Raw genomic sequence first — 329,544 nt, forward strand, 5'->3', positions numbered from 1 at the left:
ATGACAACGACGGTGTATCGGATGTAGACGAAGCGACCAACGGCACAGATCCGCTGAATGCTGATTCAGACGGTGACGGCAAAGGCGATGCTGCGGAAGGTACTACCGACACCGACGGTGACGGCATTATTGATGCGCTGGAGTCTGCGAACAACGACGCGGATAACGACGGCGTATCTGATGAGCAGGATGCGGCGAATAATGATCCGACCAATGACTCGGATAACGACGGCATCAACAACGAGACCGAAGTTGCGGCAGGCACTGATCCGCTCGATCCGAACAGTGTTGGAACGGATACCGATGGTGATGGTACGCCAGATAACATCGATAACGACGATGATAACGACGGTGTGTCGGATGCTGATGAAGCGACCAACGGTACTGATCCATTGAATGGTGATACCGATGGCGACGGCAAGGGTGATGCTGCCGAAGGCACTACCGATACTGACGGTGACGGCATCATTGATGCGCTGGAATCTGCCAATAACGACGCGGATAACGACGGTGTATCTGATGAGTTGGATGCGGCAAATAACGATCCGACCAACGATTCTGATAACGATGGAATCAATAACGAGACCGAAGTTGCAGCCGGAACAGATCCGCTTGACCCGAACGATGTTGGTAATGACAACGACGGAGATGGGGTGCCTGACAACATCGACAACGATGATGACAACGACGGCGTGAACGATGATGAAGATGCTTTCCCGAACGATCCGAATGAAGATACGGATACGGATGGCGACAACATCGGTAACAACGCCGACACCGACGACGATAACGATGGTTACAGCGACCAGGATGAAATCGATAGCGGTAGTGACCCTCTGGATGAGAACGATACTCCAGCGGATAACGACGGCGACGGTATCTCTGATGTTAACGACGACGATGATGACAACGACGGTGTCAACGATGAAGACGATGCCTTCCCGAACGATCCGAATGAAGATACGGATACCGATGGTGATGGCATAGGTAACAACGCTGATACTGATGATGATGGCGATGGCTACTCTGACGACGATGAGACTCAGAATGGTACTGATCCACTGGATCCGAACGATGTTCCTGCGGACAACGACGGTGATGGCATCTCTGATGTTAACGATGATGACGATGATAACGACGGCATTTCTGACGAAGATGAAGAGAACCTCGGTACTGATCCGAAGAACCCTGATTCAGATGGTGATGGCGTTGATGATGGCACTGAAATTGGTGATACCAACAACCCTTCTGATGAAGATGGTGACGGTACTCCGGATGCCCTTGATAGCACCAATGACAGTGACAGCGATGGTCTTTCAAACTATCTCGAAACTCTGATTGGTTCAGATCCAGAGTCTCGTGACAGTGATGGCGATAGCTATCGCGATCATGAAGAGATTGCTGTTGTTCTGACTGGCGAGGATGTTGATGAAGACGGTATTGATGATGCGCTGGATGCAAGCGTCATCGGAGCACCCGACGAAAACGGAGACGGTGTAGCTGACTTTGCCATTGTTGATGTGGATGGTGATGGAATCCCTAACCTGCTCGACACAGACAGCGACAATGATGGTATTGATGACATCAATGAAACGCTGGCCGACGCGGATGGTGATGGTATTCCTGACCTGGTAGACCCTGTGACTGCTGTGGGCGGTGGTGATAGTGACGGCGACTTCATCCCGGACGCGATCGAGTGCTGCTACGACACAGATCGTGATGGTCAGCCTGACTATATGCAGACAGACACCGACAGTGACTTTATTGACGACGTAATCGAAGCTGGCATCAGCGGTAATGATACTGATCTCGATGGCTACGATGACACCTATGATGCCGACATAGACGGTGACGGTAACGTCGATAATGGTCCTGACGGAAACCTGGACGGCATCAACGACTTCTGGCAGCCGATTGACTCAGATGGCGATGGCCTGGCGGATTATCGCGATACGGATAGCGACAACGATGGTATCCCTGACGAGGAAGAGTCTGGTTATGGCGCCTTCCCGGATCGTGATACCGACGGTGATGGCATCCCTGATCGTGTCGATGGCGACAACGGTGACACTGGCACTTCTGGGGGTGACAGTGACGGTGATGGCATTAGTGATGAAGAAGAGTGCTCTGCGGGTTACCCGAACTGTGAAGACAGTGATGGTGACGGAACGCCGGATTATCTTGATGATACTGATGACAGCATCGATCAGGCACCGGGTAACACTGATACCGATAACGATGGGCTGACGGATGAAGAGGAAGCTGAGCGTGGTACTGACCCTAATGATGCAGATTCGGATAATGATGGTGTGTCTGATGGTGATGAAGTGGCAGCTGGCTCGGATCCACTGAACCCTGATTCTGATGGAGATGGCATTGAAGATGGTGACGAAAATACTGACAGTAATGACAACGGAGTGGTCGACAGCAACGAAGGCTACTTACGTACGTCAACAGGCTCAGGTTCTATGAGCCTGCTCTGGGTAGCCGTTGCTCTTCTGCTTATTCGTCGCAGACATCTTGCGCTGCTGCTCGCAGCGGCGTCTTTGCCAGCTGCAGCAGTAGAGGCCGATAAAGAGCGCATGTATGTACTCGGCTCTTTGGAGTATTCCCGTTTCGCCCCTATTACCGAAGGCGGTGGTATTAAGATTACTGATCGTCATGACTGGGGTGCTGGACTTGGCGTGGGCTATGACCTGCTGGATGAACTTGCGCTGGAATTTTCTTACGCCACGAAGGGGGAGTTACAAGCTGCGACAGCGGGCAGTGATGTGGGCATTGAGTACAATGCTGCTGTTCTGTCAGCTAAATGGTTTCCGGCGATCTGGAGAGAGAACGAGCGTTACTCTGGCGATTGGCCAGAGAAATTTAACTGGTACCTGACTGGTGGGGTATCACACCTGAATACGTCAGGAGATGCTCTTTCTGAGAGTGAAAACTCGTTAAATATTATGTACGGCGCTGGTGCAACTTATGGCCTGACTTCTAAGTTGCAGCTAAGAGGCTCACTGGATCGTGTTTCTGGCGATGTGCTGACCTATGGCCTGAGTCTGATCTGGTATCCGTTTGCGTCTGAAAAACGTTCCTGGAAACGTGACCCTCAAGTTATTGAGGAGGCGGCATTACCTGCCTACTCGCCGGTAGATGTTGCTGTGCCATCCGCTGAGCCTGTCGTTGTTATCGAGCCGACCGCAGCTGGCCCTGAAGAGGTTTGCCAGGTTGAGCGTTCCAGAGCAGATGTGTTGTTTGCCTATGACTCGTCGAGACTCCGTTCTGAATATGAAGAGAGTCTTGATATGGCGGCAGACGATTTCTTCTCGTGCCCCGACCTGGAGATCACTTTGATTGGTTACACAGACAGTCGTGGTTCGAAGCGTTATAACGAAGCGCTGGCTCTGAAGCGTGCTGAGACCGTGGCGCAATATCTTATGGAGCGGGGCGTCCCATCCAATCGTATCGTGAAAATCTCGCGGGGTATTGATGCTTCAAGAGGTTTGAGCGAAGACGAAAAACGTCGTGTAGAGCTCTATTTTGGTGACCACTCTGAATAACCGATAGGAGGTGCGATCTCGCCCTCGCGGCGCGTGAACACCCGTAAATCATATGTAAGCCCTCAGGTTACACATTGTAATCTGGGGGCTGTCTTTTTAAGATACATCCTTACCGCCACTGTTGTCGGCAATTAACAATAATAACTGTCAGCTGACAGCCCCCACACGTGGACGGTACGGAGATAATTGTATGAAGGCGTTTCAATGGTCGGCTGCTTCTTTGCTGTCGATACTCTGTACTTTTTCTGTTTCAGTTCAGGCTGCGCCGGGTGGCGTATCCTTCAATGACGCGGGTCTCTGGCTGAAAACAGATGATGCCGGCGATATCGCCGTTGCCTGGAAAGATAACTCCGGCGCCTCGAATAATGTCGAAGTGCGTGTAACCGGGTCTGCTGCACCCTGGGCACTTAGCGAGGCAGATGCCGCGCACAACTTCCACCCCTATACCACGGGTTACCAGAATAACCGCCTGTTTCACGATACCGATGCCTCATTTGTGGAAGAGGGTGACAATGTAACGCCGCTCACTATGATTGCTGTCACCCGTTTGGTTAGCCTCCCGGATACAGACAGTGTCGCTCGTATTATGGGGCTCGCCAACAGCAGTTTGCCGGAAGCAGCTGAGCCCGGTTTATCGGTAGCTGGTGATGATTCAGACTATGCTGGCCGTTTACAGTTGAGTTTCGAGTCAGAGTTTTCAGCCTGGCCAGATTATTTATACAGTTCTCCAGTTCCACTAGCAGAGAGCGTGATCAACTTTGCGGTTGTTGGCGGGTCGAATAACACAGATGTCACCCTTGGTTATAACAATACTCAGGCATTCAGCGTCGCTGATGAGCCCGTTGTAACCCGGGGCGATACCGTCTCCATTGGATATGGCACCCGGTTCGCAGAGAGCGCGCAACCGTTTAACGGCGATATCATGGAAGTGATCTGGTATGCCGACGAGTTAAGTGAAAATGAATTGCAGCGGGTGCACAGCTATCTTGCAGTGAAGCATGGGATTGGACTGACAGGTGACTACCTGGCGTCGGACAATACGGTTGTCTGGCAATCGACCATCAACTCAGCCTATAACACCGATGTGTTTGGTCTTGGGCGGGATGATACGAGTGGCCTGAACCAGCTTATTTCCCGGTCGGTTACTTCTCCCGAACTGACCGTTTCTACGACGACTGATTTTGCTTCCGGTAATAATACTGCTCGTCCGGTCCTTGGCGCTGACCGCTCTTTCGCCTTGATGGGGCATAACGGTGGTGCAGTGTCTTTTTCAAGCACGAATGTTTCAGGATCATATTCTTATCGGTCAGAGCGTGTGTGGCTGTATCAGGCAAGCAGTCTTATCGCTCCGCTTGCCATGAAATTCGACCTGCCTGCTCTGGCACCGGGGTCAAAGGTGTATCTGGTGCGTCGTAATGCTGATGATGATTTTTCTGCTGGTGCAGTGACTCTTGGTGAAGTGAACGCTTCGACCGGTGAAATAGCAGGCATTGAATTAACCGACGGCGATTATTTCACCTTGGCTATCACCCTCGACTCCGATGAAGACGGCGTGATCGATCCTGAAGACGCATTCCCGAATGATCCTATCGAAACAGAAGATACCGACGGCGATGGCATTGGTGATAATGCAGACTCCGATGATGATGGTGATGGTTATACCGACGATGACGAAGTACTCGCAGGTTCTGATCCCAAGGACGATAGCAGTGTGCCGGCGGACAACGATAACGATGGTATCTCTGACGTTACAGACACCGATGATGATAACGACGGGCTGAGCGACACGGATGAGGCGCTCGTAGGGACTGACCCGGAAAACCCCGACTCAGATAATGATGGGGTGCTTGATGGCGCTGAAGTCGGTAGCGATGCGAGCAACCCGCGGGATGAGAACGGTGATGGTGTCGCTGATGTCTTTACACCGACTAATGATTCGGATCACGACGGCTTATCGAACTATGTAGAAACCTTAATAGGCTCTGATCCGACACGCCGTGACTCTGATGGTGATGACTTCCGCGATGACGAGGAGCTGGCGGTCACTCTGGCCGGTAGCGACGCTGACAACGACGGTATTGATGATGCTATGGATGCGGACTCCACCGGTGCAGCGGACCGCGATGGTGATGGCATCACAGATTTTGCACTTCGCGATACCGATGGCAATGGGACCCCAGACTTGCTGGATACCGACAGTGACGCTGATGGCATCGATGACTTGACCGAAACCTTGAATGATACTGATGATGATGGAATCGCCGATGTTCGTGACTCCGATAATTCATTGGGTAGTGGTGACAGCGATTCTGATGCCTTACCTGATGTTTTCGAATGCTGTGGTGATGCCGATCAGGACGGTGTTCCCAACTATATGCAGTCAGACAGTGATTCTGATTCGATTCCTGATGGTTATGAGGCAGGCATAATCAGCCCGGCAGATGATGATGGCGACGGGTATGACAACCGCTACGACGCCGACATAAATGGAGATGGCGTTGTGGACAACGGTCCGGATGCCGACAATAACGGCCTGCGCGATGACTGGTTACCGCTGGATACGGATGGCGATGGTCAACCCGATTATGCGGACACCGACAGTGACAATGACGGTGTCAGTGATGAGGACGAAAGCCTGTTCGGAAGCGCGCTTACTGATGACGCAGACGGAGATGGGATTCCATCGCAAGTTGATGCGTCGCAAGGGGAGAATGGCGGAGACAGCGATAAGGACGGTCTGAGTGATTCAGAGGAGTGCCCTGAAGGTTATCCTTACTGTCGCGACACAGACAGCAACGGCACTCCGGATTATATGTCGGTAGACAGTGACGGCGATGGTATTCCCGATGCTGAAGACCCGGACACGTCTCCTGGTGGTGGCGACTTCGACGGCGATGGTATTGGCGACGCAGAAGAATGTCCGGTGGCGGGTGAGTGCCCGGACTCCGACGGCGACGGCATTCCGGATTATCTGGACGACGACACCCAGTATCAGGCTCCAGACGGGGATGAAAATGAAGGCGAAGAAGGTGTTGGTCAGGCCCCTGAAGCTCCACAAGCTCTGTCAGATCATATGACTTCTTCGACTGGTGTAGGCGCGTTCTCTGTGCTTTGGGGGATGTTTGCTCTTCTGTTAATTCGTCGCCGTTCAATCGCGCTGGCCCTTGCATTAGGCACCATGCTGGCTGTGCCTGCGACAGCGGTCGAGTGGTCGAAAGAGCGCCTGTATATGACGGGCAGTGCAGAATATTCGCGCTTTAGCCCGGAGACAGAGGACAGCGTATACACAGTCTCAGACAGACATGATTGGGGGGTGAGTCTCGGTGCAGGCTATGACTTGTTCGATCAGTGGACGATGGAGTTTGACTTCAGTCAGAAGGGCGAGCTTCAGGCCTCAAGAAACAATACGGTAGAGAATGCTGAATACAGTTTCGCGGCAGCCACTGTCGCCTGGTATCCATCCATCTGGTATTCGAACCGGCGTTATGATGATACCTGGCCTCACAAACTGAATTGGTTTATCTCCAGCGGCGTCAGCCGCATGTTTGTTTCAGGAAGCGCAAACAACGAGCTGGAGAACCCGATCAATGTGTCGCTTGGTGGCGGTGTGACCTACGGCCTTTCTTCCGGTGTTGAACTGAAAGCAACCGCAGAGAGACTGTCGGGTGATGTATTCAGTTGGGGGCTGGGGCTCAGTTGGTATCCATATGCACCGGCAAGTCGGGGGCAGGCCGGGCGCAGCTATGACCCGGATGAGGACCGCACACCGTTGTATCAGCCATATCAGGTGGCCACTCAGCGGGTTGCGAGAACTCATGTTGCGGATTGTGGGCTGCAGCTTAAGAATGCTCAGGTAGAGTTCTCAGAGAGTTCGTACCTGTTGCAGCGAGAATACTTTCCCCGCCTTGATGAAATCAGCGACGATTTTTTTAAGTGCCCCGGTGTAACCTTAGTGGTGGTTGGAACGGGAGAACAGGCCGGCCTGGATCAGGACTCACGCCGTGATGATCTGGCTTATCAGCGTGCCCGTGCTGTGTATCAATATCTGGTAAGACGAGGAGTGCCGTCTAACCGGGTTGTAATTTCAACGCGTCCGGTTGACGACGACGCGGCATCTGAGCACCGCGCCGAGGTATTTTTCGCCCGCTGATGCGGGCGAAAAGTCAGCTCTGATATCAGCTCACTTTATTCAGCAGATAGGTAGTAAGCAGAGGAACAGGGCGACCTGTTGCGCCTTTGCTGGTACCGTCACCGCCCCATGCTGGCCCGGCAATATCAACGTGAGCCCAGCGGGTACCTTCGGTGAAGCGGGACAGGAAGCAAGCCGCTGTTGTCGCTCCCGCCAGTGGGCCTCCGATATTAGCGATGTCAGCAAAGTTGCTGTCGAGCAGTGACTGGTAATCGTCTTCCAGTGGTAAACGCCAGACGCGATCGCCGGAATAAGCACCTGCAGTATTCAGCTCAGTAGCCAGCTCTTCATCTGTGGTAAACAAGCCAGAATTCACTTTCCCGAGAGCCGCCATGCAGGCGCCGGTCAGGGTGGCAACATCCACACAGGTGGCCGGTTTATAATCACGGATGCCCAGAGTCAGAGCATCGCACAGCACCAGTCGGCCTTCGGCGTCAGTGTTCAGAATCTCCACGGTCTGACCGGATAGGGTTGTCACTACGTCGCCCGGCTTGCTGGCGTCGCCCGCAGGCATATTTTCAGCGCTGGTAATGATAGCCACTACGTTAATGGCCGGTTTAAGTTCGGCGAGAGTTTTCATTGTACCCAGTACAGAAGCAGCACCGCACATGTCGTACTTCATCTCGTCCATTTTAGCGCCAGGTTTCAGGCTGATACCGCCAGTATCAAAGGTGATGCCCTTGCCCACGATCATGTGAGGAGCGTCATCACCTGCGCCTTTGTATTCCATGATAATCAGCTTGCCAGGCTCTGAAGAGCCTTTGGCGACCGAATAAAATGCGCCAGCGCCCATCTCCTCCATTTCTTTTTCATCGTACACCTTACAGGTAAAGCCTGCGCCATCAGACAGCTTCTGTGCTTCGTCTGCCAGATAGGTCGGCGTACAGATGTTCGGTGGCATATTGCCGAGTTCTTTGGCGTACGATGTGCCGAGGCCTTTGGCGTCGGCAACGGTCAGGGCATCTTTGACGTCATCGCCGATCCAGATCAGGGTATCTAGCGCAGGTGTTGGCTCTTTACCGGGAAGGGTAGCAATGAACTTGTACTGTGCCGCGTGAACCGCGAGTACGATCTGTTCTGCCCACCAGGCTTGTGGCCGGCTGTCCGTCGCCAATGCAGAGACGTCTACCGCGGCGGTACCTTCTTTACCAGAGATCGCTTTACCTATGGCACTGGCGATTTTGTTGGCGTCAACGGCATTGAGGTTGTCTTTGCCACCGCCAATAATCACAGTGCGGCTGGCTTCTGTTCCGGCCAGTGAATACAGGGTCAGGGAGCTACCTGCGGCACCAGTAATATCTTTTGCCTTGATTCGGGCCTGAACCGCGCCAGCCGATGCGGTGTCTATCTTTTCGGCAGAGGCAGAAAGCTCACCGTTATCGTTAATCGTGACAACAAGAGTATCTGCAGTCAGTTCTGCAGGGTTACCGGTGAAAATCTGAAAATCCATCGTAGCTCCTTAGAGGGCAGGTTCGGTCGTATTCGGTGTAGCGAATTAAAGTGTTCCAGCTAAGTGTGCGGCCAGACCGTGAAAATACAAGTGGCTGGGGTAACGGAAGCTAAAAAAAACAGTACAATGCTGCCTTGTGGTTACTCTCTGATTTACACGACAACTGCCAGATGCCAATCAGACCCGACAGGCAGATGACGACCAGACAAAACAGGTGCGGCACCGTTTGATCTTATTCCGATATTTATCACGTGAATTGCTCGGCACAATGGGCGCCGTTACGATCGTGCTTCTCATGATCATGATGAGCGGCCGGCTTATCAATCAGCTGGCGTCCGCGGCTGCCGGTGAAATTCCTCTGGAAGTCGTTTTCTTCACGCTGCTTCTGAGAATGCCGTCGTTCCTCGAAATGATCCTTCCAATGGCGCTGTTTATCTCTGTACTGCTGGCGTACGGTCGTATGTATTCAGAGAACGAAATGAGTGTGCTCTCAGCAACTGGGTTTTCTGACCGTCGCTTGTTACTGTTTACGATGATTCCTGGCGCGGTCGTGATGGTGATCGTGGGGTCTTTTTCGTTATATCTCAGCCCTCTTGGTGCAGAGAAAATGGAAGATCTGTACGAAAAACAAGCAGAAATGACCGAGTTTGAGTTACTTGCCCCGGGCCGCTTTCAGAGTATGAAGAAAGGAACCCGTGTCACCTATACCGAATCATTGTCTGACAATAAGACGGTGATGAACCAGGTGTTCATCGCAGATGGTGATACTTTGATGCTTGCCGAGAAAGGCAGCCAGTATTTCAGTCAGGAAACCGGCTCGCGTTTTCTGGAACTGCATAACGGTAAGCGTTTTGACCTGGCTGCTGATAGTGCGGAATTGCAGGTGCTCGAGTTCGAGCGTTACGGTGTGAAGATCGCGGATGAATCCGAGGATCGTCGTAAAGTACGTAAGGATGCGGTAGCCACACTGGATCTTTTGTCTTCGCAAGACCCTAAGTTTCAGGCGCAGTTGCACTGGCGTTTGTCGTTGATTGTGATGGTGCCTGTGCTTGTGTTGATCGCTTTCCCTCTGTCTAAGGTTAATCCAAGGCAGGGACGCTTTGCCCGTATGTTCCCAGCCATCATTCTGTTTATGGTCTACATCTCTCTGCTCATCGCTATGCGCGGTATGCTCGAGAAAGAGCGCGTTCCGGCTATGGCTATCTGGGCACTTCATCTAATTTACCTGCTAATAGGGCTGGCGCTTCTGGTTGGCCCTGAAATTCTCCGACGTCGTCGGGCTGGGAGAGTCCTATGACCCGTCTTGACCGCTACGTTGGTAAAAGCGTCCTGATGGCCACACTGGTCGTTATTCTGGTGATTGTGGGTCTCGATGCAATTTTTACCTTAGTAGATGAGCTGGATCAGCTCAAAGGCGCCTATGGTTTCGTCGAGGCGCTTGAGTTCATGGCTCTGAGGCTACCTCGCCGGGCCTACGAGTACATGCCGATGGCGTGTCTGATTGGTTGTCTGGCTGGTCTCGGCGGACTCGCAGCCAGTAGTGAACTGACGGTGATGAGAGCCGCTGGACTCTCGGTTACCCGTATCATCTGGTCAGTGATTAAGCCGGTTGCGGTATTGATGGTTCTTAGTGTTGCTTTGGCGGAGTATGCGATTCCTACATTGGAGAGAATGGCTCAGTCTCAGAAGGCGGTGCAACAAGGCAAAGGAGAGCTGCTGTCGAATAAAGGCAAGGGCTATTGGCACCGTGAGGGTGACCAGTTCATGCGCTTCCGTGCCGTTGAGCCTAATGGTGTTCTGCACGGTATTGCTGTCTTTTACTTCTCGCCAGAAAAAGAACTGACTCGCGTTGTGCGTGCGGAGAGGGCGATCTTTCAGCGTAGCCACTGGCAGATGCAGAATGTCCGTGAGCAGTTGATTAGCGACGATCAAAGCAGCGTGACTTCATACGGCTCTAAACGTTGGGATTCCGGACTGACTCCCGAGAGCCTGAGCGTCGTCATGATCGAACCACGCGATATGTCGATCTCCAATCTGTACGCTTATGCGCAGTATCTGGACGATCAGGATCTCAATGCAGATAACTATCTGTTGTCGTTCTGGAAAAAGGTGACACAACCTCTGAGTACCTTTGCACTGGTACTGCTCGGTGCCGCCTTTATCTTTGGGCCATTGCGTCAGGTGACTGCTGGCTCGCGGATCTTTTCAGGGATTCTCGTGGGGCTGGTGTATAAGTATCTGGAAGAGATGCTGGCACCGGCCAGCATTGTGCTTGGCTTCGCGCCAATTATGGCCAGTATTATTCCCATTGTTCTGAGTGCACTGATCGGAGTGTACTTGCTTCGTAAGAGCGGCTGACGAAAGTCAGCTGCCTTTCGGGCGATAAACAATACGTGTCAGCGACGCAATGTCGTGCCAGGTGCGTTCTTTTTTATCGATCAGCATCCAGAAATAACCCAGCCCAACAATGGCTAATGAGAAAAAGCCAGTCGCACTGCGCAGTATGCAGTGACTGAGTTTGACGGGTGAGTTGTCATTGGTAATCAGATAGATGTTCCAGGCTTTCATGCCAATGGTCTGACCACCACGGCGCCATGAGTGCATGTAGTACAGAAAGCAGATCGTATAAAAGACAGAGCCGACCATTGCCGGGCTCAGGCGAACCATCTCTTCCTGACCTGTCATTGCCGATATCGCCGTGACCAGCAGCCCCCCCAGAATAATATAGAGAGCAAGAAGCACCAGCGCATCGTATGCCATGGCTGCAAGGCGACGAACAAGAGATGCGGTAGGGTAGTTTTGTAGCGACATGGGGTAAATAACCTCTGCAATCTGGTAACTGACGCCGGTCAGGACGCGTCCGGATGGGAATGTTAACATAAGCCCAAGACCAAAATTACAGGAGTCATCTTATGGTTGATCTGTTTGATATCCGTCGTGAATATACGGCCGGGCGATTGGATGAAAATACGGCGGCAGAAAACCCTATGACTCAGTTTCATGCGTGGTTTGAAGAGCAAAAAGCTGCAAGCCCAGACGAGCCTACCATGATGACGGTCGCCTCCTGCGACAGCGAAGGTCAGCCGTGGCAACGTATTCTCTTATTGAAGAGTTACGATGAAGACGGCTTCGTGTTTTTCACGAATTACACCAGTAATAAAGCCCGTCACTTCGGGGATAATCCGAAAGCCGCTCTGCATTTTGCCTGGCTGGCTCAGGAGCGGCAGGCCATGGTTCAGGGAGTGGTGACGAAAATCTCCCGGGAAGAGACCGAAGCCTATTTTCACTCGCGACCTCGCGAGAGTCAGTTGGGGGCCTGGGCATCAGACCAGAGTGCACCGCTCGGTAACCGCGCTGAACTGGAGGCCCGCTTTGAAAAGCTTAAAAGTGAATACGAAGGGTGTGAAATTCCAGTACCTGATCATTGGGGAGGGTATCGTCTGAGCCCTCAGCGTTTCGAATTCTGGCAAGGAGGGGAGGCGCGCCTGCACGACCGTCTGGAATATCTGCATGATGCTAAAGGCTGGACTAAACAGCGCCTCAATCCTTAATGAGGCTCTTTAGTCAGTCTCCTTAATCCGCCTTTAAGCGGTACTTACTGAACTTTCTGACCTCAGAGCCGGCGCATCAGATCGCGGCTCTGAGTGACGTAATGCCCACCAAAGAGTACGGCATGGTTCAGCAGGTGGAACAGCTGATAGATACCTCTTCTCTCTTCGTATCCCTCCTCGATCTTACGCACACTCTGGTAGCCCTTATAAAAGGCGTCAGGGAAGCGTCCAAAGAGTTCTGTCATCGCAAGATCAGCTTCGGCGTCGCCGTAGTAGCATGCCGGATCGTAGATAACCGGGAGAGACCCGCGACTGTCAGGAATAAAACCGATATTTCCGGACCAGAGGTCACCATGAAGGAGAGATGAATCCGGCTGGTGATCTTTTAAGGCATTCGAACAGGCATGCAGTACCCGACCTGCACTGGCAAACACATCCCCCTGACTAGCAAGCTCCCGTACCAGAGGTTCAAGGCGCTGCTCGACGAAAAAGTCTGACCAGCTATGACGCCAGCTGTTATTCAGCGGTGTAGGACCACAGAATGTGGTCTTGCCGTAGCCGTAGCCCTGATCGCTATGGTTACCGTGTAGCTTGGCGAGTTCTACTCCCGCTTGTTGCCAGTCTCCGTGCACTGCGAGCGGCAGGTGAGACAACAGGATGTATGAATGACCGTCGACCTCACCGGTCGCATAGGGAACGGCAGTCCGGATGGCCTGTGTTCTGGCAATTTCAAGGAGGCCTGATACCTCAGCGGCAAATTGTTCACTCGCCAGCCCGGATGCTGGCTGCATTTTCAGAAAAAAATCGCCTGCTTCGGTGTGAATGACAAACTGCTGCTGCTTACTGTTATTAAGATGCTGGCAATAGTTAAGAATATCGCACGCGCCGACGGGTAGCTTGCGTTGGTCAATCGCATCGGCAAGCAGGCGAGTGAGCGTGTACTCGGGATTACTGTGCGATGCAGTCTGTGGGAGTGGCATAAGCAGACACCATTATTTGAACATTTGATCAGTATATATCGCCTTGAAGACGATAATGATGATCAGTTCTCAGAATAGCGTAACCCAGGTAAGGTCGTGTGTGGGTTTTGTGTACGAAAGTAAACAGGCAAAAAAAAGCCCCGAAGCGGTTACTAACCGTCGGGGCCTTAAGAATTCGTGGTAGCTATGACTGGACTTGAACCAGTGACCCCAGCATTATGAATGCTGTGCTCTAACCAGCTGAGCTACATAGCCACTTCAAACTTCCTTGGTCGCGTGTGCGTCTCAAGTGGCGCGTATTATGCCACCATTTTTAACTCTGTCAACAGTTTTTCGTTATGAATTTCAACGGCTTACCGGATATCCGGATTACACGCATAAAAAAGCCCAGAGACTGATAGCAGAGGCTTTCTCTACCACCGGAATCCGGGCTTTTGGGGTATCAGCATTGACCTGGGATCAGATGATACCTTGCTCCTGCAGGTCGGCGATCAGGTTGTCCAGAGATTCCTGATCTGCTGCCAGGCTGATATCAGCGCCGTCAGCACCGCCGGCAACCAAAGCAACCAGACCATTCGCTTTCAGAACCTGAGCGGTTTCCGCAGTAGCAATGCCGGAAACACGGCCCATCTCGTACAGTCGACGATCCAGAGCATCAACGATGTCTTCTGCATTAGCGGCGTTCACTGCAACGATGGCAGGCTTCTGGTTGAAGCGACGTGCTTTTTCGTCAGCAGACACAGGCGAGGTGTTGCTGCCGTCAGCCGCTGCAGCACCAACGATCATACCAGCACCGATGGTGACGTTGCTCAGGCGATCAATAATGATGAAGGCGCCTGTACCCGGGATTTTTCCGTAGGTATCAAATGGAATCGCTTTATCCAGAGACACTTCAACCAGGGCAATCTCATTGAGCGCAACTTGTTCAGCAACACTGTGCTCAAGCGTATTCACGTCGATCAGGTGATGGATCTGAGTGAAGGTACCCGTTGTCGCGCTGGAGGCAAACTTAAGGTCGTAGGGCTTGCCTGGCACCATTGCGCCTTCGGTCATCCAGACGATGTTTGCGTTCAGCTTGCTACCTACTTCTGGAAGGTCATTCGCTTTAACGATGACGTCACCGCGACTGATATCAATTTCGTCTTCTAGGGTCAGTGTAATCGCTTGACCAACGAATGCTTCTTCCAGATTACCCTCATAGGTGACAATGCTTTCGACCTTACTGGTCTTCTGCGATGGCAGTGCCATGATGGTTTCACCGGGCTTGATTGTGCCTGCGGCAATCGTGCCGCAGAAGCCGCGGAAGTCGAGGTTAGGGCGGTTTACGTATTGCACTGGCAGACGGAAGTTCTCAAGGTTCTTATCTTCGTCGATTTCGACGGTCTCAAGAATCTCCATCAGAGTCTGGCCTTTGAACCATGTTGAGCGCTCGGAGCGTTCTACAACATTATCGCCGTCCAGGGCAGACATAGGTACAAAGCGGATGTCTTCCAGATTCAGTTTGCCGGCAAACTCAAGGTAGTCTTCGCGGATTTCATTGAAGCGGTCTTCACTGAAGTCCATCAGGTCCATCTTGTTAACCGCAACTACCACGTGTTTGATGCCCAGCAGAGAAGCGATAAAGCTGTGACGCTTAGTCTGAGTCTGCACGCCGTAACGGGCATCAATCAGAATAATCGCCAGGTCACAGGTCGACGCGCCGGTCGCCATGTTGCGGGTGTACTGCTCATGTCCCGGGGTGTCGGCAATGATGAACTTACGCTTGGCGGTAGAGAAGTAGCGGTAAGCTACGTCAATGGTAATGCCTTGCTCACGCTCAGCGGCGAGACCATCAACCAGCAGGGCCAGGTCGATTTTCTCACCGGTAGTGCCGGATTTAGCGCTGTCTTTTTCGATCGCTGCCAGCTGATCTTCATAGATCATTTTCGAGTCGTGCAGCAGACGGCCGATCAGAGTGGATTTGCCGTCGTCCACGTTTCCGCAGGTCAGGAAACGCAGCATTTGTTTGTTTTCGTGCTGCTTCAGGTACTCAAGGATATCGGAAGCAATCAGATCGGATTGGTGTGACATTAGAAGTACCCCTCCTGTTTTTTCTTCTCCATCGAACCTGATGAGTCGTGGTCAATGGCGCGGCCCTGGCGTTCTGATGTGGTGGTCAGCAGCATTTCCTGAATGATCTCAGGGAGTGTTGCGGCTTCAGATTCAACCGCGCCAGTCAGCGGGTAACAACCCAGGGTACGGAAACGTACAGATTTCATCTCTGGGACTTCGCCTTCTTCAAGAGGCATGCGGTCGTCGTCGACCATAATCAGCATGCCATCGCGCTCGACGACAGGACGCTTGTCAGCAAAGTACAGGGGTACCAGTGGGATATCTTCGAGATAGATGTACTGCCAGATATCGAGTTCGGTCCAGTTTGACAGAGGGAAAACACGGATGCTTTCGCCTTTGTTTACTTTACCGTTATAGATGTTCCACAGCTCTGGACGCTGGTTCTTAGGATCCCAGCGGTGTTTACTGTCTCGGAAAGAGTAGACACGCTCTTTTGCACGGGACTTTTCTTCGTCACGGCGGGCGCCACCGAAGGCAGCATCGAACTTGTACTTATCCAGGGCCTGCTTCAGCGCCTGGGTCTTCATAACGTCAGTATGCTTTGATGAGCCATGAGTGAACGGGCCAATACCCTGTTCAACGCCTTCCTGGTTGGTATGAACGATCAGCTCCATACCAATTTCTTTCGCCATCTTGTCGCGGAACTCAATCATCTCCCGGAACTTCCAGGTGGTATCCACGTGCATCAGTGGGAATGGCGGCTTGCCTGGGTAGAAAGCCTTACGCGCAAGATGCAGCATCACCGCAGAGTCTTTACCGATGGAGTAAAGCATTACGGGGTTATCGAATTCGGCAGCCACTTCGCGGATGATATGCATACTCTCCGCTTCTAGCTGTTTCAGGTGGGTCAGATTGTAGTCGGTCATGGTTGGCCTGTTAGCTCTCTGAAAGGTATAAAACCGGCAAAATAAATTTGAAGCAAATATACCAAGGCGTGAGGTATATAAAAAGGCGCTATTGATAACAAATAGCTATAACAATATGGTGTTCGAATCCATAAATTTCAGAGAGGTTGCGTTATGGGAACAGAGAGGACCGTTGCGATTCCGGGCCCGGAGGGACAGCTTGATGCCCGAGTGATGGAAATCGATGGTGCCAGGACCGGACTGGTGATGTGTCACCCTCATCCATTATTTTCGGGCACTATGGACAATAAAGTGGTCACAACGGCAGCTCGGGCAGCGAAAGGCCTGGGGCTGAACACACTCCGGTTTAACTTCCGGGGCGTTGGCAGCAGCGACGGCGAGCATGATCATGGCGTTGGAGAGCAGCAGGATGTCGCCTCAGCCGTCCGTTATGCGAAAGAAGAGCTTGGTTGGGAGCGGATTATTCTCGCTGGGTTCTCGTTTGGTGCCGGCATGGCCTGTCTGTATGGATGTGATCATGCCGAAACGATTGATGGACTGGTTCTGATCGCGCCTGCGGTTCATCACTTCGATGCTCCGACTACTTTGCCGCAGGGAATTGAAACCTGGGTCCTGATGGGCGATGCCGATGAAGTCGTGCCATTTGATGAAGTCGAGGGGTGGGTGCAGCTGGTGGTTCCTCAACCTCATTGGTTGGTTTTTGAGGGAGCTGGTCACTTTTTCCATGGTCGTATTACCGATCTGAAGTCCACCCTGACGGAAGAGTTGTCGGTGTTCGCCGAAGGTTAATAGAAGGAATGTTAAGTAAGGCAGGTGGCTGAGAGCCGCTTCATTTGCACTTTTGCAGCCCGGGCGGTAAATTTCGCCCCCCGAAAATCCTTATTGGAGAGTGTCCGTGTCTACCCCGTGGGAACTGTATCAGGCAGATCTGCTGCGCGACGATTTTTCATATGACCCAGCTCAGGAGATGGCGGTAAAGCATCTTCAGCGTCTTTACGATGACCTTGTGGCCGCTGAGCAGCGCCGTTCAAAACAGGGCGTTCTGGGTAAACTGTCGAAAAAGCTGAGCCGGACAAAGCCTGAACCAGAGAAGGGGATTTACTTCTGGGGCGGCGTGGGCCGCGGCAAGACTTACCTTGTTGATACTTTCTACGACGCGCTGCCCTTTAAGCGCAAGATGCGCACACACTTCCATCGTTTTATGCAGCGTGTTCACGGTGACCTGACGAAGCTTGCCGGAGCCAAGAATCCACTCACTGTGGTCGCTGACCAGATCGCTGAAGAAGCACGGGTCATCTGCTTTGACGAATTCTTCGTGTCTGATATCGGTGACGCTATGATTCTTGGTGGCCTGATGCAGGAGCTGTTCGACCGAGGTGTTACTCTGGTCGCGACCTCTAATATCGTGCCTGACGGTCTGTATAAGGACGGCCTGCAGCGCGACCGGTTTATTCCAGCTATCAAACTTCTCAATCAATTTACCGAAGTAGTTAACGTCGATAGTGGCGTGGACTACCGTTTGCGAACACTGGAGCAGGCCGAGCTATACCACTACCCGCTCGATGGCGATGCGAATTCCAGTCTGGAGAAAAGCTTTCAGGGACTGATAGCCGACCCGCGCCATGTCGAAGCTAACGCCAGCGTTGAGATTCTTGGGCGCAAAATACCGGCGAAAGCCGTGTGTGATGATATTGCCTGGTTCGATTTCTATGCCCTCTGTGATGGACCACGTTCACAGAATGACTACATCGAACTCGGCAAACTATTTCATGCCGTTATTGTCTCAGACGTGCCCGCTATGGGCTCGAAGAACGACGACCTTGCGCGCCGCTTTATCAATCTGATTGATGAGTTTTACGATCGCGGTGTGAAAGTGATTATGTCAGCCGATGCGTCAATCCCTGAGATATACAGCACTGGTAAACTGGAGTTTGAATTTCAGCGCACGACATCGCGGATGCTGGAGATGCAGTCTCACGATTATCTTGCCCGCGAGCACCGTCCGGACTGATCAGCCTTTCAACTGGTCAAGCCCAAATTTACGGCTGAGTATACGATCCAGCATACGTAGAGGCAGCCAACGCTTCAACAGCGGTAATGCTGTGCTGCCATTTCCAATTCTGATTTCAGGGGCAGGGTGCCCCTGGATGCGCAGTAGCATTTCTTTGGCGAAGGCTTCCGCTGTGGTGGGGTTCTGCTGAGACGCGACCGCCCGTTCCCGGATTTTATCTTCGACTGCCTTAAATAAAGAATCGGGCATGAGTAGGCCGCTGACCCCTGCCAGGGAGTTATCGCCGAAACTGGACTGAATCGCCCCTGGCTGGACTGTAATTACTTCAATACCAAAAGGCGCAAGCTCCATACGCATGGCGTCGCTCAGCGAGTGTAAAGCAGCTTTGGTTGCGCAATAGGCGCCCGAGAAAGGAGTCGTCAGGATGCCAGAAACAGAGCCAATGTTAACCACCTGAGCGTTATCTGAAGCTCTCAGCATCGGTAGCGCTTGTCGCGTGACACTTACAGGGGCAAGTACGTTGGTTTCAAACTGACGGAGAAGCTTCTCGCGGGATAGCTCGGTCACGGGCCCCATCGCGGCATAACCGGCATTGTTGATCAGAAGGTCGATATGACCAAGTCGTGCGCTTACTTCTTCAAAAACACGTTCGATGGCAGAGTCGTCGTTTACATCAAGTGCCATCCGTATGGCATTGTCATGATCAAGGTACTGCAGGTCATCCACATTACGGGCCGTCGCCACAACAGTATCTCCACGAGAAATACAGGCGCGCGCCAGTGCTCTGCCAATACCTGTTGAACAGCCAGTAATAAACACATTTCTCGTGGTCATGTCCGTTTCTCCGTCGTTGAATCTGTTACTACGCAGTCTTTGTTATCTGGCACTTTCTGCGGCTTCAAGCAAAGACAGAACTTCTTCTCGGATGCTGCCCATATCTTTTGGGTTAAAGCCAACGTGCTGGCTGTGGAGCTTGCCGTTGTGGTCAATAAGGAAGGCGGTTGGCATACCTCGCAACTGATAGGTTGCTGCCGTTCCTTCGTTATCGAACAGAGTCGGGTAATCAACCGGGTATTCTTTCAGGAAGCGAAGACCCTCTTCACGGGTTTCATCGACATTAAGAGCCAGAACTTCAAACCCACGATCTTTGAGTTCATTTCTTAGTTCGTTGAGCATGGGCAATGATTTACGGCATGGACTACACCAGGATGCCCAGAAATCCAGGTAAATCACCTTTCCTCGATAATCCTTTAAAGATATTTGGCGCTTTTCGTCTAGTGTGCTCAGCGTAAATTCCGGTGCATTGATCTGGCTTTCTGCATGTACCCAGCCCCCCCCGGTCAGCAGCAGTATTGCGAGCAGGCGAGTGAATAACTTCATGATCGAAAGAAAACGCGTAGCAACTGGCATAACAGTTTCCCTGAAAAATTGAGACTGTATTCTGAGCGGTATCCTTGTATTTGACAATCCGGGCTTTTCAGCCAGATCACCTCTTCGGGTGGTTTTCGTTTATGCCCCTGCAGGACTGACAGTGTCGTCTACACTTTAATGAGTATTTGCAGAGGGAATAGGAATGAAATTACAGAAGCCGCTGATTGCGATGCTGCTGGGTTTACTATTGCATTTGGTTGGAATTAGCGACGCGTCAGCACGAGTGGCTTCGATACCGGGTTATTCTCCAGATAACAATGTGCTTGATGTCGCCGAAGCAGAGTCAGGTCAGAACCTGGCGTTTATTACCCGCTACGTTGAGGATACCTCCGGCGACCTGGTGATTGGTGATGAAGAGAGCCTGGGCTGGAAAGCAGCTCGAGAGGACTTATCCTTCGGTTATACCAACTCAATTTATTGGTTCCGATTCAATCTGACCAACTCCGGTCACAGGCACCTCAGCCGCTTGATCAGTATCTCGTATCCTGTTCTTGATTATATTGATCTGTACCGGAAGACCAACGACGGTAAGTGGCAGCTTATTAGTCTGGGAGACAAGCAGGAATTCAGTGATCGCCTGTTGCCCCATCGTCATTTTCTGATTCCGTTCGAGATCGATCCGGGCGATGTCCAGGAATGGGTCTTCCGGGTAGAAACCTCCAGCTCAATGCAGGTACCTATGACGCTTTGGGATGAGCGTGACTTCTTTGTGCATGATCAGAATCAGCTTCTCGGGCTGGGTCTGTATTACGGCATTATGCTCATCATGGTGTTTTATAACCTCTTTGTGTTTTTCTCAGTTAAAGAGGGGAATTACCTTTTTTACGTTCTTTATGTCGGCTGTATGGCGGGTTTTCTCGGTAGTTTGCAGGGCATCAATTTCCAGTACTTATGGCCCTCAGCGATTCACTGGAACGATCAAAGTATTATTGTGCTGTTATCCGGCGTCATTATTTTTGCCGGCATATTCACGAGAAAATTTCTCTATCTTCATACCGATCAGTCGTTCTTTAATAAGCTGATCGGGCTGCTGATTCTGATTTGTATCGGCATCGTATTTTTGAGTAACCTGGTGGTTTATCACACCCTGATTCGGGTACTGATTGTTGTCGCTATGCTTGCGATGATCGGCGCTATCGTACTTGGCGTAAGGCGTTGGGCTGAAGGGTTTGTCGCAGCGCGTTATTACACCATTGCCTGGACCAGTTTCCTGCTTGGCGGCATCGTTCTCGCCCTTAATAAATTCAACATTATTCCCAGAAACTTCTTTACAGAAAATTCGCTTCAGATCGGCTCTGCAATGGAAGTTATTCTGCTGTCGTTTGCATTGGCCGATCGTCTTAATCAGGAAAAGCGTGAGCGTTACGAAGCCCAGATCAGTGCGTTGGAACATGAAAAATTAGCTCGTAAGGCACAGACCGAGGCCCTGGATCAGGAACGTAACGCGCGTAAAGCGCAGGAGAAGGCGCTTGAACACGAACGGGCTGCGAGAGAGGCACAGGCTAAGGCCCTCGATATCCAAAAAAGGGCAACAGAGACACTGGAGCGACGCGTTCGGGAGAGAACACTGGAGCTTGAGAATGTAAACGAACAGCTTGAGCGTATGAGTACGACGGACGCGCTTACAAATGTAAGAAACCGGCGTTTCTTTGACGACTTTCTTGATCGGGAATTCGCACTGGCTCGCCATGATATGGCCAACTTCTCGATTCTGCTGCTGGATATTGATCACTTCAAACAGGTTAACGATACCTATGGCCATCAGGCGGGTGATGAAATTCTACGCTGCATTTCTGGGGCGATCAGTGAAACGATTGAAAATAAAGATTCGGTTGCAAGGTACGGTGGCGAAGAGTTTGCAGTGGTACTGCCGGGGTTGAGCCAGGAACAGGTTGCGTCTATTGCTGAAGCGATTCGCCTGTCTGTGGCGTCTATTAATCTTGATCGTATCGCAGATGGCTTCCGTGTAACCATCAGCGTGGGCTGTCACTCGGCGATTCCTGATGATGCTGATAGTCCTGAAACCTGGCTGTCAAAAGCAGATGAAGCGCTATATCGCGCGAAAGAGAATGGACGTAACCGTGTGGAGTGTTGGTCTTAGGATAAGTTCAGGCGAGGGAGTTACCCTCGCCTGTTTTATTTTATCTTATTGGATGGACATCTGGCTGGCATATCCCACTCTGAAGCCACCCCAATGCTTGCCATTAACCCAGATTGGCACTGAAAGGTCATGCATTACCTCGCCAGTGTCACGCTTATAAGTCTGGAGCAAAAACAGATTCTGATTGCTGCCGCAGCGTGACCCTGTGCGATCGTCGAAGATACGCTTGGTACGATTGTTCACCAGGTCTTTGTGGTAGTCACCACTCAGAGGCTGAGCGAATTTTTTGTTATGAGTCGGGAAGTAGCCATTATCATCGACAGCACCAGCATATGCGATGAAGGCGTTACGCTGTAATATCGGCTCTTGGATGTCAGGTAATAGCTCATCAGTAAAGGCATCGAAATCTGTGGAAAATTTCTTGGGATTTGTCCCGGGAATATCACGATATTCGCGGCTGAAGAGGGCGTCGTGTGAGATTTTTCCGCTGGCAATTGCTTGTTCAAATAGTTGACCAATCGCCTCAGCGGCACTGAACGCTTCAGCTTTAACCGTGTCGTGCGGTTCACCTAAATTACCACTACCGAAAGATTCGAAAATGCTCTCTGCGGATTCTGATAGACCGGATGACTTATCAGCAATGGAAGCAACTTCGTTCTCAGTTTCCTGATAGTGGGCTGAAGTTTGTCCGATGATTCCGGAAATATGCTGAATATGCCCGGTATTATCGTTCATGTTTTCGACCAGCGCATTGACGGCATGTTGTATGTTGTCGGCGCGTTTGTTGATTTCAATGAGATGATCATTCAGCTCACGCGTCATACTTACACCCTCATCAATGACTTTGATCAGGTTGCTACTGTTGTCTGCTGCGAGTTTCACTTCCTGATTGATTTGGGCGACGGTGGTGCCGATCTGCTCGGTCGCATCTGATGTCTTCCCAGCCAGAGCACGCACTTCGTCAGCGACCACGGCAAATCCTCGACCCTGTTCACCAGCTCGTGCAGCCTCGATGGCAGCATTTAATGCCAGCAGATTGGTTTGCTCTGCAATATCATTAATGATGCTTGTTACCTTGCTGATGTTTTCAGATTTGGCTTCAAGATTGGAAATAAGTTCTGCATTGCTCTGCACCTGATCGCGGGTCTCTTCCATTTTCGGAATCGTACGGTTGATGGCCTCGCTGCCTGCGCGGTTAATCTCCATGGCTTCATTGGTTGCACGCGCGGCTTCTCGTGTCTGCTCCAGCATTTCTTCCATAGTGTTAGATATCCGACCCGTGCTGTGGACTATCTGCTCACTGTCTTTTGCCTCGTCGTGAATTCGTTTTTGCAGCTTGTCTGCCGCATATGACATTTCAGCTGCGGATATGGCGATATGGCCACCGTTTTCTGCGAGGTCCTGTTGTACTTTTCTTGCTGAAGCCAGATAGCTGTTGATGTCTTGAGTCGCATCGTTCAGCCAATTCGCGGTTGGTTTGATATCGTGTCTGTCGCCTTTTATCGAAGCGTTCAGGTTCGATATGAGATCTGTTGTTGGTTTAAGTACCAGCCTGAATTGGAGGAGGGCAGTCACAGAAGTCGCAACAATTGCGCTCAGTATGAAGGCCAGCGTTGGCTCTGAGCCTGCTCCATGAGTTACAAAACCCATAACGATGCCCGCCAAGATGCCGGCCAGTATTGATCCAGCTATCAAACGTGAACTAGAAACCATAGAGAACTCTCCGCTTTGTCCTCTTTGAAGAATAGCCCATGTGGCCTGAAAGGATATTTATGAGGAGGCGGTATATAAGAAAGTCAGGTTAACCTGAGGATCTGGTTGATCTGCTGCTTAGAAGACGTTGGGGAAGATAACCATTGAATGGTGCCGAAGGGGAGACTCGAACTCCCACGGGCGTTAGCCCACTGCGACCTGAACACAGCGTGTCTACCAATTCCACCACTTCGGCAAAAGGGTGTGACGACATCGTCGTCTACAGCGCCATCAACACGGTAGGTTGTTGATGGTGCCCAGGGGGAGACTCGAACTCCCACGAGCGTAAGCTCACTGCGACCTGAACACAGCGTGTCTACCAATTCCACCACCTGGGCAAAACAAGATTCTTCTTGCGAAGATTCTTCACTGACCGAAAGATCCGTTGGTACTGAAATATTGGTACCAGAGGCCGGACTCGAACCGGCACACCCGAAGGCGGGGGATTTTGAATCCCCTGCGTCTACCAATTTCGCCACTCTGGCAAATCAGTATCGGTCAGTGGCCGCGTATATTACTCAGTATTTTCCGAACGTCAACAATTTTTTCTAAGTATTTCCTTAACTTAGGAAATTATCTCGGGTAACCTTGCGTCCGGTTTTACGCGCATACTCCGCCCGCTATCCTCAGGCCTAATGAATGAAAACGAGTGACTTCAGCTTCGAGCTTCCTGATCACCTGATTGCCCGACATCCTGCTGCTGAACGCAGTGCTTCGCGGTTGCTGGTATTTGATCCGCAGCAACAACAGATAGACGACCGCATCTTTCGCGATATCGAGTCCCTTATCGAGCCGGGTGACCTGTTGGTGTTCAATAACACCCGGGTGATTCCAGCGCGTCTGTTTGGTGAAAAGGCGTCGGGCGGTAAGCTGGAAGCTCTGATTGAACGCGTTGTTTCTGAACATGACGTTCTGGCGCATCTTCGTAGTTCGCGCTCTCCGAAACCGGGACAGCTGATTTCTCTCGGCGGCGAAGATGCAGAGGTGGTTGGCCGCGAGGGAGCCTTGTTTCATCTGCGCTTCACTTCTGAGCGCCCAGTACTGGATATCCTTGAAGACGTCGGACACATGCCTTTGCCTCCTTATATGGAGCGGGAAGATGCTGAAGAAGATCGCGAGCGTTATCAGACGGTGTATGCAGAGAAGCCAGGCGCCGTAGCTGCGCCGACGGCCGGTCTGCACTTTGATGACGGCCTGCTTGAGCGCCTGACAGCGAAGGGAGTGAACTTTGCGTTTGTGACCCTGCACGTCGGTGCCGGTACCTTTCAGCCCGTGAAAGTCGATAACATTCACGAGCATCATATGCATTCAGAGTACATTGAAGTTCCTGAAGATGTTGTCGAGGCTGTCAGGGCGACAAGGGCGGCGGGTAAGCGTGTTATTGCAGTCGGTACGACCTCGGTGCGAAGTCTTGAGTCGGCCAGTCGCAGCGGGGCAATCGAAACGTTTCAGGGAGACTCGGATATTTTTATCTACCCCGGATACGAATTCCGCAGTGTTGATGCCATGATCACGAATTTCCATTTGCCTGAATCGACTCTGATTATGTTGGTGTCTGCGTTTGCCGGTCGTGAAGGAACGCTTGCTGCCTATGACCATGCGGTAGCCAATGAATATCGTTTTTACAGTTATGGTGACGCTATGTTTATGCCGTGTCGCCTGCACCAATCAAGCGGGAGCTGATTATGACTCGTGAATGCTTTATGCAGTTTGAACTGCATGGCACGGATACGCCGAAAGACGAGGGTGGCAGCTTTGCGCGTCGCGGCACCATCACGTTTCCCCGAGGAAAGGTAGAGACGCCTGCTTTCATGCCTGTTGGAACCTATGGTTCAGTCAAAGGCCTGAACCCTGAGCAGGTCGAGGCGCTGGGTGCTCACATTATTCTGGGTAACACCTTTCACCTGATGTTACGTCCCGGCACCGAGATAATTAAGGCGCATGGCGATCTGCATGATTTCATCGGCTGGGATAAGCCTATTCTCACTGACTCCGGCGGTTTTCAGGTGTTCAGCCTTGGCGATATGCGTAAAATCACAGAAGAGGGCGTTACCTTTGCTTCGCCGGTAAACGGTGACAAGGTTCTGATGACGCCGGAAAGCTCAATGGAAGTTCAACGCGACCTCGGTTCAGATGTCGTCATGATTTTTGATGAGTGTACGCCTTACCCGGCAACGACTCAGGAGGCCGCAGACTCCATGCGTATGTCTCTGCGTTGGGCTCAGCGCTCAAAAGACGCGCATGGCGATAACCCATCCGCGTTGTTCGGCATTATTCAGGGCGGTATGTATGAGGACCTGCGGGACGAATCTTTGCAGGGGCTGATGGATATCGGCTTCGATGGCTATGCGATCGGTGGCCTTAGCGTCGGTGAACCTAAAGACGACATGATGCGTATCCTGCGCCATACCGCACCTCAGATGCCAGAAGACAAACCACGCTACCTGATGGGCGTTGGCAAACCGGAAGATCTCGTGGAAGGTGTGCGCAGGGGCGTTGATATGTTCGACTGCGTTATGCCAACCAGGAATGCGCGCAACGGGCACCTTTTTACACACAATGGGGTTGTAAAACTCAGGAATGCCGCCAATAAGACTGATACTGGTCCTATCGATGCTGAATGCGATTGCTACACCTGTAAAAACTACAGTCGCGCGTATCTGCATCACCTCGACAAGTGCGGTGAAATTCTTGGTGCAACGCTCAATACCATACATAACCTGCATTACTATCAGACTCTGATGGCCGGTTTGCGCAGTGCTCTTGAAGAAGGTACATTTGCCGCATTCGTTTCAGACTTCTACGCTCGCCGCGGCCGGGAAGTGCCGCCGCTGGATACACCGGAAGGCTGAGACCACAACGATTTTAATTACAGGCGATGCCTGAACATTGGGAGTAAATTTGAATGAAAGCTTTAATGGCGCTGTTTGCTGTTGTTCCTGCAACTGCTTTTGCTGAGGCCGCACCTCAGCCTGCAATGGGCGATGCCTTTTCCTGGGTATTCCTGCTCGGCTTTGCAGCGATCTTCTACTTTATGCTGTGGCGTCCACAGGCAAAACGTCAGAAAGAACACAAAAACCTGATCGAAGGTCTGGCGAAAAACGACGAAGTCGTTACCGCCGGCGGCATGCTCGGTAAAGTGACCAAAGTGACTGAAGAGTTCGCTGTCATTGAAGTGGCTGACGGTGTCCAGTTCCCTGTCCAGAAAGTTGCTGTCACTGCAGTACTTCCTAAAGGCACTATCAAAGAAGTAAAAGCCTGACCAATCCCTGTAACGGCCTCTTCAGAGGCCGTTTTTTATGCTGAAGGAATAGGGCAGTTGTATGCTCAATAAATATCCACTGTGGAAAAACCTCCTCATTCTTGTGGTGGTTGCACTGGCGTTCATCTACGCCGCCCCTAATCTCTACCCACCTGACGCAGCAATTCAGGTAACGCCAGCGCGCGCTGGTGCTGAAATGTCGTCTGCCACCCTGAATAACGTTCGCGAAGCATTGGATGACGCGGGGATCAGTTATTTTGGCGAAGAAGTAAATGGCAGCACCGCGCTGCTGAGACTCGAATCCTCTGACGCACAGCTCCCTGCAAAATCAGCCATCCAGCGTAAGCTGGGGGATGAGTTTGTAGTTGCTCTGAACCTCGCACCGACAACGCCGGACTGGCTGGTCAATCTTGGTGCTGGCCCTATGACGCTGGGCCTTGACCTGAGTGGCGGTGTTCACTTCCTGATGGAAGTCGATATGGATGAGTATGTCTCCGGGCGTATCACGAACTACCGTGAAGACCTGAGAACCAGCCTGCGTCAGGAAGATATTAAATATCGTCGGGTTGTTGTTGAAGGCACTAAGGTTCGACTGAGCTTCCGCCAGGAAGCTTTGCGCAGCGAGGCCCGAACTTTTATTAATCGCAATTACCCTGGTGAATTCCTTCCTCAGGAAGAAGAGGTCGATGGCAACTTCGACCTGATCCTGATGCTCACTGAGCAGAAAGTCCGTGATTTCGAAGACTATGCTCTTAAACAGAACCTCATGACGCTGCGCAACCGTGTTAACGAACTTGGTGTTGCTGAGCCACTGGTTCAGCGTCAGGGCCGCAACCGAATTGTGGTTGAGCTGCCGGGCGTGCAGGACACAGCTGAGGCCAAGAAAATTCTGGGTAAGGCTGCGAATCTTGAATTCCGCCTTGAAGCAGAACCGGGTGCCAGCCGCTTTGCGACGGAAGAATATAGTTTCCGTGACAACCAGAACCGCACTGCGCGTCTTGAGAAAAAAGTCATTACAACAGGTGACAGCGTCACCAATGCCAGCTCTGGCTTTGATGAGAACAGCTTCCCTCAGGTAAATATCAGTCTCGACAGCAAAGGCGCTGCGCGTATGACGCAGGTGACCAAGAAAGCGGTTCAGCGTCGTATGGCTGTGCTGTTTGTCGAGCGTAAACCGAAGACAACCTACGAGATGGTCGATGGCGTAGAGCAGCCTAAGACGATTCAGGTTGTCGAGAAATCGATCATCTCTCTTGCCACGATTCAAAGCGTCCTGGGCAGTAGCTTCCGTATCACCGGGCTGCAGTCCGCTGAAGCGAATGAGTTGGCATTGCTGCTTCGTTCCGGTGCGCTTGCTGCACCGATGGATTTTGTTGAAGAGCGGACGGTAGGTCCAAGCCTGGGTGCTGAAAACATCGAAATGGGCGCACGCTCTGTGATGGCAGGCCTTGCTCTGGTTCTGATTGCCATGCTCGTGTTCTACCGCGCGTTTGGTTTTATCGCGAATATTGCTCTTGCGGTGAACCTTGTTCTGCTGGTTGCCCTGATGTCGATTATCGGTGCGACCCTCACCTTGCCGGGTATTGCCGGTATCGTTCTGACTGTGGGTATGGCGGTGGATGCGAACGTGCTTATCTTCTCGCGAATACGGGAAGAGCTGAAAAATGGCCGGTCGCCTCAGCAGGCAATTCATGAAGGTTATGACCGTGCCTTCCTGACCATTTTCGACGCCAACCTGACCACGCTGATTGTTGCTGTGATTCTGTTTGCAGTGGGGACTGGTCCGGTTAAAGGGTTCGCCGTCACACTGTCTTTCGGAATCCTGACGTCTATGTTCACTGCGGTCATGGTGACCCGTGCAATGACTAACCTGCTGTACGGTGGTCGCCGTGTAGAGCGCCTGTCGATTGGAGGTAAGGCATGAATACTGTGAACTTTATGCGTTTCCGTCATATTTCGACGGCGATTTCACTAACGTTGCTACTGATTTCGGTCGTTGCTATTGGTATGCGCGGTCTGAACTTCGGTCTCGATTTCACTGGCGGTACGCTGCTTGAAGTGGAATACGAAACCCCAGTTCCTCTCTCTGAGGTGAAATCGGTCCTTGATACCGCAGGCTACCGTGATGTTGTCGTGCAGAACTTCGGTTCTGAGACCGATGTTCTGGTTCGTATGTCTGAGTCCTTCCGTGATGACCTGGGTAACGAAGTTCTCGGGTTGTTGCAGACGAATGTCGAAGATAATTCACTGACATTGCTGCGTAGCGAATTTGTCGGCGCAAGTGTTGGTGAGGAGTTGCGTGATCAGGGCGGTATCGCCATGCTGGTGGCGCTTTTCGTCGTAATGGCCTACGTCGCATTCCGCTTTCAGTGGAAGTTTTCACTCGGTGCGGTCATGGCCTTGTTCCATGATGTTCTTATCATTGTTGGTATGTTTGCGCTCTTCCAGTGGGAGTTTGATCTTAATGTACTGGCAGCCTTGCTCGCCGTTATCGGTTACTCGCTGAACGACACCATTGTTGTCTCTGACCGGATACGTGAGAACTTCCGTATGATGCGTATCGGGTCTCCGGCTGAGATCATCAATGAATCACTGACCCAGACACTGGGGCGGACATTGATGACCTCCTTGACGACCATTCTTGTGCTGCTTGCGCTCTTGTTCCTGGGTGGGGATATCATCCATAACTTTGCATTAGCGCTCACGATCGGTGTTGGCGTAGGTACCTACTCATCCATCTATATCGCAGCGAACCTGCTGCTGGCATTCAATGTCAGTCGCGAAGACCTGCTACCGCCAGAGCTAGAAGAAGAGGGTGACGAGGCTCCTTAGTTTCGGTTTACTATCTTCGGAATGAATAAGAGCGGCCCAGCCGCTCTTGTTGTTCTATCGGTCAGATACTCATACGTCTGTTTTAGACGTACTGTTGTAACGGCGTACGCCATTCATGACTGGCGCGTTGCATTTTACGCCATTTGAATGGTATCAATATGTAACTGGATGGCATGGGGGTGTCCCGGGTAGGGTCGGAACATAAGCTTCGGGATGGAGCAAAACAGGACGTTTGCGGCAAAACTTGTGTCATTAAGGGACAGTTAGTCGGATTTGTCTTTATAACAATAATGAAAGCGGTATGCTGCCGCATTGCTGATTCTCTACTGACCTTTTGGGGGCAAAAGCCAGTGAGCCATCATAATCAGCTATCAGAAGAATAATGAAGGAAGCAGAATGAACGTCAGAACCTTGTTTGCCACTCTGTTTGGTCTTTTGTTTCTGTCGTCCGCAACACTCACTTATGCGGCTGACGATCTCGAATCCCGACGAAACGCAAAGCTCGAAGCAACAGTAATGAACCCCAATCTGCCGCTTGAGAAGCGCATACGTGCGCTCAAGAAATTGCAGAAGGATGAAATGGTTAACGGCCGTATCCTGAGGACGTTCTGTGTCTGGGACCCGCTGGGTAAAACTGGTCCGATTTCCTCGACTGTTGAAGATCAGAAGTTGCGTTCTCTTCATTATGGAATGGACCTCACTGTTATAACTTATCAGGATGAATCTGAGCTTGTCGAGGCGCTTCGCAGCGGCGAAGAATGTGATGCCGCCCTGATTCGTGGTGTTGCTGCAATGGAATTCAACCGTTTTGCTGGCACCATTGAGTCGGTTGGTGGTTTGCAGAGTCGCCAGCAGGTTCAACTGCTGATGCAGGTGATTGCGAATCCGCGCATGGCACAGCGCCTCGGCGATGATAATTACGTTGTACTCGGCCTGGCTACTCTGGGTTCCTCTTTCCGTTACAGTGCCGATCGTAGTAACCGTTCACTCGCCAGCTTTAAAGGCAAAAAGATAGCAACCGAGTCGTTTGACCCCGGGATGGCTCGGCTGACCGAAGCCTTCGGTGCTGATGCTGTGGTCGGCGATATGATGAGCAACGTTCAGAAATACGCCGACAATGAAGTTGCGGGCATGATGTCGCCGATTGTTGCTTATCTGGTGATGGGTAGTGGTCAGATTTCTGGTGACGTCGCCATCCTCGATACGCCTGTCGCTCAATCAACCATTCAGTTGGTTGGCCGTACGGAAAAGTTTCCTCCGGGGCTTGCTCAGATTCTGCGTGAAGACTTCCTCTTCAAGTTCGATAACTATGCACGTCGCGTTGATAACGAAATGGCGCTTGTTCCAGAGTCTTTCTGGGCAAAAGACAGTGCTCAGGATATCGCTGCACTGGAAAAGCATTCTCTGGATGTTCGTCTCAAACTCCGTGAGGAAGGGTATTACGATCCGGCAATGCTCAGGCTGCAACGCAAGATTCGTTGTAAGTTTGACCCTTCCCGTAGCGAGTGCAGTAATCCGAAGGAGTAATCCTGATGTTGTGTGTACAAGCGAACAAAAGGCAGCTCAGGCTGCCTTTTTTAATAATTAACCGTTCTCAGAGCAAAAATGTTCTCGACTGTGCTCTGTTAATTCAAGCACGGCAGAGTGACTGTGACGCCGTTCAGCAACGATGGCGTAGAAGGCTTGCTGTAGTTCTGGGACAGTACCTGCAACGTTGACGTCGTAGCGACGACAGATCTCTTCTGTGATGACTTCCGGCGCAAAAAAGAACCCATGTCCTTCACTGCCAAACGCTTTAAGCAGTGCCGAGTCATCGAATTCTCCGGCAATTCGCATCGAAATTCCCTGGCGTTTGAGCCAGCTCAGCAGGTTTGTTCGCATCGTCGATGAAGAGCCGGTCGGTATCAGAAGCGGTGCATCCACGAGACACTCCGGAAATGACTTGCCCTCCAGCAAGCGACCATTAGCAAAGCACGCAAGCCGGCTGGCACCAAGCTCATGGCTGAAGCAGCGTATGTTCATGCCCGGTGGCACGGGGCTATCGGCCAGCACGACATCAAGTCTGTGCACCGCCAGTTCGCCCAGAAGTGTGATCATCTGCTCTTCTCGGCATATCAGCTTCATCTGTGGATTCTTGGCGATGATAGGGGCAAGCAGCTGGTGAGTAATTGACTTGGGCAGGGCGTCTACGATGCCCACCCTGAGCTCTTCCGGGCGTGTAGTCAACCCCTGCTGCATGACTTCCTGCATCTCTTCGCCTAAGCGGAATATGTCTTTGCAGTATTCGTATGCCAGGTGGCCCGCGTCGGTCAGTTCGACGTTACGACCATTGCGGCGCAGTAACGCTTCGCCCAGATCGTCTTCGAGTAATTTGAGCTGCCCACTTATGGTTTGCGGTGTGATAGCAAGGCGGTCTGCAGCCGCCTGAATGCTACCGCTTTCTGCGACCGCGAAAAAATAGTGCAGGTGCTTATAGTTGAGTCTGTGCATACTTCGTAAAAACCGATATATCATATATAGTTAATACGAATATTATTGTTGTAAAACGCGTCATACAATACGTAAATCAAAAAAGGAGTGAGACTATGAAACGTCCCGATTATCTGAATTCAGAAAACAACGAGCCGGTTGCACGTAGCATACCGGTTGATCAGTATCAGGCTGGTACCGGTGGCAACACCTTTGCACCTGATGCACAAAAAGTACTGCGTAACACCTACGCGCTTCTGGCCATGACGCTGGTATTCAGTGCCGCTATGGCGGGTGTCTCTATGGCAGTGAACGCGCCTTCTTTGGGTTTGCTGACTCTGGTTGTAGCTATCGGTCTTATGTTTGCTATTCATAAAACAGCTAACAGCGTTGCTGGTATTGCGCTGACCTTCGTTTTTACTGGCTTCATGGGCTTTACCCTTGGGCCAATGTTGAACATGGTTGCTGGCATGCAAAGCGGTGGCGCGACCATTGGCCTTTCGTTGGGCGGCACGGGCGTAACCTTCCTGCTGATGTCCGCATTTGGTATGTCTACTAAGCGAGACCTGTCTGGTTGGGGCAAGACTCTGTTTGCAGGCTTTATCGTAGCCATCATTGGTGGCGTGGTCGGATACTTGTTTAACATCCCGGCTCTCTCGCTGGCTATCTCTGCGATTGTCATTCCGCTGAGTGCTGCACTGATCAGCTATGAAACAAACAGCATCGTGCGTGGTGGCCAGACTAACTACGTTCTTGCGACAGTCAGTCTGTATGTCGCGATCTACAACCTGTTTGCGAACCTCCTTGTTCTGTTGGGCGTATTCGGCTCAGACGATTGATAACACTCTGACTCTCTGTGCTCATGAGGGTGTGCCGCAGGCCTGAGGTCTGCGGCTTTTTTGTTTCTGGGCTAAGCTGAATGTATGAAGATACTCCTGTTTTTAGTCTTGGCTTCCGTATACAGCGCCGCGGTCTTGGCTCTGCCCGTGTGCTCAGACCGTGACGCAAAGGCCGCGTCAGACGAAAAAGCCCTCAGCTACTTTCGTAAGCAAGGCGAAATCTTCCATCCCGCCCGTGTTCTCAAGAAACACAACACGAGTCGCCATAAAGAAGTTGCGAGCTATGTGAAGTTTGGCGAAAAGCGCTACAGCATTTTCACTTTGGTAGACACAGACTGCTACGCCAGATTCATCAAACGCACCCGACAAGGTGACTAACGCGCTTCCTCATCTACGAGCAGCTTCTCATTCGCTGGGGTTACTGATAACTTATACTTAAGTTATACAAAGGCTAGGGTGAGACTATGATTCAATTCCAGAAACTGAATAAACGAGATCCCATAGAAAAGGTCATTATTGTGTCGCTTGATCTTGCTCTTTATCAGGTGAATGTCCTGGTTGATGGACAAGAACTGCTGGTCTCTGACAAGAAAGGAAAACCATTGCGCGCCCGAAATACCCTCGAAATTGAAGCTCTATTCGAAGGCTACAACGTCAAGGATATGGTGTTGCGGCATGAAAGCGCCTACGACGAGATGGTGAATCAGCCCACGCGACAGGGAAGCAACCGGATGGAGGTGCCGCTGGGGCGCAATGGCCTGGGTTTTGCTGCGAACGATAGCGAGTAGATCTTTCCTTTCAGGCCGCGTGAGCTAGGCCTTTAATTGCGGGTATCTCGTATGCGTGCGTTATTTTCACTGATAGACGGCTCTGATTTATCGGTCCGGAAAAGGGAGCTGGTTGCTATAGTGTGAATCTATTTCGACGTTAACATGCCCGCGACACTGATCACGTTCATGGCCACTTCAACGATACGCTTATTGCTGTCCATCGCTGCCTGACGAAGGTGGCGATAGGCTTCCTCTTCCGTGATCCCTTTCGACTGGATCAGCAAGCCTTTCGCCTTATCAATCAGCTTACGTTCATCGAGTGCTTGGCGAGCTTCAGCAAGTTCGCTGCTGATGCGTTGTAAGCGCTCCGCCTGTCCCTGAACAAGGTCGGATATAGAACGCGCCAGTTTCACGTTAACACCGGGTGTCAGGTTGCTATCCGAATTTAACGTCGATTCAGGCAGCAAGCCTAATGGAGACTCGGGTGGCTCACTGACTTCTGCCAGATCCTTCAGGTGTTCCCGGTGGAGCCTCAGGTCTTCTTCGGCAGAATTAATTTTGGTTTCACAGAGTTTCATCAGGTCGCCGGTCATATCGAGTTCGATGCTCTGCATTTCATCAATACGGCGTGTCGCTACCTCATACCAGACTTCACTGATGGAGGTCGGCAAGGCATCATCAGCACGATAGCGCTCAATCATCTTACGCAGACGTTCCAGTTCAGCCGTTGCCTCACAGCTCTCAAGTTGATGCCAGCGCGCTTTAGGAACACTGGCAGAGAATTCGGTGAAAATACCGAAGCAGCGTTCCTGCGCATCGAGTAGCTCGTGCACTTTATCTTGAAGGGCATTGCTGAAGCTCCCACTGGTGAAGCCGATTAATCCCATCGCACGTTCCTGGCCCGCATATTCTTTACCTTGAACAAAGTTAAAGAGCGCAACCAGCGCGCGCGTGATCTCCGGGTCATCGGCGATATCAGCCGCTTCAAATATCACCGTCAGCAGCCCAGTAATCAAGCGGCTGTAAAGTGCGGTGTTCTCAGTGGCCGACACTTTGCGCGCGGTTACCTGTGCTCGCAGTGCGTCTATTCCTTCAAGGCATTGAATAACAAACGCCAGACTACTCAATAGTCGGGTTGAGTGGGAGAGAGAGTCGCTTTCACTGAGTTCCGTAAGCGTCTGCCGGAACTGCTTCTGGGCAATGCCGGTGACTTCGAGTTCATCGGCTCGCTGCTGCGCGTAGCGCTGTCCGTCGGACACAAGATAAATGTTGGACAGACCACGTTCACGCTGAAGTTCGTGAATGAGTTCCGTTACCCGACCCACCAGGCGGCAATTCACCTGCAGTTGTTGAAGCGCTGCAATTTCAGCGTGTTTGGCGGCGAGCAGAAAGTCTTCGGAGGTGGTCAGTTGAGGCATGAATCTGAATGAATCCTGATAGTTTGTGGGGATGATACGCTTCAGAGGGGGGAAGTTGAATTATCCTGTGGCCGAAAAGATGACAAGTTGACCAGTCTTGGCCTGATGAGAGTGTTGTCAGTTATGCTACATCGCCCGCCATTGCGGTTATCCTTACTTACACTTTACTCCATAAAGTAATGCTAAAGAAAAGTTGTTGAATCAAGCAGTTAGGGAATATCTACTGACGTGCGCTCGTCACAAAAGGAGTGGGTGGCATGTATTGATACATTTGTCAGATGGTTATTGGAAAGACGATCTAATACCATCTACCCAATACGGGTCTTACTCCGTGTGGCCGTTTTAGACCCCGCGGACAAGTAAGAAAATAATAAGAAAAACAGTGGCTTTTGTTTGCCGGGCTCGTACTCCAAACCCCGATCAGCTCCAGTCACTTGTTCTCGCACGTCAATGCTCGCGCATGGACCCAGAGGAGTGAACCTTGAATAACTTCCGCACAGCACTATTGGTGCCCCTGGTTGCAGGCCTTGCTGCTTGTTCATCAGGTGGCTCAGATGGCGATGATCCACGAGTCCCGGATCCGGTTGATGGTGGTGGTCAGGCGCCCGTTGCGCTTGATTTCTCGTCGACGCCCGAGGGGAACCCGGTAGAGGAAGAGCGCTGGGAATACCAGATTGAAACCAGTCTGGCTGACAGCGACTTCCTGACCTACAGCCTTGTCAGTGGCCCTGATTCTATGACCATCTCAGAAGATGGCCTGGTGCAGTGGACGCCTGATGATGAGGACGGCACCGAGGTTCAGGTGACTGTGCGAGTTGTATACAACGATGGCACGAATACGGCCGATGCTCAGCAGACGTTCGAGCTCAGCGTTACGCCCGTTAACGATAAGCCTGAAATTACTTCGGTAGCTCCCGCGACGGCTGTCGCAGGGTCTCAATTTCAGTATCAGCTGGTGGTTAACGACCCGGATGATGCGAATGATGGAGAGAACCTCAGTTATTCGGTCGATCTGCCTTTCATCTCTAGTCAGACTCCAGAAGAGTATGGGATTTCGATTTCATCGACTGGCCTTCTGACCTGGACCGTCCCGGTGGATGCCTCTTATGCGCTTCGTACCGTCGGTCTGAATATTCGGGTAACCGTCACAGATGGCGAGGAAGACTGGGGAGATGTGCTCCTTGCTACACCGCCTCGTCAGAGCTGGTATCTGAAAGTTGTCGATGCAAATACGCCTCCTGAAATTGTGTCTTCGCCTGTGCTTTCAGCGACTGAAGACCTTGCCTACGAATATCAGCTCGTTGCGGAAGACGTCGCTGGTCTGGATGCGCAGGGTAACGACATTCCTGATGATCTCGAGTACACGCTGATCGACGGTCCCGACGACATGACCGTTTCTTCGACAGGTCTTGTCCAGTGGACTCCGACCGAAAATGGTTCATCACCTTACGATGTGAATGTTGTTGTTCAGGTTGAAGATGGTGGAGAGAACGATGCTGAACCCGTACAGCAGTCTTACTCAATCACTGTTACTCCTGTGAACGACGCCCCGGTTATTAACGGTACGCCCGCCGCTGTTGCTGTGCTGGGCGGTACTTATGAATATCAGGTCAGTGTGACCGACCCGGATGATAACAACGACGGCTCTGGCTTAACCTTCAGTCTCGAAGGCCCTGAAGGCATGACCATTTCGCCGACAGGCTTTATCGAGTGGACTCCAGACGTCGAAGGTAGTTTCTCTGTCACTGTTACCGTTGTTGATGGACAGGAAGACGGCCCGGCCGAAGATACTGTTTCATGGACGGTTGAAGTCCGCGATAACAACACTGCGCCGACGATTAATCAGTCTGAACCTGCGATTACGACCACCGAAGATGCAGAGGGTTTTGCAACTCTGACTGCTGCAGATGCAGAAGGTGACGCTCTTGCCTGGAGCATTTCAGAGCAGCCATCAAACGGTGCTGCGATCGTTATCAATGGTGCCGTGACCTACACACCACTTCCGAACTTCAATGGCACTGACTCGTTCACAGTAGTCGTTTCTGATGGAAGTCTCCCTGACTCTGTGGTTGTCGATGTTACGGTTGCGTCTGTGAACGATGCTCCGGTCATTGATCAGAGTGTGGCTGTGATTGAAACCTCAGAAGATGTGGCAGGCTCGGCAACGCTGACCGCCAGTGATGTTGAAGGCGATAGTCTGAACTGGACCGTTTCGACGGGGGCCGAAAACGGCGCAGCTGCCGTTGTAAATGGCGAAATTACCTACACTCCGGATACTGACTTCAGCGGCACTGATTCTTTTGTCGTAGAAGCGTCTGATGGCACTGACAGCGATACCATTACCGTAACGGTAACCGTTGCCGATGTTGCGGATGCACCTGTCATTGATCAGGAAACCGCTTCCATCACCACCGACGAAGATACCGATGGCTCGACTCTGCTGACAGCAACAGATTCAGATGGTGACCCTCTTATCTGGAGCGTGAGTGCTCAGGCCACGAACGGTACCGCTGTCGCATCTGATGGCAACATTACCTATACGCCGGCTGCGAATTTCAACGGCAGCGACTCTTTCACCGTCGAAGTATCTGATGGTGGGTTGACGGATAACGTCGTAGTCGATGTCACTGTGAACTCAGTGAACGACTTGCCTGTGTTTGATGAGATGAATGCTCAAATCAGCACAGATGAAGATGTGCAGGGTGCAGTCAACCTGAGTGCATCGGATGTTGAAAACGATGTTCTGGTCTGGAGTGTGACCGAGCAGGCGGGTAACGGTGTTGCTGCAGTTGCAGATGGCAACGTGACCTACCAGCCAGCGGGTGATTTCTTTGGTTCGGATTCTTTTGTTGTTGCTGTTAACGATGGTGGCGAAAACGTCACTATGGCGGTCAGTGTGACCGTTGCCGCAGTCAATGATGCTCCGGTTATCCTCAGTACAGCACCGACTTCAGCTACGGAGGGTGTTGAGTATCGCTACGCGGTTGACGCCGATGATGTCGATGGTCCGACGCTGGCTTACAGCCTCGCGACTGCACCTGCGGGTATGCAGATTTCCGAGTCTGGCTTGATTACCTGGACGCCAGCAGACGGCATCAGCACCGCCAACGTGATTGTGGCTGTGTCTGATGGCAGTGGCAGTGGCAGTGTCACTCAGTCGTTCACGATTGCAGTGACCGATGTAAACGATGCCCCAGTGATTACCTCGGTGGCTCCAACGTCTGTCATATTGGGTGAGGAATACACCTATACGCCAAGCGCCACCGATGCCGAAAACGACTCCCTGACCTGGAGTCTGACTCAGAAGCCAGCCGGCATGACGATCAATGCAACAACCGGTGCGATCAGCTGGACACCAGCCGAAGCAGGTAGCAGCGGCACTGTGCGTCTGGTCGCCAACGATGGCAACAGTGATTCTGTGGCCCAGGCCTTCGTGATTACTGTGTCTGAGCCAGACAACGAAGCGCCGGTTATCGGTCAGGGCGAAACAGACACGCTGACCACTGATGAAGATACTCAGGGCAGTACTACTCTTACCGCCACCGACGCTAACGGTGACAGCCTGAGCTGGTCAGTATCCAGCCCGGCGAGTAACGGCAGTGCTGCGGTCGTGGGTGGCAATGTCACTTATACGCCAAACGCAAACTTCAATGGCAACGACAGCTTTACCGTTCAGGTGTCTGACGGTTCTCTGACCGATACCATTTTGGTAAACGTGACTGTGAGCGCGGTGAATGATCTGCCAGTTATCGCACAAGGTACGGGAACGGCGCTGACCACCTCAGAAAATACCGCAACGGGCGTGACTCTGAGCGCGTCTGATGTCGATGGCGATAGCCTGAGCTGGTCGATCAGTACTGCTGCTTCTGATGGCTCGGCAAGTGTAACGGCTGGCAATGTCAGCTACACCCCGAATGCCGGTTTCAATGGCAATGACAGCTTCACTGTTCAGGTCTTTGATGGCACGGCACCAGTCAGCTTCGTTGTAAATGTCGAAGTGACTGCGGTGAACGATGCGCCTGTGATTGATCAGGAAACGGCCTCTGTTTCGACGTCAGAAGACACTCAGGGCACGACTGCTCTGACGGCTACCGATATTGATAGCGCCAGCCTGAGCTGGACCGTTTCACTTGCCGCAAGCCATGGTTCGGCGGCTGTGTCCGATGGCAACGTCACCTACACCCCGAATGAAAACTTTAATGGCAGCGACAGCTTCACCGTTCAGGTGTCTGATGGTGAGTTGAGCGACAGCATTGAGGTCAGCGTGACCGTAACCGCGGTGAATGACGCGCCAGTATTTGCTAATGCCGCGTCTACGTCGGCGGTGGAAGGCAGTGAATACAGCTACCAGGCCGTTATCACTGACCCGGATGATGCCAATAACGGTACGGATCTGACCTTCACTCTGGATCAGGGGTCGATTGATGCGGGCCTGACTGTATCTGGCACCGGTCTGGTGACCTGGACGCCAGATAACGGCGTGACCTCAACCTCGGTGTCACTGAGCGTAGCGGATGGTGGTGAAGACGGAGCGTCTGCGGCGGTTCAGAACTGGACCATCACCGTCGGCAGCGTGAACGACGCCCCTGTGATTACCTCCGAAGCGCCAACGACAGCGACTGAAGGGGTGGAATACCAGTACTCGATTCAGGTGAATGATCCGGACGACGCCAATAACGGCACCGATCTGATCTTTACCCCTGTATTGGTTCCTGAAGGTATGTCGGTATCGAACATGGGCCTGGTGACCTGGACGCCAGCAAACGGTGTTGAATCTGCGAATGTCGAAGTGCAGGTACGCGACGGCGGTGAAAGTGGTGCGCTTCCAGACAGCCAGAGCTGGACCATCACCGTATCTCCGGTGAACGATGCACCTGTTATTGATCAGGGTGAGTCTGCATCTCTGACTACTGATGAAGATATGGTTCAGCAGCTAACTCTGACAGCGACTGACATCGACTCTGAAACACTGACCTGGAGCATCAGCAGTGTGGCAACCAATGGTACCGCTACCGTTGCTGCGGGCTCTGTCAGCTACACGCCAGATGCGGACTTTAACGGCAGCGACAGCTTCACTGTCGAAGTATCAGACGGTGTTGAAGCTGATTCGATTCAGGTGAACGTGACGGTTAACGCAGTGAACGATGCCGCTGTATTCACCTCGACGCCGGTTACCAGCGCGACAGAGGGGCAGTTGTATAGCTATCAAGCTGCTGCTACTGACGTGGATGGCGATACCCTGAACTTCAGTCTGCCCGTGAAACCGGTGGGTATGTCGATCAACAGTACAACGGGTGAAATGACCTGGACGCCAGCCAACGGTGTTGAATCTGCGAACGTGACCGTGCGTGTTAACGATGGTATTACGGATACGAACCAGAGCTTCACGATCACTGTGACTGCGGTGAACAATGCCCCGGATATTACGTCAGTGGCCGTGACCACAGCGACAGAAGGTGAACTGTACAGCTACACCGTGACCGCAAGCGATATCGACAGCTCTGATCTGACTTTCAGCCTGACTTCTGCGCCAGAAGGCATGAGCATTGATGATGAAACAGGAGCGATCAGCTGGACGCCTGCGAACGGTGTGGAGTCTGCGTCAGTGACTGTTGAAGTCTCTGATGGTGAGCTGAGCGATAGTCAGACATTTACTGTCTCTGTATCTGCCGTCAACGACGCACCTGCGATAGATCAGGGGGATTCCACGGCGCTGACAACCGATGAAGACGCGAGCCAGACACTGGCACTGACGGCCACAGACATTGACGGCGACAGCTTGAGCTGGAGCGTTACTTCTGGTGCAGCTAATGGCGAAGCGTCAGTCGATAGCGCTGGCCTGGTAACTTATGTACCAGCGGCCGATTTCAACGGGTCAGATACTTTCACTGTGCAGGTAAGCGACAGCGAGCTGACCGATTCTATTCTGATCAACGTATCGGTAAGTCCGGTGAATGATGCGCCTGTCGTTGCTGAAGGTGATGCAGTCTCAATCACAACGGCTGAAGATACCCAGAAGAGCCTGACGCTGAACGCGACTGATGTTGATGGTGATAGCCTGAGCTGGTCGATAGCTGCGCCTGCTGCAAGTGGTTCAGCGGCTGTATCTGCGGGTGTTGTCAGTTACACGCCAGCTGCCGGATACAACGGTTCTGACAGCTTTACCGTGGCCGTGACCGATGGCACCGATACTGTGACTGTTCAGGTGAATGTCACGGTGACTGCAGAAAACGACGCGCCTGTGATCGATCAGGCTTCTGCGTCGATTTCCACGTCCGAAGACACTCAAGGCAGTGTGACTCTTAGCGCATCCGACCCAGAAGGTACGTCTCTGAACTGGAGCATCACAGGTGTTGCGGCGAATGGTACCGCCTCTGTGAACAGCGCTGGTCTGGTGACCTATGATCCTGCCGCCAACTTCAATGGCAGCGACAGTTTCACTGTCACCGTATCTGACGGCGATCTGAACGACACCCGTGTTGTTAACGTTGTCGTATCAGCAGTCAACGATGCGCCTGAAATCACCGAAGGTGAGACGGCTTCTCTGAGCACCGACGAAGACAACATGGGCAGCGTTACTCTGAATGCTACTGATGTTGAGGGTGACACCATCAACTGGAGTATTGGGTCTCAAGCCAGCGATGGCACTGCGGTTGTGTCAGGTACTGGTACCAGCCAGACCGTGAATTACACACCAGCAGCTGACTTCAATGGCACCGATAGCTTTGTTGTTGCGATCGACGATGGCACAGATACCGATAGCATCATCGTCAATGTGACGGTAGTGGCCGCCAACGACGCGCCAGTTATCACTTCAACCGAAGTAACAACAGCGACAGAAGGCGAGGCCTATCAGTACACAGTAGCTGCTAACGACGTCGATGGCGATGCGCTGACCTTCAGCCTGACAGAAGCACCAGAAGGCATGGTGATCTCTGGAAGCACCATCAACTGGACACCAGAAAACGGTGTTGAGACATCGAACGTGACCGTGACTGTGGCTGACGCTACGGCAGAAGCGACACAAAGCTTCACTATTGTCGTAACTCCGGTTAACGATGCTCCTGCGATTACGTCTTCAGCAGTTACCTCTGCAACCGAAGGCAGTGAGTACACTTACCAGGTAGTCGCAGAAGATATCGACAGCACAGAGCTGACTTATAGTCTGACTGAAGCGCCAGAGGGAATGACAATATCCGGCAATACCATGAGCTGGACACCAGCCAATGGTGCTGAGTCTGCGAATGTGACTGTCGAAGTTTCTGACGGCAGTCTGAGCGATAGCCAGAGCTTTACCATTACGGTTAGCGCAACCAACGATGCGCCTGAAATTGATCAGGGTGCCGTTACTGTGCTGACAACAGATGAAGACACCTCGACAACACTGAATCTGACCGCGACTGACGTAGACAGCGAAAGCCTGACCTGGCGCATCAGTGCTGCGTCAGAAAATGGCAGCGCGAGCGTTGATGCTTCGGGCGTCGTCAGCTACGAACCAGCCGCTGACTTTAACGGCAGCGATAGCTTCGAAGTAGAGGTCAGCGATAGCGAACTGACGGATAGCATCGTCGTTAGCGTAACGGTTAATCCGGTTGCCGATGCGCCAGTGATTGCCGAAGGCGCGAGTGCTTCACGTACCACCAACGAAGATCAGCCACTGACCTTTGCGTTGAACGCCAGCGATGTCGACAGCGCGACGATCAACTGGAGCATCAGTGGTGCAGCCAGCAACGGTTCTGCGACGGTTTCAGGTACGGGTACGACTCAATCTGTGAACTATGTGCCGAATCAGAACTTCAATGGTACTGACAGCTTTGTTGTGCAGGTATCGGACGGTTCGCTGAACAGCACGATCGCAGTGACAGTGACGGTGAATGCAGTCAACGACCTGCCAGAGATCACGTCTATAGCACCTGTGGTTGCAACGGAAGGTGAGCTCTATACGTATCTGCCAACGGCGACCGATGTAGAAGGTGACGCTCTGACCTGGAACGTAGGTACCGCGCCTGCGTCTATGACAGTGAACTCAGCGACCGGTGAACTGAACTGGACGCCGGCTGAAGGTGTAACTTCTGCGGATGTGACTCTGCTGGTCAACGACGGTGGAGCTAACGTGACTCAGGCCTTCACCATTACTGTGACGGCAGTGAATAACGCACCAGTGATCACTCAGGGTGAAAGCACCAGCGTGACCATGTCAGAAGACGGCGCACCAACACCGTTTACCCTGGTGCTGAATGCGACCGACAGCGACCACGCTGGCTCTGAACTGAGTTGGTCAGTGAGTTCGGCTGCTACCAACGGTACTGCGACTGTGTCGGGCACTGGCCTGAGTAAGACGGTGAACTACACCCCGGATACTGGCTTCTCAGGAGCTGACAGCTTCACTGTTCAGGTCACTGATGGTGAACTGACGGACAGTATTGTGGTGAACGTCACTGTGCAGGCAGTGAACGCTGCACCTGTGATTGATCAGGGCGATACCACCACCATGACACTGGATGAAGACGGTAGTCAGACTCTGTCTCTGAGTGCAACTGACAGTGACGGTGATTCACTGACCTGGAGCGTCACTTCCTCTGCCAGCAATGGTGGTGTGAATGTCGATAGCAATGGTCTGGTGACGTATGTCCCTGTTGCTGACTTCTACGGCAATGACACCTTCACGGTTCAGGTCTCTGACAGCGAACTGACTGACAGCATTACCGTCAGTGTGACTGTGAATTCAGTCAACGACGCACCGATCATTGCCGAAGGTGCATCAGTGACGCTTGAAGTGAATGAAGACAGCTCTGATTCTGTGACCTTTACAGCATCGGATGCGGATGGCGACCCTCTTACCTGGTCTATCTCTTCCGGAGCGGTAGAAGGCATCGTGACTCAGACCGGTTCTGAATTCAGCTATGCGCCTGCAGCAGACTTCAACGGCAGTGACAGCTTCGTAGTGCAGGTCAGTGACGGTACGGCAACGGGCATCAGCACAGTCAATGTGACAGTGATCGCAGTGAATGATGCGCCGGTTGTCACCTCTTCGCCTGTGACTACGGCTAATGAGTATCAGGTCTATGCCTACGATGTAGCGGCCTCTGACGCTGAGGACGATGCGGTAAGCTACTCGCTGACAAATCCTCCGACTGGCATGGTGATCAGTAGCGCAGGTGAAATCCGCTGGATTCCGGAATCCGCAGGTACTTACAGCGTGGTTGTGAATGCGACTGACGGCTCTGATGCTGGGACACAAAGCTTTGATATCACCGTCAATGCCGAGCCTGCTGTTGCTGGCCGCGCAGTGAAAGGTGTGCTGGCTAATGCGCCAGTGGAAGCTGCCGTGTACGCAGGTCTGGATGCCGAAGGCGAGCACAGCTGGAATGTGATTGGCACCACCACGACGGACGCCAATGGTTACTTCGGATTTAACCTGGGTACCCAGTCCGCGCCGGTACGTGTACGTGTCACAACCGATGCAGAGACCACCATGGTGTGTGATACGCCGAGTGGCTGTCTGGTATCACCGCCTGCTAACTTTGGTGAAAGCGGTACACCGGCTGCGGGTATGATTCTGGATACCATTGTGTCGGGTGCTGATTTTGCTGGCCCAGTAGCGGTTACTCCGATGACACACATGGCTGCGACCTGGCTGCAAGCCTTCCCGCAGGCTCTGGATGACAACAATGTTCTGCTGGCTCACAAGCGTCTTGCCGTCCTGTTTGGCTTTACTGATGACACCTATGTCAGCCAGCGTGTGCCAGACCTGACGGATGCCTTCGAGCGTAACTTTGCACTCAGCAGCGATGAACAGGCTCTGCGCCACGCAATCTTCTCTGCAAGCCTGCAGGAGACGGCCATCGTTGCCAGTCTGCCGATTGATAGCCTGGCGGAGAACATTGGTCTCATCTTTGGTCTGTTGGGTGGCCAGGTGCCGCTGAAATCCGGCGAGCTGGATGTCAGTACGCTGGGTCTGACTGATTCTGATACGGCTGAACCGATCACTACAATCAGCTATACCGGCTTCGACACGTTTGTTGCCAGTGCAGAGACTGTAGGGCAGTTCATCAATGACGGTAGCCTCGACAGCATGGTCGCTGGTTTCGGAAACCTGGTGACCGATTGGTCGCCAGAGCTGGCGGACCCATCGATCTGTCTGGTTACTGACAATCCGGAACTGGATCGTACAGAGTGTCGTAACGTCACTACTATTGGTGAGGCTACTGGCTACGATGCAGCGAACTTCGCACGTGCACTAGCACCAATCGATGTAGCTGGCGGGTATCTGGACGATGCGCAGGCCGCTGAGCTGGCGAACGGTAATACCGTGAACCGTGATCTGGGTTGGTTGTATGTTGATGCGACGGCTCAGGAAAATACTGCGAACATGCTGTCGGCCTTCAGTGAGGTTCTATCGGCTGGATTGCAAGGTGCAGCCTGCGTGCCTTTGAAGAATAACTTTCAAAGTTGTAACCTGACCCCATCAGAGAAATTTTCTGGGATAACTGTTGATTACAACAAGACTGGCTTTTTTGGCAGTGATGACTGTAGCGGTAGTAGTGATACTTGTAAGATCGACATTACGGGACAAGCACTAGGCCAGTCATTTAGCTTCCAAAATATAGTAGTTCCAGATATTCGTAATCTATTGGGGGGCTCGACTGGTGGAGACTTTGATCCTGATACAGGTTTGACTATTTGTTTCACCGGTACCATCACGAACTCTACTGCACAGATGTCTCTGAATAACTTCTGTCTTGAGCTGAACATTTCAGAGAGCCCAGATTCTGTGGTCGCACCTTTCCAAACCTTTAGCGCTCTGGAATATGCGCAACTTCAAAATGAGGGGTCGGCGACGAATACCGCACTGCAGAACCTTCTGGAAGTTATTGTATTGAAGGTAAGAGGCTACGGCTCAGGCCTGAGTATTTCTAGCCAGTCCGATTTGGGAACGTACAGTATGACGGGGCTAGATATGTTCTTCGTCTTTGATCGTGAGAGTCTGGTTGACCTGAATAAAGGCACACCAGTGTTTGAGTTTGAGGTCTCTTCGTTTAATCGTTCAAACCTATGGGGGGAAACAGTATCTTCCCCTAGCGGACCGATGTTTAACCTGAAGATCGATGATACGAGTACGCTGACTGGAACCAAATTGATTAACAACTTGGGTGTTCCACCTGTGCTCAGTAATACGGATGCGGTTGTCAGTGGTTTAGGGCCAGTAGTTGATATCGCGAAGGAGTATGCTTTAAGCCTCATCGATTCAACAGTAGTTGTAACTGAGCGTACACCAGAAGAGTGGGATGCGATCATCGCTGAGGTTGAAGCGAATCTGGCCTATAACGGCACGATTAACACGACGATTCAGGACCCATCGGTTGGCGACCGCACCTACATCGCAACACTGACGCCAGAAGGCAATGTGTTCATCAGTCAGGAGAACAGCACAGCGAATGCTATGCAGCTCTACCTGTCGGGTGCGACGGGCTACATCTATGCTGACGAAACGCTGGTGGCGACTGCTCACCTGGGTAACAGTCAGGATGGTATGTTGCTGAGCTTTGTTGACGGTACTCAGCGTAGCTACACGAACGCTAACCCGAATCTATCGGGACAGTTGGATAGCTTCCTCGAGTTCCTGCAGGTTCTGGTTCCACCGGCTGAAGAAACAGCGCCTTAACCGGCGCTGGTTTAAGCAACAACGAAAAGGCCACGCTATGCGTGGCCTTTTTTATGCGGCGATCGTTATGGGCACTCGGGGTCTCCTGGGCATATCATGCCTGGTCCGGGGTCAAGTGGATCAAGGCCCGTTCCGGGGCCTATCGGATCGAGTGGATCTCCCCCTGGGTTCGTTGGCAATCCGGAGCCCGTGCCTGGTTCCTGTGGTTCTGTTATAGGTGGTTCTGTTATTGGTGGTTCTGTCACCGGCGGTTCAGGGTCAGTGACAGGTTCTTCCGGTTGAGGCTCTGGCTGAGTTGGCGCCGCAGCAGGTTGTTCCGGAGTGAAGGCCGGGTCAAACTCATCTGGCAGACCAAAACGCGTTTCCATACGCTCAATAATACGTTGAACCTGAAGGTCGTCGATGTACTGCTGAGACTCCCGGCGACTTTGCTGGCGGCTCTCGTCCGATGCCTTGCGGTTGCTGTTCTTCTCAGCCCTGTTATCAGCTGGGTCATCTGCTGTGACGTTACTCAGCGTACTTTCACTCTGTTCCGAGTCATCTTCCGCACTGGTTTGTGGCCGTTCAAACGTTAATGGCGGTGCAAAGAAGAAAACCGGCGGCATGCCTTCCGCAGCGATGACGCTTCCTTCTGGTTGATCTACAGTAATGCTCTGTCCTTCAGCGGTGACAACAAAGGTGCCCGTCGGAATTGAAGAGTAGGGGCCGGGGCCCATCAGAGATGAGTAGCTCAGCGGCCCAGAATCGGGCGGCAGCTGAATATCAGGAAAATGCATGGAGACCTGGTCGGGCGAGAGTATGGCTGTTACGCCCATCGTTCCCAGCACCGCAACTTCTGTTGACGGTTGCAGGATTCTGAAGGCGCTCAGGCTGCCATCTGCAATACGGCCAGTGGCGAATTTCAGTTGTCCTGATTCCTGAGTAATCTGCAAATTACCGCTATTTTTATGCGCATCATACTCGAACTTATCCAGAGAAATTACCGAGCCTTCACCGAAGGTAAATGTGCTTTCGTCTCTCAGCAACAACTGAAACAGCTGGCCACTGCCGGATTCAATGCGATCCCCTGGAAAGATAGGCTCACCACTATTTGCTGTCAGGCTTTGATCGTTACGGTAGACGGTCACCGAACCTTTCAGACCGGCCAGCACACCAGCCTCCTGTGCGTGGGCATGAATTGCTGCAGCCAACGCAGTCAGCGTCAGTAAGGCGCTACCGAGGCGCTTACGTGATTGAACATGTCTGTTCATTGCGATACTCGTCGTCATTACAGGGCCCTCAAAGACTGAACAGTTTTGTGACCGACGCCGACCAGCGGGTATTACGGTACTCGTAGTTTGAAATATCAGCGCGATTCAATTGGCGCTCACCGCTGATGGTCAGATCCATATTATCGATCAACTCGATGGGCAGTGTCACAGCGAGCGATGCGAACAAAGGTTTGCTGCGCCTCACGAGTGATGGATCGCCGGTGACAAACTCCGATGAACCTGAGTAACGCGTTCGACTCTGGCTGACAAATGCGGCGATCGATTGTCCGGCGCTGGCTGTCCAGCGGTAGCTCATGCTGGTGGACCAGTTGGTATAGCTGGAAGCCTCGATGCGAGCTTCTTTTGTGCTATAGCCCAATGCCATGTAGAGGTTGTGAACCTTATCGAAGGTCAGCGATCCTGCGACTTTTGAGTAATATCGTTTCCCAGAGCTGCCACTGGCGCCCGGGGCGATGTAGTTATCTGACGACACGCCTGTGCTCAGACGGGTATTTATATAGAGATTCAGATCCTTGAGATCCCAGGCGTAAGAAGAGCTGATGCTCCCCCCATGACTGCGTAACAGACCCTCTCCATACAGAGACTGGTGTTGCGCGTTACCCGAGATGGTCAGGTTGAGGCCATCAAAGTCAAAGCGATTTCCGAGCGTGCCGTACCAACTTGAGAAATCGAGAGAATCCTGTGTGGCGAAGTTATCACGAGTGTATTGAAGTGATGCAATCGCGGCGTGCTGGCGGTAATCACCCCACGCATAGTCCAGATCATAACTGAGGTTGAACTCGGTACCGTATTCCTCAACCTTCTTTTGTGGAAAGTCGAACTCGTAGCCGTAAAACAGAATGGTATCGTCGTCAGGTGCGTTGTTGATGTTGTTATCGTGATGCCCCGTGACTGACACTGAGAGAGTCTGGGTCGCGCGCTGATCGAGCTCATCTATTCTGCGCAGGTAATCAAGAACCAACCACTCATCGCTCTGAGGAAGAGGGCGGGAACGTACCTCTTCGAACTCTTCCCGGGCCTCTACCATCATGTCAGAGTGATAGAGCAGACTTGCATAAATGATTCTCGCGCGGTTCTGATGGGGCTCAAGCAGAAGAATTCGCTCGACGACCGGAATAGCAGACTTAATGTCGCCCTCGTCGATTTTCTGTTGAAGATAACAGTAGTTGAGCGCCAGATCATCGGGCTTACTGTAGATATCGCTGAAGCTGATACCTGTCTGACAATCGCCTTGCCGGGCGGGCGTCGAAGAAGAGGAGTCGGCGACAGCCGCAGAGCTGGCCAGCAAAGTAGAAAGTAAAATGACGTACCGCACGTTCCTGCACTCGTAGAAATCCTGAGCACGGATTGTACGCCATATGCGCCACCATGTATGCCCATTGGCGCATGTAGAAGTGCCTGTTGGCAGTATATCAGGCTGTCAGTATTGACCTTTCTTCGTCAACCGGCTTGCTTCAGTCGGGCTTTCAGGTCTGAGCAGGCTTGTTGAAATCTCTCAAGTTTGTGTTGCTCTTTCTCTATCATGGCAGCGGGTACACGGGACAGAAAACCATCGTTCTGAAGCTTGTTGCTGATTTTGTGAATCTCTTCTTCAAGTTTCGATACTTCTTCCCGGATCTTGTCGACATTGTCTGTGTTAAGCGCCTGTTCGCTCATTTCAAAATTACCTCCGTGTGAGCCGGACCCCATAGTCCTGCTTGCGTGGTTCATCTGTAAGTATAGACAATAATTTCATGTTTGCCTGAAAGGCCATTTTTTAACGGGCAGGAACTCTTAGATATTTTTCCGTTCGTATTTATACGGAGGCCGTAAAACGCAGAGGTGTGATGCTGTTTTTTCGGATTTGGGTACTAACACAACGATATATTACGAGGTGATAACCATGGACATTTCAGCACTACTTGTTTTTCTGTTAATCGGCGCACTTGCTGGCTGGCTTGGTGGTGTCATTACTAAAGGCGGTGGTTACGGTCTGCTAGGTGACATTGTGATAGGCATTTTGGGTGCGGTTGTCGGCGGCTACGTCTTCTCAGTTGCCGGTGTATCTGCAGGCGGCTTCATAGGCTCTGTTATCACGGCTACGGTTGGCGCTGTGATTCTGATTTTTCTGGTGCGATTGCTCAAACGAGCGTGAGTGTTTGAACACCAGTGAGAGTGAAGAAGCCCCGCATTGCGGGGCTTTTTCATGCGACCGGCTTTTAAGCAACCTCTGCTATTTCAGCTTTTGCTTTCTCCGCTTTTGTTTCATCCAGCATCAGGCCACTGCTGTCGATGAAAGTGACGTCGGTCATTCCCATGAAGGCCAGGATGTATTTCAGCCAACCACTAACGAAATCGTTTTCAGCCCCTAAGACTGTTCCGCCTGACGTCATGACTACATAGACTTTTTTGCCAGTAACAAGCCCTTCAGGGCCTGACTCGGTGTAGCGGAACGTTTCCCGGGCACGAGCAACCATATCGATCCAGGCCTTCAGAGCAGCCGGTACATGGAAGTTATAGACGGGTGCAGTAATAACGACGGTATCAGCTTCACGCAGCTCATTAACCAGCTCGTCTGACGTTGCCAGAGATGTCTTCTGCTCATCACTGCGGTCAGCTGGATCTGTGAAGTTCGAACCAATCCAGTTTTCATTGATAAGCTCAATGCCGTTCGCCAGATCACGTTCGGTAACCTGTGTACTGCCGTCAGACAGTCGTTCAACCAGTTTGTCCGCGAGATTACGACTAATTGAACCTTCCGTTCTCATACTGCTGTCTACGCGAAGAATATGTGTCATACCGATCTCCTGTGTTTTGTAAGGATGCTTTTAACTATTCAACGGTAGATACGATAAACATTTCTTAACTATGGAAAAATACTCTATGATTGAAAATATTATTCTGAAAAGTAGAAAAATTGATAGGTCTGCAATATCCAGGGCGATGAATCGTAGGGGCTTGTCAGAGAAGAGAGCGACAGATGAGTGAACTGGAAGAAGTACGGGTCTTCGTCACACTGGTAGAGTGCCACAGTGCATCAAAAGCGGCAGAACGCCTTGGTGTTGCAAACTCGGCGATCAGTCGACGTATGAAGGCTCTGGAAGAAAGGCTGGGGGTGCAACTACTGCAACGTACCACCCGGACTATGCATCTGACCGATGACGGTCAGCTGTATTATGACCGCTGCCGTAAGCTACTGGACGACTGGAATGATGCAGAACAGGAGGTGATGCAATCGGCCACGTTACTGAGCGGCAATATCACGGTATCCATGCCTCTCAGCCTTGGCATTTCCCAACTTTCACCGATCATCGCTGACTTCATGAGTGAACACCCCGGGGTGACGGTCAATTTCGATCTGTCTGACCGTCGGGTTGACGTTATTGAAGATGGCTTTGATCTTGTCTTTCGCATTGGCCACCTTGAAGATTCGACCCTGATCGCCCGCAAGGTTACACGGGTGAGGCATATGGTGTACTGCTCACCGGATTTCGTGGAAAAGTACGGGCCGTTTAATACCCCGGATGATCTTCACGACGTACCGGTTTTTGGATACAGCAACCTGCGGTATCCCGGACGCTGGCCATACACATCACCAGATGGAAAAACAGGGGAGATTCGTCTTTCACCGGGTACGTTATCGAATAATGGCGAAGCATTAATTGCTGCCGCTGAACGAGGACTGGGAGCCGGTTGCCAGCCAACATTCACTTTGCAGGAAGCCTTCTCAAGCGGACGTCTAATTCCGGTGCTGACCGACTATAAATGGTTTGGGATGAACCTTTACGCTGTGTATCCCCGGGCTCGTCATTTATCGCGGCGGGTACGTGCTTTGATCGACTATGTCATTGAGCGCCTCGGCAAAGAACCTTACTGGGATAAATGTATTGATGAGTTGTGATACTTATACGGATAGTTGGTGTCATAGTTAAAAACACGGGTAGTTTTATGTCCAAGCGCAGGCGACAAAGGAAATATAATGTTCAGTAAATGGCAGTGGTTACTTATCAGGTTCACTCATAAATTGTGGGTGAGAGCGGCGCTGTTTGCGATCATGGCGATAGTCACTGCATTGATCGCCGCACCAGTAGAGCGATTGCTGCCCGACGCTCTGTCGTTTCAGATTTCGGTCGCCACGATTGATCAGATACTCAGTATTCTGGCAACCAGTATGCTGACGGTGACGACGTTTTCATTGGGGGTGATGGTTTCTGCATTTAGTGCTGCCAGTACAGGAACCACGCCCAGAGCAACGCAACTGGTGCGCGAAGACACGATTACACAAAATGTACTCGCTACTTTTCTCGGAGCATTTCTTTTCAGTCTGGTAGGCATCATTGCGCTCAATACCGGTGTGTATGGTGAAGGCGGACGTCTGGTTTTGTTTGCTGCCACCTTACTTGTGATTGGCATCATCCTGATAGCGATACTTCACTGGATTGAGCACTTGTCTGTACTTGGGCGAGTGACAGAAACCACTGAACAGGTTGAAGTCGCGGCAGCTAATGCTTTGAAAGCTCGTGTAGAGAATCCACATCTTGGAGCGCGCTGTCTGCCAGAAGGCTGGGAGCCTCCCAACGACGGATTTATAGTTAAATCCGAATCTACCGGGTATATCTGCCACGTGGATATCGCAAATTTGCAAGAAACTGCAGAAGAGCTTGAATTAACGATCAATGTTCTGGCGCCGCCCGGTAGTTTTGTTTTTCCCGGGAAGCCTATGGCTTGTATTGAATTTCAAAAGAAAGGAAGTTTAAACAGCGAGCAGGAAACGAAGCTGATAAACAGTGTTACAGCAGCGTATACCACCGGAAAAACCCGCTCGTTTGAGCAGGACCCCAGGTTTGGTTTAATCGTTCTCTCAGAAATTGCGAGTAGAGCATTGTCTCCGGCAGTGAATGATCCAGGTACTGCAATTGATGTGTTGGGAAGGGCGGTCAGACTTTTCTGTATCTGGCGTGAGCATCGCATATTAAAAGACGATGACGAGTCAATCTGTTTCCCTTTGGTGCGTGTCCCCGCATTGAAAACATCCGATCTGATCGAAGATTTATTTATGCCAGTTGCCCGTGACGGTGCGGGGTTAATTGAAATTCAGATACGCGTTCAGAAATCTATGGCGGCTCTCGGAGATATGGCTCCCGAGGCCTATAGTGATGTCATGGCCCACTATGCGGCGCTTGCAGTAAAACGAGCCAGTCAAAGCCTGGCTCTCGAAGAGGAAGTCGAACAGCTTAAAGCAGTTCAGTGCGAACGGAAACGCCGTTAGTGGCTTTGCGTGTACCACGGCCAACCGTGTCTGCTTTCTCCTGCGTTTCGGCATTGACGTCGGTGCTTTGATTTGTGCTTGCGTTATTTCCAAGGGCTTCTTCAGGGGGAATGGACGCTGTCTCAATGACTTCGCTGTGATCAACAACTAGTTTGTCGGCAATAATATCAACAACGCGTTCGTTATTAGTTTCCACTTTTTTATCGTCGCTCATGCTTCTTCCTTAACGGGAGTTGGGGTTCAGGGTAATCCTTATTCTGCATATAAGGTTGGTGATTAGCAAAGCCATAAAATGGATGCCGTTATCGGTGACTGCTCTCGCGAGTTAGCGGTAAATCCGCTGAGCCCACTCAGTCAGCCCCGACACTACACTGCCAAAGTGATCACCATCCAATAGTGGTACTTCACCAAAGACGTTTTTGACCGCATTTGTGATCACGGGAGACTTTGCACTTCCGCCGGTGACGAAAATAAGATCAGGTGAGACTCCAGCCTGGTCTTTAGCCTCTTTCATTAGCGCAATAATTTTTTCAAGTGGACGCTCGATTGCCTCGGCAAGTTCGGTTCGGTTGATATCCGTGCTGAGCGATTTTTCGACGAACTCGAGATTCACTGATGTCATTTCAGCATTGGACAAGGAAATCTTTGCCTCTTCCGCATGGCGAACCAATTGCTGATTCTGCTTGTTTTTACGCAGTCGCAGTAAGCGACCGATCAGCTCGGGTTCGGCACAATCGTGCTGAAGTTGCTCGAGATATAGCCCGGTTTCCAGGCTACTGAAGCGAGTCAGAGCTGAAACATCGTTAGTCGACACCGCATCAATAAAGGTTTTTGTCGGCATTGGCTTGCCACTTTTGAGCGCGGCATTCATGCCAAATAGTGGCATCAGAGACTCCGTTGCCAGGCGGATATCGAGGTCGTTTCCGCCGACCCGCTCGCCCGTATGTCCAAGAAAATCCGCAGCACGATCTGCTTTCTGAATATGATCCGGTCCCATTCGCACCATTGCACAGTCACTGGTACCACCGCCAATATCAACAACCAGAACGGTTCTATTCTCACTGAGCTGGCGTTCAAAGCTTAAGCCAGCCGCAATCGGCTCATACTGAAATTCGATATCTTTAAAGCCGCTACGTCGTGCTGCAGTTTCGAGAATAGATAATGCTTGTCGGTTACTTTGCTCTGAATTCAGGCCCTGAAAATTCACCGGGCGTCCAATAACGGTTTGAGTCAGAGTGTCGCCAGCAGAGACTTCTGCGCGGTGTTTGATCGTCTGCATCATGGCCGTGACGATATCTTCGAAGAAGCCCACAAACTCAGGGCGAAGCCCGCTGGCACCTAAAAAGGATTTTGGGGATTTAACGAAGTAGCCTTCTTCCGGATCGGCGAAATACTCTTTGAACGCCGCATGACCGACGAACATTACATCATCATCCGCGTGAAGGTCGAGTTCATTACGAGCTCTGAGGGCCATCTGCAACTGGGGTTTGCGTGATGCGATAAAAGCTTCACGATCAGACGTCAGTCCATGACTTACCTGCTCAGTTATAAGCTCACGGGCCATCGCATATAGGGCTGAGGGCATAAAAGTACGCTCGCCATCGACCGGCAATAAACGTATCTCGCCATCCTGTTGCACGCCAATAGCGCAGTTGGAAGTGCCGTAGTCGAAACCGCAGATCATGGAGCAACTCTCTTCAAAAGCGGGAAGGTACCATAGATTGGCTATTGTTTTCAGCTGGCTGTCAGATTGGTCATGATGTTAACGATAAAAGACGAGCATGAGGGTATGATGTAAACCGATTGTGTGAGTAATGTAGGGACATATTGTCGTGCTGAAATCATTGTTAATTCTATCTTCTCTTTTTCTTGCCGTTGGTCTTACCGTCTTTGCTTGGTTTGCTTTTACATTTTTCAAAGCATGGAATGGTGATGGTTACACCGCAGTCGATAAGGCGGTAAGTGATCAGTACTATACGAAAGAAAATCAGCTGTACTTTGTCTCTATGGGTAACTTCTTCTCGTTGGGGGCTAAGAAAATCGAAGGGGCTGATATATCCTCTTTTCAGATTCTCACTACAGAATATGCTCGGGACCTTCAACATATTTACTTCAACGGAAAAGTAGTCGACTCCGTTGATCTGGAAAGTTTTCAGATACTGTCCCAGGTTTACGCCAAAGATAAGAATTCAGTATACATACTGGGAAAAAGTGAACCTCGTGCTGATCTCCAGACATTTGAGGTTTTTGGCGATAGCTACTATGCCAAAGATAAAAATACGGGTTGGTATTTCTATGGCATGGTAGAGGAGGCTGACCCTCATTCATTTAAAGCACTAGCCGACCCTGTAGAGGGTGTAGATCATAGTAATAGTTTCCTTAGAGGTCACCTGGCCGATGATTCCTAAATATGATGCTGTCACTGTCGAATAGGTAGAATAATGAAACAATCAGTATTCGCTAGAGAAGAATTACATCTTTCCTGGAATCGTTGCTGGTCAGGTATTGGAGCTAGTGGGGATGGGGAAGCGTTAAGACACGACTTAATAGCTGCCTGGAATGAGCCTCAGCGCAAATACCACACCGAACAACACCTGTGCGAATGCCTGGCATTGTTTGAAGAGTTTCAGCATCTGGCTGCCAACCCACACGAAGTTGAACTGGCAATCTGGTTTCATGATGCTGTGTACGACGTTAAAGCCAAAGACAATGAGTTGAAAAGCGCAGAGTGGGCACGAACTGCATTAGAGGAGGCAGGCGTCAGCAAAGAAAAAAGCCAGCGGATTTATGACCTCATTATGGCAACTGAACACAGTGCGATGGATGAGCTAGATACGCCAGATAAGCAGCTTCTTGTCGATATCGATCTTGCGATTTTAGGTAGTGAACCTGCAAGGTTTTCTGAATACGAGAAGCAGGTGAGAGAAGAGTACAGCTATGTCCCTAACTTTCTTTTTCGCATCAAGCGAAGGCAGATATTACGGTCTTTTTTGGATCGGCAGCCCATCTACAGTACTCCCGAGTTACAAGCGCGCTTCGAATCACAAGCCAGGATAAATCTATCGGGCTGAGTAGTCTTCGTTAGCGTAAGATTGCAAAAGAAAAAGCAAAAACAAAAGAACGAATAGCAGGGATATCCGATGTACACCGATTCAGATTTAGAAAATGCCGTCACTAAAGGCATATTCACGCGCGACTCCGTAGAGCGCTTCCGCAAGGACTATGAGCAACAACACGCCAGCCCCATTGTAGATGAGGAGAACTTCCGCTTAGTCAGTGGCTTTAACGATATTTTCGTGGTCGTGATCTCTGTGGTCGTACTGCTTTCATCGTTTTCTTTTTTCAATTCGATGTTTGGCGATCTGATTGGTTTTGCTGTTACGGCCTGTGCCGCTTGGGGGCTGGCGGAGTATTACATTCGTATTCGTAGAATGGCATTGCCTTCTATCGTACTTCTGCTTGCTTTTATTCCCAGCGCGACGGCAGTCATGGCGTTCCTATATTTAAGCGCGGCAGACATCAGAGATTTGCCGATAAATGACCTTGTTAAGGAAAGTGGATTTGTAATTCCGCTGTTTTCTCTTATTGCTGCGCTTGCACATTGGTTACGTTTTCGGGTTCCGGTTACCATTGCACTCATTACTGCTGCCGTGGCTGCTACGGTACTCGCCATACTGTTTACGTCGTTCCCACAACTTAGTACCTTCCTGTACCCGATGATGATGGTGGCTGGTGGTGTGGTATTTATCTTCGCCATGGGATGGGATATTTCCGATACTCGCCGGGTAACGCGTCGTTCGGATGTGGCGTTCTGGCTGCACCTTCTGGCTGCTCCATTACTAATGCATCCTTTGTTCAAGATCATTGGGGTCATGGACGGGGATGTTAGTGCCTCGGTTGCAGGAGTAATTCTCGGTGTATTCGGGGTAATTACACTGATCTCTCTGCTGATTGATCGCCGAGCTCTTATGGTCTCCTCTCTTGCCTATGTTCTTTATGCAATGAATGCTCTGTTCGATAGTTTTGGAACATTGGGGCAGCAACTCGGCCTGACAGGGTTGATTGTAGGCTGCAGTATGGTCCTGCTTACCGCCTATTGGGACAGAGCTCGAACTTCGCTGCTGAAGCCATTACCTGATAGCGTCTCCAACTATCTTCCTATGAAGTAGAGGAGCAACCAGCCTTAAACAGGCTGTTTGTCCAGCAATGTCGTAAAGAGCCTGAAAGTTACGAACTAGTCCATGGCTGGTTTGTACAAATATTGTTCTGATTTGGTTACCATTGTCCACCTAACAAATAGGCATATCGCGACACCCACCGACGTGATAGGCAATAGGAACGCCAGACGGGAACTGATTATCATGGCATTTAAGCGATTTATCTTATCGGCATCGACACTTGCGTTAATGTCATGTGGAGGCGAGGACGGCAGCAGTATTCAAGGCCCTGAAAGCCACCGCATCAGTACCTCCGTAACCGGACAAGGCACCGTCTCCCCTGAATCGGCCGACATTTCAGACGGCAGCAGCGCGCAGATGATTCTGCAGCCAGAAGAGGGCTATACGGTAGCCACCGCCAGCGGCTGTAACGGCTCGATGCAGAGCAATCTGTATTACATCAGCAGTGTGACTCAGGACTGCACCGTGAATGTTCTGTTTACTGAGGTGCAGCAAGCCCCTGCAGCGCAGGAAGAGCCTGATGAAGAAGCTCCGCGTGTTTCGGGTGCCGTCTCTGCCGGTAATGGTCTTGTGACCGTGCAGTTCAGCGAGCCGATGTCTGCTGACCTGGTCGACTCGGTCGTCAACTTCAACATTACCCGCACCGACACCCAACAGATTCTCCCGGTACTGGCTGCAAGCTTTGTCGATGATCGCCAGCAAGCCGTGCTGTTAGAAACCGGCGCTCAAATTAATACCGAATATAGACTCATCGTTGTTAACGCCTACGACGTCGCTGGCAATGCCATTGCCCCACCGGCTGAAGAAGTTGAAGTTAACCCCAATAGCGCCACTTTTGTTGGCACACGCCCGGGTGGTGATGATCTGGTCGACAGCGACGAAGACGGCCTCGCTGATTACATCGAACTCGAAGGCTGGCCGGTGATCGTTACCCGCACCGACGGCAGCACAGAAACCTTCCACGTCAGCTCTGATCCGCTCGACCCCGACACCGACAACGACGGCGTACCGGACAACGACGAACGCCACGGCGGCTTAAACCCGCTCAGCATCGACACCGACGGTGACACCCTCGATGATGATGCCGAATGGAACCGCATCTATTCAGACGGCACCAAGCAAGACACCGACGGTGACGGCATTCAGGATGGCTTTGAATACGTCTTCTTCAAAACCTCGCCGATTCTGGCCGACACCGACGGCGACCAGATGGATGACCCCAGTGAAGTCGCGTCGGGCAACCGAAACCCGTTGATCGCAGACATGCCGATCCCGGATATCGACGTGGGCTTAGTGAATCTGCAGCTGGATACCCGTTTAACCTACACAGATGAAAGCGGGCAGGTCGTTACTGAATCCAACACCAGCGAAGCCACACTGACGCAGGGTAATAACCAGACGTACTCCTCGGCTAACGAGAACTCAACCAAAGAAACGGTAGAAAATTCCGTCTCACTGACACTCAGCGCAGAGAAAGAAATCAATTATGGCGCGACCGAAGGGGGCGGCAGTGGTAGCACAAAATTCAGCGCGAGCCGGACAACGTCGTCATCAAATACCAATGAATGGGGCAGCACCGTCTCATTTGGTGAAGAGAGTAACCAGAGCGCCGAAGAGGCTTATCACGACTCGCTGACCACAGAAAATGCCCGTGATACCCGCGAGAGTATTACCCGTGAAGTCTTGGGTGCGTCGATGCGTGTCGACGTTACGGTCGCCAATGCCGGCAATATTCCATTCTCAATAAGTAACCTTGAGCTGACCGCACAAGCACAAGACCCGAATAACCGCCGCCGTATTATTCCTATCGGCTCGCTTGTGCCCGAAAACGACAACCTTGATTCAGTAAACATCGGTGCCATTGGCGAGACCGCTCGTGGGCCATTTATCTTCCGTACCGAGAACGTCTTCCCGCAAGAAATCGAAGACCTGATGAAAAACCCGCGCGGTCTGGTCGTGCAGTTAGCTAACTACGACATCACCGACGAAAACGGCAACAACTACGCCTTTACCTCACAGCAGATCCAGGATCGTACCGCTGAGATTACGTTTGATATGGGTAACGGTGAGGTTGAAAGCTACCGCATTGCTACCGCCAGTGATCATCATCCTTCGACTGGTGCACCGAATGGCATCAGCATGAAACGTGCGTTAGAGATTGCCGGTATCCGTGGCACACAGATTATCCGCGACGGCGGCAACGGTGTGGTCGAAACCGTCGCGGCACCAACCTCCGACGACCAACAACTCGAAACCGCTGGCAGCAGCGTTGAGCCGCGCAGCATTATTATTGCCGCTGGTGACGACAACAGCATCGCTACCGTACCGGGTGGCGACGATATTCTGGTAGAGCCTGATTACGCCACCGAACTGTTCGCGACCTCTGCAGTGATTATTGACGGCGGTAACGGCATCGCTGAGACCGATGTCTCCGGCGACGATGACTTAGTCAGCATCCTGAACGCCGATATCGAACCCGGCCAGGTGGTGATTCGCGCAGGCGACGACGGCGTGATTGATTCCATCCCGACTGGCGATGATATCCTCGTTGATGCAGGGCAGGAGCATTACGTACTGACACGCTTCCGCGATGTAGAAGCCATCGCCGGTGAAGCCCGCTTCTGGGTACTGTTTACCAACAACCAGAACATCGAGAACGTCGATTTCGATAATCTGCGCCTGCGCTCTGGCCAGCAATACAACTTCACCTACGTGCAGGACAAAGACCTCGACCGCGTCTGGGCGCGTGAAGAATACCTGCACGGCAGCTCAGATGAGAGCATCAATACCGACGGCTGTGACCAGGAAAATGCTCTTAAGGTGTGCGATACGCTTACCGACTACACCGAAATCAAAGAAGGCTGGATAGTACAACTGCGAGGGTCTAATCAGAGCTACCGTGTATTCTCTAATCCGGGCCAGGCCGACTCAGACCGTGATGGTTTGACCGACGACCTTGAGCGCGCCTGTGGCCTCGATCCGCGCCAGCGCGACACCGACCTCGACGGCCTGACCGATTATGAAGAAATCACCGGCCAACGCGTTGAAGGCAACATCGTCACGCCTATGGTCAGCATCGACGTCGATGACACCAGCGTGCCGTCCATGACGATTACACCGTACTTAGGCGCAGAGCCTGATCCGATTCCGGCAGACCGGGCCACCAGCGCAATCTGGGCAGAGCACCAGGTCACGGCAGAATGCCAGCAGATGCTCGAAGACAAACTCACCGGCGGCTACGCCACTGATCCGCTGAATCCAGACACCGACGGCGACTTCGTTAATGACCTCGCCGAACTGTCACTGGGCCTGCACCCGAACGACCGGGTCGACGGGGCAGACTTCCTCGATGACGACGGCGACGGCCTGGTGAACTCCGCCGAAACCAACGGCTGGATAGTGACCGAAGCTTTCTGGGGCGCAAGCCGCACCGTGACATCAGACCCAACCAAAACTGACACCGACGAAGACGGCCTGCCGGACCTGCTCGAGTTCTACCTCAAGACCGACCCACGCAGCACCGACACTGATGGTGATGGCATTAACGACGGCGATGAATACCGCAACGGCGGTGATGTTTGTGTTGCCCGTGGCAATCCATGCATTACCTTTAATCAGGCACCAGAGAACGACTACGCCGCCTTCGTGCGCGCCTGTAACCTCGCACCGGCCTGTAACGTCGCCCAGATCGAATCGACACTCGCGGCCGAGAGCCAGTACGGCACCAACCCAAGCTCCGTCGATAGTGATACCGATACACTCTACGACCGAGAAGAACTCGGTCTGCCACAAGGCGCAACGCCGCCACGCCGGATCACTATTAACGGCAGTGATATTGGCATCTTCGCATCAAACCCGCGCATCAGCGACACCGATAACGACGGCCTCAACGATCAAACGGAATACCTCGACTACACCAACCCGAACGCGGGCGATTCAGACAGCGACGGCAATTCCGATTTCTTTGAGAAATACACCTCAGGCACCAACCCACGCCAGGGCGATATCAAATTTAAAATCTGGCTCGACGGTTTTGACCTGCGCGTCAACGCTGCGACCTGGTTGGATGTCAACGCAGGGCGGACACTCACCGAATGCGACTTCCGCATATCGGTCGGTACCTTCTCGTACGATGCAACACTGCCAGCAGGCACACCGATCCCGTGCTACTACGGCGAATACATTGTTGATACCAACAACGTACTGCAGCCGGGCTTAGGCTTCCCAGCTCTGGAAGCCGACATTCAGACTAACGGCGGTAACGTTAACTACTGCTACCTCAGCATCCCGTTGGATTACGGCAAGGTTGAAGGTTCGCATTACACCACGACCTGTTCGCACAACAACGGCACCTATAACGACATCGACTTTACCGCGCGGTTCTACTTTGATCGGGTGGAGGAGTGAGTAAGGTGGAGTGAGTAAGGTGGAGTGAGTTGGTATGGGGCAGGGATGCCGGAGAGACTGAAACAGCCGCCGTTGGGCGGCTGTTTTGGTTGCGTGTCTTAAAAGTCGCCAGTTGGTTTGTTTTTGACAGCTATGGGCCCCTGCATAGAGAACGCAATATAGAAATGAACTGTCGTATCATCTCTTTCGGTAAATTCACCACTCGCTAAAATATCCCTCGACAATGCAGGACAAAATATATATTTTTTTTTCGTTCCGGTTAATTGTCCTTCTAGTTTAGCTATGTGTCCTACTTTGTCTAAATAAAAGCATCTTTTTGCACGTCTAATATAGCTAGGTATTTCGGATGCCCGTAGTTGATTGAATTCGACATCGGAGCTGGCGTAGTCGCGCAAGTGGAACAGTGATACTGCTTTATAGAATCGAAAATTTGGATTTCTTGAATGAGTATTTATTATTAGTTCGGATACATCTGAGTTAATAGCTATCCAGTCTGGTGAAGATGACGATGACCTCATTGCGTGCCACTCAAACTCCAATTCTGCACGGCACTCTACAAGTTTAATATCTAACTGATCATGATTGTCGTTTATGATTGAGCTATATTTTTCAAACTTTTCTTGGACTTTGTTAAAAGATTTACCTTTTCCTGATGAGATTGCTTGTGATAGTAGGGCTTTTATTATTACATAGAATCCAGTTTGCGTTCTTTCTGAACTATATTCAGAAATAGCTAGGTCTTCCATTTCATCTAAGTTATCTATGTTTTTGTAGATTTGTTCCTCTAGAGATCTTAGCATTTCGTAACTATCATTTTTAGAATTTACTGTGGTCCTTTCTATTAGTTTAAAAGAATCAGAAATGATTCTTACAGCATTAGCTAGAGACTCGAGAAAAGAATCTCGATCGTCATCCTTCACTTTTGCTGCTGCTTTTAAATACATGTTAGCACTTACGTGTTTATTGTGGAGGTCGAAAGGATTGCGATTTTCCGCCTCTTTTAGATGTGACTTGATTGTTTCAATGTGGGTTTTAGAGCGTTCTAGATCCTGCTCCTCGCTTAGCTGATTGACTACGCATGACGCGAGAGAAGTGTGTATATTTCCTACGTTTTCTTCTTTTTCGAGTAGGGGGTTTGTGTCGGCATCAACACTTTTTAATATCTCTTTATAAGCATCCGCTTGGCTATTTCCCATATCCCTAATCCATAGTCCTCTATGGTGTATAAGGGTTCTGTCTTCGTATGTGAGAGACTCAATAGCTATATCAAACAATTCTAGCCCTTGCTCAAAATTAAATTTCTTCTTTAAATCTTTCTTTTTTGAAATCAGGATCTCATGAGCTGTATTCACATATATTCGAGTTTCACCATCACATGAGGATAGAATATCTTTCAAGCGTTGATGCTCTCCGGTATGACTTGCGAAACCTCCATTTAGTATTTGGATAAGTACCTGAGTAACTACCTCATTCCTTGTTCTATAAGATATGGATTCTCCGTCATTATAATTCTCACCATATATCAGACCCCAAAGAGGTTTCCCTTCGCTACAAGATTCAAGCCAGGACTGGTAACTTATCCCTAGTGAGCGTACCAGAACTTCAACTGGTAGAGGCAAGCCTAGCCCCGACATTGTTGTAACTAATTCATATGCTGTTCTTGCCCACTCTTTATGTGATGAGGACTCCTTAGCAATTTCTTTCACTATGCCGTCGATACCACCGAGAGAGTAATATTCATCGGCCAAGGACTCGGAGATTGACGAACGAGTGTTGGGTAGGAGAAACCACAGAGCACATAAGGCATCCTTAGAATTCTTACTTGTTGCTGAATCTATTAGTGCTTTAGAGCTTTTTTTGTCATTAGTTGCATTTACACTAACTAGGTATTCTTCGAGTCCATTTATCTCGTTGTCGCTTAAGTCATCTGGGAAGTCGATAACGAATTCATATATGCTGTCTGGAATGGTAATTCGGTTTTCATCATTGAGAACTTCTGATGACGGCCTCTTACTATTAACAACACACCAGTTCAAAGATTCATTCGATAATACTTGGATTAACTCGTCTGATTTTTCAAATCTCTCTAAGTTTCGATCAATAAAGAATAAAATTTTAGTATCTGGCGCCCCTTTTATCGATTGTCGTATTTTCTGAATTACGGTTGCCCAGGAAGCAGGTTGGTTATATCCAATATTTCTCTTCAACCAAATGCAAAGATAGCCGTCATTTGAAAAATCGTATGCGACTCTTCTCATAACTGTTGATTTTCCTACACCAGCCTCGCCGGACAGAGTTATGAGAGATGGTGATCTTTGTTTAGAAAACTCAAGGATTTTTTCCTTAATAACTTCTGTTATATCCCTAGGGAAATCAATACATGCATTGTATGGCTCCCAGTTTAACTCAGAAGGTCTACATAAATGGTCGAGTAACTTATTTGAAGAGGAAATCGGGACGTTCTTAAAATCTTCATCCCTGGGTACGATTGCAATCCTATCGTCAATATTACTGAGTACTTTATAATTGATTCCTTCTAAGGTTCCTAACGGTAGAGATAGCTGTCTTACATCTTTCGTAGAGGTGAGCCATGTATATAAAGTTGAGTCTATAACTTCTACTTTAGTGTCGTAAGGTAGAAGAGCCCTGATTGAACTATCTTCGCTGCAAGGATCTCCTTTAAAAAATACAAGTTTAGATGGTAACCCTGGACTGAAATATAATAACTCGTTTAAAAGATCTTTTACGAAATCCCTGTCACCATTGGTGCCCATGAAAACCATCGGTGATGCTTTATTGTAGTCGGGGAACGTTGCTAGTAGCTTCCTCCACTCACGTCTCTTTTTTAAGTACTCAGCTTCGGTTAGACACAATTCATTTCCTGGCCTTGTGTCTCTCAAATCTCCATAGAGTGCGTAGTATGGGGTTGAGTTGGCAGGTGCTTTTGATGTCACTCCACTTATTGTTGTAATCGTTCTAGTTGATGAGCTTCGATTTATTTCTTCGTTTATTGCATCTAAAACTCTTACGTCTAGAGTCAATGATATTACTGATTTCCAAGGTTTTTGAGATATTTTCGTTACTAATTCTGACTTCGGCGAGTTGTGTATTATTCGGTCAATTTCTGACTTTATGGTTGATTTTTGAACTCCAAGGTCTATTAATAAAGAAACTGTCTTGAAGAGATTTTCCTGAGGCTTCGAATCGGGAGAGAATTTTTCTTGTAATGATTTGTTTATCGCATCTAACCGGATATCGGCCGCGCAAGCACCGCTTCCAAGTACTAAACTGTATCCAGTGTCAAAATTCATATGGTATTTCCCTGTATATTTTTAGTAAAAGTATTTGAAGGCGTGAGTTCTAATAGATAATTTCCGATTCCAGTATCATTCTTACCTTCTATTGCCTCGTGCATTTCCACTAAGAGTACGGCTGAGCTAAGTTCCGGGTTTATCATTCCTTTTACTTTCCCAGTAGTTTTGTTTAATAATATTGATGTTGATGGTGCTATGTGAATGGAGTTAGGAAGATTTTCTAAATCTATATCCCTTGCTATATCAATTACATCATCAACTATTGATTTTATGTCGTTCGTCTTTGATGTGGATTCGTGAAAGAAAAATATCGATGACCATACTTCGAAATTTCTATGATCTTGTTCACCGTTATAGGATATAGCCTGATATGATTTGCAAATTGACTTCATGGCATCTGATAGAATTCTTTTTGAGTACGTAGATTTGACCTCGATAATTCCTTTTGCCATTTCTGGCGGTATTATCAACAACTCTTTTTCAATGAGTAGTGGAATACCTGAGTTAGGTTTGCTTATCAATACGTCTATTTCTCCCGACGGGGAATGATTTGTTAGAGGAACTACAAAACCTGTCGAAAAAATAAGTGACCCCAAACTATGCTTTTCTAGGAAGTTTGTTAATATCTGCTCTTTATATTTTCCATCGCTCAACCAGTGTGCGTCTCCTATGAGGCTTCGCACTCTTTCTTTAGTACTTTCAAACTCTGTAGACCAGCTCGCTAATAGACTGTATGTGTTTCTTTCCATGATTAATAGCCCCAAATTACATTGTGAGAATACAACTTCCTATATCCCTGTCAATAATTGGACGTACTAATTTCACTTCTTTAAATCAGAGTTTCTACAGTTATAGTATCGTGACCCAAGTGATATAGTATCATCTTAGGATAAGAGTATCGGCTTTAGACGAATAGTATTTGGAGGTACAATGATAAACCAAAGACCAGAACTCCCAAACCACCTGTCCATCAACCCGCGCAGCCCACACTTCGTTGAAGAATGCTTCGAGCACGACATCGGCATTCGCTTCAAGGGCAAAGAGCGCACGGACATTGAGGAATACAACATCAGCGAAGGTTGGGTGAAGATTTCTTCTCCAACGACTAAGGATCGCTTTGGTCGTCCGCTGCTGATCAAGCTGAAGGGTGAGGTTGAGGCTTTCTATAAGTAAGCCTCTGAGCATAGCGCTGGGTTCCCGCCTTCGCGGGAATGACAGGCTACTACGCTGGATTTCTGCCTTCCTGGGAATGACCGTTCAATGCGTTGAATTTCCACCTTCGTAGAAATGACAGAAGGCTTCTCCCCTCTAGAGAATGGTAATAAAGAAACCGCCTGTTGGCGGTTTCTTTGGTTTTATAGGTCGTATTACCGGTGTCAGCAATATAGAGCATTACGCCCGGGAACCCGTAGGCGGGTTGTTCCAACCCGTATCGCCAAAGCTTCGCGTTTAGCTCCTACAGGATTAGCTCTGCTGGTCTGAAGCGTTTTTTGCAGAATCGCCATCAATATCGTGAATCTTTTTGAGCATGTCGTCTGCTAACCACTTGGCTTCGGCAACGACTTCTGGCTTTTCGTTTTTGATGATGTCTTCGAGAGTTCTGTTCATGGTTCACGCATCTCTGACGTGGTGTTTATATTTTGAACAGTTTAACCGAGAGAGCGGTGTTTGCAAAATAGGGCTTTAGATGATGAGGCCCGAGGTGGACAGTGCCCACTTTGCGGAGGTGAGCACGGCGCTGGGCTCCCGCCTTCGCGGGAGTGACAGACTTCTAGCTACCTAGTGCAACTAATTCTTCTTGCGCGAAGGCAACGAGCGAGCTGTATTCGTTCTCGCGAATCAATTGCTCGATTATCTCTGGGTTGATGTTGAGGTAGTCGTGGACGAGAGCGTTTCGCATACCGATGATTCGCTTCCAGTTGATGCTTTTCATAGAAGCTACGTCATGCTCAGAAAGCCGCTCGAAAGCTACATACGCGTTGTCAGGAGCAGGATAGCCGAGTTGTTTGCATCGGTGCTTGGCGATGCCGATGCAGGCCTCAACCAAAGTTTGGATTAAGCGTTCGCTGGCTTTTGCTTCGTATCGGCTCATTGGGCGTTCGTTGAGAATTGTTGTAAGACCTTTGAGGTCAGCTTCAATTTCCGCAATGTGCGCTTTCATTGAAAGCAGGTAGGTATTTTCCATTGCTAATTCCCGGTTTAACCAAACTGTTGATAATGGTGAAGGTGATCGATCTCCCACTTCGACATTATTTTTCCACTGACTTCAAATTCATGAGCAGGGTTTTTATTTACGAGCAGTTTCCCGGTTTTCAAAACTGACATGGCAAGTGGTACGGGCCCATTTTCCAGGTCTAATAAGGAAAGGCTGCCTTCTGGTAACTCCAGTTTATTAGCCCAGTCGATAGCCAATATCTCAGGTCTCAGACGTCGGGCTACGACGTCAGTATCGGTATTTTTGAATATCACTGCCAGATCAATGTCGCTGTTTTCCTGTGCAGATCCTTTGGCGTGAGATCCGTATAAATAGAGCGTATCTACCTCGTCTGTTGCATTGGCATGTTTAATTATGTCTGGCAGAAGCTGATCAAACTTACCCATGTTCACACCCTTGCTGATGAGAGCACATCAACACGGTCCTCTGTGATGTATGGCTTCAGCTCTTCGCGGACTGCTTTCTCTGTGACCAGGTCTACAGGGCTACCCAGGGCTTCTTCGAGGTAGAACTGTACACCGAAGAATTGTTTGGACGTGGCTTTGCCATCGAAACCGACGAGGATGTCGATATTGCTATCCTCGCGGGCATCGTTACGTGCCGTTGAGCCAAAAAGCGCGAGCGTAGTCAGGCCGTACCGTTCCTGAAGGACGGGTTTGCAGCGGGACAATATGTCGAGTGCCTGTTCGCGGTTCATATACTTAGCCGATGTACGTGTTTTGATCAGTTTAACCGACAGGGCGGTGTTCGCAAAATAGGGCTTTAGATAGGGTAGGCCGTAGGCGGATTGTTCTAACCCGGTTCGCCAAAGCTTCGCGTTTGGCTCCTACAAGGGATGGCAGTAGCCTGAAATAAGCGAGGTATAAAAAACGCCAGGTCTTTGCAGAGCTGGCGTTTTTGTTTTCAGAGCAGCTTCGCTGATTACAACGCTTTGATCTTTTCGATCTGGTCGTTGAGTTTGGCGATATCACGCTCAAAGCCGGCGGCTTTTTCTTTCTCTTTTTCGATCACGACTTCTGGTGCTTTATCAACGAACCCTGGGTTACCCAGTTTGTTCTGTACGCGCTCCAGGTCTTTGCCGAGTTTGTCGATAGACTTGGTCAGGCGTGCCACTTCTGCGTCTTTGTCGATGAAGCCAGCCATGGGTACGAGTACTTCCATGTCGCCAACCAGTTGGGTGACAGACATTGGTTCTTCGTCGCCTTCGTTCAGCCAGGTCAGTTTGTTGAGCTTGGCGAGTTTCATCAGGAAGGCCTGGTTTTCTTCGGCGCGGCGGAAGTCTTCGTCGCCGCCGTTTTTGAACTGCAGTTCGAGTTCAAAGCCTGGGGCGATGTTCTTCTCGGCGCGGACGTTACGCACGGCGGTAATCACGTTCTGCAGCCATTCGATGTCGGCTTCGGCCTCGGCGTCGATCAGGGCGTCCTGAGCTTCTGGGTAAGCGGCGAGCATGATGGTGTCGCCTGATTTACCCGCCAGGTCTTTCACCTGATGCCAGATAGACTCAGTGATGAACGGGATGATCGGGTGTGCCAGTCGCAGAATGGCTTCGAGTACGCGTACCAGAGTACCGCGGGTGCCGCGCTTTTCTTCTTCAGTAGCGTTCTCATCCCACAGAACTGGCTTAGACAGCTCGAGGTACCAGTCGCAGTATTCGTTCCAGATGAATTCGTACAGCGTCTGTGCGGCCATGTCGAAGCGGTACTGGTCCATGTGGCGGCGTACTTCGCTTTCGGCGCGCTGCAGGCGGGAGATGATCCAGCGGTCTGCCAGTGACAGGGCAGCGTCTTCTCCGTTCACGCCGCACGCGGCTTTCATGGCGTCGGTGATTTCAATGAGACCACCGTTTGCATTTTCTACGGCTTCTTCGCCCGCCACAGACAGCATCACGTAGCGTGAGGCGTTCCACAGCTTGTTGCAGAAGTTACGGTAGCCTTCGAGGCGCTTCATGTCCCAGTTGATGTCACGGCCGGTCGAGGCCATGGCAGCCAGGGTGAAGCGCAGGGCGTCGGTGCCGTGTGGCGCGATGCCTTCCGGGAATTCTTTCTGAGTGCGCTTGCCGATTTTCTCAGCCAGTTGTGGCTGCATCATGTTGCCGGTGCGCTTCTCGAGCAGGTCGTCCAGTAAGATACCGTCGATCATATCCAGCGGATCGAGGACGTTACCTTTCGATTTGGACATTTTCTGGCCGACTTCGTCACGGATCAGACCAGTCACGTACACGGTTTTGAACGGTACTTGCGGTTTGCCATCGTCGTCTTTAATGAAGTGCATGGTCATCATGATCATGCGCGCCACCCAGAAGAAGATGATGTCGAAGCCGGTGACCAGCACGTCAGTCGGGTGGAAGTCGAGCATACGCTTGGCAACTTCCGGGTCGTCCAGGTTTGGCCAGCCGAGTGTACCGAAGGTCCACAGAGCGGAGGAGAACCAGGTATCCAGGACGTCTTCGTCCTGAACCAGTTCTACGTCGTCAGCGAGCTTGTTGGCAGCGCGTACTTCGGCTTCGTCGTGGCCAACGTAGACGTTACCTTCTTCGTCGTACCAGGCTGGGATACGGTGACCCCACCACAGCTGACGGGAGATACACCAGTCCTGGATGTCGCGCATCCAGCTGAAGTACATGTTTTCGTAGTTCTTAGGTACGAACTGAATATCGCCGTTCTCTACCGCTTCAATCGCTGGCTTGGCCAGTGTCTTAGCGTCGACGTACCATTGGTCGGTGAGCATTGGCTCGATCACTACGCCACCACGGTCGCCATACGGCACGGTGAGGTCGTGGTCTTTGATTTCGTCGAGCAAGCCCGCTTCTTCGAAGTCAGCAACGATGGCTTTACGCGCAGCGAAGCGCTCCATGCCACGGTATTTTTCTGGAATGCTGGCTTTTACGTCGTCGTTGACGCTGCCGTCGGTGTTGAATACCTGCGGCACGTCACGCACGTCGGCGTTGAAGGTGAATATGTTGATCATTGGCAGGCTGCAGCGTTTACCAACTTCATAGTCATTGAAGTCGTGCGCTGGGGTGACCTTAACGGCACCGGTGCCTTTGTCCATGTCGGCGTGTTCGTCGCCCACAATCGGAATACGACGGCCAACCAATGGCAGGATGATGTCTTTACCGATCAGATCTTTGTAGCGCGGATCTTCCGGGTTAACGGCCACACCGGTGTCGCCCAGCATGGTTTCCGGACGAGTCGTCGCAACCACGATGTAGTCTTTGCCTTCAGAGGTTTTCAGACCATCGGCCAGCGGGTAGCGCAGGTGCCACATATGACCTTTCTTGTCTTTGTTTTCGACTTCGAGGTCAGAAATGGCGGTGTGCAGTTTCGGGTCCCAGTTGACCAGGCGCTTACCACGATAAATCAGGCCGTCTTTGTAGAGGCGGATGAAGACTTCCTGAACGGCTTTATAGAAGCCATCGTCCATGGTGAAGCGTTCGGTGTCCCAGTCAACGGAGTTACCGAGTCGACGCATCTGTTGGGTGATGGTGCCACCGGAGTGTTCTTTCCATTCCCAGACTTTCTCGAGGAACTTTTCACGGCCGAGCTCGTGGCGGTCTGGCTGGTTTTCAGCGGCGAGTTTGCGCTCAACGACCATCTGGGTCGCAATACCTGCGTGGTCGGTACCGACCTGCCACAGTGCTTTCTGACCCTGCATACGCTTGTAGCGGGTGAGGGCGTCCTGGATGGTGTGCTGGAAGGCATGACCCATGTGCAGGGAACCGGTGACGTTCGGTGGTGGGATCATGATGGAGTAACCTTCGCCGGTCAGTCCGTCCTGATAAGGCTTGAAGTAGCCTTTCTCTTCCCACTCTTTGTACCAGGTTTGTTCGATTGCGCTGGGTTGGTATGTCTTATCCATTACTCGCTGCTACTCATTTTGGATATTAGAAAAATGGGCCGCAGTATACCGGATTAGTGCACCGGTGGGCAGGGAGGAAAGAAGACTGATTTACTCAGTCTTCTTCAGACGATGAAGGGGCGATTCAGGTGTCTTCTTTGCCGTTGAGCATGTCGCGCACGCGGGCACGAAGGCGGCTTTTAACCATGGGTATCAGCTCTTCAACGAGTTCATCAACCATGCGCTCACGTTGAAGCAGGGAGGTTAGCGATGCCGTAGTCTCGGCCATGTTAGCATCGAGTTCAGCGCGTTTTGAGGACAAGGCTGTTTCGCTGGCGCCCGGAAGTGGTGCCATTGCGGGTGACTCGGTTTCCTGGCCGCGATTTATCTTCTCGAGAATCTGGTTCAGCGGGCTCAGGCCGCTGGGAGGAGTTTGTTTAGGTGCTGATTGCTCTACTTTGGGCGCTTCGGGTGAAGGTGCCTGAGGTTTTGGAACTGCACGCAGAGACGACGGCTGAGAGGCAACGTCATTCACCGTTGGGATATCTGTTACCGTTGGGATGTTGCTGAGATCGAGGCTCGGGGGTTCGCTCACAGTCGGGATGTTGCCGTCAAAGAGGTCATCCAGAACCGGAATGTCATCCGCAGAGGAGCCAGATGAAGTCGGGTTATCAAGCACCCGTTGCAACATCTCGAGTTCGGCCAGAAGGTCTTTAGGCTCTTCCTTGTTTTTCATCAGCTCATTCTCATATCGTTGTGCGTCACCGGATATCCCCGATCTTTCAGAAACCGGAAGTGTTGGCGCGTGTAGGCCAGAATATCGTCTTTCTGAACGACAATTTCTACCAGTCTTTCAAAACGGCTGAAAAAAGCCGGTAATTCAGCGCTCAGGTTAATAATGACATCGTGGTGATGTCCGGGTTCCTGAGCCCAACCAATGCTTACCGGGCAGTCGACAGGTGCGTCTTTGGCTGTCAGCAGCGCGTGCGGTATAAAGGCGTCTGCACGGAATTGCCAGAGCATATCATCGAGTTCTCTGGCTTTCTGCTCATTGTCCACCTGAAGCAGGATTTTATGACCCTTCTGCTGAATCTGTTCTACCAGCCGACAAGCGAAGAACCACTGATCATGGTCTGCCTGGCCACCTAGTATGTAGAAGTCTGCTCGGGTCATTACGAATCTTTCTGCCTGCGGAACCGGTGTAATACTACGTCGATTTCGAGTGTCAGTGAATCAATTGTCTGGAGTTTTTCTGCGCGTTCCGGACTGACCTTCCAGCGATGCGGTGTCATATTGAACAATGCGACCAGAGGATCACCACCGGGCACCGTTACTTCGTAGGTCAGCTTTTGCTCATCCACGGCGATGAACCTGGCATCTGCCATCTTTGCAACCGGCGAAAAACTCTCAGCCTTAACCTCATCGTAGATGACTTCCCGCAGTTGCATCAAATGCTGCGGCCCGGTGTTCACGGTAATGATTTCACCGTCATCCGCGAGGGCATGATCCAGGCCCTGAGGCATGAGTGGGGTAAACAAGCTGATGATGGTCTTTATACTGCGGGCGGAAACCGGAGGCCGAGCGCCACTGGCGACCAGCCAGCGGATATCTTTTGTACGTCGGCAGGCGCCTTTGATGGCTTCGCGGGAGATATCCAGACCGGTAATTTCAAGTTGCGGCTTCTGTTGCTTGAGGCGTTGGGTGTAATAGCCCTCACCGCAACCAATATCGAGTACTGGGCCGGTGTTCACCAGCGCATTCAGAGCGTCTGAAATCGGCTCGTAAATCGCAGAATCGAGAAACGCCGTGCGTGCACGGACCATGTCGACGTCGTCGCCCGGATTTTTCGATTTCTTATGGTTCACCAGCAGCAGGTTGATATACCCCTGTTTGGCCGTGTCGTAACTATGGCGATCAGGGCATTGCCACTGCTTGCCGTTGGCAGTCAGTGGCTGTTCGCATTTCGGGCAGATGAGCCCGGAGGCAGATTTGTTCATCAGGCGAGTAATTCAACCAACATGGCTTCGTAGATATCGGTCAGGGCATTCAGGTCATCGGCGCTGACATGCTCATTAACCTGATGAATCGTCGCATTGATTGGGCCTAGCTCAACGACCTGAGCCCCCGTAGGCGCGATAAAACGGCCATCAGACGTACCGCCTGAGGTTGATAACTCGGTGTCGCGACCGGTGACGTTCTTAATCGCGGCAACCGCGGCTTCCACTAACGCACCTTTATCAGTCAGGAAGGGTTGGCCGCTGAGTTTCCAGTCGATGTCGTAGTCGAGGCCGTGCTTGTTGAGGATGGCTTCGGTACGTTCCTGCAGAATTTCTGCGGTGAGTTCCGTTGAAAAGCGGAAGTTGAATACAACTTCGCAGGTTCCCGGGATGACGTTTGTTGCGCCAGTTCCTGAGTTGATGTTTGAAATCTGGAAGCTCGTCGCCGGGAAGAAGTCATTTCCGTCGTCCCATTTTTCTGCCGCCAGCTCGGCTAACGCAGGCGCTGCCATATGCACCGGGTTCTTCGCCAGGTGGGGGTAGGCAACGTGGCCCTGCTTGCCTTTTACTGTGAGGACACAGCCCAGTGAGCCACGACGGCCGTTCTTGATGACATCGCCTACGAGCGTAGTGGAAGATGGCTCACCAACAACGCACATATCGATCTTCTCGTTACGGGCTTCGAGGGTTTCGATGACTTTGACGGTGCCGTTGTGCGCAGGGCCTTCCTCGTCTGAGGTAATCAGGTAGGCGATCGAACCTTTGTGATTCGGGTATTTCTCAACGAAGCGCTCTGTTGCGACCAGAAACGCAGCAAGCGAGCCTTTCATGTCGGCGGCGCCTCGGCCATGCAACATCCCGTCGATGATTTTTGGCTCGAATGGCGGGTTATCCCAGTTGGCTTCCGGGCCTGTAGGAACAACATCGGTATGACCCGCAAAGCACACCACTGGTTGACTGTCGCCTTTACGCGACCAGAAGTTGTCGGTGTCTCCGAAGCGTAACGGCTCGTTGTTGAATCCGATGGCGGCGAGGCGCTCCATCATCAATGCCTGACATCCCTCATCTTCAGGAGTTACGGATGGGCGGGCGATCAGATCAACGGCAAGTTGCAGCGTCGGTGTCATGGTGGTTCCTGCGTTTTTGATGTTAGTTACTGTGATTCAGAGGCGTGAATCATATCACACAGGGCATAACTAAGGCGTTTGTTCGCTTGCCGCAAGGCCATCTGGCCCATACCATAACAGTCTCTTTACAAATGTATGTGGACTTAGAACTTATGACCGAGAGCCTCTCGCGCGAGCAACTCAACACCGTGATGGATGACGCTGATCTTCTGAAGAGCAAAGACGAGGTCGAAGCCGCCCTTGATGCACTGGCGGCAGACATCACAGCGCGGCTGGCAGATAAAATGCCTGTGGTATACAGCATTATGAATGGCGGGCTCGTGGTTGCGGGGCAGCTCCTGACTCGCCTTAATTTTCCACTGGAGCAGGGATATATGCACGCCACGCGGTATCGGGGTGAGACCAGTGCTCAGGCTGATCTGCAATGGCAGGCGCCACCCTCTGTACCTATGGATGGTCGCACGGTACTGATCATCGATGACATTTTTGATGAGGGCTACACCCTTGAAGCCGTTGTTGAAGCCTGCAAAGCGCAGGGCGCCGCTGAGGTCCTGACGGCGGTCCTGGTTGATAAGCAGCATGACCGCAAAGCACCGGGTATGACGGTAGATTTTGTTGGTCTGGAAGTCGAAGACCGTTATGTCTTTGGTTACGGTATGGACTACCGCGGATACTGGCGTAATGCACCGGGCATTTACGCTGTTAAGGGCCTCTGAGGGCTTCATGTTTTGAGTGCCGGTATCCCGCATACTGGCACCTCTGTAATAAGTAAATCTTTCCGGCAAGGCCAGCCATCTCGACTACACTGAGATGGCGGAGGTGGCCGATTTTATGAATGTTCAGTTCATCAATCCCTTCATCGAGACGATTAGCAACATACTCGCAACCATGGCATCCATGACGTGTGAGCATGGCAAGCCATATCTTAAAGAAGGCGAAGATCCCCTGGGAGTAGTCACCGGGTTGATCCCTATGGAGGGAGATGCGGTGAATGGTTCTCTTGCCATCAGTTTTAACGAAGACACCATTCTCAAGATAAGCAGCAGTATGCTCGGTGAGGAAGTCGCGGAGTTTGATGATACCTGCAAGGATCTGACTGGCGAACTTACCAATATGCTCTCTGGTGGGGCCCGAAAGCTACTCTGGGAGGGGGGCTACAGTTTCGAGATGGCTACGCCACGCATGTTAACGGGAGATGCCCCCGTTATTCATCATGTTGAAGGGCCGGTGGTCGTTATTCCTTTTGATACAAAAGCGGGTGAGTTCTTCATCGAAGTTGTCATCGGCAGTCGCCTGAAACGAGCCGAAGTCGCAGGGGCATAATCGCAACAAACTGTTGGGTCTGTCGTCATAACTGACTCGCTTTAAGCATTTGATTCCTTCTCTTTAATGTGTAATATGACGATTCGTCAAAAATGACGGATCGTCAAAAATGGTTATATTGCATACAGTACTACACAGTCTTAAATATCTGCTCTCCGGTTTGCAGTCGCACTGCCCATTTCAGCAGAACAGGCTCGCTGGCTGTTCGGATGCCAGCGTGATGCTGGTGGAGGACATGTCTCCGACAGACTCTGCTCAAGCTTCTGATCTGGCAAAGACCGAACGCTCTCCGCGTCAGGAAGAAAAGTGGCAAAAGCGTGAGAACACACTGCTCGATAATGTTCAGTTCATCATCGATGACGTTGGTTATGCGCATTTCAATATGGACCGCCTGGTCCGCGCCAGTGACGTGTCTAAGGGCACCGTCTACAACCACTTCACCAGCAAGGAGGATTGCCTTGCAGCGCTCTGTTGTCGTGGGATGGAAGAGCTGAAGGATATGTTCTTACGTGCGCAGGCATTCGATGGAAAGCCACGCGAGAAAGCGTTAGCGATTCATTATGCCTATCGCCTGCACATGAAGCTTCATCCGGTCATGTCGAGTGCTCTGGTGACAGCTCGTACAGCCGCTTTTGTCGAGAAAACCTCCCCGCAGCGTTCCGCAACAATCCGTCGTAATGATGAAGCCCTTTTTGCTATCGCTTTTGAGGTCATTGATGCCGCCGTTCAGGCGGGTGATCTCGATATCACAGAAGATCTGGACGCAACCGTAATTACTTTTCTGACATGGTCGACCTCCTACGGGATCAACATGTTAGAGGACACAGGATTCGAGCACACGATCAGTGACCTGCTTGAAGAAAAGAACATCGCTTTAATCGGAGCGAATGTACTGATGGATGGCATTGGTATGAAGCCTTTGTCTAAGGAATGGGACTATCGGGCAACCTGGCAGCGTATTGCTGAAGAGGTATTCCCCGAGGAAAGTCAGAGAGCTTTGCTTTAATTCAGGAGAGCGCACTATGCGTCAATGGGTAGAAAAACAGGCAACGGAACGTGCATGGATAGTGATCGTCGCCATGATTATTGCTGCGCTGGTCGCTGCTGCAGGTGCCGGAAATTTGTATTTCCGCGGGGACTATAAAGTCTTCTTTGAAGAAGGGTATGGCCCATTAAATGACTTCGAAGAAATGCAGAAGGTCTTCAATAAGAGCGACAGTATCGCCGTATTGGTTGTTCCTGAATCGGGTAACGTCATTGACGAGACTGTTTTGACGCTTATTCAGGAATATACCGAAGAAGCCTGGCAGACACCGTTTTCCAGCCGTGTAGATTCGCTGACCAACTACCAGAATACCTGGGCCGAATACGACGATATGATCGTCGAGGATATGGTGCTTTATCCTGAAGAATTAACGGAAGACGACCTCAGCCGAATTCGCGAAACGGCGCTGGCGGAGCCATCTCTGAATGGTCGCATTATTTCTCCTGATACCGACGTCAGTCTGATCAATATTACGCTGCAATTGCCGGACGTAACTGACAACACTGCGAACGTCGCCAGTGTGATGGATTTTGTACGCGATCTGAGTGCGCAATTTGCCGAGCGCTACCCGGATATTGCTTTCTATCACACCGGAATTATTCCGATGAATTACAGCTTCGCGACGGAAGGCCAGAAAGATATGTCGACTCTGGTTCCTGCGATGTTGCTATTGATCATAGTCTTGCTGGCGGTTCTTTTGCGCAGCGTGCTGGCGATGCTCGCCACTGTCGTTGTTCTGGTACTGACCATTATGGCCACCATGGGGCTGGCTGGATGGATGGGTTTTTTCCTGTCGACGGGGACCATTAACGTACCGATTGTGGTTCTGACCATTGCGGTGGCGGATTGCGTTCATGTGGTAGCGACCATGCAATATGGCATGAAGCAAGGTAAGAGCAGAAAAGAAGCCGTGCGCTACAGCCTCGAGTTGAACTGGATGCCAATTTTTATTACCAGTGCGACGACCGCGGTTGGCTTCCTGACACTCATGATGTCGGAGTCTCCTGTATTCGCTGACTTCGGATTTCTTTGCGCTATGGGTGTGATGTTAGCGTACGTGATGTCTGTCACTCTGTTCCCTGCTTTGTTGTCGGTGCTGCCGGTCGGAGCGGGTGGCCGCGTCGACGATAAAGCGCCTGCTATGGCTCACTTTGGTGATTTCGTGATTCGTCACCAGACGCCTTTATTATGGGGCGGTGTTGCTGTTGTTGCTGTATTAAGTGCATTGGCCATGCGTAATGAAATTAACGATGTTGCAACAGAATACTTTGCTGAATCGACGGCGTATCGTCAGTCGGTTGATAAACAGGCGGATACGCTCTCAGGTTCACAGTCGATCGATTGGGCTATGTATACCGACGAAGCGGGTGGCATCAGTAATCCTGAGTTTATTGCAGTGATGCGCGATTTTACCGAGTGGTTGGAACAGCAGCCGGAGATTGATCACGTCAGTGGCCTGTCGGATACCTTTATGCGTCTGAATAAAAACATGCACGCAGACGATCCTGACTGGTACAGAATTCCAGACGATCGCGAGCTGGCAGCTCAGTATCTGTTGCTGTACGAAATGTCCTTGCCGTACGGACTTGATCTGAATAACCAGGTTAACGTGGATAAGTCTGCAGTACGAATGACGTCGATTCTGAAAAATCTGGGAAGCGTTGAGATTATCTCGCTTGAGAACCGCGCCAAAGACTGGATGGATGCAAATGCTCCCGGTATCCGGCTGACTGCTGCCAGCCCTTCAGTGATGTTCTCTCACATTGGTGAGACGAATATGAAGAGCATGATTCTCAGCATGATGATGGCACTGGTGATTATCTCAGGCATCCTGATTTTTGCTTTACGGTCGCTCAGGCTGGGTGTGATCAGCCTGTTCCCGAATATTACTCCAGCACTGGTTGGTTTCGGTTTCTGGACCTTTATTTCTGGTGAAATAAACCTGGGCCTTTCTATCGTCAGCTCAATGACTCTTGGCATTATTGTCGATGATACAGTGCACTTTCTGAGTAAATATAAGCGTGCACGTATGGAGGGAATGATGACCGAAGCGGCAGTACGTTATTCGTTTATCAACGTTGGCCGTGCTCTGCTGATCACCACTCTGGTTCTGGTCCTTGGCTTCTCTATGCTGGCGTTCTCGGCTTTCCGCCTGAACTCAGACATGGGGATTGCAACGTCCCTGATTATTCTGATCGCACTGATCATTGATTTTCTCATCCTGCCACCCATGCTGTTGTGGCTGGATAAAGATAAGCCTGAAGCAAACGCTGAAGAGCAGACATCCCTAAAAGGAGAACACGCATGAAACTGATAACTACACTCGTGACGGGACTGGCATTGGTTGCACCTTTCGCTATCGCTGATGACGGTGGCCGAGGCCTCGAGATCGCTAAGGAGCGTAAAGCGCGGGACACCGGCTGGGGCGATTCTCAGGCTGAGATGACTATGATTCTGCGTAACTCACAGGGGGAAACCTCTGAACGGAAAATGCGCCTGAAGAATTTTGAAATCCAGGACGACGGTGATAAAGGCCTGACGATTTTTGATGAGCCTAAAGATGTCAGCGGTACGGCGTTTCTGAGCTTTTCTCACAATACGAAACCTGATGATCAGTGGCTGTATTTACCCGCACTGAAGCGTGTTAAGCGTATTTCTTCCCGCAACAAGTCAGGCCCTTTTATGGGCAGTGAATTTGCTTATGAAGATATGGGGTCGTTCGAGCCTGAAAAGTACGAATTTACTTATCTGCGCGATGAGCCATGCGCTGAGGATATGACGTGTCATGTGGTAGAAAGTGATCCGGTGGATAAATTTTCTGGCTATACCCGCCAGATCAGCTGGATCGATACCGAGCACATGCGCGCGGTAAAAACGGAATACTACGATCGTAAAAATACATTGCTGAAAACACTTGAGCTGTCTGAGTGGAAACTCTACAAAGATAAGTTCTGGCGTGCGCACAAGCTGGATATGCAAAACCACCAGAATGGCAAGAGCACGACCATCATCACGCACGGCATTGAGTTTGATACCGGGCTGAGCGAATCGGATTTCAGTCAGGCATCGCTTAAGCGTGCTCGATAAGGCAGTAATATGAAAAAGCTACTTCTGACAGTGTCTGCGTTGCTGGCAGGCGCGGGGGCTTCCCCTCTGGTGAGTGCGCTCGACTTGTCGCTTGAGGCGGGTATTGAAGGACGTCGCTTCCTGGAGTCCGGTGCTTACAGCGGGCAGGTCGATGATCAATGGTCACTGACGTTGCAGCCTGAAGTCGTCTGGGATGCAGAATCTGGCAACGGTCGTTTCACTTTCGTACCTTTTTATCGCAAAGATTTTGCAGATGATGAGCGAACGCACGGTGATATCCGTGAAGCCATGTTCATGACGTGGAATGGCCCATGGGAGCTGCGCGCTGGTATAGGTAAAGTATTCTGGGGCGTTACTGAGTCTCTGCATCTTGTTGATGTCATTAACCAGACAGACTATGTAGAAGCCATTGATGGCGATCAGAAACTGGGTCAGCCAATGATCCAGGGGATCTGGTTGTCTGACGTTGGTACCTGGGAGGCCTTCGTACTGCCCGGCTTCCGGGAACGTACATTTCCGGGCGAAGCAGGGCGCTATCGCACCGAGCTTCTGGTCAGCGGTGATGCTGAATACCAGGCCGACGAAGAGCAGCAGCATGTTGATCTGGCGGCACGTTGGTCTTACGTTTCTGAGCTGAACGGGTATCCACTGGATCTGACGGCGTCTGTATTCCGCGGTACATCGCGCGATCCTTTGTTGGCTCCTCAGGTGGAAGTCGTCAACAGTGTGCTCACGCTGACTGAGCTGGTGCCGTACTACGCTATGCAGAATCAGATCGGTTCTACCATACAGTTTGCGCCTGAAGGTTGGTTGCTTAAGGCAGAACTGTTGTATCGCGATTATCAGCTTGATGCCTTACCGGGTGGGATAGAGGTCAAAGATCAGACCGCAGCCGTTGGTGGTTTTGAATACACTCTGGTTGGCCCGTTTGGAAATGCGGCTGATCTTGGCTTACTTGCCGAGTATCAGTACGACAGCCGTGGTGCAGAGTATTCTGACGCCCAGAATGATCTGTTCTTAGGCACGCGTTATGTTTTCAATGACATGGCGTCGAGTGAAATTCTTGCGGGTATTACACAAGATCTCGATTATACGGGCACTCGTTTATTTCTGCTGGAAGCCAATACCCGGTTAAATCCGTCGATGACGATTGATGCGACTATTACTTTGGTAACAGCAGAGGAGGAGTCACTTGCGAGCATTTTCCGCCGAGATGATACCTTCGAAGTGGCGCTAAACTTTTTCTTCTGATGCCATTCTGCACTGGCGGCCTGTCGAGGGCCGTCAGAGGCGGTAAAGAAGGGTAAAATGCAATATCAGTCGCTCTGCTGAGGCTCTATCATTGGGCTCAGATTATTATGGAGCTTCTTCCGTGAGCGGCCCCCCTTCCTACCTCTCTGGCCGGTCGACAAGACTGGCATCCCGGCTACTTCTGCTTTCTTCTGCCGTCATGGCAGTGCAGGGGTGCAGCAGCGTTGCTGTATCAGAACCTGACCCCATCGTTCTTCCCGATACCTTCACTGATCAACAACAGGTCTTACCTGCGGTCGATTGGTGGACGACGTTTAACGACAGTGAACTGAATGAGTACGTCAATGATGCTCTGCAAGGCAATTACAGCCTACAGGCTGCAGAGGCGCGTTTGCGTCAGAGCCTGGCACAGTTACGGGGCTCGCGCAGTGATTACTATCCGGAAGTTAATGCAGAGCTTGGAAAAAGCCGGCAATGGACCAGTGAAGACTCAACCACGGATACCTGGTCAGCCGGCTTAACCGCCAGTTATGAAATTGACCTATGGGGTGGCATTCGTGCGGGAGCAGCTCAGTCCCGCTTCAGTGCCGATGCCAGTGAAGCGGCGTATCGTACGTTGGCTAATACAGTAGCGGGTGAAGTCTCGACCTATTGGTTGGGGTTGCGTGTTCAGGCCGGAAAGCTGCGTCTTCTCGAAGACCAGAAGCAACGTCTCGCAACTGCGCTTAAGGTAGTCGAAGGTCGTAAGCGTCGCGGTCAGGCAGCACTGACAGATGTCTGGCAACAACAGCAGCTGGTTGAGTCACTGAGTGTTGATATCATCGAAGCTGAAGCACAGCGTGATATCTATCTGCAACAGCTTGCTCTCTGGCTGGGTCGTGGGCAGGCGCCTATAACGGCTGATATGGTGTCTGACCTGACGCCAGTTCCTCAGCCTGATATGGCACTGAATAACGTTCCTCTGGAAGCCCTGAAAGCACGCCCGGATGTTCAGGAAGCGTACGCCAGGCTTCAGGCGGCCAGTGCCGGTGTGGCGGTTGCCGCCGCGAACCGTTATCCCCGTTTTTCCCTCTCAGCAAGTTATCGCGATAGTGACGCAGACTTCAGCCAACTGTTTGATAACTGGGTCGCCAATCTTGCCGGCTCTCTGGTGTTGCCGATCATCGATGGCGCCGGTCGTCGAGCAGAAGTCGACCGGCAGAAAGCAGCGGAGCAGGAGGCTCTGGCAGATTACAGTCAGACCGTACTTGAAGCCGCTCAGGAAGTTCAGCAGGCGCTGGTAGAAGAGCAGCGGTACCTGAAGACGCTACAAAGCCTGACGGACCAACTTGAACTTGCACGAAAAACTCTCGAGCTACAGGATTACTACTACGCGCGTGGTCAGATTGATTTTCTCGATCTGCTCAACGCCCAGCAAGAACTCCTGAGCCTCGAATCCCAGCAATTGACTGCCCGCTGGAACCTTACTCAATCAAGAATTCAATTATACAAAGCCGTTAGTCACGGCAGATTCGGAGAAACCGACGCATGACCGATCGTAAGAAAAACCTGGCATTAGCCGGTGTCAGTATTCTTATTATTCTTGCGAGTTTCGGCGCGTGGAAACTCATTCAGGATACGGCGCCTAAGCCGGGTAAAAAAGAGCGGGAAAAAATAGCGCGGCTTGTAGATGCAGAGCCGCTTGAGAAAGTGGCTTCCCGTGCGTCGTGGCAAACTGGCGGTGCGGTAACAGCGTCCGACAGTGTGACTCTGGTTGCTCAGGTAAGCGGAAGAGTGGAACAGGTCTCAGCTCAGGCGGTGCCCGGTGCGCTGTTAAAAAAAGGCGCGTTACTGGCGCAGCTTGAGAAGGGTGATTATGAATTAGCACTGGAACAGGCTCAGGCAACACTGGCTCAGGCGAAAGCGGCACTGGCAATTGAAGAAGGGCAGGTCAGCCTTGCTCAGGAAGAGTACGCACTTTCAGGCACCGAACTGTCGACGTCCGACCGTGCGCTGGTTCTGCGTGAGCCTCAGCTTCAGGTTGCTGAGGCCGATATGGCCAGTGCTGAAGCTGCTGTAAAACAGGCAAAAATTAATCTGGCTCGTACCGAAATCCGTATGCCATTTGACGGTCGCTTAAGTTCGCGCGCGGTCAGCCCGGGCAGCTATGCCAGTGCCGGTAGCGAACTCTTTTCGGCCGTTGCAACTTCTGAGTTCTGGGTCGAAGCGAAACTCCCGCGATCTTTCTTGCCGCTTCTGGATCGTGATCACGAGGTGATCGTATCTCACTCCGCCTGGGGTAAGAAAACCCGGACGGCTTCTATTCTGAACGTGCTACCGGGTGTCGATAGTGGTGACCGTCAGGCGCGCGTTATTTTATCACTCAAGAGCCCTCTGGACCCAGAGTATGGCCCGATCGTTCTGGTGAATGATTTTGTCACACTGACGCTGGCGGGTCGGGAGTTTGACGATGCCTATCAGGTACGTCGTGATCGCGTTAATGACGACGGCAGTGTTTGGGTGATTAATGATCTGAAGCTACGCAAACGACAGCCCGAACTTCTTTATTCCGGGCGTGACTTTGTTTGGTTCTCTGGAGGCTTTGGGCCGGGCGATCAGCTGCTGGCCAGTCAGGTTGATGCCGCGGTTGAGGGTATGCCTGTGCGGGTTTCAGGGCAGAATACTGATCTGAATCTAGGCCAGAAATCTGACGGATTTGCAGGAGATCAGCCATGATCAATAAGGCTGGGCCAGTTTCCTGGATGGCGCGACATGGGGTTGCGCCCAATCTGCTGATGGCATTTCTGATCATTGGCGGAATTCTGATGTCGTTGGCAATTCGTAAGGAATTTATCCCGAGTACTGAAGCCGATTATGTTTCGGTGAATGTTGCCTATCCGGGAGCGACGCCTTCAGAGATGGAGCAGGGCGTTGTCTTACCGATTGAAAATGAACTGACGGGCCTCGATGGCCTGAAAGAAATTACGTCGACGGCTGCTCAAGGCGCTGCCCGTGTTTCTGTCGAGATTGAGAACAGCGGCGATCGTCAGAAAGCGTATCAGGATATTCAGCAGGCAGTCAGTAACATCAGTAGCTTTCCGGCGGGTATCGAGCGTCCTGTAGTTAGTTTGTCCGGCCATTCTATTGATGTTATGGACATCAAACTCTTTGGCCCTCTGAGTAAATTTGAACTGAAGAAGCTCGCCGAGCAGATACGTAATGATTTACTGGCGGCGCCAGAAATTACCAACGTTGAAGTTAAAGGTACGCCTGATGAAGAACTGCACGTTGAGATCTCTCAGGCAACACTTGAATCTTATGGCCTGACCCTTCAGCAGGTGGCGAATACTATTGCTGCCAACGCCATCGAGCAGAGCGCCGGTACGGTTCGTACCAGTGGCGGCGATATTCTGCTGACGCTGGATAATCGTATTTATTGGGCGGATGAATTCAGTAAGTTGCCTGTGATCAGTGATGACTCTGGTGTGCTTTTACAGCTTGGTGATATCGCTACTATTTCTGATGGCTTTGGCGATTCCAACCGTGAAGTGACGTATAACGGTAACCCTTCCATCGGACTGGATATTTACCGCAGCGAAAACCAGACGCCTTTCACCGTCACCGAAGCCGCGTATCGGCAAATGGAAGAAATCAAAACCCGATTACCTCCGGGTGTTGAACTGATCGTTACTGATGACGATGGTGAAACGTATAACCAGCGTGTTGGTCTGTTGATGAAAAATGCCGCCATTGGTCTGGTGCTGGTTCTTGTATTGCTGAGTCTGTTTCTGGAATATCGTCTCGCCTTCTGGGTGACGATGGGTATCCCAACGGCGTTCTTAGGCGCCTTGCTGTTAATTCCAGCGGCCGATGTATCCATCAATATGATCTCGATGTTCGCCTTTATTATTGCGCTCGGGATTGTCGTTGATGACGCCATTATTGCCGGTGAAAATATCTTTGAGCATATGCAGCAGGGCATGGCATTTCCTGATGCCGCAGTGCAGGGGGCGAGAGAAGTCGCCGTGCCTCTGGCGTTCGCCATTCTGACCAACGTCGCAGCATTTTTACCGATTCTTGCGTTGCCGGGGATGATGGGGAAACTGTTCCTTGCGATCCCCGTGGTTGTTATCAGCTGCTTCCTGATATCTTGGATTGAAGCTCTGTTCATTCTGCCTACACACCTTGCGAATTTGAAAAAGAAGCCGAAAGATGCGCCACTGAACTTTCTGGAAAAAATTCAACGGAATGTCGACAGTAAGCTTGGTTACTTCATCAACGAAATTTACCAGCCGATATTACGCCGTGCAGTTCGTGCGCCCGGCCTGACCTTCGCAGTAGCATTTTTCTTTCTGATGATCGCGATGGCATGGGCTGCAAGCGGCCGCATGGGCTTCAGCATGTTCCCGCGTCTTGAGGGTGAGTTTGTTGTTGCTACGGTCGAACTACCGTCAAATGCACCTCTGCAACAGGCGACGGATGTGCGCAAAAAACTTGAGCGGGATCTTCGCACCGTTGTTGCGCCATTCGAAGCTGACGGGACTGAGTTCTTATTAAGTATTGAGGGCGACGTCAATGGCACCAGTGTAGAGGTCGAAGGGCAACTGGTTGACTCAGATGCGCGACCAATTCCTGCAGCAGAACTGGTGAATTTATGGCGTGAAGAAATCGGTGAAATTGCGGGTGTTCGTAGCCTGACATTTGACTCTGAGCGCGGCGGCGGCCCTTCTGGGGGCGCGGGCCTGACGGTCGAGCTTCGTGGTAGCCATACCGATGTTCTGGAGCGAGCCAGTGAAGATATGGCGAATGCTCTGGCGGGTATTACTGGGGTTAAAGACATTGCGAATGGATTTAACAGCGGGAAGCCTGAGTGGGATGTGGAGTTGACCGATCAGGGGCGCAGTCTGGGGCTTGAGGCCGACGATGTGGCGGCACAGATTCGGGCGGCGATATACGGCTCGCGTGCATTACGTCAGCAGCGCGGCAACAGTGAAGTCACGGTACTGGTGCGTTTGCCGGAAGAAGAGCGTAGCCGAGCCGCGGATATTGAGCGCTTACGTATTCTGACGCCGTCTGGAAGCTACGTACCTCTGGCAGAAGTCGCGATACTTGAGAAGGGCGTATCGCCGTCATCCATATCACGACGCAACGGTCGCCAGATTGTGAACGTAACGGCGAACGTCGAGCCGAGAGAACAGGTGCCTGCGGTAATGAGTTTGTTGCAGGAGAGTATTTTTCCGGACATGCGTTCGCGCTATCCCGGCGTTGATTTCGGCTTCCAGGGGCGTCAGGCTGAAACTCAGGAAAGCATGTCGTCACTCAAGCTTTATGGCTTTTTCTCTATGCTGCTGATTTATGTCTTGCTGGCGATCCCGTTCAGAAGTTACTCGCAGCCTTTGCTGGTGATGGCGGTTATTCCCTTTGGTGCTGCAGGCGCCTTATACGGCCACCTGATGATGGGGTATGGCCTCAGCGTGATGAGTATTATGGGGATCGTTGCGCTGGCGGGTGTCGTGGTCAACGACAGCCTGATTCTGGTCGATTTTGCTAACCGGCAGCGCCGAGACAAGAAAATGAACGCGCATGACGCGATTATTTCGGCGGGCATCCGTCGTTTCCGACCGATTCTGCTTACAACACTGACGACCTTTGGTGGACTTGCGCCTATGGTGTTCGAGACTTCGCGTCAGGCGCAGTTTATTGCACCCATGGCGGTATCTCTTGGGTTCGGCATTTTGTTCACGACCTTCGTCTGTCTTCTGGTTCTGCCAGCGCTCTACATCATGTTAAGTAACGTGCTGGATAAGCTGGGATTGAGTGATGTCGAAGGTAATGATTCGGCGGAGAATAGTGAGTTCGCTGATATTGAGCCTCAGGACGCGACAGTAAAAGCCTGATCGCGCAAGAAATCAGTAAATAGCCTGGCGGCCTTTATCGCGCCGCTTGGCTTTACTGATTGGCATGACCATGCGGAAGTGCACACCGGTGTCTGACGGCTCTATATTGATATCGCCCTTCATGCGCTGTTTGATAATGTTGTAAACCAGATGCATACCCAGTCCAGTACCACCGTCGCTGCGGCAGGTCGTGAACATTGGCTCAAATATTCTTTTCGCAGCTTCACGGCTAAGGCCGATACCGTCGTCCTGATAATCCATGATCAGGTTGTCTGAATCTTCTTTTATCGTAATGACAACAAGGCCCTCAGCCCGACCTGAAAAACCATGTTTCAGCGAGTTTGTGATGAGGTTAGTCAGTATCTGAGTGATCGCTGTTGGGGATGCCTGTATGCAGATATCCACAGGGCAATTAACCCGGATTTCGTACGGGTGATTACGCAACATAGGCGACAGGCTGCGGAGCAGATCTGCAATGGTTTTGTGAATATAAATCCAGTCGTTATCGTCATTTATATGACCTGCTGATACGGATTTAAAACTCTTCATCAGGCTGGTGGCACGGCGCAGATTTTCTCTCAGTAGTTCCAGGCTCTCGGAAACCCGCGACCATTCTTCCGTTTTGGCCAGCTCGGGATATTCAGCGATGACCGCCTGTACGTCATTACGAAGACACGACTCCATCGTCAGGCATAGCCCCAGCGGGGTCTCTATCTCGTGACCAATACCAGCGATCATACCGCCGAGCGCGGATTGTTTTTCCGCTTCGATAAGTTGGGACTGAGTGGTGTTCAGTTCGTCGACGGTCTGATTGAGCTGTGCAATGGTTTCTGACAGGTGCTCGGTACGTTCCTCGACCCTGTCTTCAAGCTCGGTGTTCGCTTTACTTAACTGATGTTGAGCCAGCTTGTTGCGCTCAAGCTCCTTAATCAGCTGCTCGTTGAGTTCACGAAAGGCCACCATCAGTTGATCGACGTCGTCCATGGACCGGCTTGGGCTGATATCGACTGGTGTCAGTATGCCGTGTTCAATCCGATTGTTTACAGCCCGTGCCAGTTTGGTGATGCGTCGCGTGACAATCTGATGCAGTACGAGCACGAGGGCGCCTGCGAGTACCAATAGCAGGAGAAAAATACTGCCGATATAGGGTAAGGCATTCTCAAGCGCTTTCTGCCAGGGGCTGCCATTGAAATACGCAACACTGAGATCGCCGACCAGCAGTTCGTCGTAGTAAACCGGGATACGGGTAACGTGAGAATGGTATGGCCTTGTGCCGGCCTCAGCGCTGAAGTTCTCTGTGTCGACAGCGCGCACATAAGAGACCCCCGGGTCGCCCTGTAAACCGGCGACAAGAAGGCGTAGCTGCTGTTTGTCGTACTGCCAGAGAGCATGGGCAATAGCGGGTTTGAAGGTGTTCGTGATGCGCATCATTTCCTGATGCTCACGCTCAATTTCGCGTTCAAACTGAATACTGTAGAGCAGGGTGCCGGCAATACTGCCAACGAGGATTAGCGTCAGGCAGATATACAGAAACATCCGGCAGACGATGGACCGTCTGGCGGATGTTGATATCTTCTGGGGTTCCTGGCTCACGCTGGCTCTTCCTTGTAATGCTGAGGCTTGCTTCCTGTTATTTCCAGCGGCAACGGTTACCTGTTATCGCTGGGCTGGCTGGTGAGCTTTCCACGCATGGTGCTGAAGTAGAGCAGCGGAATCACAACCAGAGTCAGAACAGTCGATACCAGAATACCAAAAATCAGCGAAATCGCGAGACCGTTGAAGATTGGGTCATCAAGAATAAAGAAAGCGCCAATCATAGCTGCAACGCCTGTCAGTGCAATGGGCTTTGAACGCACGGCCGCAGAGTGCACGACGGCGTCTTCGAATCGCATGCCTTCGCCTGTTTTCTGGTTAATGAAATCAACCAGCAAAATGGAGTTCCGCACAATGATACCGGCCAGCGCGATCATTCCGATCATTGATGTGGCGGTAAACTGGGCACCAAACAGGGCATGCCCGGGCATGACACCAATGACAGTTAATGGAATAGGCGCCATGATAATGAGCGGTACCAGATACGATCTGAACTGCGCGACTACAAGCAGGTAAATCAGAATCATGCCGATACCGTAGGCAATGCCCATGTCGCGGAATGTTTCATAGGTTATCTGCCATTCGCCATCCCACTTCATTTCGATCGTGTCGGCCATAGGCGGTTGTTGAATAAACCATTGCTCCCAGTTCAGGTTGTGCTCTGGCATATCCATGGCGATTGAGAACAAGCCATAGAGTGGGCTGTCCAACTCACCAGCCATATCTGCAGTCACGAAGACCACGGGCTTCAGGTTCTTACGGTAAATGGTTTTCTCGACCGTCGATTCTTCAATCGTCACCAGATCCGCGAGCGCAAAATAACGACCGTCTGCACTTTTTACTCTGAGAGTCAGGAGATTATTCAGGCCGGTTTTATCACCTTCGGGTAACTCCAGACGAATCGGCAAAGGGTACTTCTGCTGGCCTGTATGAAGGTAACTGACATCTTCACCACCCAACGCGGTATTGATTGCCTGCACAATGCTGGCTTGCGCTACGCCCACATGAGCAGCGCGTTGACGGTCGATACGTATCAGCCATTTCGCCTGATCATCTTCAATCATATCGTCGGTATCAACGATATCGGGTGTCGCTTCAAATACTGCGCGTAACTGTTTTGCCGCAGCAACCTGGCGTTCGTAGTCGGGGCCATAAATCTCAGCGACAATGGGCGCCATGACCGGTGGTCCTGGCGGTACCTCAACGACTTTTACATTGGCATTCATTTTCTCGCCAATGGCTTGCAGAGGTGCGCGGACTGACAGAGCAATGTCGTGGGACTGGCGATCTCGCTGATGTTTATCGACAAGGTTGACCTGAATATCCCCCTGATGAGGCAGCCCTCTCAGATAATATTGCCGTACCAGACCGTTAAAGTTGATAGGCGCCGCTGTCCCCGCGTACATCTGAACGTCACGAATTTCAGGAACTGTCATGAGTTCTTCAGACAAGGCTTCCAGCACCGCGAGTGTTTCCTCTACGGGGGAGCCCTCAGGCATATCTACGACGATCTGAAATTCTGATTTATTGTCGAAGGGCAGCATTTTCATCACTACCGCGGTAAATACCGGCAGTGACACTGCAACCATGATCAGAAGAGTAATAGCGGCAAACAGTAACCCGCGTTTTTTTCCTGCCCCTTTGCCTTCAATAAACGGTCGCATCGACTTATTGAATACGGCATAGAGTTTTCCTGATGCATCGTCGTCATCGTGCGTTGCTGGTGTGTTCTCGTGTTTCTCTGACACTTTTCTAAGCAGCTTGTATGACAGCCATGGCGTGACGACAAAGGCCACAACCAGAGAAATAAGCATACCTGTCGAGGCGTTAATCGGGATTGGACTCATATACGGGCCCATTAATCCAGAAACGAACGCCATCGGCATGAGTGCAGCAATTACCGTAAACGTAGCCAGAATCGTAGGGCCGCCGACTTCTTCGACGGCGGTAGGAATAACTTCAAGAAGCTTTTTGCCGCCTTTATGCATATGGCGGTGAATATTTTCTACGACGACGATGGCGTCATCGACAAGAATACCAATGGAGAAAATAAGCGCGAACAAGGAGACACGGTTGAGGGTAAAGCCCCAGACCCAGCTTGCAAATAAAGTGATGGCGAGGGTAATAAATATGGCGCCGCCAACAATAATGGCTTCGCGCCAGCTCATGGTCGCCAGTACCAGTACAACGACAGCGGCAGTCGCGAACAGGAGTTTTGCGATCAACTTGTCTGACTTATCTTTCGCTGTAATACCGTAGTCACGAGTGATCTCAGCAATGACAGTGTCTGGAATCAAGCGGTTTTTCAGTGTAGTCAGCCGCGCTTCAATGCCTTGTGTAATATCGACTGCGTTTGTACCCGGCTGTTTGGCAATAGCAAGGGTGACGGCTGGCAGGCTGCTTTCCATACCAAGAGCCCGGTAGCTGACGTATTGCTCTGGGGTGTCATTGGCGAGCGTTATGTCTGCAACGTCAGCCAGATATACCAGCCCGCTTTGACTGCGACCGACAATGAGTTGGCCCACTTCAGAACGGTCGCGGAGAAAATTTCCCGCCTGAATCTGAATGACCTCGTTATTCTGGACGAGTGATTGACGGTAGCCTCCGACATTCGCGCTCAGAAGCGCATTCCGGACATCGCTGAACGCCAGCCCGTGGCCATTCATACGTGCAGGGTCGAGTTTTACCTGCAGAACATCTGACTGAGTACCAATGCTGTAGATATCCCGCGTACCAGGTATCTGCTTCAGATCAGTTTCGAGTGTATGTGCAATGGCGGTCAGTTCGTTGGCGCTGACAGAAGCGTCTTTGCCGCGCAGGGTAATACTCATGATGGGCACATCATCAATGCCCATCGGTTTAATGACCGGCTCCATGACACCGAGGTTGGGTGGAAACCAATCTTTGTTGCTGTGCACCTGGTTGTAGAGATTCAGGATCGCTTCTTCGCGAGGAATGCCGACTTCAAAAGCGACCGTCAGTATGGCTTGCCCAGGCTGACTGATCGAAAAGATATCGTCGACTCCCTTTATTTCAGACATTACCTGTTCTGCAGGGATCGAAACCAACTGCTCAACATCCTGTGCACTGGCTCCCGGATATCCGATGAACACATTTGCAAAGGTCACGTCGATCTGTGGTTCTTCTTCTTTCGGCGTCACCAGGATGGCGAAGAAGCCAAGTAATAAACCGACGATGGCGAGGAGAGGAGTAATCGCGGAGTTCTGAAACGCGCGAGCGGTTTTTCCTGATATACCCAGAGGCTGTGTCATGGTGTCCCTCACTTACTTAACATCAGGCTGAGCATCGGTGCTGGTGCTACTGTTGGCACTTCTGTCTCCCAGTTCATCAAGCGCATTGGCCTTGATGGTTTCGCCAGCATTCAGACCCGCCAGAATTTCGTACCAGGTTTCTCCCTGGCGTTGTTGAGGGAGTTGTTGCGGGAGTTGTCGCTGAGCACCGACGCGCACTTGTCTCAGAGTAGAGCGCTCGTTCATTGTGACAAAGACAGCGGTCATTTCGCCACGGCGCAGAATCGCGGCTTCGGGAACGAGAATGGCAGGGCGTGAACCTACCTGGAGCTGAACTTTAACCCACTGGCCCGGAACGACCGTCTGGCTCGTATCTTCAGCAAGTGTTGCCCGCAGGCGGACACTGTGGCGGCTGCTGTCTGCGAATGGGTAGAGGGTAACGTCAGTTGCTGGTGTGTGTGAGTCTTTTACCTGAATACTGACCTGACTGGTATTTGTGTACTTTGCAGCGATACGCTGTGGAACGTCTGTCACTGCGCGCATTGCGCCAGTACCATAGCCACTCATTAAGGGTGTTCCCGGGCTGACAAACTCTCCGACTTCGACAAAACGCTCCATGATGATACCGGCGTAGGGTGCTGTGACTTCGGTATAAGAAAGCTGTGTGCGGGCCTGACGCAGAGCTGCTTTAGCTGCCTCGACGTTGGCCGCTGAACTTTTCGCCTGTGCTTCCGAACGGTCGTATTCACCTTGAGAAAGTGTGCCTTGTTTAACCAGTCGGGCATTGCGCTTCAGCAGTGTCTGGGCGTCGTCATTGAGTGCCTGGGCTTGAGCAAGGGCCGCTTCTGATTGAGCTACCGCGGCCTTTTGTTGGGTGTTGTCGATACGGATAAGTATCTCGCCATTTTCTACACTGTCGCCGACATCACCATTGATTGAGAGGATATTGCCACTCGTCTGTGCTGAAATCGTACCTGAGTTGACTGCTTCGATAGTGCCGTCGAGGTTGAAGGTATCTGGCAGCATAGTTTCTGTGATAGTGAGTGTCTCTGCCATCGAGTGAAGAGGCATCAGGATAACGCTGGTAAGCAATGCGCTGTTCAGAAACTTCTGGAGACTCATGATTGTTCCTCTCTGGTTCTCTTCGCCGGAAATGTTCTAAATATTACTACTTGGTAATATGCTAATAAAAGAACATGGGTTGCGCAACTCTTCTGTGCTGAATGATTCAATATCCTTCCATGTCCACTCCAGACAGAATAGTAGACAGAGTAGATGGCTTTCAGCAGAACGGGTTTCGTCGTTGAGGAGGGTCAGAAATTCGTAAAAGGGTCGCGCCAATCGTCAGGGATATCGGGCCAGTGGCTGCCGGACGGGTATGAAAACAGGCGCTGCTGTACCTGGCCATCGTTAAACTCCAAAGCCCAGGCATGCAGATAGGTGCGGTCGGCTTGCTCACCACCATATCGGGTATCGCCGAGAATAGGGGCGCCTAGGCTTTTCATGGCAACACGCAACTGGTGAGTTTTTCCGGTATGAGGCTTCAGCAAAAAAAGGCGCTCACCCCCAGAGGTGTCAAACCTGCTCCAGAAACGGGTGGTTGCGGGGTTATCGAGGGTGCGTAGAAGGCGGTAACTGCCGTTCCGGGCTTTACCCATATCACCTTTGATGAGGCCCTGTTTCTTCTTAGGCCGCTGACGTGACAGGGCAAGGTAGTACTTACTGGTTGTCCGCTCTGCAAATTGCTGCGACAGGAAAGCGGCGCTCTCTGTTGAGGTGGCGACCAGAACCAATCCCGAGGTGACTTTATCCAGCCGGTGCACTGGCCAGAGCTTCTGGCCAAGCGCGGCTTCGGCTGCGGCGAAGAATCCGGGCACACCATCTTCACTGTGAAAGCTTTGGCCTGCGGGTTTATCCAGTACGAGCCAACCTTGCCCCTGAGCAATGACTGAGGGCACAGAGTCAGAGGGTTTAGTCGCAGAGGACTCACTCAACGGTGTGCGTCCTGCTCCATGATTTCGAGAAGACGTCTTACCAGGGCTTCGAAGAGCTCCGCTTGCTGATTACCTGACTCGGCAGTTGTGGTGTACATCAGGCTTTCTATTTCTGCTCTGGACATGTACTTAACAGCAACAGGGTTCGTCATAGAGGTTCCTTACGGGCAAGCTGTTCTGATCAGAAGCGATAGCTGATCAGAAGGTTTGAAAGGATAGGGGCTGGAGGTGTGTCGTTTCCGGTGGCTGCCTTATTTTCCTGGCGGTAGTCACGGGTATCGCGGTAGGTCGCCGCGATTTCAAGAGTAAGGGCCCGGTATTGGTAACCAGTGCCAAGCTGCCATCCCCAACCATTAAATACCTGTGGGTCAGCCTCGCCATTACGGCGCACATCAATCACTTCGCGATGCCATGCAGGCCCTGTGTGAATGCGGAACCCAGGCTGGGCCAGGCCGTAACCTATCATCATCTGGGTCTCATAGCCCCAAAGTGAAGTATCGCCCTCATCGAGTGCGTAAATAATGAAGCGGGAGCCGTGATAGTTGTCCTGTGGAAATTCGGCAAAGATCGTAGTGCCTGACTGGCGGAAGTCCGGCATGTAGTCAGGAGCCGGGTGAACGTCGTACTTCAGGAGGCCAGCCCCGACTCTGAAGTTAGTAGGCTCAGCATGTACAGTATCGACCGTTGCGAAGATTGTTGCGAACACACCAATGAGCGGCAATAGCAAGCGCATGATTTGGGCTCCAGATTAAGTCCCGCAAGGCTATCCCAGTGAACTGTCGCTGGCAAGCGCTACCAAGCTGGCGTCAGGCCGGGTAAGCTAACACTCTGTTCGCTCCGTCGAACAGATACATTCTCTACCGGTTTTAGCGTGTTATATGAAGTGTGAGCCTGGCTGCGGCGCCTGCTGCATTGCTCCGTCGATTTCCAGTTCGATTCCCGGAATGCCTGAGGGTAAGCCTGCGGGTGTCCGCTGTGTTCAACTCGACGAGGACAACCTTTGTCGCTTGTTTGGCGATCCATCACGTCCGGATGTCTGTCATCAGTTCAAAGCTGACCCTGATATTTGTGGCGGGGGGAGTAAACAGGCCATGGCCAATCTGATTGAGTTGGAACGCATCACCTGACCGAGCTCGTTGACTGGAGGCAAACGTGTATAAATTCGTATTTTTTGTGCCAGAGGACCATCTGGAGCCAGTGAAAGAAGCCGTATTTGCTTCTGGGGCCGGCCGGATCGGTGACTATGAGCATTGCTGTTTTCAGAGCATAGGAGAGGGCCAGTTCCGCCCTCTTGAAGGGGCACAGCCTCATATCGGCAAAGTTGGTGACATCGAGAAAGTCGTTGAATATCGCGTAGAACTGGTCTGTACCGACGATCTGATCAAAGCGGCGGTCGCTGCAATGAAGTTGGCGCACCCGTACGAAGAGCCTGCCTACGACGTGTGGCAGCTCGCCGATATCTGATTGTCAGTCATTGCCTGCGTGTAAAGCCTGATCGGGGCGGATATCAAACACGTGAGGCCCGGTAGCGCCGTCGATAAAGCGCTTCAGTGTTTCTGATACCGTCGGGAAGGCGATCTCATCCCATGGGATTTCAGCGGGCGTGAAAAGCGCAACCTCCAGACTTTCAGGGCCGGCAGAAAGTTCGGGTACCTGCATGTCAGCGAGAAAGAAAATATGGACCTGGTTTATGTGCGGTACGGTAATCATGCTGTAGAGGTTACCCAGTACAGGACGGGCTTCCGCTTCTTCCCAGGTTTCTCTTAGAGCCGCCTGTTCGGTACTTTCACCGTTCTCCATAAACCCGGCAGGGAGTGTCCAGTAGCCTTTGCGCGGAGAAATCGCGCGTTTACACAGCAATATCCGGCCGTCAAAGACCGGAAGTGTCCCGGCAACGATTCTGGGGTTTTCGTAGAAAATGGTGTCGCAGCTATGGCAGATGTGACGGTGACGGTTGTCGCCCTCAGGAATGTCAAAGGTGACTTCAGCGCGGCAATGGCTGCAGTATTTCATGGTGGTGGCCCCCAGTAGAACTGAGGGCAGTATATGCAATCAGCTATTAGCCTGCATAGGGAAGGCGAGCACCTGCGCCTGTAACGGTGTTTCAAGTGGCATAATAACGTCGTCGGTGGTCTGACCCACAGCGGCGTTCAGAGTCTGGCGCATTGTGTAGAGTGAGTCGTGCATCATTTTGGAGATTTTGACGCAGGCACTCATTGGGTTGCTGGCTCGGCGGCGCTCCATGTCAATCTGGAATTGCAGGCCACGTAAGCGGCGGTGACAATTTGCTGGTGCTTCGGCGATGGTTTCTTCAATCAGTTTCAGGCGGATACGTTCCAGTGTTTCAGGATCGTTCTTCGCTAAGCGAACCATTTCGTCAAAAGATGGCATGTCCACGGCTCAATACCTCGTATCTGTTTCTAGATTCTGCAAGTCGCGCATTTGCATATTTCGGAAACTAGTCTACCCCAAGGTGAAAGCGTCAAACATACATCACTGTCATTGTTTAACCTGTCTAACTATCTGATTATCTTGAAAAAAATCTTTACTGTAACTTTGTGTTACTTGGAAAATTGTTATAAATCAGTGGGTTAACCGCTTGTTCAGCGAAAGTGGATTGCGGTTTTTCTAGTAGGTTAGGTTATTTAATTTATTGCTCTGATTATAAAATGATCTATAAATCGGTCAAAATACGACAATTAATGCAGTTTGGTGTTTTTAGTATTCAGTGACTGCGATTTTTTTGACAGGGCGCACGGATAGCCACGGATTACCTCTGAGCTTACAATGGCCATATGACGAATATGCCCCTACATGATCTGTTGTCGATGAAGCATCAACAGTTGACCCCCAGACAGATTCCTCAGCCTGACCTTGCTGAGGCCGGTGTCTTGCTTGCTCTTACCGATGAGCCTTCTCCAAATGTTCTTCTCACTCGCCGGGCCGCACATCTGTCTTCTCACAAGGGGGAAGTGGCCTTTCCTGGAGGTAAACGAGACCCGGAGGACGACAGCATTGTAGCCACGGCACTTCGCGAGGCGCATGAGGAGGTGGCCCTGCACCCCGCGGATGTTACCGTCATCGGGGAGCTTGATCAGGTGGTCAGTCGTTTTGGGTATCTGGTGACTCCGGTTCTGGCGATTATTCCGCCTGGGCTTCAGCATGTGGCCAGCCCTGACGAGTTGGATGCAGTATTTGAGGTGCCGCTGTCGTTGTTCACTCAGCCGCCCAGTCGCTATTTCGAACGCGGGGCTATTCGCTTACCGAGCTACGATTTCGAGGACTTTCATATATGGGGGTTAACCGCCATGATGATTGCCGAATTTATGAATAACTTCTGGGATGCTGATATCAGTCTCAAGTACTGATCCTGTGGCCCCGGAAATCTGAATTACCTGTCGAGGCTCATCACTCGTCAGAGCAAGAGGTACGTTATGTTTTACCGAATCGATGACCGAACTCCAGAAAAGAAAGAAGGCGTATTTGTCGCCGGGAATGCAACGGTAATCGGCAGCTGTGTTCTGTGTGAAGAATCGAGCATCTGGTTCAACGCTGTGCTGCGCGGTGACAACGACGTTATTACAGTGGGGCCACAGTCAAATGTTCAGGATGGTGCAGTTCTGCATACAGACTCAGGCATTCCTCTGACCTTAGGGAAGGGGGTGACTGTTGGTCATAATGCCATGCTGCACGGGTGTGATATTGGTGATTATTCGCTGATTGGAATTGGTGCAGTGATTCTGAACAAAGCACGTATCGGTAAGCACTGCATTATCGGTGCGAATGCTCTGGTTCCTGAGGGTATGGATATTCCTGATGGTTCTCTCGTGGTGGGGTCTCCAGCGGTCATTAAGCGAGAGTTAAATGATATGCAGAAGAAATTATTAGAAGCCAGCGCCGCGCACTACGTGCAGAACGCTGAGCGTTATACGAATACTCTGGAAGAAGTTGATTTATGACGGACACAAACGAAGCGCCGCTCAGATCACCTTGTGTCAGTATCTGTGCTCTCGATGAAAATAATGTCTGTCTGGGCTGCTACCGCACCGGTCAGGAAATCACAGACTGGGGCAGCATGACGAACGACCAGCGTCGCGAGGTGATGCAGTTGGTCGGCGAGCGGGAACGCGCCGCAATGAATTTTTTTAGTGTGGACGCCTCTGCCGAATAAGCAGTACGTACCATGCACGTTTAACAGATTTGGATTGATATTATGACCACAATTGGTACTCCGTTCTCACCTATGGCAACCCGTGTTCTTCTCTGTGGCTCGGGAGAGCTGGGAAAAGAAGTTGCAATTGAACTGCAGCGTCTCGGCTGTGAGGTCATTGCCGTCGACCGCTACGCCAATGCGCCTGCTATGCAGGTGGCTGATCGCAGCCATGTTATTTCAATGCTTGACGGTAAGGCTCTTCGTGAGGTGATTGAGAGTGAAAAGCCTGCTCTGATTGTTCCTGAAATTGAAGCCATTGCGACAGAAACTCTGGCTGAACTGGAGTCAGAAGGATTTAACGTGGTTCCAACTGCGCGTGCGACTCAGCTGACCATGAACCGTGAAGGTATTCGCCGGCTCGCGGCCGAAACCTTAGAAGTACCAACATCTTCGTATCAGTTCGCCGCTTCCGATGAAGAGTACGAGGCTGCGGTAAAGTCCATCGGACTGCCATGTCTAGTGAAGCCGATCATGAGCTCCTCAGGCAAAGGCCAGAGTTTTGTTAAATCAGAAGATCAGATTAAAGCCGCCTGGGATTACGCTCAGGAAGGTGGACGTGCTGGTAAAGGTAAAGTCATCGTTGAGGGTTTTGTCGACTTCGATTTTGAAATCACTCTGTTGACGATCCGACATGATGATGGCGCTGGCAATATCGTTACGAGCTTCTGTGATCCTATCGGGCATCGCCAGGAAGATGGCGATTATCAGGAGTCCTGGCAGCCGCAGGCAATGACGGATGCCGCTTTAGCCAAAGCAAAGCAGATTGCAGAAAAGGTCACGTCAGAACTCGGTGGTCGGGGTCTGTTTGGTGTCGAACTGTTTGTGAAAGGTGACGACGTTATCTTCAGTGAAGTGTCTCCTCGTCCGCACGATACTGGGCTGGTGACTCTGATCTCTCAGGATCTCTCTGAGTTCGCTCTGCATGCGAGAGCGATTCTTGGTTTGCCGATTCCGAATATCGTGCAGACTGGGCCTTCAGCGTCTTCAGTTTTGCTGGTGGCCGGTGAATCGACCAATATGCAGTTTGGTAACCTGACTGCGGCATTGAGCCGACCAGATACTCAGGTACGTTTATTTGGTAAGCCTGAGGTTGCTGGTAAACGCCGATTAGGTGTTGCTCTGGCACGTAGCCAATCTATCGAGGAAGCACGCGATACAGCGAATGCTGTGATTGCCGATATTTCTGTCACTTTATAAGGACGAAACCATGAAAACAGCACTCATTACCGGAGGCAGCGCTGGCCTTGGCAAGATCACTTCTGAGACTTTGGCAGGTCTTGGCTACCGGGTAGTGATTGCTGCGCGAGATGAAGTAAAAGGCCAGAGAGTGGTGCGGGAAATATTGGAAAAACATCCCTCCGCAGACGTCGAATTCGCCCAGGTTGACATGGCTGACTATGCGAGTGTGGCTGAGTTTGCAGAAACGATTGCCTCCCGCTTTGATCAGGTTGATCGTTTGATACTCAACGCTGGCTTATTTACCTCGTCGATTCGTAAGAATGACGCGGGCCATGAATATATGTTTGCGGCCACGCACATGGGGCATTTCCTGCTGACTCACAAGTTAATGCCTCTGCTTAAGCGTTCTGATGATCCCCGCTTGATCGTAACCAGTTCTGTCGCTCATTGGGTTGGTAATATTCTCGATTTTAACGCGACCATCACGAGTCCACCGCGAGGCGACCGCTTCCTGTTTAAGCAATTCCTGCTGTATGGACGCTCTAAACTAGCCAATATCCTGTTCGTTAACGGTCTTGAAAAGCACTTGAAGGACAGTAATGTAAAAGTATTTTCTTTTCATCCAGGTGGGGTGAAAACCGAGTTTTACAGGCAGTTTCCTGATTTGTTTGTGAAGCTGTTTTTCCCATTTCTTATTTCTGAACGAAAGGGTGCTGACACGCAGATATTTCTGGCGACGGATGATTCAAAGAGCCGGAACGGTGGATATTGGTGTCGCAGAAAACCAGGTATCAGAAGCCGGTCATCGCGTAGTGAAAAGCTTACGGATGACCTCTGGGACTTCAGTAAAGAGGTTTTTGGTATTTCTACTTTCGGTGAGTCATAACAGGACGTTGGTCGATTCAGGGCTGCAGATCTGATCTCTTCCTTGTGATTTGGCCTGATACAGAAGTTCATCGGCTGCCTTAAGCAGAGTATCTGTTTCGTCCGAGCTGCCTGGTTGGCGTGCAATTACTCCAATGCTCGCGGTCACTCTGATGCTGTGACCAGAGACGGAGACAGGTACTTCTCTTATCAGGGACAGAAGAGTCTGCGCTGCTGCGCTAGCGGTGGAGAGATCTTCATCGGCCATCAGAATAATAAATTCTTCACCGCCATATCGGGCACAGACTGCATCAAAATTTTTAGCAACTGACTGAATACGGTTAGCGATATCGATCAGGCAGGCGTCACCTGCGGGATGGCCGTAGTGATCGTTAATGGCTTTGAAGTGGTCTATATCTAACAATATCAGGCTTAACGAAGATCCGTCATAGGTAGCGTTCTGATGAAGTCGCTGAAATTCCTGATCGAAGTGGCGCCGGTTAAACAGGCCCGTCAGCGGATCGGTGATACTCGCCTGATGCAGTTGTTCGTTGGTTTTCTCCAGCTCAACTGTTCTTTCGCGCACTAACACATCCAGTTTTTTATTCAGCTTTTGCTGTGTTTGCAGCAACTCCGCATTGCTCAGGCGCACGGCCAGCTCGGCCTTGTGCCTCTTGTACTGTTCCCAGCGCATACGTTGAGAAAGTAATAGTGCGTAGAAAATGGCCATGATGGTAAAGCCTACGTCGCCTGCGGAGCGGGTGACGGGTGTCGACACAATCAGACCTGTTTTTTCTAATATTGTGATGCCCATTCCTATTAACAGAAATGTACTGGCGCTGAAGCCGTAATAAGCGGGCTCGTACTGATCAAGGACTCTTATAGCCTGTGAACTGATGACGACCAGGGTAGCAAAAATGGCGTAGCCGGTAAGAAGCTTGATGGACAAGGAGTAGGGAATGTACATGGCGGCTATGGCCAGTATGACCCCGGAAGCAACAACCGCATTGAGGGCTTTAGAATACCCTGGACGGCTACGAGGCAAGTCGAGTGTCCTTTGTATGTAAAATATGCAGGACAGCGCAACGAGTGCATACGACCACGACAGAAAGTGGTTACTGTGTCGCCGGAGGCTTTCGAATGCGTATGCGTTTATGTAGCCCTGAAAGTAAGCGAAGATGCTGACCAAAGTAATAAGGAAGGCCGAATACCAGAAATATGAGGGTTCTCTGAGCTGGGCAAACAGAAGCAGATGGTAGAGGGCAATCCCCACTAATATGCCGTACATCATCATGTCGAATACGGTTGTCCGGACCGAAGATGATACGAACGCACTTTGCGCCCAAAGTGCCAGCGGTACATTGAGAGTCGCCTCGGTTTTCACACGGACAATTATCTGGTGCTCACTCATCGCAGGGAGTCGGAAATCGGCAAGCAGATGTGGATGCTGTATCTTCTGAGCACTTGCAGGGCGTGTGTCACCCAACTGATGAAGGGTCTCATTGCCTGATTCATCTTTAATATACACATCCACTTCATCGAGCAGAGGGTAGGGGAAATCGAGAATCAGGTTTTGTGTCTCGGATGAGGTATTGCGCACGGCAAAGCGGATCCAGAGGTTATCTGGGTTGAATCCGAAAGTAAGTGTATCGCGGGCGACTTCCCAGTCGGTATTCATTTGCGGACGATCTGGAGATGCCTGCAACCTGTATTCCAGCCCTCCTTCGAGGTTGTAGTGTTCGAACGAGTTTCCCGTAATGACTGTGAGTGCCTGCGTTGGCATGCAGAACAGTAATACGAGAAACAGTGTTAGTCGCATATCGGGATAGTCCAGTGACGGAAGATTGAGGTAGTCAGTCATGTGTGTCAGCGAGTATGTCGTTTCCAAGCCGTTCTACTCATAAAAAACCCGCTGTAACAAAGGTAGTTCAGAAATGTAGAATGCGCAGCATAGGCTGGATAGTTAAGAGATATTTTGAGTGCTTGACCTGAGAGTTACTCGCAGGTTTATCGTACACTGAGTTCGAAGCTAAACAGGTGAGTGAGTGTATGAAAGCGAGTGAGCTTGCGAAAAGGTTTGCCGTGAACGTGAATACCGTTCGGCATTATGTGCGGTCGGGGCTGCTGACACCCGGTAAAGATGCTTCGGGGTATCATAGTTTTGGCCACGAAGAAGTCAGGCGACTCTCGTTTATTTTGAGGGCTCGGGCGCTGGGCTTCACGCTGGATGATATCCAGCAACTGCTTTCGGATGCTACCCAGGGGCAGTCTCTTTGCCCTCATGCCCGTGAATTGATTGAGCTCAGGTTGAGAGAGGCTCAGGAAAAACTGATTAATATGCAGGCTTTGGTAAAGCGTATGGAGTCTGCGGTGGAAGAGTGGAAGAAATTACCGGACTGTTCCCCTTGTGGCGACCATATTTGCCATCTGATTGAAGGAGGTCACTATGAGTGACGATAAGAAAAGCTGCTGCAGTGCGTCATCTCCGGCAGACACGTGCTCAGATACTTCCAGTAAGCCTGCGGCAGAAAGTACTGGTTGTTGCGCTGGCAAGCCAAAAGAGCCTGTCAGTAGCTGCTGTGGGTCCGATACGCCTGTTTCGAGCGACGATGCTTCCTGCTGTGCCCCCGCAGACAAGCAACGCCGGGACTGGATAATGTGGACTTGCTTGCCTGCGGTTGTTCTGGGCTATTTGGGTTTTCTGGTTATCGGTCACACGGATCAGTACCCTGACTGGTTAGGAAGCATGCTCCATACGAGTTATGAAATGGTGAATGCCATGTGGTGGGGGATACTGTCTGCTGCCTTCTTCGTCGGCATCCTCGGGCGGATTCCGCGAGAAGCGATCATGTCGGTACTCGGCAGGGGAGGCAGTAAGCGCGGTATATTCCGGGCGACGCTCGCCGGGCTGCTGCTTGACTTGTGCAACCATGGCATCCTGATGGTCGCGATGAAACTGTATGAGCGTGGAGCGAGTATCGGACAGGTGATGGCGTTCCTTATCGCCAGTCCATGGAATTCCCTGACACTGACACTTATTCTCGTCGGTTTGATCGGCCTGCAATGGACGTTACTGTTTATCCTTGCATCATTGGTGATCGCCTGGATCAGCGGTTGGATTTTTGATCGCTTGTGTGACCGGGGTGTCCTGCCCGGAAACCCTAACACTGTGGAGTTTGACGACATTGCGTTCTGGCCGTCTGTGAAAGCATCCTGGAAGGAACACGACTGGCGTCCTAAGGCCTTGCTCCAGATGTTCTGGGGCGGATTGAAGGAATCCAGAATGGTGCTGAGATGGGTGGTTTTTGGCGTTGTACTGGTCGCATTAATCCGGGCTTTTGTACCGCCCGAGAGTTTTGGTGTGTGGTTTGGGGCAAGTATGTCTGGGCTGCTATTGACCCTGCTGGCCACAACGCTCATTGAGGTCTGCTCTGAGGGATCGAGCCCCATCGCTGCCGACCTGTTCAATCGAGCCGGGGCTCCTGGGAACGCGTTCACCTTTCTGATGGCTGGTGCAGCGACAGACTATACAGAGATTATGGCGTTGAAAGATACGACACGTAGCTGGAAGATTGCACTGTTTTTGCCTCTGGTTACGGTGCCGCAGGTTTTGGCTATCGGTTGGATTATGAACGTGGCAGGTGCGTGACACTTGCAGGAACTCCCGGGTAAATGGATACTCTGTATAAGTATTGAATAACTTTGGAGTTCCATATGCGCATGTCTCGTCGAGTTTTTCGTTCTGGATTGGTTGGGGTGACGGCAGCGCTTGCTGTCGCAGGATGCTCAAGTACTCAGGTGGATCATGCGGCCGGGCGCTCACCAAAACTAATCCCTCAGACCTTTTTTGAAGGGAAAATCTGTGCCGATGGCGTGGTTCGTGATCGCAGTGGTGAAGAAATACGTTCGTTTAACGCACGTATCGATGCCAGCTGGGATGAGAATGGTGTTGGTACATTGGATGAGGTATTTTACTTCTACGATGAACCGGGTGCAGAAGCCAAGCGTGAAACCCGGGTCTGGACCCTTACGCCAGCGCGGGAAGGTGGGCGAGAGGTACTCAGTGCCAAAGCCTCGGATGTTCCTGAGGCAACCACCATGGAGTGGGCGGGTAACGCGATTCACATGGCATACACTCTACGTTATGGTGAGCCAGGTGATACGATTGATCTGAATATGGACGACTGGATGTTTCATGTCGCTGATGGTGTGGTTGTTAATGAAACGCGCATGACCAAATTCGGCATCCATGTTGGGCAGATATTGCTGGTGATGCGGAAGGTCAGCCCAGATACGAAGTGCCTGTAGGTGCTTAGGCACACTATGCCGAAGGAGTAACCGTGATTGACCACCTGAGTACATATGCCCGTGACTTTCTGAAAACCAGAGATTTTTATGCGGCTGCCTTTGAACCGTTAGGGTACTCGGTGCAGATGGAGTTTATTGCCACCTGGAACCGGTATTTTCCAACTCAGAGAATGTGTGCCTTTGGCCCTGAGGGGAAGCCAGTGTTCTGGGTTATTGAGGTGAAAGAGACATATACACCACGCCACGTTGCTTTTTCTGCCAAAGACCGTACTGGGGTCGATGACTTCTATTCTGCTGCGATGAGTCAGGGAGCTGAATGCAACGGAGAGCCGGGATTACGCCCACAATACCATGAGCATTATTACGGCGCCTTTGTGATTGACCCGGATGGCAATAACATTGAGGCTGTCTGTCACACTCCAGGGTGACTGGTCATTCTCAGTATGAGCGAGCTTGCAACATCATTCAGCCGGGTGATTTCAGTCACCCTGTTGTCTGTCTTTTCCGTCATGAAGGTCTGCAATATCAGCTCGTTAATCCCTGCCACCAGTGCCAGAGCTTCCTGTCTTGATAAGGCGTGATTCAGCTCAGCGGATGAGCGCCTCAAATTTGTCTGGTTGCTGAGAAACTCCGAAAAGGTCTGACTGATCTCTCGTCTTACTTCCAGACCGCTCTGGCCGAGAGCCGCCACCTCTACGTATAAGGCGTACATAAGAGTGGGGTGTTCGGCGATGAACTGCAGATACCCAGATGTCACTTTTTTCACAGTTTGCGGCCAGTCATCAGCCGCATCGTACGAGCTGATGATACTTTTCATTATGCGCTGGCTTGTCGTTCGAGCCAGCGCCAACAGACATTCGTCTTTGTTCGTAAAGTGCTCGTAGAAGGTGCGTCGCGATACTTTGGCACTGCTGGTGATATCAGCCAGGGTAACGTCGCGATAGCGCTTCGTCGCCATTGCATTTTCCAGTGCGTAAAGGAGCCTGTCTTTATGATCCCTGGCAGGTGCAGTCATGCGCTTTTTTCATACCGCTTATCGTAATTTCACTCAAGTATAGCGGCTGGTACTTGACAGTACCAGTGCTCGTGGATAGGTTGGTACGCAAGAGTACCAGTTTGATCTTCCAGATCTGGTGAAACTTCAGGGAAACTGTCTATGAATACTCCAGAGCGTCACGGAATCCATATCCATACTGCCAGAAAAATAGCATCTCCCATTTTGCTGACGATAAAAGATAAAGCAGCTGCCGAGCCTAATTCAGTCGAGTGGCGGGAATTGGGCAAGCAGCTTCTTTGCGGCGACCCATTAGCTGATGACGTGGCGGCGTGGTTGGCGACGAGCGAAGGTAGATGGTCAGTCATAGAGCACGCTTTGAAAGGCGGCGCGGAAGATGTCTCGTCATTACCACCTGAGTTGCAAGCCTTTATTCACTATGCGAACCAGCTTCCGGATTGGCTTGATGAGGAGGCATTGAGCCGAGGTTGTGCTGTCGTTGCCAGGTCAGGTAAGACGGGTATGCGTATCCTTCGGGATTTCGGTTTGATGGCTGGCTACCAGGCCAGCGCAATTAATCAGACTCTGTTGAAAACGGGTGCTCTTGAAAAGGGTGCACAGCGCAGAGTCGCTGAAACAACGAAATGGTGGATGGATTGTACTGAGCCGGGTTCTGTCCTGCCCGGTGGCCAGGGCTTCTCTACGACTCTGCGCGTCCGACTTATTCATGCCATGGTCCGGCGGCAACTCTCGGTACGCAAAGACTGGGACCATGATTATCTGGGCCTGCCAGTAAACCAACTGGATATGCAGGTCACTTACCTTGCGTTCTCAGTTATGTTTCTTCTTGGTCAGCGTGTGCTCGGCGTACCTGTTTCGAAGGAGGAGGGTGCGTACGTTATGCACCTTTGGCGCTACATAGGTTGGCTGATGGGGCTGGACGAATCTCTGCTGGTCGACAATGAGCAAGAGGGGCGCATTGCTTTATATCGTAACCTGCTGAGTCAGGCTCAGGCAGATGAGGGCTCCAAGCAGCTCGCACAGGCGCTGATGGATGAACCTCTGGAGCGTTACTATCCAAACGCGCAATGGCTACGAAGTCACTGGGATAAAGAGGTCCATCTCAGTATCCTAAGGCTGTTTGTTGGATCTCAAGGCATGCGCACATTGGGTTTACCTCCGTGTCGCTGGCCCTGGTATCCGTTTCTTTTTGCGCCGCTAAACGCACTCGCGCATACGTTTTTTCGACTTCTGCCCGGTGGGCGTGCATGGCTGACCCGCCGCGGTCGGCGGGCGCAGGAACGCATGCTTAAGATACTGTTTGGTGCCTACAAACCTCAGATCAGGCAGGTTAGCTGAACATGTATTTTTATCTGGTGTGTTGAAATTATCGATGAACTCAGAGAATCCGAGCCTTCATTCTACAATAGAGCAATTACGTTGAAGTCAGCCCTGTTACTGGTAGGCAGCCTCGCAGTGGCCGTTGGTTGTGCTGCGATTATGCATAACGGACCGGCCGATGTTGCACAGAACCGCCCGGCGCATCATATGCCTGATGGCACCTTTGTGAATACTGATGGCAAGGCAATCAGTAAATCCTTCAAAGATCTTTTGCGTTGGCGTTGGAGCAGGAAGGAGCCGGCCCCTCAACACTTCGATGTTATTCAGCCAGACCCTGATGTCATCGCGAAGCCAGCCATAACTCAGATCACCTGGTTGGGGCACAGTGCTTTTCTGTTACAGGTAAAAGGTAAAAACATCCTTACCGATCCGCATTTTTCGAAGCGCGCATCACCTCTTAGTTTTTTAGGCCCTGAACGCATCGTTGAACCTCCGATGACGATTGAAGAGCTCCCCCACATTGATGCCGTGGTTATTTCTCATAACCATTACGACCACCTTGATGAAGCGTCTCTCACTGAGCTCTACTCGCGTCAGCAAGATAACCCGCCCTTATTTCTTGTGCCTCTCGGATTGAAAGAGGAATTATCTGGTTACGGTATTGATCAGGTTGTTGAGCTTGATTGGTGGGAGTTTCACGAATATGAGGGCATGACTCTGACAGCGCTCCCTGTGAAACACTGGTCTCAGCGAACCTTCTTCGACAGAAATAAATCACTTTGGGCTGGATGGTTAATTGATATTGAAGACTTTCGCATTTTTCATACGGGTGATAGTGGCTACTCAGATGACTTCAGAAAAATCGGCGAAGATTACCCGGACATTGATCTGGCTACGATTCCTATTGGAGCCTATGACCCACGCTGGTTTATGAAAGACGCGCATATGAGCCCCGAAGAAGCGGTGCAGACATTTATTGATCTGAAGGCTGAAAAAGCCATCGGAATGCATTGGGGGACTTTTATTTTAACGGACGAAGAAATGGATGAGCCGCCGGTCAGGTTGGCTGAAGCATTGCGGGAAAAGGGGATTGAGGCGAGTAACTTCCCGGTCATGGGACATGGCGAGATTTATCAAGTTACTCATCTGGACTAACAAATAAAAACTCCGTGAGGAATAGGGCTACCAAATAATGCAACGGTAGCCCAGCCCGTTTTATCGAGGAATTTCGAGAATTACTGCGACAAATAAGCGCGAAGTCAGTCTTTGCCTGAACGCTTACGCTGGGCTTCTTTGTAAGCCAGCTTTTCTTTTCGGCGCTGGTCGCGGATGTCGTTCAGATCGGCGCCCAGATGGTCTAGACCTCGCTCGCGAGCAAGCTGCATCTGCTGCTCACGCTGACGGAAACGTTCCTGTTGTTCCGCTGTGTATTCGTTAATGCAGTGATGGCAACTGACACCGGCTTCATAGTCGGCGTGTTCTTTGTCTTCATCGGTGATAGGGCGTCGGCACGCATGGCACAGATCGTAATGACCTTTGTTAAGCTGGTGATCGACACTGACACGATTGTCAAAGACATAGCACTCACCTTCCCACATGCTGTCTTCAGCGGGTACTTCTTCGAGGTATTTCAGAATGCCTCCTTCGAGGTGATAGACCTCTTCAAAACCCTGCTCCTTGAGGTACGCGGTGGATTTTTCACAGCGGATACCACCGGTACAGAACATCGCCACTTTTTTGTGCTGCTCAGGGTTAAGTTTCTCCTTCACATATTGTGGGAACTCACGGAAGGTCTCTGTCTCTGGATTGACGGCCCCTTTGAAGGTACCAATACCTATTTCGTAGTCATTTCGCGTGTCGATCAGGGTAACGGCGGGATCTGAGATTAAATCGTTCCAGTCCGCAGGCTTTACGTAGGTGCCGACAGTATGGCGAGGGTCGATGCCCTCTACACCCATGGTCACGATTTCTTTCTTAAGTTTGACTTTAGTCCTATAGAAGGGCATTTCGTTTTCATAGGACTCTTTGTAACTGATGTCTGCGAGGCGATCGTCCTGAGCTAACCATTGGAGCAATTGGTCGATACCTTCACGTGAACCGGCAACCGTACCGTTAATGCCCTCTTTAGCGAGGAGTAGGGTTCCTTTGATGCCGAAAGCGACCATAGCGTCGTGAAGTGGCTCACGTTTTGCTTCGTAATCATCAAGTGTCACGAACTTGTACATCGCACAGATGACGAAAGTATTGGGCTGACTCATAAAGAAACCTACTGGGTCTGAGGGATCGGCGGAACCGGTTTAGTGGTCGCCTGATACTGGTAAACACGGGCCTGAGAGGCTAAACGCGGCGGAGTATACCTGAAAGTAGTTTTTGCGGCATGCCCTGTAGCTTTTCAGGCCGGGTCTGTGTGAATTAACCCACAGTCCATTGCGATGGACTAGAGTTAAATGTGAGCAGTTCACAAAAACTGAGCGGAAGGGTTCTGATTATGTGGCTAACCATAGGCTTTGCTTGCCTTGTACTTTATGCAGTAGCGATGTTAATGCACCGTTTTACGGCAGAATGGAAGGGCGTGCCGGGTGAGTATGCAGGAATCAAGTACGAGTACCGGACCCACGAGGGAAAGACAGGGCGTCAGATTAAAGTCGGTATGGAGGTCTCCCTGCGCTATGACTTTGTAATGCGCCGCCATGGTGCGCTTGATCGGCTCCTCGCCCGCATCGGCGTCGACAGTGATAAACGAATCTGTAACCCCGCCTTTGACGCCTCTCTTCTTATTTTGTCTGACGACTTCACTGCTTCACAGGCTCTTGCCGCTGCGCCAGGCCTGAGCGATAAACTCCTGAGAATGTTTAACCTTGGGTCGCCGGAGACAGTGCAGATCAACAAGCTGGTTTGTCGCCGCGGGCGGCTCTGGGCGCTGGTCGATGATAATTCGCAGGACAGAGCGGAGATGAATGCCTTTGCGGATGTGGCTCTGCCAGCCATGGCTGAGTTTGCTGAAATACTCCAGCGACTCGAAGGTCCTGAGCGTCAACAGCGCCCGGATCGCTATGCCGTACCCGCAGTGGCTTTTTTACTGTTGGCGACCGGTTTTCTGACTAAAGGAACACTGGCATGGGTTGAAACCGGAGCGCAATTGCCCGATACCAATCTGATGCTGCAGTCGCTTATGTTCGGGGGGCTTGTTGCCCTGGCGCTGGGTGTGATCACGATTCGTCTGATGCATTACAATTTCGGCAATCACAAGGTGTTTGCGGAGTTGTTTTTCGTTGGCATGTTGGGAGCATCCGCCACCCTATACGCGGACAAAGCAATAGAGAACCGAGCTAATGCAGGCTTTGCGCAGGTGAATTCAGCGCAAATGGCAGAGTTACAACACGCGAAAGGACGCAGCTGAGCAGTGCGCTCAGCTGATTTTCCCGGTAACACGGACACGCTTTGAGCCCGCTTCGACTGGCGCTGCTTTAGCGGCAGCCGCCTTATCAATGCGATCGTCAATCAGGTTCTTGAGGGCGATCAGCAGACCCATGCCGACAAATGCGCCCGGCGGCAGAATAGCAAAGAGAAAGTCCGGATAACTCTCAACCAGAACAATCTTCCAGTCAGCGGCTGACGGGCCGAATAAGAGTTCCATATTGCCGAAAATCTGACCCTGGCCCAGGACTTCACGCAGCGCGCCGAGCAGTACAAGAACAACCGTAAAACCAATAGCCATCATCACACCATCAACCACCGATGGCAGTATCGGATTCTTAGAGGCAAAAGCGTCAGCCCGCCCGAGGATCGCGCAGTTAGTCACGATCAATGGAATAAAAATGCCCAGTACCTCATAGAGCTCGTAGGTGAACGCCTGCATGGTCAATTCAGCGACGGTGACGAATGAGGCGATAATCATGACGAACGCAGGGAGTCGAACCGCGTCAGACACGTGGTTTCGGATAAGAGAAACGGACAGGTTAGAACCGACTAATACCATCATGGTTGCCAGCCCCAGCCCTAAAGCATTAACAACAGAGCCTGTTACGGCAAGAAGAGGGCATAAACCTAGCAGCTGAACCAGTGCCGGATTATTCTTCCACAGGCCGTCGAGGGATATATCTTTGAGTGACTTAGTTGCCATCGCTGTTTTCTCCCGAAAGTGCGTTACCGTAGAGCAGCTCGTCACGGTGCATCTCAAAAAATTTCAGTGCGCGTTTAACAGCGCGAACAACCGCTCGCGGTGTGATGGTTGCGCCAGTGAACTGATCAAAGTCGCCTCCATCTTTCTTTACTGCCCACTGTTCAGGCACAGGCTGAGCGAGTGACTTACCCTCGAAGTTGGTAATCCAGTCAGACTTCCGGATCTCAACTTTATCACCCAGCCCCGGAGTTTCGCGGTGTGCGACGACACGAACTCCAGCAAGCGTTCCGTCGGACTTAACACCGACAATCAGATCTATTTCGGCCGTGTATCCGTCTGGGGCAACTGCAGGCAGAATCACCGCGCTGACTTCGCCGTTATTGCGGGCGCGATAAATAACGGCACTGTCTGGCAGAGGGCCCAATAGCTGTTGGTTAAAGCGCTTATCCACATTCATTGTGTCATTCAGCAGGTCGTTGTCGTAACTGCTTGCCGGAAGTATCTCATTCAGCGCGCGGGCTTCGGCCGCTTTGATATTGTATGCGATACGGTCCGCTGTCAGTGTCTGGGCGAGGGCGATCGCACCGGCCGTCACAACCGCGAAAATTGCAAGACCAACAGCGTTTTTGCGTATAGCTGAGAGCAACTCAATCATGATTTCTCCCCCGGCTTGAGGCCACGCTTAGGCTTGCTATGGCCATAACTGCGTGGCTGGGTGTAGGCATCAATGAAGGGAGCCGCGAAGTTCATCAGCAGTACGGCAAAGGCTACGGCATCCGGGTATGCGCCCCAGGTACGGATGACATAAAGTAGAATACCTATGCCGGCACCGTAGATAAGCTTACCTGTCGGTGTGGTCGACGCTGAAACGGGGTCCGTGGCAATAAAGAATGCACCCAGCATGGTCGCACCACTGAGCAGATGCAGTGACAACGGCGTATACAGATCTTCATCCCAGCCCAGAATCAGTGAACAGATGCCTAGTGCGGCGAGCATGGACACCGGAATGTGCCAGGTAATGATGCGTCGGGCCATAAGAAACAGGCCGCCAGCGAGGAAGGCCAGATTAACCCATTCCCAGCCACCGTTGAGCCAGCCATTAAAAGTGTTTCTCTGGAGCAGCTCGTCAGAAGTCTCTTTGCTGATCAGGTGCTTGTATTGATCAAGCGGCGTAGCCCCTGTGAATGCGTCAGCAGTTGAAGATGCGCCCGCAAAGATAATGCTCAAGGCGTCAGTGAACCCGGCAACATCTGACCCGCTGACCTGAAAAGAGGTCACCCAGTTCGTGGTCATCTGTACCGGAAAAGAGATCAATACGAGAGCGTAACCGACCATCGCAGGATTAAATGGGTTATTACCCATACCACCGTAAATCTGCTTAGCAAAAATGATGGCGAACGAGGTGGCTAAAACAGTGATCCACCAGGGAGCGAGGGGAGGTAACGCCAGGCCCAGTAACAGACCCGTGACCAATGCGGTGTTATCTTTGAGGAAAAAGCTCACCGGATATTTGCGTAGCTTGAGTACAAGCGCTTCAGAAGCCAACGCCGTGATGATCGCGAGTACTGTGTTGATCAGAGTGCCAAAGCCGAAAAACCAGGTCATCACCGCGAGGCCTGGCAGAGTCGCCAGCGCCACGGTGAGCATGATTCGGCTGGTGCGGTTCGGCCCGTGAGTATGGGGTGAGGACAGCGTCAGCAGTGCCATGGTTATACTTCTCCTGTGGTACTGGCCTGAGCTTCAAAGGCTGCCAGTTTATCCAGCTGTTTGTTCAGCGCCTTCTCAAGAGCCTCAACAGAATCCAGGCCCTCGGCACGTGCCATCTCGAGACGCTCTTTCGCTTTCTCCACACGATCTTTCTGAGCGAGTAGCTTCTTCTGGAGTTGTTCCGAGTTCGGCTTTGCAGCGACCGTTTCAGCTGATGTGTTGTCTGTGCCAGCGTTATTTGACACTGCAGTTTCGAGTGAAGCGCCCGTGCTGGCTGAAGCATCACTGTTGAGAGAAGCCTCATAGGCCGCCTTTGCTTCTGCGACGCGAGCCTCTTGTTTTTCAACGCCCGCACGCAATGCGTCTACCGTGTCAGCGCCGTTCGCTTCAGCATCTGCTAAGCGTTTTCTGGCGGTTTCCAGTCGGGCTGCGGCGGTTTCCCACTTTTTCTGCAGGCGCTCGGGGCTATTCGGGTCGCCCTTGTCTGGCCCCGCAGCTGCTGGAGCTGACTTAGCGGCTTTCTTCGCAGCTGCAATATCTTTTGCCAGTGTTTTGATCTTGTCCTGGGTCTTAGCAAGCGCAGACTCAAAGGCCGGTATCTTATCGGCTTTCTCCGGGTCTTCCCGTGCAGCTTCAAGCTTTTCTTTGGTTTTCGCGACGGCGGCCTGAGCGGCTGCTAACTGCTTCTGGAGCTTCTCGAGGTCCGCATTCGCTGCCGGTTCCGCTACAGGAGAAGCTTTAGCGGCAGGCGCTTCTTTCTTAACCGACTGTGCTTTAGCAGCTGCTTCGGCGCGGGCCTTACGCTTAGCTTCTTTTTCGGCTTTCTCCCGCTCCTGGCGTTCAATCCGGGCTTCGTAACGGATGCGAGCCTGCTCGGCTTTTTCGGCAGCCGCACGCTCTTCCCGGATAGCGCCTTTTGAGAACCGGTAGTACTGAACCAACGGGATTTCACTCGGGCAGACGTAGGAGCATGCACCACATTCAATGCAGTCAAACAGGTTGTGCTGCTCTGCTTTATCAAACTCCTGGGCTTTACTGAACCAGTAAAGCTGCTGCGGCAGAAGGTCTGCCGGGCAGGCATCGGCACACAAACCGCAACGGATACAAGCCATCGCTGGGTTGTTAGTCGGTAACTCTTTTTCTGTTGGGGCAAGCAGGCAGTTGGTTGTTTTCACAACTGGCAACTCAGTGGTCGGGAGGGCAAAGCCCATCATCGGGCCACCCATGACAACACGTTCACGCTTTGCCGGACGATAGCCGCTGAGTGATAACAGGTGACTGACGGGCGTACCCAGAAGAACTTCCCAGTTGCCCTTATCCCGAACCGCATCTCCGGTGACTGTGGTAATCCGGCTGATCAGTGGCCGACCGAAATCTACGGCATCGGCAATGGCGGCTGCTGTTCCAACGTTTTGGCAGACGATACCAAGGCTCGCAGGAATACCACCGGAAGGAACCTCTTTGCCCGTCAGAATCTGAATAAGCTGCTTTTCACCACCCGATGGATATTTCGTCGGAATGGTGACAACGTCGATGTGGTGTTCTTCATTGTGCTGAACGAGCGCATCGTCAAGCGCTGCAATGGCTTCGGGTTTATTGTCTTCAACGCCAATAAGGCAGCGCTCTGCACCGAGGATCTGCAGCAGTATCTGGGCACCGCGAATGACTTCGCTGGCGTGTTCGCGCATCAGCATATCGTCGGCGGTGATGTAGGGTTCGCACTCAGCACCGTTGAGAATCAGAGTGTCGATCTTGTGCTTGCCAGTATTCAGTTTAACGGCGGTCGGGAAGCCCGCGCCGCCCATGCCCGCAATGCCGCAGTCACGAATACGTTCCAGTAACTTGTCGACCGGGATGTCGTCGCAGTGATCAAGTCCCAGAGTGTCACATAACCCCTGATGCTCGACCCAGGTGTCTTCTCCGTCGGGCTCAATCACGATGCATGTCTCGCTGAGACCCGAAGCGTGAGGTACCTGACGTGCTTCAATGGCGCTTATTTTTCCTGACGTTGGTGCATGCAGAGGAGCCGAGACAAAGCCCTCTGGTTCGGCGATAACCTGACCTTTTAAAACGGTATCACCCACAGCAACGACCGGGTTTGCAGGTGCACCTATGTGTTGATGCAGTGGCAGAACCAGCTCTGACGGCAAACTCGCTTTGCGGATTGGTCGGCTATTCGACTGCCGCTTGTTTTCTGGGGGATGAATGCCGCCATCAAATTCATGGAGTTGAATCAGGTGGGTCATGCGTGTGCCTCCGTCTTCAGCGAACGACGATCCGTCGCTATCAACTCAACTCCAGTCGTAGGTGCTTGCCAGTACCAGCTGCTGGTATCGGTAGACTGAGGCACCATATCAATACAATCCACCGGGCAAGGCTCCACGCAAAGGTCGCAACCTGTGCATTCATCGACGATAACTGTGTGCATTTGCTTCGCCGCCCCCAGAATGGCATCGACAGGACATGCTTGAATGCACTTAGTACAACCAATACATTCGTCTTCGCGGATGTAGGCGACCATGGGAACGTCTTTTTCAGCGCCGTGCTCGGCATCCAGTGGTTCAGGCTCTACGCCCAGTAAGTCAGCCAGTGCCTGAATCGTGCTTTCACCACCAGGCGGGCATTTGTTGATCTTTTCCCCATCTGCAATTGCCTCGGCGTAGGGTTTACAGCCGGGGAAACCACATTGCCCGCACTGAGTCTGCGGTAGCAGGTCGTTCACCTGATCGACGACAGGGTTTCCCTCAACCCGGAAACGGACTGAAGCAAAGCCGAGCAGGGCGCCGAAGAGTGCTGCGAGGCTGGCCAGAACGACAATAGCGATAATGATAGTACTCATGCCAATACCTCAGATGCTGACCAGGCCGGTGAAGCCCAGAAACGCCAGAGACATAAGACCCGCAGTAATCATAGCGATGGCTGAGCCCTGAAAGGCGACAGGCACATCAGCAACAGCAATGCGTTCACGCATGGCAGCGAACAGAACCATGACCAGTGAAAACCCAACGGCGGCACCGAAGCCATACAGGATGGATTCTACGAAGGTGTTGTCTCGCTTGATGTTGAGCAGGGCAACACCCAGGACCGCGCAGTTGGTCGTAATGAGCGGAAGAAAAATACCCAGAACACGATAGAGCAGCGGGCTGGTTTTGCGGATGGCGAGTTCTGTAAAGCCAACCACCACGGCGATAACCATAATAAAGCTGATGGTCTTAAGGTACGTCAGGTCGAGCGGCACCAGAAGGTAGTTGTACACCAGATAGCTACAGACGGAGGCGAGTGTCAGTACGAAGGTGGTGGCCGCGCCCATGCCAATGGCGGTTTCCAGCTTGTTGGAAACCCCCATAAAAGGGCACAGTCCCAGAAACTGAACAAGCACGAAGTTGTTCACCAGGATAGTACTGACCAGTATCAGGAGGTACTCTGTCATCTTTCCTCTGCTATCGTTACAACCCCACATAAAGTGTGTGTTTTCGCGGGGTCTGGAGAATTCGGGCGCGCATTATCCCAAAAGAGCGTTATGTCGTACAAGAACATAAGTCACTAGTAGTAATAGCTATTTGGAATAAGATGCGTTCCTGTTACCACTCTTAGCTGTAACGCCGGGGAGTCCGTGAACAACTAAGAAGCAACTGGAAAGCAACCAGAGAGTTGTTACAGGAGTTTGCCTGATCGTTAAAAGCTGGCAGACTCGACGGAATTACGATAAAAATCATTGAACCGGTTAAGCTCAGTTTGCAGTCTGGTCTGCATCCGACCAGTACGGGAGATAAATGAATACACAGGGATCGCTCGTCGTCGCTGCATTGGCAGTGGCGTTTACGTTTCTCACCAGCGGTTGCAGTGAGGGAGCGTGGAACAACCCCCACCCGGCGGATGAAGCAGGAAAAAATATCCTGTACTCCAATTTCTCCGGGCCACCCAAGCATCTGGACCCTGTGATCTCCTACAGTTCTGATGAAGGTCGGTTTATCGATCAGATTTATGATCCACCGCTTCAATATCATTATCTGAAACGACCTTTCGAGCTGGAGCCCAATACGCTGTCGAGCATGCCAGAGATCGTTTATCTCGACGCTGAAGGCAATGAAGTGGCCTCAGACTCACCGGATCTTGCCTACAGTGATTATCTCTTCGAGTTAACGCCGGGCATCTATTATCAACCACACCCAGCGCTTGCCCTGGATACCTCAGGGGCACCTGTCTATGCGTTTGAGTCGTCGGATGATGCAGCGCCATATAGCTCCTTAAATGATTTCAGCGAAACCGGGACCCGTGAGCTTGTGGCCGGTGATTACGCTTACCAATTAAAACGGCTGGCTGATCCGACTTTGCTGTCACCGATCCGGGGCTTGATGTCAGAGTACATACTGGGGATGAACGAGTTTGCTGAAATTGCTAAGGCAGAACGTGAGGCGCAGCAGGAAGGTGAGTGGCTTGATCTCCGTACGCTCGACTTCAGCGGGGTTGAGGTCATCGACCGCTATCGCTTCCGGATACGACTCAAAGGCAAGTACCCACAGTTCAGTTATTGGCTGGCGTTTCACTTTTTTGCACCGATACCGTTCGAAGCAGACCGCTTCTACAGCATGCCGGGAATGGCCGATAGAAATATAACGCTTGATTGGTATCCGATCGGTACTGGCCCCTACATGATGACTCAGAATGATCCGAATGAGGCCATCATTCTGGAGAAGAATCCGAATTATCGTGATGATTTTTACCCAGCAGAGGGCGAGATTTCAGACCGGGCCGCAGGGTTACTTGATGATGCGGGGCAGAAAATTCCATTCATAGACAAAGTGGTGTATCGCCTTGAAAAAGAATCTATTCCGCTATGGAGTAAGTTTCTGCAGGGCTATTACGATCGCTCGGGTATCGCAAGCGACAGCTTTGATCAGGCGATTAGCGTTGGTTCTGAGGGGATAGGTCTGTCGGATGAAATGCGCGAGCGCGGAATTAGCCTCGATGTGGCGGTCACTCCGGGAACCTATTATTTCGGTTTTAACATGCTCGACGATGTGATTGGTGATACAGGGTCGGCGGAAGAGCGTGAGAAGAAGCGTCTTTTGCGACAGGCCATCGCGATTATTTACGATCAGGAAGAGTACATATCCATTTTCTATAATGGACGCGGAGAAACTGCGATGAGTCCGATTCCTCCCGGTATTTTCGGATATCAGGAAGGACAAGAGGGCATGAATGAGTCTGTATTTGACTGGGTTGATGGCGAGGCCGTCAGAAAAAATACAGAAGTCGCCCGTGATCTGATGGTGAAAGCAGGTTACCCGGATGGTCGCGATGCCGAAACGGGCGAGCCTCTGGTACTGAATCTCGATACCGTTGGTTCAGGCGGGAGCGCGGCTCAAAGCTGGTTGATTAAGCAGTTCAAGAAAATCGGAATTCAGCTCAACATCCGCGGCACTGACTACAATCGCTTCAAAGATAAAATGAAAGCCGGTAATGCCCAGATGTTCCAGTGGGGCTGGCTGGCTGACTACCCTGATGCAGAGAACTTCCTCTTTCTTTTATACGGCCCGAACGGGCAGGTCGTTACTCAAGGTGCTGGTGTTAACTCGAGCAACTTCGATAACGCCCGATACAATGCGCTGTTTGAAGAGATGAAACTGATGGAAAACAGCCCTGAGCGTATGGAGATTATCCGTGAGATGATCGATATCCTGCACCATGAAATGCCCTGGGCCTCTTCGTTTCACCCACATAGCTATGTACTCAATAATGCCTGGGTTTATAACAGCAAACCCCATGGCATCAGTAAGTCTGTACTCAAGTATCTGCGTATTGATCCGGAACAGCGTGCCCGCATGCAGGCTGAGTGGAATAGCCCGGTTTTATGGCCATTATTCATGGTCGTGGTAATTATTTTAGTCACTGCACTGCCGGGTTATCTGGCCTATCGACGCAGACTGAATCATCGTATTCGTCCAGCAGGGGGAGATAAGTAATGCTGGCTTACATTATTCGTCGACTGATTTACGCCATTCCCATTCTTATTGGTGTAAATCTTCTTACCTTTGCTCTGTTTTTTGTTGTGAATACACCGGAGCAAATGGCGCGCGTACAGCTGGGTGATAAGCATGTCACCGAAGAGGCTGTGCAGGAGTGGAAAGCGCAGCGCGGCTATGACAAACCTCTGCTGATTAACGGCGAAGCCGAAGGAGCAGGGACATTCACTGAAACCATCTTCTTCGAAAAGTCCCTCAGTCTCTTTGCGCTGGACTTTGGTAAATCTGATGCCGGCCGAAATATCGCAGCGGATATTGAGCAACGAATGTGGCCAAGCCTCGCCGTTGCTCTGCCAACATTTATCATCGGTATATCCGTTAACATCGCATTCGCATTGTTCGTTGTGATGTTCCGGGCCAGTATCTTCGACACGTCAGCCATGATCCTCTGTGTCGGCCTGATGTCTGTCTCCGGTGTGTTCTATGTGATTGCGGGTCAGTTTTTCTTCGCTAAAGAGTGGAGCCTGGTGCCTATTTCCGGTTATCTCGGCGGTGCAGATGCCTGGCGCTTTCTGTTATTACCCGTGATTATCGGTGTGATTTCGGGTATTGGTGGTGGCACGCGGCTCTATCGGACTTTGTTTCTGGAAGAGGCGAATAAAGATTATGTGCGTACTGCGCGTGCTAAAGGTGTGGCCGAGTTGACCGTGCTTTTCCGGCATATTCTGCCTAACGGTATGATCCCGATTCTGACCAGTGTGGTCGTGGTCATTCCTTCACTTTTCATGGGTAGCCTGCTGGTGGAGTCTTTCTTCGGTATTCCGGGGCTGGGCAGTTACACCCTGGATGCTATCCAGGCTCAGGATTTTGCCATCGTACGCAGCATGGTATTTCTTGGCTCTGTTCTTTACATCATCGGACTTCTGCTGACTGATATTTCGTACACACTGGTTGATCCACGGGTGAGGTTGTCCTGATGGAAGTATTTGACGTACGTCTACACCTCCTCTGGAGTGATATTTTAATTTTCCTTTTAGTGGCTTCACTGTGCGTTTTTGTCGTTACTGTTGTCCGCAACCCTCTGGCCCGCAAACGCTGGTCTCAGGTCTTTGAATCACGTATCGGTTCTGCGTCATTTCTGGTGATACTGTTTTACGTCCTGATCGCATTAACGGACTCGGTTCATTTTCAGAAGAAACTGGATCAGGCCGGTGATTCTGGCGAGGTCCACTATGCTCCTGAAGTCACGAGTTTACTGGACCTTGCGCTGGCACCTATGTTCGGGCGAGACGAAAAAACATATTCAGCTCCTTTTGCTATCCATTCTTTCGCCAAAGAAAATATGGAGTTACCGGAAGGCGGAGTGATGCGTGACTATCCACGCCTTGAGCACGGTGGTAGTCATCTGGACGATGATGCCCAGCATGAGGCTGACATCGTCGTAAAAAGTATGACGGTGGTTGGCTGGACACTGGTGCCAGTGTTGATCCTTTTATTCCTGCACCATTCCTTCATGAAAAAGCGCGATTCGCGACTTCCTTGGCCCGTGATTTACTTTACTTTCTCCGCTATTGTTGTGGTATCGAGCTGGGCTCTCTATATGAGTCAGTTCTACCACGTTCTCGGCACTGATAAGGTAGGTCAGGACGTTCTCTATGGTGCGGTGAAAGCTGTCAGGACTGGCGTCCTGATTGGTACTCTGGCCACCCTCGTTACGTTGCCGCTGGCAGTATTGTTGGGGATTTCCGCAGGGTATTTCCGTGGCTGGGTCGACGACGTTGTCCAGTATATTTACACGACGCTTAACTCGATTCCGGGCATCCTCCTGATCGCCGCTTCTGTACTTCTGATAGATGTGTACATAGAGACGCACCCTGAGCAATTCAAACTCTTGAGCGACCGGGCCGATTTTAAATTTGTCGCTTTGTGTTTCATTCTCGGTATGACCAGTTGGACCGGTTTGTGTCGGCTGCTGCGCGCAGAGACACTTAAACTTAGCCAGCTGGAATATGTACAGGCCGCGCACGCATTTGGCGTCAGTCGCTGGCGCGTAATTATGCGTCATATCCTGCCCAACACGACGCACCTGATTCTGATTGCACTGGTACTGGATTTCAGTGGTTTTGTGCTCGCTGAAGCGGTTCTGAGTTATATCGGTGTGGGTGTTGATCCGTCGATGAAGAGCTGGGGCAACATGATTAATGAGGCCAGGGCTGAGCTGGCTCGAGAGCCGGTTGTCTGGTGGTCTGTAATAGCCGCCTTCATCCTGATGTTTGTACTGGTGCTGGCAGCAAACCTGTTCTCTGATCGTGTTCGTGATGCCTTTGACCCTCGCATGTCCGGTAGTGGAGATAACAAATGAAGCCATTACTACAGGTAAATAATCTGGTTATTGGTGCGGGCGGCAGTTGTCTTGTTGATGACGTCAGTTTTGAAATTAATGCTGGCGAAGTTTTCGCTCTTGTCGGTGAAAGTGGTTCAGGAAAATCTCTGACCAGCCTGGCTATCATGCGCCTGCTCGGTGAAGGTTTGAGCATCAGGGGCGGTGATGTGCAGCTTGGTACCGATTCGCTCTTTGCTTTGAGCGAAACTCAGATGAACGCGGTTCGTGGACGCAGGGTTGCCATGGTGTTCCAGGAGCCTCAGAGCTCCCTCAACCCCGTGCAGACCATAGGTACACAGATCGGTGAGGTACTGACTCTGCATAGGGGCAATGCTCCGGATACCGCAATTATTGAACTACTGAACGAAGTCGGGATACCGAACCCTGAAGAGCGCCTTAACTGGTATCCGCATCAGCTTTCGGGTGGGCAAAAACAACGCGTGATGATTGCAATGGCATTGGCGTGTGAGCCGGAACTTTTGATCGCGGATGAACCAACAACAGCACTGGATGTGACGATTCAGAAGCAGATTCTTGAGCTTCTTAATGAACTTCGTCGTAGCCGCGAACTCGCTGTTCTGCTGATTACCCACGATATGGGCGTCGTTGCAGAAATGGCGGACAGAATAGCGGTAATGCGTCACGGTAAAATTCTGGAACAAGCTGAGCGCTCACAGTTCTTCGTGAACCCCAGCCATGAATACAGCCGTCAGTTAATTCATGCGTTACCGCAACCTGACGACTATCTCGAATATGAAACTCACTCTCCACTGCTGGATGTTCAGGACGTCAAAGTCTGGTTTCCTGAACGACGCGGCGTGCTTCAGCGTGTTGTTGGATATACGAAAGCCGTCAACGGTGTCAGCTTTACTATAGGCCGGGGTGAAACGCTGGCTCTGGTTGGAGAGTCTGGCTCTGGAAAAAGCACGGTAGGGCGGGCAATCCTTCGCCTCGAAGATACCGCAAGTGGCACCATACACTTCGACGGTGATGAGATCGGTCAACTAAATCAGCGCAGGTTCGCTTCTTATCGGAAGCGGATTCAGGTGATTTTTCAGGACCCGTTCTCTTCAATGAATCCGCGTATGACGGTCAGAGAAATTATCGAAGAAGGAATGCTGAGCCTTGGTCTCGGTGGTACTGACGAATCCCGGGAGGCCCGGATTCGTGAGCTTCTTGAGCGTGTTGGCCTTGAGGCTGGGCACCTTAACCGGTATCCGCACGAGTTTTCTGGCGGGCAACGGCAGAGGATTGCTATTGCCCGGGCAATTTCAGTTGAGCCTGAATTAATTATCTGTGACGAACCGACCAGTGCGCTTGATGTGTCTATTCGTGGCCAGGTTTTGCAGTTGTTGCAGGAGCTTCAGGAAGAGATGGGGTTATCGTACCTGTTCATCACCCATGACCTTTCGATTATTCCACATCTGGCACACCGTGTTGCAGTGATGCGGAACGGACAGCTGGTGGAACAGGGCGAGACCCGCCAGGTCATGACTTCGCCGGTACATGAGTACACTCAGCATTTGCTTCAGGCGGTGCCTCGTATACCAGAGCACGCCTGACTTATTGTTTTTAGCGGCGTACAATCCGGCCATCTTGTTTTCCTTCAGAGGTCTACCCGTTGGCTGGATTAACACAACCCCAGATTGAAGCCGCATTGAGCGGATACCACGATCCTTATCTTGAGACTGATCTGATTTCTGCCGGCTGCGTCCGCGATATTCGCATTGACGGTCCGGCTATCGAAGTCGACATTCACCTGAACTATCCCTCTGAGTACCTGAAAGGCGGTATTGCTCAGGTTCTTCAGACATCTCTTGAGAATATCGATGGCTGTCAGAGCGCGCGCGTTAATATTACCTGGGAAGTCGAAGAGCATAAGAGCCAGTCGGCATTGGAAGCGATCGCCGGGGTTAAGAATATTGTTGCTATCGCCTCAGGCAAAGGCGGTGTCGGGAAGTCGACAACCAGCGTGAACCTGGCATTAGCACTTGCCAAAGATGGCGCCAAAGTGGGCCTGTTGGATGCCGATATCTATGGGCCGAGCCAAGGCATCATGCTGGGCATTGAAGAGGGCACTCGCCCGGAAACCATTGATAATAAATGGTTCGTTCCTGTTGAGGCACACGGCATTAAATCTATGTCGATGGCGTATCTGGTGACCGAAAGCACCCCGATGGTGTGGCGCGGCCCTATGGTCTCAGGTGCGCTGATGCAGATCCTGACGCAGACTCAGTGGAGCGAGCTTGATTATCTCCTGATCGATATGCCACCGGGTACCGGTGACATTCAGTTGACCCTGAGCCAGAAGTTTCCGGTCAGTGGTGCTGTTATTGTGACCACACCTCAGGACATCGCGTTGGCCGATGCGCGCAAAGGCGTTGAGATGTTCAACAAAGTGAATATTCCGGTGCTGGGGATGATTGAGAATATGAGTATGCATATCTGTTCTCAGTGTGGTCACGCAGAACATATCTTCGGGCAGGACGGGGCAGAACGTCTGGCGCAAACCTACCAGACCAAAGTGCTGGGTTCCTTACCATTGTCGACCTATATCCGTAAGCAGAGCGATGAGGGTACACCTGTTGTTGCCGCGGATGATTGCTCCGAAGTGTCTATGATGTACCGCCACGCAGCACGTCGCCTGGCCGTAACTCTGGCGACGTCAGAGACTGGTCAGAAGATACCGGATATTCAGATCAGCGACGATTGATTCAGTCTGATTCAGCCCCGGTCAGTGCAGGCTGTCACTGAAAATGCTTACCGCATTGACAGCCTCACGTGCTCCCTGACGTATTTCGAGAATTACCTCCCCAGCGCGGGTCGCAAGTGCAACCCCTTCTCCTGCCTGATGCTGACAGGACTCCATGCTCTGTATCGCAAGAGACGTACCCGACTGCATTTTGTTGATCATCTGTGAAATTTCTTCGGTTGAGCTGCTGGTTCGGGCGGCGAGCTGTCTGACTTCATCAGCCACAACAGCGAATCCACGCCCCTGATCTCCGGCCCGTGCCGCCTCAATTGCAGCGTTCAGCGCCAGAAGGTTTGTCTGGTCGGCGATTCCCCGGATGGTGTTTACGATAGACGTAATCATGTCTGATTGAGAACCCAGCTCAGAAATTACACTTGCAGCCTCCGACACCGCTGTTGAAACCTTGGTCATCTCATCGGATGCCTGCTGAATAATATCGGTGCCAGTCGACGCGGATTGCTCGGTGGCGGTTGTGATGTGATAGGCACTTGCTGCACGTTCTTTCTCTTTCAGCGCCCTCTGAACATTAGCGGTGATGTCGGTGGCAAATTTTACGACACCGTACACCTCGCCTTGAGAAGAAATTAGCGGTGTATAAGACGCCTCCAGCCACAGATCCCTGCCATCTTTACGCACACGACGGAAGCGGTCGCTGAAGAATTTTCCCTCGGCCAGATTCTTCCAGAACTGCTCGTATTCGGGGGTGGAAGCGTCTTCTTCGGGGACAAATATTCTGTGATGTTTACCGACGATCTCACTGGCAGAATAGCCTGTAGCGGCAAGGAAATTATCATTGGCTCGCTGAATAATACCATCGCAGTTGAATTCAATGACGGCCATTGACCGCTCTACCGCTTTGAATGCATCTGTAAAGCGGTTGTTTTCTTCCATCAGTGATGTCACATCGTGCGCAATCTTAACCACTTTAGTTACCTGACCATTGGTGTCTCTGATAGGGGCATAAGTGGCATCTAGCCAGATGGTATTACCGTCCGCTTTTTTCCTTCGGAACTGGCCGTTAACCAGTGTGCCAGCCGCCAGTTTTTGCCAGAAGGCGGCGTATTCCGGACTGTTTACGTCCTTTTGATGGCAAAGCTCTTTGTGAGGGCGGTTGATCAAAGAGCCATCATCACAACCGAAGAGTCCGTGATATAGAGAATTTGCGGTCAATACCGTGCCTTCTGTGCTGAATTCCGCGACAGCCTGGGTCTCGTAAATAGATTCCAGCACGCTAAGCTTTTCAGCGATATTCGATGCTTCTTCCGAGGGTTTTACAGGTTTGCGAGAGAAGAACATGGGTGTGCTCCAGACTTATTCTGCCTGATTCAGACTAGTTCAGTATCTTCATTAAGGCCAGAAATGAGAGTTATTCATATGTAGCTAAAAAGTGTTTTACAGGGTAGCTTTATCGTTATCTTTGATCATTTCAAATGATGGCGAACTGGCTACACTGAGCCTTATAACCATGACAACTCAGCCGAAGAGCTGACTTAGATGAGAGACGACTATGAGCCAGTACCAGCACATTCTGGAACCCCTTGATCTTGGATTCACTACTCTGAAAAATCGGGTCATGATGGGCTCAATGCATACCGGCCTTGAAGATCGCCCCTGGCACTTCAGTGAACTGGCTGAATATTTCGCTGAGCGTGCCCGCGGTGGGGTAGGCCTGTTAGTTACCGGTGGTTTTTCGCCTAACCGCTCTGGTGACCTGTTACCTTTCGGTTCCAAAATGCTCAGCAGCTGGCAGGTACCGTTTCACAAGAAAGTAACATCGGCGGTGCACGAGAATGGTAGTAAGATCCTGCTTCAGTTATTGCATGCCGGTCGTTACGGTTACACCCCGTTTAACGTCGCTCCTTCAGCGATTAAGTCGCCGATTACCCCTTTTAAGCCACGTGAGCTGACGACTAAACAGGTCTATAAGACCATTGGTCATTACGCCCGTGCGGCGAAGCTGGCTCAGAAAGCTAACTATGACGGCGTTGAGATCATGGGCTCAGAAGGTTACTTCATCACGCAGATGTTGAATGCGCGTACCAATAAGCGTACCGATGAGTTTGGTGGCTCTTATGAAAACCGCATGCGCTTTCCGCTTGAAGTGGTTCGTGCTGTCCGTAAAGCGGTAGGCCCGGATTTCATCATCATGTTCCGTCTGTCGATGCTCGACTTGGTGGAAGATGCATCGACCATGGAGGAAGTGATTACTCTTGCAAAAGCACTCGAAGCTGAGGGTGTCACACTGATCAATACAGGCATCGGCTGGCATGAAGCTCGTGTGCCTACCATCGTAACGTCGGTACCACGCGCGGCGTTTGTCGATGCAACGGCTAAAGTAAAAGAGCAGGTAAACATCCCTGTTGTGGCGTCAAACCGGATCAATATGCCGGACACGGCGGAAGAGGTGATCTCAAGTGGTAAGGCTGACATGGTATCTATGGCACGGCCACTGCTGGCAGATGCTTTCTGGGTGAAGAAAGTAGAGGAAGACCGTGTTGATGAGATCAATACCTGCATCGCCTGTAACCAGGCGTGTCTCGACCACACCTTCCAGAATAAGCGGGCGAGCTGCCTTGTAAACCCTCGCGCTTGTCATGAAACCTCTTTGAAGTACGTGAAGACCAGTGCTCCTCGTAAAGTGGCTGTGGTTGGCGCAGGCCCGGCGGGCCTTGCTGCTGCGACTGTGGCTGCAGAGCGTGGCCACAAGGTCACTCTTTTTGAAGGACGTGGTGAAATTGGCGGTCAGTTCAATTACGCCTCACGCATTCCGGGTAAAGAGGAATTCAAAGAGACGATTCGCTACTTCAACACCATGATTGAGCGTTTAGGCATCGACCTCAAGCTGAACACTATGACCTCAGCCGATGAACTGAAAGCCGCTGGTTTTGATGATGTGATCGTCGCGACCGGTGTCGAACCTCGTGTGCCTAAAATGCCTGGAATTGATCACGCCAAGGTCGTGACTTATCAGGAACTGCTCGCCAACGAAATGAAGCTGGGTGGCAAGGTTGCCATTATGGGAGCAGGCGGTATTGGTTTTGACGTGGGTGAATACCTGGCGCATGAAGGTGAATCCACAACGTTGAATAAAGATGCCTGGATGAAAGAGTGGGGTGTGGATATTACAAACACAGAGCGTGGTGGTTTGATTGCTTCAGATATGGAGCCTTCACCGCGTAAGCTTTACTTGCTGCAGCGCAAAACGTCTGCACACGGTAAGGGACTTAACAAGACAACTGGCTGGGTACACCGTGCAGTGCTGAAAATGAAGCACGTCGAAATGGTCGGTGGCGTCAGCTACGACAAAATCGATGATCAGGGTCTGCATATTACTGTGACGAAAGGAGAGACGTCCGAACCTCGTGTGTTAGACGTTGATCACATTGTTGTGTGTGCTGGTCAGGTGTCCGTGAACGGCATCTATGAAGCACTCAAGGAAGAAACCGCTTTCCGTACACACCTGGTTGGTGGCGCTGAATTCGCGGGTGAGCTCGACGCCAAGCGCGCTATCCGTCTCGCCAGTGAGCTTGCTGCCGGCCTGTAAAAAAACGGTCCGGGCGCTGCGGTTATGCGGCGCCCGGTGTCACTTCCTGGTATTGCACTTCTTTTGGTTACTGCACCATTCTGGTTAGAGGCTACCAACTGGCTTTACTGCCAGAATCGGCTGTGCTTTCTGTTTCTTTGATTGCCTCAGGCAAGCGTATATTCAGAGTGAAGCCCTGTGACGACGGAGGGCTTACGATGCTGCCTTTCATAATGTTGGTCACAAGGTTCCGCACCTCGTAAAGCCCCAATCCTTTTTTAGTCGCCTCTGAACGACGTGTTGTGAAGAACGGCAGAAATATCTTTTCGCGGTGATCTGTACTTATGCCACGGCCATTGTCCTGAAATTCAATATCAAGCACTCCGTTGTCAACGGAGGCCGAGACTCGCACATAGAGTGTCTGCTCATCGTATTTCTCAGGGTTGTGTACGACGGCATTCTCAGTAAGCTGATTCAGAATCTGTTCCAGTAGACTGGTGTATCCGCGCCACAGTGCGGTGTCAGGGTAGCTGATAACTTCCAGTGAGAGATGGCGGTATTGATGTTGGGCTCTTTGTTTCCAGTCACCCAGCCATGCCCGTAGGTAGATGCTATCGGCATATTGTGAAGAACTCGCTCCCATGGATGACTGAATCAGCTGATTCAGCTCAGCAAGTCTGGAAATATTGTCCGTCACCTGATGGATCGCAGTTTTCAGTTCGCTATCGACAAGAATCTCGTTATCGTCGACCCGCCCCTTAATGTGTGTGGTTGCCAGCCTGATATTTCCCAGGGGAGTATTCATTTCATGCGAAACACCCATCACCAACTGTTGTAAAGACTGATTCCGGTTGTCTTCCAGTTTTCGTAGCGCGGCTTCCTGATCGTATTTTTCAGTGACATCCAGAAATGATCCAACCCATTGATATCCTTGATCCGAGATCTCCTGGCGCATCGTTAGAATTGCGTTTACGGCCTTGCCGCGCCGTGGCATAAGAATCAGTTCGTATCCGGTGACCCTCATATCGCGACCAAGTAGCTCCCAAAGCTCAATCGAAGCATGCGGAGACTCAACAAACTGATCAAAATGCGGCTTAGCTTCGACCACCTCTTCTACCGATGGAAAGCCGAGCGCAGAGGCGAATGCCGGGTTACAGTCGGTAATCTCACCGCGGCTGTTAAGCTGGAAGCGGGCTGAAATGGAGTTCTGATACAGATCTTCGTATTGCTTGAGATAGCGTATAGCCTGTGACTGGCTATCGCTCAGGCGGCGCTGATCTTCCTGTTGCGCCTCTCGTAACATATTGATCCGTGCCCCCATTGCAAGCGAGATCAGAATGACGTCAAAGACCGAACCAATCTGGTAGCCGTATAGAATCAGGGGGGTACCCGGAATCACCCCAAGCGTACTCATATTTGCAGAGATTACGCCCATCATGAAAGCCAGCCAGGCGATGGTGAAGTACTTGGCGGGTTTGTGGCCTTGCGTCCAGGCACGGATCCCGGCTAGTAGAGTGTAAATCGCAAGAAGGGAGTTCACGTAATTCTGGATGCTAACTGCAGTCTGGTATGGCGCTGCCATAGATAATATGGCGAAGCCAAGTGTCACAGGGACGTAGACCCGATAAACCATTGCGGCCTTCGGGCAATAATTTTTCAGCATCAGCAGTTGGGGTAGAAAGAGGGCGAAGAAAAATTGACTGATAGCAAACGACAGAGGGACCATAAACGCATTCAGTTCGGGCTTATCTGGCCAGAAATAGCCGAAGGCGGAGCCTTCAAAGTTCATATGAAAGAACAGAAAACTACTGACGAATGCGGTGTAGTAGAGGTATAGCCGGTCACGTACTGCAAAAAAGAGAATGAGATTGTAGAGCGCCATGGCCAGCATGACCGCGTAGTACGCCCCCCGGAATACACCATTATTGATGAGTTGGGTGTTAAGAGTCGTTTGATCAACGAACTCCATAGGTAGCTGATAGGTCCCTTCTGTGGTGACATACAGGTAGAGGTCGTATGTGTTACCTGGTGTGAGGTCCAGTGGCAGAATCAGATTGGGATGATCTATGGCTCTCTCAGTATAGGGGATCCTGTCTCCCCCTCGGGCTACATGGCATTGATTCGCATCGCGTATGCCCTCTGGGCATTGAAACAGAGCGACGGTATCCAGAAGCGAATATCTATTACGAAGAAACCAGTCGCGATCATCTTTCGTTTGCACCTGCATTACGAACCAATAACCAGCATCACCAACCCCGAGGTTCGGGTATTCATCAGTGCTTCGTTGCCATGGCTGCTGCTCGTGCAAAGTTGCGAGTTGTTCTGAGGCTGAATCTACTGACAGCTTATCCGTTTTCAGATACTGCCAATGCTTACCTGCGAGGTAAGTCGAGCCAGCATCCAGAATTAGAGGCGATTGATCCTGCACTGAGGGCAGGGCCAAGGCCGGAAGCGCAGCAGTGATGAGCAGACAAAGCGCCGCGATGAAAGAGAGTATGGAAGGCACAGAAATTCCTTTGCGCAAAGCGACCAGATCCTGATTGGCATTTCGGGCCATTATACCCTCCGATGCGGAAGAATGCAGTGCGTTGCGCAGACATTGTGACAGGGCTCTCATCGGGCTGGCCAACGCCTCATCCTTTAAGTAATCTACTCCTCTTTAATCGCGCTGGAATAATAAGAAATTGTATGTTTTTTGAGCAGGAACGGAGCCAGTTTTTCCGCCCGTTAACCGGTAAGTATCGAGCGCAGGTCATGGAGTGTCTGAAAGAGCTCTATCAGAGGCTCTACAGCTCTAGCAGTGCTGACTATGGTCAGGCGATTCAACGAGACACCGTGATTGAAGTCTTTCAGGAAGCTCTAGTGCGGGCTCCGGTTCTGGCTGACGAATACGACAGTGAGGATGAGTCCAGCGAGAGCCGCTTCCGTACCAGCCGTGAACAGGCAGGTTGGGTACTGAATCAACTCATTGAATACGGCTGGCTTGAGAAGCAGGTCGATGAGGCCAGCTTACAGAGCACTTTCGGATTTACCCGGTTCGGGCGCCAGTTCACTGAGCCTTTTATCGAAGAAAGCCGGGCTATGGCACGGACCCGTCATCGTAATACACGGAATACCCGTAACTCCCTTGAGTCCTTTCAGGAACGCGGCGACATATACGATCTGCTTGACGCCTATGAGTACTCAGAGCGCATCATCAGTGACTTTACCGATGTGATTGGCGAGCTTGAGGAACGCAAGCGCGACCTTGTTCGTGAGATGGAAGACCAGTTGCTGATCGAGCGCGCCAGTGAAGCCTTCTTCGACTTCATGGAGAACCGCTTCCAGCCAGATCTCTCTGTGCGCTTGTCAGCGGACAACGTGGAGAAGCACCGGGACCAGATTCAGGGTTTGATTGATCGTATCCGTAAACAGGACGTCGAATTCAAAGCCAACGCCGAGAAACGCCTACGTGAGTTATTACCAGAACTGGGGAAAGAGGGCAGTTCGGTACTCTGGACCATTCTCGATGGCATAGAACTGCGTATGCGGAATGCCAGCGACATCATGCTGCCTGCATTACGTCGTGCCCTGCAGAGCTTTACTAAGCGGGCAGACATTATCATTCGTCAGATGAGTTATCTGGCATCGCAACAACACAACGACGTTCTTGCGGTATGCAAGCACCTCTCATCGCTTACTGAAGAAGAGCAGGCGAGTGCTCTGGAGAGAGCTGGAGAGCTTATGGAAGTACCGCAGCTCCGCCTGGTTGATCCTGCTTCTGTTCGCATGCACGCCTCACGAACCCGTCAGAAGATCGAAGCGGCACTGGACGATGGCAAAGGTGACTTTGATGTCGATGCCCGTCGGGAGATCTATGTGCAGCAGGTATTGGATCAGGCCTTCCTAGTGAACCAACAGGCACTACGGCACTTTATGAGCAGCAAGCTCAGTAGCGGTAAAAAAATATCCACACGCGATATCCCGATTGAATCGGCGAAAGACTTCCTGGCGGTTGCACATGCGATTGGTTTGGGCGCAGCCGATGGACTCTCGTCAGAGTTCGAATTCCATATTGATTATGATGAGAATCCGCGTGAAGAAAACAGCGATGGTTACTTCATCAAAAAAGACCACTTTACCTTCGAACTTGTTCAGAAACAGTCCTGAGCGGGTACAGAGAAAAGAATCAGATTATGTTGCATGAAATAGATCGCGAACTGGAAAAAGAAGGCCTCAGCCAGAAAGAATATTCTGAGCTGCTGGTACGCTTGCTCGATTACGGAGTAATTTGCCGTGATGAATCTCAGATCGAGCAAACCCTGTACGACCGGTTTGTCCGTATCGAAGAACTGGTGGGCGAGTACCTTTCAGTTCTGGGTATCCGCATTCAGCACGATAAGCGCTTTCAGTTTATTCGTTTGTACCCGCCCGGCGCGCAGGTACCGGGGATGGATGAAGATCAGCAGAACGTTGGCAACCCAGCATTTCGCCAGCGCCTGAATCAGAGCGAAGTCGCCTTGATTCTCGTATTGCGCGCGCAGTACGACAAAGCGTTGCGCGAAGGGGCTGTTGATGAGCAAGGCTGTGTCATGGTGTCACTTGAAGGCCTGACCATCGCCATGAAAAACCTGCTGAAGCGCAGCCTGCCAGAAAACGTCACTGAGCGGAAAGCGCTGTTCCGTAAGTTGCGTCAGATGCGTCTTGTTCAACTGCAGAATGAAGACAGCGTCCACGATGGTGATATCTGGTTGCGTATTCGCCCAATGATCATGAGCTACGTCAGCGATGAAGTGCTTACTGAATTAATGGCGACCGATGAAGACGACGAAGGCGATAACGAGACTTCCGAATTAAATTCTGAAGCCGGCCAGAGTGAAGATGCCTGGGCTGAAGCAGAGGCCAACGTTGGCGAAGAGTCTAGTTCTGACGTGCCTGCGTCTGAAGAGCCGATTGCAGAAGATGAATCTGAACAGGAAGCTGAGTCTGAAGCGGTTACTTCTGAAGATATCAGCGCTGGCACTGATGAGCCGAATCAAGAAGAAAACTCATCAGAAAATGCCAAAAGTGCTTCGGCGGATGACGCAGAAGAAAGTGAAGAAAAAGAAGATCAGGCAGAACCTGAAACCAAGCAACCCGTCAGCCTGTTCGGAGAATAAAACGATATGTTCCTGAAGAAGTTTATTTACATCAACTGGGGCAATATCCCTGCGACCGAATTTGAGTTTGGTCCGATTAATCTGCTATCGGGTGGCAACGGCTCTGGTAAAACGACGGCTGCTGATGCTATTCAGACCATCATGACCGCAGCGCACGATACGCTGTTTCACTACAATCCGGGTCAGGACGAAGCGACACAGCGTGGTCGTGGTAAAAACGTTCGTACACTGGCTTCCTACGTGCTGGGTTGTGATGATGGCAGTTATGCGCGCCCGAATGGCGCCGTGGGTTATCTCGGTGCGGTTTTTTATCCAACCCAAGGCGAAAGTGGTGAACCTTTCACGGCGATTATTGGTGTCAGTGCGACGGTGGATCGTGCTGGTGGTGCACCGGTAGCGCGCCAGAATGATATTCAGTTTTTTATCGTGGCTGGTGAAGAGTTAACTCAGAATGACTTTCTGCTGGACCTTGATGACTCTCATCAGGAAGTTATTCCACTTGGGAAACTGACAAAAAATCTCGCGCGCAGGATCAACCCGAACAGCGTAGAGAAGTACGACACCAAGAAACAATATCTGCGTCGACTGTACGGTGCTCTGCGTGGCCGCAACGATGCGGTTCCGGAGCGCGAGGCAATGAATGCCGCGCGTACCTTCTCGCGCTTTATGGCCTACAAGCCGGTTAAAAGTATAAATGGTTTCGTGGCGAATGAAATTCTCGAAGCCAAAGACATGGGCGATGCAATTCGCAGTGTCTCGGATCTGATGAAGACCATTTATGCGATGGAATCCGATGCGAATAAACTCGCTGAGTCCATCGAAATGCTGAGTGGCACGCGAGACAGTGCAGGGCGGTATATTGATCAATGGATCGACTACAACGTTCTCGAATACACCGCAGCGCGCAGTCGTTATCTTAACGACCAGAAGAATTACCTGAACGCGAAAGAAATCCAGCAGCAGATTCGTGAGTCTCTGAATAAAACTCAGAAAGAGCGTGACGTTGCACAGGATCGCCGTAAGCAGGTGCGCGAGCAATTAATCAGTATGGAAGCCCGCCGTCAGGGCATCGACGCGCTGCAGGATAAAGATGCCGCAGAGCAGGCGATCAATGATGGTAAAGCGAAGCTGCAACAGCAGGCAATTCCGTTGCTTGAGCAGGATCAGATGTTGCAGGCATCGCTACGTGCTACTGAGCTTTTATATGGGGCGTTGCAGAAAACTAACGTCGCTGCAGAAATTCCGTCTCTGGGTAGTAAACGTATTGCGGAGCAAGCGCGCGAAGTACTGGCTATTAAAGACAATGGTGCCGTCGACTTCCGTAAACTCCTCGGTAAAGACTGGATCGATCTTTCACCTCTGGAAGCTCACCTCGACGATGCCCGCACCCAACAGTCACTGGTAAACAGCTGGCGCGATCGCTTCCACGATACTGAACTGGAAAGCAGCGGCGTATCACTGCGCGATCAGATTGCCCGTGTGGCGGACCGTCGTGATCAGAAGCTTCAGCAAGCGAAGCACCGTATGGTGCAGAAGCAGAATGAAATCTCCAGCCTTGAGGCACGCCAGGCGACGTATCCAGGGTATGTGCGCCAGGCGCTCGAAGCGATTATGCGTGAATGCCCGCAGGCAGAACCGCGCGTACTGGCGGACTACGTTGAGGTCACTGACCCAGACTGGCAGAGTGCGGTCGAAGGTTATATCGGTGGAGCGCGCTTCAGTATTATTGTTGAGTCTGCGTTTGAAGCCGAAGCTGCGCATATTCTTCGTCAGATTCCGGGTGGCAGCCGCGCTCGTGTTATTCAGGGTGAGAAAGCGAAAAAAGACAGTGAACGGATGAAAATTCCGGCGAATTCCATTATCCACCTGATGGATTTTGAACACGCGACTGCCCGTTATTATCTTGAAGCCAGTTACGGCACGGTCGAGCAGGTAGCCGATATTCAGGCGCTGCGTATGACACGTCGTGGTGTGACGAAAGAAGGTCTGGGCTCGGGTGCGTATTCTATTTATCGCTGTGACCTTGAAGATGCGGATCTCGTTTTCGGTTTAGGAGCGCGCGAGCGTGCACTTGCGGCGAAGCGCAGCGAAGTGAATATGCTCGAAGACGTTGCTAACGAAGCAAACTATCAGCTTCGTCAGGCGCAGCAGTTACTTGATGCGGTTAATCTTCTGCGTCACGTTACCTTCGCAGACCAGATGCAATCGATGCTCGATACTCAGTATGCGATGACGCAGGCTGAAAATTCACTGAAAGGCGTGGATGTCTCCAGCTTCGGTGATATTGAGCACGAATTTACCGCACTTAAAGAAAAAGCGGACGACCTCGATGCACAGATAAAAGAGCTGGATGGTGAGCTTGGCCGTTTGCAACAACAGTTAAATGATGCTGAAAAAGCCGTTAAGGCACTGAGTGAGCATCAGGAGCAGACATCAGACACGGCTGACGCTAAAGAAGATGCCCTGCGCTCTATCGTGGGTATCTGGCCTGACTTTGATCTTGAGAAGCGCCTGGAACAAGCGGATAAAGAGGCCGAAGAAAGCCCGGTTGATGCAATTGAGAACCTGCGAAAATCGGTTTCTCAGGAGCTCAATTCCATTGCGTATGAAATTGAGCGGAACATCACTGAACACAATCAGACTTGCCAGACCGTCGATTCGATTGTTTACGCTCCGGATTATCGTGATGAGCATGGTGCGAAATTTTTTACCGGTGTGTGTGACCTTCAGCGCGAAGTCGAACGTGTTCACAACCGTTTGAAGAATAATATTCTGGTCGAGAAGCAGGACAAGCTGCATCAATTACGTGAAAGCTTTAATAACGTCTTTGTGACCAACCTGTGTCACTCAATTTATCAGGCGATCAACGACGGCAAACGTATTCTTGAAGACCTGAATAAAGAGCTGGCTCATCACCAGTTTGGTGCTGACCGCGAAACCTATTGGTTCGATTGGGAATGGGTGCCAGAGTACAAAGAGTACTTCCAGTTCTTTGATGAAGTGATCAAAAATCCGGCATTGGGAGACGGTGCGACTCTGTTTACGGCTGAGCTCTCTGCCAGTTCCGTTAAGGTTCGCGATCAGTTAATGGATATGCTGCTCGACGATGACGAGCAGAAAGCGATGCGCGAGCTTGAGCGTATTTCTGATTACCGTAATTACCGCTCGTATGAGATTTATAAACAACCGCTGAATAAAGAACCGATCGCTCTTTCACAATACGGTACAGGGTCCGGTGGCCAGCTAGAGACGCCAGCCTACATTATTCGTTCAGCAGCCATTACTTCAGCTTTCCGCTTTAATGAAGGGGATACTCACCTGCGTATTGTGCTAGTGGATGAAGCCTTCTCGAAAATGGATGAAACCCGCTCTAAAGAGGTGATTAATTACCTTACCGAGAGCCTGGGTCTGCAGTTGTTGTTTATTATGCCGACCAGTAAATCGGGACCATTTATGGATCTGGTTTCGAACCAGTTTGTCTTCTCAAAAGTACCGCTTACCGGCGGACAGAAGAAAGGGGAGTTGCAGACTCGGGTGCTGGTCGACAGGCAGCAGTGTAACCAGGAAAAGGTTAAAGAGCTTTGGGCGAACCACCGCCGGACTATCCGTCACCAGGCGTCACTAGACTTTATGGAAGAGTTTGCCTGATGGTGGCCGCCTATGGTGTTGAAGATGCTTCTTTCCGTGCTGCGGGAGAGTACGAGGGTATAAAAGCCCTCGTTGACGGCTTTTACGATGCGATGGAGGCTCTGCCTGCGGCTAAAAAAATCCGCGATATGCACCCCGCGGATTTAACCGAATCACGCGATAAGCTGACGCGCTTCTTGTGTGGCTGGTTAGGAGGGCCGCGCCTGTATCGCGAAAAGTACGGGCCAATCGCGATCCCTCGGGCCCATGCTCATTTGCCGATTGGCGAGGCTGAGCGGGATGCCTGGCTGTTGTGTATGGAAGAAGCGCTAAAGTCACAGGCGTACCCTGAAGAGTTCAAATCCTACCTGATGACCCAGTTATTCGTGCCCGCAGAGCGGTGCCGTATGGCGTCAGAGTCAATGACGAGGCACTCATAGTATTCCGGAGATCCGGATGCAAAACGTATTGCCAACAGGTCAGCCTCTCGTTATCTTCCTTCCATCACAACAATAAAAACCGGATCGAATATGAGCACATTCTCCCGACTTGTGGTTTACGTTATGGCCGCAATACCAGTCATTAGCGTTCATGCCGAAACCATCAACGATTACGCCCTCTGGAACATCAAAAGTGACCCGAGAGAAACGCGCTGGATCCAGATTCGTGAGTTTCAGCGTATGGAAGGGGAAGAGATTTTTCATATTGATGTGTACTCACGCGAGAACGGTGATATGCAGGAGCTTGCCATGCGCCTCGCTGACCATATTGCGATTGAGCGCGAAGCACTGCTGAACAGCATCGGTCAGCCGGTTGATACCGGTGTTCCAGAGCGGGTGGCTTATGATAAAGCCGTCACCCGGTGGATGAAGACACCGGCAGCCCAGCGTGAAATCTGTCGGCGCCCGGTGCAGAGGTGTCTTGATCCTGTATTCTCGGAGTAAATACTACCGACTAGCGATAGTCAGAAACCACGTTCGATTAGGTCTCTCATTACCTGCTCATAAAAATCGGCCACGGAACCCTGATAGGGAGGCCGCTCCTGAAGCCAACTCTCCTGAGGGCCGTAGTATTTATTCCGGCCGGTAAAGTAATTGTGATAGTAACCGTGGCTTAAAATACTGCCATCCAGTGTCTTGATATGCTCGAAGTTACTGCGGCTATCCGCACAAGGTGGATAGCCAATCTTATCGAAATTCTGAGAGTCCATCGTGGTATAGCCATCATTAGGGCCGTATAGGGCGGTGACCCCAAGATAAAAAGTCGCGTCGCCCCAGTATTCGTAATCCCAACTTCTTATGCGTGCTGAATAACTGAAGTAACTTACGCCATTACAGTTCTCGTTGTCTTCGTTCACGAGTTCGTACCAACCTTCCTCCTGTACGCCAATCGCATCCAGCAGGTCACGCCACGCAGTCTCATCACGGTAAAAGTCTTCTCGCATGTAATGACTTGAGAGAGAAGTCAGGCCACTCAGGAAGGCTCTGAACTGACCGTTAATATCCAGGTCATACTCGTCCGGATTATCAGGGTCGTATCCTTCGGTCAGAACCAGAGGTTGGTTGAACAGAGCCTCGTCTGTGGTTGTATCTCCTACCTCCCGCCACATGAGGTCTGTATTCAGACGCTCGCCTTCTTCGAATTCCCAGAAGGGTTCGCCAGCAACAGGGTCAATCCAGCCGTCGCCAAAAACATAATTGGAAAGATACATGCCGTTAATGCCGATGGTCGCGATTTCTGCGCCGAGATGCTCGCCAGAAAGTCCCACCACTGCAGCGACATGCTTTGCCATAGAGCCTTCTTCTGGGGCGCTATCACTGGCTGGCAAGGCAGTTGTCATGAAACGAGCATCCTGAGTTCCTTGTGATGTACCAATAATGATTACCTTGTCTGCCTGCGTCGCGGATAAAGCTTCATAGACCGTATTGCGGAGGGAGCGGGCACGTATGTGATAGGTTGCGTAGGCTGGTTTGTCGGCGATAAATACCTCGTTGCCGCAGGCTTTAAGGCGGTCAACGATGTCTTTACTGAAGTAGCGATGGTATTGCGCTATATCGCTGGTACGTTTTAGGCGGTTGTCATAAAGGTTGTCGATGCGCGGCGGCAGGTGAGCTTCATCAGCGGGTAGAATCCACTCTTGGCAGCCATTGTCAGAATCCCAGGCTGCGCAATACTTCTGCAGATTATCGGATTCTCGCGTCATGCACTCGTCAGCTGTCCAGCTGTCAGGGCAGATGGTCCGTAAGCCAAAATGGTGGGATAAGACGATAGGGTACTGAAGCCTACACTCATTAAATTCCTGAGCATAAGAGGCCGGAGATAAAATGATTAAAAGAGCGGCGAGGCGGAAGCTGACATTCATATCGATTCCCTGACTGTGAAGTGAAGCCCTGAGAAGGCTGAAGCCCCAGTATGGTCGGCGCCGGAGCGTTTGTGTGACCATCGATGCAATGAAATGCGCCAACTCATGGTGCACATGGGGCCAGTTTGTCGGACTCGTTAACCGAAGGTTGGATATGCTTGTCCCGGATACTTGCAAATTACGATACTCCCCGGCTTACTGGAAAGAGTTAAACGCCAACATGGATTTACCATGAAAGGACTCATTCTTAGCCTCAGTATTGCGACTCTTGTGTCATGTGCGCAGATGCCCGCAACTCATCCTGCTCAAAGTAAGCAGCCAGACACGGCCTCGGTGACTCCTGAGCCCTGTATCGGAACAACCGATTTGCCAGCATCATTGCGCGACAGTTTTGTTCCAGCCGTTGATTCAGACTTATTAAATGCTGCGCTCGGAGAGCCTGGCAAAGGCGGCTTGTGCCAGGGGCAGGTGTATATTTCAACTGGCGTAAAAATCGTTACCCTTTATCGCGCCTGGAACAGTACTAATCCCGGAAGCACCTATGGCAATTGGTGGGCGTTCAATAAGCCGTCAGGAAAGGTTGCTGAATATCGTGAAGACTTCGAAATCTGCTACCAATGGTCACCGCTGGATAAGTTGGTCACTTGTGAGCTGAAGGCGGGTACGAAAGTAGTTGTAGGGAACGGTCAGAGCGCCTATTGCTCTGAATATCTGACTTATAGTGTGTCAGCCAGTCAGCAGGTCTACATAAATGACGCGAGTAATTCAGTTATGAATTGTGAGACCGCAGACGGGGTGCTCGTCTGGCAGTAAGGTGATCAATAGAGTGATGTAACTCAAGTACGAAACGGAGAGATTCTCATGGATAGAGAAATTGCTGGAATCATGCTGTCTTTTGCTTTGTATCTGACTTATTTTCTGATTCCCCTTGTACCTTCAATCCTTATTTATAAGATCTTCCCTTCCACGTCTGTGGTTGCTAGTGGCAGCTTCTCAGGGCTTAAGATTAATTCGTCCGGTGCCTTTGCTGCATATCTTATTACTCTGGTTATCAGTATAAATGCGTTATCTGAAACCGAGGCTCGTATTCTCGAGATCCGAAATCCGAATGAACCAACCTGGAGTATCATCGGAACGCTTGAACTTCGCGATGGTGAGGGCAACGTCATCAATAATCCTCTGCTGTTTGATCTACTGGAAATATCTCTCGAGCCCCGTGTTTTAAGCAGTGCGAATGGAGATATTCATTTCAAGATACCTGGCTCACCAGACGGTTCGCCTCCTAAAAGAATGATTACCTTGGACGTTAAGGGCTTTGGCCGCGGCAAGATTAATCTGACGTCTGAAGCAGCATTAACGGGGAGTGACATGGTGGTTAATTATCAGACCAGAACCATTGAGTTCAGTGAGCCTATCGAAATTACAACGCTCACTCAGCCAGGACAAAGATACTCTGAAACCTCGTACATGACACCCGTGACAGGAGCAGGAGAATGAAAACCATCGCATTTACGATACTGCTTTTTTTGTCTGAGTTGGCTTTGGCGACGAATCTGAGGGGGAGGGTGGATATTCGTCATCCCTATACCGGCGACCTTTTCCCAGCGTCGGGAGCGACGGTCGAACTTATCGTGTTTACTAACTTTGGCCCTCAACTGGTTTACACCTATTTCACCGGCTCAGATGGTATGTATTACATGCCCAGTATAATACCGGGAAATTACATTCTCCGTATTAATGGCTATCTGGACTATCAGATTCAGGTAGTGAATATGCCTTATCAGGATTTACAACCGGTGTTGATGCAATAAAAAAAGCGGCATCCATGCCGCTTCAAGGGTGCTGAACAAGGGGAGTGTTCAACTAACGTTGGCATCAGCTGCCGGATCTTTTACCTCAACTTCCGCTTTTTCAAAAAAGCTCTTCTCAAAGGCATCGGTTAACAGAGCGTCATAGCGCTGCTTGTCGTACTCACGAATATTATCGGCTTCTTCCTGAGTAATAATATTCTGAGAAACAGCGCTGGAGAGGCGGGCATCGATGTTGTCTCCCGCGAGCTTTCCTCGGGACTCTGCTTTGTTGTATTTTCCCCACGCATCGTCAACCGTCAGCAGTTTCTGATACGTGCTTTCAACACGGCCGAAAGCGTCGCTTGGCTCAAGGTTGTTATGAATGAACTGACCAAATTTCTGACGCACAGGGTTGTCCTCCATGATCAGGTCACCGAGCGCACGAAGCTGATCGTCATCAGGCTTTCTCAGAATCCGACCGTATGGGAACGCCAGACGCTTAAATACTCCGGCGATGCCCGGAACCGTGAAGTTGTCGTAGAAGTCGAACAAGGCTTCCTGAGCTGTGTACAGAGCCTGATGCAATGAGGCACGGGCGTGTACTTTTTCAGCGGTACTTGCAGGCTGATTTTCGTAGTATTTAAGAATACTGCATGCGATAAACAGCTGGCTATGAACATCGCCTAAACGAGCACTCAGAAGTTCACGACGCTTAAGGTCGCCACCAAGAACACCCAGCGCAAGGTCTGCTGAAGAGGCCAGTGCAGCACTCATGCGGTCGATGCGCTGGTACCACTCTTTGGTAAAGCTGTCCGCTTTCTCTGGTGCATTTGCCAGACGATTGCCACTGAGCCCAAGCACGAATGCGCGCATGGTACGGCTGATGCTGTTGCCAGCGAGTGCAAAGAACAGGCGGTCGAAATCTTTTAGCCCCTGCTTCTTATCATCGGTCTGCAGTGTCTGAATAACGTCGAACAGGTAAGGGTGGCAACGCATCGACCCCTGGCCGAAAATCATCAACGAGCGGGTCAGAATATTCGCCCCTTCCACTGTGATCGCGATAGGCACACTCTGATAAGGCAGTGCCATGAAGTTACGAGGCCCTAACTGAATGGCGCGGCCACCGGCGACATCCATACCGTGATTGATCAGAGTACGCATCATTTCTGTAGCGTGGTACTTGGCCATGGCCGTAATCACCGACGGGGTGCCAGACTCGAGGCTCTTCGTCACAAGGTGACGCATCGCTTCGAGCGTGTAGCCGAGAATAGCGATCTGCGATGTCGCTTCCTGCACACCTTCAAATTTACCGACCTCCGTCTTGAACTGGCGACGGATTTTGCCGAACGCACCGGTCATACGATAGCCAACTTCGCCACTTGCGGTAGCCAGAGCAGGAAGTGAAACGCCTCGACCTGCACCCAGGCATTCAATCAGCATACGCCAACCCTTACCGGCCATTTCAGGGCCACCGATGATCCAGTCAACCGGGATGAACACATCTTCGCCGTTAATCGGCCCATTCATGAATGGCGCACCGGGGTAGTGACGACGACCGATTTCAACGCCCTCGTGATCAGCCGGAATCAGGGCACAGGTAATGCCGTAATCCTGAGTATCAGGGTCACCCAGCAGGCCGTCCGGATCACGCAGCTTAAATGCCAGGCCAATTACCGTTGCCACCGGCGCAAGTGTAATCCAGCGTTTGGCAAAGTTGAGGCGAATACCAAGTACTTCTTTACCGTCATGCTCGCCCTTACAAACGATACCCAGATCGGGGATCGCACCTGCGTCAGATCCTACTTCCGGGCCTGTCAGACCAAAGCATGGAATCTCGGTGCCTTTGGCAAGTCCGGGCAACCAGCGCTTTTTCTGCTCGTCAGTACCGTATTTTGCAAGCAGTTCGCCTGGGCCGAGTGAATTGGGAACCATCGCCGTTACTGCACCCGTGATGGAGCGGGATGCGATTTTGCTCATGATGCGGCTTTGAGCATACGGTGAGAAGTGCTTACCGCCGTACTCTTCTGGAATGATCAGGCTGAAGAAGCCTTTGTCTTTCAGAAACTGCCAGGCCTCTGGTGGCAGATCTTTGCGGTAGTGATGGATTTCCCACTCATCCAACATGCCGCAGAGCTCTTCAACTTCGTTGTCAATAAACGACTGTTCTTTCTTGGTCAGCGTCGGCATGGTGATCGAAGAGAATTTCTCCCAATCAGGCTTCCCCTGAAACAGGTCGGCGTCCCACCATGTTGTGCCAGCTTCGAGAGCCTCGCTCTCGGTCTGGCTCATCTGGGGCATGACGCCTGAAATGGTTTTGTAGGCCGATTTTGTCAGCACGGCCCTGCGCAACTGCGGCACGTTCAGCACAGCGAGAACGCCTGCGAGCAGTACCAGAGTGACAGGGTGAACCATGGCTGGTGTGATCAAGCCAGTGGTTAACCAGACGGCAGTGAATATTGCAGAGCCGATCAACAGCCCCGGGTTGAAATACATGACTGCGGCGAATGCCACTAAGACGCTGAGGAGGGTAATAAGAAACATCCCGATCTCCGAAAGTTAATATCAATACAAAACCTATACAAGAATTAATTTAATGTAAAGGATTGTGTTGATTGACAAGTTAATCTGGCACAGACATGCTCATCCGCCCCGATTCACTGCAGGCTCGCACTGCAATAGTTATAGGTACGACGGTATGGATAAGATGGAGTTCACTTCTGAAGAGAAGGCGCAGATGGTACAAAAGGTGAAAATGTACTTCCGCGAGGAGCTGGATCAGGAATTGGGTGGCTTTCAGGCGGAGTTTCTGATTGATTTCTTCGCAGAAGAAATGGGTGGTTTTTTCTATAACCGGGCGCTGTACGATGCAGAAACCGTTATGTCTGAAAAACTTCGCGATATCTCAGATGAGTTGATGCAGCTGGAGAAAGCTGTCCGGTGAGCAGAGCAGCCTCAGTAGTTAACAAACCAGTATTTATCCCAGGCCATAAGCACTTTTTCGGGATATTTGGTTTTACCCAGACTGCCGTTGTAGCGAGCAAGGGCGCGAATCAGGTTCCCTTTTTCGCGGTCAAGATAATGTTTGAGGATCGTACATCCGTAGCGCAGATTTGTGCGTGTATCCATGAGATTGTCTTCAGTTCTGCCGAGCTCATTCTTCCAGAACGGCATCACCTGCATATATCCCTGGGCTCCGACATAGCTCAGGGCAAAGCGGTCGAACGCACTTTCAACCTGAATAACAGAGAGAACCAGCTCAGGCTGTAGACCGGCTCTGGTTGCCTCCTGGTGCACCATGCGCAGTAAATCAAGGCGGATCTTGTCGTCGCGCATGTTCCGGTAACGCTTCAGTCGGCCTGACATGTCCATCAGCCAGACCTGAGCATCGAACTGGTCACCAAAGGAATCGGAAGCATTGACGGCTTCCATCAGGGCTGATCTTAACTCCGGGTCAGGGTCGGCACTGGTCATCGCTGCAGAGGGAAGTGCCAGCACCATCAGTACAGTAATACCGCACCCGAGCAATCGGGAGCGGTATTTACGGCAGGCGTACTGGCAGGGGATCATCCGAGTTTGATCCGCTCTTTCAGAACATTGAGCACGTTGTCAGCTGCGATCTCTTCTTTTTCATCAGCACTGCGGTGCTTGTACTCCAGGGCACCGGCTTCGAGACCACGATCACTGATTACTACCCGGTGAGGAATACCCATCAGCTCCATGTCGGCAAACTTCACACCAGGGCTGGTCTTTTTATCGCGGTCATCCATATACACTTCAAAACCGGCTTCGGTCAGCTCGTTATAAAGCTTCTCAGCCGCTTCTTTCACGGCCTCAGACTTGTGCATGTTCATCGGCACAATGCCCACATGGAAAGGAGCGATAGCGTCTGGCCAGATGATGCCGTTGTCGTCGTTGTTCTGTTCAATCGCAGCAGCAACAACCCGACTCACACCGATACCATAGCAACCCATCATCATGACACGATCTTTGCCGTTTTCATCCAGTACAGTCGCTTTCAGCGCTTCAGAGTATTTCGTACCCAGCTGGAAGATATGTCCCACTTCAATACCACGTTTGATATCGAGCGTACCATTACCACACGGGCTTGGATCACCAGCAACGACATTACGCAGGTCAGCGATCGTGCCTTCTTCGAAGTCGCGATCCCAGTTTGCGCCCGTAAAGTGCGCATCGGTTTCGTTTGCGCCGCATACAAAATCCGCCATGTGTGCGGCAGACCTGTCTACATAAACGCGGGCTGAGAGACCGCGAGGGCCTATGAAACCAGCAACGCCGCCAATTTTCTGGACTTCTTCAGCGCTGGCAAACTGCAGCGGGCTGAGAACGCCCGGAAGTTTTTCGGCTTTGATCTCATTCAGCTGATGATCACCACGGAGGAAAAGCACCACTGGCTCACCGGCTTCGCCTTCTTCTGCGTCTTCCGCTTCGCTGGTACCGCGCACGACGATGGCTTTCAGCACATCACTGGTGGCAACGTTTAGCAAAGCGGCGACGTCTTCGATGCTCGTGACGTCTGGGGTTGATACTTTCTCAAGTTCTTTCGATGCAGCAGGACGTTCGCCAGCAGGAGCAAGCGCTTCAGCTAGCTCAACGTTTGCCGCGTAGTCAGAGCTGTCAGAGAAGGCGATGTCATCTTCACCGGACTCTGCCAGTACGTGGAATTCGTGCGATGACGCCCCACCAATAGAACCTGTGTCGGCCAGCACCGGACGGAAATCAAGGCCGAGACGGTTGAAAATGCGGGTGTATGCTTCGTGCATTCGCTCGTAAGTTTCCTGCAGGCTTTCTTCGTTGGCGTGGAAGGAATAGCCATCTTTCATCATGAACTCGCGGGCACGCATGACACCAAAGCGAGGGCGGGTCTCATCGCGGAACTTGGTCTGAACCTGATACAGGTTCATCGGTAATTGCTTGTAGCTGCTGAGGTTATTACGAGCGATGTCTGTGACCACTTCTTCAGCGGTCGGGCCGTAGCAGAACTCCCGGTTATGGCGGTCTTTGAGGCGCATCAGCTCACCGCCGTACTGGTACCAACGGCCAGATTCTTCCCACAGCTCAGCTGGCTGGACCGTAGGCATCAGAATCTCTTGTGCGCCAGCACGGTCCATTTCTTCCCGAACGATATTTTCGACTTTGCGTAAGGTGCGAAGGCCCAGCGGCATCCAGGTATAGAGGCCTGCAGCCAGTTTGCGGATCATGCCGGAGCGGAGCATCAGCTTATGGCTGACAACAACCGCATCAGCTGGGGTTTCTTTTTCGGTCGCAATAAGAAATTGAGTAGCGCGCATAGAGACAGTAGGCCATCGGGTCATTAATTAGTGCACGTATTCTAAAGCATGTACCGCTCCTGTATAAGCCCTTTAGTAAGTCCGTTTGCATCGGAGCCGCCGTAAAGGCTGATCACGACCAAGCCTTTAGTCGGACTGTCATGTATGACTTTCTATTGTATGATTTGTGAACAGAATCAAGAAAGACTGAGTATTTCGCCTGATTCACAAGTGCGGCCGTTGTGTCATTCTGCGTCTGTGAGATAATCCAATAAACACGGACGTGTATAAGAAGACGTTGGAAACCCGGAGAGATCATTATTGAGTAATGAACCAGAGATCGCCGAACTCCCCACAGCTGAAGCGTGCATTCGCAATCAGCGCCCGATACTGGACGTACTAGGCAAGTACGCCCCAGAAAATGCCTTCATCCTCGAAGTGGGAAGTGGCACAGGCCAGCACGCTGCGTACATGACCGCCAACCTGCCAGGAATCCGCTGGCAACCTACCGAATTGAAAGAGCGTCTTGAAGATATCCGTCAATGGCGTAAGCATGCCGCACAGAAAGGTTTTCTTGATCCACTCGAACTCAATGTCGAGCAGGATATCTGGCCTGCGCGAGACGCCGATGTGGTCTTCAGTGCGAACGTTGTGCATTTTGTTAGTTGGCCGGAAGTCGAAAAGATGTTCCGGGGTATCAGCCGGGTGCTGAAAGCAGGTGGCCTGCTGCTTTTATATGGTCCGTACAATTATGACGGCCAATACACCAGTCAGGGCAATGTCGATCTGGATCAGTGGCTACGGGAGAGAAATCCCGATAGCGGAATCAAAGACTTTGAACAGATCCTGCTTCTTGCTCGTCAGTTCCATCTGTATCTCAGAGCAGATGAGGAAATGCCTGCCAATAACCGAACCCTGGTGTTCCAGAAAGCCGAAACCGGCGAGTGATTCAGCCTTTATGACTAAACACCTCGAAACCTGTCCGTGGGCGCAGGGCGAACTCTACGTTGAGTATCACGATACAGAGTGGGGCAACCCCTGTTACGATGATCACCGTCTTTTTGAAAAGCTCTGCCTTGAAGGCCAGCAGGCCGGATTGAGCTGGATAACCGTTCTGAAGAAACGACCAAACTACCGGCAGCGTTTTTATAACTTCGATCCCGCTCTGGTCGCTGCAATGACGGACGACGAGATTGAAGATTGCCTGCTCGACGCCGGTCTTATCAGGCATAGTGGCAAGCTTGAAGCCATCCGTAAAAATGCTCGTGCCTGGGTTGCAGCTGAAAAGGACGGAATCAACTGGAGCGAGTGGCTATGGTCGTTTGTCGGCGGGTCGCCCGTCATAAATCGCTACGCAGAATTGAAAGATTGCCCGGCTCAGACTGAAGAGTCAAAAGCGATGAGCAAGGCACTGAAAAAACTTGGCTTCGGCTTTGTCGGCCCGACGACCTGTTACGCTTTTATGCAGAGTATGGGCATGGTGAACGATCATCTGACCAGTTGCCCCTTGCATCCTGATAACGCCTGATGCTTAGTCGCTTGTCTGCGACTCATTTCTCTTACCGGAGATGATCAAGGCGCTGACCCCTCTTGGTCTGTGAAGTTCAAGTCTGTCCCTACGCCTTTTTCATCGATGATTCGACAGGTAGGCAAATATCCATGTCTTGGCCGGGCGTCGTCCGTTGAAGAAACGGAATTTCTGAAGCAACCAGGCTCGGGGTTTTGAGTCTCTTTTCCATTGCAGAGGAACTGACTGGTGTATGAAGACTCAGACAGTGCGATGGGTTACGACAGGGTAATAATGGTGAACAGAGAGAATAAAATGATAGATGCTGTGTTCAGATTTGTGTCGCGTCTGTGTGTTGCTTTTGTGGCGTCAGTTCTAATGTTTTCTCAACTTAGTGCTGCCGAAGGTTCTCCCTGGTCCTGGGGCGTTGGTGTGGTTGGTTCCGAGGATGTCTATCGCGACTTTAATAGCCGGGTCATACCTGTTCCTCTGATCATTTATCGTGGTGATCGACTTAACCTCTATGGTCCGTACGCAACTTATGATGTGTATCGCCCGGGGGACGTCACTGCGTCTCTGATATTAAGCCCGGTGTTTGCTGGCTACAGCGAAGGCGATAGCCCTGTCTTTGATGGAATGGATGACCGAGGTTACTCTATGGCTGGAGGCGTGGGCGTTGCCTATCGTCCCGGACAATGGCATTTCAGCGTCAATGCCATTCACGACCTGCTTGGCGTTTACTCTGGGTATGAAACTGCGGCCCGGGCATCATACGTAATACCTGCCGGCTCGGTATTTGTAGAACCCGGTATCGGTGTTGAGTATCAGAGCAGAGATTATGTCGATTATTACTACGGTGTAACAGAAGCAGAGGCTCGTTCCTGGCGTCCTGCCTATGCACCCGCAGGGTCCACTAACCCAGAAATCAGTATTGCCTTTTTCACTCGAAGCCTGGGTGGCGGAACGACCCGACTTCAGCTGACTCATACGACGTATGGCAAAGAAATTTCCAACAGCCCACTGACCGATGCAGAGCAGTCGCTTGGCGTAAATCTCTCATTCGGTCGAATGTTCTGAGAGGTTATACAGTAACAAAAGGCGATACTTCTGGAGGATTGTGCAAGAAACAGATTGTTTCAGACATGTCCTCGTACTCGCTGTACCCTTACACTGTCTATCGAAATCTGATGAAACCCAGACTCTAAGGAGCGCTCATGAAAACTGTTGGTTACGCAGCACACAACTCAGATGCAGAAATGGTTCCGTATCACTTTGAACGTCGTGCACTGCGCGCAAACGATGTTGCGATTGAAATTCTGTTCAGCGGTATCTGTCACTCCGACCTGCACACAGTGAACGGCGACTGGGGGCCTCAGCCTTACCCTCTGGTTCCTGGCCACGAAATCGTCGGGCGTGTCATTGAGGTAGGTTCAGACGTTAAAAACTACAAGGTGGGTGATAACGTTGGCGTAGGCTGCATGGTCGACAGCTGCCAGGAGTGCGACCAGTGCCACGGTCACGAAGAACAGTACTGCCGTGTTGGCATGACTCCTACTTACGGTGCTCCTGATCGTATTGATGGCACGATTACCCAAGGGGGCTACTCTAAGCACATTGTCGTTCGTGAAGAGTTTGTCCTGAGCATTCCGGATACCCTGGATATGTCTAAAGCCGCTCCAATTTTGTGTGCTGGTATCACGACTTTCTCGCCGCTGCGCACCTGGGGTGTAAAAGAAGGGAGCCGAGTTGGTGTGATTGGCCTGGGTGGTCTTGGGCATATGGCAGTGAAGCTCGCCGTCGCCATGGGTGCGGAAGTCACGGTACTCAGCCGTTCCAACAAGAAAGAAGCGGACGCTAAAGAGCTGGGTGCAACCGGTGTACTGGCATCCACAGACAAAGACGCGATGAAAAAAGCGACAGCCTCTTTTGATCTGATTATCGACACTGTACCTGTAAAGCATGATGTGACTGTTTACGCGCCCCTGCTCGACATTGACGGCACACTGGTTATTGTTGGTCAGGTCGGTCCTATGGAGGAGTTCATGTCAGTACCTATGATTATGGGACGTCGTCGTGTGGCTGGTTCCCTGATTGGCGGTATTAAAGAAACTCAGGAAGTGCTCGACTTCTGCGGTAAACATAACATTCATCCCGAATGTGAGATTATTCGCCCGGATGAAGTGAACGACGCCTTTGACGTTATGGCTAAAGGTGATATCTCTCATCGTTATGTGATGGACATGTCGTCACTTACTGTAGAAGGCTGATTTACAGCAGTGAGATATCAAAAACACCCCGCTTGTCGGGGTGTTTTTTTTCGCGTCGTGATAATGTGAACAAACACAGAACAGAGATACAAAACATAGAACACAGGAGCTATGACAATGATTGACCCGAATGAAGAGTATTGGGGGATGCCGGTCAATACCTATTGCACTATGATTCATCTCAGTCAGTTGAGCAGTATTCTTGTTCCTGGGCTGGGTTTGATATTACCCATCGTTATGTGGCTCATGAATAAAGATAAGAATGAGCAGATAGATCGTCATGGTAAGGTGACCGCTAATTGGTTACTGAGCCTGGTAATCTACTCTGTCGTCTGTTTTATCCTATGGATCTTTGTCATTGGTGCATTGGCCTTTTTTGTTCTGGGCATCATGAATCTGGTATTCGCTATCATTGCTGCCGTCAAAGCTAATAACGGCGAGCTTTGGATTTACCCAATGAGCATCACCTTTTTCAAACCCTGAACACGTTGGTGCATAAAATGGGCGTCGGATGAATATGCTGGTGTGTGTTTTTGTATTCTCTGCTCACACTAGCGAGAGCCCCAAAGGTCTGGGGCCTTCAATGGTCAGAAAAAGCAGCTTCCCTTTGTAAGGGTATGGAACCCAGAATATCAGCCAATCTCAGTAATCAGTTTGAATGGCCGGTATTTTTCTATATTGCCTGCCTGGTCCTGATGATGAAGGCGCTGGACAGCAATATCGTTTCTATTGCTTTGGCCTGGGTATTTATTCTCGGGCGCGTGATTCACCGTGGCGTTCAGATTCTGACGAACAATGTTCGCCTTAGAGGCCTTGTATTTACCATCAATTTTCTGGCTGTGCTGGCCATGCGGTGCCTACTTATTTTGGCTCTCTGATCTCAGAATTTCGGAATCTCAGCTCAAAAAAAAGCCCCAGGCCTTGCGGGGTGGGGCGAGTCCTAAAGTTCGCTTTTCAGCATTGGACCAACAGCTTACTTGGGAATCCGGCTTGCGCCGGTATGCTCACGCCACGGCTTCGCCGTGGGCCTGAACCTGGTTGCGGGCAGCGAACGCCGCCACTTCGCCAACGATGATCAGCGCAGGGCCTGCACCGGAATATCGCTCAGCTAAAAAAGGCAGATCCATCAGTACACCCGTATGTACTTCCTGATCTGGTAATGTCCCGTTAGCAATCAGAGCGACAGGTGTAGAATCTGACAGCCCCTCACTTAACAGGCTCGCTGTGATCATCCCTGCCTGTTTAACGCCCATATAAAATACTCGGGTAGGGCTTTGGCTTTTCTGATACTCACCGAATTGACTGTGACCGCTATCCAGCATCAAAGCATTTCCGTATTGGCGATGAGTCAGTGGTATTTTGGCGGCGGCAGCGCAGCCGCCAGCGGCGGTAATTCCGGGAACAATATCAACTTCGATACCGTGCTTCTGGAGATATTCCAGCTCTTCACCTCCCCGACCAAAAATAAACGGATCACCGCCTTTAAGGCGAACTACGCGGGCGTATTTACGAGCGCTGGTGAGCAGAAGTTTCTGAATGTCGACTTGAGTCATCTTGTGCGCACCGCAGCGCTTTCCGACATGAATCCGTGTGCACTTCTTCGGCAGCATATCGAGAATTTCATCAGAAATCAGACTGTCATATAGCACAATGTCTGCCTGACTGATCACTCTCATTGCCTTTATCGTCAGCAGCTCAGGATCACCGGGACCACCGCCTACGAGCCAGACTTTACCGGGTTGCTTCTGTGTATTTTTCATTGTCTTACTCCACAGCCTCTGCGGGCTGGTATTTCGCAATAAGAGATTTCAGCTCTGGTATACAAGAGCCGCAGTTCGTGCCGCATTTGAGCTGACCGCCCAGTTCATCTGCACTGGTACAGCCATCGGCAATCGCTTTGTTGATCGTATTTTCACCGACCTGAAAACAGGAGCAGATAATGGCTCCTTTATCTTCCACTTTGCCAAGAGGGCGGCCAGCAAGGATGGCTCGGCGGTCTTGCATTGACAGCTCTTTCTGACCAAACGTGTCGATCAACCACTGTCGACTGCTGAAGTCATAATCCTGATGTATAAAGAGAACCGCTTTGAGTTGGTTACCCTCAACCAGGCACAGGCGATAATGCAGGTTCGCGGGGTCACTGAACATCACCCAGTTATCGGACTCAAACTGGTTTCTGACTGAGCTGATGAATTCAACCGGATCGTTTTGCCCACTAATTTCGTACATGTGGCCAGTATCTGTAACGTTGTAAACCCAGTAATCGGTATCAAGGCTGCCCAGGTCTTTATTCGTCAGTAGAAAGCCTTCCCACTCGGTTGGAAATATAGTCGCTTCAACATCAGTGATCTTAAGGGCAGGCTGACCAGAAATTGGATCATGATCTTTGTTGATCAGAGTACCCATGCGGGCTTTGCTGGCGTAGCGACTGGTCCAGTGCATGGGAACAAAAACTTCGCCCTTACGCTGCGCCATATCACTGCGGACATGAGCGCGTACGATAATCTCTCCGAGGTTACTCCAGAGTCTGACCAGCTTGTTGTCCCTGATGCCGAGACGCATCGCATCTTCAGGGTGAAAGTCCGCATAAGGTTCAGCAATGTGTCGGGCCAGAACAGGCGCTTTCGCGGTTCTGGTCATGGTATGCCAGTGGTCACGTACTCGCCCCGTATTCATGCTCAGACCTGTTTCTGATGCCGCGGGCGGCACTGCAATGACAGGAATGAATTTCGCTTTTCCTGATTCAGTATAGAAATATCCATCGTCGTAAAAACGTGCACGGCCAGAAGGGTAGTTATCATTAACCGGCCATTGAATCGGAGCGAGTGCATCGTATTGTTCGCGGCTTAAATTGGTCAGGCCGCTGAGATCAAAGTCCCGCGTGCCTTTGTTCTCAAACATGGAAAGCCGCGCGTGCTCGTCAAAAATATCGGCCGGATGCTCGTACGGAAATTCTTTCTCGAAACCCAGTCGACGCGCAACCTGAGTAATTATCCACCAGTCAGGGCGTGCTTCGCCTGGAGCAGGGAGGAAGCCTCTCTGACGCGATATACGGCGCTCAGAGTTTGTGACAGTACCGTTCTTTTCACCCCAGCTGGCAGCGGGCAGCAGTACATGAGCAGCCGCGGTTGTATCGGTGTTTGCCATGCAATCTGAGACGACAACCAGCTCACAGTGTTTCATGGCTTCTTTAACATCATCAGCATCAGGCATACTGACCAGCGGGTTGGTGGACATAATCCACAGGAACTTTATTTTGCCGCTTTTGACTTCGTTGAACAGATCGACCGCTTTTAAGCCCGGCTTTTCTGCAATACGAGGTGACTGCCAGAAACGACGTACGCGGTCTCTATCGGCGGGGGAGAAGTCCATATGCGCAGCCAGCTGGTTGGCCAGACCTCCGACTTCCCGCCCACCCATTGCATTCGGCTGCCCTGTAATTGAGAACGGGCAGGCACCCGGCTTACCAATACGACCGGTGGCGAGGTGAAGGTTGATAATGCTGTTTGCTTTATCAGTTCCATCGACGCTCTGGTTCACCCCTTGAGAATAAAAGGTCACCGTTTTCGGCGTATCGCGAAACCAGGCGAAGAAGGTTTCCAGGTCCTGCTGGCTGACATCAGTAATATCAGCGAGTGAAGAAAAATCAGCGGCTGCTTGTGATGCGGCATCAAGTGCTGCGCTGATGTTTTCAGAACACTGCTCAATAAAGTGTGTGTCCAGTGCGTTCTGTTGGTGTAAGTAGGTCAGCAGCGCATTAAATAGCGAAGTATCGGAACCCGGCTTTATTGGCAGATGCAGGTCTGCAATGTCACAGGTTGCTGTTTTACGAGGGTCGATCACAACAACCTTCATATCCGGGCGAGCTTTCTTTGCCGCAGCCATACGTTGGAACAGAATAGGGTGGGCCCAGGCGGCATTGCTTCCGGTGATCACCAGAAGGTCAGCCTGTTCCAGGTCTTCGTAGCAGCCCGGTACGGTATCACTGCCAATAGACCGTTTGTAAGAAGCAACAGCCGACGCCATACACAGACGCGAATTGGTATCCATATTCGCACTGCCTATAAAGCCCTTCATCAACTTGTTGGCGACGTAATAATCTTCTGTGAGAAGCTGGCCTGACCCGTAGAACGCAACCGCTTCCGGGCCATGGGTAGAGACTACCTGGCGGATCTTATCGGCGACCAGGTTCAGTGCGGTATCCCAATCAGCTGCCTGGCCATTCATTGTCGGGTGTAGCAAACGGTCGGTTTGATCCAGAGTATCGTGCAGCGCAGATCCCTTAACGCATAGACGCCCGAAATTTGCTGGGTGCGACTTCATTCCAGCGACAGGCGCAATATCCTTCTCGTCGACAGAAATATCCACACCACATCCTACTCCGCAGTATGGACATGTTGTCTGAACCTGTAGCTTTTTATGACTCATAGGGCTATCCACATAGTTGGCTTGCTACTCTCAAGCCTTTTCGTGAGCAAAAAAAAACGCCCGCGGAGTTACCCGCGAGCGCCAATGCTCATAAACACAACACAAAACGACGACACCAACGTTGGTGTCTGGACCGCTGAATCTGGCTCCCTGCCAATGCACAAGGTCTTAGTAATGAGTAAACAAAAAGAGTGCCAACTCTGAGATGCTAGTCATTTATTCATACTCAGACCCGCCTCAACGCCCGTGGCAACTGAGCCTGGTGATATGTGAGCAGAATCGGCCGGCCCGTTTTCAGAAGTTGATTCGGTAAGTCACTGGTGACCTTGTATCTTATTTGCCTTTTTGGGGTGCAATAAAACTGTAATGAGCACTCTTCTGGTGCGAAAAGTGGAGTCTGATCACTTTTTCTCTGTGGTTCTGATACTCCCAGCCCACCGACAGGCAGGCTGAAAACCAGACGCGACGGCCTGCCATTGCATCTGGCGGTTCTGGATACCGCTTTGGCACTCATATTGCTAAAGCCTATTCGATACTGTTTGCTGCAACGGCGTAGCGGGTAAGTAGAGCAACGATGCACTTATTTAAGGAGACAAGAAGAATGTCTGAATAAGAGAGAGTCATCGCCATGAGTAAGAAGCGCATCATAGTTGTTGGTAACGGTATGGTTGGCCACAACTTCCTCGCCACTATGGCCGAATCTGAGAAAGCCTCAGAATTCGAATTAATCACCTTTTCCGAAGAACCTCGCCTTGCGTACGACCGCGTACAGCTGAGCAAATACTTTTCAGGGGCGACCGCCGCTGACCTGGCACTCACCACAGAATCTGAATACGACGATTCCGGTATTACCTATTTAAAGAATGAGAAAGTTGTCGAAATTGACGCCGACAACAAAACCATTACGACCTCAACCGGGCGTATAGAAGGATACGACAAACTGGTGCTGGCAACGGGTTCCTATCCATTTGTTCCACCGATTCCGGGTAAGGATCAGGATCACTGCCTTGTTTATCGTACGATTGAAGATCTTGAAGCAATTTCTGCGTCCGCTGAAGTATCCAAAACGGGTGTTGTTGTTGGTGGCGGTCTGCTTGGCCTTGAGGCAGCAAATGCACTTAAAGAAGCCGGCCTTGATACCCACGTTGTTGAATTTGCTCCGCGCTTAATGGCCGTGCAGCTCGATGAAGGCGGCGGTAATCTGCTGCGACATAAAATCGAATCTCTGGGTGTGTCAGTACACACTGAAAAAAACACCAAAGAAATTGTCGCCGGCGAAGAATGCCGCTATCGCATGAACTTTGCCGACGGCTCACACCTTGAAACAGATATGATTCTGTTCTCTGCAGGTATTCGCCCTCAGGATGAACTTGCGCGACAGTTCGGCATCGACGTCGGCGAACGCGGCGGTATTGTCATTAACGATTATTGTCAGACCTCAGAAGAAGACATCTATGCAATTGGCGAATGTGCGCTCTGGGACAGTAAAATTTTCGGTCTGGTCGCACCGGGCTACCAGATGGCAAAAGTCACAGCGGCTCACATCACAGACACCCTGGTAAATCTGAAAACCCCGGAACTTGCTTTTAAGGGTGCTGATATGAGCACCAAGCTTAAGCTGCTGGGCGTGGATGTCGCATCGATAGGTGATGCGCATGGCCATACGGCGGGTTCTCAGTCGTTTGTATTCAGTGACGACATCGAAGAAGTCTACAAGCGACTTATTGTTTCTGCCGACGGTAAAAAACTGCTTGGCGCCGTGCTGGTGGGTGAAACTGAATCCTACGGTACTTTGCTGCAACTCATGCTTAACGATATGGATATCCCGGGTAATCCAGCTGCACTTATTCTGCCAGCACTGGGTGACGAAGCGCCTGCAGGCCTGGGGGTAACTGCATTACCCGACACGGCTCAGATCTGTTCATGCTACGACGTATCAAAGGGTGACATTGCTGCTGCGGTACAAGGTGGCTGCTGCACCATGGGAGACATTAAAGGTGCGACCAAAGCGACCTCGGGTTGCGGTGGTTGTGCTGCCCTGACCAAGCAGGTAATGGATGCCGAGCTGGAAGCTCTGGGTGTAGAGGTCAATAATGATCTGTGCGAACACTTTGCCTACACCCGTGCTGAGCTGGCAGACATTATTCGAGTGAAAGGCTACGCCAGCTTTAAGGATGTATTGCAGGGGCACGGCAAAGGACACGGTTGTGAGATCTGTAAGCCGACCATTGGTTCTATTCTGGCTTCGTACAAGAACGAGTATGTTCTGAAAGATGATCTGATGCCGCTGCAGGACACCAACGATATTTTCCTCGGCAATATGCAAAAAGACGGTACTTACTCTGTCGTACCGCGCGTACCGGGGGGTGAGATTACCCCTGATAAACTGATTGCCATTGGTGAGATCGCTAAAGAGTTTGATCTCTATACCAAAATTACTGGTGGGCAGCGTATCGATTTATTTGGTGCACAACTCCACGAGTTGCCGAAAATCTGGGAGAAGCTGATTGCCGCTGGCCTTGAAACCGGGCATGCCTACGGTAAAGCACTTCGTACCGTGAAATCCTGTGTAGGAAGCACCTGGTGCCGTTACGGTGTGCTCGATTCTGTCTCCATGGCTGTCGCTCTTGAGCATCGCTACAAAGGACTGCGCGCACCACACAAAATTAAGTTCGGTGTTTCTGGTTGTACACGCGAGTGTGCCGAAGCCCAATCAAAAGACATTGGTGTCATTGCGACTGAAAGCGGTTGGAATCTGTATGTCTGCGGTAATGGTGGTATGCGACCTCGTCATGCTGATCTGTTTGCGACAGATCTGGACGATGAAACCCTGATCAAATATATCGACCGCGTATTGATGTTCTATGTACGTACAGCAGATCGCCTGCAGCGTACATCTGTATGGCTGGAAAACCTTGAAGGTGGTCTCGACTATCTGCGTGAAGTCGTTATCGATGACAAGCTGGATATCTGTGGTGAGCTTGAAAATGACATGACTCGTGTTGTGGGTACTTACCAGTGTGAGTGGAAAACTACGGTTGAATCCCCAGAGAAGCTCAAGCGCTTCAGTCACTTTATTAATGCTGCTGAAGAAGACAACAACCTTCTCTATGTGCGTGAACGCGGACAGCGGCGCCCGGCGACTGATAACGAGCGTATCGAACTGGTTGAGTTAACGGCAGAGAAGCACTGATCTCTGGCAGACCTTAATAGAATTAAAGCATGCAGCAACGGCTGCATGCAGGAGAAAAATGATGACTGACTGGACAAATATTTGTTCTCTTGAAGATCTGGTTCCCGATACTGGCGTATGTGCGCTGGTAGAAGGAAAACAAGTAGCGATATTTCGCTTTGGTGATGGCGAGACGGTATACGCAATCAGTAACTACGATCCGTTCGGAAAGGCGAACGTACTGTCGCGCGGAATTCTGGGCTCGATAGGTGAGCGTCCTGTGGTAGCGTCTCCGCTTTATAAGCAGCACTTTGATCTTACTAGTGGCGAGTGCCTGGAAGATGATGCTGTGAAGCTGGAGCACTTCCCAGTGCGCATTGAGAACGGGATTGTACAGGTGAGTTCAGCCGCGTAAGCGGCTTTCTCGCTAATCGGATTGCTATATATCGTTACTAAGGCCATTTATGACCTCTGAAAAATTTAATATCTTCTCGTTCACAGGGAAGATGAAAGTCTTGCACCTGAGCTGGATTGCATTTTTTATTACCTTTGTCGTCTGGTTTAACCACGCGCCATTGTTAATGGCTATTGCAGATAGCCTGGGGCTGGCACCGTCAGAAATTAAGACGCTGCTGATTCTCAATGTTGCGTTAACGATTCCTGCCCGTGTCGTCATAGGAATGCTTACTGACCGGTTTGGGCCCCGGGTTGTATATTCATCTCTGCTGGCAGTGTGTTCAATTCCCTGCTTTATGTTCGCGTTTGCCGATAGCTTTGTGCAAGCCGCTGTAGCCCGTTTTATGTTGGGCTTCATCGGTGCTGGCTTTGTGATCGGCATTCGTATGGTGAGCGAATGGTTTCCTGCAAATGAACTGGGCACAGCCGAGGGCATTTACGGCGGTTGGGGGAACTTCGGTTCCGCAGCAGCAGCTTTCACATTGCCTGCGGTTGCTTTGTGGTTCGGTGGTGAAGACGGCTGGCGTTATGCCATCGCTGTAACGGGGGCGATGAGCCTGCTGTTCAGTGTCGTGTACTACATGAATGTCTCTGATACGCCGAAAGGATCGACTTACTTTAAGCCGAAAAATATTGGTGCGATGGAAGTGACCAGCAAAGGCGATTTCTTCTTCCTGCTGTTCATGAAGATTCCTATGTACGCAGCGCTGGCGCTGTTGACGTGGAAGCTGTCTCCGAACGGTGTTGGTCTTCTGACAGAAACCACGGCGGTCTTCTGTTATGTCGGTCTGGCTCTGCTGTTCATCTACGAGGTAAGCCAGGTTTGGAAGGTGAACAAAGAAATTTTTGAAAAGCCGGTTCCGGAAATGCACCAGTACAAGTTTAAGCAGGTAGCTGTTCTGAACGTACTCTACTTCGCAACCTTCGGTTCTGAACTGGCGGTTGTTTCTATGCTGCCACTTTTCTTTGCTGAAACTTTCACCCTGGACCCTGTTATGGCCGGTATGGTTGCGTCGGCTTACGCCTTCATGAATCTTATGTCCCGTCCGGGCGGCGGCTGGTTGTCTGATAAGTTCGGACGTAAGTCGACCTTGTTGATTCTGACAGCGGGTCTGGCTGTGGGTTATTTTATAATGTCTCTGGTTGATAGCAGCTGGCCACTCTGGCTCGCAGTTGTTGCTGCGATGGCGTGTTCGTTCTTTGTTCAGTCAGGTGAGGGTGCAGTATTCGCTGCAGTGCCTCTGATCAAGCGTCGTCTGACTGGTCAGATTGCGGGTATGACTGGAGCCTACGGCAACGTGGGTGCTGTTACTTATCTGACAGTGCTGTCGTTCGTCGATTATTCTGTCTTCTTTATGGTAATCGCGGCGACCGCCGTAGTAGGCTTTATTACTCTTCTGTTCATGGAAGAACCGAAAGGTCACATTGCTGAAGTCCGTGAAGACGGATCGGTTGAGATGATCAGTGTAAACTGATGGGTCTCGGTTCGGTAAAAAAGTGGCTCCGGCCACTTTTTTTATGGGAGAAAGAAAATGACGCCGCCAGGCAACGAACGTAACCTCGAAGTGACATTTGGAGGTTTTAGCTCTGCTGGGAACAAACCAGAAAATCAGGATGCTTTCGCAGCCTGGCAGCCGTCGACAAACAGTGCCCGTTATAAAGGAATTGCCTGTTGTATTGCAGACGGCGTGAGTTGTAGCGATAACGCCCAACAGGCAAGCACCACCAGTGTTACTCATTTTCTAAATGATTATTACAGCACGCCGGATAGTTGGGATGTAAAAACGGCAGCCGGAAAAGTGCTGAGCTCCCTCAATGCCTGGCTGTATCATCATGGACAGCAAGCGAGTGCGCGGCATAACTCTCTGGTAACAACTCTTAGCTCGGTCGTGCTTAAATCGAGCACTCTTCATGTCTTTCATGTGGGCGACTCGCGTGTATACCGCTTAAGAAACGGTTCTCTGGAATGCCTGACCCGCGATCATACTCATCAACATGGGAATGGTCAGGATTACCTCAGTCGCGCTATGGGCATGGACACTCACCTCGAGGTTGACTACCTGAACCAGCCGCTGGAAAGCGACGATGTTCTCCTTATGACGACAGATGGAGTTCACGGTTTTCTTACAGATAAGCGGATGCGCGACACTCTGATCAAGGAACTGACATCGCAGAGCACACAAATTCATTTCGAGAAATGTGCTCAATCTCTGGTTGATCAGGCGTTGAATAATGGCAGTAACGATAACCTGACCGCCATGATTATCCGGGTCGAAAGTCTGCCTGAAAAGAATATTGAGGAAACTCATCGGGTATTAACTGAGCGCGTTATTCCCCCCGTGTTGAATACCGGAGATTGTATTGATCATTACGAGGTTGAGCAGGTTGTCTATGCAGGAACCCGCAGTCATTTATACCGTGTACTGAACAGACGTAATCAGAAACGTTATGTGCTCAAGGCACCCTCGCTGAACTTTGAGGAAGACCTGGTCTATCTAGAGGGGTTTGTGCGTGAACAGTGGGTGGGGGCACGTGTTGATCATGCGAATGTTATGAAGATTCTACCGCCCGAACCACACGCTCGTTTTATGTATCATATCTGTGAGCTGATTGAAGGAGAGTCCCTGCGTCAGTGGATGAACGATCACCCACAACCGGAGTTAAGCAGTGTACGAAACATTATTGAGCAGATAGTGATGGCCCTGCGGGCGTTTCAACGCATGGGCATGGTACATCGCGATCTGAAACCCGAGAACGTCATGATCACCGCTCAGGGGCAGGTGAAACTGATTGATTTTGGTACGGTGCAAGTGAAGGGCCTGGCAGAAGTTACCAGTCCTGTGGAAGAAGACTGCCCGGTTGGCTCAGTAAATTATATTGCTCCTGAGTACGTTATGTACGGTACGGCGACAACTCAGAGTGATCTGTTCTCACTAGGAGTGATGGTGTATGAGATGCTTTGTGGAGAACAGCCTTTTCGTATGTCTCATATCCACAGAACGGGAGCACGATCTGTTTCCGAGTGGAAGTATCAACCGCTGCGGGAAGTACGCTCTGATATTCCTTTATGGCTGGATCTGGCTATCGAAAAATCTTGCCACCCTGATATTCGCGCCAGACATTCCGCACTGTCCGAATTCTGGACTGATCTGATAAAGCCGAATGAAGCTCTGGTGAGTACGTATTCTGGCAAGCCTCTGATCGAACGTCACGCGGATAAAGTATGGCCAGCAGTATCGGCCATACTTATGCTGGTGGTTATACTTCAGTCCTGGTTGCTATTGTCAGAGTAACCGGGCAGTCTTGAACAGAACCACTGACAAGGAAGGAACGGATGAAACACGAAAAGATGGATTACGTTGAGTTTGCAGCACGTGATCTTGAAGCAACCAAAACGTTTTTTAATCAGGTATTTCACTGGCAGTTCACCGATTATGGTGAGTCGTACACAGCGTTCGACTTTCAGGGGTTAATGGGCGGTTTCTATCAGGCTGAGTTAGCCTCTGACCCCGCCCGAGGTGGTGCATTGCTGGTGTTTTATAGCCGCAATATAGAAAACACCATGAGTAAGGTCAGTGCTGCTGGCGGTGAAATCGTGCGCCCGGTTTTTGAGTTTCCAGGAGGGAAGCGTTTCCATTTCCGTGAGCCCAGTGGGAATGAGTTCGCAGTCTGGTCTGATCACTGATCAGGCTGCGTCGGAACAATACGCTTGCCCGAATATGAGCATGTCGCGATAGTCACTGACGTCTGTTTTTTCTTCCATCATTTGGTAGTACCAATGGCTGTCGGTGACATCTCCTATACATAACGCACCTATGATCCGGTTGGCCTTCAGGATCACTTTCTTGTAGACACCATATTCTCGGTCTTCCAGTACCAGGGCGTCTGCGCCTTCCGGTGTTTCGTACTCACCGATACTATGGATGTCCAGGCCCGATACTTTGAGTTTGGTCAGGTGTGATCGCTCAATGTAACCACTGGCGTTATCTTTGGATGTTAGTTGTCTGACGATGACGTCGGCCTGATCCCAGATAGGTGCTACTAAACCGTAAGTGGTTCCTGAAAACTCACAGCATTCTCCCAGGGCAAAGATGTCGTCAGCAGATGTCTGCATTCTTTCATCGACACAGATACCTCGATTCACGCTGAGTCCTGAGCTATCCGCAAGTTCTTTGTTAGGAAGAATACCCGTTGCAAAGATAACCAGTTGAGTATCGCGTTTTTCGAGAGTATCGGCGGTTGCAAAGGATACTTCGCGGACCCCTGAGTCGTCTGTCAGAACTTCTTCTGGATTTACTCCAGTGATCACTTCAATTCCTCGTTCCTCCAAAGCCCCTTTTAAAAGATCAGACGCTTTTGCATCAAGCTGGCGGTTCATTAAAACAGGATTGCGATGAATCAGAGTGACGTCGATTCCTCGTAGTTTCAGCCCGACGGCAGCTTCTACGCCAAGCAAGCCAGCGCCTATTACGGTTGCATGTTTAAGGCCGTTGAGCTTTTCTTCCATAGCATCAACATCACTCATTGTGCGAAAACCGATGACATCCGGGTGATCTGCACCTTTGACCGGAGGTATAAACGAACGGCTCCCCGTGGCGAATACCAACTTTTCATATGGATAGCTACGACCGCTTTGGGTGGTAACGATTTTTTGTTCTGTATCAACCAGAGTGGCACTGTCACCCAGCTGAATCGATATACGGTAGTTGGAATACCATGCGTCATCATGGGGTGTTATGTTCGCCAGAGTCGTTTCTTTGGCGAGAAGAGGTGAGAGCATAATGCGATTGTAGTGAGGGATCTTTTCATCGCCGAGCACAAGAATCCGGTCGTATGGATGATCTTCAGCAAGCCCCTCCAGTATGCGATTAGCCGCCATACCGTTACCGATAATTACCAGTTGGTTTTCTACTTTCTTGTCTTCACTCTTCACTCGATTCTCCACATCTTTTATAACAGAATAAACGAAAACAGCGGCCATAGGCCGCTGAGTTTCGTTGCGGGGTATCAGAACTTAGCCTGAACCCATGCCCACATTTTAGTGGTATCTACGCCGGTATCACCCGCAGAGTAAAACGCCGCTTTTGCACCTACAGTGAAGGTGTCATCGAGTTTCTTAACTGCCAGCAGGTCCAGTTCGTTACCAAAATCAACGTCATCTTCAACAGAGTTGAAAGTGTGGTAAAAACCAACCAGTTTTACGCCAGCGACTGCACCAGCGGCTTTGACATAAGTATCGCTCAGGCCGTCACCGCTGGTACTTACCGTGGTACTCAGGAACTTATCCGCCCAACCATTAAACTTGTGTTTGGTTGCCAACGGAGTTTCAAATGCTGCATTACCATCATCGCTACCCAGTGTTTCATTACCCAGTGCCAATGTTACGCCAGATACCACGGCGCCACCCTCAAGGGCAAAGTAGTTAGTGTCTGCAGTTTCCGTGCTCTGAGTAGCATACTCGGCCTTATAGATGAGTTTAGTGCCATCCATATCATAGCTACCGTTGTAGCTAAGGCCGAATGTGTCACGTTGACTATTTTCGGTATCATCGTCTTCTAGCAGGTAAGCGTACGCAGTGATTTTACCGGTACCTACTTTATAACCAGCGTTTAGTAAATGGCTTGTCGTATCGGCGTCAAACCTCGGCAAGATACCATTGACCTGATCAATGAAAGAGTAGTGCAAAGAAAGCTCATCTTTAGAATAGGTCAGCGTAACAGCATCAAACGTTTGCTCGTTTGCGCGCCAGCCTACGTTACCAACAAAACGTGCGCCGTCGAGAATAATACGCTGGCGGCCGACGATTGCACCGAATTCGTCTTTTTTGTAGCTGACCTGGGCCCGGTTCCATTCGCGGGTTTCAGGATCTGCAATAGCATCATAGCCTGCCTTTTCGGGAGCGTAATCGTCAATCAGAGGCTGAACAATTTCGTATTCTACAAGAGCCGAGAACCCTTCGTAATTGAGCGTTTCAAAGCCGACTGCAGCGTCAGTAATCAGGCCTGTCGCGGCGTCATTATCAGTCGCATCGTCAGTATCATTGGTCTCGTAACGCACTTTGACATCAGCGTAGGCATTGCCGTACTCAGTTTCATACGCAGATGCACCCAGTGTGGCAGTCCCCAATGCGATCGCCAGTAACGTTTTCTTAGCTTGCATGGCATTCTCCTTTTAATTCGAAGCCTTTTTATCAATAGAGGTTAAGCAACTTCACCGGTCTTTTTGTCGACCTTTTCTTCATTACTATCGTCGGAGTCGGCAGCCTTCTTAGCGGGCGCATCTGTATCCGGCTTTCTCTGTTTTTCATACAGGAAACTCAGAACCTGCTGACGGTACTTGTTGTATTGCGGGTCGTCGGCAAGTTGAATTCGGTTACGTGGGCGTTCAAGTTCTACGTCCATAATTTCGCCTATGGTCGCGGACGGACCATTGGTCATCATCACAATACGATCCGAAAGCAATACTGCCTCGTCGACATCGTGGGTAATCATGATGACGGTGTTGTTCAGGTCTTTCTGAATTTCCATCAGAGAGTCCTGCAGGTGAGCGCGTGTCAGGGCATCAAGTGCGCCGAACGGCTCGTCCATTAACAGAACCTGCGGCTCCATCGATAGTGCACGGGCAATACCAACGCGCTGTTTCATACCACCGGAGATTTCATCGGGGCGTTTGTGCATGGCGTGGCTCATGTGAACCAACTCGAGATTGTGTTCAATCCATTCGCGCATTTCTGCTTTGGATTTCTGGCCTTTAAATACGCGCTTTACTGCCAGTTCGACGTTCTGATAGGCGGTGAGCCAAGGCAGGAGAGAGTGGTTCTGGAAGACAACAGCACGCTCAGGGCCTGGTTCATTCACTTCTTTTCCGCTCAGAACGACGCCGCCCTGAGTCGCCTGATACAGACCAGCCACGATATTCAGTACCGTAGACTTACCGCAGCCAGAGTGACCAATCAGCGAAATGAATTCGCCTTTCTTAATTTTCAGGTTCACATTCTGAAGCGCACAGAAAGGACCTTTCGGTGTTGGAAATTCGATACCAACATCTGATAGTTCGAGTAATGGGTTCATAATGAAACTCCTCTGTCCTTTGTGTACTTATCGTGTAGCTGCTGACTTATCCCACGACACTTTGCGCTGAATCATCAGCATGACGCGGTCAAGTAAGAAGCCAATCAAACCAATGGTGATAACGGCGACCATAATCCGGCCTAAGGAGTCAGAAGAGCCGTTCTGGAATTCGTCCCAGACGAATTTTCCAAGACCTGGGTTCTGCGCAAGCATTTCCGCCGCGATCAGTACCATCCAGGCAATACCCAGAGAAAGACGCAGACCGGTAAATACCATTGGGATAGATGAAGGAAGTACGATCTTACGAACGTGTTCCATATAGCTCAGGCGCAAGACCTGTGACACATTCACGAGATCTTTAGGAATAGATGCGACACCCACTGCGGTATTAATTACCGTTGGCCACAGGCAGCACAGCATGACTGTGATCATGGAAGTCACGAATGATTTCGGCACCATCGGATCGTCTGATACATAGAGAGCAGATACCACCATAGTGACGATAGGGAGCCAGGCTAAAGGTGATACTGGCTTAAAAATCTGGATAACAGGATTGAATGCGCTGTAAAGGTTAGCACTCAGTCCAATAACGATACCAAATGGGATAGCAATCAGTGAGGCAAGAACAAAACCACTTAATACGGTTACCAGGCTGGTTCCAATCTGATCGATGTAGGTTGGCTTACCTGTGTAGTCCCGGATTTTCGGAACGTACGTTGGGTCTTGTTTAACGCGGGCAGCGTTACGTTTTTCCTGACGCTCGTAAAACGCTTCGGCTTTTTCACGTTCAGTGAAGTGTTCAGAGAGCAGACCTTTGGTCTGGGTAACAACGTCACCTGGTCCGGGGAATTGCCCCAGAGATGTATTGATATTACTGGCGGCGGCTTGCCAGATCATCAGAAAAACCAGTAGGCCGGCCAGTGGCAGACCGATAGTTTTAATAATCGTCTGGATATTTCCAGAAACATCTTCACCTTTCGCAATGCTTACAAAGGGTGAAATCCAGGCAATGTTCGACAGCGCAGTAGTCATAAAAACTCCTTCGGTCCGGACCATTGAGTCCGTTGACCCTTTTTAATGGGTGGGTGAGGAAAGCCTCACCCACTTTGTTGCATCAGACCGGATATTCAGATCAGATTTTCTCGGCGCCTTTCAGGCCGATTTCGAACTTCTTGAGGTACTCATTAGGCTTGCTACCGTCGTATACGATATTGTCGATGAAGCCTTTCTGAGCGGGTTTGAAGCCGGTTTCTGTTGCGAAATCCGGGAAGTCTTTCGCATCAAGCTTGCCTTCTTTGATCAGCTCTTTGGCTGCAGAAGCGTAGATGTCTGGGCGATAAACTTTCTTCGCTGTTTCCATGAACCAGTCATCTGATTTTTCTTCAGAAATCTGCCCCCAGCGACGCATTTGAGTGAGGTACCAGATGGCATCCGAGTAGTATGGGTAGGTTGCGTTGTAACGGAAGAACACGTTGAAGTCTGGCACTTCGCGCTTATCGCCTTTCTCGTATTCGAAGGTGCCTGTCATTGAGTTAGCAATAACGTCATAGTCAGCGCCTACGTACTGAGACTTAGACAGAATTTTTACTGCTTCAGGACGGTTCGCGTTGTTGTCAGCATCCAGCCAGGCTGCTGCACGAATCATCGCCTTAACCACTTTCTTATGAGTGATTGGGTATTTGTCTGCCCATTCTTTGCTCACACCAAATACTTTTTCTGGATTGTTTTTCCAGATTTCGTAGTCGGTAATAACGGGTACACCAATACCTTTAAATACGGCTTGCTGGTTCCATGGTTCACCCACGCAGTAACCGTAAATGGTGCCGGCTTCCATCGTTGCAGGCATTTGCGGTGGTGGAGTTACAGAAAGCAGCGCATCAGCATCAATCTGACCCGAGGTATCACCTTTATGCGGTGCGTAGTAACCCGGGTGAATACCGCCCGCAGCCAACCAGTAACGCAGTTCATAGTTGTGTGTTGAAACCGGGAATACCATGCCCATGTTGAATGGCTTACCGTCGGCTTTATATTTCTCAACGACTGGCTTAAGTGCATCTGCTTTAATCGGGTGAACTGGCTTGCCATCTTCGTGCGGGATGTGCTCTTTCATCTGGCTCCAGATATCGTTTGATACCGTGATGCCATTGCCGTTGAGGTCCATGCTGAACGCAGTGATGATGTGTGCCTGCGTACCGAAGCCAATGGTTGCGCCCAGGGGCTGACCAGCAAGCATGTGGGCACCGTCGAGCTGACCATCGATTACGCGGTCGAGCAGGACTTTCCAGTTAGCCTGTGCTTCGAGGGTGACGTACAGACCTTCTTCTTCGAAGTAGCCTTTTTCATAGGCTACAGCCAGAGGAGCCATGTCGGTCAGCTTGATAAAACCGAACTTCAGTTCTTCTTTTTCTGCCCATTCCTCAGCGGATACCAGAGGCGCTGACATGGTTGCCATGCCTGCGGCCAATACCAGTGCGCTTTTCACAAACGTGCGGCGCAGAGTTTTGATTCCTCGCATTTCCTTCCCCTTTTTAAAGCAACAAAAAAAGGCGCTACGACAGCACTGCTATTAGCAGGAGTCGAAAGCGCCTTTGCTTTGTAAATCTTGATTTGAAAATTGCGAACTTCGCCATTGAAGTTCTGAAATGCTTAATACAAGCACCGTGCCAATTAATTTATTAAATTGAAATAATTCCAGAGAAGCCTTGTTTCATGCAGGTTTCAGAGAGGTAAGGATTATATGGTTGTCAGTTTTAAATATGAGGTTGAGAATTATTATTAGATATCTGCGATTACCTTCGGCTTGTTTTGGTGCGGAGCGCTGATGTTTGGTGATACTCTGGTGCAGCTCGTATCGTAATCACTATAACCATTTGTGAAATAAGGAATTTTTATGCTCAACCGCAAGCGCACCGGCCTGATCATTGTGGATGTTCAGGGTAAGTTAGCCCGATTGATGCACGATTCCGAGGCAATGCACGCCTCTCTGAGAACACTGATTTCCGGCATAAAGGCGATTGACCTGCCGATTATCTGGCTTGAGCAGAACCCGGAAAAGCTGGGCGAGACATCATCTGAGTTAACGGAGCTTCTTTCTGGAGAACCCATCTCCAAGTACACCTTCAGTGCCTGTGGTGAACCGCGTTTCGTCGATGCTATTGAAGCGAGTGATGTCCATACCTGGCTGGTCGCGGGCATCGAATCGCATATTTGCGTGTATCAGACCGTACGGGATCTGATTGAGCTTGGGCGTAAAGTTGAGGTCGTTACTGACTGCGTTTCCTCGCGAACACCCGCAAACCGTCAGCTGGGAATTGATCGTATGCTGGATGCCGGTGCTCGCCCAACCAGCGTCGAAATGTGCCTGTTCGAGCTGGTGGGCAGTTGCAAGGTACCGGAGTTTAAAGCCGTATTGGATCAGATTAAGTAATCTCTACCGTAATATGGGCGAGGCCAGACACCTCGCTCAGCCAGCGCTTCACAGTTTATTACATGTCAGGTGTGAGAAAGCACCAACCATACAAGCCATAAAGCCGGTGTGCACATTGGCTCTGGGCTCTGATTTTGAGACAATAGCTGACCATACTCCTCGGTCTTTGCGGTTATCCATGAATCAGCCTTCCAGCCAGACGAACAAGCACTTGTTCTCCAACTATCCATACTGGGCAGAGTGCTTTGGCACCGCGCCGTTTCTGCCTATGTCCAGGGAAGAGATGGATCAGCTTGGCTGGGATTCATGTGACGTTATCCTGGTAACCGGGGACGCGTACGTTGATCACCCCAGTTTTGGTATGGCGGTCATGGGGCGGATGCTGGAATCTCAGGGGTTTCGTGTCGGCATCATTGCTCAGCCTGACTGGAACAACCCCGAAGACTTCACCAGGTTAGGTAAGCCGAATTTCTATTTCGGCATCACCGCGGGAAACATGGACTCCATGATTAACCGCTACACAGCCGACCTGAAAGTTCGCTCAGACGATGCCTACACACCGCATGGCGAGCCGGGTAAGCGACCAGATCGCGCGGTGATCGTCTATTCGCAGAAATGCCGGGAGGCCTATAAAGATGTCCCCATCGTGATTGGTGGCATTGAGGCATCGCTGCGCCGAATTGCTCAATACGACTACTGGACTGATCAGGTTCGTCGCTCGGTGTTGATTGATTCTGGTGCGGACATCCTTTTATATGGCAATGCAGAACGCGCGATTGTCGACCTGACGCATGCGTTAGCTCAGGGGCGGGAAGTCAAAGATCTGACCGATCTCCGGGGTACGACCATCGTCCGTGAAGCAACTCCGGAAGGCTGGGCAGAAGTCGACTCCACACGAATCGACTGGCCAGGGCGTATCGACGAGATACCGAATCCCTATGAGATGAAAGATACAGAGACCATGTCCTGTAGTACCAACGGAGACGGGGAAGAACAGGAAGGCAGCGCAGAAGACAATGATGTGATGCCGGTTAAGATTGTGCCTATGCCACTGCATCGAAAGGCCGATCTTGATCCTGAAACAACGGTCATTCGTCTGCCATCGTTCGAGAAAGTCCGCAACGACAGCGCGCTGTATGCGCATGCATCACGGGTGCTTCATCAGGAGTCGAACCCCTATAACGCACGACCGCTGGTACAGAAACATGGCACCCGTGAAATCTGGGTCAATCCGCCACCGATCCCCCTCGAAACCGACGAGATGGACAGCGTGTTCGGCTTCCAATATCAGCGGGTTCCTCACCCTTCGTATGGTGATGCGAAAATTCCGGCTTACGAAATGATCCGTTTTTCGGTCAATATCATGCGGGGTTGTTTCGGTGGCTGTACCTTCTGCTCAATTACCGAGCACGAGGGGCGGATTATTCAGAGCCGCTCTCAGGAATCGGTGATCAATGAGATTGAAGAAATCCGCGATAAGGTCCCGGGCTTTACCGGCACTATTTCGGATCTCGGCGGCCCGACCGCAAATATGTACCACCTGAACTGTAAGAGCCCTGAAATTCTTAAAAACTGTCGTCGTCTGAGCTGTGTTTTCCCGGGTATCTGCAAAAACCTGAAAACCGACCATAGTGCAACGACTCAGCTTTACCGTGCCGCCCGTGCACTGCCGGGAATCAAGCGAGTAGCGATTGCCTCTGGCCTTCGTTATGACCTGGCAGTCAAAGATCCCGAGTACGTTCGTGAACTGGTGACGCACCACGTTGGTGGCTATCTGAAGATCGCGCCTGAGCACACAGAGATGAACGTGCTTAACAAAATGATGAAGCCGGGCATGGGAACATACGATGCCTTTAAGCGCATGTTCGATAAATTCTCGAAAGAGGCGGGTAAAGAGCAGTACCTGATTCCTTACTTTATTGCGGCGCATCCGGGTACTGAAACCAAAGACATGATGAATCTGGCGCTGTGGCTGAAACGCAACAAGTTCCGGGTCGATCAGGTACAGACTTTCTATCCGTCACCAATGGCACTGGCAACCGCCATGTATCATTCCGAGCGTGATCCGTTGCACCGGATGAGCTACAAATCGAAGAAGATGCATATACCTCGTAAGCTTGAGGAGCGTCGTCTGCAAAAGGCTTTCCTTCGTTATCACGATTCAAGAGGCTGGCCTGCCTTGCGTGAGGAGCTGAAACGCATCGGGCGTACCGATCTTATTGGTAGCGGCCCGAATGCATTGATTCCGGCAGAGGATGAAGTACCTTCCAAGCGTCATCAACGCCCGGGTTTCAAACCAAAGGCGAGTGCTGCGAAACGCAAAGGTGGATCACCAACGAGTTCAACAAAACCCGGTACTGCAAAGAAGGCTGGCCCACGTAAGCGCCGCTGAACTCTGGTGGCTTGCTGACGTCCAACCTGGATATGGACGATATGACACAGCAGTTTACTTCTTACGACGATATGGTCGCGCAGGTTATTGAGACCTGCGGGCCGGACATTCGCCTGGCTACTATTCTGGGGCTAGGCAAACCCAACCGTTTAATCAACGCGCTGTACGATACGGTGAAAGATCGCAGTGATTTATCACTGACTATTTTCACCGCACTTTCTCTTAACCCTCCTGAGCCTGCCTCCGATCTTGAATCCCGATTTCTGACTCCCTTTGTCGAAAGGTTGTATGGCAAGGATTTCCCGCGGCTGAAGTACGCTGACGATATGAAGGCCGGTAAGTTGCCTGGGAACATTCACGTTGAGGAGTTTTACACTCAGCCCGGCAGCTATGTGAAATCCGCGCAAGGGCAACAGAATTACAACAGCCTTAATTACACAGAAGTGGCGGATGCTTTATCGACCAAAGGGATAAACGTTGTTTTTCAGCGAGTATCAGCTAACGACAGTGGAGAATATTCGCTCTCGTCGAATACAGATTTGACACAGGACGTGCTTGATCGAATACAGCAGGCAGGGCAACCCCGACCTTTCTGTGTCGGTGAAGTTGATCACAACCTTCCGTGGGTCGGTGGCAAGGCCGTCATGCCTTCTCAGTTTTTCGACGCTATCGTCAATGTTACAAGTACCAATGACCAGTTGTTTGCTTTGCCTCGTCAGCCGGTCAGTGACAGTGATTTTGCCATAGGCTTTTATGCGTCATTACTGGTAAAAGACGGAGGTACCCTACAGGTGGGGATTGGGGCATTAGCCGATGCCCTTTGCTACGCACTGGTCCTCCGACATACGGACAATGCACTTTATCGTAAGATTATTAACGCGCTGAACCCGGATGTTCTGGCGTCTGATCTGGTGCGGGAGTACGGGGGATACGAGCCTTTCGAAACCGGAGTATACGGTTGTAGCGAAATGGTGAACGAAGGGTTCAGGGTGCTCGTCGAGCAAGGCATTATGAAGCGGCGCGTGGTTGATGACCTGGCTCTGATGCGCAAACTTAATGCTGGGCAACTGTCCGCAGCGGAGCAGGAAACTGTTGAGTCTGAAGGTAAATACCTTCGTGGTGGATTTTATCTTGGCTCGCCGGAGTTTTATCAATGGATTGAAGAACAGGGCGCGCAACCGAATACATTAGAGATGGATCGCATTGGCCGCATTAACTCTGTCACCGGGCCGGACTATGAGCTTGAGGTTGAACAGAGGCGTCATGCGCGATTTATGAATATTTGTATGATGGCAACGCCGCTCGGTGGAGCTGCTTCTGAGACATTGCCTGATGGTCGCGTCGTCTCAGGCGTTGGTGGACAATATAATTTCGTATCCATGGCGGCGGATTTACCGGAAGCGCGTTCAGTGCTGATGTTACATGCTGCTCGCGGCGATAAGCAGGAAAGTAATGTCCGCTGGAACTTATCCAACCTGACGATACCTCGCCATCTTCGCGATATTTATGTGACCGAATACGGCATTGCCGATCTGCGTTTTGCGTCCGACGAAGAATGTATTCAGCGAATGCTCAGCGTATCGGCGTCGGGCTCAGTCACGAGTCTGAAAGAGCAGGCTGTTGCCGCCGGTAAATTGAAGGCTTCTTTTTATATCAGTACGATTAAACAGAAAAATTCACCGGAAATTCTGGGAAAAAGACTCGCAGAGTTTCGTCGCAATGGTAGCCTGATCGACTACCCACTTGGCAGTGACTTTACCCCGGTCGAGCAGAAACTGGTCACAGCCTTGCAGATATTGAGGCGAAGCACGTCGACCACAGCCGGTAAGTTACAGCTGATATATCGAGCCCTGACAACCCAGCTCCCGGATTACGAAGAAGAAGTATCGCGAATGTCGCTCAGTGAGGCTACGTCGCTCAAGGAAAAATTAACCGCCAGGTTGTTACGTTATGCATTATTCTCAAGCGAGTAGCAACAATATAAATGTCATCTGTGCAATGCATCATTGCATGAAGATAGGGCAGCCTCAGGAGACGGCGAGTGGCGGATAATCTCGATATAACCTCAGTACTGACGACACTGCGTGAGGATACCGACGATGAGCGTATTTCGCTGGGGGATATTGTCAGTTCGCTGGAAGGGCGGGGCTTTGGTCCGCTACTGATGGCTCCGGCACTGATAGCATTTTTACCCAGTGGTGCCATACCCGGTATACCGAGTTTGTGTGGGATTCTTATTGCCCTTATTGCAGTACAGAAAGTATTTGGAAAAAGTCATCCCTGGATTCCATCCCGTTTACGCAAAGCAGACTTCGACCGGGAACGCTTCAGTGAGGGCGTTGATCAGATCACTCCAGTGACCAAGCGAATTGACCGCTTGTTCAAGCCACGGCTGACGTTTTTATTCGGCCCTGTCATCAGTCGCTTAATCGCAGCGCTGTGCGTTATGTTTGGCTTGTTAATGATACCGCTTGAACTCATCCCTATGGCTGCAGCAATCCCTGCACTTGCGATTATTTTCGCTGCCATCGGCTTGAGTACCCGCGATGGGATTATGTTGGTTCTTGCACTGGTTCTTTTCTCTGTAGCCGGTTATTGGGCCGGTACTGAATTTGGCTTTCTTTGAGTCTGGCTCTAAGCTCGGAACAGCGCGAGAGGTCTGAGTAGAGTCGGGCGATAACTTAATACCTGGCCAACGATAAAAGCAGCAGTTGCGCTTAGCATGGCCCAGACAAGCACTGCCATTGAGGCGTGGTCAGCCTGAAGGCACGCCAGACCAGACAGCATGACGCAAAACCAGCCCAGGCTTCTGAGAATACGCGAGGCGGGCTTTCCGTCCGTCACCTGCTTCCAGTGTGACTTGAGAGACAGCGCGAACCAGCTCATTGCCAGCAGCATCAGTACAAAGGCGATTGTTAACCATGCTGCCTCATTCATAAGCGGTTTCTCCTGTAGCTATCTCTTCTTGTCCGGCTTCCTGTTTGCTTTGTGTTTCATTCATTGCGGACATCTTTTTTACTGTCAGTAGAGCGATGAGGCTTCCCGCTAGCAGGCTGAGGTCGACACCCGCGACTGCCCAGTAGGGATCTGTAAAGATTGTTTTAATTAAATGGTCTCCGGTACTGATCCAGTTCGCGATGACCGCGACAACCCCCAGGAGGGCAATTAGCATCGTCTGCTCTTTCCAGGCGGGATTACTTTTCGCCAGAGCAACAGGAGCACTACGCCATGCTGCGTGCAGGAACGACAGAGCCCACACAGACCAGAAGACAATTTTCTCTATCTCACCTTTGCCTTCCGTTGCGGCAGGAATAAAGCGGTTGGCGGTCAGCATTGCGATTGCAGCGATGACCATGCCGGTCACTGTGGTCACTGCAAATGCGTCGACAACTCTGCTTCCCTGAGAACCTGCTTTGGCATGCTGCTGCTTGCGCTTTTCGACAAAGAACATAAACCCAGTAGCAATACATGCACAGCCGAGCAGGCCTCCAATAACGTAGAGCCAGCGTAGGAACCAGTGCTCAAAATGCTGGAGGTGCAGGCCGGCGAGAAAATCGCCAATGGCTTCGGCAAGACTGTGAGGGGGATCTTCGCGGAGCACTTCCCCCGTGACGCCATTAAAGTGGATACCTTCACCCACGAGAGCAACGCGATCGCTACCCGCACGATAAATGCTGACATAAGCATTCTGGTCACCGACATGGTGCATCTGCAGGAAGCCGACTTCGCCAGCCATGTCCCTTGCTGCCCAGCGACGTTTCGCTTCTGCGACCATCGCATCGACAGAGGCCATGGGTGCAGTAACGCCGGCGCGTTTATGAGGTAACCCCATTTCCTGTGCTTCGATTTCCTGCTGGGCGCTGTGCAAGGGTTCCAGCATGGTGTTAGTGACGGGCATATAGTAAAAGGCGACGAAGATAATCAGGCCAGTAAACGCAAAAAAGAAGTGAAATGGCAGCGCCACCACGCCGGTCATATTGTGCATGTCGAGAATACTGCGCTGCTTACTTTTATGGCGGCGGAAGGTAAACAATTCGCGGAAAATCTTACGGTGTATCCATACACCAGAAATAAGCGCAACCAGCATAAAGAAACCGGCAATGCCCACAATAAAAAAGCCGAGGAAGTTCCAGTTAATATTCAGGCTATAGTGCAGTGGATAGAACCATTCACTCCCGATTTTAAGGTGATGATCCGGGACACTGGCGCCAGTACGAGGATCGATCGTGGTATTGCCATGGATATGGTTGTGACCTTCAGTGTCGGCAGGAAAGGGAACCCGGAAACCCGCACCCATACGTAAGACAGGGTCGCGATGGGTGGTATACGCCCAATACTCATCCGCCGGTAGTTCCAGTCGCGGCGTCATCTCGCCAGCGCTGGCATCATGGTATTTCGGCATCATGCGATTGTATTCTGCTTCATCCGGTTCGATGCGCTCGAACACACCCATCAGCAGGTTGTCGAAAGACGGCATAGGTTGCGGATCAAAGCGGGTCTCAGGGATGGCCCAACGATCAATCTCCCGGTCGAATACAGACAGGGCACCAAAGAAAAAACAGACCATCAGGACGAAACCAAGAATCAGGCCAAGCCAGGTATGCAACCAGGCCATACCCTGGCGAGTGCTATTGAATTGCATGGTCAACCTCCCTGAGTCAGTAGAACGGATTGCAACCAGATTGATATGCCTGTCATAGCAACGCCTCCGCCGTAGGCAATGGCATGCGTCAGCAAGGTTTTCCGGTTCAGAAACAGCCAGAAGAACACGAGCAGGAAGACAGGGAAGGCCAGAAGAAATGCAGTGTGCTCTGCGGTATGAAAGCCCCAGCCAAGGGCGACCGTTGCGGTGACCGTCAGGGCAACGAAGCCCCAGGTGAACAGGTAGCCACCAATGAAGGCAGTAAGAACCGGGCCAAGCGACCTGCGGGTGAAACTTAAAAGAGTCGACATAAATCCTACACGATTGTGGGTATGGCATTTCGCTTGTGATAGTACAAGAGATAATGGTTCGCATTCAATTGTTATCGTGAAACTCATCGGCCAGTAGTAAGGTCATTGTCAGGTGTTGTGTTTTGGCAACGGGGAGTGTGGTATTTGTGGCCTGAAAGAACATATCGGGCCGGGGTGCTGCTATTCTGAGGAGTAAGTCGACAGGAGACGTATTTATGCGAGTTGGCGTACCAAAAGAAATAAAGAATCACGAGTATCGGGCAGGGTTGACGCCCGACAGCGTCAGAGAGCTGGTACATCGGGGACATGATGTCTTTGTTGAAACGGGCACCGGAGAGGCGATAGGTTTCACCGACGATCTCTACCTGAACAGTGGCGCTGAAGTAGTCAGCAGTGCTGCCGAATTATTCGATGTTGCTGAACTCATCATTAAGGTGAAAGAGCCGCAGGCGTCTGAAGTAGAATTACTTACGTCCAAGCACACTTTATTCACATATCTCCATCTGGCACCTGACCATGACTTAACTGACTCGCTTATTGCGTCTGGCGCTACCTGTATCGCATACGAGACAGTCACAGACGAGCAAGGGCGATTACCTCTGTTAGCACCTATGTCCGAGATAGCCGGGCGTATGGCTGTTCAGGCAGGGGCTCATAGCCTTGAGATGGCCGCTGGTGGGCGGGGAGTGCTGCTGTCAGGTGCTGCTGGGGTGCCAGCGGCTGAAGTGATTATTCTGGGCGGCGGCGTGGTCGGGAGCAATGCGCTTGCCGTCGCTGTGGGTATGGGGGCTCGTGTCACAGTGCTGGATACATCGATGAATCGGTTGCGTGAACTCGACTCTCACTATGGCAACAGAATAAATACCGTGTACTCAACGAGAACAGCGCTGGACGAACACCTGGCTCGTGCTGATCTGGTCGTCGGTGCGGTTCTTCTTCCCGGGGCTTCAGCGCCCAAGCTGATTAAGCATAGCCACCTGCATTCCATGAAGCTTGGCTCTGTTATTGTGGATGTGGCTATCGATCAGGGTGGATGTGCTGAAACCTCGCGTCCTACAACTCACGAATCACCTGTATTCATTGAAGAGAGCGTTGTTCACTACTGTGTAGCCAATATGCCCGGCGCCGTTGCCCGCACGTCCACCCTTGCGCTGAATAACGCAACGCTGCCGTTTATTTTTGCGTTGGCCAATCATGGTGTGAAAGAGGCGCTGGTTGCAGATACTAACCTTTTAAATGGCTTGAATGTTTATCGAGGAGAGCTTGTCAGCCCTGAGGTTGCGGCGAGTCAGAATCGATCTTTCACAGATCGCCTGAGACTACTGTCGAGAAGTTGAGAGTAATTGATCTAATGATTTTTGAAAAATTACAGATGTCGGAACTTTGCAGCCTCGCCTTGGTCATTTAATGTAAGCTCAATAAATAAAAGCTTATGGAGATGATTATGAAACGTATTACATTCGCAATGCTCACTCTGATGTTTGGTCTGGTACTGGCAGGGTGTGAACAGGCCAAAGAAACGGCGGATACAGCCAAAGCCGAAGCCGAAGAAATGGCCGAAGCGGCAGGTGACAAAGCGGAAGACGCGATGCGCGCGGCGGAGGATGCTGCAGAAGAAGCCGCTGCTGCAGTCGAAAATACCTTTACCGATAAATCAGCTGCCGAAAAAGCAGCGGATAAAGTCTCTTCTGCCGCAGAGGATGCTGGTGAAGCAACGGAAGATGCTGCTGAAGATGTAGCAGATGAGATTGACGATGCTGCGACCGCAGCTGCTGAGTAACAGTTTCGATGCGGTGAAGTGAAGCGATTACGATAAAATAGCAGTTAGTTTTGCTTCACAGAAAAGGCCACTCTTCGGAGTGGCTTTTTTCGGCTAGGACGTTTTATACCTTTTCTTTTGTTTCCTTCTTTTTGGCCATATTTAACCAGCCCTTTCAGATCTGATCTCCTATACCTGACTGACCATTTTCAGCCCAGGATAAAAACATGACAACAGGACTTCGATCATACCGGCCACGCTACCTCACACTTGCCACAGCAATCGTATCTGCGGCACTCAGTGCGAATACTTATGCCTGGTATTCCCCCAAAGGAGCCGTGCCCGAAGAAAAACTCGAGCGAGTGGCTCGCGACTGGACTCGAGAGCAGGTTGATACTGCGGTTGTATCGAGTTTTATGAAAATTCCATCAACAAATCCAGCTGTGAATGCGACCGTTAGTGAAGGGTGTGCGTCTATACAGTTCGTGCGTCATAAATTACGCAGTGGCCCTGACAACGCTGCTGAGGCGGATGCAGCCTTGTTGATGATGCCCGGTGTAATCGAAGGTGCAAACGGATTCCACTACATTGCGCGCAATATGATTTATAAGGCGGCTATGCAACATGGCATTAGCCTTGAGGTGTGGGCAGTCGATCGTCGCTCAAATTGTCTGGAAGACCTGACGGGCGTTAATGCGGCTGAAGGTCTGACTGACGTCAGTGAAGCGGAAGACGTCATGATTGGTTATTACTACGAGGGCAAAGAAGTCGACGGCAAGATATTTGAAGGATTCAAGACGTCCCGCGATCTTGAGGAAGTCGTCGATTACGGCCTCGCCATGGCCACTGACGATATGTTCGCTGTGATGGAATATATGATTCCGGATCAGGCTACGCGTAAAGAAAAAGTCTTTGTCGGTGGTCACTCATTGGGTGGCCTGCACACCTCGACCTTCCTTGCCTGGGATCGGGACGGCGACAGAAGCACTCTCGATGATGCAGGTTATATGAATACGGCAGGGGCATTTGGTTTCGATACCTCGTTGCGTCCAGTGTATGCCAGCACTGAAGAGGATATGGTCGAATCAACCACCATGATCAGTTTGTCGGACTGGCTGGGAATTCAGCAGGAGGACGACGAAGCGGATCAGGCTGAGAGTTACGCAAACACGGTCAACCTTCTGCGTGACAACTATCTGCCACGTACATTAGCTGTCGAGGGTGCCTTTAACGCAGAGATTCTTGCCCTGCCAGAAGCCATGGCCCTACTTGCTGGTATAGCCCCAGAAGAAGAGAGCATGGCTCTTCAGCGGTTGCCACGTTCGCTGACGTTGAGAACACTTTTGGCTCTGGTACACAGTCGGGATATCAACGATTTCTTTTATAAGCCAAGCATTGATGACTTTCGCTACACCAACGAGGCCCTGGTCGGTCTGATCTTTGATGATAACTCAACCGTTCTGCCATTTATCAGCACCTCCCTTGGGTTCTTCGAAGGCGGTGGTATGGAAGAGCGCAAGGGCATTGCTGATCTGGTGGGGTCGATCGTACCAATTCTGGGTACCGGCGGCGGTGACGTTATTCCAACGCCTTATATCGCGACAGATGCTGGACCTTATCGCTGGCGTACGGGGGAAGGGCCGCTGTACGGCTGGGCCGACTTCGATGAGGTCGCGAGTAATTCAGACACCGAACATCAGGACGAGAACGGCGAGATTACCTTCACGAGCCGTCGTTCAGAAACCTCAGATATGGATGACTTCGTAGAGGCGCTCTACGCCGGTGAAACCAACCTGACTGAATGGTATTTCCCGACGCGTTTGTTGCTGGACCTGACTATGGCGGCACCTTATGACTTTGCCGAGAATTATGGCATGTATCTCTATCACCGTGATGGGGCAGCTAACGTTCCAAAAATTGAGTTTATCGCTGAAGAGGGCATCGGTGCCGACCCAGTTGGTGGTCAAGGTACGGACGACCCGATCGTTCTTGAGGGAATGAACCATCTGGACCCGATGTTCGCAGTGGCAAATGCGAGCGCGACGCACCCCAATCCGGTCATCGACAGCCTGCTGGATTTTGTCGAAAGCAACCTGAACTCATCTCGTCGATAATCGACCAAAGCGACACGTCCCGTAGGTGAAAACGGGGCGTGTCGCCACACAAAACCCTGTTACAATGAACGTCCTCAGTTCAGTCACGCCCAACGACCAGACAGACAAGGACGCCATGTTTCGCTTATACCATTCCAACGATCTTGAAGTCCTGAAAGAGCTCCTGCTCAACGAGATCCGTCAAAACCCACCCGGTGTTTTTGATTCAGAGCAGATACTCGTTCAGTCACAGGGCATGGCACACTGGCTCAAGCTTCAATTGGCCGACGGCCTCGGAGTAGCGGCTCAGGTCGATTTTCCTCTGCCATCGGCCTACGTCTGGAAGGTATTCAATACGCTCAAACCTGAGCTGCCCGAGCGTTCGCACTTTGAGAAACAGGCCATGGCATGGAAGTTAATGCGCCTTCTACCGGGGCTGAAAGATGAACCTGAGTGTGAAGGTATTGCCCGTTACCTCAAGAACGACCCTGATGGCCTGCGCTGCTATGAACTTGCTCATAAAATAGCCGACGTTTTTGACCAGTATCTGGTGTATCGCCCCGACTGGCTGCTTAACTGGGAAAAGGGCATAGACGGGATCGATGACAGTGATGTATCGGTTCATCCCTGGCAGCCGCGGGTCTGGCGAGCGCTGGTGGCTGACAGTCGGGCGTTGGGGAATAGCCTCGAGCACCGCGCCCGGCTGACGACCTCATTAGCGTCCATCGTTGCTGAAAATGGGCATCGCTTAAACGCTATGCCACAACGCTTATTTGTATTTGGTATCGCAGCTTTACCCGGTGGTTACTGGGATGTTCTTAATGCGATTTCTGGTCATATCGATGTGCATTTCTTCCTGTTGAATCCTTGTCGTAATTTCTGGGGAGATATTGTCAGTGACCGACAGAAAGCCTGGATTCTGAAGACCAACCCAGATGCGGAGAATTACCTAGAGCGTGGTAACCCGTTACTGGCCAGCTGGGGGCGTCTTGGTAAAGATTTTCTGACGCTTGTGCACGAAACCTCAGATGAAGGTCAGTTACAGGACGTTGAAGCGTTTACAGAGATTGAGCGAACAAGCCTACTGAAGCATATTCAGGCAGATCTGTTAGACCTCCGGGATGGTCAATCAGCGGCCTATCAACCAGCAGCTTTAAAAAGTAGCCGCTTCAAATCATCAATATCTAAGAACGATGAGAGTCTGAGGGTAGTCTCGGGGCACAGCCCGTTGCGGGAAGTTCAACGCCTGCATGACCAGCTCCTGTTCTGGTTCAACGACAACCCATCGCTTAAACCTCGCGACGTTGTGGTGATGGTGCCCGATATCGACCAGTACGCCCCCTATATCGATGCTGTATTCGCCAGCGCGCCCGAAGGTCATCGTGTTCCGTGGGCGATTGCAGATCAGTCGCAGGTTCAGGAGAACCCGCTACTCGATAGCGTCGTGTCTCTGATGAGTTTATTTGATAGCCGGTTGCAACTGACCGATGTGCTTGATTGGTTGGACGTGCCCGCCATACGTCGTCGGTTCAGCATTGAAGAGGGCGATCTCGAGGGCGTGCGTGAATGGCTTGATAACGCAGGTGTTCGCTGGGGGTTAGACAGTGATCACCGCAGTGACCTTGGTTTTCCTGCCTTTGGTCAGAACAGCTGGCGCAAAGGTTTGCGTCAGTTATTGTTAGGGTTAATGCTGCCCACCGATGCTACAGCGCATCAGGGCGAAGATTGGCCAGTGTTTGGCGTAGAAGGTGGAGCAGCTGAGCTTCTTGGCCAGCTGATCCAGTTAATCGAAACTCTTGATCATTGGCGCGGCTATCAGTCTGAAACGCATACGGTAGAAGAATGGATGACCGCCATTCCTGAATTACTGGATGATTTTTATGAACCCGACCTTGATGAAGGTGTTCAGCTTCAGCGGGTCCGCGATGCTATTCAGCGTTGGGCAGAAGAACTCAGTGATGCAGCGTACGACGAAGCCTTATCACCTCAGGTAGTGCGCAGCTGGTTTCAGGAACATCTCGGTCAACAAGGTGGCTGGCAGCGTTTTCTGGCTGGTCCGGTGAACTTCTGTACTTTAATGCCGATGCGATCAATCCCATTTAAAGCTGTGTGCTTATTGGGAATGAACGATCAGGATTATCCGCGTCAGGTGACTCCGGTCGGTTTTGATTTAATGGTGCAGGGGCGAGCGCGTCGGGGAGATCGTTCCCGACGTGAAGACGACCGTTACCTCGTTCTTGAGGCACTGTGTTCTGCGCAGGAGAATTTCTACATCAGTTACCGCGGACGCGATGCCCGGGAAAATCACGAGTTGCAACCTTCGGTTCTGATCAGCGAACTTCTTGATTACATCTGTGATGCATATTGCCTTGAAGGTGATGAAAAACTACCTGCACGAGAGAGCCGGGAGCGGCTGCGCAACTGGTTAACCGAAGAACTCCCATTGCAGCCGTTTAATCGCCATACCTATGAGCCAGAGCAAGCCAATGCTGTAGCCGGTTACCATAAACTGTGGGCTGATGTTGCAAACGCTGATCACAGTCAGGCGGAGAATCGGCCATTTTATCGTCAACCTGTTTCCATACCGGAAGGCTTTAATCGTCGCCAGGTACTCTGGAGTGATGTGAAAGAGTCCTTGTTGAAACCGGCCGATTTCTTTCTGAAACGCCGGTTAAAGTTGCAGCCTGATCTGTACATGACACAGTCCCGTAACGAAGAAACTTTTCATCCTGACGCGCTCGAAAATAGTGTGTTAAAGCACCGTTGGATGCAGGATAAATTAACGGCTAGCGGCGAGTCGGACACACCTGACTTTGCTTTTCGTGAGCAGGCATTGGGCAGTCTCCCAGTCAATGCGTTGGGCGATATATACGTCAGTCGGGTTGAAAATGAATTGGCGCCCTTACTGGAAGGGGTTAAGCGTTTTGCATCAGGGCCTGCAGAGAGTGGTGCTCTGACATTAACGATTGATGATCCGAAACTCTCAGGCGGCGAAAATGAGGCCATTGATATCAGCGGTGAATACGGCCAGTGCTGGAATCGCCAGCTGGTGTACTGGAGAGCCGGAGATTTACGTGGTGAGCATTTGCTGAACTTATGGCTCGACCTGGTGTTCGCGGCGGCCGCACAGCCGGGGCTGGTGGATATGGCGGTGATTGTCGGCGGTAAAAAGAAAACTGAAGAATTTATATTTGACGCACCCTCACAGGATGAAGCCATTCAGTACGTACGTCACTGCCTCGATCACTACTTTGCCAGCTGGACTGCGCCGCAGGACGCTGTCCCCGGGGTACAGTGGACGCTATTACACACCGATGATGCAAAGAAAATGGATACGCTGAAAAAACAGGCGGATAACGAATTTTCGGCATTTAACCGAACAGCAATGCAGCGCTGTTATCCAAACCTGGCAGAGACTCTCCTATCTGGTGGCCTGGAAGACTGGCTGGAAACACACCGTTGGATCTGGGCGCTTCCCGAACAATGTTTGCAGCAGGAGGCCGAAGCGTGAATAAACTCGACCTTCATACATTTCCACTTTATGGGCAGTCGCTGATTGAAGCCAGTGCAGGCACAGGGAAAACCTACACGATTAATCAGTTATATCGTCGTGCCGTACTGGGGCATGGAATTAACCAGAAGCTTGATTGCACTCAGATTCTGGTGGTGACCTTTACTAATGCCGCTGCGGAAGAATTACGCGGCCGGATTCGTGCTGGCTTACGTGATGCCTTTGAGAATTTATTGGCTGCAGAGCAGGGGGTAATGCCTGACCCTGACATTCAGCGTTGGGTTAACGAACTACAAACCGATAAGGTCTCTTCTGAAGCACTTATAAAAGAGCTTCAGACCTGGTTGCAGCTAAACCTCGCCCAGATGGACGAGTCCTCTATCTGTACCATCCATAAATTCTGCGCAAAGATGTTGAAACGCTACGCATTCGACAGTGGTGTAGCGTTTAACCAGGCGTTAGAAGTAGAAGGTGAAGAATATCTTCGCCGCGCCTGTGAAGATATATGGCGCCAGCTGTGCTATCCACAGAATCGGGACGTGCTCGAGTTTCTGACATCAGGTTTCTCTGATCCTGATTCCCTGTTCAGGTATTTCCGCAGCTGGATGAATAAACCTGGCGTGCGCACTAAGCCGGATATCAAAGAGGACTTTGACGTGCTCTGGGGGCGTTTAAAGCAAACGTTCGAAGATGCTAAAAACCTTTGGTTTTTCCTTGGGCATGACAACATCGTTAAAGAGATCATGTCGGCTGATATCGATAAGCGCAGTTACAGCAGTAAGAATTTTCCTAATTGGTTGCAGCAGGCCGGAGACTACTTCGCAGCAGGGCAGGCTTTGCCTATTCCGGCCAATCTGAACCGTTTCGGTTCAGTCATGCTCAGTGAAAAAACGAAAACGGGTGAGCCGCCACGTCATAAGCTATTTGAGAAAATTGATGAGCTGATCGAACTTGAAAGAACACTCAGGCAATCTCAGGAGCTGACCTGGTTTCGTTCTATTTACGACCGTTACATCGACCTTCTTGAGCAAGCGGCGGTTGTCACCAGTAATGATCTTCAGCGCCTTCTTGATAGTGCTCTGCAGTCTGAACAGGGCGAAGAGCTGGCAGCGCAGATCCGAAGATTGCACCCGATTGCAATGATCGATGAATTTCAGGACACCGATCCGGTTCAGTATCGAATCTTCAGTCGTATATATCAGTCTTCTGAGGTCAATGAGTCGGCTGCCGTAAATAACACGGATGATCAGCATGGCCTGATTATGATCGGTGATCCTAAGCAGGCGATTTATGGGTTTCGTGGTGGTGACATCTTTACCTATATGGCCGCGAGTAAACGAGTTGATGAGAGTCGGCGCTTTACACTGGATACTAACTATCGCAGTGATAGTCACCTGATTCATGCGGTGAATGCACTCTGGCAGAATCACGACAAGCCTTTCGTCTTTGATGACGCAATTCAGTTTTACCCGGTACAGGCCGGCGGCCATCACGATAAAAAGGCTCCCCATTGGCAGCAGAATATCCCGACAGAAGCGTTACAACTTTGGGTCGGTGACGATCTGGAAGAATCGAAACCAGAAGCTCAGCAACGAATAGCCACTGAGTGTGCTTCTCAGATTGGCGCTCTAATGTCGGGTGCCGCCAGTTTCCCGGTTAATGGTAAAAAGAATGCGAAAGGAAAGCCGGTTGAGGCCGGCGATATTGCCGTATTGGTTTTCTCCCGGTCACAGGCAAAGATTATTCGGGATGCGTTGACCCGAGAAGGTATTGGCAGTGTTTATCTGACGCGCGACAGCGTACTTGATTCTGTAGAAGCCTGGGACCTGTTAGCAATGCTTGAAGCCATTGCTCATCCCGGCAATGAAACCAGTGTGCGTCGGGCAATAGCTACCTCAATCTGGGGAGCAACAGCCGATGATCTGGTGCAAATGCAGGATGATGAAAATATCTGGGAATCTCAGCTTGCCAGCATGCACGAGTATCACCAGATATGGCAACGCCGGGGTGTGATGGCGATGCTGATGCAATGGCTCGAAGATGATGAGCGTGCAGTACGCCTGCGCAAAATGGAAAACGGTGAGCGCACTCTGACCAATATTCTCCACCTCGGGGAAATGCTCCAGGCACAAAGTCGTAAACTTCGTGGCCATCAGGCTTTGATTCGCTGGTTCAGTGAGCGCATTGATCCGGAGTCTGATCGTGGAGAAGAAGCTCAGCTCCGCCTTGAAACCGACTCACGCCTGGTCAATATTGTCACCATTCATAAATCGAAGGGGCTTGAATATCCTTTTGTATTTCTTCCGTACCTCTGGGCCGACAGTGCCAGGCCCAGACGCCAGAATACAGAAACGATTTACTTTAATGGTCGTGAGCTGGTACGCGATCTTGCACCGGATGATAAAGCAAAAGAATTGCAGGCTCGCGATACATTAGCCGAGCAGATGCGGCTCTTATACGTTGCTTTAACACGGGCGAAATTCGGCTGTTATATGTGGCTGGCGAGTGTGCAGACAGGCGCCAAAAATAAACGTGCGCCGATCTGGCTTGATTCTGCATTGGGTGAGTTATTAAGCAATGGTGGACGTATTGCCGATATCGCTGACGTAGATATTGACGGTATGTTTATCGGTGAGCTACCAGAGTGGCGGGTAGCCGGTCAGGCCGAACTTAATGTCCCACCTCCGCCGGTTGTTCCGGCAATCAATAAAGCGCGTTGGCGCGACCACTGGCGGGTGGGAAGTTACAGCCAGCTGGCTGCCCACTCTGCAAATTCTGCCGCCCACAGTGTTGAAGCGGCAGCGGCAGATTTAGGGTATTACTTTGACTGGGAGGCAGGTGTCACAGATGTCTCTTCAGTATCCGATGGCGAATTGCCGCTGGCTTTGCGTTTCCCGAAAGGTGCCAATCCGGGGACCTGTTTGCACGCAATTTTTGAACACTGGGATTTCCACGATAAAGAGGCTCTGCTTGATGTGTGCAAAGAGCAGCTGAATCTCTATGGCCTGCAGGAGCAGCCCGTCGACGAGGTGTCAGACTGGATTGAAAGTATCGTGAGTCAACCATTGGCACTTTACGATACAACTCTCACACTGAAAGACATTGAGCCATCGTCACGGTTGGATGAAATGGAATTTTATCTACCCGTGGGCCAGCTATCGGCGTCGGATATTGATGCTTTGTTAGGAGGTGATCAACGCTTCAGCTTTGAACCTTTAACCGGCTATCTGAAAGGTTTTATCGATCTTATTTTTGAGTGGCAGGGCCGTTATTACGTCGCCGACTATAAATCGAACCATCTGGGTGATCATTGGCGTAATTATGTGCCCTCGGTATTGCGCGATTCGATGCGTGACCACAGATACGATCTGCAGTCCTGGATTTATATGCTGGCACTTGATCAATTGCTTAGCCGTCGATTGCCTGATTATCAGCCGCAAAAGCACTTAGGTGGCAGTGTGTATTTCTACCTCCGTGGTATGGGAAGTCATTTCTGTAAAAGCGATCACAATACAGACCCTGATGCCGGCGTCTGCTTCACGCCCGTGAGTGTTGAATCTCTGCGCCAGTGGCGAAAAGCGATATTGCCAGAGCAAGCGCAGGAGGTTGCCCCATGAGCACCGATTACTTAAAGCTCTGGTCAGAAAGCGATCTTATCCGTGCGATTGATTATCAGCTGGCTCGTCAGGCAGTGGAGTGGGAGTCCAGATACGGTACAACCTCTCCACAAGACCAGCAGGCCTTAATATTGACGGCCTGTGCCGTAAGTTATGTCCTCGGCCGCGGACAGGTCTGCCTCGAATTATCAGCCTGGCCAAAAGCATTGGCTGTATCGCCTGAGCATCTACCGACGACTGACCAACTGACGCGCTGTCAGACTGTTTCTATCGCAACGTCAGAAGCAGATACATCAGCACTGTTTGTCGTTCAGGGTGAGCGGGTCTACCTGAACCGGTATTTCCGATATGAGCAGTCGGTGCTGGAGCAGATACGTCAGCGCGTCAGCCCGGAAGGCATGCCGGCCAGTAAGGCGCTGGCGACGACGTTGCGAAAACTGTTTCCAGCCCCGGAAGCGGATATCGACTGGCAGGCTATTGCAGCCGCAACGGCCTGTGTTCAGCCGCTGTGTGTGATTACTGGAGGCCCCGGCACAGGAAAAACGACCACGGTGACTCGTTTGCTGAGTGCCTTGTTGAGTGAAAACCCGGATCTACGGGTTGCCCTGGCCGCGCCGACCGGTAAAGCTGCGGCACGCATGACAGAATCCATCCGCCAGGCCCGTGAGCGCGGTGGACTGCCGCATGCCGATGGTATTCCCTCGGTTAGTTTTACTCTGCATCGTCTGCTTGGCTGGAGCCCGCGAGGCTTTCGCTACCACCATGAACGTTACCTTCCGTATGACTGCATCGTGGTCGATGAAGCGTCCATGATTGATTTGCCAATGATGGCTCATCTGCTGAGTGCACTGGCTCCAAAGACACGTCTTATTCTTCTGGGGGACCGTGACCAGCTCGCATCGGTTGAGGCTGGGAGTGTGCTTGCCGATTTGTGCGACGCCGGTACAGAACACGGTATTACCGACGCTTTTGCCGCGCGACTGGGGGCGTTAACGGGGTACGACATGAGCGCCGTTATCGAAGCAGAATGTTCAATTATGCAGAATGCGATGGTCCAGTTGCGTAAATCCCATCGATTTGGTGAACACAGCGGTATTGGCGCTCTGGCGCGTGCGGTGAATCAGGGGGCCGTTCAACAAGCTGATCAGGTGTTAGAGGACCCGGCTTTTGCTGATGCAGTGCGCTTAGCGGCAGATTCTGAAGAGTGGCAGGCGCACGTTGTTGAGGGTTATCGTCAGTATTGTCGCCTGATAGAAGACGGCGCCTCGCCAGAGTGGATTCTAGATGCGTTCGACCAGTTTCAGGTATTGGTGGCATTGCGCAGTGGACCAGTCGGGGTTGAAGAAACTAATCGACGAATTGAACGTCTGCTTAACAGAGCTGGTTTATTGTCAGACACCAGCCAGCTTTGGTATCCGGGGCGCGCAATCATGATTACCCGCAATGATTATGATGTCGGCCTGTACAATGGGGATATCGGCATTATGCTCAGGCATGAAGGGCAGGAGCGTGTTGTATTCCGCGATGCGGAGGGCGGCTTACGTTTCCTCTCGCCGGGTCGTCTGCCTAATCACGAGACGGCATTCGCCATGACGGTACACAAAAGCCAGGGGTCTGAGTTTTCTGCTGTGATGCTTCTCTTACCCGAAAAATGGCAGCAGGTAATTACGCGGGAGTTGGTCTATACGGCCATTACCCGAGCGAGAAAACAATTCTGGTGTCAGGTAGGGAACGCCTGCTGGCAACAGGCTTTGAATTCCAGAACAGAAAGAGCAAGCGGCCTTAGAGACGCGCTCTGGAGCAATAACGACGCACTATGAATGACAGTCGAAAAACAGAAGATAATGCGCAACAGAACGCATTAACAGGATCGCAGAAAAAAGCGCAGAAAAAGGCGCAGAAAAAGTATCCCAAGCATGTTCGTCATCGGGCTAAAACTCCCTTGTGGCTGAAGCTGCCGCTGATACTCGTTGCGGTTCTGGTCAGTATTTACCTGCTGGTGTTTGTTGCCGCTCCTTTCTTTGCGCTGCGCTACGTCGAGCAATGGTATGCCGAGCAGGGAGAAGGGCAGTCGCTTCTTATTGGTGGTTGGACGCTGTCACCCTTCACCGGCGAAGTCGAGCTGCGGGACGTCAGTGCGGTCTATCCCGTTAAGGATTCAGAGGCAGAGGTCGGCGCTGATTTTATCGGTATTAACGTCAACCTCTCTGCGTTGCTCGATCAGACAATCCATATTCAATCCGTGGGTGTGAGCGGATTAAAGTTTCGCGGAAAGCAATCCGAGGAGGGGCTCTCCCTGGCGGGTATCACTCTGCCGGGCTCTGACCAGGCTGAAGAAGCAACGCCTGACAACGGTGAAGTAGCCAATGAGTCGGGCGATCAGGAGAGTGAGCAGGCGAGCGATCAGACAGGCAGCTCCGGGCCTCTTCCTGAAGGCTGGTCACTCCGGGTCGACGATATATCGCTCACAGATGACTTGATTCAGTGGCAGCAAGCCGGGCTGGCAGTCACCGTTGAATTAAGTGAGTTATCGACGGGCTTGTTCAATTCGGCAACCGACGATGCAACGCCTCTCACTTTAGATGTCACTCTGCGCGAGCTGAGTGTTGCCATCGGCGAGGAATCTCTGGTATTGCGTTCCCCAGTCACGCTCCGCCTTCAGGCAGAGGCTCAGAAGGTGTTAACCCAACCAAATATTTCGGGTGATATATCGCTGACTGCACTGGCACTCGATGCACCGGGTATTGAAGGCGTGGAATTCAATGCGCTGGATATCAAAGGTGCATCTTTCAATCTGGGCGAAAGTGGTATGACCGCAGGTCTCAGATCTTTACTACTGAAAAATGTGCAGGCTCAGTTACCGGATGATGAGAAAGCGCAACTGGACCAGTTAATGCTGAGCCAGGTGAGCTGGCGCGCCAGTGAAGATGACGTCTTGATTAAAGAACTTTCACTCGAAGGCTTCAGTGGCAACCTGGCCGGGTTCCCGGAGTTATCGCTTGCGGCCTTTACTACTTCAGAAGTCAGAGTCGAAGGACTCTCTACTCAGCCTGTTGCTGATATTGGCCGTGCCGCACTCGAAACCTTAAGGGCACGTCACTCTGAAGCGGGTGTTCTGCAACTGGGTGACCTGACGGTTATCGGCGTTCAGGCAAATGCAGATGAGCAGAAAGTATCCTCTCTGGAACTGAATGCACTGAGCGTGACACCTCCGGGTGAAGAAGTGTCGCTGGCGTCATTAGCGCATTATCAGATCACCGAAATAACGGCGACCCCGTCGGGTTTTGCTTCAGGAATACATCAGTTTTATGGGCTGGTGTCTAACGTGACCCGCCTTGCAGACGGCAGCATTAAAGGTGTTCCTCAAGCTGAGGCAGAGGCAACTCCTGAGTCTGGCTCTGGTACAGATTCGTCCGCCACTGAAGATACGACGGATGAGACAGCTGCCGAAGCGGTGCCTTTCAGAGTTCAGATTGCCGGCATTCAGTTGCTGACAGAGGGCGATGATATACCCGCTACAACCTTCAACTGGACCGATGAAGCGGTAACACCGACGGTAAATACCAGCGGTAAAGTACTGGAGCTTTCGACGGGTGAAATCGACACCGAGCAGCTCGAAAGTGGTGTTGACCTGACATTGTTGCTTGCTCTGGATACCTACAACCGTATCCGTGCCAGCGGAAAAATGGGCGTGAAAGGGGATTATCCAGAGGGCAAGCTTGAGGTCGATATCGACCAGCTCAACCTGGTCGATTTCAACCCTTACCTCGTCGACGCAATGGGTTATCGACTTAAAAAAGGCATGTTAGGCGTTGACTCAATCATCAGTATTACCGACGGTCAGCTCGGAGGTAATGTGCTGATTAAGCTGCAGAACAGCAAGTTTGAGCCCGCAGATGAAGAAACTATCGACCGCCTGAGCAAACAGATATCCATGCCGGTTGAAACGGCACTGTCAGTGCTGAAAGACGACAACAACAATATCCGCATCGACGTACCGCTATCGGGCGACATCACTCAGCCGGATGTGGGCATTAACGATGTCATTAATCAGGTGAGTCGCAAGGCACTGCGTACCGCGACCCTCTACTATCTGAAGCAGTCTCTCGTGCCATACGGTCAGTTGATCAGTATTGCATCCCTCGCGGGCGATCAGTTGTTTGCGATCCGTCTCAATGACCTCAACTATGAGCCGCAGCAACTGGAGTTGAATGAAGAGCATATTGCCTATCTGGATACCGTGGCTGAGATGATGTCGAACAAGCCAGAGCTGGAATTACAGGCTTGCCCGGTCGCTAGTGAGCAGGAAGTTGCGGCATGGGGTGACGCTTGGTACAGCGAGGCCGTTAAGCGCGGTGCGGCCGTGAAAGCCTATCTGGCAGAGAAGCAGGACAAAAACGATAAGTCGTTATCGGGCCGGGTTACGGTCTGTGCGCCTCAGAAAGGAGACAAGCCAGAGGTTATTCTCGGCGTCTAGTGCAGGTTGCAGAATGCTTGTGGCGCTATCTTGCTGATTCGTATGCAATTTCTTCAGAAAGGGTTGCGTAATGCGAAGCGCCTGAGTAATATACGCACCACTTCAGGACTATAGCTCAGTTGGTTAGAGCGCTACCTTGACATGGTAGAGGTCCCCAGTTCAAATCTGGGTAGTCCTACCAGAATTTAAAAAGCCGCTGCAGTAATGCAGCGGTTTTTTTGTTTCTCTTCTTAATTACTCTTCTTAACTACTCTGCTATCCGCGATAAAGGCCAGGCCAGCAAAGCCTAAAGGGCTTCTATACTCCGAGTAAGTGGGCAGCCATAACCAGTTCTTCAACGCGTTCTTCCAGTGCGTTGGCGATATCAATACGCTCGAATCGTGACAGAGTGTCTGCGTTGCCCAAAGCTAACGCATTGAGATGCAGGCACGGGGTGAGCTGATCAAAGTCTCTGAGGTCGCCACGTTTTACCACCGGAAGAAATGGGCCACGGAGTTGTTTGCGAACGAGCTGAAAGGCGGTTTCCAGTGGCAGTGTTTTCGACATCTGGTTTCTTAATCTGAGATTGACGCCAACACCATCGGGCGTCGGGTGCAGTAATAACCCCGTCGCTTTTACCGATTTTTCTGGAATGTGAGAGTAGGTGGCCGTGAAGTCGGCGGGGTCAGGAAGTATGACCACTGAGGTCTTGGTGAAGTAAGTATCGTAATCAGAGTAGACCTGGCGAAGGGCTGGGCTATAAACGGGAAGAAATTCACTGAGGTTCAGAAGAAACTGCTTGCCGAGTTCCTTCGCCCTCATTTCCTCCAGCGACCAGTGAAGGTCTGCTGTAATTGCCAGTTTCCTTTCTCGTAACCCTGCCACCGGGAGACCTTGTGTCAAAATAATGGCTCATTCTTACCCATTACTCAGTCAATTGGAAGGGGCTTTGTCCTGATGGGAGAGACTTAATGCTGGATTGGAACCAGGACTAAGACCAGGGCCAGGCCACTACTATCGGTAGTGGCCTGAATGGTCAATATTTCGGGTCAGTTAATAGTCAGGCGGCGCTGAGACTCCTGCTGCACTTTTTTCGGTAAAGTCAGTTGCAGGACGCCATCTTTATACTCCGCTGCGGACCTTTCAATATCGACGTCCTGAGGCAGCTCGAAGCTACGGGATACCGAACCGTAATAGCGTTCGCTGTGCAGCATGCGTTGATCATCTGACGTACTGTCTTTCTGTTTTATTTCTGCCTTAATCGACACCTGAGCGCCGTCGATATCAACATGAATATCCTCTTTTGATACGCCGGGTATATCGGCATGTATCAGGTAATTTTCACCAGCATCCGTGACATCGACCTTCACACTTCTGGGTAATGCATCGCCATGAAGCGGTTTTACGTAAAAGCCTGAGGCAACATCGCGGAACAGGTCATCAAACAGAGTTGAACGATTCATTAAATGAGTCATAGAAGTTTCTCCACACCAAATAAAACACTCGTGCGCATCGCGCAATTAAAGGTTTCGCCTGGCGGATGAAGCACTCCCGGGATCGTGCTTTTCCGTTCGGTTACTTCTTATATAAGGCAGGATTTTTAAGTTCCAAGAGGGGCAATGCAAAAAAGTTGATACAGATCAGTGGTGCACTGCTTGTCACTAATCTGAAATCCTTCTGTCACGGATTTGCCAGATGACTGTCACCGGATGGTAAGCGTTCGTTCTTAATGTGTTGGTGAATTTTATCAACTAAACGCATTAAAGGTTTAATCATGAAAGTGTGGAAACTTACAGCACTGGCAGCCATGGTCGCAGGTCTCTCTGCATGTGGCGGTGAAGACGGAAATGATGGCGCTCAAGGGCCAGCAGGCCCTCAGGGCCCCCAAGGTGAGCAAGGCGAGCAGGGCGAGCAAGCACCATCGAACGAAGATAACTCCATGTCGATCAGCATTCTGCACATGAATGATCATCACTCACACCTTGAAGCTGAGTCATTTGGGTTTGATGTGTCCGAGCTGGGGCTTGAAACAGGTGCCGAAGGTGGAGCCATTGCAGAAGTGGATGTCACTTACGGCGGCTTTCCTATGATGGTTAGCCTGTTCAACAGCCTTGAGATGCAGTCAGACAATGTTCTGAAGCTGCATTCAGGTGATGCCATTACCGGTACGCTGTATTACTCGTTGTTCAAAGGTCGCGCTGACGCCGACATGATGAACCAGATCTGCTTTGATGCGTTTGCCCTTGGTAACCACGAGTTTGATGATGGCGATACGGGTCTGGCGAACTTCCTTGATTCTCTCAATTCCTCTGCGTGTGTGACGCCAACACTGGCAGCGAACGTTAACCCTGCTGAAAACTCAGCCATTGCCGAAGGCTACATTGAGCCTTACACCATCGTTGAGCGCGAAGGTCAGCAAATTGGCATCATCGGCATCGACATTGCCGGTAAAACGAAGAACTCATCAAGCCCGGATGACGGCACGACCTTCTCTGACGAAACCACAACGGCTCAGCAGTACATTGATGAACTGACTGGCATGGGTGTGAATAAAATCATCCTGATGACCCACTATCAGTACGCCAATGATCTCGAACTGGCCGCAGCACTTAATGGCGTTGACGTGATTGTTGGTGGAGATTCTCATACCTTGCTAGGCGATGAGACCTTCTCACAGCTGGGCTTTAATACACAGGGTGAATACCCAACGGTTGTCACCGATGCCGGTGGTAATACCGTTTGTGTGGTTCAGGCGTGGGAATACGCTCACCTGATGGGCAAGCTGGATGTCGACTTCGATACCGACGGCAATGTCACAGCATGTGCTGGCCAGCCCTATATGCCGATCAGTACCACCTTCGAGTATGAGTACAACGAAGAAGAAACCCGCACTCTTACTGGTGCAGATGTCACTCGTGTGACCACTGCTCTCACAAAAGAAGACGAGATCGTTGCCATCCGCCCAGATGCGACCACTCAGGCTATTCTGGATGTATACGATGAAGACGTCGATGTGCTGAAACAGACAGTGATTGGTACTAACGCAGAAGACCTGTGCCTTGAGCGAATTCCGGGACAGGGGCGCTCTACGATTTGTGATAGCTCAGCGACCTACGAAAACGGTTCTGATATTTCAAACGTGGTTGCTAAGGCCTTCTTGACGGTGACGCCAACTGCGGATATTGCCATTCAGAATGGCGGTGGTGTTCGTGTGGATCTGGCCGCCGGTGACGTCACCATTGCTGACGCTTTCACATTGCTGCCTTTCTCTAACACCCTGGTGATTCTTGATATGACAGGCCAGCAGATTATCGACGTCCTCGAAGATGCCCTGGCTAACTTCCTCGATAACGACGGTTCAAGTGGTTCGTATCCATACGCGTCCGGCTTGCGCTATGACATTGATGCTTCACAGGCAGAAGGTAGCCGTGTCAGCAATGTCGAGGTGAACTCGCAGGTTGCAGGCACCTGGGCTGCCATTAACCCAGCAGCAACCTATCGCGTAGTCACCAACGACTTCATCGCGTCAGGTCAGGATGGCTACACCACCTTCAGCGTACCGTTTGATGCAGGTAACTATGAAGATACCTACACCGAATACGCGCAGGGCTTTATCAACTATGTTGAGGCACTGACAGAAGACGGTCAGCAGGTTCAGAAGCTACCGATCGAAGAGTATTCTACCCAGCTCTTTATTGATGCCGATGGCTGTAACCACAGCACCGGCGCTGGCTGTGTACCGCGTTAAGCGCTGATTCACATCAGTAGCAACAGACGGGAGCCTCGGCTCCCGTTTGTGGGAGTGAATTACCTCTTCTCTTTGTGGGAGCGAATCAGCCGAAGGCTATTCGCGATTACGAAACCCCCAGTATTACACAACCGACGCTACTTACCCCCTGTAGGAGGGGAGCTTCTCCCCGACACGCACGCTCTTCCCGTTACGACTCCTCCCTCCATGTAGGAGCGCTTCAGCCAGCTTGTCTGGCTATGCGCGAAATCTTCAGAGCCGCGCCTTCTGATATCTGGACTGGAATCACCTTGAGTGAGCAAATTACCTCTTCTCTCTGTGGGAGCGAATCAGCCGAAGGCTATTCGCGATTAGGGCATATCCGGCTCTGTACTATTCTCGCTAATCATCATCTGTAGGAGGGAAGCTTCTTCCCGACATCTTCACCACAAAAATCAATAACAGATGCTAACTCTAAACCCCCGGTGGGTCACATTCCCTGTATGAGCAAATCAGTTGTTTTCTATGTGGGAGAGAATCAGCCGAAGGCTATTCGCGAAACCTTCCGAGATTTACCTTCTGATGGTTGGACTTGAAACACCTATTGTCTTGCGTGATCAGGTTGTTGCCTTCTCTGTGAGAGCGAACCAGTTGTTTTCTATGTGGGAGTGAATCAGCCGAAGGCTATTCGCGATTACGAAATCCCCGGTATTGCACGACCGACGCTAATTACCCCCTGTAGGAGGGGAGCTTCTCCCCGACCCAATCCCACACATGCACCTCACCTCCACACCCGGTATACTCGGTCTATCAAGGCAGAGGAAGCCATCTACACCGCAACAAGCCCTCAGCCATCCCTAACAAAAAACGAAGCAGTACACATGAGCCTAACCCAGCAAGAACTCATCAATCAGGATCAGATCAACAAAGCCCTCTGGAACGCCTGCGATACCTTCCGCGGCACCATCAGCGCCGACACCTACAAAGACTTCATCCTGACCATGCTGTTCCTCAAGTACATCTCAGACGTATGGCAGGATCACTACGACGGCTACAAGGCAGAATACGGCGACGAGCCAGAACTCATCGACGAGATGATGAAAAACGAGCGCTTCGTACTGCCTAAGTCCGCCAGCTTCTATGCGTTGCATGAACGCCGCCACGAGCCCGGCAACGGCGAGCGCATTGATCAGGCACTGCACGCCATCGAAGAAGCCAACGGCACCAAGCTCAAAGACGCCGGTAAAAGCGTGTTCCAGGACATCTCCTTCAACACCGACCGCCTCGGTGAAGAAAAACAGAAGAACACCATCCTGCGCCACCTGATGGAAGACTTCGCCAAAGACGACCTCAACCTCAAGCCCAGTCGCGTCGGCACACTCGATGTCATCGGTAATGCCTACGAATACCTGATTAAAAACTTCGCCGCCAGCGGTGGCCAGAAAGCCGGTGAGTTTTATACACCACCCGAAGTCTCAGACCTGATGGCCGAACTGCTCAACCCACAACCGGGCGACAGCATCTGCGACCCGGCCTGTGGTTCTGGCTCTCTGTTGATGAAATGTGGCCGCAAAGTCGTCGCCAACCACGGCAGTAAGGAATACGCCCTCTATGGGCAAGAAGCCATCGGCTCGACCTGGTCGCTGGCAAAAATGAACATGTTCCTGCACGGTGAAGACAACCACAAAATCGAGTGGGGCGACACCATCCGTAACCCCAAATTACTAGACAAAAACGGCGATCTGATACTGTTTGATATCGTGACTGCCAACCCGCCGTTCAGCCTTGATAAATGGGGCCACGACGAAGCCGAGCACGACAAGTTCAGCCGCTTCCGCAGGGGCGTACCGCCAAAAACCAAAGGCGACTACGCCTTTATCCTGCACATGATTGAAACCCTGAAACCCGCATCGAAAGGGAATAAGGGCGGACGTATGGGCGTGGTCGTACCACACGGCGTACTGTTCCGTGGCTCCAGCGAAGGCAAAATCCGCAAACAACTCATCGACGAAAACCTGCTTGATGCTGTGATCGGCCTGCCAGAGAAGCTGTTTTACGGCACCGGCATACCAGGCGCGATCCTGATTTTTAAAACGAACAAAACCGAAGAAGCCGTCACCTTTATCGACGCCAGCCGTGAGTTCAAACCCGGTAAAAACCAGAACCTGCTCACCCAAGAGAACATTGCCAAAATCGTCGAGACCTATTACTTAGGCACCGACGTTGATAAGTACGCCTACGTCGCCAGCCTCGAAGAGATTAAAGAGAACGACTACAACCTCAATATCCCGCGCTACGTCGATACCTTTGAAGAAGAGGAAGAAATCGACCTGATGGCCGTGCGTGCGGAGCGCGAGCAACTGAAAGCTCAACTGAGCGAGCTGGAAACTGAGATGGCTAAGTATCTGGAGGAGTTGGGTTATGGTGCCTGAGGGGTGGACCAAGGCTGCGATAAAAGAATTTGGTCATGTCTCCGCCGGAAGGCAGAGATCTCCAAATTTCACCGAGGGAGTTGTTCGTCCGTACTTGCGAGTGGCTAACGTATATGAAGCTTTTATCGACACCAGCGATATCAATGAGATGCCGTTTACTGATATAGAGTTTGAGCGTTATAAGCTAGAGCCCGGTGATATACTCTTGAACGAAGGGCAAAGTACCGAATTGGTTGGTAGGCCTGCTATGTATCAAGGAGAGCCTGCTAACTGTTGTTTCCAGAATACCTTGGTGCGCTTCAAAGCTGGCGACCGAGTTAATGCAAACTACGCACTTCAGCGATTCCTCCAGTGTTTATATGATGGGACGTTCCAATCAATATCAAAGAAGACTACATCTATAGCTCACTTGGGCGTATCTAGATTTGCTGACCTAAAATTGGCATGGCCGCCACTCCCCGAACAAAAGAAAATCGCCCAAATTCTCTCCACCTGGGACAAGGTCATTACCACCACTGAACAACTGCTCGCTAACAGCCAGCAGCAGAAGAAAGCCCTGATGCAACAATTGCTCACCGGCAAGAAGCGTCTGCTGGATGATAATGGGGTTAGGTTTGGGGAGGAGTGGAAGTGGCTTAAGGCGAGCGAACTATTCAAGACTGTATCAACCAAGAACAATTCGGATACTGAAGAACTATTAGCAGTAACTCAAGATCAAGGGGTTTTGCCACGCTCTCTTCTTGAAAGGCGAGTTGTGATGCCTGATGGTTCAACAAAAGGCTACAAATTGGTGGTGCCGGGCAACTTCATAATTAGCCTACGATCATTCCAAGGCGGCTTGGAATATTCAAATTATCGAGGTCTTGTAAGCCCTGCGTATACTGTCTTAGAACCAATCAAAGAGATTGACGATGAGTTCTTCAAACATTACTACAAGTCTTATGATTTTATCGGACATCTTGCAGTAGCAGTAATTGGAATTCGTGATGGCAAACAGATTAGTTATAGCGACTTCTCATTTTTAAGAATTCCGTACCCTAGTTTGGAAGAGCAACAAAAAATCGCCACTGTACTCTCCTGTGCCGATCAGGAAATCACCGCCTTGCAACAGAAGCTCGATGCCTTTAAGCAAGAGAAAAAAGCCCTGATGCAGCAGCTGCTAACGGGCAAGCGCCGCGTTCAAATTAACTAAACAAGGAGGTTATATGAAAATTGGATTTTTCTTCGGTGCCGGTGCAGAAATCGGGTACGGGCTGCCTAGTGGAGGGAAGTTTGCTATTGATCTGTTTCGCCAAAACCCTAGTAGCTATAGATCTCAACTTAGAGAGCAACTGCAGGCGGTTGATCTGACTTCTTCATATGCTGCGGACTGGCTACCTCAGGGCTTCCGAGATAAACGTATTCATGCGTTCGGTCGCAGTGAATTCACCAGTCTTATTGAGTCATCCATTGAGTATCGCCGAACAGAAATCATCCGTCGTCTCAATCAGTTTGATTCTGAATGTGATGAAGCTATGCAGAGCCTCGGCATTTCTCGTGAATTGATCGAGGCCAAGTTTTCTGAACTCACAGATAAGTCCATTGGAGACAGCCTCTATACGCATGTCATTAAACTGAACGAATTGCTAGCACAGGATGTAAGCCTCTTCAGTTCCGATTATTACTCCGCAATGCTGGACGTTGTGAAAAGTACTGAAGGCAGTGACGATCTTCGTCGCTATGTTACGGCTTTCCTGCAGCTTTTGGTTGGAGCACACGGGCAGGATTTGGTCAGAAGACTAAATCAGGAGCTGTTTGAAGCAGCTCCTGACGATTTGCCGATTTTTGATGATGTATCCGGAATGTTCCGATTGGAATTCAATCGCATCGGCTCAACTGCGCTGGAACTGTTACTGGAAGAAAGCAGAACCTTTGATATTAGCGAATCCAGTACAGCTTTATCGCTGCTTTGTGCTGTTGCTCAGAAGGTTTTGGAAAATATATTTACGACGGTTCTGGACTATCAAAAGCTGATTGATGATCACTTTCGGTATCTCTTTTCACCAGAAACAGAGTGGGCGAAATTCACCAAGATGGCTGTCTTCCTGAAAATAGCCCAAGACTATATAAAACAACAAGCTCCAGACATCGCTGATATACCAGCAGCGGGCTATTACCATGACCTGGCCAGCTTTGCGCAGAATCATGAGTTCTCAGCTATTGGCACAGCCAATTACAACAGCTTGCTTACACCGATTTTTGAGCAGCAAGGCCTGGATGTACCTGATGTTATCCATCTTAATGGCAGTGTGAATGACTACTACAACCCATACAAGAACACGGTTGTTACTAACGACGACTTTGATGCACTGGATGCTAACCAACTACACGTCCCATTCATTTTGACTCAAAGTGGTCTTAAACCACTGACTTCTGTAACGATGTCGCGAAGATACGTTCAACTATTTGATTCTTATAACAATTCCGATGCTATTGTCGTTGTGGGCTTTGGCTTCAACAAAGACGATAGTCATATCAATGGGTTGTTCAGGGAGCTGATCGAAAATCACGGTAAAAGATTGTTCGTAGTGAGTCGTGATGTCGATGGGACAGCAGAACAGCAACAACGGGATTTACGTAAGCGCTTGCGTATCGCCAACAACTACAGCCGATCAGTCATTGTTGTACCTGTTGATTCGGCTAGCAGGACGATTGGGGACGTTCTGTGGGTTGACCACATCATTTCAGAGCTAACACCGGATACACCAGAGGCTCAGGAATCATCAAATGGATAACGACCTGATCCTCTACACCACTGATGATGGTGAATCCCAGCTTATACTGCGAGAGCTGGGTGGTCAGGTATGGCTCACTCAGTTGGAGATGGCTGAGCTGTACCAGACCAGTAAGCAGAATATCAGCAAGCATGTTAAGGCCGTATTGTCAGATGGGGAGCTGGCTGAGGCGGCAGTTGTCAACTCTAAGTTTACAACTGCGGTGGGCCTTGAGTGAGATCACATAGATCCAGTACAACGAAACCGCAAGTTGACTGGTCCTATAGGTTGTCTGACAATAGCTCGACGACTCACCCCTTGCAGCGTCATTCAGTTGGCCTCTGCTTGGGGCGGAGAAACCGCCTTCGGGCGGTTTTTTCATTTCTGGCATAAGGAAAGCCACCGGATCAATGATAAAGTGGCGTAAAGGAAGAAACCCATCACCAAACCGGAGTACTGGTAATGGCTGTTCAGCAGGCCCCAAAGTTTCAGGAAGAATACAGTGCCAAGCTACCGGCGCTGACGTTATTGGCCAATCTTGGGTGGTCGTTTCTCTCACCTGCTGAGGCGCTGGCCAGCAGCGGTAACATAATCGTTACCAACATATAAGGGAGCCTTCAAATGACCAATCAACCATCGACACCACCGGCCGGTGAGTTCGTGGTGTTCACGACAGATGACGGCCAGGCTCGGGTCGAATGTCGGTTTGAGTCCGATACTTTATGGTTGTCACAGGCCGCCATGGCTGAGCTGTATCAAGTGACTCCGCAAGCGATTACGCAGCACATACGTGCTGTATATGAAGAGGGTGAGCTTGATCAAAACTCAACCTGTAAGGATTACTTACAAGTTCAGATGGAGGGGGCGCGTAGAGTCAGTCGTAAGCGGTTGCACTATAGCCTGTCGGTTATTCTTGCCGTCGGCTACCGCGTCCGGTCCACTCGCGGTACTCAATTCCGTCAGTGGGCGACGCGGACGCTTCAGGAGTATCTGGTTAAGGGCTTTGTTATTGATGATGAGCGCCTGAAGAACCCTCCGGTAGGTGCCTCGGTAGCGCCAGACTACTTTGATGAGCTGCTCGAACGTATCCGCGACATTCGCGCCAGCGAACGCCGGATGTACCTGCGCGTACGCGAGATATTTGCCCTCGCTGCCGACTATGAGCCGTCTCTGAAAGAAACCACGCAGTTCTTTAAAACAATTCAGAACAAGTTGCATTATGCCTGTTCCGGCCAGACGGCTGCTGAGCTGATTCATAGCCGAGCTGATGCCTCACAGCCAAACATGGGCCTGAACACATTCAAAGGCACAGAGGTGCGCAAGGGCGATATCGTCACGGCAAAGAATTACCTGACCGAACCAGAAATCAAAGAGTTGAACCGCATCGTTACCATGTGGTTAGACTTTGCCGAAGATCAGGCCGAGCGGCGACAGCAGGTGTTTTTGCAGGACTGGCAGAACAAGCTTGATCAGTTTTTGCAGTTTAATGACAGAGACGTTCTGGTTGGTGCTGGCTCCGTCAGTAAAAAAGACGCTGATGCCAAAGCAACTGCCGAATATGAACGCTTTGCAGAACATCGTCGGCGGCTGAAAGAGCAGGCCGGAGAGAACGATATAGAAGAGCTGTTACACTGGACGCCGCCAAAGCAGTAAGGATGACGAATGGAACACTACGCCCCCAAGTTTCAGGAAGAATACAGTGCCAAGCTACCCGCACTGACGCTATTGACCAGCCTTGGGTGGTCGTTCCTCTCACCTGCTGAGGCGCTGGCCAAGCGCGGTGGTAAGTACGATCAGGTGGTGCTGCGGGATATTCTGCGGGCCGAACTTGAAAGGCGCACCTTCACCTTTGCCGGGCAAACACACTCGTTGTCGGCAAAAGCCATTGATAATCTGATCGCTGAAATTTGTAGCCCGGCACTGAACGAAGGCCTGCTGAATGCCAATGAGCGCCTATACAACCATATGCTGTATGGCATTTCGGTCACTGAGTTTGTAGACGGTAAAAAAGCCAACCCGACCATTGCCATCATCGACTGGCAGAACCCTGCGAATAACAGTTTTACCTTTACGGAAGAATTTATTGTCACCCGCTCGGGCGGTGCTGGCTCGTCGGCGCAGGATACCCGCCGCCCGGACATCGTCTGTTTTGTGAATGGCATCCCCTGGGTGGTGATCGAGGCCAAACGCCCGGATGGCAGCAGCCGCAAAGGGCCGACCATTGATGAAGGCATCTCGCAGTCGTTGCGTAATCAACGCCATGATGAAATCCCGCAGTTATTCGCTTACAGCCAGTTGCTGTTGTCGGTGAATGGCATTGATGCCCGTTACGGCACCTGCGAAACCAAGAAGAAGTTCTGGGCGGCCTGGCGTGAAGAAGACATCTCGGATGCTGGGATGTTTGCTATTAAGAACCGGGCACTCAGTGATGAGCAGAAGAAGGGTTTATTCAGCCACCGTAACCCGGATGATCTGGCGTGGTACGAGAGTCTGATTGCAGGCGGTGAGCTGGCAGTCTCCGAGCAGGACAAAATGCTGATCAGTCTGGTCAGCCCAGAGCGCCTGCTGGAAATGACGCGCTATTTCACGCTGTTTGATAAAAAAGTCGGCAAGATCGTCGCGCGTTATCAGCAGGTGTTTGGCATTAAGCGTTTAATCGATCGAATCAATACCCGTAACTCTACAAACGGCCGCGAGGGCGGTGTTATCTGGCATACCACGGGGTCGGGTAAGTCGTTCACTATGGTATTTCTGAGTAAGGCGCTGATCCTTCACGATAGCCTGAAACAATGTCGGATTCTGGTTGTTACCGACCGGGTCGATCTTGAAACTCAGTTGAGCAAAACATTCGCCAGTGGTGGTGAGCTGGCAACGTCGAAAGACAAAGACGCGGCGATGGCAACCTCAGGTGCTCGCCTTGCGGAGCAGATCGGCAAAGGCAACGAGCGCATCATGTTCTCGCTGATTCAGAAGTTTAACTCAGCCACCAAGTTGCCTGAGTGTCATAACGACAGTGCTAATCTGATCGTATTGATTGACGAAGGCCACCGCAGCCAGGGCGGTGAAAACCATATTCGTATGAAGCTGGCGTTGCCCAACGCATCCTTCGTAGCTTTTACCGGCACGCCACTGTTAAAAGACGATAAAACCACCAATAAGTTCGGCCCGATCGTACATGCCTACACCATGCAGCGTGCGGTAGAAGATAAAACCGTAACACCATTGCTGTACGAAGAGCGCATCCCCGATATTGATGTAAACGACCGTGCAATTGACCGTTGGTTTGAGCGCATTACTGAAGGCCTGACCGAACAGCAGAAGGCTGACCTTAAGCGTAAGTTCTCAAAGAAAGGGCAGGTATACGGTGCCGATGAGCGTATTCATCTGATTGCTCTGGATATCGCTAACCACTTCGTGAAGAACGTTCCCGATGGCTTGAAAGCTCAGCTCGCTTGCGACAGCAAAGCATCGGCGATTCGTTATAAGAAATATCTGGATGAGGCCCAAGCCCTTTGGCCAGAAGGCAATAGGTTTGAATCGGCGGTCGTGATGAGTTCACCGGATACCCGCGAGGGTAATACGGCGGTGGATGAATCCGGTACGCCCGAAGTGACGCAGTGGTGGAAAGAGCACGTCGGCACACAAGACGAGCAGACGTACACCAAGCACCTGATTGAACGCTTTGATAAAGATGATTCGCTTAAGCTTCTGATCGTGGTGGATAAACTGCTGACCGGCTTTGATGAGCCAAAGAACGCTGTCTTGTACATCGACAAGCCGTTAAAAGAGCACAACTTGATTCAGGCTATTGCGCGGGTAAACCGCCTGCATCCGAAGAAAGAGTTTGGCTATTTGATTGATTATCGCGGGATTCTTTCTGAGTTAGATACCACGATACAAAAGTATCAGGATCTCGCCTCGCGTACTCAAGGCGGCTACGACATCGACGATATTGCTGGTCTCTACAACCAGATGAGCACGGAATACAAACGCTTACCGCAGTTGTATAAGCAGCTTTGGGCGATTTTCGATGGGGTGAAGAACAAAGCTGATACTGAATCTATGCGCCAGGCATTGGTGCCCAAGATAGAAGAAAGAGAATCGTCAGTGCCCGGCGAACAAAGCGAACTGGTCGATGTGAACCTGAAGAAACGTGAAGACTTCTATCAGGCGCTAACGGCCTTCGCCAGTTGTCTTAAGGTCGCGTTGCAGTCGGTGACCTTCTTTGAAGATAAAAGCTTTACCGATGACGATCGCCATCATTACAAAGAAACCCTGAAAGCCATGACGTCTCTGCGTCAGACTATTCAGCGCGATACGGGCGAGCGGATTGATTACGATGAGTATGCAGAAAAAGTAAAACAACTCATCGACAAACATGTGGTGGGTGTTGAAGTACGCGAGCCCGGTGGCCAGTATGACGTCGGTAATATGGGTAAAAGCCAGGAACCAGAAAACTGGACTGACAATAAGACCCGCAACGAAACCGACATCATCAAAACCCGTGTTACGAAGATGATTGAGCAGGATCTTCAGGATGACCCTTACGCGCAGGAGGAGTTCTCCAAGCTTTTGCGTCAGGCGATTGAAGAGGCCGAGGCGCTGTTTGATCATCCGTTGAAGCAATACATGTTGTTCCGTGACTTTGAAGAGCAGGTGCAGGAACGGCGTCTGGATGATCTGCCGGATGCTTTCTCGGGCAACCGTCACGCGCAGGCGTACTTTGGTATCTTCAAGAAGGTACTGCCAGAGGCACTGGCAGTGATGGATGAGCAGGTTCAGAAGCGCTGGGTAGAGCTGGCGTTTGAGGTAGACCGGCAGGTAGAAACCGCCGTCGCCGAGAACTCAATTAATCCTCAGAATATTGAGGCTGACATCCGTAATAAGTTGCTGCCGATGTTGTTTAAGTACTGCAAAGACGTTGGCGCCGGGCTGGATAAAGTGAAAAAGATGGTTGAGCTGATCGTGCAGATTACTCGTGTTGGCCTGAGCAATAAGTAACCTATGAACGTGCCTGTTCGCCCCAAGGGCGAGTTAATGAGCTTTTATTACGGGGATGAAAAGATCTCGTTCACCCGCTTGGCCAGAAAGTCCGAAAGCTCAAAAGTATTGATCAAAGTACACCCGGATTGCCAGGTAGTTGCGTTGGCACCAGAAGCCGCGAGCCGTGACTCGGTGTTATCTGCTGTTAAAAAGCGTGGCCGGTGGATTTATCAGCAGCTTTCAGAATTTAAAACACAGTTGGCAGACTATCAGCCACGTCAGTTTGTGAGCGGCGAGAGCCACTACTATCTGGGTAAGCAATACCTGCTCAAAGTGATTGAAGATTCTGAGGCGAAGCAGTCAGTAAAACTGCTGCGCGGTTCGATAGAAGTGACGGTCAGAAGTAAGTCACAGGACAAAGTCTCTGGACTTTTAAAAGACTGGTATCGGCTGCGGGCAAAAGAAACCTTCTCCAAGCGTCTGGATGCCGTATTGGAGCAAGCGCTTTGGGTTGAAGAACGACCACCGATGAGAGTGCTCACTATGCAGACTCAATGGGGGAGCTGTTCGCCTAATGGCAGGATTACATTGAATCCGTATCTGGTAAAAGCCCCACGGGAATGCATCGACTATGTGATTCTCCACGAGTTGTGCCATATCGCTGAACACAATCACAGTGAGCGGTTTTATCGTCTGATGGGGCAGGTCATGCCGAACTGGGAAAGCACGAAAGAGCGATTAGATCAAATGGCAGGGAAGTTGTTTTTGTGAGTACGTTATTCAAGGCTTGGGAATATTTTCTGCGTTTTCTGAAGTGGAAACGTGAACGAGAAGAGCGTGAAAAGACTATCGAAAAGTATGGTCGCTGGGCAGCTGAAACGACGCTACCAACGCGCTTTATAGCGCTATTTGAGCATCACGGTGTACACCGAAATCAGATTCCACGTTTCTTTGATCATGGTTTGACGGTAAAGGACGTAAGCAGCGATGAAGCTCTAACTGAAAAACTTACTGAGCAGATTTTACAAGATGCTTGTGATCTATTCGCTGTGCGGCGTGAGTGGCTGGATGGCGTTTCTGACGAGATTTATGAAGTTCATCATTTCTACAAATACCCTGCAGATTTCGAGCAATTTATTCAGAGGTTGGCTCGTGAGTCAGACGAGGCCGGCCGACTCTGGGGGAAAGTTATTATTCCATCGTCGAAGAGCCCGCGCTCTGACGCACTGTTCTTTATCGAAGAAAGGATAGGTTATTTGGGTAATGAACCTATTAGGCGTTTTCACCTGACCGGAACGTGGTCGTACGATTACTGGAAGTGCCGGGCCTACCTTGCTGCGTGTGTGTCAATAGCATGCCGGAATGGATGCCACGTCAATGGATCAGTTGTAGACCGAAAGTATCTTAAGAATGTTACTCAGGGGCTAGAGTTTATTGACCCTCAGGCACTACGTCGTTGTGGCCGAAGTTGGGAGCCAGAAGATATGGCCTATGACCCAGACGTCTTTCTTAAAGACCTTGAATTGGCAGGGTATGAAAATTCAAAACAGCTAGGATTGGAGTTGTGGTTGAAGTTAGCGAATGATGGTTGGATGGACGGATATGTTCCAGCAACCATTGATAAATTCGAGAGAGCGCTAAGTCTTGGTGCTCAAATTCCCCCAAGGAAACGCTACTGGTTCTGCTTAAGGAGAACGGAATGAGAGCAGCAACAATCAAACTCTTTTTGGTTCATGGAAGACCGAATGGGCTTAGAACAGCAGAGCTTTCCAATTGGTCTGGTAAGGCTGTGATGTTGCAAAGCCTATCCCAATAAACCTGCAACTGAAACGGATAGGCCACGCAGCTGGATATAATAGGGTTTATTCGGTTCTCGCGCATAGCCAGGCAAGCTGGCTGAAGCGCTCCTACAGGGGGCGATGTTCACGGCGTAATCGCGAATAGCCTCCGGCTGATTCGCTCCCACAAGGAATGTGACTCACAAGGAGTTTGGTGAATTAGTCTGTGTTATCGATTCTCGTGGGGAAGGTGTCGGGAAGAAGCTTCCCTCTTACAAGGGGTAGCCCTTCCAGGTTTTCGCGTATAGCCAGGCAGGCTGGCTGACGCGCTCCTACGAGGTATGTTCGCGGTGTTATCACGAATAGCCTCCGGCTGATTCGCTCCCACAGGGAACGTGTCTCACGAGGAGTTTGGTGACTTAGCCTGCGATATCGATTCTTGTGGGGAAGTTGTCGGGAAGAAGCTTCCCTCCTACAGGGTTCATGGCGTTGTCAGTTTTTCGCGCATAGCCAGGCAAGCTGGCTGAAGCGCGCCTACAACCTTTCACGGCCCTCAGGTATCATGCGGCCTTCGTCTGTATGAACTGGGGTTCTGTCTTGTCTGATTCATCTGTTATCCGTCTTACTGAGTACAGCCACGGCGCGGGTTGTGGCTGCAAGATCTCGCCTAAGGTGCTGGATACGATTCTGGCGTCTCAGCTGACGCTGCCTGATAGTCCGAATCTGCTGGTGGGTAACAGCTCGAAGGATGATGCCGCTGCATACGATATCGGCAACGGCCAGGCGGTACTGAGTACCACGGATTTCTTTATGCCGATCGCGGATGATCCGTTCGATTTTGGTCGTATTGCCGCGACCAACGCGATTTCGGATATCTATGCCATGGGCGGTAAGCCGTTGATGGCGATTGCGATTCTCGGCTGGCCGGTGAATGTGCTGGCGCCAGAGGTAGCTCAGCGTGTTGTCGATGGTGGCCGTCAGGCCTGTGCCGATGCCGGTATCCCGCTTGCTGGCGGTCACAGCATTGATGCGCCAGAGCCGATCTTTGGTCTGGCGGTTACCGGCATCGTTGATATCGATAAGCTGAAGCAGAACGATCAGGCGACGGCTGGCTGTAAGCTGTATCTGTCGAAGCCTTTGGGAGTCGGTGTGCTGACCACTGCGCAGAAGAAGAAAATTTTAAAGCCAGAGCATGAGTTTCTGGCGCGTGACACCATGTGCATCCTTAATAAGGTCGGTGAGAAAATTTCTGCCGTTGATGGCGTTGAAGCACTGACGGATGTCACCGGCTTTGGCCTCGGCGGGCATCTGCTGGAGATCTGTGAGGGCAGTGGCGTAGACGCTGAGATTAACTATGATGCGCTGCCTGTGATGGCGCCGGTGAAAGACTACATCGCACAGGGCTCTATGCCTGGTGGTACGGGGCGTAATTTTGAGAGTTACGGCGAGAAGCTTTCAGAAATGACAGACGAGCAGCGCGCCATCATTTGTGACCCTCAGACCAGCGGCGGTTTATTGATTGCCGTGCGCCCTGATCAGGCAGCCGAGGTCGAGGCGATTCTTGCCGAAGAAGGCTTGCAGAATGAGTGCATTGGTGAACTTGTCTCTGCCACTGGCTCAGCCGTGCGCGTGACGATTAAAACAGGAAGTTAATAATGAGCCGCCCGGATACTGCTGACTTCAGAACACTGTTCTTATCGGACACTCCGATGATGGATACCCGTGCGCCGCTGGAGTTTAAAAAGGGTGCTTTTCCCCACACGGTCAGCTTGCCGTTAATGACGGATCAGGAGCGTGCGAAAGTCGGAACCTGCTATAAAAAGAAAGGCCAGGACGAAGCTATTAAACTCGGCCATCAGTTGGTATCCGGTGATATCAAAGAGCAGCGCGTTCAGCGTTGGCTTGAGTTCGCTCAATCTAACCCGGAAGGGTACCTGTACTGTTTTCGCGGAGGTCTGCGCAGTCAGATTACGCAGCAATGGTTGAAAGAGGCGGGTTGCGAATACCCGCGCATTACCGGCGGCTACAAAGCCATGAGACGTTTCCTGATCGATACTCTCGAACGTGTTGTGGTTGAGAAACCTCTGGTCGTGGTTGCGGGGCAGACGGGGTGTGCAAAAACTGAATTACTGAAGCAGGTTCCGGCCAGTGTTGATCTTGAAGGTCTGGCGCATCACAGAGGCAGTACGTTTGGTAAACGCCCGGGTGGCCAGCCTGCACAGATCGGCTTTGAAAATGCTCTCGCGGTTGATTTCCTTCGTCACGAAGAATTTAAAGCGGATATGCCGGTTATTCTCGAAGATGAGAGCTTGTTAATCGGGCGTTGTGCATTGCCTGAAACCTTACGCAACCAAATGGCGAAGGCATCGCTTGTGATCGTTGAAGCGAGCTTCGAGTCCCGCGTTGAGCACAGTTATAACAATTACATTCTGAATAAATTAACCGAGTGGCAGCAGGCGCTTGGCACCGACGAGGGTTTTGCGGCGTTCGCTGATGATCTGCGTCAGAGCATGAGTAAAGTGGAGCGGCGCCTTGGCGGGGTTCGCCACCGCGCGATCACCGAGCTGCTCGAACACGCTATTCATCAACACGAGCAGGGCAATCCTGAATTACATCGTGAATGGATTGGTCATCTGCTTGAGCAATATTACGACCCTATGTATCAATACCAGCTGTCCCGTAAAAAGGGGCGCCTGGCCATGCGGGGCTCTTTCGATGAAGTGCGCGATTATCTGAACTCTCTTTCTGTATCTGATCTAAAAGGATAAATAATGATGTTACGTTCTGTTTTTGCAGCCGCAGCAGGCTTACTGATGAGTGCGGCAGCCGTCGCCGAAACCTTTACCTTTACGGCCATTCCTGACGCCGATGAAAGCCGTCTGAATGCACGCTTCGGTAAAGTGGCAGACTACCTGTCAGAGCAGCTGGGCGTGGATGTAAAATACATCCCGGTAAAATCCTATCCTGCGGCGATTACGGCATTCCGCAATGATCAGGTACAGCTGGCCTGGTTCGGTGGTTTGTCTGGTGTACAGGCGCGCGCACTGGTTGAGGGGTCTGAAGCTATTGCTCAAGGCTATGAAGATCAGTTCTTTAAAACTTACATCATTGCTAACACCAGCACTGAGATCGACGCATCTGATGAACTGCCAGAGGATATTAAAGGCAAGACGTTTACCTTTGGTTCAAAGGGGTCTACCTCTGGCCGCCTGATGCCTGAATTCTTTATTCGTGAAGCCTTCAATGCATCCCCTGATGAGCTGTTCAGCCGCGTGGGTTTCTCGGGTGATCACAGCCGTACTATTGCGCAGGTACAGAGTGGTGTGTATCAGGTCGGTGCTGTGAACTACAGCGTTTGGGATACCGAAGTGGAAGAAGGCAAGATCGACACAGATAAAGTTAAAGTGATCTGGACGACGCCTACCTATCCGGATTATCAGTGGACGATTCGTGGTGATGTCGACGCCCGCTATGGCGAGGGCTTTAAAGAAAAAGTCAGAACCGCGCTGCTGGATATGAAAGACGAAGATCTGCTCGCGAGCTTCCCGCGTAAGTCGTTTGTTCCTGCGAGCAACGATGACTATGCCCCGATTGAACGCACAGGCAAAGCCATCGGCCTGCTGGATTAATCATGCAGGGTCAGGCCATGTTCCAGCTTACTGGAGCGTCTTTTGCGCACGATGATCAGCTTGTGCTGCACGACATTAGTCTGGAAATTCGTGACGGTGAAAAAGTCGCTCTCGTGGGCCCATCGGGTGCGGGTAAGTCAACGCTGCTTTCGCTTTTATGGAAGCAGCAGCCTGACGCCGTTGCTTTGTGCCCGCAGGAAAGTGGTCTGGTGGACCTGTTATCCACCTATCAGAATATTTATATGGGCGGGTTATCCCGCTTTTCGACGCTTTATAATCTTATCAACCTCATTCGCCCTTGGGCTGTTCGTCGTGAAGAAGTTGCTCGCGTTGCGCGTACCTTAGGTATCGAAGATAAACTCTGGAACTCGCCGGATCAGTTGTCTGGCGGGCAACGCCAGCGTGTTGCGCTCGGGCGTGCTCTGTATCGCAATAAGTCTATATTTATGGGTGATGAGCCCGTGTCTTCGCTTGACCCCGAGCAGGGCGAACAATTATTGATGCACGTGCTTCAGCAACATACGACGGCGATCGTTGCCATTCACAGCCCGGAATTAGCGGCTAAGCATTTTGATCGCATTATTGCCTTAAAAGACGGTCGCATTTTCGGCGACTGGCAAGCGGCAGAGTTGGATCTCAGTACCCTCGAAACCGTTTATCAGGATGCCTGACATGGGCGGTAAGAGTGTTTCCCTAGCTAAAGGTGAAAAGTCTAAAGCTGAAAAGCCTAAAGGCAAAAAATCTACCGGCGCACGCTTTCGGGACCTGAGTCTGTGGTTTGTGCTTGTTGCCATTGTTTCTTTGTTCTTCGCCGATATTTTTCTGTATCAGCCTGACCCCTGGGAAGAGTTTACCCGCATAGGCTGGGGAATGGTGACGCCGTTCTGGCCGGACGCGAATGAGCTTCTGATGTCTGCACTGCATACCGTCAGTTTTGCCTTGCTCGGTGTGGCAGTGTCGGCAGCCTTAGGCGTGTTACTGGCCATCTGGTTTCACTGGCGTGTGGTCAGAGTATTTTCTGCCGTTATCCGCTCGGTGCATGAAATTTTCTGGGGCCTGCTGTTTATGCAGGTATTTGGTCTCAGTGCATTAACGGGCTTGTTGGCGATTATTATTCCTTTCGCAGGCATTTTTGCGAAAGTCTTTTCAGATATCTTTCATCAGCAGTCTTCTGCGACGGTCGATACACTTGCAGGCTCCAGTCGTTTAAGCCGTTTCTTTTATGGATGGATACCACAGGCCTGGCCAGCCATGGGCTCATATATCCGTTACCGCTTTGAGTGCGCATTGCGGTCGAGTGCGATTCTGGGCTTTATCGGCCTGCCAACATTAGGGTTTCATCTGGAGACTGCCTTCCGTCAGGGCGACTACAGCGAAGCGGCGGCGGTATTCTGGGTGTTTCTGTTATTGATAGGCTCCGTCAGGCTCTGGTTTTATAAAAAGCTCTTGCCAGCCTATCTGTTGGGTGCTGTTTTTTTGTTGCCGGAAACGCCGCCCGTGAATGCGAGTTTCGTGTGGCAGTTTTTTACTCAGGATTTATGGCCCAACCCACTACTGAACGGCGACCTTCCGGGCGCGATGAGTTGGTACGGCAATGTACTGGCTGATGAAGTTGGGCCTGCACTGATACAGACGATTGCTATTACACAAGCGGCGCTGGTGCTCAGTGGGGTAATGGCATTGGCCTGGTATCCATTCGCCAGTCGTTGGCTTGTCGGGCGGTATTACTGGGTAGGGCGGTTTAAACTTCTGGTATTGAGGTCTGTCCCTGAGCTGATGCTGGCGTATCTGTTTATGTTGCTGTTTGGCCCTTCGGCCTTGCCAGCGATTTTCGCATTGGCGTTGCATAATGGCGGCTTAATAGCGTTTCTTCTTGCTAATCACAGTCAGGATGCGTCTTCTCAACAGAGGCTGGATTCCCCCTCTGGGTTAGCGCGCTATTTTTATCAGGACTTGCCTCAGCGTTACCCGGCGTTTCTGGCCCTGCTGTTTTATCGTTGGGAAGTGATCATGCGTGAGAGTGCCATGATGGGCGTGTTGGGTATTGCGACGCTGGGCTTTTATGTTGACTCTGCGTTTGAGGAGATCCGCTTCGATAAAGCGTTTTTCCTGATTCTTGTCGCAGCAGCGTTGAATGTTATCGTGGACAGCCTGTCCCGCCGTTTGCGTAGAGCGGCCGGTTTAAAAACACCGCGGATGTAGTATGTCGATTGCCTTTCTTTTTATTTCAGCCATCTGCTGGACGTTGTTTGATCTCTCACGTAAGAAACTGGTGGCCAACGAAACGCCTCTGGCGCTGACTCTGGCATTCAATGTCGGGGCGATCCCTCTATATCTTGCGGCGTATTTTATAGCCTCAGATTCCACCGTGTCGGCTGGATACTGGCTTCCGTCTTTGGTAGCTGCAGTACTTGCGGCGATGGCCGCGGTTGGTTTTATTACGGCGCTCAAACTGGGGGATGTGGCTAAGGTTATTCCGGTGCTGGCCCTGACGCCTGTGATTTCGACCCTGGCTGCAGGGTGGCTGTTGGATGAGTCATTGAGCGTCTACCAGTGGCTCGCCATGTTGGTTACCGTGGTGGCGATCGGTGGTGCGCAGGGCGGTTTGCACCATGTTAAGGGAAAGCCTTTTCTTCTGATGTTGCTGGTCTGCTTTGGCTGGGGCGTTGGTATTGTCTTTGATAAGCAGGCGCTGGAGCACAGTGGGCCTTTCTTTCACGGTGTCGTGCAAACAACGTTAGGGTCGCTATTGATTGCGAGTTACGCCTTTGCGACGAAAACCCCGGCAAGATTACAGGGCCAGGCGTTAAGGCTGATACCAGCACTGTTGGTGTTTGTCGGTGCTGTTGTCTTTCAGTGGCTTGCGCTCGATGGTCTGGATGCGGGGATTGTTGAGACCGTCAAACGCAGTGTCGGCATTGTTGGAGCTTTATTAGGTGGTTTGTTATTGTTCAGAGAGGCCATAACAAAAGCGCAGGTATTCTGGTGCATTGTGATTCTGGCCTGCATTCCGGTAATTCTTCAGCCCGAGGTGTGAAATGAACAAGAAGGTTCTGATCGGTATCGCAGACGGTACCGAAGAGTTGGAAGCCGTCACTATCATCGACGTGCTGCGCCGAGCGGAGGTCGACGTCACGGTGGCTTCGGTGGCGCCAGGCCATGAAGTGGAGTGCTCGAGAGGTGTCCGTCTGGTTGCAGACAAGCTCATTGGTGAGTGTGTCGCAGAAGACTGGGATGCGATTATGGTGCCGGGCGGTATGCCGGGCGCGCAGAATCTCTCGGATAACGAAGCCTTCGTCTCCCTCCTCAAACAACAACACAGTAGCGGTAAACTGATTGCAGCCATCTGTGCTGCGCCATACGTTGTTCTGGCGTGTCATGGTTTACTCGAAGGCAAATCAGCGACGGCTTATCCCGGGTTCAGAGAAGATCTGACAACGGTCGGAGTCATGCCGAGTGATGAGGTGGTTGTTATCGATGGCAATATAATGACCAGCCAGGGGCCCGGTAGTGCAATGCAGTTTGCTTTAGCTCTGGTGACAAAGCTGTGCGGGGAAGAGGTGTCTCACCAGGTCGCGGACGGTTTATTAGTTTAATGCGCCCCTGAACAATTCTCTCAGGAGCGCATTAGTGTTTACGCGTGGTATACGCGTGAGCCTCAGAGGTTCATGCAGTTTGCATAGTAAGTGGTGGTCGCTGGCCAGTCAGAGAAAACGCCGATAACGCCAACATCCTGAGCCAGAACATCCAGCACTGTCATAACGTCACCGTCGTTATCGATCACATCCATACCGCCATCATCGCCATTCACCGACTGGAAGTACCAGCCACCGTTGTCCGTCAGGCGACCAGAGCGTTCAAGTGTCCAGGCGATCAGTTTCAGGCCCGCTGCTTTGGCATTGATCGCGTACTGTGAAGGTACGATGTCGCCGTCGCTGTTCACGTTCAGCAGCATCCACATAGGTGGCGCCAGAACGCGTAGGCCTTCATCAACCCATTCTTCCATCTGTGCCTGTGTCACGCTGGTATCGTAAACGCCATCGAGATAAACCGCCTGGCGACCATACCAGGTGTTATCAATCCAGTATTTTACGTCTTCGTAATTAAACGATTGCGGCCAGACTTTGCGTGGGTGGATACCCGCATCACGGTATTCGTCGATCATTTGCTGAGCGTACATTTCCTGGGTGTAGTCGCCTTCAAACGGCATCTCTACCGAAGGGGATTTCAGTTCAGGTGTGTAGTGGGCGCCCAGTTCTTTGAACAGTTGGATGCTTTCTGCGTGGGTCAGCAGGGTACCTTTCGATGCGTAGAGGTCTGTGCGGTAGTCTGCTGTGGCATTCATGTAGCCTTCAATGGTGGTTGCCGTGCGGTCTGCCGCGTCCATTTTTCCCTGCAGACTTTTGAATTCAGCGAGGGTAATGTCGCTGGTACAGCAGGTGATATCCGCTGCATTGGTAAGCATGCCATTGCTGTCGAATTCAGGTGGTACTGAACACTTTTCAGCCAGTGGCGTTGCCAGAATATTCGTTGTGGTGTGAAGGTCGCATTGTGAATGGCGGCACACCAGCTCGCGATCTTTCGTGAAGGTTACGTCGCATTCAAGAATGCCTGCGCCCATTTTTGCCGCCGCTTCGTAGGATTCTTTCGTGTGCTCTGGAAATTGCAGAGGTGCACCACGGTGGCCGATTGAGAAGCGGCTCTGGAAGAAAGGACCAGTGTCACAGCTTTTCAGCTTATCTTTGAGTTCGCCTTCGTCCATATCTTCAACAAGGTAAAAAGGGCGAGGGCCGATCTGGGTTTCAGAGAATTTACCGAAGAACCATTTACCAAAATGGCTGTTGCGGTGGTCAGGGCCAGCATGGGTGGCGCAGCCGGCAACCAGCATCAGAGATGCCAGAGCGTAGGTCAGAAGGGATTTCATTATTAACCTCCATATCAGTTGGAAAACAGGGAGGTTCAGGCTAGACGCCAAGGATGTCAGTTTTAAAACTGCTGGGTGACGGTCTTATTTCATTTGGTCTTCCTGATGACGTGGCGTACCTTGTCGACATCCTATCATCAGGAAGAGAGGGTTCGTTATTGGTCGGCAGACTGATGCTCACCGTATTTTTCCGTTACCCAGTCCGGGTGCTTCCACATAATTCTCGGGTCTTTGTATTTTTTCAGATCCCGGAACATATTCTGCCAATCATACACTTGCGCATGCCAAGGATTATTCGGCTTGGTCGGCATACGCTTGACGCCATAGACAATTTCGCCGGCTGTTTCTTCTGCCTGAAACGTACCGAAGAGTTTGTCCCAGATAATGAGTACACCGCCGAAATTCTTATCAATCTGCTCAGGGTTGCTGCCGTGGTGCACTCTGTGATGTGACGGAGTATTGAAGATTTTTTCTGCCCAACCCAGCGTCCGGACTTGCTCGGTATGCAGGAAAAACTGATAAACCAGATTGGCCTCGATCGCGATTAAGGTCCAGGTTTTATCGAAACCGACAAACGCGGCAGGAATCCACCAGAGAATCCAGGTCCCTGAAAATGCATAGGTGAAGTTCTGCCGCAGTGCCGTCGAGAAATTCATGTGCTCAGAACTGTGATGCGTTACGTGCGCATTCCAGAACCAGCGAATTTTATGCATCAGGTAGTGCGCGGCATACATACACAGGTCGATAAACAGAATCAGAGCGATGATGCTGACAACGCCGACCTCTGGGTTCCATTGAAAGCCAAATTGATACACCCAGTCGTAAAACAGCTGAATAAACAGTGCGATGGCGATGCCGTCGACGATTTTATACGACGCACCTGTCATCAGATTGGTGAAGGTTTCAGGGAAGTGATAGAGCTTAGTAACCCCACGACGTTTGGCCCAGAGGTTTTCAATGACCATGGTTCCGATGAACACACCGGCAAACAGCCCAATAAATAGCAGTGCGCGCAGTAAGTCTTCCATCAGTGTCTCCAGCTTTCTTATTTGATGCTGATAGATTAGCGCAGTCGTTGTGGGCTATATTGATATTTTCAGACTCTTAATTGATATTTTCAGACATTCTTACTCAGCGAGGATCAACAACTTATGACAATTGTGCACGAGTGCTTCTAAAAGAGCGCGGCGTATGAAAGAGCGGGATTCTCGTTTAGCCGGGCTGTCTGTCACCGGGGACTTAATGTCTCTGGTGTCGTCGTACGTCTCCGAGCAGCGCCGCTCTGTGCCGGCGGTACTGAGCCGTGAGGGTGGCGCTCGACGCCTGACCTTCGATGAATGGTGGGCGTTGCTGGACAGCGTCCGCGACGGTTTAGGCTCATCCTCGATTGGGATTGATCTGGCTCGCCGAGTCGGCCCTGAGCATGTTGGCGTCATTGGTTACCTGACCTTGTCATGTCAGACGGTTCTGGAGGCTTTTCAGTACTTTGAGCGCTTTCAGACCTTGCTCTATGAAGGTCCGAAGGCCCGGCTCGAATTGAGAGACGGCCTTGCTGGCTTGGTGTGGGATACGAGCTTTGGCGGCTCGACGCGTGTATCGGATCAGGTGATCCTCGGCGGCTTTGTGACTTTCTTGCGAAGAATGACGGGGCAGAGCGAACTCACAATAGAACGTGCGGAAACTTGGTGGAACGACGTGCCCGCCAGCGATCTGTTCGAGCGCCACCTAGGTGGGAGCCTCGTGTGCGGCGCCAGTGCGAATGCACTCTGGTTCGATGCCAATGTGCTGACACTGCCACTGGTCAGCCACGACGATGTCACGTTCAGGGCATTAAATGAAAAGGCAACCGCAGCACTGGCAAACATGCCCGACCTTGGGCGGTTTGCGGATACCGTACGGCAACTCATCATTGAGCGTTTACCATTGGGTGACGCCGACCAGAGCGCAATTGCTTCTCGACTGGCGATGTCAGAGCGCACATTGCTGCGCAGGTTGCGTCAGTCGGGTATTGGCTTCAGGGATCTGCTGGGGCAGGTGCGGGTAGAGTTGGCGCAGGTATATCTGCGGGATAAGCACCTGACCCTCAGTGAAATCGCTCTGCTGCTTGGCTACTCAGAGCAGGCGCCTTTCAACCGGGCTTTTCGTAAAGCAACGGGCAAAACACCGGGCAAGTGGCGGGCTGAGTTCAAAACAGTTTAGCCCAGCAAAACTATAGGCAAGAAATAGTTGGCCTGATAGTATCAATGCCCTAACTTAGAGCATAAGGATGTGTAACGTGAGTTCACCGGTCATTTCCAATCTTTCCCAGTTCCAGCTATCTCCATTCGGGCCTCAAGCCTCTGGTCGTCAGATCCTCGCTGACGAGCAAATGCAAAAGTTGCTTCAGAACTTTCAGGCGAGCTCGCAAGAGCAAAGCAGTACTGGGTATCATGCTCTGGCAGTAATAAGTGCAGTTAACAGCCTTCGTAGTAGTGCCGTTCCAGTGAATTCTTATGTTCGTAACGGCTCCCCATCGACCCGTTGCATTTCGGGCCCAGGTTTCGAAATTGAATATGAGCTGAATATGGGGCTCTCGCAGACCGATATTACGATCACAGATATTCGGGTTGTGAGGCAAAGCGCTCGTAAGGTAACTGAGCCCGGTCTATGGAATGTTGAGGCGGACGCTGAGAATGGGTCATGGAAGGTTGCCTCTACTCCTTCATATAACCTCCAGGCTGCAAGCCAGAGAGGCGGAACTATAGAGAAGCCCTTACAAATAGGTATTAACGGCTATTGTGGCGGCATTAGAGAAGCTGCTGAAATACTTCCTGATCACATATCAAAAGGTGACCCTGCTGTAATAGATAAGCTTAAAGCGTCTGGTTTCGAGTTATTTTATACACCGCAACACAAAGCGGGTAAGGCTGGCTGGGAATTTGTAAGGCGTCTCGGGAAGAGGACTCCCTCAGAAGATGTTGTTAAGGCGGGGCGGGTGTTAGCTAGTTATATGAAAGATGCACACCAGCGAGGGTTGCGCGTCGAGTGGACGAGTCATCGTGGTGGTTCGGCTGTTTTGACCGAGGCAATGAGATGTTTGAAGCAAGCCAATGTTGACTTGAAAGGAACGCAGCGCATTTTTCTTAGCGATCACACTAGCAGCCACTATGAAGCAGATATCGCTCGGCGGGCTATTGGTATGGATGTGCGTGATTCTAAGTGGTTCAATTCTTCTCCGGGACTAGCCCAGGTTATTGGTGGCCAGAGGTTCGGTGGTGCGACGGTAGCGTGCTCTCTTAATAAGCTTGTCAATCATACTCCGAGGGACCAAATAGCAAGTGAATTCGTTGGTACGGCCTATGATGTCGTCGCACAAAGCAAGAATACTATGGCAGTCGGGGGATTAGTGGGGGCCTTAGGCACGACACCAGGATTTGCCCTTGTAGTGTTGGGCGCTATTCTGGCCAGTGCACCTACGTTGACCGAGGGCTACCATAGAAGCCCTGTTGAGCCACTCAAAACATTAGCGAAGAAAGTTCAGAATAAGGTCTTCTGAGGATTATGCGATTATTTGGTACTGAGAAACTCCCCAAGGGGCCTAGTTTTCGCTCCGCAAGGCTTATCTGTAAAGACTTGGGATGTAGCTCACTGGAATTCAAGGCACCAGCCCCTCGGCCGGCTTTTGGAGGGCGCTGGGAGGAGGAGCCAGGCTCAGTTGATCTAAATTCTCCAGCGCGCTTTGAGTTGGCAGAAACTTGGGATAAGAAAGTTATCGAAGGTATGCGCTGGCAGCGGCTTTACTCGAATAACTGGCGTTTTAATGGCTTTCCAATTATCCAGCCTCGCGTCGGATATCTCAGTTGTTTTGTTGATGTCCATGCGGTAGATGGCCTCCCGATTAATGAGAGTTTGTTTGATTTTAGCGTATTGGCAAATCAGGTGTTAACTAATAGGGAGTTGTGTATTTATGCAAGAACTGAAGAGGGCTATACAGAGGCCGCTCTCGACGTAAACCCTGATCTATGGCCGGATGTTTTAGGGCCTGTTAATAGTCAGTGGTTGAATAAGCATGGTAATGACTGGCTGTACATTGAAGAACAGCAGCTGACTGATACCGCTTATGCTATCAATTGGATCTCGCCAATTACTCATCAGCATTATGTGTGTTTTCGGTTTGTAATCAGACGTTATTCTATTGAAGGCCCTAACGCTTATCGAATCGAAGAGCGGGTTCGCCCCGACACCTTCCTTGATCTGATGCACCAGATCATGGACTCCGTAAAGCTTGAACTTTGTGAAGAGATGAAAGTTGAACGGGACCGCATTCGAACAATAGAACCGTCGGAGAGGCGTCCGGTAATTGAGTTTACTCCGGAGCAGTTGAAGGTTGCTAAACATGTACTCTACATGAGTAGTTTCAGGAAATCAGAGGATGGTGATGACAGGTGGAGTTCTGGAATGGAGCGTCTCGCCCCCCGCGAAGAGGTCGAGGCCTTTCTGGATGAGCGTGTGAAGTTTAAGCCATTACCGGGAAGCTATCCGCGCGGTGAGATTATTTATAACCGTGTGCCTGTGTTACCGATTACCAGGCTTTTAGATTCGCAGCCGCAGTCGTCCCTTGAAGAGAAGGTGAATTTCTGAACCGGATACTGTCTCCTCGAGCAACTGGTGACTAAATTGCAGAACAAGGTTTCTTGATTCGATGAGACTATTTGGTACGGAGAAATACCCTAAAGGTCCTTCTTTTAGAACGGCAAAACATGTTAGCAAAGACCTTGGCCTTGCTAGCCTTTCCTTTATGGCTCCAAACCCTAAACCAGCGCACGGGGGCTCATGGAATAAAGAACCAAATCACTTCAATGCTGCTAGTGATGCAGGGTTCGAACGGGAATTGACTTGGAATCAGTGTGAGATAGAGTCTTTGAGTCGCCTGAGGGTATATTCAAGCAGCTGGGAGTTTCGAGGTATCCCAGTGATAGAGGGGTATTGCGGGTTCCTCAATTGCATTGTGGATATTAGACGGGTAGGTGACCTGCCAGCGAACGAAAGTCTCTTCGATAACTGGGTTCTTGCCAGAGAGCTACTAAGAAACGAAGAGCTCTGTACTTACGCCGCAACGTCAGAGGGGTATACCGCCGCACCGTTGGATTCGAATCCTGATCGCTGGCCGGAAGTTTTAGGTCCTATCAATAGTCAGTGGGTGAATAGAAATGGTACTGACTGGCTGTACACAGAGGAACAGCAGCTTTCAGATACAGCTAATGCTGTTACATGGGCTACCCCTATTTCTCATGATCGGTATCTAAGTTGTTTATTTCTAATTGAACGCTCTTCTTGGCATGGCCCTAACGCCTATCGAATCGAAGAGCGGGTTCGCCCCGACACCTTCCTTGATCTGATGCACCAGATCATGGACTCCGTAAAGCTTGAACTTTGTGAAGAGATGAAAGCTGAACGGGACCGCATTCGAACAATAGAACCGTCGGAGAGGCGTCCGGTAATTGAGTTTACTCCGGAGCAGCTGAAGGTTGCTAAACATGTACTCTACATGAGTAGTTTCAGGAAACCAGAGGATGGCGATGACAGGTGGAGTTCTGGAATGGAGCGTCTCGCCCCCAGCGAAGAGGTCGAGGCCTTTCTGGATGAGCGAGTGAAGTTTAAGCCATTGCCGGGAAGCTATCCGCGTGGGGGTATTATCTATAACCGCGTACCGGTTCAGCCAATAACAAAGCTGGTTGATTCACTTCCTCAGGGGGCTATTGCACGAAAGGCTATTCCAGAGTGAGTAAACCGCAGGCATCAACTGTTTACAGGGATTTTTCCGACCTGTAGAGTACTCGGTCTTTACATTCATGTGGCCTGTCGTGGGGGCCACCACTGACAAGGATTTACTATGCCTGTTATTACCCTTCCAGACGGCTCCAAACGCGAGTTCGATCAACCCGTTACCCTGATGCAAGTTGCCGAAGATATTGGCCCTGGTCTCGCCAAAGCGACCGTATGTGGTCGTATTAACGGTGAACTGGTCGATGCCTGTGAGCTGATCACCGATGACGCCGATGTCACTCTGATCACCGGTCGCGACGAAGAAGGTCTGGAAGTTATCCGTCACTCATTCGCTCACCTCGTTGGTCATGCCGTTAAGCAGCTGTACCCAACGGCTAAGATGGCCATTGGCCCGGTGATCGAAAACGGCTTCTATTACGATATTGATTACGAGCGTCCATTTACACCCGAAGACCTCGAAGCCATCGAGAAGCGTGTTAAAGAGCTGATCAAGAAGGATTACGAAGTCATCAAGAAGATGACGCCGATCAAAGACGCACGCCGCGTGTTTGTTGATCGTGGTGAAGACTACAAAGTTGAGTTGATCGACGATCTGATCGAAAAAGGTGAAGAGGCGGTTGGCCTGTATCACCATGAAGAATACACAGATATGTGTCGTGGTCCGCACGTACCGAATACTCGTGTTATGCGTATCTTCAAGCTGCAACGTGTGTCTGGCGCCTACTGGCGTGGAGATTCTCAGAACGCTCAGCTGCAACGTATCTACGGTACTGCGTGGAACGACAAAAAAGAAATGAAAGCGTATCTCCAGCGTCTTGAAGAGGCTGAGAAGCGCGACCACCGTAAACTGGCGAAGCAGCTGGATCTGTTCCACCTGCAGGAAGAAGCGCCGGGTATGGTGTTCTGGCATCCGAACGGCTGGACCATTTATCAGGTACTCGAGCAGTACATGCGTAGAGTTCAGAACGATGCTGGTTATCAGGAGATCAAGACCCCGCAGGTTGTTGATCGCACCTTGTGGGAGAAGTCTGGCCACTGGGAACACTACTCAGATGCCATGTTCACTACGGAATCTGAGAAGCGCAGCTACGCGGTGAAGCCGATGAACTGCCCATGCCATATTCAGGTGTTCAATCAGGGTCTGAAGTCTTATCGTGAACTGCCGCTGCGTCTGGCTGAGTTTGGTTGCTGCCACCGTAATGAGCCATCCGGTGCGCTGCACGGCATTATGCGTGTGCGTGGCTTCACTCAGGATGATGCACACATCTTCTGCTCGAACAGCCAGATCCGTCAGGAAGCTTCTGATTTCATCAAGCTGACTCTGGACGTCTACAAAGACTTCGGATTCGACGCGGTTGAAATGAAACTTTCAACGCGCCCGGAAGGTCGTATTGGTGAAGAGTCGCTTTGGGATGAAGCTGAAGCGGCACTGGAAGATGCTCTTAACGACGCCGGCCTCGACTGGGAACTCCAACCGGGTGAAGGTGCGTTCTACGGTCCTAAGATTGAATTCTCTCTGCGCGACTGCATCGGCCGTGTATGGCAGTGCGGTACGATTCAGCTTGATTTCATGCTGCCAGAGCGTCTCGGTGCTCAGTTCGTCGACGAAGATGGCGAGCGTAAGACGCCGGTTATGCTGCACCGTGCTATTCTTGGCTCGTTCGAGCGTTTTGTCGGCATTCTGATTGAACACTACGCGGGCGCAATGCCGCCATGGTTGTCTCCGAAGCAGGTCTCAATCCTGAATATCACAGACAGTCAGGCCGAATATTGCACGGAAATCGCCGAAAAACTCAAAGCTGCGGGCTTCAGGGCCGATGCGGACTTGAGAAATGAGAAGATCGGCTTTAAAATCCGCGAGCATACTTTACACAAGGTCCCTTTCCAGCTCGTGGTGGGGGACAAAGAAAAAGAAACAAACACTGTCGCAGTGCGCACCCGTAAGGGTGAAGACCTCGGTACAATGAGTGTCGACGAGTTTATTGCCATCCTCGAGAAGGCGATTGCAGAACGCGGCCGGTTTGGAATGGAGAACTGATCATCAGACGCGATAATAGAAGAGGAGCACGTGATAATCGTGCCCCCATTAACGACCAGATTCGTGCAAACGAAGTCCGGTTAATCGGAGCAGACGGCGAGCAAGTAGGCGTCGTTTCTTTACGCGAAGCCCTTGAGGCCGCCCAAGAAGCCGAACTGGATCTGGTTCAGATTTCAGATGGCGATCCGATCGTCTGTAAGATCATGGACTTCGGCAAGAAGCTCTACGAAGAGAAGAAGCAGAAAGCCGAAGCCAAAAAGAAACAGCACCAGGTGCAGATTAAGGAAGTCAAATTCCGTCCGGGTACGGAAGAAGGCGACTATCAGATCAAACTGCGTAACCTGAAGCGCTTCCTCGAAGCGGGCAACAAAGCGAAAGTATCGCTGCGTTTCCGCGGTCGTGAGATGGCGCACCAGAACCTGGGTATGGAACTGATGATGCGTGTCGAGAAAGATCTCGAAGAACTCGGCAGCGTAGAACAGCGTCCTAAGATGGAAGGTCGCCAGATGATCATGGTCATCGGCCCATCCAAAAAGAAGTAGTCTGGTTTTCAAATGAATACGCAGACCCCGGCGCTTGCCGGGGTTTGTGCGTTCTGCCAGACGCTGCGTCGGCCTGAGTTGGGCAGGCGTTATTACGGCAGAGATTGTACAGGGTCTTAGTTTCTGTACGTCTCATAACTTTCAGGAGTATGAAAATGCCTAAGATCAAAACTAAGAGCGGCGCTGCGAAGCGCTTCAAAAAGACTGCGAACGGTTTCAAGCACCGTAATGCTTTCCGCAGCCACATCCTGACTAAGAAGAGCACGAAGCGTAAGCGCCACCTGCGTGGTATGTCTCAGCTGCACGCTGCAGACAAGAAGCTTGTTATTCGTATGCTTCCTAATCTTTAATCGACTGTCAGGAGATAAATTATGGCTCGTGTAAAACGTGGTGTTGTCGCTCGTCGTCGTCACAAGAAAATTCTGAAGCAGGCTAAAGGTTACTACGGTGCCCGCAGTCGCGTGTTCCGCGTTGCTAAGCAAGCGGTAATCAAAGCAGGTCAGTACGCTTACCGTGACCGTCGTCAGCGTAAGCGTCAGTTCCGTCAGCTGTGGATTGCGCGTATCAACGCTGGTGCACGTCAGAACGGTCTGTCTTACAGCAAGTTCATCAATGGCCTGAAAAAAGCCACTGTTGAAATTGACCGTAAGGTTCTGGCTGATCTGGCTGTGAATGAAAAAGCAGCGTTTGCGGCTCTGGTTGAAAAAGCCAAGTCCAGCCTGTAATTTCACCGCGCTCTTCTGAGCACGCGGAACCGGGCCAGCCATTAGCTTGACTGGCCAAAGGATAGGGGAGTGGCTTTCTTTGAAAGACCTCCCCTATTTTTTTGCGTTATTAAACACATTCAGTGCTTACCAGAGCTTCTTCTATAGGATGCCCTGAGGGAATTCCGGTAAGCACTTAATCAAAAAATGACCTTTCAGGATCATCACGATGGAAAACTTAGAGGCTCTGACGCAACAGGCGTTGGATGCAGTCGCTGCCTCGAGCGACATGGCAGCACTCGATCAGGTACGCGTTCAGTATCTGGGTAAGAAGGGCGAAATCTCTGCCCTGATGAAAAACCTGGGCAATGTTGCTCCGGAAGATCGCCCGAAAGTCGGCGCGGTGATTAACGAGGCGCGTGGCAAAGTTCAGGACGCCTTGAATGCGCGTAAAGAATCACTCGAGAGTGAAGCACTCAACGCCAAACTGGCGTCTGAAACCGTCGACGTGACGCTACCCGGCCGTGCCGTTCAGGAAGGTAGCCTGCACCCGGTTACTCGCACACTGGAGCGTATTGAAGGCTTCTTCGCTAATGCCGGTTATCAGGTCGCTGAAGGCCCTGAGATCGAAGATGATTTTCACAACTTCGAAGCGCTGAATATTCCTTCGCATCACCCGGCGCGTGCCATGCACGACACTTTCTATTTTGATGCAGGCACTCTGCTGCGTACCCACACCTCGCCGGTTCAGGTACGTACAATGGAGTCTCAGGAGCCACCGATCCGCATTATCTGCCCGGGTCGTGTATACCGTTGCGACTACGATCAGACTCACTCGCCCATGTTCCATCAGGTCGAAGGTCTGCTGGTGGATAAGGGCATCAGCTTTGCGGATCTGAAGGGCACGATTCAGGAGTTTCTGAGCGTCTTCTTTGAACGTGATCTGGTGATCCGTCTGCGTCCGTCTTACTTCCCGTTTACTGAGCCTTCCGCTGAGATCGACATTGAATGGGTGATTGAAACGCCGGAAGGCACTAAGCGTCGCTGGCTCGAAGTCGGCGGTTGCGGCATGGTCCACCCGGAAGTCTTCAAACATGTGAATATTGACCCTGAAGAATACACAGGCTTTGCCTTTGGTATGGGCGTTGAGCGTCTGGCGATGCTCCGCTACGGCGTGAATGACCTGCGTCTGTTCTTCGAAAACGACCTGCGCTTCCTGCAGCAGTTCAAGTAATTCAGGGGATATTAAGAAATGAAATTCAGCGAACAGTGGTTACGCGAATGGGTTAACCCTGAGATTACGACTCAGGAACTGGTCGATCACCTGACTCTTGCGGGTCTTGAGGTCGATGGAGAAGAGCCGGTTGCCGGTGAGTTTTCTGGAGTGGTTGTTGGACAGGTTGTCAGCCGTGAGCAGCACCCGGATGCCGATAAACTGAGCCTGTGTCAGGTGACTGATGGCACTGAGAATTTCCAGATCGTTTGTGGTGCGGCGAACGTGCGCGAGGGTCTGAAAATTCCTTTCGCTAAAATCGGCGCGGTTCTGCCAACCGAAGATGGCAAAGGCTTCAAAATCAAAAAAGCCAAGCTGCGTGGCGTCGAGTCATTCGGCATGCTGTGTGCCGAAGCAGAGCTTGGCATGGCAGAAAGCTCTGAAGGTCTGATGGAGCTGCCGGATTCTGCCCCTGTTGGCGCAGATTTCCGCGAATACCTGAACCTCAATGACACCATCATTGAAGTCGACCTGACACCAAACCGTGCAGATTGCCTGAGCATTGCGGGTCTGGCGCGCGAAACTGGCGTGCTGACGCGTACCGAAGTGAAGCCGCCACTCGTGGCTGCCGTTGCAGCATCAATTGATGATAAAGCGTCTGTCGAAGTGACTGCGGCAGATGCCTGCCCACGCTATCTCGGTCGTATCGTGAAAGGTGTGAACGTAAAAGCAGAAACGCCACTGTGGATGGTTGAGAAGCTGCGCCGTGGCGGTATCCGCTCGATTGACCCTGTCGTGGATATTACCAACTACGTATTGCTGGAATTGGGTCAGCCGATGCACGCTTTTGACCTGGCACAGGTAGAAGGTGGCATCCGTGTACGTATGGCAGAAGAGGGCGAAAAGCTAACTCTGCTCGACGGCCAGGAAGTCGAACTGAACGCAGACACTCTGGTGATTGCTGACCACAGCAAACCGCTGGCTATGGCCGGTGTGATGGGTGGCGAGCACTCCGGTGTAAACGGCGACACCCGGGACCTGCTGTTGGAAGCGGCGTTCTTCAACCCGATTGCGATCGCTGGTCGTGCCCGTAACTACGGCCTGCACACCGATTCTTCGCACCGTTTTGAGCGTGGCGTTGACTACAGCCTGGCCAATACTGCGATGGAACGTGCGACTCAGCTCGTTATTGATATCTGCGGTGGTCAGGCGGGTCCTGTGACAGAAGTAACTGCCGAAGACAAACTGCCTGAAGCAGCCACCATTACTCTGCGCCGTAAGCGCATCGAGCAAGTCCTGAGCCTGACCATGGCTGACGACGAAGTGACCGACATTCTGGTTCGCCTCGGCATGGACACTGAAACCACTGCTGAAGGCTGGACAGTAAAAGCGCCGTCGTATCGTTTTGATATGGCCATCGAAGCTGACCTGATTGAAGAGCTGGCACGCATCTACGGCTATAATCGTCTGCCTACCCGTGTTCCTGCGGCGGCGACGCCGTTGGCAAAAGCACCTGAATCCCGTATGCCAATCCGCGACCTGCGTCGCCAGATCATTGCTCGCGGTTATCAGGAAGCCATTACCTACAGCTTTGTTGAACCAGAACTGCAGAAAGCTCTCGACCCTGAGCGTGAAGCTCTGCCACTGCTGAATCCGATTTCAGCGGACATGGGCGTGATGCGCACGACTCTGCTGACTGGTCTGGTGTCTGCCGCCAGTTACAACCTGAAGCGTCAGCAGCCACGCGTTCGCCTGTTCGAAACCGGCCTGCGTTTTGTGCCTGAAGCTGATGGCCTGAAACAGACTCCAACACTGGCGATGCTGGTGTGCGGTAACCGTCTGACTCAGGGCTGGAGCGAGCAGGAAACCCCGGTAGATTTCTTCGACCTGAAAGGTGACGTTGAGTCTCTGTTAGCTCGTGGCGGCGATGCCTCCGCTTATCGTTTCGAGTCTGCTCAGCATCCAGCACTGCACCCAGGCCAGACAGCGCGCGTTCTGAAGAACGGCGAACCAATTGGTTGGATTGGCGCACTGCACCCAGCGACTCAGAAAAAGGTTGGGGTCAAGCAGCCGTTGTTTGTCGCGGAACTGGACCTTGAAGCCATCCGTGATATTGCCGTGCCTTCGTATGGCGATATTTCGAAATTCCCTGAAATGCGTCGCGACCTGGCACTGGTTGTAGACCAGTCAGTTCAGGTGGATCAGGTATTCGACGGAATCCGAAGCGTAGCGGGGGATTACCTCACTAAGCTCAACCTGTTTGATGTATATGTCGGCAAAGGTATTGATCCTGATAGAAAAAGTCTCGCTTTGGGCTTGACGTGGCAGCATCCTTCACGCACTCTGACTGATGAAGAAGTGAACAACTCTGTGGAAGCAGTCTTGGCTCACCTCTCTGAAAGCATAGGAGCAACGTTAAGGGGTTAACATGACCGCCCTGACCAAAGCAGAACTGGCAGAAAAACTGTTTGAAGATCTTGGTCTCAATAAGCGTGAAGCTAAGGATATGGTGGACATCTTTTTTGATGAAATCCGCGATAGCCTGAGTCGTAATGAGCAGGTGAAGTTATCAGGATTTGGTAACTTCGACCTGCGTGATAAGCGTCAGCGTCCGGGAAGGAATCCGAAGACAGGCGAGGAGATCCCTATTTCTGCTCGCCGGGTCGTGACGTTCAAACCGGGGCAGAAGCTCAAAATCCGGGTAGAAGCCTATGCTGGAAGCCAGCCACAATAACGAACTACCGCCCATTCCATCGAAACGCTACTTCACTATTGGTGAGGTCAGTGAGCTTTGCGATGTGAAGCCTCATGTTCTCAGATATTGGGAGCAGGAATTTCCAACCCTCAAGCCGGTCAAGCGTGCCGGTAATCGTCGTTATTATCAGCGTCAGGACGTCATTCTCGTCCGTGAAATCCGTGCTTTGCTGTATCAGGATGGCTACACCATTGGTGGCGCCAGACAGAAGCTGGAAGACAACGGAGAGTCGCAGGCGGTGGCCATGGATAAAGCCCTGATCAAAAACATGATACGCGAGTTGAAAGAGCTGGAAGATATGCTCAACCCAGACTCCGACTTCTGACGGGCATTCCAAAAAAAGTTTACCTTTTCAGGCACTTAAGTATACTTAAGCGCTCTGTTCACAGGCTTGTGGCAGCATAAGTCGGGATGTGGCGCAGTCTGGTAGCGCACTCGCCTGGGGGGCGAGTGGTCGCAGGTTCAAATCCTGTCATCCCGACCAATTTTAAATCCTGTCACTCTGATGAAACTCCATCTCTTCGATAGTCTGATGATTCTTAATAGCGCACTTTAAAACCGGGCTTTTGCCCAGTTTTTTGTTTCATGGCTGATCAGTCGACACTAACAGACCCCTTGCGCTAGTAAATTGTCCCAATTTAACACCAGAGTGGTGTGGGGATGAGATGCTATCGTTGCTGTCAGTAAGCGGTGGCTGCGCTCACCGCTGGATAAAGTTATATCAGAGAAGCAATGAGAATTATGCAGACGACGAAGCCAGTTTCTGAAAATCATCCATCAGTATCGTACGATAATAATGCTTCAAACCAGCGTCTGGTCGAATCACTCAGAATATTGAGTAAGCCATACCGGGCTACTCCCTGGTTGTTTAATGCACATACCCAGTTAATCTTTTATAGCCTGCGCAAGTATGGCTTTCAGCGGCGCAACGAAAGCGCATCGCTCTACGATTACCATGAACAGCTGACAATGCAGGACGGTGGTCTGACAGCTTTATATTGGAGTGGCTACGATTTACCTGAAACAACACCAACGATCGTATTAATTCACACCATCAGTGGTAGTCCGGATAGCATGGCAGAGCTCGTGCGCGATCTCGGGTTAAAAACGGGGTGGCGAATCGTGCTGTGTTTGCGGCGTGGGCATGGTCAGCTGCCATTGTTAACGCCACGGTTTAACATGGTGGGCTGTACTGAAGATTTTCGTGGGCAGCTTGCTCATATAAGAGAGCGCTTTCCTGATTCTCCACTTTACGCTGTGGGCACATCAGCTGGTTCCGGTTTGTTAGTGCGATACCTGGGAGAAGAGGGGGGCGATGCTCCCTTCAAAGCGGCCTTTGCTTATTGCCCCGGATACGACACAGGCACCTGCTTCGACAATGTGCATCCGCGATATAGCCGTATCATGGCAAAGAAGATGGTTCGCCAGTTTGTCTGCCCTAATGAGAGTGTGCTGTCTTCTCTGCGGACAGCAGACAGCCTGCTGACGGCTACTGATCTCGGCGATCTCTATCAAAAACTGTACGAGTTAGCGGGGTACGATGACTATCCGTCGTATGACCAGAATACGAATCCCATGAACGTCTTCGAGGATATTCGGATCCCCTTGATGGTGCTCAACGCAGAGGACGATCCAATCTGCCACATCAACAACCTGGATCCCTGGCGAGACAGGATGAAAACGATGGACAACGTTATTCTGGTGACAACGAGAAAGGGGAGTCATTGTGCGCATTATGAAGGTTGGTCCGCGCGTTCATGGTCGGCTCGCCTGATGAGTGACTATTTCAAGTCTGTGTAGAGACCATTGCAGCTCTTAGTGATTAATATCGATTGCTATTTGCATTTTTTCTTCGGGTTATTATTTCTTGAGGTTACAACTTTTTACAGAAAGGGGGTGGCCTGAAGAGATACATATTGGCTTAATATGGCGCATCAAAAATCACTATAAAAAAATCATGCATCGCTCGATCTTATCCAGTCTCTTCGTGGGCCTGTTGTCATTATCCGCCAATGCTGTCGCCGATGAGCAGCCGACAGACAAAGAAATTCTCAAGATTCAGACCATCGCCAGTTGCATCGATGATGTCTACTACCAGGGTGGTTACGAAGAAGGCGATACTGCTCGTATCGACTTAATCGATACCATGCTGGTGCTGTTTGAGTTACCCGCCTATGACGAAGAGTATCTGTATATGGATGTTCCATACGACGGCAAACTCTCATCTGAACTCTATTATCAATGTATTAGCGGTCAACGTGACATGCTGGATGAAGCTGCGGACAGCCTGGGCATCGCAGCTCACTAGTCAACCCTAATGTGAACGGGATACAAACGCGTGTCCCCATATCCTTCTGATTTCCCCCATTTCTATTTTCTGTATTTCATCTTTTTTCTATTTTTCTATAAAAATATCATACCGTTTATCCTCTGATATTTAACGCTTATCTGAAGCTGAAATTGCACCTTGAAAATCGATAATTTAAAAGCGTCACACTGGTCTTTGTGACTATTGTGCTTTTTATTAATTACTCATCAAAACTGGAAATTTACGATTTTAAAAAATTCGTTTAGTTTGGGTTACTAATAATTACATATCCATCCTAAGTCATTGATTTTTATAGTTAAAAAAATCGTGTAAATAAGGAAACCAAGAGTAACAATTGTTTAGTAGCTGTAATTTTAAGTGCTCTGATAGAGTTTGTTGTAACTCCTTGATCTAAAAATATTAATAGTGGAGACAACATAATGCCTTTCTCTATTCGCCCGTTAGCGGGTGTAACTGCTTTTTCTGCTCTGATGATGACAACAGGCGTACACGCCAATATGGGCACCATCGGCAATACCTATGGTCTGTTTCCGCAGGACGTAGCAACGACGCAGGCGCTCTCTATGTTCAACCAGGAAGTGTCGGCGACATATTACAACCCATCAAGACTGGTAAAAGATCAGCGTGGTGAGCTTTCTACCGGGCTTCTGCAGGCTGAAGCCAAGCTAGAGGCTGCGGGACCAGATCGTTCAGGTGATCTGCTGTCGCGAACGCCAACGGCATCGGTATTGCTGGGATTGAAAACTGACCTGTCGAAGCTAACGACCTTTGACCACCCGATGTTTTTAGGTGTTGTTATCGGCGTAGAGAATTACGGCTTCTCTCTACTTGAATTTCAGTCTGAGACCAGCGAAGGCGGGCAGTTTCTGGAATACGACCGCCAGCCTCTGTTTGTCAGTGTTGGTGGTGCTACCGAACTGTTCCGTGGCTTTAGCGGCGGCCTGTCTGCGCGGGCGACGTTAAATAACAATGCGACGCTGACAACCACGACTGACCTCGCAGGTAACACACAATACGAATCTTTGAATGTGCAGGCTGAGCCTGCCTTATCATTCACACTCTCGAACACCCTTGATCTGGGTGAAATGTTTTGTCCGTATTACGACTGTGCTGTTACTGGGCTTGAGTTTGCTGTGGCGTACCAACAGCGTTCGTACTCCCGCACCAAAGTAGAAGCAACGACGGTTATCCCCGGTCTTATTCCTGCCTCTGATCCGCTCAACTTTACGATTCAGACGTACGACTCTTTCCAACCGACCACTATCACTGCAGGAACGCAATTCGATCGCGGATCGATTCGCATTGGCGCGACGCTGGAGTATCAGGAGTGGTCGACACTTGAAGATCAGTTTTCCAGCGACACGATTAAAGATCAGGCCGGTGCGGAATTTGAAGACATTATGATTCCGCGTCTTGGAGCAGAATATCGCTTCGGCGAATCTTTCTCAGTTTTAGGTGGTTTTTCTTATCGTCCGACTGCGCTGAAAAGTACTCAGACTGTCGATGTAAACCTTTTCGACACTGACCGCTACGTGGTTGGCGTGGGGATTTCAGCGAAGGTCGGTAAGCAGATGTTCCTCGCTCATCCACTACAGATTGATCTCGGTTATCAGCGCCAGGAGCTGGTCGACCGAGATTTTACCATTGTGAATTCCCGCCCCGGCACAGCCAATAATATTGAAGTGACTACTGGCGGTAGCGTGGATGTATTCAGTGGTTCTATCAGTCTGAAGTTCTGAGGAGGTCGACATGAAAAAGTCATTAATTATTGCATGTACTTCGTTGGTACTGGTCGCCTGCGGTGATAAAGAAACTCAGACTCTTCTGGGTGGCACCATGGTCGAAGGTCCGAACGGTACTTTTCTCGCGCCATTTTTAAGTGCCAGTGTCGAGTACTCGTATCCTGCTGATGGTCAGATTAACGTGCCACCAGTGACTGACCTTGTGCTTCGGTTTACTGTTCCAGTGGATGACCCATTACTCGTTGAAAAGTTGGTTCTCGTGGACGGTAGCGGAAACAACGTGGCCATTGAATCTGTACGAACGGTGGATGGCGGGCGTGGTATTGTCGCGACTCCTGCACAAGAGCTTTCTCCGGGCGCTGATTACAGCCTGACGTTTGATGGTGTACTTGGCTCGGGCACCAATGCGATTGCAACGCCGAACGCAACTGGCCCTGAGGGAATCCAGTTTTCTACACGCCCGGAAGCAACCGGTCCTTTGTCACTGACATCGGTGGATGATGATTTCGGTATTCTGGAATTATTGCCTGATGGCAGTAATTTTGAAGTGATGGATTTCTCCACATTCCGTTTTCTGTTTACGCAGCCTGTTGACCCTGAATCCGTCGAATACGGCGTGAATGTACGACTCCTTGATGCCAATAATAATCTTGTGCCAGCTGACGTTATTCTTAAACACCAGTCATTAACGATTGATCCATGTACTGTCGCACTGGTGGCAGAATGTGGCAGCGAATCAGATCGACTGATCGCAGGTGAGGCTTATCGCCTTGAGCTTACAGGGGTACGGCCTCTGAATGATGATGGTACGACGGGCATCAATTACTCCCTTGATTTTGTGCCACGGGATACCACGCCAACATCCATTCTGATTCAGGATATTGTCGATTCAGAAAACTCAGAAATATCGCCGTTAAACGAAGGTCTGGTCAATGGGGTAGTGCTTAATTCGGTATTGCAGGGCGTCACTGATTTATCGCAGCAGACCGGCACTCTGAATGCAGAGCTGGCCTATGCGGTTAACTTCCCTGGCAATCAGCCCGTACCACTGCGCATTGCTCGCGGCAGTACGCTCATGAGTTCATCACTTGATGTAAAAATTAATGGCAATGTTCCTCTTCTGGATGCTGAAACAGGCCTTCCGCAGGAAACCGGGTCAGTTATTGTGACCTTTATTTCTGACGCTAACGGGTACCTGTACCCGAACCCTTACACCGATGACCCGGAAGCTCAGCGTCATATACGCTTATTTATGGATGTCAGTATGAATACCGCTGCAGCACAGCCAAATGCGTCGCTCTCGCAGGATTTAATGCGCGTCGAACTGGTTGGGTTGGCTCAGGTACGTAATGGTTTACTGGAAATTAACTCTATCGGTATTGTTGAACCCAATATTCTTGGTCAGGACGTTGGTAACGCCACCATCGCGTTTAAATTGCTTGCCGAAACGAACGACCAGATCGAACGCTTATTTGATCAGGAGCAGAATCAGGCGCCGAATACTCCGCCACGCCTCGTAAGCTGGGTGCCTGGCTTTGAGACCGCCATTCCGGCGACACGCCAGTCGATGCAGCGCCCGGGTGATCCTATTATTCTGAATTTCGATCAGCCGCTGCGCCGACAGGCCGGAGAACTCGTCGTTATTGAAGAGAATGGCGTGCGGCTATCTGCTGAAAACGTGACCAGTGACATTGACGGAACCGTACTGACGGTACAGGTTCGTGGCGGTCTTAAACCTGCAGCGGAATACGTAGTCACTACGACCAGCCGCTTACAGAACCTTGAAGGGTCGCCAGCACTGGCTGACACACTGACGTTCAGTATGCCTGCAACACAGCAGACAGATCAGGAAATTAAAGTTTCGCCTCTGGCGCTGACGACGTATCCCGGCTTCCCGTGTGTATCAACAGCCACTCTGAGTGATATTTTTCCGCTGCCACCCGAGCAGCCAAATCACGGCCAGTGCGTCGTCTCTGAGAATACGCCTGCTGAAGTAGAAAATCAGACATTGCCATTAACTACGATGCCAGCTGATCGGCCGATCGCGGTTATTTTCTCGCAGGTGATGGATATTGATTCAATCAATCTGAATACCTCGTTTAAAGTTGAGCGAGTTAACGAAGACGGAGAAATTACCCCGGTGTCGGGTCGTCTTGAAAAGGCTCGTCAACGTATTCGTTTCTTCCCGGAAAATGCTTGGGAAGAAGGGCAGGTCTATCGTTACACAATGGCGTCAGCACATGCTGATTCGGTAAACGATACCGTATGTGATGAGCTGGATATCATCTGCTCAGATGCCGGTCTTCCACTGCAGACGGATCTTCTTGTCGACTCTGAAGATTTCGGCGGCCCGGATATGGTGATTTACTTCCGTGGCAGCGCTCCTCAAGAATCTATTTTTACGCCGCTGCGTAATTACCCTGTGCGAGATGCTAACGCCAATTACGTTGTCGATTGCGGGGAGCCATGCCTGGAACCATCAACCAGTCCGATAACGGCGTCAGGGGATGTCTTGCCGTCAGAGAATGCCGCAATCCTTACGGTAGTTAACGGAGAAGCAACGCTTCTCAACGAGACACTCTCACTGCCAGCACGTAATGGGTGTGATCCGCTCGGTGACGATTGCCCCGACAATAAGGCCGTATTCCAGACATTAGCCCTGAATACAGAGGTGATAGGGCCAACGGTCGATCCAGAAACCGGTCAGCAAGCCGTAAAAGTACACCTGTATCCCATGCTTCTGGCGACCACACCTACCAGTGTTTTTCTCCCAGTGCTGGGCGAGCAGACCACCGGCACACAAATCCTCCGTATGCGCTACACCACACCGACCGAAGACAACCCAATGGGGTTGGTGCCCGGTATGATTGTTACTGGCGATAACGGTCAGCCAATCTTCAAAACAGAGGTTACTCTGGCGCTGGATTCTCCTAACCTGGCGTTACCTGACGGTGGTGAAATACTCAGCCACAATCTTTACAACTATCCGCTGCCTTTGACGCTGGTGGGAGATATCACATTCTTTGATGATGGCCGGATGCAGATTGAACAGCGCAATCAGAACGTGCCACCAATTAACGTACTCGTGAACATTGATCTGGAGTCGGCACTTGGAGAAGTCGGTTCAACCGTGGGTGACCTGGTAAACGCGATCACTATCTTTACCGGAGATCTCACTGAGTCACTTGACCCTGTCACCTGTGGCGCAACCGATGTTCCTCTGCTGGGCATCCTTGCAGACGTTCTCTGCACAGAGAATGAGTCAGACGAAGTTGCTTCTCTCCTTATCCCTCTGGAAATACAGGAAGAAGATCTTTATCTGAACTTTATCTCACTGCCAATTAAAGAAGCGCCGGAGGTCAGACGGTAACGTCTGCGCCGGTTAATCTAATCCCTTTGTTCGGGGGCTGCGGGTTTGTTATACCGAGCCTCAAGCCCCCGAAATACATCCCGCCAGGTCAGAATACCTGCAATCTTATCTTCATCGTTGAGTATCGGCAGACAGGTGACGCCGTGTTGGTATATCAGCGATACAGCCTCACGGATATTACTGCCTGCTTTGATGGTAACCGGGTTCCGACTCATAATCTGATGAGCCTTCTTGTTAATCGTTGCAGTATCGTGCGTGGTTTCTGCCGGTGTGCCAATGTATGGGCTCACCGCTTTAAAAAAGTCGCGATCGGTAATAACCCCACGTAATCGGCCATTCTCAGCCACCAGAACGTGATGGAAGCGCGTATTAATGAATATTTCCTGCAGCTTTGTCAGCTTGTCATCCAAATGTACGGTCACGACTCGGGTGGTCATCAAAGAATCCACAATCATCAGAACCTCCTGCTTCTTATACCTCTATCTGATGAGTTTAGCACCTCTCAATGAAGTGAACTGGTTCTTCTGATGCTTTCGTTTGGCGCGCAGAGTCGCGGCATCGGGTACAAAGCTTATGTAGGATGTTTCACAAATCTGAAGCACTGGGGGGGTACTCTCAGTGGTTTTACTGCTGTGATGTCTGGAGACAGAAGATGAAAAAGCTCGCATTGGTGGCGCTGGCCGTACATTTACCCGCTTATGGCATGTCCTGGTTTCCTGAGGAACCAGAAGAGCCGGTCGTTGAGGTGCCAGACGGCGCAGTTTCTTTTATCGCCATCGGTGACACCGGTACGGGCGAAGAAAAGCAGTATAAGGTTGCGGCAGCCATGAAGGCAGTCTGTGATGAACTCGGCTGCGATTTTGCCCTGGGGTTGGGTGACAATATCTATGAAACTGGCGTTGATTCGGTCGACGATGTTCAGTTTATCGATAAATTCGAAAAGCCGTATGCAGACGTTGATTTCCCGTTCTATATGACGCTTGGTAACCACGATAACGGCTGGTTGAGTGGCGATGGCCTGGATAACGACAAGGGCGAGTTTCAGGTGGATTATCACTATGCGGAAGACCGCATGAGTGAAAAGTGGAATATGCCAGCACGGTACTATTCGTTTACTGCACCGCTTGAATCAGAAGCGCCACTGGTGACTTTCTTCTCACTCGATTCTAATCCGCTGGCGGCTGTGTCTGATCCTGATCCTAAATACCGTCAGTTTAAATACTATCGGGTTCAGGAAGAGTGGATCGAAGCTGAAAAAGAATCTGCGACGACACCCTGGAAAATTGCGTTTTCCCATCACCCATATATTTCAAATGGCCGTCACGGCAACGCTGGCTGGTACGATGGTGTTCCTGCTTTCGGATACGCTTTTTATGATTTCGTAGGCGACAATTTATGCGGCGATTTTGACCTGATGATTTCTGGCCATGATCATGATCTTCAGATTCTGCCACCCGTAGAACGTTGCGATGGTATGACTCAGATAGTGTCAGGTGCAGGCGCAAAACAACGTCCACTGGACGATGTAAATCGTAATCTGGCAGAATTTCAGCAGGGTGATGTACTGGGCTTTATGCATCTGAATATAGAAGGTAGCCAGTTGACGGTGCGGGTCTACACAGTCGACGACGTAACGGGTGAGCACGCTCTCGCACACACTTATCAGATGACGCGTGATTAAGCCGCTTTACTGATGTATCACCGGCTATACGCCGGGTGTTTTGAAATAAAAAAGCCACTGATATCCTATCAGTGGCTTTTTTATTTAGCTTATTTTGAGCTTTTTATGGCTCGCGTACGCGTTAGCGCACCAGGTGCTGTGGCAGGATAGCGACACTCTCAGCGGCGGAATAGTCGATTGAAAGATCTGGAGCGATATCACCGCCCGCGCTTTTCAGAATATCGTCGAAGCGCAGGATCTTACCGTTCGATTTTTCCGCAACGTAGAGATTCTTCCCGTCGTACATGATGTCGACCGGGTTGCCCAGCTCGGTCGCTGCTCCGGCAATATTTACCTGAACATCCGTTTGCCCTGAAGCAGAAGAAGCTGCAGCAATAACGTAGATCTTGCCGTCGTCAGCGACTGCAGCCGAGCCTACATCAGAAACGATGAGTGAGTCAGTTACCGGGTCATAATCAATACCATGCATGTTGGTCGGAGCCGCTACCACAACACCCGAGTTTGCAGGTGTAATCAGGCGGTCTTCCGACATTACTGTAGTGGTGCCCTGATTAAGCTTTTTCATCACGTTATCGAATACAGCGATCGTACCGTTGGTCAGTGCGAGGAAAGCCTTATCTGTTTCGGCGTCATAATCGACGTCCCACGGAGTCGCGCCACCTGATGGATACAGACCCATTAACGGAGCCGCGTTACCCGCCGCACAAGTTGAGTAAATCAATACACCCGTTTCTGTACGGGCGGCATTGGTGCCAATGTCTGCAACGAAAATTGCTCCCTGATGGCTATCAACATCAAGACCTTTTGGATTGACCAGCAAGGTTGCTGCTCCAATAATCTGGCGATCGCGACTGGTATCCAGGCTACCGCTGTCACGATACTTCGATACACGGTTCAGTACGGCAATGCCGCCGTCGGTTTCGTCGCCGTACGTCGCATACGCGTCGCCTTCAATATCGAAAGTCACACTTTCAATGGTCGTCACACCGGTGAAGGTTGCTGTAACGGCGCTCAGGTTGGTTGTGAAGCGGCTGATATTCGTGCTGTTGCTGCTGGCGGCCACAGCGCGCACAGTGTTCACATCGGTCGTATCAGAGACATCAGGGTGAGTCGCCATGGTATGAATCTCTGCAAGCGATTCAGGCTTTGATGTGCTGCTGACAAAATCAGGTGCAATGTCACCGCTGCCAGACGCAAAAATATTGCTGTACACGAGTACTGCATCGTTCGACTTTTCTGCAACGCGCAGTTCAGTACCACTTAGAATAATATCAACTGGGTTGCCGAGCATGGACTCAGGGCCATAAATATGGCGATCAACCTGAGTACCACCGTCGGCAGTAGAGGCCAAAGAAATCACAAAAATAGCACCGTCAGTAGCAGAGGCTGCATCGCCAACATCGCTCACTACAAGGCGGTCGCTGGCCACTTCATAGGCGATGCCATGGGCGTTAACAGAGATTTTAGTGCCTTCGCTATTACTTGGCGTGATGGTTCGGTCGGCAGCTGATGCCGTAAAGCCGTTGGCCATGTAATCGTCATAGACAGCGATCGTACCGTCAGTCAGAGCGATAAATAAGCGATCGTTCGCTTCGTCATACGTCAGGTCCCAGGGCTTCACGCTAAGAGTCGTTGTCGCAACGGGGGCAACATCGCCCGCAGCGGCAGTACCGAAGACGCTGATATTCAGCTCATTCAGGTTTGCTACAAATACATAGCCTGCGTCTTCAGCGAGGGCGATACCTTTCGGATTTGCAAGCCCAGTGGTTGTGCCTGTGATCTCACGATCATACTGGCTGCTGTATTCGCCGCCAGCCGCTCGCTGGTTAATCCGGCAGATCGTGCGGACAGCGTTGTCTGTCAGGTCTGCGGCCTGAACCAGATCACCGGAGGGGTCAATCGCGATACCCTCGTTCGCACCCGTCGAAAAGCTTTTTGAAACAGCACCCGACTGATTCACTGTGTCAACCGTACCCGCGTTTTCAGAACCGTTGTTAGCGAGTAAGTAGTTCAGATAGCTGAGCCCGGGAGAGCCGTTTACGCCATCTGTACCATCGGAGCCATCATCACTACCACAGGCCGTCAGGCCGATGATGCTAGCGGCAATGAGAGTCAGTTTGTTTGCTGATTTGTACTGGGGGAAGATCTTCATATCACGTGTACCTTTCAAAGAGGTAAGTTGTGTAGCCATTTGGCTGCGTCGTTGGATGTGACAGATCGGGTGCAAAGATGCATCACTTAGGTGATACGAAGGGGGATTCAGTTTGGATGCAGGTACCGTAGAAAAAAGTTGTATTGGCTGTATTTGTTACGAAAGTTACGAAAGCAAGAGGGCGCCTCAGCGCCCCAGAAGTTGATTCAGACAAGTCGCATAAGGCTCATCGCCTCGATATTTTTCACCGACCTCGCGTACTGCTTTGCTCAGCAGCAAGTCGGCATCTACCGGTCCGATTGCCTCGCAGCAGCCGATGTAGGTGAAGTTAATCAGCTTACGTGCGTCCCTGATTTCCAGTGGCGTATGAACGGCTGAGACCGAAATATCCGGTTGTTCAAACATAGCCACAGCGGCAGGCTGCAATTTCTTCTTTTGAGCGGCGCTGAGTACATACGATTTAATGCTGCGTATCTGATCTGAGCGCAAGCGACTGAACAGCATATTAACCACTTCGGCGACCAGACTGTTCTGCGGTGCAGTACCCGAGGTCTTCTGAAGTTGCGAAGGCCTGAAGGTAGTTTGCTGAGGCCGGCGGATCTCTTCTTTGGTCACCGGCTCAGAGGGCGTAAACGAAGTTTCTGCATCGTCTGCTGAATTCATCCAGTTGATGGGGTCAGGCTTCAGATCGGATTCGTTGGCAGCCATGACCATGCGTACCAGGCGGCTGAGAATCTCGATGCGGTTTTGCTGAATACCCGGAACATCCCGGCACGCTCCCAGAAACTGATTCAGTTCATAGCGCGAGCGTTCAGAGAATTCTGCCTGCCATAGGATCATAACTTGGCGAAGTTCTTCGCCAACAATATAGTCCGACAAAATCGTGAACACGATGCGACGTTTAATATCAGGGCTCATGCTTATGGCTCCTGACGGAAAGTGATGTTTTGCTGGAACTCTGGATAACCGACTTCATTGTGCTCGGTACAATCCAGGCCCATCTGCTCATGTTCTTTTGAAGACCGAAGGCCAATCACAAAACGAATAAGCGTAAACACCAGCAGCGACAACGGGAAGGCCCAGAGGAAGGCAGCGATCACACCAATGGCCTGAGTCGCAACACGCTGAGCATCGAACATGTCGCCTGCGAAAAAGAGCCCCGCGGCAATCGTGCCCCAAGCACCTGCGAAACCATGGACAGGAATCGCTGAAACAACATCGTCGAGTTTCCAACGAAGCATCAGGTCCTGGCCCAGTGTTGCAATCACACCACTGACAGCGCCTGTGACGATGGCGAATGGCGGTTCCATCGTGGCGCAACCCGCGGTGATCCCGACCAGTCCTGCGAGGCTACCATTAACTGTGGTTGTTAAAAGAATCGGACGCTGCAACAGAGCAGATAATAGAATCGCACCGCCGGCTCCAGCCGCGGCGGAAAGGTGAGTGTTAAGAATAATGCCGCCAATATTTTCTGACGCAGATAATGCACTGCCGCCATTAAAGCCAAACCAGCCGAACCAGAGGATGAAGCCACCCAGTGCAACCAGAGATAAATTGTGGCCCGGAATATTCCGTACTTTGCCCGAATTATCAAAACGGCCGGTACGGGCGCCAACCGCAATGACCCCGGCAAGTGCACACCATGCGCCCAAAGAGTGCACAACGGTAGAGCCTGCAAAATCAATAAAGCCCAGCTCAGCCAACCAGCCCTGACCGCCGTAACTACCGCCCCAGGCCCAACTGCCAAACACAGGATAAATAAAGGTTACGATAGCGGCAGCGGATAACAGATACGCGGTGTAGCGTGTACGCTCAGCCATAGCACCACTGCAAATCGTGACGGCCGTTGCAGCGAACATGGTCTGGAATAATAAGAAGGTGAAGTCCCAGTTGCTGCCTTCGGATAAGCCGAAGGCCGTGGTACCAAAGAAACCTGTGGGGTTGTAGCCAAACATAATGCCGAAGCCAACGGCCCAGAACAAAAGACTACCGATACAGACATCGATGTAGTTTTTCATCATTACGTTAATCGCGTTTTTCGCACGCGACATGCCGCTTTCAAGCAAGGCGAACCCTGCCTGCATAAAGAATACAAGAGTGGCGGAAACCAGTATCCAGACGATATCCGTGCTAGTTATTCCGGTATCTGCATGAGCGATGCCGGGGACAATAGTTAGCGACAACAGCATCGCTGGGAGGAAGTACATATAGCTAAGCCTATGTTTCTTATAAAATTTCTCCTGCTTGTTTGGCAAGTGTTGTGCCATCTATTTATATCTTTGTAACTAACGGCAAGTTATGTGTCGCAGCTCAGCAGCGATGGGCCTTTAGCGACAGGATGGAAATTATATGGAAAGGGGATTTAAACCGCTTTTACGATATTGGTGCGTGAGTGGTTGGTATTGGTGCGCCAAACTGGTCGAAAACAGTGCAAAAAAACGACATCGTGGGGCACGATTGTTATTCACCTCGTAACGCTTCAATCGGGCTCAGGCGTGATGATTTATACGCAGGCCAGATACCTGAAATTAGCCCGGTAATAACGGCGACTGCGATGGCCAGCCCGAGTGTCGAAAACTGAATCTGAACCGGAAAGGCCGGGGCCAATAGACTTAACAGGGCGACGACAACGGCTGTGATAACGATGCCGATAAAAGCACCGAATAATGAGAGCATGACGGCCTCGCCCAAAAAGAGACTGAGCAACTGCCGTCGCGGACAACCAATGGCTCGCAGTAACCCGATCTCTGCGGTGCGCTCGGTCAGGTTGGTCGTCATGATGGTGAAGATACCCACGCCGCCGACTAATAAAGAAATCCCACCCAAAGCCGCGACGCCTATGGTCAGGATGCCGAGAATGCGGTTCATGCTACTGAGCATTTCATCCTGGCTGGTCAGGGTGAAGTCTTCCTGGCCGTGGCGTTTTATCATCATCGCTTTTATGCGCTCAAGCATCTGGCTGGATGTTGTGCCTTCAGAGAACACGACATCCACTTCCATTAATCCTTCCCGATTAAAAAGCGTAAGAGCACGATCCGCAGGAATATACGCCATATCATCAAGATCAAACCCCAGTGTTGAGCCTTTGGGTTGCATCACACCAATGACCCGATAACGCTGGCCACCAATGCGGATAAACTTCCCGAGCGGGTTTTCGCTACGAAACAGCTCTCGGTATAAGGTGTCGCCTATCACTGCAACGGCAGGGCTATTGCCGCCGGTGTCGGGCAGAAACTTTCCCATCGCCAGAGGGAAATCCCAGGCCTGATTAAAATCAGAGGTCGTACCGAGAATCTCGGTACTGCGAACGCGCTCGCCGTAACGAATAGGCCCCGAGCCCTGAACATTTGATACCACCCATTCGCTGCCGGTAATTCTCGCTAAGGCTTCTGCATCATCGAGGGTCAGTAATCGCACCGAGCTGATTAACCCTCCGGCCATACCGGCAGTTTCGCTGTGGCCCGGCGTGATCGCAATAATACGAGTGCCAAATTGTGAGAAGCTATCCAGAACATATTGGCGAACGCCGTGCCCGAGTGTGGTTAACAGCGTGACTGCGGCAATACCAATGGCGATGCCGAGCGCAGTTAATACGCTTTTGCCCGGCTGGCTGGTGACAGGTGAGGTAGCAAGGCGAAGCCAGTCGTCAGGTCTTATCATTTATATTTCCCTCGCAGCAAGGTCTACCACAGTTATTTCCCTGCCTGAGCTTGCAGTGCCAACACGGGTGGCAGCTTTGCGGCTTTCTGCGCCGGTATCCAGGAGAAGAGAATGCCGGCAATGGCAGACACACCAATCGCCGATACGCTGGCCCATAAAGGGGTTGCGAAGGGCACTTCGGGAAATTTAAATCTAAGGCCCCAAAGAATAAACTCTGCGATCAACATGCCGAGTACAGCGCCACTGGTGGCGAGTAACGTAGCTTCGGTAATAAACAACAAGCGGACTTCTTTTGATGAAGCCCCGAGTGCTTTTAGTAACCCAATTTCAGCCCGGCGCTGAGCTACGCCGATGAGTGTCATATTCATAATTAAAACCCCGGCGACTAACAGGCTGATGGCCGCAATACCGGCGACTGAAAAGGTCATGATTAACAGTACATTATTAAAGGCGCTGAGCAGGCTGTCGGGCGTAACAATCGTAATATCCAGCTGGCCGTCGTGGCGTAGCTTCATCTGTTGCTCAACGGCTGTGGTCATGGCTGGCACAGCATCAATATTCTCAATCTGAATCATTACCCTGAACAGACCTTCGGTATTAAAGATCTGCATGGCGTTATCTACGGGCAAGATCAGAGCATTGCTCATATCGAATCCGAAACCCGTTCCCGAGTCAGTGAGTACGCCCGTCACGCGGCAGCGATAATCCGCGACATTAATCCATTGCCCCAGTGCGCGTTTCGGGCCGAATAATTCATCCCTCAGGGTTGCCCCTAAAATACATTCCGAGCGGCTACGGCTACCTTCGCGAGTGGTAAACGCCTGCCCCTGGCTGAACGCGAGATCCCGGATGCTGAAGAAGTCCTCAGTTGTACCGAGAACTAAACTATCGCGGCTCAACCCTGAAATGCTCAAACGGCTGATGCCCACAACGATAGGTGCAATACGTTCGACACCGGAAATTCGCATGAGGCTTTGGGCATCTTCAAGCGTGATATCACGGGTGCCTTCGCCGGTTAATGGCGGCAGGCCTCCAGTGGTTTCTTTTCGGCCGGGCAGCATGACTAAAACATCGTTGCCGAGGCTTGCGAACTCAGCCATAACAAATCGTCGTCCGCCCTCGCCAATGCCAGTCAGCAACACAACCGCCAATACACCAATGGCCATAGCCACTAACTGCATGGTGGTACGAAATCGCGTTCGTGTCAGTGAGCGCAGGGTAAAGGTGAGATGATCCTGCAGGCGGATCATACGGCGGGCTCTTCTGTGGGGGGTATGGCGAACGTATCGTCGCTGACGATGGCGCCATCCACCATACGCAAACGCCGCTTAGCGCGCTGGCCGAGCGCCATGTCGTGCGTAACCACAATTAAGGTAATGCCCTGAGCATTTAATTCTTCCAGCAGCTCAACCACGTCGGCACCCGAATGAGTATCGAGATTCCCGGTAGGTTCATCGGCGAGCAGCAGCGGTGCCTGCATAATAATGGCCCGGCCTATGGCCACGCGCTGGCGCTGACCGCCAGACAACTGCTCTGGTTTATGGTCGGCGCGCTCCGTTAACCCTAAGCGTTGAATAACAGGTGCTAAGCGTTTACGGCGTTCTGCCGGAGGAATACCCGCCAGCACCATAGGCAATTCCATATTTTCACGGGCACTCAGGCGCGGTACTAAGTGGTAAGACTGAAACACAAAACCAATGTGGTCACGGCGATAACCCGCGCGCGCTTCCTCGCTCATAGGCACGGTGTCTTCGCCCGCAAGCCAGTACTCGCCTTCATCAGGCACGTCCAACAGGCCCAGCATATTCAGCAGTGTCGACTTGCCCGAACCAGACGGCCCCATCACTGAAATATATTCGCCTTGCGTAATATCCAGATTGATATCATTAAGCGCATGCACTGTCTGATCACCGAGCTGAAAGCGACGATGCACTCCGCGAACTTTAATGGCCCCAGTCTTCATCGCTTCAGTCATGGACAATAGTATCCAGCACACGCACGGTGCGGCCGTCTGTCAGGTCGCTCTGGCCGGGTTCGTTAATGATCAGGTCATCTTTACTCACACCGCTTATGACTTCACTCCAGGTCCAGTTAGTCAGGCCCAGTTCTACCTGCTGCTTAACGGCGTTGCCGTCTTTGGCGAGCATCACATGATCCGTGTCGATTAATAGCTCGGTAGGAAGCCGCAGGGTGTTGTCAGAGGTTGCTGTAATAACCTCGATATCGGCGCTGTAACCAATCAACAGATGGGTGCCATCAGGGAGTTCATTGAGGCGCACATCAACATCCACCGTACGGGCCTGTTTCTCTTCATCCTGAATATAAGGCGATATCCGCGAGACATGGCCATCAAAGGTGCGGTCGCCGAAGGCATCCAAGGTAACGCGCACAGGCATATCCAGTGCGACCTGAGCCGCATCTACTTCATCAATTGGCGCCTGCACGTAAAAACAATCGGGGTTGATCAGATCAATGGCGGGTGGTGTGGCCACGCCCGGAGGCGATGGTGTGGCGTATTCACCGATCTCGGCGTTCACCTCAGCAATAATGCCAGCGAAGGGAGCGCGTAACTGGGTTTGTGCAAAACGCGCTTTCTGCAGATCCAGACTGGCAGACGCCTGAGTAATCAGGGTTTCTTGCTGTTTGCACGAAAGCTCACTAATGGTTGCGGCGGTTTCGGCGCGGTCTAACTGCTCAGACGATGCCATCTGGCGCTTATGAAGATCATGAATACGGCGCTCTTCACGCTTATCCGATTGTGCCTGCGTACAGGTAGCCTCGTGCGAAAGCCTGGCAGTATCGAGCTGGGCCTCAGCAGTTGCCAGAGTGGCACGAATGTCTTCGTTCCAGAGCTCCATCAAAGGCGCGCCAGCTTCAACTTTATCGCCCTGAGCAACATAAAGAACACTGACCTGGCCACCGAGAGGCAACGACAAGCGGGACCGCTGGCAAGCCTTAACCGTGCCTGAGCGGGTATTGGCGACACTGGCTTCTACTAAGCCGACCGAAGCCTGCGACACAGAGATATCAAGCGGACTCTCAGGCCAGAAGCGCACAGCAGCGACACCTGCGCCAATCAACACAATAGGAATCAGAAGTTTAGGAGAGGGGAGACTCATAATGGCCTTCAGGGTCAGTGACCGTGGATTTCCGTATACGCCATAACATATAGAGTGGGCGGAGGAAGGGCAATGATGTAGGTCAGGGTATATGAAATGAATCGGGAGCTGATATGGCGTCGCCTCAGGTACTTTGCATATAGCGCTAAGGTCGGTATGCTCGGTACATTGAGAGAAAGCTTGGCACGCAAGCAAAGGCCTGATCGCGAGCTAAATAGCCAAGTCTGCTCGTATGTCAGAAGGGAGACCTAAGTTATGGAAGATACTTCAATGATGTCAGAGTGTTGCTCTTGAAACCCCGAAAGAGCGTTTCAGGATAAGCGCGAACGCATACTAACAAGCTTTCAAGCAATTACAGATCGAATAGAGATATAGATCTTTGGAGTCTAAAGTGAGTGACGAAAATATTGAATTTAAGGAAGATGAGGAGCAGCAAGAGTCTGATGAAGACATTGGCTCACTTGATCAAATTTCCTTCTCCTCGGCCGTGGTAAGTGGAAATGACTGGACGACGGAAACTCTTCTCAATCAAATTAATAAGGGTAACATCCTATTGAATCCTGACTTCCAGCGCAGAGATGCATGGGACAAAAAGAGAAAAAGCAAGTTTATTGAGTCCTTGATACTTGGGTTGCCAATACCACAAGTCGTGCTGGCTGAATCAAAAGAACGAAGAGGCGCATATATTGTTCTGGATGGAAAGCAGCGATTACTAAGTATTCGCCAATTTTCCGCGGATGCTGATGATAAGGTTTATGAGCAGTTAAAATTAACTGGCTTAGAAATAAGAGATGATTTGAAACGAAAGAGCCTCCAAGATCTTAGGGATGATCTTGATTTATTCGATGATCTTTCTGCGTTCGAGAATCAACCTATCAGGACTGTGGTTATTAAAAATTGGCCTGATGAAGATTTTTTGTACCATGTATTCCTGAGGTTAAACACCGGGAGTGTGCCTCTTTCACCCCAAGAACTAAGGCAGGCTCTTCACCCAGGGCCATTTGTGAGCTTCTTAGATCGATCCTCATCAAATAGCGATGCTTTACGAGAAATACTTAAGCTGAAAAAACCTGACTTTAGGATGAGGGATGCAGAGTTGTTGCTCAGATTTTTTTCGTTTAAAAATTTCCTATCTGAGTATGGTGGTACGTTAAAGAATTTTCTTGATGATACTTGTAAGAACTTAAATGAAAGCTGGGAAGAAAAAGAAGTATTGATAGAGAGTCAGTTAGAATCTTTTGAGATGGCTCACAGATTCATTAAATCAATATTTAACGGGAATCAGTACAGGAAGTGGAGTGGATCATCCTATGAGTCCAGGTTTAATAGGGCGGTTTTTGATGTTTTAATATTATCTTTTGTTGATGAAGAAATAAGGGAGTTATCAGTAGGGAGGGAGTCAGAAATAGAGGCTGCATATATAAAACTCTGCGATGAAAACAAAGAGTTTATGACATCTATTGAGTCAACCACTAAGAGTTTGTCTGCGACGCAAATAAGAATCTCTACTTGGTTCGAGGTATTGAATGACCTTTTAGGGGCAAGTTTACACGTTCCTAGGTTGATAGATAATCGCATTGTGTAAAGGGAGGTAGGTTTGTGCGCTTATCCAGCCGATTTAAAGAGCTTAAAAGCAGGTTAAGAGAGCTTAGGAATCATATGTTACCTGTGAACTTTTCACCGACCGGGGATTATACTGACAGACAGCAAGATAGAGCTAGAGGCTATCGGTTGCTTGTCCATGCGGAAATTGAATCATATTTAGAAGATGTGTCGAGAGAAGCTGTCACGCAAGCTATACGTGACTGGAAAGTAAATAAAAAACCATCTAGCATTATTATATCATTTCTAGCATCATACCATTCTAGTTGGAGCGTGACTGAAGAAATTAAAAACGAAGAGCTCATTCAAATAGCTAAGTCTAGAAAAAATGCCAAAGACTCTGTCGTTGAAGTAATTGATGTGGCTCAAAGGCAATTTACTCAAAAACTCAAAGACAATCATGGGATCAAAGATAAAAATTTTAAGACTCTTATTCTCCCTACTGGAATAGATATTGGCTCCCTTGATCAAACCTGGCTAACAAATATCGATAGCTTTGGCACAAAGAGGGGGGAGGTTGCACATAAAGCTAAGCGAGCCCAAGGAACTATAAACCCTAAGGATGAGTTCGAATCTGTACAAACGCTATTGGATGGAATTGAAGATTTGGATAGAAGAATTGTGCAACTAAGAAACGAAAACTTCTAGAGTGCCGCTGTTAGGGATGAATGATCTTGCGCCAGGGCGCGGTATTAAATGGCACTATTCATGGAGGGGTTTCAAGTGTGGGAGATATTAAGTACTAATAGTTTTGTTGGCACTTTAGTATCGGGCTTGTTCCTGCTAATCCTTGGTTGGGCTTTTAGCTGGGGAGTTAAAAAATATCGAGCTTGCCGTGTGTATTCCATTTTACAGGCAGGGCTATCGGAGAAAAACAAGAAGTTTTTGTCAACAGCATATATTTCTTCGAAGTCTGGTTATACACAGTCACAGGTAGAGGCTCTTTGCAGCCACCACAGGAAAATTCGTCGTAATGAAAAGGAACTTGAATCATGGTGCATCGATTAAATCTAGTATCATTTGATAAGGAGTGACAATTCGCCACTAAGATGGCTGGATTCGTTCCACTCGGCGTTAATAGCAGATGTATGTGCAAGTAGCTCAGGAGTAATATTTAACACATTTGAAGAAGAATTAAGGGATCTACTAAAAGAAAATAAATTCGAGCAAGCCTACTCCGTAGGAAAGAAAGCCCTAGAGTTAGAGCCAAATAATTTAGCGATAATAGAATCTCTAAAAATGGTTACGGCGGCACTCAGTTCACAATGCATGGATATGGCATCCAGGAAGCAAGATTGCGCTGCAGCATACTTTGAGTGTGAAGACCTTCTGCGTAAAGTAAATGAACTTACTAAGCAAGAGATCTATGGTCGTCAAGTTTAAACACATAATAAGAAAAACTAGTATCGATTTTATCTTGCTCCGATAAGTCGAAAACGAGATAAAATCAGCGAAAAAAACATACTATTTAATGGTGCATTTTATAAAATCAAAAATGAGTTCATTAATTTCAACTCTGGCTTTTGGGTCGCTCACATTACTAGTCTATTCTTATGCCGATGCCGGGTATGCGATTGCTGCGTTTCGTGATGGGTGCCTGAAACCCGGACAGGATGATTCTCAAGTTTACGAGATATTTAAAGAATATGGTTTTTCAGAACCAACAGATGACAAGCTGGTATTCGAGTGGAGCGGTGTCGGATACGCGGGATTCGGTCTTGTAGCCAACGAGGGTGCTGAGGACGAACCTGGTATAGGCGGCTGTTTTGTTTACCTGAAAGGAACCCCCACAATTAAGGTCGCTACAACTGTTAATTCATTGCTTGTAGAAAAAAGCAAGAATATAAAAACTAAGAAAATTAAAAATGACTACTACTGGATAATGCCAGAAGTCGACGGTGTAAGGCCACTAGTTATTGTGTCGGAGAAGAATAGTGGTAAATATGCTGGGCACGTAATGATGATGCTAACCGAATTGAAATAGTTGTCATAGCTGATATAACAGTTGCGGGTATTGGTTGACCCAGACTCGGTCTGCAACGAATCACTTCTGAATGAGAATACCGTCTAGTCATATTCCGAATGGGCAGTACTAAGAAAGTAAGTGACAATGAGAGCCAGGCTGGATCGTTAAGCAGTGTCTGCTTGGCCCTGATCCGGGTTCTGATCGCAGGTTGTTGAACTCACGGTACTCTCAAGGAGGAATGGATATGCCAACACGTGCAGAGCTGTTAGATGCAATCATTAACGCCAGAGGGTGCCAGTGCCAAAGCCCCAATACCGCCGTTAACATCAGAAATTGTGGCCGCTTTAGTTGGGTCAGTCGCAGCTGTCTGGATGCAATGGGGCTAGCGCCCGAGCCAAGTCACTGCCCGGTTTGCAATGGCACTGGGCCGTGGCAGCTGGATCATATGAACCCATGGCGGCAATATATCGTAACTGTGGGGGCTCCACACGTAGCAGTTGATCCTACCCACACTAATTATATGATGCTCAAAAAACTGGGAAGGGCGCTCTATAATGATCCTCAGAATTTGTGGTGGCTTTGCGCATCCTGTAATCGCAAGAAAACGGACTACGTATACGATACGGCGGCCCAGCTAACAGATCTGACTAACTCGCAAGTGCCTTCTGGCGTGAAAATGCGTGGCCCCGCAAATTTATGGAAGATTGTCTCGCCTGCGAAATAATAGAGTCGTATTGAATAACACTAACTTAGTAGTGGAATTATAAAAATATCAAAAAGGAGAGCAGCAATATGAGAATAATGATAAGAACCCTCGCATTTGTATCATTTTCCATGATTCAGTCTATGAGTGCACAATCACAAAGTGCGCCAGGTCTGCAGATCATAAGGCCTTTGGGTGACTCAATCACGTTTGGGTATAGCAGTGACTTTACAGCTAAGTTATCGACGATGAACTGTTACAACGCCCAAGTATGGTGCTTTTATCCTGGGGTTAAGTATGGCGGTAACTTCGGTGGAGGTTATCGAGGTATTCTGACCTGGCTTGCTATTAGCGAGAAAAACAGAGTTCTGAAACCCTTCACAACAGTGGGTTTTCAGAGTGGTAACTCTTCTATCAATCAATGGATGACGAACAGTCAGCTACATGACGGCTACCCTGGTGCGCGCACTGATCAGCTGGTTCCGTACTCTATGATGTTTATGCCGCCTTTCCCTGAAACACCAGTAACTTTCATCCACCTTGGAACGAATGACATTACTCAAGGTCACCTTGACGACAAGCTGGATCAAAACACGATAGTCGAGGCTGCTATAGCTAATCTCTCTACGATCGTAAAAAATGTGGTTAACAACACCAAATCAAAAGTTTATTTGGCAAAGGTAATCAAGTTTTCTGTGTCGAAGTATTGCCCAGGCCAAACCACTAGCAAGTGCGCAGACTTCTCTCTGGCAAACCCGATTGTTGAAGCCTATAACGAAAAAATAGTGAAGGAATTCTCGGGCAACAAAAACGTTACCATAGTAGAAATGGATAATATCCTTGAAGCCAGCGACTACAGTCCGGACGGGGTTCATCCCGCATTGTCTGGTTACTTCAAAATGGCTTGTAAGTGGGCTGAGTCGGCAAATATGTTCTTAGACAATAAGTCATGTGATGATGTGTCGGTTGCTGATCTTACGTCACTGCCTCCGGTCGCTACCGTGCTACCATATGATTAATAGAAAGTAGTCCTATCGTTCATTTCAGCTTTGTTTGAATACAAAACAGAGTCTAATGAAGCCAGAAGGTTACTTGATTTTGCACCTATTGTTGCGATTAATAGAGCATTTGCACTGACATGAAAGAGCACAACAGGAATGATCCTCTGCACGGAGTGACTCTCGAAGCCATACTCAACCAGCTGGTTGATCATTATGGCTGGGAAGGGCTGGCTAGCCGGATAAACATCAACTGCTTCAAATCAGACCCTTCGGTTAAGTCGTCGCTGAAGTTTCTACGGCGTACGCCTTGGGCGCGAACCAAAGTAGAAGAGCTGTTTGTCGGGACTTTCCACTCAGACAGTAAGAATTCAGCCAGCAAGCCAAACCCCTGGGGTAACTAAGTTCGCTGATTAAAAAAGGAATTTGCCGATGGACCTGTTCAGGATACTTCTCTCAATATGTGTTTTTTGTATAAGCGCGTATCTAGTGGTTGATTTGTTCGTGTATGGCTTCAGCTTGCCAGTACTGCTTTTCTGCATCGGTGGTTTTGTTCTGGTGCACTTTCTGCGCCCTAAGAAGTCGTCGGTTGATGACGGCTTTTATGAGATTGTCGACCTCGTACTCGATTTACCTTATCGGACAATCGCGATCATCATTCGTAATATAGGAAGGTTGTTCCGCGATGGAGATGGTGGGGTCGATCTGGATATCTGATGGTATTTTCTGAATTTGTTATGGCAGAGACAAAAAAGCCCGCTTATTACGCGGGCTTTCCGTTTTAATCACCACATCAGATCATCTGGGATCTGATACGCTGCATACGGATCATCCTCATCCATCTGGCCGTCGGTCTGTTCGGCGATCACGATAAAGTGGCCATCGTCGCGCTCACGGATCTTCTCAGCAACCTGCAAAGGAATCACCGCGTAGCTGTTGTGATGCGCGATGATCGCCAGTTGGCCTTTTGACAGACGGTCCCATACAGCCTGATCAACGTAGAGGCTTTTTACTTTCTTGCCATCAACAAACTGATACTTGATGTCGCCTTGTGCAGCGCTGATCAGGTTGTTGTCGACGAGTTGTTGTACCTGAGCCTTGATGGCTTTTTTCTGGGCTTCTTCGTCGCGTTGTTTGTTCAGTTCTTTGTCGCGGGCGGCTTTTTCTTTACGCGCTTGCTCCGCTTTTTCGCGGGACTCGTCGGCGTTGTTTTCCTGCCCGGTGCGCTTCAGGTGTTCCTGGCGCTTTTTCTCTTTTTCGTTTTTCTTCTGCTTTTTGTTGTCGGTTAAACCGAGGCCCAGCAGTTGATCCTGGAGTGATTTACCCATAATCCGGTCAGCTCCATTTAGTGTTTCGGTGGCCAGATGCCTTCGGGCATCAGGGCGTTCAGTTCTGTGATGGTGGCGTCGCGTTCTGCATCGGTGTTGCCTGTCACGGTTACGTGGCCGAGCTTACGGGCAGGGCGTGCTTCTTTACCGTAGGAATGACGGTAGGCGTTGTCGATGCTCTCGGCTTTTTCTGCCGGAGTTTCTTCGCCGATCACGTTGAGCATAGCGACGGAGGCAAACTTAGGCTCGGTCGCGCCGAGGCTTTTGCCTGTGATGGCCAGCATGTGGTTACGGAACTGAGAGGCTTCGGTGCCTTCAATCGACCAGTGGCCAGAGTTGTGTACGCGTGGCGCTACTTCGTTGCCAACAAGGCCGTCTTCGGTATCGAACAGCTCAAGGGTAATGGTGCCGACGTAGTCGAGGCTTTCTGCCAGCTGACGGATATAGCGCTCAGCCTGTTCAGCTTTCTCTTGTGAGAGTGCCGGTGCAGGGTAGAGGCTGTAACGCAGGATGCCTTCGTGGTGTACGTTTTCGGTCATTGGGAATACGACGATATTGCCGTCGCGGTCGCGGCTGGCAATAACTGAGGTTTCGCGCTCGAAAGGTACAAAGGCTTCAGCGATGAGTTCGCGATTGCCGATGGAGTTCCAGGCCGGTGCTGCGTCGTCTGGCGTACGCAGTACGAACTGGCCTTTGCCATCGTAACCTTCGGTCGTGGTTTTCATCACGATCGGCAGGCCGAGTTCTTGTACCGCTGTATGAACGTCTTCGAGTGAGTTCACGGCACGGAATTCTGCGGTGGCGATGCCTGCATTACGCAGTGCATTTTTCTCCAGCAGACGATTCTGGAAGGTTTTCAGGGCGTTCAGGCCTGGGTAGAGCTTGTCGGCGTGTGGCTCAAGTAAGGTCACGATGTGCGCCGGGATGTTTTCTGTCTCGTACGAGAGGATGTCGACCGAGGCAATAAATGCTTCCAGCGCTTCGTCGGTGTGCGCGCGCAGGTCGTACAGTGAAACCTCAATATCCTTAAGATCAGTGATACTGGTTTCTAACATCTGGCCAAGCTGGCCGTTACCTAAAATACCTACTTTCATCGGGATGTCCGTGCTGCGGTTATTCAATAATTCGTGGATCTGGCTGCGACAATACGGTGTTCTTCTGAGTTTCGCGGAACTCGTCAACACGCTTCATCAGGTCAGCGTCTGAGGTGGCCAGAATCTGTGCGGCCAGCAGACCTGCGTTTTTCGCGCCTGCATCACCGATGGCCAGTGTACCAACGGCTACGCCGCCTGGCATCTGAGCGATGGAGAGCAGTGAGTCAATGCCGTTCAGGGCGCGGGATTTTACCGGTACACCCAATACTGGCAGTGAGGTCTGGGATGCTGCCATGCCCGGCAGGTGCGCTGCGCCGCCTGCGCCCGCGATGATGACCTTGAGGCCACGCTCGTGTGCGGTTTTTGCGTAGTCAAACAGCAGGTCGGGGGTGCGGTGCGCCGAAACGACTTTGACTTCGTAGTCTACGCCCAGCAGGTCCAACATATCGGCTGCGTGCTTCATGGTGGGCCAGTCGCTCTTGGAGCCCATGATAATTCCGACAGGTACTGTCATGTCTTGTGTCCTCATGTTTGCGGCGTAACTTCGCGCAAGCGTGCAAAGAAAGCGGCGAATTCTACCACAAGGGGGCGGGGATAGGGGAAAGGTTCAGGCGTTAAGAAGGGGATGCCAGTGCAGAATGACTGCACTGGCAATGACGATAACCGTCAGATGATCAGAGGCTGAGTTCACCTGCGTCGATTTTCGCTTCGGTATCGCTGGTGAGCTCGGTGTAATCGTTGTCTTTGCCAACGATCACATACACTGGCTCATCGCCCACTTTATCGAGGTGGTAGGCTTCTTTCTTGAGCTCCACTTTACGATATTTGAAGGTGCCGGTGACTTCCTGCTGCTCGCGCACGCGGATGAATACCGGAATCTCGTAAGCAGGCATTTTCTCACGAACGTGCTTAGACAGCGCTGCCCAGTCGAACTCTTCCAGAGGGACAGATGGCGTAATGGTTGCCATGCCCGCACGACCATCGGTGTGAGGGATCTGAACACCGTAGACAACGGCGTGTTCGATGCTGTCGAGTTCCATCAGGATGGATTCAACTTCTGTGGTGGCGACGTTCTCGCCTTTCCAGCGGAAGGTATCACCCAGGCGGTCAGCGAAGGATACGTGCTTGTAACCCTGGTTATTCACTAGGTCTCCGGTGTTAAACCAGCAGTCGTCCTTCTTGAAGACGTTGCGCAGCAGTTTGCTGTTGGTGGCGTCTTCGTCGGTGTAGCCTTCAAACGGTTGCTTGTCGTTCACCTCGGTGATCAGCAGGCCGCTGTCGCCCGGTTGCACCGGAATCATAAAGCCTTTGTCATCACGCAGTGGTGCGTCTTCTTCGATGTCGTACTTAACGATGTTGTACGAAAGAGGGCAGAAACCCGCTGTTTTATCGAGGTTAAAGGCGTTGGTGAATACCAGATTACACTCGGATGCACCGTAGAACTCATTGATGTGATCAATGTTGAAACGGTTTTTAAACTGCATCCAGATGTCCGGGCGCAGGCCGTTACCGACACAGACACGGATGTTGTGCTGGGAGTCCGACGGCTTGGCCGGCGCATTCAGCAGGTAGCGGCACAGCTCGCCGATGTAGCAGAAGCCCGTCGCGTTGTGGTGACGGATGTCGTCCCAGAAACGTGACACTGAGAACTTACGCGCAATCGCCATACAGGCGCCTGAACCCAGAACTGCAGCCATGGATACAGTCAGTGCGTTGTTGTGGTACAGCGGCAGAGACACATACAGAATGTCTTTGCTGCTCATGTTCATGGACGCCAGACCCATGCCCGCCAGCGACTTGAACCAGCGATAGTGGCTCATCACGGAGGCTTTTGGCAGGCCGGTGGTACCGGAGGTGAAAATGTAATAGCACGGCTGGTGCATTTTCACTTTTTTGGTGGAATCCGGGTTTTTGTCCGACTGGCCTTCGATGGCCGTCAGGATGTTGGTGTAGTGCTCTGGGCATGCAGTTTCGCCGGTGTCGCGCAGATAATGCAGCGACTTCAGCGAAGCGTCATCGAGATCACCTTCGACCGTCTTAACGTTCTCCAGCATCTCTTCGCCAACGATGATTATTTTCGGTTTGACCAGGGTCAGGCTGTGCAGCAGTACGTCGCCACGCTGACTGGTGTTGATCATGGAGGCAATGGCACCGAGCTTGACGATGGCCAGTACTGAAATCAGGGTTTCCGGACGGTTCTCAAGAACCACGGCAACCACATCACCGCTGCCGATGCCCTGAGAGGTCAGATAATGCGCGATCTGGTTCGCTTTACGGTTTACCTGATCATAGGTGTAAGTCACATCTTCGTAGCGGATAGCGATGTGTTCTGGGCGCTGGCGTGCGTGTTTCTCAAGCAGAAGTCCGATTGATTTCTCTTTCTCAGGTTTGCTGGTTGCCAGTTCATACACACCTTTCAGCTTGATCGGAATGCTTGTGGCCTGGCTTGCCAATTGCGTCAGAATATTCGGCAGTGAAACCAGTTTTTCGTTGTATTGAGTCATACGGGTAAGAGTCTCGCTCGAAAGTCCGGAGTGCGACGTTACCGGAAAATTATCATTGTTAATACAGCAACGGGGCGCCAGGCCCCGTGCTTAGTTTGTCGTACAGATTACTTCAGTTCGGCGGATGATTTGCCGAGCAGACGACGAGCAACAATCAGCTGCTGGATCTGCTGTGTGCCTTCGAAGATGTCGAGAATCTTCGAGTCACGCGACCACTTCTCAAGCAGTTCGTCTTCGCCGTAACCCAGCATGCCAAGCATCTCGACACAGCCAAGGGTAATTTCGTTCGCAGTACGACCAGCCTTAGCTTTCGACATGGACGCCTCTTTAGAGTTCGGCATACCGTTGTCGGCCATCCATGCAGCTTTGAGAGTCAGCAAGCGTGCTGCTTCCCATTCTGCTTCATAGCGATACAGTTTGGCTTCGAGTTGTGAGGCCAGTTTGTACGGCGTGCGGTAATCGGTTTTTACCTTGAGCTGCTTGAGCAGTTCGCGGGTGCGATCGATAGAGGCCTTAGCCACACCAATCGCCATGGCCGCAACGACCGGGCGGGTGTTATCGAAGGTCTGCATGACACCGGCAAAGCCTTTTTCAACGTTAACCTCTGGATCACCCAGCAGGTTGCTCGCTGGAATGCGGCAGTCGGTGAAAGTGATCGCAGCGGTGTCAGACGCTTTAATACCCAGCTTCTTCTCAAGACGGACAACTTCCATGCCCGGCGTGCCTTTCTCTACGATGAACGACTTAATCGCCGCACGGCCAAGAGAGCGGTCAACGCTCGCCCAGACCACAACGCAGTCAGCACGTTCGCCTGAGGTAACGTAGATTTTTTCACCGTTGATGATGTACTCGTCGCCATCACGAATCGCCGTGGTACGAACAGCTGCCGAGTCAGAACCGAAACCTGGTTCAGTAATGGCCATCGCTGCCCACTTACCACCGAAACGTGCAAACTGCTCGTCGTCGGCAACTGCTGCAATCGCGGCGTTACCCAGGCCCTGACGTGGCAATGTCAGAGACAGGCCAACGTCACCCCAGCACAGCTCCGCCAGAGACAGTACTGTCGACATATTGGTGCCGTTCTGGATGCCTTCTTTCTTCGGGCCGTTATCCTGCTTCAGTTTGCCAGCACCGGCGCCTTCGCCTGTGGTGCCGTCGTTCATGCCGTCCATGATGGAGGCCAGCATGTCCAGTTCGACTGGGTAAGCGTGCTCAGAACGGTCGTACTTACGCGATACCGGACGGAAAACACTCGCCGCCACCTGGTGTGCCTGGTTAACAAGGGCACGGAATTTTTTCGGATTTTCTAAATTAATCATCTGTGCTTCTCCTTACAGGTGCATGCCGCCGTTGATGCAGGCCAGAACCCGCAGATCACGATACCAGCGCTCAGCTGGGTGTTCTTTGGTGAAACCATGGCCACCCAGCAGCTGAACTGCGTTGGTGCCGATTTCCATGGCTTTTTCAGAACACAGGATGTGTGCAAGGTAGGCTTCGCGATGGAATGGCTTGCCAGCTTCAGCAAGTGCCGCTGCGCGCCAGACCATCAGGCGCATAGATTCGAGTTCGATACCGATATTCGCAACCATAAAGGCTACCGCCTGACGGTGAGAAATTGGCTCGCCGAAGGCTTCACGCTCATTCACGTAAGGAATCAGATAATCGAGTGCTGCCTGACAGGCACCGATGGCCAGTGCACACCAGTGCAGTTGGCCGAGGTCCATAAAGGCTTCAAAGTTAAAGCTGTCATCGCCGAGCAGGGCATCCGGGCCGAGCAGTACTTTGTCGAGAGTCAGTGTGCCCGTTGCGGTAGCGCGCAGGCCCATGGCCGGAGCTGCTTGCCACTGAACGCCTGGTGCATCACCCGGAACAATAAACAGACGGTTACGACGCTTGTAGCGCGCTGCCACCAGATACATTGACGCTTCGCCGCCAAACGGTACCAGGCTCTTAACCCCTGAGATGGTGTAACCGGCTTTGGTTTTCTTCGCTTTTGCTGACAGTTTTGCCGGATCAAACAGAGGGGTAGGTTCCTGTACCGCAATCGCTGCTTTAACAGGCGTTTCTGCCAGGTACTCAGGCAGGTACTTTTCTTTCTGCTTCTGGTTGCCCCATTTAACGATGGCATTTGCGACTGCAACGGGGGCCAGTGTGGCGTAGGCCAGTGAGAAGTCGCCCCAGGCGAGCTCTTCAGCAATGATGGCGTTGGTGGTCGGGCTGTAGCTCTGAGCCGCGCCGCCCATGCTTTCTGGCACTGAGAAGTAGTTCAGGCCGAGGTCCATGATGTCCTGCAGGTAAGTTTCCGGCAGTTTCATGTCTTCGTTGGCATCGTGCGCCAGACCGCGGACAACTTCTTCGGCGTATGAACGCACGGTGTCTTTGATCATCTGTTGTTCTTCTGACAGGGTCAGGTCGAACAGGCCAGCCGTGCTCGGCTCTGGCAGCATTTTAGGATCTTCGGATTTCTTAGCTTTCTTCTTTGCCACCATCTGACCGATGACTTCGAAGCCTTTCTTGGTGCCTGCGTAGGCCAGCTTTTCTGCCGGACGGCGGAGCTTGTACTTCCTGGCGAACTCACTGCCAGAAAAGCGTACCGCCAGACCTAAGCCCAGCCCCTGAATATCTTTTGCCATTTATAACACCTCTTGATGACTCGTTTGAGGAAACACGACAGAGTGAATTTATCCTGTGTCGGCCATTCTCACATCTTTATTACAGTGGCTGCATTGGCAGCCCTGACCGGACATAACGGGCCGGAATGCCAAAACACAGGACACGTTTGGGAGTTACGCGGGCACAAGGTATCATGACCGCAACCAATATCTGCTGAGGATCGACATGCTTACATTGCTTTCACCCGCCAAGACTCTGGATTTTGAGACACCGCCGGTTACGGATCAGTACAGTCTGCCAGATTATCTGGATGATTCGGCTGAGTTGATCGATGTATTGCGTAAGTATTCTCCGGACGAAATCGGCGCTCTGATGAAGCTGAGCCCGAAATTGTCTGAGCTGAACGTGCAGCGTTACAGTGATTGGAAGATTCCTTTTCCTGAAGGGGAATCAAAAGCCGCTGTGCTGGCGTTTAAAGGGGACGTTTATACCGGCCTTGATGCCGACAATATGAGCAAAGACGACCTGGATTACGCACAGGGTCACCTGCGTATTCTTTCAGGTTTGTATGGTTTGCTGCGTCCGCTGGATCTGATTCTGCCGTATCGCCTTGAGATGGGTACGAAACTCGGCAACGATCGCGGCAAGGATCTTTATGCTTTCTGGGGCGACAAGATCACCGACGCTCTGAATGAACTCACTGAGCAATCTGGTATCAATACCATCGTGAACCTGGCGTCGAACGAGTACTTCAAGTCGGTGAAGCCGAAGGCGTTAAAAGCAGACCTGATCACGCCAGTGTTTCGTGATGAGAAAAACGGTAAGTACAAAATTATCAGTTTTTATGCGAAAAAAGCGCGAGGCCTGATGGCGGCGTACCAGATCACTCAGCGTATTGATAACCCTGAAGATCTGAAGAAATTTGATGTGGCGGGCTATCGCTTTTCTGAAGAAGAATCGACCGCCACAGAGTGGGTATTTAAACGTGCAGAGAAGGATGTACCGAATGCGTAAGAGCGTTCTGACTTTGCTGGCCAGCACTGTGCTGGCCACCGGCCTGACGGGGTGTGTTCTTGCACCGCAGACCATTGAACTGAGCGAGAACTATGAAATCGAGCAGCCCGCTGCGTCGGTGTCCCGTGGTGCCTTGATTCGTGTGGTCGACAACCGCGAAGAAATCAGCCCTGACGAGCGTCAGTCGCTGGGTAGCCGTGGTGGACGTCTGGCCGAAAACTCTCCTTTGTATGTTCAGGATGAATTGTCGGCGGTGCTGACGCGTCGCTTGCAGGACAGCATGACGCAACTCGGGTTCGGTGGTGAAAGCCCGCTTGATCCGGTGAAGCTTGAGCTGGCGGTGAATCGTTTCCGTTACAGCTGTAATGAAGGTTTTCTGGTCACAGCCTGCAGTGTCAGTATTCGATTCAATATGACGGTACTGGATGGTAATACGACGTTCACTAAGCCGTATGGTCTGAGCGAATCGCGTCGTGTGGCTGCGGCACCGGTGAAAGAATACAACGAAAAATGGGTAAACGATGTACTCGACCGTCTGTGGGAATACATCTTCAGCGACCCAGAGCTACGCGAATATCTGGGCGTTTAAGCTCATTGCTGAACTGGCAGTTCTACCAATAAAAAAGCCCGCATCAGCGGGCTTTTTTATGAGAGTTGCTAACTGATAGCTTGAGCAATTAGCTCAACGCTTTACTCAGTCGGGCAACGGCATCACGAAGAGTATTCATGCTAGTCGCGAACGACAGACGCATATAACCCGGTGTACCGAAGGCTGAGCCAGGAACCAGAGCAACGCCTGCATCACTGAGAAGCTTCTCAGCAAATTCAACGTCGTCAGTAATGCCCAGTTTTTCCATAGCGCCTTTCACGCAAGGGTAGGCATAGAAAGCACCATCGCCTGGGATACAGGTGATGCCCGGAATACCGTTCAGTGCATCAACGATGTAATCGTGACGTTCTTTAAATGCGGTAACCATCGGAGTCACGCAATCACGGCCGCCACGCAGTGCTGCTTCTGCAGCAACCTGAGAGATAGACGCAGGGTTAGACGTGCTCTGTGACTGAATTTTCTTCATTGCGCCGATCAGCTTAGCCGGGCCTGCCGCGTAGCCGATGCGCCAGCCAGTCATGCTGTAGGCTTTTGAGACACCGTTCAGAACGATAGTGCGCTCGTACAGGTCTGGGTTGGCAGTAACGATGTTTTCGAAACCAAAGTCAGCCCACCAGATGTACTCGTACATGTCGTCGGTTGCGATCAGTACGTCTGGGTATTTACGCAGAACGTCGCCGAGAGCAATAAATTCATCTTTGGTGTATGCCACGCCAGATGGGTTTGACGGGCTGTTCAGTACCACCAGACGGGTTTTGTCTGTGATGGCCGCGTCCAGCTGCTCTGGGGTGATTTTAAAACGAGTCGATTCATCGGTCTCGATGATGACAGGTTCGCCTTCCGCGATTTTGACCATATCCGGGTAAGATACCCAGTACGGCGCTGGAATCACGACTTCGTCACCTGGGTTGATCAGCGCGAGAGCCATGTTGAAGAAGCTCTGCTTACCACCACAGGAAACCAGAATTTGGTTCGGTTCGTAACTGAGGCCATTGTCTGCTTTCAGCTTGTCGATAATGGCAGACTTGAGACCGGGGGTACCGTCAACGGCTGTGTACTTGGTGAAGCCCTTATCGATAGCTTCTGCAGCCGCTGCTTTGATGTGGTCCGGAGTATCAAAATCCGGTTCGCCAGCACCGAGCCCGATAATGTCTTTGCCTTCCGCTCGTAACTCTGCTGCACGGTTGGTCACCGCCAGGGTCGGGGATGGCTTGATCAGTTGAACGCGATCAGACAATTTAAGATCCAATGTACTTTCCTCTAGCACGGCCACGATGTGTGCCTAAAAAATAGCGGGCCTCAAAATAGGCCCTAAAACAACGTATAATCTTACTGGATTTAGACGTTAACTGGAATCCTCATGAGTAAGCCATTCGAGCTGTCATCCAAATATTCGCCCGCAGGCGACCAGCCAAAAGCTATTGATGGCCTTGTGAAAGGTGTCGATGCCGGCCTGCTCAAACAAACTTTGCTGGGTGTAACGGGCTCCGGTAAGACCTACACCATGGCCAACGTGATTGCCCGGTGTGGGCGTCCGGCCATCATAATGGCCCACAATAAAACATTAGCAGCGCAGTTGTACGGGGAGTTCAAAGAGTTCTTCCCGAATAACTCCGTTGAATACTTCGTGTCGTACTACGACTACTACCAGCCAGAAGCCTACGTCCCGTCGTCTGATACTTTCATTGATAAAGACGCCTCGGTGAACGAGCACATTGAGCAGATGCGTTTGTCTGCGACTAAAGCGCTGATGGAGCGTCGTGATGCCATTATCGTCTGCACCGTGTCGGCTATTTATGGTCTGGGTGATCCTGATTCTTACCTTAAGATGATGTTGCACCTTGTGCGCGGTGATCAGGTCAATCAACGTGACATTCTGCGCAGACTGGCGGAGTTGCAGTACACCCGCAATGACGCAGACTTCCATCGCGGTACTTATCGTGTGCGCGGTGAGGTGATCGATATCTTCCCGGCGGAAAGCGATGATGAAGCTATCCGTGTGGAGTTATTTGATGATGAGGTCGAGCAGCTGAGTACCTTCGACCCGCTGACTGGCCAGATATACAGCCGCCTGGCGCGTGTCACCGTCTACCCGAAAACGCACTATGTGACGCCACGCGAGAAAATTCTGGATGCCATTGAAGGCATCAAGGAAGAGCTGAAAGAGCGCCTTGAGTACTACCGCAAAGAGAATCTTCTGGTAGAGGCGCAACGACTTGAGCAGCGCACTAAGTACGATCTTGAGATGATGCAGGAGCTTGGGTACTGCTCGGGTATTGAGAACTACTCCCGCTATCTGTCGGGGCGTGCAGCAGGCGACGCGCCGCCGACCTTGTTTGATTACATACCCAACGATGCGCTGGTGTTCGTGGATGAGTCGCACGTGACGATTCCGCAGATTGGCGGCATGTACCGGGGTGACCGCTCTCGTAAAGAAACTCTGGTTCAGTTTGGTTTCCGTTTGCCATCGGCACTGGACAACCGGCCTATGCGTTTTGAAGAGTGGGAATCGATTGTACCGCAGTGCATATTTGTTTCTGCCACGCCGGGGCCCTATGAAAAAGATCATCAGGACAACGTGGTCGAGCAGGTTGTTCGCCCGACCGGGCTGGTGGACCCTGAAATTGAAATTCGCCCGGCCACCGGTCAGGTGGATGACTCACTCCATGAAATTCATCAGCGGGTTGAGAAGGGCGAGCGGATTCTGATTACCGTACTGACGAAGCGGATGGCCGAAGACCTGACCGAGTTCTTGCATGAACAGCAGGTTCGCGTGCGGTATCTGCACAGCGATATTGATACGGTTGAGCGGGTTGAGATCATCCGCGATCTGCGCTTAGGTGAGTTTGATGTGCTGGTGGGCATTAACCTGCTGCGGGAAGGTCTGGATATTCCGGAAGTTTCTCTGGTTGCTATTTTTGATGCCGATAAAGAAGGCTTTCTGCGTTCTGAGCGCTCTCTGATTCAGACCATTGGTCGGGCGGCGCGTAACCTGAATGGTAAAGCGATTTTGTACGCTGACCGTGTGACCGATTCAATGCAGCGGGCAATGGATGAGACCGATCGCCGTCGTGAGAAGCAGCTCGCCTTTAATGAAGAGCATGGTATTACACCGAAAGGTGTTATGAAGTCAGTCGAAGATATTCTTGAGGCTGCTCCGCCTCCGGGTAAAAAAGGCAAGCAGCGAGGACGTGCTCGTCAGCAGGTGGCAGAGAAGGAAGCAGGCTATTCGGCGGACGATTGGCAGCACCTGAACGCAGCGGAACTCGGGAAACGCATATCCAAAATTGAGGACGATATGTTTAAAGCTGCGAAGGATCTGAACTTTGAAGAGGCGGCCAAACTGCGTGACCTGCTGCACTCAATGAAAGAGAAAATGATCCAGAATAGCTGAGCGGGTTCTTCTCACTGCTTAAATCAAAAAGCCCTCTGTCTGTACCGAGGGCTTTTTTAGTGTTTTGGCAAAGGTTGTGCGCTATCAGGCAGTCACGATGCCTGTGAAGATAACAAACAGGGCAACGATGCCAGTGTCCCAGACCAGGGTACGGACTACAGGGATGCCCGCCGCATAGATCACAGGGTAAACAATACGTGCTGCGGCAAACACAATTGAACCCCAAACGGTCAGCCCGTTTGAAATCTCTGTTTGTGCAGCGACCAGAACCAGAGCGACAAAGATGAAACCTGTTTCAATGTTGTTGCTGACAATCCGGTTAAAGCGTTGCGCGAGAGGGCTTTCCTCAGCGGGTGCTTCATCGCGGTTGCTCATAAAGTACGATATCCCATACGCTTTCATTGCAATGGTGGCCTGAAGTAACAGAACAATCAGGCAGGTCATCGCAAACGTCAGCAGTGACATCATTTCGGTCGTCATTCGGGTTTCTCCTGTAGAAAAATAGTCAAACTTCTATAAAACTAGGCCGCTGTGCTCGTAATGAGGTGACAGTCTGGCGGTAGGTCTCTATAAGAGGCGGCAGGATTCAAAAAGGATTCACCAGCGAGAAAAAATATTTCACTGAAAGGGATAAGGAGTTGGTTCGGTGACTATTAAGGAAATTCAGGAAGCGGTTATTGAGCGCGCTCAGGCGGGGGATGATAAGGCCTTATCTGAGCTGCTGAAGGCAGTTCGCCCGAATATTCACAACTACGCAATGAAGCACTGTGTGATTAATGACGTCGATGATGCCGTGCAGGAAGTACTGATCACTGTATCGCGCCGCTTAGACAGTCTTAAAATCGTAGCAGCGTTATCTTCATGGCTGTTTACGACAACTCGCCGCGAGTGTCGCAGGTTAGGGCGTGTTGCCTTTGATTTCGACCCGCATGGTGATGGTACCGCCCTGGAGTGGTTAAACACGACGCCTGAGCAGGATCAATTGATCGACCTGACGCGGGCTATCCGTGATCTTCCCGATACATATCGCGAAGTACTGCTGATGAAGGATTATGAACAGCTGACTAATCGTGAAATCGCGGATAAAACAGGGCAGTCAGTCGCGGCGGTTAAGAGCCGTCTGCACCGGGCGAGAACTATGGTCAGAGATCAGCTCCTGCAGGAAACCAGTAATCTGATCAACGAAGCCTATCAATAAAAAGAACACATAAAAGAGCCCGCAATTGCGGGCTTTTTTATTAACTGAGCTGATCACAAGCGTGAGACGAGCGATCAGGCCTCAGCGACAGGTTTCACAACGAAGAGCAGGTCGCCCTGATTCACTTGCTGACCATCCGTGTTCATAACACGAGTTACCTTAAACTTCTGCTTAGCCGGATAGAGCTGACTGCCAGCACGGTTAAACTGTTTAAGGCTCAGCGGTGTGAACATTTTCATGGCTTCCATCAGACACAGGGTCTGAGAAACATCAATCACGTCACCTTCTTTCACAAAGGCAGGCTCACTCGGAGAAGATGAACCGTAGAAAATACTGGTCGACGGTGAAAGTACTTTCAGTTCGTCTGAGCCTTCAATTTTGAGCTGCGAGGCGTCGACGGCATCTGCGTTCATGTCTGCCGCGTCTTCGATGTCTTTAATCAGTGCATCGAGATCAATCCGATCCAGGAATTTCGGCAGATAAGTCGTATCGTAAACGCCATCAACAAATACGTTGTCGTCCAGCACGCGCTTGAGAAGCGGGATGTTGGTGCATACGCCGGTGATTTTTACTTCATCCAGGTACTTACGCAATTTTGCGATGGTGTCGTTACGGTCTTCGCCATAACAGATGATCTGCGCGACCATGCTGTCATAGAACGGCGATACCTGCTTGCCTGCTGCCGCCATCGAAATTAATTCGATGTGGTCGTATTTCGGTAATACACATTCGCGGATCGTTCCTGGTGTTGGAACAAACTCCACGTCATCGCCTTTGAATACGGCTTTTTCGGCGTTGATACGAACTTCGATGGCGTAGCCTTTGTGATCTGGTTTCAGATCAGCGATATCACCACCTTCCGCAATACGGAACTGAGTCGAGACAATGTCGATACCAGAAACCAGTTCGGTCACAGGGTGTTCTACCTGAAGACGGGTGTTCATCTCCATGAAGTAGATCGCCATGTTGTCGAGGTCGAAAATAAACTCAACGGTACCGGCGCCAACATAGTCGACAGCGTCTGCCAGTTTTTCTGCGTAATCGTAGGCACCTTGCTCCAGCTCGCGCGGCAGCATGGTAGAGCCTGATTCTTCGAAAATTTTCTGGTTATTACGCTGAACGGAGCAGTCACGCAGGCCCAGGATTTTGGTGTTGCCCTGAGAGTCACGCAGAACCTGAACCTCAATGTGGCGCAGAGACGTCACGTATTTCTCGAGGTATACATCACCATTACCAAAGGCCGCTTTTGCTTCAGTAGAAATCTGGTGGAACAGGGCGTGAATGCGGTCTGCTGATTCAACAACCTGAATCCCTTTGCCGCCACCACCGTGTACGGCTTTAAGCAGTACCGGGTAACCAATTTCATCTGCAACGCTCGCGGCATTCGCGGAGCTGGTCAGAATACCGTGGGAGCCGGGGACAACAGGCACGTTAACGCGCATCGCGGTGTTAATGGCGTTCGATTTGTTACCCATGGTTTCCATTGAAGAGACCGGTGGGCCAACGAAATTAATGTCGTGGTTGCCACAGAGTGCAGCGAACTGACTGCTTTCTGACAGGAAGCCAATTCCCGGGTGCAGTGCATCAACACCTTCGTGATGCGCAATGCGCAAGACAGACTTGGCGTTGAGGTAACTTTCATCCGGTGTGTTACCACCAATACAGACAACGCGATCCTGTGGACCAAGCATATCAACAGGTACGGATTCCATATCCGGGTCAGACTGGATCAGTACGACTTTAATGTCGTTTTCCTGTGCCTTGCGGATCAGCTTCACTGCGGTACAGCCGCGTGCGTGAACCATGACCTTGTCGATCTTGCCGTATTTTTTCTGGCTGACTTCGTCTTCGGCGGTCAGTGGTGCCATGCGTGCGGCAGAAACATAACCTTCAAGGACTCGTTCGAGTACATCGTTAACGCTGTAGCGTGCCACTGGCATATCCGGGTCAATTTCGCGCAGGCGTTCATCGAGATCGTCGAAGAATGGGTTCGAAACCAGTCCGTCCATTGAATCTGAAGAAACGGATAAATAGTTCGATAGAGTGCAGGTACTTGGCAGGTAACTAGGTACAACAATCTGCCCTGCGAACGGCATATTTGTACCTGAGAAATAATAGGTCTGCGCCAGCGGGTGCGTTACGAAACTCGCTTGAGCACCACCGGTACAGTCGCCAAAACCAAAGACCACGAGAGGCAGGTCATTGTCGCGAACAAAGCGGGTAATACGGTCGTTAACAACAGCCATTGAGAAGAGTGCCGCCGCACCTTCTTTGGTTTGCATACCGCCGGAGGATACGAAGCAAACGACAGGCAGTTGCTGGCGAGCACATTCGACCATTAATTTGCAGAATTTCTCTGCACTGGCCATATCAAAAGCGCCAGCCTGGAAATCGAGGTTCGATACCAAGGCACCGACACGCTGTGTCTTGCCGCCGATATTAATATCCGCCAGGCCTGTGATAACACCACATGGCTGAATATTATTTTTCAGTGCTTTTTCGATAGAAGAACGGAAACCCGGAAAGGCCACTGGGTCTGCCGACATCAGGTTGGCATTGATCTCTTCGAAGTTATCAAAGAAACGCTCAATAATGGCCTTCGGTGATGTGCGCTTCTGACGTTTGGTGTCGTCGAGTACGTCCTGAATCAGCAGGTCGTGATAGGCCATGGTCAGACGGTTCCAGAAATCTTTACGACGACCGATGCTGACCGGGTTGATGCGCCCGTTATAGCTCTTTCCTGATTGCTCTGCGTTGTAGTACTCAGGCAGAAGCTTCTCGAAAATAAACGTGATCACCACGAAGAGAGTTTCGGACAAGCGCGGGAACGCGAGCTTTTTCCACTCTTCGACAGACTTCAGGAATTCACCGCTCTGCGAACTCTTGATGAAATAGCTGAGCCAGTAATTGAAAGACTCGAGCTCCTTCATGGTGTAGCTTTCGCCTTTGGTCGCTTCCGACAGAGACTTATCCAACAGTGCTTTCACAGAGTCGCGGGAAAGCGCACGGTTGTTGTTCGCTTCTTTCGCGACACTGACCAGGTTATGAATAAAGTTGTCGTAGAGGCTGCCGAACACCAGCATGTTCTGGCAGACGTGACGGAACTCTTCGCGCAGTTCGTCATGCAGAATGGCATCCAGAATCGTGATGTCTGGATTAGCCGGGTTCTGAATATTTTCCTGACGGAACTGAATATACGGTGCCAGCGCTTCTTCAATAATTCGGCGGTTGGCTTCAGTCGCTTGTGTTTCTTCGTTGTTGCACAGAGCTTCTGAACGTGTCGAGAGTTTCAGTTCGGCACGGATGCTTTCTGGCAGTAGTTCGTCTGAAAGAATGGTATTCAGCGCGGTCGCCAGAGACTGACGCAGGGTCCCTTTGCCTTTTTCGGCGTTGCGCTCGGAGGTCAGCTCCTGACGGGTTTCGTGTGGTAACTGCTCACGAATATAAGCCGCCAGTGGGTGCGGATTGTCTTCAATAAAATCGGCAACGGCGCCGGCATCAAGAATATCGGACGAGCGCAGCAAAAAGCGGCTCTGGCGATAGTCTTCAAGGTAATTAAGCAGGCCCTGGAAATTAACCGCGGCATCAGACTTCCAGCGGTTAAACAGATACAGGCCGAAATTAAAGCAAAGGTCCTGCTTTGCTTTCAGGTAGTTATTCTTTGGTTCACCCAGGAAAAGACGGACGATGGTATTACGGCTTTCGTCACGTTCTTCGTATTTCGCCCAGAAGGTTTTCCAGCTCTTTTGCAGGCCATCGTCGTACACGATTTTTTCAGGCGCCTGTAGCCATTTCTGGAACTTACGGTTCTGCTCATTCTGGATGCGTTGCTCCAGCTGACCCGCTGGGATTTCTTTGTCCGCAAGGCGGCCGTAGTTCTCAACCGTGGTCGAGTGAATACGACGACGCAGGGTCAGGTAGCGAGTATAGCGATAGCACAGGCCGAAAATATTGATATGTTCTGTCGGGCTCTGAGCAAGGAAGAAATTCGCGTTATTCTCAAGCGTTGACAGTTTTTCTGATGGGTTCAGAAAACGATCAATACTGCGCTTGTAGTGATCCATCAGGTAAGGGTTATTGCGCGTAAATTCTTTCGCACCTTCTTCGATGGATTGAATGCCACTGGTAATTGCACGCAGCAGATTTGCACGCTTTTCATCGGCATCGGTCGGTGCGTAATCAATGATGCCATCAATCACGCCGGATTCGCGCAGCTGGTAGCCGGATACGCCGACGTACTTTGCACATTCCTGCCATGACAGGTTGTACTTGCGAGCGATACTGGCAAGCCCCTGCGGCTGAATCGTATTGAAAATACCATCGCGTACTGACAGCAGGATGTTTGTCGCGGCCAGAGGAATAGCACCGCCAGAGTAACCTGCGCCCCAGATAATACCGATGGTCGGTACATCGTTGTTCACCATCTCGGTGATAAGATGACTGATTGAGTGCGCCTGGTTATTGGCATTGGCCAACTCACCAGCGTCGGCCCCTGGGGTATCGATAAAGGTGATGATCGGCATCGCACGACTGGCGTAATTCTTTGCCTGTTGTGCCGCACGGTTGTGATGAATCGGTCCCCAGGCTCCATTGGAGTGGGAGCGGTTCTGGCAGATAAAGCCAACACGGCGAATCTGACCACCAAAATCGAGGTCTGCTTCAGCGCAGTATAGTGGCCCGTCTTCGACTTCTGAGACCACACGAACAACGAGATGCTGAACGATACTCTTTGCGTCAGTGCGCTGAGGATTTTCGCTGGGTGCAACGACGCTTTGGATATAGTCGTCGATGTTGAGCTTTCTTAGTCGATCCAGCTCAATAGCGCATTGTTGTGGAGCAATCAGGCCTTTAACTTTGTGATCAACCGCGTTGTCTTCATACTCGGGAAAAAGCGAGAAGTCCGCCGATAATTTTTCGGCGATCTGAAATAACGGGTCCGTATGATTCGGTAATTCTTGTTGTGTCATGCGTTGTATTCCGTTGGTCATTCTCAGGCGTTTCACTGAACCCGGTGTCACTGGGTTACATGCCTGATTTTTTTAGTTTTTATGCCCCATTGAGTAAGCTCCGGTATCCCGGATAGAGGTATGCCACGGTGATCCGCTTGTTACACCTTTTTAAATACCAGGGTGGCGTTTGTACCACCAAAGCCAAAGCTGTTTGACATGATCGTCGTCAAACTGGCATCACGGTTTTCGGTAACAAGCGGCACGTCCGCCGCGCCCGGATCGCGTTCAGTCACGTTCGCGCTTCCGGTGATAAAGCCATCTTTCTGCATTAACAGGCAGTAGATAGCTTCCTGAACACCCGCCGCTCCAAGAGAGTGGCCAGTCAAAGATTTGGTTGAGCTGAAAGGGGGCACGTTACCACTGAAGGCACGCTTAACAGCGTCAAGCTCGCAAATATCACCCGCTGGCGTACTGGTGCCGTGGGTGTTCAGATAATCGATGTTCGGGTTGCCTGCCATTTCCAGAGCGTCGCGCATACAACGCTCCGCGCCTTCGCCTGAAGGAGCAACCATGTCAGCGCCGTCAGAGGTAGCGCCATAGCCGATGATTTCGGCATAAATCGTCGCGCCACGTTTGACCGCGTGTTCGTATTCTTCAAGAACGACCATGCCCGCACCGCCGGCAATAACAAAGCCATCGCGAGTCGCGTCGTAGGGGCGAGAGGCCTTATCCGGGGTGTCGTTGTACTTGGTCGAAAGGGCGCCCATCGCATCAAACTGCATGGTCAGCGTCCAGTGTTCTTCTTCGCCGCCGCCAGCGAACATAATGTCCTGCTTACCCCACTGGATAAGCTCCATTGCATTACCGATACAATGGGCGCTGGTCGCACACGCGGAGGTAATGGAGTAGTTCACGCCACGAATAGAAAATGGGGTGGCCAGGTTGGCCGATACGGTGCTGCCCATAGAACGGGTCACACGGTATGGGCCTACACGACGGATGCCTTTTTCGCGCAGGGTGTCGACGGCTTCAACGATATCGCTGGACGATGCACCGCCAGAACCTGCAATCAGGCCAGTACGCGGGCTGCTGACCATATCTTCGCTGAGACCTGCATCCGCGATGGCTTCTTTCAGAGCAATGTAGGAGTAGGCAGCAGAGTCGCCCATGAAGCGGCGCTGCTTGCGATCGATATGATCATCTGGGTTTATTTGTGGTCTGCCAGCGATGTGGCTTCTGAAGCCCGCGTCTTCGTATTCGGGGATGTAACGGATACCCGATGTCTGGCCTCTAAGGGAGGTCAGTACCTCTTCCTTATTGTTGCCGATGCAACTAACAATTCCTAACCCAGTGATAACGACGCGGCGCATTACGACTAAACCTTGCCTTCTGTTCTGATACCTTAAACACACGTGGAAGGCTCACGGACGCCTCCTCCCACAGAAGCCCCTCACTATAAAGCACTGGGCGCCGGGAACAAATTAAAATGTGTGTTTTCGGTGGAGAGGGGCCGGATTTGGCTCACTTGCGCAACGTTGCGACTGTCTGGCGCCAATATGAGGCGAGTGACAGCAGGGCAATGACAGCCGCGGCAACCGTCAGAATTCGGGTGTCGGGGTAGCGGCTGTCGTGAAATAACATAGTGATACAGGTGATGGTCATCAGGCCAGCTGCGAAGCGTTCAAGCCCTTTGCCCTGAAGCCACCAGATCTCATCCGTCAGCTTTTGAGCGATCAGTGCAAAGATGAGGCCTGCGGCAGAACCGACCAGAATATCCAGCGGCCAGTGCGCGCCAACCGCGGCACGGCTGATCGCGGCAACCAGAGCGATCACGAGAAGCGCAATCGTACCGCCGATGCTTCGCATGTTGAGGGCGAGCAAACCAGCGGTCGCTAATGCGGTAAAGGAATGCCCGGACGGGAACGCGTGGTTCTTAACGACGGGACCGATGACCTTGAAAACGTCGGCATCTAACACGGCAGGCGGACGCGGTATCTCAAGCAGGTTCTTCAGGCCATGAACGAACAGGGCGCCGATAATCAGCAATACAAACCCGGAATTGAAAATATGCGGGTAACGGCTGGCAACAATCGCGATCACAGCAACGGCAAACAAGGTGTCGGCAACAAAGGTCATGTTGGCCCAGAAGGCATCTGGCAGGATACCAGCGTTAGCGTTAAACCAGAGGAAGAGTTCCTGATTAGAGCCTTGCGACGTTACACCTGCTGCCAGAACAAGCAGCAGCATGGCGAGGCTGATGAGCAGCGTATCTGTCTTCATTCGGTCGCTTCACTTTCCGGTTGGCCGCCGCTGTGGCGAATGATCATGATCGGGCCTGACTGATATAAAACATCAAAAGGATGTTCAATGCGTTTCACTCTGTCTTCGCGGGCAAAACCTACCTCGCCCGGCTCCAATCGACGGCGCTCAGTCCAGGTATCGAGATAGACGTTGAAACTCGGCATATCAATGGATTGAGTAACCACCGGCTCGCCCAGTTCTTTGGCAAACATTGCGGCGTCCCAAACCGGACGCTGTTGGGTTTCACTGAAGGTCGGGATGAACAGGAACCAAAGCAGAACAGACTGAACGACGCCCGCCATAACCAGACCAAACCATGGGCTGAAACGCTTCCAGAAAATCAGAGCCAGCGCCGCGATCGTTCCCAGGGCCGCCAGAATCACAAAATCAGTATTAAAGTACTCCGCAGCACGCTGCGCAGTGGCGATCTCAATGGGGTTGGTCAGTCGCGCTTCTACTATCGGGATCAGTAAAGGGAAGGCGACCATAAGGCCAAACAGGATCAATGGGAACACGGCAGCCAGCAGGCGACTCTGTAGCCAGTTACGGTAACGAGCCATCAGAATAACCAGCGGTGTTACCCCATAGAGGATGTAGTGCGGCAGCTTAGTACTGGCAAGACTGAATAAGACCAGTACGACCAGGAACCAGATCCACAGGAAGCGGTTCAGATGGTCGCCGCCTGCCAGTGTGGTTTTGATGGATGGCAGTATGCGTAGCAGAAGTCCGCCAAAAGGGGCAAGCACGAACGGCAGTACCATAGGGTAAAACAGAAGCCCGCCGTCGTGTCCTTCCATGGCGTTATTGAAACGGTTGACGTTGTGCTTCATAAAGAAGCCGTCGATAAACTCCTGACCGTGAATCTGATACGCCGCGATATACCATGGAGCTGCGATCAGCAGGAATATGATCCAGCCGGGAATATAAAAAATCGCGCGCAGGAATTCCTGTCGGTAGCCACTACTCAGGTAGAACAGGCCTCCGGCCATAAACGGAATAGCAACCGCCACTGGGCCTTTGGTGAGTGTGCCGAGTGCCATGAGTACATAGATCCCAATCAGCAGGCCGCGAGATGGCGCCTGTGAATAGAGATACATGGCCAGCATGGTGGTGGCCAGGATCATGTTGAGCAGGCCGTCAGCTGTGGCAACGTGGGTAATGGCATTGATACCTGCAGCGGTCGCTGCCATGAGTGCGGCTGCGATGGCGGTTTGCTGGTCTGTTACTTTGCGGGTGAAGGCAAAAATCGCAAGTACCCACAGAATGCCTGCCAGAGCGGATGGCAGTCGGAATACCCAGACATCGGTGCCGAAGGCTGCGACAGAGGCGGCCTGGAGCCAGTAAATCAGAATGGGTTTGTCGAAACGGATGCGATCATTGAGGTAAGTGGTGATGAAATCACCACGCTCGAACATTCCCCGTGTCGCTTCGCTGAATGCGCCTTCGTCGTGGTCAAACAGCAGGAAGCCGTTGAGGTTCATAGTCATCAGGACGATGACAAACCCCAGCAGCCAGAGAGGCAGTGCAGTACGGCTCATAAAGAAATCAACTGGTAGATGAGTTCGTTGTCTCGGAAGCGCCCGTGTCGGATGCCTGCGCTGTTGTGTTGGCTTCAGCCCAGTCGTCTTCACCTGCTGGTACTTCATCGTCTCTGTGGTAGATGACGTACTGTTCGCGTTTCGAAGATTCGAAGTAAGTACGCGAGATCAACTCTGAGAGTACACCGGTTGTCAGGAACTGCAGCGAGGCAATCAGGAAGACCACCGCGATGAGGAATAGTGGTCGACCTCCTATATCTTCGCCCATAGCGAACTTAACAATCGCGAGGTACACCAGCAACAAAGAGCTCACAGAGCCGAGCGCCAGGCCGATAGACCCGAAGAAGTGACCCGGGCGGGCGCGGTAGCGCATAAAGAAATAGACAGACAGCAGATCCAGAATCACCCGGAAAGTACGTGAGATACCGTACTTCGACTCGCCTGCGGTCCGTGCGTTGTGATTAACAACAATTTCACCGATGCGGCTTGGTGGCACAACCGCAGCTACCCAGGCTGGGATAAAACGGTGCATTTCACCGTAGAGGCGCACTTGCTTGATAACAGACGACTTGTAGATTTTCAGAGAGCAGCCGTAATCATTGATACGCACGCCTGTGATCTTGCCGATCAGGCGGTTTGCAATGCGTGATGGAATCTTACGCAGGAACAGGTCGTCCTTGCGGTTTTTACGCCAGCCAGTAAGCAGATCGAGGTCGCGCTCAATCAGGTGGTCGACCATACGTGGAATATCATTCGGATCATTCTGCAGGTCACCATCGAGGGTAGCGATCAGGTCACCGCGGGCTTCATCGATGCCCGCCTGCATGGCTGCGGTCTGGCCGAAGTTACGGCGCAGTTCGATCACACGGACATGGCGGCCGTAGTCGTCGGCTTCGCGTTGCAGGGCCTGAGGCGTGCCGTCAGTCGAGCCGTCGTCGACGACCAGTAGCTCCCACTTACCTTCGTAAGTAGACAGAGCATTATGAACCGCTTCCACCATTGGTTTTACATTTTCTATTTCGTTATACATAGGAATAACGATGGAGAGAGATGGCTTGGCGTTTTTTGCCTCAGTCAAGGGAGATACCACGCTTAGTCTTTAGAAAGTCGTGCGCGATGATACCGGAAACTCGTACCCGGTAAAATAACCGCGTCCCTCAGAATTCCGGGACTTCAGTGCTTAATAACCGAACGCTGAGTTGCAAGGGTTAGTATTCCAGTGAGGATAAATGTACTGCCGAGCACGAACAGGTGCAGGTTTACCGCTGCTGCGAGAGCTGGGCCGCTCTCAATCCCCCAGGGCAGGAGGCCAGCCAGTACGCCAGCTTCGTAGGTGCCGGCGCCTGCTAATCCGTGGATGGGCAATACCGAGCTGAGCTCGCCTGTCGTCGCACCACTCCAGCTGGCACTGAGCGTGAGGCCAGTGAAGGCACTGAGTAGCCAACTGAACACGGCGAGTTTTACCACCCAGTTGATGATGGTCCAGAGCAGGGCGCGGATAAAGGTAAAGGGGTTGTCCGGCAGTGCCGTCATCAGTTCAAGCGCTTTGACCTTCCAGCCCTGGCCTGACTGAAGATGCTTGCGGACAGTCTCCTGTAAAATCAGCGCGAGCAGAGGGGCCGCGAGTACCGCGCCTGCCAGCGCGTAGCGGACTTCTGATCCCCAGGGCATCAGGCTTTGCAGGCTGATAAACGCCAGAGCCAGCAAAACATATAGGTCGAGCAGTCTTAGCCAGAGCAGAGCAGGACCGGAATGACGGTAAGGAACCTGATACTGCTGTTTCATTAATAGCGGGAAGGTTGCCTCACCGCTGCGCATCGGCAGGAGATTATTAAAGAAGTTATGCAGGACGGTGATTCTTAACAGTGGGGCAAACTGTCCTTTCGTGTAACTGCCGAAGAAATCGTAGAAACGCAGCGCACGCAGCAGGTAGCTCACGAGCATCAATGACAGTGCGATGCCCAGTTGGCGTGGTTCAATTGCTTGCCAGCTCTCAGCGATCCTGGCCCAGCCATAGTGTGCCTCTACCAGCCAGACCAGACCAAAGAGTAGGGCCGTACCCAGCCAGAATTTCCACGAAGTCAGCACGAGAAGAAGTGTCCTGTAATGAAGCTGGCGCGTATTCTCTATGTTGAGCACCATCGTGGCAATACCGCTTAAAAACCACGTCTGCTATTCGCACCTGTTGTGGATTGCACCATTCCGCTACAATTTGGCGATCATAGCGCCTGAAGGGTCAGGCTGACTGCTCGTTGTTGGAGAAATTCAGTTGAAAGTTCTGTTGGTAAAAACATCGTCTCTTGGAGATGTCTTTCATACGCTTCCTGCGGTGCAGGATGCGTTCCGGCAGGTGCCCGATATTGAATTTCATTGGGTGGTTGAAGAAGGTTTCAGCGAAGTGCCTGAGTGGCACCCTGCGGTCACGCGCGTTATTCCTGTAGCGTGGCGGCGCTGGCGTAAGTCGTTAAAAGATCCGGCCGTACGCGCAGAGATGAAGGCCTTCTACCGCTCCATCCGCGAGGAAAAATACGATCTGGTACTGGATGCTCAGGGGTTGATCAAAAGTGCTGTGTATACTCGTCTGGCGCGCGGAACTAAAGCTGGCCTTGACCGGGCGAGTCTGAGAGAACCTTTGGCAGCGCTAGCCTATAAACGTCGCATTCGTGTGCCTAAGGGCCAGCACGCGATTCTCCGAACGCGTCAGTTGTTCGCCCGCGCACTGAATTATCGTCTGCCGGAGCAGCTGGCATACGGCATTGATAAGTCACGGTGGGAACGCCCGGATATCGAAGGTGAGTATTGGGTATTTCTGCATGGAACAACATGGGTAACAAAGCTCTGGCCAGAAGTCTACTGGCGTTCGCTGGCTGAGCTTGGTGTAGCTCAGGGAAAGAAAGTGGTTTTGCTCTGGGGCAATGACGAGGAGCGTGAACGGGCTGAACGCATTGTTGATGGGATTGAGGGGGCCCAGGTCCTCCCTCGTATGCCGTTGAACGAAGTCAGTGCCTGGCTTGCTTATGCCGAAGGCGTCGTGGGTGTGGATTCTGGTTTGTCTCATCTGGCTGCGGCAATGGAGACCGGTATGATTGCTATCTTCGGATCAACTGACGCTACCCTGACCGGCGTGCTTGGGCCGCATTGTGAAATCATTAAGAGTGAGCTGAAATGTGCTCCGTGTCGTTCCAAGCAATGCTTGTTGAACGAGCCCGGAGACATCCAGCCGCCATGCTATCGGGAAATTACCCCTGAGCGCGTGAAAGATCAGTTACTGATACAAATAAGCGAGGCCTGAACAGGCCTCGCTTTTGTTCATCAGTTGTCCCTATCTGCCATCAGGCGCTACGCACGTGACGCGCTGACTGCTCCATCGATGAGTTCAGCTCGCGACGACGGAATTCACCCGGCGAGATGCCTGTCCAGGTTTTGAAACGGCGTTGAAATGAACGTGGTTCAGTGAAGCCAAGTCGTAACGCGATGTCGGACACTGACCATTCCTTTGTTGTCAGCCATTCCTGAGAGAGTTCGAGTCGGAGTTCGTCGAGGATCTGCTGATAAGAAGATTCAGCCTCCAGAAGACGTCGCTGCAGAGTTCGTTCAGACATGCCCAGCTGGCTGGCGACGCGTTCCCGGCGAGGGATCGTCCGTTCCATCATATTCTGCAGTGTAGAGCGAACCTGAATCACAACAGGGTCACACTGTTGCAGCTCCTGGTGTTGCTTCTCTGCCTGCTCCTGCAGCGTTTTAAGCAGTGTTGGATCGGGGTGGCGAATCGGCAGGTCCATCAGTGATGCGTCAAACTCCATTACGTTTACTCCTGAATCAAAGATCAGTTCACAGCGGAAGTACTCTTGATAGCGTTCAAGTGTCTCCGCCGGTGGGGCTTTGTGTTCGAAATAGATTCTTATCGGTGCGATATCGTCCCGGCCGGTCACCCAGCGCGCATACTCCACGGTGGTGGCCAAATATTCATCAATCAGATGAGGGCGGACCAGTGTGTCGCGGCAATAGCAGTTCCAGCGCACTGAAACAATGTGCTCACCTTCGGCGAGATCGGTTGTGCCGAGATTGCCAATCAGTGCCTCGTAGCGGGGAACCAGCCGGAAAGCTTCTCCTCCGCTCTGGCAGTTCATGATCAGATAGCCGACAAGACCAAATGCGCCGGGCGCGACGTATCGGGCACTTTTGAAACCAAACTCCGGATCGGCTGCCTTAGTGATCATCCAGCGCATCATGGCTTCGAAATCACATGCCTCTACTCTGGCCAGGCGATTGTCCAGCACTCCGTGATTAACAGAGCATGCGTTGAGTACATCGGTAGGCGCTATACCGTAGTCCTGCGCAGTGCGCAGAAACAAACGAACGAACGCCGACGACACTGTGCCGGGGACATAATTATTATTCTTGTTCATAAGTTCTTCCATGTATCTGGAACATTCTGTGTCAGAACCGCACCTAAGGGTAGATCAGCAGAAACATAGGATGATCGTTATACTGATTTAACGCTTCGTATGCGGCAAGCACATGTGTGTTACAGAATGTTAGTGCTCGGTTATATAGTCTCCGGCCCTTTCATTCCTGAGGTGAGATGGCGCAGAATGCACAAAAAAGGGGGAGGTCTATGTCCATAACTGATTGGAAATCTGGTGGAAGAGAGCAGAGCTGGCGAGCGCTGACGGAGAATACACACTGGGATATTGTTATTGCTGGTGGTGGTGTCACCGGCGCAGGCGTGGCCAGAGAGGCCGCCCGGCGGGGGCTGCGTGTGTTACTCGTTGACCGTCAGGACTTTTCTTGGGGGACCTCCAGCCGCTCTTCCAAAATGGTTCACGGTGGACTTCGTTACATCGCTCAGGGAGATGTCCGGACGACGCTGCATTCGGTTAAAGAGCGCGAGCGTCTGATGCAGGAGGCTCCGGGGCTGGTGGACCTGATGCCTTACATGATGCCGCATTACGAAGGCCGTTTTCCGGGTCGCTTTGCGTTCGGCATGTTGCTGAAGGTTTATGATCTGTTGGCAAGGCGCAAGTATCACACTTTCCATGGGGCCGATGCCGTCCGTGAGCGCTATCCTTTCCTTAATCCGGATGGACTCACCGGTGCATCGGAATTTGCAGACGCCGTCACGGACGATAGCCGCCTGGTGATGCGTATTCTCCACGAGGCCCGGCGTGACGGTGCGGAAGTGCTGAATTATGTCGCCGTTGATCGTACTGAGCAGAATGCAGATAGCGTGACCATTTCGCTACGGGATACAGTGGGCGGCGCCAGTTGCAAGGTCACCGCCTCAGTGCTTGTGAATGCGACGGGGGTCTGGGTCAACGAACTGCGCGAACAGCTGGGCCAGAGTGCCAATGTGCGACCGGCGAGGGGGAGTCACATTGTGATTCCGGCAGAGCGCCTGCCGGTGGATGTTTCCTTTACCATCCTTCATCCTCAGGATCAGCGTCCCATCTTTGTGTATCCATGGGAGGGCCGTACGGTGATCGGCACTACCGATCTCGATCACCCAAAACCCGATAATGGCGAAGTGGGCATTACCCGTCGCGAGATGGACTACCTGCTTGCCCTGGCATCGTTCCAGTTTCCTGAGGCTGCAATTCAGGAGCAGGATGTTATCTCCAGCTGGGCAGGAGTTCGCCCTCTGGTGGCCAGCGGCGCCAAGAACAGTTCAAAAGAGAGTCGTGACCATACCGTCTGGAAAGATGGGCGTGTGGTGTCCGTTAGTGGGGGTAAGCTGACGACTTTCCGCTTGATTGCGCTTGATGTTCTTAAAGAGGCTCGCGAAGAGCTGCCAGGGTACGAAGTCGATAAGAAAGCGCCGGTTTTCAGTATTACCGATCCAGGCATTGCTTCTCTCGCAAGCGAACAGATGGCGCATCGGCTGGCTGGGTTCTATGGCCGCGATGCGGCTGAGATCATTGGCGCTGCGAAAGCACACGGTGGCGCGGAGGATCTGGAGCCTATCCCAGGGACTCATACTTGCTGGGCCGAGCTTCGCTGGCAGGCCGCGAGTGAGGCCGTTGTGCATCTGGATGATCTGCTGCTCAGGCGCAGCCGTCTTGGACTCTTGCTCAAAAATGGAGGGCTTGATCTGTTGCCTGATCTGAAAGAAAGGCTGCAGCCAATCCTTGGCTGGTCTGATGAACATTGGGCCGCCGAAGTCGAGCGCTATCGTCGCCTGTGGTCGCAATTCTATTCGTTGCCATCCGCACAGTCTGAGCAGGCTGCAAAGACTTCAGAGGCCGAGATCGCCTGATTGCTGTGACACCGTAAGGATTGCTTGCTCAATGCTTGCTTCCAGCTCGCTGGGCGTGACTTCAAGTGACGCCCAGTCGATCGTGTCGGCGGCTCCTTTTTCCCACTGCATCAATGCTTTCAGATGTTGACCGTATACCCCCGCGTTTTCGGTAATTGCCTGGGTGAGCTCTTTTGGCAGATTTACGCGGGCGCAGACTTCATCGATGGGCATATCCAGCATGGCATCAAGAAGGGAAAAGAGCCCCAGAGTGAACGCGGTATCCGGCTCCATTGTGTCTGTTCCGGCTGACAGGCTCTGCATCAGGTAACCACGAAACAGGGCCTGTTGTTGAAGCACTGCCGGTTTGTCGGAGAGCTTGCCCAGGGCGAGTAGATTCGCCCAATTACGTATTCGGCTGAGCCCGAGTGCGGTTGCTGCTCTCTGTAGAGTGGTGATGGGGGCTCCGTGATTCACTTGCGGTGAGTTCGCCATTTGCAGCAACCGATAGCTTAACTGAGGGTCGCGGCGCACGGTGTCGACGATATCGTCGAAATCGGCTTCTTCCTGATTTAATGCGCCTAGCAACTGCATGACCGCAAGGTGAGAGTCAGGTGTTCGTCGCCCGAACAGAATCACAGGCTTTGAGAAAAAATAGCCTTGAAATAAGTCGTAACCTGCAGCCTTGCAGTGCTCGAATTCTTCGTGGGTTTCTACCTTTTCCGCCAGCCAGAGTAAGCCTTCACGGTGAAACTTTTTGCGAACCGCTCCAGCATTATCAGGAGAGCCAAGCGCGGGGAGGTCAACCTTGACGATATCTGCGTACTTGAGCCAGGTAGCCTGTGCCTCATCACCTGTGAAATCGTCGACAGCGATACGGAAGCCCTGCTGCTTAAGCCGGGTAACCGCGTTGATGTTCTTATCTGTCGCCGGGATATGTTCCAGCAATTCAATGACCATCTCGTCGGGCGATAGCGGTAGATCAATGCTGAGAAAGTCTGCCGTGAAATTAACAAACGCAGGGCGGCCGCCGGTCACCAGTGCCATGCCAATTTCGTGGAGCGCGCCAATGACAACTTCGGTAGTGGCACTGTTACCGTGTGCATCCTGCCAGGCTTCTGATGCGTCAGGGATGGGGCGACATAGCAATTCGTAGGCATATATCGCTTTGTTGCTGTCCAGAATGGGCTGTCGTGCCAGTAATGGGCGGTCTTGCATATGTGATCCTGACTGTCTGGTTGAGTTTTTTCGAAATCTGTCGCACCGGAGCGTACGTTTGTCCGGCAATTAAAATGAGTGTAGCTGGTATTTTGTTCTGCGTTTTGGTGATGCTTGACTACACTTTTCTGAGTAACGATGTCCGGAGTAGATTATGAGCAACGTACTCAGCAGTGTTGACGCCCGAACCCAGCTCGTTGGGCAGAACAGGCTGGAACTACTGCTGTTCCATTTGGGTGGCCAGCAATACTTTGCAATCAATGTGTTTAAGGTGCAGGAGGTTATGCGCCTGCCTGAACTAACCAAGATTCCGGACAGTCACCCCTGTATCCGCGGCGTCTGTCATGTCAGGGGGCAAACCGTGCCTGTTGTTGACCTCAGGGCGGCCGTGAAGATGGGCCCGATGATAGGGGATACCAGCAACTGCAATATCATCGTCACTGAGTACAACATGACGATTCAGGCGTTTCTCGTTGGTGGTGTGGATCGTATTGTGAATATGAACTGGAATGAAATTCTGCCGCCTCCGGGTGGTGCGGGTCGGCAACACTACCTGACGGCGATTACCCGGATTGACGAGCGCATCGTTGAGATTATCGACGTAGAAAAGGTCCTGGCTGAGATCAGTCCTTATGAGCTTGAGCTCACAGAGGATGCCTATGATCGTGAGTTGCTTGAACAGGTGCACGGCAAAGATATTCTGATTGTCGATGATTCTAACGTCGCGTTGGAGCAGATGAAAAACGTGATCGCGCCGATGGGGCTGAATATTGTTCAGGCGCGTAACGGCCTGGAAGCGTATCAGACTCTGATGCACTGGAAACAGGAGGGGAGGGATATCCGCGACCGGCTGCTGATGATCATTACAGACGCTGAGATGCCGGAAATGGATGGTTATATGTTGACTACCGAAATCCGGCAAGACCCTGAGTTGAAAGATACCTTTGTGATACTGCATACGTCACTGTCGGGCAACTTCAACAAAGCCATGGTTGAGAAGGTTGGTTGCGATGGATTCCTGTCGAAATTCAAACCGCACAGTCTGGCTGAGGAAGTGCAGAAACTGATCCGTATGAAAGTCGAGCAATCCGCGGCAGGCTGACGGCATATACCCCGCCTGATCTGATGTATAAACTAGGGGGCTCTCTGAGGAGCTCTTATGAAAATATCCCGCCTGTTTATCTATCCGGTTAAGTCCTGCTCTGGTATCGAAGTGGAGTCATTAAGTTTCGATCAGAATGGACCGGTCGGCGATCGCAGATTCGTCATTGCCTCACCCAGCGGTGACTTTATTACTCAGAGAGAAGTGCCAGCGATGGCGTACATTCAACCTAGGTTTGAGGCGGATAAACTCGTACTTGGATACCCGGAACGAGGGGAGATGCAGGTATCAACGACGTCGTCAGCGGAGCCACAACGTGTCCGTATCTGGAGTGATGAAGTGACTGGCGTTAATTGTGGCGATGACGTCGCAGTCTGGTTGTCGGACATTCTGGAGCAGCCTGCGCGTTTGTTTATGCTTCCGGACAATAACCCCCGTAGGGCGGATAACAAATACGCCCCGGACGATACGGCAGTAGGTTACGCGGATGGATTTCCGCTCCTTGTGGTTACTCAGGAAAGCCTTGATGCGTTGACTGAGGCAGCACAGGTACCTGTCGATGTGCGTCGTTTCAGGCCTAATATTGTCATTGAAGGCGCTGATATCGCATTTGCAGAGCGTGATTGGACGAGGTTAACGACGAATCTGGGCGAGGTTCTGCCATTGGTGAAGCCTTGTGAGCGTTGTGTTATTCCAACACGTGATCCCGACACGCTTGAGCGCAGCCCTGAAGTCATGAGTGCACTAAAAGAATGGTGCCGGATTGAGGGCCGGATAATATTCGGTCAGAACGCAATATTCACCGGGAAGCGCCTCGGGGTAGGTGAGGCGCTTTACGCGGAATCAGAATAATTCGATGTCGTCATCAGTACCGAAGGAGTCGTCCATCGGTTTGTTAAAATGGTGGTGGTAGATTTCGAGCGCTTCAGCGATTGAACGTCCCGCAAGGATGTGCTCGAACATAATACGTTCGGCTTCCATGGTGTAGTTCGCTTTAATCTCGCTCTGTAGCTGAACCCATTCTTTTTCAATATACCGGCCCTTGGGATCACTGATCAGGTGGCCCATCTTCTCGAGACTCTCACCTACGTGTTCCATGCGCTGGGACAAGCGATCGTAAAACTGAAAAGCGACAACGGCTTTGCCTACTTCTGCGTGGATGATTTCAGCGGCGTTTTTAATTTCTTGAGGAGCGTTCGGGTCTACCTTTGCAAAGTGGTCGAGTAGCAGACGCGACTTGCTGGCGATTGAGGTAAAGCTGTGCGTCAGAGTATCTACCGAATCATTACCTTCTTTCATTGAGGTATCGATCTGCGCGACGGCCAGTGCCAGCAAGGTCAGGGTTTCGCCTATCTGGCTCCAGTTCAGCTGATCGTCCGGGACGGAGCGGCTGAGAGAATGTCGTTCAAGTTGCGCCATGGAGTTCGCATCCGGAAAAGGTTTGAACTTAGCTTAGTACAAGTACGCACCGGAGCCAGTCATAACAGTGTAAGTCATGCAATAGTCAGGTTCTGTGTCCTTCTGGCTCTTGCTTTTATTCGCGCTTCTGTAGTCGTAAAAGCAGGGATGACGTGTCTTTATGGCCGTTGCCATCCGATTCGAGTTGTTGGTAATAGCTATCCACAATCTCGGTGATGGGCAGAGAAACGCCTTCAGCTCTGGCTTCGTGGAGGCAGATTTGCAGGTCCTTGTGCATTAGCGAGACAGCAAATCCGTGGTCGTAGTCGCCGTCTATCATGGTTTGGTGGCGGTTGATCAGTTGCCAGCTACTGGCGGCGCCTTGCCCGACAAGCTCCATGACCTTCTTTGGATCAAGGCCGCTTTCCTGAGCGAAGTGGATCCCTTCGGCCAGAGACTGAATCAGTCCGGCGACACAGATCTGATTGACCATCTTGGTCTTCTGGCCACAGCCCGGATCGCCCATGTGCGCAATGGCTTTGGTGTATGGTGCTGTGAGATCTACCAGTCGCTCGTAGGCGTTGGAATCACATCCCGCCATAAGTGATAACTGACCATTCTGAGCACCTTGCTGACCGCCTGATACGGGAACATCACAGAAATATACGCCATTCTCTGAGGCTTCGGCGGCCATCCGTTCGGCCAGGCCTGCACTCGTGGTGCTGTGATCGACGATCAGTGCACCCGGCTTGAGTTGATTTATTATACCGTTATCTATCAGCCACTCTTCGACGTCTTCATCCCGGCTCACGCAGAGTATGACAGCGTCCGTCTGCACGGGGAGGGTAGAGGGCGTTGCTAATGCCTGCCCCTGGTTGCTGGCGAGCCACTGGGCAACCTTGGCAGGGCTGCGGTTTGCTACGGTCAGGGAGTGGCCTGCGCTGGCGAGGTGCGCAGCCATGGGGGCGCCCATATTGCCAAGGCCGATAAAGAGAATATTCACGGGGTATCCTTATGTGCAGTTTTTCGAGGCGAAAAAAAAAGCCGCTGGTCAGCGGCTTTTCTTATCCCTGGCGTTAGCCTGGGTAGTCACGCTTAGCGTAACCAGTGTACAGCTGACGCGGGCGACCGATACGGTAGTTGCCGCTGATCATTTCGTTCCAGTGTGCAATCCAGCCCGGAGTACGGCCAGTTGCAAAGATCACAGTGAACATCTCAGTCGGGATGCCGATGGCTTTCAGGATGATACCCGAGTAGAAGTCAACGTTAGGATACAGACCACGTTTAATGAAGTACTCGTCTTCAGTCGCAATCTTCTCCAGCTTCATCGCGATCTTCAGCAGTGGATCATCTTCCATACCGAGCTCAGCCAGAACTTCGTCACAGGTCTGCTTCATGACTTTAGCGCGTGGGTCGAAGTTCTTGTAAACGCGGTGACCGAAGCCCATCAGACGGAATGGATCTTCTTTGTCTTTCGCTTTTGCAACGAACTTGTCGATGTTTGACTCGTCGCCGATCTCATTCAGCATGTTCAGAACGGCTTCGTTTGCACCACCGTGGGCGGGGCCCCAGAGTGCAGCGATACCAGACGCAATACATGCGAACGGGTTGGCGCCAGTAGAGCCAGCCAGGCGTACGGTTGAGGTCGATGCATTCTGTTCGTGGTCAGCGTGCAACAGGAAGATACGGTCCATTGCTTTTGCCAGAACCGGACTTACTTTCTTCTCTTCACATGGCGTGTTGAACATCATGTGCAGGAAGTTTTCTGCGTAGCTCAGGTCGTTGCGCGGGTACATGAACGGCTGGCCGATACTGTACTTGTAAACCATTGCAGCGAGTGTCGGCATTTTCGCGATCAGACGGTGTGCAGATACCATGCGGGAATGCTCGTCATGGATATCCAGTGAGTCGTGATAGAACGCAGAGAGTGCACCAACAACACCACACATAACAGCCATCGGGTGAGCATCACGTCGGAAGCCGTTGAAGAAATGGCTCAGCTGCTCATGAACCATAGTGTGGTTCTTAATGGTGCTGACGAATGTTTCTTTTTGCTCTGCATCAGGCAGCTCGCCGTGCAGCAGCAGGTAGCAGGTTTCCAGGTAGTCTGACTTCTCAGCCAGTTGATCAATTGGGTAACCGCGGTGAAGCAGTACGCCAGCTGCGCCGTCGATGTATGTAATCGCAGATTCGGTTGCTGCGGTTGATACAAAGCCAGGGTCGTATGTAAACAGGCCTTTGCCAGTCAGACTGCGAACGTCGACGACATCAGGTCCTACGGTGCCTTCGTATACCGGCAGTTCTAATGTTTCTTCTACGCCATCGACTTTCAGTGTTGCTTTCTTGTCAGCCATGAAATGAGGCCTCCTGCTATCTGATTAATACCCCAGAGAACATTGTAAGTTCTCCAACTCTCCCGGTCGCTGTGCTTTTTACAGCTGCGAAATTCAGCCTGGTCAGCCAGAATTTCAGCACAGGAGAGAACACTTTTTAAGGTGTTACCCCCAAACAAAGGGGCACAACTATAGATTGTGGAGCTGGTTTGTCAATTGTCGCCAGGGCAATGATAAGTTTCTGGTTCGAGTCAAGTATAGATGGTTCAGATTGTTAACCCGGAGCCTGCGACTAATGTCTGACGTTGGAGCCGGGATTTGCTGGTGCTGCGGTTACTGCTCGCATCATCAGGGATACCTCAACCAGTCAACAGTGTAGATATACGGGGTGAAATTGCCGAATGCTCTGTCATAAGGCTGTCATGCCATTTGTAAAACACGGTTACGCTGCTTATAATTTGTCGCGGCGACAAACTTGTGCAAGACTTGTACAGGGGGATCGTCAACCTTCGTGAGCCTGTGCCCGGGGCCAGTCTGAGTGATTTCGGACAGGAGTTTCGGGCCCATATAAGAGTGTAATAGAGCCGTGAATAGCAATAGACCTAAAAATCTGGATCTGACTACTATTGAGCTCCCACTTCCTGCCAAGGCGTCCATCCTGCACCGTATCTCTGGCTTTGCTCTGTTTTTTGCAGTGGCCTTCATGCTCCGTGCACTTGGAGCTTCGCTGGAGTCTGAGCAATCTTTCAATGAGCTGAAAGAAGTAATGAATGGTGGCCTGGCCAAGTTCATCACCTGGGGCATTCTGTCTGCTTTGGGTTATCACTTTGTGGCGGGTGTAAAACACCTGTTGATGGACATGGGAATTGGTGAAACCAAAGAAAGCGGTCGTACCGGCGCAATCATTACTTTGATTGCCGGTGTCGTAGTGATCGTTCTGGCGGGAGTCTGGGTATGGTAAACAGTGTTACAAACTTTGGCCGTAGTGGCCTTTACGATTGGGTGATTCAGCGTCTGTCAGCTGTCATTCTTGCTATTTACACTCTGTTCCTGTTTGGATTCGTAGTCGCTACTCCGGACCTGACTTTTGCTGAGTGGCACGGTCTTTTTTCTCAGGTGTGGATGAAAGTATTCAGCCTGGCAGCACTGATCTCTATCTGTGCTCACGCCTGGGTTGGTATGTGGACAATTTCCACTGACTACATCACCGGGTCGACGTCTCTTCGTTTTATTTTCCAGCTGGTAATGGCAGGTTTCCTGTTCACGTACCTGGTCTGGGGCATCGATATTCTCTGGAGCGTGTAAGTCATGAGCAGCAAAATCAGAACTATGTCGTTTGACGCCATCGTAATCGGTGGTGGTGGTGCGGGCATGCGCGCTGCACTGCAGCTGACTGAGTCAGGCATCAAAACCGCGTGTGTTACTAAAGTATTCCCAACCCGTTCGCACACTGTATCTGCCCAGGGCGGTATTACTTGTGCGATCGCGTCTGCTGATCCAAACGATGATTGGCGTTGGCACATGTACGATACCGTTAAAGGTTCCGACTACATCGGTGACCAGGACGCTATCGAATACATGTGTTCCGTAGGCCCTCAGGCGGTATTCGAGCTTGAGCACATGGGTCTGCCTTTCTCCCGTACTGAAGAAGGCCGTATTTATCAGCGCCCATTCGGTGGTCAGTCGAAAGGTCCTAACGATCCTACTCAGGCAGCCCGTACCTGTGCAGCTGCTGACCGTACAGGTCACGCGCTTCTGCACGCCCTGTACCAAGGCAACCTGAAAGGCGGTACTACCTTCCTGAATGAATGGTATGCCGTTGATCTGGTTAAAAATGCTAACGGTCAGGTAGCGGGCGTTATCGCTATCGATATCGAATCTGGCGAAACTGTTTACATCAAAGCTAAGGCAACTGTACTGGCGACTGGTGGTGCGGGTCGTATCTATCAGTCCACGACTAACGCTCTGATCAACACTGGTGACGGTGTTGGTATGGCGGTTCGTGCTGGCGTTCCTATGCAAGACATGGAAATGTGGCAGTTCCACCCAACAGGTATTGCGGGTGCTGGTACTCTGGTGACTGAAGGTTGTCGTGGTGAAGGTGGTTACCTCATCAATAAAGACGGCGAGCGTTTCATGGAACGTTATGCACCTAACGCGAAAGACCTTGCAGGTCGTGACGTTGTTGCACGCTCCATGGTTATGGAAATTCTTGAAGGTCGCGGTTGTGGTGAAGATGGCGACCACGTGTTCCTGAAACTGGATCACCTGGGCGAAGAAACCCTGAACGCTAAGCTTCCGGGTATTCTTGAGCTGTCTCGCACATTTGCGCACGCTGACCCTGTTAAAGAACCAATCCCTGTTGTTCCAACCTGTCACTATATGATGGGTGGTGTTCCGACAAACATCGGTGGTCAGGCACTGACCGTTGATGCGGACGGTAACGACGTGGTAGTAGAAGGTCTCTACGCTGCTGGCGAGATCGCTTGTGTATCTGTACACGGTGCGAACCGCCTTGGTGGTAACTCACTTCTTGACCTGGTTGTATTTGGTCGTGCGGTGGGTCTGCAGGTTGAGCAGAACTTTAAAGATGGTTTCGACTTTGTTGATCCAACAGAAGAAGACATTGAGCGTGCAATGGCTCGCCTGAATCGTCTGAATACTCAGACTTCTGGTGACAGCGTTGCTGCTGTTCGTGCTGATCTTCAGAAAACCATGCAGCTGTACTTCGGGGTATTCCGCGAAGGTCCAAGCATGGAGAAAGGTCTGGAGATGCTCAAAGAAATCGGTGAGCGTGTTAAGAACACGGTTCTCGACGACAAGAGCAATGCATTCAATACCGCGCGTATTGAAGCTCTGGAACTGGATAACCTTTACGAAACTGCGTATGCAACCGCGGTTGCTGCGATTGAGCGTAAAGAGTCACGTGGTGCCCACGCCCGTAACGACTTCACCGAGCGTGATGACGAAAACTGGCTGTGTCACTCACTGTACTTCCCGGAAACCAAGACGATCGGCAAGCGTGCGGTGAACTTCGCGCCTAAGACCGTTGAGGCCTTCCCACCTAAAGTCCGTACCTATTAAGAGGGGAGTGTTGATATGTTAGTTAGTGTTTATCGTTACAACCCTGAGAAGGATGAAGCCCCATACATGCAGGATTACGAAATTACCATTCCTGGTGGTAAAGACGTAATGGTGCTGGATGTGCTGCACCTGGTTAAGGAACAGGACGTTTCTGTTGCTTACCGCCGCTCATGCCGTGAAGGTGTGTGTGGTTCTGATGGTATGAACATCAATGGTAAGAATGGTCTGGCGTGTATTACTCCGATTTCTGAAGCGACCAAAGGCAAAATGGACAAGTTGGTTCTGCGCCCGCTGCCAGGCATGCCTGTAATCCGCGACCTGGTTATCGACATGTCGCTGTTCTATCAGCAGTATGAGAAGATCAAGCCGTACCTGCATAACGATACTCCGGCGCCAGCTATCGAGCGTCTGCAGTCGCCAGAAGAGCGTGCGAAGCTCGATGGTCTGTATGAGTGTATCCTGTGTGCATGTTGTTCAACGTCTTGTCCCTCATTCTGGTGGAACCCAGACAAGTTCGTTGGCCCGGCAGGTCTTCTTCAGGCTTATCGTTTCCTGGCAGACAGCCGCGATACGTCAACTGAAGAGCGATTGGCAGGTTTGAGCGATCCGTTCTCTGTATTCCGTTGCCGCGGAATCATGAACTGTGTCAATGTGTGCCCGAAGGGTCTGAACCCAACACGCGCCATTGGACACATCCGTAACATGCTGCTGTCACAGCAGGTGTAACGGTACCACTTCCGACCGGTGGTATGAGACGTAAGTCGGGTTGGACATACAACCCGCTTACGTCGACAATTTTATTCGCAATGGAACCCAAAAAGTCCCATTGTTGACTAAGCTAGTTTACAGTTGAGGGAACCGGGCATCCCGGTGCTACCTCAGAGGCCTTGCGATCTATCCGATCGACCCTCTACTTCGCCTTGTGCTAGAGTCGGTGCATGCATCTCTGTGGTGGCATTCCCTTGTTCAGAAATTGACACAGGGTGGTCATACATGCACGAACTGACAATGGAGCAACTATGGAGCACTTCGCAGCTAGCGGGTGGTAATGTTGCTTACATCGAGGAGTTGTTCGAAACCTATCTCCGCGATCCAAACGAAGTGCCCGAAGAGTGGCGCAACTATTTCGACAAACTCCCTCGCGTTGACGAAAACAGCACCGTCGACACCCCGCATAAGCCCATCCGGGATCAATTTCTACTCATTTCAAAGAATCAGCGTCGCGCTAAGCCTATGATGTCCGCGCCAGTGAGCAGCGAACACGAGCGCAAGCAGATGAAAGTACTGCAGCTGATCAATGCGTATCGCGGCCGTGGTCACCAGCACGCTAAGCTTGATCCTCTGGCGTTGATGACTCGCGAGACTGTTCCTGATCTTGATCTGCATTTTCATGGCCTGACCCGCTCTGACCTCGATACAGTGTTCCAGACTGGAAACCTGTTTGTCGGTCAGGATCAGGCGACACTGAAAGAAATCATTGATGCGTTAGAAACCACTTATTGCGGAACGGTGGGTGCTGAATACATGCACATCGTCAATACCGCAGAGCAGCGCTGGTTCCAGCAACGTCTTGAAAGCGTCCGCTCTCACCCGAAATACGGTGAAGAAATCAAAATGCACCTGCTGGAGCGTCTGACGGCTGCAGAAGGCCTGGAAAAATACCTGGGCTCTCGTTATCCGGGTGTTAAGCGTTTCGGCCTGGAAGGTGGTGAGTCTCTTATCCCGTTAATGGATGAGCTGATTCAGCGCAGCGGTACGTACGGTGCAAAAGAGATCGTGATCGGTATGGCCCACCGTGGCCGACTGAATACCCTGATTAATACACTGGGTAAGAAAACCTCAGATCTTTTCGATGAGTTTGATGGTAAAGCAGAATACGAATCTCACGGCGACGTGAAGTATCACCAGGGCTTCTCCTCGAACGTGATGACACCGGGCGGTGAAGTTCACCTGGCGCTGGCATTCAACCCATCTCACCTTGAGATTGTTTCTCCAGTGGTTGAGGGTTCGGTGCGTGCGCGTCAGGATCGTCGTAGTGATCCTGTGGGTGAAAAGGTTGTTCCTGTCAGTATTCACGGTGACTCAGCATTCGCGGGGCAGGGTGTTGTTATGGAGACATTCCAGATGTCTCAGACACGCGCTTACAAAACCGGCGGTACTGTTCACATCGTCATTAACAACCAGGTCGGTTTTACGACTTCTAAGCGTGAAGATACCCGCTCAACGGAATACTGCACTGACGTTGCAAAAATGGTTGAGGCGCCGATTTTGCACGTGAATGGCGATGACCCTGAAGCGGTGCTTTTTGTTACTCAGCTGGCCGTTGATTATCGTAACGAGTTCCGTAAAGACGTGGTGATTGACCTTGTTTGCTATCGCCGTCGCGGACACAACGAAGCCGACGAGCCATCCGGTACTCAGCCGCTGATGTACTCGAAAATTAAGAGCCACCCGACAACCCGTACACTTTACGCGAAGCGTCTGGTTGAAGAGGGCGTCCTGACTGAAGACACCAGTAAGCAGCTCGAAGAAGAGTATCGACTGGCTCTGGATAATGGTCTTCACGTGGTTAAGTCCTTGGTTAAGGAGCCGAACAAAGAATTGTTCGTCGACTGGAGTCCGTACCTCGGCCATGAGTGGACGACCAAAGGCGATACTAAGTTTGATATGAAGCAGCTGCAGGAACTCGCGCATCAGCTTCAGGAACCGCCAGAAGGCTTTGCAGTTCAGCGTCAGGTCGGCAAGATTCTTGAGGACCGTCGTAAGATGGCTGCAGGCGCTCTGCCAATCAACTGGGGTTTCGCAGAAACCATGGCGTACGCCACTCTGATTAAACAGGGCTACGGAATCCGCCTTACGGGGCAGGACGTAGGTCGCGGTACGTTCTCTCACCGTCACGCCGTGCTGCATAACCAGAAAGATGCGAGCACTCATGTGCCGCTTCAGCATATCGAAGAAGGTCAGCCGAAGTTTGATATCTACGACTCGCTTCTCTCTGAAGAAGCCGTACTGGCATTTGAATACGGCTATGCAACCACGACACCAGGGACTCTGGTTATCTGGGAAGCGCAGTTTGGTGACTTTGCCAACGGTGCCCAGGTGGTATTCGACCAGTTTATTTCGTCAGGTGAACACAAGTGGGGCCGTCTGTGTGGTCTGACTATGCTGCTGCCACACGGCTACGAAGGCCAGGGGCCAGAGCACTCGTCTGCGCGTCTTGAACGTTATTTGCAGCTTTGTGCAGAACACAATGTTCAGATCTGTGTGCCTTCAACACCGGCGCAGGTTTACCATATGCTACGTCGTCAGATGATTCGCCCACTGCGTAAGCCAATGGTTGTGATGTCGCCCAAGTCGTTACTGCGCCATAAATTGGCGACCAGTACGCTTGAAGAGCTGGCTGAAGGCCGCTTCCGTACTTGTCTCGACGAAATTGATGATATTAATCCGAAAAAAGTCCGCAGAATTTTGCTCTGTTCCGGTAAGGTCTACTACGATTTACTTGAACGCCGCCGCGCGGAAGAGATCGACGATATTGCGATCATTCGGATTGAGCAGATTTATCCGTTTCCTCATAACTTCCTCGGTAAGATTCTGGAGCCATACAAAGGCGCCAAGGACATTTACTGGGTGCAGGAGGAACCGATGAACATGGGCGCCTGGTACAGCAGCCAGCACCATATGCGCAAAGTCGCGCATGACCTGAATCCAAAGTGGCATCTTGAGTACGCAGGGCGTGATCACTCTGCGTCTCCAGCTGCTGGTTACATGGCGCTCCATCTGGAGCAACAGGAAAAATTAATCCGTGACGCTCTGGATCTCCAGGGCTGACGTATCGCAGGAACTCTAAGGAAAATCGAATGAGCATCGAAATTAAGGCACCCACCTTTCCTGAATCTGTCGCTGATGGCACTGTGGCAACCTGGCACAAAAAACCGGGTGAACCCATCCAGCGCGACGAGCTTCTGGTGGATATTGAAACGGATAAAGTCGTACTCGAAGTTGTCGCTCCTGCGGACGGTTCATTAAAAACCGTTCATAAAGAAGAGGGCGATGTGGTTCTGAGTGACGAAGTGCTGGCAATCTTTGAAGAGGGCGCGGTGGATGCTGCGTCTTCTTCAGCGCCTGATGAAACCGAATCGGCGCCTGCTGAAACTGCAGAAGCATCTGATGATGGTGACATCATCATGAGCCCGGCTGCGCGTAAGCTGGTTGAAGAAAATGGTATTGCTCCGTCATCGATCAAGGCGACTGGCAAAGACGGTCGTGTTACCAAAGAAGATGTCGTTAATCATCTGAAGGGTGGTTCTGCGCCGGCGCCTGCCGCTGCTCCAGAACCAAAAGCAGAAGCGCCTAAGTCGGCACCTGCTGCACCTGCCGCCGCTGCACCTATGGCTGATGAAGGTGACCGCATTGAGAAACGTGTTCCTATGACTCGTCTCCGTGCAACCATCGCTCGTCGCTTAGTCGAGGCGCAACAGAACGCTGCCATGCTCACGACCTACAACGAAGTGAACATGGGCCCGGTTATGGAGCTGCGTAAAAAGTACAAAGATACTTTTGAAAAAGCGCACGGTGTGAAACTCGGTTTCATGTCTTTCTTCGTGAAAGCGGCTACTGAAGCCCTGAAGCGTTTCCCTGCGGTTAACGCATCTATCGATGGTAACGACATGGTTTACCACGGATATCAGGATATCGGTGTCGCCGTTTCTACTGAACGCGGTCTGGTTGTTCCAGTTCTGCGTGATACTGACAGCATGGGTCTGGCGGAAATTGAAAGCACTATTGGTGATTTCGGTAAGCGTGGCCGCGAAGGTAAGCTGGGTATCAATGATATGCAGGGTGGCACCTTTACCATCACAAATGGTGGTATTTTCGGGTCACTGATGTCGACGCCTATTCTGAATCCTCCTCAGACTGCTATTCTGGGAATGCACAAAATTCAGGAACGTCCGATGGCAGTGAATGGTGAAGTTGTTATTCAGCCAATGATGTATCTTGCTCTGTCATACGATCACAGAATGATCGATGGCAAAGAAGCAGTACAGTTCCTGGTAACCATTAAAGAGTTGCTCGAAGATCCAGCGCGTCTGTTGCTGGATATCTGATAGGGTTTCGGAAATTTAAGGATTTATTATGAGCAAACAATTTGATGTTGTAGTCATCGGTGGTGGTCCTGGTGGTTATGTAGCAGCTATTCGCTGTGCGCAGCTTGGTCTGAAGACTGCGTGTGTTGAAAAATGGGTCAGCAAAGAAGATAAGCCTGTGCTGGGCGGCACCTGCCTGAACGTAGGTTGTATCCCTTCAAAGGCACTTCTCGACAGCTCTCACAAATATGAAGAAGCGCACGAGAAGTTTGAGCTGCACGGTATTTCTACCGGTAAGGTCTCCATCGACATCGAAAAGATGATGGCCCGCAAAGAACAGATCGTGAAAAACCTGACCATGGGTGTTGCGACGCTGTTTAAAGCAAACGGTGTAACGTCGTTTGAAGGGACAGGTAAACTGCTTGCAAACAAGCAGGTAGAGTTCACTGACCACAGCGGTAACGTTGAGGTGCTTGAAGCAGAAAACGTAATTATCGCGACGGGTTCTGTGCCGGTTGAAATTCCTCCAGCGCCATTGGCCGACGACGTTATTGTTGATTCTACCGGTGCGCTGGAATTTACTAAGGTGCCTAAGCGCCTTGGTGTTATTGGTGCCGGTGTTATCGGTCTTGAGCTTGGTTCTGTATGGGGTCGTCTCGGTTCAGAAGTTACGGTTCTCGAAGCGCAGGATAATTTCCTTCACCTTGTCGACCAGACGGTGGCTAAAGAAGCTAAGAAACTGTTTGGCAAGCAAGGCATGGATATTCGCGTCGGTGCACGAGTCACTGGTACGGATGTTAAGCGTAAGAAAGTGACCGTGACCTATCAGGATTCTGAAGGTGAAAAGTCAGAAGAGTTCGACAAGCTGATCGTAGCGGTTGGTCGTCGTCCTTACACTGAAGGTCTGCTGTCAGGTGACTGCGGCGTTAACCTTGATGAGCGTGGTTTTATTCACGTCGACGAAACCTGTAAAACAGACGCTCCTGGAGTCTGGGCTGTAGGTGACGTAGTACGTGGTCCTATGTTGGCACATAAAGCGTCTGAAGAAGGCGTCATGGTTGCTGAGCGCATCGCCGGTCATAAAGCGCAGATTAATTACGACTGCATTCCTTCTGTTATTTACACGCACCCAGAAATTGCCTGGGTCGGTAAAACCGAAGATGAACTGAAAGCAAATGGCGAAAAATATAACGTTGGTATGTTCCCGTTCGCTGCTAATGGCCGGGCGATGGCCGCTGCAGATACGGATGGCTTCGTGAAGATTATCGCCGATGCTGAAACTGACCGTATTCTTGGTGCCAGTGTGATCGGTCCGAATGCTGGTGATCTTTGTCAGCAGATCGTTGTTGCTATGGAATTCGGTTCCAGCGCTGAAGACGTGGGTATGATGGTGTTCGCACACCCAACCATTTCTGAAGCTGTGCATGAAGCTGCGCTTGCGGTGAACAATCAGGCCATTCATAAGGCCAATCGTCGCCCTAAAGCCAAGTAAGCTGGTCTATGCACCACAGTGTGCAGGACATAATACTAAAGCCCGGTTTACCGGGCTTTTTTTTTGTGGCTTTATTACAACCTGTCTAAACTGTAACAGCGACGGTGGATTGGCCCCTTATTTCTCTAATCAGAAAATCAGGACTATCTTTTCCACACAAGTTTCTGAAATGGCGGAACCCATACAATGTGTCTCCGTCAGACAAGACCTGAACGTTAAATTGTAAGAACAGGACAAAGCGATGAACCTACACGAATATCAGGGTAAGCAGCTGTTCGCTCAGTACGGCCTGCTAGTCTCAAAAGGAGTGGCGGCAAAAACAGCGGAAGAGGCAGCTGCAGCAGCCGACACAATCGGTGGCGACCGTTGGGTCGTAAAAGCACAGGTACATGCGGGTGGTCGCGGTAAGGCCGGTGGTGTGAAACTGGTCAGCTCAAAAGAAGAGATCAGCGATTTTGCTAATCAGTGGCTGGGTAAAAACCTGGTGACCTATCAGACAGATGAAAACGGCCAGCCGGTTTCTCGCATTCTGGTTGAATCCTGCACAGATATTGATCAGGAACTCTACCTCGGTGCCGTTGTTGATCGTTCTTCCCGTCGTGTTGTGTTCATGGCATCGACCGAAGGTGGTGTGGAGATTGAGAAAGTCGCACACGAAACACCTGAAAAAATCCTGAAAGCCGAGATTGATCCCTTAGTAGGCGCGCAGCCGTACCAAGGCCGGGATCTGGCCTTTAAATTGGGTCTTGAAGGAAAACAAGTAGGGCAATTTGTAAAAATCTTCCTTGGTCTGTCTAAATTATTCCACGAAAAAGATCTGGCATTGCTGGAAATTAACCCTCTGGTAGTTACCAATGAGGGCGATCTCCACTGCCTCGACGCGAAAATTAACATCGATAGCAATGCTGTGTATCGCCACAAAGATCTGCAGGAAATGCACGATCCTTCTCAGGAAGATGAGCGTGAAGCACACGCAGCGAAATTCGAACTTAACTATGTCGCCCTTGATGGCAACATTGGTTGTATGGTGAATGGTGCAGGTCTGGCGATGGGTACCATGGACATCGTTAAGTTGCACGGTGGCCAGCCTGCGAACTTCCTGGATGTGGGCGGCGGCGCGACGAAAGAGCGTGTTGTTGAAGCATTCAAAATTATTCTCTCCGACGAAAATGTCAGCGCCGTTCTGATTAATATTTTCGGCGGTATTGTACGCTGCGACATGATCGCTGAAGGCGTAATCGGGGCGGTAAAAGAAGTCGGTGTGAAAGTGCCGGTGGTTGTACGTCTCGAAGGTAACAATGCGGAACTTGGTTCTAAAGTTCTGGCTGAAAGTGGTTTAAATATTATTGCAGCAACCAGCCTTGCGGATGCTGCGGAGCAAGCGGTTAAAGCTGCGGGGGGCAAATAATGAGTATTTTAATTAATAAAGATACCAAGGTTATTTGTCAGGGCTTCACTGGCTCTCAAGGTACCTTCCATTCTGAGCAGGCCATTGAGTACGGCACAAAGATGGTTGGCGGTGTTACACCGGGTAAAGGTGGCACTGAGCACCTTGGCCTTCCAGTGTTTAATACTGTCGCTGAAGCCGTTGACGCTACAGGGGCTGAGGCATCTGTGATTTATGTACCTGCGCCGTTCTGTAAGGACTCAATCCTTGAGGCGGCAAATGCCGGTATCAAACTGATCGTTTGTATTACTGAAGGCATTCCTACTCTGGATATGCTGGATGCAAAAGTTAAGTGCGATGAGCTTGGTGTGCAGCTGATCGGTCCGAACTGCCCAGGGGTTATTACTCCGGGAGAATGTAAGATCGGTATTATGCCTGGTCATATTCACCTGCCAGGCAAAGTGGGTATTGTATCCCGCTCGGGTACCCTGACTTACGAAGCGGTTAAGCAAACCACTGACGAAGGTTTCGGCCAGTCGACTTGTGTTGGTATCGGTGGTGACCCGATTCCGGGCTCTAACTTCATTGATATCCTGAAAATGTTCCAGGAAGACCCTGCCACTGAAGCCATCGTAATGATTGGTGAAATTGGTGGTACTGCCGAAGAAGAAGCAGCAGCCTTCATCAAAGAGAACGTGACTAAACCTGTGGTTTCTTACATTGCAGGTGTGACTGCACCTCCAGGTAAGCGTATGGGCCATGCCGGCGCGATTATCTCGGGCGGCAAAGGCACAGCAGACGAGAAATTCGCGGCGCTCAATGATGCTGGTGTAGCAACCTGTAAGAGCCTTGCTGATATCGGTAAGACACTGAAGGAACTGACTGGCTGGTAAGTCTTAGCTGAAGTCAGACAATATAAAAGCCCGCCACTGTTTCAGTCGCGGGCTTTTTTATTTTAAGAGCAACCGCGATTCTATCCCTAAGTCGAATAGGCGCTGTTAGTCGACTTTCGTATTCTGAATGAATACCTGGAGGTGGCTAATGATGTATGAAACCGATTACCGCGAGGCTCGCGACAATCCAAAGGCGTTCTGGTCTGCACAGGCAGAGAAAGTGCACTGGTTTAAAAAACCAACCAAGGTACTCAGTCAGGATGAAAATGGAATAGACCGTTGGTTTGCCGATGGTGAATTGAACACTTCTTTTCTGGCACTCGATTATCACGTTCTGAATGGCCGTGGCGATCAGGCTGCACTTATTTACGACTCGCCTGTTACTGGAAGCAAACGCTCTTATACCTATCGTGAATTAACCCAAGAAGTGGCGCTTTTCGCAGGCGTGCTGGCTGCCCGGGGCGTAGAAAAGGGGGATCGGGTTGTTATCTATATGCCGATGGTGCCTGAAGCCGCGATTGCTATGCTGGCTTGCGCTCGTCTCGGGGCGGTTCATTCGGTGGTGTTTGGTGGATTTGCGCCCAACGAATTAGCCGTCCGTATTGATGATGCAACGCCTAAAGTGCTTGTCACGGCCTCCTGCGGAATAGAAGTCGACCGGATTATCCCCTACAAACCGATTGTGAATGATGCGCTATCCATGGCGAGTCACCGACCTGATTCCTGTTTGGTACTGCAACGAGAGCAGCATCCTTGTGATCTGACTGCTGGTTTTGATCTGGATTGGCAAGAGGCGCTGGGGTCAGCATCACCAGCAGACTGTGTGCCTGTGTTGTCGACGGACCCCCTGTATGTTCTTTATACGTCAGGGACTACCGGTAAGCCCAAAGGGGTTGTCCGCGATAATGGCGGCCATGCCGTGGCGATGCGTTATTCCATGGATTCCGTCTATAACATAGGTCCGGGGGATGTCTTCTGGGCGGCATCGGATGTGGGCTGGGTCGTTGGGCATTCGTATATTGTTTATGCGCCTTTGATTACCGGCTGTACTACGGTCTTTTATGAAGGCAAGCCGGTTAAAACACCAGACGCTGGAGCCTTCTGGCGGGTGTGTGCTGAATATAAGGTGAAGGCCTTATTTGCTGCACCAACGGCGTTTCGTGCTGTACGGAAGGAAGACCCGGAGTGTGCTCTTGCCGGACAGTACGACCTCAGCGCATTAACAACCATTTTTATGGCCGGTGAACGCCTTGATCCACCCACTTACGACTGGGTGGTCGGGCACCTGAAACGGCCCGTCGTTGATCATTGGTGGCAGACGGAAACTGGCTGGGCTATTGCGGGAAATCACGTGGGCTATGGTCTTGCGGAAACGAAGCCTGGCTCGGTAACGCGTCCGTCTCCTGGTTTTAATGTTGAAATTCTGGATGGTCACGGCAAGCCTGTGCCTGCCGGTGAGCAGGGCAGTATTGCCATCAAATTACCTATGCCCCCGGGCTGCCTGCCAACGATCTGGAACAATCACGACCGCTTTGTGGATGGTTACCTGAGTACCTTCGACGGCTACTACGTTTCGGGTGATGGTGGTTACATCGATAAGGATGGCTACCTGTTTGTTCAGGGGCGCACCGATGACATCATCAATGTCGCAGGCCACCGCCTGTCGACCGGTGAAATGGAGGAGGTTGTGGCTGGTCATGATGCAATTGCGGAGTGCGCTGTGATTGGCCAGGCCAGTGACCTCAAAGGCGAAGAACCCCTGGGTCTTCTTCTGTTAAAAGATGGTGTGACAATCGATGAAGCGACTCTGGAGTCCGAAGTCATTCAGCGAGTGCGTGACAACATCGGTGCCGTTGCCAGTTTCCGTCATGCTGTGGTTGTCCAGCGTCTACCGAAAACCCGCTCAGGGAAGATTCTGCGTAAGGTGTTGCGCAACATCGCTAACAGTGAGGAGTACCAAACTCCGTCAACTATCGATGATCCGGCGTGTCTTGTCGAAATCGAAGAAGTTTTATTAAAAAAAGGCTTAAGAAAATGAAACTTTGAGGAACTGATACGTGAATGTCGTATCTGAGCTTACGGTTGTTGCAAAACAACCGTTATGATTGCTCCCCCTCTACGCCGGCCTTCGGGTCGGCGTTTTTTTATCCTGCTAAATAATACCTTCTGACAGAGCGGTTGCGATGGCCTCACCAATCTCACCGACTTCGTCCAGCCATGCTTCCTGCCACGCACCTCTGAGCACCACTGGTTCCTGAACCCAGCGCCAGCGTAATCCGGTTGTGATGGTTTGCAGGGCGCGGACAGTGCCTGTGCCATCGTGGCCTGCACGTACGATGGCTATACAGGGGAGTCCCTGTTTGTTGTCCAGCACCGGGTAATAAACGCGGTCAAACCAGTCCTTCATTGCACCTGACATATAGCTCAGGTTTTCAGGGGTTAATAAGATAACTCCTTCGGCTTGCATGAGTTCATCGACGCCTGCATCTAACGGTGCTTTGGCGGTGAATGTGAGATTAGCGCCAGCTTTTTCTATGCCAGAAATAAGCCCGTCACGGAGACGGGCCAGATTTTCAGAGGGGCAGTGCGCAATAATCAGGAGGTTCTTTGTCTGCTTATCAGCGGATTTCATATTCTCTCGACTTACGGGGTTACGCGATATGTGGGCTATTCAATATCAGGATTAACGCCGTCTTTGGGTTTAATGATTAATACATCGCAACTGAGTTTATCGACGAGCGCTTCTGCTGTGTTGCCAATCAGGACACCGCTCAGACCTTCGCGACCGACAGTGCCAACGACGACGAGATCGGCTTCAATCTCTGCGGCCACATCCGGCACGACTTGTTCAGCATCACCTTCAAGTACGTGGACATGATCTTCAGCGACGTTGAACTTTTCGGCCCAGCGAGCTGTTGCCTCTTTATGCTGGTCAGTAATGTAATTCTGAATGTCTTCTGGTGGAGAAACCTCAGGCACCATGGCGAGGGCGACAGCGACCATAGGGTAAGCGTTTGCAATATGCAGGTCCGTATCAAAGTGATCAGCCAGATGCTCTGCATAAGACAAAATGTTGTCATTGATAAGAGTGTGCCCTTTGTCTGAGCTGGTGGCATCAATACTGGCGAGTATACGGTTGTGCTTCCAGGCATCGGATGATTTAACCATCATGACAGGCGCCGGGCAGTGGCGCATCAGGTTCCAGTCAGAGTGCGAGAACAGCCGATCGATCAGGCCGTGTTTCTGAGTCGACTTAATAACCAGGTCAAACTCCGTATCGCGAGCCGATTCAATGGCGGCATCGTGCAGGTGCTTCTGCCAATGAACTTCTGTATTTACGCGCAGGCCTTTGCAGCTATCCAGCTCAGTAAGCGAATCCAGCCAGAGTTGCGCCTGACGCAGGAGGGCTTGCTTCACACTACTTGCGGTCGTGTCTGCCAATTGTGAGGCCTGGTCGCTAAAGCTGTCCCAGGCTGAGGTGATTAATGTCAGGTCGGCATCAAGCGCGTTCGCCAGCCAGCATGCGCGCTGCAGGCCAGGCTGCTCTTCGTCGTGTTTATCCAGCACTACCAGAATGTGATTGATATCGAGCATGATATTCTCCTCAGCGCCGCAATGGCGTAGTCCGTTCTCTTAGTGAGCATATCGCTTTCAGGTGTCAGCGTCTTGCTCTGCCTCAAGGTAAGTAGTCTTAAGGTAAATCGCCTTAAGGTACGACCCCTATTGGCCGGTCAGGTTCTTACTTTAGTCGTCGGCACTGGCGTGCAGGAGGTCCATCAGTGCGGTAGCTGCATTGCTTTGCGTTCGATGTTTCAGGAATACGGCGCCAAGCTGTCGGCGAAGACTCGTCCCCGGCCAGTTGATTACGGTTAAAGCGTCATCATTCACCATTGATGAGGGCAGCACCGACCAGCCCATCCCGACCGAGACAAGCATCTTAATGGTTTCGAGATAGTTGGTAGGCATGGGTGCCTTTAAGGTCAGTCCTTCGGCAGCAAAGACATTGTTTATGAGCTGATAGGTAATCGTATCTGGCTCAGGCAATATGGCGGGCTCGGACGACAGGTCCTGAAGTAAGACCTGGGGGATGTCAGCCAGCCGATGATTGGCTGCACAGACGCATACCATATCGTCCTGCCAGAGTGGGATGGCAGCAATGTCACTTTTAGGTGTTTGCTCCAGTGTTGTCAGTGCGAGGTCGACCTGACGTAGTCTCACCGCCTGGTATGCACGCTCAGAACCCATAAACTGCAGGTCGAGATCCACATTTGGGTGAGCATGTACAAATTTCCTGAGAACAGGCGGTAGTCGGTGTAGCCCGATATGGTGGCTGGTCGCTAAGGTCAGGCTGCCGCTGATGTCGCCGGATATATTCTCCAGTTCAAGTTCTGTGTCTGATACAAGATCCAGAATATGTTGCGCTCGGGGGAGCAGGGCTTCGCCAGCCTCGGTCAGGCTGATGGTTCTGTTGTGACGATCAAATAGAGTGGTGCCTAGCTGCTCTTCCAGTTGCTTGATACGTTTACTGACCGCCGATTGCGTCAGATACAAAGACTCTGCTGCTGCTGAAAATGACTTTTGCTCAGCGACTGCTATAAACGCCTTTAACGATTGTGTATCCATGTCACACCCCGGAAGAGCTGATACTAAATAGTAGCTGGTATTCCCAGTAGGAATTCAAACTAGAAAAAATATGAATTTCTGTTGTTTATCAGCTCAGGTATCATTCAGCAAGTGATTAATGATGAGAACCTAACTAAAGAGATGGGAGTACCGAGCATGGCCGGCAAGACTCTTTACGACAAACTCTGGGATCAGCACGTGGTGAAAACCCGTGAAGATGGCACAGCGTTGATATACATCGATCGTCAGCTTCTGCACGAAGTGACCTCTCCACAGGCGTTTGAAGGTCTGCGTATTGCAGGTCGCAAGCCATGGCGCTTAGACGCTAACCTGGCGACACCTGACCACAATGTTCCGACCACCGTACTTGAGCGTAAATCAGGTATCGAAGGTATTCAGGATCCGGTATCCCGTATTCAGGTTAAGACTCTGGACGACAACTGCGATCATTTTGGCATTAACGAATTCAAAATGGCCGACAAGCGTCAGGGCATCGTGCACGTCGTTGGCCCAGAGCAGGGCGCGACGCTGCCGGGTATGACGGTTGTGTGCGGTGACTCCCATACGGCAACCCACGGCGCGTTCGCTGCACTGGCGCATGGTATTGGCACCTCCGAAGTTGAGCACGTGCTGGCGACTCAGTGCCTGATTCAGCGCAAAATGAAAAACCTGCTGATCAAGGTCGACGGTGAGCTGGGCAAAGGTATTACCGGTAAAGACGTGGTTCTGCACGTGATTGGTGTCATCGGTACCGCCGGTGGTAACGGTTGCGCCATGGAGTTCGGTGGTTCTGCTATCCGCTCTATGAGTATGGAAGGCCGTATGACCATGTGTAACATGGCGATCGAAGCCGGTGCCCGTGTGGGTATGGTAGCGTTCGATGAGATCACTGCTGAATACGTGAAAGGTCGCCCGTTTGCGCCTAAAGCAGATCAGTGGGAACAAGCCGTCGCTGCATGGTCTGACCTCAAGTCGGATGACGATGCTGAGTTCGATAAAGTCGTTGAGATTCGCGCCGAAGACATCAAACCACAGGTGACCTGGGGTACCTCTCCAGAGATGGTGACGACCGTTGATGGCACGGTTCCAACGCTTGAAGACGCTGAAGACGATGTGGAGCGTTCAGGCTTTACCCGTGCTTATGAGTACATGGGCTTAAAGCCGGGTCAGAAAATCACGGACATTAAGCTGGATCGTGTATTCATCGGTTCTTGCACGAACTCCCGTATTGAAGACCTGCGTGCCGCTGCTGAAGTTGCGAAAGGTCGTAAAGTGGCGGACAGCCTGATTCAGGCCTTAGTCGTACCGGGCTCTGGTCTGGTGAAAGCTCAGGCAGAAGAAGAAGGCCTGGATAAGGTTTTCGAAGAAGCTGGTTTTGAATGGCGTGAGCCAGGCTGCTCTATGTGTCTGGCGATGAACGCCGACAAGCTGGGCAGCGGTGAGCATTGTGCTTCCACCTCTAACCGTAACTTCGAAGGTCGTCAGGGCTACGGCGGTCGTACGCATCTGGTGAGCCCCGCGATGGCTGCAGCTGCTGCGATTGCTGGTCACTTTGTCGACGTGCGTGAATTTTAATAGGAGAACCTGAGATGAAAGCATTTACTGTACATCAGGGTGTTGTCGCTCCTATGGACCGCGCCAACATCGATACCGATATGATCATTCCTAAGCAGTTTCTGAAGTCGATCAAACGTTCTGGCTTCGGTCCGAACCTGTTCGATGAACTGCGTTATCTGGATGAGGGGCAGCCGGATGCGGATAATAGTGGTCGTCCGCTGAATCCTGACTTCGTGCTGAACCAGCCTCGCTACGCAGGTGCATCCGTGCTGCTGGCGCGTGAAAACTTTGGTTGTGGCTCAAGCCGTGAGCACGCACCTTGGGCGCTGGAAGACTTTGGCTTCCGTGCGATCATTGCGCCAAGCTATGCCGATATTTTCTACAACAACAGCTTTAAGAATGGCCTGCTGCCGATCGTTCTGGATGAAGAGACGGTGGATCGTCTGTTTAAAGAGACTGAAGCAAATGAAGGCTATCAGCTGACTGTCGATCTTGAGAACCAGAAAGTGGTTACGCCATCGGGCGAAGAGATCGCCTTTGAAGTGGACGATTTTCGTCGTCACTGCCTGCTGAATGGTCTGGACGATATTGGTCTGACGTTGCAGGACGCTGACGAAATTAAAGCGTACGAGGAGAAGCGTCGCGCAAGCTCTCCTTGGTTGTTTGCGTAGGGGAGCTGCCGCTAAAAGAGTGATTCGATTTCCACTCTGGGACTCGCCGTGAATACGTCCCTGTAGGCTCGGGTGCCGTGTTTGACCTACAGGGATGGAGGAAATGCCGAAATCTGTCGGGAACAGATTCGGCCTTACGGCACACAGTCCCCGAGCGGATATGCGACTCACTCTAACTGTAGAAGCCGACGAGTATGTGTATCGAAACAACAGCTCTTGCGGCTAGGAATATTTAAGGGGTGTTGCTGGGGCTTTTAAGCCAGCCCTTTGTGCCATGGCCAGATCTGTTCCATACAGATCCCGGCACTTCCACCATCCATGGTGGTCGGAGAGCACAAGGGAGCCCCCATGGATGGGTTTACGGCGAGCTGGATTAAAAGCCCCAGTGACAACCCGGGTTAACAAAATTATCACGTCAGACCAGAAGGTCGGCGTGCATACAGGAAATAGAAATGAGCAAAAACGTACTGATTCTGCCAGGCGATGGTATTGGCCCGGAAATCGTTGCAGAAGCCGTTAAGGTTCTGAACGTAGCGAACGAAAAATTCAATCTCGGTCTGGAGCTGGTGGACGGCCTGGTCGGTGGTTCTGCCTACGACGTACATGGTACGCCACTGCCAGAAGAAACCATGGACAAAGCCCGCGCCGCAGACGCAATCCTGCTGGGCGCAGTGGGTGGTCCTAAGTGGGATAACCTGGAAGATCGCGAACTGCGTCCTGAAAAAGGTCTGCTGGGCCTGCGCTCTGGTCTGGAATTGTTCGGTAATCTGCGTCCTGCAATTCTTTACCCACAGCTGGCGGACGCGTCTTCACTGAAGCCTGAAGTGGTGTCTGGTCTGGATATTCTGATCGTACGCGAACTGACCGGTGGTATTTACTTCGGTAAGCCACGTGGCATCCGCACTCTGGAAAACGGCGAGCGCGAAGGCTACAACACCTACGTTTACAGCGAGTCTGAAATTAAGCGTATTGCTCACGTAGCTTTCCAGTCGGCAATGAAGCGTAACAAAAAGCTGTGCTCAGTCGACAAAGCGAACGTTCTGGAAGTGACCGTGCTTTGGCGCGAAATTCTGGAAGAAGTGGGCAAAGAATACCCAGAAGTTGAACTGTCACACATGTATGTTGATAACGCGGCGATGCAGCTGGTACGTGCACCTAAGCAGTTCGATGTTATGGTTACCGGGAACATGTTCGGTGACATTCTGTCTGATGCTGCAGCAATGCTGACAGGTTCTATCGGCATGCTGCCTTCCGCCTCTCTGGATAAAGACAACAAAGGTATGTACGAGCCATGTCATGGTTCGGCGCCTGATATTGCAGGTCAGGGCATTGCTAACCCATTGGCAACTATCCTGTCAGCTGCGATGATGTTGCGTTACTCACTGGGTGAAGGCGCGGCTGCTGATGCGATTGAGCAGGCAGTAAGCAACGTGCTCGATAAAGGTCTGCGTACTGGCGACATCTTCTCTGAAAGTATGCAGAAAGTTTCCACCGTTGAAATGGGCGAAGCGGTTGTAGCCGCCCTGCAGGAGGTTTAATTACATGTCACAGTTGAATGTTGGCCTGGTCGGCTGGCGCGGAATGGTCGGCTCTGTCCTGATGCAGCGCATGCAGGAAGAGAAAGACTTCGATCAGATTAACCCGGTATTTTTTACCACATCCCAAAAAGGTAAGCCTGCTCCGGACTTTGCAGGTAAAGATTGCGGCACGCTCGAAGATGCATTCGATATCGACGCGCTGAAAGCACAGGACGTGATCCTGACCTGTCAGGGCGGTGATTACACCAAAGAAGTGTACGGTAAGCTGCGTGAATCAGGTTGGAACGGTTACTGGATTGATGCTGCGTCCTCGCTGCGTATGGATGATAGCGCCATCATCGTGCTCGACCCAGTGAACAAAGATGTGATCGAAAAAGGCATTGAGTCAGGTGTTAAAACCTACGTTGGCGGTAACTGTACTGTCAGCCTGATGCTGCTCGCATTGGGCGGTCTGTTCGAGAAAGATCTGGTGGAGTGGGTTGCTCCTCAGACTTATCAGGCAGCGTCTGGTTCAGGTGCACGCCACATGCGTGAACTGATTTCCCAGATGGGTGCGATTCGCGACGAAGTTAAAGATAAGCTTGATGACCCTGCCAGCGCGATTCTTGAAATCGACCGTCAGGTTGCTGACTTCATCCGTAGCGATGCATTGCCAACAGAGCAGTTTGGTGTGCCCCTGGCGGGCAGCCTGATCCCTTATATCGACTCTCAGCTGGAATCTGGCCAGAGCCGCGAAGAATGGAAAGCCCAGGTCGAAGCAAATAAGATCATGGGCCGCAGCGATGATCAGGTTCCTGTCGATGGTCTGTGTGTTCGTGTGGGTGCGATGCGCTGTCACAGCCAGGCGATGACACTGAAGCTGAAGAAAGACATTCCGGTCAGTGAAATCGAAGAGATTCTTGCCGGTCATAATGACTGGGTGAAAGTGATTCCGAATGATCGTGATGCCAGCATGACGGAACTTACTCCGGCAAAAGTGACTGGCACATTGAGTATCCCGGTAGGCCGTATTCGTAAGCTGAATATGGGGCCGGAATACATTTCTGCGTTTACCGTCGGCGATCAGCTCCTTTGGGGCGCAGCTGAGCCACTTCGCAGAATGTTGCGCATTTTGTTGAATCAGTGATGAGAAAGCGGGGCATTTGCCCCGCTTTTTTCATGGTGGCTGATAGAAAAATGCTCTAAGTGTTTCATACGTCACGCTTTTATCCCCCGCAAACCGGGCAAAATATTGCGTTAGCTCTCTTTATATTTGATACTACGAATCGCTTATGAACGGAATCTATAAGTAAGCTGGGTCAGGATCATCTAAAAAGAAAGCGGTTTTTCGAAAACCTGCGATACATCGTCGCGAACGACAACAAGGAAGCAATAATGAAGCGCCTACTTGCTAAAAGCATTCTGTTGGCTGGGGGAATGTCCTTATCATCTCATATTCTGGCGTTGGGCCTGGGCGAGATGGAACTGGACTCTGCACTGAATCAACCCCTGAGCGCAGAGATCAAGCTTATTGATAAGCAAGGTCTGACCAGCTCGGAGATTAAACCGAAGCTTGCCAGTGCTGCTGACTTCGAACGCGCAGGTATTGATCGCTACCAGTTCCTTACGCAGATGAAGTTTTCGGTCAATGGCGACCGCATTCTGATCACGACCCGTGATCCCGTTAATGAACCTTTTCTGAATTTCCTCGTAGAGCTCAACTGGCCGGCAGGTCGTGTGCTCCGCGAATACACCGTTCTTCTTGATCCACCGGTATTCGAAGAAGGACGGGTTCAACCATTAGTTGCAGTGCCTGCGGGCTCTGTTCAGTCACAGACGACGGTAACAGCACCTCAGTCGCGTCCAGAACCGAAGCCTACACCTAAGCGCTCAAATAGCTGGCAGACTCCAGCTGCGCCGGGCACCTACAAGGTTCAGCCGAACGACACCCTCTGGGAAATCGCTCTGGCAACCCGGCCAGATGCGTCTGTGACTCCACAACAAATGATGATCGCTCTGCAGGACGTTAACCCTGGAGCTTTCATCAATGGCAATATCAATCGCCTCAAAACCCACACTGTTCTTGATATCCCTGATGCTTCCATCATTGAAACGGTAAATAACCGCGAAGCTGTTGCTGAAGTAGTACGTCAGAACCGTGAACTGAAAGCCGGTGTTGCTCAGATTGATGCAACTGGCCGTAATACTGATACTTCTGGCCCACGCAAATCAACCGGAAATGGCGAAGTTCGCCTTCTCGCATCTGAAGCAAGCGGCGACTCGAACCAGTCGGGTGGGGCTGTTTCGGGTAAAGCCGGCACCGCTGGTGCGGCTGAAACAGATCTGGCGATTGCGCTTGAGAATCTCGATAAGAGCCAGCGTGAGAATCAGGAGCTGGTAGAGCGCCTTAATGCGCTTGAAGAGCAGCTCGCTAAAATGGAGCGTTTGATTTCGCTTCAGAATGACCAGCTAGCCAATATGCAGGCTGGGACCGAGCCAGCTGCAAAAGCGGACGCGACGGTTCAAGAGCCAGCGGCGGAAACGGCGGGCGTAGCTACCACTGAAGCCGCAACCGAACAGACAAGTGAATCAGTAACTGAATCTGCCACAACGCCTGCTGAAGACGCTGCTCCAGTAGAGCAGCAAACAGAGACTGAGGCAGTAGCCGAAGCGGCACCTCAAGAAGCTCCGGCAACTGAAGACGCTGAATCTGAGTCTGAGGCAGGTACTGATTACAACTACAGCGAAGGTGCTGCAGCCGAGACTGAGCAGGCCGCTCCAGTTCAGACTGCAGAACAGAAAGCTATGGCTGAGCGAGCGGCAGCGGAAGCTCGTCGCTCTGCGGCAGAATCGGATAAAAGTGTCGTCGATAAAATTATGGCGATTCCGTATCCATACTTTGCTATTGCGGCAGGCCTGTTGCTAACCCTTGTCTACGCGATCATGAAGCTGAAAGCGCGTAAAGAAGAAGATGCCGTTGCAGAAGCCGAAGCGGAACTGAATGCAGCCGAAGCAGCAGCGATGGCTCCAGATAATACTGAGCTTGATCTGCCTGATAACAATGATCTTCCGGGATTCGATGACAATCTGTCATCTGATGCTGGCGATGATAGCTTCGGTAACTTTGACCTGGGCGATGAAGAGATCGATAGTAATATCGAATCAGACCTTTCTGATATCGACCTGGATGCATACGACGATGCTGATGGCGAGTATGAAACCGTTGGCCAGACCGAAGACGCGATCAGCGAGTCGGACATTTACATTGCCTACGGGAAATTTGATCAGGCGATCGAGCTTCTCAAGGGCGCAATTGCAGCTGAACCAGAGCGCACCGACCTTCGCCTGAAGCAGCTCGAGGTTCTCTCTTCGCTTGATGATGCAGAGGCCTTTGCCGAGGCTGAGGCGAACCTGATTGCAATTGGTGATTCGGCCGCGAACGCAGAAGCAGCAGAATTCAGACGGCAACTGTCTCAACCAATTGAGCCAGAAATCCGTGCTGATGAATCAGGTGCATTGAGCCTTGATGGTGAACTGCCTTCGATTGATGAATCCGCAGAGGATGAGTTTGAAGGCGGTATGGACTTTGGCGCCGCGCTGGATTTCGGTGGTGATGCAGCACCGGAAGACGATGGCATTGGTGCTCAGCTGGAAGAAGTGCCGGATCTTAAGTTGGATGAGTCTTCAGACTTTGACGCAGAGAAAGAGGGTGTCGATATGTCCCTCGAAGACGATGCGCCAGAGCTTGATGATGACCTTCTTAACTTTGACCTGGGTGACGATGACGAACTCTCCACAGAGACAGTTGCGTCTGATTCGTCTGAAGATGAGCTAACCGAAGAGACTGACAGTCTCGCGTCGCTTGATGATGCCGACGACGAGCTTCCTTCCCTGGATCTCGATACAGACGATTTAACGACTGACCTTGAAGATATTGCAGCGGAGCTTCCTGCTGAGTCTGAGACTGAGACTGAGACTGAGACTGAGACTGAGACTGAGACTGAGACTGAGACTGAGACTGAGACTGAGTCATCAATCGATTTCAGTGTCGATGATTTCGATCTGGATTCAGAATCTGACGATCTTGTTGATTCTACAGAGACACTGGAAGGGCCAGCAGAGTCTCCGGTTACTGGCGAATTGACCGATGCCGAAGACGACCTGTCGCTCGATTTCGAACTAGATGAAGCCACGGCATCTTCTAACGAAGAACTGGACGACCTTCTTGATATGGACGGTGATCTGGACGTTGCTGGTTCGTCTGAAGAAGAGCTTCCAGAGCTGACGTTCGATGTGGAAGATAGCTCTGATTCTGAACTTGCTGAGTCTGCAGACGACGTTTCTGTTGAAGAGGCGGGTGAGGAAGCTGGAGAAGAGGTCGCGCACGAAGCGCCTGAATCCGACACCTCTGCTGACTCTGTTGACGAAAGCTCTGCTGACGAAGACGAGTTGGTAGCAGCGTCAGACTCCGAGGACGAAAACGTATCGGACGATCTCGAAGCCCTGATGTCTGGTGATGATGACCTGGCGGATGGCAGTGACCTGATCGGCGGTATCGATCTCGATGAGCTCGCAGCAGCCGATGACGAGTTCGACTTCCTGGCGGGCACTGATGAGTGTGCTACCAAACTTGATCTGGCGCGTGCGTATGTCGATATGGAAGATGTAGACGGTGCGAAAGAACTTCTGCAGGAAGTTGTTCAGGAAGGTAATGATGCTCAGAAGCAGGAAGCTAAAGACCTGATGGATAAACTCGCCTGAACGCATGACTGATTTAGAAGATGGCTACCGCCGCTATGCGGCGGTGGTCGAGTATAACGGTGCTTGCTTTCATGGCTGGCAACGTCAGAAACACCACGACGAACCTACCGTACAGGCCGCTCTCGAAGCGGCCATTTCAGTTGTAGCCAACCACCCTGTGACCGTTGCCTGTGCTGGTCGCACGGATGCTGGTGTCCATGCCACAAGGCAGGTTATCCACTTCGATACAAAAGCTCAGCGTAAAGACTATGGCTGGATGATGGGTGTTAATACTCATCTCCCGGCGGGTGTTGCTTTACAGTGGGTTGGTGAGGTCGGAGGTGACTTTCATGCTCGTTATAAAGCACAGGCCCGCCGTTATCGGTATGTGATTTATGATAGCCCGTCTCGTATGGCGCTGATGCATGACCAGCTGACCTGGTGGAAATACCCTCTGGATGCTGAGCGCATGCATGAGGCGGCTCAGCACCTTATTGGCACTCATGACTTTACATCGTTCCGGGCGAAGGACTGTCAGGCTAAATCTCCAGTGAAAGAGATGCATGCCATATCAGTGCAACGTTTTGATCGTATTCTGGTCATAGAACTGGAATGTAGCGCGTTCCTGTATCACATGGTTCGTAACATCGTAGGCGTGCTCTTGCCAATCGGAGAAGGGCACAAATCTCCGGACTGGATGAAAGACGTTCTTGAATTCCGGGATCGCTCAAAAGCAGGCATCACGGCACCGGGTGGTGGGTTGTATTTTGTTGGAGTGAAATACCCTGAGCAGTTCACCGTTCCATGCGAGCCGTGGGGGCCTGCACTGTTGCAGCCTCTTTTAGAAAAATAGAATTCTGGAGTGAATCACGCATGCGAGCGGCGTTAAGACAATTTTTAACAGTGACGTTGTTTTCGGCAGGCCTTGTATCCTGTGGCGGAGATTGGGGGCCTGAGGATGACGGCGACGGCTTTGGTGACCGTGAAGAACCAGTACAGACTGACGTTGCAAGGCTTGCATTGCATCAGGGAACCAATAACGGAACCGGTGCTACCCACGAGCGTCAGGTGCGCTTTCTGCGTGACCAGGTGAGTTATGAGGACGCGCTGCTTAACTACTCGTCCGACGATAGTTCAGCGCAGGACGTCGACTTTGAAGAATTTCAGCTTCTGCTGATCGATATGGGTACCCGGAGCACAGGCGGTTATGCCATTGCCGTGAGTGATGTTTATGAAGAAGAGGATGTTGTCACTGTAGAGTTGCGATACACCTATCCCGAGGCGGATTGCTCAGTGATAGATGCTGAGACGACTCCCTATCTTTTCTTACGGCTCGAAACTCAGCTGCCGGTCGTACTGTCTGAAGAAGTGGCTTACACGGAATGTTAAGCGTTTTCTGCTGAGAGCAACATCGCTGTTCTGGTATTATCAGGTATTTTAACAGACTGAACGAATTGTTATGCGCCGCACCCGAATCAAGATTTGTGGAATTACACGCGCCGAAGATGCAGACGCCGCTGTCGAGGCTGGAGCTGACGCGCTGGGCCTGGTTTTCTATCCACCGAGCCCCCGGGCAGTGAATGTCGGCCAGGCGGTGGACGCGGTAGGCAATGTGCCTGCTTTTGTCAGTGTAACTGCTCTCTTTGTAAATCCGACGGTCGAAGAGGTGCAAAGAGTACTTGATAGCGTTAGAATTGATCTTATCCAATTCCATGGTGATGAAGATGACGACTTTTGTCGACAGTTCAAACGCCCCTACATCAAAGCCCTCCGTGTCCGGCAAGCGTCGGATGTGGTGGCGTCGTGCCTGCGCTTCCCTGGCGCACTGGCAATTCTCCTAGACAGTTATAAGCCCGGAGTTCCGGGTGGTACAGGAGAGACCTTCGACTGGTCACTGATACCCGAAACTCCACCAAAGCCCATTATTCTTGCCGGTGGCCTTGAGCCTGAGAATGTCGCATCTGCGATTATTCAGATTCGTCCTTTCGCTGTCGATATCAGCGGAGGCGTTGAAGCCTCGAAAGGCATCAAGGATCACTGCAAAATCGAAGAATTTGTGAACGAGGTGTATCGTGTCGATCAACACTACCGAGAAGCAAGCGACTGACTTTAATGTTGAAATGCCAGATGCCGATGGCCATTTCGGTATCTTTGGGGGGCGCTTTGTCTCCGAAACCCTGACAGCAGCATTGGACGAGCTTCAGGAAACCTACGAAAAACTGCGTAACGATCCAGACTTTCAGGCTGAATTTGATAAAGAGCTGGCGCACTACGTTGGCCGCCCATCACCGCTCTATTTTGCCGAGCGCCTGACGGAGGAATGCGGTGGCGCAAAAATCTATCTGAAGCGTGAAGATCTGAACCACACAGGCGCTCACAAGGTTAATAACACCATCGGTCAGGCCTTGCTCGCCAAGTTTATGGGCAAGAAAAAAGTGATTGCTGAAACTGGCGCTGGTCAGCACGGCGTCGCGTCTGCAACCGTTGCTGCGCGTTTTGGTCTTGAGTGTAAGGTATTCATGGGCTCCACTGACGTTGAACGTCAGAAACTGAATGTGTACCGCATGAAGCTGCTTGGCGCTGAAGTTGAATCGGTGACCTGTGGCACCAAAACACTGAAGGACGCCATGAATGAGGCTATGCGCCATTGGGTTACCAATGTCGATGACACCTTCTACATCATCGGTACGGCAGCTGGGCCGCACCCATATCCAATGCTGGTACGTGATTTTCAGAGCATTATTGGTCGTGAAACACAGCGTCAGTGTGATGAGCAGATTGGTCGTCAGCCTGATGCGGTTGTTGCCTGTGTTGGCGGCGGTTCAAATGCCATTGGTATGTTCCATCCGTACATTAAATACCCTGAGGTTGAGATGTACGGAGTTGAAGCCGGTGGTCTGGGCCTTGAGGGTGATGACCACGCTGCGCCTCTGAGTAAAGGTAAACCGGGAGTTCTGCACGGTAACCGCACCTACCTGATGGAAGATGAGAACGGCCAGATTATGGGCACGCATTCCGTTTCTGCGGGTCTCGATTATCCGGGAGTGGGGCCAGAACATAGCTGGTTGAAAGATGTAGGGCGTGCAAAGTACGTAGCTGCGACTGATGACGAAGCGATCGATGCCTTCCACAAGCTAACGCGACTTGAAGGCATTATGCCAGCACTTGAGAGTTCGCACGCGATCGCATATGCCATGAAATTGGCGGCAACGATGGATAAAGACAAAGTTATTGTTGTAAACCTGTCTGGTCGCGGCGATAAAGACATACACACCATCGCAGAATTGGACGGTGTTACTGCATAAGCTGGAGTTTGGCGAGTGGTGACTGTTTGTAGGCTTTGGCCGTTTTAGATCCATTTGCCAGTTCCATGTCATCCATTTGTGCCTGCTTTTTGCTATCTACCTATTGCGCGGCAATTTCTTGTTGAAGTTGTCAGGCCATCAGTGGCCCGCAAGGAGCGTAGAGCAGCAGGAGCAGACATGACCGAAGTGATGTTGTATTCGTCGCAACGGCCTGAATGGATGTTTCAGCTTATCCACGGATTGACGGTATCTGGAGACGGGTGCCGGCTAAAAGTAGAGTGAAAGACATGAGCCGAATTACAAAAACGTTTGAGCGTCTGGCCGAAGAGGGCAAGAAGGCGCTGATCCCTTATATAACTGCGGGTGACCCGGATAAAGCCACCACAGTACCAATGATGCACGCCTTGGTTGAAGCAGGTGCGGATGTTATTGAACTGGGTGTTCCTTTTTCTGACCCGATGGCGGATGGCCCAACCATCCAGCTGGCCTGTGAACGATCTCTTAAACACGGTACGTCCCTGCGCGATGTCTTGGGTATGGTTGCTGAATTCCGCAAGACCGATAAACGTACGGCGGTTGTGCTGATGGGGTACCTGAACCCGGTGGAAGCAATGGGGTATCCGGAGTTTGTTGAGCAAGCATCAGCGGCCGGTGTTGATGGTGTACTGGTGGTAGATATGCCGCCAGAGGAAGCGCGCAGCGTCGATTCCATGTTTGAAGAAGCAGGTCTCGATTTGATATATCTGCTTGCTCCGACGAGTACAGAGCGACGCATTAAAACTATTGGTGAAGTTGGTCGCGGTTACGTCTACTACGTGTCTTTGCGGGGTGTAACTGGATCAGCAGCCATTGATGTTGAAGATGTTGAGCGTAATCTGGATCATATTCGTCAACATGTGAAAGCGCCTCTTTGCGTTGGTTTCGGTATTCAGAATGCTGAGGCTGCTGCACGCGTATCTGAGGTCTGTGACGGTGTTATTGTTGGCAGTGCGTTGGTGAGTCGTATCGCTGATCAGGCAGATAACCCGGTCCAGGCAATCAAAGACGTTACTGGCCTTGCTGGCAGTATGCGCGAAGCGATGGATGCAAATGCTGCGGCGGAAGCCTGACCCCTCTGGAACTGTTTGATGCTCTATAGCTCCCCTGATGAATGGCTTCGCTATCTTGAAGCCATTCACCCTTCTGGTATAGATCTTGGTCTTGAACGTGTTGCTCGTGTTGCAGGAACGCTCGACTGTGTGAAACCCGCGCCGCTGGTTATTCTGGTCGGCGGTACCAACGGAAAAGGTACGACCTCGGCATTAATTGCTGCGCTGCTCCGAAAGCAGGGTATGAAGGTCGGGATGTATAATTCTCCTCATATCCACCGTTACAACGAACGAGTGTCAGTGGATGGTTCTGATATTTCAGATTCCGATTTATGCCTCTCTTTCGACGCGGTTGAACAGGCGCGCGGTGATATCACACTGACGTATTTCGAATTTGGTACGTTGGCAGCCCTCTGGCACTTCAAGCAACAGATGCTTGATGCCGTTGTTCTGGAGATCGGCCTGGGTGGGCGGCTTGATGCCGTAAATGTTGTTGATCCTGATATTTCAGTAGTGACGAGTATTGGTCTCGATCACCAGGACTGGCTTGGTGATACGCTCGATGATATCGCCTATGAGAAGTGCAGCATAGCGCGCAAAGGGAAATGGCTTGTTTGTGGTCAACCCGATGCCCCTGCACAAGCTTCGGAAACCGTGGAAAATATTGGCGGACTTTTTGCGGCGCGAGGTGAGATGTTTGATGTCATTGAGTCTGAGCAGCAGCTTATTGTGAGCTATAAGACGAACAGTGAGCCTCGCACAGTCACTCTGACCGGTTACCATATTCCTCATCACAACGTCGCGACGGCGATACAGTCGCTCGCGCTTATTGATCTGTTGCCCTCTCCCGAGATGGTTTCAGAGGTTGTGGCAGGCCTTCGGGTTCCGGGAAGGTGGCAGAGTTGGAAAAACGGTTCAGCGACCGTGGTACTTGATGTTGCACACAACCCTCAGGCGGCTGCCTATCTGCGTCATCATATAGAAGAGCTGGACTGTCTTGTTCTGGGGATGCTGAGTGATAAAGATGTTTCGGGTGTCCTTGAGGCGTTGCCTCCGTTTAAGCGCTTTTGCGTAGTGACTCTCACAGGTTGGCGAGGCCTGACGTGTGACGAGCTGGCGGCAAAAAGTAGCGCAGCAGGATTTACAGTGGATCAAAGCTTTGAAACTATGGGCGCTGCTCTGGAGTCTATTCCAGCAACGGGGACCACGCTGGTCGCTGGATCATTTCACACAGTAGAGGCTGCAGCTGAATGGCTTCACGCCGGAGAGGGTAAATGGAGCTCCATTTAAAAAAACGAATTTTAGGTGCCTGGCTGACAGTAACAGCGATTCTGGTTGTAGCACCTATTGTATTGGATGGCTCGCGTACCCATATTCTTCTTGAATCAGACGCCCCGGCAATGCCCGATACCGAACGCTGGGCAACAGAAGAATACGAGCGCCAGGTAAGAAAAGACGTCGAGGCGCTAGCTTCGGGTGAAGCAACCGCTGATGTGGCCATGCCTGCGGTTGATGTCGTCGACCGCGATGAGCCCCCGGTGCCCGGTGTACCGGCCGATCAGACAAAGCTTGATCAGGACAAAATTCCATATGCATGGACTCTGCAGGTTGGCGCCTTCGGTCAGCGGGAAAATGCCTATCGTTTCCGGGACCTTCTGCGTCACGATGGCTACAAGGCCTATGTTCAGGAGTTTCAGCAGGAAAAAATTACCCGGGTTTATGTCGGACCCGAGCTGCGCCGGGCGGATGCAGAGAAAATACAGCGCCAGTTAAAGCAACGTGGTGATATCACTGAGGCCTATCTGCGTCGCTACAAAGCAGAGAGCTGACGCAGCGCTATTGTCAATTCTTTTATAGCGCGCAGGCTCTGGTATACTGCGCGCTTTCTTTTTCTGCCGGGGCAGCGAATGACCATTATCGACTGGGTGATCCTGGGTATCATCGGCGTCTCTGGCCTGATCAGCCTGGTGCGTGGCTTTGTGAAAGAAGCCCTGTCTCTCATATCCTGGTTGGTTGCCTTTCTTGTCGCCCGTTATTTCAGCGGTAACCTCGCCACTCTCCTTGAAGACAGTATTTCGACAAACAGTGTTCGTTGGATGGTCGCTTTTGGTATCTTGTTTGTTGCGACTCTGGTTGTTTTAGCTATGGTGAATTTTCTGGTAGCTCAACTGGTTAAAGCCACTGGTTTAAGCGGTACTGACCGGGTATTCGGCATGGTTTTTGGCATCCTGCGGGGTGTTATCATCTTGGTTGCTCTGGTGTACGGAGCTCAGTTGACCGGGATTCCTCAGCAGGATCTTTGGTGGCAGGAATCGACAATTATTCCATACCTGGAAACGCTGGCGGATTGGGCGCGTAAAACGCTTCCCTCCGCCGTGAGCCAGGTGTTGGCAGCTTAATAAACTTCGCTTGTTTGAGGTAATACGCGCATGTGCGGAATAGTGGGTGTAGTTGGTAAGTCCCATGTTAACCAGGCAATCTATGACGCTCTGACGGTGCTGCAGCATCGTGGTCAGGATGCCGCAGGAATTGTGACCAGCTACGGTAACAAGCTTTGTCTGCGAAAGGATAATGGCCTTGTTCGTGACGTATTCAGAACCCGCCACATGCAGCGACTGCTTGGCAATATTGGCATCGGTCATGTGCGCTACCCAACAGCTGGCAGCTCAAGTTCTGCTGAGGCTCAGCCGTTCTATGTGAACTCGCCGTACGGTATTACCTTGGCGCACAACGGTAACCTGACGAATACAGAGCAACTTGCGGAAGACATCTACCGCGAAGACCTGCGTCACATCAACACCACCTCTGACTCCGAAGTTCTACTGAATATTTTCGCGCACGAGCTTCAGGAGCAGCGTCAGCTCAAGCCATCTCCAGAGGTTATCTTCAAGGCGGTGCGGAGAGTGCATGAGCGTATCCGTGGTGGGTATGCTGTGGTCGCTATGATCACTGGCTACGGTATCGTTGCTTTCCGCGATCCCCACGGCATCCGCCCCGCTGTATTTGGTCACCGTGATACTGCGAACGGCCCTGAGTACATGGTTGCCTCTGAGTCAGTTGCCCTGGATGCACAGGATTTCAAACTCGACCGTGACATCGCGCCGGGTGAGTGCGTTATCTTTACCGAAGATGGTCAGCTCTTCACAGAGCAGTGTGCTGAGCAGACGGAACTGACACCGTGCATTTTTGAGCATGTTTATTTTGCCCGTCCTGATTCCATCATTGATGGCATCGCTGTGTATAAAGCCCGCCTGCGTATGGGTGAAAAACTCGCCGATAAGATCATGCGTGAGCACCCGGACCATGATATCGATGTAGTTATACCGATTCCGGATACCAGCCGATCTTCAGCACTGGAATTGGCGAATCATCTGGGTGTGAAATACCGCGAAGGCTTTATGAAGAACCGCTATATTGGCCGGACCTTCATCATGCCGGGGCAGCAGCTACGCAAGAAGTCCGTAAAACAGAAGCTGAATGCACTCGACCTGGAATTCCGCGGTAAGAATGTTCTCCTTGTTGATGACTCTATCGTACGTGGAACAACGTGCGAACAGATCATTGAAATGGCACGCGAAGCGGGCGCGAAAAATGTGTATTTTGCCTCTGCGGCACCGGCCGTTCGATTCCCGAATGTGTACGGAATCGATATGCCAGCGAAAGAAGAATTTATCGCGCACGATCGCTCGACCGAAGAAATTGCAAAAGCCATCGGTGCTGACTGGCTTGTTTATCAGGATATTGAAGATCTGGTAGACGCTTGCCTTGAAGGTGCGACAACAGATGCTAAAGCATTCGATTGTTCAGTATTTAATGGCGAATATGTCACTAAAGATATTAACGACGAATATTTCCGTCGTTTGTATGAACTTCGGAATGACGCTAACAAAACCCTGCAGGTGATCGATAATGAAGCGATTGATCTGCATAACCAGAAAGAGGCCTGAGGAAAATGGCAGACTTACCTGATTGGCCAGAGCGCTACCAATCTGATCTGACGGATGCAGAGTTTGATACTCTCGCTGTTCGTGCCGGTCAGATGCGCACGCCGGAAGGTGAGCACGGGGAAGCTATTTTCCCGACCAGCAGTTATGTGTTCTCTTCAGCGGCAGAAGCTGCAGCGACTTTTGGTGGCGATCGGGATGGCAATGTCTATTCCCGTTACACCAACCCGACGGTCAGAACTTTTGAAGAGCGCCTTGCCGCTCTTGAGGGTGGCGAAGCCTGCGCAGCGACAGCCTCAGGTATGTCCGCTATCTATGCCTTGTGCATCGCACATCTGCAGGCGGGCGATCACATGATCTGCTCTCGAGCCGTGTTTGGTTCGACGACTGTTCTTCTGGAAAAATTTCTGCGTAAATTCAATGTGGAAATTACCTATGTTGACCTGTTGGATCTGGGTGCATGGCAAGGTGCCGTACAGGAAAATACGAAGCTATTGTTCCTTGAGTCGCCGTCTAATCCGCTGACTGAGGTGGCAGACCTGCGAGCTATTTCTGAAATTGCGCGGTCTGCAGGTGCTTTGTTTGCCGTAGATAACTGCTTCTGTACACCGGCGGCTCAATTGCCTCTGGCTTTAGGTGCAGACCTTGTTGTGCATTCTGCGACCAAATACATCGATGGTCAGGGCCGCTGCCTTGGCGGTGCGGTCATCGGTTCGCATGAGCTGATTGAGCCCGTTATTGGGGTTCTACGCTCCGCCGGTCCGACAATGAGTCCGTTTAACGCGTGGGTCTTCCTGAAAGGGCTGGAAACGCTCTCGCTGCGTATGAAAGCGCACAGTGAGAATGCTCTGGCATTGGCACAGTGGCTGGAAGAGCACCCGAAAGTCGCGAAAGTCAATTACTGTGGCTTACCTAACCATCCACAGTATGAGTTGGCTAAGAGTCAGCAGCGTTTGTTTGGAGGCGTGCTGTCGTTTGAGGTGGAAGGCGGACAGGAAGAAGCCTGGAAGGTTGTTGATGCGACCCGCATGATTTCAATTACCGCTAATCTTGGTGATACGAAAACGACGATTACTCATCCAGGCACTACGACTCATGGTCGCTTGTCAGATGAGCAGCGAGACGAAGCAGGAATATCTCAGGCGCTGTTACGTATTTCAGTTGGGCTCGAGAGTGTTGAAGATATTAAGCGTGACCTTGCGCGCGGACTTGATGCTCTGTAGCTGCCAGAATCGCTTACCATCTGATATCAAAGGCTGCTTTATGCAGCCTTTTTTTTGATTGAAGCTCCGATTATTCGATAGGGCTTCGCTTACTCGACGGGATTTTTACACTCACTCTCACCCGGAGAGAATCGACAGCGGATTTTGCGAGCCAGTCTCAGCATCACCGGATCGTAATAACCTTCGCCTCGTAGATCCAGGCGGACTTTCTGAGCACTTTTGTTCAGTGTTGTCAGGTCAGCAGGGGATGGGTTAATCCAGAAGCTTTCAGGGATGTTACTCAGCTCCTTATCCAGCATGCGTGCGTAGCTATTAAATTTGAATAAAAAGTCTTCACGTAAAATCTGAGCCAGGCCGGGCGGAAAACGATCGGCATGTCCAATTAATTGCAGTGTCGACTGACCCAGAGGCATAGCAAGTCCACGGGTCTGATCTCCAGTTCGGCCGCTGGCCATTGCCAGGTAGCCGATGTCAGGTGCGACCATCAGTTCGGTCAGTTCATTGGTAAATGTCTGCACAGTCGCGGGCATACTGCCTGTGCGTGTCCGGCCGCGGAGTGCGTCTACTAAGCGAATAAAGCCGGTATCGGTATCTGCAACGGATACGGATTTACCATCAAGAGAATTGAGGGACGCTTTGTCTGCAGAGTCGGCGTAAAGGCGGCTATAGCCAATACTGACCAGGCCGAGCGCCGTGTATTGACCGTTGGTCATGTGATCGGCGATCTCGGGTTTTGCCAGAACCTGTGCCAGTAGCTGTAAATGCTGACGGTCAGGCAATGCGCCAGGCGCTTCTGTCGTCGCCAGAAAACGATTAAAACGTTGTGCGGTTGCACCGCGAACAAGAATGGCGTCGCACGTTTTCTTGTTGACGAAAGTGTCGACCATCTCCTGTTCATTCTGGAAAACTTCAATCGTCAGCTGCATGCCATAATGCAGTGAGCGAAGTACCTGATCTTTGGCGGCGCTCGCAATTGGACCGGCCTTGCTGATTGGGTCCCAGATACAGAAAGTGCGGTGCAGTCTGCCATCGGTCATTTCATCACTGAGAAGTGTTTTCAGTGCCCTGATCCTTTTCTCCAGAGGGAGGTTCGGATTCAGAACGGCGGCCTCAAGAGTCTGATGGCTTCTGACCTTAGTGGTCGTTTCTGCTATGCCTGGTAAGGCGGTCAATAACATCAGGAGGCAGAACGCCGGAAGTAGTAGAGGGTTCTTCATTAAAGATCCTTTTTGTTTAACCCTGGTGGCTCAGAATCGGGTCCAATTATACCGACTCAGACACCTGTCTGTATTCGTCCTTTATGTGTCTGGCGCGAGATGGCCCATAGCCTGCCTGAACAAAGGTGTAGCTGGCAAGAGTGATCCTTCAGCGAATGATTTCTTAGTAGGATTTTATGTGCGCGATGTCTGTTTTTCGGATTATTTCCGCACATTGTCGTTAGCTGAGCACTTAAAAACTGTCATCGGGTCAGATACTCTTATGTGTCAAATTTTCTGAGGTTTCTGCATGTCTGCCATTGAAAGGGCGTTATCCAGTCTTTCGACCGTCATACTCGGTAAAAATCAACAGTTAAAACTCTCCATGTGCTGCCTGCTGGCAGACGGGCACCTGTTGATCGAAGACTTACCGGGGATGGGGAAAACGACACTGTCGCATGCTCTGGCACAGGTTTTTGGTTTGAAATACAGCCGGATCCAATTTACCAGCGACCTTTTGCCTGCTGACATTATTGGTGTCAGTATTTTTGAGAAAGATCCGGATTCTGGCGAAGGCGCCTTCCGTTTTCATCAAGGCCCTGTCTTTGCTCAGGTGGTTCTGGCCGACGAAATTAATCGAGCCACGGCGAAGTCGCAGAGTGCGCTTCTTGAAGCCATGGAGGAACGGCAGGTCACCGTTGAGGGCCAAACCCGACCTCTGCCACAGCCATTTTTTGTGATTGCTACTCAGAACCCGTCTTCTCAGGGTGGCACATTTCCACTGCCTGAATCTCAACTCGACCGGTTTCTCATGTGCCTCAGTCTTGGATATCCAGATGAGCGTGCCGAGCGGGAACTGCTTGAAGGAGTAAGTCGCCGCCATCTGGTCGAGGACTTGCAGACGGTGATCAGTCCGGAAACACTCGTGCGGCTACGTCAGGCCGTTGCGGGCGTTAAGGCGTCTTCTGCGGTTCTGGATTACCTGCAGCGTATCCTGGCCTTCAGTCGTAATGACATGCGCTTTACTCATGGTCTCTCGCCGCGAGCCGGGCTTGCTTTACTGCGTGCAGCTAAAGCATGGGCCGTTATCGAGGGGCGCACATTTCTGATTCCCGAGGATGTACAGGCGGTGTTAGAACCTGTCGTCGATCACCGTCTCAAGTCTGGTGCTGCGCGGCATATACTAGAAAATGTTGCTGCCTTAGCCTGATATGGTCAAACGAGCGCAGTCAGATAAGAGAGGATGGGGCAGGCGACTGTTTCAGTCGTGGTTGAATCGCAGGATTCCCCCCGTGTCGCGGCTGGCTCTCTCTCACAGGAATGTTTTCATTCTCCCGTCGCGAACGGGGTGGGCCTTTGCGGGTCTGCTTGTGGCCATGTTGCTGACCGCTATTAATTATCAGAATTCACTTATCTACGGCTTAACCTTCTGGTTGGTCAGTCTGGGGCATGGCACCATCTGGTTAACTTTTCGTAATCTCTCAGGGCTTGAGATGTCCGCAGGTAAGGTAGAGCCGTGTTATGCCGGCGAAAGTCTTCAGTTGCCGGTCAGAATTTCTTCTGCCCGGAATTGGGCCGTCGCAGTTGCTGTGGGGTACCCAGGGGAAACCCAACAGGACTTTACTCTGGCTCCGGGCGAGTCGCTCGAGGCCTCCCTTACGCGGCGTACTCTTAAACGGGGGCGTCTGCCATTGAAGCGGATCCGGGTAGAAACTGAGTACCCATTTGGTTTGTTTCGTGCCTGGAGCTGGGTCGCGCTCGACTTTGATGTGGTTGTTTACCCTAAGCCAGAGTTTACACCCGTGCATCTGTCAGCCGGTGACGGTGATGAGGTTGAGGGCGTAGCCGTGGCGTTGATTGGGCGAGATGACGTGTCGGGTATCCGTGAGTACGGGCGCGGCGACAGTATGAATCAGATCTCCTGGAAGCATACCGCACGGACCGGGTCTCCTAAGTCGTTCGAGCGTGAGCAGGAGCAGGGCGTTATGTGTTTGCTCGACTGGGAGAGCCTCAAAGGCCTGGAGCCGGAAGTTCGTTTATCGAGGTTGGCCTCATGGGTTGATCAGGCTGAGGCGCTGGGGTGGCAGTATGGTCTTTCGGTACCTGGTGTAGAGATACCTGCCGATACCGGAATCGAGCATCGCCATCGTTGCCTTAAGGCTCTGGCATTATGGGGAGCAGGCGAATGACCGGTGTTGCTCTCCCAAGAAAAGCATTGTTGCTTCAGGTGTTGGCGGTACTGAGTTCACTCGTGCCGCATCTGGGGTACCTGCCGGTATGGCTCTATCTGATGGTGGCATTTGTTCTCGGCTGGCGATGGCTCGTATATACCGGTCATCTGTCCTTCCCGGGACGTTTCGCAAAGTTGGTTGCGGTTGTTCTGGCTTGTGTGGGGGTGTATGCGCTCAGCGGTGGCCGGATTTCGCTTGAGGGAAGCAGCGCCTTCCTTATATCGGCAGGGGTTCTTAAGCTTCTGGAGCTGGCCACCAGAAGAGATGGCGTAGTCGTTGTCTTTATTGCTTTATTTATTCAGGCCTCAGGTTTTCTTTTTAATCAAAGCATTCTGTATAGCCTTCAGGGGATTGGGACGCTGATTCTGGCCTGTGCGGCGATGGTCGCCACGCAGGCTGCCACCCGAACGGGACTATCTTCGCAGGTTCCTGTATTTGGTGTGACTGCAAAGCTATTACTGACGGCTTTGCCGTTTATGCTCATCGTCTATTTCTTATTTCCTCGTCTTGGTCCGCTCTGGAGCGTAGCGCTGCAATCCGACTCAGCCTTGACCGGTTTGTCTGAGCGCCTGCAGCCGGGGGATATTTCGGAGCTTAGTCAGTCATCTGAAGTTGCATTCAGGGTGACCTTTAATGGCGTCAAACCTTCTCGCAGTGACCTCTACTGGAGAGCCATGACGCTGGATAAACATGACGGGGACGGTTGGGATAAGTCAGTATTGGATGCGGCTCAGCTACCCATGCCTGCAATTATTGAAGAGGCCACTTACGACTACGAAGTAATACAGGAAGCAACGGGGCAGGCGTATCTTTTTGCGTTGGCGGGCTCGGTAAGCCGAGACAGGGATATCGAACTGACAGCAACCCGTTTATTGAGATACGGCCGTCCTGTTTATCAGCGCATCAGATATGACGTCAGTGCGCCAATAGAGCCGGTTATTGGTCCTGCCTTTGACTCTGGATTGAGAACCGCTCCTGATTTGTATCTCGCACTTCCTTCTGGCGCTAACCCCATGATCCGGGAATGGGCGAGGGAGCTGCCCTCTGAGGCCGGGCAATTTGCTAAAGCGTTCCTACAATTCGTACGTGAGCAGCCATTTTATTACACGCTTAAACCACCTCGTTACGGCGAAGATGATATTGATCAGTTTTTGTTCTCTGGTCGCAGAGGTTTTTGCGAACATTATGCCTCGGCAATGGCCTTCGCTGCCCGGGCGGCTGGCATTCCATCCAGAGTGGTTGCTGGATACCAGGGGGGGGAGTGGCATCCGGATGGCTATCTGACCGTAAGACAATATGATGCACATGCATGGGTTGAACTCTGGGATGGCCAGCAATGGTTCCGGGTTGATCCTACCTCAGCAGTGGCGCCAGATCGGATTGAATATGGCCTGCAAGGAGCCCTTCTAGAGGAAGATTCCTTTCTTGAGAAGAGTCCTCTGTCTCCGCACCGTTATACCGATATTGGATGGGTAAACAGTCTGCGCTTGCAGCTGGATACTATCAATTACCAGTGGAGCCGGTGGGTGCTGGCATATGACGGTGAAAGGCAGAAAGGCCTGTTGTCCCGCTGGTTTGGCATCGATGCGTTGGTTGACGGTTTGTATATTATCGCCGGCTCAATCGCGGGTTTGTTTGTAATTGGTGCTCTGTGGCAATGGTGGCAGCAGCGCCCGGAGAAAAGAAAGCGGCTGATTCTTATCTGGTCAGAGTTGCGTCGTACTGCGCTAAAAAAAGAAATTACGGTCGGGGAGGGGACGGCACCCTTATCGTTGCTGGCGGAAATCGAAATTATATATCCGTCTCTTGCAGCCCAGTGTCACACTGCACGTTGCGCTCTTATACAGGTATACAAATCAGAGGCAGAGGAAATGTTGGAGCGTGCTGAGAAAAACCTTGCTCGACAACTGCAGCTACTCAACCGGCAGCTGCGTCGGGTCCGGCCAGGCGCAGAAGCAACCACTTCCGGCAATATTCAGAAAAGGCCCGTATGATTCGCCCGCGAGCAGACGCTCAATCATGTTGGTGAATAACGCTTCGTCCGAGAGACTGCAGAGGGCACCAAAGCCATACGCGCCAAAATAAGCCAGGCTGGCATTCTGGTTGAGTACCGCCAGCCCCGGACTGGCGGTCAGGGGTAGCCTGTCATTGGCAGACGCCTTCATGACCAGAGCATTAGGATTGAGTTCACGTGCTTCCGCCAGTCGATTTTCTGGAAGTGTTTCTGGCGCTAAGATAATAAATCTAACCTCATCGCCTTCTGGCCATTGCTCAATAATGGCTCGGGTGTGACGAGCACTGACGTTGTTGCACAGACAGTCTGGTTTCCAGAGATGTACCACAGTCACCAGTGCATCGGAACTTTCAGGATATTCAGCCGACACTCTCTTCAGTAGCGCTGCCAGGCCTTGCTCAACAATGTCGGGGCTGCGCGATTCAGCAGGGGCGCCTGCTTCGACAAATGGACGCAGTGACTGCTGCTGAAACCACCACAAGCCAAACAGTGAACCTGTTAGCCAGACGAAGATCAGTACGGAAACAAGGAGTGTTTTTTTACGACCTGGGGCATCGGACGCGTTAGATACTGACATGGTCTGAATGGCTCTGAATATGGGTTACTTTCTCAGCTACCGCTTCCCGGGTGGCTGGCGTTATCATACATAGCTTTCTAATTGTAAACGAATCTGGAGTGTACCCGTGTCTTTCAGGGTGTTGACCGCAGAACAACTGACGGCCGAGTCACTTGCATGCGACCAATGGTTTCTCGTGGAGGTAGTTGGTGAGCACTGTGCACCCTGTCGTGCAGTTGAGCAGTTGCTAGCGCTACTGGCACCGACGCTTGACCCTCGCTGCCCGATCGTTCAGCTTCGTGCCGAGGAGTCGCCCGAGTGGGTGGCTGAACTTCAGATCCGAACTGTTCCTCTACTGCTGATTTACCATCGGGGAGAAGTAGCTGCGCGCGAACAGAACAATCTCTCAATGGTCGGAATCCGGCATTTTCTCAACAAACATTTACCGTTTGCGGTCGACCCTGCTCATCAGGTCGGAAGTTTACTGAGCGAGGGTAAGCTCGATCAGTTGCGCTCAGTCCTTGGGCTGCTGACGGACGAAGAGTCCCGTACGCCAGAAGTGCAGCGCGCACGTTCGTGGCTATCCATGCGTGACCTTAAGCTTCCACCGCCGGAGTCTGATGTCAGGGACAGCTTTTTTGAGCAGGCGGAAAGCGGCGATTGGCGAGCAGTGTTACGATCATTGGAAATCTCAGCCTCAACTGACCACCTGCGAGAGCTAGCCATCGCCTTAGCGGACCTGATTCCTGATCGGAAACTGGTCGCAGAGTGGCGTCGTAAAGTACTTTAGTTATACCGTTATCTATGCGTGCTCTGTTTACTTGTTTTTACCGGCGTTCCCGCCCTTCAGGTAATTAGGCCCGCGGGGATAATTAATCTGGAAGCTCGCGGTTACCCTCCTATAGTCAAAGCTGATGACATAACGATCAATAGTGGTGTAACTATGGAGTTTGAGCGCCTGAGTATTCGTCAGCGTTTATGGATAATGCTATCGGCAGTATTTCTCATGGGTGTTATTTCCATGGCTGTCGATTTTCATCAGTATCAGAATCAGCTGGTGGAAGAGAAAAAACAGCAGCTATCGGCGTTAGTCGAGTCGCAGGCAAGTCTGCTCAGTCAGTTACTGAGCAACGGTGGTGACCTACAGGAGGGGCTCTCCGCGATTAACGGTTCTCGCTACCACGGTGAGGAGTACTTCTTTGTAATTAACGAGCAGCTAATTATGAAAATGCACCCCTTCAAGCCCGTACTGAATGAGACGTCGGTGTCCAAAGTTCGCGACCCTGATGGTGTTTATCTGTTTCGTGAGATGAAGAAAGCGGTTGAGAAGGGCGGTACAGGATTTGTTAATTATAAATGGCCGCGTCCGGGTAGTGATGAACCGGTCAGTAAACTCAGTGCAATTACACCTGTTGCCGGATCAGATCTCTATATTGGCACCGGTGAATATATTGATGATATTCAGGCGGTCATCTGGAGCCGGGGAAGTTGGACTCTTTTATGTCTTCTCATCTGGGGCGGGTTTATGTTGATCTGCTCACGATACATTACCGCCGCAATATCAAAACCTATCCGCAGAATTGAAGAGACCATGGCTAACCTGGCAGAAGGTGATCTGTCATTTGAATGTGAACGGTCGGGTGTTCCTGAATTTGATCGTATTTCTGTAGCTATCAATAAAATGCGATCGCGGCTGGCCGAATTGTTAAGCCGTATTCGGGATGATAGCGACCGACTAAACCGCGAGGCCGACATCGTTGCCCGATCAACGTCAGAGGTGAGCGCAGGCTCTGATTCACAATACCGGGAGCTTGATCAGCTATCAGTCGCGATGACTGAAATGGTTCAGACGACGCAGGTGCTTGCCGGTAACGCACGCGACGCCGCACAGCGTATGACTGAAGTAACGGACGCTGCTTCCAGTGGTGCCAACTCTGTTTCTGCGGTAAGAAAGCGGGTGTACACCGTGTTAAATCAGTTGGAAGGGGCATCGGTTGCCATTACCCAAATGCATGCGTCTGCCGAGCAGATTTCGAATGTGGCAGAAGTGATTGCGAGTATTTCTGAACAGACCAATCTTCTCGCCTTGAACGCAGCTATTGAAGCAGCTCGAGCGGGGGAGTCAGGGCGCGGGTTCGCTGTCGTTGCTGATGAAGTCCGGACCCTGGCTCAGCGCACAGGTGTCGCCACCAGTGAAATTAAAGACGTAATTGAGACCATTACACAGGTGGCCAATGATTCTGTCAGAGCAATGCAGTTGAGTGCTGAAGAGACAAAAGCCTGTGCGGATGAGGTAAATACAACGGAAGAACAGTTGGCTGGTATCTCAAGCAACATGACACTGGTAAAAGATATTAATCATCAGGTGGCCGCGAGTGTCACCCAGCAGGAACAGGTTGCAGCAGAAATGGACAGTAACCTCTCACGCGTAGCGGAGTCGGCAGACGGTCATAAACATGTTTCAGACATGCTCCGAGGCACATCTGAAAATGTCGAACGTCTCGCTGAGGACCTGGCTGGGCAACTAAAGCATTTCCGCATGGAAGTAAGCTGACGTCTCTTAAATTCAGCAATAAAAAACCCCGCAGTGCGGCACTGCTGTCCCACAGTTT

General features: G+C 51.3%; 259 protein-coding genes, 6 tRNA genes and 2 pseudogenes. 166 read left to right on the top strand and 101 right to left on the bottom strand.

What is annotated here, in order from left to right; all coding sequences use genetic code 11:
• Both B3007_RS03945 and B3007_RS03950 read left to right on the top strand, forming a co-directional pair.
• Nucleotides 1-3,551 (top strand): OmpA family protein (locus tag B3007_RS03945; RefSeq protein ID WP_301378349.1); only part of this gene is annotated, 3,551 nt, incomplete at its 5' end.
• A gap of 190 nt (nucleotides 3,552-3,741) precedes the next feature.
• Nucleotides 3,742-7,701 carry an OmpA family protein gene (locus B3007_RS03950; protein ID WP_301378350.1) on the top strand — a complete coding sequence of 1,320 codons (3,960 nt, stop codon included), beginning with the start codon at nucleotides 3,742-3,744 and terminating at the stop codon, nucleotides 7,699-7,701.
• Between the two features lie 25 nt (nucleotides 7,702-7,726).
• Here B3007_RS03950 and B3007_RS03955 read toward each other — a convergent pair whose 3' ends face one another.
• Complete coding sequence (locus B3007_RS03955) at nucleotides 7,727-9,190, bottom strand: leucyl aminopeptidase (protein ID WP_068444086.1); 1,464 nt, start codon at nucleotides 9,188-9,190, stop codon at nucleotides 7,727-7,729.
• A 226-nt stretch (nucleotides 9,191-9,416) separates the two neighbouring features.
• On the opposite strand from B3007_RS03955, the gene lptF reads away from it, so the two are divergent.
• Together lptF and lptG are read left to right on the top strand one after the other, a co-directional pair.
• Nucleotides 9,417-10,487, top strand: coding sequence for an LPS export ABC transporter permease LptF (lptF, locus tag B3007_RS03960; protein ID WP_301378352.1), 1,071 nt, complete (start codon nucleotides 9,417-9,419; stop codon nucleotides 10,485-10,487).
• Nucleotides 10,484-11,548 carry an LPS export ABC transporter permease LptG gene (lptG, locus tag B3007_RS03965; protein ID WP_297531830.1) on the top strand — a complete coding sequence of 355 codons (1,065 nt, stop codon included), beginning with the start codon at nucleotides 10,484-10,486 and terminating at the stop codon, nucleotides 11,546-11,548. The genes lptF and lptG overlap by 4 nt, the downstream gene beginning before the upstream one ends.
• Nucleotides 11,549-11,554: 6 nt before the next feature.
• On the opposite strand, the gene B3007_RS03970 is transcribed toward lptG, so the two are convergent.
• Complete coding sequence (locus tag B3007_RS03970) at nucleotides 11,555-12,070, bottom strand: RDD family protein (protein ID WP_297531828.1); 516 nt, start codon at nucleotides 12,068-12,070, stop codon at nucleotides 11,555-11,557.
• Between the two features lie 32 nt (nucleotides 12,071-12,102).
• Here B3007_RS03970 and pdxH point away from each other — a divergent pair, with 32 nt between their 5' ends.
• Entirely contained in the window at nucleotides 12,103-12,741 is a 639-nt protein-coding gene (gene pdxH, locus B3007_RS03975; protein WP_068444089.1) for a pyridoxamine 5'-phosphate oxidase, read from the top strand.
• Nucleotides 12,742-12,803: 62 nt separating this feature from the next.
• Here pdxH and B3007_RS03980 read toward each other — a convergent pair whose 3' ends face one another.
• The 4 genes from B3007_RS03980 to cysD all read right to left on the bottom strand — a co-directional run bounded on the left by B3007_RS03980 (nucleotide 12,804) and on the right by cysD (nucleotide 16,699).
• Nucleotides 12,804-13,721: a fructosamine kinase family protein gene (locus B3007_RS03980; RefSeq protein ID WP_301378356.1), complete on the bottom strand. Its 918-nt coding sequence runs from the start codon at nucleotides 13,719-13,721 to the stop codon at nucleotides 12,804-12,806.
• A 178-nt stretch (nucleotides 13,722-13,899) separates the two neighbouring features.
• Nucleotides 13,900-13,976, bottom strand: a tRNA-Met gene (locus B3007_RS03985).
• Between the two features lie 204 nt (nucleotides 13,977-14,180).
• Nucleotides 14,181-15,791 carry a sulfate adenylyltransferase subunit CysN gene (gene cysN, locus B3007_RS03990; RefSeq protein ID WP_301378358.1) on the bottom strand — a complete coding sequence of 537 codons (1,611 nt, stop codon included), beginning with the start codon at nucleotides 15,789-15,791 and terminating at the stop codon, nucleotides 14,181-14,183.
• Nucleotides 15,791-16,699, bottom strand: coding sequence for a sulfate adenylyltransferase subunit CysD (gene cysD, locus B3007_RS03995; protein WP_068444094.1), 909 nt, complete (start codon nucleotides 16,697-16,699; stop codon nucleotides 15,791-15,793). The genes cysN and cysD overlap by 1 nt, the downstream gene beginning before the upstream one ends.
• 153 nt (nucleotides 16,700-16,852) lie before the next feature.
• Between cysD and B3007_RS04000 the strand changes: the two genes are divergently transcribed.
• Nucleotides 16,853-17,488, top strand: a complete 636-nt coding sequence (locus B3007_RS04000) for an alpha/beta hydrolase (RefSeq protein WP_068444097.1) — start codon at nucleotides 16,853-16,855, stop codon at nucleotides 17,486-17,488.
• 106 nt (nucleotides 17,489-17,594) lie between these two features.
• Nucleotides 17,595-18,710 (top strand): cell division protein ZapE, encoded by a 1,116-nt coding sequence (gene zapE / locus B3007_RS04005; protein ID WP_068444099.1) that lies wholly within the window; start codon nucleotides 17,595-17,597, stop codon nucleotides 18,708-18,710.
• On the opposite strand, the gene B3007_RS04010 is transcribed toward zapE, so the two are convergent.
• Together B3007_RS04010 and B3007_RS04015 are read right to left on the bottom strand one after the other, a co-directional pair.
• Nucleotides 18,711-19,544 carry an SDR family oxidoreductase gene (locus tag B3007_RS04010; RefSeq protein WP_068444101.1) on the bottom strand — a complete coding sequence of 278 codons (834 nt, stop codon included), beginning with the start codon at nucleotides 19,542-19,544 and terminating at the stop codon, nucleotides 18,711-18,713.
• Between the two features lie 42 nt (nucleotides 19,545-19,586).
• Nucleotides 19,587-20,120, bottom strand: coding sequence for a TlpA family protein disulfide reductase (locus B3007_RS04015; protein WP_301378361.1), 534 nt, complete (start codon nucleotides 20,118-20,120; stop codon nucleotides 19,587-19,589).
• A 163-nt stretch (nucleotides 20,121-20,283) separates the two neighbouring features.
• Between B3007_RS04015 and B3007_RS04020 the strand changes: the two genes are divergently transcribed.
• Entirely contained in the window at nucleotides 20,284-22,242 is a 1,959-nt protein-coding gene (locus tag B3007_RS04020) for a sensor domain-containing diguanylate cyclase (protein WP_068444104.1), read from the top strand.
• Between the two features lie 45 nt (nucleotides 22,243-22,287).
• On the opposite strand, the gene B3007_RS04025 is transcribed toward B3007_RS04020, so the two are convergent.
• The 4 genes from B3007_RS04025 to B3007_RS04040 all read right to left on the bottom strand — a co-directional run bounded on the left by B3007_RS04025 (nucleotide 22,288) and on the right by B3007_RS04040 (nucleotide 24,479).
• Nucleotides 22,288-23,892 (bottom strand): methyl-accepting chemotaxis protein, encoded by a 1,605-nt coding sequence (locus tag B3007_RS04025; RefSeq protein WP_301378364.1) that lies wholly within the window; start codon nucleotides 23,890-23,892, stop codon nucleotides 22,288-22,290.
• A 211-nt stretch (nucleotides 23,893-24,103) separates the two neighbouring features.
• Nucleotides 24,104-24,190: transfer RNA gene (locus B3007_RS04030), tRNA-Leu, on the bottom strand.
• 55 nt (nucleotides 24,191-24,245) lie between these two features.
• Nucleotides 24,246-24,332: transfer RNA gene (locus B3007_RS04035), tRNA-Leu, on the bottom strand.
• Nucleotides 24,333-24,394: 62 nt separating this feature from the next.
• Nucleotides 24,395-24,479, bottom strand: a tRNA-Leu gene (locus B3007_RS04040).
• Nucleotides 24,480-24,633: 154 nt separating this feature from the next.
• Between B3007_RS04040 and queA the strand changes: the two genes are divergently transcribed.
• The 6 genes from queA to B3007_RS04070 all read left to right on the top strand — a co-directional run bounded on the left by queA (nucleotide 24,634) and on the right by B3007_RS04070 (nucleotide 31,615).
• A complete protein-coding gene (queA, locus tag B3007_RS04045; RefSeq protein WP_297531812.1) occupies nucleotides 24,634-25,677 on the top strand; it encodes a tRNA preQ1(34) S-adenosylmethionine ribosyltransferase-isomerase QueA in 1,044 nt (347 codons plus the stop codon).
• Nucleotides 25,678-25,679: 2 nt separating this feature from the next.
• Entirely contained in the window at nucleotides 25,680-26,846 is a 1,167-nt protein-coding gene (tgt, locus tag B3007_RS04050) for a tRNA guanosine(34) transglycosylase Tgt (protein WP_297531810.1), read from the top strand.
• A gap of 53 nt (nucleotides 26,847-26,899) precedes the next feature.
• Nucleotides 26,900-27,256 carry a preprotein translocase subunit YajC gene (yajC, locus tag B3007_RS04055; protein ID WP_139325749.1) on the top strand — a complete coding sequence of 119 codons (357 nt, stop codon included), beginning with the start codon at nucleotides 26,900-26,902 and terminating at the stop codon, nucleotides 27,254-27,256.
• Between the two features lie 61 nt (nucleotides 27,257-27,317).
• A complete protein-coding gene (gene secD / locus B3007_RS04060; protein ID WP_297531806.1) occupies nucleotides 27,318-29,180 on the top strand; it encodes a protein translocase subunit SecD in 1,863 nt (620 codons plus the stop codon).
• Complete coding sequence (secF, locus tag B3007_RS04065) at nucleotides 29,177-30,088, top strand: protein translocase subunit SecF (RefSeq protein WP_297531804.1); 912 nt, start codon at nucleotides 29,177-29,179, stop codon at nucleotides 30,086-30,088. Before secD ends, secF begins: the two co-directional genes overlap by 4 nt.
• 396 nt (nucleotides 30,089-30,484) lie before the next feature.
• Nucleotides 30,485-31,615: a putative solute-binding protein gene (locus tag B3007_RS04070; RefSeq protein WP_301378367.1), complete on the top strand. Its 1,131-nt coding sequence runs from the start codon at nucleotides 30,485-30,487 to the stop codon at nucleotides 31,613-31,615.
• 57 nt (nucleotides 31,616-31,672) lie between these two features.
• Here B3007_RS04070 and nhaR read toward each other — a convergent pair whose 3' ends face one another.
• Entirely contained in the window at nucleotides 31,673-32,578 is a 906-nt protein-coding gene (gene nhaR / locus B3007_RS04075) for a transcriptional activator NhaR (RefSeq protein ID WP_068435934.1), read from the bottom strand.
• Between the two features lie 95 nt (nucleotides 32,579-32,673).
• Here nhaR and B3007_RS04080 point away from each other — a divergent pair, with 95 nt between their 5' ends.
• From B3007_RS04080 to B3007_RS04090, 3 genes are all read left to right on the top strand, one after another.
• A complete protein-coding gene (locus B3007_RS04080) occupies nucleotides 32,674-33,396 on the top strand; it encodes a Bax inhibitor-1/YccA family protein (protein WP_301378370.1) in 723 nt (240 codons plus the stop codon).
• Nucleotides 33,397-33,480: 84 nt separating this feature from the next.
• On the top strand, nucleotides 33,481-33,774 hold the full coding sequence (locus B3007_RS04085; RefSeq protein ID WP_297531797.1) for a hypothetical protein: 294 nt from the start codon (nucleotides 33,481-33,483) through the stop codon (nucleotides 33,772-33,774).
• Between the two features lie 86 nt (nucleotides 33,775-33,860).
• Nucleotides 33,861-34,184, top strand: coding sequence for a DUF6482 family protein (locus tag B3007_RS04090; RefSeq protein ID WP_068435937.1), 324 nt, complete (start codon nucleotides 33,861-33,863; stop codon nucleotides 34,182-34,184).
• Between the two features lie 128 nt (nucleotides 34,185-34,312).
• On the opposite strand, the gene B3007_RS04095 is transcribed toward B3007_RS04090, so the two are convergent.
• The gene (locus B3007_RS04095) at nucleotides 34,313-35,584 is read right to left on the bottom strand and encodes a nitrate regulatory protein (protein WP_068435939.1); all 1,272 of its coding nucleotides are present in this window, start codon (nucleotides 35,582-35,584) and stop codon (nucleotides 34,313-34,315) included.
• Nucleotides 35,585-36,065: 481 nt separating this feature from the next.
• Between B3007_RS04095 and B3007_RS04100 the strand changes: the two genes are divergently transcribed.
• Nucleotides 36,066-47,249, top strand: a complete 11,184-nt coding sequence (locus B3007_RS04100; RefSeq protein ID WP_301378373.1) for a tandem-95 repeat protein — start codon at nucleotides 36,066-36,068, stop codon at nucleotides 47,247-47,249.
• A 65-nt stretch (nucleotides 47,250-47,314) separates the two neighbouring features.
• Here B3007_RS04100 and B3007_RS04105 read toward each other — a convergent pair whose 3' ends face one another.
• From B3007_RS04105 to B3007_RS04115, 3 genes are all read right to left on the bottom strand, one after another.
• Complete coding sequence (locus tag B3007_RS04105) at nucleotides 47,315-48,517, bottom strand: FecR domain-containing protein (RefSeq protein ID WP_301392214.1); 1,203 nt, start codon at nucleotides 48,515-48,517, stop codon at nucleotides 47,315-47,317.
• A 10-nt stretch (nucleotides 48,518-48,527) separates the two neighbouring features.
• A complete protein-coding gene (locus tag B3007_RS04110) occupies nucleotides 48,528-49,835 on the bottom strand; it encodes a hypothetical protein (protein WP_301378376.1) in 1,308 nt (435 codons plus the stop codon).
• 125 nt (nucleotides 49,836-49,960) lie between these two features.
• On the bottom strand, nucleotides 49,961-50,176 hold the full coding sequence (locus B3007_RS04115; RefSeq protein WP_301378378.1) for a hypothetical protein: 216 nt from the start codon (nucleotides 50,174-50,176) through the stop codon (nucleotides 49,961-49,963).
• 226 nt (nucleotides 50,177-50,402) lie between these two features.
• On the opposite strand from B3007_RS04115, the gene B3007_RS04120 reads away from it, so the two are divergent.
• A complete protein-coding gene (locus tag B3007_RS04120; protein ID WP_301378379.1) occupies nucleotides 50,403-50,654 on the top strand; it encodes a GlsB/YeaQ/YmgE family stress response membrane protein in 252 nt (83 codons plus the stop codon).
• A 64-nt stretch (nucleotides 50,655-50,718) separates the two neighbouring features.
• On the opposite strand, the gene B3007_RS04125 is transcribed toward B3007_RS04120, so the two are convergent.
• Complete coding sequence (locus B3007_RS04125) at nucleotides 50,719-51,297, bottom strand: FMN-dependent NADH-azoreductase (protein WP_301378380.1); 579 nt, start codon at nucleotides 51,295-51,297, stop codon at nucleotides 50,719-50,721.
• Between the two features lie 182 nt (nucleotides 51,298-51,479).
• Between B3007_RS04125 and B3007_RS04130 the strand changes: the two genes are divergently transcribed.
• Nucleotides 51,480-52,400, top strand: coding sequence for a LysR family transcriptional regulator (locus tag B3007_RS04130; protein ID WP_068443597.1), 921 nt, complete (start codon nucleotides 51,480-51,482; stop codon nucleotides 52,398-52,400).
• Nucleotides 52,401-52,478: 78 nt separating this feature from the next.
• On the top strand, nucleotides 52,479-53,768 hold the full coding sequence (locus B3007_RS04135; RefSeq protein WP_301378382.1) for a DUF2254 domain-containing protein: 1,290 nt from the start codon (nucleotides 52,479-52,481) through the stop codon (nucleotides 53,766-53,768).
• Here B3007_RS04135 and B3007_RS04140 read toward each other — a convergent pair.
• Together B3007_RS04140 and yegD are read right to left on the bottom strand one after the other, a co-directional pair.
• The gene (locus tag B3007_RS04140; protein ID WP_068438244.1) at nucleotides 53,734-53,982 is read right to left on the bottom strand and encodes a hypothetical protein; all 249 of its coding nucleotides are present in this window, start codon (nucleotides 53,980-53,982) and stop codon (nucleotides 53,734-53,736) included. The genes B3007_RS04135 and B3007_RS04140 overlap by 35 nt on opposite strands.
• Before the next feature lie 111 nt (nucleotides 53,983-54,093).
• On the bottom strand, nucleotides 54,094-55,452 hold the full coding sequence (gene yegD / locus B3007_RS04145; protein ID WP_301378384.1) for a molecular chaperone: 1,359 nt from the start codon (nucleotides 55,450-55,452) through the stop codon (nucleotides 54,094-54,096).
• 148 nt (nucleotides 55,453-55,600) lie between these two features.
• Here yegD and B3007_RS04150 point away from each other — a divergent pair, with 148 nt between their 5' ends.
• From B3007_RS04150 to B3007_RS04165, 4 genes are all read left to right on the top strand, one after another.
• A complete protein-coding gene (locus B3007_RS04150) occupies nucleotides 55,601-56,176 on the top strand; it encodes a DKNYY domain-containing protein (protein ID WP_301378385.1) in 576 nt (191 codons plus the stop codon).
• A 33-nt stretch (nucleotides 56,177-56,209) separates the two neighbouring features.
• Complete coding sequence (locus tag B3007_RS04155) at nucleotides 56,210-56,839, top strand: hypothetical protein (RefSeq protein ID WP_301378387.1); 630 nt, start codon at nucleotides 56,210-56,212, stop codon at nucleotides 56,837-56,839.
• A gap of 69 nt (nucleotides 56,840-56,908) precedes the next feature.
• Nucleotides 56,909-57,937, top strand: a complete 1,029-nt coding sequence (locus tag B3007_RS04160) for a hypothetical protein (RefSeq protein ID WP_301378388.1) — start codon at nucleotides 56,909-56,911, stop codon at nucleotides 57,935-57,937.
• 192 nt (nucleotides 57,938-58,129) lie between these two features.
• Nucleotides 58,130-62,353 carry a hypothetical protein gene (locus B3007_RS04165; protein ID WP_301378390.1) on the top strand — a complete coding sequence of 1,408 codons (4,224 nt, stop codon included), beginning with the start codon at nucleotides 58,130-58,132 and terminating at the stop codon, nucleotides 62,351-62,353.
• A 98-nt stretch (nucleotides 62,354-62,451) separates the two neighbouring features.
• Here B3007_RS04165 and B3007_RS04170 read toward each other — a convergent pair whose 3' ends face one another.
• Nucleotides 62,452-65,664: an ATP-binding protein gene (locus B3007_RS04170; protein ID WP_301378392.1), complete on the bottom strand. Its 3,213-nt coding sequence runs from the start codon at nucleotides 65,662-65,664 to the stop codon at nucleotides 62,452-62,454.
• On the bottom strand, nucleotides 65,661-66,416 hold the full coding sequence (locus B3007_RS04175) for a DUF6602 domain-containing protein (protein ID WP_301378394.1): 756 nt from the start codon (nucleotides 66,414-66,416) through the stop codon (nucleotides 65,661-65,663). The genes B3007_RS04170 and B3007_RS04175 overlap by 4 nt, the downstream gene beginning before the upstream one ends.
• 181 nt (nucleotides 66,417-66,597) lie before the next feature.
• Between B3007_RS04175 and B3007_RS04180 the strand changes: the two genes are divergently transcribed.
• Nucleotides 66,598-66,840 (top strand): DUF3297 family protein, encoded by a 243-nt coding sequence (locus B3007_RS04180; protein WP_301378396.1) that lies wholly within the window; start codon nucleotides 66,598-66,600, stop codon nucleotides 66,838-66,840.
• Between the two features lie 291 nt (nucleotides 66,841-67,131).
• Here B3007_RS04180 and B3007_RS04185 read toward each other — a convergent pair whose 3' ends face one another.
• The 9 genes from B3007_RS04185 to dapE all read right to left on the bottom strand — a co-directional run bounded on the left by B3007_RS04185 (nucleotide 67,132) and on the right by dapE (nucleotide 74,843).
• On the bottom strand, nucleotides 67,132-67,275 hold the full coding sequence (locus tag B3007_RS04185; protein WP_297532932.1) for a hypothetical protein: 144 nt from the start codon (nucleotides 67,273-67,275) through the stop codon (nucleotides 67,132-67,134).
• A gap of 163 nt (nucleotides 67,276-67,438) precedes the next feature.
• Nucleotides 67,439-67,852, bottom strand: a complete 414-nt coding sequence (hepT, locus tag B3007_RS04190; RefSeq protein WP_297532933.1) for a type VII toxin-antitoxin system HepT family RNase toxin — start codon at nucleotides 67,850-67,852, stop codon at nucleotides 67,439-67,441.
• Between the two features lie 14 nt (nucleotides 67,853-67,866).
• Nucleotides 67,867-68,268 carry a type VII toxin-antitoxin system MntA family adenylyltransferase antitoxin gene (gene mntA / locus B3007_RS04195; protein WP_301378399.1) on the bottom strand — a complete coding sequence of 134 codons (402 nt, stop codon included), beginning with the start codon at nucleotides 68,266-68,268 and terminating at the stop codon, nucleotides 67,867-67,869.
• Nucleotides 68,269-68,270: 2 nt separating this feature from the next.
• On the bottom strand, nucleotides 68,271-68,579 hold the full coding sequence (locus B3007_RS04200; RefSeq protein WP_301378401.1) for a nucleotidyltransferase family protein: 309 nt from the start codon (nucleotides 68,577-68,579) through the stop codon (nucleotides 68,271-68,273).
• A 224-nt stretch (nucleotides 68,580-68,803) separates the two neighbouring features.
• On the bottom strand, nucleotides 68,804-71,740 hold the full coding sequence (locus B3007_RS04205; protein WP_301378403.1) for a valine--tRNA ligase: 2,937 nt from the start codon (nucleotides 71,738-71,740) through the stop codon (nucleotides 68,804-68,806).
• 124 nt (nucleotides 71,741-71,864) lie between these two features.
• Nucleotides 71,865-72,455, bottom strand: coding sequence for a hypothetical protein (locus tag B3007_RS04210; RefSeq protein WP_301378405.1), 591 nt, complete (start codon nucleotides 72,453-72,455; stop codon nucleotides 71,865-71,867).
• Nucleotides 72,455-72,892, bottom strand: coding sequence for a DNA polymerase III subunit chi (locus B3007_RS04215; protein ID WP_301378407.1), 438 nt, complete (start codon nucleotides 72,890-72,892; stop codon nucleotides 72,455-72,457). The genes B3007_RS04210 and B3007_RS04215 overlap by 1 nt, the downstream gene beginning before the upstream one ends.
• Nucleotides 72,892-73,716: a putative RNA methyltransferase gene (locus B3007_RS04220; RefSeq protein ID WP_301378409.1), complete on the bottom strand. Its 825-nt coding sequence runs from the start codon at nucleotides 73,714-73,716 to the stop codon at nucleotides 72,892-72,894. The genes B3007_RS04215 and B3007_RS04220 overlap by 1 nt, the downstream gene beginning before the upstream one ends.
• Nucleotides 73,716-74,843: a succinyl-diaminopimelate desuccinylase gene (gene dapE, locus B3007_RS04225; protein ID WP_301181067.1), complete on the bottom strand. Its 1,128-nt coding sequence runs from the start codon at nucleotides 74,841-74,843 to the stop codon at nucleotides 73,716-73,718. The genes B3007_RS04220 and dapE overlap by 1 nt, the downstream gene beginning before the upstream one ends.
• Before the next feature lie 152 nt (nucleotides 74,844-74,995).
• On the opposite strand from dapE, the gene B3007_RS04230 reads away from it, so the two are divergent.
• From B3007_RS04230 to B3007_RS04270, 9 genes are all read left to right on the top strand, one after another.
• On the top strand, nucleotides 74,996-75,559 hold the full coding sequence (locus tag B3007_RS04230; protein ID WP_301181066.1) for a hypoxanthine-guanine phosphoribosyltransferase: 564 nt from the start codon (nucleotides 74,996-74,998) through the stop codon (nucleotides 75,557-75,559).
• A gap of 115 nt (nucleotides 75,560-75,674) precedes the next feature.
• On the top strand, nucleotides 75,675-76,166 hold the full coding sequence (locus B3007_RS04235) for a chemotaxis protein CheX (RefSeq protein ID WP_301181065.1): 492 nt from the start codon (nucleotides 75,675-75,677) through the stop codon (nucleotides 76,164-76,166).
• 235 nt (nucleotides 76,167-76,401) lie between these two features.
• The gene (locus B3007_RS04240) at nucleotides 76,402-77,172 is read left to right on the top strand and encodes a TetR/AcrR family transcriptional regulator (RefSeq protein ID WP_301378412.1); all 771 of its coding nucleotides are present in this window, start codon (nucleotides 76,402-76,404) and stop codon (nucleotides 77,170-77,172) included.
• A gap of 16 nt (nucleotides 77,173-77,188) precedes the next feature.
• Entirely contained in the window at nucleotides 77,189-79,519 is a 2,331-nt protein-coding gene (locus B3007_RS04245; protein WP_301378414.1) for an efflux RND transporter permease subunit, read from the top strand.
• Complete coding sequence (locus tag B3007_RS04250) at nucleotides 79,516-80,298, top strand: outer membrane lipoprotein-sorting protein (RefSeq protein ID WP_068439910.1); 783 nt, start codon at nucleotides 79,516-79,518, stop codon at nucleotides 80,296-80,298. Before B3007_RS04245 ends, B3007_RS04250 begins: the two co-directional genes overlap by 4 nt.
• Nucleotides 80,299-80,307: 9 nt before the next feature.
• Nucleotides 80,308-81,549: a hypothetical protein gene (locus tag B3007_RS04255; RefSeq protein WP_068439908.1), complete on the top strand. Its 1,242-nt coding sequence runs from the start codon at nucleotides 80,308-80,310 to the stop codon at nucleotides 81,547-81,549.
• A 121-nt stretch (nucleotides 81,550-81,670) separates the two neighbouring features.
• Nucleotides 81,671-83,080, top strand: a complete 1,410-nt coding sequence (locus B3007_RS04260) for a TolC family protein (RefSeq protein WP_297532943.1) — start codon at nucleotides 81,671-81,673, stop codon at nucleotides 83,078-83,080.
• Nucleotides 83,077-84,264: an efflux RND transporter periplasmic adaptor subunit gene (locus tag B3007_RS04265; RefSeq protein WP_301378418.1), complete on the top strand. Its 1,188-nt coding sequence runs from the start codon at nucleotides 83,077-83,079 to the stop codon at nucleotides 84,262-84,264. The genes B3007_RS04260 and B3007_RS04265 overlap by 4 nt, the downstream gene beginning before the upstream one ends.
• Nucleotides 84,261-87,425, top strand: coding sequence for an efflux RND transporter permease subunit (locus B3007_RS04270; protein ID WP_297532945.1), 3,165 nt, complete (start codon nucleotides 84,261-84,263; stop codon nucleotides 87,423-87,425). Before B3007_RS04265 ends, B3007_RS04270 begins: the two co-directional genes overlap by 4 nt.
• Before the next feature lie 12 nt (nucleotides 87,426-87,437).
• Here the strand turns inward: B3007_RS04270 and B3007_RS04275 are convergent, their stop codons facing one another.
• The 6 genes from B3007_RS04275 to B3007_RS04300 form a co-directional block, all read right to left on the bottom strand.
• Nucleotides 87,438-89,018: a sensor histidine kinase gene (locus tag B3007_RS04275; RefSeq protein ID WP_301378421.1), complete on the bottom strand. Its 1,581-nt coding sequence runs from the start codon at nucleotides 89,016-89,018 to the stop codon at nucleotides 87,438-87,440.
• Nucleotides 89,019-89,074: 56 nt separating this feature from the next.
• Nucleotides 89,075-92,290: an efflux RND transporter permease subunit gene (locus B3007_RS04280; RefSeq protein ID WP_297532947.1), complete on the bottom strand. Its 3,216-nt coding sequence runs from the start codon at nucleotides 92,288-92,290 to the stop codon at nucleotides 89,075-89,077.
• 12 nt (nucleotides 92,291-92,302) lie between these two features.
• Nucleotides 92,303-93,391: an efflux RND transporter periplasmic adaptor subunit gene (locus B3007_RS04285; protein ID WP_301378423.1), complete on the bottom strand. Its 1,089-nt coding sequence runs from the start codon at nucleotides 93,389-93,391 to the stop codon at nucleotides 92,303-92,305.
• A 191-nt stretch (nucleotides 93,392-93,582) separates the two neighbouring features.
• Complete coding sequence (locus tag B3007_RS04290; RefSeq protein WP_301378425.1) at nucleotides 93,583-94,263, bottom strand: pseudouridine synthase; 681 nt, start codon at nucleotides 94,261-94,263, stop codon at nucleotides 93,583-93,585.
• The gene (locus B3007_RS04295; protein ID WP_068439891.1) at nucleotides 94,260-94,415 is read right to left on the bottom strand and encodes a cell developmental protein SirA; all 156 of its coding nucleotides are present in this window, start codon (nucleotides 94,413-94,415) and stop codon (nucleotides 94,260-94,262) included. The genes B3007_RS04290 and B3007_RS04295 overlap by 4 nt, the downstream gene beginning before the upstream one ends.
• A 29-nt stretch (nucleotides 94,416-94,444) precedes the next feature.
• Nucleotides 94,445-94,996 carry a hypothetical protein gene (locus tag B3007_RS04300; RefSeq protein ID WP_301378428.1) on the bottom strand — a complete coding sequence of 184 codons (552 nt, stop codon included), beginning with the start codon at nucleotides 94,994-94,996 and terminating at the stop codon, nucleotides 94,445-94,447.
• Nucleotides 94,997-95,141: 145 nt separating this feature from the next.
• Between B3007_RS04300 and B3007_RS04305 the strand changes: the two genes are divergently transcribed.
• Together B3007_RS04305 and B3007_RS04310 are read left to right on the top strand one after the other, a co-directional pair.
• Nucleotides 95,142-95,390 carry a YkgJ family cysteine cluster protein gene (locus tag B3007_RS04305; protein WP_301378430.1) on the top strand — a complete coding sequence of 83 codons (249 nt, stop codon included), beginning with the start codon at nucleotides 95,142-95,144 and terminating at the stop codon, nucleotides 95,388-95,390.
• Between the two features lie 25 nt (nucleotides 95,391-95,415).
• On the top strand, nucleotides 95,416-95,727 hold the full coding sequence (locus B3007_RS04310) for a YqfO family protein (RefSeq protein WP_301378432.1): 312 nt from the start codon (nucleotides 95,416-95,418) through the stop codon (nucleotides 95,725-95,727).
• 3 nt (nucleotides 95,728-95,730) lie between these two features.
• Here the strand turns inward: B3007_RS04310 and B3007_RS04315 are convergent, their stop codons facing one another.
• Together B3007_RS04315 and B3007_RS04320 are read right to left on the bottom strand one after the other, a co-directional pair.
• Nucleotides 95,731-96,276 (bottom strand): NUDIX hydrolase, encoded by a 546-nt coding sequence (locus tag B3007_RS04315; RefSeq protein WP_301378434.1) that lies wholly within the window; start codon nucleotides 96,274-96,276, stop codon nucleotides 95,731-95,733.
• Between the two features lie 39 nt (nucleotides 96,277-96,315).
• A complete protein-coding gene (locus B3007_RS04320) occupies nucleotides 96,316-96,654 on the bottom strand; it encodes a DUF3135 domain-containing protein (protein ID WP_297532952.1) in 339 nt (112 codons plus the stop codon).
• 413 nt (nucleotides 96,655-97,067) lie between these two features.
• Here B3007_RS04320 and B3007_RS04325 point away from each other — a divergent pair, with 413 nt between their 5' ends.
• From B3007_RS04325 to B3007_RS04345, 5 genes are all read left to right on the top strand, one after another.
• Complete coding sequence (locus B3007_RS04325) at nucleotides 97,068-97,631, top strand: CoA pyrophosphatase (RefSeq protein WP_068439923.1); 564 nt, start codon at nucleotides 97,068-97,070, stop codon at nucleotides 97,629-97,631.
• A 66-nt stretch (nucleotides 97,632-97,697) separates the two neighbouring features.
• Nucleotides 97,698-98,222, top strand: a complete 525-nt coding sequence (locus B3007_RS04330) for a gamma carbonic anhydrase family protein (protein ID WP_068438745.1) — start codon at nucleotides 97,698-97,700, stop codon at nucleotides 98,220-98,222.
• Entirely contained in the window at nucleotides 98,219-98,434 is a 216-nt protein-coding gene (locus B3007_RS04335; protein ID WP_068438746.1) for a DUF1289 domain-containing protein, read from the top strand. Before B3007_RS04330 ends, B3007_RS04335 begins: the two co-directional genes overlap by 4 nt.
• 42 nt (nucleotides 98,435-98,476) lie before the next feature.
• The gene (purT, locus tag B3007_RS04340; RefSeq protein WP_301378439.1) at nucleotides 98,477-99,673 is read left to right on the top strand and encodes a formate-dependent phosphoribosylglycinamide formyltransferase; all 1,197 of its coding nucleotides are present in this window, start codon (nucleotides 98,477-98,479) and stop codon (nucleotides 99,671-99,673) included.
• A 10-nt stretch (nucleotides 99,674-99,683) separates the two neighbouring features.
• Entirely contained in the window at nucleotides 99,684-100,541 is an 858-nt protein-coding gene (locus B3007_RS04345) for an SDR family NAD(P)-dependent oxidoreductase (protein ID WP_068439876.1), read from the top strand.
• On the opposite strand, the gene B3007_RS04350 is transcribed toward B3007_RS04345, so the two are convergent.
• Entirely contained in the window at nucleotides 100,536-102,407 is a 1,872-nt protein-coding gene (locus tag B3007_RS04350) for a sensor domain-containing diguanylate cyclase (protein WP_301378441.1), read from the bottom strand. The two genes, B3007_RS04345 and B3007_RS04350, sit on opposite strands and share 6 nt — an antisense overlap.
• Nucleotides 102,408-102,568: 161 nt before the next feature.
• Here B3007_RS04350 and B3007_RS04355 point away from each other — a divergent pair, with 161 nt between their 5' ends.
• The 4 genes from B3007_RS04355 (at nucleotide 102,569) to B3007_RS04370 (ending at nucleotide 105,255) form a co-directional block, all read left to right on the top strand.
• Nucleotides 102,569-102,973, top strand: a complete 405-nt coding sequence (locus tag B3007_RS04355; protein ID WP_076514635.1) for a MerR family transcriptional regulator — start codon at nucleotides 102,569-102,571, stop codon at nucleotides 102,971-102,973.
• Nucleotides 102,966-104,168: a permease gene (locus B3007_RS04360; protein ID WP_301378443.1), complete on the top strand. Its 1,203-nt coding sequence runs from the start codon at nucleotides 102,966-102,968 to the stop codon at nucleotides 104,166-104,168. The genes B3007_RS04355 and B3007_RS04360 overlap by 8 nt, the downstream gene beginning before the upstream one ends.
• Before the next feature lie 71 nt (nucleotides 104,169-104,239).
• The gene (locus B3007_RS04365) at nucleotides 104,240-104,827 is read left to right on the top strand and encodes a DUF3833 family protein (protein ID WP_301378445.1); all 588 of its coding nucleotides are present in this window, start codon (nucleotides 104,240-104,242) and stop codon (nucleotides 104,825-104,827) included.
• 32 nt (nucleotides 104,828-104,859) lie between these two features.
• Nucleotides 104,860-105,255, top strand: a complete 396-nt coding sequence (locus B3007_RS04370) for a VOC family protein (RefSeq protein WP_301378446.1) — start codon at nucleotides 104,860-104,862, stop codon at nucleotides 105,253-105,255.
• On the opposite strand, the gene B3007_RS04375 is transcribed toward B3007_RS04370, so the two are convergent.
• Nucleotides 105,240-105,785 carry a TetR/AcrR family transcriptional regulator gene (locus tag B3007_RS04375; protein WP_301378448.1) on the bottom strand — a complete coding sequence of 182 codons (546 nt, stop codon included), beginning with the start codon at nucleotides 105,783-105,785 and terminating at the stop codon, nucleotides 105,240-105,242. The two genes, B3007_RS04370 and B3007_RS04375, sit on opposite strands and share 16 nt — an antisense overlap.
• Before the next feature lie 198 nt (nucleotides 105,786-105,983).
• Here B3007_RS04375 and B3007_RS04380 point away from each other — a divergent pair, with 198 nt between their 5' ends.
• Together B3007_RS04380 and B3007_RS04385 are read left to right on the top strand one after the other, a co-directional pair.
• Nucleotides 105,984-107,180 (top strand): oxygenase MpaB family protein, encoded by a 1,197-nt coding sequence (locus tag B3007_RS04380; protein WP_301378449.1) that lies wholly within the window; start codon nucleotides 105,984-105,986, stop codon nucleotides 107,178-107,180.
• A gap of 81 nt (nucleotides 107,181-107,261) precedes the next feature.
• Entirely contained in the window at nucleotides 107,262-108,317 is a 1,056-nt protein-coding gene (locus B3007_RS04385) for an MBL fold metallo-hydrolase (RefSeq protein ID WP_068439856.1), read from the top strand.
• Between the two features lie 104 nt (nucleotides 108,318-108,421).
• Here B3007_RS04385 and B3007_RS04390 read toward each other — a convergent pair whose 3' ends face one another.
• A complete protein-coding gene (locus B3007_RS04390; RefSeq protein WP_068439854.1) occupies nucleotides 108,422-109,420 on the bottom strand; it encodes a rhodanese-related sulfurtransferase in 999 nt (332 codons plus the stop codon).
• A 284-nt stretch (nucleotides 109,421-109,704) separates the two neighbouring features.
• Here B3007_RS04390 and B3007_RS04395 point away from each other — a divergent pair, with 284 nt between their 5' ends.
• Nucleotides 109,705-110,562 carry a hypothetical protein gene (locus B3007_RS04395; RefSeq protein WP_297532965.1) on the top strand — a complete coding sequence of 286 codons (858 nt, stop codon included), beginning with the start codon at nucleotides 109,705-109,707 and terminating at the stop codon, nucleotides 110,560-110,562.
• A 9-nt stretch (nucleotides 110,563-110,571) separates the two neighbouring features.
• On the opposite strand, the gene B3007_RS04400 is transcribed toward B3007_RS04395, so the two are convergent.
• The 6 genes from B3007_RS04400 to rsxA are packed head-to-tail and all read right to left on the bottom strand — an operon-like array spanning nucleotide 110,572 to nucleotide 116,422.
• Nucleotides 110,572-111,285, bottom strand: a complete 714-nt coding sequence (locus B3007_RS04400) for an electron transport complex subunit E (RefSeq protein WP_068439850.1) — start codon at nucleotides 111,283-111,285, stop codon at nucleotides 110,572-110,574.
• Complete coding sequence (gene rsxG, locus B3007_RS04405; RefSeq protein ID WP_068439848.1) at nucleotides 111,275-111,940, bottom strand: electron transport complex subunit RsxG; 666 nt, start codon at nucleotides 111,938-111,940, stop codon at nucleotides 111,275-111,277. The genes B3007_RS04400 and rsxG overlap by 11 nt, the downstream gene beginning before the upstream one ends.
• A complete protein-coding gene (gene rsxD, locus B3007_RS04410; protein ID WP_068439846.1) occupies nucleotides 111,937-112,992 on the bottom strand; it encodes an electron transport complex subunit RsxD in 1,056 nt (351 codons plus the stop codon). The genes rsxG and rsxD overlap by 4 nt, the downstream gene beginning before the upstream one ends.
• A 2-nt stretch (nucleotides 112,993-112,994) precedes the next feature.
• Nucleotides 112,995-115,238 carry an electron transport complex subunit RsxC gene (gene rsxC, locus B3007_RS04415; RefSeq protein WP_301378455.1) on the bottom strand — a complete coding sequence of 748 codons (2,244 nt, stop codon included), beginning with the start codon at nucleotides 115,236-115,238 and terminating at the stop codon, nucleotides 112,995-112,997.
• Nucleotides 115,235-115,831, bottom strand: a complete 597-nt coding sequence (gene rsxB / locus B3007_RS04420) for an electron transport complex subunit RsxB (RefSeq protein WP_068439842.1) — start codon at nucleotides 115,829-115,831, stop codon at nucleotides 115,235-115,237. The genes rsxC and rsxB overlap by 4 nt, the downstream gene beginning before the upstream one ends.
• A 9-nt stretch (nucleotides 115,832-115,840) precedes the next feature.
• Nucleotides 115,841-116,422: an electron transport complex subunit RsxA gene (gene rsxA / locus B3007_RS04425; protein WP_068439840.1), complete on the bottom strand. Its 582-nt coding sequence runs from the start codon at nucleotides 116,420-116,422 to the stop codon at nucleotides 115,841-115,843.
• A 343-nt stretch (nucleotides 116,423-116,765) separates the two neighbouring features.
• Between rsxA and B3007_RS04430 the strand changes: the two genes are divergently transcribed.
• Genes B3007_RS04430 through apbC form a run of 5 tightly spaced genes read left to right on the top strand, consistent with a single transcriptional unit; the run spans nucleotide 116,766 to nucleotide 124,054 of the window.
• Nucleotides 116,766-118,958 (top strand): ABC transporter substrate-binding protein, encoded by a 2,193-nt coding sequence (locus B3007_RS04430; RefSeq protein ID WP_301378457.1) that lies wholly within the window; start codon nucleotides 116,766-116,768, stop codon nucleotides 118,956-118,958.
• Complete coding sequence (locus tag B3007_RS04435) at nucleotides 118,958-119,935, top strand: ABC transporter permease (RefSeq protein ID WP_301378459.1); 978 nt, start codon at nucleotides 118,958-118,960, stop codon at nucleotides 119,933-119,935. The genes B3007_RS04430 and B3007_RS04435 overlap by 1 nt, the downstream gene beginning before the upstream one ends.
• Nucleotides 119,935-121,320 (top strand): ABC transporter permease, encoded by a 1,386-nt coding sequence (locus tag B3007_RS04440; protein WP_301378461.1) that lies wholly within the window; start codon nucleotides 119,935-119,937, stop codon nucleotides 121,318-121,320. The genes B3007_RS04435 and B3007_RS04440 overlap by 1 nt, the downstream gene beginning before the upstream one ends.
• On the top strand, nucleotides 121,317-122,903 hold the full coding sequence (locus tag B3007_RS04445; RefSeq protein ID WP_301378463.1) for an ABC transporter ATP-binding protein: 1,587 nt from the start codon (nucleotides 121,317-121,319) through the stop codon (nucleotides 122,901-122,903). Before B3007_RS04440 ends, B3007_RS04445 begins: the two co-directional genes overlap by 4 nt.
• A 59-nt stretch (nucleotides 122,904-122,962) precedes the next feature.
• Entirely contained in the window at nucleotides 122,963-124,054 is a 1,092-nt protein-coding gene (apbC, locus tag B3007_RS04450) for an iron-sulfur cluster carrier protein ApbC (protein WP_301378465.1), read from the top strand.
• A 21-nt stretch (nucleotides 124,055-124,075) separates the two neighbouring features.
• On the opposite strand, the pseudogene B3007_RS15620 reads toward apbC, so the two are convergent.
• Both B3007_RS15620 and B3007_RS15625 read right to left on the bottom strand, forming a co-directional pair.
• Nucleotides 124,076-124,411 (bottom strand): annotated as a pseudogene (locus tag B3007_RS15620) (methyl-accepting chemotaxis protein); the annotation flags it as partial.
• Between the two features lie 213 nt (nucleotides 124,412-124,624).
• Nucleotides 124,625-125,389, bottom strand: a pseudogene (locus tag B3007_RS15625) (PAS domain-containing protein); the annotation flags it as partial.
• Between the two features lie 211 nt (nucleotides 125,390-125,600).
• On the opposite strand from B3007_RS15625, the gene B3007_RS04460 reads away from it, so the two are divergent.
• Nucleotides 125,601-127,637 carry an NADPH-dependent 2,4-dienoyl-CoA reductase gene (locus B3007_RS04460; protein ID WP_301378468.1) on the top strand — a complete coding sequence of 679 codons (2,037 nt, stop codon included), beginning with the start codon at nucleotides 125,601-125,603 and terminating at the stop codon, nucleotides 127,635-127,637.
• Nucleotides 127,638-127,728: 91 nt separating this feature from the next.
• Here B3007_RS04460 and B3007_RS04465 read toward each other — a convergent pair whose 3' ends face one another.
• Nucleotides 127,729-130,173: a 7TM diverse intracellular signaling domain-containing protein gene (locus tag B3007_RS04465; RefSeq protein WP_301378470.1), complete on the bottom strand. Its 2,445-nt coding sequence runs from the start codon at nucleotides 130,171-130,173 to the stop codon at nucleotides 127,729-127,731.
• 131 nt (nucleotides 130,174-130,304) lie between these two features.
• Here B3007_RS04465 and B3007_RS04470 point away from each other — a divergent pair, with 131 nt between their 5' ends.
• From B3007_RS04470 to B3007_RS04490, 5 genes are all read left to right on the top strand, one after another.
• A complete protein-coding gene (locus B3007_RS04470; protein WP_301378472.1) occupies nucleotides 130,305-131,765 on the top strand; it encodes a Wadjet anti-phage system protein JetA family protein in 1,461 nt (486 codons plus the stop codon).
• 26 nt (nucleotides 131,766-131,791) lie between these two features.
• On the top strand, nucleotides 131,792-132,754 hold the full coding sequence (locus B3007_RS04475; RefSeq protein WP_301378474.1) for a DUF4194 domain-containing protein: 963 nt from the start codon (nucleotides 131,792-131,794) through the stop codon (nucleotides 132,752-132,754).
• Between the two features lie 6 nt (nucleotides 132,755-132,760).
• On the top strand, nucleotides 132,761-136,402 hold the full coding sequence (locus B3007_RS04480; RefSeq protein ID WP_068437650.1) for an ATP-binding protein: 3,642 nt from the start codon (nucleotides 132,761-132,763) through the stop codon (nucleotides 136,400-136,402).
• On the top strand, nucleotides 136,402-136,821 hold the full coding sequence (locus B3007_RS04485; RefSeq protein ID WP_068437653.1) for a group II truncated hemoglobin: 420 nt from the start codon (nucleotides 136,402-136,404) through the stop codon (nucleotides 136,819-136,821). The genes B3007_RS04480 and B3007_RS04485 overlap by 1 nt, the downstream gene beginning before the upstream one ends.
• 90 nt (nucleotides 136,822-136,911) lie before the next feature.
• Nucleotides 136,912-137,325, top strand: coding sequence for a DUF5086 family protein (locus B3007_RS04490; protein ID WP_068437656.1), 414 nt, complete (start codon nucleotides 136,912-136,914; stop codon nucleotides 137,323-137,325).
• 20 nt (nucleotides 137,326-137,345) lie between these two features.
• Here B3007_RS04490 and B3007_RS04495 read toward each other — a convergent pair whose 3' ends face one another.
• Entirely contained in the window at nucleotides 137,346-138,584 is a 1,239-nt protein-coding gene (locus B3007_RS04495; RefSeq protein ID WP_301378477.1) for an esterase/lipase family protein, read from the bottom strand.
• A 390-nt stretch (nucleotides 138,585-138,974) separates the two neighbouring features.
• On the opposite strand from B3007_RS04495, the gene B3007_RS04500 reads away from it, so the two are divergent.
• The 3 genes from B3007_RS04500 to B3007_RS04510 are packed head-to-tail and all read left to right on the top strand — an operon-like array spanning nucleotide 138,975 to nucleotide 140,554.
• Nucleotides 138,975-139,556, top strand: coding sequence for a hypothetical protein (locus B3007_RS04500; protein WP_068437661.1), 582 nt, complete (start codon nucleotides 138,975-138,977; stop codon nucleotides 139,554-139,556).
• Nucleotides 139,557-139,604: 48 nt separating this feature from the next.
• A complete protein-coding gene (locus tag B3007_RS04505) occupies nucleotides 139,605-140,240 on the top strand; it encodes a hypothetical protein (protein ID WP_068437664.1) in 636 nt (211 codons plus the stop codon).
• Nucleotides 140,237-140,554 (top strand): carboxypeptidase-like regulatory domain-containing protein, encoded by a 318-nt coding sequence (locus B3007_RS04510; protein WP_068437667.1) that lies wholly within the window; start codon nucleotides 140,237-140,239, stop codon nucleotides 140,552-140,554. Before B3007_RS04505 ends, B3007_RS04510 begins: the two co-directional genes overlap by 4 nt.
• Nucleotides 140,555-140,602: 48 nt before the next feature.
• Here the strand turns inward: B3007_RS04510 and B3007_RS04515 are convergent, their stop codons facing one another.
• Nucleotides 140,603-143,074, bottom strand: a complete 2,472-nt coding sequence (locus B3007_RS04515) for an acyl-CoA dehydrogenase (protein ID WP_297532979.1) — start codon at nucleotides 143,072-143,074, stop codon at nucleotides 140,603-140,605.
• A 154-nt stretch (nucleotides 143,075-143,228) separates the two neighbouring features.
• Between B3007_RS04515 and B3007_RS04520 the strand changes: the two genes are divergently transcribed.
• Nucleotides 143,229-143,474, top strand: a complete 246-nt coding sequence (locus tag B3007_RS04520; protein ID WP_301378483.1) for a DUF2164 domain-containing protein — start codon at nucleotides 143,229-143,231, stop codon at nucleotides 143,472-143,474.
• Between the two features lie 11 nt (nucleotides 143,475-143,485).
• On the opposite strand, the gene B3007_RS04525 is transcribed toward B3007_RS04520, so the two are convergent.
• Nucleotides 143,486-144,100: a lytic transglycosylase domain-containing protein gene (locus tag B3007_RS04525; RefSeq protein WP_414716212.1), complete on the bottom strand. Its 615-nt coding sequence runs from the start codon at nucleotides 144,098-144,100 to the stop codon at nucleotides 143,486-143,488.
• On the bottom strand, nucleotides 144,097-145,842 hold the full coding sequence (locus tag B3007_RS04530) for a proline--tRNA ligase (RefSeq protein ID WP_301378552.1): 1,746 nt from the start codon (nucleotides 145,840-145,842) through the stop codon (nucleotides 144,097-144,099). The genes B3007_RS04525 and B3007_RS04530 overlap by 4 nt, the downstream gene beginning before the upstream one ends.
• Nucleotides 145,843-146,142: 300 nt before the next feature.
• On the opposite strand from B3007_RS04530, the gene B3007_RS04535 reads away from it, so the two are divergent.
• The 6 genes from B3007_RS04535 (at nucleotide 146,143) to B3007_RS04560 (ending at nucleotide 150,473) form a co-directional block, all read left to right on the top strand.
• A complete protein-coding gene (locus tag B3007_RS04535; RefSeq protein ID WP_301378485.1) occupies nucleotides 146,143-146,769 on the top strand; it encodes a DUF938 domain-containing protein in 627 nt (208 codons plus the stop codon).
• A 10-nt stretch (nucleotides 146,770-146,779) separates the two neighbouring features.
• Nucleotides 146,780-147,349 carry a DNA-3-methyladenine glycosylase I gene (locus B3007_RS04540; protein ID WP_068437676.1) on the top strand — a complete coding sequence of 190 codons (570 nt, stop codon included), beginning with the start codon at nucleotides 146,780-146,782 and terminating at the stop codon, nucleotides 147,347-147,349.
• Between the two features lie 357 nt (nucleotides 147,350-147,706).
• A complete protein-coding gene (locus B3007_RS04545) occupies nucleotides 147,707-148,405 on the top strand; it encodes a MipA/OmpV family protein (protein ID WP_301378487.1) in 699 nt (232 codons plus the stop codon).
• 137 nt (nucleotides 148,406-148,542) lie between these two features.
• The gene (locus B3007_RS04550; RefSeq protein ID WP_068437679.1) at nucleotides 148,543-149,595 is read left to right on the top strand and encodes an NAD(P)-dependent alcohol dehydrogenase; all 1,053 of its coding nucleotides are present in this window, start codon (nucleotides 148,543-148,545) and stop codon (nucleotides 149,593-149,595) included.
• A 117-nt stretch (nucleotides 149,596-149,712) separates the two neighbouring features.
• Nucleotides 149,713-150,078 (top strand): DUF4870 domain-containing protein, encoded by a 366-nt coding sequence (locus B3007_RS04555; RefSeq protein WP_301378490.1) that lies wholly within the window; start codon nucleotides 149,713-149,715, stop codon nucleotides 150,076-150,078.
• Nucleotides 150,079-150,122: 44 nt separating this feature from the next.
• Nucleotides 150,123-150,473, top strand: a complete 351-nt coding sequence (locus B3007_RS04560; RefSeq protein ID WP_414716213.1) for an MAPEG family protein — start codon at nucleotides 150,123-150,125, stop codon at nucleotides 150,471-150,473.
• A gap of 126 nt (nucleotides 150,474-150,599) precedes the next feature.
• On the opposite strand, the gene cobA is transcribed toward B3007_RS04560, so the two are convergent.
• The gene (gene cobA, locus B3007_RS04565) at nucleotides 150,600-151,355 is read right to left on the bottom strand and encodes a uroporphyrinogen-III C-methyltransferase (protein WP_068437682.1); all 756 of its coding nucleotides are present in this window, start codon (nucleotides 151,353-151,355) and stop codon (nucleotides 150,600-150,602) included.
• A gap of 4 nt (nucleotides 151,356-151,359) precedes the next feature.
• Nucleotides 151,360-154,023 carry a nitrate reductase gene (locus B3007_RS04570; RefSeq protein WP_301378494.1) on the bottom strand — a complete coding sequence of 888 codons (2,664 nt, stop codon included), beginning with the start codon at nucleotides 154,021-154,023 and terminating at the stop codon, nucleotides 151,360-151,362.
• A gap of 628 nt (nucleotides 154,024-154,651) precedes the next feature.
• Between B3007_RS04570 and nirB the strand changes: the two genes are divergently transcribed.
• From nirB to B3007_RS04595, 5 genes are all read left to right on the top strand, one after another.
• The gene (gene nirB / locus B3007_RS04575; RefSeq protein WP_301378496.1) at nucleotides 154,652-157,216 is read left to right on the top strand and encodes a nitrite reductase large subunit NirB; all 2,565 of its coding nucleotides are present in this window, start codon (nucleotides 154,652-154,654) and stop codon (nucleotides 157,214-157,216) included.
• 61 nt (nucleotides 157,217-157,277) lie between these two features.
• The gene (nirD, locus tag B3007_RS04580) at nucleotides 157,278-157,610 is read left to right on the top strand and encodes a nitrite reductase small subunit NirD (RefSeq protein WP_301378498.1); all 333 of its coding nucleotides are present in this window, start codon (nucleotides 157,278-157,280) and stop codon (nucleotides 157,608-157,610) included.
• A gap of 49 nt (nucleotides 157,611-157,659) precedes the next feature.
• Nucleotides 157,660-159,126 carry a NarK family nitrate/nitrite MFS transporter gene (locus B3007_RS04585; RefSeq protein ID WP_301378500.1) on the top strand — a complete coding sequence of 489 codons (1,467 nt, stop codon included), beginning with the start codon at nucleotides 157,660-157,662 and terminating at the stop codon, nucleotides 159,124-159,126.
• Nucleotides 159,127-159,183: 57 nt separating this feature from the next.
• Nucleotides 159,184-160,944, top strand: coding sequence for a bifunctional protein-serine/threonine kinase/phosphatase (locus B3007_RS04590; RefSeq protein WP_301378502.1), 1,761 nt, complete (start codon nucleotides 159,184-159,186; stop codon nucleotides 160,942-160,944).
• A gap of 41 nt (nucleotides 160,945-160,985) precedes the next feature.
• Nucleotides 160,986-161,336 (top strand): VOC family protein, encoded by a 351-nt coding sequence (locus tag B3007_RS04595; protein ID WP_301180994.1) that lies wholly within the window; start codon nucleotides 160,986-160,988, stop codon nucleotides 161,334-161,336.
• Here B3007_RS04595 and B3007_RS04600 read toward each other — a convergent pair whose 3' ends face one another.
• The 5 genes from B3007_RS04600 to B3007_RS04620 form a co-directional block, all read right to left on the bottom strand.
• The gene (locus B3007_RS04600; protein WP_301180993.1) at nucleotides 161,337-162,584 is read right to left on the bottom strand and encodes an NAD(P)/FAD-dependent oxidoreductase; all 1,248 of its coding nucleotides are present in this window, start codon (nucleotides 162,582-162,584) and stop codon (nucleotides 161,337-161,339) included.
• A 74-nt stretch (nucleotides 162,585-162,658) separates the two neighbouring features.
• Nucleotides 162,659-163,810, bottom strand: coding sequence for an alginate export family protein (locus B3007_RS04605; RefSeq protein WP_301378504.1), 1,152 nt, complete (start codon nucleotides 163,808-163,810; stop codon nucleotides 162,659-162,661).
• A 41-nt stretch (nucleotides 163,811-163,851) separates the two neighbouring features.
• Nucleotides 163,852-164,721 carry an ABC transporter ATP-binding protein gene (locus tag B3007_RS04610; protein WP_301378506.1) on the bottom strand — a complete coding sequence of 290 codons (870 nt, stop codon included), beginning with the start codon at nucleotides 164,719-164,721 and terminating at the stop codon, nucleotides 163,852-163,854.
• A gap of 27 nt (nucleotides 164,722-164,748) precedes the next feature.
• Entirely contained in the window at nucleotides 164,749-165,753 is a 1,005-nt protein-coding gene (locus B3007_RS04615; RefSeq protein WP_301378508.1) for an ABC transporter permease, read from the bottom strand.
• Nucleotides 165,754-165,853: 100 nt separating this feature from the next.
• Nucleotides 165,854-167,173, bottom strand: a complete 1,320-nt coding sequence (locus B3007_RS04620; RefSeq protein WP_297533090.1) for a CmpA/NrtA family ABC transporter substrate-binding protein — start codon at nucleotides 167,171-167,173, stop codon at nucleotides 165,854-165,856.
• A 438-nt stretch (nucleotides 167,174-167,611) separates the two neighbouring features.
• On the opposite strand from B3007_RS04620, the gene B3007_RS04625 reads away from it, so the two are divergent.
• The 4 genes from B3007_RS04625 (at nucleotide 167,612) to B3007_RS04640 (ending at nucleotide 173,166) form a co-directional block, all read left to right on the top strand.
• The gene (locus B3007_RS04625) at nucleotides 167,612-168,148 is read left to right on the top strand and encodes a hydrolase (protein ID WP_068436317.1); all 537 of its coding nucleotides are present in this window, start codon (nucleotides 167,612-167,614) and stop codon (nucleotides 168,146-168,148) included.
• A gap of 178 nt (nucleotides 168,149-168,326) precedes the next feature.
• On the top strand, nucleotides 168,327-170,540 hold the full coding sequence (locus B3007_RS04630) for a YgiQ family radical SAM protein (protein WP_068437709.1): 2,214 nt from the start codon (nucleotides 168,327-168,329) through the stop codon (nucleotides 170,538-170,540).
• Nucleotides 170,541-170,581: 41 nt separating this feature from the next.
• Nucleotides 170,582-172,513: an acetyl-CoA hydrolase/transferase C-terminal domain-containing protein gene (locus tag B3007_RS04635; protein WP_068437789.1), complete on the top strand. Its 1,932-nt coding sequence runs from the start codon at nucleotides 170,582-170,584 to the stop codon at nucleotides 172,511-172,513.
• 68 nt (nucleotides 172,514-172,581) lie between these two features.
• A complete protein-coding gene (locus tag B3007_RS04640) occupies nucleotides 172,582-173,166 on the top strand; it encodes an exopolysaccharide biosynthesis protein (RefSeq protein ID WP_068437712.1) in 585 nt (194 codons plus the stop codon).
• An 8-nt stretch (nucleotides 173,167-173,174) separates the two neighbouring features.
• Here the strand turns inward: B3007_RS04640 and B3007_RS04645 are convergent, their stop codons facing one another.
• The 3 genes from B3007_RS04645 to B3007_RS04655 are packed head-to-tail and all read right to left on the bottom strand — an operon-like array spanning nucleotide 173,175 to nucleotide 175,493.
• On the bottom strand, nucleotides 173,175-173,477 hold the full coding sequence (locus tag B3007_RS04645; RefSeq protein ID WP_068437715.1) for a DUF3325 family protein: 303 nt from the start codon (nucleotides 173,475-173,477) through the stop codon (nucleotides 173,175-173,177).
• Entirely contained in the window at nucleotides 173,470-175,182 is a 1,713-nt protein-coding gene (locus B3007_RS04650; RefSeq protein WP_297532993.1) for a PepSY-associated TM helix domain-containing protein, read from the bottom strand. The genes B3007_RS04645 and B3007_RS04650 overlap by 8 nt, the downstream gene beginning before the upstream one ends.
• A gap of 2 nt (nucleotides 175,183-175,184) precedes the next feature.
• A complete protein-coding gene (locus B3007_RS04655; protein ID WP_297532994.1) occupies nucleotides 175,185-175,493 on the bottom strand; it encodes an iron uptake protein in 309 nt (102 codons plus the stop codon).
• Nucleotides 175,494-175,708: 215 nt separating this feature from the next.
• Here B3007_RS04655 and ald point away from each other — a divergent pair, with 215 nt between their 5' ends.
• The 8 genes from ald to B3007_RS04695 all read left to right on the top strand — a co-directional run bounded on the left by ald (nucleotide 175,709) and on the right by B3007_RS04695 (nucleotide 191,131).
• Nucleotides 175,709-176,830, top strand: a complete 1,122-nt coding sequence (ald, locus tag B3007_RS04660) for an alanine dehydrogenase (RefSeq protein ID WP_301378515.1) — start codon at nucleotides 175,709-175,711, stop codon at nucleotides 176,828-176,830.
• Nucleotides 176,831-176,937: 107 nt separating this feature from the next.
• Nucleotides 176,938-177,273, top strand: coding sequence for a hypothetical protein (locus B3007_RS04665; RefSeq protein ID WP_084188678.1), 336 nt, complete (start codon nucleotides 176,938-176,940; stop codon nucleotides 177,271-177,273).
• A gap of 206 nt (nucleotides 177,274-177,479) precedes the next feature.
• Nucleotides 177,480-179,366 (top strand): hypothetical protein, encoded by a 1,887-nt coding sequence (locus B3007_RS04670; protein ID WP_076514694.1) that lies wholly within the window; start codon nucleotides 177,480-177,482, stop codon nucleotides 179,364-179,366.
• Between the two features lie 115 nt (nucleotides 179,367-179,481).
• Nucleotides 179,482-182,856, top strand: a complete 3,375-nt coding sequence (gene recC / locus B3007_RS04675; protein WP_301378518.1) for an exodeoxyribonuclease V subunit gamma — start codon at nucleotides 179,482-179,484, stop codon at nucleotides 182,854-182,856.
• Nucleotides 182,853-186,473 carry an exodeoxyribonuclease V subunit beta gene (gene recB / locus B3007_RS04680; RefSeq protein ID WP_301378520.1) on the top strand — a complete coding sequence of 1,207 codons (3,621 nt, stop codon included), beginning with the start codon at nucleotides 182,853-182,855 and terminating at the stop codon, nucleotides 186,471-186,473. Before recC ends, recB begins: the two co-directional genes overlap by 4 nt.
• The gene (gene recD, locus B3007_RS04685; RefSeq protein ID WP_301391010.1) at nucleotides 186,470-188,293 is read left to right on the top strand and encodes an exodeoxyribonuclease V subunit alpha; all 1,824 of its coding nucleotides are present in this window, start codon (nucleotides 186,470-186,472) and stop codon (nucleotides 188,291-188,293) included. The genes recB and recD overlap by 4 nt, the downstream gene beginning before the upstream one ends.
• Nucleotides 188,290-190,950, top strand: coding sequence for a DUF748 domain-containing protein (locus tag B3007_RS04690; RefSeq protein WP_301378526.1), 2,661 nt, complete (start codon nucleotides 188,290-188,292; stop codon nucleotides 190,948-190,950). Before recD ends, B3007_RS04690 begins: the two co-directional genes overlap by 4 nt.
• Nucleotides 190,951-191,054: 104 nt before the next feature.
• Nucleotides 191,055-191,131: transfer RNA gene (locus tag B3007_RS04695), tRNA-Val, on the top strand.
• Nucleotides 191,132-191,247: 116 nt separating this feature from the next.
• Here the strand turns inward: B3007_RS04695 and B3007_RS04700 are convergent.
• A complete protein-coding gene (locus B3007_RS04700; protein ID WP_301378528.1) occupies nucleotides 191,248-191,832 on the bottom strand; it encodes a hypothetical protein in 585 nt (194 codons plus the stop codon).
• Between the two features lie 146 nt (nucleotides 191,833-191,978).
• Nucleotides 191,979-192,404, bottom strand: coding sequence for an Hsp20/alpha crystallin family protein (locus B3007_RS04705; RefSeq protein ID WP_301378530.1), 426 nt, complete (start codon nucleotides 192,402-192,404; stop codon nucleotides 191,979-191,981).
• A gap of 299 nt (nucleotides 192,405-192,703) precedes the next feature.
• Between B3007_RS04705 and B3007_RS04710 the strand changes: the two genes are divergently transcribed.
• The 17 genes from B3007_RS04710 to B3007_RS04790 all read left to right on the top strand — a co-directional run bounded on the left by B3007_RS04710 (nucleotide 192,704) and on the right by B3007_RS04790 (nucleotide 213,827).
• Complete coding sequence (locus B3007_RS04710; RefSeq protein WP_301378532.1) at nucleotides 192,704-194,677, top strand: bifunctional metallophosphatase/5'-nucleotidase; 1,974 nt, start codon at nucleotides 192,704-192,706, stop codon at nucleotides 194,675-194,677.
• 860 nt (nucleotides 194,678-195,537) lie between these two features.
• Nucleotides 195,538-197,088 carry a type I restriction-modification system subunit M gene (locus tag B3007_RS04715; RefSeq protein WP_301378533.1) on the top strand — a complete coding sequence of 517 codons (1,551 nt, stop codon included), beginning with the start codon at nucleotides 195,538-195,540 and terminating at the stop codon, nucleotides 197,086-197,088.
• Entirely contained in the window at nucleotides 197,078-198,280 is a 1,203-nt protein-coding gene (locus B3007_RS04720) for a restriction endonuclease subunit S (protein WP_297533073.1), read from the top strand. Before B3007_RS04715 ends, B3007_RS04720 begins: the two co-directional genes overlap by 11 nt.
• Nucleotides 198,281-198,293: 13 nt before the next feature.
• Complete coding sequence (locus B3007_RS04725; protein WP_297533074.1) at nucleotides 198,294-199,862, top strand: SIR2 family protein; 1,569 nt, start codon at nucleotides 198,294-198,296, stop codon at nucleotides 199,860-199,862.
• On the top strand, nucleotides 199,855-200,079 hold the full coding sequence (locus tag B3007_RS04730; RefSeq protein ID WP_297533075.1) for a hypothetical protein: 225 nt from the start codon (nucleotides 199,855-199,857) through the stop codon (nucleotides 200,077-200,079). The genes B3007_RS04725 and B3007_RS04730 overlap by 8 nt, the downstream gene beginning before the upstream one ends.
• Nucleotides 200,080-200,303: 224 nt before the next feature.
• On the top strand, nucleotides 200,304-200,450 hold the full coding sequence (locus tag B3007_RS04735; RefSeq protein ID WP_297533076.1) for a hypothetical protein: 147 nt from the start codon (nucleotides 200,304-200,306) through the stop codon (nucleotides 200,448-200,450).
• Nucleotides 200,451-200,462: 12 nt separating this feature from the next.
• Nucleotides 200,463-201,494, top strand: a complete 1,032-nt coding sequence (locus tag B3007_RS04740) for a virulence RhuM family protein (RefSeq protein WP_076514706.1) — start codon at nucleotides 200,463-200,465, stop codon at nucleotides 201,492-201,494.
• A gap of 9 nt (nucleotides 201,495-201,503) precedes the next feature.
• Nucleotides 201,504-204,842: a type I restriction endonuclease subunit R gene (locus tag B3007_RS04745; RefSeq protein WP_301378537.1), complete on the top strand. Its 3,339-nt coding sequence runs from the start codon at nucleotides 201,504-201,506 to the stop codon at nucleotides 204,840-204,842.
• 36 nt (nucleotides 204,843-204,878) lie between these two features.
• Complete coding sequence (locus tag B3007_RS04750) at nucleotides 204,879-205,595, top strand: M48 family metallopeptidase (RefSeq protein WP_217693571.1); 717 nt, start codon at nucleotides 204,879-204,881, stop codon at nucleotides 205,593-205,595.
• Nucleotides 205,592-206,527: a hypothetical protein gene (locus tag B3007_RS04755; RefSeq protein WP_301378538.1), complete on the top strand. Its 936-nt coding sequence runs from the start codon at nucleotides 205,592-205,594 to the stop codon at nucleotides 206,525-206,527. Before B3007_RS04750 ends, B3007_RS04755 begins: the two co-directional genes overlap by 4 nt.
• 690 nt (nucleotides 206,528-207,217) lie before the next feature.
• Nucleotides 207,218-208,255, top strand: coding sequence for a selenide, water dikinase SelD (selD, locus tag B3007_RS04760; RefSeq protein WP_301378554.1), 1,038 nt, complete (start codon nucleotides 207,218-207,220; stop codon nucleotides 208,253-208,255).
• Between the two features lie 2 nt (nucleotides 208,256-208,257).
• On the top strand, nucleotides 208,258-209,370 hold the full coding sequence (gene mnmH, locus B3007_RS04765) for a tRNA 2-selenouridine(34) synthase MnmH (protein WP_068441499.1): 1,113 nt from the start codon (nucleotides 208,258-208,260) through the stop codon (nucleotides 209,368-209,370).
• Nucleotides 209,371-209,373: 3 nt separating this feature from the next.
• Nucleotides 209,374-210,231 (top strand): putative selenate ABC transporter substrate-binding protein, encoded by an 858-nt coding sequence (locus tag B3007_RS04770; RefSeq protein ID WP_068435873.1) that lies wholly within the window; start codon nucleotides 209,374-209,376, stop codon nucleotides 210,229-210,231.
• 17 nt (nucleotides 210,232-210,248) lie between these two features.
• Complete coding sequence (locus tag B3007_RS04775; protein ID WP_301378540.1) at nucleotides 210,249-210,902, top strand: ATP-binding cassette domain-containing protein; 654 nt, start codon at nucleotides 210,249-210,251, stop codon at nucleotides 210,900-210,902.
• A gap of 1 nt (nucleotide 210,903) precedes the next feature.
• The gene (locus tag B3007_RS04780; protein ID WP_301378542.1) at nucleotides 210,904-212,433 is read left to right on the top strand and encodes a PhnE/PtxC family ABC transporter permease; all 1,530 of its coding nucleotides are present in this window, start codon (nucleotides 210,904-210,906) and stop codon (nucleotides 212,431-212,433) included.
• 1 nt (nucleotide 212,434) lies between these two features.
• Nucleotides 212,435-213,268 (top strand): EamA family transporter, encoded by an 834-nt coding sequence (locus B3007_RS04785; protein ID WP_076514713.1) that lies wholly within the window; start codon nucleotides 212,435-212,437, stop codon nucleotides 213,266-213,268.
• Between the two features lies 1 nt (nucleotide 213,269).
• Nucleotides 213,270-213,827: a DJ-1 family glyoxalase III gene (locus B3007_RS04790; RefSeq protein WP_076514714.1), complete on the top strand. Its 558-nt coding sequence runs from the start codon at nucleotides 213,270-213,272 to the stop codon at nucleotides 213,825-213,827.
• Between the two features lie 62 nt (nucleotides 213,828-213,889).
• Here B3007_RS04790 and B3007_RS04795 read toward each other — a convergent pair whose 3' ends face one another.
• Nucleotides 213,890-215,155, bottom strand: a complete 1,266-nt coding sequence (locus B3007_RS04795; RefSeq protein WP_301378544.1) for a glycerophosphodiester phosphodiesterase family protein — start codon at nucleotides 215,153-215,155, stop codon at nucleotides 213,890-213,892.
• Between the two features lie 155 nt (nucleotides 215,156-215,310).
• On the bottom strand, nucleotides 215,311-216,183 hold the full coding sequence (locus B3007_RS04800; protein ID WP_076514716.1) for a sterol desaturase family protein: 873 nt from the start codon (nucleotides 216,181-216,183) through the stop codon (nucleotides 215,311-215,313).
• A 163-nt stretch (nucleotides 216,184-216,346) separates the two neighbouring features.
• Here B3007_RS04800 and B3007_RS04805 point away from each other — a divergent pair, with 163 nt between their 5' ends.
• From B3007_RS04805 to B3007_RS04885, 17 genes are all read left to right on the top strand, one after another.
• Nucleotides 216,347-217,354, top strand: a complete 1,008-nt coding sequence (locus B3007_RS04805; protein ID WP_084188684.1) for an AraC family transcriptional regulator — start codon at nucleotides 216,347-216,349, stop codon at nucleotides 217,352-217,354.
• Nucleotides 217,355-217,430: 76 nt separating this feature from the next.
• On the top strand, nucleotides 217,431-218,690 hold the full coding sequence (locus B3007_RS04810) for a hypothetical protein (RefSeq protein WP_076514718.1): 1,260 nt from the start codon (nucleotides 217,431-217,433) through the stop codon (nucleotides 218,688-218,690).
• A 5-nt stretch (nucleotides 218,691-218,695) separates the two neighbouring features.
• The gene (locus B3007_RS04815; RefSeq protein WP_076514719.1) at nucleotides 218,696-219,775 is read left to right on the top strand and encodes a hypothetical protein; all 1,080 of its coding nucleotides are present in this window, start codon (nucleotides 218,696-218,698) and stop codon (nucleotides 219,773-219,775) included.
• Between the two features lie 367 nt (nucleotides 219,776-220,142).
• Complete coding sequence (locus B3007_RS04820) at nucleotides 220,143-220,919, top strand: hypothetical protein (protein WP_139325762.1); 777 nt, start codon at nucleotides 220,143-220,145, stop codon at nucleotides 220,917-220,919.
• Between the two features lie 108 nt (nucleotides 220,920-221,027).
• Nucleotides 221,028-222,959 (top strand): threonine--tRNA ligase, encoded by a 1,932-nt coding sequence (gene thrS, locus B3007_RS04825; protein ID WP_076514721.1) that lies wholly within the window; start codon nucleotides 221,028-221,030, stop codon nucleotides 222,957-222,959.
• A 2-nt stretch (nucleotides 222,960-222,961) separates the two neighbouring features.
• Entirely contained in the window at nucleotides 222,962-223,501 is a 540-nt protein-coding gene (infC, locus tag B3007_RS04830) for a translation initiation factor IF-3 (RefSeq protein ID WP_076514722.1), read from the top strand.
• Between the two features lie 155 nt (nucleotides 223,502-223,656).
• Nucleotides 223,657-223,851, top strand: coding sequence for a 50S ribosomal protein L35 (gene rpmI, locus B3007_RS04835; protein WP_068441519.1), 195 nt, complete (start codon nucleotides 223,657-223,659; stop codon nucleotides 223,849-223,851).
• 21 nt (nucleotides 223,852-223,872) lie between these two features.
• Nucleotides 223,873-224,226: a 50S ribosomal protein L20 gene (gene rplT, locus B3007_RS04840; RefSeq protein ID WP_068435564.1), complete on the top strand. Its 354-nt coding sequence runs from the start codon at nucleotides 223,873-223,875 to the stop codon at nucleotides 224,224-224,226.
• Nucleotides 224,227-224,434: 208 nt separating this feature from the next.
• On the top strand, nucleotides 224,435-225,439 hold the full coding sequence (gene pheS / locus B3007_RS04845; RefSeq protein ID WP_068441522.1) for a phenylalanine--tRNA ligase subunit alpha: 1,005 nt from the start codon (nucleotides 224,435-224,437) through the stop codon (nucleotides 225,437-225,439).
• An 18-nt stretch (nucleotides 225,440-225,457) separates the two neighbouring features.
• Nucleotides 225,458-227,845: a phenylalanine--tRNA ligase subunit beta gene (gene pheT / locus B3007_RS04850; RefSeq protein ID WP_301376631.1), complete on the top strand. Its 2,388-nt coding sequence runs from the start codon at nucleotides 225,458-225,460 to the stop codon at nucleotides 227,843-227,845.
• Nucleotide 227,846: 1 nt separating this feature from the next.
• The gene (gene ihfA, locus B3007_RS04855; protein ID WP_068440580.1) at nucleotides 227,847-228,152 is read left to right on the top strand and encodes an integration host factor subunit alpha; all 306 of its coding nucleotides are present in this window, start codon (nucleotides 227,847-227,849) and stop codon (nucleotides 228,150-228,152) included.
• Nucleotides 228,130-228,498: a MerR family transcriptional regulator gene (locus B3007_RS04860; protein ID WP_068440582.1), complete on the top strand. Its 369-nt coding sequence runs from the start codon at nucleotides 228,130-228,132 to the stop codon at nucleotides 228,496-228,498. The genes ihfA and B3007_RS04860 overlap by 23 nt, the downstream gene beginning before the upstream one ends.
• A gap of 82 nt (nucleotides 228,499-228,580) precedes the next feature.
• Nucleotides 228,581-228,657, top strand: a tRNA-Pro gene (locus tag B3007_RS04865).
• A gap of 257 nt (nucleotides 228,658-228,914) precedes the next feature.
• Nucleotides 228,915-229,973, top strand: coding sequence for a YheT family hydrolase (locus B3007_RS04870; RefSeq protein ID WP_301387362.1), 1,059 nt, complete (start codon nucleotides 228,915-228,917; stop codon nucleotides 229,971-229,973).
• A 157-nt stretch (nucleotides 229,974-230,130) separates the two neighbouring features.
• The gene (locus B3007_RS04875) at nucleotides 230,131-230,481 is read left to right on the top strand and encodes a hypothetical protein (RefSeq protein ID WP_301376630.1); all 351 of its coding nucleotides are present in this window, start codon (nucleotides 230,131-230,133) and stop codon (nucleotides 230,479-230,481) included.
• Nucleotides 230,482-230,921: 440 nt separating this feature from the next.
• The gene (locus tag B3007_RS04880) at nucleotides 230,922-232,241 is read left to right on the top strand and encodes an outer membrane protein transport protein (RefSeq protein ID WP_301376629.1); all 1,320 of its coding nucleotides are present in this window, start codon (nucleotides 230,922-230,924) and stop codon (nucleotides 232,239-232,241) included.
• A 10-nt stretch (nucleotides 232,242-232,251) separates the two neighbouring features.
• Nucleotides 232,252-235,614, top strand: a complete 3,363-nt coding sequence (locus B3007_RS04885) for an Ig-like domain-containing protein (protein WP_301376628.1) — start codon at nucleotides 232,252-232,254, stop codon at nucleotides 235,612-235,614.
• 17 nt (nucleotides 235,615-235,631) lie between these two features.
• On the opposite strand, the gene B3007_RS04890 is transcribed toward B3007_RS04885, so the two are convergent.
• Nucleotides 235,632-236,069: a CBS domain-containing protein gene (locus tag B3007_RS04890; protein WP_068441538.1), complete on the bottom strand. Its 438-nt coding sequence runs from the start codon at nucleotides 236,067-236,069 to the stop codon at nucleotides 235,632-235,634.
• Between the two features lie 197 nt (nucleotides 236,070-236,266).
• Here B3007_RS04890 and B3007_RS04895 point away from each other — a divergent pair, with 197 nt between their 5' ends.
• Nucleotides 236,267-237,295, top strand: a complete 1,029-nt coding sequence (locus tag B3007_RS04895; RefSeq protein ID WP_301376627.1) for a metallophosphoesterase — start codon at nucleotides 236,267-236,269, stop codon at nucleotides 237,293-237,295.
• Nucleotides 237,296-237,416: 121 nt separating this feature from the next.
• Here the strand turns inward: B3007_RS04895 and B3007_RS04900 are convergent, their stop codons facing one another.
• The 7 genes from B3007_RS04900 to B3007_RS04930 form a co-directional block, all read right to left on the bottom strand.
• The gene (locus tag B3007_RS04900; RefSeq protein WP_301376626.1) at nucleotides 237,417-239,447 is read right to left on the bottom strand and encodes a hypothetical protein; all 2,031 of its coding nucleotides are present in this window, start codon (nucleotides 239,445-239,447) and stop codon (nucleotides 237,417-237,419) included.
• 186 nt (nucleotides 239,448-239,633) lie between these two features.
• The gene (locus B3007_RS04905; protein WP_301376625.1) at nucleotides 239,634-240,365 is read right to left on the bottom strand and encodes a hypothetical protein; all 732 of its coding nucleotides are present in this window, start codon (nucleotides 240,363-240,365) and stop codon (nucleotides 239,634-239,636) included.
• 2 nt (nucleotides 240,366-240,367) lie between these two features.
• Nucleotides 240,368-241,654 carry an ammonium transporter gene (locus tag B3007_RS04910; RefSeq protein WP_068441545.1) on the bottom strand — a complete coding sequence of 429 codons (1,287 nt, stop codon included), beginning with the start codon at nucleotides 241,652-241,654 and terminating at the stop codon, nucleotides 240,368-240,370.
• 253 nt (nucleotides 241,655-241,907) lie between these two features.
• Nucleotides 241,908-243,107: an ABC transporter permease gene (locus B3007_RS04915; protein WP_301376624.1), complete on the bottom strand. Its 1,200-nt coding sequence runs from the start codon at nucleotides 243,105-243,107 to the stop codon at nucleotides 241,908-241,910.
• Between the two features lie 32 nt (nucleotides 243,108-243,139).
• Nucleotides 243,140-244,357, bottom strand: coding sequence for an ABC transporter permease (locus B3007_RS04920; RefSeq protein ID WP_301376623.1), 1,218 nt, complete (start codon nucleotides 244,355-244,357; stop codon nucleotides 243,140-243,142).
• Nucleotides 244,354-245,082 (bottom strand): ABC transporter ATP-binding protein, encoded by a 729-nt coding sequence (locus tag B3007_RS04925; RefSeq protein ID WP_301376622.1) that lies wholly within the window; start codon nucleotides 245,080-245,082, stop codon nucleotides 244,354-244,356. The genes B3007_RS04920 and B3007_RS04925 overlap by 4 nt, the downstream gene beginning before the upstream one ends.
• Nucleotides 245,075-246,226, bottom strand: coding sequence for an efflux RND transporter periplasmic adaptor subunit (locus tag B3007_RS04930; RefSeq protein WP_301376621.1), 1,152 nt, complete (start codon nucleotides 246,224-246,226; stop codon nucleotides 245,075-245,077). The genes B3007_RS04925 and B3007_RS04930 overlap by 8 nt, the downstream gene beginning before the upstream one ends.
• A 391-nt stretch (nucleotides 246,227-246,617) precedes the next feature.
• Here B3007_RS04930 and B3007_RS04935 point away from each other — a divergent pair, with 391 nt between their 5' ends.
• From B3007_RS04935 to B3007_RS04960, 6 genes are all read left to right on the top strand, one after another.
• A complete protein-coding gene (locus B3007_RS04935) occupies nucleotides 246,618-247,811 on the top strand; it encodes a DUF262 domain-containing protein (RefSeq protein ID WP_301376620.1) in 1,194 nt (397 codons plus the stop codon).
• 14 nt (nucleotides 247,812-247,825) lie between these two features.
• Nucleotides 247,826-248,476: a HEPN domain-containing protein gene (locus B3007_RS04940; RefSeq protein ID WP_301376619.1), complete on the top strand. Its 651-nt coding sequence runs from the start codon at nucleotides 247,826-247,828 to the stop codon at nucleotides 248,474-248,476.
• Between the two features lie 847 nt (nucleotides 248,477-249,323).
• Complete coding sequence (locus B3007_RS04945; protein WP_301376618.1) at nucleotides 249,324-249,812, top strand: hypothetical protein; 489 nt, start codon at nucleotides 249,324-249,326, stop codon at nucleotides 249,810-249,812.
• Between the two features lie 774 nt (nucleotides 249,813-250,586).
• Nucleotides 250,587-251,516, top strand: coding sequence for a GDSL-type esterase/lipase family protein (locus B3007_RS04950; protein ID WP_301376617.1), 930 nt, complete (start codon nucleotides 250,587-250,589; stop codon nucleotides 251,514-251,516).
• Nucleotides 251,517-251,635: 119 nt separating this feature from the next.
• Nucleotides 251,636-251,899 carry a VF530 family protein gene (locus tag B3007_RS04955; RefSeq protein WP_301376616.1) on the top strand — a complete coding sequence of 88 codons (264 nt, stop codon included), beginning with the start codon at nucleotides 251,636-251,638 and terminating at the stop codon, nucleotides 251,897-251,899.
• 115 nt (nucleotides 251,900-252,014) lie between these two features.
• Nucleotides 252,015-252,212, top strand: a complete 198-nt coding sequence (locus B3007_RS04960) for a hypothetical protein (RefSeq protein ID WP_301391527.1) — start codon at nucleotides 252,015-252,017, stop codon at nucleotides 252,210-252,212.
• A 68-nt stretch (nucleotides 252,213-252,280) separates the two neighbouring features.
• Here the strand turns inward: B3007_RS04960 and B3007_RS04965 are convergent, their stop codons facing one another.
• From B3007_RS04965 to B3007_RS04990, 6 genes are all read right to left on the bottom strand, one after another.
• A complete protein-coding gene (locus B3007_RS04965) occupies nucleotides 252,281-252,823 on the bottom strand; it encodes a DUF2058 domain-containing protein (protein WP_301376614.1) in 543 nt (180 codons plus the stop codon).
• Nucleotides 252,824-252,840: 17 nt separating this feature from the next.
• Complete coding sequence (locus B3007_RS04970) at nucleotides 252,841-253,917, bottom strand: 5-(carboxyamino)imidazole ribonucleotide synthase (protein ID WP_301376613.1); 1,077 nt, start codon at nucleotides 253,915-253,917, stop codon at nucleotides 252,841-252,843.
• A gap of 19 nt (nucleotides 253,918-253,936) precedes the next feature.
• Complete coding sequence (purE, locus tag B3007_RS04975) at nucleotides 253,937-254,431, bottom strand: 5-(carboxyamino)imidazole ribonucleotide mutase (protein ID WP_068437450.1); 495 nt, start codon at nucleotides 254,429-254,431, stop codon at nucleotides 253,937-253,939.
• 160 nt (nucleotides 254,432-254,591) lie between these two features.
• The gene (locus B3007_RS04980; RefSeq protein ID WP_301376612.1) at nucleotides 254,592-256,421 is read right to left on the bottom strand and encodes a long-chain-acyl-CoA synthetase; all 1,830 of its coding nucleotides are present in this window, start codon (nucleotides 256,419-256,421) and stop codon (nucleotides 254,592-254,594) included.
• Between the two features lie 107 nt (nucleotides 256,422-256,528).
• Complete coding sequence (locus B3007_RS04985) at nucleotides 256,529-257,740, bottom strand: acyl-CoA dehydrogenase family protein (protein ID WP_297533262.1); 1,212 nt, start codon at nucleotides 257,738-257,740, stop codon at nucleotides 256,529-256,531.
• 12 nt (nucleotides 257,741-257,752) lie between these two features.
• Nucleotides 257,753-259,054, bottom strand: coding sequence for an acyl-CoA dehydrogenase family protein (locus tag B3007_RS04990; protein ID WP_301376611.1), 1,302 nt, complete (start codon nucleotides 259,052-259,054; stop codon nucleotides 257,753-257,755).
• 205 nt (nucleotides 259,055-259,259) lie between these two features.
• Between B3007_RS04990 and yaaA the strand changes: the two genes are divergently transcribed.
• Both yaaA and B3007_RS05000 read left to right on the top strand, forming a co-directional pair.
• Nucleotides 259,260-260,048, top strand: a complete 789-nt coding sequence (gene yaaA / locus B3007_RS04995) for a peroxide stress protein YaaA (protein ID WP_301376610.1) — start codon at nucleotides 259,260-259,262, stop codon at nucleotides 260,046-260,048.
• Nucleotides 260,041-260,637, top strand: coding sequence for a YajG family lipoprotein (locus tag B3007_RS05000; RefSeq protein ID WP_076514747.1), 597 nt, complete (start codon nucleotides 260,041-260,043; stop codon nucleotides 260,635-260,637). Before yaaA ends, B3007_RS05000 begins: the two co-directional genes overlap by 8 nt.
• A gap of 88 nt (nucleotides 260,638-260,725) precedes the next feature.
• On the opposite strand, the gene B3007_RS05005 is transcribed toward B3007_RS05000, so the two are convergent.
• Nucleotides 260,726-261,907, bottom strand: a complete 1,182-nt coding sequence (locus B3007_RS05005; protein ID WP_068437466.1) for a pyridoxal phosphate-dependent aminotransferase — start codon at nucleotides 261,905-261,907, stop codon at nucleotides 260,726-260,728.
• A gap of 111 nt (nucleotides 261,908-262,018) precedes the next feature.
• Here B3007_RS05005 and uvrB point away from each other — a divergent pair, with 111 nt between their 5' ends.
• Nucleotides 262,019-264,052: an excinuclease ABC subunit UvrB gene (gene uvrB, locus B3007_RS05010; RefSeq protein WP_297533265.1), complete on the top strand. Its 2,034-nt coding sequence runs from the start codon at nucleotides 262,019-262,021 to the stop codon at nucleotides 264,050-264,052.
• Nucleotides 264,053-264,136: 84 nt separating this feature from the next.
• On the opposite strand, the gene B3007_RS05015 is transcribed toward uvrB, so the two are convergent.
• Nucleotides 264,137-264,532: an MAPEG family protein gene (locus B3007_RS05015; RefSeq protein ID WP_301376609.1), complete on the bottom strand. Its 396-nt coding sequence runs from the start codon at nucleotides 264,530-264,532 to the stop codon at nucleotides 264,137-264,139.
• A gap of 166 nt (nucleotides 264,533-264,698) precedes the next feature.
• Between B3007_RS05015 and B3007_RS05020 the strand changes: the two genes are divergently transcribed.
• Complete coding sequence (locus tag B3007_RS05020) at nucleotides 264,699-265,250, top strand: RNA polymerase sigma factor (protein WP_068438844.1); 552 nt, start codon at nucleotides 264,699-264,701, stop codon at nucleotides 265,248-265,250.
• A 74-nt stretch (nucleotides 265,251-265,324) separates the two neighbouring features.
• Here B3007_RS05020 and B3007_RS05025 read toward each other — a convergent pair whose 3' ends face one another.
• The 6 genes from B3007_RS05025 to B3007_RS05050 all read right to left on the bottom strand — a co-directional run bounded on the left by B3007_RS05025 (nucleotide 265,325) and on the right by B3007_RS05050 (nucleotide 276,126).
• On the bottom strand, nucleotides 265,325-270,217 hold the full coding sequence (locus B3007_RS05025; RefSeq protein WP_301390815.1) for a biotin carboxylase N-terminal domain-containing protein: 4,893 nt from the start codon (nucleotides 270,215-270,217) through the stop codon (nucleotides 265,325-265,327).
• Between the two features lie 140 nt (nucleotides 270,218-270,357).
• Nucleotides 270,358-271,569, bottom strand: a complete 1,212-nt coding sequence (gene fabB / locus B3007_RS05030; RefSeq protein ID WP_297533267.1) for a beta-ketoacyl-ACP synthase I — start codon at nucleotides 271,567-271,569, stop codon at nucleotides 270,358-270,360.
• Nucleotides 271,570-271,720: 151 nt separating this feature from the next.
• Nucleotides 271,721-272,479 carry a phosphatase PAP2 family protein gene (locus B3007_RS05035; RefSeq protein WP_301376759.1) on the bottom strand — a complete coding sequence of 253 codons (759 nt, stop codon included), beginning with the start codon at nucleotides 272,477-272,479 and terminating at the stop codon, nucleotides 271,721-271,723.
• A complete protein-coding gene (locus tag B3007_RS05040; protein ID WP_301376760.1) occupies nucleotides 272,476-274,038 on the bottom strand; it encodes an ArnT family glycosyltransferase in 1,563 nt (520 codons plus the stop codon). Before B3007_RS05040 ends, B3007_RS05035 begins: the two co-directional genes overlap by 4 nt.
• 7 nt (nucleotides 274,039-274,045) lie before the next feature.
• Nucleotides 274,046-275,116 (bottom strand): glycosyltransferase family 2 protein, encoded by a 1,071-nt coding sequence (locus B3007_RS05045; RefSeq protein WP_297533270.1) that lies wholly within the window; start codon nucleotides 275,114-275,116, stop codon nucleotides 274,046-274,048.
• A 95-nt stretch (nucleotides 275,117-275,211) separates the two neighbouring features.
• Nucleotides 275,212-276,126, bottom strand: coding sequence for a lysylphosphatidylglycerol synthase transmembrane domain-containing protein (locus tag B3007_RS05050; protein WP_301376761.1), 915 nt, complete (start codon nucleotides 276,124-276,126; stop codon nucleotides 275,212-275,214).
• A 181-nt stretch (nucleotides 276,127-276,307) separates the two neighbouring features.
• On the opposite strand from B3007_RS05050, the gene waaC reads away from it, so the two are divergent.
• Nucleotides 276,308-277,330 (top strand): lipopolysaccharide heptosyltransferase I, encoded by a 1,023-nt coding sequence (gene waaC / locus B3007_RS05055; protein ID WP_301376762.1) that lies wholly within the window; start codon nucleotides 276,308-276,310, stop codon nucleotides 277,328-277,330.
• Nucleotides 277,331-277,370: 40 nt separating this feature from the next.
• On the opposite strand, the gene B3007_RS05060 is transcribed toward waaC, so the two are convergent.
• A complete protein-coding gene (locus B3007_RS05060) occupies nucleotides 277,371-278,447 on the bottom strand; it encodes an AraC family transcriptional regulator (protein WP_301376763.1) in 1,077 nt (358 codons plus the stop codon).
• 209 nt (nucleotides 278,448-278,656) lie between these two features.
• On the opposite strand from B3007_RS05060, the gene B3007_RS05065 reads away from it, so the two are divergent.
• Entirely contained in the window at nucleotides 278,657-280,294 is a 1,638-nt protein-coding gene (locus B3007_RS05065; RefSeq protein WP_301376764.1) for a glycerol-3-phosphate dehydrogenase/oxidase, read from the top strand.
• Here the strand turns inward: B3007_RS05065 and B3007_RS05070 are convergent.
• Nucleotides 280,274-281,491: an EAL and HDOD domain-containing protein gene (locus tag B3007_RS05070; protein ID WP_301376765.1), complete on the bottom strand. Its 1,218-nt coding sequence runs from the start codon at nucleotides 281,489-281,491 to the stop codon at nucleotides 280,274-280,276. The two genes, B3007_RS05065 and B3007_RS05070, sit on opposite strands and share 21 nt — an antisense overlap.
• Before the next feature lie 154 nt (nucleotides 281,492-281,645).
• Between B3007_RS05070 and B3007_RS05075 the strand changes: the two genes are divergently transcribed.
• Both B3007_RS05075 and B3007_RS05080 read left to right on the top strand, forming a co-directional pair.
• Nucleotides 281,646-282,593 carry a chemotaxis protein CheV gene (locus tag B3007_RS05075; protein ID WP_297533276.1) on the top strand — a complete coding sequence of 316 codons (948 nt, stop codon included), beginning with the start codon at nucleotides 281,646-281,648 and terminating at the stop codon, nucleotides 282,591-282,593.
• Between the two features lie 57 nt (nucleotides 282,594-282,650).
• Nucleotides 282,651-283,445 (top strand): MOSC domain-containing protein, encoded by a 795-nt coding sequence (locus B3007_RS05080; RefSeq protein WP_301376766.1) that lies wholly within the window; start codon nucleotides 282,651-282,653, stop codon nucleotides 283,443-283,445.
• On the opposite strand, the gene B3007_RS05085 is transcribed toward B3007_RS05080, so the two are convergent.
• The 3 genes from B3007_RS05085 to gltA all read right to left on the bottom strand — a co-directional run bounded on the left by B3007_RS05085 (nucleotide 283,437) and on the right by gltA (nucleotide 286,345).
• The gene (locus tag B3007_RS05085) at nucleotides 283,437-284,012 is read right to left on the bottom strand and encodes a hypothetical protein (RefSeq protein WP_068441696.1); all 576 of its coding nucleotides are present in this window, start codon (nucleotides 284,010-284,012) and stop codon (nucleotides 283,437-283,439) included. The genes B3007_RS05080 and B3007_RS05085 overlap by 9 nt on opposite strands.
• Before the next feature lie 115 nt (nucleotides 284,013-284,127).
• Nucleotides 284,128-284,994 (bottom strand): NAD(P)-dependent oxidoreductase, encoded by an 867-nt coding sequence (locus tag B3007_RS05090; RefSeq protein ID WP_297533278.1) that lies wholly within the window; start codon nucleotides 284,992-284,994, stop codon nucleotides 284,128-284,130.
• A 73-nt stretch (nucleotides 284,995-285,067) separates the two neighbouring features.
• Nucleotides 285,068-286,345 (bottom strand): citrate synthase, encoded by a 1,278-nt coding sequence (gltA, locus tag B3007_RS05095; protein WP_068441699.1) that lies wholly within the window; start codon nucleotides 286,343-286,345, stop codon nucleotides 285,068-285,070.
• Between the two features lie 565 nt (nucleotides 286,346-286,910).
• Between gltA and sdhC the strand changes: the two genes are divergently transcribed.
• The 10 genes from sdhC (at nucleotide 286,911) to B3007_RS05145 (ending at nucleotide 300,305) form a co-directional block, all read left to right on the top strand.
• Complete coding sequence (gene sdhC / locus B3007_RS05100) at nucleotides 286,911-287,285, top strand: succinate dehydrogenase, cytochrome b556 subunit (protein ID WP_068441702.1); 375 nt, start codon at nucleotides 286,911-286,913, stop codon at nucleotides 287,283-287,285.
• Nucleotides 287,279-287,629 carry a succinate dehydrogenase, hydrophobic membrane anchor protein gene (gene sdhD, locus B3007_RS05105; RefSeq protein WP_068441705.1) on the top strand — a complete coding sequence of 117 codons (351 nt, stop codon included), beginning with the start codon at nucleotides 287,279-287,281 and terminating at the stop codon, nucleotides 287,627-287,629. The genes sdhC and sdhD overlap by 7 nt, the downstream gene beginning before the upstream one ends.
• Before the next feature lie 3 nt (nucleotides 287,630-287,632).
• Nucleotides 287,633-289,408, top strand: a complete 1,776-nt coding sequence (gene sdhA, locus B3007_RS05110; protein ID WP_068441708.1) for a succinate dehydrogenase flavoprotein subunit — start codon at nucleotides 287,633-287,635, stop codon at nucleotides 289,406-289,408.
• Nucleotides 289,409-289,423: 15 nt separating this feature from the next.
• Complete coding sequence (locus B3007_RS05115) at nucleotides 289,424-290,134, top strand: succinate dehydrogenase iron-sulfur subunit (RefSeq protein WP_068441712.1); 711 nt, start codon at nucleotides 289,424-289,426, stop codon at nucleotides 290,132-290,134.
• A 267-nt stretch (nucleotides 290,135-290,401) separates the two neighbouring features.
• Nucleotides 290,402-293,239 (top strand): 2-oxoglutarate dehydrogenase E1 component, encoded by a 2,838-nt coding sequence (locus tag B3007_RS05120; RefSeq protein WP_076514763.1) that lies wholly within the window; start codon nucleotides 290,402-290,404, stop codon nucleotides 293,237-293,239.
• 29 nt (nucleotides 293,240-293,268) lie between these two features.
• Nucleotides 293,269-294,516 (top strand): 2-oxoglutarate dehydrogenase complex dihydrolipoyllysine-residue succinyltransferase, encoded by a 1,248-nt coding sequence (gene odhB / locus B3007_RS05125; protein ID WP_068441719.1) that lies wholly within the window; start codon nucleotides 293,269-293,271, stop codon nucleotides 294,514-294,516.
• Nucleotides 294,517-294,544: 28 nt separating this feature from the next.
• Nucleotides 294,545-295,987 carry a dihydrolipoyl dehydrogenase gene (gene lpdA, locus B3007_RS05130; RefSeq protein WP_076514765.1) on the top strand — a complete coding sequence of 481 codons (1,443 nt, stop codon included), beginning with the start codon at nucleotides 294,545-294,547 and terminating at the stop codon, nucleotides 295,985-295,987.
• Nucleotides 295,988-296,228: 241 nt separating this feature from the next.
• Nucleotides 296,229-297,395 carry an ADP-forming succinate--CoA ligase subunit beta gene (gene sucC, locus B3007_RS05135; RefSeq protein WP_301376767.1) on the top strand — a complete coding sequence of 389 codons (1,167 nt, stop codon included), beginning with the start codon at nucleotides 296,229-296,231 and terminating at the stop codon, nucleotides 297,393-297,395.
• On the top strand, nucleotides 297,395-298,267 hold the full coding sequence (gene sucD, locus B3007_RS05140; RefSeq protein ID WP_068436618.1) for a succinate--CoA ligase subunit alpha: 873 nt from the start codon (nucleotides 297,395-297,397) through the stop codon (nucleotides 298,265-298,267). The genes sucC and sucD overlap by 1 nt, the downstream gene beginning before the upstream one ends.
• 148 nt (nucleotides 298,268-298,415) lie before the next feature.
• The gene (locus B3007_RS05145) at nucleotides 298,416-300,305 is read left to right on the top strand and encodes a propionyl-CoA synthetase (RefSeq protein ID WP_301376768.1); all 1,890 of its coding nucleotides are present in this window, start codon (nucleotides 298,416-298,418) and stop codon (nucleotides 300,303-300,305) included.
• Between the two features lie 114 nt (nucleotides 300,306-300,419).
• Here B3007_RS05145 and B3007_RS05150 read toward each other — a convergent pair whose 3' ends face one another.
• The 3 genes from B3007_RS05150 to B3007_RS05160 all read right to left on the bottom strand — a co-directional run bounded on the left by B3007_RS05150 (nucleotide 300,420) and on the right by B3007_RS05160 (nucleotide 302,890).
• Nucleotides 300,420-300,899 (bottom strand): flavodoxin family protein, encoded by a 480-nt coding sequence (locus tag B3007_RS05150; protein ID WP_076514767.1) that lies wholly within the window; start codon nucleotides 300,897-300,899, stop codon nucleotides 300,420-300,422.
• A 35-nt stretch (nucleotides 300,900-300,934) separates the two neighbouring features.
• Nucleotides 300,935-301,861, bottom strand: coding sequence for a universal stress protein UspE (gene uspE, locus B3007_RS05155; protein ID WP_301376769.1), 927 nt, complete (start codon nucleotides 301,859-301,861; stop codon nucleotides 300,935-300,937).
• Nucleotides 301,862-302,011: 150 nt separating this feature from the next.
• Complete coding sequence (locus B3007_RS05160) at nucleotides 302,012-302,890, bottom strand: LysR family transcriptional regulator (RefSeq protein ID WP_301376770.1); 879 nt, start codon at nucleotides 302,888-302,890, stop codon at nucleotides 302,012-302,014.
• A gap of 156 nt (nucleotides 302,891-303,046) precedes the next feature.
• Here B3007_RS05160 and leuC point away from each other — a divergent pair, with 156 nt between their 5' ends.
• From leuC to B3007_RS05235, 15 genes are all read left to right on the top strand, one after another.
• Nucleotides 303,047-304,465 carry a 3-isopropylmalate dehydratase large subunit gene (gene leuC, locus B3007_RS05165; RefSeq protein WP_301376771.1) on the top strand — a complete coding sequence of 473 codons (1,419 nt, stop codon included), beginning with the start codon at nucleotides 303,047-303,049 and terminating at the stop codon, nucleotides 304,463-304,465.
• 14 nt (nucleotides 304,466-304,479) lie between these two features.
• On the top strand, nucleotides 304,480-305,118 hold the full coding sequence (gene leuD, locus B3007_RS05170) for a 3-isopropylmalate dehydratase small subunit (protein WP_301376772.1): 639 nt from the start codon (nucleotides 304,480-304,482) through the stop codon (nucleotides 305,116-305,118).
• A gap of 452 nt (nucleotides 305,119-305,570) precedes the next feature.
• Nucleotides 305,571-306,656: a 3-isopropylmalate dehydrogenase gene (gene leuB, locus B3007_RS05175; RefSeq protein ID WP_301376773.1), complete on the top strand. Its 1,086-nt coding sequence runs from the start codon at nucleotides 305,571-305,573 to the stop codon at nucleotides 306,654-306,656.
• Nucleotides 306,657-306,660: 4 nt separating this feature from the next.
• Entirely contained in the window at nucleotides 306,661-307,782 is a 1,122-nt protein-coding gene (gene asd, locus B3007_RS05180; protein WP_301376774.1) for an aspartate-semialdehyde dehydrogenase, read from the top strand.
• Between the two features lie 248 nt (nucleotides 307,783-308,030).
• Entirely contained in the window at nucleotides 308,031-311,396 is a 3,366-nt protein-coding gene (locus tag B3007_RS05185; RefSeq protein ID WP_301376775.1) for a FimV/HubP family polar landmark protein, read from the top strand.
• 4 nt (nucleotides 311,397-311,400) lie between these two features.
• Entirely contained in the window at nucleotides 311,401-312,228 is an 828-nt protein-coding gene (gene truA / locus B3007_RS05190; RefSeq protein ID WP_301376776.1) for a tRNA pseudouridine(38-40) synthase TruA, read from the top strand.
• Between the two features lie 20 nt (nucleotides 312,229-312,248).
• Entirely contained in the window at nucleotides 312,249-312,764 is a 516-nt protein-coding gene (locus tag B3007_RS05195) for a protease complex subunit PrcB family protein (RefSeq protein ID WP_301390868.1), read from the top strand.
• Between the two features lie 70 nt (nucleotides 312,765-312,834).
• On the top strand, nucleotides 312,835-313,482 hold the full coding sequence (locus B3007_RS05200) for a phosphoribosylanthranilate isomerase (protein ID WP_301376778.1): 648 nt from the start codon (nucleotides 312,835-312,837) through the stop codon (nucleotides 313,480-313,482).
• A gap of 13 nt (nucleotides 313,483-313,495) precedes the next feature.
• The gene (trpB, locus tag B3007_RS05205) at nucleotides 313,496-314,680 is read left to right on the top strand and encodes a tryptophan synthase subunit beta (RefSeq protein WP_301376789.1); all 1,185 of its coding nucleotides are present in this window, start codon (nucleotides 313,496-313,498) and stop codon (nucleotides 314,678-314,680) included.
• A gap of 287 nt (nucleotides 314,681-314,967) precedes the next feature.
• Nucleotides 314,968-315,789: a tryptophan synthase subunit alpha gene (gene trpA, locus B3007_RS05210; RefSeq protein ID WP_301376779.1), complete on the top strand. Its 822-nt coding sequence runs from the start codon at nucleotides 314,968-314,970 to the stop codon at nucleotides 315,787-315,789.
• 18 nt (nucleotides 315,790-315,807) lie between these two features.
• On the top strand, nucleotides 315,808-317,058 hold the full coding sequence (gene folC / locus B3007_RS05215; RefSeq protein WP_301376780.1) for a bifunctional tetrahydrofolate synthase/dihydrofolate synthase: 1,251 nt from the start codon (nucleotides 315,808-315,810) through the stop codon (nucleotides 317,056-317,058).
• Nucleotides 317,043-317,597, top strand: a complete 555-nt coding sequence (locus B3007_RS05220; RefSeq protein WP_297533908.1) for an SPOR domain-containing protein — start codon at nucleotides 317,043-317,045, stop codon at nucleotides 317,595-317,597. Before folC ends, B3007_RS05220 begins: the two co-directional genes overlap by 16 nt.
• A gap of 78 nt (nucleotides 317,598-317,675) precedes the next feature.
• Nucleotides 317,676-318,167 carry a CvpA family protein gene (locus B3007_RS05225; protein WP_301376781.1) on the top strand — a complete coding sequence of 164 codons (492 nt, stop codon included), beginning with the start codon at nucleotides 317,676-317,678 and terminating at the stop codon, nucleotides 318,165-318,167.
• A 30-nt stretch (nucleotides 318,168-318,197) separates the two neighbouring features.
• Nucleotides 318,198-319,715, top strand: a complete 1,518-nt coding sequence (gene purF / locus B3007_RS05230; protein ID WP_068435910.1) for an amidophosphoribosyltransferase — start codon at nucleotides 318,198-318,200, stop codon at nucleotides 319,713-319,715.
• Between the two features lie 5 nt (nucleotides 319,716-319,720).
• Complete coding sequence (locus tag B3007_RS05235) at nucleotides 319,721-320,935, top strand: O-succinylhomoserine sulfhydrylase (protein ID WP_301376782.1); 1,215 nt, start codon at nucleotides 319,721-319,723, stop codon at nucleotides 320,933-320,935.
• 89 nt (nucleotides 320,936-321,024) lie between these two features.
• On the opposite strand, the gene B3007_RS05240 is transcribed toward B3007_RS05235, so the two are convergent.
• Nucleotides 321,025-322,152 (bottom strand): putative solute-binding protein, encoded by a 1,128-nt coding sequence (locus B3007_RS05240; RefSeq protein ID WP_301376783.1) that lies wholly within the window; start codon nucleotides 322,150-322,152, stop codon nucleotides 321,025-321,027.
• Nucleotides 322,153-322,441: 289 nt separating this feature from the next.
• Between B3007_RS05240 and B3007_RS05245 the strand changes: the two genes are divergently transcribed.
• The 3 genes from B3007_RS05245 to B3007_RS05255 all read left to right on the top strand — a co-directional run bounded on the left by B3007_RS05245 (nucleotide 322,442) and on the right by B3007_RS05255 (nucleotide 326,356).
• On the top strand, nucleotides 322,442-323,341 hold the full coding sequence (locus B3007_RS05245) for an AAA family ATPase (RefSeq protein WP_301376784.1): 900 nt from the start codon (nucleotides 322,442-322,444) through the stop codon (nucleotides 323,339-323,341).
• A gap of 82 nt (nucleotides 323,342-323,423) precedes the next feature.
• Nucleotides 323,424-324,320, top strand: a complete 897-nt coding sequence (locus B3007_RS05250; protein WP_301391384.1) for a DUF58 domain-containing protein — start codon at nucleotides 323,424-323,426, stop codon at nucleotides 324,318-324,320.
• Nucleotides 324,317-326,356, top strand: coding sequence for a DUF3488 and transglutaminase-like domain-containing protein (locus tag B3007_RS05255; protein ID WP_301376786.1), 2,040 nt, complete (start codon nucleotides 324,317-324,319; stop codon nucleotides 326,354-326,356). Before B3007_RS05250 ends, B3007_RS05255 begins: the two co-directional genes overlap by 4 nt.
• Here the strand turns inward: B3007_RS05255 and B3007_RS05260 are convergent.
• Complete coding sequence (locus tag B3007_RS05260; RefSeq protein ID WP_301376787.1) at nucleotides 326,276-326,953, bottom strand: DUF6436 domain-containing protein; 678 nt, start codon at nucleotides 326,951-326,953, stop codon at nucleotides 326,276-326,278. The two genes, B3007_RS05255 and B3007_RS05260, sit on opposite strands and share 81 nt — an antisense overlap.
• 106 nt (nucleotides 326,954-327,059) lie before the next feature.
• Here B3007_RS05260 and B3007_RS05265 point away from each other — a divergent pair, with 106 nt between their 5' ends.
• Together B3007_RS05265 and B3007_RS05270 are read left to right on the top strand one after the other, a co-directional pair.
• Complete coding sequence (locus B3007_RS05265) at nucleotides 327,060-327,722, top strand: thioredoxin family protein (protein WP_068435896.1); 663 nt, start codon at nucleotides 327,060-327,062, stop codon at nucleotides 327,720-327,722.
• Nucleotides 327,723-327,875: 153 nt separating this feature from the next.
• Nucleotides 327,876-329,486 carry a methyl-accepting chemotaxis protein gene (locus B3007_RS05270; RefSeq protein ID WP_301376788.1) on the top strand — a complete coding sequence of 537 codons (1,611 nt, stop codon included), beginning with the start codon at nucleotides 327,876-327,878 and terminating at the stop codon, nucleotides 329,484-329,486.
• The last annotated feature ends 58 nt before the right edge of the window (nucleotides 329,487-329,544 follow it).

Source organism: Thalassolituus sp. UBA675, from assembly GCF_002297765.1.
Lineage (GTDB): Bacteria > Pseudomonadota > Gammaproteobacteria > Pseudomonadales > Oceanobacteraceae > Thalassolituus.

What these genes read in the sequence shown, in the direction of transcription:
- B3007_RS03950 (WP_301378350.1), top strand. Translation starts at nt 3,742, where the DNA reads ATGAAGGCGTTTCAATGGTCGGCTGCTTCTTTGCTGTCGATACTCTGT.
- B3007_RS03955 (WP_068444086.1), bottom strand. Translation starts at nt 9,190, where the DNA reads ATGGATTTTCAGATTTTCACCGGTAACCCTGCAGAACTGACTGCAGAT.
- lptG (WP_297531830.1), top strand. Translation starts at nt 10,484, where the DNA reads ATGACCCGTCTTGACCGCTACGTTGGTAAAAGCGTCCTGATGGCCACA.
- B3007_RS03970 (WP_297531828.1), bottom strand. Translation starts at nt 12,070, where the DNA reads ATGTTAACATTCCCATCCGGACGCGTCCTGACCGGCGTCAGTTACCAG.
- pdxH (WP_068444089.1), top strand. Translation starts at nt 12,103, where the DNA reads ATGGTTGATCTGTTTGATATCCGTCGTGAATATACGGCCGGGCGATTG.
- B3007_RS03980 (WP_301378356.1), bottom strand. Translation starts at nt 13,721, where the DNA reads ATGCCACTCCCACAGACTGCATCGCACAGTAATCCCGAGTACACGCTC.
- cysN (WP_301378358.1), bottom strand. Translation starts at nt 15,791, where the DNA reads ATGTCACACCAATCCGATCTGATTGCTTCCGATATCCTTGAGTACCTG.
- cysD (WP_068444094.1), bottom strand. Translation starts at nt 16,699, where the DNA reads ATGACCGACTACAATCTGACCCACCTGAAACAGCTAGAAGCGGAGAGT.
- B3007_RS04000 (WP_068444097.1), top strand. Translation starts at nt 16,853, where the DNA reads ATGGGAACAGAGAGGACCGTTGCGATTCCGGGCCCGGAGGGACAGCTT.
- B3007_RS04010 (WP_068444101.1), bottom strand. Translation starts at nt 19,544, where the DNA reads ATGACCACGAGAAATGTGTTTATTACTGGCTGTTCAACAGGTATTGGC.
- B3007_RS04015 (WP_301378361.1), bottom strand. Translation starts at nt 20,120, where the DNA reads ATGCCAGTTGCTACGCGTTTTCTTTCGATCATGAAGTTATTCACTCGC.
- B3007_RS04020 (WP_068444104.1), top strand. Translation starts at nt 20,284, where the DNA reads ATGAAATTACAGAAGCCGCTGATTGCGATGCTGCTGGGTTTACTATTG.
- B3007_RS04025 (WP_301378364.1), bottom strand. Translation starts at nt 23,892, where the DNA reads ATGGGTTTTGTAACTCATGGAGCAGGCTCAGAGCCAACGCTGGCCTTC.
- queA (WP_297531812.1), top strand. Translation starts at nt 24,634, where the DNA reads ATGAAAACGAGTGACTTCAGCTTCGAGCTTCCTGATCACCTGATTGCC.
- tgt (WP_297531810.1), top strand. Translation starts at nt 25,680, where the DNA reads ATGACTCGTGAATGCTTTATGCAGTTTGAACTGCATGGCACGGATACG.
- yajC (WP_139325749.1), top strand. Translation starts at nt 26,900, where the DNA reads ATGAAAGCTTTAATGGCGCTGTTTGCTGTTGTTCCTGCAACTGCTTTT.
- secD (WP_297531806.1), top strand. Translation starts at nt 27,318, where the DNA reads ATGCTCAATAAATATCCACTGTGGAAAAACCTCCTCATTCTTGTGGTG.
- secF (WP_297531804.1), top strand. Translation starts at nt 29,177, where the DNA reads ATGAATACTGTGAACTTTATGCGTTTCCGTCATATTTCGACGGCGATT.
- B3007_RS04070 (WP_301378367.1), top strand. Translation starts at nt 30,485, where the DNA reads ATGAACGTCAGAACCTTGTTTGCCACTCTGTTTGGTCTTTTGTTTCTG.
- nhaR (WP_068435934.1), bottom strand. Translation starts at nt 32,578, where the DNA reads ATGCACAGACTCAACTATAAGCACCTGCACTATTTTTTCGCGGTCGCA.
- B3007_RS04080 (WP_301378370.1), top strand. Translation starts at nt 32,674, where the DNA reads ATGAAACGTCCCGATTATCTGAATTCAGAAAACAACGAGCCGGTTGCA.
- B3007_RS04085 (WP_297531797.1), top strand. Translation starts at nt 33,481, where the DNA reads ATGAAGATACTCCTGTTTTTAGTCTTGGCTTCCGTATACAGCGCCGCG.
- B3007_RS04090 (WP_068435937.1), top strand. Translation starts at nt 33,861, where the DNA reads ATGATTCAATTCCAGAAACTGAATAAACGAGATCCCATAGAAAAGGTC.
- B3007_RS04095 (WP_068435939.1), bottom strand. Translation starts at nt 35,584, where the DNA reads ATGCCTCAACTGACCACCTCCGAAGACTTTCTGCTCGCCGCCAAACAC.
- B3007_RS04105 (WP_301392214.1), bottom strand. Translation starts at nt 48,517, where the DNA reads ATGACGACGAGTATCGCAATGAACAGACATGTTCAATCACGTAAGCGC.
- B3007_RS04115 (WP_301378378.1), bottom strand. Translation starts at nt 50,176, where the DNA reads ATGAGCGAACAGGCGCTTAACACAGACAATGTCGACAAGATCCGGGAA.
- B3007_RS04120 (WP_301378379.1), top strand. Translation starts at nt 50,403, where the DNA reads ATGGACATTTCAGCACTACTTGTTTTTCTGTTAATCGGCGCACTTGCT.
- B3007_RS04125 (WP_301378380.1), bottom strand. Translation starts at nt 51,297, where the DNA reads ATGACACATATTCTTCGCGTAGACAGCAGTATGAGAACGGAAGGTTCA.
- B3007_RS04130 (WP_068443597.1), top strand. Translation starts at nt 51,480, where the DNA reads ATGAGTGAACTGGAAGAAGTACGGGTCTTCGTCACACTGGTAGAGTGC.
- B3007_RS04135 (WP_301378382.1), top strand. Translation starts at nt 52,479, where the DNA reads ATGTTCAGTAAATGGCAGTGGTTACTTATCAGGTTCACTCATAAATTG.
- B3007_RS04140 (WP_068438244.1), bottom strand. Translation starts at nt 53,982, where the DNA reads ATGAGCGACGATAAAAAAGTGGAAACTAATAACGAACGCGTTGTTGAT.
- yegD (WP_301378384.1), bottom strand. Translation starts at nt 55,452, where the DNA reads ATGATCTGCGGTTTCGACTACGGCACTTCCAACTGCGCTATTGGCGTG.
- B3007_RS04155 (WP_301378387.1), top strand. Translation starts at nt 56,210, where the DNA reads ATGAAACAATCAGTATTCGCTAGAGAAGAATTACATCTTTCCTGGAAT.
- B3007_RS04160 (WP_301378388.1), top strand. Translation starts at nt 56,909, where the DNA reads ATGTACACCGATTCAGATTTAGAAAATGCCGTCACTAAAGGCATATTC.
- B3007_RS04165 (WP_301378390.1), top strand. Translation starts at nt 58,130, where the DNA reads ATGGCATTTAAGCGATTTATCTTATCGGCATCGACACTTGCGTTAATG.
- B3007_RS04170 (WP_301378392.1), bottom strand. Translation starts at nt 65,664, where the DNA reads ATGAATTTTGACACTGGATACAGTTTAGTACTTGGAAGCGGTGCTTGC.
- B3007_RS04175 (WP_301378394.1), bottom strand. Translation starts at nt 66,416, where the DNA reads ATGGAAAGAAACACATACAGTCTATTAGCGAGCTGGTCTACAGAGTTT.
- B3007_RS04180 (WP_301378396.1), top strand. Translation starts at nt 66,598, where the DNA reads ATGATAAACCAAAGACCAGAACTCCCAAACCACCTGTCCATCAACCCG.
- B3007_RS04185 (WP_297532932.1), bottom strand. Translation starts at nt 67,275, where the DNA reads ATGAACAGAACTCTCGAAGACATCATCAAAAACGAAAAGCCAGAAGTC.
- hepT (WP_297532933.1), bottom strand. Translation starts at nt 67,852, where the DNA reads ATGGAAAATACCTACCTGCTTTCAATGAAAGCGCACATTGCGGAAATT.
- mntA (WP_301378399.1), bottom strand. Translation starts at nt 68,268, where the DNA reads ATGGGTAAGTTTGATCAGCTTCTGCCAGACATAATTAAACATGCCAAT.
- B3007_RS04200 (WP_301378401.1), bottom strand. Translation starts at nt 68,579, where the DNA reads ATGAACCGCGAACAGGCACTCGACATATTGTCCCGCTGCAAACCCGTC.
- B3007_RS04205 (WP_301378403.1), bottom strand. Translation starts at nt 71,740, where the DNA reads ATGGATAAGACATACCAACCCAGCGCAATCGAACAAACCTGGTACAAA.
- B3007_RS04210 (WP_301378405.1), bottom strand. Translation starts at nt 72,455, where the DNA reads ATGAAAAACAAGGAAGAGCCTAAAGACCTTCTGGCCGAACTCGAGATG.
- B3007_RS04215 (WP_301378407.1), bottom strand. Translation starts at nt 72,892, where the DNA reads ATGACCCGAGCAGACTTCTACATACTAGGTGGCCAGGCAGACCATGAT.
- B3007_RS04220 (WP_301378409.1), bottom strand. Translation starts at nt 73,716, where the DNA reads ATGAACAAATCTGCCTCCGGGCTCATCTGCCCGAAATGCGAACAGCCA.
- dapE (WP_301181067.1), bottom strand. Translation starts at nt 74,843, where the DNA reads ATGACACCGACGCTGCAACTTGCCGTTGATCTGATCGCCCGCCCATCC.
- B3007_RS04230 (WP_301181066.1), top strand. Translation starts at nt 74,996, where the DNA reads ATGACCGAGAGCCTCTCGCGCGAGCAACTCAACACCGTGATGGATGAC.
- B3007_RS04235 (WP_301181065.1), top strand. Translation starts at nt 75,675, where the DNA reads ATGAATGTTCAGTTCATCAATCCCTTCATCGAGACGATTAGCAACATA.
- B3007_RS04240 (WP_301378412.1), top strand. Translation starts at nt 76,402, where the DNA reads ATGTCTCCGACAGACTCTGCTCAAGCTTCTGATCTGGCAAAGACCGAA.
- B3007_RS04245 (WP_301378414.1), top strand. Translation starts at nt 77,189, where the DNA reads ATGCGTCAATGGGTAGAAAAACAGGCAACGGAACGTGCATGGATAGTG.
- B3007_RS04250 (WP_068439910.1), top strand. Translation starts at nt 79,516, where the DNA reads ATGAAACTGATAACTACACTCGTGACGGGACTGGCATTGGTTGCACCT.
- B3007_RS04255 (WP_068439908.1), top strand. Translation starts at nt 80,308, where the DNA reads ATGAAAAAGCTACTTCTGACAGTGTCTGCGTTGCTGGCAGGCGCGGGG.
- B3007_RS04265 (WP_301378418.1), top strand. Translation starts at nt 83,077, where the DNA reads ATGACCGATCGTAAGAAAAACCTGGCATTAGCCGGTGTCAGTATTCTT.
- B3007_RS04270 (WP_297532945.1), top strand. Translation starts at nt 84,261, where the DNA reads ATGATCAATAAGGCTGGGCCAGTTTCCTGGATGGCGCGACATGGGGTT.
- B3007_RS04280 (WP_297532947.1), bottom strand. Translation starts at nt 92,290, where the DNA reads ATGACACAGCCTCTGGGTATATCAGGAAAAACCGCTCGCGCGTTTCAG.
- B3007_RS04285 (WP_301378423.1), bottom strand. Translation starts at nt 93,391, where the DNA reads ATGAGTCTCCAGAAGTTTCTGAACAGCGCATTGCTTACCAGCGTTATC.
- B3007_RS04295 (WP_068439891.1), bottom strand. Translation starts at nt 94,415, where the DNA reads ATGACGAACCCTGTTGCTGTTAAGTACATGTCCAGAGCAGAAATAGAA.
- B3007_RS04300 (WP_301378428.1), bottom strand. Translation starts at nt 94,996, where the DNA reads ATGCGCTTGCTATTGCCGCTCATTGGTGTGTTCGCAACAATCTTCGCA.
- B3007_RS04305 (WP_301378430.1), top strand. Translation starts at nt 95,142, where the DNA reads ATGAAGTGTGAGCCTGGCTGCGGCGCCTGCTGCATTGCTCCGTCGATT.
- B3007_RS04315 (WP_301378434.1), bottom strand. Translation starts at nt 96,276, where the DNA reads ATGAAATACTGCAGCCATTGCCGCGCTGAAGTCACCTTTGACATTCCT.
- B3007_RS04320 (WP_297532952.1), bottom strand. Translation starts at nt 96,654, where the DNA reads ATGCCATCTTTTGACGAAATGGTTCGCTTAGCGAAGAACGATCCTGAA.
- B3007_RS04325 (WP_068439923.1), top strand. Translation starts at nt 97,068, where the DNA reads ATGCCCCTACATGATCTGTTGTCGATGAAGCATCAACAGTTGACCCCC.
- B3007_RS04330 (WP_068438745.1), top strand. Translation starts at nt 97,698, where the DNA reads ATGTTTTACCGAATCGATGACCGAACTCCAGAAAAGAAAGAAGGCGTA.
- B3007_RS04335 (WP_068438746.1), top strand. Translation starts at nt 98,219, where the DNA reads ATGACGGACACAAACGAAGCGCCGCTCAGATCACCTTGTGTCAGTATC.
- purT (WP_301378439.1), top strand. Translation starts at nt 98,477, where the DNA reads ATGACCACAATTGGTACTCCGTTCTCACCTATGGCAACCCGTGTTCTT.
- B3007_RS04345 (WP_068439876.1), top strand. Translation starts at nt 99,684, where the DNA reads ATGAAAACAGCACTCATTACCGGAGGCAGCGCTGGCCTTGGCAAGATC.
- B3007_RS04355 (WP_076514635.1), top strand. Translation starts at nt 102,569, where the DNA reads ATGAAAGCGAGTGAGCTTGCGAAAAGGTTTGCCGTGAACGTGAATACC.
- B3007_RS04360 (WP_301378443.1), top strand. Translation starts at nt 102,966, where the DNA reads ATGAGTGACGATAAGAAAAGCTGCTGCAGTGCGTCATCTCCGGCAGAC.
- B3007_RS04365 (WP_301378445.1), top strand. Translation starts at nt 104,240, where the DNA reads ATGTCTCGTCGAGTTTTTCGTTCTGGATTGGTTGGGGTGACGGCAGCG.
- B3007_RS04375 (WP_301378448.1), bottom strand. Translation starts at nt 105,785, where the DNA reads ATGGCGACGAAGCGCTATCGCGACGTTACCCTGGCTGATATCACCAGC.
- B3007_RS04380 (WP_301378449.1), top strand. Translation starts at nt 105,984, where the DNA reads ATGAATACTCCAGAGCGTCACGGAATCCATATCCATACTGCCAGAAAA.
- B3007_RS04390 (WP_068439854.1), bottom strand. Translation starts at nt 109,420, where the DNA reads ATGAGTCAGCCCAATACTTTCGTCATCTGTGCGATGTACAAGTTCGTG.
- B3007_RS04395 (WP_297532965.1), top strand. Translation starts at nt 109,705, where the DNA reads ATGCACCGTTTTACGGCAGAATGGAAGGGCGTGCCGGGTGAGTATGCA.
- B3007_RS04400 (WP_068439850.1), bottom strand. Translation starts at nt 111,285, where the DNA reads ATGGCAACTAAGTCACTCAAAGATATATCCCTCGACGGCCTGTGGAAG.
- rsxG (WP_068439848.1), bottom strand. Translation starts at nt 111,940, where the DNA reads ATGATTGAGTTGCTCTCAGCTATACGCAAAAACGCTGTTGGTCTTGCA.
- rsxD (WP_068439846.1), bottom strand. Translation starts at nt 112,992, where the DNA reads ATGGCACTGCTGACGCTGTCCTCACCCCATACTCACGGGCCGAACCGC.
- rsxC (WP_301378455.1), bottom strand. Translation starts at nt 115,238, where the DNA reads ATGACCCACCTGATTCAACTCCATGAATTTGATGGCGGCATTCATCCC.
- rsxB (WP_068439842.1), bottom strand. Translation starts at nt 115,831, where the DNA reads ATGAGTACTATCATTATCGCTATTGTCGTTCTGGCCAGCCTCGCAGCA.
- rsxA (WP_068439840.1), bottom strand. Translation starts at nt 116,422, where the DNA reads ATGACAGAGTACCTCCTGATACTGGTCAGTACTATCCTGGTGAACAAC.
- B3007_RS04430 (WP_301378457.1), top strand. Translation starts at nt 116,766, where the DNA reads ATGAATACACAGGGATCGCTCGTCGTCGCTGCATTGGCAGTGGCGTTT.
- B3007_RS04435 (WP_301378459.1), top strand. Translation starts at nt 118,958, where the DNA reads ATGCTGGCTTACATTATTCGTCGACTGATTTACGCCATTCCCATTCTT.
- B3007_RS04440 (WP_301378461.1), top strand. Translation starts at nt 119,935, where the DNA reads ATGGAAGTATTTGACGTACGTCTACACCTCCTCTGGAGTGATATTTTA.
- B3007_RS04445 (WP_301378463.1), top strand. Translation starts at nt 121,317, where the DNA reads ATGAAGCCATTACTACAGGTAAATAATCTGGTTATTGGTGCGGGCGGC.
- B3007_RS04460 (WP_301378468.1), top strand. Translation starts at nt 125,601, where the DNA reads ATGAGCCAGTACCAGCACATTCTGGAACCCCTTGATCTTGGATTCACT.
- B3007_RS04465 (WP_301378470.1), bottom strand. Translation starts at nt 130,173, where the DNA reads ATGGCCCGAAATGCCAATCAGGATCTGGTCGCTTTGCGCAAAGGAATT.
- B3007_RS04470 (WP_301378472.1), top strand. Translation starts at nt 130,305, where the DNA reads ATGTTTTTTGAGCAGGAACGGAGCCAGTTTTTCCGCCCGTTAACCGGT.
- B3007_RS04475 (WP_301378474.1), top strand. Translation starts at nt 131,792, where the DNA reads ATGTTGCATGAAATAGATCGCGAACTGGAAAAAGAAGGCCTCAGCCAG.
- B3007_RS04480 (WP_068437650.1), top strand. Translation starts at nt 132,761, where the DNA reads ATGTTCCTGAAGAAGTTTATTTACATCAACTGGGGCAATATCCCTGCG.
- B3007_RS04485 (WP_068437653.1), top strand. Translation starts at nt 136,402, where the DNA reads ATGGTGGCCGCCTATGGTGTTGAAGATGCTTCTTTCCGTGCTGCGGGA.
- B3007_RS04490 (WP_068437656.1), top strand. Translation starts at nt 136,912, where the DNA reads ATGAGCACATTCTCCCGACTTGTGGTTTACGTTATGGCCGCAATACCA.
- B3007_RS04495 (WP_301378477.1), bottom strand. Translation starts at nt 138,584, where the DNA reads ATGACGCGAGAATCCGATAATCTGCAGAAGTATTGCGCAGCCTGGGAT.
- B3007_RS04500 (WP_068437661.1), top strand. Translation starts at nt 138,975, where the DNA reads ATGAAAGGACTCATTCTTAGCCTCAGTATTGCGACTCTTGTGTCATGT.
- B3007_RS04505 (WP_068437664.1), top strand. Translation starts at nt 139,605, where the DNA reads ATGGATAGAGAAATTGCTGGAATCATGCTGTCTTTTGCTTTGTATCTG.
- B3007_RS04510 (WP_068437667.1), top strand. Translation starts at nt 140,237, where the DNA reads ATGAAAACCATCGCATTTACGATACTGCTTTTTTTGTCTGAGTTGGCT.
- B3007_RS04515 (WP_297532979.1), bottom strand. Translation starts at nt 143,074, where the DNA reads ATGTTTCTTATTACCCTCCTCAGCGTCTTAGTGGCATTCGCCGCAGTC.
- B3007_RS04520 (WP_301378483.1), top strand. Translation starts at nt 143,229, where the DNA reads ATGGATAAGATGGAGTTCACTTCTGAAGAGAAGGCGCAGATGGTACAA.
- B3007_RS04525 (WP_414716212.1), bottom strand. Translation starts at nt 144,100, where the DNA reads ATGATCCCCTGCCAGTACGCCTGCCGTAAATACCGCTCCCGATTGCTC.
- B3007_RS04530 (WP_301378552.1), bottom strand. Translation starts at nt 145,842, where the DNA reads ATGCGCGCTACTCAATTTCTTATTGCGACCGAAAAAGAAACCCCAGCT.
- B3007_RS04540 (WP_068437676.1), top strand. Translation starts at nt 146,780, where the DNA reads ATGACTAAACACCTCGAAACCTGTCCGTGGGCGCAGGGCGAACTCTAC.
- B3007_RS04545 (WP_301378487.1), top strand. Translation starts at nt 147,707, where the DNA reads ATGTTTTCTCAACTTAGTGCTGCCGAAGGTTCTCCCTGGTCCTGGGGC.
- B3007_RS04550 (WP_068437679.1), top strand. Translation starts at nt 148,543, where the DNA reads ATGAAAACTGTTGGTTACGCAGCACACAACTCAGATGCAGAAATGGTT.
- B3007_RS04555 (WP_301378490.1), top strand. Translation starts at nt 149,713, where the DNA reads ATGATTGACCCGAATGAAGAGTATTGGGGGATGCCGGTCAATACCTAT.
- cobA (WP_068437682.1), bottom strand. Translation starts at nt 151,355, where the DNA reads ATGAAAAATACACAGAAGCAACCCGGTAAAGTCTGGCTCGTAGGCGGT.
- B3007_RS04570 (WP_301378494.1), bottom strand. Translation starts at nt 154,023, where the DNA reads ATGAGTCATAAAAAGCTACAGGTTCAGACAACATGTCCATACTGCGGA.
- nirB (WP_301378496.1), top strand. Translation starts at nt 154,652, where the DNA reads ATGAGTAAGAAGCGCATCATAGTTGTTGGTAACGGTATGGTTGGCCAC.
- nirD (WP_301378498.1), top strand. Translation starts at nt 157,278, where the DNA reads ATGACTGACTGGACAAATATTTGTTCTCTTGAAGATCTGGTTCCCGAT.
- B3007_RS04585 (WP_301378500.1), top strand. Translation starts at nt 157,660, where the DNA reads ATGACCTCTGAAAAATTTAATATCTTCTCGTTCACAGGGAAGATGAAA.
- B3007_RS04590 (WP_301378502.1), top strand. Translation starts at nt 159,184, where the DNA reads ATGACGCCGCCAGGCAACGAACGTAACCTCGAAGTGACATTTGGAGGT.
- B3007_RS04595 (WP_301180994.1), top strand. Translation starts at nt 160,986, where the DNA reads ATGAAACACGAAAAGATGGATTACGTTGAGTTTGCAGCACGTGATCTT.
- B3007_RS04605 (WP_301378504.1), bottom strand. Translation starts at nt 163,810, where the DNA reads ATGCAAGCTAAGAAAACGTTACTGGCGATCGCATTGGGGACTGCCACA.
- B3007_RS04610 (WP_301378506.1), bottom strand. Translation starts at nt 164,721, where the DNA reads ATGAACCCATTACTCGAACTATCAGATGTTGGTATCGAATTTCCAACA.
- B3007_RS04615 (WP_301378508.1), bottom strand. Translation starts at nt 165,753, where the DNA reads ATGACTACTGCGCTGTCGAACATTGCCTGGATTTCACCCTTTGTAAGC.
- B3007_RS04620 (WP_297533090.1), bottom strand. Translation starts at nt 167,173, where the DNA reads ATGGCAACCATGTCAGCGCCTCTGGTATCCGCTGAGGAATGGGCAGAA.
- B3007_RS04625 (WP_068436317.1), top strand. Translation starts at nt 167,612, where the DNA reads ATGCTCAACCGCAAGCGCACCGGCCTGATCATTGTGGATGTTCAGGGT.
- B3007_RS04630 (WP_068437709.1), top strand. Translation starts at nt 168,327, where the DNA reads ATGAATCAGCCTTCCAGCCAGACGAACAAGCACTTGTTCTCCAACTAT.
- B3007_RS04635 (WP_068437789.1), top strand. Translation starts at nt 170,582, where the DNA reads ATGACACAGCAGTTTACTTCTTACGACGATATGGTCGCGCAGGTTATT.
- B3007_RS04645 (WP_068437715.1), bottom strand. Translation starts at nt 173,477, where the DNA reads ATGAATGAGGCAGCATGGTTAACAATCGCCTTTGTACTGATGCTGCTG.
- B3007_RS04650 (WP_297532993.1), bottom strand. Translation starts at nt 175,182, where the DNA reads ATGCAATTCAATAGCACTCGCCAGGGTATGGCCTGGTTGCATACCTGG.
- B3007_RS04655 (WP_297532994.1), bottom strand. Translation starts at nt 175,493, where the DNA reads ATGTCGACTCTTTTAAGTTTCACCCGCAGGTCGCTTGGCCCGGTTCTT.
- ald (WP_301378515.1), top strand. Translation starts at nt 175,709, where the DNA reads ATGCGAGTTGGCGTACCAAAAGAAATAAAGAATCACGAGTATCGGGCA.
- B3007_RS04665 (WP_084188678.1), top strand. Translation starts at nt 176,938, where the DNA reads ATGAAACGTATTACATTCGCAATGCTCACTCTGATGTTTGGTCTGGTA.
- B3007_RS04670 (WP_076514694.1), top strand. Translation starts at nt 177,480, where the DNA reads ATGACAACAGGACTTCGATCATACCGGCCACGCTACCTCACACTTGCC.
- recC (WP_301378518.1), top strand. Translation starts at nt 179,482, where the DNA reads ATGTTTCGCTTATACCATTCCAACGATCTTGAAGTCCTGAAAGAGCTC.
- recD (WP_301391010.1), top strand. Translation starts at nt 186,470, where the DNA reads ATGAGCACCGATTACTTAAAGCTCTGGTCAGAAAGCGATCTTATCCGT.
- B3007_RS04690 (WP_301378526.1), top strand. Translation starts at nt 188,290, where the DNA reads ATGAATGACAGTCGAAAAACAGAAGATAATGCGCAACAGAACGCATTA.
- B3007_RS04705 (WP_301378530.1), bottom strand. Translation starts at nt 192,404, where the DNA reads ATGACTCATTTAATGAATCGTTCAACTCTGTTTGATGACCTGTTCCGC.
- B3007_RS04710 (WP_301378532.1), top strand. Translation starts at nt 192,704, where the DNA reads ATGAAAGTGTGGAAACTTACAGCACTGGCAGCCATGGTCGCAGGTCTC.
- B3007_RS04715 (WP_301378533.1), top strand. Translation starts at nt 195,538, where the DNA reads ATGAGCCTAACCCAGCAAGAACTCATCAATCAGGATCAGATCAACAAA.
- B3007_RS04720 (WP_297533073.1), top strand. Translation starts at nt 197,078, where the DNA reads ATGGTGCCTGAGGGGTGGACCAAGGCTGCGATAAAAGAATTTGGTCAT.
- B3007_RS04725 (WP_297533074.1), top strand. Translation starts at nt 198,294, where the DNA reads ATGAAAATTGGATTTTTCTTCGGTGCCGGTGCAGAAATCGGGTACGGG.
- B3007_RS04730 (WP_297533075.1), top strand. Translation starts at nt 199,855, where the DNA reads ATGGATAACGACCTGATCCTCTACACCACTGATGATGGTGAATCCCAG.
- B3007_RS04735 (WP_297533076.1), top strand. Translation starts at nt 200,304, where the DNA reads ATGGCTGTTCAGCAGGCCCCAAAGTTTCAGGAAGAATACAGTGCCAAG.
- B3007_RS04740 (WP_076514706.1), top strand. Translation starts at nt 200,463, where the DNA reads ATGACCAATCAACCATCGACACCACCGGCCGGTGAGTTCGTGGTGTTC.
- B3007_RS04745 (WP_301378537.1), top strand. Translation starts at nt 201,504, where the DNA reads ATGGAACACTACGCCCCCAAGTTTCAGGAAGAATACAGTGCCAAGCTA.
- B3007_RS04750 (WP_217693571.1), top strand. Translation starts at nt 204,879, where the DNA reads ATGAGCTTTTATTACGGGGATGAAAAGATCTCGTTCACCCGCTTGGCC.
- mnmH (WP_068441499.1), top strand. Translation starts at nt 208,258, where the DNA reads ATGAGCCGCCCGGATACTGCTGACTTCAGAACACTGTTCTTATCGGAC.
- B3007_RS04770 (WP_068435873.1), top strand. Translation starts at nt 209,374, where the DNA reads ATGATGTTACGTTCTGTTTTTGCAGCCGCAGCAGGCTTACTGATGAGT.
- B3007_RS04775 (WP_301378540.1), top strand. Translation starts at nt 210,249, where the DNA reads ATGTTCCAGCTTACTGGAGCGTCTTTTGCGCACGATGATCAGCTTGTG.
- B3007_RS04780 (WP_301378542.1), top strand. Translation starts at nt 210,904, where the DNA reads ATGGGCGGTAAGAGTGTTTCCCTAGCTAAAGGTGAAAAGTCTAAAGCT.
- B3007_RS04785 (WP_076514713.1), top strand. Translation starts at nt 212,435, where the DNA reads ATGTCGATTGCCTTTCTTTTTATTTCAGCCATCTGCTGGACGTTGTTT.
- B3007_RS04790 (WP_076514714.1), top strand. Translation starts at nt 213,270, where the DNA reads ATGAACAAGAAGGTTCTGATCGGTATCGCAGACGGTACCGAAGAGTTG.
- B3007_RS04795 (WP_301378544.1), bottom strand. Translation starts at nt 215,155, where the DNA reads ATGAAATCCCTTCTGACCTACGCTCTGGCATCTCTGATGCTGGTTGCC.
- B3007_RS04800 (WP_076514716.1), bottom strand. Translation starts at nt 216,183, where the DNA reads ATGGAAGACTTACTGCGCGCACTGCTATTTATTGGGCTGTTTGCCGGT.
- B3007_RS04805 (WP_084188684.1), top strand. Translation starts at nt 216,347, where the DNA reads ATGAAAGAGCGGGATTCTCGTTTAGCCGGGCTGTCTGTCACCGGGGAC.
- B3007_RS04815 (WP_076514719.1), top strand. Translation starts at nt 218,696, where the DNA reads ATGCGATTATTTGGTACTGAGAAACTCCCCAAGGGGCCTAGTTTTCGC.
- thrS (WP_076514721.1), top strand. Translation starts at nt 221,028, where the DNA reads ATGCCTGTTATTACCCTTCCAGACGGCTCCAAACGCGAGTTCGATCAA.
- rpmI (WP_068441519.1), top strand. Translation starts at nt 223,657, where the DNA reads ATGCCTAAGATCAAAACTAAGAGCGGCGCTGCGAAGCGCTTCAAAAAG.
- rplT (WP_068435564.1), top strand. Translation starts at nt 223,873, where the DNA reads ATGGCTCGTGTAAAACGTGGTGTTGTCGCTCGTCGTCGTCACAAGAAA.
- pheS (WP_068441522.1), top strand. Translation starts at nt 224,435, where the DNA reads ATGGAAAACTTAGAGGCTCTGACGCAACAGGCGTTGGATGCAGTCGCT.
- pheT (WP_301376631.1), top strand. Translation starts at nt 225,458, where the DNA reads ATGAAATTCAGCGAACAGTGGTTACGCGAATGGGTTAACCCTGAGATT.
- ihfA (WP_068440580.1), top strand. Translation starts at nt 227,847, where the DNA reads ATGACCGCCCTGACCAAAGCAGAACTGGCAGAAAAACTGTTTGAAGAT.
- B3007_RS04860 (WP_068440582.1), top strand. Translation starts at nt 228,130, where the DNA reads ATGCTGGAAGCCAGCCACAATAACGAACTACCGCCCATTCCATCGAAA.
- B3007_RS04870 (WP_301387362.1), top strand. Translation starts at nt 228,915, where the DNA reads ATGCAGACGACGAAGCCAGTTTCTGAAAATCATCCATCAGTATCGTAC.
- B3007_RS04875 (WP_301376630.1), top strand. Translation starts at nt 230,131, where the DNA reads ATGCATCGCTCGATCTTATCCAGTCTCTTCGTGGGCCTGTTGTCATTA.
- B3007_RS04880 (WP_301376629.1), top strand. Translation starts at nt 230,922, where the DNA reads ATGCCTTTCTCTATTCGCCCGTTAGCGGGTGTAACTGCTTTTTCTGCT.
- B3007_RS04885 (WP_301376628.1), top strand. Translation starts at nt 232,252, where the DNA reads ATGAAAAAGTCATTAATTATTGCATGTACTTCGTTGGTACTGGTCGCC.
- B3007_RS04890 (WP_068441538.1), bottom strand. Translation starts at nt 236,069, where the DNA reads ATGATTGTGGATTCTTTGATGACCACCCGAGTCGTGACCGTACATTTG.
- B3007_RS04895 (WP_301376627.1), top strand. Translation starts at nt 236,267, where the DNA reads ATGAAAAAGCTCGCATTGGTGGCGCTGGCCGTACATTTACCCGCTTAT.
- B3007_RS04900 (WP_301376626.1), bottom strand. Translation starts at nt 239,447, where the DNA reads ATGAAGATCTTCCCCCAGTACAAATCAGCAAACAAACTGACTCTCATT.
- B3007_RS04905 (WP_301376625.1), bottom strand. Translation starts at nt 240,365, where the DNA reads ATGAGCCCTGATATTAAACGTCGCATCGTGTTCACGATTTTGTCGGAC.
- B3007_RS04910 (WP_068441545.1), bottom strand. Translation starts at nt 241,654, where the DNA reads ATGTACTTCCTCCCAGCGATGCTGTTGTCGCTAACTATTGTCCCCGGC.
- B3007_RS04915 (WP_301376624.1), bottom strand. Translation starts at nt 243,107, where the DNA reads ATGATAAGACCTGACGACTGGCTTCGCCTTGCTACCTCACCTGTCACC.
- B3007_RS04920 (WP_301376623.1), bottom strand. Translation starts at nt 244,357, where the DNA reads ATGATCCGCCTGCAGGATCATCTCACCTTTACCCTGCGCTCACTGACA.
- B3007_RS04925 (WP_301376622.1), bottom strand. Translation starts at nt 245,082, where the DNA reads ATGACTGAAGCGATGAAGACTGGGGCCATTAAAGTTCGCGGAGTGCAT.
- B3007_RS04930 (WP_301376621.1), bottom strand. Translation starts at nt 246,226, where the DNA reads ATGAGTCTCCCCTCTCCTAAACTTCTGATTCCTATTGTGTTGATTGGC.
- B3007_RS04945 (WP_301376618.1), top strand. Translation starts at nt 249,324, where the DNA reads ATGAGTTCATTAATTTCAACTCTGGCTTTTGGGTCGCTCACATTACTA.
- B3007_RS04950 (WP_301376617.1), top strand. Translation starts at nt 250,587, where the DNA reads ATGAGAATAATGATAAGAACCCTCGCATTTGTATCATTTTCCATGATT.
- B3007_RS04955 (WP_301376616.1), top strand. Translation starts at nt 251,636, where the DNA reads ATGAAAGAGCACAACAGGAATGATCCTCTGCACGGAGTGACTCTCGAA.
- B3007_RS04965 (WP_301376614.1), bottom strand. Translation starts at nt 252,823, where the DNA reads ATGGGTAAATCACTCCAGGATCAACTGCTGGGCCTCGGTTTAACCGAC.
- B3007_RS04970 (WP_301376613.1), bottom strand. Translation starts at nt 253,917, where the DNA reads ATGAAAGTAGGTATTTTAGGTAACGGCCAGCTTGGCCAGATGTTAGAA.
- purE (WP_068437450.1), bottom strand. Translation starts at nt 254,431, where the DNA reads ATGACAGTACCTGTCGGAATTATCATGGGCTCCAAGAGCGACTGGCCC.
- B3007_RS04980 (WP_301376612.1), bottom strand. Translation starts at nt 256,421, where the DNA reads ATGACTCAATACAACGAAAAACTGGTTTCACTGCCGAATATTCTGACG.
- B3007_RS04985 (WP_297533262.1), bottom strand. Translation starts at nt 257,740, where the DNA reads ATGATTAATTTAGAAAATCCGAAAAAATTCCGTGCCCTTGTTAACCAG.
- B3007_RS04990 (WP_301376611.1), bottom strand. Translation starts at nt 259,054, where the DNA reads ATGGCAAAAGATATTCAGGGGCTGGGCTTAGGTCTGGCGGTACGCTTT.
- yaaA (WP_301376610.1), top strand. Translation starts at nt 259,260, where the DNA reads ATGCTTACATTGCTTTCACCCGCCAAGACTCTGGATTTTGAGACACCG.
- B3007_RS05000 (WP_076514747.1), top strand. Translation starts at nt 260,041, where the DNA reads ATGCGTAAGAGCGTTCTGACTTTGCTGGCCAGCACTGTGCTGGCCACC.
- uvrB (WP_297533265.1), top strand. Translation starts at nt 262,019, where the DNA reads ATGAGTAAGCCATTCGAGCTGTCATCCAAATATTCGCCCGCAGGCGAC.
- B3007_RS05015 (WP_301376609.1), bottom strand. Translation starts at nt 264,532, where the DNA reads ATGACGACCGAAATGATGTCACTGCTGACGTTTGCGATGACCTGCCTG.
- B3007_RS05025 (WP_301390815.1), bottom strand. Translation starts at nt 270,217, where the DNA reads ATGACACAACAAGAATTACCGAATCATACGGACCCGTTATTTCAGATC.
- fabB (WP_297533267.1), bottom strand. Translation starts at nt 271,569, where the DNA reads ATGCGCCGCGTCGTTATCACTGGGTTAGGAATTGTTAGTTGCATCGGC.
- B3007_RS05035 (WP_301376759.1), bottom strand. Translation starts at nt 272,479, where the DNA reads ATGAAGACAGATACGCTGCTCATCAGCCTCGCCATGCTGCTGCTTGTT.
- B3007_RS05040 (WP_301376760.1), bottom strand. Translation starts at nt 274,038, where the DNA reads ATGAGCCGTACTGCACTGCCTCTCTGGCTGCTGGGGTTTGTCATCGTC.
- B3007_RS05060 (WP_301376763.1), bottom strand. Translation starts at nt 278,447, where the DNA reads ATGAACAAGAATAATAATTATGTCCCCGGCACAGTGTCGTCGGCGTTC.
- B3007_RS05065 (WP_301376764.1), top strand. Translation starts at nt 278,657, where the DNA reads ATGTCCATAACTGATTGGAAATCTGGTGGAAGAGAGCAGAGCTGGCGA.
- B3007_RS05070 (WP_301376765.1), bottom strand. Translation starts at nt 281,491, where the DNA reads ATGCAAGACCGCCCATTACTGGCACGACAGCCCATTCTGGACAGCAAC.
- B3007_RS05075 (WP_297533276.1), top strand. Translation starts at nt 281,646, where the DNA reads ATGAGCAACGTACTCAGCAGTGTTGACGCCCGAACCCAGCTCGTTGGG.
- B3007_RS05080 (WP_301376766.1), top strand. Translation starts at nt 282,651, where the DNA reads ATGAAAATATCCCGCCTGTTTATCTATCCGGTTAAGTCCTGCTCTGGT.
- B3007_RS05085 (WP_068441696.1), bottom strand. Translation starts at nt 284,012, where the DNA reads ATGGCGCAACTTGAACGACATTCTCTCAGCCGCTCCGTCCCGGACGAT.
- gltA (WP_068441699.1), bottom strand. Translation starts at nt 286,345, where the DNA reads ATGGCTGACAAGAAAGCAACACTGAAAGTCGATGGCGTAGAAGAAACA.
- sdhD (WP_068441705.1), top strand. Translation starts at nt 287,279, where the DNA reads ATGGTAAACAGTGTTACAAACTTTGGCCGTAGTGGCCTTTACGATTGG.
- sdhA (WP_068441708.1), top strand. Translation starts at nt 287,633, where the DNA reads ATGAGCAGCAAAATCAGAACTATGTCGTTTGACGCCATCGTAATCGGT.
- B3007_RS05115 (WP_068441712.1), top strand. Translation starts at nt 289,424, where the DNA reads ATGTTAGTTAGTGTTTATCGTTACAACCCTGAGAAGGATGAAGCCCCA.
- B3007_RS05120 (WP_076514763.1), top strand. Translation starts at nt 290,402, where the DNA reads ATGCACGAACTGACAATGGAGCAACTATGGAGCACTTCGCAGCTAGCG.
- odhB (WP_068441719.1), top strand. Translation starts at nt 293,269, where the DNA reads ATGAGCATCGAAATTAAGGCACCCACCTTTCCTGAATCTGTCGCTGAT.
- lpdA (WP_076514765.1), top strand. Translation starts at nt 294,545, where the DNA reads ATGAGCAAACAATTTGATGTTGTAGTCATCGGTGGTGGTCCTGGTGGT.
- sucC (WP_301376767.1), top strand. Translation starts at nt 296,229, where the DNA reads ATGAACCTACACGAATATCAGGGTAAGCAGCTGTTCGCTCAGTACGGC.
- sucD (WP_068436618.1), top strand. Translation starts at nt 297,395, where the DNA reads ATGAGTATTTTAATTAATAAAGATACCAAGGTTATTTGTCAGGGCTTC.
- B3007_RS05145 (WP_301376768.1), top strand. Translation starts at nt 298,416, where the DNA reads ATGATGTATGAAACCGATTACCGCGAGGCTCGCGACAATCCAAAGGCG.
- B3007_RS05150 (WP_076514767.1), bottom strand. Translation starts at nt 300,899, where the DNA reads ATGAAATCCGCTGATAAGCAGACAAAGAACCTCCTGATTATTGCGCAC.
- uspE (WP_301376769.1), bottom strand. Translation starts at nt 301,861, where the DNA reads ATGCTCGATATCAATCACATTCTGGTAGTGCTGGATAAACACGACGAA.
- B3007_RS05160 (WP_301376770.1), bottom strand. Translation starts at nt 302,890, where the DNA reads ATGGATACACAATCGTTAAAGGCGTTTATAGCAGTCGCTGAGCAAAAG.
- leuC (WP_301376771.1), top strand. Translation starts at nt 303,047, where the DNA reads ATGGCCGGCAAGACTCTTTACGACAAACTCTGGGATCAGCACGTGGTG.
- leuD (WP_301376772.1), top strand. Translation starts at nt 304,480, where the DNA reads ATGAAAGCATTTACTGTACATCAGGGTGTTGTCGCTCCTATGGACCGC.
- leuB (WP_301376773.1), top strand. Translation starts at nt 305,571, where the DNA reads ATGAGCAAAAACGTACTGATTCTGCCAGGCGATGGTATTGGCCCGGAA.
- asd (WP_301376774.1), top strand. Translation starts at nt 306,661, where the DNA reads ATGTCACAGTTGAATGTTGGCCTGGTCGGCTGGCGCGGAATGGTCGGC.
- B3007_RS05185 (WP_301376775.1), top strand. Translation starts at nt 308,031, where the DNA reads ATGAAGCGCCTACTTGCTAAAAGCATTCTGTTGGCTGGGGGAATGTCC.
- truA (WP_301376776.1), top strand. Translation starts at nt 311,401, where the DNA reads ATGACTGATTTAGAAGATGGCTACCGCCGCTATGCGGCGGTGGTCGAG.
- B3007_RS05195 (WP_301390868.1), top strand. Translation starts at nt 312,249, where the DNA reads ATGCGAGCGGCGTTAAGACAATTTTTAACAGTGACGTTGTTTTCGGCA.
- B3007_RS05200 (WP_301376778.1), top strand. Translation starts at nt 312,835, where the DNA reads ATGCGCCGCACCCGAATCAAGATTTGTGGAATTACACGCGCCGAAGAT.
- trpB (WP_301376789.1), top strand. Translation starts at nt 313,496, where the DNA reads ATGCCAGATGCCGATGGCCATTTCGGTATCTTTGGGGGGCGCTTTGTC.
- trpA (WP_301376779.1), top strand. Translation starts at nt 314,968, where the DNA reads ATGAGCCGAATTACAAAAACGTTTGAGCGTCTGGCCGAAGAGGGCAAG.
- folC (WP_301376780.1), top strand. Translation starts at nt 315,808, where the DNA reads ATGCTCTATAGCTCCCCTGATGAATGGCTTCGCTATCTTGAAGCCATT.
- B3007_RS05220 (WP_297533908.1), top strand. Translation starts at nt 317,043, where the DNA reads ATGGAGCTCCATTTAAAAAAACGAATTTTAGGTGCCTGGCTGACAGTA.
- B3007_RS05225 (WP_301376781.1), top strand. Translation starts at nt 317,676, where the DNA reads ATGACCATTATCGACTGGGTGATCCTGGGTATCATCGGCGTCTCTGGC.
- purF (WP_068435910.1), top strand. Translation starts at nt 318,198, where the DNA reads ATGTGCGGAATAGTGGGTGTAGTTGGTAAGTCCCATGTTAACCAGGCA.
- B3007_RS05235 (WP_301376782.1), top strand. Translation starts at nt 319,721, where the DNA reads ATGGCAGACTTACCTGATTGGCCAGAGCGCTACCAATCTGATCTGACG.
- B3007_RS05240 (WP_301376783.1), bottom strand. Translation starts at nt 322,152, where the DNA reads ATGAAGAACCCTCTACTACTTCCGGCGTTCTGCCTCCTGATGTTATTG.
- B3007_RS05245 (WP_301376784.1), top strand. Translation starts at nt 322,442, where the DNA reads ATGTCTGCCATTGAAAGGGCGTTATCCAGTCTTTCGACCGTCATACTC.
- B3007_RS05255 (WP_301376786.1), top strand. Translation starts at nt 324,317, where the DNA reads ATGACCGGTGTTGCTCTCCCAAGAAAAGCATTGTTGCTTCAGGTGTTG.
- B3007_RS05260 (WP_301376787.1), bottom strand. Translation starts at nt 326,953, where the DNA reads ATGTCAGTATCTAACGCGTCCGATGCCCCAGGTCGTAAAAAAACACTC.
- B3007_RS05270 (WP_301376788.1), top strand. Translation starts at nt 327,876, where the DNA reads ATGGAGTTTGAGCGCCTGAGTATTCGTCAGCGTTTATGGATAATGCTA.